At 65.5% G+C, this 450,264-nt stretch carries 440 protein-coding genes, 4 tRNA genes, 1 other RNA gene and 4 pseudogenes (2 of these 449 running past the window's edge); 246 read left to right on the forward strand and 203 right to left on the reverse strand.

From position 1 onward, the window contains the following. The 12 genes from F595_RS0100570 to tatC all read left to right on the forward strand — a co-directional run. Window positions 1-169, forward strand: the final stretch of a protein-coding gene (locus F595_RS0100570) for an SPOR domain-containing protein (RefSeq protein ID WP_022954918.1). The gene continues 539 nt to the left of window position 1, outside the view; the window shows 169 of its 708 coding nt (coding positions 540-708); the start codon falls outside the window, past its left edge; its stop codon occupies window positions 167-169. After that, window positions 166-690 (forward strand): ATP-dependent protease subunit HslV, encoded by a 525-nt coding sequence (gene hslV, locus F595_RS0100575; RefSeq protein WP_022954919.1) that lies wholly within the window; start codon window positions 166-168, stop codon window positions 688-690. The genes F595_RS0100570 and hslV overlap by 4 nt, the downstream gene beginning before the upstream one ends. A gap of 5 nt (window positions 691-695) precedes the next feature. Continuing rightward, window positions 696-2,060: an ATP-dependent protease ATPase subunit HslU gene (gene hslU / locus F595_RS0100580; protein WP_022954920.1), complete on the forward strand. Its 1,365-nt coding sequence runs from the start codon at window positions 696-698 to the stop codon at window positions 2,058-2,060. Between the two features lie 78 nt (window positions 2,061-2,138). Then, a complete protein-coding gene (locus tag F595_RS0100585; RefSeq protein ID WP_026913071.1) occupies window positions 2,139-2,870 on the forward strand; it encodes an FFLEELY motif protein in 732 nt (243 codons plus the stop codon). Beyond that, window positions 2,867-3,679 (forward strand): bifunctional demethylmenaquinone methyltransferase/2-methoxy-6-polyprenyl-1,4-benzoquinol methylase UbiE, encoded by an 813-nt coding sequence (ubiE, locus tag F595_RS12065; RefSeq protein ID WP_022954922.1) that lies wholly within the window; start codon window positions 2,867-2,869, stop codon window positions 3,677-3,679. Before F595_RS0100585 ends, ubiE begins: the two co-directional genes overlap by 4 nt. 32 nt (window positions 3,680-3,711) lie before the next feature. Next, window positions 3,712-4,389, forward strand: a complete 678-nt coding sequence (locus F595_RS0100595) for a ubiquinone biosynthesis accessory factor UbiJ (protein WP_022954923.1) — start codon at window positions 3,712-3,714, stop codon at window positions 4,387-4,389. Continuing rightward, window positions 4,386-6,029, forward strand: a complete 1,644-nt coding sequence (locus F595_RS0100600; protein WP_022954924.1) for an ABC1 kinase family protein — start codon at window positions 4,386-4,388, stop codon at window positions 6,027-6,029. The genes F595_RS0100595 and F595_RS0100600 overlap by 4 nt, the downstream gene beginning before the upstream one ends. A gap of 52 nt (window positions 6,030-6,081) precedes the next feature. After that, entirely contained in the window at window positions 6,082-6,480 is a 399-nt protein-coding gene (hisI, locus tag F595_RS0100605) for a phosphoribosyl-AMP cyclohydrolase (RefSeq protein WP_022954925.1), read from the forward strand. Then, window positions 6,473-6,808 carry a phosphoribosyl-ATP diphosphatase gene (locus F595_RS0100610; protein WP_022954926.1) on the forward strand — a complete coding sequence of 112 codons (336 nt, stop codon included), beginning with the start codon at window positions 6,473-6,475 and terminating at the stop codon, window positions 6,806-6,808. The genes hisI and F595_RS0100610 overlap by 8 nt, the downstream gene beginning before the upstream one ends. A 33-nt stretch (window positions 6,809-6,841) precedes the next feature. Further along, window positions 6,842-7,117: a Sec-independent protein translocase subunit TatA gene (gene tatA / locus F595_RS12070; RefSeq protein ID WP_022954927.1), complete on the forward strand. Its 276-nt coding sequence runs from the start codon at window positions 6,842-6,844 to the stop codon at window positions 7,115-7,117. A 33-nt stretch (window positions 7,118-7,150) separates the two neighbouring features. Further along, window positions 7,151-7,561, forward strand: coding sequence for a Sec-independent protein translocase protein TatB (gene tatB / locus F595_RS12075; RefSeq protein WP_022954928.1), 411 nt, complete (start codon window positions 7,151-7,153; stop codon window positions 7,559-7,561). Further along, window positions 7,558-8,313: a twin-arginine translocase subunit TatC gene (gene tatC, locus F595_RS0100625; RefSeq protein WP_022954929.1), complete on the forward strand. Its 756-nt coding sequence runs from the start codon at window positions 7,558-7,560 to the stop codon at window positions 8,311-8,313. Before tatB ends, tatC begins: the two co-directional genes overlap by 4 nt. 88 nt (window positions 8,314-8,401) lie before the next feature. On the opposite strand, the gene F595_RS0100630 is transcribed toward tatC, so the two are convergent. Continuing rightward, complete coding sequence (locus F595_RS0100630; RefSeq protein WP_022954930.1) at window positions 8,402-10,417, reverse strand: PhoX family protein; 2,016 nt, start codon at window positions 10,415-10,417, stop codon at window positions 8,402-8,404. Between the two features lie 199 nt (window positions 10,418-10,616). On the opposite strand from F595_RS0100630, the gene F595_RS14045 reads away from it, so the two are divergent. The 7 genes from F595_RS14045 to F595_RS12085 all read left to right on the forward strand — a co-directional run bounded on the left by F595_RS14045 (window position 10,617) and on the right by F595_RS12085 (window position 20,009). Then, window positions 10,617-11,717 carry a hypothetical protein gene (locus tag F595_RS14045; RefSeq protein ID WP_022954931.1) on the forward strand — a complete coding sequence of 367 codons (1,101 nt, stop codon included), beginning with the start codon at window positions 10,617-10,619 and terminating at the stop codon, window positions 11,715-11,717. Between the two features lie 130 nt (window positions 11,718-11,847). After that, entirely contained in the window at window positions 11,848-13,005 is a 1,158-nt protein-coding gene (gene argE / locus F595_RS0100640; RefSeq protein ID WP_022954932.1) for an acetylornithine deacetylase, read from the forward strand. Between the two features lie 97 nt (window positions 13,006-13,102). Continuing rightward, the gene (gene argA, locus F595_RS0100645) at window positions 13,103-14,422 is read left to right on the forward strand and encodes an amino-acid N-acetyltransferase (protein WP_051144616.1); all 1,320 of its coding nucleotides are present in this window, start codon (window positions 13,103-13,105) and stop codon (window positions 14,420-14,422) included. Between the two features lie 16 nt (window positions 14,423-14,438). Beyond that, window positions 14,439-16,118, forward strand: a complete 1,680-nt coding sequence (ilvD, locus tag F595_RS0100650) for a dihydroxy-acid dehydratase (protein ID WP_022954934.1) — start codon at window positions 14,439-14,441, stop codon at window positions 16,116-16,118. A gap of 6 nt (window positions 16,119-16,124) precedes the next feature. Continuing rightward, window positions 16,125-17,489 carry a DsbA family protein gene (locus tag F595_RS0100655; RefSeq protein WP_022954935.1) on the forward strand — a complete coding sequence of 455 codons (1,365 nt, stop codon included), beginning with the start codon at window positions 16,125-16,127 and terminating at the stop codon, window positions 17,487-17,489. Next, window positions 17,482-17,847, forward strand: a complete 366-nt coding sequence (locus F595_RS0100660; protein ID WP_022954936.1) for a CoA-binding protein — start codon at window positions 17,482-17,484, stop codon at window positions 17,845-17,847. Before F595_RS0100655 ends, F595_RS0100660 begins: the two co-directional genes overlap by 8 nt. A 119-nt stretch (window positions 17,848-17,966) precedes the next feature. Continuing rightward, window positions 17,967-20,009, forward strand: coding sequence for a CocE/NonD family hydrolase (locus F595_RS12085; RefSeq protein ID WP_022954937.1), 2,043 nt, complete (start codon window positions 17,967-17,969; stop codon window positions 20,007-20,009). Here the strand turns inward: F595_RS12085 and F595_RS0100670 are convergent. Further along, the gene (locus F595_RS0100670; protein ID WP_022954938.1) at window positions 20,002-20,670 is read right to left on the reverse strand and encodes a 2OG-Fe(II) oxygenase; all 669 of its coding nucleotides are present in this window, start codon (window positions 20,668-20,670) and stop codon (window positions 20,002-20,004) included. The two genes, F595_RS12085 and F595_RS0100670, sit on opposite strands and share 8 nt — an antisense overlap. On the opposite strand from F595_RS0100670, the gene F595_RS0100675 reads away from it, so the two are divergent. The 3 genes from F595_RS0100675 to F595_RS0100685 are packed head-to-tail and all read left to right on the forward strand — an operon-like array spanning window position 20,669 to window position 23,277. Then, on the forward strand, window positions 20,669-21,514 hold the full coding sequence (locus F595_RS0100675) for a 23S rRNA (adenine(2030)-N(6))-methyltransferase RlmJ (protein WP_022954939.1): 846 nt from the start codon (window positions 20,669-20,671) through the stop codon (window positions 21,512-21,514). The genes F595_RS0100670 and F595_RS0100675 overlap by 2 nt on opposite strands. Window positions 21,515-21,562: 48 nt before the next feature. Continuing rightward, window positions 21,563-22,087 carry a hypothetical protein gene (locus F595_RS0100680; RefSeq protein WP_022954940.1) on the forward strand — a complete coding sequence of 175 codons (525 nt, stop codon included), beginning with the start codon at window positions 21,563-21,565 and terminating at the stop codon, window positions 22,085-22,087. A gap of 2 nt (window positions 22,088-22,089) precedes the next feature. Beyond that, complete coding sequence (locus F595_RS0100685) at window positions 22,090-23,277, forward strand: iron-containing alcohol dehydrogenase (protein ID WP_022954941.1); 1,188 nt, start codon at window positions 22,090-22,092, stop codon at window positions 23,275-23,277. 153 nt (window positions 23,278-23,430) lie between these two features. Here F595_RS0100685 and cysQ read toward each other — a convergent pair whose 3' ends face one another. After that, the gene (gene cysQ, locus F595_RS0100690) at window positions 23,431-24,303 is read right to left on the reverse strand and encodes a 3'(2'),5'-bisphosphate nucleotidase CysQ (RefSeq protein WP_022954942.1); all 873 of its coding nucleotides are present in this window, start codon (window positions 24,301-24,303) and stop codon (window positions 23,431-23,433) included. Between the two features lie 55 nt (window positions 24,304-24,358). Here cysQ and yrfG point away from each other — a divergent pair, with 55 nt between their 5' ends. From yrfG to F595_RS12090, 3 genes are read left to right on the forward strand one after another with little or no spacing between them, the layout of a single operon-like run. Further along, window positions 24,359-25,060 (forward strand): GMP/IMP nucleotidase, encoded by a 702-nt coding sequence (gene yrfG / locus F595_RS0100695; RefSeq protein ID WP_022954943.1) that lies wholly within the window; start codon window positions 24,359-24,361, stop codon window positions 25,058-25,060. Next, window positions 25,057-25,455: an RNA-binding S4 domain-containing protein gene (locus F595_RS0100700; RefSeq protein ID WP_022954944.1), complete on the forward strand. Its 399-nt coding sequence runs from the start codon at window positions 25,057-25,059 to the stop codon at window positions 25,453-25,455. The genes yrfG and F595_RS0100700 overlap by 4 nt, the downstream gene beginning before the upstream one ends. Then, the gene (locus tag F595_RS12090) at window positions 25,452-26,138 is read left to right on the forward strand and encodes a YoaK family protein (protein ID WP_022954945.1); all 687 of its coding nucleotides are present in this window, start codon (window positions 25,452-25,454) and stop codon (window positions 26,136-26,138) included. The genes F595_RS0100700 and F595_RS12090 overlap by 4 nt, the downstream gene beginning before the upstream one ends. Before the next feature lie 45 nt (window positions 26,139-26,183). Here the strand turns inward: F595_RS12090 and F595_RS0100710 are convergent, their stop codons facing one another. Both F595_RS0100710 and F595_RS0100715 read right to left on the reverse strand, forming a co-directional pair. After that, window positions 26,184-26,852 carry a fumarylacetoacetate hydrolase family protein gene (locus F595_RS0100710; protein WP_022954946.1) on the reverse strand — a complete coding sequence of 223 codons (669 nt, stop codon included), beginning with the start codon at window positions 26,850-26,852 and terminating at the stop codon, window positions 26,184-26,186. A 341-nt stretch (window positions 26,853-27,193) separates the two neighbouring features. Beyond that, complete coding sequence (locus tag F595_RS0100715) at window positions 27,194-28,591, reverse strand: FAD-binding oxidoreductase (RefSeq protein WP_022954947.1); 1,398 nt, start codon at window positions 28,589-28,591, stop codon at window positions 27,194-27,196. 172 nt (window positions 28,592-28,763) lie between these two features. On the opposite strand from F595_RS0100715, the gene serA reads away from it, so the two are divergent. The 5 genes from serA (at window position 28,764) to F595_RS0100740 (ending at window position 34,260) form a co-directional block, all read left to right on the forward strand. Then, window positions 28,764-29,993: a phosphoglycerate dehydrogenase gene (gene serA / locus F595_RS0100720; protein WP_022954948.1), complete on the forward strand. Its 1,230-nt coding sequence runs from the start codon at window positions 28,764-28,766 to the stop codon at window positions 29,991-29,993. A 17-nt stretch (window positions 29,994-30,010) separates the two neighbouring features. Beyond that, window positions 30,011-30,625 (forward strand): 4'-phosphopantetheinyl transferase family protein, encoded by a 615-nt coding sequence (locus F595_RS14050; RefSeq protein ID WP_022954949.1) that lies wholly within the window; start codon window positions 30,011-30,013, stop codon window positions 30,623-30,625. A gap of 94 nt (window positions 30,626-30,719) precedes the next feature. After that, entirely contained in the window at window positions 30,720-31,574 is an 855-nt protein-coding gene (asd, locus tag F595_RS0100730) for an archaetidylserine decarboxylase (RefSeq protein WP_156873780.1), read from the forward strand. A 92-nt stretch (window positions 31,575-31,666) separates the two neighbouring features. Further along, a complete protein-coding gene (locus F595_RS0100735) occupies window positions 31,667-32,638 on the forward strand; it encodes a hypothetical protein (RefSeq protein WP_022954951.1) in 972 nt (323 codons plus the stop codon). A 263-nt stretch (window positions 32,639-32,901) separates the two neighbouring features. Further along, entirely contained in the window at window positions 32,902-34,260 is a 1,359-nt protein-coding gene (locus tag F595_RS0100740) for a TRM11 family methyltransferase (RefSeq protein ID WP_022954952.1), read from the forward strand. A gap of 125 nt (window positions 34,261-34,385) precedes the next feature. Here the strand turns inward: F595_RS0100740 and F595_RS0100745 are convergent, their stop codons facing one another. From F595_RS0100745 to parC, 6 genes are all read right to left on the reverse strand, one after another. Further along, window positions 34,386-35,840, reverse strand: coding sequence for a TolC family protein (locus tag F595_RS0100745; RefSeq protein WP_022954953.1), 1,455 nt, complete (start codon window positions 35,838-35,840; stop codon window positions 34,386-34,388). Window positions 35,841-35,842: 2 nt separating this feature from the next. Beyond that, complete coding sequence (locus F595_RS0100750; RefSeq protein ID WP_022954954.1) at window positions 35,843-36,886, reverse strand: HlyD family efflux transporter periplasmic adaptor subunit; 1,044 nt, start codon at window positions 36,884-36,886, stop codon at window positions 35,843-35,845. Next, window positions 36,883-38,595 carry a type I secretion system permease/ATPase gene (locus F595_RS0100755; RefSeq protein ID WP_022954955.1) on the reverse strand — a complete coding sequence of 571 codons (1,713 nt, stop codon included), beginning with the start codon at window positions 38,593-38,595 and terminating at the stop codon, window positions 36,883-36,885. The genes F595_RS0100750 and F595_RS0100755 overlap by 4 nt, the downstream gene beginning before the upstream one ends. Before the next feature lie 142 nt (window positions 38,596-38,737). Then, complete coding sequence (locus tag F595_RS14055) at window positions 38,738-40,570, reverse strand: calcium-binding protein (RefSeq protein ID WP_022954956.1); 1,833 nt, start codon at window positions 40,568-40,570, stop codon at window positions 38,738-38,740. A gap of 205 nt (window positions 40,571-40,775) precedes the next feature. After that, entirely contained in the window at window positions 40,776-42,002 is a 1,227-nt protein-coding gene (gene serB, locus F595_RS0100765; RefSeq protein WP_022954957.1) for a phosphoserine phosphatase SerB, read from the reverse strand. A gap of 49 nt (window positions 42,003-42,051) precedes the next feature. Further along, window positions 42,052-44,289 carry a DNA topoisomerase IV subunit A gene (gene parC / locus F595_RS0100770; protein WP_026913076.1) on the reverse strand — a complete coding sequence of 746 codons (2,238 nt, stop codon included), beginning with the start codon at window positions 44,287-44,289 and terminating at the stop codon, window positions 42,052-42,054. Between the two features lie 214 nt (window positions 44,290-44,503). On the opposite strand from parC, the gene F595_RS0100775 reads away from it, so the two are divergent. Further along, window positions 44,504-45,148, forward strand: coding sequence for a YrbL family protein (locus F595_RS0100775; RefSeq protein ID WP_022954959.1), 645 nt, complete (start codon window positions 44,504-44,506; stop codon window positions 45,146-45,148). Window positions 45,149-45,211: 63 nt separating this feature from the next. Here F595_RS0100775 and parE read toward each other — a convergent pair whose 3' ends face one another. Genes parE through thiC form a run of 4 tightly spaced genes read right to left on the reverse strand, consistent with a single transcriptional unit; the run spans window position 45,212 to window position 50,251 of the window. Beyond that, window positions 45,212-47,101 (reverse strand): DNA topoisomerase IV subunit B, encoded by a 1,890-nt coding sequence (gene parE, locus F595_RS0100780; protein WP_022954960.1) that lies wholly within the window; start codon window positions 47,099-47,101, stop codon window positions 45,212-45,214. Continuing rightward, window positions 47,098-47,688 carry a DUF1249 domain-containing protein gene (locus F595_RS0100785; protein ID WP_022954961.1) on the reverse strand — a complete coding sequence of 197 codons (591 nt, stop codon included), beginning with the start codon at window positions 47,686-47,688 and terminating at the stop codon, window positions 47,098-47,100. Before F595_RS0100785 ends, parE begins: the two co-directional genes overlap by 4 nt. After that, a complete protein-coding gene (locus tag F595_RS0100790) occupies window positions 47,685-48,317 on the reverse strand; it encodes an NUDIX domain-containing protein (RefSeq protein ID WP_407635936.1) in 633 nt (210 codons plus the stop codon). Before F595_RS0100790 ends, F595_RS0100785 begins: the two co-directional genes overlap by 4 nt. Before the next feature lie 2 nt (window positions 48,318-48,319). After that, entirely contained in the window at window positions 48,320-50,251 is a 1,932-nt protein-coding gene (gene thiC / locus F595_RS0100795; RefSeq protein ID WP_022954963.1) for a phosphomethylpyrimidine synthase ThiC, read from the reverse strand. Window positions 50,252-50,443: 192 nt separating this feature from the next. Here thiC and F595_RS12105 point away from each other — a divergent pair, with 192 nt between their 5' ends. Further along, complete coding sequence (locus tag F595_RS12105; RefSeq protein ID WP_156873752.1) at window positions 50,444-51,826, forward strand: TolC family outer membrane protein; 1,383 nt, start codon at window positions 50,444-50,446, stop codon at window positions 51,824-51,826. Here F595_RS12105 and rfbD read toward each other — a convergent pair. Genes rfbD through waaA form a run of 5 tightly spaced genes read right to left on the reverse strand, consistent with a single transcriptional unit; the run spans window position 51,747 to window position 56,353 of the window. Next, window positions 51,747-52,691, reverse strand: coding sequence for a dTDP-4-dehydrorhamnose reductase (rfbD, locus tag F595_RS12110; RefSeq protein ID WP_022954965.1), 945 nt, complete (start codon window positions 52,689-52,691; stop codon window positions 51,747-51,749). The genes F595_RS12105 and rfbD overlap by 80 nt on opposite strands. Beyond that, window positions 52,688-53,239, reverse strand: coding sequence for a dTDP-4-dehydrorhamnose 3,5-epimerase (gene rfbC / locus F595_RS0100810; protein ID WP_022954966.1), 552 nt, complete (start codon window positions 53,237-53,239; stop codon window positions 52,688-52,690). The genes rfbD and rfbC overlap by 4 nt, the downstream gene beginning before the upstream one ends. Next, complete coding sequence (rfbB, locus tag F595_RS0100815) at window positions 53,236-54,312, reverse strand: dTDP-glucose 4,6-dehydratase (protein ID WP_022954967.1); 1,077 nt, start codon at window positions 54,310-54,312, stop codon at window positions 53,236-53,238. The genes rfbC and rfbB overlap by 4 nt, the downstream gene beginning before the upstream one ends. Beyond that, complete coding sequence (locus F595_RS0100820; RefSeq protein WP_022954968.1) at window positions 54,309-55,019, reverse strand: 16S rRNA (uracil(1498)-N(3))-methyltransferase; 711 nt, start codon at window positions 55,017-55,019, stop codon at window positions 54,309-54,311. The genes rfbB and F595_RS0100820 overlap by 4 nt, the downstream gene beginning before the upstream one ends. After that, window positions 55,016-56,353: a lipid IV(A) 3-deoxy-D-manno-octulosonic acid transferase gene (waaA, locus tag F595_RS0100825; protein ID WP_026913078.1), complete on the reverse strand. Its 1,338-nt coding sequence runs from the start codon at window positions 56,351-56,353 to the stop codon at window positions 55,016-55,018. Before waaA ends, F595_RS0100820 begins: the two co-directional genes overlap by 4 nt. Window positions 56,354-56,453: 100 nt before the next feature. Here waaA and lpxL point away from each other — a divergent pair, with 100 nt between their 5' ends. The 17 genes from lpxL (at window position 56,454) to F595_RS0100910 (ending at window position 74,942) form a co-directional block, all read left to right on the forward strand. Next, the gene (lpxL, locus tag F595_RS12115) at window positions 56,454-57,437 is read left to right on the forward strand and encodes an LpxL/LpxP family Kdo(2)-lipid IV(A) lauroyl/palmitoleoyl acyltransferase (protein ID WP_022954970.1); all 984 of its coding nucleotides are present in this window, start codon (window positions 56,454-56,456) and stop codon (window positions 57,435-57,437) included. Further along, on the forward strand, window positions 57,434-58,582 hold the full coding sequence (locus tag F595_RS0100835) for a glycosyltransferase family 4 protein (RefSeq protein WP_022954971.1): 1,149 nt from the start codon (window positions 57,434-57,436) through the stop codon (window positions 58,580-58,582). The genes lpxL and F595_RS0100835 overlap by 4 nt, the downstream gene beginning before the upstream one ends. Before the next feature lie 129 nt (window positions 58,583-58,711). Continuing rightward, window positions 58,712-59,752: a glycosyltransferase family protein gene (locus F595_RS0100840; protein ID WP_022954972.1), complete on the forward strand. Its 1,041-nt coding sequence runs from the start codon at window positions 58,712-58,714 to the stop codon at window positions 59,750-59,752. Beyond that, window positions 59,749-60,474, forward strand: coding sequence for a YrbL family protein (locus tag F595_RS12120; protein WP_022954973.1), 726 nt, complete (start codon window positions 59,749-59,751; stop codon window positions 60,472-60,474). Before F595_RS0100840 ends, F595_RS12120 begins: the two co-directional genes overlap by 4 nt. Next, window positions 60,471-61,514, forward strand: coding sequence for a glycosyltransferase (locus F595_RS0100850; RefSeq protein WP_022954974.1), 1,044 nt, complete (start codon window positions 60,471-60,473; stop codon window positions 61,512-61,514). Before F595_RS12120 ends, F595_RS0100850 begins: the two co-directional genes overlap by 4 nt. 20 nt (window positions 61,515-61,534) lie before the next feature. Then, window positions 61,535-62,341 (forward strand): glycosyltransferase family 25 protein, encoded by an 807-nt coding sequence (locus tag F595_RS0100855; protein ID WP_022954975.1) that lies wholly within the window; start codon window positions 61,535-61,537, stop codon window positions 62,339-62,341. 49 nt (window positions 62,342-62,390) lie between these two features. Further along, entirely contained in the window at window positions 62,391-63,389 is a 999-nt protein-coding gene (pseB, locus tag F595_RS0100860) for a UDP-N-acetylglucosamine 4,6-dehydratase (inverting) (protein WP_022954976.1), read from the forward strand. Between the two features lie 3 nt (window positions 63,390-63,392). Further along, on the forward strand, window positions 63,393-64,559 hold the full coding sequence (gene pseC, locus F595_RS0100865) for a UDP-4-amino-4,6-dideoxy-N-acetyl-beta-L-altrosamine transaminase (protein WP_022954977.1): 1,167 nt from the start codon (window positions 63,393-63,395) through the stop codon (window positions 64,557-64,559). Further along, window positions 64,559-66,187: an aldo/keto reductase gene (locus tag F595_RS14060; protein ID WP_084682765.1), complete on the forward strand. Its 1,629-nt coding sequence runs from the start codon at window positions 64,559-64,561 to the stop codon at window positions 66,185-66,187. The genes pseC and F595_RS14060 overlap by 1 nt, the downstream gene beginning before the upstream one ends. 1 nt (window position 66,188) lies before the next feature. Beyond that, the gene (locus F595_RS0100875; RefSeq protein WP_022954979.1) at window positions 66,189-66,977 is read left to right on the forward strand and encodes an SDR family NAD(P)-dependent oxidoreductase; all 789 of its coding nucleotides are present in this window, start codon (window positions 66,189-66,191) and stop codon (window positions 66,975-66,977) included. After that, window positions 66,971-68,020, forward strand: a complete 1,050-nt coding sequence (gene pseG / locus F595_RS0100880) for a UDP-2,4-diacetamido-2,4,6-trideoxy-beta-L-altropyranose hydrolase (protein ID WP_022954980.1) — start codon at window positions 66,971-66,973, stop codon at window positions 68,018-68,020. The genes F595_RS0100875 and pseG overlap by 7 nt, the downstream gene beginning before the upstream one ends. Beyond that, complete coding sequence (gene pseH / locus F595_RS0100885; RefSeq protein WP_026913080.1) at window positions 68,013-68,534, forward strand: UDP-4-amino-4,6-dideoxy-N-acetyl-beta-L-altrosamine N-acetyltransferase; 522 nt, start codon at window positions 68,013-68,015, stop codon at window positions 68,532-68,534. Before pseG ends, pseH begins: the two co-directional genes overlap by 8 nt. Next, a complete protein-coding gene (gene pseI / locus F595_RS0100890) occupies window positions 68,531-69,583 on the forward strand; it encodes a pseudaminic acid synthase (RefSeq protein WP_022954982.1) in 1,053 nt (350 codons plus the stop codon). The genes pseH and pseI overlap by 4 nt, the downstream gene beginning before the upstream one ends. Before the next feature lie 34 nt (window positions 69,584-69,617). Then, window positions 69,618-71,579, forward strand: a complete 1,962-nt coding sequence (locus F595_RS0100895; RefSeq protein WP_022954983.1) for an acyltransferase family protein — start codon at window positions 69,618-69,620, stop codon at window positions 71,577-71,579. Beyond that, complete coding sequence (locus tag F595_RS14065; RefSeq protein WP_022954984.1) at window positions 71,576-72,499, forward strand: phytanoyl-CoA dioxygenase family protein; 924 nt, start codon at window positions 71,576-71,578, stop codon at window positions 72,497-72,499. The genes F595_RS0100895 and F595_RS14065 overlap by 4 nt, the downstream gene beginning before the upstream one ends. 18 nt (window positions 72,500-72,517) lie before the next feature. Continuing rightward, entirely contained in the window at window positions 72,518-73,552 is a 1,035-nt protein-coding gene (locus F595_RS0100905; RefSeq protein ID WP_156873753.1) for a hypothetical protein, read from the forward strand. Window positions 73,553-73,601: 49 nt separating this feature from the next. Then, complete coding sequence (locus tag F595_RS0100910) at window positions 73,602-74,942, forward strand: UDP-glucose dehydrogenase family protein (protein ID WP_022954986.1); 1,341 nt, start codon at window positions 73,602-73,604, stop codon at window positions 74,940-74,942. 16 nt (window positions 74,943-74,958) lie between these two features. Here F595_RS0100910 and F595_RS12135 read toward each other — a convergent pair whose 3' ends face one another. The 5 genes from F595_RS12135 to F595_RS14560 all read right to left on the reverse strand — a co-directional run bounded on the left by F595_RS12135 (window position 74,959) and on the right by F595_RS14560 (window position 81,524). Then, the gene (locus F595_RS12135) at window positions 74,959-75,897 is read right to left on the reverse strand and encodes a mitochondrial fission ELM1 family protein (protein WP_022954987.1); all 939 of its coding nucleotides are present in this window, start codon (window positions 75,895-75,897) and stop codon (window positions 74,959-74,961) included. A gap of 142 nt (window positions 75,898-76,039) precedes the next feature. After that, entirely contained in the window at window positions 76,040-76,969 is a 930-nt protein-coding gene (locus F595_RS0100920; RefSeq protein ID WP_022954988.1) for a branched-chain amino acid transaminase, read from the reverse strand. A gap of 124 nt (window positions 76,970-77,093) precedes the next feature. Next, a complete protein-coding gene (gene glnE, locus F595_RS12140) occupies window positions 77,094-79,805 on the reverse strand; it encodes a bifunctional [glutamate--ammonia ligase]-adenylyl-L-tyrosine phosphorylase/[glutamate--ammonia-ligase] adenylyltransferase (RefSeq protein WP_051144595.1) in 2,712 nt (903 codons plus the stop codon). A gap of 131 nt (window positions 79,806-79,936) precedes the next feature. Then, window positions 79,937-81,346 (reverse strand): type I glutamate--ammonia ligase, encoded by a 1,410-nt coding sequence (gene glnA, locus F595_RS0100930; protein WP_022954990.1) that lies wholly within the window; start codon window positions 81,344-81,346, stop codon window positions 79,937-79,939. Window positions 81,347-81,368: 22 nt separating this feature from the next. Next, window positions 81,369-81,524, reverse strand: coding sequence for a hypothetical protein (locus tag F595_RS14560; RefSeq protein ID WP_156873754.1), 156 nt, complete (start codon window positions 81,522-81,524; stop codon window positions 81,369-81,371). Between the two features lie 163 nt (window positions 81,525-81,687). On the opposite strand from F595_RS14560, the gene F595_RS0100935 reads away from it, so the two are divergent. Both F595_RS0100935 and coq7 read left to right on the forward strand, forming a co-directional pair. Continuing rightward, entirely contained in the window at window positions 81,688-82,032 is a 345-nt protein-coding gene (locus F595_RS0100935) for a histidine triad nucleotide-binding protein (RefSeq protein ID WP_022954991.1), read from the forward strand. Window positions 82,033-82,044: 12 nt separating this feature from the next. Further along, the gene (coq7, locus tag F595_RS0100940; protein ID WP_022954992.1) at window positions 82,045-82,689 is read left to right on the forward strand and encodes a 2-polyprenyl-3-methyl-6-methoxy-1,4-benzoquinone monooxygenase; all 645 of its coding nucleotides are present in this window, start codon (window positions 82,045-82,047) and stop codon (window positions 82,687-82,689) included. Between the two features lie 33 nt (window positions 82,690-82,722). On the opposite strand, the gene F595_RS0100945 is transcribed toward coq7, so the two are convergent. The 9 genes from F595_RS0100945 to F595_RS12145 form a co-directional block, all read right to left on the reverse strand. Then, window positions 82,723-83,142 (reverse strand): OsmC family protein, encoded by a 420-nt coding sequence (locus tag F595_RS0100945; RefSeq protein ID WP_022954993.1) that lies wholly within the window; start codon window positions 83,140-83,142, stop codon window positions 82,723-82,725. Between the two features lie 48 nt (window positions 83,143-83,190). Continuing rightward, a complete protein-coding gene (gene trpC, locus F595_RS0100950; RefSeq protein ID WP_022954994.1) occupies window positions 83,191-83,979 on the reverse strand; it encodes an indole-3-glycerol phosphate synthase TrpC in 789 nt (262 codons plus the stop codon). A gap of 64 nt (window positions 83,980-84,043) precedes the next feature. Further along, window positions 84,044-85,093, reverse strand: coding sequence for an anthranilate phosphoribosyltransferase (trpD, locus tag F595_RS0100955; RefSeq protein WP_026913082.1), 1,050 nt, complete (start codon window positions 85,091-85,093; stop codon window positions 84,044-84,046). Window positions 85,094-85,100: 7 nt separating this feature from the next. Next, the gene (locus F595_RS0100960; protein WP_022954996.1) at window positions 85,101-85,685 is read right to left on the reverse strand and encodes an aminodeoxychorismate/anthranilate synthase component II; all 585 of its coding nucleotides are present in this window, start codon (window positions 85,683-85,685) and stop codon (window positions 85,101-85,103) included. A gap of 2 nt (window positions 85,686-85,687) precedes the next feature. Next, window positions 85,688-87,190 (reverse strand): anthranilate synthase component I, encoded by a 1,503-nt coding sequence (trpE, locus tag F595_RS0100965; protein ID WP_022954997.1) that lies wholly within the window; start codon window positions 87,188-87,190, stop codon window positions 85,688-85,690. Window positions 87,191-87,317: 127 nt separating this feature from the next. Further along, on the reverse strand, window positions 87,318-88,055 hold the full coding sequence (locus F595_RS0100970) for a phosphoglycolate phosphatase (RefSeq protein WP_022954998.1): 738 nt from the start codon (window positions 88,053-88,055) through the stop codon (window positions 87,318-87,320). Continuing rightward, the gene (gene rpe, locus F595_RS0100975; protein WP_022954999.1) at window positions 88,052-88,753 is read right to left on the reverse strand and encodes a ribulose-phosphate 3-epimerase; all 702 of its coding nucleotides are present in this window, start codon (window positions 88,751-88,753) and stop codon (window positions 88,052-88,054) included. The genes F595_RS0100970 and rpe overlap by 4 nt, the downstream gene beginning before the upstream one ends. A 28-nt stretch (window positions 88,754-88,781) precedes the next feature. Continuing rightward, window positions 88,782-89,504, reverse strand: a complete 723-nt coding sequence (gene murU / locus F595_RS0100980; protein ID WP_022955000.1) for an N-acetylmuramate alpha-1-phosphate uridylyltransferase MurU — start codon at window positions 89,502-89,504, stop codon at window positions 88,782-88,784. Beyond that, window positions 89,501-90,559, reverse strand: coding sequence for an aminoglycoside phosphotransferase family protein (locus F595_RS12145; RefSeq protein WP_022955001.1), 1,059 nt, complete (start codon window positions 90,557-90,559; stop codon window positions 89,501-89,503). Before F595_RS12145 ends, murU begins: the two co-directional genes overlap by 4 nt. A 77-nt stretch (window positions 90,560-90,636) precedes the next feature. Between F595_RS12145 and lptD the strand changes: the two genes are divergently transcribed. Next, a complete protein-coding gene (gene lptD / locus F595_RS0100990; protein WP_022955002.1) occupies window positions 90,637-93,516 on the forward strand; it encodes an LPS-assembly protein LptD in 2,880 nt (959 codons plus the stop codon). Beyond that, window positions 93,516-94,922: a peptidylprolyl isomerase gene (locus tag F595_RS0100995; RefSeq protein ID WP_022955003.1), complete on the forward strand. Its 1,407-nt coding sequence runs from the start codon at window positions 93,516-93,518 to the stop codon at window positions 94,920-94,922. The genes lptD and F595_RS0100995 overlap by 1 nt, the downstream gene beginning before the upstream one ends. 118 nt (window positions 94,923-95,040) lie before the next feature. Here F595_RS0100995 and F595_RS0101000 read toward each other — a convergent pair whose 3' ends face one another. Together F595_RS0101000 and F595_RS0101005 are read right to left on the reverse strand one after the other, a co-directional pair. Beyond that, window positions 95,041-95,730, reverse strand: a complete 690-nt coding sequence (locus F595_RS0101000; RefSeq protein WP_022955004.1) for a response regulator — start codon at window positions 95,728-95,730, stop codon at window positions 95,041-95,043. Then, window positions 95,727-96,842: a sensor histidine kinase gene (locus tag F595_RS0101005; protein ID WP_156873755.1), complete on the reverse strand. Its 1,116-nt coding sequence runs from the start codon at window positions 96,840-96,842 to the stop codon at window positions 95,727-95,729. Before F595_RS0101005 ends, F595_RS0101000 begins: the two co-directional genes overlap by 4 nt. 261 nt (window positions 96,843-97,103) lie before the next feature. Between F595_RS0101005 and pdxA the strand changes: the two genes are divergently transcribed. The 6 genes from pdxA to F595_RS0101035 are packed head-to-tail and all read left to right on the forward strand — an operon-like array spanning window position 97,104 to window position 102,140. Next, complete coding sequence (gene pdxA, locus F595_RS12150; RefSeq protein WP_022955006.1) at window positions 97,104-98,114, forward strand: 4-hydroxythreonine-4-phosphate dehydrogenase PdxA; 1,011 nt, start codon at window positions 97,104-97,106, stop codon at window positions 98,112-98,114. Next, on the forward strand, window positions 98,111-98,929 hold the full coding sequence (gene rsmA, locus F595_RS0101015) for a 16S rRNA (adenine(1518)-N(6)/adenine(1519)-N(6))-dimethyltransferase RsmA (RefSeq protein WP_040567932.1): 819 nt from the start codon (window positions 98,111-98,113) through the stop codon (window positions 98,927-98,929). Before pdxA ends, rsmA begins: the two co-directional genes overlap by 4 nt. After that, entirely contained in the window at window positions 98,926-99,321 is a 396-nt protein-coding gene (apaG, locus tag F595_RS0101020; protein ID WP_022955008.1) for a Co2+/Mg2+ efflux protein ApaG, read from the forward strand. The genes rsmA and apaG overlap by 4 nt, the downstream gene beginning before the upstream one ends. Then, window positions 99,321-100,136, forward strand: a complete 816-nt coding sequence (locus F595_RS0101025) for a symmetrical bis(5'-nucleosyl)-tetraphosphatase (RefSeq protein ID WP_022955009.1) — start codon at window positions 99,321-99,323, stop codon at window positions 100,134-100,136. Before apaG ends, F595_RS0101025 begins: the two co-directional genes overlap by 1 nt. Then, a complete protein-coding gene (locus tag F595_RS0101030) occupies window positions 100,133-101,401 on the forward strand; it encodes a multifunctional CCA addition/repair protein (protein WP_022955010.1) in 1,269 nt (422 codons plus the stop codon). Before F595_RS0101025 ends, F595_RS0101030 begins: the two co-directional genes overlap by 4 nt. Further along, the gene (locus F595_RS0101035) at window positions 101,391-102,140 is read left to right on the forward strand and encodes a pteridine reductase (protein WP_022955011.1); all 750 of its coding nucleotides are present in this window, start codon (window positions 101,391-101,393) and stop codon (window positions 102,138-102,140) included. Before F595_RS0101030 ends, F595_RS0101035 begins: the two co-directional genes overlap by 11 nt. Window positions 102,141-102,194: 54 nt before the next feature. Here F595_RS0101035 and folB read toward each other — a convergent pair whose 3' ends face one another. Continuing rightward, window positions 102,195-102,560, reverse strand: a complete 366-nt coding sequence (gene folB, locus F595_RS0101040) for a dihydroneopterin aldolase (RefSeq protein WP_022955012.1) — start codon at window positions 102,558-102,560, stop codon at window positions 102,195-102,197. A gap of 65 nt (window positions 102,561-102,625) precedes the next feature. Here folB and plsY point away from each other — a divergent pair, with 65 nt between their 5' ends. Beyond that, window positions 102,626-103,219: a glycerol-3-phosphate 1-O-acyltransferase PlsY gene (gene plsY, locus F595_RS0101045; protein WP_022955013.1), complete on the forward strand. Its 594-nt coding sequence runs from the start codon at window positions 102,626-102,628 to the stop codon at window positions 103,217-103,219. Window positions 103,220-103,535: 316 nt separating this feature from the next. Here the strand turns inward: plsY and tsaD are convergent, their stop codons facing one another. Continuing rightward, window positions 103,536-104,564: a tRNA (adenosine(37)-N6)-threonylcarbamoyltransferase complex transferase subunit TsaD gene (gene tsaD / locus F595_RS0101050; RefSeq protein WP_022955014.1), complete on the reverse strand. Its 1,029-nt coding sequence runs from the start codon at window positions 104,562-104,564 to the stop codon at window positions 103,536-103,538. 141 nt (window positions 104,565-104,705) lie between these two features. Here tsaD and rpsU point away from each other — a divergent pair, with 141 nt between their 5' ends. From rpsU to rpoD, 4 genes are all read left to right on the forward strand, one after another. Continuing rightward, on the forward strand, window positions 104,706-104,921 hold the full coding sequence (gene rpsU, locus F595_RS0101055; RefSeq protein ID WP_022955015.1) for a 30S ribosomal protein S21: 216 nt from the start codon (window positions 104,706-104,708) through the stop codon (window positions 104,919-104,921). A 61-nt stretch (window positions 104,922-104,982) separates the two neighbouring features. After that, entirely contained in the window at window positions 104,983-105,429 is a 447-nt protein-coding gene (locus F595_RS0101060) for a GatB/YqeY domain-containing protein (RefSeq protein WP_022955016.1), read from the forward strand. A gap of 100 nt (window positions 105,430-105,529) precedes the next feature. Next, a complete protein-coding gene (dnaG, locus tag F595_RS12155) occupies window positions 105,530-107,536 on the forward strand; it encodes a DNA primase (RefSeq protein WP_022955017.1) in 2,007 nt (668 codons plus the stop codon). Window positions 107,537-107,616: 80 nt separating this feature from the next. After that, a complete protein-coding gene (gene rpoD, locus F595_RS0101070; RefSeq protein ID WP_022955018.1) occupies window positions 107,617-109,551 on the forward strand; it encodes an RNA polymerase sigma factor RpoD in 1,935 nt (644 codons plus the stop codon). Between the two features lie 89 nt (window positions 109,552-109,640). Here rpoD and F595_RS0101075 read toward each other — a convergent pair whose 3' ends face one another. The 4 genes from F595_RS0101075 to F595_RS0101090 all read right to left on the reverse strand — a co-directional run bounded on the left by F595_RS0101075 (window position 109,641) and on the right by F595_RS0101090 (window position 112,930). Continuing rightward, the gene (locus F595_RS0101075; RefSeq protein WP_022955019.1) at window positions 109,641-110,045 is read right to left on the reverse strand and encodes a hypothetical protein; all 405 of its coding nucleotides are present in this window, start codon (window positions 110,043-110,045) and stop codon (window positions 109,641-109,643) included. 98 nt (window positions 110,046-110,143) lie between these two features. Continuing rightward, complete coding sequence (locus tag F595_RS0101080) at window positions 110,144-111,058, reverse strand: alpha/beta fold hydrolase (protein WP_022955020.1); 915 nt, start codon at window positions 111,056-111,058, stop codon at window positions 110,144-110,146. Beyond that, window positions 111,058-111,885: an SDR family NAD(P)-dependent oxidoreductase gene (locus tag F595_RS0101085; protein ID WP_022955021.1), complete on the reverse strand. Its 828-nt coding sequence runs from the start codon at window positions 111,883-111,885 to the stop codon at window positions 111,058-111,060. Before F595_RS0101085 ends, F595_RS0101080 begins: the two co-directional genes overlap by 1 nt. Before the next feature lie 121 nt (window positions 111,886-112,006). Further along, window positions 112,007-112,930 carry a LysR family transcriptional regulator gene (locus F595_RS0101090; protein WP_022955022.1) on the reverse strand — a complete coding sequence of 308 codons (924 nt, stop codon included), beginning with the start codon at window positions 112,928-112,930 and terminating at the stop codon, window positions 112,007-112,009. Window positions 112,931-113,037: 107 nt separating this feature from the next. Between F595_RS0101090 and metE the strand changes: the two genes are divergently transcribed. Then, window positions 113,038-115,374 (forward strand): 5-methyltetrahydropteroyltriglutamate--homocysteine S-methyltransferase, encoded by a 2,337-nt coding sequence (gene metE, locus F595_RS0101095; protein ID WP_156873756.1) that lies wholly within the window; start codon window positions 113,038-113,040, stop codon window positions 115,372-115,374. Window positions 115,375-115,466: 92 nt separating this feature from the next. Here metE and F595_RS0101100 read toward each other — a convergent pair whose 3' ends face one another. After that, complete coding sequence (locus F595_RS0101100; protein ID WP_022955024.1) at window positions 115,467-117,491, reverse strand: NADPH-dependent 2,4-dienoyl-CoA reductase; 2,025 nt, start codon at window positions 117,489-117,491, stop codon at window positions 115,467-115,469. A gap of 76 nt (window positions 117,492-117,567) precedes the next feature. Here F595_RS0101100 and F595_RS0101105 point away from each other — a divergent pair, with 76 nt between their 5' ends. Together F595_RS0101105 and F595_RS0101110 are read left to right on the forward strand one after the other, a co-directional pair. Beyond that, window positions 117,568-118,200, forward strand: a complete 633-nt coding sequence (locus F595_RS0101105; RefSeq protein WP_022955025.1) for a TetR/AcrR family transcriptional regulator — start codon at window positions 117,568-117,570, stop codon at window positions 118,198-118,200. Window positions 118,201-118,283: 83 nt separating this feature from the next. Further along, on the forward strand, window positions 118,284-119,702 hold the full coding sequence (locus tag F595_RS0101110) for an SDR family NAD(P)-dependent oxidoreductase (RefSeq protein ID WP_026913088.1): 1,419 nt from the start codon (window positions 118,284-118,286) through the stop codon (window positions 119,700-119,702). Here the strand turns inward: F595_RS0101110 and F595_RS0101115 are convergent. Beyond that, window positions 119,691-119,999 carry a DUF2834 domain-containing protein gene (locus tag F595_RS0101115; protein ID WP_022955027.1) on the reverse strand — a complete coding sequence of 103 codons (309 nt, stop codon included), beginning with the start codon at window positions 119,997-119,999 and terminating at the stop codon, window positions 119,691-119,693. The two genes, F595_RS0101110 and F595_RS0101115, sit on opposite strands and share 12 nt — an antisense overlap. Window positions 120,000-120,125: 126 nt before the next feature. On the opposite strand from F595_RS0101115, the gene F595_RS0101125 reads away from it, so the two are divergent. From F595_RS0101125 to F595_RS0101140, 4 genes are all read left to right on the forward strand, one after another. Further along, entirely contained in the window at window positions 120,126-120,926 is an 801-nt protein-coding gene (locus F595_RS0101125) for an MmyB family transcriptional regulator (protein ID WP_022955029.1), read from the forward strand. Next, on the forward strand, window positions 120,923-121,300 hold the full coding sequence (locus F595_RS0101130; RefSeq protein ID WP_022955030.1) for a hypothetical protein: 378 nt from the start codon (window positions 120,923-120,925) through the stop codon (window positions 121,298-121,300). The genes F595_RS0101125 and F595_RS0101130 overlap by 4 nt, the downstream gene beginning before the upstream one ends. Before the next feature lie 99 nt (window positions 121,301-121,399). Next, a tRNA-Ile gene (locus tag F595_RS0101135) sits at window positions 121,400-121,476 on the forward strand. Window positions 121,477-121,746: 270 nt separating this feature from the next. Beyond that, window positions 121,747-122,133 carry a hypothetical protein gene (locus F595_RS0101140; protein WP_156873757.1) on the forward strand — a complete coding sequence of 129 codons (387 nt, stop codon included), beginning with the start codon at window positions 121,747-121,749 and terminating at the stop codon, window positions 122,131-122,133. On the opposite strand, the gene F595_RS0101145 is transcribed toward F595_RS0101140, so the two are convergent. The 13 genes from F595_RS0101145 to F595_RS12180 form a co-directional block, all read right to left on the reverse strand. Beyond that, window positions 122,123-123,343 (reverse strand): DUF445 domain-containing protein, encoded by a 1,221-nt coding sequence (locus F595_RS0101145; RefSeq protein ID WP_022955032.1) that lies wholly within the window; start codon window positions 123,341-123,343, stop codon window positions 122,123-122,125. The genes F595_RS0101140 and F595_RS0101145 overlap by 11 nt on opposite strands. Window positions 123,344-123,374: 31 nt before the next feature. Then, window positions 123,375-123,875 (reverse strand): DUF2505 domain-containing protein, encoded by a 501-nt coding sequence (locus F595_RS0101150; protein WP_022955033.1) that lies wholly within the window; start codon window positions 123,873-123,875, stop codon window positions 123,375-123,377. Window positions 123,876-123,887: 12 nt separating this feature from the next. Further along, window positions 123,888-125,183, reverse strand: a complete 1,296-nt coding sequence (locus F595_RS0101155) for an adenylosuccinate synthase (RefSeq protein ID WP_022955034.1) — start codon at window positions 125,181-125,183, stop codon at window positions 123,888-123,890. Between the two features lie 23 nt (window positions 125,184-125,206). After that, window positions 125,207-126,367, reverse strand: coding sequence for an ATP phosphoribosyltransferase regulatory subunit (locus F595_RS0101160; RefSeq protein WP_022955035.1), 1,161 nt, complete (start codon window positions 126,365-126,367; stop codon window positions 125,207-125,209). 123 nt (window positions 126,368-126,490) lie between these two features. Further along, window positions 126,491-127,354: a protease modulator HflC gene (hflC, locus tag F595_RS0101165; RefSeq protein WP_022955036.1), complete on the reverse strand. Its 864-nt coding sequence runs from the start codon at window positions 127,352-127,354 to the stop codon at window positions 126,491-126,493. Continuing rightward, a complete protein-coding gene (gene hflK / locus F595_RS12160) occupies window positions 127,354-128,493 on the reverse strand; it encodes an FtsH protease activity modulator HflK (RefSeq protein ID WP_022955037.1) in 1,140 nt (379 codons plus the stop codon). Before hflK ends, hflC begins: the two co-directional genes overlap by 1 nt. Window positions 128,494-128,506: 13 nt before the next feature. Continuing rightward, window positions 128,507-129,835 carry a ribosome rescue GTPase HflX gene (hflX, locus tag F595_RS12165; RefSeq protein ID WP_022955038.1) on the reverse strand — a complete coding sequence of 443 codons (1,329 nt, stop codon included), beginning with the start codon at window positions 129,833-129,835 and terminating at the stop codon, window positions 128,507-128,509. Between the two features lie 63 nt (window positions 129,836-129,898). Continuing rightward, the gene (hfq, locus tag F595_RS12170) at window positions 129,899-130,216 is read right to left on the reverse strand and encodes an RNA chaperone Hfq (protein ID WP_022955039.1); all 318 of its coding nucleotides are present in this window, start codon (window positions 130,214-130,216) and stop codon (window positions 129,899-129,901) included. A 141-nt stretch (window positions 130,217-130,357) separates the two neighbouring features. Beyond that, window positions 130,358-131,299: a tRNA (adenosine(37)-N6)-dimethylallyltransferase MiaA gene (miaA, locus tag F595_RS0101185; protein WP_022955040.1), complete on the reverse strand. Its 942-nt coding sequence runs from the start codon at window positions 131,297-131,299 to the stop codon at window positions 130,358-130,360. Window positions 131,300-131,301: 2 nt separating this feature from the next. Continuing rightward, window positions 131,302-133,140, reverse strand: a complete 1,839-nt coding sequence (gene mutL / locus F595_RS0101190) for a DNA mismatch repair endonuclease MutL (protein ID WP_022955041.1) — start codon at window positions 133,138-133,140, stop codon at window positions 131,302-131,304. Between the two features lie 2 nt (window positions 133,141-133,142). Further along, window positions 133,143-134,396: an N-acetylmuramoyl-L-alanine amidase gene (locus F595_RS12175; protein ID WP_051144597.1), complete on the reverse strand. Its 1,254-nt coding sequence runs from the start codon at window positions 134,394-134,396 to the stop codon at window positions 133,143-133,145. 2 nt (window positions 134,397-134,398) lie between these two features. Beyond that, complete coding sequence (tsaE, locus tag F595_RS0101200) at window positions 134,399-134,830, reverse strand: tRNA (adenosine(37)-N6)-threonylcarbamoyltransferase complex ATPase subunit type 1 TsaE (RefSeq protein WP_051144618.1); 432 nt, start codon at window positions 134,828-134,830, stop codon at window positions 134,399-134,401. A 38-nt stretch (window positions 134,831-134,868) separates the two neighbouring features. Further along, window positions 134,869-135,729, reverse strand: coding sequence for an NAD(P)H-hydrate dehydratase (locus tag F595_RS12180; RefSeq protein ID WP_022955044.1), 861 nt, complete (start codon window positions 135,727-135,729; stop codon window positions 134,869-134,871). Window positions 135,730-135,816: 87 nt separating this feature from the next. On the opposite strand from F595_RS12180, the gene queG reads away from it, so the two are divergent. After that, window positions 135,817-136,935: a tRNA epoxyqueuosine(34) reductase QueG gene (gene queG / locus F595_RS12185; protein WP_040567994.1), complete on the forward strand. Its 1,119-nt coding sequence runs from the start codon at window positions 135,817-135,819 to the stop codon at window positions 136,933-136,935. Here the strand turns inward: queG and orn are convergent. Continuing rightward, window positions 136,922-137,488: an oligoribonuclease gene (gene orn / locus F595_RS0101215; RefSeq protein ID WP_022955046.1), complete on the reverse strand. Its 567-nt coding sequence runs from the start codon at window positions 137,486-137,488 to the stop codon at window positions 136,922-136,924. The two genes, queG and orn, sit on opposite strands and share 14 nt — an antisense overlap. Window positions 137,489-137,578: 90 nt before the next feature. Between orn and rsgA the strand changes: the two genes are divergently transcribed. The 4 genes from rsgA to secB all read left to right on the forward strand — a co-directional run bounded on the left by rsgA (window position 137,579) and on the right by secB (window position 139,859). Further along, complete coding sequence (gene rsgA / locus F595_RS0101220; RefSeq protein WP_022955047.1) at window positions 137,579-138,610, forward strand: small ribosomal subunit biogenesis GTPase RsgA; 1,032 nt, start codon at window positions 137,579-137,581, stop codon at window positions 138,608-138,610. A gap of 101 nt (window positions 138,611-138,711) precedes the next feature. Continuing rightward, entirely contained in the window at window positions 138,712-139,128 is a 417-nt protein-coding gene (locus F595_RS0101225) for a rhodanese-like domain-containing protein (protein WP_022955048.1), read from the forward strand. Window positions 139,129-139,130: 2 nt separating this feature from the next. Next, a complete protein-coding gene (grxC, locus tag F595_RS0101230) occupies window positions 139,131-139,385 on the forward strand; it encodes a glutaredoxin 3 (RefSeq protein ID WP_022955049.1) in 255 nt (84 codons plus the stop codon). 15 nt (window positions 139,386-139,400) lie between these two features. Continuing rightward, entirely contained in the window at window positions 139,401-139,859 is a 459-nt protein-coding gene (secB, locus tag F595_RS0101235; RefSeq protein ID WP_022955050.1) for a protein-export chaperone SecB, read from the forward strand. Here the strand turns inward: secB and trmL are convergent. After that, window positions 139,856-140,341 (reverse strand): tRNA (uridine(34)/cytosine(34)/5-carboxymethylaminomethyluridine(34)-2'-O)-methyltransferase TrmL, encoded by a 486-nt coding sequence (trmL, locus tag F595_RS0101240; protein WP_026913094.1) that lies wholly within the window; start codon window positions 140,339-140,341, stop codon window positions 139,856-139,858. The two genes, secB and trmL, sit on opposite strands and share 4 nt — an antisense overlap. A 197-nt stretch (window positions 140,342-140,538) precedes the next feature. On the opposite strand from trmL, the gene F595_RS12190 reads away from it, so the two are divergent. From F595_RS12190 to F595_RS0101260, 4 genes are read left to right on the forward strand one after another with little or no spacing between them, the layout of a single operon-like run. After that, window positions 140,539-141,108 carry an RNA polymerase sigma factor gene (locus F595_RS12190; RefSeq protein WP_022955052.1) on the forward strand — a complete coding sequence of 190 codons (570 nt, stop codon included), beginning with the start codon at window positions 140,539-140,541 and terminating at the stop codon, window positions 141,106-141,108. Beyond that, window positions 141,105-141,440: a hypothetical protein gene (locus tag F595_RS14730; protein ID WP_022955053.1), complete on the forward strand. Its 336-nt coding sequence runs from the start codon at window positions 141,105-141,107 to the stop codon at window positions 141,438-141,440. Before F595_RS12190 ends, F595_RS14730 begins: the two co-directional genes overlap by 4 nt. Beyond that, window positions 141,430-141,840 (forward strand): DUF3106 domain-containing protein, encoded by a 411-nt coding sequence (locus F595_RS14735; RefSeq protein WP_022955054.1) that lies wholly within the window; start codon window positions 141,430-141,432, stop codon window positions 141,838-141,840. Before F595_RS14730 ends, F595_RS14735 begins: the two co-directional genes overlap by 11 nt. A gap of 42 nt (window positions 141,841-141,882) precedes the next feature. Then, a complete protein-coding gene (locus F595_RS0101260; RefSeq protein ID WP_022955055.1) occupies window positions 141,883-142,365 on the forward strand; it encodes a DUF4399 domain-containing protein in 483 nt (160 codons plus the stop codon). Between the two features lie 39 nt (window positions 142,366-142,404). Here F595_RS0101260 and ntrC read toward each other — a convergent pair whose 3' ends face one another. Together ntrC and glnL are read right to left on the reverse strand one after the other, a co-directional pair. Beyond that, a complete protein-coding gene (gene ntrC, locus F595_RS0101265; RefSeq protein WP_022955056.1) occupies window positions 142,405-143,844 on the reverse strand; it encodes a nitrogen regulation protein NR(I) in 1,440 nt (479 codons plus the stop codon). Then, window positions 143,841-144,914, reverse strand: coding sequence for a nitrogen regulation protein NR(II) (gene glnL / locus F595_RS0101270; protein WP_022955057.1), 1,074 nt, complete (start codon window positions 144,912-144,914; stop codon window positions 143,841-143,843). Before glnL ends, ntrC begins: the two co-directional genes overlap by 4 nt. 232 nt (window positions 144,915-145,146) lie before the next feature. Between glnL and rimO the strand changes: the two genes are divergently transcribed. Next, the gene (gene rimO, locus F595_RS0101275) at window positions 145,147-146,481 is read left to right on the forward strand and encodes a 30S ribosomal protein S12 methylthiotransferase RimO (RefSeq protein ID WP_022955058.1); all 1,335 of its coding nucleotides are present in this window, start codon (window positions 145,147-145,149) and stop codon (window positions 146,479-146,481) included. Here the strand turns inward: rimO and F595_RS14340 are convergent. Together F595_RS14340 and cyaY are read right to left on the reverse strand one after the other, a co-directional pair. Next, a complete protein-coding gene (locus F595_RS14340; RefSeq protein ID WP_084682769.1) occupies window positions 146,432-146,812 on the reverse strand; it encodes a TfoX/Sxy family protein in 381 nt (126 codons plus the stop codon). The two genes, rimO and F595_RS14340, sit on opposite strands and share 50 nt — an antisense overlap. 19 nt (window positions 146,813-146,831) lie before the next feature. After that, window positions 146,832-147,149: an iron donor protein CyaY gene (gene cyaY, locus F595_RS0101285; RefSeq protein ID WP_022955060.1), complete on the reverse strand. Its 318-nt coding sequence runs from the start codon at window positions 147,147-147,149 to the stop codon at window positions 146,832-146,834. Window positions 147,150-147,229: 80 nt separating this feature from the next. Between cyaY and lptM the strand changes: the two genes are divergently transcribed. The 6 genes from lptM (at window position 147,230) to F595_RS0101315 (ending at window position 152,120) form a co-directional block, all read left to right on the forward strand. Continuing rightward, window positions 147,230-147,376, forward strand: a complete 147-nt coding sequence (gene lptM, locus F595_RS14345; protein WP_211213134.1) for an LPS translocon maturation chaperone LptM — start codon at window positions 147,230-147,232, stop codon at window positions 147,374-147,376. A gap of 16 nt (window positions 147,377-147,392) precedes the next feature. Then, a complete protein-coding gene (gene lysA, locus F595_RS0101295; RefSeq protein ID WP_022955061.1) occupies window positions 147,393-148,643 on the forward strand; it encodes a diaminopimelate decarboxylase in 1,251 nt (416 codons plus the stop codon). Between the two features lie 238 nt (window positions 148,644-148,881). Then, window positions 148,882-149,736 (forward strand): diaminopimelate epimerase, encoded by an 855-nt coding sequence (dapF, locus tag F595_RS0101300; RefSeq protein ID WP_022955062.1) that lies wholly within the window; start codon window positions 148,882-148,884, stop codon window positions 149,734-149,736. 40 nt (window positions 149,737-149,776) lie between these two features. Further along, window positions 149,777-150,487 carry a DUF484 family protein gene (locus F595_RS0101305; protein WP_022955063.1) on the forward strand — a complete coding sequence of 237 codons (711 nt, stop codon included), beginning with the start codon at window positions 149,777-149,779 and terminating at the stop codon, window positions 150,485-150,487. Continuing rightward, the gene (gene xerC, locus F595_RS0101310) at window positions 150,481-151,407 is read left to right on the forward strand and encodes a tyrosine recombinase XerC (protein ID WP_022955064.1); all 927 of its coding nucleotides are present in this window, start codon (window positions 150,481-150,483) and stop codon (window positions 151,405-151,407) included. Before F595_RS0101305 ends, xerC begins: the two co-directional genes overlap by 7 nt. Further along, window positions 151,404-152,120, forward strand: a complete 717-nt coding sequence (locus F595_RS0101315) for an HAD family hydrolase (protein ID WP_022955065.1) — start codon at window positions 151,404-151,406, stop codon at window positions 152,118-152,120. The genes xerC and F595_RS0101315 overlap by 4 nt, the downstream gene beginning before the upstream one ends. Before the next feature lie 49 nt (window positions 152,121-152,169). Here F595_RS0101315 and F595_RS0101320 read toward each other — a convergent pair whose 3' ends face one another. The 5 genes from F595_RS0101320 to F595_RS12200 form a co-directional block, all read right to left on the reverse strand. Continuing rightward, window positions 152,170-153,075 (reverse strand): cation diffusion facilitator family transporter, encoded by a 906-nt coding sequence (locus F595_RS0101320; RefSeq protein WP_022955066.1) that lies wholly within the window; start codon window positions 153,073-153,075, stop codon window positions 152,170-152,172. Further along, complete coding sequence (locus F595_RS0101325) at window positions 153,075-153,329, reverse strand: hypothetical protein (RefSeq protein WP_022955067.1); 255 nt, start codon at window positions 153,327-153,329, stop codon at window positions 153,075-153,077. Before F595_RS0101325 ends, F595_RS0101320 begins: the two co-directional genes overlap by 1 nt. Before the next feature lie 114 nt (window positions 153,330-153,443). After that, on the reverse strand, window positions 153,444-154,826 hold the full coding sequence (locus F595_RS0101330; RefSeq protein ID WP_407635941.1) for an ammonium transporter: 1,383 nt from the start codon (window positions 154,824-154,826) through the stop codon (window positions 153,444-153,446). 31 nt (window positions 154,827-154,857) lie between these two features. Further along, complete coding sequence (gene glnK, locus F595_RS0101335) at window positions 154,858-155,196, reverse strand: P-II family nitrogen regulator (RefSeq protein WP_022955069.1); 339 nt, start codon at window positions 155,194-155,196, stop codon at window positions 154,858-154,860. A gap of 52 nt (window positions 155,197-155,248) precedes the next feature. Beyond that, window positions 155,249-156,010 carry a TorF family putative porin gene (locus tag F595_RS12200; protein ID WP_022955070.1) on the reverse strand — a complete coding sequence of 254 codons (762 nt, stop codon included), beginning with the start codon at window positions 156,008-156,010 and terminating at the stop codon, window positions 155,249-155,251. Between the two features lie 318 nt (window positions 156,011-156,328). On the opposite strand from F595_RS12200, the gene F595_RS0101345 reads away from it, so the two are divergent. The 3 genes from F595_RS0101345 to rep all read left to right on the forward strand — a co-directional run bounded on the left by F595_RS0101345 (window position 156,329) and on the right by rep (window position 160,253). Continuing rightward, window positions 156,329-156,595, forward strand: coding sequence for an accessory factor UbiK family protein (locus tag F595_RS0101345; RefSeq protein ID WP_022955071.1), 267 nt, complete (start codon window positions 156,329-156,331; stop codon window positions 156,593-156,595). A gap of 64 nt (window positions 156,596-156,659) precedes the next feature. Then, the gene (locus F595_RS0101350) at window positions 156,660-158,156 is read left to right on the forward strand and encodes a YifB family Mg chelatase-like AAA ATPase (protein ID WP_022955072.1); all 1,497 of its coding nucleotides are present in this window, start codon (window positions 156,660-156,662) and stop codon (window positions 158,154-158,156) included. 87 nt (window positions 158,157-158,243) lie between these two features. Continuing rightward, entirely contained in the window at window positions 158,244-160,253 is a 2,010-nt protein-coding gene (rep, locus tag F595_RS0101355; RefSeq protein ID WP_022955073.1) for a DNA helicase Rep, read from the forward strand. Between the two features lie 101 nt (window positions 160,254-160,354). Here rep and F595_RS0101360 read toward each other — a convergent pair whose 3' ends face one another. Next, entirely contained in the window at window positions 160,355-160,807 is a 453-nt protein-coding gene (locus F595_RS0101360) for a c-type cytochrome (protein WP_022955074.1), read from the reverse strand. 217 nt (window positions 160,808-161,024) lie between these two features. On the opposite strand from F595_RS0101360, the gene F595_RS0101365 reads away from it, so the two are divergent. Together F595_RS0101365 and F595_RS0101370 are read left to right on the forward strand one after the other, a co-directional pair. Next, a tRNA-Arg gene (locus F595_RS0101365) sits at window positions 161,025-161,101 on the forward strand. 33 nt (window positions 161,102-161,134) lie between these two features. Beyond that, window positions 161,135-162,037, forward strand: coding sequence for an AEC family transporter (locus tag F595_RS0101370; protein WP_022955075.1), 903 nt, complete (start codon window positions 161,135-161,137; stop codon window positions 162,035-162,037). A 31-nt stretch (window positions 162,038-162,068) separates the two neighbouring features. On the opposite strand, the gene F595_RS12205 is transcribed toward F595_RS0101370, so the two are convergent. The 3 genes from F595_RS12205 to F595_RS0101385 form a co-directional block, all read right to left on the reverse strand. Then, the gene (locus F595_RS12205) at window positions 162,069-162,506 is read right to left on the reverse strand and encodes a beta-lactamase hydrolase domain-containing protein (RefSeq protein WP_022955076.1); all 438 of its coding nucleotides are present in this window, start codon (window positions 162,504-162,506) and stop codon (window positions 162,069-162,071) included. Window positions 162,507-162,604: 98 nt separating this feature from the next. Next, on the reverse strand, window positions 162,605-163,027 hold the full coding sequence (locus F595_RS0101380; protein WP_022955077.1) for a DUF6691 family protein: 423 nt from the start codon (window positions 163,025-163,027) through the stop codon (window positions 162,605-162,607). A 1-nt stretch (window position 163,028) separates the two neighbouring features. Continuing rightward, window positions 163,029-163,457: a YeeE/YedE family protein gene (locus F595_RS0101385; RefSeq protein WP_022955078.1), complete on the reverse strand. Its 429-nt coding sequence runs from the start codon at window positions 163,455-163,457 to the stop codon at window positions 163,029-163,031. 85 nt (window positions 163,458-163,542) lie between these two features. Between F595_RS0101385 and F595_RS0101390 the strand changes: the two genes are divergently transcribed. Beyond that, window positions 163,543-163,812 carry a metal-sensitive transcriptional regulator gene (locus F595_RS0101390; RefSeq protein WP_040567935.1) on the forward strand — a complete coding sequence of 90 codons (270 nt, stop codon included), beginning with the start codon at window positions 163,543-163,545 and terminating at the stop codon, window positions 163,810-163,812. On the opposite strand, the gene rpiA is transcribed toward F595_RS0101390, so the two are convergent. Further along, the gene (gene rpiA / locus F595_RS0101395) at window positions 163,809-164,474 is read right to left on the reverse strand and encodes a ribose-5-phosphate isomerase RpiA (protein WP_026913100.1); all 666 of its coding nucleotides are present in this window, start codon (window positions 164,472-164,474) and stop codon (window positions 163,809-163,811) included. The two genes, F595_RS0101390 and rpiA, sit on opposite strands and share 4 nt — an antisense overlap. Window positions 164,475-164,557: 83 nt before the next feature. On the opposite strand from rpiA, the gene ilvA reads away from it, so the two are divergent. The 3 genes from ilvA to F595_RS0101410 all read left to right on the forward strand — a co-directional run bounded on the left by ilvA (window position 164,558) and on the right by F595_RS0101410 (window position 168,638). Then, a complete protein-coding gene (ilvA, locus tag F595_RS0101400) occupies window positions 164,558-166,069 on the forward strand; it encodes a threonine ammonia-lyase, biosynthetic (RefSeq protein ID WP_022955081.1) in 1,512 nt (503 codons plus the stop codon). Window positions 166,070-166,078: 9 nt separating this feature from the next. Beyond that, window positions 166,079-167,080: a hypothetical protein gene (locus tag F595_RS0101405; protein ID WP_022955082.1), complete on the forward strand. Its 1,002-nt coding sequence runs from the start codon at window positions 166,079-166,081 to the stop codon at window positions 167,078-167,080. A 67-nt stretch (window positions 167,081-167,147) separates the two neighbouring features. After that, the gene (locus F595_RS0101410) at window positions 167,148-168,638 is read left to right on the forward strand and encodes a flavin-containing monooxygenase (RefSeq protein ID WP_022955083.1); all 1,491 of its coding nucleotides are present in this window, start codon (window positions 167,148-167,150) and stop codon (window positions 168,636-168,638) included. Window positions 168,639-168,708: 70 nt separating this feature from the next. On the opposite strand, the gene F595_RS14070 is transcribed toward F595_RS0101410, so the two are convergent. From F595_RS14070 to gcvT, 7 genes are all read right to left on the reverse strand, one after another. Next, complete coding sequence (locus F595_RS14070; protein WP_022955084.1) at window positions 168,709-169,911, reverse strand: response regulator; 1,203 nt, start codon at window positions 169,909-169,911, stop codon at window positions 168,709-168,711. Continuing rightward, window positions 169,908-171,200 carry a sensor histidine kinase gene (locus F595_RS14075; protein ID WP_022955085.1) on the reverse strand — a complete coding sequence of 431 codons (1,293 nt, stop codon included), beginning with the start codon at window positions 171,198-171,200 and terminating at the stop codon, window positions 169,908-169,910. Before F595_RS14075 ends, F595_RS14070 begins: the two co-directional genes overlap by 4 nt. Before the next feature lie 65 nt (window positions 171,201-171,265). Then, a complete protein-coding gene (locus F595_RS0101425; RefSeq protein WP_022955086.1) occupies window positions 171,266-172,462 on the reverse strand; it encodes a class I SAM-dependent rRNA methyltransferase in 1,197 nt (398 codons plus the stop codon). Between the two features lie 58 nt (window positions 172,463-172,520). Continuing rightward, window positions 172,521-173,984: an aminomethyl-transferring glycine dehydrogenase subunit GcvPB gene (gene gcvPB, locus F595_RS0101430; RefSeq protein ID WP_022955087.1), complete on the reverse strand. Its 1,464-nt coding sequence runs from the start codon at window positions 173,982-173,984 to the stop codon at window positions 172,521-172,523. Further along, window positions 173,981-175,366, reverse strand: a complete 1,386-nt coding sequence (gene gcvPA, locus F595_RS0101435; protein WP_022955088.1) for an aminomethyl-transferring glycine dehydrogenase subunit GcvPA — start codon at window positions 175,364-175,366, stop codon at window positions 173,981-173,983. Before gcvPA ends, gcvPB begins: the two co-directional genes overlap by 4 nt. A 104-nt stretch (window positions 175,367-175,470) precedes the next feature. Further along, the gene (gcvH, locus tag F595_RS0101440; protein WP_022955089.1) at window positions 175,471-175,851 is read right to left on the reverse strand and encodes a glycine cleavage system protein GcvH; all 381 of its coding nucleotides are present in this window, start codon (window positions 175,849-175,851) and stop codon (window positions 175,471-175,473) included. A 44-nt stretch (window positions 175,852-175,895) separates the two neighbouring features. Continuing rightward, complete coding sequence (gene gcvT, locus F595_RS0101445) at window positions 175,896-176,981, reverse strand: glycine cleavage system aminomethyltransferase GcvT (protein ID WP_022955090.1); 1,086 nt, start codon at window positions 176,979-176,981, stop codon at window positions 175,896-175,898. 252 nt (window positions 176,982-177,233) lie between these two features. On the opposite strand from gcvT, the gene F595_RS0101450 reads away from it, so the two are divergent. Then, window positions 177,234-179,075, forward strand: coding sequence for a phosphoenolpyruvate carboxykinase (GTP) (locus tag F595_RS0101450; RefSeq protein ID WP_026913103.1), 1,842 nt, complete (start codon window positions 177,234-177,236; stop codon window positions 179,073-179,075). Between the two features lie 277 nt (window positions 179,076-179,352). Then, entirely contained in the window at window positions 179,353-180,285 is a 933-nt protein-coding gene (locus tag F595_RS0101455; protein ID WP_022955092.1) for an IS5-like element ISPa35 family transposase, read from the forward strand. A gap of 215 nt (window positions 180,286-180,500) precedes the next feature. On the opposite strand, the pseudogene F595_RS14350 reads toward F595_RS0101455, so the two are convergent. From F595_RS14350 to F595_RS0101555, 20 genes and pseudogenes are all read right to left on the reverse strand, one after another. Beyond that, window positions 180,501-181,188 (reverse strand): annotated as a pseudogene (locus tag F595_RS14350) (IS5 family transposase). An 80-nt stretch (window positions 181,189-181,268) separates the two neighbouring features. Then, window positions 181,269-184,892, reverse strand: a complete 3,624-nt coding sequence (locus F595_RS0101465) for an Ig-like domain-containing protein (protein WP_156873759.1) — start codon at window positions 184,890-184,892, stop codon at window positions 181,269-181,271. A gap of 10 nt (window positions 184,893-184,902) precedes the next feature. Further along, complete coding sequence (locus tag F595_RS0101470; RefSeq protein ID WP_022955094.1) at window positions 184,903-186,291, reverse strand: OmpP1/FadL family transporter; 1,389 nt, start codon at window positions 186,289-186,291, stop codon at window positions 184,903-184,905. A 232-nt stretch (window positions 186,292-186,523) separates the two neighbouring features. After that, entirely contained in the window at window positions 186,524-187,981 is a 1,458-nt protein-coding gene (gene nuoN / locus F595_RS0101475; protein WP_022955095.1) for an NADH-quinone oxidoreductase subunit NuoN, read from the reverse strand. Window positions 187,982-187,987: 6 nt separating this feature from the next. Continuing rightward, entirely contained in the window at window positions 187,988-189,550 is a 1,563-nt protein-coding gene (gene nuoM, locus F595_RS0101480; protein WP_040568000.1) for an NADH-quinone oxidoreductase subunit M, read from the reverse strand. A 6-nt stretch (window positions 189,551-189,556) separates the two neighbouring features. Further along, window positions 189,557-191,419, reverse strand: a complete 1,863-nt coding sequence (gene nuoL, locus F595_RS0101485; RefSeq protein WP_022955097.1) for an NADH-quinone oxidoreductase subunit L — start codon at window positions 191,417-191,419, stop codon at window positions 189,557-189,559. Then, window positions 191,416-191,724 carry an NADH-quinone oxidoreductase subunit NuoK gene (gene nuoK, locus F595_RS0101490; protein WP_022955098.1) on the reverse strand — a complete coding sequence of 103 codons (309 nt, stop codon included), beginning with the start codon at window positions 191,722-191,724 and terminating at the stop codon, window positions 191,416-191,418. The genes nuoL and nuoK overlap by 4 nt, the downstream gene beginning before the upstream one ends. A gap of 53 nt (window positions 191,725-191,777) precedes the next feature. Further along, window positions 191,778-192,293, reverse strand: coding sequence for an NADH-quinone oxidoreductase subunit J (nuoJ, locus tag F595_RS0101495; RefSeq protein ID WP_022955099.1), 516 nt, complete (start codon window positions 192,291-192,293; stop codon window positions 191,778-191,780). Window positions 192,294-192,309: 16 nt separating this feature from the next. Beyond that, entirely contained in the window at window positions 192,310-192,852 is a 543-nt protein-coding gene (gene nuoI / locus F595_RS0101500) for an NADH-quinone oxidoreductase subunit NuoI (RefSeq protein ID WP_022955100.1), read from the reverse strand. A gap of 12 nt (window positions 192,853-192,864) precedes the next feature. Next, window positions 192,865-193,878 carry an NADH-quinone oxidoreductase subunit NuoH gene (gene nuoH, locus F595_RS0101505; RefSeq protein ID WP_022955101.1) on the reverse strand — a complete coding sequence of 338 codons (1,014 nt, stop codon included), beginning with the start codon at window positions 193,876-193,878 and terminating at the stop codon, window positions 192,865-192,867. Continuing rightward, complete coding sequence (gene nuoG / locus F595_RS0101510; RefSeq protein WP_022955102.1) at window positions 193,875-196,586, reverse strand: NADH-quinone oxidoreductase subunit NuoG; 2,712 nt, start codon at window positions 196,584-196,586, stop codon at window positions 193,875-193,877. The genes nuoH and nuoG overlap by 4 nt, the downstream gene beginning before the upstream one ends. Window positions 196,587-196,620: 34 nt before the next feature. Beyond that, on the reverse strand, window positions 196,621-197,967 hold the full coding sequence (nuoF, locus tag F595_RS0101515; RefSeq protein ID WP_022955103.1) for an NADH-quinone oxidoreductase subunit NuoF: 1,347 nt from the start codon (window positions 197,965-197,967) through the stop codon (window positions 196,621-196,623). Then, window positions 197,964-198,482: an NADH-quinone oxidoreductase subunit NuoE gene (gene nuoE / locus F595_RS0101520; protein ID WP_022955104.1), complete on the reverse strand. Its 519-nt coding sequence runs from the start codon at window positions 198,480-198,482 to the stop codon at window positions 197,964-197,966. The genes nuoF and nuoE overlap by 4 nt, the downstream gene beginning before the upstream one ends. A 1-nt stretch (window position 198,483) precedes the next feature. Next, window positions 198,484-200,274, reverse strand: coding sequence for an NADH-quinone oxidoreductase subunit C/D (gene nuoC, locus F595_RS0101525; protein ID WP_022955105.1), 1,791 nt, complete (start codon window positions 200,272-200,274; stop codon window positions 198,484-198,486). A gap of 61 nt (window positions 200,275-200,335) precedes the next feature. After that, window positions 200,336-201,001 (reverse strand): NuoB/complex I 20 kDa subunit family protein, encoded by a 666-nt coding sequence (locus tag F595_RS0101530; RefSeq protein ID WP_022955106.1) that lies wholly within the window; start codon window positions 200,999-201,001, stop codon window positions 200,336-200,338. An 11-nt stretch (window positions 201,002-201,012) separates the two neighbouring features. Continuing rightward, on the reverse strand, window positions 201,013-201,441 hold the full coding sequence (gene ndhC / locus F595_RS0101535) for an NADH-quinone oxidoreductase subunit A (RefSeq protein WP_022955107.1): 429 nt from the start codon (window positions 201,439-201,441) through the stop codon (window positions 201,013-201,015). A 160-nt stretch (window positions 201,442-201,601) separates the two neighbouring features. Then, window positions 201,602-202,804 carry an FAD-dependent monooxygenase gene (locus F595_RS0101540; protein WP_022955108.1) on the reverse strand — a complete coding sequence of 401 codons (1,203 nt, stop codon included), beginning with the start codon at window positions 202,802-202,804 and terminating at the stop codon, window positions 201,602-201,604. Beyond that, window positions 202,797-204,059 carry a 2-octaprenyl-6-methoxyphenyl hydroxylase gene (gene ubiH / locus F595_RS0101545; RefSeq protein ID WP_022955109.1) on the reverse strand — a complete coding sequence of 421 codons (1,263 nt, stop codon included), beginning with the start codon at window positions 204,057-204,059 and terminating at the stop codon, window positions 202,797-202,799. Before ubiH ends, F595_RS0101540 begins: the two co-directional genes overlap by 8 nt. Beyond that, on the reverse strand, window positions 204,059-205,414 hold the full coding sequence (pepP, locus tag F595_RS0101550) for a Xaa-Pro aminopeptidase (RefSeq protein ID WP_022955110.1): 1,356 nt from the start codon (window positions 205,412-205,414) through the stop codon (window positions 204,059-204,061). The genes ubiH and pepP overlap by 1 nt, the downstream gene beginning before the upstream one ends. A 15-nt stretch (window positions 205,415-205,429) precedes the next feature. Further along, window positions 205,430-206,017 (reverse strand): UPF0149 family protein, encoded by a 588-nt coding sequence (locus tag F595_RS0101555; RefSeq protein WP_022955111.1) that lies wholly within the window; start codon window positions 206,015-206,017, stop codon window positions 205,430-205,432. A gap of 72 nt (window positions 206,018-206,089) precedes the next feature. On the opposite strand from F595_RS0101555, the gene F595_RS0101560 reads away from it, so the two are divergent. From F595_RS0101560 to F595_RS12225, 4 genes are all read left to right on the forward strand, one after another. Continuing rightward, complete coding sequence (locus tag F595_RS0101560; RefSeq protein ID WP_022955112.1) at window positions 206,090-206,299, forward strand: TIGR02449 family protein; 210 nt, start codon at window positions 206,090-206,092, stop codon at window positions 206,297-206,299. Window positions 206,300-206,327: 28 nt separating this feature from the next. Beyond that, window positions 206,328-206,642, forward strand: a complete 315-nt coding sequence (locus F595_RS0101565; protein ID WP_022955113.1) for a cell division protein ZapA — start codon at window positions 206,328-206,330, stop codon at window positions 206,640-206,642. 62 nt (window positions 206,643-206,704) lie between these two features. Next, window positions 206,705-206,888: non-coding RNA, 6S RNA (ssrS, locus tag F595_RS14355), on the forward strand. A gap of 6 nt (window positions 206,889-206,894) precedes the next feature. Next, complete coding sequence (locus F595_RS12225; RefSeq protein WP_051144621.1) at window positions 206,895-207,557, forward strand: 5-formyltetrahydrofolate cyclo-ligase; 663 nt, start codon at window positions 206,895-206,897, stop codon at window positions 207,555-207,557. On the opposite strand, the gene F595_RS0101575 is transcribed toward F595_RS12225, so the two are convergent. Then, window positions 207,541-208,200, reverse strand: a complete 660-nt coding sequence (locus F595_RS0101575) for a histidinol-phosphatase (RefSeq protein WP_026913108.1) — start codon at window positions 208,198-208,200, stop codon at window positions 207,541-207,543. The two genes, F595_RS12225 and F595_RS0101575, sit on opposite strands and share 17 nt — an antisense overlap. 161 nt (window positions 208,201-208,361) lie before the next feature. Here F595_RS0101575 and rppH point away from each other — a divergent pair, with 161 nt between their 5' ends. Both rppH and ptsP read left to right on the forward strand, forming a co-directional pair. After that, a complete protein-coding gene (gene rppH, locus F595_RS0101580) occupies window positions 208,362-208,856 on the forward strand; it encodes an RNA pyrophosphohydrolase (protein ID WP_026913109.1) in 495 nt (164 codons plus the stop codon). Between the two features lie 27 nt (window positions 208,857-208,883). Further along, window positions 208,884-211,172: a phosphoenolpyruvate--protein phosphotransferase gene (gene ptsP, locus F595_RS0101585; protein ID WP_022955117.1), complete on the forward strand. Its 2,289-nt coding sequence runs from the start codon at window positions 208,884-208,886 to the stop codon at window positions 211,170-211,172. A 12-nt stretch (window positions 211,173-211,184) separates the two neighbouring features. Here ptsP and F595_RS12230 read toward each other — a convergent pair whose 3' ends face one another. After that, a complete protein-coding gene (locus F595_RS12230; RefSeq protein ID WP_022955118.1) occupies window positions 211,185-211,925 on the reverse strand; it encodes an NRDE family protein in 741 nt (246 codons plus the stop codon). 117 nt (window positions 211,926-212,042) lie between these two features. Here F595_RS12230 and lgt point away from each other — a divergent pair, with 117 nt between their 5' ends. The 5 genes from lgt to efp all read left to right on the forward strand — a co-directional run bounded on the left by lgt (window position 212,043) and on the right by efp (window position 216,020). Continuing rightward, complete coding sequence (gene lgt / locus F595_RS0101595; protein ID WP_022955119.1) at window positions 212,043-212,858, forward strand: prolipoprotein diacylglyceryl transferase; 816 nt, start codon at window positions 212,043-212,045, stop codon at window positions 212,856-212,858. Window positions 212,859-212,861: 3 nt separating this feature from the next. Next, window positions 212,862-213,656, forward strand: a complete 795-nt coding sequence (locus tag F595_RS0101600; RefSeq protein WP_022955120.1) for a thymidylate synthase — start codon at window positions 212,862-212,864, stop codon at window positions 213,654-213,656. A gap of 86 nt (window positions 213,657-213,742) precedes the next feature. After that, the gene (locus tag F595_RS0101605) at window positions 213,743-214,246 is read left to right on the forward strand and encodes a dihydrofolate reductase (RefSeq protein WP_026913111.1); all 504 of its coding nucleotides are present in this window, start codon (window positions 213,743-213,745) and stop codon (window positions 214,244-214,246) included. 13 nt (window positions 214,247-214,259) lie between these two features. After that, a complete protein-coding gene (gene earP / locus F595_RS0101610) occupies window positions 214,260-215,420 on the forward strand; it encodes an elongation factor P maturation arginine rhamnosyltransferase EarP (RefSeq protein WP_022955122.1) in 1,161 nt (386 codons plus the stop codon). Window positions 215,421-215,453: 33 nt separating this feature from the next. Next, on the forward strand, window positions 215,454-216,020 hold the full coding sequence (gene efp, locus F595_RS0101615) for an elongation factor P (protein ID WP_022955123.1): 567 nt from the start codon (window positions 215,454-215,456) through the stop codon (window positions 216,018-216,020). A gap of 78 nt (window positions 216,021-216,098) precedes the next feature. Here efp and F595_RS0101620 read toward each other — a convergent pair whose 3' ends face one another. Then, window positions 216,099-217,037 (reverse strand): DMT family transporter, encoded by a 939-nt coding sequence (locus F595_RS0101620; protein WP_026913112.1) that lies wholly within the window; start codon window positions 217,035-217,037, stop codon window positions 216,099-216,101. An 86-nt stretch (window positions 217,038-217,123) separates the two neighbouring features. On the opposite strand from F595_RS0101620, the gene F595_RS0101625 reads away from it, so the two are divergent. Continuing rightward, window positions 217,124-218,398, forward strand: coding sequence for an MFS transporter (locus F595_RS0101625; protein ID WP_022955125.1), 1,275 nt, complete (start codon window positions 217,124-217,126; stop codon window positions 218,396-218,398). A 48-nt stretch (window positions 218,399-218,446) separates the two neighbouring features. Here F595_RS0101625 and F595_RS0101630 read toward each other — a convergent pair whose 3' ends face one another. From F595_RS0101630 to F595_RS12240, 9 genes are all read right to left on the reverse strand, one after another. Beyond that, window positions 218,447-218,866, reverse strand: coding sequence for a PaaI family thioesterase (locus tag F595_RS0101630; protein ID WP_022955126.1), 420 nt, complete (start codon window positions 218,864-218,866; stop codon window positions 218,447-218,449). A 2-nt stretch (window positions 218,867-218,868) separates the two neighbouring features. Beyond that, window positions 218,869-219,369: a PaaI family thioesterase gene (locus F595_RS0101635; RefSeq protein ID WP_022955127.1), complete on the reverse strand. Its 501-nt coding sequence runs from the start codon at window positions 219,367-219,369 to the stop codon at window positions 218,869-218,871. A 103-nt stretch (window positions 219,370-219,472) separates the two neighbouring features. Further along, window positions 219,473-219,548, reverse strand: a tRNA-Phe gene (locus F595_RS0101640). A gap of 38 nt (window positions 219,549-219,586) precedes the next feature. Next, the gene (locus F595_RS0101645) at window positions 219,587-219,895 is read right to left on the reverse strand and encodes a hypothetical protein (RefSeq protein ID WP_022955128.1); all 309 of its coding nucleotides are present in this window, start codon (window positions 219,893-219,895) and stop codon (window positions 219,587-219,589) included. After that, window positions 219,892-220,908, reverse strand: a complete 1,017-nt coding sequence (locus tag F595_RS0101650) for a uroporphyrinogen-III C-methyltransferase (protein WP_022955129.1) — start codon at window positions 220,906-220,908, stop codon at window positions 219,892-219,894. Before F595_RS0101650 ends, F595_RS0101645 begins: the two co-directional genes overlap by 4 nt. Window positions 220,909-220,925: 17 nt before the next feature. After that, window positions 220,926-221,720, reverse strand: coding sequence for a uroporphyrinogen-III synthase (locus F595_RS12235; RefSeq protein WP_022955130.1), 795 nt, complete (start codon window positions 221,718-221,720; stop codon window positions 220,926-220,928). Continuing rightward, the gene (gene hemC, locus F595_RS0101660) at window positions 221,717-222,670 is read right to left on the reverse strand and encodes a hydroxymethylbilane synthase (protein WP_022955131.1); all 954 of its coding nucleotides are present in this window, start codon (window positions 222,668-222,670) and stop codon (window positions 221,717-221,719) included. The genes F595_RS12235 and hemC overlap by 4 nt, the downstream gene beginning before the upstream one ends. 59 nt (window positions 222,671-222,729) lie before the next feature. Continuing rightward, window positions 222,730-223,479: a LytR/AlgR family response regulator transcription factor gene (locus tag F595_RS0101665; RefSeq protein ID WP_022955132.1), complete on the reverse strand. Its 750-nt coding sequence runs from the start codon at window positions 223,477-223,479 to the stop codon at window positions 222,730-222,732. Window positions 223,480-223,531: 52 nt separating this feature from the next. Beyond that, a complete protein-coding gene (locus F595_RS12240; protein ID WP_022955133.1) occupies window positions 223,532-224,629 on the reverse strand; it encodes a sensor histidine kinase in 1,098 nt (365 codons plus the stop codon). Between the two features lie 104 nt (window positions 224,630-224,733). On the opposite strand from F595_RS12240, the gene argH reads away from it, so the two are divergent. From argH to F595_RS0101685, 3 genes are read left to right on the forward strand one after another with little or no spacing between them, the layout of a single operon-like run. Next, window positions 224,734-226,125, forward strand: a complete 1,392-nt coding sequence (gene argH / locus F595_RS0101675; RefSeq protein WP_407635937.1) for an argininosuccinate lyase — start codon at window positions 224,734-224,736, stop codon at window positions 226,123-226,125. Window positions 226,126-226,148: 23 nt separating this feature from the next. Then, the gene (locus F595_RS0101680) at window positions 226,149-226,667 is read left to right on the forward strand and encodes a hypothetical protein (protein ID WP_022955135.1); all 519 of its coding nucleotides are present in this window, start codon (window positions 226,149-226,151) and stop codon (window positions 226,665-226,667) included. A 31-nt stretch (window positions 226,668-226,698) separates the two neighbouring features. After that, window positions 226,699-229,104, forward strand: a complete 2,406-nt coding sequence (locus tag F595_RS0101685) for a YgiQ family radical SAM protein (protein WP_022955136.1) — start codon at window positions 226,699-226,701, stop codon at window positions 229,102-229,104. 4 nt (window positions 229,105-229,108) lie between these two features. Here the strand turns inward: F595_RS0101685 and F595_RS12245 are convergent, their stop codons facing one another. Next, window positions 229,109-229,795 carry an alpha/beta fold hydrolase gene (locus tag F595_RS12245; protein WP_169446914.1) on the reverse strand — a complete coding sequence of 229 codons (687 nt, stop codon included), beginning with the start codon at window positions 229,793-229,795 and terminating at the stop codon, window positions 229,109-229,111. Window positions 229,796-229,972: 177 nt separating this feature from the next. On the opposite strand from F595_RS12245, the gene msrA reads away from it, so the two are divergent. Further along, the gene (msrA, locus tag F595_RS0101695) at window positions 229,973-230,503 is read left to right on the forward strand and encodes a peptide-methionine (S)-S-oxide reductase MsrA (protein ID WP_026913115.1); all 531 of its coding nucleotides are present in this window, start codon (window positions 229,973-229,975) and stop codon (window positions 230,501-230,503) included. Here the strand turns inward: msrA and F595_RS0101700 are convergent. From F595_RS0101700 to trxA, 3 genes are all read right to left on the reverse strand, one after another. Continuing rightward, window positions 230,491-230,937: a hypothetical protein gene (locus tag F595_RS0101700; RefSeq protein ID WP_156873761.1), complete on the reverse strand. Its 447-nt coding sequence runs from the start codon at window positions 230,935-230,937 to the stop codon at window positions 230,491-230,493. The two genes, msrA and F595_RS0101700, sit on opposite strands and share 13 nt — an antisense overlap. A 148-nt stretch (window positions 230,938-231,085) precedes the next feature. Further along, window positions 231,086-232,345, reverse strand: a complete 1,260-nt coding sequence (rho, locus tag F595_RS0101705) for a transcription termination factor Rho (RefSeq protein ID WP_022955140.1) — start codon at window positions 232,343-232,345, stop codon at window positions 231,086-231,088. A gap of 196 nt (window positions 232,346-232,541) precedes the next feature. After that, entirely contained in the window at window positions 232,542-232,871 is a 330-nt protein-coding gene (gene trxA / locus F595_RS0101710; protein WP_022955141.1) for a thioredoxin TrxA, read from the reverse strand. A 143-nt stretch (window positions 232,872-233,014) separates the two neighbouring features. On the opposite strand from trxA, the gene ppx reads away from it, so the two are divergent. Further along, window positions 233,015-234,520, forward strand: a complete 1,506-nt coding sequence (gene ppx, locus F595_RS0101715; RefSeq protein WP_022955142.1) for an exopolyphosphatase — start codon at window positions 233,015-233,017, stop codon at window positions 234,518-234,520. A 21-nt stretch (window positions 234,521-234,541) separates the two neighbouring features. Here the strand turns inward: ppx and ppk1 are convergent, their stop codons facing one another. Both ppk1 and hemB read right to left on the reverse strand, forming a co-directional pair. Further along, entirely contained in the window at window positions 234,542-236,608 is a 2,067-nt protein-coding gene (gene ppk1, locus F595_RS0101720) for a polyphosphate kinase 1 (RefSeq protein ID WP_022955143.1), read from the reverse strand. A gap of 74 nt (window positions 236,609-236,682) precedes the next feature. Further along, window positions 236,683-237,699, reverse strand: a complete 1,017-nt coding sequence (gene hemB, locus F595_RS0101725; RefSeq protein WP_022955144.1) for a porphobilinogen synthase — start codon at window positions 237,697-237,699, stop codon at window positions 236,683-236,685. A 100-nt stretch (window positions 237,700-237,799) separates the two neighbouring features. Here hemB and F595_RS0101730 point away from each other — a divergent pair, with 100 nt between their 5' ends. Continuing rightward, window positions 237,800-238,309 (forward strand): thioesterase family protein, encoded by a 510-nt coding sequence (locus F595_RS0101730; protein WP_022955145.1) that lies wholly within the window; start codon window positions 237,800-237,802, stop codon window positions 238,307-238,309. Window positions 238,310-238,319: 10 nt separating this feature from the next. Here F595_RS0101730 and F595_RS0101735 read toward each other — a convergent pair whose 3' ends face one another. Further along, a complete protein-coding gene (locus F595_RS0101735; RefSeq protein WP_022955146.1) occupies window positions 238,320-240,254 on the reverse strand; it encodes an ATP-binding cassette domain-containing protein in 1,935 nt (644 codons plus the stop codon). 96 nt (window positions 240,255-240,350) lie between these two features. Next, complete coding sequence (locus F595_RS14785) at window positions 240,351-241,196, reverse strand: transcriptional regulator (protein WP_156873762.1); 846 nt, start codon at window positions 241,194-241,196, stop codon at window positions 240,351-240,353. Between the two features lie 187 nt (window positions 241,197-241,383). On the opposite strand from F595_RS14785, the gene F595_RS0101745 reads away from it, so the two are divergent. Then, on the forward strand, window positions 241,384-242,160 hold the full coding sequence (locus tag F595_RS0101745; protein WP_022955147.1) for an FKBP-type peptidyl-prolyl cis-trans isomerase: 777 nt from the start codon (window positions 241,384-241,386) through the stop codon (window positions 242,158-242,160). 98 nt (window positions 242,161-242,258) lie between these two features. Here F595_RS0101745 and F595_RS0101750 read toward each other — a convergent pair whose 3' ends face one another. From F595_RS0101750 to F595_RS12255, 3 genes are read right to left on the reverse strand one after another with little or no spacing between them, the layout of a single operon-like run. Next, window positions 242,259-242,759, reverse strand: a complete 501-nt coding sequence (locus F595_RS0101750; protein WP_228126938.1) for a disulfide bond formation protein B — start codon at window positions 242,757-242,759, stop codon at window positions 242,259-242,261. 17 nt (window positions 242,760-242,776) lie between these two features. Beyond that, complete coding sequence (gene gshA, locus F595_RS0101755) at window positions 242,777-244,336, reverse strand: glutamate--cysteine ligase (RefSeq protein ID WP_022955149.1); 1,560 nt, start codon at window positions 244,334-244,336, stop codon at window positions 242,777-242,779. Window positions 244,337-244,369: 33 nt separating this feature from the next. Beyond that, window positions 244,370-246,721: a Tex family protein gene (locus tag F595_RS12255; RefSeq protein WP_022955150.1), complete on the reverse strand. Its 2,352-nt coding sequence runs from the start codon at window positions 246,719-246,721 to the stop codon at window positions 244,370-244,372. Window positions 246,722-246,850: 129 nt separating this feature from the next. On the opposite strand from F595_RS12255, the gene ompR reads away from it, so the two are divergent. Beyond that, window positions 246,851-247,588, forward strand: coding sequence for an osmolarity response regulator transcription factor OmpR (gene ompR, locus F595_RS0101765; RefSeq protein WP_022955151.1), 738 nt, complete (start codon window positions 246,851-246,853; stop codon window positions 247,586-247,588). Then, window positions 247,585-248,934, forward strand: a complete 1,350-nt coding sequence (locus F595_RS12260) for an ATP-binding protein (protein WP_022955152.1) — start codon at window positions 247,585-247,587, stop codon at window positions 248,932-248,934. Before ompR ends, F595_RS12260 begins: the two co-directional genes overlap by 4 nt. A gap of 18 nt (window positions 248,935-248,952) precedes the next feature. Here the strand turns inward: F595_RS12260 and hslO are convergent, their stop codons facing one another. After that, complete coding sequence (gene hslO, locus F595_RS0101775) at window positions 248,953-249,825, reverse strand: Hsp33 family molecular chaperone HslO (RefSeq protein WP_022955153.1); 873 nt, start codon at window positions 249,823-249,825, stop codon at window positions 248,953-248,955. A gap of 148 nt (window positions 249,826-249,973) precedes the next feature. Between hslO and F595_RS12265 the strand changes: the two genes are divergently transcribed. Then, window positions 249,974-251,050, forward strand: coding sequence for an OmpA family protein (locus tag F595_RS12265; protein ID WP_022955154.1), 1,077 nt, complete (start codon window positions 249,974-249,976; stop codon window positions 251,048-251,050). Between the two features lie 135 nt (window positions 251,051-251,185). Continuing rightward, complete coding sequence (typA, locus tag F595_RS0101785; protein WP_022955155.1) at window positions 251,186-253,018, forward strand: translational GTPase TypA; 1,833 nt, start codon at window positions 251,186-251,188, stop codon at window positions 253,016-253,018. A 139-nt stretch (window positions 253,019-253,157) separates the two neighbouring features. On the opposite strand, the gene F595_RS0101790 is transcribed toward typA, so the two are convergent. The 4 genes from F595_RS0101790 to F595_RS0101805 are packed head-to-tail and all read right to left on the reverse strand — an operon-like array spanning window position 253,158 to window position 257,433. Then, entirely contained in the window at window positions 253,158-253,631 is a 474-nt protein-coding gene (locus F595_RS0101790) for an acyl-CoA thioesterase (protein WP_022955156.1), read from the reverse strand. Further along, window positions 253,628-253,906, reverse strand: a complete 279-nt coding sequence (locus tag F595_RS0101795; RefSeq protein ID WP_022955157.1) for an oxidative damage protection protein — start codon at window positions 253,904-253,906, stop codon at window positions 253,628-253,630. Before F595_RS0101795 ends, F595_RS0101790 begins: the two co-directional genes overlap by 4 nt. A gap of 4 nt (window positions 253,907-253,910) precedes the next feature. Continuing rightward, complete coding sequence (gene mutY / locus F595_RS0101800) at window positions 253,911-254,942, reverse strand: A/G-specific adenine glycosylase (protein WP_022955158.1); 1,032 nt, start codon at window positions 254,940-254,942, stop codon at window positions 253,911-253,913. Further along, window positions 254,923-257,433: an AsmA family protein gene (locus F595_RS0101805; protein ID WP_022955159.1), complete on the reverse strand. Its 2,511-nt coding sequence runs from the start codon at window positions 257,431-257,433 to the stop codon at window positions 254,923-254,925. Before F595_RS0101805 ends, mutY begins: the two co-directional genes overlap by 20 nt. Window positions 257,434-257,564: 131 nt before the next feature. On the opposite strand from F595_RS0101805, the gene F595_RS0101810 reads away from it, so the two are divergent. From F595_RS0101810 to F595_RS0101820, 3 genes are read left to right on the forward strand one after another with little or no spacing between them, the layout of a single operon-like run. Then, window positions 257,565-257,810 (forward strand): FeoA family protein, encoded by a 246-nt coding sequence (locus tag F595_RS0101810; protein ID WP_022955160.1) that lies wholly within the window; start codon window positions 257,565-257,567, stop codon window positions 257,808-257,810. Beyond that, a complete protein-coding gene (gene feoB / locus F595_RS0101815) occupies window positions 257,807-259,639 on the forward strand; it encodes a ferrous iron transporter B (protein ID WP_022955161.1) in 1,833 nt (610 codons plus the stop codon). Before F595_RS0101810 ends, feoB begins: the two co-directional genes overlap by 4 nt. Before the next feature lie 10 nt (window positions 259,640-259,649). Beyond that, window positions 259,650-259,871: a hypothetical protein gene (locus tag F595_RS0101820; RefSeq protein WP_022955162.1), complete on the forward strand. Its 222-nt coding sequence runs from the start codon at window positions 259,650-259,652 to the stop codon at window positions 259,869-259,871. A gap of 23 nt (window positions 259,872-259,894) precedes the next feature. Here the strand turns inward: F595_RS0101820 and F595_RS0101825 are convergent. Together F595_RS0101825 and F595_RS0101830 are read right to left on the reverse strand one after the other, a co-directional pair. Further along, window positions 259,895-259,968, reverse strand: a tRNA-Gly gene (locus F595_RS0101825). A gap of 40 nt (window positions 259,969-260,008) precedes the next feature. Then, on the reverse strand, window positions 260,009-260,338 hold the full coding sequence (locus F595_RS0101830) for a hypothetical protein (protein WP_022955163.1): 330 nt from the start codon (window positions 260,336-260,338) through the stop codon (window positions 260,009-260,011). 127 nt (window positions 260,339-260,465) lie between these two features. On the opposite strand from F595_RS0101830, the gene hisB reads away from it, so the two are divergent. The 7 genes from hisB to F595_RS0101865 are packed head-to-tail and all read left to right on the forward strand — an operon-like array spanning window position 260,466 to window position 264,333. After that, window positions 260,466-261,059, forward strand: coding sequence for an imidazoleglycerol-phosphate dehydratase HisB (gene hisB / locus F595_RS0101835; RefSeq protein ID WP_022955164.1), 594 nt, complete (start codon window positions 260,466-260,468; stop codon window positions 261,057-261,059). Then, window positions 261,056-261,688, forward strand: a complete 633-nt coding sequence (gene hisH / locus F595_RS0101840; RefSeq protein ID WP_022955165.1) for an imidazole glycerol phosphate synthase subunit HisH — start codon at window positions 261,056-261,058, stop codon at window positions 261,686-261,688. The genes hisB and hisH overlap by 4 nt, the downstream gene beginning before the upstream one ends. Before the next feature lie 57 nt (window positions 261,689-261,745). Next, window positions 261,746-262,474: a 1-(5-phosphoribosyl)-5-[(5-phosphoribosylamino)methylideneamino]imidazole-4-carboxamide isomerase gene (gene hisA, locus F595_RS0101845; RefSeq protein WP_022955166.1), complete on the forward strand. Its 729-nt coding sequence runs from the start codon at window positions 261,746-261,748 to the stop codon at window positions 262,472-262,474. A gap of 38 nt (window positions 262,475-262,512) precedes the next feature. Continuing rightward, entirely contained in the window at window positions 262,513-262,911 is a 399-nt protein-coding gene (locus tag F595_RS0101850) for a YkgJ family cysteine cluster protein (RefSeq protein WP_022955167.1), read from the forward strand. Window positions 262,912-262,941: 30 nt separating this feature from the next. After that, window positions 262,942-263,601: a DNA oxidative demethylase AlkB gene (gene alkB / locus F595_RS0101855; protein WP_022955168.1), complete on the forward strand. Its 660-nt coding sequence runs from the start codon at window positions 262,942-262,944 to the stop codon at window positions 263,599-263,601. Window positions 263,602-263,650: 49 nt separating this feature from the next. After that, window positions 263,651-263,992 (forward strand): zinc ribbon domain-containing protein YjdM, encoded by a 342-nt coding sequence (locus F595_RS0101860; RefSeq protein ID WP_022955169.1) that lies wholly within the window; start codon window positions 263,651-263,653, stop codon window positions 263,990-263,992. Between the two features lie 8 nt (window positions 263,993-264,000). Continuing rightward, window positions 264,001-264,333 carry a YkgJ family cysteine cluster protein gene (locus tag F595_RS0101865; RefSeq protein WP_022955170.1) on the forward strand — a complete coding sequence of 111 codons (333 nt, stop codon included), beginning with the start codon at window positions 264,001-264,003 and terminating at the stop codon, window positions 264,331-264,333. Here F595_RS0101865 and F595_RS0101870 read toward each other — a convergent pair. From F595_RS0101870 to F595_RS14750, 3 genes are read right to left on the reverse strand one after another with little or no spacing between them, the layout of a single operon-like run. After that, window positions 264,330-265,955, reverse strand: coding sequence for an NAD(P)/FAD-dependent oxidoreductase (locus tag F595_RS0101870; RefSeq protein WP_022955171.1), 1,626 nt, complete (start codon window positions 265,953-265,955; stop codon window positions 264,330-264,332). The genes F595_RS0101865 and F595_RS0101870 overlap by 4 nt on opposite strands. Before the next feature lie 60 nt (window positions 265,956-266,015). Further along, window positions 266,016-266,123 (reverse strand): VF530 family DNA-binding protein, encoded by a 108-nt coding sequence (locus tag F595_RS14955; RefSeq protein ID WP_407635938.1) that lies wholly within the window; start codon window positions 266,121-266,123, stop codon window positions 266,016-266,018. Continuing rightward, on the reverse strand, window positions 266,081-267,277 hold the full coding sequence (locus F595_RS14750) for a BaiN/RdsA family NAD(P)/FAD-dependent oxidoreductase (protein WP_022955172.1): 1,197 nt from the start codon (window positions 267,275-267,277) through the stop codon (window positions 266,081-266,083). The genes F595_RS14955 and F595_RS14750 overlap by 43 nt, the downstream gene beginning before the upstream one ends. A 91-nt stretch (window positions 267,278-267,368) precedes the next feature. Between F595_RS14750 and hisF the strand changes: the two genes are divergently transcribed. After that, complete coding sequence (hisF, locus tag F595_RS0101880; protein ID WP_022955173.1) at window positions 267,369-268,142, forward strand: imidazole glycerol phosphate synthase subunit HisF; 774 nt, start codon at window positions 267,369-267,371, stop codon at window positions 268,140-268,142. A gap of 36 nt (window positions 268,143-268,178) precedes the next feature. Here the strand turns inward: hisF and F595_RS0101885 are convergent, their stop codons facing one another. The 3 genes from F595_RS0101885 to F595_RS0101895 all read right to left on the reverse strand — a co-directional run bounded on the left by F595_RS0101885 (window position 268,179) and on the right by F595_RS0101895 (window position 271,397). Continuing rightward, on the reverse strand, window positions 268,179-269,438 hold the full coding sequence (locus tag F595_RS0101885) for a murein hydrolase activator EnvC family protein (RefSeq protein WP_022955174.1): 1,260 nt from the start codon (window positions 269,436-269,438) through the stop codon (window positions 268,179-268,181). Between the two features lie 7 nt (window positions 269,439-269,445). Then, window positions 269,446-270,990 (reverse strand): 2,3-bisphosphoglycerate-independent phosphoglycerate mutase, encoded by a 1,545-nt coding sequence (gpmI, locus tag F595_RS0101890; protein ID WP_022955175.1) that lies wholly within the window; start codon window positions 270,988-270,990, stop codon window positions 269,446-269,448. A gap of 104 nt (window positions 270,991-271,094) precedes the next feature. Beyond that, complete coding sequence (locus tag F595_RS0101895) at window positions 271,095-271,397, reverse strand: hypothetical protein (protein WP_022955176.1); 303 nt, start codon at window positions 271,395-271,397, stop codon at window positions 271,095-271,097. A gap of 144 nt (window positions 271,398-271,541) precedes the next feature. Between F595_RS0101895 and F595_RS0101900 the strand changes: the two genes are divergently transcribed. Then, the gene (locus F595_RS0101900) at window positions 271,542-272,171 is read left to right on the forward strand and encodes a TetR family transcriptional regulator (RefSeq protein ID WP_022955177.1); all 630 of its coding nucleotides are present in this window, start codon (window positions 271,542-271,544) and stop codon (window positions 272,169-272,171) included. An 18-nt stretch (window positions 272,172-272,189) separates the two neighbouring features. Here the strand turns inward: F595_RS0101900 and F595_RS12270 are convergent, their stop codons facing one another. Then, a complete protein-coding gene (locus F595_RS12270; RefSeq protein ID WP_022955178.1) occupies window positions 272,190-272,828 on the reverse strand; it encodes a thiol:disulfide interchange protein DsbA/DsbL in 639 nt (212 codons plus the stop codon). Between the two features lie 168 nt (window positions 272,829-272,996). Next, the gene (locus F595_RS0101910) at window positions 272,997-273,653 is read right to left on the reverse strand and encodes a c-type cytochrome (protein ID WP_026913123.1); all 657 of its coding nucleotides are present in this window, start codon (window positions 273,651-273,653) and stop codon (window positions 272,997-272,999) included. Window positions 273,654-273,825: 172 nt separating this feature from the next. Here F595_RS0101910 and yihA point away from each other — a divergent pair, with 172 nt between their 5' ends. Further along, window positions 273,826-274,485, forward strand: coding sequence for a ribosome biogenesis GTP-binding protein YihA/YsxC (gene yihA / locus F595_RS12275; RefSeq protein ID WP_022955180.1), 660 nt, complete (start codon window positions 273,826-273,828; stop codon window positions 274,483-274,485). Between the two features lie 75 nt (window positions 274,486-274,560). Here yihA and polA read toward each other — a convergent pair whose 3' ends face one another. Then, entirely contained in the window at window positions 274,561-277,347 is a 2,787-nt protein-coding gene (gene polA / locus F595_RS0101920) for a DNA polymerase I (protein WP_022955181.1), read from the reverse strand. Between the two features lie 83 nt (window positions 277,348-277,430). Here polA and F595_RS0101925 point away from each other — a divergent pair, with 83 nt between their 5' ends. From F595_RS0101925 to F595_RS0101935, 3 genes are read left to right on the forward strand one after another with little or no spacing between them, the layout of a single operon-like run. Then, window positions 277,431-277,943 carry a Fur family transcriptional regulator gene (locus tag F595_RS0101925; RefSeq protein WP_022955182.1) on the forward strand — a complete coding sequence of 171 codons (513 nt, stop codon included), beginning with the start codon at window positions 277,431-277,433 and terminating at the stop codon, window positions 277,941-277,943. Beyond that, window positions 277,940-278,731 (forward strand): ATP-binding cassette domain-containing protein, encoded by a 792-nt coding sequence (locus F595_RS12280; RefSeq protein ID WP_022955183.1) that lies wholly within the window; start codon window positions 277,940-277,942, stop codon window positions 278,729-278,731. Before F595_RS0101925 ends, F595_RS12280 begins: the two co-directional genes overlap by 4 nt. Continuing rightward, window positions 278,724-279,521, forward strand: coding sequence for a metal ABC transporter permease (locus F595_RS0101935; protein WP_022955184.1), 798 nt, complete (start codon window positions 278,724-278,726; stop codon window positions 279,519-279,521). Before F595_RS12280 ends, F595_RS0101935 begins: the two co-directional genes overlap by 8 nt. Window positions 279,522-279,525: 4 nt before the next feature. On the opposite strand, the gene F595_RS0101940 is transcribed toward F595_RS0101935, so the two are convergent. The 6 genes from F595_RS0101940 to dprA form a co-directional block, all read right to left on the reverse strand. Further along, window positions 279,526-279,732, reverse strand: a complete 207-nt coding sequence (locus tag F595_RS0101940) for a YheV family putative zinc ribbon protein (protein ID WP_022955185.1) — start codon at window positions 279,730-279,732, stop codon at window positions 279,526-279,528. After that, the gene (locus F595_RS0101945) at window positions 279,729-281,780 is read right to left on the reverse strand and encodes a M3 family metallopeptidase (RefSeq protein WP_407635939.1); all 2,052 of its coding nucleotides are present in this window, start codon (window positions 281,778-281,780) and stop codon (window positions 279,729-279,731) included. Before F595_RS0101945 ends, F595_RS0101940 begins: the two co-directional genes overlap by 4 nt. Before the next feature lies 1 nt (window position 281,781). Continuing rightward, on the reverse strand, window positions 281,782-282,618 hold the full coding sequence (gene aroE, locus F595_RS0101950; RefSeq protein ID WP_022955187.1) for a shikimate dehydrogenase: 837 nt from the start codon (window positions 282,616-282,618) through the stop codon (window positions 281,782-281,784). Beyond that, entirely contained in the window at window positions 282,615-283,556 is a 942-nt protein-coding gene (gene hemF / locus F595_RS12285; RefSeq protein ID WP_022955188.1) for an oxygen-dependent coproporphyrinogen oxidase, read from the reverse strand. Before hemF ends, aroE begins: the two co-directional genes overlap by 4 nt. A gap of 8 nt (window positions 283,557-283,564) precedes the next feature. After that, window positions 283,565-284,128 carry an L-threonylcarbamoyladenylate synthase gene (locus tag F595_RS0101960; RefSeq protein WP_022955189.1) on the reverse strand — a complete coding sequence of 188 codons (564 nt, stop codon included), beginning with the start codon at window positions 284,126-284,128 and terminating at the stop codon, window positions 283,565-283,567. A gap of 61 nt (window positions 284,129-284,189) precedes the next feature. Next, window positions 284,190-285,365 (reverse strand): DNA-processing protein DprA, encoded by a 1,176-nt coding sequence (gene dprA, locus F595_RS0101965; RefSeq protein ID WP_022955190.1) that lies wholly within the window; start codon window positions 285,363-285,365, stop codon window positions 284,190-284,192. A 134-nt stretch (window positions 285,366-285,499) separates the two neighbouring features. On the opposite strand from dprA, the gene def reads away from it, so the two are divergent. The 4 genes from def to F595_RS12290 are packed head-to-tail and all read left to right on the forward strand — an operon-like array spanning window position 285,500 to window position 289,262. Then, window positions 285,500-286,006, forward strand: a complete 507-nt coding sequence (gene def, locus F595_RS0101970; RefSeq protein WP_022955192.1) for a peptide deformylase — start codon at window positions 285,500-285,502, stop codon at window positions 286,004-286,006. Window positions 286,007-286,033: 27 nt separating this feature from the next. Further along, a complete protein-coding gene (gene fmt, locus F595_RS0101975) occupies window positions 286,034-286,993 on the forward strand; it encodes a methionyl-tRNA formyltransferase (RefSeq protein WP_022955193.1) in 960 nt (319 codons plus the stop codon). Further along, the gene (gene rsmB, locus F595_RS0101980) at window positions 286,990-288,378 is read left to right on the forward strand and encodes a 16S rRNA (cytosine(967)-C(5))-methyltransferase RsmB (RefSeq protein ID WP_022955194.1); all 1,389 of its coding nucleotides are present in this window, start codon (window positions 286,990-286,992) and stop codon (window positions 288,376-288,378) included. The genes fmt and rsmB overlap by 4 nt, the downstream gene beginning before the upstream one ends. Window positions 288,379-288,383: 5 nt before the next feature. Next, window positions 288,384-289,262: a mechanosensitive ion channel family protein gene (locus tag F595_RS12290; RefSeq protein WP_022955195.1), complete on the forward strand. Its 879-nt coding sequence runs from the start codon at window positions 288,384-288,386 to the stop codon at window positions 289,260-289,262. A gap of 14 nt (window positions 289,263-289,276) precedes the next feature. On the opposite strand, the gene F595_RS0101990 is transcribed toward F595_RS12290, so the two are convergent. Then, window positions 289,277-289,684, reverse strand: coding sequence for a YidB family protein (locus F595_RS0101990; RefSeq protein ID WP_022955196.1), 408 nt, complete (start codon window positions 289,682-289,684; stop codon window positions 289,277-289,279). A 129-nt stretch (window positions 289,685-289,813) separates the two neighbouring features. Continuing rightward, window positions 289,814-290,956 (reverse strand): acyl-CoA dehydrogenase family protein, encoded by a 1,143-nt coding sequence (locus tag F595_RS0101995; RefSeq protein ID WP_022955197.1) that lies wholly within the window; start codon window positions 290,954-290,956, stop codon window positions 289,814-289,816. Between the two features lie 202 nt (window positions 290,957-291,158). On the opposite strand from F595_RS0101995, the gene F595_RS0102000 reads away from it, so the two are divergent. The 7 genes from F595_RS0102000 (at window position 291,159) to F595_RS12300 (ending at window position 299,626) form a co-directional block, all read left to right on the forward strand. After that, entirely contained in the window at window positions 291,159-291,506 is a 348-nt protein-coding gene (locus F595_RS0102000; RefSeq protein ID WP_407635942.1) for a HopJ type III effector protein, read from the forward strand. Between the two features lie 78 nt (window positions 291,507-291,584). Next, window positions 291,585-292,331, forward strand: coding sequence for a hypothetical protein (locus F595_RS12295; RefSeq protein WP_022955199.1), 747 nt, complete (start codon window positions 291,585-291,587; stop codon window positions 292,329-292,331). A gap of 226 nt (window positions 292,332-292,557) precedes the next feature. Then, a complete protein-coding gene (gene glyQ, locus F595_RS0102010; RefSeq protein WP_022955200.1) occupies window positions 292,558-293,526 on the forward strand; it encodes a glycine--tRNA ligase subunit alpha in 969 nt (322 codons plus the stop codon). Continuing rightward, entirely contained in the window at window positions 293,523-295,580 is a 2,058-nt protein-coding gene (gene glyS, locus F595_RS0102015) for a glycine--tRNA ligase subunit beta (protein WP_022955201.1), read from the forward strand. The genes glyQ and glyS overlap by 4 nt, the downstream gene beginning before the upstream one ends. A gap of 222 nt (window positions 295,581-295,802) precedes the next feature. Continuing rightward, window positions 295,803-297,620, forward strand: coding sequence for an acyl-CoA dehydrogenase C-terminal domain-containing protein (locus F595_RS0102020; protein ID WP_022955202.1), 1,818 nt, complete (start codon window positions 295,803-295,805; stop codon window positions 297,618-297,620). 137 nt (window positions 297,621-297,757) lie between these two features. Continuing rightward, window positions 297,758-298,498 (forward strand): SDR family NAD(P)-dependent oxidoreductase, encoded by a 741-nt coding sequence (locus tag F595_RS0102025; RefSeq protein ID WP_022955203.1) that lies wholly within the window; start codon window positions 297,758-297,760, stop codon window positions 298,496-298,498. Between the two features lie 54 nt (window positions 298,499-298,552). After that, window positions 298,553-299,626, forward strand: coding sequence for an AI-2E family transporter (locus F595_RS12300; RefSeq protein ID WP_040568020.1), 1,074 nt, complete (start codon window positions 298,553-298,555; stop codon window positions 299,624-299,626). On the opposite strand, the gene F595_RS0102035 is transcribed toward F595_RS12300, so the two are convergent. From F595_RS0102035 to dnaA, 6 genes are read right to left on the reverse strand one after another with little or no spacing between them, the layout of a single operon-like run. After that, entirely contained in the window at window positions 299,623-300,816 is a 1,194-nt protein-coding gene (locus tag F595_RS0102035) for a saccharopine dehydrogenase family protein (RefSeq protein WP_040567939.1), read from the reverse strand. The two genes, F595_RS12300 and F595_RS0102035, sit on opposite strands and share 4 nt — an antisense overlap. A 50-nt stretch (window positions 300,817-300,866) precedes the next feature. After that, entirely contained in the window at window positions 300,867-301,841 is a 975-nt protein-coding gene (locus tag F595_RS0102040; protein ID WP_322782709.1) for a tRNA dihydrouridine synthase, read from the reverse strand. 14 nt (window positions 301,842-301,855) lie between these two features. Then, window positions 301,856-304,282, reverse strand: a complete 2,427-nt coding sequence (gene gyrB, locus F595_RS0102045; protein ID WP_022955207.1) for a DNA topoisomerase (ATP-hydrolyzing) subunit B — start codon at window positions 304,280-304,282, stop codon at window positions 301,856-301,858. 17 nt (window positions 304,283-304,299) lie between these two features. Further along, window positions 304,300-305,379, reverse strand: coding sequence for a DNA replication/repair protein RecF (gene recF / locus F595_RS0102050; protein ID WP_022955208.1), 1,080 nt, complete (start codon window positions 305,377-305,379; stop codon window positions 304,300-304,302). A 24-nt stretch (window positions 305,380-305,403) separates the two neighbouring features. After that, window positions 305,404-306,516, reverse strand: coding sequence for a DNA polymerase III subunit beta (dnaN, locus tag F595_RS0102055; protein WP_026913131.1), 1,113 nt, complete (start codon window positions 306,514-306,516; stop codon window positions 305,404-305,406). Between the two features lie 18 nt (window positions 306,517-306,534). Continuing rightward, window positions 306,535-307,953 carry a chromosomal replication initiator protein DnaA gene (gene dnaA / locus F595_RS0102060; protein ID WP_022955210.1) on the reverse strand — a complete coding sequence of 473 codons (1,419 nt, stop codon included), beginning with the start codon at window positions 307,951-307,953 and terminating at the stop codon, window positions 306,535-306,537. A 491-nt stretch (window positions 307,954-308,444) separates the two neighbouring features. Here dnaA and rpmH point away from each other — a divergent pair, with 491 nt between their 5' ends. The 36 genes from rpmH (at window position 308,445) to F595_RS12325 (ending at window position 341,738) form a co-directional block, all read left to right on the forward strand. After that, window positions 308,445-308,579 (forward strand): 50S ribosomal protein L34, encoded by a 135-nt coding sequence (gene rpmH, locus F595_RS0102065; RefSeq protein ID WP_022955211.1) that lies wholly within the window; start codon window positions 308,445-308,447, stop codon window positions 308,577-308,579. Between the two features lie 4 nt (window positions 308,580-308,583). Further along, window positions 308,584-308,952 carry a ribonuclease P protein component gene (rnpA, locus tag F595_RS0102070; protein ID WP_022955212.1) on the forward strand — a complete coding sequence of 123 codons (369 nt, stop codon included), beginning with the start codon at window positions 308,584-308,586 and terminating at the stop codon, window positions 308,950-308,952. Continuing rightward, window positions 308,949-309,206: a membrane protein insertion efficiency factor YidD gene (yidD, locus tag F595_RS0102075; protein ID WP_022955213.1), complete on the forward strand. Its 258-nt coding sequence runs from the start codon at window positions 308,949-308,951 to the stop codon at window positions 309,204-309,206. The genes rnpA and yidD overlap by 4 nt, the downstream gene beginning before the upstream one ends. Before the next feature lie 2 nt (window positions 309,207-309,208). Then, complete coding sequence (yidC, locus tag F595_RS0102080) at window positions 309,209-310,930, forward strand: membrane protein insertase YidC (RefSeq protein ID WP_022955214.1); 1,722 nt, start codon at window positions 309,209-309,211, stop codon at window positions 310,928-310,930. 15 nt (window positions 310,931-310,945) lie between these two features. Further along, window positions 310,946-312,313, forward strand: a complete 1,368-nt coding sequence (mnmE, locus tag F595_RS0102085) for a tRNA uridine-5-carboxymethylaminomethyl(34) synthesis GTPase MnmE (protein WP_022955215.1) — start codon at window positions 310,946-310,948, stop codon at window positions 312,311-312,313. A gap of 129 nt (window positions 312,314-312,442) precedes the next feature. Then, the gene (locus F595_RS0102090) at window positions 312,443-314,893 is read left to right on the forward strand and encodes a hypothetical protein (RefSeq protein ID WP_022955216.1); all 2,451 of its coding nucleotides are present in this window, start codon (window positions 312,443-312,445) and stop codon (window positions 314,891-314,893) included. Window positions 314,894-314,944: 51 nt separating this feature from the next. Then, window positions 314,945-316,651, forward strand: coding sequence for a hypothetical protein (locus F595_RS14085; protein WP_022955217.1), 1,707 nt, complete (start codon window positions 314,945-314,947; stop codon window positions 316,649-316,651). Window positions 316,652-316,662: 11 nt separating this feature from the next. Then, entirely contained in the window at window positions 316,663-317,436 is a 774-nt protein-coding gene (locus tag F595_RS0102100; protein ID WP_156873766.1) for a hypothetical protein, read from the forward strand. Window positions 317,437-317,467: 31 nt separating this feature from the next. Next, complete coding sequence (locus tag F595_RS0102105) at window positions 317,468-318,136, forward strand: hypothetical protein (RefSeq protein ID WP_022955219.1); 669 nt, start codon at window positions 317,468-317,470, stop codon at window positions 318,134-318,136. Window positions 318,137-318,235: 99 nt separating this feature from the next. After that, complete coding sequence (locus F595_RS0102110; protein ID WP_022955220.1) at window positions 318,236-318,781, forward strand: YaeQ family protein; 546 nt, start codon at window positions 318,236-318,238, stop codon at window positions 318,779-318,781. Between the two features lie 18 nt (window positions 318,782-318,799). Next, window positions 318,800-319,450 (forward strand): YceI family protein, encoded by a 651-nt coding sequence (locus F595_RS12310; RefSeq protein ID WP_022955221.1) that lies wholly within the window; start codon window positions 318,800-318,802, stop codon window positions 319,448-319,450. Window positions 319,451-319,558: 108 nt separating this feature from the next. Further along, entirely contained in the window at window positions 319,559-321,466 is a 1,908-nt protein-coding gene (mnmG, locus tag F595_RS0102120; protein ID WP_022955222.1) for a tRNA uridine-5-carboxymethylaminomethyl(34) synthesis enzyme MnmG, read from the forward strand. After that, a complete protein-coding gene (gene rsmG, locus F595_RS0102125) occupies window positions 321,466-322,119 on the forward strand; it encodes a 16S rRNA (guanine(527)-N(7))-methyltransferase RsmG (RefSeq protein WP_022955223.1) in 654 nt (217 codons plus the stop codon). The genes mnmG and rsmG overlap by 1 nt, the downstream gene beginning before the upstream one ends. A gap of 35 nt (window positions 322,120-322,154) precedes the next feature. Beyond that, a complete protein-coding gene (locus F595_RS0102130; protein ID WP_022955224.1) occupies window positions 322,155-322,922 on the forward strand; it encodes a ParA family protein in 768 nt (255 codons plus the stop codon). A gap of 13 nt (window positions 322,923-322,935) precedes the next feature. Further along, window positions 322,936-323,847, forward strand: coding sequence for a ParB/RepB/Spo0J family partition protein (locus tag F595_RS0102135; protein ID WP_022955225.1), 912 nt, complete (start codon window positions 322,936-322,938; stop codon window positions 323,845-323,847). 8 nt (window positions 323,848-323,855) lie between these two features. Further along, entirely contained in the window at window positions 323,856-324,482 is a 627-nt protein-coding gene (locus F595_RS0102140; protein ID WP_169446918.1) for an START domain-containing protein, read from the forward strand. Window positions 324,483-324,640: 158 nt separating this feature from the next. Continuing rightward, window positions 324,641-325,039 (forward strand): ATP synthase subunit I, encoded by a 399-nt coding sequence (locus F595_RS0102145; RefSeq protein ID WP_022955227.1) that lies wholly within the window; start codon window positions 324,641-324,643, stop codon window positions 325,037-325,039. 13 nt (window positions 325,040-325,052) lie between these two features. Further along, window positions 325,053-325,901 carry a F0F1 ATP synthase subunit A gene (atpB, locus tag F595_RS0102150; protein ID WP_022955228.1) on the forward strand — a complete coding sequence of 283 codons (849 nt, stop codon included), beginning with the start codon at window positions 325,053-325,055 and terminating at the stop codon, window positions 325,899-325,901. A gap of 42 nt (window positions 325,902-325,943) precedes the next feature. Further along, window positions 325,944-326,189: a F0F1 ATP synthase subunit C gene (gene atpE / locus F595_RS0102155; RefSeq protein ID WP_022955229.1), complete on the forward strand. Its 246-nt coding sequence runs from the start codon at window positions 325,944-325,946 to the stop codon at window positions 326,187-326,189. Between the two features lie 73 nt (window positions 326,190-326,262). After that, window positions 326,263-326,736 carry a F0F1 ATP synthase subunit B gene (locus F595_RS0102160; RefSeq protein WP_022955230.1) on the forward strand — a complete coding sequence of 158 codons (474 nt, stop codon included), beginning with the start codon at window positions 326,263-326,265 and terminating at the stop codon, window positions 326,734-326,736. Window positions 326,737-326,754: 18 nt separating this feature from the next. Then, entirely contained in the window at window positions 326,755-327,291 is a 537-nt protein-coding gene (locus F595_RS0102165) for a F0F1 ATP synthase subunit delta (protein ID WP_022955231.1), read from the forward strand. Between the two features lie 25 nt (window positions 327,292-327,316). Further along, window positions 327,317-328,861, forward strand: a complete 1,545-nt coding sequence (gene atpA / locus F595_RS0102170) for a F0F1 ATP synthase subunit alpha (protein WP_022955232.1) — start codon at window positions 327,317-327,319, stop codon at window positions 328,859-328,861. A gap of 62 nt (window positions 328,862-328,923) precedes the next feature. Next, entirely contained in the window at window positions 328,924-329,793 is an 870-nt protein-coding gene (atpG, locus tag F595_RS0102175) for a F0F1 ATP synthase subunit gamma (protein ID WP_022955233.1), read from the forward strand. Window positions 329,794-329,837: 44 nt separating this feature from the next. Then, window positions 329,838-331,235 (forward strand): F0F1 ATP synthase subunit beta, encoded by a 1,398-nt coding sequence (gene atpD, locus F595_RS0102180; RefSeq protein WP_022955234.1) that lies wholly within the window; start codon window positions 329,838-329,840, stop codon window positions 331,233-331,235. Window positions 331,236-331,263: 28 nt separating this feature from the next. Beyond that, on the forward strand, window positions 331,264-331,692 hold the full coding sequence (locus tag F595_RS0102185; protein WP_022955235.1) for a F0F1 ATP synthase subunit epsilon: 429 nt from the start codon (window positions 331,264-331,266) through the stop codon (window positions 331,690-331,692). Between the two features lie 156 nt (window positions 331,693-331,848). Continuing rightward, window positions 331,849-332,283: a CBS domain-containing protein gene (locus F595_RS0102190; protein ID WP_026913134.1), complete on the forward strand. Its 435-nt coding sequence runs from the start codon at window positions 331,849-331,851 to the stop codon at window positions 332,281-332,283. Window positions 332,284-332,386: 103 nt separating this feature from the next. Next, window positions 332,387-333,757: a bifunctional UDP-N-acetylglucosamine diphosphorylase/glucosamine-1-phosphate N-acetyltransferase GlmU gene (glmU, locus tag F595_RS0102195; protein ID WP_022955236.1), complete on the forward strand. Its 1,371-nt coding sequence runs from the start codon at window positions 332,387-332,389 to the stop codon at window positions 333,755-333,757. Window positions 333,758-333,829: 72 nt separating this feature from the next. Beyond that, entirely contained in the window at window positions 333,830-335,656 is a 1,827-nt protein-coding gene (gene glmS / locus F595_RS0102200) for a glutamine--fructose-6-phosphate transaminase (isomerizing) (RefSeq protein ID WP_022955237.1), read from the forward strand. A gap of 52 nt (window positions 335,657-335,708) precedes the next feature. Continuing rightward, window positions 335,709-337,745: a carbon starvation CstA family protein gene (locus tag F595_RS12315; protein WP_040568023.1), complete on the forward strand. Its 2,037-nt coding sequence runs from the start codon at window positions 335,709-335,711 to the stop codon at window positions 337,743-337,745. After that, window positions 337,742-337,948, forward strand: coding sequence for a YbdD/YjiX family protein (locus tag F595_RS0102210; protein ID WP_022955239.1), 207 nt, complete (start codon window positions 337,742-337,744; stop codon window positions 337,946-337,948). Before F595_RS12315 ends, F595_RS0102210 begins: the two co-directional genes overlap by 4 nt. Before the next feature lie 189 nt (window positions 337,949-338,137). Continuing rightward, the gene (locus F595_RS14585; RefSeq protein WP_156873768.1) at window positions 338,138-338,974 is read left to right on the forward strand and encodes a DUF6998 domain-containing protein; all 837 of its coding nucleotides are present in this window, start codon (window positions 338,138-338,140) and stop codon (window positions 338,972-338,974) included. Between the two features lie 95 nt (window positions 338,975-339,069). Beyond that, window positions 339,070-339,576, forward strand: a complete 507-nt coding sequence (locus F595_RS14590) for a hypothetical protein (protein ID WP_156873769.1) — start codon at window positions 339,070-339,072, stop codon at window positions 339,574-339,576. 135 nt (window positions 339,577-339,711) lie between these two features. Continuing rightward, window positions 339,712-340,113 (forward strand): VOC family protein, encoded by a 402-nt coding sequence (locus tag F595_RS0102220; RefSeq protein ID WP_022955242.1) that lies wholly within the window; start codon window positions 339,712-339,714, stop codon window positions 340,111-340,113. A gap of 20 nt (window positions 340,114-340,133) precedes the next feature. Next, the gene (locus F595_RS0102225; RefSeq protein ID WP_022955243.1) at window positions 340,134-340,550 is read left to right on the forward strand and encodes a VOC family protein; all 417 of its coding nucleotides are present in this window, start codon (window positions 340,134-340,136) and stop codon (window positions 340,548-340,550) included. 11 nt (window positions 340,551-340,561) lie between these two features. Continuing rightward, window positions 340,562-340,924, forward strand: coding sequence for a gamma-glutamylcyclotransferase family protein (locus F595_RS0102230; RefSeq protein WP_022955244.1), 363 nt, complete (start codon window positions 340,562-340,564; stop codon window positions 340,922-340,924). Continuing rightward, window positions 340,917-341,738, forward strand: a complete 822-nt coding sequence (locus F595_RS12325) for a pseudouridine synthase (RefSeq protein ID WP_022955245.1) — start codon at window positions 340,917-340,919, stop codon at window positions 341,736-341,738. The genes F595_RS0102230 and F595_RS12325 overlap by 8 nt, the downstream gene beginning before the upstream one ends. 6 nt (window positions 341,739-341,744) lie before the next feature. Here F595_RS12325 and F595_RS12330 read toward each other — a convergent pair whose 3' ends face one another. After that, the gene (locus F595_RS12330; RefSeq protein WP_022955246.1) at window positions 341,745-344,303 is read right to left on the reverse strand and encodes a putative bifunctional diguanylate cyclase/phosphodiesterase; all 2,559 of its coding nucleotides are present in this window, start codon (window positions 344,301-344,303) and stop codon (window positions 341,745-341,747) included. 118 nt (window positions 344,304-344,421) lie between these two features. Here F595_RS12330 and uvrD point away from each other — a divergent pair, with 118 nt between their 5' ends. Continuing rightward, window positions 344,422-346,620, forward strand: a complete 2,199-nt coding sequence (gene uvrD / locus F595_RS0102245) for a DNA helicase II (protein WP_022955247.1) — start codon at window positions 344,422-344,424, stop codon at window positions 346,618-346,620. A gap of 19 nt (window positions 346,621-346,639) precedes the next feature. Here the strand turns inward: uvrD and F595_RS0102250 are convergent, their stop codons facing one another. Beyond that, window positions 346,640-347,047 carry an acyl-CoA thioesterase gene (locus F595_RS0102250; protein ID WP_022955248.1) on the reverse strand — a complete coding sequence of 136 codons (408 nt, stop codon included), beginning with the start codon at window positions 347,045-347,047 and terminating at the stop codon, window positions 346,640-346,642. A gap of 220 nt (window positions 347,048-347,267) precedes the next feature. Here F595_RS0102250 and F595_RS0102255 point away from each other — a divergent pair, with 220 nt between their 5' ends. The 5 genes from F595_RS0102255 (at window position 347,268) to phoU (ending at window position 353,981) form a co-directional block, all read left to right on the forward strand. Next, entirely contained in the window at window positions 347,268-348,224 is a 957-nt protein-coding gene (locus tag F595_RS0102255; protein WP_026913136.1) for a PstS family phosphate ABC transporter substrate-binding protein, read from the forward strand. 154 nt (window positions 348,225-348,378) lie between these two features. Then, entirely contained in the window at window positions 348,379-350,640 is a 2,262-nt protein-coding gene (locus F595_RS0102260; protein WP_228126939.1) for an ABC transporter permease subunit, read from the forward strand. 12 nt (window positions 350,641-350,652) lie between these two features. Further along, window positions 350,653-352,314, forward strand: coding sequence for a phosphate ABC transporter permease PstA (gene pstA / locus F595_RS0102265; RefSeq protein ID WP_022955251.1), 1,662 nt, complete (start codon window positions 350,653-350,655; stop codon window positions 352,312-352,314). Window positions 352,315-352,387: 73 nt separating this feature from the next. Continuing rightward, a complete protein-coding gene (gene pstB, locus F595_RS0102270) occupies window positions 352,388-353,248 on the forward strand; it encodes a phosphate ABC transporter ATP-binding protein PstB (protein WP_407635943.1) in 861 nt (286 codons plus the stop codon). A 16-nt stretch (window positions 353,249-353,264) separates the two neighbouring features. Next, entirely contained in the window at window positions 353,265-353,981 is a 717-nt protein-coding gene (phoU, locus tag F595_RS0102275) for a phosphate signaling complex protein PhoU (protein WP_022955253.1), read from the forward strand. A 100-nt stretch (window positions 353,982-354,081) separates the two neighbouring features. Here phoU and phoR read toward each other — a convergent pair whose 3' ends face one another. From phoR to F595_RS12335, 4 genes are all read right to left on the reverse strand, one after another. After that, window positions 354,082-355,383, reverse strand: a complete 1,302-nt coding sequence (gene phoR / locus F595_RS0102280) for a phosphate regulon sensor histidine kinase PhoR (protein ID WP_022955254.1) — start codon at window positions 355,381-355,383, stop codon at window positions 354,082-354,084. Beyond that, window positions 355,380-356,093 carry a phosphate regulon transcriptional regulator PhoB gene (gene phoB / locus F595_RS0102285; protein ID WP_022955255.1) on the reverse strand — a complete coding sequence of 238 codons (714 nt, stop codon included), beginning with the start codon at window positions 356,091-356,093 and terminating at the stop codon, window positions 355,380-355,382. The genes phoR and phoB overlap by 4 nt, the downstream gene beginning before the upstream one ends. Before the next feature lie 86 nt (window positions 356,094-356,179). Continuing rightward, entirely contained in the window at window positions 356,180-357,052 is an 873-nt protein-coding gene (gene ubiA, locus F595_RS0102290; RefSeq protein ID WP_407635940.1) for a 4-hydroxybenzoate octaprenyltransferase, read from the reverse strand. Window positions 357,053-357,070: 18 nt separating this feature from the next. Further along, window positions 357,071-357,640, reverse strand: a complete 570-nt coding sequence (locus tag F595_RS12335) for a chorismate--pyruvate lyase family protein (protein WP_022955257.1) — start codon at window positions 357,638-357,640, stop codon at window positions 357,071-357,073. 208 nt (window positions 357,641-357,848) lie between these two features. Here F595_RS12335 and F595_RS0102300 point away from each other — a divergent pair, with 208 nt between their 5' ends. From F595_RS0102300 to F595_RS0102310, 3 genes are all read left to right on the forward strand, one after another. After that, window positions 357,849-358,322 (forward strand): ferritin family protein, encoded by a 474-nt coding sequence (locus tag F595_RS0102300; RefSeq protein ID WP_022955258.1) that lies wholly within the window; start codon window positions 357,849-357,851, stop codon window positions 358,320-358,322. A gap of 97 nt (window positions 358,323-358,419) precedes the next feature. Then, a complete protein-coding gene (locus F595_RS0102305) occupies window positions 358,420-358,584 on the forward strand; it encodes a rubredoxin (RefSeq protein ID WP_026913139.1) in 165 nt (54 codons plus the stop codon). A 3-nt stretch (window positions 358,585-358,587) separates the two neighbouring features. Then, window positions 358,588-359,745: an FAD-dependent oxidoreductase gene (locus F595_RS0102310; RefSeq protein ID WP_026913140.1), complete on the forward strand. Its 1,158-nt coding sequence runs from the start codon at window positions 358,588-358,590 to the stop codon at window positions 359,743-359,745. A gap of 3 nt (window positions 359,746-359,748) precedes the next feature. Here the strand turns inward: F595_RS0102310 and F595_RS12340 are convergent, their stop codons facing one another. The 3 genes from F595_RS12340 to F595_RS0102325 all read right to left on the reverse strand — a co-directional run bounded on the left by F595_RS12340 (window position 359,749) and on the right by F595_RS0102325 (window position 363,631). Further along, window positions 359,749-360,549: an SEL1-like repeat protein gene (locus tag F595_RS12340; protein WP_051144603.1), complete on the reverse strand. Its 801-nt coding sequence runs from the start codon at window positions 360,547-360,549 to the stop codon at window positions 359,749-359,751. A 101-nt stretch (window positions 360,550-360,650) separates the two neighbouring features. Further along, on the reverse strand, window positions 360,651-362,738 hold the full coding sequence (recG, locus tag F595_RS0102320; protein ID WP_026913141.1) for an ATP-dependent DNA helicase RecG: 2,088 nt from the start codon (window positions 362,736-362,738) through the stop codon (window positions 360,651-360,653). Continuing rightward, entirely contained in the window at window positions 362,738-363,631 is an 894-nt protein-coding gene (locus F595_RS0102325) for a LysR substrate-binding domain-containing protein (RefSeq protein WP_022955260.1), read from the reverse strand. Before F595_RS0102325 ends, recG begins: the two co-directional genes overlap by 1 nt. Window positions 363,632-363,689: 58 nt before the next feature. Here F595_RS0102325 and F595_RS0102330 point away from each other — a divergent pair, with 58 nt between their 5' ends. Next, window positions 363,690-364,532 (forward strand): NAD(P)H-binding protein, encoded by an 843-nt coding sequence (locus F595_RS0102330; RefSeq protein ID WP_022955261.1) that lies wholly within the window; start codon window positions 363,690-363,692, stop codon window positions 364,530-364,532. 149 nt (window positions 364,533-364,681) lie between these two features. Continuing rightward, complete coding sequence (locus F595_RS12345; RefSeq protein WP_022955262.1) at window positions 364,682-366,604, forward strand: alpha/beta fold hydrolase; 1,923 nt, start codon at window positions 364,682-364,684, stop codon at window positions 366,602-366,604. 21 nt (window positions 366,605-366,625) lie between these two features. Here F595_RS12345 and F595_RS0102340 read toward each other — a convergent pair whose 3' ends face one another. The 4 genes from F595_RS0102340 to gmk form a co-directional block, all read right to left on the reverse strand. Beyond that, on the reverse strand, window positions 366,626-367,009 hold the full coding sequence (locus tag F595_RS0102340) for a RidA family protein (RefSeq protein WP_022955263.1): 384 nt from the start codon (window positions 367,007-367,009) through the stop codon (window positions 366,626-366,628). Window positions 367,010-367,078: 69 nt separating this feature from the next. Then, a complete protein-coding gene (locus tag F595_RS0102345) occupies window positions 367,079-369,208 on the reverse strand; it encodes a RelA/SpoT family protein (RefSeq protein WP_022955264.1) in 2,130 nt (709 codons plus the stop codon). Between the two features lie 62 nt (window positions 369,209-369,270). Continuing rightward, on the reverse strand, window positions 369,271-369,543 hold the full coding sequence (gene rpoZ / locus F595_RS12350; protein WP_022955265.1) for a DNA-directed RNA polymerase subunit omega: 273 nt from the start codon (window positions 369,541-369,543) through the stop codon (window positions 369,271-369,273). A 79-nt stretch (window positions 369,544-369,622) separates the two neighbouring features. Continuing rightward, window positions 369,623-370,246: a guanylate kinase gene (gene gmk, locus F595_RS0102355; protein ID WP_026913142.1), complete on the reverse strand. Its 624-nt coding sequence runs from the start codon at window positions 370,244-370,246 to the stop codon at window positions 369,623-369,625. Between the two features lie 160 nt (window positions 370,247-370,406). Between gmk and F595_RS12355 the strand changes: the two genes are divergently transcribed. Further along, window positions 370,407-370,940: a hypothetical protein gene (locus tag F595_RS12355; RefSeq protein WP_211213125.1), complete on the forward strand. Its 534-nt coding sequence runs from the start codon at window positions 370,407-370,409 to the stop codon at window positions 370,938-370,940. A 6-nt stretch (window positions 370,941-370,946) separates the two neighbouring features. On the opposite strand, the gene F595_RS0102365 is transcribed toward F595_RS12355, so the two are convergent. Then, entirely contained in the window at window positions 370,947-372,611 is a 1,665-nt protein-coding gene (locus F595_RS0102365; RefSeq protein WP_022955267.1) for an OmpP1/FadL family transporter, read from the reverse strand. A 121-nt stretch (window positions 372,612-372,732) separates the two neighbouring features. Beyond that, window positions 372,733-373,401 carry a TetR/AcrR family transcriptional regulator gene (locus F595_RS0102370; protein ID WP_026913143.1) on the reverse strand — a complete coding sequence of 223 codons (669 nt, stop codon included), beginning with the start codon at window positions 373,399-373,401 and terminating at the stop codon, window positions 372,733-372,735. A 277-nt stretch (window positions 373,402-373,678) separates the two neighbouring features. On the opposite strand from F595_RS0102370, the gene F595_RS0102375 reads away from it, so the two are divergent. The 7 genes from F595_RS0102375 (at window position 373,679) to F595_RS0102405 (ending at window position 383,757) form a co-directional block, all read left to right on the forward strand. Continuing rightward, window positions 373,679-374,818, forward strand: a complete 1,140-nt coding sequence (locus tag F595_RS0102375) for an acyl-CoA dehydrogenase family protein (RefSeq protein ID WP_211213135.1) — start codon at window positions 373,679-373,681, stop codon at window positions 374,816-374,818. Between the two features lie 26 nt (window positions 374,819-374,844). After that, the gene (locus F595_RS12360) at window positions 374,845-377,862 is read left to right on the forward strand and encodes an SDR family NAD(P)-dependent oxidoreductase (protein WP_022955270.1); all 3,018 of its coding nucleotides are present in this window, start codon (window positions 374,845-374,847) and stop codon (window positions 377,860-377,862) included. Between the two features lie 61 nt (window positions 377,863-377,923). Further along, window positions 377,924-379,105 carry a lipid-transfer protein gene (locus F595_RS0102385; RefSeq protein WP_022955271.1) on the forward strand — a complete coding sequence of 394 codons (1,182 nt, stop codon included), beginning with the start codon at window positions 377,924-377,926 and terminating at the stop codon, window positions 379,103-379,105. Next, a complete protein-coding gene (locus F595_RS0102390) occupies window positions 379,098-380,294 on the forward strand; it encodes an alpha/beta hydrolase family protein (RefSeq protein ID WP_022955272.1) in 1,197 nt (398 codons plus the stop codon). The genes F595_RS0102385 and F595_RS0102390 overlap by 8 nt, the downstream gene beginning before the upstream one ends. A gap of 177 nt (window positions 380,295-380,471) precedes the next feature. Next, window positions 380,472-381,611 carry an acyl-CoA dehydrogenase family protein gene (locus F595_RS0102395; RefSeq protein WP_156873782.1) on the forward strand — a complete coding sequence of 380 codons (1,140 nt, stop codon included), beginning with the start codon at window positions 380,472-380,474 and terminating at the stop codon, window positions 381,609-381,611. A 152-nt stretch (window positions 381,612-381,763) separates the two neighbouring features. Then, window positions 381,764-382,414 (forward strand): 1-acyl-sn-glycerol-3-phosphate acyltransferase, encoded by a 651-nt coding sequence (locus tag F595_RS0102400; RefSeq protein WP_022955274.1) that lies wholly within the window; start codon window positions 381,764-381,766, stop codon window positions 382,412-382,414. A gap of 122 nt (window positions 382,415-382,536) precedes the next feature. Continuing rightward, window positions 382,537-383,757, forward strand: coding sequence for a DUF445 domain-containing protein (locus F595_RS0102405; protein ID WP_022955275.1), 1,221 nt, complete (start codon window positions 382,537-382,539; stop codon window positions 383,755-383,757). A gap of 45 nt (window positions 383,758-383,802) precedes the next feature. On the opposite strand, the gene F595_RS0102410 is transcribed toward F595_RS0102405, so the two are convergent. Both F595_RS0102410 and F595_RS0102415 read right to left on the reverse strand, forming a co-directional pair. Continuing rightward, a complete protein-coding gene (locus F595_RS0102410) occupies window positions 383,803-384,456 on the reverse strand; it encodes a trimeric intracellular cation channel family protein (protein ID WP_022955276.1) in 654 nt (217 codons plus the stop codon). A 31-nt stretch (window positions 384,457-384,487) separates the two neighbouring features. Then, complete coding sequence (locus F595_RS0102415; protein WP_022955277.1) at window positions 384,488-385,384, reverse strand: YicC/YloC family endoribonuclease; 897 nt, start codon at window positions 385,382-385,384, stop codon at window positions 384,488-384,490. A 67-nt stretch (window positions 385,385-385,451) separates the two neighbouring features. Between F595_RS0102415 and rph the strand changes: the two genes are divergently transcribed. The 3 genes from rph to F595_RS12365 all read left to right on the forward strand — a co-directional run bounded on the left by rph (window position 385,452) and on the right by F595_RS12365 (window position 388,237). Next, window positions 385,452-386,168, forward strand: a complete 717-nt coding sequence (gene rph, locus F595_RS0102420) for a ribonuclease PH (protein ID WP_022955278.1) — start codon at window positions 385,452-385,454, stop codon at window positions 386,166-386,168. Window positions 386,169-386,337: 169 nt separating this feature from the next. Further along, complete coding sequence (locus tag F595_RS0102425; protein ID WP_022955279.1) at window positions 386,338-387,213, forward strand: M24 family metallopeptidase; 876 nt, start codon at window positions 386,338-386,340, stop codon at window positions 387,211-387,213. A 64-nt stretch (window positions 387,214-387,277) separates the two neighbouring features. Then, complete coding sequence (locus F595_RS12365) at window positions 387,278-388,237, forward strand: metal-dependent hydrolase (protein WP_022955280.1); 960 nt, start codon at window positions 387,278-387,280, stop codon at window positions 388,235-388,237. Window positions 388,238-388,291: 54 nt separating this feature from the next. Here the strand turns inward: F595_RS12365 and F595_RS0102435 are convergent, their stop codons facing one another. Next, window positions 388,292-388,888, reverse strand: coding sequence for a class I SAM-dependent methyltransferase (locus F595_RS0102435; protein WP_022955281.1), 597 nt, complete (start codon window positions 388,886-388,888; stop codon window positions 388,292-388,294). A 17-nt stretch (window positions 388,889-388,905) separates the two neighbouring features. After that, window positions 388,906-389,673, reverse strand: coding sequence for an exodeoxyribonuclease III (locus F595_RS0102440; RefSeq protein ID WP_022955282.1), 768 nt, complete (start codon window positions 389,671-389,673; stop codon window positions 388,906-388,908). Between the two features lie 91 nt (window positions 389,674-389,764). On the opposite strand from F595_RS0102440, the gene F595_RS0102445 reads away from it, so the two are divergent. After that, on the forward strand, window positions 389,765-390,655 hold the full coding sequence (locus F595_RS0102445; RefSeq protein ID WP_022955283.1) for a haloalkane dehalogenase: 891 nt from the start codon (window positions 389,765-389,767) through the stop codon (window positions 390,653-390,655). A gap of 11 nt (window positions 390,656-390,666) precedes the next feature. Here F595_RS0102445 and F595_RS0102450 read toward each other — a convergent pair whose 3' ends face one another. From F595_RS0102450 to F595_RS0102470, 5 genes are all read right to left on the reverse strand, one after another. After that, window positions 390,667-391,068, reverse strand: a complete 402-nt coding sequence (locus tag F595_RS0102450) for a type II TA system antitoxin MqsA family protein (protein ID WP_022955284.1) — start codon at window positions 391,066-391,068, stop codon at window positions 390,667-390,669. Between the two features lies 1 nt (window position 391,069). Continuing rightward, complete coding sequence (locus tag F595_RS0102455) at window positions 391,070-391,366, reverse strand: type II toxin-antitoxin system MqsR family toxin (RefSeq protein WP_022955285.1); 297 nt, start codon at window positions 391,364-391,366, stop codon at window positions 391,070-391,072. Window positions 391,367-391,551: 185 nt separating this feature from the next. Continuing rightward, window positions 391,552-392,430 carry a pirin family protein gene (locus tag F595_RS0102460; RefSeq protein WP_022955286.1) on the reverse strand — a complete coding sequence of 293 codons (879 nt, stop codon included), beginning with the start codon at window positions 392,428-392,430 and terminating at the stop codon, window positions 391,552-391,554. Window positions 392,431-392,451: 21 nt separating this feature from the next. Next, window positions 392,452-393,726 (reverse strand): MFS transporter, encoded by a 1,275-nt coding sequence (locus F595_RS12370; protein WP_022955287.1) that lies wholly within the window; start codon window positions 393,724-393,726, stop codon window positions 392,452-392,454. Window positions 393,727-393,729: 3 nt separating this feature from the next. Continuing rightward, a complete protein-coding gene (locus F595_RS0102470) occupies window positions 393,730-394,239 on the reverse strand; it encodes a putative periplasmic lipoprotein (RefSeq protein ID WP_022955288.1) in 510 nt (169 codons plus the stop codon). Between the two features lie 129 nt (window positions 394,240-394,368). On the opposite strand from F595_RS0102470, the gene pyrE reads away from it, so the two are divergent. From pyrE to F595_RS0102565, 19 genes are all read left to right on the forward strand, one after another. Further along, window positions 394,369-395,022, forward strand: a complete 654-nt coding sequence (pyrE, locus tag F595_RS0102475; protein ID WP_022955289.1) for an orotate phosphoribosyltransferase — start codon at window positions 394,369-394,371, stop codon at window positions 395,020-395,022. A 34-nt stretch (window positions 395,023-395,056) separates the two neighbouring features. Continuing rightward, complete coding sequence (gshB, locus tag F595_RS0102480) at window positions 395,057-396,016, forward strand: glutathione synthase (protein WP_022955290.1); 960 nt, start codon at window positions 395,057-395,059, stop codon at window positions 396,014-396,016. 81 nt (window positions 396,017-396,097) lie between these two features. Then, on the forward strand, window positions 396,098-396,751 hold the full coding sequence (locus F595_RS0102485) for a class I SAM-dependent methyltransferase (RefSeq protein ID WP_051144624.1): 654 nt from the start codon (window positions 396,098-396,100) through the stop codon (window positions 396,749-396,751). Then, on the forward strand, window positions 396,748-397,668 hold the full coding sequence (locus F595_RS0102490; RefSeq protein WP_022955292.1) for an energy transducer TonB: 921 nt from the start codon (window positions 396,748-396,750) through the stop codon (window positions 397,666-397,668). Before F595_RS0102485 ends, F595_RS0102490 begins: the two co-directional genes overlap by 4 nt. A gap of 63 nt (window positions 397,669-397,731) precedes the next feature. After that, on the forward strand, window positions 397,732-398,301 hold the full coding sequence (locus tag F595_RS0102495) for a YqgE/AlgH family protein (RefSeq protein WP_022955293.1): 570 nt from the start codon (window positions 397,732-397,734) through the stop codon (window positions 398,299-398,301). After that, entirely contained in the window at window positions 398,294-398,734 is a 441-nt protein-coding gene (gene ruvX / locus F595_RS0102500) for a Holliday junction resolvase RuvX (protein WP_022955294.1), read from the forward strand. Before F595_RS0102495 ends, ruvX begins: the two co-directional genes overlap by 8 nt. A gap of 35 nt (window positions 398,735-398,769) precedes the next feature. Then, window positions 398,770-399,180 (forward strand): hypothetical protein, encoded by a 411-nt coding sequence (locus F595_RS0102505; protein WP_022955295.1) that lies wholly within the window; start codon window positions 398,770-398,772, stop codon window positions 399,178-399,180. A 76-nt stretch (window positions 399,181-399,256) separates the two neighbouring features. Further along, complete coding sequence (locus F595_RS0102510; RefSeq protein ID WP_022955296.1) at window positions 399,257-400,267, forward strand: aspartate carbamoyltransferase catalytic subunit; 1,011 nt, start codon at window positions 399,257-399,259, stop codon at window positions 400,265-400,267. Next, the gene (locus F595_RS0102515; RefSeq protein ID WP_022955297.1) at window positions 400,264-401,511 is read left to right on the forward strand and encodes a dihydroorotase; all 1,248 of its coding nucleotides are present in this window, start codon (window positions 400,264-400,266) and stop codon (window positions 401,509-401,511) included. Before F595_RS0102510 ends, F595_RS0102515 begins: the two co-directional genes overlap by 4 nt. A gap of 57 nt (window positions 401,512-401,568) precedes the next feature. Next, window positions 401,569-402,297 carry a YggS family pyridoxal phosphate-dependent enzyme gene (locus tag F595_RS0102520; RefSeq protein WP_022955298.1) on the forward strand — a complete coding sequence of 243 codons (729 nt, stop codon included), beginning with the start codon at window positions 401,569-401,571 and terminating at the stop codon, window positions 402,295-402,297. Between the two features lie 17 nt (window positions 402,298-402,314). Then, window positions 402,315-403,157 carry a pyrroline-5-carboxylate reductase gene (proC, locus tag F595_RS0102525; RefSeq protein ID WP_022955299.1) on the forward strand — a complete coding sequence of 281 codons (843 nt, stop codon included), beginning with the start codon at window positions 402,315-402,317 and terminating at the stop codon, window positions 403,155-403,157. A gap of 15 nt (window positions 403,158-403,172) precedes the next feature. Next, on the forward strand, window positions 403,173-403,751 hold the full coding sequence (locus F595_RS0102530) for a YggT family protein (protein ID WP_022955300.1): 579 nt from the start codon (window positions 403,173-403,175) through the stop codon (window positions 403,749-403,751). A gap of 5 nt (window positions 403,752-403,756) precedes the next feature. Next, on the forward strand, window positions 403,757-404,047 hold the full coding sequence (locus F595_RS0102535) for a DUF167 family protein (RefSeq protein ID WP_022955301.1): 291 nt from the start codon (window positions 403,757-403,759) through the stop codon (window positions 404,045-404,047). A 75-nt stretch (window positions 404,048-404,122) separates the two neighbouring features. After that, window positions 404,123-405,304 (forward strand): homoserine O-succinyltransferase MetX, encoded by a 1,182-nt coding sequence (metX, locus tag F595_RS0102540; protein WP_022955302.1) that lies wholly within the window; start codon window positions 404,123-404,125, stop codon window positions 405,302-405,304. Further along, window positions 405,294-405,920 carry a methionine biosynthesis protein MetW gene (gene metW, locus F595_RS0102545; RefSeq protein WP_022955303.1) on the forward strand — a complete coding sequence of 209 codons (627 nt, stop codon included), beginning with the start codon at window positions 405,294-405,296 and terminating at the stop codon, window positions 405,918-405,920. The genes metX and metW overlap by 11 nt, the downstream gene beginning before the upstream one ends. A gap of 159 nt (window positions 405,921-406,079) precedes the next feature. After that, window positions 406,080-406,700, forward strand: a complete 621-nt coding sequence (gene rdgB, locus F595_RS0102550; RefSeq protein ID WP_022955304.1) for an RdgB/HAM1 family non-canonical purine NTP pyrophosphatase — start codon at window positions 406,080-406,082, stop codon at window positions 406,698-406,700. Further along, window positions 406,697-407,911 carry a radical SAM family heme chaperone HemW gene (gene hemW, locus F595_RS0102555; RefSeq protein ID WP_022955305.1) on the forward strand — a complete coding sequence of 405 codons (1,215 nt, stop codon included), beginning with the start codon at window positions 406,697-406,699 and terminating at the stop codon, window positions 407,909-407,911. Before rdgB ends, hemW begins: the two co-directional genes overlap by 4 nt. Before the next feature lie 26 nt (window positions 407,912-407,937). Beyond that, window positions 407,938-408,612: a glutathione S-transferase family protein gene (locus tag F595_RS0102560; RefSeq protein WP_026913152.1), complete on the forward strand. Its 675-nt coding sequence runs from the start codon at window positions 407,938-407,940 to the stop codon at window positions 408,610-408,612. Next, window positions 408,612-409,097: a YaiI/YqxD family protein gene (locus F595_RS0102565; protein ID WP_022955307.1), complete on the forward strand. Its 486-nt coding sequence runs from the start codon at window positions 408,612-408,614 to the stop codon at window positions 409,095-409,097. The genes F595_RS0102560 and F595_RS0102565 overlap by 1 nt, the downstream gene beginning before the upstream one ends. On the opposite strand, the gene F595_RS0102570 is transcribed toward F595_RS0102565, so the two are convergent. From F595_RS0102570 to F595_RS12375, 3 genes are all read right to left on the reverse strand, one after another. Beyond that, window positions 409,063-409,863 (reverse strand): hypothetical protein, encoded by an 801-nt coding sequence (locus F595_RS0102570; protein ID WP_022955308.1) that lies wholly within the window; start codon window positions 409,861-409,863, stop codon window positions 409,063-409,065. The two genes, F595_RS0102565 and F595_RS0102570, sit on opposite strands and share 35 nt — an antisense overlap. Continuing rightward, entirely contained in the window at window positions 409,847-410,548 is a 702-nt protein-coding gene (trmB, locus tag F595_RS0102575) for a tRNA (guanosine(46)-N7)-methyltransferase TrmB (RefSeq protein ID WP_022955309.1), read from the reverse strand. The genes F595_RS0102570 and trmB overlap by 17 nt, the downstream gene beginning before the upstream one ends. A gap of 67 nt (window positions 410,549-410,615) precedes the next feature. Continuing rightward, a complete protein-coding gene (locus F595_RS12375) occupies window positions 410,616-411,533 on the reverse strand; it encodes an SDR family NAD(P)-dependent oxidoreductase (protein ID WP_022955310.1) in 918 nt (305 codons plus the stop codon). Window positions 411,534-411,675: 142 nt separating this feature from the next. Between F595_RS12375 and F595_RS12380 the strand changes: the two genes are divergently transcribed. Both F595_RS12380 and F595_RS0102590 read left to right on the forward strand, forming a co-directional pair. Beyond that, the gene (locus F595_RS12380) at window positions 411,676-412,704 is read left to right on the forward strand and encodes an alpha/beta hydrolase (RefSeq protein WP_022955311.1); all 1,029 of its coding nucleotides are present in this window, start codon (window positions 411,676-411,678) and stop codon (window positions 412,702-412,704) included. Between the two features lie 22 nt (window positions 412,705-412,726). Further along, complete coding sequence (locus F595_RS0102590) at window positions 412,727-413,788, forward strand: hypothetical protein (protein WP_022955312.1); 1,062 nt, start codon at window positions 412,727-412,729, stop codon at window positions 413,786-413,788. Window positions 413,789-413,795: 7 nt separating this feature from the next. Here the strand turns inward: F595_RS0102590 and F595_RS0102595 are convergent, their stop codons facing one another. After that, a complete protein-coding gene (locus F595_RS0102595) occupies window positions 413,796-414,590 on the reverse strand; it encodes a thiazole synthase (RefSeq protein ID WP_407635944.1) in 795 nt (264 codons plus the stop codon). A 135-nt stretch (window positions 414,591-414,725) separates the two neighbouring features. On the opposite strand from F595_RS0102595, the gene F595_RS0102600 reads away from it, so the two are divergent. Further along, complete coding sequence (locus tag F595_RS0102600; RefSeq protein WP_156873772.1) at window positions 414,726-415,049, forward strand: Hpt domain-containing protein; 324 nt, start codon at window positions 414,726-414,728, stop codon at window positions 415,047-415,049. A gap of 69 nt (window positions 415,050-415,118) precedes the next feature. After that, window positions 415,119-415,727: an AAA family ATPase gene (locus tag F595_RS0102605; RefSeq protein ID WP_022955315.1), complete on the forward strand. Its 609-nt coding sequence runs from the start codon at window positions 415,119-415,121 to the stop codon at window positions 415,725-415,727. A 1-nt stretch (window position 415,728) separates the two neighbouring features. On the opposite strand, the gene F595_RS0102610 is transcribed toward F595_RS0102605, so the two are convergent. The 7 genes and pseudogenes from F595_RS0102610 to ftsY all read right to left on the reverse strand — a co-directional run. Continuing rightward, on the reverse strand, window positions 415,729-416,244 hold the full coding sequence (locus F595_RS0102610; protein ID WP_022955316.1) for a DUF456 domain-containing protein: 516 nt from the start codon (window positions 416,242-416,244) through the stop codon (window positions 415,729-415,731). A gap of 2 nt (window positions 416,245-416,246) precedes the next feature. Beyond that, window positions 416,247-416,447 (reverse strand): sulfur carrier protein ThiS, encoded by a 201-nt coding sequence (gene thiS, locus F595_RS0102615; RefSeq protein WP_022955317.1) that lies wholly within the window; start codon window positions 416,445-416,447, stop codon window positions 416,247-416,249. Between the two features lie 2 nt (window positions 416,448-416,449). Next, a complete protein-coding gene (locus F595_RS0102620) occupies window positions 416,450-416,830 on the reverse strand; it encodes a DUF423 domain-containing protein (protein ID WP_022955318.1) in 381 nt (126 codons plus the stop codon). Next, window positions 416,827-417,690 carry an RNA polymerase sigma factor RpoH gene (gene rpoH / locus F595_RS0102625; protein WP_022955319.1) on the reverse strand — a complete coding sequence of 288 codons (864 nt, stop codon included), beginning with the start codon at window positions 417,688-417,690 and terminating at the stop codon, window positions 416,827-416,829. The genes F595_RS0102620 and rpoH overlap by 4 nt, the downstream gene beginning before the upstream one ends. A gap of 172 nt (window positions 417,691-417,862) precedes the next feature. Then, on the reverse strand, window positions 417,863-418,831 hold the full coding sequence (gene ftsX / locus F595_RS0102630; protein WP_022955320.1) for a permease-like cell division protein FtsX: 969 nt from the start codon (window positions 418,829-418,831) through the stop codon (window positions 417,863-417,865). Next, the gene (gene ftsE, locus F595_RS0102635) at window positions 418,828-419,499 is read right to left on the reverse strand and encodes a cell division ATP-binding protein FtsE (RefSeq protein ID WP_022955321.1); all 672 of its coding nucleotides are present in this window, start codon (window positions 419,497-419,499) and stop codon (window positions 418,828-418,830) included. The genes ftsX and ftsE overlap by 4 nt, the downstream gene beginning before the upstream one ends. 32 nt (window positions 419,500-419,531) lie before the next feature. Further along, window positions 419,532-420,521, reverse strand: a pseudogene (gene ftsY / locus F595_RS12385) (signal recognition particle-docking protein FtsY); the annotation flags it as partial. 119 nt (window positions 420,522-420,640) lie between these two features. On the opposite strand from ftsY, the gene F595_RS0102645 reads away from it, so the two are divergent. Genes F595_RS0102645 through F595_RS12400 form a run of 4 tightly spaced genes read left to right on the forward strand, consistent with a single transcriptional unit; the run spans window position 420,641 to window position 425,205 of the window. Continuing rightward, on the forward strand, window positions 420,641-422,068 hold the full coding sequence (locus F595_RS0102645) for a M16 family metallopeptidase (RefSeq protein WP_022955323.1): 1,428 nt from the start codon (window positions 420,641-420,643) through the stop codon (window positions 422,066-422,068). Beyond that, window positions 422,065-423,546: a M16 family metallopeptidase gene (locus tag F595_RS12390; protein WP_022955324.1), complete on the forward strand. Its 1,482-nt coding sequence runs from the start codon at window positions 422,065-422,067 to the stop codon at window positions 423,544-423,546. Before F595_RS0102645 ends, F595_RS12390 begins: the two co-directional genes overlap by 4 nt. Further along, complete coding sequence (gene rsmD, locus F595_RS12395; RefSeq protein WP_022955325.1) at window positions 423,543-424,139, forward strand: 16S rRNA (guanine(966)-N(2))-methyltransferase RsmD; 597 nt, start codon at window positions 423,543-423,545, stop codon at window positions 424,137-424,139. Before F595_RS12390 ends, rsmD begins: the two co-directional genes overlap by 4 nt. Next, window positions 424,129-425,205 carry a hydrolase gene (locus F595_RS12400; RefSeq protein WP_169446921.1) on the forward strand — a complete coding sequence of 359 codons (1,077 nt, stop codon included), beginning with the start codon at window positions 424,129-424,131 and terminating at the stop codon, window positions 425,203-425,205. The genes rsmD and F595_RS12400 overlap by 11 nt, the downstream gene beginning before the upstream one ends. On the opposite strand, the gene F595_RS0102665 is transcribed toward F595_RS12400, so the two are convergent. Next, the gene (locus F595_RS0102665) at window positions 425,181-425,828 is read right to left on the reverse strand and encodes a TetR/AcrR family transcriptional regulator (protein ID WP_022955327.1); all 648 of its coding nucleotides are present in this window, start codon (window positions 425,826-425,828) and stop codon (window positions 425,181-425,183) included. The two genes, F595_RS12400 and F595_RS0102665, sit on opposite strands and share 25 nt — an antisense overlap. Before the next feature lie 115 nt (window positions 425,829-425,943). Here F595_RS0102665 and F595_RS0102670 point away from each other — a divergent pair, with 115 nt between their 5' ends. Beyond that, entirely contained in the window at window positions 425,944-427,389 is a 1,446-nt protein-coding gene (locus F595_RS0102670) for a coniferyl aldehyde dehydrogenase (protein ID WP_040568044.1), read from the forward strand. 66 nt (window positions 427,390-427,455) lie between these two features. On the opposite strand, the gene F595_RS14755 is transcribed toward F595_RS0102670, so the two are convergent. The 3 genes and pseudogenes from F595_RS14755 to coaD all read right to left on the reverse strand — a co-directional run bounded on the left by F595_RS14755 (window position 427,456) and on the right by coaD (window position 428,652). Further along, window positions 427,456-427,788 carry a septal ring lytic transglycosylase RlpA family protein gene (locus F595_RS14755; protein WP_169446945.1) on the reverse strand — a complete coding sequence of 111 codons (333 nt, stop codon included), beginning with the start codon at window positions 427,786-427,788 and terminating at the stop codon, window positions 427,456-427,458. Window positions 427,789-427,884: 96 nt separating this feature from the next. After that, window positions 427,885-428,133, reverse strand: a pseudogene (locus F595_RS14760) (YfhL family 4Fe-4S dicluster ferredoxin); the annotation flags it as partial. 21 nt (window positions 428,134-428,154) lie between these two features. Beyond that, complete coding sequence (gene coaD, locus F595_RS0102680) at window positions 428,155-428,652, reverse strand: pantetheine-phosphate adenylyltransferase (protein ID WP_022955329.1); 498 nt, start codon at window positions 428,650-428,652, stop codon at window positions 428,155-428,157. 112 nt (window positions 428,653-428,764) lie between these two features. On the opposite strand from coaD, the gene F595_RS0102685 reads away from it, so the two are divergent. Beyond that, window positions 428,765-430,885, forward strand: a complete 2,121-nt coding sequence (locus F595_RS0102685) for a prolyl oligopeptidase family serine peptidase (RefSeq protein ID WP_022955330.1) — start codon at window positions 428,765-428,767, stop codon at window positions 430,883-430,885. Between the two features lie 3 nt (window positions 430,886-430,888). On the opposite strand, the gene mutM is transcribed toward F595_RS0102685, so the two are convergent. The 4 genes and pseudogenes from mutM to F595_RS0102705 all read right to left on the reverse strand — a co-directional run. Continuing rightward, entirely contained in the window at window positions 430,889-431,722 is an 834-nt protein-coding gene (gene mutM, locus F595_RS0102690; protein WP_022955331.1) for a bifunctional DNA-formamidopyrimidine glycosylase/DNA-(apurinic or apyrimidinic site) lyase, read from the reverse strand. A gap of 94 nt (window positions 431,723-431,816) precedes the next feature. Next, a complete protein-coding gene (locus F595_RS12410; protein WP_022955332.1) occupies window positions 431,817-432,602 on the reverse strand; it encodes an HvfC family RiPP maturation protein in 786 nt (261 codons plus the stop codon). Beyond that, window positions 432,595-433,446: an HvfB family MNIO-type RiPP peptide maturase gene (locus F595_RS0102700; protein ID WP_040567941.1), complete on the reverse strand. Its 852-nt coding sequence runs from the start codon at window positions 433,444-433,446 to the stop codon at window positions 432,595-432,597. The genes F595_RS12410 and F595_RS0102700 overlap by 8 nt, the downstream gene beginning before the upstream one ends. Window positions 433,447-433,461: 15 nt before the next feature. Beyond that, window positions 433,462-433,752: pseudogene (locus tag F595_RS0102705) on the reverse strand (HvfA family oxazolone/thioamide-modified RiPP metallophore); the annotation flags it as partial. A gap of 188 nt (window positions 433,753-433,940) precedes the next feature. Here F595_RS0102705 and F595_RS0102710 point away from each other — a divergent pair. Continuing rightward, window positions 433,941-434,546, forward strand: coding sequence for an HvfX family Cu-binding RiPP maturation protein (locus F595_RS0102710; RefSeq protein ID WP_407635945.1), 606 nt, complete (start codon window positions 433,941-433,943; stop codon window positions 434,544-434,546). Here F595_RS0102710 and F595_RS0102715 read toward each other — a convergent pair. From F595_RS0102715 to F595_RS0102740, 6 genes are all read right to left on the reverse strand, one after another. Continuing rightward, on the reverse strand, window positions 434,538-434,792 hold the full coding sequence (locus tag F595_RS0102715; protein WP_022955336.1) for a hypothetical protein: 255 nt from the start codon (window positions 434,790-434,792) through the stop codon (window positions 434,538-434,540). The two genes, F595_RS0102710 and F595_RS0102715, sit on opposite strands and share 9 nt — an antisense overlap. Beyond that, complete coding sequence (locus F595_RS0102720; protein ID WP_084682817.1) at window positions 434,786-435,436, reverse strand: RNA polymerase sigma factor; 651 nt, start codon at window positions 435,434-435,436, stop codon at window positions 434,786-434,788. Before F595_RS0102720 ends, F595_RS0102715 begins: the two co-directional genes overlap by 7 nt. A gap of 24 nt (window positions 435,437-435,460) precedes the next feature. Beyond that, window positions 435,461-436,270 (reverse strand): ATP-binding protein, encoded by an 810-nt coding sequence (locus tag F595_RS12415; RefSeq protein ID WP_228126940.1) that lies wholly within the window; start codon window positions 436,268-436,270, stop codon window positions 435,461-435,463. Window positions 436,271-436,389: 119 nt separating this feature from the next. Continuing rightward, a complete protein-coding gene (rpmG, locus tag F595_RS0102730) occupies window positions 436,390-436,545 on the reverse strand; it encodes a 50S ribosomal protein L33 (protein WP_022955339.1) in 156 nt (51 codons plus the stop codon). Window positions 436,546-436,573: 28 nt separating this feature from the next. Next, entirely contained in the window at window positions 436,574-436,810 is a 237-nt protein-coding gene (gene rpmB, locus F595_RS0102735; RefSeq protein ID WP_022955340.1) for a 50S ribosomal protein L28, read from the reverse strand. A 111-nt stretch (window positions 436,811-436,921) separates the two neighbouring features. Next, entirely contained in the window at window positions 436,922-437,968 is a 1,047-nt protein-coding gene (locus tag F595_RS0102740) for an AraC family transcriptional regulator (RefSeq protein WP_022955341.1), read from the reverse strand. A gap of 129 nt (window positions 437,969-438,097) precedes the next feature. On the opposite strand from F595_RS0102740, the gene F595_RS0102745 reads away from it, so the two are divergent. Together F595_RS0102745 and F595_RS0102750 are read left to right on the forward strand one after the other, a co-directional pair. Then, window positions 438,098-439,561, forward strand: coding sequence for a flavin-containing monooxygenase (locus F595_RS0102745; RefSeq protein ID WP_022955342.1), 1,464 nt, complete (start codon window positions 438,098-438,100; stop codon window positions 439,559-439,561). Between the two features lie 27 nt (window positions 439,562-439,588). Next, complete coding sequence (locus tag F595_RS0102750) at window positions 439,589-440,545, forward strand: alpha/beta hydrolase (RefSeq protein WP_022955343.1); 957 nt, start codon at window positions 439,589-439,591, stop codon at window positions 440,543-440,545. Between the two features lie 3 nt (window positions 440,546-440,548). On the opposite strand, the gene F595_RS0102755 is transcribed toward F595_RS0102750, so the two are convergent. Continuing rightward, the gene (locus F595_RS0102755; protein ID WP_022955344.1) at window positions 440,549-441,571 is read right to left on the reverse strand and encodes an AraC family transcriptional regulator; all 1,023 of its coding nucleotides are present in this window, start codon (window positions 441,569-441,571) and stop codon (window positions 440,549-440,551) included. Window positions 441,572-441,765: 194 nt separating this feature from the next. Here F595_RS0102755 and F595_RS0102760 point away from each other — a divergent pair, with 194 nt between their 5' ends. The 7 genes from F595_RS0102760 to F595_RS0102790 all read left to right on the forward strand — a co-directional run. Then, on the forward strand, window positions 441,766-442,929 hold the full coding sequence (locus tag F595_RS0102760) for an isovaleryl-CoA dehydrogenase (RefSeq protein ID WP_022955345.1): 1,164 nt from the start codon (window positions 441,766-441,768) through the stop codon (window positions 442,927-442,929). Between the two features lie 14 nt (window positions 442,930-442,943). Continuing rightward, complete coding sequence (locus F595_RS0102765; RefSeq protein WP_022955346.1) at window positions 442,944-444,767, forward strand: acyclic terpene utilization AtuA family protein; 1,824 nt, start codon at window positions 442,944-442,946, stop codon at window positions 444,765-444,767. A gap of 27 nt (window positions 444,768-444,794) precedes the next feature. Then, window positions 444,795-446,420, forward strand: coding sequence for an acyl-CoA carboxylase subunit beta (locus tag F595_RS0102770; protein WP_022955347.1), 1,626 nt, complete (start codon window positions 444,795-444,797; stop codon window positions 446,418-446,420). Window positions 446,421-446,430: 10 nt separating this feature from the next. After that, window positions 446,431-447,297, forward strand: coding sequence for an enoyl-CoA hydratase/isomerase family protein (locus F595_RS12420; protein ID WP_022955348.1), 867 nt, complete (start codon window positions 446,431-446,433; stop codon window positions 447,295-447,297). Next, the gene (locus tag F595_RS0102780; RefSeq protein ID WP_026913162.1) at window positions 447,294-449,297 is read left to right on the forward strand and encodes an ATP-binding protein; all 2,004 of its coding nucleotides are present in this window, start codon (window positions 447,294-447,296) and stop codon (window positions 449,295-449,297) included. The genes F595_RS12420 and F595_RS0102780 overlap by 4 nt, the downstream gene beginning before the upstream one ends. Before the next feature lie 129 nt (window positions 449,298-449,426). Further along, window positions 449,427-449,807, forward strand: a complete 381-nt coding sequence (locus tag F595_RS14090) for a helix-turn-helix domain-containing protein (RefSeq protein ID WP_022955350.1) — start codon at window positions 449,427-449,429, stop codon at window positions 449,805-449,807. 71 nt (window positions 449,808-449,878) lie between these two features. Then, window positions 449,879-450,264: the beginning of an alpha/beta hydrolase family protein gene (locus tag F595_RS0102790; RefSeq protein ID WP_022955351.1), read on the forward strand. Its footprint extends 1,204 nt past the window's final position; only the first 386 of its 1,590 coding nucleotides appear in the window; its start codon is at window positions 449,879-449,881; its stop codon lies beyond the right edge, outside the window.

The raw sequence follows: 450,264 nt of genomic DNA on the forward strand, positions 1-450,264 counted from the left end.
TGTGCGTGAAGGCAGCGTGGACGCCGGCCCGGTCCTGCATCGCGTGCTGATCGGACCGCTGACCGGCCAGGAACGCCTGGACGAGGCGCGCACGCTGCTGGCGGAACAGGGCATCGATGCCATTCCCACCACGGCCCCGGCGCCGGCCACAGGAGATGCCACCCCATGACCACCATTCTTTCCGTACGTCGCGGCAACAGCGTCGTGCTCGGCGGCGACGGCCAGGTCTCGCTGGGCAACACGGTGATGAAGGGCAATGCCCGCAAGGTCCGCCGCCTGCACCGTGACCAGGTCATTGCCGGCTTCGCCGGCGGCACCGCCGACGCGTTCACGCTGTTCGACTACTTCGAGGCCAAGCTCGAGAAGCACAGCGGCCATCTCGTGCGTGCCGCCGTGGAAATGGCCAAGGACTGGCGCACCGACCGCACCCTGCGCCGCCTCGAAGCGCTGCTCGCGGTGGCCGACAGGCAGGCTTCGCTGATCATCACCGGCAACGGCGACGTGCTTGAGCCCGAGCACGGCATCATCGCCATCGGCTCCGGCGGCAACTACGCACTCGCCGCCGCCCGGGCCCTGGTCGACCACAGCGAGCTGTCAGCCGCCGAGATCGTCAAGTACGGCCTCACCGTGGCTGGCGACATCTGCGTCTACACCAACCATCACCACACGCTCGAAAGCCTGGACTGGTAACTGCCATGACTGCCATGACCCCGCGCGAAATCGTGCATGAACTCGATCGCCACATCATCGGCCAGACCGCCGCCAAGCGTGCCGTCGCCCTGGCCCTGCGCAACCGCTGGCGGCGCATGCAGCTGGCCGAGGACCTGCGCCATGAGGTCACGCCCAAGAACATCCTGATGATAGGCCCGACCGGCGTCGGCAAGACCGAGATCGCGCGTCGCCTGGCCAAGCTCGCCAACGCCCCCTTCATCAAGGTCGAAGCCACCAAGTTCACCGAAGTCGGCTATGTCGGCCGCGACGTCGAGACCATCGTCCGCGACCTCGCCGACATGGCCCTGAAGATGGTGCGCGAGCAGGCCATCGCCGGTGTCGGCCAGCGCGCTGACGAGGCCGCCGAAGACCGCATTCTCGACGTGCTGCTGCGTCCGGCGCGGGCCCCGGCCACGCCCTGGGACAGCACCACGCCACCGCCGGCGGCCGACAAGACTGACAACGCCACTCGCCAGCTGTTCCGGCGCAAGCTGCGCAACGGCGAGCTCGACGAGCAGGAAATCGAGATCGAGCTCAGCCAGGCCGCCCCCTCGGTGGAACTGATGACGCCGCCCGGCATGGAAGACATGGGCAACCAGCTGCAGAAGCTGTTCGCCGGACTCGGTGCCGGCAAGCAGTCGGCCCAGCGCCTGAAGATTCGCGAAGCGCTCAAGCGTGCGCGCGATGAGGAAGCGGCCAGGCTGGTCAGTGACGAGGACCTCAAGGCCCGCGCCCTGACGGCAGTCGAGCAGCAGGGCATCGTCTTCATCGACGAAATCGACAAGGTCTGTCGCCGTGGTGAAACCCAGGGCGCCGACGTGTCACGCGAAGGCGTGCAGCGTGACCTGCTGCCGCTGATCGAAGGCTGCACGGTGAACACCAAGTACGGCATGGTGAAGACGGATCACATCCTGTTCATCTGCTCCGGCGCCTTCCACCTCGCCAAGCCGTCCGACCTGATTCCCGAGCTGCAGGGCCGCCTGCCCATCCGTGTCGAGCTGGAGGCGCTGGGACCGAACGACTTCGAGCGCATCCTGACCGAGCCCAGCTTCTCGCTGACCGAGCAGTACAAGGCGCTGCTCGCCACCGAAGGCCTGCACATCAGCTTCCAGCCGGAGACCGTGCGCAAGCTCGCGGAAGTGGCCTGGCAGGTCAACGAGCGCACCGAGAACATCGGTGCCCGTCGTCTGCACACGGTCATGGAACGTCTGCTCGAACGCATCGGTTTCGAGGCCGCCGATCTCGCCAGCCAGTGTGGCGGCGAAACGCTGCAGATCACCCCGGCCGATGTCGACGAACATCTTGGCGCACTGGTTCAGGACGAAGACCTGAGCCGTTTCATTCTCTGATCGCGGAACCGTTTCATGGACAGCGCAGCACGCCGGCACGCAGACATGCCGGACCAGCACCCCGGTGAGGACCTCAGCATGTCGTTGACAGCAGCGGAACAGGAAACCAGCAGCGCCACGCGCATTCGTCACGGCATTGCCCGCTACCGCGCCTGGACACGCCACAGCGATGCCGATCTGGCCGCCGTGGTCGGCGCCGTGCAGCAGCTGCAGACCGCCCGCATGCGTGACACCCATGCCGACTCGCTGGCCAGTGCCACGCACGCGCCCATCACCGAGTTCTTCCTGAGCGAGATCTACACCGGCCTCGACCTCAACGAGCTGGCGCGCGAAATCGAGCGCGCCCTGCCGGTGGCGGTACGCATGCTGCCGGATTCGGTGATGCGCACCGCCGCCTTTGCCGTCGAGTGCAACGCCCTCACCGGCGAGCTTGACGAGGCCGTGGCCGCCGATCTGCTGGCACATGGCATCACTGCGCCGGACAGTGCCCAGCTCATCGCCAGCTACCGACGCCTGCAGCAGCGCGAGGCCAGGAACCAGCAGATCGACCTCCTGCGCGAGCTCGGTCTCGGTCTGGATCGCTATGTCCGCTCGCGTCTGATCACCGCGACCTTCAAGATGGCGGCGCGTCCGGCACGCATGGCCGGCCTGGCCGGCCTCTACGATTTCATGGCCAAGGGCTTTGCGGTGATGAAGCCGATGAGCTCGGTGGCCGACTTCCTGGACCTGTTCATCGCCCGGGAAAGTCGTATCCTCGACCGACTGGATGCCGGACACCCCGATCCCTTCTGCCCGCGAGACAGCGCATGACCGAGCGACGCCCCCTGCCCCCGGCCAACGGCCCCCTCGCCACTGGCGCACGCCCGGACGCGCAGGCCGCCGGCGAGACCACGCACTTCGGCTACCAGACCGTTCGCCGCGAGGAAAAGGCCGGCAAGGTCGCCGAGGTCTTCCACTCCGTGGCCGCCAAGTACGACCTCATGAACGACCTCATGTCACTCGGCATCCATCGTCTCTGGAAGCGCTTCGCCATCGAGATGTCGGGAGTGCGGCCGGGCCAGCGCGTGCTCGACATCGCCGGCGGCACCGGTGACCTCGCACGCGCCTTCATGCGCGAGGTCGGTGACCAGGGCCAGGTCATCCTCGCCGACATCAACGCCTCCATGCTTTCGGTGGGTCGCGACAAGCTGCTCGACACGGGCGAGACCCGCATCGCCTTCGTGCAGGCCAACGCCGAATGCCTGCCTTTCGCCCCCGGCAGCTTCGACCTCATCACCATCGCCTTCGGCCTGCGCAACGTGACCGACAAGGATGCCGCCCTGCGCTCCATGTACCAGTCGCTGAAGCCTGGCGGTCGCCTGCTGGTGCTGGAATTCTCCAAGCCGGTCATCGAGCCGCTGGCCAAGGCCTACGATGCCTACTCCTTCAGCCTGCTGCCGATGATGGGCAAGCTGGTCGCCAACGATGCCGACAGCTACCGCTACCTGGCCGAGTCCATCCGCATGCACCCGGACCAGGACACCCTCAAGGGCATGATGGAGCAGGCTGGCTTCGAACGCTGCGACTACCACAACCTCACGGGCGGCATCGTTGCCCTGCACCGGGGATTCCGTTTTTGAGCTCGACTCGCCAGGCCCTGCGGGAGGCCACCATGCCGTCACTGCCCTACGTGCTCGCCCTGCGTGCCGCCGAAACCGTGATCAACCGCGCCCTGCGCTACGACCCGGCCACCCGCCAGCGTCTGCAGGCACTGGATGGCAAGTGCCTCTTCGTGGAAACCGAATCGCCGCGCCTGAGCGTGATGCTGCGCATCCAGGGCGAGCGCATCCGCCTCGGCAGCGAGCCGGACCAGCGCCCGCATGTCACCATCGAGGCTCAGAGCGCCGCTCTGCTCAAGCTGGCACTGGCCAAGCAGCCACAGCTGATTGGCGGCCCGCTGCGCATCCAGGGCCAGGTCCAGGTCATCGAGCAGCTGCATGCCATCGCGCGGCAGATGGACATCGACTGGGAAGAGCCGGTGGCCATGCTCTTCGGCGACATCACCGGACACCAGGTCGGCCAGCATCTGCGTGGCCTGTTCGGCTTCGCTCGCCAGGCAGCGCGCACCTTCGTCATGAACAGCCAGGAGTACCTGCGCGAAGAGCAGGCCCTGCTGCCGGCACGCTGGGAAATCGACGAGTTCATCGAGGCCACGCGTGATCTGCGCGCCGACACCGAGCGCCTGGAGGCGCGTCTGCAGCGCCTGGCGCAGCGGGCTGCCGCCGTCCTGGCACGCAACGCGGCGCCGGCCTCGTCCGGCAGCACGACACGCCACGGGGATGCCTCATGATGAGCCACGCGCTGCGCCTGCTGCAGATCTGGAGCATCTGCGCCCGCTACCGCCTGGACAGCCTGCTGCCACCACCGCCGAGTCTGGCGGCCCGTCTGCTGCTGCTCGCCTTCCGCCTGCACCCGGCGTGGTGGACCGGTGCCTCGCGCGCCAGCCAGCCTGACCATGTGCGTCGCGCCTTCGAGGAGCTGGGGCCGCTGTTCATCAAGCTTGGCCAGCTGATCTCGACCCGGCGCGACCTGCTCGCCCCGGCGCTGCTCGACGAACTCGCGCAGCTGCAGGAAAACGTCGCCCCCTTCCCCACCGAGCAGGCCCGGGCGATTGTCGAGCGCGAACTGGGCACGTCCCTCACGGAACGCTTTGCCCGTTTTGACGACCAGCCGCTGGCCGCCGCCTCCATCGCGCAGGTGCATACCGCCGCCCTGCTCGACGGCCGCGAAGTCGTGATCAAGGTGCTGCGCCCCGGCGTCGCCGAACGCATCCGCACCGACATGGCCCTGCTGCACCGCTTCGCCGAGTTCGCCGCCGAGCATGAGGCCCTGCGCGTGCTGCCGCTGCAGCGCATCGTTGCCGACTACGAGCGCACCCTGCTCGACGAAACCGATCTCGCGCGCGAAGCCGACAACACCCGTCGCCTGCGCGAGAACTTCAGCAACTCGCCGCTGTTCTACGTGCCCGAAGTGCATGACGCCAACGGCAGCCGCGAGATCATGATCGCTGAGCGCATCGAAGGCGTGCCGATCACCGATCACGCCACCTTCGCGCGCCTCGGCATCGATCGCCAGCGCCTGGCCGAGAAAGGCCTGACCATCTTCTTCACCCAGGTCTTCCGCGACAACTTCTTCCACGCCGACATGCATCCCGGCAATGTCTACGTGGAAACCGGCAACCCGGCCGACCCGCGTTTCATCGGCCTCGACTGCGCCATCGTCGGCTCGCTGCCCACCGACGACCAGCTCGCCATCGCGCAGATCCTGCTGGCGCTGATCCAGCGCGACTTCACCCAGCTCGTGCGCGTCGCCGCCCAGGCCGGCTGGATTCCCGCCGGGGCTCCGCTAGACCGCATCGCCACCGAGGTGCGCCGTCTGGTCGAGCCGGTACTGACCAAGCCCATCGACCAGGTCCAGCTCGCGCCCATCCTCGCCGGCCTGCTCGACCTGTCACGCGTGCATGGCCTGCTGATTCCGCCGCAGTTCGTGCTGCTGCTGAAGACCCTGATCCACATCGAAGGCCTGGGTCGCGAACTCTACCCGGCGCTGGACATCTGGAGTCTGGCCCAGCCCCTGCTCAAGCAGTGGCTGCAGGACCGGCTCGGCCCCAAGGCGCTGCTCAAGCGCTTCACCGAAGACACGCCCATCCTGCTTGCCGGCCTGCCCGACATGCCGCAGCTGGTCTTCGACGCCCTGACCCAGATGCGCCAGGCCGGCCATTGGCAGAGCCGTCAGCTCAGCGAGCTGCATGGTCTCAAGCGTCAGCTGGTGCGTGGCCGCAAGCAGGATTTCCTGGCCTGGACCGGCGTGCTGGCGGGCTGGACCCTGATTGCCAGCGCCGCCTTGTCGACGCCGCTGTTCACCGCCGCGCTGCCGGTGGGCGCCGTGCTGATCGGCATCAGCCTGGGCTGGCGCCTGCTGGCCAACTGACGCCACTGCCGGCTTGCGCTATGCTGACTCTCATTGTCTCAGGAACTGTCCGATGACCGCTGAAACCGACTGGCTGAACGAGGTCCGCTGGGATGCCCAAGGCCTGGTGCCTGCCATTGCCCAGGACTGGCAGACCGGCCGCGTGCTCATGGTGGCGTGGATGAACCGCGACGCCCTGATCCTGACCGTCGCCGAGCAGCGCGGCATCTACTGGTCGCGCTCGCGCAACCGCCTCTGGCGCAAGGGCGAGGAGTCCGGCCACATCCAGCGCCTGCATGAACTGCGCCTGGACTGCGACGGTGATGTCATCGTGCTGCAGGTCGAGCAGCTCGGCGGCATGGCATGCCACACCGGCCGCACCTCCTGCTTCTACCGCCGCCTGGTGGATGGCCAGTGGCAGGTCGTCGACCCCGTGCTCAAGTCCCCTGACGAGATCTACCGCCATGTCTGATGTCTTCGCCGAACTGTCGCGCGTGCTCGCCGAGCGCAAGACCGCCTCGCCCGACAGCTCCTACGTGGCCAGCCTCTACCACAAGGGCCTCAACAAGATTCTCGAGAAGGTCGGCGAGGAATGCACCGAGACCCTGCTTGCCGCCAAGGATGCCGAACGCTCCGGCGACATTGACGAGCTTGTCTACGAGACAGCCGACCTCTGGTTTCATACCTTGGTCATGCTGAGCGCGTTGAATGTGCACCCGGATCAGGTACAGGCCGAGCTGGCTCGCCGCTTCAACCTGTCCGGCCTGGCGGAAAAGGCATCCCGCACCGCCACCGATTGATGTCCACTGCGCCCCAGGGCGAGGAGAAAACCCATGTCCGGTCTGTCACTGCCCCACATCCTGCTGCTGCTCGCCGTGGTCATCCTGATCTTCGGCACCTCCAAGCTCAAGAACCTCGGCAAGGACCTCGGCGGCGCCATCAAGGGCTTCAAGGACTCGATGAAGAACGAGGACGACACGCCGCCGGCTGCCCAGCCGCCGGCCCAGCTCAGCCAGCAGACCCCGCCGCCGGTGGCGCAGCAGCCGGCCGCCACGCTGCAGACGCCGACCGCGGCCGGCACCCCGCCCCAGGGCGGCCAGCAGCAGTGAATGCCGGCGGCAGCCTGACCGGAGAGCCATAGCATGTTTGATGTCGGCTTCAGCGAGCTGCTGCTGCTCGCCATCGTCGCCCTGGTCGTGCTCGGACCGGAAAAGCTGCCGCACGCCGCGCGCATGACCGGCGCCTGGGTCGGACGCATCCGCCGAACCATTCTCAGCGTGCAGGCCGAGATCGAGAACGAGGTTGCGGCCTCGGAAATGCGTGCCCGCATCCAGGCCGAGCTCGAGCGCGCCAAATCCGCCATGCCGGATCTGTCACTCGACGAGAACCGCATCGCGCCGCCACGACCGGCCAGCGACACCGCCACTGACGTCGCGCCAGCGCCGGTCGTCGAACCGGAATCTCCGGCCACGGTGCCCGATGCCGGCGTCCGTGACAGCGCCGACAAGGTCGCGCCCACCACCTCCGCCAGCGAAGCATCCCGCCATCCATGAGCCAGCTCCCCGTCTCGCCCGACACCGCGGAAATGCCCCTGGTCAGCCATCTGATCGAGCTGCGCACGCGCCTGATGCGCGTGCTCGGCCTGCTGCTGGTGATGTTCTTCTCGCTGGTCTATTTCGCCAACGACATCTACGAATGGCTGTCCCTGCCGCTGCGCGCGCTGCTGCCGGCCGGCAGCACCATGATCGCCACCGACGTGACCTCGCCGTTCATGGCGCCGTTCAAGCTGACCTTCTTCGTCGCCCTGTTCGCCTCCATTCCCTACATCCTGGTGCAGATCTGGGGCTTCATTGCGCCAGCGCTGTACCAGAACGAGCGCCGCATCGCGATTCCGCTGGTGATCTCCAGCGTGCTGCTGTTCTACGCCGGCATCGCCTTCGCCTACTTCATCACGCTGCCGGCCATCCTCGGCTTCTTCACCCAGATCGGTCCCGAAGGCGTCGCCATCATGACCGACATCAATCTCTACCTGGATTTCGCGCTCAAGCTGTTCCTGGTGTTCGGGGTCACCTTCGAGATTCCGGTCGCGGTGCTGGTGCTGATCGTCGCTCGCGTCATCAGCTGCGACTCGCTGGCCGACAAGCGCCGCTACATCATTGTCGGCTGCTTCTTCGTGGCCATGTTCATCACGCCACCGGATGCCCTGTCGATGGCCATGCTGGCCATTCCCATGTGGCTGCTGTTCGAGACCGGTCTGTTCTTCGGCCGCATCATCGAGAAGCAGCGCAGGCAGGCAGCTGACTGAGTCCTCAGGGCCCGGTCATCCGTTGCGCATGAAAAAGCCCCGGGTGTTTCCGGGGCTTTTTCCACCATGCCGCTACGCCGGCAGGTGATCAGACACCGACCACCCCGCCATCGTTCTTCCAGATCACCACGGTCGCCGAACGCGGCCGACCCATGCTGCCGGTGATGCCCGGCTCGCCTTCCGGCCAGTTGCTGAACGCCGCGGCATCGGTCAGCAGCAGGCTGTCACTGACGGCGTTCGGACCACTGTTCTCGCCGGGGTGCTGGATGTTGATGAACACGGTCTTCTGGTCGGGCGTGAACGTGATGCCGGTGACCTCACAGCCATCCGGACCGACCAGGAAACGGCGAATCTCCTTGCTGACCGGATCGGCCACCAGCATCTGGTTGTTGCCCTGGCCGGCATTGCGGCCGGTGTTGGCATTGCTGCCGTCAGTCTGGATCCAGAGCAGTCCGTTGGGCGAGAACGCCAGGCCGTCCGGGCTGTTGAACGTGTTGTCGACGGTGACATTGGACGACCCCAGGTTGAGTCCGGTCTGGCCGGCTGCCGGCGTAGGGTTGCCTGCCAGCACGAACAGATCCCACTCGAAGGCCAGCGCTGCGGCATCGCCACCCGCCTCACGCCAGCGGATGATCTGACCGAAGCGGTTGGCAGTGCGAGGGTTTGCATCGTCGGTGACACTGCGACCACTGTTGTTGGTCAGCGTCAGATAGACTTCGCCGCTGCGCGGATGCACGGCCACCCACTCCGGACGGTCCATGCGCGTCGCCGCGACCGCATCCGCTGCGAGACGGGTCTTGATCAGCACCTCGCCCTGATCGGCGAAACGGGCATCAGCCGCCAGCACCGGATTGGCGACCTTGTCGAGCAGGACCCACTCGCCGACACCCATCATGTCACCGCTGACATCCCCGTTGAGGAATCGCGCCACGTAAAGCTTGCCGGTGTCGAGCAGGTTGCGGTTGTTGGCGAGATTGCCTTCGATGTACTTGCCCGCCGACACGAACTTGTAGACATAGTCATTGGCCTGGTCATCTCCCATGTAGACAACGACACGACCATCCGCAGCCAGCGTCATGGCGGCATTCTCGTGCTTGATGCGTCCGAGCGCCGTGCGCTTCCGAGGCAGTGATGTCGGATCGAACGGATCGATTTCGACGATCCAGCCGAAGCGGTTGGCCTCGTTGGGCTCCAGCTCGTAATCGAAGCGGTCATCCAGCTCGTGCCAGCGGTAGCCGGAACCGGATGCGCTGATGCCGTAACGCAACAGGCTGGCGTCGGCAGGCGCAGTGCCGGAATTGGCACCGAAGTAACCGTTGAAGTTCTCTTCGCAGGTCAGGTAGGTGCCCCAGAGCGTGAAACCGTTGCCGCAATTGTTGAGCGTGCCGTAGGCAATGCGACCGCTGGTCTCGGTACTGGTCTTCATCAACGCGTGTCCGGCGGCGGGACCGGTGATCTGCATCGGGGAATTGCCGGTCAGGCGACGGTTGTACGGGGAATCGATCTGGACTTGCCAGGCCCCCGACACGCGCTTCACGTGCAGCACGGAAATGCCGTGACCATTCTGTGCCTTGAGCACCTTGTCCAAGGTCCAGACATCCGGATAGGTCTGGCCGGCCTCGGGCTTGTAGAAATACTCGAGGTTGATGTACTCGTGATTCATCACCAGCAAACCTTCATCGCTCTGCGTGGCACCGTCGAGCGGGAAGAAATGCATGCCGTCGTGGTTGTCGCCGACCTGCAGGGCCTGGTCGGCAGCAGTTTCGGACGCATCGCCTTTCCAGGCCGGGGACGTGCTGAAGAGTGGCGAACCCCAAGGCGCCATGACCTGATAACTGTAGCCGGACGGCACGATGACCTGACCACCACTGCTCGCCGGCACCGCTGAAAAGCCCAGTCTGGCTGCCGGGGCCACAACTGCCCCTCCAGAGCTGCTGCCACCGCCGCCGCAAGCACTCAGCGTGCCACCCATGAACAGCGCTGCCGACAAGCCGACACCGCTCTTCAGCAGGGTACGACGCGACATCGCGCGCTCGACGACCTCGTTGAAATGAGGATGATGCTCGGGGCTGACGGGAATGTCTTCCTGATCAATCAATTTCATGTCACTAACTCCGGATGGTAATTGCCTGGTGCAGGCGACTGGCTAACCGGAATGAGTCTGTGGATGATGCGTTACAGTTCGCTGAAGGTCCTGTGACCATTTTCGTTTCGTACTGGTTTTGTAACCCGTATCGCCAGCCACTGACAAAATCGCTACGATCAGTCACGAAAACAACAAGCTCCCTGGCAGGTATTCCCTCATGCAACTGCGCGTACTCGCTCTCGCCGCCGCCATCGCCCTGACCGGCTGCAGCGAAGATGAAGCCCTCGAAAACACCAGCACCACCGGCGGCGACAGCGCTGGCGAAGTCGACAATGGAAATGACAACGGCTCCGATGATGGCGGCACCGATGACAATGGAGGCAACAACGACGGTGGCGATGGCGGCGACGATGGATCGGGCGGGGAAACGACTGGTTATGGCATCCCCGGACCGGCCGACCCGCTGCAGGCCGTGCTTCAGGATCAGCTCTTTGCAGCCCTGATCGGCGGCAGCGCCCAGGCACCCGAACAGCTGCCGGCCGAAGCCGTGCTGACCTGCCTCAATGACACCGTGTCGATCAAGGCCGTAGACCTGATCGATGCCCTCGCTGCCGATGCGGCCGCCGGCCAGGCCGCGCTGACCGCACCGCAGGACAGCCAGCTCGCTGTCAGCGTCCAGGACCTCCTGCTCTCCACTGGCGGTCTGCTGCTGTCACTGACCGGCGACACCTCCTGCACGCTGGATCCGGAAGCAGGTACCGGCCTCCCGCTGCCAGGCGACCTGCCCAGTGAATTCCCCGGTTCGCCGGATGACTTCACGGCACTGCTGACCATGCTGCAGGAAGGTGGTGGCGGCAATCTGCCGCTGAGTCCGGCCATGCTGGGCGAGATCACCACCCAGCTCGATACCGTCATCGCCCAGATCGAACAGAATGGTGGCGAACCGGCTGCACCGCTGGTCAGTGCCCTGACGGTGGTCTCCGGCCTGCTTGATGGCGTCATCGGCGTGCTGACGCTGGGTGCCGACGATCCGGCAGCCGTGCCGGGGGCCATCGAGTCGCTGCTGACCGGTCTGGCGGGCAACCTGACCGCCCTCGCACCATCCGGTGCCGGCGGCTTCAATCCGGACCAGCTGACCAGCCTGCTCGATCCATCCCAGCTCACCGGGCTGTTCGAGGCCTCCCCGATTCCGATGCCGGGCGCTGAAGGCTTTGACCCGGAAGCCGCCTTTGCCCAGTTCACCGGTGCCTTCGACACCCTGGTCAGCACGCTGACCGGTCTCTTCGGCTCCTCGCCGATCCCGGTCCCGACGCCGTAAGCGCGCACCACACCCGCTGCATGCACAGGCCCGGTCATCCCGGGCCTGTGTCATTCCGGCCCGCGAAAATACCCAACGCCAGCCGTTCCGGTGTATGGTAGGACGCTTCCCGGCTACACCCACCACATTCATGAACACCACCCTGCGCCAGCAGCTCGCCACCCTGATCGCCACGCCCAGCATCACCTGCACCGATGCCTCCATGGACATGGGCAATCTGGCCGTGGTCGAGCACATCGCAAGCTGGGCAACCGAGCTAGGCTTCCGCTGCGAGCTGCAACACGTGGCCCCCGGCAAGGCCAATCTGATCGCCACCCTGGGTGAAGGCCCCGGCGGACTGGTGCTGTCCGGGCATACCGATACGGTCCCCTACGATGCCGCGCGCTGGAAAAGCGACCCGTTCACGCTGACCGAACGTGACGGCAAGCTGTATGGCCTGGGAACGGCCGACATGAAAGGCTTCTTTCCGCTCGCGCTGGCAGCCGCCCACGAGGCCGCCAGCGTGATCCGCGCGGGAGGTCGCCTGCACGCACCGCTGATCCTGCTCGCCACCTGCGACGAGGAAACCAGCATGGCTGGCGCTCGCGCGCTGGTAGCTGCCGGCAAGCCCAGGGCGCGCTTCGCGGTGATCGGCGAACCCACCGGGCTGAAGCCGCTGCGCCTGCAGAAGGGCGTGATGATGGAGCGCCTGGTCATCGAGGGCCGCAGCGGCCACTCCAGCGACCCCGCGCTGGGACACAGCGCACTCGATGCCATGCATGCCGCGCTGGGTGAGCTGATCGGTTTCCGCCGCGAGCTGGCCGAACGCCACCACAACCCGCTGTTCACGGTACCGACGCCTACCCTTAACCTGGGCTGCATTCACGGTGGCGACAATCCCAACCGCATCTGCGCGCGCTGCGAACTGCAGTACGACCTGCGTCCTCTGCCTGGCATGGCCATGAACGAGCTGCGCGCCACCATCGCGCAACGACTGGCTCCGCTGGCCGAGCAGTTCCAGGTCAGCATCCGCAGCGAACCGCTGTTTGCCGGTACGCCGGCCATGGAAACCCCGGCCGACTCGCCCCTCGTGCTCGCCGCCGAAGCCCTCACCGGCCACGCCTCCGGTGCCGCCGCCTTCGGTACCGAGGCACCCTATTTGCAGGAGCTGGGCATGGACGCGCTCATCCTCGGGCCGGGCGACATCGATACCGCGCACCAGCCCGACGAGTTCGTCGCCATCGACCGCCTGCAGCCCACCATCAGCCTGCTGAGCGCGCTGATCCGGCGCTTTTGCCTGTCAGCCTGATGCGCCTATACAATCCCGGTTCACCGATGGGCGCCCGCCGCGTCCCCACCCTTGCAGGGCCAGCACCTTGAGCAGCCAGAATCCCTTCCAGGACACCATGTCAGACCAGTATGTGCACTGGTTCCGCAACTCGGCCCCGTACATCAACGCGCACCGTGGCAAGACCTTCGTGCTGCTGTTCGGCGGCGAAGCGGTCAACCATGACAACTTCCGCAACATCGTGCATGACATCGCGCTGCTGCACTCGCTGGGCATCAAGCTGGTGCTGGTGCATGGCGCGCGCCCGCAGATCGACGAAAACCTGGTCGAGTACGGCCTCGAAACGCCCTACCACAACGGCTTGCGCGTGACCACGCGCGAAGCCCTGCGCTGCGTGATGGACGCGGTCGGCGCCATCCGTCTGGAGATCGAGGCGCTGCTGTCCATGGGTCTCGCCAACTCGCCGATGTTCGGCGCCAAGATCGATGCCGTGTCCGGCAACTTCATCACCGCCAAGCCCTACGGCGTGCGTGATGGCGTCGACTTCGCCCTCACCGGCGAGGTGCGCGCGGTGGACACCGAGGTCATCAACAAGAACCTGCAGAATCACCACATCGTGATTCTCGGTCCGACCGGCTATTCAACCACCGGCGAAGTCTTCAACCTGCTCGCCGAGGATGTCGCGGTGTCCGTGGCCACCGCGCTGCAGGCCGACAAGCTGATTTGCCTGGGCGAGCGCGAGGGCATCGTCGATGACAACGACGACCGACTGCTGCGCGAGATGATCCCCAACGAGGTCGACCAGTACCTGCGCAACCGCCCCATCGACAGCGAGCTGCTGCGCCACATGAACGCCGCCCGCGAAGCCTGCCGCGAAGGCGTCAAACGCGTGCACATCATTTCCTATGTGCGCGATGGCGCCCTGCTCCAGGAGCTGTTCACCCGTGACGGCTCCGGCACGCTGATCACCCATGACCCCTACGAAGAGATCCGCACCGCGGAGATCGAGGATGTCGGCGGCATCATTGAGCTGATCGAGCCGCTGGAGGAGGAAGGCATCCTGGTGCGACGTTCGCGCGAGAAGCTGGAAAACGAGATCGGCCACTTCGCCGTGGTCGAGCGTGACGGCATGATCATCGGCTGTGCCGCGCTCTATCCGCTGCCGATCATCAAGGGCGAGGAGCCGGCCGGCGAGATCGCCTGTGTCGCCATCCACCCGAACTACCGCAAGAGCGATCGCGGCAGCGAGCTCATGGACTTCCTGCAGAAGCGTGCCGTCAGCAAGGGGCTGGGCCGGCTTTTCGTGCTCACCACGCGCACCGGCCTGTGGTTCCAGGAGCACGGCTTCGAACCCGCCTCGGTCGACGACCTGCCCTCGCAGCGCAAGTCCTTCTACAACTACCAGCGCAACTCGCTGGTGCTCAGCAAAGCCATTTGACGCAAGGATTCACGAGATGACAGACATCACCCCCAACATGCGCAAGTTCTCCTCCCAGGTGGTGGATGGCGTCGAAGCCGCACCGGGCCGCGCCATGCTGCGCGCCGTCGGCTTCACCGACGAGGACTTCAAGAAGCCGCAGATCGGCATTGCCTCGACCTGGGCCAATGTCACCCCCTGCAACATGCACATCAACAAGCTCGCCGAGGAAGCCGAGAAGGGCGCCAACGCGGCCGGCGGCAAGGGCGTGATCTTCAACACCATCACCATCTCCGACGGCATCGCCAACGGCACCGAAGGCATGAAGTACTCGCTGGTGTCGCGCGAGGTCATCGCTGACTCCATCGAGACCGTGGCCGGCTGCGAAGGCTTTGACGGCATCGTCGCCGTCGGCGGCTGCGACAAGAACATGCCCGGCTGCATCATCGGCATGGCGCGCCTGAACCGTCCGTCCATCTTCGTCTACGGCGGCACCATCAAGCCCGGCTACGGCCACACCGACATCATCTCGGTGTTCGAGGCCGTCGGTCAGCACGCCAAGGGCGACATGGACCTGATCCAGGTCAAGCAGATCGAGGACACCGCGATTCCGGGGCCGGGCTCCTGCGGCGGCATGTACACCGCCAACACCATGGCCTCCGCCATTGAAGCCCTGGGCATGTCCCTGCCCGGCTCCAGCGCGCAGGATGCCATCGGCAGTGACAAGGCACTGGACTGCTTCCGCGCCGGCGAACAGGTCATCGAGCTTCTGCGCCGCGACATCAAGCCGCGCGACATCATGACCCGCAAGGCCTTCGAGAACGCCATCCGCGTCATCATCGCGCTGGCCGGCTCCACCAACGGCGTGCTGCACCTGCTCGCCATGGCCAACGCGGTCGACGTCGATCTCACGCTGGATGACTTCGTCGAGCTCGGCAAGATCACCCCGGTGCTGGCCGACCTGCGACCGTCCGGCAAGTACATGATGTCCGAGCTGGTCGCCATTGGCGGCATCCAGCCCCTGATGAAGCGCATGCTGGATGCCGGCATGCTGCACGGCGATGTCATGACCGTGACCGGCAAGACCCTGGCCGAGAACCTTGCCGACGTGCAGGACTACCCGGCCGGCCAGGACATCATTCGTCCCTTCGACAACCCGATCAAGAAGGATTCACACCTGGTCATCCTGCGCGGCAACCTGTCGCCGACCGGCGCGGTGGCCAAGATCACCGGCAAGGAAGGCCTGCGCTTCGAGGGTCGTGCGCGCGTCTACCACGGCGAGGAAGCGGCGCTGGCCGGCATCCTCAATGGCGAAGTGGTGGCGGGCGACGTCATCGTGATCCGCTACGAAGGCCCCAAGGGCGGCCCGGGCATGCGTGAAATGCTCTCCCCGACCTCGGCCGTGATGGGCAAGGGTCTGGGCAAGGAAGTCGCGCTCATCACCGATGGCCGCTTCTCCGGCGGCTCGCACGGCTTCGTGGTCGGCCACATCACGCCGGAAGCCTTCGAGGGCGGCCCGATCGCGCTGCTGGAGAACGGCGACCCCATCACCATCGATGCCGAGACACGTGAGATCACGGTCGGCGTCTCCGACGCCGTGCTCGCCGAGCGCAAGGCGGCATGGGTGCAGCCCAAGCCCGTCTACACCCGCGGCGTGCTCGCCAAGTACGCCAAGCTGGTGTCCAGTGCCTCCGAGGGCGCCGTGACGGACAAGTAAGCGCCCATGTCGGTCTGGACAGGTCTGCTCCAGCCCCCGGTCAGCGCCCTGCTGACCGGAGAACCGCTGCGTGACTTCCGGCGCAGCCGGCACGAGCTGCAGCGACGCCTGACCGGCCAGCCGCACCGTCTCACGCTGTGGCTGCGCGCCGATGACCCGCAGGCGTTCGTGCTGCTCCAGATTCTGCCGGACCTGATCAGGCCGCTTGCGCTCGAGACCGGCATTCGTCTGCTGCATGGCAGTGACGACGACACCTGCCCGGAGCCGCTTCGACAGCAGGCATTCGCACTGGACGATGCCCGCCGCCAGGCCATGCGGCACGGCCTCATGCCACCAGGCGACCCGCCCGATGCCAGTCGGGTGGCGCACGCCCGACGTCTGCTGCTGGCGGTGGAGTGCCTGGCTCTCGACAATCCGTTGGCACGCGCCCGGGAGATCATGTCGCAACTCTGGCGGCCGGGCGCTCCGGCACTCACCGGACATGCTGATCAGGCCACGCTTGGCCTCGACGGCTCCGATGACGAGCGCACGGCGCTGGCCGGCATCGATGCCGTCGAGCACGGCACGCGCAACCGCCAGGCGCAGCGCCGTGCCGGACACTACGCCAGCGCTGCGCTGCACTACGGCGGTGAATGGTATGTCGGCCTGGACCGTCTCGAGCATCTGCGTCAACGTCTCGCTGCGCTCGGCCTCGGGACGCTGCCGGCAATTCCGCTGGTAACGCCTGACGATCCCTCAGGTGCCGATGTCATTGCTCCGGATGGCTGCACCCTGCAGCTGTTCTTCTCGTTTCGCAGCCCCTATTCCTGGCTGGCGCTGGACCGGGTGCGCGAACTGGCGGACAGGCACCAGTTGCCGCTGCGTCTGCGCCCGGTGTTGCCCATGGTGATGCGCGGCCTGCCGGTTCCTGCCATCAAGCGCCGCTACATCCTGCTCGACGCCAAGCGCGAAGCCGACCGTCACGGCATTCCCTTCGGCCGCATCTGCGACCCGGTAGGTGCCGGCGTGGAGCGCTGCATGGCCGTCTGCCATGCCGCCCGTGCCAGCGGCCGTGATCTCGCCTTCGCCTCGGCGGCGGCACGGCGCATCTGGTCGGAGGGCGAGGACATGACCCGGGACGCTCCGCTGCTGGCCGCCGCTCATGAGGCCGGCATGAGCATCGGCGACGTGGATGCCGCGCTGAAGCACGACGACTGGCGCGAAGCCGCTGAGCGTCATCGTGCCGATCTCTTCGATGCCGGCCTCTGGGGTGTACCCGGACTGGAACTGAACCGGCATGGCAGACGCCTTGCTGCCACCTGGGGCCAGGACCGGCTCTGGGTCATCACTGATACTCTGCAACAGCTGTCACGCGAGAACCGTCATGACTGAAACCGTCGCCGTGCTCGGCGCCAGCCCCAACCCGGCGCGCTACAGCTTCAAGGCCGTTCGCATGCTCACGCAGTACGGTCACACCGTGCTGCCGGTGAACCCGGCGCAGACCGAGATTGACGGCATCCCCGTTGTGTCGTCGCTGGGCGCGATCACCACGCCGGTCGACACCCTCACGCTCTATGTCGGTCCGGCACAACTGCCGCGACTGGTGCCGGACATCCTCGCGCTCAGACCGGGACGTGTCATCTTCAACCCCGGCACCGAAGTGCCCGGCATCATGCAGCAGCTGCAGGCTGAGGGCATTCCCTGCGAGGCCGCCTGCACGCTGGTCCTCCTGCGCTCCGGACTGTTCTGACGCGCTACCGCTGACACGAAACACATTCATCGACATGTAACATCTTTATTTGACACTGCATCCTGTCTGATCTACCCTCGCTGGCCATAAAACGAACAACACGCATCGAGGGAATCGACATGAGCACGGCATGGACGCGCCTGGGCGCCACGTTGGCCCTGGGCTTTGCACTGGCAGCTTGCGGCAGTGAAGACAACACCACGACCACTGGCAGCGCCAACCCCGCCACCCCGCCTGCGGCATCGGCCCGCGTGCAGCCGGACATCCTGCCCGGTGAAGATACCGTCACCACCAGCCTGCCCGTGGCCGCCATGCCACGCATCACCACCCTGGGCACGCGCGCCGAGACCAGCAGCGACTATGGCCGCTCGGCGGGCACCGGCAACGGCAACCTGGACTGGAGCGCCTTCTCCTACGATCGTCCTGCCGAGTTTGCCGGCATGGTCACCCTGCCCACCCAGCTCATCACCATGGATGACGGCACCCGCCTCGCCGCCAAGGTCACCCTGCCGGCCGGCAGCACGGGACAGGCTGCCAGCGGACGCTTTCCGGTGGTGCTGGTGCAGACCTCCTACAACAGCGAGTTCGGCAGCTACGCCGCAGCCATCGGCGGTGCCGACCCCTACATCGTGCAACGCGGCTACGCCACCGTGGTCGTCGACGTGCGCGGCACCGGCAACTCCGAAGGCCAGTGGGAAGCCTTCAGCGCGCGCGAACAGGCCGACTACCGCCAGGTCGTTGACTGGGTGGCACAGCAGTCCTGGTCGGATGGCCGGATCGGCTTGTACGGCGTCTCCTATCTCGGCATCACCAGCGTGCTCACCGCCGCCCAGCAGCATCCCGCCGTCAAGGCCGCCTTTCCCATCGTGCCCATCGGTGACGGCTACCGTGACGTGGTGTTCACCGGCGGCCAGGTCAATGCCACCTTCATTCCGCTCTGGCTGACCCTGGTCACCGCGCTGGGCCTGCCCACCTATGGCGTGGCGCAAACCGATCCCATGGCGGCATTCACCGCCCTGGTCGACCACCTCATCGGCGCCGTCGCCAACTTCCAGGTACCGACCGTGCTCAAGGCCGCCATCGGCGACAACGAGACGGCCTACGACAATGACTTCTGGGCAGTGCGCTCGCCCATGGAACAGGCCGCACGGATCACGGTCCCCACCTTCGTGGTCGGCGGCCTGCAGGACCTGTTCCAGCGCAGTGAGCCGATGTGGTTCGAGCGCCTCAAGGACCGCGTGCCGACCAAGTTGCTGATCGGTCCGTGGACACACATCGCCGCCGCCAACGTGCCCTCGGACGGTCTGCCAGCAGATGGCATCCCGCGCATGAACCAGATCCTGCTGCGCTGGTTCGATCACTACGTGAAGGGCATCACCGCCGCCCGTGCCGATCAGATCCCCAACGTCACCCAGTTCGTCACCGGCCATGGCTATGCCACCGCCACCGACTGGCCGCATGCTCGCCTCGGTGCGCGACGGCTGTTCCTGCATGGTGACAAGAGCCTGGGCACGAGCGCGCCGCAAACTGCCGAAGCCACCGCGCTGGTGCCGCAGTCACCGCTGCAGGGGCTGTGCTCCGCCAGCACCTCGCAATGGACCGCAGGTGCTGCCGGCCTGCTGCCGCTGCCCTGCTTCGACGATGACCGCATCAACCAGCTCAGCTCGGCCGTGTTCAGCACCGCGCCTCTGACCGAGGACCTGTACCTGAACGGCCCCATCCAGGCCGACATCTGGGTCTCCACCACCTCGCTGGATGCCGGCTTGTCGGTACGCGTTTCCGATCTTGACCCGGCTACCGGCAAGGCGGCGCCGCTCAGCAACGGCCTGCTCACCGCCTCGCTGCGTCAGGTCGATGCCAGCCGCTCGCGCTATGTCGATGGCATGATGCTCCAGCCCTGGCACCCTTTCACCAAGGCGTCGCTGCTGCCGGTCACGCCCAACGAGCCCATGCTGATGCGCGTGGAGATCTTTCCGACCAGCGCCCTGCTGAAGAAAGGCCATCGCCTGCAGATCAGCCTGGCCGCCAGCAACCTGCCACAGGGTCTGGCACCGGCGCCGTCCCTGCTGCCCGGACTGCTCGGCGCCCTGACCATCCACAACACGCCCGAGCTGCCGTCCAGCGTGGTGCTGCCGGTGGTGCCCGCCAGCGTGCTCAACTGAGCGCGCGAGTACGCATCCAGCCGGCGATGCTGTAACGCAGGCGCCGTGACTGCCTGACCTCGTGCGGCAGGTCGTCACTGCGGAACACCACCAGCGTGCCCCCCTCCGGCGGTACCACCACCTCGCCCGCCGACGGCGAATGCAGCACCAGTTCACCACCACCATCCGCGGGCCATCCCGGTTCGTTCAGGTAGGTGACCGTCGAGATCACCCGCTCGCCCTGACCCGGCCGCCCGGCGGCGCCGGCCTGATGGCGATCGACATGGCGGCGGTAGCCCGCCCCCGGCGGATAGCAGGCGTAATGTGCCTCGACCTCGGCCAGCGCCAGAAACAGCTGTTCGTTGAGCACCCTGCGCAAGCCGTCCAGACAAGCCAGATAATCGCCGCCTGCACACCACTCCGGCTGCAGCCAGGTCATGCGATCACCTCGGATGTCGCTGCGCTGCTGGCGCAGCTCGCCACGACCGATGGCCGCCGGCTGCAACGCGCCAGCGGCATCCAGCGCCTGCAACTCCGCCCGCAGCGCCGTGCAGGCATCGGTCGAAAAGAATCCGGGCAGCACGGCATGACCGTCGGCCACCAGGGCATCGACAACCGGCAGCCAATGGCCGGGGTCGAAAGCAGGTATGATGTCGCCCTGTTCCCGCGATCTGGTCATCATGAATTACCGTCACCATTTTCATGCCGGCAACTTTGCCGACGTCATGAAGCACAGCCTGCTCATGGGGCTGCTCGCCGCCCTGCAGAAGAAAGACACTCCGTTCTGCTACCTCGACACCCATGCTGGCGCCGGAGTCTACGACCTGCACGGCACCCAGGCCCAGAAGACCGGTGAATACCTGCAGGGCATCGAGCGACTGGATGATCACCGCGGAGCCCCGCCCTGGGTGGCCAGCTACCTGCAGGGCGTGCTCGCTCGCCAGGCCAGCGGCGCACGCAGCGACTACCCCGGCTCGCCCTGGCTGGCCGTGCACGCGCTGCGCCCCCAGGACCGCGCCATCCTCATCGACGTGCAGCATGCCGAAGTCGCCAGCCTGCGTCATCACTTCAAGAACGACGCGCGGGTCGCGGTGCACCAGCGCAACGCCTACGAGGGACTGACCGCGCTGATCCCGCCCAAGGAAAAGCGCGGTCTGGCGCTGATCGATCCGCCCTACGAGATCGAGCGCGACAACTACCCGCAGATCACCAAGCTGATCACGGCCGCCCATGCCAAATGGCCCACCGGCGTCTACGCGATCTGGTTCCCGATCAAGCAGCGCGCGCCCATCGTGCGCTTCTACCGCGAACTGATGAACAGCGGCATTCCAAAGCTGCTGACCTGCGAGCTGCTGATGCAGCCGGATGACAACGCGCTCGGTCTCAACGGCTCCGGCCTGCTGGTGGTGAATCCGCCCTGGGGCTTCGACACCGGCGCCCGCGAGACCCTGCGCTGGCTCAATGACCGCCTGTCGGATCACCCCCAGCGCAGCTGGAATACCCGTTGGCTGGCCAATATAGAGTAAGTACTCTAAACTGTTTGCCCTTCGTACCACCTGACGTGAGCCGCCACGATGTCCAAGGAATCGCTGGGCTACAATGCCCAGAAAGCCTATGTCGCCACCATGATGCAGATCGTCGGTCGCGGCCTTGCCGCCACCAGCCACGTCGATGCTGCCGTGCAGGCCGAACTGGCCGCCTTCCCGGCCGGCTACCAGATCTGCATGACCGTGCATCCGTCCGGTCCGTCGTTCTTCCTGCGCATGCAGGATGGCGGCGTCGCCAGCCTGGTGTCGGCGCCGGTTGGCAAGCCTGACCTGACCATCCGTTTCAAGCACCTGTCGCACGCCTTCCTGGTGTTCTCATTCCAGGAAGGAACCGCCCAGGCATTCGCGAATGACCGCATGATTGCCGACGGGAACCTGTCGCACTCCATCCGCCTGGTGCGCTGCCTGAACAAGATGGAAACCCTGATTCTGCCGAAGCTGGTCGCCGAACGCGCCGTCAAGCGCTACGACAACCTGCCACTCACCGAAAAAGTCGCCAAGGCCGCCCGCATCTACGCGCTGGTCGCCAAATCCTTTGTTGCAGGAATCTGATCATGAGCAAGCCCTACTACGAATTCTTCTGCCCGGTGAAGGTCATCGCCGGTCATGCCGCACTTGAGCACGTGCCCTTCGAGCTCAGCATCCTCGGCGTCAAGCGCCCCATGGTCATCACCGACAAGGGTGTGCGCGGCGTCGGCCTGCTCAACCACGTCGAGGCCGCCTTCGGTGCCGCTGACGCAGAGATCGCCGCCATCTTCGATGACGTGCCGCCGGACAGCTCGCTGCAGACCGTGCGCGCCGCCGCCCAGGCCTACCGCGCCGCCAACTGCGACGCCATCATCGCCATCGGTGGCGGTTCGGTGATCGACACCTCCAAGGCCGTCAACATCCTGGTCTCCGAAGGCGGTGACGACCTCCTCGTCTACTCCGGCGCCCATGTGCTGAAGAATCCGCTGAAACCGCTGTTCGTGGTCCCGACCACCTCCGGCACCGGTTCGGAAACCACCGCCATCGCGGTCATCTCCGACACCGAAAAGGGCGTGAAGATGCCCTTCATGTCCTACTTCCTGATGCCCAACGCCGCTGTGCTCGATCCGCGCATGACGCTGACCCTGCCGGCGCACATCACCGCCATGACCGGCATGGACGCCATGACCCATGCGGTCGAGGCCTTCACCTGCCTGGCGCACAACCCGATCAGCGATGCCTATGCCCAGGGCGCCATCACCAAGATCGCCGGCAACCTGCTCAAGGTGCTGGACAACCCCGCCGATGCCGACGGCCGCCTCGAGCTGGCCCAGGCCTCGACCATGGCCGGCGTCGCCTTTTCCAACGCCATGGTCGGTCTGGTGCACGCCCTCGGCCACTCGCTGGGCGCGGTCTGCCACCTGCCGCACGGCCTGTGCATGAACCTGTTCCTGCCCTACGCGCTGGAATACAACAAGGACAGCAATGGCGACCGCATCGCCGAGCTGCTGCTGCCGCTGGCAGGCGCCGATGTCTACGCCGCCACCCCGGCCGCCCAGCGCGCCGACCGCGCCATCGCCGAGATCAAGCGCCTGCGTGACGAGATCCATGTCCGCTGCAAGCTGCCGCGCACGCTGCAGGAAACGGGCAAGGTCAGCCGCGAGCAGCTCGACCAGATCGCTCGCCTGACTCTCGACGACGGCGCCATCATCATGAATCCGAAGGAAGCCGATCTGGGCCAGATCAAGGCGATCCTGGAGCTGGCCTGGGGTTGATCCGGGCCATGTGACGCCTGGGGGTGGCTGAACACCGCTCAAAACACGCCGTGAATACGTCCCTGTAGGCTCGCGCGCGCCATGCATGGCGCGCGACGGTTTTGAACGACATCCAGCCACCCTGCCACTGACGTTCCAGCATCGAGTCGTCAATCAAACGACTGGCAGCATGCTCAGCCAGCGCGCCGGCTCGCTGCCGACAGCCAGGAAATGGCCGTTGAGCAGGGTGTCGCGTTCGTTGTAGCGGAAGGGACGGCCGTGCAGGTCGACCAGATGGCCTCCGGCCTGCTCCAGCACGACCTGGGCGGCGGCGGTGTCCCATTCGCTGGTGGGGCCGAAGCGCGGGTAGGCGTCGGCCACCCCCTCGGCGACCGCGCAGATCTTGAAGGCCGATCCGGCTGGCACAGACTCCACCATCCCCCAGACTTCTTGCAGGGCCGTTTCGAAGACCTGGAGCTGTTCGAGTCCGTGGCGTCGACTCACCGTCAGGCGCAAGGGGCGCTCGCCAGGCTGCGGCAGCGGCGCCACCCGGACCGGCTGCCAGACAGCCTCAGCCGCCACCCCGCCTGCATCCGATGCGGCCACGCGCCACGCCCCCAGCCCCTCGGCCGCGACGTAGCTGATGCCCGTCACGGGACCATGAACAACACCCAGCACGGCTCGGCCACCGCGCACCCAGGCGATGTTCACCGAGAACTCGCCGTTGCGCGCAAGAAACTCCCTGGTGCCATCCAGCGGATCCACCACCCAGCACGATGGCCAGGTGGCGCGCTGGCTGAGCTCGTCTTCGGCGGACTCTTCCGAGAGCAGTGCAATCGTCGGTGCAAGCTGCCGCAAGCCCTCCGCAATCACGTCATGCGCGGCCAGATCGGCCGCCGTCAGCGGCGAGGCATCGGACTTCTCCTGCACCGCCCAGCGTGCGGGATCCTCGTAGATGGCGAGGATGGCCTGCCCCGCTGCGATCGCGACCCGGCGCACCGCCTCCAGATCCTCGCGTCCCACCACGCCAGCGTCATCAAAGGGCATTGCCCGACCTCCTGCCAGCCTGCACAGTCAGGCCGGATTTGTCATACTCGCACGCATGATAACGACACCGACACCCGACTGGTCAGCCATCGACACCGTCATCCTGGACATGGATGGCACCGTCCTTGACCTGCACTTCGACAACCGTTTCTGGCTGCATCACCTGCCGGCCGCCTACGCCGCACGCCGCGGCATGTCCCAGGCGGAGGCGCTCCAGCATCTCGTCGGCCTCTTCAACGGCCAGCAAGGCACGCTGAACTGGTACTGCGTGGATTACTGGAGCGCGCAGGTCGGCTTCGACATCGCAGCCCTCAAGCCCGAGCTCAAGCACCTGATCCAGCCGCGCGTCGATGCCTTCGACTTCCTCGCCCGCTTGCATGCCAGCGGTCGCCAGGTGCTGCTCGCCACCAACGCGCACCGCGCCAGCCTTGAGCTGAAGCTTGCCGAAACCACCATGGGTCAGTGGTTTCATGCCTTGGTGAGTTCGCACGACTACGGCCACGCCAAGGAAGAGCAGGCGTTCTGGCAGCGCCTGCGTCAGGAGCACCCGTTCGATCCGGCCCGAACCCTGTTTCTGGATGACAGCGAGGCCGTGCTCGACAGTGCCCGCCGCTTCGGCATCGCCCGGCTGATCAGCATCGTCACCCCCGACAGCCAGACCCCGCCACGCACCGGATTGCGCTATCCCGCCATTGACCGCTTTGCCGAGCTGGCACTACCCGACAGTGTGCACGCGCCGCGGAGCCAGACGGCATGAGCGACACCGGCAGCGGCAGCGGCGTGCGCATCGACAAATGGCTGTGGGCGGCGCGCTTCTTTCGCACCCGCTCGCTTGCCAAGGCGGCCATCGAGGGTGGCCAGGTCCATATCGACGGCCAGCGCGTCAAGGTAAGTCGCGAGCTGCGACCGGGCATGGTGCTGACCGTGCGCCAGGGCTTCAACCACAAGACCGTGGAAGTGCTGGCGCTCAGCGAAGTGCGTGGTCCTGCGCCTGTCGCGCAGCAGCTGTACCGTGAAACAGAAGACAGCGTGGCCGCTCGCGAAGCTCGCAGCGAGCAGCGCCAGCTCGACAACCTCGCCCACCCCGACCATCGCCCGAATAAGAAGGAACGGCGCGCCATCCATCGCTTCCAGCGCTGGGAGGCACCATGATCAAGCGCATGCCGCGCTGGATCCTGCTGGGCGCCTGGCTGCTGGCCTGCATCGCCGGCATGATCAACGTGGTCGGGTTCATGGGGCTGGAGCAGCACGCCATCACCCACCTTACCGGCACCAGCACCCTGCTCGGGGCGGCCATCGCGCAAGGCCGGGGCGGCCTGGCCCTGGAACTGGCTGGCGCCATCCTCGCGTTTCTGCTTGGCGCCCTGCTCAGCGGCCTGATCATCCGCAACACCAGCCTGTCGCTGGGACGTCACTACAACGCCGTGCTGGCGCTGGAGGCCGGCTTGCTGGTGCTGGCCGTGCCGCTGCTCGAACGGCACAGCCTGTCAGGACTCTACGTCGCCGCCACTGCCTGCGGCCTGCAGAACGCCATGGCCACCACCTACAGCGGCGCCGTCATCCGCACCACCCATCTCTCCGGCATGGTCACGGACCTCGGCCTGCTGCTCGGCCAGCTGTTGCGCGGCATCGTCATCGAGCGCCGTCGCCTGGCGGTATGCCTGACCGTCATCAGCGGTTTCCTCATCGGCAGCCTGATCGGCGCCCTGCTGTTCAGCTGGCTGCAGTTCCGCACCCTGCTGGTACCCGCCGCCCTGACCGGGGTCACGGCACTGGCCTATGGCGCCTACCTCAGCCGCCACGGCCACCGGAACGAGCACGGCAGTTCACGCTGAGCCTGCTGGAGACAGCATCTCGCGGGATGCCGTCGGTGGCAGACATCAGTCACGGGCAACCTGCGTCATCCAGCGCCGGTCATCAAGACTCAAGGTCAGCACATCCCCCTCATGCAGGGCCGCCACGCCCTCAGGCGTTCCCGTCATCACGATGTCACCGGGGCACAGGGTGAAAATGCCGGCGATGTGGCACAGCAGGTCGATGATCCCGGTGATCATGTCGGCACTGCTGCCGTGCTGGCGCAGCTCGCCGTTGACCTGCAGACCGACCCGGATGGCCGACAGCTCCGGGAAGCAGGACGGTGCAAGGAACCGCCCCATGGGCGCTGCGCCGTCAAAGGCCTTGGCAATCTCCCAGGGATGCCCCTTGGCCTTGAGCACGTTCTGCACATCACGCAAGGTCAGATCCAGCCCCACGCCGATGCCGGCAATCGCGGCACGCACCTCGCCTTCACTGACCACCCCGCTCAGCGGGCGCCCGATCAGCACGCTGATCTCGGTCTCGTGATGACACTCGCCACGTCCGGCCGGAATCGCGAACGCCGGCTGCAACGGCACCAGTGCCGTCGATGGCTTGAGGAAGAGAATCGGCGTCTCGGGCACGGCATTGCCAAGCTCGCGGGCGTGTGCGGCGTAGTTGCGGCCGACGCAGACGACCTTGCCGACCGGGAGGGCGATGATCTCGCCGTGTTCGTTGAGGTGCTGGTAGGGCATGAAAGCACTCCGCAAGTGAAGTGATCGCGCACGTGGTGAGCACTGTCAGGGACCGCCACAAGTACATCCCTGTAGGCTCTCGCGCGCCCTCCATGGCGCGCGATGTCCCTGCCAGCGCTCACCACGCACGCGCTTGAATGACTGTGGTAGTGACCAAGACCCACAGGCTTGCTGAACACTCACGAGATCGGGTCGTGCAGCGCTCGAAAACAGCAGGCAGCAGTGGCGTCCTGCGGGGCCATGTGCACGGGGCGTCTGGCGCCATGGATGGCGCCAGCGAGCCTACAGGGATGTATTCACGGCGTCCCCGGGCACATGGCCCCGCAGGACGCCACTGGCCCTCACAGATCGAAAATCTTCCCCGGATTCATCACATTGTTCGGATCGAACACCTGCTTGATCGCTTTCAGGTAGGCCACCTCGACCTCGGAGCGCGTGTAGGTCAGATAGGGCTTCTTGGTCATGCCGACGCCATGCTCGGCGGAGATCGAACCGTTGTAGCGCTGCACCGTCTCGAACACCTGCACGTTGACGCCCTTGCACCTGGCGAAGAAGTCTTCCTTGGCCATGTCGTCCGGCTTCAGGATGTTCAGGTGCAGATTGCCGTCACCGATGTGGCCGAACCAGACCACGCGGAAATCCGGGTACTGCGCGGCGACGATGGCGTCGATGTCAGCGATGAACTCGGGCACGCGGGCGATCATCACCGAGATGTCGTTCTTGTACGGGGTGAAGCGCGCAATGGTCTCGGAGATGTCCTCGCGCAGGCGCCACAGGTTCCTGGCCTGGGTCTCGGACTGGCCAAGCACGCCATCCACCACCCAGCCCTCGGCAACGCAGTGCTCGAAGATCGCCATGGCCTCATCGGCCATGTCCGGCGACAGCGCTTCGAATTCCAGCAGCGCGTAGAACGGCGTGGCCGTCTCGAACGGCCGAGGGATGCCTTGATGACTGGTGACAAGCTGCGTCGACAGCTCGGAGAAGAACTCGAACGCCGTCAGGTCGAGCTTGGCCTGGAACGCCTTGAGCACGTGCATCACGCTGGGGAAGTCCGGCGTGCCCAGCACCATGACCTGCAGGTTGCGCGGCGCGCGCTCGAGCTTCATGGTCGCCTCGACCACCAGGCCCAGCGTGCCCTCGGCACCGATGAACAGGTGGCGCAGGTCGTAGCCGGTGGCGTTCTTGATCATGTCCTTGTTGAGCTCGAGGATGTCGCCCTTGCCGGTGACGACCTTGAGGCCGAGCACCCAGTTGCGCGTCATGCCGTACTTGATGACCTTGATGCCGCCGGCGTTGGTGCCGATGTTGCCGCCCAGCTGCGAGGAGCCGGCCGAGGCGAAGTCCACCGGGTAGTACAGGCCCTGCTCTTCAGCGAAGTTCTGCAGCTGCTCGGTGACGACGCCAGCCTGGATGCGCACCGCGCGATCCTCGGGAATGAACTCCAGCACCTTGTTCAGGTAGTCGAAGCTGATGACGACTTCGCCGTTCGCCGCGACGGCGCCCGCCGACAGCCCGGTGCGGCCGCCCGAGGGCACGATGGCGAAGCCGGCTTCGTTGGCCAGCAGCACGACATCACGCACCTGCTCGACACTGGACGGAAACACGATGGCCGAGGGTGCCGGCGTATACATCTTGGTCCAGTCGCAGCCCCAGGTCTTCAGGCTGTCGGCATCGGTACGGACACGCGACTCGCCGACGATCTCGGCGAGGCGGGACAAGGTGGCAGGGGCGAGACTCATCGTGGCTCCGGGTGCAGTTCAAGGCGATCAATCCGCGCATTCTACCAGTCGTCAACCGCCACTGCAGTGGTCACGTCAGGGCAGCCTGACCGGCAAGTCGCGACCGGCCTCGCGTATTGCCCGCGCTGTGATAGAATTCGCGACTTCTTTTTACCCGACTTGAGTCCTCGCCATGAGCCAGTTCTCCCTCGACAAAGCCAAGATCCGCTTCCTGCTGCTGGAAGGCGTGCACAAGAACGCCCTCGACGTGCTCAGCGCCAATGGCTACACCAACATCGAATACCTGCGTGGTGCGCTGGACGAGGACGCGCTGATCGAGAAGATCAAGGACGTGCACTTCATCGGCATCCGCTCGCGCACGCAGCTCACCGAGAAGGTGTTCGCGGCAGCCAACAAGCTGATCGCGGTCGGCTGCTTCTGCATCGGCACCAACCAGGTCAACCTGAAGGCCGCCATGACCCGTGGCATCCCGGTCTTCAACGCGCCCTACTCCAACACGCGTTCGGTCGCCGAACTGGTGCTGGGCCAGCTCATCCTGCTGCTGCGCGGCATTCCGGAAAAGAACTTCCTGGTGCATCGCGGCGGCTGGTCGAAGTCGGCCGAAGGCTCCTTCGAGACCCGTGGCAAGACCCTCGGCATCGTCGGCTACGGATCCATCGGCTCCCAGCTCTCGGTGCTGGCCGAAGCGCTGGGCATGCGCGTGATCTACTTCGACGTGGTCACCAAGCTGCCGCTTGGCAACGCTCGCCAGGTCACCTCCATGGACGAGCTGCTTGCCACTGCCGACGTAGTCTCGCTGCATGTGCCCGAGCTGCCATCCACCCGGAACATGATGGGCGCTGCCGAGTTCGCCAAGATGAAGAAAGGCGCGATCTTCATCAATGCCGCCCGCGGCACCACCGTTGACATCCCGGCCTTGGCCGACGCCATCACGTCCAAGCACCTGAACGGTGCCGCCATCGACGTCTTCCCCAAGGAGCCCAAGGCCAATGACGAGATCTTCGAGTCCGAGCTGCGTGGCCTCGAGAACGTCATCCTGACCCCGCACATCGGTGGCTCGACCCTCGAAGCCCAGGCCAACATCGGCCTCGAAGTGGCCGAGAAGTTCGCGCGCTACTCCGACAGCGGCGCCACCATCACCGCCGTCAACTTCCCGGAAGTGGCCCTGCCGCAGGTGCCGGGCAAGCACCGCCTGCTGCACATCCACAACAACGTGCCGGGCGTGCTGTCGGCCATCAACCTGGTGTTCGCCGAGAACGGCATCAACATCAGCGCCCAGTCGCTGATGACCAACGATGCCATCGGCTACCTGGTCATGGATGTCGATGCCGAATACTCCGAGCTGGCGCTGTCCAAGCTGCAACAGGTCAACGGTACCATTCGTACCCGCGTCCTGTTCTGAGTCCGGGAGCAGTCACGGTGTCCGAGGCCACGCCTGAAGCCATTCAGCGTGGCCGCTTTCATTACCGGGTACCGAAAACCGGCATACAGCTCTGGCTGACCGAGCTGCCGACCTGCAGCGCAGACACCGCATCCGCACCTCCTGTGATCGATACCCAAGGCCTGATGCGCGACTGGCTGGGCAGCATTCTCGGACAGACACTCACGCCGCAGGATCTGGAACGCACTCCCCAGGGCAAGCCCTACCTGCGCCACCACCCGCTGCAGTTCAACATCTCCCACACGCGTGACTGCCTGATCCTGGCCTGGCATGACAATCCGAAGCCGCTGGGTGTCGACATCGAGCGGCGCGATCGCAACGCTGCTTTCGCGGCCCTCGCCAGACGCTATTTCCACCCGGGTGAACTGCGTGACTGGCAGCAGTCTCCCTTGCACATGCAGGATGAAACCTGGCTGGCCATCTGGACCCGCAAGGAGGCCGTGCTCAAGGCCCGGGGAGCAGGCCTGCGGGCTGACCTCAAAAGCATAGACACCACCCAGAACCCCGTGCTGCTGCAGGAGCCGAGGCAGCTTTTCCGACGTCACACCCTGCTCACTGACCAGCACATCATCTCGGTCGCCTGGCCGGACTGAGCAGCAACCGGTCCGGCGAGACTTGGTGCCCCCTCGTCCCCTGCAGTACCATCGCGCACATCTCGCCTATGGATACTGACCCCTCATGCCTTCGCTGACTGACCGCTTGTTGACCCTGCCGCAATACCTGCTGCCGCAGCACGGCCTGTCCCGTCTGGTCGGCCACTTCGCCGAGAGTCGCACGCCCTGGATCAAGGATGCCTTCATCGAGCACTTTGCCGCCCGCTACCAGGTCGACATGAGCGAAGCGCTGCAACCACAGCTCAGCGCCTACGAAAACTTCAATGCCTTCTTCACCCGCGCGCTAAAGCCGGGCGCGCGCCCGCTGGATCCTCGACCGGACAGCATTCTCTGCCCCGCCGATGGCGCCATCTCGCAACTCGGTTCGATCAGCGGTGATCGCGTGTTCCAGGCCAAGGGCCATGACTACACGCTGAGTGACCTGCTCGCCAGCGACGAGGATGCCAGCGCATTCGAAGGCGGCCAGTTCGCCACGGTCTATCTGTCTCCACGTGACTACCATCGCGTGCACATGCCGCTCACTGGAACGCTGACGCGCTCGGTATACGTCCCCGGCGACCTGTTCTCGGTCAACACCCGCACGGCCGAAAACGTGCCGCGCCTGTTCGCCCGCAATGAGCGCCTGATTGCGCACTTCGATACCGCACTCGGCCCCATGGCCGTCATCCTGGTTGGCGCCATGATCGTGGCCAGCATCGAAACCGTCTGGGGCGGCATCGAAGCCATCGGCAAGCAGGTTCGCAGCACCCGACACGAGCAAGGCAAGATCGTGCTCAGGAGCGGTGACGAACTGGGCCGCTTCCGGCTCGGTTCCACCGCCATCGTGCTGTTCGGACCGGATGTCATTCAGTGGGACTCGCGCTATGCCGCCGGCGTGGAGACGCGCATGGGTGAGCGCATGGGTCTTGCCAGCCGGCCGGCTACATAACGCTACATTTTCGATATACAAATTACATTCACTTGCGAAGCAGGTTTGTATAATCACTGAGTTAGAAATTGCTCAAATACCGAGGCCACACCATGTTGATCACGAAGATTGCAAAACTGTCGGCAGCAGGCATGCTCGCCGTGGCTCTCGCCGCCTGCAGCGCAGATGGCGACAGCGACACCAATACCAATACTGGCGGCCCGGGCGGCCCCGGTCTGCCAACTGTTGAACAGGCTCGCGAGCTCTGCAGCGACCTCGAACTCAGCGGCACCATCAGCTCGGTTCAGGAAACCCTCTGCGACGCGCTTGCCAACACCCCGCTTGACCCGGCCAACGTGGTCGTGGCCCAGCTGCTGCTGGACAGCCCGCTGGAAGACATCATTCGCCAGCTCGACGCCCTGCTTGACCAAGGCGGCGGTCTCGAAGCGGTTGATGCCCTGCTCAGCCAGCTGGTGGGTGAAAACGCTGCGCTCCAGCCCGTGGTTGACGGTCTGAACTCGGTTCTGGTTGCACTGCTGGCCGATCAGGATCCGGCTGCCATTCTCGACCTGCTCGGCGGATTGGGCGACTTCGGCGGCCTGGACGACCCGACCGGTGGACAGCTGCTGGGCCTGCTGGGCTCCGGCGACAACCCCATCACCTCCCTGCTGGGTGCCCTGACCGGCAACACTGGCGGCAGCGATCCGCTGACTGGCCTGCTCGCCGGCTTGAGCGGCAACCTCAATACCGGTACCAATCCGGGCGGTTCGGCTGGCCTGATTACCGTGGTTCAGGACAATGTGCTTGCCGATCTGCTGGGTGACACCGAACTTGCCGTGGTCAATGATCTGCTCGGCGAGCTGGTGGATCCGACCTCCGGCGTGCTTGCCCCGCTGACCAGCCAGCTCGACAACCTGACTGGTACTGAATCGCCTCTTGGTGTGCTCACCGAACTGGTTGACCAGGTCAACACCGGCGTTCTCGAACCCGTGGGCGAAGCCCTTCAGCCGGTGCTGGATGGCGTTGGCAGCCTGCTCGGCGGCCTGCTCGGTGGCAGCAACCCGCTGGGTGGCCTGCTCGGCTGAACCAAGCGACTGCCTGCAACAAGAAACCCGCTTCGGCGGGTTTTTTGTTGCCCGCACCCAGCCCACTGGGAACACCGGGCCATTGGCGCTTACAGATACTCACAATTCGTCACCAAATGCCACGAACCCGCTGTAAACCCTGACAAAAAGCCACCATAGCGACACTGTGTTACCCAAACACGCTGCCTACAGTACGCCGTAACAACACAGCGATTTCTGTGTTGCCTTTTCGTCCCTCGCGACATAACGACAAGGATACGGTCATGACCCTGCCCAAACTGACACGACTTTTTGCCTGCACGCTGCTCGCAGCCAGCCTTGCTGCCTGCTCCACCGATGACGACACCCTGCCACAGACCAACAGCAATGGAAGCTCAAGCGAAGTGGATTCTGGCTCTGGGAACGGCTCTGGGAACGGCTCTGGGAACGGCTCTGGGAACGGCTCGGGTAGCGGTTCCGGATCCGGATCGGGCGGCGGCAGCGGCGCTGGCGGCGACGGCACCAGCGCCCAGCTGCTGGATCCGGCCCAGGCCGGTCTGAGCCAGCTGCTAGCCTCGCTGGCGGGTGCCGGCGGCAGCAGCAATCCGCTGTCGGGACTGATCACCTGCCTGGACCCCACCGTCAATGACCTGCTCGACGGTCCGGATGCGCTGCTCACCGGGATCGTGTCCTCGCTGACCACCGGCGGCGTTCAGGATCCGGCCGCGCTGGGGAGCAATCTGCTTGGTGCTGGCGAGAGTCTGACGCTGAGCCTGCAATCGCTGACCGTGAACCTGCCTCGTGCACTCATGGCGCTGGCCGATCCCAGCGTGGCCGAGGACTGCGATGCCTTTGCCAGCTCCGGTGACAATCCGCTGCAAAGCCTGATCGACCTGGTCAACCAGGGCAACGAGAGCGGCAACAACCCGTTTGCCAACACGCCGATTGCGATTCTGTTCAAGCCGACGCCGGGTGGCACAGGCCCGACCGGCACGCCCATCGACATGCTGCTGGGCCCGCTTCTGCAACTGCAGAATGGCGGCCTGCCCAATGGCCAGATCGTTGATCAGCTCGGACAAGGCGTGCAAATGCTGGCTCTGACGCTGCAAAGCGGCCTGCCGCCGCAACTGGAAGGTGCGCCACTGGTTGGCGATACCCTGGGCCTGCTCGGTACCACCCTCCTGGATCTGGGCAAGGTGCTGGACAAGATCGAACAACCGAGCACCTCGGGCGAGCTTGAAGCCACGCTGAACAACCTGCTCAGCAACCTCGTGGGCACGCTCACCGGCCTCGATCCGACCGGTCAGGTCAGTGGCGCACTCGAGCCCCAGCTGCTGTCCGGCATCGACACGCTGACCGGCACCCTGGGTGACGTGCTGCTGGATCCGATTGCCGGTGGTGGTGGCGTGCTGCCCAGCCTGCTGACGCCGCTGGAAGCACTGACCTGCGGCCTGCAGCTGCTGGGCGACTGCGATGGCACGGGTGAACTGCCGACCGGCAGCGACATCCCGCTGATTGGCGATCTGCTCGGCGGTCTGGGTGGCAGCACCAGCAGCAACGACGGCAGCGTGAGCAGCCAGCTTGAGCAGATCCCGCTGATCGGTGGTCTGCTGGGAGGCCTGTTCAGCCTGTTCGGTGTCTGACGCGGTGCGAGTCTGGCGTTGCATCACAGCGCCAGACTCGATTGCCATGGACAGAACTCGCTCACGCGAAAAAGGCGCCACCAGGCGCCTTTTTCGCATATATCAGCAGACGCTGCCGCCTGCACTCAGCGCAGCGCGTTGACCCAGATCAGGTGATCATCCAGCAGCTCGAACAGCGACTCCTGAAGCAGACCGGTAGTTTCATGAACCCGCGCCCAGGCGCGAAGCAACGCGGCAAGTGCCTGCGCCTCGTCACGTTCCGCATTTACCCGGGTCACCTCCGCCTCGACAAACTCAGCCAGCGTTGCCGTACCCGCGATACGACCAAGCTCGGCTTGCCGGAACTGATCCCTGGCCGCCTGCAATGCCGATGCAGCCGCTGCCAAGGCCGTACGAGCCTCCTCGTGGCGCAGAACGTCGGTCGCCATGAGGGCATGTGCACGCTCGCGCAACTCTGTCAGTCTGGCTTCGGCGACCCGCAGGCTGGCGTCCTTCTGGCGTATGGTCGCTGACAGGGCTCCGCCGGTGAACAGCGGCAGCGAGGCCTGGACCGCGACACGCGTGGTATCGAAGGATGACCCGATGATGTTGTCGCTTTCAGAGTCGTTGAAGCTGCGGCTGGACACCAGGTCAACCGTGGGCAGGCGTTCCCCGCGGGCACGTCGTGCTTCCAGACGTGCCAGCTCGACCTCGGCGCGCGCAGACGCGAACGCCGGGTTGTGCCGCTCCGCAAGCGCCAGCAACGCACGGAGATCCCCCTCGCCCGGCAGGGTCAGTATCTCCACCAGGCCCTTTCCGGCCTGCACGGGTGCGGGCAACGTTCCCACCAATTGTCGCCAGAGCTGACGCGCCTGTTCACGCTCGGCTCGCCGCGACAACACGTCACGTCGCGCCTGATCGTGAGCCGCGATGGTTCGCGACTCCTGCACCCGGGTACCCTCCCCGGCCTGGCGCTGCCGGGTCGCCAGCACCACAAGCTGCCCCTGGGTGGCACGAACCAGTTCAGCGGCACGCAGACCAGCCTCGGCCTCCAGCAGACCTGCCGTGGCATCCAGCAGACGCAGCGCAAGATCCTGGCGAGCCGCGCGCAGCTGCTGCTCGCCTTGCGCATCCAGCACCTTGCCTTGGGCGTAGGCAACCCAGGCCCGCGGACGGAACAGCGGCTGTCGAAGCTGCAATGCCCAGGATTCGGTGTCGTACTTCTGCTGCTGTCCCACAGGGCCGGTGGGCCCCAGACGCTCACTGGTCGTGCGCGCCTGGCCAAGGCTGCCGGTCAGGTTGACCTGAGGCAGGAGCTGGGAACGCCCGAGCGCCAGCTCCTCGTGCGAGACGTCGCGTTCGGCCAGGGCCCGCTGATAGACCGCGTCATGGCGCAGTGCGGCGTCCCAGGCCGACAGCAGTGACAGGGAGATGGCATCCTTTCGCGCTGCCTCGGCAGCAACAGACGGGACTGATCCGGCAACCAGCGAATCAAGCTCGTCGGAGGCCGTTGCCGGCATCGCGACGGCCATCAGCAGCGCAGCCAGCAGACAGGGAGCCGGGAATGTCCCTGCTTCCGCGGGGAGGCGGTGGTTGCGCATGCTCAGCGCTCCTTGAGAGCCATGGCAAAGTGATCCTGCATGGGCTTGACCAGATAGTTCAGGAAGGTCCGTCGACCCGTGACAGCGATGGCCTCGACAGGCATGCCAGGCTGCAGCTGAACCTTGCCGAGACGGGCGACCTCGTCGGGACTGGCGGAGAAACGCGCCTCGTAGAACACATTGCCTTCGCTGTCGGTGATGGTATCGGCACTGACCTGGTCAACGCGCCCGTCAATCACCGGCGTACGGCGGGGATCCAGCGCCGAGAAACGCAGCTGGGCAGGAAGACCCGGTCGCACCTGCTCGATCAGATGAGGCGGTACGCGCGCCTTGATCACCAGGGTATCGTCACGTGGCACGATCTCCATCAACACATCGCCAGGTGAAACCACTGCACCCGCGCTGGATACCTTGCTGGCCAGCACCACCCCCGTCGCCGGGGCGCGAATCTCGGCGCGCTGGATCTCGGTCCCCAGCACCGACAACCGCTTGTCCGCCTCGGCAAGCTGTGCGCGCGCCTGTGCCAACTCGGCCTGGCTTCCGCTGAGCTGGGCACGCAGGTCAGCAAGCTGGCGCTGCATGTCCTGGTAACGGTTGCGCGGAAACAGATCCTCGCTGACCAGCGGCGCCAGGCCCGCGAGCTCCTGCTGCAGGGACAGGACCTGAGCCTGACGCTGCGGAATACGCGCCTGCAGACCCTGGATGGCTGCCTGCAACCCCTCCCGCTGCGAGGACACCATGGCGCGTTGGCCGGACTGCACGACGATGTCCAGCGTCAGCAGCACATCACCAGCCCGCACCAGATCGCCGTCACGGACATGCACGCCTGACACGATGCCGCCACTGAGGTGCTGTACCGGCTTGCGCTTGCCATCGACCACGATCTGCCCGGACAGAGGCACGCCTTCATCCAGGGGTGCCAGCATTGCCCAGAGCACGAACGAGCCAAACCCCAGCACCAGCAACAACAGACCGCGGCGTATGGCGCGACCGGCATCGACCGGAATGACTGGAGTCGCTGACGTCATGTCACGAACCTGACTCATATCGATGCCTCCTCCGGGAGCTTGGGACGGGACTGTCCGGACAGGGCATCCAGCACCTGCTGAGTCGGCCCGGACAGGGCAACCTGGCCGTCCTTGAGCACCAGCATCTGGTCCGCCACCGCGATGATGTTGGTGCGATGCGTGATCAACACCACCGAGACCCCCTCTCGCTTGAGCTGCTGGATGGCGTGCACGAGCGCACGCTCGCCGATGTCATCCAGGCTGGCATTGGGTTCGTCCAGCACCACCAGGGCCGGACTCCCGTACAGGGCGCGTGCCAGACCGATGCGCTGGCGTTGTCCGCCGGAGAGCACGGAGCCGCCCTCGCCGATCGGCGAGTCATAGCCCTTGGGAAAGCGGAGGATCATGTCGTGCAGCCCGGCCTTGCGGGCAGCCTCGATGACGCGCTCGCTGTCGATGTCACCGAAGCGGGCAATGTTCTCGGCAATCGTGCCGGCAAACAGCTCGACGTCCTGGGGCAGATAGCCGATATGCGGGCCCAGCTCTTCCTTGGACCAGGCAAACAGATCAGCGCCATCCAGACGGACCTTGCCCTGTGCTGCCCCCCAGACACCCACCAACAGCCGGGCCAGCGTCGACTTGCCGCTGGCTGACGGGCCGACAACCACAAGCACCTGTCCTGCAGGCAGGCTCAGCGACACGTTGCGCAGCACGGGGACATTGGCACCAGGGGGCGCAGCCATGACCCCCTCGACCGACAGGTTGCCGGCCGGACGCGGCAGACTCATCTGCTGCTCGCGAACCGGGAACTGCTGCAGCAGCTCAGCGAGGCGACCGTAAGCCTGACGCGCCGCGACAAACGGCTTCCAGGCGCCGATCAGCTGGTCCATGGGCGTGGTAGCACGTCCGAGCAGAATGCTGCCGGCAATCATGGCACCCGGGCTGAGCTCGTTTTCCAGCACCAGCAGGGCGCCGACGCCAAGCGCCGCAGACTGCAGGATGAGACGCAGGGTCTTTGACAGCGCACCCACCAGGCCAGCCCGGTCGGATGCGTGCGACTGGTCGGCCAACAGGTGAGCCTGAACGGCCTGCCAGCGCTGACGCAGCGCCGGGAGCATGCCCATCGCCTCGATGACCTCGGCGTTGCGCAGGCTGCTGGTGGCGAAGGCCACGCCCCGCTGGGCCGCCTTGTTGGCTCGCTCCAGCGGCTGCCGGGTAATCACTTCATTGACCCAGGCAAGCAAGGCGAGCAGAACCACGCCAAGCAGGGTCAGCATGCCCAGCGCCGGATGCAGCACCCAGACCACCGCGATGTAGATGGGCACCCAGGGTGCGTCGAAGAACGCGAACACGCCGGTGCCGGTGATGAACTGCCGCACATGAGTCATGTCCGACATCGCGGCGCCAGCCGCGCCGGCACGAAATCTCAGGTTGCGCTCGAAGGCCGCATTGAACACCCGGGGCGCCAGCGCGAGATCGAGCTGGTTGCCGACACGCACGAGCACCTGGCTGCGCACCATGTCGATCAGGCCCATCAGCAGATAAACGCCTACCACCAGCAATGACAGCACCAGCAGCGTGGTTTCGCTGCGACTGGCGAGCACCCGGTCATAGACCTGGAGCATGTACAGGCTGGGCGCGAGATAGAGCAGGTTGATGACGGCGGAGAACAGGCCAACCGCGTAGAACACGCGCTTGTGCCCGGCCAGGGCCTGACGGATTTCATTCTGGGGCGCAGCAGGTTTCATGATGCACTCGACGAACGGGGTTGCTGGCTGCAGACAGCCGATGAATCCCGGCAGGCGCCGGGAAAACACGCACTATGCCACAACGGAAACAAAAGGGGCCGCGCATGGCGCAGCCCCGATTGCCATCATTGCCGCATAGGCATCAGCTTTCAAAGCCCCCAACCAGGCTGTTCTCGATCAGGACAATGTCCGAGACACGCAGATTGGTCACGCCGTTAAGCGTCGCCACCAGGTAGACATTGGCATCCTCGACCAGATCGACACCTTCAGTTGGGTCGGCGTCATAGGTATAGGCCTCGACGAAGTAGACTTCGCCATCTGCCGAATCGAAGTATATGGCCGAGTTGCTGAACGCGGCATCGGCATCGAAGTTCTGCACGACCTTGAAGTCCAGGGCGCTGAGCTGCTGACCGAACAGCGTCTCGCCGAACGGGAGCGCCATGGTGCTGAGCGGCACCTGGCCAACAATCGACAGGTTGTCGTAGGACACGTCGAACTCGTTGCTGAAACGCAGTGTCTCGGTGTTGATGACCAGCTTGTCAACGCCGACCTTGAAGTCGGTGATGGTGTCGGTGCCGACACCAGGCACGCCGACACGTCCTGCCTGGGAGACGAACAAGTCTGCGCCAAGACCGCCGGTGAGTGTGTTGATGCCGCCGAGACCGATGAGCACGTCGTTGCCGGCACCACCGATGAGCGTGTCATTGCCGCCGAAAGCCTGGAACGGGAAGTAAATTTCCGGAGAGTCGCCGATCAGCAGGTCGTCACCGGCACCGCCGTTCAGGGTGTCGCTGCCGAAGCCGCCGACAATGATGTTGTTGCCGCTGTTGCCAGTGATGGTGACGTTGATGCTGGACGGGAATTCCAGACCAAGCGTACCGAACGGGATGTCGATTGGCAGGCCAATGTGTTCATGCAAGTTAACATCAACCATCGCCACTTCGACATTGGCGGTCATCTGGTACTTGGTGAAGGTTTCGCTTGCCTGCACCAGCACGGTGTCGAAGCCGCTGTCCTGACCCCGTGACTCGATGACGGAATCGCGGACATTGTCGACCTCGTAGATGTCGTCACCCTTGCCACCGCTCATGCGATCCGCACCGATGCCACCGATCAGGAGGTCGTCGCGATCGCCGCCAATCAAGCGGTCATTCCCGGCATATCCCTCGATGACGGCATCCATGCTGCCTTCGCCGAGGAACCACAGACCACCGCGCTTGATCGAGACGGTTTCCTTGACGAGATCGCCGTAGACCACCGAAATGGTGTCATTGCCGGACAGGATCTGCTCGAAATTGAAGCGACCATCATCCAGAACATCTTCGATCAGCAGACCACGCAGACCGCTCACATTGAGCTGGCTGACGCCGTCGACGGAAAAACTGAACGTGGAGATGGCGCCGGTCGGGCCGTCTTCGCCGATGCTGAAACGGCCGGTCACGGTGGCGGATTCATCATTGTCGGAAAGCACCGCCTTGGTGAATGTGGCCGAGGTGACCACGTCATTGCGGATGCCGATGCTGCCGGTCAACTCCACTTTGCCATCATCGCCATTGTCGAAAACCGCCGAACGGATGGTGCCGGTAGCCAGCCCCTGGGCATTGACAGTCAGGCTGCCGGTGAGGGTCAGGGAGGCGCCGAAAAGGCTGGCGGTGAGCTGGGTGAGGGTGGCAGCACCGCGACCACCTTCCTGGAAGGCACCCAGGTTGCGACCCACGACGCTCAGCTGATAGTAATTGTCGAAGCCGACAGCCGACAGCCCGTTCTCGGATATCTCCAGCGATGCCAGGATGTTCTCGAGATTGCCGACACTGCCCAGGACGTCATCAATGACGGAAAATGCCTGCTTGGCAACACTGATGGCACCAAAACCGCAGTTGCCGAAGATGAAGTCATTGAGGTCACGGCCCGAATCGTAATTCCAGCCGCCGTTGAAATAGCTGTTGAACAGACCGCTTGTCTTGATGGTTGCCATGTGTCACTTCCTTTGATTCTTGTCAGCCTGATCGGACCCGCATGGACCCGCACTCACCCGACAATAGAAGAGCACCCGTGGCGAAACTTAACGAGACTTAACGAAACGCAACAAAAAACCATGAGTCGAAAAGTTTTTTTACATGCACTGACAAGCTGCCCGACGGACAGCATGGTGGCGATGAGGGATTCACGGCATGGCGTGCTCAGCCCAGCTCGATGTCACGGTCTCGCACACCCAGCAGGTAGAGAATGCCGTCCAGCCCCAGCGTGCTGATCGCCTGCCTTGCGCTGGCACGCACCAGCGGCTTGGCACGGAAGGCAATGCCGAGGCCGGCGATCGACAGCATCGGCAAGTCGTTGGCACCATCACCGACAGCAATCACCTGCTCCAGATTGACCCCCTCGCTGGCAGCGATCTCGCGCAACAGCTCGGCCTTGCGTTTGCCATCCACGACCCGGCCGACGACGCGGCCGGTGACCTTGCCGTCCTCGATCTCCAGCGCATTGGCATGCACGTAATCGATCCCCAGCTTCTTCTGCAGATGCTCGCCGAAATAGGTGAACCCCCCGGACAGGATGGCGGTCTTGTAGCCCAGCGCCTTCAACGTGCGCATGAGGTGCTCGGCACCCTCAGTGAGCTTGAGCGACTGCGCGATGCCTTCCAGCACCGACGCATCCAGCCCCTTGAGCAATGCGACACGCGCCTCGAAGCTCTGGATGAAGTCGAGCTCGCCCTGCATGGCGCGCTCGGTGATCTCGGCGACCTGTTCGCCGACACCCGCTGCCTTGGCCAGCTCGTCGATGACCTCGTGCTCGATCAGCGTGGAGTCCATGTCGAAACAGACCAGACGACGGTTGCGACGGAAGGCGTTGTCCTTCTGGAAGGCGATATCGACACCCAGCTCGCCAGCCAGACGCAGAAACTCGGCACGCATGGCATCGCGGTCGCGCGGCTCGCCGCGCACGGAGAACTCGACGCAGGCCTTGGCCTGCGCCGGACTCGCCGTCTCGCCCTCGAGCGCAACACGCCCGGACAGGCGCTGCAGGCCGTCGATGTTGAGCCCCTGATCAGCAATCAGGCGGGTCAGCTCGGCCAGGTGCTCGGCGGTGATCTTGCGCGCCAGCAGGGTCACGATGTGCCGCGACTTGCCCTGCCCGGACACCCAGTGATGGTAGCTGTCACCGCTGATCGGCGTGAAACGGGCATGCAGGCCCAGGGCATGGGCCTCGAACAACACGGCGCGCATCAGGCGCGCGGAATCGTCTTCACCACCGGTCTCGATCACCAGTCCGAGGGTGAGCTGGTCATGGATGACCGCCTGGCTGACGTCGAGAATGTTGACGTCGTGGGCGGCCAGCGCCGCCGTCAGCACGGCGCTGATGCCGGGCCGGTCGGGTCCCGCGATGGAGACCAGGAGAATTTCGCGCACAGCGACTCCTTGCAATGGGTTGGGGCGATCCATCTCGCAGGCCGCAGCGTCAGCCGACGCTGAGATCATCCACCTTCTGGAAACCGCGCGGCAACTTCTGGCCGCGGCGGGCACGTTCGCCACGATAGAACTCAAGATCCTTGTCGGTCAGCGTCATGTGGCGGGCACCAGCATGCACGGTGAGCTTGTCACCCGCCGCCAGCGCCAGCACACGCACGATGCGCTCGCCCTCACCGGCATCCAGATTCATCAGCTTGTTGCCCTTGCCCTTGCTCAGGCGCGGCAGATCGGCGGCGGCGAATACCAGCAAACGCCCTGCCGAGCTCAGCACAGCGAGACTCAGCGTGGCGACATCCGTCAGTTTCAACGGCGGCAGTACCTGCGCGCCCTCGGGCACGGTGAGCACGGCCTTGCCGTTGCGATTGCCGGCCTCGAGATCTCCGAGGCTGGCAATGAAGCCATAGCCGGCCGTGGTGGTGAGCAGCAGCGCCTGCGCGGTATCCCCCATGACCACGGCGAGGAACTGGCTGCCGGGCGGCGGGCTCAGCTTGCCGGTCAGCGGCTCGCCCTGCCCGCGTGCCGATGGCAGCGTGCTGGCCGACAGGGAGTAGCTGCGGCCGCTGCTGTCGAGGAAATGCGCAAGCTGGTTGCTGCGACCCTCGGCCTTGGCCAAGTAGGCATCCCCCGCCTTGTAGCTGAGGCCGGCGGCATCGATGTCGTGGCCCTTGGCGGCACGCACCCAGCCCTTCTCGGAGAGCACCACGGTGACCGGCTCGGCCGGGGTCAGGTCGGACTCGCTGAGCGCAGCGGCCTCGCGTCGCTCCACCAGCGGCGAGCGACGCTCATCGCCATATTTGGCAGCATCGGCCTCGATCTCGCGCACCAGCAGCTTCTTCAGCAGCGGGTTGGAGCCAAGCGTCTTTTCCAGCTGATCGCGCTCCTTGGCCAGCTCGTCTTGCTCGCCGCGGATGCGCATTTCCTCGAGCTTGGCGAGATGGCGCAGCTTGAGCTCGAGAATGGCCTCGGCCTGCAGGTCGGACAGCCCGAAACGCAGCATCAGCTCGGCCTTGGGCTCCTCCTCGTAGCGGATGATGCGAATGACCTCGTCGATGTTGAGGAAGGCGATCAGCAGACCGTCAAGGATGTGCAGGCGCGCATTGACCTTGTCGAGGCGGTGCTGCAGACGACGGCGCACGGTCAGGGTGCGGAACTCCAGCCATTCACCGAGCATCTCGCGCAGCCCCATGACACGCGGACGGCCATCCAGCCCGAGCACGTTCATGTTGACGCGGTAGCTGGACTCGAGGTCCGTGGTCGCGAACAGATGACCCATCAGCTGCTCGACATCGACCCGGTTCGAGCGCGGCACGATGACCAGGCGAGTCGGGTTCTCGTGGTCGGACTCGTCGCGCAGGTCGGCGACCCAGGGCAGCTTCTTGGCCTGCATCTGGTCGGCGATCTGGGTCAGCACCTTGGCGCCCGAGACCTGGTGCGGCAGCGCGGTGACGACGATGTCGCCATCCTCGACCTCATAGACCGCACGCATGCGGAAGCCGCCCTTGCCGGTGGCGTACATCTGCACCAGCTCGTGTCGCGGCGTGATGATCTCGGCGGCGGTGGCGAGGTCGGGCCCGGGCACGAACTCGCAGAGCGCGTCCAGTGACAGGCCAGGGTCCTGCAGCAGGGCAATCGTGGCTTTCGCGATCTCGCGCAGATTGTGCGCCGGGATGTCGGTGGCCATGCCCACGGCGATGCCGGTGGTGCCGTTGAGCAGCAGGTTGGGCAGACGCGCCGGCAGCACGCAGGGCTCTTCCATCGTGCCGTCGAAATTGGGCTGCCAGTCGACCGTGCCCTGCTCCAGTTCGGCCAGCAGGGTATCGGCATAGGGTGACAGACGCGCCTCGGTGTAGCGCATGGCGGCGAAGGACTTGGGATCGTCCGGCGAGCCCCAGTTGCCCTGGCCGTCCACCAGCGGGTAGCGGTAGCTGAACGGCTGCGCCATCAGCACCATGGCTTCGTAACACGCCGAGTCGCCATGTGGATGGTATTTGCCGAGTACGTCACCGACGGTGCGCGCCGACTTCTTGTGCTTTGCCGTGCTGCGCAACGCCAACTCGCTCATGGCGTAGACAATGCGGCGCTGCACCGGCTTGAGGCCGTCGCCGATGTGCGGCAGGGCACGGTCCTTGATCACATACATCGAGTAGTTCAGGTAGGCCTGCTCGGTGTAGCTGCGCAGCGGTACGAGCTCGGTGCCGTCCTGGGGTGACATGGGCGTATCGGTCATGAAAGGCGCCTGTGGAAAACGCATGAAAAGGCTGGGCCATAGCGTAGAGCAAGCCGTCGCGCAGGGCGAGTGCTGACTGACAAGGACCGGGAACGCATCATTGCATCAGCCAGCCATGAGGCAACACCAAAGCGACATCGGTCAAATTTGCAGCAGACTGCCACGAACATTACAATCTGTTCACATTTATCAGGCAGTACGCAGGCCCACCACCATGACGATCATCCTGAGCGGGGTCACCCCCATCAAGTCTGGCGGCGAAAAGCTGGTGTTCTGGCATCCGGAGCAGCCTGGCCAGCTGATCAAGCTGATCAACAGCCGCTACATCCAGCACATGAACAAGCAATGGCCGCTGATGATGCGCTTCCAGCGCATGGCACATTACTGGTCCTATCTGCGCGAACTTACCGAGCACATCGCCGCACGCGCGCAAGGCGTCGGCCAGCTGCATCATCTGCAGAACATCACCGGCCTGGTCGACACCGACCTGGGTCTTGGCCTGGTCACACAAGCAGTGCTCAAGCGTGGCGGCGGGCTGGCCGACACGCTGTCGGATGTCATCGGCAAGGGGCAGTTCGGCTCCGCTGAGGCCGAGGCCTTCGAGGCGTTGTGCCAGTGGCTGGACGAGACCCCGCTGATCATTCGCGATCTCGCCGCTCACAACGTGGTCTGGGACGAGGTCAATCAGCACCTGGTCATCATCGATGGCGTCGGCGGACGTTTGCGGCCGTCAGTGCGAAGCCTGTCGCAGCGCTACAACCGCTACAGCAACCGCAAGAAGGTCACCAAGCTGCGGCTGCGCGTGCAACGCCAGCTCGCCAGCGTGCACGTGGCGCCCGCCGAACCGCACGCGGTCTGATCGGCTCCTCGCGCAGGGTGCCAGCCGCCTGACTGGCACCACTCACATTCTCGGACAATCCGCTCAGACCGCCACGTCGGCCAGGTTGCCCTTGGTCTCCAGCCAGGTCTTGCGATCGCCAGCGCGCTTCTTCGCCAGCAGCATGTCCATGGTCTCGCGAGTCAGCTCGTCCTCGTCCAGCACGAGCTGGATGAGACGACGCGTATCGACAGCCATCGTCGTTTCGCGCAGCTGCAGCGGGTTCATTTCGCCGAGGCCCTTGAAGCGCGTGACCTGCGGCTTGCCACGCTTGTGCTCGGCCTCGAGGCGGTCGAGGATGCCCTGCTTCTCGGCGTCGTCGAGGGCATAGAACACCTGCTTGCCCATGTCGATGCGGAACAACGGCGGCATGGCCACGCAGACGTGGCCGCCACGCACCAGCGCCGGGAAGTGCCGCACGAACAACGCGCACAGCAGGGTGGCGATGTGCAGACCGTCGGAGTCGGCGTCGGCGAGGATGCAGACCTTGCCGTAGCGCAGACCGGAGAGATCCTCCGAGCCCGGATCCACGCCCAGCGCGACCGCGATGTCGTGCACTTCCTGCGAGGCCAGGATCTGGTCGCTGTCGACCTCCCAGGTGTTGAGGATCTTGCCACGCAGCGGCATCACCGCCTGGAACTCGCGGTCGCGTGCCTGCTTGGCGGAGCCACCGGCGGAGTCGCCCTCGACCAGGAACAGCTCGCTGCGGGCGATGTCGCTGCCTGAGCAATCAGCGAGCTTGCCCGGCAGGGCCGGACCGGCGGCGATCTTCTTGCGCGCGACCTGCTTGCTCTGGCGCAGGCGCCGCTGCGCCGAGCTGATCACCAGCTGCGCCAGCTGCTCGGCGATGTCGACATGCTGGTTCAGGTACAGCGAGAAGGCATCCTTGACCACACCGGACACGAACGCCGCGGACTCGCGCGACGACAGGCGCTCCTTGGTCTGGCCGGCGAACTGCGGGTCCTGCATCTTCAGTGACAGCACGAAGGCGCAGCGCTCCCAGAGATCCTCGGGGGCCAGCTTGATGCCGCGCGGCAGCAGGTTGCGGAATTCGCAGAACTCGCGCAGTGCCTCCAGCAGGCCCGAGCGCAGACCGTTGACATGGGTACCGCCCTGCACGGTAGGGATGAGGTTGACGTAGCTTTCCTGGGTCAGGTCACCGCCTTCCGGCAGCCACAGCACGGCCCAGTCCACGGCCTCGTGCTTGCTCTCGAACTGCCCCAGAAAGGGCTGCTCGGGCAGACGCGGCCAGTCTTGCGTGGCCTCCAGCAGATAGTCCTTGAGGCCGTCCTGGTAATGCCACTCGACCTTCTCGCCACTGGCCTCGTCATGGAAATGCAGGTGCAGGCCCGGGCACAGCACGGCCTTGGCGCGCAGCACGTGCTTGAGCTTGCTGATCGAGACCCGGGGCGAGTCAAAGTACGTGGGGTCAGGCTTGAAGCGCACCGTGGTGCCGGTAGCGCGCTTGCCGCACTCGCCCACCACCGCCAGCTCGCGCGCCTTGTGGCCATTGGCAAACGTCATCTGCCAGAGCTGTCCGCCCCGCTTGACGGTGACCTCCAGCGAGGTCGACAGCGCATTCACCACAGAAGCACCGACCCCGTGCAGACCGCCGGAATACTTGTAGTTCTTGCCCGAGAACTTGCCGCCGGCATGCAGGCGCGTGAGGATGAGCTCGATGCCGGAGACCTTGTGCTCAGGATGGATGTCCACCGGCATGCCGCGGCCGTTGTCACTGACCTCGACACTGCCGTCGGCAAGCAGCACCACCCGCACCTCGTCAGCGAAACCACCCAGGGCCTCGTCGACGGAGTTGTCGAGAATTTCCTGCACCAGGTGGTTGGGACGCGTGGTGTCCGTGTACATGCCCGGGCGCTTGCGCACCGGGTCCAGGCCTTCGAGAACTTCAATCGCCGAGGCGTTGTAACCGCTCATTCCAGTCCTTCCGTTTCGAGGTCTTCGGCAGGATCGCGCGTGACGGCGTCACGACGATCCCAGTCGGTGTAATCGGGATGCAGCAGCGGATCACGGGGCAGCCCCTGCTGCAGGCAGAGCTGCAGGCAGTCGCCGAGAAAATGATTGACCAGCTGCTTCTCGTTGACGCGCCAGCCGGCCGGGTGAGTGACCGGGACGATGGCCGGAATGCGTCGCGCCGTCTGGAAACGCAGCACGTCGGCCATGCGTGCGTCATGGAACAGACGCACCTCCATGTCCAGCTCCGGACACCAGGGCAGCAGCGGCGTCATCTGCGCCAGTCGCCAGGTTTCCGTGTAGCGGGTGCGCTCGACGCGCTGCAGCTGCAGCACCGGCTGCACGAGGATCGCATCGTCATCGGACAGGGCGTCACCGGGCAACGCCAGAACGCGCGGCTCGCCCCAGGCAAACTCCAGCGGCGCCACCGGCCCCAGACGATCGCCCAGGCCGGCGCCACGCAGCAGCTTCTGCAGGCGCGCGTAGTTGAACTCGTAGAGCGCATGCATGCCGGCCAGATCGACCGTGTAGCGGGTGCGCGCGACGCTCATTGCGCCCACTGCCTACGCAGGCGATCGCGGTTCAGCGTCAGCCACTGCAGGGCCAGGATGCACACCGCGTTGTCGATGCGTCCGCTCGCCACCAGCGCCAGCGCGTCATCCAGCGCCCAGGTCGCGGCACGGATGTCCTCGCCCTCGCCGGGCAGACCATGCAGCCCGCCGGCCAGTGACAGATCGGCCGGCGCGGCATACAGCGTGAAGCGCTCGTCTGAGCCGCCGGCGCTGGTCAGGAAGCTGGCGACCAGCTCGAGATCGGCCTCGGCGATGACCACGCCAGCCTCCTCCTCGGTCTCGCGCACGGCGACACCGGCCGGTGTCTCGCCCGGGCCGATGAGACCAGCGATGACCTCGATCTGCCAGGGATGCGGGGATGCCAGCGCCCCGGCACGGAACTGCTCGATCAGCAACACCCGGTCAGCCGGCGCATCGTAGAGAATGACGCCGGAGGCCGATGGCCGCACGAACAGCTCGCGGGCGATCTCCTGCGCCGGTCCGCCATCAAAGCGACGGTGGCGCAGCCAGAGCTTGTCCATGCGGTAGAAACCCTGGAACAGGGTGTCGCGACACAGGATCTCGACGTCGGCGGCGGTAAATTCGGCAGGCATCCGGGAGGCGCTCACGCTCACACCACCTTGTAGATCTCGGCGCCCTGCTTGCGGAACTCCGCCGACATTTCCGCCATGCCCGCCGCCGCCTCGGCGGCCAGCGCATCCGTTGCAATCGCCGACGCCGGGACCGCGCCAGCTGCCGCCTCCAAGCCCGCCGCATAATCACGCACGTCCTGGGTAATCTTCATGGAGCAGAACTTGGGGCCGCACATGGAACAGAAGTGCGCCACCTTGTGCGCCTCCTTGGGCAGAGTCTCGTCGTGGAAGCTGCGTGCGGTGTCCGGGTCCAGCGCCAGGTTGAACTGGTCATCCCAGCGGAACTCGAAGCGCGCCTTGGACAGCGCGTTGTCGCGGATCTGCGCGCCCGGATGGCCCTTGGCGAGGTCGGCGGCATGGGCGGCGATCTTGTAGGTGATGATGCCGTCCTTGACGTCCTTCTTGTCGGGCAGGCCCAGGTGCTCCTTGGGCGTGACGTAACAGAGCATGGCGCAGCCGTACCAGCCGATCATGGCGGCACCGATGCCCGAGGTGATGTGGTCGTAGCCCGGCGCGATGTCGGTGGTCAGCGGGCCGAGGGTGTAGAACGGCGCCTCGTCGCAGCATTCGAGCTGCTTCTCCATGTTTTCCTTGATCAGGTGCATGGGCACGTGGCCTGGCCCCTCGATCATGGTCTGCACGTCGTGCTTCCAGGCGATCTTGGTCAGCTCGCCCAAGGCTTCCAGTTCACCGAACTGGGCGGCATCGTTGGCATCGGCGATGGAACCGGGGCGCAGGCCGTCGCCCAGCGAGAACGACACATCGTAGGCCTTCATGATGTCGCAGATGTCTTCGAAGTGCGTGTAGAGGAAGTTTTCCTTGTGATGCGCCAGGCACCACTTGGCCATGATCGAGCCGCCGCGTGACACGATGCCGGTCATGCGCTTCGCGGTCAGCGGCACATGGCGCAGCAGCACGCCGGCGTGGATGGTGAAATAGTCCACGCCCTGCTCGGCCTGCTCGATCAGGGTGTCACGGAACAGCTCCCAGGTCAGGTCCTCGGCAACACCACCCACCTTCTCCAGCGCCTGGTAGATGGGCACCGTGCCGATCGGCACCGGCGAGTTGCGGATGATCCACTCGCGGGTCTCGTGGATGTGCTTGCCGGTGGACAGGTCCATGACCGTGTCGCCGCCCCAGCGAATGGCCCAGGTCATCTTCTCGACCTCCTCCTCGATCGAGGAGCCCAGTGCCGAGTTGCCGATGTTGGCGTTGATCTTCACCAGGAAGTTGCGGCCGATGATCATCGGCTCGAGCTCAGTGTGATTGATGTTGGCCGGGATGATGGCGCGGCCGCGGGCGATCTCGTCACGCACGAACTCGGGGGTGATGGCCTTGGGAATGCTGGCACCGAAGCTCATGCCCGGGTGCTGGTGGCGCATCAGGTCCTGTCCGGCCAGCGCCTCGAGCTGGGCCTCGCGACGCAGGTTCTCGCGGATGGCCACGTACTCCATCTCGGGCGTGATGATGCCGCGCCTGGCGTAGTGCATCTGGGTGACGTTGGCGCCGGCACGGGCGCGCAACGGCTGGCGCTGCAGACCGAAGCGCAAATCAGCGGTGGCAATGTCGCGCTCGCGCTGGCGGCCGAAGGCCGAGCTCAGGCCATCCAGGCGCTCGACATCGCCACGCTCCAGCACCCAGCCCTCGCGCACCGCCGGCAGGCCCTTACGCACGTCAATGCGCACGGCCGGATCGGTGTAGGGACCGGAGGTGTCATAGACGATCACCGGCGGATTCTTTTCGCCACCGAAGCTGGTCGGGGTGTCGGCCAGCGCGATCTCGCGCATGGGCACGCGAAGGTCCGGTCGCGAGCCTTCGACGTAGATCTTGCGCGAGCTGGGCAGCGGCGCGATGGCTGCGTCATCGACCCGGGCGTTCTGGCTCAGGAAGGCGGTTTCAGGCGAGTTCATGCGGGTAGTCCTGCGATCGGCGTGGGCCACGACGAGTGGCTTTTGAGTAATCTGCCACTATATAGCGGCCCTGCAGGGTGAACAACTCGCGCAAGGTCGCTGCTCAGCATTCGTCGCCAGACCGGCGCGCACTTGCCTGACCGCAGCGCGCAGCTTAGGCTCGGCGCAACTCAACCGTTGTTGGATGTCGCCATGCGCCTGCGTCTGCTGCCTGCCACCCTTCTCGCCCTCGGCATGGGCCTGGGCTTGCCCGCCCCGGCACGAGCCATCGACCTGCTCGAGGCACTGCAGCTGGCCGAGCGCAACGATCCCAACCTGGCTGCCGTGCGCGCCTCGCGCGCCGCCGCCGCCGAAGGCACCAGCATCTCCCGTGCCGACCTGCTGCCGCGTCTGGTCGCCACTGGCAGCCAGACCCGCAACACCCTGCAGCAGGACAGTTTCGGCGAGGCCAAATACGACAGCACGCAGTGGTCGGCCAAGCTCAGCCAGCCGCTTTTCCGCTGGGACGCCTGGCACCGCCACCAGGCCGCCAAGGCCCAGCGCTCGCAAGCCGAACTGCAGACCGATGAACAGCGCCAGAGCGTCTACCTCGGCATTGCCGAAGCCTATTTCAATGTGCTGCGTGCGGAAGACAACCTGACCCTGGCCAAGGCCCAGGAGGCCGCCTTCAACCGCCAGCGCGAACAGGCGGAAGCGCGCTTCCAGGTCGGCCTGATCGCCCGTACCGACGTGCTTGAAGCCGAAGCCCAGCGCGATGCCGCCACGGCCCTGCGCCTGAGCAGCGAAATCGCCCTCGGCAGCGCCCGCGAGACCCTGCATGCCGCGCTGGGCAGCACGGTAGACGGGCTTGCTCGCCTGCGCGAGCAGTTGCCCATGACCGCTCCGGTACCGGACTCGGCGGATGCCTGGGCCGGACTGGCACGCGAGAAGAATCCGGGCCTGCTGTCACTGCGTGAATCCGCCCGTGCCGCCGACGCCGCACGCAAGGCCCAGCAAGGCGGCTTTCTGCCCCAGGTTGATGTCTTCACCAGTTACAGCAGCCGCGACAACGGCAGCACCAGCAATCCTTCGGTGAACTTCAACTCAGGCACCACCGACGTGGTCGGCATCGAAGCCAGCTGGGAGCTGTTCGCCAGCGGCAAGACCCTGGCCAGCGTCCGGCAGGCCGGCCTCAACGCCGAGGCCGTGCGTCAGCAGGCCCGTGCCCGCGAGTTCCAGGTGGTGAACGGTGCCCGCACCGGCTACCTGACCGTGAAGGCTGACAGCGCCCGCCTGCAGGCACGCCAGCGCGCCCAGGCCTCGGCCGAACTCGCGCTTGAGGCCGTCAAGGCCGGCTACTCGGTGGGCACGCGCAACATCGTCGACCTGCTGCTGGCCGAATCCGGCCTCTATGCCGCACGTCGTGACTACGCCAATGCACGCTATGACTACGTCATCAACACGCTGCGCCTGCACGCGGCCGCCGGCCTGGTGAACGAGGAGCTGGTGAGGGGGATCAACGGGTGGCTGGAGGCGTCCGGGACGACATCGGCGCCTGGCGAACCGGCAGCTGCATCGTCATCGCCAGCCGGCTGACCGCTTCAGGCAGGCCGGCATCCCAGGCAGGTTGCCGACACATCAGCATGCGACGCGCCTGCGCGCCATCCAGCCGACAATTGAGCGGACGTTGTGCGGGCAGCGCCAGTGCCGCCGTGCTGACCGGCATCACCTGATCCGGCCCGGCGCGCAGTGCAACGCCCTGATGTCGTGCCTCCTCCAGAATGCGGCAGGCATGGTCGAACCAGCTGACCTCGCCGCATGCCGTGACATGCAGCAGCCCCTGATGCGCGGTGCCGCGAGCCAGGCCAGATACCCAGTCCGCACTGAGCGTCGCCAGCCAGCCAGCCTCGGTCGGCGCCCCGACCTGGTCTGAAACAACCTGCAGCGCGTCCTGCGAGATAGCCTGCTGCAGGATGCGTCCGACAAAGTTGCTGCGCAGACCGCCGTAGAGCCAGCTGGTCCGCCAGATGGCAACACGGCCTCCGACCGAGAGCACGGCCTCCTCGCCGGCCAGCTTGCTGCGGCCATAGGCATTCAGTGGCGCGGGGACATCGGACTCCCGCCAGGGCCGCTGGCCGCTGCCATCGAAGACCTGCTCGGTGGAGTAATGCAGCAGCGCCCCGCCCAGTCTTTTCATTTCTTCCGCCAGCAGGCCGGGCAGCTCGGCATTCAGACGCATGGCGAGCGCCGGTTCGGTCTCGGCGCGATCCACGGCGGTACAGGCTGCGGCATTGACCAGCACCTGCGGCCTGAGCGCGCGCACGGCGGCTCGCACGGCATCCAGATCACGCAGGTCAAGCTGTGATGACGAGGGCGCTGCCAGCGCCGTGGTCACGGGCAGAAGACTGGTCTGCAGAAAGCCCCCGAGCTGCCCTGTGCCTCCCAGCAGCAGGCACTTCATGGAAAGGTCGGGGCCTCGTCCCAGCGCATGCCGGCAGCATCCTTGGCAGACAGCAAGGGCTCCGGCGTCACCCGTATCCAGGGAATGGACAGCACCGGATCATCCCAGCGCAACACCTGCTCCGACGCCGGGTGATAGACCGAGGTCACCGCATAGCTCAGCACCGCCCGCTCGCTGAGCACGAGAAAACCATGCGCACATCCCTCGGGAATCCAGAGCTGCTCCGGATGCTCCGACGACAGCAGCACGGAGGCATGCTGGCCGAAGGTGGGCGAGCTGCGCCGGAGATCCACAACGACATCCTGGATCTGTCCGTCAATGACTCGCAGAAGCTTGGCCTGCGGCTGCTCGAGCTGGTAATGCAGGCCTCGCAGCACGCCATGGAGCGACTCGGACTGGTTCTCCTGGACCAGCCTGACCGCCCTGCCCAGATGCTGCGACAACTGCTCCTCTCGCCAGCACTCCATGAAGCTGCCGCGCGCATCGACATGGCGTCGCAGTGGCAGGCGCACCAGACCCTGCACCTGCTCGCAGGCAATGGATGTCATGCCGGGCATCCTGTCTGGCGAGCCAGCATGCGCGCGGACCAGTCCGGGTTCTCGAGGTACCAGCGCACTGTCTGCCGCATCGCATCCGCGAAGTCATGCTGCGGCCGCCAGCCCAGCTCGCTGCGCAAGCGGCTGCTGTCGAGGGCATAGCGGCGATCATGTCCCGGTCTGTCGGCGACATGCCGGATCAGTTCGGCAAAGTGCGCGAGATGGTCCGGACGCCGCTGCGGCGCCAGCTCGTCAAGCAATGCGCAGATCAGGGTGACGACCTCGAGATTGCTGCGGCTTTCACCGCTGGAGACGTGGTAAACCTGCCCCGCCACACCCTGCTCCAGCACCAGACGCAAGGCACGCGCATGATCATCGACATGCAGCCAGTCGCGCAGCTGCAGGCCGTCACCAAACAGCGGCAAGGTCTGGCCGGAGAGTGCGCGCTGGATGCACAGGGGAATCAGCTTTTCGGGATACTGGCGCGGCCCGACATTGTTGCTGCAGCGCGTCACCAGCACCGGCAGGCCATAGGTGCGATGCCAGGCCTGCAGCAGATGATCTGCCGCTGCCTTGCTCGCCGAGTAGGGTGAACCGGGATGAAAGACATCGCCTTCGCGGCGCGGGGCCTCCTCCGGCGCGACATCGCCATACACCTCGTCCGTGCTGACCTGGAGAAAACGGAATGCCGCGCGGGCATCATCCCCCAGGGTCGACAGATAGTCGCGCACCACCTCCAGCACGGTGAAGGTACCCAGCACATTGGTATGGACGAATGCGGACGGTCCGGCAATCGAGCGATCGACATGCGTCTCGGCCGCCAGATGCATCACCGCCTGCGGCCGATGGCGACGAAACACCTCAGCCAGCGTACGGGCATCACGAATATCGACCACCTCGAGGACATGACGCGCCGGGCTGGGCAGATCTGCCAGCGAGTCGGCACTGCCGGCGTAGGTAAGCGCATCCACGGAGACCACGCTGGCTGAGGTGCTCCGCAACAGTTCTCGCACCAGCGCCGAACCGATGAAGCCGGCCCCGCCGGTGACCAAGATGCGGCCAGCCTGGCCGCTCGCAGCGCTCACGGCAGCACCCTGCCCAGCGTCGCCGCCACGGCCGTGTCCACGCGAAGAATGCGCGCTCCCAGCGACACCGTCTGCAGACCGGCCGCCTGCAGCTTGTCCACTTCGTAGGGAATGAACCCTCCCTCCGGACCGATGGCTACCAGCTGTGGCCCCGGCACCGCTGCCGGGCAGGTCATGGCGCTGCCGGGGTGCGGCAGCCAGCCCTGCCGCCCCGCCATCAACGCTGGCAGCTCGTCCTCGACAAAGGGCTTGAAGCGCGGCGCCAGCGTCAGCGTGGGCAGCACGGTGTCGCGGGCCTGCTCCAGGCCCAGAACCAGCTGCTCGCGAACGGCCTCGGGTGCCAGCCAGGGCGTGCTCCAGTAGCTCTTCTCGACCCGGTAGCTGTTCAGCAGCACCAGCTGCTCGACGCCCAGCGTGGTCACCATCTGGAAGATCCGCTTGAGCATCTTGGGACGCGGCAGCGCCAGCAGCAGAATCATCGGCGCCTTGGCGGGCGAGGGTGCCTCAAGACGCACACGCAGCAGTGCCGATGCCTCGTCCAGCGCCAGCAGCTCGCCCTCGCCCTGCAACCCGCCGAGCTCGCCCACGCGCAAACGGTCGCCAGGCGAAGCCCGATGCACCTCGCGCAGATGCTGCAGGCGCCGGCCGCCCAGTCGCACGCAGTCGGCATCCACCCAGTCATCGCGCTCCAGCAGCAGCAGATTCATGACGCGACCTGCAACCAGGGCGCCAGCAGCTGCAGCTGGCGCGCGACGGCGCCCCGATTGCGATCCAGCACCTGCAGACCGGCCTCGCGACGACGTGCGTGCAGATCGGTGTCGGCCAGCAGACGCTGCATGGCGTCAGCCAGCGCCTCGGCATCCGCCACCACCTCGAGGGCGTCGGCCGCCAGCAGCTCGTCGTTGATGGCCTGGAAATTGAAGTAGTGCGGCCCGGTCAGCGCCGGCACGCCCAGTGCCAGCGGCTCCAGCACGTTGTGGCCACCGGTTGCCACCAGCGAACCGCCAACGAATGCCACCCGGGCCAGCGCCAGCCAGACCAGCAGTTCGCCCATGCTGTCGCCGAGCAGGACGCTGGTGCCGACCTGCACCGGTTCATGCGCGCTGCGCCGTGCCACGGCCTCGCCGCTGGCCAGCAGCAGCTGGTGCACGCGCTCGAAGCGCTCGGGATGACGCGGCACCAGAATCAGCAGCGCAGTCGGGCAGGTCTGGCGCAGGCGCTGATGCGCCGCCAGCACCAGCTCATCCTCGCCGGCATGCGTGCTGGCCGCGACCCAGACCGGACGGCCGTAGAGCGACCAGGCCACGCGCCAGCGCGCGGCTTCTTCGCCGACCCGGTCGGGGATGTCGATGTCGAACTTGAGACTGCCGGTCTCGACCACGCGCGCATCAGGCACGCCAAGGGCGACAAAGCGCTCGGCCGTGGCCGCATCCTGGGCCGCGACCACGGTCAGATTGGTCATCAGCTCCCTGGCCAGCGCACCGGCCTTGCCATAGCCACGTGCCGAGCGCTCGGACAGACGTGCATTGGCCAGCATCACCGGCAATCCCTGGGCCTTGGCAATCGCCAAAGTGTTGGGCCAGAGCTCGGTTTCCATGATCACCAGCGCGCGCGGCTGCCAGTGCGCGAGAAAACGACGAACGGCAAACGGGTAGTCATAGGGCGCGTACACGTGCTGCACGGCATCGCCCCAGATCGCCTGCACGCGCTCCGACCCGGTGGGCGTCATGGTGGTGATGAGCAGCGGCAGATCCGGCCAGGTCGTGCGGATGGCCTGCACCAGCGGCTGCGCCGCCAGCGTCTCGCCGACCGAGACCGCATGAATCCACAGCGGACGCCGGGCAAACGCCAGCGTGCCCGACGACGCCATGCCTGGTGAAGCAACGGCCTCTGGCGTCACCGAGCCGCCTGCAGGGACCACTCCCAGTCGCTCGCGCCAGCGCAGCCGATAGGCCGGCGCCTGGCGTCCACGCAGCCACAGACGCAGGAAGATGAACGGCAGCAACAGCGTCAACAGGCCGGTGTAGAGCCAACGGGGCACGTCCATCTCCAGAAAGAAACTGCTAAAGTGCCGATTCTACCCTGCAATCCCCGTTTGCCCATGAAGACCCGATCAATGATGTCGCCGGAGTCGTGCTGAGATGGCCAAGGCTCCACTGGTCCGCGTTGACGATGGCGTCACCCTCGCCATGCTGCATCCCCGCTACTGGCTGACCTGGCTGGCCTGCCTGCTGGCCGTGCTGCTGGCCTGGCTGCCGTGGCCCGTTCAGCGCCGCCTCGGTGCCGGCCTGGGCAGGCTGGGCTGGAAGCTGGTGCCGCAACGCGTCAACGACACCCGCATCAACCTGCGTCTGTGTTTCCCCGAACTTGACGACGACACCCGCGAGGCCATGGCGCGCGACGTCTTCCGCCAGGGCGGCATCGGCCTGTTCGAGACCCTGAACGCCTGGTTCGGCCCGGCCTCGCGCTATGACCGACGCATCGAGGCTGACGGCATCGAGCATCTGCAGGCCGCCATCGCGCAGGGCCGAGGCGTCATTCTGCTCGGTGCGCACTACAGCCACCTCGACCTCAACGGGCTGGCCATCGCTCGCCACATCCCGCTGCAGGTCATCTACCGGCCGCAAAACAATCCGGTGTTCGACTGGCTCATCCGTCGCGGCCGTCGCCGTCATTTCACCGGCCAGATCGACCATGCCGACATGCGGTCGCTGTTCAAGGCGCTGCGCGCCGGCGAGGTGGTGTGGACCTCGGTGGACCAGGACTTCGGCCTCAAGCAGGGCATCATGGCGCCCTTCTTCGGCTACCCGGCCGCGACCCTGACCGCGACCTCGCGCATGGCGCGCATCAACAACTCGCCGGTGCTGTTCCTGCATTTCATGCGCAACGCCGACGACGACAGCTATCGCCTCAGCGTCACCCCGATGCTGGATGACTACCCCAGCGATGATGACGAGGCCGATGCCACCCGCATCAACGCCATGCTGGAGAGGCTGATCCGGCGTGCGCCCAGCCAGTACATGTGGTTTCACCGCCGCTTCAAGAGTCAGCCGCGCGGCAGCGTTGCACCGTATCCCGAGAAGAAGAAAAAGCCGAAGAAACGGCGCCGGAAGACTGCCGCATGAATGACGCCTGCCCCGAAGCACCCGCACCCCGCCGCCTCACTGTCGTGCAGACCCTGCCCGCCCTGGTCAGTGGCGGCGTCGAAAAGGGCACGCTGGAGATCGCCCGCGCCCTGGTCGACGCCGGGCACCGCTCCATCGTGATCTCGCATGGCGGCCCCATGGTCGAGCAGCTGGTGCGTGAAGGCAGCGAACACATCGCCATGCCGGTGCATCGCAAGTCCCTGAAGAGCCTGTTCCAGATCCGCCCGTTCCGACGCCTGCTGCGCGAGCTGCAGCCCGACATCGTGCACGCGCGCTCGCGCATCCCGGCCTGGATCGCCTGGCTGGCGCTGCGCAAGATGGACCCGGCCACTCGTCCCCGTTTCGTCACCACCGTGCACGGCATGTATTCGGTCAGCCCCTACAGCGCCATCATGACGCGGGGCGAGGTGGTGATCGCGATTTCTGAGTCTGTGCTGGCCTACATACGCGACAACTACCCGCGCTGCCCCGAATCACGCATACGCCTGATCTACCGGGGCGCCGACACCGCCGAGTTCCCCTACGGCCTGCAGCCCCCTGCCGACTGGCTGGCGCACTGGCAGCAGGACTTTCCCGAGCTGGCGGGCAAGACCGTGATCGGTCTCCCCGGCCGCCTGTCACGCGTGAAGGGCCACGAGACCCTGCTGCAGGCCGTCAAGGCCCTGCTGCCGGATCACCCTGATGTGCATGGCCTGATCATCGGCGGCGCCGAAGAGGCCAAGGCCGACTATGAAATCGAACTTCGCCAGCGCGTGGCCGAACTCGGCCTGTCGGCGCACATCAGCTTCACCGGCCAGCGCAGCGACATGCGCCATGTGCTGACCCGCTGCGACCTCACGCTGTCGGTGCGCACCACGCCCGAAGCGTTCGGCCGCAGCACCTTGGAGCCGCTGCGCCTGGGCCGTCCGGTGATCGGCTGGGACGAAGGCGGCGTGGGCGAGATGCTGCGTCAGCTGTTCCCGTTCGGCGCCGTGACACCGCATGACCAGGCAGCCCTGGTGCAGCGCCTGCGCGAGTGGCTGGCGACACGACCGGTGCCGGCACCCAGCGAGGCGTTCTCGCTGCAGAAGATGTGCGGGGACACGCTGGTGATCTATGCCCGGCTGAGCGACGGCAGACGCTGACCCCAGCCTCCCCTGCCGGCGCCGTGTTTTCAACCAGCCACCTGACGGCCAGCCTAGTGAGCAGCGGGCCGCCGGTGGTACATTTCCGCAATCATCAATCGCCACTGGCACCATCCGGGATACCAGACCATGCGCGTGCTGCACATCGCTTACCAACAACTGCGTCGCTACGGTGAAACCCGTGTCAGCTGGGCCGAGAAACTGACCTTCGGCCTGATCAAGAACGATCACTACGTGAAGGCCTTCAGTGACCGCGATGTCGCCGCCTTCGAGGCACCACTGGGTCTGCGCGACCTGGGACGCAACAAGGCCAACAAGCGTCTGCTGGAGATGGTCGAGGCCATGGAGCCGGACGTCGTCATCGCGGGCCACTGCGACATCATCAGCAACGACACGCTCAAGGAAATCCGCCGCCTGCGCCCGGGCGTGAAGATCGCTCACTGCAACAACGACCCGCTGTTCGTGCCCAGCAACGTCGAACGCATCAAGTCACGCGCCAGCGTCACCGACGCCATCTTCGTGTCAACCGGTCGCCGCGAACTGAAGATGTTCGAAGGCATCGGCGCGCGCGTCTACCACATGCCGAACCCGGTCGACCCGTCCATCGAGAGCCTCGACAACTCGCAACGCACCGACCTGCCCATCGACCTGCTGTTCTGCAGCAACAGCACCAACTTCACCAAGCGCCTGGAGATGATCGGCCGCTTCCGCGAGGCGCTGGCCGGTGAGATGAACTTCAAGACCTATGGCAGCTTTGGCGAACCGCCGGTCTGGGGTCGCAACTACGACCGCGCCCTTGGCAACAGCAAGATGGGCCTCAACCTGAACCGCCAGGAAGGCCACTACTGGTACTCCTCGGCACGCATGGCGCAGCTGGCCGGCAACGGCATCCTGCAGTTCACCCATGTCGGCCCGCGCTTCGACGAGCTGATGCCGCCCGAGAGCATTGCTTACTTCACCGACGAGGACGATCTGCTGGCGCGCATCCGCGAGTTCCACCATGACGATGCCAAACGCCAGGCCTGGGCTGCCCGTGCCCGTGCCTTCTTCCATGAGCACATGAACACCCGCCTCTACGCCCAGTACATCGTCGAAGCCACGGCCGGCCTGCCCTTCAGCCATGACTATGTCTGGGCTCGCGACATCCATGCCGATGGCCGCATGAAATGACACTGGTCCTGAGCGATCTCAAGCCGTTTGCGCGCGGCGGCAACCGCCTCTGCTTCGTGCATCCGCAGCACACGGATCGCTGCATCAAGGTGCGTCGCCCGGACTTCACGCTGGAAGACCTTCGCCGCAAGAAAGGCTTTCCCAAGAATCTCAGGCCGCTGTCCAGCTTCGATGACAACCTCGAGGAAGAGCGCGTCATGACTGACATCGCCGAACGCATCGGCGAAGAAGCCTTCGAGGTGGTCAGCCGCTGCTTCGGCTTCGAAGACACCGACATGGGCCGAGGCCTGACCTCGGAGCTGGTGCGTGACGGCGATGGCCGCATCTCGCGCACGCTCAAGCAAACCATCTGGGACCAAGGCTACGATGACGCACTGCAAGCGGCGGTCGCCCGGTTCGGCGCGCGCTGGAGCGCACTCGGCATTCCGTCGCGTGACCTGCTGGTGCACAACCTGCTGGTGCAGCGTGATGCTGGTGGCCGCATCCTGCGCCTGGTGGCGATTGACGGCCTCGGCAGCGCCAGCGCAATTCCCGAGCAGTGGCTGAGTCGCGGCATGCAGCGCCAGCGCGCAGCACGCAAGGTGGACAACCTGCACGAACGCATCCAGACACTGCTGGCCGCGCGCGCACGTGGTGAGTTCCCCGGCACGCACGGCCTGCTCATGCATGACGGATTGCCTGCACCAGACACCCAGGCTGCTGATCGCAAGGAGCCCTCATGACTGACACCCCGCTGCGCCTGGCCCAGGTGCTTGCCGGCGCCGAGAACGGCGGCGCCGAGAACTTCTTCGTACGCCTGACCTGCGGCCTCAACGGCGTGACCGGCATCACGGAAAAGGCCTTCATCCGCAACCATGGCCACCGCATAGACACCCTGCGCGAGCGCGGCGTCGAAACCGAAGGCTTCCGCTTCGGCGGCAAGGTCGATCTCATCGACAACTGGCGCTTCCGCAGCCGCCTGAAGCGCTGGCAGCCGGACGTGGTGATGACCTGGATGGGCCGCGCCAGCCAGGCCACGCCACCGGGCGACTACGTGCTGGTCAATCGCCTGGGCCACTACTACAACCTCAAGTATTACCGGAAAGCCGATTACTGGGTGGGCATCACCAAAGGCATCTGCCAGCACCTGATTGACGGCGGCATGCCTGCCGACCGCGTCGTGCACATCCCCAACTTTGCCGACGAACGCGAGGTCACGCCGCTGCCGCGCGACAGCTTCGACACGCCTGTCGACAAGCCGCTGCTGCTGGCCGCCGGCCGCCTGCACGAGAACAAGGGCTTCGACATCCTGCTGCGCGCCCTGGTGCAGATCCCGGATGCCACGCTCTGGCTGGCCGGCGCCGGTCCCGAGGCCGCCAGCCTGAAGGCGCTGTGTCACGAACTGGGTCTGGATGCCCGCGTGCGCTTCCTGGGCTGGCGCAACGACGTCACTGCGCTGATGCGCACGGCCGACGTCTTTGTCTGTCCGTCACGTCACGAGGGACTGGGCTCCATCGTGCTGGAGTCCTGGGTCAGTCGCTGCCCCATCGTCGCCACCGCGTCGCAGGGCCCGGCAGAACTGATCGCGGATGGCGTCACCGGCCTGATCACCCCCATCGACGAACCGGCACCGCTGGCCGAGGCTGTCAGCCGGGTACTTGCCGATGCCGGCTTCCGTCAGCAGCTGACGGAAAATGCCGCGCGGGAATACGCGGAGAAGTACAGCGAGGCGGTAATCGTCGAGGCCTATCGGCAGTTCTTCCAGCGCATTCGCACGTCGTAACTTCAAAACTGGAACGCGCCATGACCACCATTCCCTGCTGGATCATCAGCATGAACCCCGAAGCCCCGTTGGCAGCTGCACTGGCACGCGAGCTCGCCGATGCGGGCATCACGCATCAGTTTGTGCCGGCCGTCGATGGCCGGCAGGGGATGCCCGCACTGCAAGGTGCCGAACATTTCGATAATCGCACAGCCTGGCTCAGGCACCAGAAGCTGCTGACACCGCGCCAGGTCGGCTGCTACCTGGCGCATTACCGGACCATCGCCAGAGCCTGGAACGAGGGGCTCGAACGTGTCTGCATCCTCGAGGACGACGTCAGCATCGAGCCCGCCTTCCGGGAAACGCTGGATGCTTTGTCCAGCCTGCCTTCTGACATCGAAATGGTTCGTCTGATGGCCCTGAGAATCCGCCGCCGCAAAGCCGTCATGCCTCTGCCGGGAATGAATGAACATTTGCTGGTAAGGCCTGAGCGTGGCTGGTGCGGATGCCAGGCCTACGTGATCAACCGGGCAGGCATGAAGAAGCTGCTTGAGCATGCCGCCCGCATTTTCGAGCCCATTGACAAGCTTGTTGATCACTTCTGGGAGTTCGACCTGCGACTCTATGGCGTGGAGCCGCATGTCTGTTACGAAAACCCGCACCAGTCATCCACCCGGACACCCGGCCTCAAGCCTGCACGTGCGCCGTGGCTGCTGCGGCTGCTGGCACCGCTGCACAAGGCAGCTTTCAGCCGCAGCAGGCATCGCTACCTCAAGGCGCATGCCGACGAGTTCTATCCGGCGGAAATGCCGGCGGAGCGCATGGGCAGAACCAAGCGAATGAAATAAGCTTTTCACAGTCTGAAACCAGACCCACTCATAACAAGAGCAGCACATCATGCTTTCAGGAAAGACAATTCTCATCACCGGTGGCACTGGCTCCTTTGGCAACACCTTCGTGCCCATGACCCTGGCCAAGTACAACCCGAAGAAGATCATCATCTTCTCCCGTGATGAAATGAAGCAGTGGGAAATGGCCAAGCTGTTCCAGGGCGATCCTCGCGTCCGCTTCTTCATAGGCGACGTACGTGATCGAGAGCGCCTTTACCGCGCACTGGATGGCGTCGACTATGTCGTGCACGCCGCCGCGACCAAGATCGTGCCAACGGCGGAATACAACCCGTTCGAGTGCATCAAGACCAACATCAACGGCGCCATGAACCTGATCGATGCCTGCATCGACAAGGGCATCAAGCGCGTCGTCGCGCTGTCCACCGACAAGGCGAGCAGCCCGATCAACCTCTACGGCGCCACCAAGCTGGCTTCGGACAAGCTGTTCGTGGCGGGCAACTCCTACGCCGGCGGACACGACACCCGCTTTGCCGTGGTGCGTTACGGCAATGTCATGGGCTCGCGCGGCTCGGTGATTCCGTTCTTCATGTCGATCAAGGACAGCGGCGTCCTGCCCATCACCGACGAACGCATGACACGCTTCATGATCTCTCTCGAGGAGGGCGTGGAGCTGGTCTGGCATGCCTTCGAGGACATGGAAGGCGGCGAGATCTACGTCAAGAAGATTCCGTCAATGAAAGTCACCGATCTGGCCAGGGTCGTTGCCCCGGACGCACGCCAGGAGGTCGTCGGCATCCGTCCCGGCGAGAAGCTGCATGAGCAGATGATCAGTGCCGAGGACGCCTACTACACCTACGAATATCCGCAGCACTTCAAGATCCTGCCCGTGATCAACAACTGGAGCTCCGATCCCGCACGCATCAAGGATGGCCAGCGCGTACCGGAAGGCTTTGTCTACGCCAGCGACAACAATACCGAGTGGATGACGGACGCCCAGCTCCAAGCCTGGATCGACACGAATCGCGAAAAGATCGGGAAAATCTGAATCATGATCCCATACGGACGTCAGGACATTTCCCAGGCCGACATCGATGCGGTGGTCGATGTCCTGCGCTCGGACTTTCTCACCCAGGGACCGATGGTGCCGCGCTTCGAACAGGCTGTCGCGAGCCATGTCGGAGCCAGGCATGCCCTGGCGGTCAACAGCGCCACCTCGGCATTGCACATCGCCTGTCTGGCGCTGGACCTGGGGCCTGGCGACTGGCTGTGGACCAGCCCGGTCACGTTCGTGGCGTCGGCCAACTGCGGGCTCTACTGCGGTGCCCGTGTCGACTTCGTCGACATCGATCCAAAGACATTCAACCTCTGTCCCGAAGCCTTGGCACGCAAGTTGGAACAGGCCGAACGCGAGGGACGGCTGCCCAAGATCGTGGTCCCGGTTCACCTCTGCGGCCAGCCCTGCGACATGGCCGCCATCCACGCGCTGGCCACCCGATACGGCTTCAAGGTCATCGAGGACGCGTCGCATGCCATCGGCGGCCGTTACCGCGACGAGTTCATCGGCAATTGCCGCTACAGCGACATCACGGTATTCAGCTTTCATCCCGTGAAGATCATCACCACTGCCGAAGGCGGCATGGCCCTCACCAATGATGACGAACTGGCACGGCGCATGGCGCTGCTGCGCAGCCATGGCATAACGCGTGATCCGGCACAGATGACCCGGGAACCAGACGGGCCCTGGTATTACCAGCAAATCGATCTCGGCCTGAATTACCGCATGACCGAGCTGCAGGCCGCGCTGGGCGTCAGCCAGATGACACGCCTGGACACCTTTGTCGCGCGCCGCCATGCGCTTGCACGGCGCTATGACAGCCTGCTTGCCGGACTGCCTCTTAGCACGCCCTGGCAGCATCCGGACAGCTATTCGGGCCTGCACCTGTACGTGATCCGTCTGGATCTGCCGCGACTCGATGGCAGAACCCATCGCGAGGTATTCGAAGCGCTGCGGGCAGCCGGTATCGGCGTCAACCTTCATTACATACCGGTGCATACGCAGCCCTACTATCAGGGTCTCGGCTTCCGGGCAGGCGACTTCCCGGAGTCAGAGCGTTATTACAAGGAAGCAATCAGTCTGCCGATGTACCAGGGATTGACGGAGGCTGACCAGGACACCGTCATCCGGACACTGCGCCACGCGCTGGGCATCTATTGATGCAACCACCACGCATCGCCGTCCTTCAGGCGCGGACCAGCTCGTCGAGACTCCCCGCCAAGGTCATGCTGCCTGTAGGCGACATGCCGCTGGTGGTCCTTGCGGCACGCCGTGCCGCCAACACCGGCCTGCACGTGATCGTGGCAACATCAGACGAGGCATCCGATGATGCGTTGGCCGAGACGGTCCGAGCGGCCGGAATCCCTGTGCACAGGGGCAGTCTCGAGGACACCTTGTCGCGCGTCGTCAATGCATGCGCCGATCAACCAGACGGCAGCCTCGTCTTCCGCCTGACTGGTGACAATGTGTTCCCGGATGGTGATTTTCTTGACCGGCTGGGCGAGCATCTGCTCAGTCATGACCTGCGCTATGTGACCAGCACCGGGAAAGGCAGCCAGCTACCCTACGGCCTGAGCGCCGAGGTGATGCGGCTCTCCGACCTGCGTCATGCTGCGCGAGAGGCAGTGACATGCCACGATCGCGAGCATGTCACCCCCTATCTGATCAGGCAGCATGGTGCGACCTTCTGTGATGCCGGACTGTCGGCGCCCCGCGCCGGCCTCCGTTGCACCGTGGACGGGCTGGATGACTACCTGACCATTCGCGAGGTGTTCTCGGGTATCACTGATCCCGTACATGCCCCGCTGTCTCTGCTGATGGACAGGCTGGCATGTGCCCGTTTCCAGCCGACATTGCCAGCGCCCGCCAGCCGGCTGGTGCTTGGCACAGCGCAACTGGGCGGTCACTACGGCATCGCAAATCGTGACGGCCAACCAACACAGATCATGGCAGAGACACTGGTGAAAACCGCCATCATCCATGGGGTTGCCGGTCTGGACACAGCCAGCGCCTACGGGCAGAGCGAAACCGTGCTGGGACGAATCCTGCAGCAGGGCTGGGCTGAACGAACCACCGTGCTGACCAAGCTGTCACCGCTGACGGACTGCCCGCTCGATGCCGCCCCGCCGGTGTTGCGCGCCTTCGCGGAACAGAGCCTGTTCCGCTCATGCAGACTGCTTGGTCGCAAAACGCTGGACGTTCTCATGCTCCATCGCGCACGCCATCTGGACGACTGGGATGGTGCGTTGATGTCCCTGCTCAGGGAGTGGCGCGACGCCGGCATCATTCGTGCCATCGGCGTGTCGGTGCAGACGCCCGCAGAGCTTTCGAGGGTGCTCGATTGGCAGGATGTCACGCTTGTCCAGCTGCCATTCAACCTGCTGGACTGGCGCTGGCACGATCTGATTCCACGAATCCGCTCGGAAAAGGCACGTCGCGAGCTGCTGGTCCATGCCCGCAGCACCCTGCTCCAAGGTTTGCTGGTCAGCGCCGATGCAACACTCTGGCAGCGCGCTCATGCTCCGACAGACAGCGACCTGCCGGGCTGGCTGGCACGACAAGCGCAGGCATTGGCGCGGAACGATGTCACGGATCTGGCTGTCGCCTACGTAAATGCACAGGACTGGATCGACGCGCTGGTGATCGGCATGGAGACGCCGGAGCAGCTCGCCATCAACCTTCGGTTGCTGGCGCGACCGGCCCTCGAACCGGAGGCCGCAGCCCGGCTCGAGCGCGAACGTCCGCACGTGAGTGAGGGCACGCTTGACCCCAGCCAATGGAATCGATGACATGAATACCCCGTTCTCCCTTGCAGGCAAGACCGCACTGGTAACCGGAGCCACCGGGCACCTCGGCCGCAGCATGGCGCATGGCCTGGCGGCTGCGGGCGCACGCGTGCTTGTCAACTCCCGGGATGCATGCCGCGCAGAACGCCTGGTCAATGAACTGCATGGGTACGGCTACGCTGCCGAAGCTGCCGTCTTTGATGTCACCGATGCTGTCGGTATCCAGTCATTCTTCAATGAAATCAAAGAGCCGTTGCATATTGTCGTCAACAACGCCTATTCCGGGGCCGGCGGCACGGTGCGTACCTCGCGCGCCGAAGACTTTCTCAACAGCCACATGCTGACCGTGATTGCCGCACAACAGCTGGTGCAGGCCACCCTGCCACTGCTGGGCGCAGCTCGCGCTGCCACGGGCGACGCCAGCATCATCAACATTGCCTCCATGTATGGCCTGGTCAGTCCGGACCCTCGCATCTATGCCTCCCCGGAAGGCACCAACCCGCCCTTCTATGGCGCCGCCAAGGCTGCGCTGCTGCAGTGGACACGCTATGCCGCCTGCGAGCTGGGGCCTGAAGGCATTCGCGTGAACGCGATTTCTCCGGGCCCCTTCCCCGCTGATGCCGTCCGCGAGAACCAGCCGGCATTCATGCAGGCCCTGAGTCACAAGGTGCCGCTGGGGCGCACAGGATCCGGTCACGAGATTGCCGGCCCGCTGGTGTTCCTGGCATCGCCAGCATCCAGCTTTGTCACCGGCAGCAACCTCATTGTCGATGGTGGCTGGACAGCATGGTGACGCAACGTGTCGTGTTCCGGACGGATGCGACAGCGGAGATCGGCACCGGCCACGTGATGCGCTGCATGGCACTCGCGGATGCTCTCAAGACACAGGGCATGGAATCTCACTTCGTCTGCGCGCAGCTGGTTACCTCGATGCGGGAGATGCTGATCTCCAAAGGTCATGTCCCCCATGTGCTCACCGACCTGCACACACATCATGACGGGGAAGCAGCCGCCATCAACCTGGTGTCCCGACTGCTGCCACACTGGCTGGTAGTGGACCATTACGGGCTCGATCATCGTCACGAGGCTGCTCTGGCTCGTGATGCGGCGCGATGCCTGGTGATTGACGACCTCGCTGACCGGCGTCATGCCTGCGACCTGCTGCTGGACCAGAGCGTGGGCCGCACCGAGATGGACTACGCACAGCTGCTGGGGCCCCGCAGCCGATGCCTGATCGGGCCTGCCTATGCCCTGCTCCGCCCCGAGTTTCCAGAATGGCGCACGCGAAGCCTACGGCATCACCGCGAAGCATGCGGTCCCGTGCGGTCATTGCTGATTACGCTGGGCGGTGCGGATGCTGACAACGTCACCGGCCAGGTCCTGGCTGCGCTCGCGGCAAGCGATCCCGCCCCGGATACCTGTGTCACGGTAATCGTTGGAAAGCTCTCGCCATGGGCCGGGCAGGTGGAAGCGCAGGCCAGAAGCCTGCCCTGCCGGAGCCGCGTCCTTCATGGCGTGTCCAACATGGCGGAACTGCTCGCCAGTACCGACCTCGTGATCGGTGCGCCGGGCACCTCCGCATCGGAGCGCTGCTGCCTGGGCACGCCCAGCCTGATGATACGGATCGCGGACAACCAGCAGCTGATCGGAAAGTCGCTGGATGCCGCCGGCGCAGCAACGCTACTCGGCGTTCCGGCGGATATCCCGGCACGACTTCCACATCTGCTGCAGCACTTGCAGAATGCTGTCGCGAGACAGACCATGAGCATGAATGCGGCTGCCCTGGTTGACGGTCAAGGCGCGCAGCGCGTCATTGAGGAGATGCTGAATGCCTGACGCCCATCTTAGACCTCTCGAGGAGCAGGATCTGGCCATGGTCAGGGCATGGCGAAATCACATCGATGTGCGACGCTTCATGTACACCCAGCACGAGATCAGTGCCGAAGAACACCTGCGCTGGTTCCTCGGCAGTCGTGATGACCCGCAGCGTCATCACTATCTGTTCATTCTCGACGGCAGCCCCCGGGGATTCGTCAATCTCCGCGAGATCAACACCGCCGGGGTGGCCGACTGGGGCTTCTATCTGGCTCCTGACGCGCCCCGCGGGACTGGCAGCGCACTGGGCCGCCTGGCACTCGACCAGGCATTCACAGCGTTGGGACTGCACAAGCTCTGCGGACAGGCCCTCGGCTACAATGAGAGGTCGATACGATTCCATCGCCGTCTCGGCTTCCGCGAGGAAGGCATTCTCCGGGATCAGCATCACGATGGCGTGACTTATCACCCGATACATTGCTTCGGTCTTCTGCACCATGAGTGGGAAGCCCAGAAAGGAAATCTCGACCCATGACCAAGCCGTTCATGCACATTGCGGGCCGCCGTATAGCCGCCGATGCCCCCCCTTACGTGATCGCCGAAATGTCAGCGAACCACAACGGCAGACTGGAAACAGCCATCCAGCTGATCGAGACGGCCGCGCGCGCCGGGGCCGACGCCGTCAAGCTGCAAACCTACACGCCCGACACCATCACCCTGAAAGCAGACAGCGAGGACTTCTGCATCAAAGGCGGCCTATGGGATGGCAAGACGCTGTACCAGCTCTACAGCGAAGCCTACATGCCGTGGGATTGGCACCAGCCATTGTTCGCCGCCGCCGCCAAGGCCGGCATCACGATCTTCAGCTCGCCATTCGACAGCACAGCGGTTGATCTGCTCGAAGACCTGAATGCACCGGCTTACAAGATCGCGTCTTTCGAAGCGATCGACCTCCCATTGATCGCCTACGTGGCTCGCACGGGCAAGCCGATGATCATTTCAACCGGCATGGCCGATGCCGAGGAAATTGCCGAGGCGGTGGAGACCGCACAGTCCGCCGGTTGCAAGGAGCTGGCGCTCCTGCACTGCGTGAGCGGCTATCCCGCGCCAGCGGAGGACTACAACCTCATGACCATCCCGGACATGGCAGCCCGCTTCAAGCTGGTCACCGGGCTTTCCGACCACACGCTGGACAACAGCACGGCCATCGCGTCCGTCGCACTGGGCGCCAGCATCATCGAGAAGCATTTCACGCTGGATCGCAATGGCGGAGGTCCGGATGACAGCTTTTCCCTGGAGCCGGATGACCTTGCTGCACTCTGCAGGGACAGCCGCACCGCCTGGTCGGCTCTCGGTCGCGTCGACTATGGCAGGAAGTCCAGCGAAACCGGCAATGCCCAGTTCCGTCGCTCCCTGTATTTCGTCGCGGATCTGCCAGCCGGCACGGAGCTGCGCCCCGAGCACGTGCGCAGTGTCAGACCTGGCTTCGGGCTGCCACCGAAGTTCCTGTCCAGCGTGATCGGACGACGCACAAGCCGGGCGGTAGCTCGCAACACCCCTGTCGGCTGGCAGGATCTGGCCTGATAACTGACTGCCTTTTCACCAAGAGAGTCTCCGGATGGATCGTTTTCGTTACGACATAAACGCTCTGCGCTGCGTTGCCGTCATGTCGGTGGTGCTGTTCCACTTCCAGGTCGCCGGACTGGGCGGCGGCTTCCAGGGCGTGGACATTTTCTTCGTCATCTCGGGCTACCTGATGACCGAGATCATCATGACCCGCCTGGAGGCCGACCGCTTCTCGCTGCTGGACTTTTATGCTGCCCGTGCTACGCGCATCATTCCCGCGCTGATCGGGCTGTGCGTGATCCTTGCCGGCTTCGGATGGGTCTATCTGGCTGAAGGTGACTTCCTGCAGCTGCTCAATCATGCCTCGAGCAGCCTGCTGTTCTACTCCAACCAGACCTATTCGCAGGAGGCCGGCTATTTCAATGCCGAATCGCACGAGAAATGGCTACTGCACACCTGGTCGCTGTCTGCCGAATGGCAGTTCTACCTGATCTATCCGCTGCTGGCACTGGTGCTGTGGAAGCTGCTGAAGAGCGCACCACGCGTGATGGTGGCCCTTCTTTTCCTGAGCCTGGCATCGCTGGCGTTCTCGGTGCACAAGTCACTGACCGATGCCGAACAGTATTTCTTCCTGCTGCCGGTGCGCGCCTGGGAAATGTTTGCCGGCGGTCTGGTCTGGGGACTCTCGCGACGCCTGTCCGGCACCGCCGCACGCGGCCTCGCCATCACGGGCTATGCTCTGATCCTGCTGGGTCTGGTCGCATTCGACGCCAACGACCTGTGGCCGGGCTGGCGCGCCCTGGTGCCTGTGGCAGGGACATGCCTGGTGCTGCTGGCGGCACGCCAGGATCCGTGGATGCGCAACGGTCTCATCCAGTGGGCAGGGCTGCGCTCCTACTCCATCTATCTCTGGCACTGGCCGGTCGTCGTCTTCCTGGCCTATGAAGAGCAGCTTGGCAACCCGATGGCAGTCTGTCTGGGCATCGCCCTGGCGTTCCTGCTCGGGGAGCTGTCGTACCGTCTGGTGGAAAACCGCTCCCGCGACTACCTCGCCCGCAAGACACCGCGCTTTCGTCTGGTCGCCATCCTCATTGTGGTCGGCATCCTGGCGGGTACCCTGCGTGGCATCATCCTGATCGACGAACACAGCAGCACGCCGTCGCTGGCGCGACAGGCCGCCGCCGAGGCCAAGAACCGCAACCCTCGTCGTGACGACTGTCTCGTGTCCTCAGGCACGGAGTCGCCGGGCTGCCGCTATGGTGGCGAGAAGATACGGCTTATCGTGGCCGGCGACAGCCATGCTGACGCCATGGTCACTGCCGTCGAAAGCAGCTTGCCAGCAGGGGCCGGGCTGCTCTTCTATGGCTATGCTGGTTGCCCGATCGTTGATGGCGCCAAGCGTTTCGGTCCCAAGGTCAAGGCCTCGCATCAGTGTGACAAGTTCAACACCTGGCTGGACAAACGCCTGACCAGCCTGCCAAAGGGTGTACCGCTGCTGATCATTCAGCGAACCAATGCATACATATACGGACACAACGAGAAAACAGCTCAGCCCAGCCTGCCACTGGTCTACTTCGACTCGATTCCATCAAAACCGGATGCACGCTTCCTGAAGCAGTTCGACGATCGCTTCCTGTCCACGGTCTGTCGCTACGCCGTCGATCGCCCCGTGTACCTGCTCGATCCTGTGCCCGAACTCGGCACCAATGTCCCGCGCAAGGTCGAACGCCTGCTGCAGAAGATGCGCAGGAATCAATCCCCCACGGATTTCACCATGACGCTCGATGCCTACAACGAACGCAACGCACATGTGTTCGCCCTGCACGCACGCGCCAGCCAGTCCTGCGCCGTGAAATCGCTGGACATACGGCCCTACCTCTGTCCGGACGGACAATGCCTCGGCAGCAAGAATGGCAGACCGCTCTATTTCGATGACGATCACCTCAGCGAATTCGGCAACCGTTTCCTGGTGCCGCTCTTCAAGAAGATCTTTGATGGCGGGCAAACCCCATGAAACTGAACATCGGCCCCTACGAACTCTCGATCAGCCGCCGTGCGGATACCCGGTCCGCACTAGCCATGTCGCGCGAGGACCTGCGCGAGATCAACGATGCCTATCTGGAATACCTGCGCGCCCGTGGCGATGGCTGGCATCGTGAACGGTTGACCCGGCATGTGCATTCAGTCGCCACACCCGTGCCGGTACTCGCGGAGCACCTCCGGAAGACAGGGTTGGTGGTTCTGGATGACCTGCTCCCGACATCGCTGCTTGATACCGTGTCGTTTGCCACAGAACAGCTACTGACCGAGGTGCGCGAGCTGGCAACGCGTCTGCAGGAGCCGGTTGAAACACCGCGTTATCTGCTGCAGGGGGCAGTCCAGCGACTGTCAGGCTTCAAGACGATGGAGTCGCATCACACAGGGGTTGTCTCCATTCGCCAAGGCCAGGACCAAGGCATGATGGATATCTTCGGCTGGCACAAGATTCCGGAGGGGGGTGGAGCTGCACTGCTGGAAGCCATCTCGACCAGCCCTCTCCACGCTATCGTCGAGGCCGCCTGTCCGGGTGTACGGTTCACCGGCATGAACCTCTATTGCAACGAAGGCATCACCACCACCCGTGGTTTCCATGTCGATTCGTTCAGCAGCCGGCTTAAGGCGTTCATTTACCTCACGGATGTGTTGTCACTGGATTTCGGCCCCTACACCTTCGTTCCCGACACCCATGAGGCCTCCGCCTTCCGTGACATCAACCGCCTGTGCGCGCCGCATTTATGGGGGCACCGCGAAACTCCCTTACTCAATCCGGCACGGATTCTGCCTGTTCTGGCAGCTCGAGGCAGCGTGATCATTTCCAATCAGGCCGGCTTTCATCGCGGCTTCCCGCAGCAACCCGGCGCCCGTCGCCTCGTTGCCGTCGTCAACTACCACTAGGTTGACGGGTCCATGAACGTGTTTCTGGTGCAGTCCCCGCTGCAGGTTCTTGCCGCGTTCGAGGCGCGCGAGACGTTCCCGGGCGAGCCGGCACAGCTGATCGTGATGCTGTCGCCGAACAAGACGCGCAACAACACGCAGATTCTCGAGGCAGTGTCGCGCACAGGCTGGCTGCAGCCACTCATCATCCGGCCGCAGCGAGGGCGCCCGCTGCATAACCTGCGCATCAAGGCAGCACTCTTCCTGAGCCTGAAACGCCTGGCGCACCAGCACGTCGCCAATCTGTTCATGGGCGACTTCCGCTCCATCTGGATGAACCGCGCGCGCGGGCTGTGTGAGCCGGAGACGACCTGGCTGATTGACGATGGCATGGTCACCCCCTATGTGCAAAAGCATTTCTTCAGCCAAGGCATCTACTGGCCAGTGACGCGCAAGCAGAAGCTCAACAATCTGGTTCGCTCATTGGTCAACCGCTGGCATGGTTCGGAGCGGTTGCGCGACACTCCGATCAGCGTGTTCTCGGTCTATGACATGCCGGTGCCCGCCGCGCCAGGCCAGCGCGTGGTCAGGCACCACTACGAGCATCTGCGCTCACTCGGATCAGGGCAGCGACGAAGTGAGCATGATCTGTACTTCTTTGGCTCCAAGCTCAGCGAAGTCGGCATCATCACCCGGGATACGGAAATCGACCTGCTGGCACAGACCTTGGCGTGGAGCCGTGCACAGCAACTGGCACTGCATTACATTCCTCATCGCGAGGATCATCCCGACAAGCTCGACCGCATCCGTGCTCTCGACATCCCCGTGAAGCCGCTGGGTATGCCCGCAGAGCTCTATTTTGTGCTGAGCGAGCAGATTCCAGCCGGGATTGCCACGTTCTGTTCCTCGGCCATGAGCAGCCTCAGCTGCATTGCCGACTTTCCGCTGCGCTGCGCGTTCGTGATCCCGGAAACTGCCATCCGGGAAAGCTCCCGCGACGCGCTAGCACTGATCTACCAAGGCTTTGATCAGACCGGTGTCCGGCTGATCAGGATGAACGACAACACGCCGTGAACTGTCCACGACGTAAACTCAGCAGATTCGACACAAGGACCAGAGCATCATGAAAATCACCGTCTTCGGCACCGGCTACGTAGGATTGGTCACCGGCGCCTGCCTGGCCGATGTCGGCCACCACGTCATGTGCGTGGATGTGGACCAGGGCAAGATCGACCGTCTCAAGCAGGGCATCATCCCTATCTTCGAGCCGGGCCTCGAGGCCATCGTCAAGCGCTGCTTCAAGGATGGCACGCTGCAGTTCACCACCAGCGCCGCTGAAGGCGTGGCCCATGGCCTGCTGCAGTTCATCGCGGTCGGTACGCCGCCGGACGAGGACGGCGCCGCCGACCTGCAGTATGTGCTCAAGGTCGCTGACACCATCGGCAGCCACCTGACCGACTACAAGGTGGTCATCGACAAGTCGACCGTGCCCGTGGGCACCGCCGAAAAGGTCCGTGACGCCATCGCCGCCGCACTGGCGAGCCGTGGTCTGAAACAGGACTTCGCGGTCTGCTCCAACCCCGAGTTCCTCAAGGAAGGCAGCGCCATCGAGGACTTCAGCAAAGCGGCGCGCATCGTGGTCGGCACCGACTCGGAAAAGGTCCGCCAGCTCATGCGCGAATGCTACGCGCCCTACAACCGCAACCACGACAAGCTGATGTTCATGGACATCCGCGCTGCCGAGCTGACCAAGTACGCCGCCAACGCCATGCTGGCTACCAAGATCAGCTTCATGAACGAGCTCTCGCAGATCGCCGAGCGCCTGGGCGTGGACATCGAGCAGGTGCGTGAAGGCATCGGCTCCGACCCGCGCATCGGCTATCACTTCATCTACCCGGGCTGTGGCTATGGCGGCTCCTGCTTCCCCAAGGACGTGAAGGCGCTGTCGCACATCGCCAACCAGGTCGGCTATTCGCCGGAGCTGCTGGATGCCGTCGAGCATGTCAACGCACGCCAGAAACAAACCCTGTTCACCAAGCTCCATGCGGCACTGAACGGCCAGATCGCCGGCAAGACCATCGCGGTCTGGGGCCTGTCGTTCAAGCCCAACACCGATGACATGCGCGAGGCGCCCAGCCGTGACCTGCTGGAGGCCGTCTGGGCGGTAGGTGGCACGGTGCAGGCCTACGACCCCGAGGCCATGCACGAGACCGGACGCATCTACGGTGAACGAGCCGACCTCCACCTGTGCGCGAATCGCAATGCCGCCGTCGCGGGCGCCGATGCACTGGTGATCTGCACGGAGTGGAAGGCCTTCCGTACCGTGGACTTCGGCTGGCTCAAGGGTCAGCTCGCGACCGGCGTGGTGGTGGATGGCCGCAACCTGTATGCGCCGGCCGAGGTGAAGGCGGCCGGCCTGAAATATTATGGCGTGGGGCGCGGCGACTCGCTGGCGTCACACTGACCCGGACAACGGTCCGTCACGTGACGGACCGGACCGCAACCGTCGGGTGGCTATCCAGCAAATGGCCAGCCACCCGATCCGACTCCCGCAAGCCGTTGCCTGCAGGAAGCGCCTCACCTGACTGCCAAACCGAATAGCGCACCACACGCCCCTGCGCCACCAGCGTCTGGATACCTCGCACCAGCCGTCCCGGTTTCGCATTCGCCGGCAGCTCCAACAGGCCCGTGCGGCAACCGGCAGTGAGTGCTTCGTAGATCATCGAGACGCTGTCTTCGCTGACCCAGACCACCTCCGTGATGGCCAGCTGCGCTGCCAGCCAGCCCGGAGGGCATTGTTCCCACGGCTGACAGGCATCGCCGAAAGCCTCTCGCAGCTGCTCACGCAACGCCGCTGGCGTGCGCCGGGAATCCGTCACCCGCAAGCCGGGCCAGGCCTCACGCAGAGTCACGAGCTGACGCAGTACCGAGGCATTGTCCCAGCCGAAATGCTTGCTGATGCCCCCGACCAGCGCCAGCGCCGAGCCTGGTACCTTGTCACCGGGGCGCATGGGGTTGAGCACACCGCGCGTGCTGATGACGTTGGCACCGCTGACCTCGTCATGCTCAGGCACCACCACGTGATCAAACCAGGACAGCGGCAGAGAAGGCTTCATCAGCACCACCGTGCGTCCGCCGCAGGCGCGTTGCGCGCACAGCAGCGGCCAGTGCGTGGCATGTCCCGCAGCGACAATCCAGTCTGGCGCCGGCCAGTCCGGCTGGCGCGGAAAGCGCCGCAACAGCCAGCTCAGCAGTGCACGCCAGCCGGTCAGACGCAGAGGCGCAACAGGAATGTCGATGACTCGGCAATCGCTCTGACGCTGCATGGCCTGCACCAGTCCCAGCGTCTGGTTCTCGTGGCCGGGCTTGCCGTCGATCAAGCGCCAGATCACGCGCCGGGGGTGTGGGGTTGCCGTCATCCTGTCCTCGTGGCTGGTTCGTGGGGCATCACGCGCGAGCCGGGAAAGCATAAAGAAAAAGCCCGCACGATGGCGGGCTTTTCATCTGGTCAGGCGATCAACCACAGCGCCCGGCCGGCGGACGAGTTTCACCGCCGTCACATCAGCCGGTAACCGGCGTCAGCCACTCGGCATGGTCCTTGCGGACGCCGGTCACGGTCTCGAAGTAGGCCTTCTGCAGCACCGTGGTGATGGGCCCGCGACGACCGGCGCCGATGAGGCGCCCATCGAGCTCGCGGATCGGCGTGACTTCGGCGGCGGTGCCGGTGAAGAAGGCCTCGTCGGCGATGTAGACCTCGTCACGGGTGATGCGCTTTTCCTTCACGGTGTAGCCATGCTCTTCGGCGAGCTGGATCACCGTCTTGCGGGTGATGCCGTCGAGGCAGGCGGTCACGTCCGGGGTGTAGATCACGCCGTCACGCACCACGAAGATGTTCTCGCCCGAGCCCTCCGCCACGAAGCCTTCCGGATCCAGCATCAAGGCCTCTTCGGCGCCGCCGGAGATGGCCTCCTGCAGAGCCAGCATGGAGTTGATGTAGTTGCCGTTGGCCTTGGCGCGGGTCATCGCAATGTTGACGTGATGGCGGGTGTAGCTCGAGGTGCGCACCTTGATGCCCAGCTCCAGCGCTTCCTTGCCCATGTATGCGCCCCACTCCCAGGCGGCGACGATCACGTGCACCTTGAGGTTGCTGGCGCGCAGGCCCATGCCTTCGCTTCCGTAGAACACCATCGGACGCAGATAGGCGTGTGGCAGACCGTTCTCGCGGATCACGGTGCGGTGCGCCTCGTTGATCTCGTCCTGCGAATACGGCATGGCCATGTTCATGATGTGCGCCGACTTGAACAGGCGGTCGGTGTGCTCCTTCAGGCGGAAGATGCAGGCACCGCGATCCGGCGTGGCGTAGGCACGAACGCCCTCGAAGACGCCCATGCCGTAGTGCAGGGTATGGGTCAGCACATGGGTATTGGCCTCGCGCCACGGCACCAGCTTGCCGTCATACCAGATCACGCCATCACGATCAGACATCGACATCACGAAACTCCGTCCGGGAACTGCCACGCGCACGTCAGGCACCACGGTGTGGCGCAACGGTTGGCGTGACCAAAAAGAAGACGCGTATTGCACCACAAAACGGGGGGACTCGCCTACTGGGCGATCACCCCGCCATCACCCGCGCCCAGATCGCCTGCACCTGTTCGCGCGCCGCACGCAGGCTGTCATCGGTGAGCTCGCGGCCCTGCTCCGCCAGCGCCTGGCGGTGGCCGCGCGCGCGCAAGGCCAGGTAGGCCGACGTCAGCGCGGTAGCGTCGTCAGCCGGCAGCAAGCCCTCGGCCGCCAGCGTGTCGAGCAGGCGCACGTTGTCCGGCCAGCGTGCCAGCGCCGGGTGCGCATGCGCGTGCGCCAAGGTCAGGAACTGGACCAGGAACTCGATGTCGACCAGACCGCCGGGGCTGTGCTTGAGGTCGATCTCGTCCGGCGACTTGGGGGCCAGGTGATCACGCATCTTCTGACGCATGTCGAGCACCTCCTGACGCAGTGCGGCGACATCGCGCGGGCGCTGCAGCACCTCGGCACGCACGGCGTCGAAACGCTGCGCCAGACGCGGGTCGCCGGCCACCACACGGGCCCGTACCAGGGCCTGGTACTCCCAGGTCCAGGCCTGCTCGCGCTGGTAGCTGGCAAAGCCCGACAGCGAGGTCACCAGCAGGCCGGAGGCCCCGGACGGGCGCAGCCGCATGTCGACGTCATAGAGCTGGCCAGTCGCCATGGCGGTGGTCATCAGATGGATGATCTTCTGGCCGAGACGGGCATAGAAGCTGGCGCCATCCAGCGGCTTGGGGCCATCGGTGTCGGCCTGCGGGTCGGCATCGTGGATGAACACCAGATCGAGGTCGGAGCCATAGCCCAGCTCCAGACCGCCCAGCTTGCCATAGCCGACAATGATGAAATCGGGATCGCAGGGGGTGCCGTCCTCGCGACGCGGACGACCATGGCGCGTGGTGAGCTGATGCCAGCTCAGGTTGAGCACCTCCTGCAGCACGGCCTCGGCCAGCCAGGTCAGCGAATCGCTGATCTTCATCAGCGGCAGCGTGCCCTTGAGGTCGGAGGCGGCAACACGCAGCAGCTGCCCCTTCTGGAAGATGCGCAGCACATCCATCTGGCGCTCGAGATCCTCCTCGGGAATGCGCATGAGCTGGCTGCGCAGCTCGGCCTCCAGGTCCGAGCGGCTCGGCGGCGCGAACAGGGTGGCGGCATTGAGCAGCTCATCGAGCAGCACCGGGTAGCGCGCCAGCAGCTCGGCCATCCACGGGCTGGCCGCGCACAGGTCGACCAGACGCTGCAGGGCGCCAGGGTTCTCGATGAGCAGGATGAGGTAGGCCGAGCGTCGCAGCGTGGCCTCGATCAGCGGGATGATGCGCTGCAGGGCCTGCTCGCCGTTGTCATCGTCGCGGCAGGCGCGCACCAGCAGCGGCAGCAGGCGGTCGAGACGCTCGCGGCCGGTGCCGGAAAGCTGGCTGATGGCTCGACTGGCAAGCAGGGCCTGCACCGGCGCCGGCCAGTCCTCGGGCGCCGGCAGGGTCTCCGCCGCGTCCTCGTCGTCACGCAGGGAAATCACGTCGCGGAAATGGCCATGCACGATGTCGCGCTGGCGCCCGAGCTCGGCGACATAGGCCGGCCAGTCATCGAAGCCCATGGCCTGGGCGACACGCAGGCGATCCTCGGCATCCACCGGCAGCATCTGGGTCTGCTGATCGTGCAGGGCCTGGATGCGGTGCTCGCTGTCACGCAGAAAGCGGTAGGCATGCGCCAGCTCCTCCACCGCGCGGGGCGGCAACAATCGGCGCTCGGCCAGCAGCGGCAGCACCTGCAGCAGCGGGCGCAGCTGCAGGCTGGGATCGACGCCACCGCGAATCAGCTGGAAGGCCTGGGCAATGAACTCGACCTCGCGGATGCCGCCCCGGCCGAGCTTGATGTTGTCCTCGCGATCCAGCCGGCGCACCTCGCGCTCGATCATGGTCTTCATTTCGCGCAGCGACTCGAAGGCGCCGTAATCGATGTAGCGGCGGAACACGAACGGCCGCAGGCGCTTCAACAGGCGCTCGCCGGCAGCGCCATCGCCAGCGCAGACCCGCGCCTTGATCAGGGCATAGCGCTCCCACTCGCGGCCATGGCGCTCGTAATAGGCCTCCAGGGCGTCGAAGCCCATGGCCAGCGCCGAGCCATCACCCCAAGGGCGAAGGCGCATGTCGACTCGGAACACGAAGCCGTCGGCGGTGACCGTGTCCAGATACTGGATCAGGCGCTGGCCGACCTTGATGAAGAACTCCTGGTTGCTGACGCTGCGGCTGCCATCGGTCTCGCCTTCTTCCTCGTAGGTGAAGATGAGGTCGATGTCGGAGGACAGGTTGAGCTCCTGCCCGCCCAGCTTGCCCATGCCCAGCACCACCATCTGCTGTGGCTGGCCGGAGCTTGACCCGATCGGCGAGCCATGCAGACGCACCACTTCAGCATGGGCCTGGGCCAGCGCGCAGGACAGCACAGCGTCGGCGAAATCGGAGAGCTCGCGGGTCACTTCCTCCAGCGTGCACAGGCGCTGCAAATCGCGGGCGATGAAGCGCATCTGCTCGCGGGTGCGCAGGCGACGCAGAGCGGCCTGCCAGGCTGGATCGACGTTGCGGGCAAGATCAGGCAGGGAGCGATCGGCGACTGACGCCAGGTTGGCCACCGCATCGGCGCAGCATACCGCGTAATCGGGCTTGGCACTTTGACGCCATGCTTCGTCTGTCGCCCCGTCATCACTGCCCATTCGCTCGCGCGCGGCAGCAAGCCACGGCGACAGCAGATATGGTGAAGGCCCTGCCAACATGCTCAACTCTCCGGACTCATCGTGTCCGGCATCATGCCTGCAGAGCCTGAAAAAACAAAAGGCCCGCTCTCACGAGCGGGCCTTTCATCGAAGCGTGTGCTGGCAACCGTCTCAGGCTGCCGGCACCACCATTACACCGAGTAGTACAGATCGAACTCGATCGGCGACACGAAGGTGCTCACGCGGCGAGCTTCTTCGGTCTTGAGTTCGATGTAGGCCTCGAGCATTTCCTTGGTGAACACGCCACCCTTGAGCAGGAACTCGTGGTCGGCCTTGAGGGCGTCCAGAGCCATTTCCAGGTTGTGTGCCACGGTCGGGATCTTGGCTTCTTCTTCCGGCGGCAGGTCGTACAGGTTCTTGTCAGCCGCTTCGCCCGGGTGGATCTTGTTCTGGATGCCGTCGATGCCGGCCATCAGCAGGGCAGCGAAGCACAGGTACGGGTTGGCAGCCGGATCCGGGAAACGGGCTTCGATGCGCTTGGCCTTCGGGCTCGACACGTACGGGATACGGATCGAGGCCGAACGGTTGCGTGCCGAGTAGGCCAGCATGATCGGAGCTTCGTAGTGCGGCACCAGACGCTTGTAGGAGTTGGTGGCCGGGTTGGTGATGGCGTTCAGGGCACGGGCGTGCTTGATGATGCCGCCAATGAAGAACAGGGCCATTTCCGACAGACCGGCGTACTGGTCACCGGCGAACAGGTTCTTGCCATCCTTGGAGATGGACATGTGCACGTGCATGCCGGAACCGTTGTCACCCACCATCGGCTTGGGCATGAAGGTGGCGGTCTTGCCGTAGGCGTGAGCCACGTTGTGGACGGCGTACTTCAGCACCTGGACTTCGTCTGCCTTGCGCACGAGGGTGTTGAAGGAAACACCGATTTCCGACTGGCAGGAAGCCACTTCGTGGTGCTGCACTTCGACGCGGCCCGGGCCCATCATGGCTTCGATGGCGTTGCACATGGCAGCGCGCAGGTCCTGGGCGGAGTCGATCGGCGGAACCGGGAAGTAGCCACCCTTGACGCGCGGACGATGGCCGCTGTTGCCGCCTTCGTAATCGTTGTTGGTCGACCAGGCGGCTTCTTCGGCGATCAGCTCATGGGACACCTTGCCCATGCTGATGTCCCACTTGACGGCGTCGAACACGAAGAACTCGGGTTCCGGACCGAAGAAGGCAGTATCACCGATGCCCGAGGCCTTCAGGTAGGCTTCGGCGCGACGGGCGATGGAGCGCGGGTCACGTTCGTAGCCTTGGCCGGTCGACGGCTCGATGACGTCGCAGGTGACGACCACGGTGGAATCTTCGAAGAACGGATCCATGAAGGCAGTTTCGGCATCCGGCATGAGGATCATGTCGGAGGCTTCGATACCCTTCCAGCCGGCGATCGAGGAGCCGTCAAACATCTTGCCGTTGACGAAGGTGTCTTCATCGATGGTGTAGGCCGGGTAGGAAACGTGCTGTTCCTTGCCCTTGGTGTCGGTGAAGCGGAAGTCTACCCACTTGGCTTCGTTTTCTTTGATCAGGTCTAACACCTTGTTCGACATGGTGGCTCCTCCACAGAGCTGTTCACAGGGTCACTAAGTTGGGTGCGAGCGCCGCGAGTGACGGCACGGCATCGCAAACTGCATCGGATAAAGCAAAGGACGTGCCAAGCACCTTCAGCGCAAGAAATGCACCGGCAGCGCGCATGATCACGCCAAAATCACCGCCTTCATGCACCATGATGGCGAAGCTCGAGGATCGATTGCACCATTTAAGTGCAAATCTCGAATGCAGCCTCTCATGATGCGCACAATGCGCGCTACGATACCACCGATTGAGTCAGGACAGCAGAGGCTTTAGGCTAGCGGCCAATCTGCCGCATCCGACCCGGAGACCACGACACATGACCGACTGCATTTTCTGCAAGATCGCCCGCCACGAGGTCCCGTCCCGCATCGTGTTCGAGAACGAGCGCCTGCTCGCGTTTCACGACCTGTTTCCGGCCGCGCCGACGCACATCCTGCTGATCCCCAAGTCCCACTACACCACACTCAATGACGTGCCCGCCAGCGAGGCCGTCGTGCTTGGCGAGCTGATGACCACGGCCGCGCAGATCGCCCGCGACAACGGCTTTGCCGACGACGGCTACCGGGTGGTGATGAACTGCAACAGCGATGGCGGCCAGAGCGTGTACCACATCCATCTGCATCTGCTGGCCGGTCGCAAGCTGACCTGGCCACCGGGCTGAGGAGCACAGGCAATGAGCATGCGTCAGCATTCGTTTCTGGACCGCCTGATCGGTCACGCCGACCAGGTGCTGCGCACACTGGCGCCCGAGGCCGCCCGCGCCGGACGCCCCTCTCCCGCTGGCGCACGCGCCGAAGCTGGCCTGAATGCGGATGAACGACGCCAGGTCGCCGGCTTCATGCGCATCAATCACACCGGCGAGGTCTGTGCACAGGCGCTCTACCACGGCCAGGCACTGACCGCGAAGCTGCCCGCCGTGCGCACCGAGATGGAGCAGGCCGCGCGCGAGGAAGTGGACCACCTGGTCTGGTGCGAAGCCCGCCTGCAGGAGCTGGGGGCTCGACCCAGCGTGCTCAATCCGCTGTTCTACGCGGCATCGTTCGGTGTCGGCGCGCTCGCCGGGCTTGCCGGCGATCGCTGGAGCCTGGGTTTTGTCGCCGAGACAGAGAAACAGGTCGTCGAGCATCTGCAGAGCCACCTGTCGACCCTGCCGCTGAATGACCAGCGCACCCGCGCCGTGCTCGACCAGATGCGCATCGACGAGGCCCGGCATCGCGACATGGCCATCGCCGCCGGTGCTGCAGAGCTGCCGCCACCGGTGCAGGGCGCCATGCAGGTCGTGGCGCGCGTGATGACCACGACGACGTATTACGTCTGAGGCGACTGGCGAGCCAGCGGAAGGTGTGGCGCCTCAGGCGGCGCGCATCTCGTAGCTGTGGGTGATCTCCACCCCGCCCTTCTGCAGCATGATCGAGGCCGAGCAGTACTTCTCGGCCGACAGCTCGACCGCACGCTTGACCTGCGCCTCCTTGAGATCCACTCCGGTGACCACGAAGTGCACATGGATCTTCGTGAACACGGCCGGCACGGCATCCGCACGCTCCGCCTTCAGCACCGCCTCGCAGGCCGTCACGTTCTGGCGCGACTTTTTCAGGATGGTCATGACGTCAAACGAGGTGCAGCCACCCATGCCCATGAGCAGCATTTCCATGGGGCGCGGACCCAGGTTCTGCCCGCCCAGATCAGGCGGCCCGTCCATGGTGACCGAGTGACCGCTGCCGGAGGTGGCGACGAAGCTGACCTCGCCGTTCCAGGTGATGCGTGCGTCCATGATGTTGAGGCTCCAGTACGCTGTATCGTTGAATGGGTTCGGGCCGGATCAGAAGAACAGCTCGGCCAGCTTCTCGCCCGGCGAGGGCGCGCGCATGAAAGCCTCGCCGACCAGAAAGCCGTGCACGGCATGATCGCGCATCAACGCCACGTCAGCACGCGACAGGATGCCGCTTTCGGTGATCACGGTGCGGTCGCCAGGGATATCCCTGAGCAGATCCAGCGTGGTCTGCAGAGATACCTCGAAGGTGTGCAGGTTGCGGTTGTTGATGCCGATCAGCGGATTGCCCAGCGGCAGCGCGCGCAACAGCTCGGCACGGTCATGCACCTCGATGAGCACGTCCATGCCCTGCTCCAGTGCGCAGGCATGGAGTTCATCGAGCTGGGCATCCGACAGCGCGGCGACGATGAGCAGTAAGCAGTCGGCGCCGATGGCACGCGCTTCGATGACCTGATAGGGGTCGCAGAGAAAGTCCTTGCGGATCACCGGCAGGTCGCAGGCGGCGCGGGCCTGGCGCAGGTAGTCGTCGCTGCCCTGGAAGAAATCGATGTCGGTGAGCACTGACAGACAGCTGGCGCCGCCCTGCTGGTAGGACTCGGCAATCCGGGCGGGCTGGAAGTCGGCACGGATAACGCCTTTCGACGGCGAGGCCTTCTTGATCTCGGCGATGACGCCTGGGGCTCCGTCCGCGATGCGCCGCTGCAGGCTGCGGGTGAAGCCGCGCACCGGAGAGGCCTCGCGCGCGAAGGCCTCCTGATCAGCCAGCGAATGGCGCTTGCGGCGGGCGGCGACTTCGTCGCGCTTGCGCGCCATGATCGTGTCGAGGATGGTGCTCATGTCAGACGGCTCGGAACAGAATCGGATACGGAAAATGGACGTGCGGCAGGCGGCTGAACATGACTCATGACGAGGCCGGGGTCGACAGCGCACGCGAGAACAAACGCAGATCGTTGAGCTTCTCGAGGGCCTGGCCCGTGCAGATCACGTCATCGGCCAGCGCCACGCCCTGCTTCCAGTCTCGGGTCACGCCAGCCACATAGAGTGCGGCACCGGCATTGAGCGTGATGATGTCAGCGGCCTTGCGACCGGCCTCGCTGGCACGTTTGCCCAGTGCATCCTGGATCAGCGCCCACGACGCCTCGGTGCTGTCGACGCTGAGGCCGACCAGGCTCTGACTGGGCACGCCCAGCTGCTCGGGCGTGATCTCGTACTCGCTCACCACGCCATCGCGCAGCTCGGCCACGACGGTGCCGGTGGCCAGCGACACTTCGTCCAGCCCGTCACGCGCGCACACCACCAGCGCATGCGTGCTGCCCAGGCGCCCCAGCACTTCGGCCATGGGCCGGCACAATGCCGGATTGAACACGCCCACCACCTGGCGGGTGACATAGGCCGGATTGGTCAGCGGACCGAGGATGTTGAACAGCGTGCGCAGGCCGATCTCGCGGCGGGCACCGATGGCGTGCTTCATGGCCCCGTGATGATTCACCGCGAACAGGAAGCCGACACCGACGCTGTCGATGCAGCGCGCCACCTGCTCCGGCGTCAGCGCCAGATTGATGCCCGCAGTCTCCAGCAGGTCAGCGCTGCCACTCTTCGACGACACCGCACGATTGCCGTGCTTGGCGACCCGTCCGCCGCCGGCCGCGACCACGAAGGCCGATGCCGACGACACGTTGAACAGGTTTGCACCATCGCCGCCGGTGCCGACAATGTCGACCACGCGCTCGTGGCTGGACAGCGTGACCCGTGCCGCGAGATCGCGCATGACCCGCGCCGCGCCCTCGATCTCGTCGATGCTCTCGCCCTTCATGCGCAGGGCCACGAGCAGTGCGGCAATCTGCGCGTCACTGCACTGGCCGGTCATGATCGCCTGCATCACGTCCTGCATCTCGTCACGCGACAGATCGATGCGCTCGACGACCCGTGCCAGGGCCTGCCTGATGTTCATGCTCATGTCAGCGCGCCTGCAGCAGGAAGTTCCTGAGCAGGACATGGCCCTGCTCGGTGAGGATGGACTCGGGGTGGAACTGCACGCCCTCGACCGCCAGCGTCTTGTGACGCAGCCCCATGATCTCGTCGACCTGGCCGTCTTCGGTCTGCGTCCAGGCGGTGATCTCGAGGCAGTCCGGCAGCGTCTCGCGCTTCACCACCAGCGAGTGGTAACGGGTCGCGGTGAGCGGGTTGTTGAGCCCCTTGAACACGCCGACGTCACGGTGGTGAATGGGCGAGGTCTTGCCATGCATGACCTGGCGTGCGCGCACCACGTCGCCGCCATAGACCTGGCCGATGCTCTGGTGACCGAGACAGACGCCGAGCAGCGGAATCTCGCCGGCGAAGCGGCGGATCGCCGCCATGGAAATGCCTGCCTCGTTGGGCGTGCACGGACCCGGGGAGATCACCAGGCGATCCGGCTTCAGCGCCGCGATCTCGTCCAGCGTGATCTCGTCATTGCGGAACACGCGCACATCCTCGCCCAGCTCGCCGAAATACTGCACGAGGTTGTAGGTGAAGGAGTCGTAGTTGTCGATCATCAGCAGCATGCTCAGCACTCCCGCTGCAGGTTGGTCGAGGCCAGCTCGGCGGCACGGATCAGGGCGCGCGCCTTGTTGCGCGTCTCCATCCATTCCAGCTCGGGCACCGAGTCGGCGACCACGCCGGCGCCGGCCTGGACATGCATCAGACCGTCCTTGAGCACGGCGGTGCGGATGGCGATGGCAGTATCCATGGTGCCGTTCCAGGCCAGGTAGCCGATGGCGCCGCCGTAGATGCCGCGCTTGACCGGCTCGATCTCGTCGATGATCTCCATGGCGCGCACCTTGGGCGCGCCGGACAGGGTACCGGCCGGCAGCGTGGCCTTGAGCACATCCAGCGCGGTCACGCCCGGCTTCAGGGTGGCCTCGACATTGGAGACTATGTGCATGACGTGCGAGTAGCGCTCGACCACCATCTGCTCGGTGACCCGCACCTGGCCCGTGGCCGCGACCCGGCCAACGTCATTGCGACCGAGGTCGATGAGCATCAGGTGCTCGGCGATCTCCTTGGGGTCAGCCAGCAGCTCGGCCTCCAGCTCGCGATCGCGCTCCGGCGTGCTGCCGCGCTTGCGGGTGCCGGCGATGGGACGCACGGCGACCTGGCCGTGCTCGACGCGGGCGAGGATCTCCGGACTGGAGCCGACGATGTGGAAGTCACCCGCATGCATGAAATACATGTACGGCGACGGATTCAGGTGGCGCAGGGCACGGTACAGGGTCAGCGGCGGCTGCACGAAGGGTGCGCTCATGCGCTGCGAGGGCACCACCTGCATGATGTCACCCGCCAGCACGTAGTCCTTGATGCGATTGACGGCGGCATGGAAATCGCTCTCGCTGATGCTCGACACGAAGTCGGCCTCGCGGGTCGGACGGTCGGGCACGAAGGCGTCGATGGAGCTGGCGCCGAGGCGGGCATGAATGCCCTCGACCAGCGCGTCGAGCCGGCGCTCTGCCTGCACCAGCGCATCGCTCCCGGCCGGATCGGCATGCACCACCAGGAACAGCGAGCCCTTGACGTTGTCGAACACCATGACCTCGTCCGAGACCATGAAAAAGATGTCCGGCGTGCCGACGGGATCCGGCTTGCGCGTGGCAGCCAGACGCCTCTCGATGTAACGCACGGTGTCATAGGCGAAGTAGCCGACCAGACCGCCGGTGAAGCGTGGCAGACCGGGCAGCAGATCATCGGCGTCCGGCACCCGGTAGCGTTGCTGGAACTGCTCGACGAACGCCAGCGGATCAGCGACCTCGTGACGCTCGGTCTCGACACCATCGACGTGGACCGTGGCGACATGATCAGTGATGCGCAGCACGGTGCGCGCCGGCAGGCCGATCATGGAATAGCGCCCCCACTGCTCGCCGCCCTGCACGGACTCGAACAGGTAGGTGTAGGGCTGATCGGCCACCTTGAGGTAGCAGGACAGGGGGGTATCGAGATCGACCAGGATTTCACGCACCACGGGGATGCGGTTGAAACCCCGCGCCGCCAGTGCGGCAAACGTTTCAGCGTTCATGACCACTCACTCGGACAGACTTCAGGACAGCACAACAGGTGACGACGGATTCACCATCGCCAACGGATGCTGCCGAGCTGGAGGAGCTGGTCACACATGGCTGGAACCTGAAAGGAATCATGCAACGTTAAAGCAACGCCGCCAGTGACGCAACCAGACGGTCGGGCGCGCAGGCCTCGATGGGCTCGCCATGATTGTAGCCGTAGGGCAGCGCCAGCACCGGCACGCCGGCGGCCTTGGCGGCATCCACGTCGTTGCGGGAGTCGCCGACCATCAGCGCCCGGGTCGGCGTCACCGAGAAATGGCGCAGACAGTGCTGCAGCGGCTCGGGGTGCGGCTTGCGCTGAGTCAGGCTGTCACCGCCGATGACCAGCGCGAACGGTGCCAGCAGATCCAGCGCATCCAGCAGGGCGATTGCCGGCCGGTAGGGCTTGTTGGTGACACAGGCCAAGGCAATGCCGGCTGACTGCGCGGCAGCGAGAAACTCGCGCACGCCGGGATAGACCGTGCTGGCCTCGCACACCGAGGCCTCGTAGTGGCGCATGAACACCGCCAGCAGACGGCTTTCCAGCGCATGCCCCTGGGGATCCTCGCCGTGGTGGGGGCGCAGGTGGCTGAGCGTGTAATGCATCAGGCGGGCGGCACCGCGACCGACACCGTCGCGCACCAGGGCGTCGCTGACCTGGCCCAGGCCCAGCTCATCCAGGGCGCGGTTGAGCGACAGCGCGATGTCGGCCGCGCTGTCGACCAGGGTACCGTCGAGGTCGAGCATGATCAGCTGCGGCAGCTCGCCCAGCCACCCGGCCAGCGGCTGAAGAATGCGCCCGCCCTCGCCTGCCTGAACCGACGCTGACGGGACGCTCATGGCCGCACCGCCTGCGCCAGCTCGGCACGCATGCGGTCGATGACCTCGGCATAGCCCTGCCTCGTGCGACCGCCCGGCGCGTTGAAGATGGCCGAGCCAGCGACGAACATGTCAGCACCGGCCTCGGCGATCTCGCGGATGTTCTGCACGCCGACGCCACCGTCGATCTCGAGACGGATGTCACGCCCCGAGGCGCGAATGCGCTCGCGCACCGCGCGCAGCTTGGCCAGCGTCGACGGGATGAACTTCTGGCCGCCGAAGCCCGGATTGACGCTCATCAGCAGGATGACATCGACCGTGTCCATGACGTGGTCAAGGTAGTGCAGAGGCGTCGCCGGATTGAACACCAGACCGCACTGCGCACCTCCGGAACGGATCAGCTGCAGCGAGCGGTCGATGTGATCCGAGGCCTCGGGATGGAACGTGATGATGCTGGCACCGGCCTCGAGGAAATCACCGATCAGGCGGTCGACCGGACGCACCATGAGGTGGGCATCGATGGGTGCGGTGACGCCGTGCTGGCGCAGCGCCTTGCAGACCATGGGACCGATGGTCAGGTTGGGCACGTAGTGGTTGTCCATGACATCGAAATGCACGACGTCGGCACCGGCAGCAAGGACGTTGTCGACCTCCTCGCCGAGGCGAGCGAAATCGGCCGACAGGATGGACGGGGCGATGAGGAACTCGGGGTGTGCCATGGCAACAGACTCCAGCAGGTGAACGACCTCAGATCAGGCCGTGGCGAATCTCGTGATCCAGCAGATTGAGGCGCTCCGGGGTGCCGACATCGACCCAGGGACCGGGAAAGTGCTCGCCACTGACCAGACCGTCGGCGATGGCTTCGCGCAACAGCGGCGCCAGCGGACGCACGCCCCGCGGCAGCCCCTCGAACAGGCTGGGGCTGTAGACCGCGAGGCCGGCATAGGTCAGGCGCTGACCGGCACGCCCGGCATCCACAGGTGCCAGCGGGTAGCGCTGCCCGGCCTCCGGAGCACGCTCGCCGCAGGCCAGCAGGAAGTCACCGTCGGGATGGTGCGGCGGGTTGTCGACCAGCACCAGGTGCGCCTGCCGCCCCGGCGCCAGGGCATCGCGCAGGGGCGTGAAACGGTAGCGCAGCCAGATGTCGCCATTGACCAGCAGGAAGGGCTGGTGGCCCAGCAATGACAGCGCCTGCACGATGCCGCCGGCGGTTTCCAGCGGCTTGCCCTCGGACTCGTGCGACCAGCGGATGTCGAGACCGTAGCGGCTGCCGTCACCGAGCGCCTTTTCCAGCGTCTGGCCCAGCCAGGCGGTGTTGATCACAACCTCGGTGATGCTGGCCGCGCGCAGGGCCTCCAGATGCCAGACGATGAGCGGCTTGCCACCGACCTTGAGCAGGGGCTTGGGCGTGTGCTCGGTGAGCGGCCGCATGCGGGTGCCGAGGCCTGCAGCCAGGATCATCGCCTTCACAGGAAGCGCCCCAGCTCGGCCTGGGCGGCAGGGTGACGCGCCAGATAGGCCGGCAGCAGCGTGACCATGAGCTGATGCAGCGGCTGCAGCGCCTCGTAGGGCGCGATCTCGTCGAGCAGGTAGCGGTACACCAGCGGGATGTCGTTCAGGTAGCCGTGCTTGCCGTCACGCAGACTGAGGCGCGCGAAGATGCCGATGACCTTGAGATGACGCTGCGCCGCCATCCAGTCGAACCAGCCCTGGAAGGCGTCCGGAGACACGCTGTCAGCGAGTCGGCCGCTGGCGATCAGCTCGTCACGGAACTGCTGCACCCAGCGCCGCACGTCGGCTTCCGGCCAGGCCACGTAGGCATCACGCAGCAGCGAGGCAAGGTCATAGGTGACCGGACCGGTGACGGCATCCTGGAAGTCGATGATGCCAAGCTGGCCTTCGGGGGTGAGCATGAGGTTGCGCGAATGGTAGTCGCGGTGCACGAAGACCACGGGCTGGGTCAGCACGGCATCGGCGATGGCGGCGAACTGCTGCTCGACCCCTGCGGCCTGCTCGGCGTCCAGGGTGATGCCGAGATAGCGCGGGATGAACCAGTCCGTGAGCAGGCGCATCTCCGTGAGCAGGCGCTCGCGGTCATAGCGCGGCAGGAAGTAGTCATCCGGCGCGGGAGTCCCCTGCATCTGCACCAGCGCCGTCATCGCGGCGCCGTAGAGCGTGTTGGCCGAGGCTGCATCAAGCTCCGGCAGCAGCAGCGTGTCGCCGAGGTCGGTGAGCAGCATGAAGCCCTGCTGCGACGACCAGGCCAGCACCTCGGGCACGCACAGTCCCTGCTCGAACAGCGCGTTGGCAATGGCCACGAAGGGACGGCAGTCTTCCTTCTCGACGGGCGCGTCGACCGCGATCACGCTGCCCTGGCTCAACGGCTGACGAAAGTAGCGACGGAAACTGGCATCACCGGAGACCATCTGCAGCGGGCCGACCGGTTGCGGCCACTGCGGCTGGCTGGCAAACCAGGCATCCAGCCAGTGTTTCAGGGCAGAGGCGCGCGCATCCGTTGCCGTCATGGGATTTTCCTAGCTGAAGAGCGGTGAAAGAAACTATTATCGGCCAAATGTCTTCAAGACCCAATGACTCCGGTGCCATGATCTCGACGTCTGGTGATTTTTCGGTGACGCGCCCGCGCTGGCGCCTGACTCCCCTCGCCGCCGCCGTGCTGGTGGCACTGGCTGCCACTCCGGATGCACAGGCTGCGGTGAAAAAGCGCCCGGTCAAGGCGACAACCAGCGCGGCGCAACCGGCACAGACCGTGCGCGTTCTGCCCCAGGCACCTCGCGTTCAGGGCTGGGCCACCACCTCCGCCGAGATGCTTGCGGGCGAGGGTCCGGACGAGGTGCTGTGGACACCCCCGGCAGCACCCGCCTCAGCGCAGCCGGCACCCGCCGAACCGGCTCCCGAGCCCGCGACACCGCAACCGTCGCTGCCGGCTGCATCCGTTCCAGCAGCCAGCACGTCCGCGTCGCCTGCGCCTGCCACCCCCGCGACCGCCAGCACCAGCATCGCCACTGACGCGAACTGGGTCAGCTCGTCTGTGCCGCTGACGCCGGTATCCGCCGAGACACCAGCCGCTGCAACGAGCAGCATTGCCACACCGATTGCCGCTGCATCAGCACCCTCCCCGGAGGGCGTCGAAGCCCCTGCAGTGTCTCCGCGTGCCGCTGGCGCACTGGCCGACATCGACACCGTCGGCGAACGTCTGGGCTGGATGAGCAGCGCCGAAATCGCCAGTCTGCCCGAGGCACGGCGCCCCAAGGTCGACGCCACCTGTGAAGGCGCATGGGTGACCCCCATCGCCTCCAGCGTCCAGGTCAAACCGTTCGATGCCGAAGATGTGAAAGCCCTGGCCAACAGCCTGTTCTACCGCGACAACGGTGAAGCGGTGCTCAGCGGCCAGGTTCGAATCGAGCAGCCCGGACGTCTGGTCGAGGCCGACAACGGCACGCTGACCGAAGACCGCGAGTTCGCGCGTTTCGACGGCAACATCCGCCTTGCCGAGCCCGGCCTGCTGGTCACTGCCGACCAGGCCGTGATCAACGTCAACAGCCGTGCCGGCCAGCTGCAGTCCACCGAATTCATCTCCAGTGACATCAATGCCCATGGTCGTGCCGAGCAGATTCGCCGGCTGCCGGATGGCGTGACCTACATCGAGCGAGGCATCTACACCACCTGTGCTCCGGGTGCGCGCAGCTGGTCCTTCGACGCCAGCGACATCACCCTGAACCCGAACACCGGCATCGGTGAAGTCACCCATGCCAAGCTGCGTCTGGGCGATGTACCGGTGGTCTATCTGCCCTACTACCGCTTTCCGATCGATGACCGGCGCATGACCGGCTTCCTGATTCCGCGCTTCGGCAACACCAATGACGGCGGCTTCGACCTGTCGGTGCCGATCTACCTGAACATCGCGCCACAGGTCGATGCCACCGTGACACCGCGTCTGATCAACCGTCGTGGCGCCATGATGGAGGGCGAGCTGCGCTACCTGACGCAGTCGCTGGGCTCGGGCGAGATCGAGGGCGAATACCTGCCTGACGACCAGCTCGACGGACGTGATCGCAAGCGCGGCAGCTACAACCATCGCGCCAGCTGGGGCGAGGGCTGGAGTGCCCGCACCTCGCTCAACTACGTGTCCGACTTCGCCTACTTCACCGACCTCGGCAATGACCTCACGGTCAGCAACCGCACGCATCAGGAGCGGGTCGGCGAGATCAACTACACCCAGGGACGCTGGAACGTGCTTGGTCGTGTCCAGGGCTTCCAGACCATCGATCCGGACCTGCTCGATGGCGACCGCCCCTATGCGCGTCTGCCGCAGATCCTGGTCACCACGGAAAAGGACAGGCTGCCGGGCTGGCAGACCAACCTGCGTGCCGAAGTCGCCAACTTCCAGCGTGACGTCAGTGACGGCAGCGTGCCCGAGATCAATGGCCTGCGCATGCGTCTGGACCCCTCGCTGCGCTATGACTACAGCCGGCCCTGGGGCTATGTGCGTCCGGGCGCCAAGCTCTCGCACCTGCAGTACTCCCTGGAGGGCGATGGCGCCAGCGGCAACAACAACCCGTCGCTGACCATTCCCACGCTGAGCCTGGACAGCGGCCTGATCTTCGAGCGCTTCAGTGCCAGCGGCAGCAGCCAGACCATCGAGCCGCGCCTGTACTACCTGTTTGCGCCGTTCAAGGATCAGGTCGACAACCCGAACTTCGACTCGTCCAACATCACCTTCGCCTACGACCAGTTGTTCCGCGACTCGCGCTTCTCGGGCAGCGACCGCATTGATGATGCCAACCAGGTGTCGGCCGGCGTCACCACGCGCTGGTCCAATGCCGAGGGCTTCGAGAATCTGTCCGCGTCGGTGGGCCAGATCATCTACTTCCGTGACCGTGAAGTGCGCCTGCCCGTGACCGGGCTGGTGGTCCCGCCGGTGGCTGACCAGCCCACCTCCAGCTACGCCGGCAACCTGACCTGGCGTGCGAACGAGGAGCTGTCGGTGTTCGCTGACGCCCTGCTCAATCCGGAGGGCGGACGCCTGTCGCAGTACAGCGCGGCAGTCAACCTGCGACCCCTGTCCGGTGGCAGCCTGTACAACGCCGGCTACCGCTACCGCGTCGAGGACCTGACCATCGGCCAGCAGGCCGTGAGCCAGACCCATCTCTCGTTCATCAAGCCGCTGGGCCTGCGCTGGAAGCTGCTCGGCCTGTGGAACTACGACACCCAGCGCGAGGAAACCCAGGAATCGCTGCTCGGCGTGTCCTACGAGTCCTGCTGCTGGCAGGTTCGCGTGTTCCAGCGCCGCTACCTGGCCGATGCGGCCGCCATCAGCGAAACCAGCGACCGCGAGCGCAAGGCCATCTTCGTCGAGGTCTCGCTCAAGGGCCTCGCCGGCGTCGGCAGCGGCGTCGATGCCCTGCTGGAAAAGAATGTCTTCGGCTACACCCAACTTCAGCAGAAAGAGGAAAACTTCTGATGTGGCGTCACCTGTCAGCCCTGTTGTTTCTCACCCCGGCACTCTGGCTGGGTGCGACGGCTCATGCCGCACCGCGTCCGCTGGACCAGGTGGCAGTCATCGTCAACGATGGCGTGATCCTGAACTCGGAAATCGATGCCCGCATGAGCGACCTGCGCTTCCAGCTGCAGCAGCGCAACACGCCCGTGCCGCCGGATGCCCAGCTCTTCGCCCAGGCGCGTGAGCAGCTGATTCTGGAAGTACTGCAACTGCAGCTGGCCGAGCGCAATGGCATCCGCACCGAAGATGCCAGCGTGGTGGCCGCCCTGACCGCCATGGCACGCGCCAACGGCATGAGCCTGGATGCCTTCCGTGCCCAGCTCGACAAGACTCCGGGCAGCAGCTTCGCCTCGGTGCGTACCGCCGTCGAGCGCGAGCAGGTCATCGAGCGCCTGCGCCAGCGCCGCATGGCCGAGCGCATTCGCATCACCGATGCTGATGTCGCCCAGTTCATGGCCACCCCGGCTGGCGCCGAACTCAACCGCCAGCTCGATGCCCAGCTCAAGCAGCTGCCGGTCACGCCCCCCGCTGCCGCCAAGCCGGTCGAACCCCAGTATCTGGTGACCCAGGTCACCGTGGCCATCGAGGAAAATGCCCCGGCCAAGCAGGAAGCCAGGCTCACCGAGCTGGCTCAGCAGCTGCTGGCTGCCCAGCGCAGCGGCAAGTCGCCGGAAGAGGTCATCGACAGCCTGGGCCGCAAGCTCTCCGGCGAGGCGGCCATCGAAGACCTCGGCTGGCGCACCGAAGCCCAGATGCCCAGCCTGCTGGTGGAGCCGCTGAAGCGCGCCCTGGCGGGCCAGTCGCCAGACCTGATCCGCTCGCCACGTGGCTGGCATCTGCTCTGGATCATGGATCGTCGCGAGCAGCGCACGCCGGATGCCGCGCTGCCACCGCCTCCGCCAGCGCCCACCACGGTGGTGATTCAGCGCAAGGTGCGTCACTTGCTGATGCGTCCAAATGACCTGCAGTCGGTGGATGATGTGCATCAGGCCATGCTCGCCATTCATGACCAGCTCAAGAAGGGCAGCGACTTCGCCGACCTGGCCCGCCTGAAGTCGCAGGATCCGGGTTCGGCCATCAAGGGGGGCGATCTCGGCTGGGTGTCTCCCGGTGACATGGTGCCGGAGTTTGACCGCATGATCGGGCAGACCCGCATCGGCGAGATCAGCGCCCCCTTCCAGAGCAGCTTCGGCTGGCACATCCTGCGTGTCGAAGGCGAACGTCGCCAGGACATGCGTGAATCGGTGCTCAAGGACCGTGCGCGCCAGATTCTCTATGCCCGCGCCTACGACGAGGAGCTGGCGGTGTGGCTGCGCGAGCTGCGCTCGGAGTCGTACGTGGACTTCCGAGGCGCACAACCGCGCTGACATGAACGGGGTGGGCCATCGCCTCGGCGACCACCTCAGTGAATGAACGCCTCGGGGGGACTGGGGTGGGAGGGATGCCAGGCACCCTCTCACCCCAGTCCCCCCGAGGCGTTTTGCGTCAAGCGGTTCCGTCGCCGAGGCGGTAGCCCACCCCCGGCTCGGTAAGGAGGTAGCGCGGCTCGCTGGCGTCACGTTCCAGCTTCTGCCGGAGCTGGCGCAAATAGATGCGCAGATAATGAGTGTCGTCGCTGTGGTGCCGTCCCCAGATCGCCTGCAGCAGCTGCGCGTGAGTGACCACCCGGCCGCCCGCCTGGGCCAGGATGGCCAGCAGCTGGTACTCCTTGGGGGTGAGCTTGACCGGCTCGCCGGCCAGGCTCACCTGACGCTGATCCAGATCCACCACCAGCTCGCCGGCGCGATAGCACTGCGTCACCGGTGCCGCCTCCTGCCGCCGACGCTGCGCCACGCGCAGACGCGCCAGCAGCTCGGCAACGCTGAAGGGCTTGGTCAGGTAGTCCTCGGCACCGGCATCGAGCGCGGCGATCTTGTCGCTCTCCTGATCACGTGCCGACACGATCAGCACCTGGGCCTGACAGCGCTGCTTGAGCAGTGGCAGCAACTGCAGGCCGTCGCCATCGGGCAGGCCGAGGTCGAGCAGGATCAGCGCCGGGTCATCGACGGCAACCCGTGCCAGCGCCTCGTCGGCACGCATGGCGGTGGACACCGCGTAGCCCTGCGCACCCAGCGTGGTGGCCAGCATGCGCGACAGGCCGGGCTCATCCTCGATGATCAGGATGTCGACACTCATGACGCTTCTCCTTCCGGCGGCTCGGGCAGCGGCTCGGTGGCACGCGGCAGGGTGAGCGTGAACACCGTGCCGCGCGGCTGCCGATGTGCCGCCTGGATGCTGCCGCCGTGTGCCTCCATGATGGCACGGCAGATGGCCAGGCCTAGGCCGGCACCCTGCCCGGGCGTGGCCATGTCACCGCGATAGAACTTCTCGAACAGACGATCGGCATCATCGGTGAAGCCGGGACCGTCATCCATGACCTGGATGATGACGCTGTCGCTGTCGGCATAGGCCTGGATCTGCACCTGGGTTTCCTCAGGCGTGTACTTGCCGATGTTCTCCAGCAGATTGGCGAACACGCGCTCGATGAGGCGCGGATCGAAGCGCAGCAGCGGAAGCTCCTCGGGCAGGCTGACGCGAATGCCGCGTGGCGCCAGCGTGCGGCGCCAGGGCGGGATCACCGCGCCGAGAATCTCCTCCAGCGCCTGCCAGTCCTGCTGCAGCTGCACCGGTCCGGACTCCAGACGTGCCAGCTCGAGCAGGTTCTCGACCAGCAGCTGCATGCGCCGTGACTCGTCATAGATCAGCTCGGCCAGCTCCTGACGCGCCTGCGGCTGCAGCGACAGCTCGTCCGAGAGCAGCGACGAGGACGCACCGACCAGACTGGCCAGCGGCGTGCGCAGGTCATGCGACAGTGCACTGAGCACGGAATTGCGCAGCTTCTCGGTTTCCAGCTCGCGGGTGTAGCGATAGAGACGATCAAGCTCCTGGGCACGCGCGGCCGACTCCATGGCCTTGTCACGCCAGCGCGTGGCGAGCTGACTGATGAGCACGCTGAGGCCGACCGTGATGGCCATGGTGATCAGGTATTGCCCCGACTCGGCGAGGTCGACATAGTGCCAGGGCACGTAGACCACGGCATAGGCGACACCCGCCAGCACCGACGCCAGCAGCGCGGGCCCCTGGCCGGCCAGAAACGCCACGCAGACCGCCGCCAGCACGAACAGCAGCACCAGGTTGGGCAGCGAGACATAGGGCTGCAGCAGCCAGGCCAGCGTCATGGCCAGGGCCATGATGCCTGTCGCCAGCAGATACGGTCGCCACACAGGCCAGCTGAACGAGATAGTCACGCTCCTTGTCGAGCACCGTCAGAGAGCGGCGCATGCGTCGGCAACAAAAGTTTTTACGGGATTTTTACTTGGCCGGAGCTGCCCGGAACCCGACAATGCCAACTGTCCCCGGAAGCGTCAACACGCGCCGGTGACCGGTTCCGGCGTCTTTGCGGCAGATGCCTCGAGCCTGCGTCCACGTCGGCGTCCACTCCCCTCTCTCAGGTCGTCTGCTATGGCACAATGGGGTGGATGACCGACGCTCAGGATGCTCCCTCCCTCATGATTCCCCGTCTTGCCCTGACTCCGGGCGAACCCGCAGGCATCGGCCCCGACCTCGTCGTGCAGATTGCCCAACAGGCCTGGCCGGCCGAGCTGGTGGCTGTCGCGGATCCATCCCTGCTGACACGCGCCGCCGCCCGTCTGGGGCTGCCGCTGCGGCTGCATGACTTCGCCCCGGATGCGCCGGCCCGCATGCACCAGCCCGGCACACTGGCCGTGGCACCCGTCATGCTGGCTCGTCAGGAGGTCCCTGGCCAGCTTGACGCCGGCAATGCCGCCTATGTGCTGGAAACCCTGCGCGTCGCCTGCGATCTGGCCCTGGCCGGCCAGGTGCAGGCGCTGGTCACGGCGCCGGTGCAGAAGTCGGTGATCAACGCGGCCGGCGTGCCGTTCAGCGGTCATACCGAATACTTCCAGGCCCGCTGCGGCGTCGACCAGGTGGTGATGATGCTGGCCTGCCCCGGCCTGCGCGTGGCCCTGGCCACCACCCACCTGCCCTTGCGCGCGGTAGCGGATGCCATCACCCCGGACCTGCTGACGCGGGTGCTGACCATCCTCGATGCCGACCTGCGCGACAAGTTCGGCATTGCCCGTCCGCGCATCCTGGTCACCGGCCTCAACCCGCATGCCGGCGAGGACGGCCACCTCGGTCGCGAGGAACTGGACGTGATCATTCCGACGCTGGACAGCCTGCGCACGCAGGGTCTGGATCTGACCGGACCGCTGCCCGCCGACACCCTGTTCACGCCGCGTCTGCTGGCCGGCGCCGATGCCGTGCTGGCCATGTACCACGACCAAGGCCTGCCCGTGCTCAAGCACGCCGGCTTCGGCGAGGCCGTGAACATCACCCTGGGACTGCCTGTCATCCGCACCTCGGTTGACCATGGCACCGCCCTGTCACTGGCCGGCAGCGGCCGTGCCGAGACCGGCAGCCTGTGTGCCGCCATCCGTGACGCCCTGACCATGGTGGCGGCACGCCACCCCGAGACCGCAGCCAAGGAGCCGGCATGAGCAGCAGACACTCCTCCCGCGTGGTCGAAGGCCATACCGCGCGCAAGCGCTTCGGCCAGAACTTCCTCAATGACCAGCGCGTGATTCACCAGATCGTCGCCAGCTTCCAGCCGGCGCGCGACCAGAACGTGGTCGAGATCGGCCCCGGACTCGGCGCACTGACCAAGGTGCTGCTGCCGGCGCTGGGTCGCCTGCAGGTGGTCGAGCTGGACCGCGACCTGGCGGCACGACTGCCGCAGACCCTGGCCGGCCTCGGCGAACTGATCATCCACGAGGGGGATGCCCTCGACTTCGACTTCACGCCACTGGCCAGCGCAGGCGCCGCCGATCTGCGCGTGATCGGCAACCTGCCCTACAACATCTCGACGCCACTGATCTTTCATCTGCTCGGCCACAGCGGCGTGATCCGCGACATGCATTTCATGCTGCAGAAGGAGGTCATCGACCGCCTCTGCGCCGAGCCGGGCAGCAACGATTACGGCCGCCTCAGCGTGATGGTGCAGTACCGCTGCCAGGCCGAGTGGCTGTTCGACGTGCCGCCGGAAGCCTTCAGTCCGCCGCCCAAGGTGACCTCGGCCATCGTGCGCCTGACCCCGCATGCGCAGCTGCCGCATCCCTGTCGCGACGAGCGCCTGCTGGGCGAGCTGGTCACTGCGGCCTTTACCATGCGTCGGAAAACCTTGCGCAATGCCCTCAAACGCTACCCGCCGGAGACGTTGGCGCGCGCCGGCGTGGATGGCGGCTGTCGCCCGGAAACCGTGTCCGTGGCAGACTACGTGGCATTGACCAATGCCGTGGTGGAGCTGTCTTCATGAGTCAATCCGCACGTGCCGTGGACGCGCACGGCATCAGCGTCCAGGTACGCAGCGAGTACCTGGCCGAGCCCTCGAACCCGCAGGAGAAGCGCTACGTCTTCGCCTACCACATCCGCATCAGCAACGAGGGACGGCGCACGGCCCGGCTGCTGACCCGGCACTGGATCATCACCGACGCCGAGGCGCGGGTGCAGGAAGTGCGTGGTGACGGCGTCATCGGCGAGCAGCCGACACTGGCCCCCGGCGAGTTCTTCGAATACACCAGTGGCACCGTGCTGGAAACACCGGTGGGCAGCATGCACGGCTCCTACGGCATGATCGACGAGGTCGGCGAGCGCTTCGAGTCACCGATTCCGGCGTTCACCCTGGCGATTCCGCGCGTGCTGAACTGATGGCGCACTATGCCATTGGCGACGTGCAGGGCTGCCGTGCCGCCCTTGAGGACCTGCTCGAACGCATCGCCTTCGATCCCGCTGTCGACCGCCTGTATTTCGCCGGCGACCTGGTGGCGCGCGGGCCCGACTCGCTGGGCACGCTGCGCCTGATTCACGGCCTCGGTCCGCTGGTGGCCGACAGCGTGCTCGGCAACCACGACCTGCATCTGATCGCCGTGCACCATGGCCTGGCCCGCGCCAGGAGCAAGGACAACACCCAGGCCATCCTCGATGCCCCGGACCGGCAACCGCTGATGGACTGGCTGCAGCAGCGTCACCTGCTGCTGGAGCTGCCCGGTCATCATGTGCTTACCCATGCCGGCATCCCGCCCGTCTGGTCGCTGGCGCAGGCGCGCCAGCACGCGCGCGAGGTCGAGCAGGCCCTGCGTGGCCCCGATGCCCGCGATTTTCTCGCCGCCATGTACGGCAACGAGCCAGCCGGCTGGGATGACAGCCTCGCTGGCACCACGCGGCTGCGCGTTATCACCAACTTCCTCACCCGCATGCGCCTGCTCGATCCGCAGGGTGGCCTGGACTTCGCCTTCAAGGGGGAGCTGGCCGAGGCACCGCCGCATCTGCAGGCCTGGTTCGCGCTCGACAACCCCGGCCTCGGCGAGGCGCGCCTGCTGTTCGGGCATTGGGCCGCCCTGCTCGGTGATGCCTCGCCCTCGCCGCATGTCGCGCTCGACCATGGCTGTGTCTGGGGCCATCACCTGTGTGCCTGGAGACTGGAGGATGGCCAGCGCTTCCACAGCCGGCCGGGGCTGCAATGATGGCCGGCGAGACGCCGCAGATCTATCGCGTCGGCGGTGCCGTGCGTGATCGCCTGCTCGGACGTCCGTTCCACGAAATCGACTGGGTGGTGGTCGGCGCCGAGCCGTCATGGCTGCTGGACCGGGGCTATCGCCAGGTCGGTCGCGACTTTCCGGTCTTCCTGCACCCGCAGACCGGCGAGGAATATGCCCTGGCGCGCACCGAACGCAAGCAGGGGCAGGGCTACCACGGCTTCGTCTGCGACTTCAGCCCCGACATCACGCTGGAAGAGGACCTGCAGCGCCGTGACCTGACCATCAATGCCATGGCCGAGCTGCCGGATGGCAGCGTGGTGGACCCCTGGGGCGGCCGGGCAGATCTCGACGGACGCTGGCTGCGGCATGTCTCGCCCGCCTTTGCCGAAGATCCGCTGCGCGTGCTGCGCGTGGCGCGCTTTGCCGCCCGCTACCATGACCTGGGCTTCCGGGTCGCCCCGGAAACACTGGCGCTGATGCGGCAGCTCGGCGACAGCGGCGAGCTCGCGGCGCTGACACCCGAGCGAGTCTGGCAGGAGACCGAACGCGCCCTTGGCGAGGCGCATCCGGCCGTGTATTTCGAGGTGTTGCGTGCCTGCGGCGCCCTGCGCGTGCTGTTTCCCGAAGTCGCCAACTGCTTCGGCGTGCCGCAGCGTGACGACTACCACCCGGAGGTCGACACCGGGCTGCACATCCTGCTCTGTCTGGCCCAGGCGGCCCGGCTGACGCCATCGACACGCATCCGCTTCGCGGTGCTGGTGCATGATCTCGGCAAGGCACTGACACCCACTGACGTGCTGCCTCGTCACAGCGGGCACGAGCGCCGGGGGCTGCCGCTGATTCGCCAGGTCTGTGCCCGCCTCAAGGTGCCGAAAGCCACGCAGGAGCTGGCATTGCTGGTCGGTGAGTTCCACCTCGACTGCCACCGGGCCGACGAGCTGCGCGGAGATACCCTGCTGGCCAGACTTGAGGCGCTGGACGCCTGGCGCCGGCCGGAGCGATTCGAGGAGTTTCTGCTGGCCTGCGAGGCCGATGCCCGTGGCCGCACCGGCCTTGAAGACATTCCCTACTGGCAGGCTGACTACTGGCGTGGCGCTCAGCAGTGTGGGCAAATAGACGTGGCCGACTGGCTGGCGCGCGGCATCCAGGGCATGGAGCTCGCGGCACAGCTGAAGGCAACCCGTCGCGAACGGCTGTGCGCCTATCGCGACGCTCATCGCGCCCGACGAGAGTCACTCAATGCCCGCTGACCACCCTGTTGTCCTGATCACCGGCGCCGGCCGCCGCGTCGGCGCCGCCACCGCGCGCCAGCTTCATGCCCGGGGCTGGACCGTGCTGCTGCACTGCCGGCGCAGCCGTGACGATGCCGACCGCCTGGCTGCCGAGCTCAATGCGCTGCGTGCCGGTTCCGCCCATGTCCTGGTCGCCGATCTCGATGATCCGTCAGTCATCACGCCGCTGGCCGAGGCTGCCATCGCCGCCTGCGGTCGCCTTGATGCCCTGGTCAACAACGCCTCGACCTTCCACCCTACGCCGGTCGGCGACATCACCGACGCGGACTGGGATCGCCTGTTTGGCAGCAACGCCCGCGCGCCGCTGTTCCTGACCCAGGCACTGGCGCCGGCCCTGCGTGCGTCCGGCCGTGGCGCCGTGGTCAACATCACTGACATCCATGCCGACTACCCGCTCGCCGGGCACGTGGTCTACTGCATGGCCAAGGCCGCGCTGGCGGCGATGACCAAGGCACTGGCCAAGGATCTGGCCCCGGCGGTTCGCGTCAATGGCGTGGCACCGGGCGCCATTCTCTGGCCGGAGGGTGAGGGCGAGATGGATGCCGACCTGCAGCGCGAGATCCTGCGCAGCATCCCGCTGGGTCGCGAGGGCGGCGTCGACGCGATTGCCGAGACCGTGACCTACCTGATCACCGGCGCCAGCTACATCAGCGGACAGATTGTTGCCGTCGACGGCGGGCGCAGCGTCTGGGGCTGAACGCAGGCGTCCGACCGGAGGCCGCACGAGCTGTCGGCGCGTGGCACGTGGTGCTCAGGCCATGGCCGGCCGGGTGCCGCGCTCGATCAGCACGCCAACGTCAAACGCACCGCGCACCGCACCCGGCTTGCTCACACGCAGACGCAGCCAGGGCACGTGGAACTCGTCACGCAGGATGCCCCAGATGGACTCCGCCAGGGTCTCGACGAGCTGGAAATGCGCCGAGGACACATGCGCCTTCAGACGCTCCGATACCGCGCGGTAATCAAGGGCATCGACGATGGCGTCGCTGGCCGCTGCCGGCCGGATGTCCCAGGCCATCTCCAGGTCCAGACTCAGGGTCTGCTGGATGCGGCGTTCCCACTGGAACATGCCGATCACGGTGTCGATCTTGAAGTCCCGGATATACACAATGTCCACTGCAGCCCTCGTCGCCGGATGACCTCCTTGCTAGGATGCCATAACCTTCTGTGCCGGAGCCCCCGATGAGCCCTGACCTGCTTGCGTTTGCGGCGCTGATTCTCGCCTATCTGCTGGGTTCTGTCTCGGCCGCCATCATCGTCTGCCGCCTCATGGGCCTGCCCGACCCGCGCACCGATGGCTCCGGCAATCCCGGCACCACCAACGTGCTGCGGCTCGGCGGCAAGCCAGCCGCCCTGCTGACCCTCACCGGCGACATGCTCAAGGGCGTGATTCCGGTGCTGATCGGTCGCGAGCTGGGCATGGACGACATGCTGCTAAGCGCGATCGGCTTCGCCGCCTTTCTCGGCCACCTTTACCCGATCTTTTTCCGCTTCGAGGGCGGCAAGGGCGTGGCCACGGCGCTGGGCGTGCTGCTGGCCCTGCACTGGCAGGTCGGCATGTTCGTGATCGTGCTATGGATAGCCGGCTTCGCGCTCACGCGCATCTCGTCGGTCGGCGCCATCACCGCCTTCGTGGCCGCCCCCTTTCTCGCCAACTGGCTGATGCCGGAGGCCATGCTGGGCGTGGTCGGCATGAGCCTGCTGCTGCTGGCGCGGCACAAGGAAAACATCAAGGCGCTGATCGAGGGACGGGAGCGGAAGTTCGGGGGCAAATAATCGGACATATCGTTGGTGTGCAGGGCGGGGAACAGCCGTCAAAACACGCCGTGAATACATCCCTGTAGGCTCGCGCACGCCATCCATGGCGTGCGACGGTTTTGACAGCTGCTCCCCGCCCCGCAGCAGGCAGTCCGTTGTGCGACTGAGCCGTCGTCTTGTTACTGCTTCTCTTGAGCATCCGTAGTAACTGTCGAATCGCTGGCGGATGCGTATCTGTGGAAAACCGTGCGAGGCATGGATGCCGAGCCGAGCCCCCAGGGACGGGTTCACGGCGAGTTTTCCACAGATACGCATCCGCCAGCGCTCAACAGATCTACCCGACCGCCGGCAACTCCGTCATCGGCCAGCGCGCCTTGACGCTGACCTCCAGACCCGCCCGTTCGCCCGCGCGCAGACGCTGGCAGCCCGCGTAGGCGATCATGGCACCGTTGTCGGTGCAGAACGCTGGTGCCGGGTAGAAGGCCTCGCCGCCCAGCGGTTTCAGTGCCTCGGCAAGATCATGGCGCAGCTTGCGGTTGGCGCTGACGCCACCGGCCAGCACCAGACGCTTGAGGCCGGTTTCCTTGAGCGCGCGCAGACACTTGCGAATCAGGGTGTCCACGGCGGCAGCCTCGAAGCTGGCGCAGAGGTCGGCGGTCTTTTGCGGGTAGTCCGGCGTCTGGTTGCGCGCAGTGAGCACAGCGGTCTTGAGGCCGCTGAAGGAGAAGTCCAGTCCGGGGCGATCAAGCATGGGGCGCGGGAAGGCGAATGCCTCGGGGTTGCCCTGCAGCGCCAGACGAGCCACCTCGGGACCGCCGGGATAGTTCAGGTCCAGCATCTTGGCGACCTTGTCGAAGGCCTCGCCGGCAGCATCGTCGATGGACTCGCCCAGGAGCTGGTAGCGACCGATGCCATCCACGCGCATGAGCTGGGTATGACCGCCGGACACCAGCAATGCCACGAAGGGAAACCCGGGCGCACGTGCTTCCAGCAGGGGCGCCAGCAGATGGCCCTCCATGTGGTGCACGGGTATCGCCGGCACCTTCCAGGCATAGGCCAGGGAGCGTGCCATCAGGGCACCGGTGAGCAGGGCGCCGGCGAGACCGGGGCCGGCCGTGTAGGCGATGCCGCCGATGTCCTGCGGCTGGCAGCCGGCAGCCGTCATGACCTCGCGCACCAGCGGCACCAGCTTGCGGATGTGGTCGCGCGAGGCCAGCTCGGGCACCACGCCGCCGTAGTCGGCATGCATGTCGATCTGGCTGTAGAGACGGTGCGCGAGCAGGCCCTCGCCAGCCGGCAGGGCGTCATCGAAGATGGCGACACCGGTCTCGTCGCAGGAGGTTTCAATGCCGAGCACGCGCATGCGGTATCCTTGTTTCTGGGCGTCTTAAAGGCGGGAAGTGTAGCGTTGCTGCCAAGGGATTTGCCATTGCGCGCAGATCTGGCTAAAATCCGCGCCCCACGACTGTCTGTCGTCCCCATTCAGCGTTACAGGTGAGCATACATGCCCCAGGTCAAAGTGAAAGAAGGCGAACCGTTTGACGTCGCCCTGCGTCGTTTCAAGCGTTCCTGCGAAAAGGCCGGTGTGCTGGCTGACGTGCGCAAGCGCGAGTTCTTCGAGAAGCCGACGCAGGAGCGCAAGCGCAAGGCCGCTGCCGCTGTGAAGCGCCACGCCAAGAAGGTCCAGCGCGAAGCCGTCAAGACCACGCGTCTGTACTGATCCCTGCGCCCGTTCGGGATGACCGGTCCTGGTCGTCCCGGGCGTCTGGAAATGCCTCGCCATGCCCGCTCTGAAAGACCGTCTGACCCAAGCCATGAAAGATGCCATGCGCGCGCAGGACAAGCCGCGTCTCGGTGTCGTTCGCATGGCCCTGGCTGCCATCAAGCAGATCGAGGTCGACGAGCGCATCGAGCTTGATGACGCACGCACGCTGGCCGTTCTGGAAAAGCTGGTCAAGCAGCGTCGCGAGTCGGCAACTGCCTACGAGCAGGGCGGACGTCCGGAGCTGGCTGCCGGGGAGCTGGCGGAAATCACCGTGCTGCAGAGCTTCCTGCCCGAGCCCTTGTCCGAGGCCGAGCTCGATGCGCTGATTTCGGCCGCCATCGCCGAAGCCGGCGCCACCTCGGCCCGCGACATGGGCAAGGTGATGAATCTGCTGCGACCCATGGTTGCCGGTCGTGCCGATGTCGGCGCCCTGTCGCAGCGCGTGAAATCCCGCCTGAGCTGACCGCGTCAGCTGCTGCACCGCGTCTCGCCAAGGCGTCACGGTGTTGCCTGTCCGTTTGCGCTGACGCACACTGCCTGCTCCATTCGCGGACACCACACGCATGTCGACCGGTCGCATTCCCCAGAGCTTCATTGACGAGGTGCTGCTGCGCACCGACATCGTCGATCTGGTGGATGCACGGGTAAAGCTCAAGCGCGCCGGCAAGAACTACACGGCCTGCTGCCCGTTCCACACCGAAAAGTCCCCCTCCTTCACCGTCAACCGCGAAAAGCAGTTCTATTACTGCTTCGGCTGCGGCGCGACCGGCAATGCCCTCAGCTTCCTGATGGAGCACGACCGGCTGGAGTTCATCGACAGTCTCAAGCAGCTGGCCGGCGCCGCCGGCCTGACCCTGCCCGAGACACGTGACGGCAAGTCGCCTCCGCGCGATTCGCATCAGCCGCTCTACGACCTGCTGGAAACCGCCGCGAAGCACTTCGAGCAGCAACTGCGCACGGCGCCGGCGCGCGAGCGCGCGGTCAGCTATCTGCGCAAGCGTGGTGTCACCGGTGCGGTCGCCAAGGCTTTTCGCCTCGGCTACGCCCCGCCCGGCTGGGACAACCTGCTGCAGGCCCTGGCCAGCGATGCCCGCCAGCGCGAGCTGCTGCTGCAGACCGGCCTGCTGATACGCAACGAGCAGCGCCAGTCGGTCTATGACGCCATGCGCGATCGCGTGATCTTTCCGATCCGCGATTTTCGCGGCCGGGTCATCGCCTTCGGCGGCCGCGTGCTCAACGACGACAAGCCGAAATACCTGAATTCGCCAGAGTCTCCGGTATTCCACAAGGGTCAGGAGCTCTACGGCCTGTACGAGGCGCGACAGTCCGGCAAGCTGTCCCGCCTGCTGGTGGTCGAGGGCTACATGGACGTGGTGGCGCTGGCGCAGTTCGGCATTCCCGAGGCCGTGGCCACGCTGGGCACCGCCACCAGCACCAGCCATGTCGAGCGCCTGTTCCGCGTGGTCTCGGACGTGGTGTTCTGCTTCGACGGAGACGCTGCCGGACGCCGTGCCGCCTGGCGCGCCCTGGAAAGTGCCCTGCCCGCCCTGCGTGACGGCTACAGCGTGCGCTTCCTGTTTCTGCCCGATGGCGAGGACCCGGACTCGCTGGTGCGCCGCGAGGGACCCGAGCTCTTCCGTGCCCGCATCGATGCCGATGCCGTGCCACTGGCCGATCAGCTCTTCCGCCACCTCGGCGAAGACCTTCCCCTGCACACGCTGGAAGGGCGCTCGCGCCTGGCCAGCGAAGCCCTTCCGCTGCTGCGGCAAGTACCCGAGTGCCTGTTCCGCACCCTGCTGCTGCAGCGCCTGGGCAGCATCACCGAGCTGTCGCTGGAGGTGCTTGAACAGCAGCTGGCGCAGCTTCAGGCCCAGGCGGACAAGCAGCAGGCAGCCCGTCAGCAGCCCGCGGCAAGCCCTGCCGCCGCATCGCCCCTGCCAGGCGCAGCAGACATGCAGGACGCTGCCGGCCATGACACCAGCCTCCCGCCCGACTGGGACGACATGCCGCCCTGGATGGCCGCCGATGCCGAGCAGGACGCGCCCGCGCACAGACCGGACCGCGGCTCCGGCAAACCCTGGCAACGGCGACGCGACAATGACGTACCGTCGCGTGGGCGCTACCCGGTGCCGGACCGCAGCGCCACGCTGACCCTGTCGGCGCGGGCCATCCTGGTCCTGCTGCGCGATCCGCAGCAGGCCATGCACTGGAGCGACGACCTGCTGTCCGGCCTGCAGGACCCTGAAACACCCCTGCTCAACGCGGTCCTTGCCACGCTGCAGCTCAACCCCGGGCGCTCTCTCGCTGCCCTGCTCGGCAGCTGGCACGGCACCGATGAAGGCGACGCCCTGGGTGCGCTGATGGCACGCGACATCATCGCGCCCAGCGAGGATCCGGCACGCGAGGCCGAGGACCTGCGCCTGCGCCTGCAGCTACGCGCCCTTGATGCCCGCGCCGATCATCTGCATCGGCAGCTTCAACAGGAGCCGACTCGCGAGATCCTGCAGGCATTGAGCGAGCTCAAGCAGGCGCACGCCCAGCTTGCCCTGCGCTTGCGCGGGACTCGCTGATGCCGCTGTGCTGCTGACAAAATCAGCGCCGACACCGTATAATCCCGCTCTTGATTTCGCACCGTTGCGCCGGGGACCCGATGAGCACCAACGAACTTGATCGCCAAGACCCGAACAAGCAGGACGCCGCTGACGGCGAGCCGATGGATCAGGACAAGCGCAATTCCCAGCTGGCGGCGCTGATCGCCAAGGGCAAGGAACAGGGCTTCCTGACCTATGCCGAGGTCAACGACCACCTGCCCGAGTCGGTCACCGAAAGCGAACAGATCGAAGACATCATCCAGATGCTCAACGATCTCGGCATTCCGGTGCACGAGCGCGCTCCCGAAGCCGACGACCTGATGCGCGAGGAAACCCCGGAAGCCAGTGATGACGAACTGGCCGCCGAGGAAGCCGCCGCCGTGCTCGCGTCGGTGGAAAACGAACCCGGCCGCACCACCGACCCGGTACGCATGTACATGCGCGAAATGGGCACGGTCGAGCTGCTCACCCGCGAAGGCGAGATCGCGATTGCCAAGCGCATCGAGGAAGGCATTCGCGACGTGCTGCACGCCATGGCCTACTGGCCGGGCGCCGTCGAGCTGCTGATCAACGAATTCGATGCCGTCGAAGCAGGCGAACGCCGCATCGGCGATGTCATCGCCGGCTTCCTGGATCCGGATGATCCTGCCACCGCCGAGGAAATCGACGAGGAGGCCGCACTGGCTGCACTCGCCGGCGGCGGCAAGAGCAAGGCTGACGAAGCCGAGGACGACGACGAGGAAGCCGAAGGCGACGACGAGGAAAGCGAAGCCGACACTGGTCTCGACATGGAGATGGTGCGCGGTCGCGTCGACGCCCTGCGCGAACAGCTGGCCAAGACCGAAGCCTCGGAGCAGCGCAACGGCCGCGAGCACAAGTCCTGGCAGACGCAGATGAACACGCTCGCCGAGCTGTTCATGATGTTCAAGCTGACGCCGCGCGTGTATGACGGCATCGCCGATCACATCCGCGAAACCGTCGACACCGTGCGCGCCCAGGAGCGCGCCGTCATGGTCGCCTGCGTGCGTCGCGCCAAGATGGATCGTGCCACGTTCCTGACCGACTTCCCGGGCCACGAAACCGACCTGGAGTGGCTGGATCGCGAAGTTGTCACCCGCAAGCCGCTGGCCAAGGCACTCGAAGCCCAGCGCGAAGACATCCTGCGTGCGCAGCAGCGCCTGCTCGAGGTCGAGACCAGCCATGCGCTGACCATCGCCGAGATCAAGGACATCAGCCGTCGCGTCAGCATTGGCGAAGCCAAGGCCCGCCGTGCCAAGAAGGAAATGGTCGAGGCCAACCTGCGTCTGGTGATCTCGATCGCCAAGAAGTACACCAACCGCGGCCTGCAGTTCCTGGACCTGATCCAGGAAGGCAACATCGGCCTGATGAAGGCGGTCGACAAGTTCGAGTACCGTCGCGGCTTCAAGTTCTCGACCTACGCCACCTGGTGGATCCGTCAGGCCATCACCCGATCCATCGCAGACCAGGCGCGCACCATCCGCATCCCGGTGCACATGATCGAGACCATCAACAAGCTCAATCGCGTGTCACGCCAGATGTTGCAGGAGATGGGTCGTGAGCCGACGCCGGAAGAGCTGGGCGAGCGTCTCGACATGCCGGAAGACAAGGTTCGCAAGGTGCTCAAGATCGCCAAGGAACCGATCTCCATGGAAACGCCGATTGGCGACGATGAAGACAGCCACCTCGGTGACTTCATCGAGGACACGCTGATGGTATCCCCGATCGATGCGGCCACGGCCGAAGGCCTGCGCGAAGCCACTCGCGAAGTGCTGGAGAACCTGACCCCGCGCGAAGCCAAGGTGCTGCGCATGCGCTTCGGCATCGACATGAACACGGACCACACGCTGGAGGAAGTCGGCAAGCAGTTCGACGTCACCCGCGAGCGCATCCGCCAGATCGAGGCCAAGGCCCTGCGCAAGCTGCGCCACCCGAGTCGCTCGGAACACCTGCGCTCCTTCCTCGACAGCGAGTGAGCGGCGCGCGGTGAATGAAAAAACCGGCCATCATGGCCGGTTTTTTCGTGTCAGGGAGCGTCAGCGTACAGACACGGACGTGACATCACTCAGCGCACCTTGAGCTGCGCCCCCAGGACCAGAAACAGGTCGGTACTGCCGTTGACCTTTTCGATGCCGGGCAACAGGAAGAGCTCGGCACCCACCCGTTTCGTGCTCATCACGTCATAGCCGAGGCGCCCCATCGGCAATACCGGATAATCGTTGTAGCCCAGCGCCAGCCCTACTTCGTAGAAGGCGCGCCCCCACGGGCTTTCTGCCGTCTTCAAATACTGCCGCTTGGCAGCCCAGACCGTGTCATCGCGCTGTGAGTTGCGGAAATAGCCAGCAGAAAAATCACCGACCAGCTCGCTGTCGCAGGCGACACCAAAGGCAGGATGAAACTCTTCGTAATCAATCTCGTTGCCGATGTGCTGGGACACCGCCACCAGCAGGAGGGCACAGGAAGCAATCATGAACGTGGTCTCTCTCAGGACAGGCGTGAAGGATGACAAAGACGCGCCGGCATGCCGAGTCAGACGCCATACGATTTCGTACGGCTTTTGTTATGTACTCAGGCAGTCGCGAGGAAGTCCGCGAACTCGCGCGCAAAACGCAGCGGCTCGTCCTTGAGCGGCACGTGACCGGAACGCTCGAAGCGCACGACACGCGACGCCGGATGGTACGCAGCCACCACACGCTGACCGGCCTCCGCATACAGTGGCGAACGCGCCCCCAGGAACACCGTGATGGGGATGCGGCAGGTCGCCAGTGAGGCCCGGTAATCATGGCCGCCAGCCACATAGGCAGGCAGGTAGGTGCGCATCTGCCCGAGGTCGGCGAGCGGCAACGGAATCCGCGCCAGCACGGGCGCCGGCAGACGCATCAGAAACGACAGGAGCGGCTTCAGACCGCGCCCGCCCGCCATCAGTGCCAGCACGTCCGCCAGGTCGGCACCGACATCATGGCGCACGGACGCAGGCAGATCGGCAAAGCGACGACATGCCGGGTAATCGTTGACCCGCTCGAGAATGCCTTGCAGGGTGCCGAAAAGCGCCTCCTGACGAGCACCGAACAGGCCGTGAGGCCAGTCGCTGCGGTTGCCGATGCAGGGCGACTGGTCGATGTGCAGGTAGCGACTGACACCGGAAAAGCCATCCAGCTGGTGCAGATGCAGCGCCGTGGTCGCCCCCAGGGAAATGCCGACCAGCAGAAGCTCGTCGAGCCCGAAATGACGAATCAGGTCCTGAACATCCTCGGCATGGGCCTGGAAGATGTCGCCGGACTTGAACGGCGTGTCAGCGGATCGGCCCGCGCCACGCAGATCAGGCAGGTAGAAGCGATGACGCGACAGGTGCGGCAGGATGAACGGCAGCCAGTGGTCACCTCGCATGCCAAGTCCGTGCAGCATGAGCACCGGCCGGCCGCGCCCGAGGACGCGGACAGCCAGGCTCTGCCCGTCGCGCAGGGGGATGCGCGAGACCGACATCACTTCATGGACTTGGTACTGAGCGAGACCAGCTTCTGGTAGGTCGACGGGAACAGACGCACCATCAGGTCGAGAACCTTGGCATCGGTGCCGACGAGCACGCGACGCTGATTCTTCTCGACGGCGCGGATGATGATCTCAGCGGCCTTGTCGGCACTGGTGGTGAACAGCTTCTCGAACTTCTCGGTGCTGTTGGTGGTCATGCCCATCTTGGTGATGGACTCGTCCATGCGCGCGGCACGGGCAATGTTGGTCTTGATGCCGCCGGGGTGCACGCTGGTCGCGCTGACGTTGACCTTCTGCAGCTCCAGCTCCTGGCGCAGGGCCTCGGTGAAGCCGCGTACTGCGAACTTGGAGGCGTTGTAGGCGCTCTGCGACGGCACCGCGAACAGACCGAAGACACTGGAGGTGTTGATGATGTGGCCCTCGCCAGCATCCTTCAGGTAGGGCAGGAACGCCTTGGTGCCATGCACCACGCCCCAGAAGTTGATGTTCATGATCCATTCCAGATCTTCGTAGCTGCCGCCATCGACGGCGCTGCCCAGCGCCACGCCGGCATTGTTGAAGATCAGGTTGACCTTGCCGTGATCACGCGCGACCTGGTCGGCCCAGGCGAATACCGCATCCTTGTTGGCAACATCAAGCTTCTGCGACGTGACCTTGACGCCATAGGGCGCCACCAGCTGCACGGTCTCGGCAAGGCCCTTCTCGTTGATGTCACTGAGGGCCACATGGCAGCCGCGCTTGGCCATCTGGATGGCGAGGGAGCGGCCCATCCCGGAGCCGGCGCCAGTGATTGCTGCAACCTTGTTCTGGAAGTCTTTCATCGTGTTCTGCCTGCATGTTGACATCGGACGCTGGCAAGTTATATCTGACAACATTCAATGTCAAGTGACATCTTGGCAGATTGCACGCCAGCCCGACGACATGATGACCGGAAAGTCACACTCAGTCACTCATCGCCACCGGTCGTATGCCATCCAGGAAGCGCTGACTGGTCTCGCGGATGGTGGTCAGCAGGTCACGCACATAGGGCCTCGCCCTGTCCTGCTCGCGCAGCGCCGCCTGCAGCGTGCACCAGACACCCTCGCCAAGCGGCCGTGTGCGCACCCAGCCACGTCCGACATATTCGGCCGCCGCCCAGTTCGGCAGCGCGCAGACCCCGCGTCCGCTGGCCACCAGCTGCACCATCATCAGCGTCAGCTCGGTATGACGCACACGCGCCGGCATCACGCCCGCCGGAGTCAGGAAGTGCTGGAAGATGTCCAGGCGACCGGCATCGACCGGATAGGTGATCAGCGTCTCGCCGGCCAGATCCTCGGGACGTATCTGTGCGCGCTCGTTGAGCGGATGGCCATTGCCCAGAACCAGCACCGATTCGTACTCGAACAACGGCTCGAAGCACAGGCCCTCGTGCTCGCCGGGGTTGGAGGTGACCACGCAATCCAGCTCGCCCTCGCGCAGGCTGTCCTGGGCATCGCCATGGAAACCGCTCTGGAAGTCCAGCTCGACCTCGGGCCAGTGTTGACGAAAGCTGTTGATGGTCGGCATCAGCCACTCGAAGCAGCTGTGGCACTCGATGGCCATGATCAGGCGCCCGGCCTGGCCGCTGTTGAGCTTGCCGATGTCGCGCTCGGCCTGGCGCAGGGCCGGCAGGACGACATCCGCCAGCGCCAGCAGACGCTCGCCCACCGGCGTGAAACGCGGCGGCCGGGTCTTGCGGATCAGCACCGGCGCATCCAGCGTGGACTCCAGCTCACGCAGCTGATGGGAGAGCGCCGACTGGGTCAGGAACAGGCGCTCGGAGGCGGCCGCCAGCGAGCCGGCATCCTGGATGGCCTTGAGGGTGCGCAACTGGCGAATATCGATCATGGCGGCCAATCATTAGAAATATTCACCGATTCTCGTAAAAAAATGAGTTTGTTTCAATTGGTCGCGCGCAGCAGACTGCCGGCCTGAACACAGACCGCAGGTAAATCATCATGCACGCACACATTCTGGGCTTTCCGCGCATAGGCGCCGCCCGCGAACTCAAGGTCGTCCTCGAGGCCTACTGGGCAGGCAAGATAGAGCGCAGCGAACTGGAGCGGACCGCCCGCGACCTGCGCGCCCGCCACTGGGCGCAGCAGCGCGACGCCGGCCTGGACTTCGTCACCGTCGGTGACTTCGCCTACTACGACCAGGTGCTCAACGCCTCGGCCTTGGTCGGCGCCATCCCCGCCCGCTTCCGCGCCCACGCTGCTGGCGACCATGGCGGCGGCAATGCCGATGTCGACCTCGACACCCTGTTCCTGATGGCTCGTGGCCGCTCGCGCTGCGGCTGCGATGCGCCGGCCGCCGAGATGACCAAGTGGTTCGACACCAACTACCACTATCTGGTCCCCGAGCTGACCGCTGACCAGCAGTTCACGCTGTCCTCGCAGCGCCTGTTCGACGAGGTGCGCGAGGCGCAGGCGCTGGGCCACGCTGTCAAGGCCGTGGTCATCGGCCCGCTGACGTATCTGTGGCTGAGCAAGGCCTATGGCGGCGACTTCGAGCGCCTGGACCTGCTCGACCGCCTGCTGCCGGTGTACGCGCAGGTCCTGCAGCAGCTGGCCGATCTCGGGGTGACCTGGGTGCAGGTCGACGAGCCCATCCTCTCGCTGGATCTGCCGGCCGCCTGGCAGGCCGCCTTCGAGTCGGCCTACAACCGCCTGCAGACGCGCAGCATCAATGTCCTGCTCACAACCTACTTCGGCCCGCTTGCCGACAACCTCTGGCTGGCCAGCCGCCTGCCGGTCGCAGGCCTGCACATCGACGTCACCCGCAGCGGTGATGAATGGCGCCGCGTCATCGACAACCTGTCCGAGTACAAGGTGCTGTCGCTGGGCCTGGTCGACGCCCGCAACATCTGGCGCGCTGACCTCGGCCGCCTGGCCGGCATCGCCCGTGAAGCGCACGCGCGTCTCGGCGAGCGCCTGTGGATCGCCAGCTCGGCCTCGCTGCAGCATGTGCCGGTGGACCTGCGCAACGAGACCACCCTGCCGGCCGAAACGCTGTCCTGGCTCGCCTTCGCGGTGCAGAAGCTCGACGAGGTGCAGATCCTGCGTCTGGCCGCATCCGAGCCGGACAGCCCGGTCGTGTGCGCCGCCATCGCAAGCGCCGAGTCGGCCCTGGCCAGCCGCCGCGCCGCCGCCTGGCGCCGCAATGACGGCGTGCGTCAACGTGTCGCCGCGCTGACCGCCGCCGACAGCCTGCGCGCCCCTTACGCCGAGCGCGCTCGCCAGCAGCAGGCCCTGCTGCAGCTGCCGCCGCTGCCGACCACCACCATAGGCTCCTTTCCGCAGACCACCGAAATCCGCCAGGCGCGCGCCGCCTTCAAGGCCGGACGCATCAGCCAGAGCGAGTACGAGCACGCCATGCGCGCATTCGTGGCCGAGTCGGTGCAGGTGCAGGAGGATCTGGGCCTGGATGTGCTGGTGCATGGCGAGCCGGAACGCAACGACATGGTCGAATACTTCGGCGAACAGCTGGAAGGCTTCCTGTTCACCCGCAACGGCTGGGTGCAGAGCTACGGCAGCCGCTGCGTGAAGCCACCCATCATCGCCGGCGATGTCAGCCGTCCGGCACCGATGACGGTGTCCTGGGCGCAGTTCGCGCAGTCGCTGACCCGCAAGCCCATGAAAGGCATGCTCACCGGCCCGGTGACCATCCTCTGCTGGTCCTTCCCGCGTGACGACCTGGCGCGCGAGGACATCGCCGCGCAGATCGCGCTGGCCATCCGTGACGAGGTCGTCGATCTGGAAGCCGCCGGCATTCAGGTCATACAGATCGACGAGCCGGCCTTCCGCGAAGGCCTGCCGCTGCGCAAGTCCGAGCAGGCCGCCTACTGGCTCTGGGCGGTCGAGGCCTTCCGCCTGTCCGCCAGCGGCGTGCGTAGCGAAACGCAGATCCACACCCACATGTGCTATTCGGACTTCAACGATTGCATACGCCAGATCGCCGCCATGGACGCCGACGTCATCACCATCGAGACGGCGCGCTCGGCCATGGAGCTGCTGCAAGTGTTCAGCGAGTTCAGCTACCCCAACGCCATCGGCCCGGGTGTCTATGACATCCATTCGCCGCGCGTGCCGGGCGCTGATGCCATGCAGCATCTGCTGGTCGAGGCCCTGCACCAGATCCCGGCCGAGCGCCTGTGGGTCAATCCGGACTGCGGGCTAAAGACACGCGGCTGGCCGGAGGTGAAGGCTGCGCTGGCAGAGATGGTCCGGGCCACTCGCATCCTGCGCGCCGAACTGGCTGAAAAGGCCACGGCGGAGGTCCTCAGCGCCTGATACCACGAGACATTAAAAGCCCCGGGCTCGCGAGAGCACCGGGGCTTTCTCATGACCGCACATCAGGGTGACGCGGGCGGACCCGCGCTCACTCAGAGGCTGGCGGCCAGCTCGGCGCCCTCGCGGATGGCACGACGGGCATCAAGCTCGCCCGCCAGCTTGGCGCCGCCGATAACGTGATAGCGCGCATCGGTGATCTTGCCGTCCTTGTCGCGCGGGATCAGGTCAGTGACCGACTCCTGGCCGGCGCAGAGGATGACGTGATCGACATCGAGGATGCGCGTCTCGCTCTCGCCGACGCGGATATGCAGGCCGAGATCATCGACCTTGAGGTACTCGGCCTCGGCGATCATCTTCACGCCGAACTGGTTGAGCAGCGCCTTGTGCGCCCAGCCGGTGGTGAGGCCGGGGCCGGCACCCATCTTCTTCTGGCCCGGCTTGCGCTGCAACATGGTGATCTCGCGACGGGCATGACGCGGCAGGGGGGCGGCCAGGCCACCCTCCTCGCTCACCGTCATGTCGATGCCCCAGTGCGCCGCCCACTCGCCGACCGGCTGGTTGTGATCCTCGAGCAGGAAGGCGCAGGTATCGACACCGATACCGCCGGAGCCGATCACTGCCACGCGCAGACCCACCTCGACCTCGCCGCGCAGCACCTGCGGGTAGCTCAGCACCTTGGGGTGATCAATGCCCGGGAAACGCGGAATGCGCGGCTTGACGCCGGTGGCGATGACCACCTCGTCAAAGCTTGCCAGAGTGTCATGGCTGACGCGGGCATTGAGCTTCACGGTGACACCCGTGCGCTCGACCTCATGACGGTAGTAGCGGATGGTTTCCTGGAACTCTTCCTTGCCGGGCACGGCAGCCGCCATGTTGAACTGGCCGCCGATGTCGGCAGCCGCCTCGAACAAGGTGACCTCATGGCCCCGCTCGGCGGCCACGGTCGCCGCCGTCAGACCCGCCATGCCGCCACCGACCACGGCAACCTTCTTGGCCTTGCGCGCCTTCACGTAGACCAGCTCGGTTTCGTAGCCGGCACGCGGATTGACCAGGCAGGTCACCCGGTCGTTCGAGAATGCGAGGTCCAGGCAGCCCTGGTTGCAGCCGATGCAGGTATTGATCGCTTCCGGCTTGCCGGCGGCCGCCTTGTTGACGAAGTCACTGTCCGCCAGCAGCGGACGTGCCATGGAGATCAGATCGGCATCGCCACTGGCGACGATGTCCTCGCAGATCTCGGGCGTGTTGATGCGGTTGGACGCCATCACCGGCACCTTCAGCTCTTTCTTGATGCGCGCGGTGACCTGGCGGAAGGCGGCACGCGGCACCTGGGTGGCGATGGTCGGCACCCGGGCCTCATGCCAGCCGATGCCGGTGTTGAGGATGGTGATGCCCGCCTCCTCCAGCGCCTTGGCGATGGTAACGATCTCGTCCCAGGTGTTGCCGCCCGGCACCAGGTCGATCAGCGACAGACGATAGCAGATGATGAAATCGCTGCCGACCTCAGCACGCACGGCGCGCACGATCTCGACCGGAAAGCGCATGCGGTTCTCGACCGGACCGCCCCACTGGTCCTTGCGCTGGTTGACGCGACGGCAGATGAACTGGTTGAGCAGATACCCCTCGGAGCCCATCAGCTCGATACCGTCATAACCGGCGAGCTGGGCCAGACGTGCGGTCTTCGCGTAGTCCTTGATGGTTTCAAGAATCTCCTTCTCGCTCATCTCTTTCGGCTTGAAGGGGTTGATGGGCGACTTGATCGACGAGGCCGACACCGAGAACGGGTGGTAGCCGTAGCGTCCGGCATGCAGCACCTGCATGAGGATCTTGCTGTCGTGGCGGTGAACCGCCTCGGTGACACGACGGTGATTGAGGATGTCGGCATGACTGCTCATCGTGCCGGCCAGCGGTTTCAGCCAGGCGCGCTTGTTCATCGCGATGCCGCCGGTGATCATCATGGCGGTTCCGCCCTTGGCGCGCTCCTCGAAGTAGGCCGCCAGCTTGCCGTAGTTCCAGAAGCGGTCTTCCAGGCCCGTGTGCATGGAACCCATGACGATGCGGTTCTTGAGGGTGGTGAAGCCCAGGTCCAGCGGCGCCAGCATGTGATTGAAAGCGGTCATCAGAAAATCCTCGTCAACCGGAAACAGGTCGGCTATAGTCTAATTTAACAACGTTAAGATAACACCGATCGATACCATGTCAAGCGATCAGGCCACGCCGGCCAAAGCCCCCTACCACCATGGCGACCTGCGCCGCAGCCTGTGCGAGGAAGCCCTGGAGGTGATTCGCAGCGACGGCATCGCGGCACTCAGCCTGCGTCGCCTGGCCGAACGCGTCGGGGTGTCGCAGACCGCGCTCTATCACTACTTCCGCAACAAGGAAGACCTGCTGCTGGTGGTCGGCGAAGCCGCCATCGAGGACTTCAACCAGTACCTGTTCGCCGCTCTGGATGCCAGCACCGGTGACCGCCTGGAGGCCTTCGTGGTGGCCTACCTGCGCTATGCCCGCGACAACCCCGAGGTCTACGAGCTGATCTTCGGCCGCGCCAGCTGGAAGGATGCCAGTCCCCATGCCTTTCACCAGACCGCGCGTGCCAGCATCCGTCACTACAGCACCCTGATCCAGGGTTTGCAGGCGCGCGGGGTCATCCCAGCCGTGATCAACGTGCTGCGCCTGCTGCAGGTGGGCTGGGCCACGCTGCACGGCCTCAGCCGCATGTACAACGACGGTCTGGCGTTCACGGCGGAAGCCATCGAGGACATCGGACTGCATGCCGCTCGCCTGCTGCGCGGCACGTTGACGGGTCAGTCCGGAGCTGACGCCCGCTGAGGCGACCTCCGGCAGCGGCATCTGTCCACTGGCATCCTGATCGCCTGCACGGCATGCTCGACAGCCTGTGAATGGAGTCCGTCATGACCACCCTGCCCCTGGTTCGCCGCATCCTGCTGCAACGCCCGCTCGCTGACGTCTTCGCCTATCTGCGCGACTTCTCGACCATCGCGCAGTGGGATCCGGGCGTGTTCGATGCCACCAAGGTCACGCCGGGACCGGCCGATGCCGGCAGCCAGTTCGCGCTGACCCTGAACGTGCTGGGACGCGCAGTACCCATGCAGTACACGCTGATCCGCTGCGAATCACCGGATGCCGGCGGTGTTGCCACGCTCGTGCTGGACGGTCGCGGCGAGGGTTTCTCGGCCCTGGACACGCTGCGCCTGAGCGCCGATGGCGAGGGCAGCACCTGGCTGGACTATCGCGCCGACCTGCAGCTCGGCGATGTGCCCGGCTGGCTGCTGCCCGGCCTGCGGGCCTGGGGCCGTCGCCTCGCCGACCAGGCCATGGCCGGCCTGCAGCGGGCACTCTGCGAGGACGGTCCGGAGTCCGTGTCGGTACTTGGACGCGTCAGCGAGCGCCTGGTGCTGCCGGGCATGCTCAATTACACCCGACGCGGCTATCGCCAGCAGCACTCGCGCGGCTTGTCGCGACGCCTCGACGGGCGCACCGTGGGCATCACCGGCATCACGTCGGGACTGGGCCAGGCAGCAGCGCTCGAGCTGGCACGCCTGGGCGCCACCCTGGTGCTTGTGGGGCGCGACCGCACCCGTCTCGAGGCCTGCGTGGAGGACCTGCGGGCGCGCAGCGGCAGCGCTGCCGCGATGCGCGTGCACGAGGCCGAACTGAGCTCGCTGGCCAGCACACGCGATCTGGTCGAGCGCCTGCGTCGCGACGAGCCGGCGCTGGATGTCTGGATCAACAATGCCGGCGCCCTGTTCAACGACCACGCCCTGACTGCCGAAGGTCACGAGCGCTCGCTGGCAGTGAACTTCCTGTCGCCCGCGTTGCTGTCGCAGGCACTGGCACCGGCACTGGCGGCACGCCGCGGCCGCCTGATCCAGGTGGTTTCGGGGGGGCTCTACACCCAGCCGGTGCGACTGGACGACATCAACTACACCACGGAGCCCTACAACGGCCCCAAGGCTTACGCCCGCGCCAAGCGAGCCCTCCTGGATCTGACTCAGCGACTGGCTGCCGACCCCGCACTGGCCGGCCTGGGCTGTCATGTCATGCATCCGGGCTGGGCAGCGACACCCGGCGTGGCTTCGGCGCTGCCCGGCTTCAACCAGCGCCTTGGCGAACGTCTGCGTACTCCGCGCATGGGCGCTGACACCATGGTCTGGCTGGCCAGCCATCCGGCACTGGATGATCCGGCGCTGTCCGGCCGCTTCTGGTTCGACCGGGCGCCACGCCCGACCGCTCTGCTGCCCGGCACCGCCAGCAACGCCGCCACCGTGGATGCGCTGCTGGCCAGGGTGGCCAATCTGTCAGCGGCGTGAGTCCGCAGCGCCTGCGGGCGCTGTCAGCAGGTAGAGCAACGGCCCCAGCGAACCGGCAGTGAGGGTAAGCAGAATCCAGGGGGCGGCGCGCCGGCCCGTGCGTCGTGCGTCCTGTACCAGCCAGAGACAGGCCAGCACCGCCATCACCACCAGATCGGACAGGATCTGCCGGCTTCCGGTGCTGGCAAATCCGTCACGCCAGATGCCGTCGTAACCGATCTCGGCCATCACGGCGAAGGAATACAGCGCAAACGGCAGCAGCAGGGTCAGCACCAGCCATTTCGGGGGATGCATCATGATCGTCGTCCTCAAGGAGTGGGAAGCCCAGCGTGGCAGCCACGGCAAGCGCCCGACAATTACCTCCGAGGTCATCGCGATCAGCACCCCATGACGGTAGTCTGTAATCCTGTCCGGAGATTGCCGATGAATGCACGCGCCTTTCCCCATGCCCTGAAAGCCTGGCGTCAGTCACGCCGTCGCAGCCAGCTCGATCTGGCCCTGGCCGCCAGCGTCTCGCAGCGCCATCTGAGCTTCCTCGAGTCCGGCAAGGCTGCGCCCAGCCGGCAGATGGTACTGCAGCTCGCCGACGCGCTCGAACTGCCGCTGCGCGAATGCAACGACCTGCTGCAGGCGGCGGGATTCGCCCCTGCCTATGCCGAGCCGACGCTGGATGACGCCCAGCTGGCGCCGGTACGCGAGGCGCTGACCTGCATGCTCGAACACCACGCGCCGTTTCCGGCGCTGGTGGTGGACCGCGACTGGCAGCTGCTGCAGATCAATGACGGCGTGCAGCGCCTGCTCGGCGCCTGCGAACTGACGCCCGAACGGCTGGCCCGCCTTGGCGATGCGCAGGGTCGTCTCAACACCCTGCGACTGACGCTGCACCCGGACGGCCTCAGTCCCTTCATCGAGAACCGCGACCAGGTGCTTGCGCATCTGGTCAGCCGCAGCCGCCGCGACCAGGCCCTGAGCCTGCGTGGGCACAGCTGGCAGGCCATCGCCGATCTGGTGCCAGCAGGACTGGCGGCCCAGCATGCCCTGCCACATGCCCTGCTGCCGGTGCTGCCCCTGGTGCTGCGCATCGGTGACACCCGGCTCAGCCTGTTCACCACCCTGACCACCTTCGGCACGCCGCTGGACGTGACCACCGACGAGCTGCGTGTGGAAAGCTTCTACCCCATGGACGAGGAAACCCGCGCCTGGTTCCGGGGGGCGCAGGCATGAGCATCACGGCATTTCTGCTGACACTGGGACTCGGCGTGACGGCCGTCATCCATCTGCTGCCCCTCCTCGGCCTGCGCTCTGCCGCCCAGCTCGAACGGCTCTACGGGCTGACGCTGACGGATGACGATCTGGTGCTGCTCATGCGCCACCGCGCCCTGCTCTTCGGCCTGCTCGGGGCACTTTGTCTGGCGGCGATTGTCCGGCCTGAGCTTGTCCCCGCCGCGCTGATCGGCGGCTGGATCAGCGTGACCGACTTTCTCGGACTGGCTGGCGCAGGCAGCAGGCGGCGCACGGAGATTCGTCGGGTGATCCGGGCCGACTGGATCGCGGTGCTCGCGTTGACGCTGGCAACAGGGGCATGGCTCGCGGGCTGACGCTGGCAAGGCCGGGCGGTCATGCTAAGATGCGCCCCCGCCTGCGCTGTCGCTGCAGGCACGACAGCCAGGGAGAACGCACGCTCTCCCGGCCGCTACGGGCCTGTAGCTCAGTCGGTCAGAGCAGAGGACTCATAATCCTTTGGTCCTGGGTTCAAGTCCCAGCGGGCCCACCATCTAATTCACGCCCCAACTTGCCGGAAACCACGCCGCTCTCTCGCACTGACCGAATCATGCAGTCAATTGCCGCGTCAGGGCTCTCAAACGCTGAACAGGTTCGCTCCTGCAGGTCACACAGCCACTTGCTGCCAAACCAGTCCATCCTGAAAAGAACTCCCGCATGAGCCGCCCTGACCTGTGCCATGAAATTTGCCTTTGACGCAAACCGGCTTGCCTTCCAGAGCAATAAACGTCAAAAGAAAGGACTCTCCTGGGCCAGCATATCCATGAACTGCATGCGACACGACACCCTGCGCGACAATGGTCAGGTCATGCACCAGACGCGCTGGCGCCTTGCCGGCGCAGATCTGGTGGCACGCTGGTCAGAACAGCCTCTGCGACTGCATGCCGTGACGCTGCTGGCGAATGCGCCGGTAAGTAGTCACGGCGGTATTGGCGATCACCCGGAGGGCGTGCTCGCCAGCGTGGCCTGGCTGGCCTGCGAACTGGCCAGCCGGCAGCTGCCGCTGACCGATCCGTTGCAGAATGATCTGGCCGATGCCGTGCTGGCTTTGCGTGAACAGCTGCTGCAGTCGGCAGCCTGGAAGGATGAGCGCCCGCGGGATGAATCGACGGTGACGCGACTGGACAGGGCACGCCCCGTCAAAGCATGAACTGGATCTGCAGCTCGCCGACCAGGAAACCCAGCACCGCACCGACCAGGATCAGCGCCCACTCGTCTTCCTTGAACGCCGGACGCAGCATGCCCTCGAACTCCTCGGGGGTGAGCTTCTGCATGCGCGTTACCAGGGTGTTGCGCACATCCATGGCGTCCTCGGCATAGTCCTCGACGTGCTTCATGGTCTCCGGCATCTTCGCCATGATGCGATCGGCGATGACCTGCTTCATCTCGATGTAGCGCTGGCTGCCGACGGCGTAGACCACCAGCGGACGGGCAATGCCGGCCTGCTCGTCGACGACGCGCTTCACGTTCTTGTGGATGAGCTCCATGATGCGATCGGCGAAGGCGCCGCGGAACAGCTCCTCCATCATGTTGGCCGGGGTCAGCAGCTGCTTGGAGATCAGTGACGCGTAATCGGCGGCGACCTCGTTCTGGCGCTTGAGAAACAGGCCCTGGAAGGTGACACCGAACACCGTCACCGGATGCTGCGGACGGAACATCATCTGCAGAGCGATCCAGTCACTGAAGAAGCCCACGAAGCCCCCGAACAGCGGCAGCATCCAGGGCTCGCGCCAGATCAGCCAGCACACCATCTGCACCAGGCCGATGCCGAAGCCGAAGAAGAAGCCGGCGTTGCTGAAGAAACGGAACTCCTGGCTGCCGACCTTGCGGAAGATCTCGTTGAGCAGGCGCTTGTCGCGTAGCAGGTTGGTCACCACCATGTGCTTGAGATCGAAGTAGCGGTCGATGTTGCCCTGCACCTCCGTCATGATGGCGGCGACGATGGCCGGCGACTCGGCGCGCACGCGCTGGATGATGCGCTGGCGCGCGAAGTCCGGCATGCCTTCCCACAGACCCGGCTGATACTGCTGGGCGACATCGCGCACGATGTCCTCGGCAGCCGCCATCATCGGGGTCTCGATCTCCCGGGCGATGCGCTGGGGATCAAGCCGGGCGAAGATCTCGGCAGGCCGGATCAGGCGCTTGGTCATCAGGTCGACGGCGATGGTGGCCATCTTCTCGGCCTTGCGCGGCACGATGCCCTGCCAGCCCAGGAATGGCTTGATGCCGACGAACTCCAGCGGCGCGAACATCATGTGGATGGCGACGACCTTGGTGACGTAGCCGATGATGCCGCTGATGAACGGAATGGAAATGTAAAGCCAGAGGTCGGCCTTGAAGTCGGCAATCAGCTGTTCCATCGTGCGCTACCACCCGGACATCGGCAACGCCTCAGAACAGCTCGGCAAGGATCTGGCGACTGACCTGCTCGTTGTGCCCGGCCTTGGTGCGGATGTCATCGGCAATCATCTCGGCGAGCTTGCCGCCCACCAGGGGCACGCTGCACTCCACCACCCAGTCCAGGGTGTTGCAGGTACGGCCGTCCTGCTCGCTCAGGCTCATGGTGGCCGAGACCTGCACCGAACTCACCGACTTGTTGATGAAGACCAGGGCACCCTTGCCGGTAGCGCGGTTCCAGCGGTCGGTCTGCTCGATCTCGACCACCTGGTCCGGCTTGATGAACTTCTGGGCAATGCCGGGCAGCTTGATGCTGGGACGACCGGCAACCAGGGTAACGACGCTGAAGTCATCGCCATCCAGGCTCGATGCCAGCACCTCGGCGCGCTCGTGCTGCATGAGCTCGAGCTTGCGCTCGAAGTAGCGACGATCGGTCAGCATGGCCAGGACGCGGGACATCGGGGCATCCCAGGTCATCGAGGTCTGGAACTTCATGGCAATGGCTCCTTACTGGAACGGATGACGCAGCACGATGGTCTCGTCGCGGTCCGGACCGGTCGAGATGATGTCGATCGGGCAGCCTACCACTTCCTCGATGCGACGAATGTAGGCACGGGCGTTTTCCGGCAGGTCCTCGAGCTTCTGCACGCCGACCGTGGACTCGGTCCAGCCCGGCAGCTCCTCGTAGATGGGCACGGCCAGATCCAGCGCCACGGCATCAGTCATCATGCCTTCGATGCAGCCGGCCTCGCGGGTTTCGTAGCCTGTGCAGAGCTTGATGACCGGCAGACCGTCGAGCACGTCGAGCTTGGTCAGGCAGAGGCCGGAAATCGAGTTCAGCTCGACCGCGCGGCGCAGCACCTCGGCATCGAACCAGCCGCAGCGACGGGCGCGGCCGGTGGTGGAGCCGAACTCGTGGCCGACCTTGGCGAGGTGGGCGCCGGTCTCGTCAAACAGCTCGGTCGGGAACGGACCGCCGCCGACGCGCGTGGTGTAGGCCTTGGTGATGCCGAGCACGTAGTCGAGGTAGAGCGGACCGAAGCCGGAGCCGGTGGAGGTGCCGCCGGCCGTGGTGTTGGACGAGGTCACGTAGGGGTAGGTGCCGTGGTCGATGTCCAGCAGCGAGCCCTGCGCGCCTTCGAACATGATGCGCGCGCCCTGGCGTCGGAAGGTGTGCAGGATGCCGGAGACATCGCCAACCAGGTCACGCAGCTGCTCGCCCCAGGCCAGCGCCAGCTCCAGCGTCTGCTGGAAGTCGATTGGATCGACCTTGTAGTAATGGGTGAGCTGGAAGTTGTGGTAGGCAATGATCTCGCCGAGCTTGGCCGCCAGCGTGTCGCGGCGGAACAGGTCGCCCAGGCGCAGGCCGCGACGCGCGACCTTGTCCTCGTAGGCCGGGCCGATGCCGCGACCGGTGGTGCCGATGGCCGACTTGCCGCGCGCGGCTTCACGCGCCTTGTCCAGCGCCACGTGGTAGGGAAGGATGAGCGGGCAGGCAGCCGAGATCTTCAGGCGCTCGCGCACCGGCACGCCCTTGGCTTCCAGGTAGGCCATCTCCTTGAGCAGGGCATCCGGTGCCAGCACCACGCCGTTGCCGATCAGGCACTGCACGCCATCACGCAGGATGCCCGACGGAATCAGGTGCAGCACGGTCTTCTCGCCACCGACAACCAGCGTGTGGCCGGCATTGTGACCGCCCTGGAAGCGGACCACCGCCTGCGCGTTGTCCGTCAGCAGATCGACGATCTTGCCCTTGCCTTCATCACCCCACTGGGTACCCAGAACGACAACATGCTTGCCCATGACTCAGTCTCAACAGATCAATTTCAGGAATTCAGAGGGCGCACAACCCAGGCGCCCGACTCGGCCACGAGAACGCGATCACAGCCGGTCGCGACCCCGGTGCCGGGAAGTTCATGCAACACGCGCTCGCCGGACTGACGCAACGCGGCCACGGCAGCATACAGCCCGGCATCATCAATCGCTGGCGCAAGGATTGCCGGGCGCAGCGCCGGCTTCGCATCGAAGGCCAGCCACTGCTTGAGATCGGCACTGAAGCCGGTGGCCGGCCGCGCGCGCCCGAACGCCTCGCCGACGTGGTCGTAGCGGCCGCCCTTGGCGACTTCGGCCGGCTGTCCCGGCACATAGGCCGCGAACACCAGACCGGTGTGGTAGTGGTAACCGCGAAGTTCGCTGAGGTCGATGTACAACGTGACCTGCGGGTGCGACTGCCGCAACGCCGCAGCCACGGACTGCAGGTCACGCAGCGCCGACTGCACGGCGGCCGGTGCATCGGCCTGCAGGGTGCGCTCGAGCACGGCAAGGTCGCCGCACAGGGTCGGCAATGCCGTCAGCAGGGTCTGCGCTTCCAGGCCCGTCATCGCATCGGCCCACTCCGGCAGTGACTTGCGCACGAGAATGTCCTGCAACGCGGCTTCGCGACCGGCATCGAGACCGGCCTGCACAGCCAGGGCACGGAAGATACCGACATGGCCGAGATCAAGGTGAATGTCACGGGCACCCGCCAGCGCCAGGCCGTCGAGCATGAGGCGGATGATCTCGATGTCGCTCTCGACACCGGCATGACCGTAGAGTTCGGCGCCGATCTGGACCGGACAGCGCGAGCTGGACAGGCCTGCCGGACGCGTCTGCATCAGGGTGCCGGCGTAGCAGTAGCGGGCCGCACCGGCAACCGGCAGGCAATGGGCATCGAGACGCGCCACCTGCGGTGTCATGTCGGCGCGCACGCCCATGAGGCGACCGCTGAGCTGGTCGGTGATGGTGAAGGTCTGCTCGGCAAGATCCCGGCCGGAGCCGGTCAGCAAGGACTCGAGAAACTCCATGAGCGGCGGAAACACCAGGTCGTAGCCCCAGCTCGAGAAAAGATCGAGCAGCCGGCGCCGGAGCGACTCCAGGCGCGCCGCCTCGGCTGGCAGGACATCCGCCACCCCATCAGGCAGCAGCCACGCATCGACCGGTTTGACCATGTTGACTCACAGGCTTGGACACAAAAAAACCGAGTCTGTACTCGGTTCAACACAGTTTATCACAGCTGACGGGCATATGCCCAAGCTCTGCCGGCCACTCCTGCGAGTGGCCGGCAAGCGCTGTCATTTCTGCTTCATGTAGCGCAGGAACTCGTTGTCACCCTTGAGCACCATGACGTCCGAGGGCTTGTTGAAGGTCTGACGGTAGGCCTGCAGGGAGCGGTAGAAGCGGTAGAACTCGGCATCCTGGCCAAAGGCCTTGCGCGCGATCGCGGCAGCCTCCGCATCGCCCTGGCCGCGCAGGATCTCGGACTGGCGATAGGCCTCGGCAAGAATGACGCGCTGCTGGCGATCGGCCTCGGACTTGATGCGATCGGACATTTCCGTGCCCTGCGAGCGATGCTCGCGAGCCTCGCGCTCGCGCTCGGTGCGCATGCGGTTGTAGATCGACTCCACCGTCGAGGCCGGGAAATCGACGCGCTTGACGCGCACGTCGACGACACGGATGCCGAATTCCTGGCTGGCCACGGCATTCACCGCCTTGGTGAGATCCTGCATCAGCTGTTCGCGCTGACCGGCCACGACTTCATGCACGGTACGCTCGGAGACGCGGTTCTTGAGGCCGTCACGCACCAGCGGCAGCAGGCGGGCCTCGGCTTCCTGGGTGGCGCCGCCTGTGGCAGTGAAGTAACGCTTGACGTCGTCGACACGCCACATGACGTAGGCATCAATGATGAGGAACTTGCTTTCCTTGGTCAGGAACTCGGTACGCTCGGCATCACTGACCTGGGTACGGCCATCGAAGCGACGCACCTCGTGCACCAGCGGAATCTTGAAGTGCAGACCCGGCTTCAGGTCGGACTCGACCACTTCGCCAAAGCGCAGCAGCACGCCACGCTCGGTAGCCTGAATGGTGTAAAAGGCGCTGTTGACCAGGAACAGCAGGAACAGGGTGATGGACAGGGCCATCGTGCCGCGATTACCCATCAGCGTGCCTCCTCCGTGTTGCGACCGCCACGAACCGAGTCACGCGAGCCTCCGGTCTGGGCAGGCGGAACCGCAGCCGCCGGGTTCTGCGACAGCAGCTCGGCTGCTGGCGTGCCGCCGGCAGCGGTGCCGGCAGCCAGCTTGTCCATGGGAATGTAGAGCAGCGGCGCCGCGCCGTTGGGCTCGACCACGATCTTGCTGGTCTTGCCCAGCACGGACTCCATGGTCTCCAGATAGAGCCGGCTGCGCATGACCTGGGGATTCTGGCGGTATTCGCCGAGCAGGCCGCGGAAACGCGAGGCGTCACCGGTGGCACGATCAACCACTTCCTGCTTGTAGGCGGTGGCGTCAGCGATCAGTCGCGCCGCCTGGCCGCGCGCTTCCGGCACGATGCCGTTGGCATAGGTCTCGGCCTGGTTCTTCAGGCGCTCCTTGTCTTCCTTGGCGCGAATCACGTCATCGAAGGCCGCCTTCACTTCCTTGGGCGGCAGCGCCTCGAGAATGTTCACGTTGCGGATGCTGAGACCGGTCTGGTAACGGTCCAGATAGGCCTGCAGGCGCGGCTGCATGTCCTGGGCAAGCCTGGCGCGCCCCTCGCCAAGCACCTGGGTCATCTTGGCACTGCCGACGACATGGCGCAGCGCCGATTCGGTGGCATGCGCCAGCGTGGACTCCGGATTGGCCACCGCCAGCACATAGAGACGGGGATCCGCGATGCGGTACTGCACCGACAGCGAAATGTCGACGATGTTCTCGTCTTCCGTGATCATGGTCGCGTTCAGGGGCATCTGCTCGGTGCGCTCGACATTGACCTTGCGCACGTTGTCGACCAGTGGCGGATGCCAGTGCAGACCGGCCGTCTGCACGCTCTGGTAGTCGCCGAAGCGGAACAGCACGGCACGCTCGGCCTGCTCGACGCGATAGAAGCCGAACAGGGCCCAGAGTCCGACAGCTCCCACCAGCAGGTATCTGGTGAGCTGCTGCTCGCCCTGGGGATCACTGCCACCAAAGAGGCCCTTCAGCTTCTGCAGCAAATCCTCGCCACCGCCCTGCGGGCGGCCACCGGAAGGCTTGCGGCCCCACGGATCCTGGGAATCACCGCCGGGCTGCTGTCCCGGACCGGGTTGGTTCCACGCCATCTGGCACTCCTGTTCATTCCGTGGCGGGATGCGAATGCATCGCCGCCGCCTTTTCATCCCAGAGCACATCGGCCCGGGTCAATCCTTCACGGGCCAGACACTGGCCGAGATCCTGGGTCAGCATGCGCACGCGCAGGAGACCGCCCCCTTGATCATCGGGGCACTCCTCAAGCACCGCCCCGAGACTGTAGAGACGTGCACGCAATCTTGCCAGTGCAGCGGGCAGAGACAGCCAGGCCTCTTCCCAGGGCGACGCCAGCGTCGCCTGCATGGCCTGCAGCAGTTCGGCAAAACCACGACCGTCCCGCGCCGAGATCCACACGCCCACCGGCACGCCCCACTCGTCATGATCAATGCGCGGCTGCTGGTCAGGCAAGGTGTCGAGCTTGTTGTACACCATCAGCACCGGCGCTGTCGCGCCCACTTCCTGCAACACCTGGCGCACGGCCTGCTCATGCAGGTCACGCTCGGGATGCCCGGCATCGACGACATGCAGCAGCAGATCGGCCTGCACGGTTTCTTCCAGAGTGGCACGGAAAGCATCCACCAGCTGGTGCGGCAGGTGACGGACAAAACCCACGGTGTCGGCCAGCACCACCGGACCGATGCCATCCAGCGATACCCGGCGCAGGGTCGGATCCAGGGTCGCGAAGAGCTGGTCGGCAGCATACACGTCCGCACCCGCCAGACGATTGAACAGCGTCGACTTGCCGGCGTTGGTGTAGCCCACCAGCGACACCGTCGGCACCCCGGCCTTCTGGCGCGCGGCACGCCCCTGGGAGCGCGTCTGGCGCACCTTTTCCAGGCGTGCCTTGAGGTAGTCGATGCGCTTGCGAAGCAGGCGGCGGTCGGTTTCGAGCTGGGTTTCGCCAGGACCGCGCAGACCGATGCCGCCTTTCTGGCGCTCGAGGTGGGTCCAGCCACGCACCAGTCGCGACGACAGGTGATCGAGCTGCGCCAGCTCGACCTGCAGCTTGCCTTCATGGGTGCGCGCACGCTGGGCGAAGATGTCGAGAATCAGACCGGTACGATCCAGCACCCGGCATTGCAACTCGCGTTCGAGGTTGCGCTCCTGCGCCGGCGTCAGGGCATGGTTGAACAGCACCACCTCGGCGCCGGTGGCCGCGATGGCATCACGGATCTCGGCCACCTTGCCGGTTCCGGCATAAAGACGGGCATCGGGACGCTGACGCGAGCCGGTGACTACGGCCAGCACAGCCACCTCGGCCGAGCTGGCGAGCAGACGGAACTCGTCAAGGTCCTCGTCCTGGCCGCCCTGACGCAGGTCCAGATGGACCAGGATGGCGCCCTCTCCACCAGCAGGGCGTTCAAAATATTCCAAGTAGCTTACCTCTGTCGTCCGGGCCGGGCAGTCATGCCCTGACCCGGAACGAGATCACCGCACTCAGGCAAATGGCGGCTGGGTGTCGTCGTCATCCAGATCTTCCAGACTGGACTCGCTCTGCCCCAGCGGCGCGGTGCCGCCGATGGGCACATTGCTGCCTGGCAGCGTGGTACGCGGATTGCGCGCCGGCACCACGGTGGAAATGGCGTGCTTGTAGACCATCTGGCTGACCGTGTTCTTGAGCAGCACCACGTACTGGTCGAACGATTCGATCTGACCCTGCAGCTTGATGCCGTTCACCAGGAAGATGGAAACGGGTATGCGTTCCTTGCGCAGCGCATTCAGGAAGGGATCCTGCAGGGTTTGTCCCTTGGACATGGTTTTTTCCTCTGGACTGGCTCAACCCGAGCCGATAATGGGGTGCCGCACAACCCGTTGCCGGGCTCCCCGCAATCCGGGAATGGCCACACCAAATACCAGTGTGGCGTAAACCAACTGTGGGGGTGTATGCCCGCTTTTTCAAGTGCCCGACGGCAAATGCCGGATGATCTGCGCGGGGGCGCTGATGTCCGACGGATCCAGCCAGGTCAGGTCGGGAAAGCTGCGCAGCCAGGTCAGCTGCCGCTTGGCGAGCTGGCGCGTGGCCGCCACGCACTGATCGCGGCAGGTGGGCAGATCGGTCTCGCCGTCCAGATGCAGCCAGGCCTGGCGATACCCGACGGCACGCATCGAAGGCAGGCCCAGGTGCAGATCGCCGCGGGCTTTCAGGGCAATCACCTCATCCAGAAAGCCCTGGGCCAGCATGAGGTCGAATCTGCGGGCGATGCGCTCGTGCAGAACCGCCCTGTCCGGCGGACTGACCGCAAACCAGCGCAGATCGAAGGGCAGGGGTTCCGGCGCCGGCTGCTCGGCATGCCACTGCGACAGGGGCTTGCCGGTCACCAGCCAGACCTCGAGCGCGCGCTGCAGGCGCTGGCTGTCACCTGGCGTGATGCGTGCCGCCGCCACGGGGTCCACCGCCTGCAGGCGACGGTGCAACGAGGCCAGACCATCACGAGCCGCATCGGCGTCGAGCTGTGCGCGCACCGCCGGATCAGCCTCCGGCAGCAGCGCCAGACCATCCCGCAGCACCTTGAAATAGAGCATGGTGCCGCCCGTGAGCAGCGGCGTGCGCCCGGCCGCCACCACCTCGTGCATGGCCGCCAAGGCATCGCTGCGGAACTCCGCCGCGGAATAGGCCTGGGCCGGATCACGGATGTCGATGAGGCGATGCGGCGCCAGCGCCAGCTCGTCGGGCGTCGGCTTGGCCGTGCCGATGTCCATGCCGCGATAGACCATGCCCGAGTCCACCGAGATGATCTCGACATCGCCGCGTGCCGCCAGTGCCATCGCCAATGCGGTCTTGCCGGCTGCCGTAGGCCCCATCAGGCAGATCGCGGCCGGTCGCGAGGGGTTTGTCATGGTCAGCGCCCACGCAGAAACAGACGGTCGAGATCGGCCATGCTCAGACGCGTCCAGGTCGGACGACCATGATTGCACTGGCCGCTGCGCTCGGTGGCTTCCATGTCGCGCAGCAGGGCATTCATCTCGACCACCGACAGCTGACGATTGGCACGCACGGCGCCATGACAGGCCATGGTCGCGAGCAGGGTATTGCGATGCTCCTGCCAGCGCCGGGTCTGACCGTGCGTGACCAGATCGGAGAGCACGTCACGCACCAGCGCCTCGGCACCGGCCTGCGACAACAGCGTCGGCAGCGCCCTTACCAGCAGGGTTTCCGGCCCCATGCGCTGAAGCTCGAAGCCCATGTCAAGAAAGTCAGCCTGGTGGGTCTCGGCCAGATCAGCCTCGCGCTGACTGACCGCAATGCTCAATGGCACCAGCAAGGGCTGGCGGGCAATGCCTTCACTCTCCTGCGCCGCTTTCAGGCGCTCGTAAACGATGCGCTCATGGGCGGCATGAATGTCGACCAGCACCAGACCGTCGGTGTTCTGTGCCAGCAGATAGACCCCGTGAAGCTGGGCCAGAGCATAGCCCAGCGGGTGCTCGGCTGGTGTCGATGTCGACGGCGAGGCCGGCAGGCTGTCCGACGATGCCGGCATCAGGCCCGGCAGCGACGCCGCAGGTGCGGACGACGCGACAGCGCCCGCAGGCGTTGCTGTCCCGAGATAGCTCGCCAGCGCCTCGCGGGCTTCCGGCCTGGACCAGTCCAGACCGCCCTGGCTGGGCTGCCAGCCGGGAACCATGGAGACTGGCACAGCCGCCGTCCCGGAGGCCGCCGCCGCCGGCGCATCCTGCGGGCGCAACGCGGCAATGGCGCGATGCAGGCCGCGATAAATCACGTCATGCACGAGTCGCGACTCGCGAAAGCGCACTTCATGCTTGGTCGGGTGCACATTGACGTCGACAGCGCCCGGATCCATGTCGAGAAACAGCACGAAGGCGGGATACCGGCCGTGGAAGAGCACATCGGCATAGGCCTGGCGCACGGCGTGCGAAACCACCTTGTCGCGCACCATGCGTCCGTTGACGAAGAAGTACTGCAGATCCGCCTGCGAGCGAGAGAACGTGGGCAAGCCCAGCCAGCCATGCAGACGTATGCCCGCCGTCTCGACCTCGAGCGGAATCGCGGACTGCACGAAGGCAGGCCCGCACAGCTGCCCCAGGCGCTTGAGCAGCTCGGCCTCGCTCTGCGCGGGACGCAGCTGCCAGAGCGCACGCTGGTTGTGACTGAGGCTGAAGCCGACCCGGGGCGAGACCAGGGCGATGCGCCGCACCACCTCTTCGAGATGGCCGAATTCGGTGTTCTCGCTGCGCAGGAACTTGCGCCGTGCCGGCGTGTTGAAGAACAGGTCCCGCACCTCGACCGTGGTACCGCGCGGGTGTCGCGCCGGCTCGACATGCGCTGCCATGTCACGACCCTCGGTGCGCACCGCCCAGCCCAGGCCGCTCGATTCCGTGCTCGACGTCATGGTCAAACGAGACACCGAGGCGATGGAGGCCAGCGCCTCGCCACGGAAGCCCAGTGTGGCCACCGCCTCAAGGTCATCCAGATGATGGATCTTGCTGGTGGCATGACGCGCCAGCGCCAGCGCCAGGTCATCACGCGCAATGCCGTCACCATCATCACGTATGGTCAGGCCGGCGATGCCGCCCTGCTCGACCTGCACCTCGATGACACGCGCGCCGGCATCGATGGCGTTCTCGAGCAGCTCCTTGGCCACCGACGCCGGTCGTTCGACCACCTCGCCGGCGGCAATCTGGTTGGCCAGACGGGCGTCAAGCAGCTGAATGCGCGCCACGCTCAGCCTCCGCTGGTATCGAAGCGCGTGCCCGGCACCGGGTACTGCTGGCAGAAGCGCACAATGCCCTCCGCAATGGCACGTGCCACCTCAAGCTGGTAGGCCGGATTGATCAGACGCGACTCTTCCTGGGGATTGGAGATGAAGCCGGTCTCGACCAGCAGCGACACCATGCCCGGCTCCTTGAGCACGGCGAAACCGGCCTGCTCGACACGCGGGCTGTGCAGCTTGCCCACTACCGGCTTCATCTCGCCCAGTATCAGCTGCCCCATCTCCAGACTGTGCTTGAGGGTACCCTCGATCAGCATGCCGGCAAGCACCCCGGTTATGTCGTCGCTTTCAGCAACCACGCCGCCAATCAGGTCGGACTTGTTTTCCTGCTCGGCCAGCTGCTGGGCAAATCGCGAGGTGGCGGAGTTGGCGCCCTGCAGGGACAGGGCGAATACCGATGCGCCATGGGCGGAACGATTGGGCGCCGAGTCGGCGTGAATGGACACGAAGATGTCGGCCTTGTGGTCATAGCGCGCAATCTGCCGGCGACGCTGCAGGGGCACAAAGAAATCCGCATCACGGGTGAGGCGGGCAGTCACGCCCTCCTGATCATTCAGGTATTGCGCGACCGCGCGCGCAATCGCCAGAGTGACATGCTTCTCGTACATGCCGGTCTTGCCGATGGCGCCGGGGTCTTCGCCACCATGCCCGGCATCCAGGGTGACCACGATGTTGCGACCGCTCTTGCTGACCGGCTTGCGAACGGGTGCCGGCCGGGGCGCCAGCACAGGAGGTGGTGCCGGGACCGCAGCCGCCACCGCCGGAGATGGCGGCGCGGTCGGTGCAGGCGCTGCCGCCAGCACCGGAATCACGGTATTGGCCTGACGCGGCAGCAGATCAATGACCAGGCGATGCCCGTAACTCTGGTTGGGGCCGAGCAGAAAGACTTTTGCCTCGACTTCGCGATTGAGGTCCATGACCAGCTGCGGCACCCGTCCGGACACATCCAGACGAACCGCCTCGACAAAGCCGGCGCGCGCCGGCCAGCGCGGCGCCTCAAGCCGTGTCTTCGCCTCGGGCAGGGAGATGATCAGGCGGCCGGGCGTGCTGGCCTCGCTGACGCGATACTCGGACTGTCCGTCCAGCTCCAGCACCAGACGCGTGCTGTCCGCACCTGCCCACGAGCGCACGCCGACGATCTGTGCTGCCGTAACGCTGCCTGCCATGCCCAGCAGCAACCCGCTCATCACCAGCCAACGCATCATCTTCAACCGCCATTCCTCAATTCATTCAGGATCTGCTCGCCGCGCGCCGTCACCGCCGTCACCGCCAGCTCTCGCCCCCCGGCCGGAGGTTCTGCCAGGCGCAGGCGCAGGTCCGGCTCAGGGAGCAGGAGGCGTCCCCGCTCCGGCCATTCCACCAGCGTCAGCGCCTGATCATGGAAATATTCGCGATACCCCATGAGCTCAAGCTCCTCGGGGTCCAGCAGACGATACAGATCGAAGTGATACACGGTCGTGTCTGCCAGCGTGTAGGGCTCGACCAGCGTGTAGGTCGGGCTTTTCACCGCGCCCTGATGGCCGAGCGCATGCAAGATGCCACGCGACAGGGTGGTCTTGCCAGCACCCAGATCGCCCTCGAGAAAGATGACGCCACGGCCCTGGCAGGCACGCGCCAGTTGCGCCCCGAAGGCGGTCATGGCATCGACATCACCGGCCAGCCACGTCTGACTGCTGCTCACTGTTCCACCACCTGTTGCGTCGGATTCAACAGGGCCGGCATCGGCCCCCACAGATCACTGGCCAGCATGCCGCGCTGCCCCTTGTGCACGGCGACACGGTCACCGGCCCTGGCGTGCAGACTCACCGCCAGGGCCGCCGCCTCGAACAGCGGCACGCCCTGGGCGAGCAGGGCACCGGCCAGACCGGCCAGCACATCACCCATGCCCGGCGTCGCCATGCCGGGATTGCCGGCGGTGCAGCGCCAGACACGTTCACCATCGCACACCAACGTGCCGGCACCCTTGAGGATGACGACACCGCCATATTCAGACTGCAACTCACGTGCCGCTGCCGGCCGGTCGCGGCTGATGTCGGCGACATGGCAATGCAGCAGGCGGGCAGCCTCGCCCGGATGTGGCGTCAGCACGCGCGCCGGATGACGCTCCGGGTTCTCCGCCAGCCAGAACAGGCCGTCGGCATCCAGCACCTGACGCGGACCGGGGGCCGCGAGTGCCGGCCAGAGTTCGCGCGCCCAGTCGTCTCGACCCAGGCCGGGCCCGGCCACCACCACGCGGGCCATGGCCAGCAGCGGCTGCAGATCGGCACGTGAACTCACGGCACGCGCCATCAGTTCGGGCCGATGCAGCCAGAGCCCGGCCGCCGCCGTGCGCCCGCAGGCGACCAGGGTGGCGCCGGCACCCGCACGCAAGGCCGTCTCGGCCGCCAGCAATGCGGCGCCGCTGTAGCCCTCGCCACCACCCACCACCAGCAACGGCCCGAAATCGCCCTTGTGGGCATCATCGGCACGCGGCGACAGCCAGCGCAACGCCAGCTGCCGGTGCAGGTCGTCATCGATCAGGGTCACGGCATCAGACATGGCAGATCCGGGTTTCCGTTGCAGGCTCGCGGGACAGGCCGGCGCCAGGATGGCCCGACCTCCGGGAAGGATGGCAGAATGCGCGTCATGAGGCGAATCCCCGGCAGCAACGAACTCACTCCCGCCGAGCTGGACAACCTGGCAGCGGACATCCGCCGCTGGGGGCGCGAGCTCGGCTTCCAGCAGGTCGGCATCAGTGACATCGATCTGGGCGAACATCCCGCCCACCTGGCGCGCTGGCTGGACGCCGGACACCAGGCCGGCATGGACTGGCTGGCCGAACCCAAGCGCATCGATCCCGCCGCCCTCAAGCCCGGCACCCGGCGCATCATCTCGGTCCGCATGGACTATCTGCCGGCCGATCCGCGCATTCACGCCATTCTAGCCGATGACCGTCGCGCCTACATCGCTCGCTACGCGCTGGGCCGCGACTACCACAAGATCATCCGCAAGCGCCTGCAGCATTTCGCCGATCGCATCGAGGCCGCCATCGGCCCGTTCGGCTACCGCGCCTTCGTCGACTCGGCACCCGTCATGGAAAAGGCGGTGGCGAGCCAGGCAGGTCTCGGCTGGATGGGCAAGCACACCGTCATCCTCAATCGCGAGGCCGGCTCCTGGTTCTTTCTCGGCGAACTGTTCACCGATCTGCCGCTGCCGGTGGACCGGCCGGTGAGCAGTCACTGCGGCAGCTGCCAGGCCTGCATCGACATCTGCCCGACACGCGCGATCGTCGCCCCCTATGTGCTCGACGCCGGCAAGTGCATCAGCTACCTGACCATCGAATACCGGGGCGTGATTCCGCTGGAATTGCGCCAGCCCATCGGCAACCGCATCTTCGGCTGCGACGACTGCCAGCTGGTGTGTCCGTGGAACCGCTATGCCCGTCCCAGCGAGGAGCGCGACCTGCTGCCACGCCATGCCTTCGACGGCCCGGATCTGCTGAGCCTGTGGGCCTGGGACGAAGCCACCTGGCTGGAGCAGAGCGCCGGCATGGCCTTGCGACGACTGAACTATCCGACCTGGCTGCGCAACCTGAGCATCGCCATGGGCAATGCCTCAGCCAACGCGCAGATTCTGCAGGCCCTGCAGCAGCGCCGGCAGGACCTGGCAGAGGCCGGCCTGCTGGATGACGTGCTGGCCGAACACCTGGACTGGGCCATCACGGAGCAGCAGCGCAAGCTGCACGCCGAACTCAGTCCTCGCTGAAGCCCGGCAGCTTGAAGAAGTACTGACGGTAGTAGCGCAGCTCCTCGATGGAGTCCTTGACGTCATCCAGCGCCAGGTGCGAGCTCTTCTTGGTGAAGCGCTGCAGCAGGTCGGGATACCAGCGTCGCGCCAGCTCCTTGACCGTGCTGACATCGAGGTTGCGGTAGTGGAAGAAGGCTTCCAGCTTGGGCATGTGACGGTACAGGAAGCGGCGATCCTGGCAGATCGAGTTGCCGCAGATGGGCGACTTCTTGGGATCGACGAAACGGCTGAGGAACTCGATGGTGCGTGCCTCGGCCTCGGCCTCGCTCACGGTGCTGCGGCGCACGCGCTCGGTCAGTCCGGACTCGCCATGCTGGCGCGTGTTCCATTCGTCCATGGCGTTGAGCACGATGTCCTTCTGGTGGATGGCCAGCACCGGGCCCTCGGCAAGAATGTTCAGGTGCGCATCGGTGACGACCGTGGCGATCTCGATGATGCGATCGGTATCCGGATTCAGCCCCGTCATCTCGAGGTCGATCCAGACCAGGTTGCCGGCCTTGTTGTTGTTCATCAACACTCCTTGACGATAGACGATGGCACAATGGAAACAGCATAACAGAGGCGCGCCTGTCGCACGCCAGCAAACCGACCCGGAGCAGGGATGAGCCAACGACGCATCAGCCGTCAGCAGAGCTTCCGCATCGACCGCATCCAGAACGAGCGCATCGCCCGTGCCAGCAAGCGCGATGCCAAGGCGGAAGCCCTGCTCGCCGGCGGCGAGCTGGGTGCCGAGCAGCGCGGCCGCGTCATCGCCCACTACGGCGTTCAGCTGGCGGTCGAAGCCCTGGACGGCGACCTGGCGGGCCAGCGTTTCCGCTGCCACCGACGCGCCAACATCGATCACCTGGTCACCGGCGACCAGGTGATCTGGCAGCCGGCCGCCGAAGGCACAGGCGTGATCACAGCGCTGCTGCCGCGTGACTCGGTGCTGGTGCGTCCCGATCCCTACGGCAAGCTCAAGCCGGTCGCGGCCAACATCGATCGCATCCTGCTCATCATCGCACCCGAGCCGGTACCTTCGGCCGAGCTCATCGATCGCTACCTGATCGCCTGCGAAGCCACCGGCATCGCACCGGTCATCGTGCTCAACAAGGCCGACCTGCTCGATGCCGGACGCGCGGCACCCCTGCGCGAGCTGCTCGACAGCTTTGCCCGTCTCGGCTACGAAACCCGCACGCTGTCGGCACATGGCGACACCGGCGACCTGCGCGCCCTGGTGGCCGGACGCACCGTGGTCTTCGTCGGCCAGTCCGGCGTCGGCAAGTCATCACTGATCAATGCCCTGCTGCCCGATGTCACCCAGAAGGTGAAGGAAATCTCGACCGGCTCCAGGCTGGGTCAGCACACCACCACCACCGCCTGCTGGTTCGACCTGCCTGAAGGCGGCGCCCTGATCGACTCGCCAGGCATCCGCGAGTTCGGCGTCTGGCACATGGATCGCGACCAGCTGCTGGAAGGCTTCATCGAGTTCCGCCCCTGGCTGGGCCAATGCCGCTTCCGCAACTGCCAGCACCAGCATGAGCCCGGCTGCGCGCTGTCTCACGGCGTCGACACCGGCGCCATCCAGCCACGCCGGCTGGCCAGCTTCCAGCGCCTTGCCAGCGAACTGGGCAACCCGGCGCCGGGCCGCTGATACCTGCTCAAGCCCGCTGTCAGCACGACCGGCAACGCGGTGGAGCCGGCCCGTCACGCGGGGTATACTCCGGCTCCTTTGTCATTCCCTGAGTCCGTGTCATGGATCGCGTCATCGAATTCGTCGGCAACCATCCCCTGCTGATCAGCGCCTTGGTGGCCCTGGTCATCGCCTTCATCATCACTGAAATGCAGCGCGGCGGACGCGCCGTCAGCCCGCAGGAGCTGACCCGTCTGGTCAACCAGCAGCAGGCCCGCGTCATCGACCTTCGCAACACCCCGGAATACCGTGAAGGCCACATCACCGGCAGCGAGAACATCCCCTACAGCCAGCTGGCCGAGAAGGCTGCCGAGCTGGCGCGCGGCGATCACCCCGTGATCGTGGTCTGCGGCCTCGGCCAGGTCGCCGGCATGGCGGCCAAGACCCTCAAGCAGGCCGGCGTCAAGGACGCCTACCGCCTCACCGGCGGCATCTCGGGCTGGCGCCAGCAAGGTCTGCCGCTGGTGCGCAGGAGCTGATCATGGCCAAGGTCGTCATCTACACCACGCACATCTGCCCGTACTGCGTACGCGCCAAGATGCTGCTGCAGCGCAAGGGCGTGACCTACGAGGAGATCGATGTCAGCGATGACGCCGACACTCGCCAGATGCTGGTGCAGCGCACCGGCCGCCGCACCGTGCCGCAGATCTTCATCAACGACCAACCCATAGGGGGCAGCGATGAACTGCACGCCCTCGAACGCGCAGGCCGCCTCGACGACCTGCTTGCCTCCTGACCTCGCGAGCTCATCATGACCGACACCGCCCAACCGCAATTCGCCCTGCAACGCATTTACCTCAAGGACGCCTCGTTCGAGGTGCCGAACGCCCCGCGCGTGTTCCTGCAGGCATGGAATCCCGAGATCAGCATCGATCTCGCCACCGGCATGGCCCAGCTCGAGGACGGCAACCACTACGAAGTGACGCTGTCGCTGACCGTGACCGCGAAGAATGACAACCAGGTCGCCTTCCTGGTCGAAGTGCAGCAGGCCGGCATCTTCCAGGCCATCGGCTTTCCGGACGAGGAGCTGGCCCCGCTGCTCGGTGCCTACTGCCCGAACCTGCTCTTCCCGTACGCGCGTGAAGCCATTTCCGACCTCGTCGGCAAGGGCAGCTTCCCGCAACTGCTGCTGCAGCCGATCAATTTCGATGCCGTGTTTGCCGAGAACCAGCGCCGTCTGGCCGAGACCGAGACAGCGACAACTGCCTAAGCGGACGTCTCCGGGGGCATGACGGCCCCTGGAAAGCCGAGCTGACGCCATGTCTCGTAGACCATGATGGCGACACTGTTGGACAGATTCAGGCTGCGACTGTCCGGCTGCATGGGCAGACGCAGGCGCGCTGCCGGGGCGAAGCCGTCCAGTACCTCGGCAGGCAGACCGCGGGTTTCAGGCCCGAACACCAGCACGTCGTCCGGCCGGAACGACTCGGCAAAGGCGGAGTGGCTGGCCTTGGTGGTGAACGCGAACAGCCTGCGACCGGACATCGCCTGGCACAGATCCGCCCAGGAGTCGTGCACGCGCAACTCGGCCCACTCGTGGTAGTCGAGACCGGCCCGACGCAGACGGGCATCGTCGAGCACGAAGCCCAGCGGCCTGACCAGATGCAGTCTTGCCCCGGTATTGGCGCAGAGACGTATGATGTTGCCGGTGTTGCCTGGAATTTCCGGCTGATACAGCACAATATCGATCATGTCGGGCAATGGCTCGGCACACAGGATGGGAACGTTGGTGAACACGCACATTCTAGGACAGTGCACGTCAACCCGAGACTGCCTCTGGCGTTTTTCTCACCAGATCAATCCACATGCCCGAGCCACTGGCCATGCGACTTGCTGCCGAAACCGCCACGACTTACGGTGCCGCGCCTCCCGAACGGAGGGTGACACCCATGTCGGCTAAACGCCCGGCGGAAAACTCGATAGACGCCTTTCTCCGTGATGTCAGCCGGCGCGCCCGGTTGACGGCGGAACTGGCCACGCGTGACCGCGAAGCCGCACAGGACATCGTGCAGGAAGCCATGCTGACCCTGGTCGCCAAGTACCGCGATCATGATCCGTCAAGCTGGGGACCGCTGTTCCACCGCATCCTGCACAGCCGCATGATGGACCACTTCCGGCGCGAGACGCGACGGAAGAAATGGTTCACCTGGCTGGAGCCCATGGACGACGAGAGTGACGAGGACCCGATCCAGCACATCGCCGATCCGGTGGACCACAACCCGGTCACGCTGCTGCAGCGGGCCGACAACATGGATGTGGTGCTCGAGGCCGTGAAGGATCTGCCGTTCCGGCAGCAGCAGGCGTTTCTGCTGCGCGCCTGGGAAGGACTGGACACTGCGCAAACCGCCGAAGTCATGGGTTGCGCCGAAGGCAGCGTGAAGACGCATTATTTCCGTGCCCTGAACAGCATTCGTGCCCGCCTGGGCGCTGTCGGCACGACCGCGGAGGACATGTCATGAAAGAGCAACTGACGCTGGACGATGCCCGCCTGGCTGCACGCCTGGCGAAAACCCTGGATCAGGCCGCCGCGCAGCCGGACCCCGTCTGGGACCAGCGCATGGAGCAGATCCTCGCGCAGGCATCGCTGCCTCGGAGCCACTCGCATCGCTGGCAATGGGGCGGTCTCGCCCTCGCTGCCAGCGTCACCTTCATGGTGGCGCTGCCCGGTGGCTGGCTGCTGCCCACCTCGGGCACCAGCGGCGCCCAGAACCCGGAAGCCATCGAAGGTCAGATGCTGGAAGAGATCGACTGGCTCATGGCCATGGAGGAGGCATCCCGTGATGCTCGCTAATGCCCTCGCGCATGCCCTCCGGATCAGTCTGCTGGGCGGCGCGCTGCTGACCAGCACGGCCGCGCTGGCCGACTCGGACTGGGACAGCCTGACGCCGGAGCAGCAGCAGGTGCTGGGTGATTTCCGCGAACGCTGGGACAGCATGCCGGCGGATCGCCGCGAGCGCCTCAAAGCCAAGGCCGAACGCTGGCGCTCGATGCCGCCAGAGCAGCGCGACGCCATTCGCGAACGCTGGCGAGCACTCAAGCCGCTGCCTCCGGAAGCACGCGAGGCACTGCGTCAGAAATGGCAGTCGCTGACACCGGAAGAACGTCGCGAGGCCGTCCGAGACCTGCATCGACAGCATGGTGCACCGGGACGTCCGGGCCATGAAGGCCATGGCAACGATCGCAACGACTGATACGCCGCTCACACCAGAAGAACACTCACCGGGAGACACATCATGATGCGCACTCTGCTGGCACTGGCCGTCGTGGCAACCGCCGTACCGGCCACCGCCATGGACATGGAATACCTCAAGAGCATGGCCAAGCAGCAGGCCACGCAACAGGTCGAGTCCAAGCTCGGTCTGGCCCAGGCAGCACCCGCCAATGCCAAGGCCACCATCATCAGTCCGAAGAACGGTGATACGGTCAAGTCACCGGTGACCGTGGTGTTCGGCCTGAGCAACATGGGCGTGGCTCCGGCAGGCGTCAACCAGCCCAACACCGGACACTTCCACCTGCTCATTGACGAGCCGGCCGTCAACCTGGCCCAGCCGCTGCCGGCCAGCGCCCAGGTCGTGCACTACGGCGCCGGCCAGATCGAGGCCGTGGTTGACCTGAAGCCGGGCAAGCACACCCTGCAGGCCCTGATGGCCGACTGGAAGCACCAGCCGCACAACCCGGCCGTGATCTCCGAGAAAATCACCATCACGGTGAAGTAAGACCTCCGCGCCAAGGCAGTCTCGACGCGAGGACGGCACTCAGCCGTCCTCGTCCTCGTCGTCAGCCACCGACAGGCCCAGCTCCTTGATCTTGCGTGTCAGAGTGTTGCGGCCCCAGCCCAGCACCACCGCGGCATCGCGACGACGCCCCCCGGTATGATGCAATGCCGCCTGGATCAGGATGCGCTCGAACGCAGGCGCCGCCACATCCAGCAGGCGGACTTCCGGCGCACTCATCAGGCTGCGCCGCGCCCATGAAGCCAGCGCCTGTTCCCAGTTCGGCGCGCCGACCGGCGCATCCTGCTGACTGCCCGGCTGCAGTTCGGGCGGCAGATCCGAAATCAGCACCTCGCGACTGGACGCCATCACGGTCAGCCAGCGACAGGTGTTTTCCAGCTGACGCACATTGCCCGGCCAGGGCAGATGCTGCAGGTACTGTGCCGCTTCGGCGGTCAGCGACTTGGGCTCGACCTGCAGCTCGGCAGCGGCACGCGACATGAAGAAGCTGGCCAGACGCGGAATGTCCTCGCTGCGATCACGCAGGCGCGGGATGTGCACGCGGATCACGTTGAGGCGGTGGAAAAGGTCTTCACGGAACTTGCCGTCGGCCACCAGCTTTTCAAGATTCTGGTGGGTGGCCGCAATGATGCGCACATCGACGCGCACCGGAATGTGGCCGCCGACCCGGTAGAACTCGCCATCCGCCAGCACCCGCAGCAGACGGGTCTGGGTGTCCAGCGGCATGTCGCCGATCTCGTCGAGGAACAGCGTGCCGCCATCGGCCTGCTCGAAACGGCCGACGCGCTGCGTGGCGGCTCCGGTGAAGGCGCCCTTCTCGTGACCGAACAGCTCGGACTCCATCAGGTCCTTGGGAATGGCCGCCATGTTGAGCGCGATGAACGGCTTGCGCGCACGCGGGGAGTGCTGATGCAGGGCGCCTGCAACCAGCTCCTTGCCAGTACCGGACTCGCCATTGATGAGCACGGTGATATTGGAGTTGCTGAGCCGGCCGATGGCACGGAACACCTCCTGCATGGCCGGCGACTCGCCGATGATGCTGGTGCTGCGCTCGCTGCTGGTGACCACCTCGGGCTGCTGGGTGCTCTGCTCGAGGTGGTGCGCGATGGCGCGCTTGACCAGGGCCACCGCCTCGTCGACATCGAAGGGCTTGGGCAGGTACTCGAAGGCGCCGCCCTGGTAGGACGCCACCGCCGAGGTAAGGTCGGAGTGCGCGGTCATGATGATGACCGGCAGATCCGGATGCTGCTCGCGCACCTTGCCGAGAAAGGCCAGACCATCGAGGCCGGGCATGCGGATGTCGGTGACGATCGCGACCGGCTGCTGCGAGCCGAGGCGCTTGAGCGCCGTGCCGGCATCCTCGAAGCACTGAGGCTGCAGACCCGCCTGCGTCAAGGCACGCTCGAGAACCCAGCGGATGGCACGATCATCGTCGATGATCCAGACCGATTTGCTATTCATGATCCTACTTCCAAAGGCAAGAAGATGCTGAAGACGGTGCACCCCGGCACGGATTCGCATTCGATCAGGCCGTGGTACTGGTGAATGATGTCCTGGGAGATCGACAGGCCCAGGCCGGTGCCGCCGGCGCGGCCGCTGACCATGGGATAGAAGATGGATTCGCGCAGCGACTCGGGAATGCCCGGGCCGTTGTCGGTGATGTCGAGGCGGATGACCACCCGGTGACGGCGCGCACCGATGGTGTACTGACGCACCGAGCGGGTCCGGAAGGTCAGCGTCGGTGCCTTCTGCTCCGGGGTCTCCAGCAGCGCCTGCAGGGCATTGCCGGCGATGTTGAGAATGGCCTGGATGAGCTGGTCGGCATCTGCCATCAGCTCGGGCAGCGACGGATCATAGTCACGCACGAAAGTGACACGGCCGGCGGCCTCGGCCGAGAGCAGCGCGAGCACCCGCTCGGTGCATTCGTGCAGATTGACCTGCGACATGGTGGGCAGACGCCGCGGCCCCAGCATGCGATCGGCCAGCGCTCGCAGGCGATCAGCTTCCTCGATGATGACCTGGGTGTATTCGCGCTGCTCGGCTCCCGCCAGTTCGCGAGACAGCAGCTGGGCAGCACCACGGATGCCGCCCAGCGGGTTCTTGATCTCGTGGGCGACACCGCGCACCAGCTGGCGGGTCGCTTGGTGACTGGCCAGCATGGCCTCTTCGCGGGCAATGCGAAGCAGACGGTCTCGCGACTGGATCTCGACCAGCAGCTGGGTCGCATCCGACGGACTGCTCATCAACGAGACCCAGTAATCCACCACGATGTCGCGCAGACCGACACGCAGGTGGGCCTCGCGCTTGGTGAACGGATGACCGCTGATCAGGGTCTGCTGCAGCGCCAAGGCACTGTCGGTGTCGATGGTGAGGACGGCATCCAGCGGCAGGCCGAGGGCCCGGCTGTGACTGATGGCGAGCAGGCTTTCCGCTGCCGGATTCAGGTAGACCAGGCGCAGGTCGGTGTCGCAGAGCAGCACCGCCGTGGTCAGGTTCTCGAGCAGTCGCCTGGCCAATCTGGGATCCGACATGAACGCCTCTGTGAACGCAAATGAGCAGGGTGTGGGCGTCTGTAGCGCCTTTGACCTAGCAGAAGCAAGAAACGAACCAACCCGGACAGCCCGGATCATGGCCATTTTGGCCCGCGCACTGGCACCATATGAGGGCAGTGTGCACCATTGTTGGGCGATGGTCACGCCTGCCCGACAGCGCCGCGATTGCGCTACAATGCGCGCATTCTGATCAACCCCTGCGGTATCCCCTATGTCCTCTGCCAATCCCAAGGTCGGCTTTGTCAGCCTCGGCTGCCCCAAGGCCCTCGTCGACTCCGAGCGCATCCTCACCCAGCTGCGCACCGAGGGCTACGAGATCTCGCCCAGCTACGACGGCGCCGACCTGGTCGTGGTCAACACCTGCGGCTTCATCGACTCGGCGGTGCAGGAATCGCTGGATGCCATCGGCGAGGCACTGGCCGAGAACGGCAAGGTCATCGTCACCGGCTGCCTGGGCAAGAAGGCCGACCTGATCCGCGAGGCACACCCGAGCGTACTCAGCGTGACCGGGCCGCACGCCTACGAGGAAGTCATGGGCGCCGTGCATCAGTACCTGCCGCCCAAGCACGATCCGTTCATCGATCTGGTGCCGGCGCAGGGCGTCAAGCTCACGCCCAAGCACTACGCCTACCTGAAGATTTCCGAGGGCTGCAACCACCGCTGCACCTTCTGCATCATCCCCTCGCTGCGCGGCGACCTGGTGTCGCGCCCGGTCGGTTCGGTGCTGACCGAGGCCGAGAACCTGGTCAAGGCCGGCGTTCAGGAGCTGCTGGTGGTCTCGCAGGACACCAGTGCCTACGGCGTCGACCTCAAGTACAAGCTCGACTTCTGGGGCGGCAAGCCGGTGAAGACGCGCATGCTGGAACTGTGCGAGGCACTGGGCTCGATGGGCGTCTGGGTGCGCCTGCACTACGTCTACCCGTATCCGCACGTGGACAACGTGATTCCGCTGATGGCGGAGGGCCGGATCCTGCCCTACCTGGACATTCCCTTCCAGCACGGCAGTCCGAGCGTGCTCAAGCGCATGAAGCGCCCGGCGCACGCCGAGAACACGCTCGAGCGCATCAAGACCTGGCGCGCGATCTGCCCGGATCTGGTGATCCGTTCAACCTTCATCGTCGGCTTCCCCGGCGAGACCGAGGAAGAATTCGAGGAGCTCCTGGCCTGGCTCAAGGAAGCCCAGCTCGACCGCGTCGGCTGCTTCCCCTACTCGCCGGTTGACGGCGCAGTGGCCAACGACGTCGCCGAACCGGTGCCGGAGGAGGTCAAGCAGGAGCGCCTGGACCGTTTCATGTCACTGGCGGCGGAAATTTCCGCCGAGCGCCTGCAGCGCCGTGTCGGTCGAGTCGAGATCGTGCTGGTGGACGAGATCGATGACGAGGAGGGCGTTGCCATTGCACGCTCCTACGCGGATGCACCGGAGATCGACGGCAACGTGTTCATCGAGGGCGAGGGCGCGGCGCAGCTGAAGCCGGGGCAGAAGGTGCGGGTGCGCATCACCGAGGCGGACGACTACGACCTCTATGCGGAGATCGTGGCGGACTAGGCATCCTGGGAGGCAGTCGCCGGACGACGTCCATGCCGCGACCAAGCCAGTCAGCCAAGGCGTCATCCTCCTCGAGACCCGGCGGATCGACGATGACGAAACCGGTCAGTGGCCGCCCGGTGACATCCATGACCCGGACATGGGGACGGGTCAGCGCCTCGGCGTAATCGTCGGCACCCACGCGCGCGATCAGGGCATCACCGGCGATGCAGGCCACAAGATGCCCCTGATGCAGAAAGGCCAAGCCGCCGAAAAGGCGTTTTTCGACCAGCCCAGGTACCTTCGCCAGCAATTCGCGCACGCGTTCGGCAAGCCCCTCATCCCAAGACATGCGAAGCCTCTGCGCAGGCTCAGCCAAACACGATGTCGCCGCCCCCCTGCTCGGCAATGACCCGGCTCAGCAGCTGCTGCAAGGTCTCGCCGGTGCTGGCACAGAACCAGGCGTCATCACGACGTCCGCAGTGATAGCCACCCGACTTCGCAGCCACCCAGATCTCGCGGGTGGCCGGCTGGCGGTTGATGATGATCCTGCTGCCATTGGGTGCCGTCAGGGTCAGGATGCCGGCGGCCATGTCGAAGTCGAGGTCACTGTCAGCGTTCTCGACCTGCGCCTCGATGTCCTGGAGGGTGGCCTCGGCCAGTTCGTCGAATTCGCTTTCCGTCATCATGGCCGCTGCCTCATGTCGCTTGGGTAAAAACCGGGCTTGCATGATAATACGGCGACGCCAGTCCGGCGCGAGGACACATGATGATTCGACTGCTGCTTCCCGCCCTGCTTGTCGGCCTGCTTGCCGCCTGCGGCCAGAAAGGCCCCCTGTACCTGCCGGTGCCGGCCAAGCCCCCTGTCCAGAACGCTCCGGCCGATGCCGGAGCTCCCGCGCCCGAGAGCCGCTGACCACCCAGGATTTCCGATGAGCCACCTGCAAAACCGCGACGGCAGCCTGCACGTCGAACAGCTGCCGCTGACCGCGCTCGCCGAGCGCTTTGGCACGCCACTCTATGTCTATTCGCGTGCCACGCTGGAGGCCAACTACCTGGCCTTCGATCAGGCCTTCGCCGACATCCCGCATCAGGTCTGCTTCGCGGTCAAGGCCAACTCCAACATCGCCGTGCTGAACGTGCTGGCACGACTCGGCGCCGGCTTCGACATCGTCTCCGGTGGCGAGCTGGAGCGCGTGCTGGCCGCCGGTGGCGACCCGGCCAGAGTGGTGTTCTCGGGACTGGGCAAGACCGAAACCGAGATGGAGCGTGCGCTGACGCTGGGCATCGCCTGCTTCAACGTCGAGTCCGAGGCCGAGCTTGACCGCCTCAATGCCGTTGCCGCCCGCCTCGGCGTGAAGGCACCGATCAGCCTGCGCGTGAACCCGGACGTGGATGCCGGGACACACCCGTACATCTCGACCGGGCTCAAGGAAAACAAGTTCGGTGTCGCCATCGAGCGCGCGCCCGAGGTGTATCGTCATGCCGTGGCGCTGGGCAACCTGCTCCCGGTCGGCATCGACTGCCACATCGGCTCGCAGCTGACCACCACGGCACCGTTCTCGGATGCCCTGGACCGCGTGCTGGCCATGATCGACATGCTGGCCGCCGATGGCATCACGCTGGAGCACATCGACATCGGTGGCGGCCTCGGCGTGCGCTACCGAGATGAAACACCGCCGACGCCGGCTGAATACGCCGCCGTGCTCCTGCCGCGCCTGAAGGCGCGCGGCCTCAAGGTCTACATGGAACCGGGCCGCGCCATCGCTGCCACCGCTGGCGTGCTGCTGAGCCGCGTCGAGTTTCTCAAGCCCACCGAACACAAGGATTTCGCCATCGTCGATGCCGCCATGAACGACCTCATCCGGCCGTCGCTGTATGGCGCCTGGATGGATATCGTGCCGGTGACCCCGCATGGCGAGGACACGCCGCAGCGCTGCTACGACATCGTCGGCGCGGTGTGCGAGACCGGCGACTTCCTCGGCAAGCAGCGTGACCTGCGCCTGCAGCCGGGCGACCTGCTCGCCGTCACCGGCGCCGGCGCCTACGGCTTCGTGATGAGCTCGAACTACAACACCCGTGGTCGTGCCGCCGAGATCCTGGTCGATGGAGACCAGGCCTGGGAAGTCCGTCGCCGCGAGACCGTGGCGGACCTGCTGGCCCTGGAGTCCCTGCTGCCCTGATCCACGGGACATCGGACCGGCGGGGCTGGCGGGGTGCTATCGGGACACGCCGTGAATACGTCCCTGTAGGCTCGCATGCGCCATCCATAGCGCATGACGGTCCCGATAGCACCCCGCCAGCCCCGCAGGTCTGTCTGTGCCTTGAATCAGCACCCGCCTGCACCCAGAATAGCCGTCAGAACCGGGCCGATCCGTCGCCATGACATCACGGCCCCCATACGCTTTTCAGGAGTCGGTCATGCGTCTGGAATTCACCAAGATGCACGGTCTCGGCAATGACTTTCTGGTACTGGATCTGGTCTCGCAGAAAGCGCGCCTGGATACCGCCACGATTCAGCGCCTGGCGGATCGCAATTTCGGCGTCGGTTTCGATCAGCTGCTGATCGTCGAGCCGCCGCAACATCCCGATGTAGACTTCCGTTACCGCATCTTCAATGCCGATGGCTCGGAAGTGTCGCAGTGCGGCAATGGCGCGCGCTGCTTTGCCCGATTCGTCCGTGACCGTCGTCTGACCCGCAAGGATCATCTGCGCGTCGAGACCGCCAGCGGCGTCATCGAGCTGCATGTGCAGGGCAATGGCTGGGTTCGCGTCGACATGGGCAAGCCGCGGCTGCTGCCTGCCGAGGTGCCGTTCCAGGCCGACCAGCAGGCGCTGACCTACCCGCTTCAGGTCGGCGACGAGGTTGTCGAGATTGCTGCCGTCAGCATGGGCAACCCGCATGCCGTGCTGCTCGTCGACAACGTCGACACCGCACCGGTGGAGCGACTGGGTCCGCTCATCGAGCGCCATGCGCGCTTTCCGCAGCGTGTCAACGTCGGCTTTCTGCAGGTGCTGAATCGCAAGGAGCTGCGCCTGCGCGTGTTCGAGCGCGGCACTGGAGAAACCCTGGCCTGCGGCACCGGCGCCTGTGCCGCCGCCGTGTCAGCCATGCGCCAGGGACTGTGCGAGCGCGAAGTCACCGTGCACCTGCGTGGCGGCCCGCTGACCATCTCCTGGCCGGACGACCAGGCCTCGGTGCTCATGACAGGGCCGACAGCACGCGTTTATGATGGGGTTTTCCGGTTGGCCGATCTGGGTGACAACCAGTCCTGACCGCTGAACTACTGCCGACCACTGCGGAGCCGATGCCGAGATGACCGATCCTGAGCGCAGCCGATGCGAGGCACACGAGGAAGAAGAGCGTCGGGTGGCACAGTGGCTGCGTCAGCATCCGGACTTCTTCGAGCGGCATCCGGCGCTGCTGTCGCAGCTGGAAATCCGTCATGACAGCGGCACCGTGTCGCTGATCGAGCGCCAGGTCAGCCAGCTGCGCCGCCGCAGTGACGAGCTTGAAGAGCGCCTGGGCGAGATGATGACCGTCGCCAGCGACAACGAACGCCTGCAGCGCCGGCTGCATGAGGTTGGCATCAACCTGCTGGCCTGTGCCAGCCCCGCCCAGCTCGGCATTCGTCTCTTCAACGAGCTGCGCGAGCCCTTCCAGTGCCAGGAGCTCGCGCTGCTGCGCTTCCGCCCGGAGGCTGATCTGCCCTGGCGGGCCGTGACCCAGAGCGACTTCGAACAGCGTCTGCCCGGTCTGTTGCGCAATCACCGGGCGCTTGCCGGCAAATGGCGCCGTGACGAGTTGCGCTTCCTGTTTGGCGAGAGCGGCCTGCAAATGAGTTCGGCGGCGGTGATTCCCCTGCTCGCCGGCGATCAGCCGCTGGGCGTGATGGCGCTCGGCAGCACCGAGCCCAGCCACTTCCGCAGCAGCATGGATACCCAGTTCATCAGCCAGCTCGGCGATCTGGTGGCAGGCCTGCTGGCCCGCATCGAACGCGAGCCGGCTGCCGCCATCCCATGCTGACCCGGCAGCGCATAGCCGACTACCTGGAGGCACTGGCCAGCCAGCGCCTGCTGTCCCCACACACGGTTAACGCCTACCGGCGTGACCTTGCCATGTTTGCCGACTTTCTCGACGCCGAGGCCGTGACACGCTGGGGCGATTTCACGCGCGCACAGCTGGAAGCCTGGATTGCCGGGCGTCGCGAGCAGGGACTGTCGCTGCGCAGTCTGCAGCGCGAACTGTCGGCGGTGCGCGGCTTCTACGACTGGCTGGCTCGCCACGACGAGGGCGGCCTGCATCCGGCACGGAGCTATCGACTGCGCCGGCTGCGTCAGGATCTGCCCCAGGTGCTGACCGTGGACAGCATGCAGCTGCTGCTCGATGCTCCGGCACCGGCGGAAGCCGCTGAAGCACGACTATGGACGCGCGATCGCGCCATCCTCGAACTGTTCTATTCCTCGGGGTTGCGCCTGGCCGAACTGGCCGGGCTGCGCCTGGCCGATCTTGATCTGGGCGCCGCACTGGTCACGGTCCTGGGCAAGGGCCGCAAGACCCGTGTGCTGCCGGTGGGGCGCCAGGCAGTCACTGCCTTGCAGGCATGGCTGCAGGCTCGTCCGGACTGGCTGCGCGGCGGCGATCACGGCTGGCTGTTCCTCAGCCAGCGCGGCAGTCGCCTGAGCGAGCGCAGCATCCAGGCGCGACTGCAGCACCATGCCCTGCGGCTCGGGTTGCCGCAACACGTCTATCCCCACCTGCTGCGCCACTCCTTCGCCTCCCACATGCTCGAATCCAGTCACGATCTGCGCGCCGTGCAGGAGCTGCTGGGACACAGCGACATTCGCGCCACCCAGGTCTATACCCATCTCGATTTCCAGCACCTGGCATCGGTCTATGACGCCGCGCACCCTCGCGCACGCCAGCGTCGCGAGGAGAACGAATGACCGGCATCCACCTGATCACGCTGGATCTGGACGACACCCTCTGGGAGGTGGCACCGGTCATCGTGCGCGCCGAGCAAACCCTGCAGGACTGGCTGAACCAGGAGCATCCCGCCTGGCTGCAGCATGTCGGACACGATGGCCTGGCCAGTCTGCGGCGCGAGATCGCGGCGCAACATCCGCAGCACCGTCATGACCTGAGCCGGATGCGCCTGCTGCTGCTGGAGGAACTGCTGCGCCGCAGCGCCCATCCCGAGCACGATGTGCCGCGTGCCGCGCAGGCGGCCTTCGAGGTATTCCTGACAGCACGCAACCAGGTCACCCTGTTCGACGGGGTCGAGCAGGTACTCGCCGAGCTCAGTCGGAATTATCGTGTGCATGCCTTGAGCAACGGCAATGCCGATGTGCACCGGGTGGGCCTGGGTCGCTACTTTCACGAGCACTTCTCGGCCGCCCGGGCCGGACAGGCCAAGCCGCATCCGCGCATGTTCGAGATGGCTCTGGAAGCCGCCGGCGTGGCCCCCGAACAGGCTGTTCATGTGGGCGACCATCCCGAGCAGGATGTGCTGGCCGCCCGTGCCGTGGGCATGCGCACGGTCTGGGTCAACGCGACTGGCAGCCCGTGGACCGGCGAGGCGACACCCGATGCCGTGATACGCAGTGTACGCGAGTTGCCGGTCGTGCTGCGCAGGCTGCAGGACCACACGCCACCCTGACCATGCCGGCGCTCATGCCCGGGCCGCCGGACAGAGGCACCTTCCGGCCTCAGCGATGTGCGTCCCGCGCCTCCAGCGGCGCGACATGCAGATGGATGTCGCAGTTCGACAACACGCGATGAATGGCCTGCTCAAGCTGATCACACAGCGCATGCGCCTGCACCACCGTGTACTCGCCCGGCACCATCAGGTTGGCATCGACAAAGCGGCGGCGTCCGGACTTGCGCGTACGCACGCCGGTCAGCTCGACATCGTCCGGCGCCAGCCCCTCCAGGGCATCCCACATGGCCTGCAACTCGTGCTCGGGCAGCGCACTGTCCATGAGTCCGTGAATGGACGGCATGACCAGACCAAGCCCCACCTTGATCAGGTAAGCCGCCATGACCAGGGCGATGACGGGATCCAGCCAGGCCTGGTCAGGTACCAGCCAGATCACGCCCAGGCCAGCCAGCATGGCCACCGAGGTCCAGACATCCGACAACAGGTGTTCGGCGTCAGCACGCAGGGTCAGGCTGTCCTCCTCACGTGCCACCTTGAACAGCTGCATGGCCGTGGCGCCATTGAGCACGGCCGCAAAGAGCGAGAACAGAAGACCGATGCCCAGCTCCGGCAGGGCGGCCGGCTCGAACAGCCGTGGCAGGGCCGACCCCAGAATGGCCAGGGCCGCGACAAGAATCAGCAGGCCTTCGCCCGCCGAGGAGAAATACTCGGCCTTGTCATGCCCGAAATGGTGGTCGGCGTCGGCAGGCTGTGCCGCGAGGGTAAGCACGAAGAGGGCAAAGAGCGCGGCTGCCAGGTTGACGAAGGCCTCGAGGGCATCCGACAGCAGGGTCACCGAATCGGTCAGCCACCAGGCAGTCCACTTGATGAACAGGGTGGCGATGGCTGTCGCGACGGACAGCCAGGCCATGCGCTGCAGGCGGTTCTGGCCACGCCAGCGGGTGATGAAGCCCATCAGGCTGGGTTGGCGTCAGGGTCCGGAGGCACTTCCTTGATGCGGCCGCCGGAAGCGAGGAAGCGCTCCATTTCTTCTTCCAGCTGGCGCCGCAGGTTCTCCTTGGCAGACGGGCTCAGACTTTCCGCCTCAGCCACTTCGCTGCGCGCCTTGGCAGCAACTGCCGGATCAACCTCGACTTCGGGCTCGGCAGACTCGGCCTCGTCTTCTGCCGGCTCTTCGTTCTCGTCGTAATCGTAATCACTGTCAGCCATCAGCTTTCTCCCGCCTTGCACGGTGCATCAGTTTCTCAGCGTATGTTAGCCCACTCGCGAACAGAAAAAAGGGGCTCCGAAGAGCCCCTCTGATCATTAGCCGATCAATGACACTCAGCTGTTGTAGGCACGCTCGTTGTGCTCGGCCAGGTCGAGACCCATGCGCTCGGACTCTTCGCTGACACGGATGCCCATAACCAGATCCAGACCCTTGAGCAGGATGAAGGTCACCAGACCGGACCAGACCACGGCCACGGCCACGCCCCAGAGCTGGCTGGTGACCTGGGCGACCATGTCGTAGGGCAGCACGCCGGCCGGCTCCACCGAGTAGTCGACCACACCTGCGCCGCCCAGAGCCGGGTCGACGAAGACACCGACCAGGATGGCACCGACGATGCCGCCGATACCGTGCACGCCGAAAGCGTCCAGCGAGTCATCGTAACCCAGCTTGGTCTTGAGCCAGGTGACCGCGAAGAAGCAGAGCACGCCAGCAGCCAGACCGATCACGAAGGCACCGTTGAGACCGACGAAGCCGCAGGCCGGGGTGATGCCGACGAGACCGGCGATGGCACCCGACACGACACCGAGCAGCGACGGCTTGCCCTTCACGATCCATTCGCTGACCAGCCAGGCGAGGGCACCGACGGCAGTGGCGAACAGGGTGTTGGCGAAAGCCAGCACGGCGTAGTCATTGGCTTCGAGGTTGGAGCCGGCGTTGAAGCCGAACCAGCCCACCCACAGCATGGCGGCGCCGATCAGGGTCATGGTCAGGCTGTGCGGTGCCATGGCAACCTTGCCGTAACCGGTGCGCTTGCCGATCACGATGGCCGCCACCAGACCGGCGATGCCGGCGTTGATGTGGACCACGGTGCCGCCGGCGAAGTCGAGAGCGCCCTTGCCGAACAGGAAGCCGGTCGGCGCGTCATAGGCGCTGGGACCACCCCAGTACCAGACCATGTGCGCCATGGGCAGGTAGGCGAAGGTGAACCAAAGCACGGTGAAGACCAGCACGGCACTGAACTTCATGCGCTCGGCAAAGCCGCCGACGATCAGGGCACAGGTGATGGCCGCGAAGGTGAGCTGGAACATGGCGAACTGCAGCTCGGGAATGACCACGCCCTTGCTGAACGTTTCCACGTAGGCACCGACGCTGACACCACTCAGGAACAGCTTGTCAAAGCCGCCGATGAACGGATCCAGTGCGGCACTCGGGTTGCTGGTGAAGGCCAGCGAGTAACCGTAGGTCACCCAGAGCACCGCGACCAGACAGAACACGGTGAACACCTGCATGAGCACGGACAGCATGTTCTTGGCGCGGACCATGCCGCCGTAGAACAGGGCGAGACCGGGGATGGACATGAAGACCACGAGGATGGTGGCGAGCAGCATCCAGGTGGTGTCGCCCTTGTCGGGCACGGGGGCGTCGCCCGCCAGCAACGGCGAGGACAACGCCAGCAACGCGCTGGCAGACAGCGCAGTCAGCAGTTTTTTCACGATTCAGCTCCTGAAAGACAATCGGGCAGTCGGATCAGATGGCGTCGACACCGGACTCGCCGGTGCGGATGCGGATGGCCTGTTCAAGCGCGGTCACGAAGATCTTGCCGTCACCAATCTTGCCGGTGTTGGCAGCGCGCGAGATGGCTTCGATGACCTGATCCAGCTGTTCGTCGCTGGTGGCGATCTCGACCTTGACCTTGGGCAGGAAGTCGACGACGTATTCCGCACCGCGATACAGCTCGGTGTGGCCCTTCTGGCGACCGAAGCCCTTGACTTCGGTCACGGTGATGCCCTGCACGCCGATTTCGGAGAGGGCCTCGCGGACATCATCGAGCTTGAACGGCTTGATGACGGCAGATACCAGTTTCATGGGGTTTCTCCTTGGATGATCCCGCCACCCTCAGGTGGCGGGATTCAGGGGCTTAGAAGGACTTGGAGACCGTGGCGACGAAGGAACCCTTGGCAGTGTTCTCGTAATCGCCGGTGCCATCGAAGTCATCGCGGTCAAAGTCGGTGCCGACGTAGGCGACTTCGAGGTTCAGACCGGCCACCGGCTTGGTGACGGCAACCTTGTAGTCGATGTAGGAGTCTTCACCGGCCACCGTGGCACCCGGGGCGATGGCCGTGCCGAGCGCAGCAGCATCCTCGAACTTGGCCATGCCGACCTGGGCCATCAGGCCGAAGCCCTTCACCTCGGTGCTGTAGCTGCCGTAGACGTAGGTGAACTTGCCGGACTCGAGGTAGTAGTCATCCGAGTAGGCCACGCCGAGCTTGGCACCCTTGTAGCCCACCGAACCGTAGACTTCGTTGAAGTCCGGACTTGCACCGATGTTGCGGTCATTGGCACCCGGGTAGTTGTAGCGCATGACGCCCACGTCGTAGGTCACGTCACCCACCGAGCCGGCATAGCCGAGCAGGGTGTCCAGCTCGAGGCCGCCCACCAGGTCGAGGTCGACGCTCGAGCCCCAGGCGGTGAAGTAGACACCGCTCTCGTGGTTCAGCGTCAGCGAGCCTTGCACGGCGGCGTTGGTCTTGGTTTGCGAGATACCGCGGAACTTGTAGTCGCTGGTGACGGCCACGCTGCCGCTGGACTTCAGACCGAAGTCATCGCCTTCGGCGTAGGCCGCACCGGCGGTCAGCAGGGAAGCAGCAAGCACAGCGGTGGTCAGTTTGGACAGCTTCATGGTCACAACTCCTAGTGAGGGTCTGGTATCGCAAGTCGGCTTGCGAAATACACCAGTGCATTTGCAGAAGCTGTGCCAACTTTTGATAACCCGGCAAATGCAGGGTTTTCATGGCGCCAATCCGCAATCCCCGCCTCAAAAACGCACACCGACGCACGAAAATACCTCGGAGGCACCAAAAAAGTGCATTAACCGCCTGGCATTCCGACCCCCTGGACGGGGGATATGCACTTGCACGGTGCGCCTGCTTTCCGTGCGGTCACGCCGCAGAACGGTCCGTTATGCTCTAGAATGCCGGCCAGACTGGAGAGCACGACTATGGCCATTGAGCATGTGGTAAATCGCCTGGGGCAGCAGTTCGGCGAGCGCCTGCCGGCGCCTCTGCGCGGCATGCGCGAAGAACTGGAAGGCACCGTCAAGAGCCTGCTGCGCGACGCTCTGTCACGCATGGATCTGCTGACCCGGGACGAGTTCGACATCCAGCAGACCCTGCTGGCACGCACACGCGCCCGCGTCGATGACCTCGAGCAGCAGCTGCGGCAACTGGAGCAGCAACTGACCGCACTGGAGCAGCCTCCGCGCTGAGTCACGCTGGCGGCATCGCCCAATCGGGTCTACCTCTTGGGTACCGGATTGCGAGTCTGCCGCCATGTCTCTTGCCTGCGTCCTCAGCCGCGCCTGTCTGGGCCTGGCATCTCCCGTGGTTCGCGTCGAAGTCCACCTGTCCTGCGGATTGCCCGGCCTCACCCTGGTGGGGCTGCCGGAAACCGGCGTGCGTGAAAGCAAGGATCGCGTCCGCTCAGCCCTGCTCAACAGCGGCTTCTCGTTCCCGCAGCAACGCATCACCATCAATCTGGCACCCGCTGATCTGCCCAAGGAAGGCGGCCGTTTTGATCTGCCCATCGCGCTGGGCATTCTCGCCGCCAGTGGTCAGCTGCCGGAGCAGGCACTGGCCGGGCATGTCTGCCTGGGCGAGCTGGCCTTGTCCGGTGCCGTGCAAGGCGTGACCGGGACACTGTCAGCCAGCCTGGCCTGTCGTGACCAGGCACAGACCCTGATCGCGCCAGCGGAAAACCGTGACGAAGCGCTGCTGCCATCCGGTGCGCGCGTGGTCAGTGCAGAGACACTGGCGGGCCTGGTCGCACAGTTGCGCACTGGCAAGGTAGCGCTGGCCTCTCCCGGCGTCGCCAGGCCCGCTGAAGAAGTCGCGCCCGCGCAGGCGCACCCGGATCTGGCACAGGTCAGGGGCCAGCTGCTGGCGCGTCGCGCACTGGAGGTCGCGGCCGCCGGAGGACACTCGCTGCTGCTGTCCGGACCGCCAGGGGCTGGCAAGACCCTGCTGGCCAGCTGTCTGCCCGGCCTGTTGCCGGCACTGCTGCCGGAGCAGCAGCTGGAGGTCGCTGCCATTCACTCGCTGTCGGGACAGGTGCGGCCTCTGCACACGCTTCCGCCCTGGCGCGCGCCACATCACCGCAGCAGTGCCGCCGCACTCATTGGTGGCGGCAGCGGCCTGCCGCGCCCGGGCGAAATCAGTCTGGCGCACCATGGCGTGCTGTTTCTGGATGAACTGCCGGAGTTCCACCGCGACGTGCTCGAGTGTCTGCGCGAGCCCCTGGAGTGCGGCGTCATCCGGCTTGCCCGCGCACGTCACCGGGTCAGCTATCCGGCTCGCTTCCAGCTCGTGGCCGCGATGAACCCCTGCCCCTGCGGCCTGGCAGGACAGGCAGGCGCGTGTCGCTGCACCCCGGAGCAGCAGGCACGCTACCGGCAGCGCCTGTCCGCCCCCCTGATGGATCGCATTGACCTGCGCATTGCCGTGCCGCCACTGCCCCTGAGCACGCTGACTGTCAGCAGCGAGGCACCCGAGCCCAGCGCACGGGTCAGGGAGCGCGTGCAACGTGCTCGCGACCTGCAGCTGGCGCGTGATGGCAGGCTCAATGCCGATCACGACGGCCAGGCGCTGCTGCACGCGCTGGACAAGGCCGGTCGTGACTGGCTGAGCCGTGCCGGCGAGCAGCACGGACTGTCGGCTCGCGCCTGTCACCGCGTGCTGCGGGTGGCGCGCACGCTGGCCGACCTCGCCGAGGCCACGTCAATCCGGCGCCAGGACCTGAGCGAGGCCATGATGTTCCGCAACGCGGGCTGAGCCGGGTGCCTGACACCGCGCAAGGCTGGCCGCGCCGCCATGCCGTGACTACACTACGTGCCCCGATGTGTCAGCGCAGAGCCCTCCGTGAACGACCTCAACCCCCGACAGCGCGAAGCGGTCATGGCGATCACTGGTCCGGTGCTGGTGCTGGCGGGTGCCGGGTCAGGCAAGACCTCGGTGATCACGCGCAAGATCGCCTACCTGATCCAGGAGTGCGGCCTGCCAGCTCACAAGATCCTTGCCGTCACCTTCACCAACAAGGCTGCGCGCGAAATGAAGGAGCGCGCCGGCAAGCTGGTGCAGGGCCCGGAGGCGCGTGGCCTGACCGTGAGCACGTTTCACACGCTGGGCCTGAACATGCTCAAGCGGCATCCCGACCAGTTCGGCCTGAAAAAGAATTTCTCGATCTTCGATGCCGAGGACTCGCGCACCCTGCTTGGCGAACTGCTGCACAAGGAAAATGCCAGCGATCGCGTCGATCTGGTCCGCAACCTGATCTCCGACTTCAAGAACAACCTGCTCACCCCGGAAGCTGCCGTGAGCCGCGCCAACACCGAGGGCGAGCTGTTCGCGGCCACGGTCTACGGCACCTACGAACGCCACCTGCGCGCCTACAACGCCGTCGATTTCGACGACCTGATCGGTCGACCGACACTGGCCCTGCAGGACAATCCGACCCTGCGCGAGCACTGGCAGAACCGTGTGCACTATCTGCTGGTCGACGAATACCAGGACACCAACACCGCCCAGTACCTGCTGGTGAAGCACCTGGTCGGCGCACGCGCCTGCTTCACCGCCGTGGGTGACGACGACCAGTCGATCTACGCCTGGCGCGGCGCCCGCCCGGAGAACATGGCCGAACTGGCCGTGGACTTTCCCCAGCTCAAGGTCATCAAGCTGGAGCAGAACTACCGCTCCACCAGCCGCATCCTGAAATGCGCCAACACGGTGATCGCCAACAACCCGCACGTGTTCGAGAAGCAGCTCTGGAGCCAGCACGGCATGGGCGACCAGATCCGCGTGCTGCAATGCCCGAACGAGGATGCCGAGGCCGAGAAGGTGGCCACCGACATCCTCAACCACAAGCTGATGAATCGCACCGAGTTCCGCGACTACGCCGTGCTCTACCGGGGCAACTTCCAGGCCCGGGTGCTGGAAACCAAGCTGCGCGAATTCCAGATCCCCTACAAGATATCGGGCGGCCAGTCCTTTTTCGGACGCGCCGAGATCAAGGACGTGATGGCCTATCTGCGTCTGGTCATCAATCCGGACGATGACAATGCCTTCCTGCGCGTGATCAACACGCCCAAGCGCGAGATCGGACCGGCGACCCTGGAGAAGCTGGGCAGCTATGCCCAGCAGCGTGGCTGCGCCATGTTCGCAGCCTGCGACGAGATGGGCCTGTCGCTGCATGTCGGCGAACGCGCCCAGCACCGCCTGCAGGAGTTTTCCAGCTGGCTGCAGGACACCGCCCGCGCCATCGTCGACGGTGACGACCCGCTGGCCGCCATCAAGCAGATGCTGTCAGACATCCAGTACATGGACTACCTGCTCGACCAGTCCGCGACTCCGCAGGCCGCCGAACGCCGCATGGAATCGGTGAACAGCTTCCTGGCCTCGATCCAGAGGCTCTGGGAAAGGATCGACGACGAGGAAGACCGGGACATCGAGGCGGTGATCCGGAAGCTGGTGCTGCTGGACCTGCTGGAGCAGCAGGCCGAAGCCGACGACAGCGACAAGGTCCAGCTCATGACGCTGCATGCCGCCAAGGGCCTGGAGTTCCCCCACGTCACCCTGATCGGGCTGGAGGAAGATCTGCTGCCGCACCGCAACAGCATCGATGCCGGGACCGTCGAGGAGGAGCGTCGCCTGATGTATGTGGGCATCACGCGCGCGCGCAAGACGCTGACCCTGACCTACGCCGCCCGTCGCAAGAGCGGTGGCGAGGTGCTGCCGACCACACCCAGCCGCTTCCTCGACGAGCTGCCGGCCGAGGAGCTGAGCTGGGAGGGCCGCGACAGCGGTCGCAGCAGCGAGCAGAAGCAGGCGCTGGGACGCGCCCACCTCAGCAGCCTGCGTGATCTGCTGAACTGAGCCGCGTGAGGCCCGTCGTGCGGTGCTCGGCCGCAAACAGAAAGGGAGCCGTCAGGCTCCCTTTCTGTTTGTTCATCCGCTGATTGCTGCGTGATGCGGTCTTATTTGATCATGACACCAATGGCAGCGATGATTTCCTCATCCGAGCAGCTCGAGCAGCCACCCTTGGGCGGCATGCTGCGAATGCCTTCGATGGCATGCTTGTTGAGGGTGGCACGACCCTGGGCGACACGCGGACCCCACTGGCCCTTGTTGCCGATGACCGGAGCGCCCATGACACCGGCACTGTGACAGCCGCTGCAAACCTGGGCCACGATCTCGTCACCGGAGCGCGGTGCGGCACCCGGTACCGGACCGGCAGCCACGGCCTGGGCGCAGGGCTCGCCTTCAAGGCAGACCTTGCCGGCCAGCGTGATGCGCTCGATCACGGCACGCTGGGAAAACAGGGAGCGCTCACCCAGCGGCTGCTCGGAAATTTCCTTGGTGGACTTGGCCATCACCGGAGCCGACATGACCAGACCCAGAACGGTCAGCAGGGTAGCGATCTTCTTCACAATGGACCTCACTCAAAGGGATGTGCCACGCCGATAGCGTCATGGCCGCAGGAATACTGGCGGATTATAGCCACATTCATCCTGAGTCAAAAGCGCAGTCTGGCGGACACAGGCCCGACAAAAGGCCATGCAAACACGTCTCCCCGGCTCATGGACGCTGCTGGCAAAGCCCAGTATCATGCGACCCGGCCTGCTGACCCTGTCAGCCAGGTCGAGAGCGCCCGTAGCTCAGCTGGATAGAGTATCGGTTTCCGAAGCCGGTGGTCGTGGGTTCGAATCCCGCCGGGCGCGCCATCTTTGCGGCATTCCACCCGTGGCATCGACTCCATGAGTGCATTCTTTCTGCTCGGCCTCTGCCTTCTGCTCGGACACCTGGCCGCACGTCATGCCAACCCGCCAGCCACGCTGGCCCAGGGCCTGAACTGGTGGGTGATCCATATCGCGCTACCGGCGCTGGTGCTGGAGCTGATTCCGCGCCTGACGCTGCAACGCGAACTCTGGTTCCTGGTCGCCTCGCAGTGGTTCGTCTTTCTTGCCAGCCTGTTCGTGTTTCACCACCTCGGCCAGCGACTGGGCTGGTCGCGCGCGCGCATCGGCGCGCTGGTGCTGATGACCGGCCTGGGCAACACGTCGTTCATGGGCTATCCGCTGCTGGAGGCCCTGCGTGGCCGCGATGGTCTGGCACTGGGCGTGGTCGCCGACCAGCTCGGCTGCTTCGTCATGCTCAGCCTGGGCGGCATGCTGGTGGCGGTGATCTATGGTGGCGCAGCCTCGCACCCACGCGAGATCGCGCGCAAGGTGCTGATGTTCCCCGCCTTCCTGGCCTTGCTGGCCGGCATCGTGGCCGGCCAGCTGGGCGGCTGGCCGGACATGGTCGAGAGCACGCTGCATCGCATCGGCCAGACCCTGTCGCCACTGGCCCTGTTTTCGGTCGGTCTGCGCCTGAAGCTGTCACTGGCCCCCAGTCATCGCGCTCCGGTGGCCATGGCACTGGCCTGGAAACTGGCGCTGATCCCTGCCATCACCTGGGGCGCCGGCCTGGCCATGGGCTTCGATGGCCTGCTGCTGACGATTGCCGTGCTGCAGACCGCCATGGCACCGATGATCTCGGCTGCCATCCTGGCCGACCAGTATCATCTCGAACCGGATCTGGCCAACTCCATTCTGGGTGCCGGTATCGTGCTCTCGCTGCTTACCGTGCCGCTCTGGAACAGCGTCCTGGGCGGCTGAGGCTGGCGGAGCGGGAATGCCGGAGGCTGGTTCAGCCCGCTGCAAGCAGCTGCCGCACCAGAGGCTCGAGCTTGGTCAGACCATAGCGACGCCCGGTTTCCAGTGCCTGCTCCGGGGCCTCGCCATGCAGCCAGTGGGCGCGCAGCGCAAACAATGCCCCGACCCGGTTGCCGCTCATGCAATGCACCAGCACCGGGGTGTCACCCACCTCGGCGAGCAGACGGTCGAGGACCTCGGCATTGCCACGGTTCAGGTCATGACCACCGACAATCGGCAGATGCGCGTAGTACAAGCCCAGATCAGCCGCCATGGCAGCCTCGTCAAAGCCGCCGTGCTCATGCTCGGGCAGCATGTCGATGACATGCGTGATGCCGTGGGCCTTCACCGCCTGCAAGGCTTCCGGAGAGACATAGCCACCCACGTAATGGCTGGGGGCAAGAAACAGCAGATTGGGAATCGGCAGGGACATGACAGGCATCCGCAGTGATTGACGGGACAGGGGCACGACTATAGCGCCTGTGCCCGCCATCGCGGCAGCCCCCGCCGCACATCAGCAGCAGCGAAAACCTACTTTCCGGACAGTCGTACCCAGACGCGATCATGCAGCTGCATGCCGGCGAGCAGCGCCGCACAGAAGAGAATGATGTCACCACTGCCGGTGGCGAGATTGACCAGCGCCGGGCCCGGGCAGAGACCCGCCAGTCCCCAGCCGATCCCGAACAGGGCAGCGCCTGCCACCAGCCTGGGATCAACCAGATTGCCTTTCGGCCAGCCGAAATGGGTCTCGAAGACCGGCCGGTTGAGGCGGCGCAACACCACGAAGCCCGGCACGGTGATGAGCAGCGCCCCCCCCATGACAAACATCAGGGTCGGATCCCAGGCCCCGAACAGGTCGAGGAAATTCTGCACGGTAACGGCATTGGTCATGCCGGACACGATCAGACCGATGCCGAACAGCAGGCCGCTGAGGAATGCGGAAAATGCCTTCATGTCAAAACCCTCCGTGACGCAGAACCGTGACGGTGGCAATACCGGCACTCATGAACACCAGGGTAGCCACCAGCGACCGCCACGACAGGCGCGCCAGGCCGCAAACGCCATGCCCCGAGGTGCAGCCATTGCCTAGGCGCGTGCCGAAACCCACCAGCAGGCCGGCCACCACCAGCATGAGCGGGGAGCTGCCGGCATTGAGCATCGGCTCGGGTGCCGCCAGCGCACCCGCCAGCAGCAGACCGGCAAGAAACGCCAGGCGCCAGGCGCGATCACTGGCCGGCGCGCCGGCCAGCAGTCCGCCGACAATGCCGCTGATGCCGGCAATGCGGCCGATCAGCCAGAGCAGGGAAAAGGCGGCCACCCCGATGAGCAGCCCCCCGGTCAGGCCAGCCACCCAGGCATCGGGTATCGATTGCAGAAACGCCATGTCGGATCACTCCTGATATATACTCCCCCCAGTATATGCCAAGACGCCAGACTTGCAATCACCACGCCCTAGACAGGAGAACGCCATGTCGTCACGCGAAGAACACCAGCGCCAGCTCATCCTGCGCCTGCGCCGCATCGAGGGCCAGATTCGCGGCATCCAGGGCATGATCGGCGAAGAGGACGAGTGCGAGCGCATTGCGCAGCAGCTGTGTGCCGCGCGGCGCGCGCTGGACAAGACGTTTCATGCCCTGGTGGCCTGCCAGCTGGAGCAGGACATGCATGGCGCGGAATCCGCGCAGGAGATCAGTGCCGCCAGTCAGCGCATGACGGCACTGCTGAGTCGCTACGGTTAGGCGGGACGGGTGACGGTCTTCACGCCAGCCGCACCGGAGAGCAGCAGCACGTCCGCCGGACGACGCGCGAACAGGCCGTTGGTGACCACGCCCACCAGATTGTTGAGCCGGGTCTCCAGCTCGACAGCACGGCTGATGTCGAGGCCGTAGGTGTCGAGAATGACATTGCCGTTGTCGGTCACGAAGCCGGTGCGATAGACCGGGCTGCCGCCCAGCTTGACCAGCTCGCGCGCGATCAGCGAGCGCGCCATGGGAATCACCTCGATGGGCAGCGGAAAGGCGCCCAGCTGCTGCACCCACTTGCTGTCGTCGGCGATGCAGATGAACTGCTCGGCCAGCGCGGCGACGATCTTCTCGCGGGTGAGCGCGCCACCGCCTCCCTTGATCATCTCCAGCGCCGGATTGATCTCGTCAGCACCATCGACATAGATGCTGATGCGATCGACCTGGTTGAGATCCACGACCTCGATGCCGATGGCCTGCAGACGCTGCCGGGTCGCCTCGCTGCTGGCGACAGCGGCCCTGACCTTGTGCCGGATGTCCTTGAGACCGTCGATGAAATGATTGGCTGTCGACCCGGTGCCCACCCCGAGAATCTCGTCCTCGCGGACATAGGCCAGCGCAGCCTGGGCAGCGGCACGTTTGAGGGCATCAGCGGACAGCGACATGACAGACTCCGGAGCGGGCAAGGGCAAGCACACAGGGCGCGTAGTATACTCGCTGGATCATCAGGGAAGCGCTCACCATGCTCGACGCGGTCGTCAAACGTATCCTCCAGGCCCGGGTCTATGACGTCGCCGTGGAAACTCCGCTGGAGCCGGCGCGCCTGCTGTCGAAACGCCTGCGCCACACGGTGCTGATGAAGCGCGAGGACCTGCAGCCGGTGCTGTCGTTCAAGTGCCGCGGCGCCTACAACGCCATCGCGCATCTGTCCGCGAGCGAGCTGGAGCGTGGCGTGATCTGCGCTTCGGCCGGCAACCATGCCCAGGGCGTGGCACTGGCCGCGCGCACGCTGGGTATCAAGGGCGTCATCGTGATGCCGCAGACCACGCCTGACATCAAGGTCAATGCCGTGCGCAATCTCGGCGGCCAGGTGGTGCTGCATGGCGACAGCTACGACGACGCCTACGCCCACGCCCGCGAACTGATGGACGAAAAGGGCTATGCCTTCATTCATCCCTTCGACGACCCGCTGGTGATTGCCGGCCAAGGCACTGTCGCGCTGGAGATCCTGCGCCAGCATCGCGGCGACATCGATGCCGTGTTCATCCCGGTCGGTGGCGGCGGCCTGCTCGCCGGCATGGCGGCCTACATCAAGTACGTGCGGCCGTCGGTGAAGGTGATTGCCGTCGAGGCCGAGGACTCGGCCTGCTTCGCGGCCGCCTTCAAGGCTGGTCGCCGGGTTGTCCTGCCCAGCGTCGGCCTGTTCGCCGACGGCGTGGCGGTGAAGCAGATCGGCAAGCACACGTTCGATATCGCGCGGCATTGCGTGGATGAGGTCATCACCTGCAGCACCGACGAGATCTGCGCAGCCATCAAGGACATCTACGACGAGAACCGCAGCATCTGCGAACCCTCGGGCGCGCTCTCGCTGGCCGGACTGAAGAAGTACGCGGAGGCCCGCGACAGCCGCGGCGAGACCCTGGTCGCCATCAATTCCGGCGCCAACATGAACTTCGACCGCCTGCGTCACATCGCCGAGCGCACCGAGCTGGGCGAGCGCCGCGAGGCCGTGTTCGCGGTCACCATTCCGGAGCAGCCGGGCGCCTTCAAGGCCTTCTGCCAGGCCATCGGCAAGCGCAACGTCACCGAGTTCAACTATCGCTACAGCGACAGCCAGGCCGCGCACGTCTTTGTCGGCATCGCGCTGGGTGGCGGGGCCAGCGAGCGCCAGTCGGTGCAGGACGGACTGCTGCGCAAGGGCTATGCGGTCGTCGACCTGTCCGATGACGAGATGGCCAAGCTGCATGGTCGGCATCTGGTCGGCGGCCATGCCGGGCTGGCCGACGAGCGCCTGTTCCGCTTCGAGTTCCCGGAACGGCCGGGGGCACTGATGGCCTTCCTGACCCAGCTCGGCACGCAGTGGAACATCTCGCTGTTCCACTACCGCAATCACGGCGCCGCCTACGGCCGCGTGCTGGTCGGTCTGCAGCTGGGTGAGCGCACGCTGCCCGAGCTGCGCGCCTCGCTGGATGCCGTCGGCTATCCCTACATCGATGAAAGCCGGAATCCGGCCTATCACCTGTTTCTGCGCTGAGAGGTCAGGATGCGCCACGAGTTACCCAGCCCGCACCCGACCGTCCTGAAGCGTGCCGAAAGCCTGCCGCTGTCATTCTGGCAGCACCTGGGCGATCCGCTGGCCGACCTGCTCTGCACCATCTATCCCGTGGCGGCAGCGGACACGCTGCAGGCGCTGATCTGCTACGAAGCCAGCCAAGGGCAGCCGCTGTGCCAGCAGTTTCTGGCGCAAGGCGAGCTGCAGCCGACACATTGGCAGGATGCCCGCTACCAGCCCGCCCTGCAGGCCTGGCTGCAGTTCGCGCAGCAGCAGTCGTTGCAGGTGCGCTGGGCCTGGCAGCTGGGTGTCGGCCTGCGCTGCCTGAGCCAGACGCGCTGGCAGGCCGTGTGGAGCGTGCAGGGCATCACCGAGTTCCTGCGCGGGCTCGACGAGCTGCTGCTGGCGCCGACGCTGCCCGCCACCGGCGAGCTGCAGCGCCTGCGCCTGCAGTGGGCCCTGTGGCGACTGCAGGCAGAAGAATCGAATGGCTTCTCCCCCATCAACGGCGTGGCTTGCGCGCAGACCGACATTGCCGGCCTGCTGCATGACATCGCCGAAATCCTGCCCGCCAGCTGCGCCGCGCTGGGAGTCCCTCTGTCCGGCCTGCAGCATCAGGGCCTGCGCCACTGGTGCGCCGGCCTGATGCAGAAACTGGGGCTGGAGGCGCATCTGGTGGCGAACACGCCGGACGAGGCCCTGGCGCTGCACGCCGTGCTGTCAGGTCCGGCAGACGCCGCTGCGGGCACCGCCGTGACGGCCTGGCTGGATGCCATCGCAGCGCGTGATCCGCTGCCTGCTGCGCGTCGACGCCTGCATGCCCTGTGTCGCAGCGTGCTGCCTGACGAGGCCGCCGACGCGCTGGGCATCGACAATGATCGCCTGGCCAGCCTCTGGCAACGCGCCGGCAGCTGGGTCAGGAAACGCAGCAGCAGCCTGGGCAGCGGTGCATCCGGCTGGCAGCAGCTCCAGCATCATCTGCTGGCACGCTGAGAAACTTGCCATTGCCTAATGTCACATTGTTCATTAGGCTTTTCGCGTTCTTTCACGAGACCTGATCATGGCCAAGAAAAAAGCAGCGGCAACCGACCTTCCCGAGCCCGCGACCCATCACGACGTCGTCATCGTCGGCACCGGTTTCTCCGGACTCGGCATGGGCATCTTCCTGAAGAAGGCCGGTCGTCATGACTTCCTGATCCTGGAAAAGGCCGGCGACATCGGCGGCACCTGGCGTGACAACGACTATCCGGGCGCTGCCTGTGACGTGCCCTCGCACATGTACTCGTTCTCGTTCGAGCAGAATCCGGACTGGTCGCGCATGTATTCCGGCCAGGCCGAAATTCTCGCCTACATGAAGGGCTGCGCCGACAAGTACGATCTGATGCCGCACGTACGCTGCAATCAGGAGCTGCTGGAGGCGCGCTGGGATGACGCCGAACAGCGCTGGCACCTGCGCACCGGCAGCGGTCACCGCTATACCGCACGCGTGCTGGTGTCCGGCATTGGCGGCCTGAGCCGCCCGGCCCTGCCCAAGGTCAACGGCCTCGACCAGTTCGAGGGTACCGTGTTCCACTCGGCACGCTGGAATCATGACTACGACCTGCGCGGCAAGCGCGTGGCCGTGATCGGTACCGGCGCCAGCGCCATCCAGTTCGTGCCCGAGATCGCTCCCAAGGTCGACAAGCTGGTGCTGTTCCAGCGCACTGCACCGTGGCTGGTGCCGAAGCCGGATGGCCAGCTGCCGGAGGCTCTGAAGACCGCCTTCCGCAAGATCCCGGGCGTGCAGACGCTGTTCCGCAACAGCATCTACTGGCAGGCCGAGGCCTTCGGTGTCGGCTTCATCAACCCCAAGCTGATGGCGCCGATCGAGAAGCTCAGCCGCTTCCATCTCGAGCGCCAGATCACCGATCCGGCGCTGCGCGCCAAGCTGACGCCGAACTACACCATCGGCTGCAAGCGCGTGCTGTTCACCAACAACTACTACCCGGCACTGGCGCGTGACAATGTCGAGGTGGTGGCTGCCGGCGTCAAGGAAGTGCGTGCGCACAGCGTCATCGCCTCGGATGGCAGCGAGCATGACGTCGACGCCATCATCTGCGGCACCGGCTTCGATGTCGCCGACCCGCTGGGCCCGCTCAACATCATCGACGGCAGCGGCACCCCCGTGCCGCATGACGGCAGCATGCAGGCCTATCTGGGCATCACCCTGAAGCACCTGCCCAACCTATTCATGCTGCTGGGTCCGAACACGGCCCTGGGTCACAACTCGATCATTTTCATGATCGAGTCGCAGATCAACTACGTCATGCAGTGCCTGGACGAGATGGATCGCCGCCAGGCCGCCAGCATGCTGGTCAAGGACTCGGCCGTCGAAAGCTACAACGCGCGCATCCAGGCCTCGCTGAAGAAGATGGTGTGGAGCGCCGGCGGCTGCAAGAGCTGGTACATCAACGACAAGGGCGAGAACTTCACGATCTGGCCCGGCTTCACCTGGAAATACTGGCTGAAGACCCGCAAGCCGGACTTCCGCAAGATGCAGTTCAAGAACTGACACGCAACCGCTGCATGACGAAGGGGCCTGACTGGCCCCTTCGTCGTTTCAGGACGCGCGCGGACCGGTTTCAGGCACCCTGGCCGTCCTTGCTCCCGATCAGCAGTGCTGACGGCGCCAGCCCGGAAAACCCGGCAGGAATCAGCACCGCCAGCCGTGCATTAGCGAGCTCCGGACAGGCCGCCAGCAGTCGTTCCACAAAGCTGTCATTGACCTGGTAGCCGGCCGGCGCCAGCAACTGGCCGCCACGGGTGTGCACCGGCTGCATCAGCACCATGCCGGGACGCAGCAGTTCCACCGCCAGCTGCACCTGGCGCGACAGATCCGCCTGCGGCCCCAGCACCTGGCGCAAGGCGGCCAGCAGCTCCGCTGTCGCCTCGGGCATGGCAGCCAGCTGCTCAAGCGCCGTCAGCACCGGAAGCCCGGCAGCCTCCAGACGCACGTAGCGCCGTACCATGCGGATCAGCCCCGCCTGCTCGATCAGGATTTCCGGCGGCTCCCGCACCTGATGCCCGGCCAGCGCCGGCTCGATCAGACCGAGCAGCTGACGCACCGGATCGATGCGCGGCACCGGGAGCAGCAGCTGCCAGGTACGCGCCTGCGCCCGTGCCACCTCGAGCTGCTCCTGCAGACTCAGCGTCAGGCCGAGCAGCACCTTCTCCTGCAGCGACGGCGCCAGACTGACCAGGCCAAGATTGGCCAGCATGGTCGCCATTTCCGCCGCCCATCCCGCTTCGTGGCGACACTCGGCGCTGACGCGCTGCACCAGATCGACCATGCGCTGTGCCTGGCCGAAACTGGCCGGACTGGCCATGGCGAGTGCATCGACCAGCGCCTGCATGCAGCCCTTGATGGTCTGTTCCAGCAGCTCGCGCTCAGCATGAATGAGCCGATGCTGCTCGATGCCGTCACGCACCGCCTGCTGCAGCTCCTCGCGCGGACATGGCTTGGTCAGGAAGCGGAAGATGCGCCCCTGGTTCACCGCACGCATCGCGGCCTCGATGTCGCTGTAACCGGTGAGCAGGATGCGCGCCGCCGTCGGACAGCGCTGCCGGCACTGCAGCAGCACCGCATCACCGGTCATGCCGGGCATGCGCATGTCGCAGACCACCACCGCCAGCCGGTCCAGCAATGGCAGCTGCGCCAGTGCCGCTTCGCCGCCACGCGCGACATGCACCTCGCCGAGCTGACGCAGGGACAGCTGCAGGCCGGCAAGCACGTCCGCGTCGTCGTCCACGCAGAGGATCTGCCATGCCGGGCCTGACGGACTCATGCCGCCGTCTCCGCTACCGGCAACTCGATCACGAAGCGGCTGCCACCCTCGGCACGCGGCTCGCACCAGAGCGCGCCGCCATGCTGCTCGACAATCAGGGCCCGGCTGATGGCGAGTCCCTGCCCGGTACCCTGACCGACGGGCTTGGTGGTGAAGAAGGGATCGAAGATGCGATGTCGGATGCTGTCATCAATGCCGCAGCCATCGTCACTGACACTCAGCTGCACGCACCGGCCATCCTTGATGCCGCGCAGGGACAGCGTCACGCAACCATGCCCGGGCTGTTGCCGCTGACGCTCGGCAATGGCATGCGCGGCGTTGGTGAGCAGGTTGATCAGCACCTGTACCAGCAGATCGCGGCGACAGCTCACCAGCGGCACCGGCTCCAGCGCCAGCACCACCTCGGCGACCTGGCGCAGATCATGCGCGGTCATGGTCAGCGCCTGACGCAGCAGCAGACTCAGGTCCTCGGGCACCGCGACCTCGCTGGGATGGGCAAAGCTGCGCAGGCTGTTGACGATGTCACGCACCCGGCGCACGCCATCATGGCTGCGCTGCAGGGCCAGCGGCAGGTGCTGCTGCATGAAGTCGGCATCGAGCCGGCTCAAGGCCTGCGACAGAGCGCCATCAGGTCGTGCCTCCTGACGCGCCAGCGCCAGCACGGTGAGCAGCTCGGTGCAGCTGTCATCGATGAAGCCGAGGTTGTCGGAGAGAAACTGCAGCGGCGTGTTGATCTCGTGCGCCATGCCGGCCGCCAGACTGCCCATGGCCTCCAGCTTCTGCGCCTGGCGCAGCTGCAGCTCCATCTGCCGACGCTCGCGCAGGTCAATGCCGACCAGCACATACTGGCTCTGGCCATCACTGTTCTGTTCCTGCGCCATCGACAGCAGCACCGGGACCCACTCACCGTCATACTGGCGGAAGCGCGTTTCCACGTTGATGGCGCCATCCGGATGGGCGGCAACGCGCAGCAACAGCTCAGGGGCATCCGGCAGCAGCTCGACCAGCGGCCTGCCCGGCAAGGCTCGGCACTGGATGCCGAGCAGACGCCCGGCCTGTTCGTTGGCGTGGCGCACCTGCTGGCGAGCATCGACCACCAGCCACAACCCCGGCAAGGGACTGCGCAGACCGCTGATGCGGGCATAGGCCTGATCCAGCGCCTGCGTCTGCTGCGCATCCTGCCCCGGCTCGACCGCCAGCGCATGCTCGAACAGCGCCACCTGCTGCTGCAGGAGCGCCTGGGCATGCTCGTCCTCGGAAAGGACATGCGCAGGTGACAGGTCAGCCATCACGGCACCCGGGAAGCGAGGGATCTATGCCCTTATCGACCCGGATGCCGGTTTCTTGAGCAGCCTCAGACCGGCAGCACGCGTGCGAACACCGACTTCAGGTATTCGGTCTCGGGAATGGCCGGGTGAATCGGGTGGTCGGCACCCTGATGACCGTGGTGGACGATCTGTGCCGTGCGATCAATGTGGCGGGCACTGGCGCGCAGGACATCGACCAGCTCCTCGCGGGCCAGGTGCATGGAGCAGGAGCCGGACACCAGCAGCCCGTCACGGGACAGCAGTCGCATGGCCAGCTCGTTGGCACGACGGTAAGCCTGCAGACCGGCCTTGTGATCCTTGCGGCGGGTGATGAACGCCGGCGGATCCATGATCACGACATCAAAGCGCTCACCTTCCTGCTTGAGCGCCTGCAGGGCCTCGAAAGCGTCTCCCTGCAGGGTGTGCAGGCGATCCTCGACGCCATTCAGGGCGGCATTGCGCATGACCTGGTCAAGCGCCTTCTCGGAGGCATCCACGCAGTGCACTTCGGCTGCGCCGAAGGCGGCAGCCTGAACGCCCCAGCCGCCAATGTAGGAGAACACGTCGAGCACGCGCTTGCCGGTCACCAGCCCCTTGAGGCGGGCGCGCGCCTCGCGGTGGTCAAAGAACCAGCCGGTCTTCTGGCCGTCGAACACCGGCGCCTCGAAGGCGACGCCGTTCTCGCGCAGCGCGACACGACGCGGCACCTCGCCGAAAACCACCTCGACATACGAGTCCAGACCCTCGACCTGGCGCATCTTGCCATCGTTCTTGAGCAGGACGCCCTGCGGCTTCAGCACCTTGACCAGGGCATCGACCAGCTCGCCCTTGACGCGCTCCATGCCGGCCGTGGAGATCTGCACCACGAGGTGATCACCGAAGCGGTCCACCACCAGCCCGGGCAGCCCGTCGCTGTCACCGTAGACAAGCCGGTAGAACGGCTCCGGATACCAGGTCTCGCGCAGGCTGAGCGCGATCTGCAGACGGTGCACCAGCAGCGACACGGTGAGCGGGTGTGCCACGTCGCGATTGACCAGACGGGCACAGATCAGGGTATTCGGGTTGACGATGACAATGCCCAGCGGCTTGCCCTTGCTGTCCTCCAGCACGGCCTGGTCACCGGGAGCGAAGGCCTTGAGCGGCGTCACCGCCGTGTCGACCTCGTTGGAATACACCCAGGCATGGCCTTCGCGCAGGCGGCGCTCTTCATTGGCCTTCAGGCGCAGGCGGGGCAGATCGGTCATCGCAGGTCTCCAGAAAAAAGCCCCCGCAAAGCGGGGGCCTGAGGGGTGGTGTGGACGCTTACTCGGCGTCCTGTCGCCACACCAGATTGAGTTCCCGGGCCGCGCGCACGTCATCAAGACGGCGCACCGGCAGGGTGTGCGGGGCGCCCTTGACCAGCTCCGGCTCAGTGCGCGCCTCCTCGAGGATCTTCACCAGCGCATCCGCGAAGCCGTCCAGCTCGTCCGGCGACTCGGTCTCGGTGGGCTCGATCAGGAAGCACTCCGGCACCAGCAGGGGGAAGTAGGTGGTCGGAGCATGGTAGCCGTAATCGAGCAGGCGCTTGGCGATGTCCATGGCACTGACGCCCAGCTCCCTGGCTTCCCTGGCAAAGGTGATGATGAACTCGTGCGAGGCACGACGCTCCGGATAGGCGAGCTGGAAGCCCTCCTTGACCAGGCGCTGCATCAGGTAGTTGGCATTCAGCGTGGAGAACTCGCCGACCCGGTGCAGACCCTCGCGCCCCAGCGCATAGGCGTAATAGGCGGCTCGCAGCAGCACGCCGGCATTGCCCATGAAGGCCGACAGGTGGCCGATGCTCTGCGGGATGTCGTCGACGTCCAGCCAGCGGTAGCTGCCATCGGCAGCCTTGCCGGCAATCGGCGTGGGCAGGAAAGGCAGCAGGCGCTCGCCGACACCGACCGGGCCGGCGCCCGGACCGCCACCGCCATGCGGCGTGGCGAAGGTCTTGTGCAGGTTCATGTGCAACACGTCGAAGCCCATGTCACCCGGACGCACCTTGCCGAGGATGGCGTTGAGGTTGGCACCATCGTAATAGAGCAGGCCGCCGGCCGCGTGCACGGTCTCGGCGATCTGCTTGATCTGCTGCTCGAAGACGCCGCAGGTGGACGGGTTGGTCATCATCAGGCCGGCGGTCTGCGGGCCGACAGCAGCCTTCAGTGCCTCCAGGTCGACGTCGCCGTTGGCCAGCACGGGAATCTCACGCACCTGGTAGCCGCACATCACCGCCGTCGCCGGGTTGGTGCCGTGCGCGGCGGCCGGGATCAGCATCTCGGTGCGGGCATGGTCGCCGCGCGACTCGTGATAGGCGCGGATCATGGCGACACCGGCAAATTCGCCCTGGGCACCGGCCATCGGCGTCAGCGACACGCCCTTCATGCCGGTGACTTCGGCAAGCACGTTCTGCAGGTCGAACAGGGTGGCGAGATAGCCCTGCGAATGCGACACCGGCGCCAGCGGATGGCGATTCAGGAAGCCCGGCAGCATGGCGGCACGGTGGGCGCCACGCGGGTTGTACTTCATGGTGCAGGAGCCCAGCGGATAGAACTGGGTGTCGATGGCGAAGTTGCGACGCGACAGGTTGGTGTAGTGACGCACCACCTGCAGCTCGGACACCTCGGGCAGCAGCGGACGCTGCTTGCGCACCAGGGAGTCCGGCACGTCATGCAGGTCGCCGCGCTGGCGTGGCGCCTGCGAGGTGGCGCGGCGGCCTTCGGCGGAACGTTCGAAGATCAGCGTGGTCATTTGGCGTGCTCCGCGCGCAGGGCATTTTCCAGGGCGTCCGCATAGCGCTGCAGATCCGCCGCATTCTTGGTTTCCGTGGTGCACACCAGCAGGGCATTGCCGAGCTCGGGGTAGTCCCGGGACAGGTCGTAGCCCCCCAGCACGCCGTTGGCGGCCATGTGCTCAAGCACGGGTGCGACCGCGCAGGGCAGACGGAACACCTTCTCGTGGAACACCGGCCGGCTGAACACGCGATCGACATGGCCGCGACGACTGGTGAGCTGGGCCAGCTCGCGAATGTTGCGATGGCTGGCCAGCGCCACCCGCTCCAGACCCTCGGCACCGAGCAGGCTGAGGTAGATGGTGGAGGCCGTCATGGCCAGGCCCTGGTTGGTGCAGATGTTCGAGGTCGCCTTGGCACGGCGGATGTGCTGCTCGCGCGCCTGCAGGGTGAGCGCGAAGCCGGGCTTGCCTTCGAGATCGACGGTCTTGCCGATGATGCGGCCCGGCATCTGGCGGATATGCGCCATCTTGCAGCACAGGAAGCCGCAGTACGGACCGCCGGAGGACAGCGGGATGCCGAAGGGCTGCGCCTCGCCGACCACGATGTCGGCACCGTGCGCGCCCCACTCGCCGGGCGGCGTGAACAGCGTCAGCGCCAGCGGGTTGACGCAGGCAATCACCAGCATGCGGTGGGCATGCGCCCAGTCGGTCAGCGTGTGCACGTCCTCGAGCACGCCGAAGAAGTTCGGCTGCGGAATGATCAGCGCGGCATAGTCGTCATCGGCATAGGCAGCTAGGCTGCCCGGATCGATGTGCCCGCCCTGGCGGTGGTAGTCGAGCTCGACCAGCTCGATGTCCTGGCCCTCGACGATGGCCTTGAGCGCCGCGCGGTAGAGCGGGGACACCGTGCGCGGCACCAGCACGCGACGCGACTTGCACTGGCGATTGGCGCGGATGGCCATGAGCACGGCCTCGGCGAGGCCGGAGGCACCGTCATAGACCGAAGCGTTGCTGGCATCCATGGCGGTGAGATGCGCCATCATGGACTGGAATTCGTAGATGACCTGCAGCGTGCCCTGCGAGGCTTCGGCCTGGTAGGGCGTGTAGGCCGTGAGGAACTCGCCGCGCGAGGCCAGGTCCCAGACCGCCGCCGGAATGTGGTGCTCGTAGGCGCCGGCACCAATGAAGCAGAGCGCGCCGGCATCCAGCTCGCTGCGTTCGCGCATCAGGCGGGTCACGTCCATTTCCGGCAGGCCATCCGGAATGCCGGTCAGGGGCTGGCAGCGGATCGCCTGCGGAATCTCGTCGAACAGGGTGTCCAGCGACTCCGCACCCTGACCGTCGTTCAGGGTGTCCAGCATGCGGCGAACATCACCGCGGGTATGGGGAATAAAGGGCATGTCCGCCTCACTCGCTCAGCGCGTCAAACAGCAAGAAGCCCTGCCTGGGCAGGGCTCGTCAATTCTCGCGACCGGATCGCCCGCAGGCGCTCCGGCAACCGGCATCAGTCAGCCTGGGCCGCGTAGGTGTCGGCATCCAGCAGGCGATCAAGCTCGGCGGCATCGCTGATGCGGATGCGGTACAGCCAGCCACCCGAATACGGCTCGCTGTTGACGATCTCGGGCGCGTCGACGAGAGCCTCGTTGACCTCGATGATCTCGCCGGACACCGGGGCGTAGATGTCCGAAGCGGCCTTCACCGACTCCACCACGCCCGCCTCGTCACCGGCCTTGACCTGCTTGCCGACATCCGGCAGCTCGACATAGACCAGATCACCCAGGGCATCCTGGGCATGGTCGGTGATGCCGACGGTGACGACATCACCCTCCAGGCGGGCCCATTCGTGGCTGGCGGCATACTTCAGTTCAGCAGGGGTTTGGCTCATGGTTTCTTCCAGCGGACTCGGCCGCAATTGCACAGGGATGACAGTTAACGCACGGCCTTGCCGTGACGGGCAAACACCGGCTTGACGATCTCGACCGGCTGCAGCTTTCCGCGAATGTCCACCCAGGCGCGGACCGCATCACAGACCGGAATGCGCGCCAGGGCAATCGACTTCTCCAGGGTTGGCGAGAAGGTGCCGGAGGTGGTTTCCCCCTCACCCACGCCATCAATCACGACACGCATGTGGGCGCGCAGCACGCCACGCCCCTCCAGCACCAGACCGACCAGGCGCTCGCGCACACCCGCCGCCTTTTCCGCCAGCAGCGCATCGCGGCCGATGAAATCATGATCCCAGGCCACGCTCCAGCCCACCATCGAGGTCAGCGGCGAGTGCTGCTCGTCGAGATCATTGCCGTACAGCGGCATGCCGGCTTCCAGGCGCAGCGTGTCGCGAGCACCGAGGCCGCAGGGCAGCACGCCCGCCGCCACCAGCAAGCGCCAGCATGACGGCGCTTCCGTGGCCGGCAGAATGATCTCCAGACCATCCTCGCCGGTGTAACCGGTACGTGCCACGAACCAGCCATCGGCAGTCTCGCAGCCCTGGAATGCCTCCAGGCTGCCCGCCAGATCAGCCAGCGCCGGATACTGCGCCGCCACCAGCTGCCGCGCCTGCGGGCCCTGGATGGCCAGCATGGCCAGATCGGTGCGCTCATGCAGCGTGACACGGAAGGCTGCTGCCTGCGCCTGCATCCAGGCCAGGTCCTTGTCATGGGTGCCGCAGTTGACGATGACGCGCCAGAGCTCGGGCTGCTGCACCGTTGGCGCATAGACGATGAGATCATCAAGCACGCCACCGGCTTCGTTCAGCATCACCGAGTAGATGGCCTTGCCGGGTGTCTGCAGGCGAGCCACGTCATTGGCCAGCAGCTGGCGCAAATAAGGCAGCGCATCCGGCCCGGCAAGCTCGAGCAGGGTCATGTGCGACACATCGAAAAGGCCGGCGGCACGACGCACGGCATGGTGCTCGTCCAGCACCGAGGTGTACTGCACAGGCATGTCCCAGCCGCCAAAATCGACCAGACGCGCACCCAGCGCAACATGCTCGTCATAGAGAGGGGTACGCAGGCCCATGGGAGCTCCTTTGGACGGCATGCCGGAAAGGCACATATTTTACATGCCTTGCCATGGCGATGGCGAGTCGGCAGCCAACGCCCAGTGAATTGACCGTCCTGTCACCAGGCCGCTGACCAAAGGGCAAAGCCAATGAGCTCGATTTGCCCTATAATGGCGCCCAAATCGCTTGACCTCACGCCTGCCTGATGCTTCGGCACTCCTGACTCCGTGCGTGGGGCAGCCCCAGTATTCATCATTCAAGGACCAGTCATGACACAAGCTGCTGTGAACGCCCCCGCCTATGTCAAACATCCGCGCCTGATCCAGTGGGTCGCCGACATGGCGGCACTGTGCAAGCCGGACGCCATTTACTGGTGCGACGGATCGGAGGAGGAGTACAACCGCCTGTGTGAGGAACTGGTTGCCGCCGGCAGCTTCCGCAAGCTGAATCCGGAAAAGCGCCCGAACTCCTATCTGGCCTGGACCGACCCGTCCGACGTGGCCCGTGTCGAGGACCGCACCTACATCTGCTCCGAACGCAAGGAAGATGCCGGCCCCACCAACAACTGGATGGCTCCGGCCGAGATGCGCGCCACCCTGCAGCCGCTGTTCGATGGCTGCATGAAGGGTCGCACCATGTACGTGGTGCCGTTCTCCATGGGTCCGCTGGGCTCGCCCATCGCCCACATCGGCGTCGAACTCTCCGACAGCGCCTATGTCGCCGTCAACATGAAGCACATGACCCGCATGGGCAAGGCCGTTTATGACGTGCTCGGCACGGACGGCGAGTTCGTGCCCTGCATGCACACCGTCGGCGCCCCGCTCGCCGCCGGCCAGAAGGATGTCGCCTGGCCCTGCAACCCCGACGTCAAGTACATCGTGCACTACCCGGAAACCCGCGAGATCTGGTCCTACGGCTCCGGCTACGGCGGCAACGCCCTGCTCGGCAAGAAGTGCTTCGCGCTGCGCATCGCCTCCACCATGGGTCGTGACCAGGGCTGGCTGGCCGAGCACATGCTCATCCTCGGCGTCACCAACCCGCAGGGCAAGAAGTACCACGTCGCCGCCGCCTTCCCGTCGGCCTGCGGCAAGACCAACTTCGCCATGCTGATTCCGCCCGCCGGCATGCCGGGTTGGAGCGTCAGCACCATCGGCGACGACATCGCCTGGATCAAGCCGGACGCCGAGGGCAACCTGCGCGCGATCAACCCGGAAGCCGGCTATTTCGGCGTCGCCCCGGGCACCAACATGCAGACCAACCCGAACTGCATGCTGTCGCTGAACAAGGACGTGATCTTCACCAACGTCGCGCTCACCGATGACGGCGACGTCTGGTGGGAAGGCCTGGGCGACGCCCCGGCCCACCTGATCGACTGGCAGGGCAAGGACTGGACGCCGGAAGACGGCAAGGCCGGTCGCAAGGCCGCCCACCCGAACTCGCGCTTCACCGTGTCGGCGACCAACAACCCGGCACTGGACCCGGAGTGGGACAACCCGGAAGGCGTGATCATCGACGCGTTCATTTTCGGCGGCCGCCGCTCCAACACCGTGCCGCTGGTGACCGAGGCACGCAACTGGACCGAAGGCGTCTACATGGCCGCCACCATGGGCTCGGAAACCACCGCTGCCGCCTTCGGCGCGCAGGGCGTGGTGCGACGCGACCCGTTCGCCATGCTGCCCTTCGCCGGCTACAACATGAGTGACTACTTCCAGCACTGGCTGAGCCTGGGCGAAAAGCTGGAAGCCGCTGGCGCCAAGCTGCCGCGCATCTACAAGACCAACTGGTTCCGCAAGGACGCCAACGGCAAGTTCGTCTGGCCGGGCTTCGGCGAGAACACCCGCATCCTGAAGTGGATGATCGATCGCATCGAGGGTGAAGCCAAGGGCGTCGAACACGCCGTCGGCATCAGCCCGAGCTACAGCGACATCCGCTGGGTCGGCCTCGACTTCCCGCAGGAGCAGTTCGATCTGGTCACTGACATCAACGTCGATGACTGGGCCGTCGAGCTCAAGCTGCACAAGGAACTGTTCGAGAAGCTGGCGCACAACCTGCCTCCGGCACTGGTCAAGGCCAAGCGCGAGCTGGCCGAGCGCCTGGGCGTGACGCTGTAAGCGACTGAGCGCTGATCATGGCGTAGTGCGCCTGTCCATCACGCATTACCATGGAACGCGGCCTTGATCTTCAGCATGAAGCAATCTGAGTCGCGGCCAACCACATGCTATGCGCTTGCTCACCTTGATTCGGCTGCTGATGCTTTCAAATTCTAGCCGGCATGCGCCAATTAACGGTCAGTCGGGCATGCCGATTTAGCCAACACTTTTAGACTTATAGGAGGATAGCACTGGGCGTTGTTGCACAAACGCCCTCAGTCTGTAGGCTAGCGCGCCCATGACGAAGCCTACTCCCGCCCAATACCGTACCACCAACTGGAAAGACTACAACGCTGCTCTCAAGGCCAGAGGCTCGCTCTCGGTCTGGCTGGATCGTGATATGCAATGGCACGGCCAGCCCACCGGTCGTCGCGGTCGCTCACCGACGTTCAGTGATGCCGCCATCCAATTCTGCCTTACCATCAAAGGCCTGTTCGGCCTGCCGTTGCGGCAGGTCATCGGCTTCGTGCAGAGCCTAATGCATCTGGCGGGTCTGAGTTGGCCAGTGCCCGACTACAGCACGGTCTGCCGTCGCCAAAAGACGCTGACCGTGAATATTCCCTACCGCCCCAGTCGCGATGGCTTGCATCTGCTGGTCGACAGCACCGGCGTGAAGATGCTGGGTGAAGGTGAGTGGAAGACCAAGAAGCATGGCGCGGAATACCGCCGGCAGTGGCGCAAGGTGCATCTGGGCATTGATGCCGAGACGCTGGAGATCCGGGCTATTGAGGTCACGGACAACCGCATCGGCGACGCGCCGATGCTGCCTGAGCTGCTGACGCAGATCCCGGCGACTGAAGTCGTGGCAACAGTGAGCGGCGATGGTGCCTATGACACCAAGGCCTGTCATGCCGCGATTGCGGCACGCGGCGCGGCCGCCGTGATCCCGACCCGCAAGAATGCGCAAACCTGGAAAGGCAGCAGTGCGGGCGTCGAGGCGCGCAATGAAACCTTGCGCTCAACCCGCCATCTGGGCCGGACGATCTGGAAGAAATGGAGTGGTTACCACCGGCGCAGCCTGGTGGAAACCAAGATGGGTTGCTTCAAATTGCTGGGCGAGCGGGTCATGGCCCGAGACTTCGACCGCCAGGTGACGGAGCTTCAGGTACGCGCGGCGATCCTGAACCAGTTCACGCGCTTGGGTACGCCACACACGATACGTGTGTCCTGAGCGGACTGGGGAAGGGGTAGCTGCGCTCAGAGCGGCAATTGCGCAACAGCGCCCTCCGTTTTGGACGCACACGGCATTCATCTCGTCATGCTCGCGAGCATGAATTCGCTCCTGCCGAATAAACTCGATGGCCGCTTTTTTAACTTCCGAATCCTGCAACTGGCGCTGTTGCGCAATTCCCCTGCTGAGCGCGGCTACCCCTGCCCCCAGCCCGCTCAGGACACACGTATCGTGCGTGGCGTGCCCAAGCGCGTGAACTGGTTCAGGATCGCCGCGCGCACCAGAAGCTCTGTCACCTGGCGGTCTAAGTCCCTGGCCCTGACCCGCTCACCGTCGCACGGTCTCAGTCGCCGTGATCTACGTCAGCAACTCAGGCAGTATCGGCGCATCGCCGATGCGATTGTCCGTGACCTCGATGGCCCAGATCTCCAGCGTCTCGGTATCAATGCCCAGATGCACCTTGCGCCACTGGCGGTGGTATTCCGCGCCATGCTTCTTCGTCTTCCACTCGCCTTCACCCAGCATCTTCACGCCGGCGCTGTCGACCAGCAGATGCAAGCCACCGCAGCTTGGGAGGTAGGGAATGCTCACGGTCAGCGTCTTTTGGCGACAACAGACCGTGCTGTAGCCGGGCACAGACCAATCCAAGCCCGCCAGATCAATCAGGCTTTGCACGAAGTCTATGACCTGCCGCAGCGGCAAGCCGAACAGGCCTTTGATGGTCAGTCAGAACTGGATGGCGGCATCGCTGAACGTAGGAGATCGACCACGCGTCCCGTGGGCTGGCCGTGCCATTGCATGTCACGGTCCAGCCAGACCGCGAGCGAGCCTCTGGCTCTTGAGGGCGGCGTTATAGTCTTTCCAGTTGGTGGTGCGGTATTGGGCGGAAGTAGGCTTCGTCATGGGCGCGGCAGCTTACAGACTGCTGGCGCTTGTGCAACAACGCCCAAAGCCTGCAGTCCTTTTCATTCATATCGCCCGGATCAATGCTTGAGTGGTGCCAGGGATGCATCCAAGCTGAAGCGCAGCGCAGGCACACGCACGCGCAATGACCCCCCCAACAAACCACCCAATGCCTTCAAGTTGGCGGTGAGACGTAGCGGCTTTCGATTGCTAAGATTGACAGTGAGTCTGCCATCTGGCAAAAACTCCACAACACCCTCAGCCTCAAAGACTCCCGAACCTTGCATCGGATCGGTATCAGAAGAAAGATTATTGTTACTGCGCACTAAATGCTCGATCGGAATAAGCGGCAAGCCAAGGACAGTCGCAACCGGGTCAATTTCCGGAATGTCGGTATAAAGATCAAACTTGGCTGTAAGAACCAGCTTGCCACCAACATTGCGAATGATACCCAGAATCGGGTCGTTGCGACGACCATCGTTGTCAGCATCCGCGAAGCGCATGCGAAACACCAGTGGTCCGGTATAAACCTGCCCTTCACTCAAATTGTAAACGCGATCAGCGATAGAAAGTGGCAGCACGCCGTTAACTAGGCCAGTGACAATTTCAGCACCGGAGCACAGCGCGCCAGCCAAAGGCAGACTGCAGAGTGCAGCAGTAAGTGGTGAGGCGGTAGGCGTGACACCCAGGCCGGCGTAAATCTGAACCCCCGATGTAACAACCAAGCTGGGATTAATGTATACCGGAATCTCTAGTCCTGGCGAATCCGGCAAGAGATCCTCTGCCTTGCCAAGCGTTGCGCTGAGCGCCGAGGAGATCTGCAGGAACTGATTGCCCTGGCATACCGGGACCGAGGAGCCCGGGGTGTCTTCGGACTGGCGGCCGTTTTCGCACCCCAGAGCGAGATCAGTGGCCGCGCCTGTGAAAGAGCGACCGTCATCACCCGGCACATCGGCATCGACAACTGTGTCTGGCTGCAGCAGGGCACCGTTGGGCGCAAAGCAGCGGCCGGGAGTGGCGGCAGGCACTAGGTTCTCATGCGCCTCACCAGGCTCGCAAAACTGAGTCGGCACCAGTGGACGGCCGGAGGCATCAATGCGTATCGCGCGGCCCTCCAGTCGATCCAGCGCGAAGTTGGCATTGACATCCAGGATCGGCAGCACACGTAATCCCAGCGCTGTGCCGAAAACAGGATCTCCGCCGCGAAAGATCACATCGATGTCCGGACCGCCACGCTGGCGGTTGGGTATTGCGCTAAGGGAAGTGGCGATCATCTGCGTCTGCAAGGGCAGCGCGGGAATACCGTTACGCGCGATACTGCACAGACTGCCGGCGACACAGGCCGCACTGGTATTGGAACCGTTTGATCGCAACACGTAACGGTAAAGTACGTCCTTGACCCATGGGGATGTCGGGTAGAACTGCAGGCCACGCAGCCCGACATTGACGAAACGACCTGCTACAGGAGCCAAGCACTGACCAGCGCTATTGATCACCTCCACTCGGAAGCTGCCGGCGCCACCGCAGCTGGTGGCCAATGTCACCGTCGCGGGATCGATGTCCTGGGAAAACTGCACGGAAATCGGAAGACGCGGATCGATGTCAGGCAGCGGCAACAGGTCATCAGCCGCCTGGCCACCCGCGCAACGGCCTTGGATGTTCGCCGCAATATCGCGCGTGCCCGGCTCGATCGGGCACGGATAGCCCGGTGTCAGTGCCAGCACGATGGGTGGCCGGTTGATGATGCCGGAATTGACCGATGCCGGCAGCGAGAAGCTGCGTACCCAGTCACCCTGAGTGGTGGGCGTCGGGCGCAGCGGCTTGCCGGTCAGGTCCGTGATGTCGTCGGTCAGGGTCAGCGTGTAGCTGCCGCCCATCTCGAGTCCGGCCCGCAGGCGGATGATCAGGGAGTTGCCATCCAGCTCGTAATCGAACGGCACATCACCGGCACTCACGCAACCGGTGCAACTGAGACTGATGGGCGTCGTCAGAATACCGTCGCGCAGGGTGCGGCGATCCACCGGCTCGCTGAAGTTGACAATGATTGGATCACCCGGACGCAGCAGTGAGCCTGGCTCCTGATCCGCCGCGCCGCGCACCTCGCCCGGCACCCAGGAGTCCACGACCGGTGCCAGACCGTCATCGAAGAGACTACCTTGCGGGCCATCCAGATTGGTTTCCAGCTTCAGCGACAGCACGCCGACCGCATCGTCGACGCCCAGCACCTTGAGCTCGGCGACCCCGATGGCCTCGATCTTGAGTATCTCGCGCTTCTCGTCGATGAAGGCAATGCCGCTGACCACCACGTGCAAGACTTCCTGGGTGAAGGCACCATTGGACGTCTTGTTCTTCGCCGTCAGCGAGATGTCCATGGCAAGCGTCACCAGGCTGGGTGCGGACGGCGAGCGATTGAACCGGTTGGGCAGCAACAGGCCGTTGGCATCGCTGATCAGGGTAATACTGAGCTGTTCAGTTGACAGGTTGGCGTTAACCTCGCCACCGATGAATACATCCAAGCCCACCGAAGTCAGCTTGTTGCTCTTGGGTACCCGGATCGGCACGATGGTCGGCGTGAAGTCACGGAAATTCGGCGCGAACGCGAGGTCGGCAAACAGTTCGCCCTGTGCCGGCGCCACTGCTGGCCGGCTGTTGCTGGCATTTCCGACCAGTGGCGAGGCTACCGGGATAGCATTGATAATATCTCCGGTCAGCGAGGAGCTGACGCCGCTGGGCAGCGTGATGCGTACCCGCGTGTCGTTACCGGAGTCACGTGGCTGAAACTCGAATGACGAGTACGGGCCGAAGGCCAGCGCCGCGCCTTGCGACGTGGTGCTGGACAGACGGCTGCGTATGACGGCGGCAGGGACCGTCCCTTGCTGGGTGATGGAACGCAGTTCGAGACGGTAGCGGGACGTCGGGTCAAGATCGGCATCCGGATCGATGGACAGGCGATTGGCAGATACCAGCACCTGTGCCGGCACCAGACTGTCACTGAACATGCCGATCTTGAGCAGACGGACCGATTCGCCATAGACGACCGTTGCCGCGTCCAATGGCTGGGTGAACTGCAGGCGCAGCGTCGAGAAATCGACCAGCGGGAAACCGCCGTTGAGCTCCGTGAGCGGGAAGGTGTCCGCTGCCGGCAGCAGACTGGTGACACGGAAATCATTCAGTGCGCTGAGTGACTGCGACAGCGCCGGTCCCTGCATGGCAGCACGCGTGCTGAACTGCAGCGGTGGCACCCCAACAGGCTGCAGGGACACGTCTCCCGTGGTCAGCGGGATGGCGTCGATGGCAACCACCCGGTAGGTGGACTTTTCCTTGAGCGGCTGAAGCGGCTGCAGACGCAGACTGTTGCCCGCCAGCAGCGGCTCGCTCGCCGGTATCACGGTCAATGCGAACGGCACCGGGGCGCCGCTGAGCTGGCCGTTGACGACCTCGCGAATGGCAAGAAGTTCGGCGGTGCGCACAGGATCCGGATCACGCAGCGGGTGGGAAAAACGCAGCACGATGGGCGCGCCTGGCGCGACTTCCGTCTGACCCGGAAGCGGATAGGTGAACACCAGGCCGCGCTGTTCGCCGACTATCTCGCCGGAACCGTCCGGAAAATCAGGCAGGATGGGGCGCTGCTGGCTGCCACCGCCACCGCCACCACAGGCGGCCAGGGTCAGGGCAAGAACGACGGGGACAAATGCACGCATCATCTCGCTCACCTCAGAAAGTCAGATGCACGGAGGCATTGACGGCTTGCGAGTAACCACCAGCCTTCACGTCCTCGCAACGGGCATTGTCGCCACAGCCGGCGACCGGCTGCTGCTGACCTTCTTCGTTGCCGACATTGCGCGTGGTGGCAATGCGGAAATCGCGGTCTTCGAGAATGTGGTACTGATAGCCGAGATCGAAACGCACCGGCTGCGACAGGAACAACGCCTGCTCGATCAGGTAGGAAAAGCCGAGACCGATGACGGTGCGGTTGTTGTCGACAAAGTTGATGTCGGTCGACTGCAGCGACAGCAGAGGCGACTGCTCGTAGGAGACTCCGCCGAGAAAGCTGAAGTTGGGCGAGGCCTTGTACTCGAAGCCGACACGCGGAATGAACACGTCGCGGAACTCGAGATTGGCCTGGTCACGGATGGTGTCCTCGGCAAACTTGTCGTTGAGACCGGTCCACATCTGGTACTCGCCGGTGAAGCCGACACGCAGCTTGTGCATCTTGTACATCAGACCCAGCGACCAGGTTTCCGGAGTGTAGGCATCGATGGTGGCCAGCGCGAGCGGCAGACCCGGCGTGGCGACCGCATTCGGCACCACGGCCTTGGCATCGACATTGGCGGACAGCTCGGATTCGTAGCGCCAGGCCAGCGACGTCTCGACGCCGGTCAGCCAGCAGCCGCGCTTGCCCGGACAGACCACCGTGCCCCAATCCACCGTGCCGCTGAGGATGGGCTGGATGGATGGCTTGGCAGATACCTTGAGGCTTTCGAAGCCGGTGTTGCCACCCAGGTCACTGAAGGCCTGGAGCTCGGCATTCGCCGCAAGGGTGATGCGCGCTGCGGCACCGACATCGAAGCCGGGCACCACGTTGAGGCCTGCGCCCAGTCCGAGGAACAGGGACTGCTGGCCGTAGCGGAACGATTGCGCGGTTTGCGAGGACTCGGAGCTGAAGGAAAGGATGCGCTCACCGGAACGCTCGGCGCCGAGCATGAACCCCAGCACCATGGCGCGATCGCTTTTCAGCATGTTGCTGAGATCGGACTTGAAGCCCAGCAGCACGTTGTAGTTGGACGCGTCCTCGATCACATCGTTCTCGACGATGCGGACCGGATCTCCATTCGCGTCAGTCGGCGTGCCCTGCGGATCGGCCGTCAGCTCCTGATCGGTATACAGGTAGCCGGCAGACAACGCGCCCTTGCGGTCACGCGCGAGATAGGACGGGTTGTAGTAGGTGGCGGAAGGCTGGTTGCTGAACATCGACAACGCCTGCGAGGTTGCCACGTCCTGGGCAAAGAAACCGTAGTTGGATGCCACCTGCCCCATGGCGGCATGAGCACCAGCGGGCAACATGGCAAGCATGAGGAGAGGCAGACGGGGCACGGCAGGCATGGCGACTTCCTGTTCTTATTATCGGGCGTCTACTGCGCAGACAGGGCGGTCCGGGCAGAAAATTTAGATTTGAACATAAATAAACAGGAAAGCCAAAGGCCAGCGCCATTCTGTTGCACTTTTGTAATCCCGCCGGATTCCAGACAGCAAAACGCCGCCCGAAGGCGGCGTATCTCGGCAACACGACAGGCGTCGACACGCCGCGACCGTTTCAGGCCGCAGCGGAATCACTTTACTCGAAGACCACGATGCCGGCCTGGGTCACCAGGCTCATCGCCGGCTGCGGGTAGGTGCCGAGCAGGAACATCAGGCCGGCCATGACCAGTACCATGATGCCGCCCATGCGCTGACCCCAGTGCAGATCAGCCTCCATGCGACGCTGACCCGGTGTCGGCATGTACAGGGCCACCACCACGCGCAGGTAGTAGTAGAGGGCGATGGCGCTGCCGATGACCAGGGCAGCCATCAGCCACCAGAGGCCGGCTGCGACACCTGACAGGGCGATGTAGAACTTGCCGATGAAGCCGGCGGTGAACGGGATGCCGGCCAGCGACAGCATCATCACCGTGAGCACGGCGGTCAGGTAGGGACGGGTCCAGAACAGGCCGCGGTAATCGAAGATGGCATCGGCATCGCGCCCCTGCGCCGGGTTCGACATCAGCGCGATGACACCGAAGGCGCCGATGGTGGTAACCACATAGGTCAGCAGATACATCCCCACCGACTCCAGCGCCAGCGTGCCTCCGGCCACGATGGCGATGAGCAGGTAACCGAAGTGGGCGATCGACGAGTAGCCGAGCAGGCGCTTGATGTTGGTCTGGTTGACGGCGAGCAGGTTGCCGACGAACACGGACAGGAAGGCGATGACGCCGAGGATCAGCGGCCAGACACTGGCGTGGGCGGCAGGCACCTCGACCAGGAAGCGCAGCAGCACCACGAACACGGCGACCTTGGCGGCAGTGGCCAGATAGGCACCAACCGGCGCCGGTGCGCCTTCGTAGACGTCAGGGGTCCACAGGTGGAACGGCGCCAGCGACAGCTTGAAGGCCATGGCGGCGAGGATCATGGCGATGCCGGCGTAGCCGAACGGACTGATCAGGCCGGCCTGCGCGAGCTGGGCACCCAAGGCAGGGAAGCTCAGGCTGCCGGACTCGGCATAGAGCAGCGCCATGCCGAACAGCATGGTGGCGCTGGCCACGGCGGACAACACCATGTACTTGATGCCGGCCTCCAGCGAATGCTTCTGGCGGAAGGTATAGGCGACCAGACCGTAGACCGGGATCGACATCAGCTCGAGGCCGATGAAGAACGAGGCCAGGTGACGGCTCATGATCAGCACCAGCGCACCCATGGCGGAAAGCACCAGCAGCAGGTAGACCTCTTCCTTGTTGTCGGCGAAGTCCTTGAAGTAGGCATGCATCAGCGTGGCGCAGGCCAGCGTGGCAAACAGCACCAGGCCCATGTAGAAGGCGGCGTAGCCATCGACCACCAGCAGTTCGGTGACCAGCTGCGGTTCCTGGCGAGCGATCACGAACACCGACAGCAGAGCGAGGTTGAGACCGATCACGGTGATGGTGGCGTTGAAGTCATGATGACGCTTGATGGCGATCGCCAGCATGACCAGGACGGCTGTGGCGCCGGTGATCAGCAGCGGCAGCAGGGCAATCAGTTGGGAGGCGGTGATGGTCATGACGTATCAATAGCCTGCAGGTGTCGTCAGGCCGGGAACGGCAGCCTGGGTGTAGATCGAGAGGAAGTGCTGCACGCTGGCGGCGGCGGTGTCGAACACCGGCTGCGGATACAGGCCGAGCGCCAGCAGGGTCGCCATCAGGGCGATCATGATGCCAAGCTCGCGCGCATTCAGGTCTGGCAGACGGGTGTCACTGCTGGCCGGACCGTAGAACGCCTTCTGCATCATCAGCAGACCGTACACGGCGGCGAGGATGAGACCGCCGGAGGCCAGCACGGCCACCCAGACATTGGCCTGGAAGCCGCCGAGCAGGATCATGATCTCACCGACGAAGTTGCCCAGACCCGGCAGGCCCAGCGAGGCCGCCGCGAAGAACAGCGTGATCGGTGGCAGATAGCGCAGACGCGACCAGAGACCGCCCATTTCGCGCAGATCGCGGGTGTGCAGACGCTCGTAAAGCTCGCCGCAGAGAATGAAGAGCGCACCGGCGGACAGACCGTGCGCCAGCATCTGCACCACCACGCCCTGCAGGGCCACGGTGTTGCCGGCATAGATGCCGACCAGCACGAAGCCCATGTGCGAGACCGAGGTGTAGGCGATCAGGCGCTTGATGTCGGTCTGGGCACAGGCAAGCACGGCGCCATAGAAGATGCCGAACACGCCCAGCCACATGGCGATCGGCGCAAACTCCAGCGAGGCATTCGGGAAGAACGGCACACCAAAGCGCAGCAGACCGTAGCCGGCGGTCTTGAGAAGGATGCCGGCCAGATCGACGGAGCCTGCCGTCGGTGCCTGGGCATGGGCATCGGGCAGCCAGGAGTGCACCGGAACAACAGGCAGCTTGACCGCGAAGGCAATGAAGAAGCCCAGCATCAGCACCATTTCCACGGCCGGAGCCATGCTGGTACCGAGCAGCACTTCGTAGTCGAAGCTCACCACGCCCGTGGTCTGGGCATGCACCACGACCAGGCCGATGATGGCCAGCAGCAGCAGCAGACCGCTGGCCTGGGTATAGATGAAGAACTTGGTGGCGGCACTGATGCGGCTGCGTCCGTTGGCTCCCTTGTGGCCCCAGAGGGCGATCAGGAAGTACATCGGCACCAGCATCATTTCCCAGAAGAAGAAGTACAGCAGCATGTCGATGGCGAGGAACACGCCAACGACGCCGCCGATGTTGAACAGCAGGTTCAGGTAGAAGAAGCCGACGTGACGGTCAATTTCGCGCCAGGACGAGATCACCGCAAGCAGACCGAGGAAGCCGGTGAGCAAGAGCATCAGCAGCGACAGGCCGTCGAGGCCGAGATGGAAGCTGATGCCGAAGCGCGGAATCCAGTCAGCCTGGTACTCCAGCATCCAGACCGGCGTGCCGCCGAGCACGGCGCCGACGTCGGCGGTGCGGAAATCGCCTTGCAGCCAGAGCAGGCAGCAACCTGCCAGAAACAGGGCCATGGTGACACTGGCAATCCAGCGTGGTGCGTGCTGGTTGATGCGCTCCGCCTGCCAGGCGATCAGGCCGCCGACAAAGGGCAGCAGAAGCAGCAGGGGCAGAATCGAGGAATCAAACGTCATCATGGCTTACACCAGCACCATCACGGAAAGGATCAAGGCAGCACCCACCGCGAAGGAGGCTGCATACCAGCGAATCTGGCCATTCTCGCTGACCACCACGGCGCGGTTGCCACGCTGGGCCAGCCAGGGCAGCACGCCCACCAGCTGATCCATCGGGTCGCGGCGCAGCAGATGCACCAGCGCCATGAACGGCCTCACGAAGACACGATCATAGAGCCAGTCGAAGCCCCAGGCGTTGTACCAGAGTCGCGTCAGCATCTGGCCGACACCGGTGCCGGCAATGCGTTGCACCAGGCGACGCTCGCCGAGGTAGAGCCATGCCGCGAGCAGAATGCCGGCGATGGCAATGCCACCCGACAGCCACTCAAGCGCGTGACGGCCTTCCAGTGCCAGCTCGGGTGCCATCAGCGAGGACGGCATAGGCGGCAGCACACCCTCCAGCGGCTGATGCACCAGCGCGCCAAGACCGGTGGACAGCACCAGCAGGATGGCCAGCGGCAGCCAGTAGTCGGCGCCCTTGATGGCGTCGGCATGGCCGTTTTCCTTGCCATGGAAGGCAACGAAGATCAGGCGGAAGGTGTAGATCGAGGTCAGGAAGGCACCGACCAGACCGGCAATCAGCAGGTCCTGGTGGCCGCCGGCCCAGACCTCGAACAGGATCTGGTCTTTCGAGAAGAAGCCCGAGGTCAGGAACGGCAGAGCCGCCAGCGCACCGCCACCGACAAGGAAGCAGGCATAGACGAAGGGAATCTTCTTGCGCAGGCCGCCCATCTTGAAGATGTCCTGCTCATGGTGGCAGGCGATGATGACCGCGCCGGCAGACAGGAACAGCAGGGCCTTGAAGAAGGCGTGGATCATCAGGTGGAAGATTGCCGCCGACCAGGCGCCGACACCGAGCGCGAGGAACATGTAGCCAATCTGGCTCATGGTCGAATAGGCCAGGATGCGCTTGATGTCGGTCTGCACCAGCGCGGCAAAGCCCGACATCACCAGGGTGATGGCGCCAATGACGGCAACCAGCAGCAGCACGTCCGGGGTGAGCAGGAACAGCTCGTGGGTGCGCGCGATCAGATAGACGCCGGCGGTGACCATGGTGGCGGCGTGGATCAGTGCCGAGACCGGGGTCGGGCCGGCCATGGCATCGGCAAGCCAGGTCTGCAGCGGCAGCTGGGCCGACTTGCCGACCGCGCCACCGACCAGCAGCAGGGTGGCGGCCGTCAGCCAGGGGTCACCGGCGGCAAAGTGCTCGGGAGCACGTGCCATCAGCTCCTGGATGTTCAGGGTGCCGAGCTCGCGGAACAGGATCATCAGGCCGATGGCCATGAAGGTGTCGCCGACGCGGGTCACCACGAAGGCCTTGCGTGCGGCCAGGCCGTTGGCGGCATCCTTGTAGTAGAAGCCGATGAGCAGGTAGGAGCACAGACCCACACCTTCCCAGCCAACGTAGAGGAAGAGCAGGTTGTCACCCAGCACCAGCACCAGCATGGCGGCGACGAACAGGTTCATGTAGGAGAAGAAGCGCTCGTAGCCCTCCTCGCCGCGCATGTACCAGGACGCGAAGACATGGATCAGGAAGCCGACGCCGGTGATGACACCCGTCATGGTCAGCGACAGGCCGTCCAGACGCAGGGCGAAGCGGGGATCGAAACCGGGCACGTTGATCCAGGTCCACAGCGCCTGGGTGTAGGAGCCGCCAGCCGGCACCGAGCTCAGGAAGTCGACGCCGACAAGCGCTGCGGTGGCGGCCGACAGGCCCATGGCACCGACGCCGACGATGGCAGCCAGGTTCTCGGACAGACGGCCGCGCGCGGTCGCGAGGATCAGGAAGCCGATGATCGGGAAGACAATGGTCAGGTAGAGCAGGTTCATCCGCGCATCTCACTGGCTGCGTCGACATCAAGCGTGCCGAAACGACGATTCAACTGAAGCAGGATGGCGAGACCGATGGCTGCCTCCGCCGCTGCCAGACTGAGGATCATGATGAACATGATCTGCCCGTCAGGCTGACCCCAGCGCGCACCGGCGACCACGAAGGCCAGGGCAGCCGCGTTCATCATGATCTCCAGCGACATCAGCATGAACAGGATGTTGCGGCGCACCAGCACACCCGTCAGGCCCAGCACGAAGAGGATGGCGGCCAGTGCCAGGCCATGCTCCATCGGTATTCCAGTCATATCAACCCACCTATGTTTCCGGGCGTCCGTCACCGGGCGCCACCGCTACGCTGTCAGATCTTGCCGGTCTCGGGCTTGTCGCTGTCTCTGCGTCCGAGATGGAAGGCCGCCACCAGGGCTGCCAGCAGCAGGAAGGACGCCAGTTCCACCACCAGCAGGTACGGGCCGAACAGGGCGATGCCGACCTGCTTGGCAGATACGGTCTCGAGGCCGGCGGGATGCAGTCCCATGCCGGACAGGGTGTAGAGCATCAGCCCCAGCAGCACCAGCGCGAGCAAGGCCGGCCCCAGCCACAGTTTCGGCGTCAGCCAGCCCTTTTCCTGGATCACCACGGTATCGCCAAGATTGAGCATCATCACCACGAACACGAACAGCACCATGATGGCACCGGCGTAGACGATGACCTCGAGGATGCCGGCAAACGGCGCGCCCAGCGCGAAGAAGATGACCGCCACCGCGAGCAGCGACACGATCAGGTTCAGCAGCGCATGCACCGGGTTGCTGTTGGTGATGACACGCAGCGTGGCCAGGATGGCAACGGCAGCGGCAATGTAGAACGCGTAAAGCACGATGCTTCTCCTGGGCTCAGGGCATGAGGCCCTTGACGTTGACGGGAGCGGCCTCGTTCTGAGCCTGGCCTTTTTCCTTGCCCGCGATGGCCATGCCGGCGACGCGGTAGAAGTTGTAGTCCGGGTTCTTGCCCGGGCCGGAGATCAGCAGGTCTTCCTTCTCGTAGACCAGATCCTGGCGCTTGTACTCGGCCAGCTCGAAGTCCGGCGTGAGCTGGATCGCGGTGGTCGGACAGGCCTCTTCGCACATGCCGCAGAAGATGCAGCGCGAGAAGTTGATGCGGAAGAACTCGGGGTACCAGCGGCCATCCTCGTGTTCGGCCTTCTGCAGCGAGATGCAGCCCACCGGGCAGGCCACGGCGCAGAGGTTGCAGGCGACGCAACGCTCCTCGCCATCCGGGTCACGGGTCAGCACGATGCGGCCACGGTAGCGCGGCGGCACGTAGATCGGCACTTCCGGGTACAGCAAGGTGTCGCGCTTGCGGAAGGTGTGCGAGAACACCATCACCATGCTGCGCACTTGCGTGTAGGCACCGACCAGCAGTTTCCACAGGGTCATGACAGAGTCCCCTTACGGTGTATTCAGCAGGACCACCGCAGCGGTCACCAGCATGTTGATCAGGGTCAGCGGCAGGCAGACCAGCCAGCTGAACGACATGACCTGGTCGTAGCGCGGACGCATGAGGGCGCCACGCACGAGCACGAAGATCATGATGAAGAAGGCGGTCTTGGCGGCAAACCACAGGAACGGCGGGATGAACTCCAGGTACGGCAGCGGCTGCCAGCCCCCGAAGAACAGCGTCACCAGCAGCGCCGAGATCACCACCACGCCGACGTATTCGCCAACGAAGAACATGCCCCACTTCATGCCGGCATATTCGATGTGGTAGCCGTCAGCGAGCTCCTGCTCGGCTTCCGGCTGGTCGAACGGGTGGCGGTGGGTGACGGCGATGCCGGCGATGATGAAAGTGCAGAAGCCGAAGAACTGCGGAATGATGAACCAGACGTTCTGCTGGGCCTCGACGATCTCGCGCAGATTGAAGGAGTCGGCCTGGATCACCACACCCATCAGCGACAGACCCATGAACACTTCATAGGACAGGGTCTGGGCCGAGGCGCGCACGCTGCCGAGCAGCGCGTACTTGTTGTTCGAGGCCCAGCCGGCGAAGAGCACGGCGTAGACCGCGAGACCGGCCATGGCAAAGAAGAACAGCAGACCGATGTTGAGGTCGGCGATGCCCCAGGTCGGCGTGATCGGCACCACGGCCATCGCCACCAGCAGCGCCGACAGCGCGATCACCGGCGCCAGCGTGAAGGTGAGCTTGTCGACGAAAGGCGGCGTCCAGTCTTCCTTGAAGAACATCTTCAGCATGTCGGCGACAAGCTGGAAGATGCCGCCGGGGCCGACACGGTTGGGGCCGTGACGATCCTGCCAGACGGCGAGCAGACGACGCTCGACGAAGCTCAGCAGCGCCGCGCTGATGACGGTGACCAGCAGGATGACCACGGCCTGGATCATGGCAATGGCGATGGCCACCACGTCCGGCGTGAAGAAATCGCTGACGGCCTGGATCAGTTCGTTCATGCCGACACTCCCGAGACGGTCACGCGCACGTCGCGGGCGACATAGGGTTGCTGCGGCAGACCGATGGGCAGGCCGATGCCGTCCGCACTCAGATCGTCACGCACCTGCACCGGCAGCTCCAGGGTGGCGTCGGCCATCCAGATGCGTACCGTGCCGCCGTCACCAACGCCGAGCTGAGCGGCTGCCTGGGGCGACAGGGCGGCGTAAGGCGCCGGCTGACGCTCGCTGGTGACATCGGAACGCGCCGACAGCTCGTCGCTGCCGAAGAGATGGAACAGCGGCAGCACGCGCAGGCCGTCACCGGCTGGCAGCGCGACCTTGGCGGCGTAGTAGGCCGTGGTGCCGGTCGGTGTCAGCAGGCGCACGCCCGAGTCACCGGCCTTGAGATGGCCGCCGACCTCGTCCTGGAACTTGTTCCAGGCCTGCGGCGAATTCCAGCCCGGCGCCCAGGCGAACGGGGTCAGCTGGGTCGGTTCGTCGGGGCCGCTGAGGCCTTCCATCGAGAAGGCCAGCGCCGAGTCGGCATCCTGCGTGGCACGCGGCTCATGCACGGAGATGTTGGCGCGCATGGCCGTGCGTCCGGAATAGCGACGCGGCTCTCGGGCGATCTTCAGGCCCTTGATGCGGAAGCCGGCGCTGGGCGCGGCCTCGACGATGCCGGCAAGCACCGGGAAGGCGGACACGGTGGCGGCGATGACGTCATCGAGATGCATCCAGCGCACCGACTCGCCCTGCAGGGTGCTGTGCAGCGCATGCAGCCAGCGCCAGCCGTCACGAACCTCGACCTGGTCATCGTAGTAGGCCGGGTCATAGACCTGGAAATAGCGCTGGGCGCGACCTTCGGCACTGACCACGGTACCGTCAGCCTCGGCAAAGCTGGCTGCCGGCAGCAGCCAGTGCGCACGCGCACCGGTGCTGGTGAGCTGGTGGTCAACCACGATCAGGCGCGCATTGGCGAGCGCGGCGTCGACGCGTGCGGCGGGAGCACGGCGATAGAGGTCGTTCTCGAGCACGACGACGGCATCGGCATCGCCGGCGGCGAGCTGGGACAGCGCGGCATCCAGCGAATCGCCCCCCATCAGGGTCAGACCCAGGCTGTTGACCTCGGCCAGCGCCAGACTGATGGCAGCGGACTTGCCACGCGCCTGCAGGGCGCGGGTGATGTTGGCAGCGGCCTCGACGATGGCCGGGCTGGCCAGGCTGGTGCCGGACACCACCAGCGGGCTGGCCGCGGCCAGCAGGGCGTCGGCCACCGGCTGCACCAGGGCACGGGCGGCCTCGGGCAGGTCGGCCACGGCCGGCGCGGCAGCGTCGATGGCATGGGCAACGGCAAAGCCGAAGCGGGCGATGTCTTCCGGCAGCAGCTGCAGGCTGGCCTCGGCCACGTCATCCAGACGCGTGGCCTGCACCGTCACCGAGAACAGCGGCGAGCGGGCGCGCTGGCCGATGTCGCGCACACCGAGGGCATTCCAGTCACCGACCTTTCTGTCGGCCGCCATCTGCACCGGCTTGTTCTTCACCGACTGGCGCAGGGCCAGGGCAACACGGGCGGCGGTCTGGGTCAGGTCCTCGCCCAGCACGAGCACGGCATCCTTGTCCTCGATGGCACGCAGGCTGGGCACGGCATCGGCCTGCTGCTGCAGCACGGCGAGCGCGGCACGATCGGCCGCCAGCTCGCTGGCCGAGACACCGGCAAAGAAGTTGGCCGGACCGACCAGCTCACGCAGCGCGTGGTTGCCTTCCAGGGAGGCACGCGGCGAGCCGATGCCGATGACGCGGCGGGCGTTCTTGAACTCGGCGGCGATGCCGTCCAGGGCGACATCCAGCGAACGCGCCACGAAATGGCCGGACTCCAGCTGCTGGGGCTGGCGCGGACGGTCCTCGCGGTTCACGAAGCCGTAGCCGAAGCGGCCGCGGTCGCAGAGGAAGTAATGGTTGACGGCACCGTTGTAGCGGTTCTCGATGCGACGCAGCTCGCCGTAGCGCTCGCCCGGGCTGATGTTGCAGCCGACGGCGCAGCCCTGGCAGACGCTGGGCGCGAACTGCATGTCCCATTTGCGGTTGTAGCGCTCGCTGTGGGTCTTGTCGGTGAACACGCCGGTCGGGCAGACCTCGGTGAGGTTGCCGGAGAACTCGCTCTCCAGCGTGCCGTCCTCGACACGACCGAAGTAGACGTTGTCGTGGGCACCGTAGACGCCGAGGTCGGTACCGCCGGCATAGTCGTTGTAGTAGCGCACGCAGCGGTAGCAGGCGATGCAGCGGTTCATCTCGTGATTGATGAACGGACCCAGGTCCTGGTTCTGGTGGGTGCGCTTGCTGAAGCGGTAGCGACGGGTGTTGTGGCCCGTCATCACGGTCATGTCCTGCAGGTGGCAGTGACCGCCCTCTTCGCAGACCGGGCAGTCGTGCGGGTGGTTGGTCATCAGCCACTCGACCACGGAGGCACGGAACTGCCTGGCCTCTTCGTCATCGATGGAGATGAAGGTGTTGTCGGTGGACTGGGTCATGCACGACATCACCAGGCGGCCGCGCTTGTCGTCGGCATTGGCGTACTGCTTGACCGCGCACTGACGGCAGGCACCTACCGACCCCAGGGCCGGATGCCAGCAGAAATAGGGGATGTCCAACCCCAGTGACAGGCAGGCGCGCAGCAGGTTGTCACTGCCGTCGACCTCGTACTGTTTTCCGTCTACGTGAATCGTTGCCATGTCAGACCGTCTTCAAACTTGCAAAAAGGGAGGCTCAGGCCGTTGCCGGCTGGGCGGCAGACGCCGGGCTCGGCACAGCGGCCACGCCAGCGTCGAATTCGCCACGGAAATACTTGATCGCGCTGCCCAGCGGCTCGACCGCACCCGGCGCATGGGCGCAGAAGGTCTTGCCCGGACCGAGGTGTCCGACCAGCTGCAGCAGGGTCTCGACATCGCCTGCACGACCTTCGCCGCGTTCGAGCGCGCGCAGCAGCTTGACGCTCCACGGCAGGCCGTCACGGCAGGGCGTGCACCAGCCGCAGGATTCGCGGGCGAAGAACTCTTCCATGTTGCGCAGCAGCGAGACCATGCTGATGGTGTTGTCGACAGCCAGCGCCAGACCGGTGCCCATGCGGGTACCGACCTTGCCGATGCCGGCGGCGGTCATGGTGGCACTGAGGTGTTCGGGCAGCAGGAAACCGGTGCCGGCACCGCCGGGCTGCCAGGCCTTCAGCGTGTAGCCGTCACGCATGCCGCCGGCATAGTCCTCGAACAGCTCGCGTGCGCTGACCGCGAACGGCAGCTCCCAGACACCGGGGTTCTTCACCTTGCCGGAGAAGCCCATCATCTTGGTGCCGTGGTCTTCGCTGCCCGGACGCGCAAGGGTGTGATACCACTCGACGCCGTTGGCCACGATGGCGGGAACGTTGGACAGGGTTTCCACATTGTTGACGCAGGTCGGCTTGCCCCAGACGCCGACAGCGGCCGGGAACGGCGGCTTCGAGCGGGGGTTGGCGCGACGGCCTTCCAGGGAATTGATCAGTGCCGTCTCTTCACCGCAGATGTAGCGGCCGGCCCCGGTGTGCACGTAGAGCTCGAAGTCGAAGCCGGAGCCGAGGATGTTCCTGCCCAGCAGGCCGGCGGCACGCGCCTCGTCCAGCGCACGGTTGAGAATGCGGGCCGCGTCGACATACTCGCCACGCAGGAAGATGTAGCCGGTGGTGGCCGCGAGGGCGCGCGCGCTGATGATCATGCCTTCGATCAGCAGGTGCGGCAGCTGCTCCATGAGCAGGCGGTCCTTCCAGGTGTTGGGCTCCATCTCGTCGGCGTTGCAGAGCAGGTAGCGCGGGGTCACGCCGTCGCTGGGCGGCATCAGGCCCCACTTCACGCCGGTCGGGAAGCCGGCGCCGCCACGCCCCTTGAGACCGGAGTCCTTGACCATCTGCACGATGTCAGCCGGGGCCAGCTCCTTGAGCGCCTTGCGCAGGCCGGCATAGCCGTTCTTGGCCTGGTAGTCGGCGAGATCCACGGTGGCGCCGTCATCACGCAGGCGCCAGGTCAGCGGGTGCGTCTCGGCGGAGCGGGAAATGGCGTTGGACGGACCGAAGGAGGACAGCTTCATGCGTATTTCTCCAGCAGCACGGGCACCTGGTCGGGGCTCATGCCGCCGTAGGTGTCATCGTCGATCATCAGGGTCGAGCCCTTGTCACAGTTGCCCAGGCAGCACACCGGCAGCAGCGTGAAACGGCCGTCGGCCGTGGTTTCACCGTAGCCGACGCCAAGCTGCTCGCGCAGCGCCGCCAGCACCGACTCATGGCCGTTGATGTAGCAGGTCATGCTGTCGCAGAGACGGATCACGTGACGGCCGACCGGGACACGGAAGATCTGGCTGTAGAACGTGGCCACGCCCTCGACGTCCGGCACCGGGATGCCGAGCACCTCGGCGATGGCCGGAATGGCACCATCCGGTACCCAGCCGTGATTGGCCTGGACGATCTTGAGCGCATCGATGCTGGCAGCGCGGGCATCCGGATAGTGCTCGACGGCATGCTCGATGTCGGCACGCTCCTGGGGCGACAGCTGAAAACGGCTGGTCGCGATGAGCTGGGTGCTGGGGTTCTGGTTGGCGTTGTGCATGTCAGCGGTCCACGTCGGCCATGACGAAGTCAATGGAAGCCAGATAGGCGATCAGGTCCGCGATCATGGAGCCGCGAATCACCGAAGGAATCTGTTGCAGGTGCGGGAACGATGGCGTGCGGATGCGTGTCCGGTAGCTCATCGTGCTCTTGTCCGAGGTCAGGTAGTAGCTGTTGATGCCCTTGGTGGCCTCGATCATGAAGCTGGCCTCGCCGGCCGGCATCACCGGCCCCCACGACACGCTGGTGAAGTGGTGGATCAGCGTTTCGATGTCCTGCAGGGTGCGCTCCTTGTTGGGCGGCACGGCCAGCGGATGATCGGCACGGATCGGTCCCGACGGCATGTTCTTCAGGCACTGCTCGATGATGCGCAGCGACTGGCGCATTTCCTCGAGGCGAACCATGGCGCGGTCATAGGCATCGCCATGCTGGGCCAGCGGCACGTCGAAGTCGAAGTTCTCGTAGCCGGAATACGGACGCGCCTTGCGCAGGTCGAAGTCGACGCCGGTGGCGCGCAGACCCGCGCCGGTGACACCCCACTCGATGGCCTGGGCGCTGTTGTACTGGGCCACGCCCTGGGTACGCGCCTTCAGCACGCTGTTGCGCATCGCGGCCTTCTCGTACTCCTTGAGACGCTTGGGCATCCAGTCCAGGAACTCGCGCACCAGACGGTCCCAGCCCTGCGGCAGGTCATGGGCGACGCCGCCGATGCGGTACCAGGCCGGATGCATGCGGAAGCCGGTGATGGCCTCGATGACATCGTAGGCACGCTTGCGGTCCGAGAACATGAAGAAGATCGGCGTCATGCCGCCCATGTCCTGGATGTAGGTGCCGAGGAAGAGCAGGTGCGAGGTGATGCGGAAGAATTCAGCCATCATCACGCGGATGGTCTGCGCACGCGCCGGCGCCTCGATGCCGGCGAGCTGCTCGACCGCCAGCACGTAGGGCAGGTTGTTCATTACGCCGCCGAGGTAGTCGATGCGGTCGGTGTACGGGATGAAGCTGTGCCAGGTCTGGCGCTCGGCCATCTTCTCGGCACCACGGTGGTGGTAGCCGATGTCCGGCACGCAGTCGAGGATCTCTTCGCCATCGAGCTGCAGCACGATGCGGAAGGCGCCGTGCGCGGACGGATGGTTGGGGCCGAGGTTGAGGAACATGAAGTCGGACTCGGCCGAATGCTTCTTCATGCCCCACTCTTCGGGCCGGAACAGCAGCGCTTCCTGCTCCTCGTCCTGACGGGCGGCGGTGAGCTTGAACGGGTCGAATTCGGTGGCGCGCGCCGGATAGTCCTTGCGCAGCGGATGGCCTTCCCAGGTACGCGGCATGAGCAGACGGTACGGCGTCGGATGGCCGCTGAACTCGATGCCGAAGAGGTCGATGACCTCGCGCTCGTACCAGTTGGCGTTGGCGAACACCGGCACCGACGACGGCAGACGCAGATCCGATGCCGACAGCGCAACCTTGAGACGGACATCCGAATTGCGACCGATGGAAACAAGGTGGTAGAACACCGTGTAATCCGCCGCCGGCAGGCCATGGCGATGGCTGCGCAGACGCTCGTCCACGGCCGACAGGTCGTAGAGCATGTGGTAGGGCTGCGGCAGCTGCTTCAGGAAGCGCAGCACCTCCACGATCTGCTCGCGCGCCACCCACAAGGTAGGCACGCGATCAAGGGTGGCCTGGAAGGTAAAGGCGTTGTCACCGAAGCGGGCACGCAGCTCGCGCACCACGCCGTGGTCGCTGCCCGGCAGGGTCTGCTGCGGGTGTTCGGTAGTCAGGACGTCGTCGGCCATCGGATTCGTCGTCACTCAAAAAAGTTGCTGTTCGTGTCCGGTCGTCTGCCTGCGGCAGCGCTCAGACGCTGTCCGGCGTGCGCAGGTTCACGACCTGGATGCGCTCGTCGCGCTTGGTCTCGCGCATGGACGGCATGTCCGGGCGATACACGCCCTGGTCACCCACCACCCATGACAGGGGGCGGCGTTCCTTGCCGATCGAGTCCTGCAGAATCATCAGCGCCTGCAGGAAGGCCTCGGGACGCGGCGGACAGCCGGGAATGTAGACATCCACCGGCAGGAACTTGTCGACGCCCTGGACCACGGAATAGATGTCGTACATGCCGCCGGAATTGGCGCAGGAGCCCATGGAGATCACCCACTTGGGCTCCAGCATCTGCTCGTAGAGACGCTGCACGACCGGTGCCATCTTGATGAAGCAGGTACCGGCGATGACCATGACGTCCGCCTGGCGCGGTGACGCACGAATGACTTCGGAACCGAAACGGGCGAGGTCGTGCGGCGCGGTGAAGGCTGTGGCCATTTCGACGTAGCAGCAGGACAGGCCGAAGTTGTACGGCCACAGCGAGTTCTTGCGGCCCCAGTTCACGGCGCCATGCAGCATGTCCTCGAGCTTGCCGAGGAAGATGCTGTTCTTGCCCTCTTCCTGGAGCGGATCGCCTACGGTTTCCTTGGCCGGCGGAAACACCGGGGCGTTCGGATCAATCTTGGTCAGGGTGTATTTCATGCCGGACTCGCTCACTGATCAGACGGCGGGGTCTGGCGTGCCGCCAGACGACGCTTGCGGGCTTCAGGTGCCCAGTCGAGGCCACCGACGCGCCAGAGATAGAACAGGCCGACGAGCAGAACCACGATGAAGATGACGACTTCGATGAAGCCCGTCCAACCCGACTCGCGCACGGAAATCGCGTAGGCAAACAGGAACAGGGCTTCGACATCGAAGATGACGAAGAACATGGCGACCAGATAGAACTTGGCCGAGACACGGATGCGCGCACCGCCCTGCGACACGATGCCGGATTCGAACGGCTCGTTCTTGGCACGGCCCCAGGCACGCCCGCCGAGGAAATACGGCGCAGCCAACATGAAGGCGCACATGCCGATGATGCCCAGGAAGAAAATTCCCAGGGCCCAGTACTGTGCAGTTTCTGACACGCCAGCAGTCATGGCGAACTCCTCAGACCCCAAACCAAGCAGAACACAGCGGCCTGATGCCGGGTGTCCGTCGACCCGCGCGAAGGATACGCGCACAGCGGTCGGATTTCCACAGGGCGACTACGGTCATAAGGTCTAAGAAAACCGACGTGCCGTACCGCCCCTTTTGCAACTATCGCCCGGTCGCCAGGCGCACGACCTGCCGTTTCAGCGGCCCGCTGCGATCAAACCAGCGCATCCCCTGGTTGCGCAGCACCCTCAGCATGGCATCGGACGCACCGAACAGGCGCTGGAAGCCGGTCATCGCATGCAGCGTCAACGCATTGTCACCTCGCCGCTGGCGCTGATAGCGCGACAACACCCTGGCATGGGCCAGCGGCAAGCGCGAACCGGCCGCCGCCTGCATTTCACGCGCCAGCACGGCGGCATCCTGCAAGCCGATGTTGACGCCCTGACCAGCGAGCGGATGGATGCTGTGGGCTGCATCCCCGATCAGTGCCAGCCCGGGCAGGCAATAGTCGCGAGCATGACGTGCGCGCAAGGGGAATGCATAGCGCGCTCCGACGGCCGCAACGGTGCCCAGACGAGATTCAAGGGCCTGCTCCAGTCGCTGACGGAAATTCGCGTCGTCAAGCTCGCCCAGCGCACCCGCCTCGGCCTCCGGCAGCGACCAGACGACGGCACAGTGATGGACATCGGACAGTGGCAGGAAGGCCAGCGGCCCGCCCGGCAGAAAGCGCTGCCAGGCCGTCATCTGATGCGGCTGCTCGGTGCGCGCGATGCACACCAGCGCACGCTGGTGGTAATCATGGCTGTCAACCGCAATGCCGGCGGCCTCGCGAATCGGCGACAACGGACCGTCAGCAGCCACCAGACAGCCGGTCTCCAGCACGGCGCCATCCGCCAGCACCAGACGCCAGCGTCCGCCAGCCAGACGCTCCAGGCTCTGCCAGCGCTGCGGGCCCAGCCAGCTCACCTGCGGCCGCTGCACCAGCGCTCGGGTCAGCAGCGACTGTAAGGCCGCGTTCTCGACCAGCACGCCAAGGTGCGGCAAGCCGGCATCGCGTGCCTGGAAATGCACGCTGCCCGTACCGTCGGCATCCCACACCCGCATGTCGGTATAGGCACACTGGCGCAGTTCGGCGAATGCCGGACCGCAGCCTGCGGCGGCAATCAGCGCCAGCGACGCCGGCGTCAGTGCCGACACCCGGGGATCGAACTCGCCCGTGTTGCTCCAGTCGCGCAAGGGCTCGGCCTCGACCACCGCCACGCGCAGCCCGGCCAGCTGCGGATCCTGCAACAGCAGCAGGGTGAACAGGCTGCCGACCATGCCGGCGCCCACCACCACGACATCAAACGGCCGCTGCTCAGACATGACTCAGTCCCATGGCATAACGCGCCAGCGCAGGCTTGGCGCCCGGCAGCAGATCGAAGCCGACCAGACCGGCATTTCGCAACACGGCAAGCAGGGGATTGCTGGTGGAGAAGCCGCGCACCAGCGTGTCGGAGAAGCGGATGATCTGGCGCTGATCCTCCAGGCGCATCTGCTCGTAGCGACGCAGCAGCGACAGATCGCCCGGATCCTGGCCGGCGGCATCGGCCGCCACCAGCTCCTGAACCAGCACCAGGATGTCACGCAGGCAGAGGTTGAAGCCCTGCCCGGCCACCGGGTGCAGGCTGTGTGCGGCATTGCCCAGCACCACGGCACGCGGCACCACCTGCTGATCAGCCACCATCAGCTGCAACGGCCAGGCCTGACGACGACCGACACGGCGGAAGCGCCCGGCGCGGCCGCCGAAAGCGGTCTGCAGCGCCTGCAGGAACGCGGCGTCATCCAGCGCCATCATGCGCTCGGCATCCGCCGGCGGCAGCGCCCAGACCAGCGAGCGCCGGGTCTGCACCGGCTCGCCAGGCAGGTCCGGCAGCGGCAGCAGGGCAATCGGGCCCTGCGCCGAGAAGCGCTCGTAGGCGACCTGAGCATGCGGCAGGGAAGTCGCCACCGTGGTCACCAGCGCCGTCTGGGTGTAGTCATGACGACGTGCGCCCAGGCCCAGCCAGTCCCGGCAGGGCGACCCGGTGCCGTCAGCGGCAATCAGCAAGGGCGCCTGGATGACCAGCTCGGCATCACCCTGACGCCCACGCACCGTGATCCGCTCGGGCTCACGCGTCAGACCGGTGACGCTGACCCCGTCACGGACGGAGACCGACGGGCAGTCACGCAGTGCCGCCAGCAGCACCACACCCAGCCAGGCATTCTCGATGACCTGTCCGAAGCTCTCGACCTGCTCGTCCTCGGCATTGAGACGGGCAAAACCGAAATGACCGCGATCGGAGACATGTATGTGCCGAATCGGCGTGGCATGCGGCTGCAGCCGCTGCCACAGACCGAGATCGGTGAAGGCCTGGATGGTACGGCGCGACAGCGCCGTGTTGCGGGCATCGAAGGTCGCTGCATAGGGCAGCGGCTGACCGGGCTGCACGGCCGGCAATGTCGCCTGCTCGAGCAGTACCACGCGGCGCTGCGGCAGTTGCTGCGCCAGGCACAGCCCCAGCGTGACGCCCACCATGCCACCACCGACAATGACGATGTCAGCCTGTTCCGGCGCTGCCGTCTGCCTGTCAACGGTCATCAGGCCGCCACCCCGGCAGCGCGATCCGCCGCCATCAGCGCCTCGATGTCAGCCACCGACTTGGGCGCCGCGGCGGTCAGCACGCGGCAGCCCTCCGGCGTGACCACCACATCGTCCTCGATGCGGATGCCGATGCCGCGCCACTGCGCATCCACGCTGTCGTCATCGGGCGCGACATAGAGACCGGGCTCGACGGTGAGCACCATGCCCGGCTGCAGCGGACGCCACTGGCCATCGAGCTGGTACTCGCCAACGTCATGCACGTCCATGCCCAGCCAGTGGCCGGTGCGGTGCATGTAGAAGCGGCGATAGGCGCCGGCGGCAATCAGCGCATCCACCTCGCCGCTGAGCAGGCCCAGACGCAGCAGGCCCTCGGTCAGCACCCGCACGGCAGCCTCATGCGGCGCCTGCCAGCTGGCGCCCGGCTGCACGGCCGCGATGGCAGCCAGCTGCGCCGCCAGCACGACCTCGTAGAGCGCCTTCTGGGGCGCCGAGAAGCGGCCATTGACGGGAAAGGTGCGAGTGATGTCCGCCGCATAGTGGTCGAGCTCGCCACCGGCATCGATCAGCACCAGATCGCCGTCATGGAGCGGGCGGTTGTTTTCCGTGTAGTGCAGCACGCAGGCGTTGGCACCGCCGCCGACAATGCTGCCGTAGGCGGGCGCAGTGCAGCCGTGACGCGCAAAGGTGTGCAGCAGCTCCGCCTCCAGCTCGTATTCGAAACGACCCGGTGCCGCTGCTTGCATGGCCCGGCGGTGCGCCTCGGCACTGAGGTCGGCGGCGCGCTGCATGACGCCCAGCTCGGCATCGGACTTGAGCAGGCGCAACGGATGCAGGACGCTGTCGAGCAGCTGCCAGGCCACCGGCGCGGCAATGCCGGCACGGGTCTTGGCACGCACGGCCGAGAGCCAGCCTGTCAGCTGCGCATCGAATGCCGGCTGGCTGCCCTGCGGCGCGTAGACCACGCGACGACCGGCAAGCAGCTCGGGCAGGCGCTGATCAGCCTCGCCGATGACAAAGGCCTGGTCAGCGCCAAACAGGGTCCGCGCGCCTTCGGGACCAGCACGGTAGCCGTTCCAGATCTCCATCTCGCGATCACGCGGCTGGCAGAACAGCACGAACTCGCCCTCCGGGCGCCCGGGCAGCAGCACCAGCAGGGCATGCGGCTCAGGAAAGGCGGAGAGGTAATAGAAGTCGGAATCCTGGCGGTAACGGTATTCGGTATCGCGGTTGCGGCGCAGGGGCGGGGCCGCCGGCACCAGTACCACGCCATCCGGCCCGACTGCCTGCATGAGGCGAGCACGACGGCGGGCGAATTCGGCAGGATCCAGCAATGAACTCCAGGTCACGGACATCTGGCCAGGCGCTCCTCAATGCACGGTAGGTGCGGGATCGGCGGCATCATGCGCATGCTCCTCGCGCGGCGCCAATTCCTCGAACAGGTGAATCACGCCCAGACGCACGAACTCGTGCAGCTCGGCATAGGCGATCTCGCCTTCCTCGTCAGCCTCGTCGACGCTGTCGACCTGGGCAATGCTGACCAGGTCCTGCAGGATCTCGCGCACCGACTCCATGGCCAGCGCCGGATGGCTGGCAGAGGCCGTCAGACCGAAGCCGGCGAGTAGACCGCGACAGAAATCGCCCAGCGCCACCACGCGATCCGCCAGCGACTCCTCGTCGTCAGGCAGCAGGGGCCGGAACATCAGGTCATCCGCGCCGAGATCCTCCAGCGTCTTCAGCTGCAGCTGCCAGAGCCCGGCAATGGCAGGCTCGTCAAAGGCCGCACTGGTATCGGCATGCGCTTCCAGCGACTTCATCAGCGCACCCCGGTTGAGTCGGGCGCCACCTGCCAGCATGCCGGTCAGCACGCCATGGAATTCCGACGCCGAGCAATCCGCCTGCGAACGCTGCAGCAGCAGGCTCAGCGACTCGAGAGTGGGGACTTCAGCGGCTTGCATGGGGAGACCTCTTGGCAGCATTGGACACGGCAACCTATAGTAGCCGCTCAAACTCTTGAGAGCGAACGGCACATGCTCGAACAGGACTACCAGGCGCTCAGCCGGCAGGTCGATCATCTCGTCCAGCGCCTGCGCCAGCTGCACCGGGAAAACCACGCCCTGCACGTGCAGAATGCCCAGCTGCTGGCCGATCGCGACGACCTGCAGCGCAAGAACGAGCAGGCGCGCGCACGTGTCGAAGCCATCATCCTGCGCCTGCGTGCGCTGGAAGCCCAATCATGAGCCGCACGCCGGCACGGAGCCCCCAGGCATGAGCCAGGACGTCAGCACGCTGGATGTGTTCATCCTCGACAAGGCCTACAAGATCGCCTGCCCGCCCAGCGAGCAGGACAACCTGCGCCGGGCCGCCAACTACCTGGACCGCAAGATGCGCGAGATCCGTGGCAGCGGCAAGATCATGGGACTGGACCGCATCGCCGTCATCGCCGCCCTCAACATCAGTCACGAGCTGCTCGCCCTGCGCCAGCAGAGCCAGGGCGAGAACGTGTCCAGTGCCGACATCGCGACCCTGCTGAAGCGCATGGAAAATGCTCTCGCCGAGACGGCGGAAACCAATCTGGTCTGAAAGCACCACAACTTATAACCTTTTGCCGGCTTGTGCCGGGGCAGGCCTGCCTTATACTGGAACCCTCTCTGGGGTGTTCGCCAGCTTGTCTGATCCCCTGAGCCGATGCTTCTACCTTATGGGATGCGTTCGTCTTTCGTGGTGTGCATGTCCGCCCGTCGGAAAGCCTTAAATGAGAGCGCCGCCTCCCCCTTGAACCTCCTGGGTTCAAGGGAAATGATGAGCAGCGGCACCTTCGGAGACCACTTCCGGATGCATCCCGACACCCCGTCGCTTTCCCATGACCAGCAACGCCTGCGCCAGCAGCTGCGACGAGAGTTGCGCGCGCGTCGCCGCGCCCTGACCCCGACCGCGCAGGCGCACGCCGCGCGCACCCTGTGCCGGCAGCTGCTGCGCCTGCCCGGCCTGAGACGGGGCAGCCACCTTGCGGCCTACGTGGCCAGCGACGGCGAAATCGATCCGGCCGCCTTTCTCGATGTCATCCTGCGGCGCGGCGCCACGGTCTGGCTGCCGGTACTGGCACGGCGGCCGGCCGCATCCGCTCCGGGCATGCATTTCGCGCGACACCCCGGCCGCCCGGCCGGTGCGCGCCGGTCACCTCGTCATCATCCGGGCCGACACTGGCAGACCAATGCCTACGGCTTGCGGGAGCCGCGCAACCGGACGCGGCGAGCGGCCTGGCAGCTGGACGCCATTCTGCTCCCCCTGGTGGGCTTTGATGCACGCGGCCAGCGTCTGGGCATGGGTGGCGGCTTCTATGACCGCCTGCTGGCGGATCTGGACAGACGGCCACGGCGGCCGCGCCTGATCGGGCTGGCACATGACCTGCAACAGGTAGATGCCCTGCCGGTGGCGACCTGGGACCGGCCGGTGACGCTGGTCGTCACCGGCACACGCGTCATCCGCGCAGACTGATCCGCGGCCAGCCGCGCTCGCTGGCGATGCCTGTCAGCACCTCGTCGGCATCGACCACCACCGGATTCGTCACCACCTCCAGCAAGGGCAGGTCATTGCGCGAGTCCGAATAGAACCAGGCGCCTTCCAGTGTCTCGCCCTGCTCGGCCAGCCAGGCCTGCAGACGCTGAACCTTGCCATCCTGGAAGCAGGGCGTGCCCGCCAGGCGGCCGGTGAAACGGCCGTCCTCATCCTGCTCCGGCTCGGTGGCAAGCAGATCACTGACGCCATGGCGGGTGGCGATGCGCTCGGTGACGAAGCGATTGGTGGCCGTGATGATGACCAGCCGGTGGCCCTGGTCACGGTGCCAGGCCAGCAGCTCCAGCGCCCTGGGCTGGATCATGGGCTCGACGCACTCGGCCAGATAGGCCTCGCGCCAGGACTCCAGGGTGACGCGATCGGTGGCGGCAAGCACGGCAAACACGAACTCGCAGTAAGCGCGGATATCCAGCGTGCCGTTCCTGTAATCGGCGTAGAAGCCGTCGTTGGCGAGCCGGTAGGCCTCGCGATCGACATGACCGTGCCGGGACAGAAAGTCGCCCCAGGCATGGTCGGAGTCGCCAGCAAGCAGCGTGTTGTCGAGATCGAACAGGGCCAGGGTCATCGCATCATCCTTCACGGTCAGCGCACTGCGGACGCCTTGCATGGCGCCCAAAGCGACATGATAGCGGCTGCTCGGCAAAAAAACCGCGCCCGACCTTGCCCCACTGGCCCCGCTCAGGTAGTAATGGAAGCAATAACTGAATGTTTTTCAAGGAATCTCCCGTGATCGACGGCGACGGCTTTCGACCCAATGTCGGCATCATTGTGGCCAATGACCAGGGCCAGGTGCTGTGGGCACGCCGCTACGGCCACGATGCCTGGCAGTTCCCCCAGGGCGGCATCGCCGATGGCGAAACCCCGGAACAGGCCATGTACCGTGAGCTGCATGAAGAAATCGGCCTGGAGCGCCAGGACGTGAAAGTGCTGGCGCAGACCCGTGGCTGGCTGCGCTACCGGCTGCCGCGCCGGTTCATCCGCAACGACAAGCCGCCGGTGTGCATCGGCCAGAAACAGAAATGGTTCCTGCTCAAGCTGGTCGGCGCCGAATCGCGCGTGCGCCTGGACATGCAGAAGCCGGCCGAGTTCGACCGCTGGCGCTGGGTCAGCTACTGGTACCCGCTGGATCAGGTGGTGTCATTCAAGCGCGATGTCTATCGTCGCGCCCTGAAGGAGCTGCTGCCGCGCCTGCCGGTGATCAACACGCCACGGAATCGCTGAGCCATGCCCATTTCCGCAGAGCCGAGCATGCTGGAAACACTTCGTCGCATCGTGCTCGAAGTGGACTCCGCGCCGACCTTCCAGGCAGCGCTGGACGTGCTCGTGCACTCGGTGCGCGAAGCCACCGGCACCGAGGTCTGCTCGGTCTACCTGCTCGACGAGCGCACCGAGCGCCTGGTGCTGATGGCCAACGAGGGCTTCAACCACGATTCCATCGGCGTGGTCAGCATGACCTTCGACGAGGGCCTGGTCGGCCTTTGCGCCTCCCGTGAAGAGCCCATCAACCTGCAGGATGCCGCCTCGCATCCTCGCTACCTGTACTTCCCGGAAACCGGCGAGGAACGCTACAACGCCTTCCTCGGCGTGCCCATCATGCACCGGCGCAAGGTGCTCGGCGTGCTGGTCGTGCAGCAGCGCGACAACCGGCGCTTCGGCGAAGGCGAGGTGGCCTTCATGGTCACCCTGTCCGCCCAGCTCTCCGGCGTGGTTGCGCACGCCAAGGTGCTGGGCCAGATGGAGGTGGTGCGCAGCTCGCGTGCCACCGCCACGCAGACCTACCAGGGCATCACCGGTGCATCCGGGGTCACGCTCGGCCGCGCCGTGGTGCTGTATCCGCCCGCCGACCTGGAGCAGGTGCCGGACCGCGCGGTCGAGGACATTGACACCGAGCTGGCCCTGCTGAAGAAGGCGCTGGAGTCCGTGCGCGAGGATGTCGAGGCGCTCGACGAGCGCATGGCCGACACCCTGATGCCGGAGGAGCGCGCGCTCTTCGACGTCTACCTGCGCATGCTCGACGACAACGCCCTCGGCGGCGAGATTGCCGAGCGCATCGAGGCCGGCAACTGGGCCCAGGGCGCCCTACGCGAAGTCATCGACGAGCACATGCAGAACTTCGCGCTCATGGACGACCCCTACCTGCGCGAACGTATGTCGGACGTGCGCGACCTTGGCCTGCGCCTGCTGGCACAGCTGCAGGAGCAGGAGGCGGAAGAAACCCGCGAATTCCCGGAAAACAGCATTCTGGTCGGCGAGGACATCTCCACCGCCATGCTGCTGGAGGCACCGCTGGACAAGGTCTGCGGCGTGGTCTCGGCGACCGGCGCGGCGAACTCGCACATGGCGATCGTGGCGCGGGCGCTGGGCATCCCGACCGTAGTCGGCGTCGGCGATCTGCCCATCACCTCGCTCGACGATGCCGAGATGATCGTCGACGCCTACCTCGGCCGCATCTACGTGCAGCCGTCGCGGGTGCTGCGCAAGCGCTACCAGGCCATCATCAAGGAAGAGCAGCAGCTGGTTGCCGGCCTCGATGCCTACAAGCAGCGCGAGGCGGTCACCCCCGACGGTCATGCCGTCCCGCTGTGCGTGAACACCGGTCTGATGGCCGATGTCGCCCGCGCCAAGGACCGCGGCGCCGAAGGTGTCGGCCTGTACCGCTCGGAAATTCCCTTCATGCTGCGCGAGCGCTTTCCCGGCGAGGAAGAGCAGCGCCAGATCTATCGCCAGCAGCTCGAGGCCTTCGCGCCGCGCCCGGTGACCATGCGCACGCTGGACATTGGCGGCGACAAGGATCTGCCCTACTTCCCCATCAGCGAGGACAATCCGGCGCTGGGCTGGCGCGGCATCCGCATCACCCTGGACCACCCGGAAATCTTCATGGTGCAGGTGCGCGCCATGCTCAAGGCCGCCAGCGGCCTGGACAACCTGCAGATCCTGCTGCCCATGGTCACCACGGTGAGCGAGGTGATCGATGCCGTGGCGCTGATCCACCGCGCCGTCGCCGAGCTGCAGGAGGAGAAGGAATACGAGGTCACGCTGCCGCGCATCGGCGTCATGGTCGAGGTGCCGGCGACCATCATCCAGATTGCCGACCTGGCCAAGCATGCCGACTTCATCAGCATCGGCTCCAATGACCTGACCCAGTACCTGCTGGCCGTGGATCGCAACAACCCGCGCGTGGCCGACCTGTACTCGTCCTATCACCCGGCCGTGCTGCGCGCCGTGCGCTACGTCGTCGGCGAGGTGCACCGGGTCGGCAAGACGGTGAGCATCTGCGGCGAAATGGCCGGCGACCCGGGTACCGCCATCCTGCTCATGGCCATGGGTTTCGATGCCCTGTCGATGAGCGCCAGCAACCTGCTCAAGGTTCGCAAGGCCATCTGCCACGTGCCCATGCAGCGCGCCCGCGAACTGCTTGACCGGGTTCTGGCCTTTGACCGGCCCGAGCTGATTCGTGCCGCCGTCGAGCAGGAAATGACCGAGCTCGGCCTCATCGATCTGGTTCGGCCGCAGAACCAGGCACGCAGCCAGGCCTGAGCCAGACCCCGGTCACGACTGTCGTGACCAGCTGAAACTCAGGCGCTCCTCGCCCGGATGCAGGCGCTCCTCCCAGCGCACGGAATCCGGCGTGATGCGCAGCCAGGTCGAATTGCGCGTGCCGTAAGCCGGCGAGCGTATGCAGATCGGCGCCAGCAGACGCTCCCACAGCTGTCCGACCCCGGTATCCGGCAGCATGGTCTCATCCGGCACCTCGTCATCACACAGGATGTCCAGCTGCCGTCCGGCGTCATCGCTGTCCGCCAGCTGCCTGGCCAGTGCCACCAGACGCGTCAGCTTGGGCCATGGCGTGTCGAGTCGCGCATTGGACAGCCCGTGCCAGCCCGCCGGCACCGCCGATGCCGCCTCCTCATGAGTGCCGGCCAGCCACAGCGCGTGGCCATCGCAGACCAGCAGGGAAAACCCGCCGTAGCCGTCCAAATCGCTCTGGACGCGTTCGGCATAACTTGCTGCAGAGTCCGAAGAGGTCAGGAAGCCGCTGATCAGCTCGCCGCGTGAACGCTCGCCAGGCACGGCTCTCGGATCACGGTAATTGGTCAATGCCGCGAAGCGGCCGTTGCGGGTCACCCCCATCCAGCTGCCGCCACGCAGCAGATCCTTGCCGGCCAGCACACCCGGCGCCTCGGGCCAGAAGGCCGTGGCCTGCGCAGGGCGGGCATGGAACTCGTCACGGTTGGCCCAGACCTGCAGGCTGCCGGTCTCCGGCTGCCAGTGAAAGGCGATCAGGCACATGCACGGACTCCGTGCATGTGCACGCGACCATGCCATGCCGGTGTTGCCACCACACAGGCGGTCAAAATCGCCACGGTCTGGGGTATGCTCAGCGTCTGTTTTTTTCTGGAACGGCTCATGCTGACCTATCCGCAAATCGATCCCGTGGCCATTAGCCTAGGGCCAATCCAGGTGCATTGGTATGGCCTGATGTACCTGCTCGCCTTCACCACCGCCTACGGCCTGGCTGTCTGGCGCGCGAAACGCATGGGCTGGACCAGCGAGCACGTCTCCGATCTGGTGTTCTACGGCGCCATGGGCGTGGTCATCGGCGGCCGCCTCGGCTACGTGCTGTTCTACGGCTTCGACCGCCTGCTCAATGATCCGCTCTGGGCGCTGCGCGTCTGGGAGGGCGGCATGAGTTTCCACGGCGGCTTCATCGGCGTGCTCATCGCCATGATCCTGTTCGCCCGCCAGTACAAGCTGGGCTGGTTCGAGGTCACCGACTTCATCGCGCCGCTGGTGCCGCCCGGCCTGTTCTTCGGCCGCATCGGCAATTTCATCGGCGGCGAGCTCTGGGGTCGCCCGGTCACCGATCCGTCGTTCCCGCTGGCGATGATCTTCCCGCACGTCGACGGTCTGCTGCGGCATCCGTCGCAGCTCTACCAGGCCGCGCTGGAAGGCCTGGTGCTGTTTCTCGTGCTGTGGATCTACACCGGCAAGTCGCGACCGCGCATGGCGCCCTCGGCCCTGTTCCTGATCGGCTACGGCCTGGCCCGCTTCAGCATGGAGTTCTTCCGCGAGCCCGACCGCGACCAGGGCTTCGTCGCCTTCGACTGGATGACCAAGGGCCAGATGTTGACCACCCCGATGATCGTTGCCGGCCTGCTCATGCTGTGGCTTGCCTACCACCGCCAGCGCAAGGCCCCGCTGCATGCGCCGCGCCGGAGCTGAGTCATGCGCCAGTACCTCGACCTGATGCGCCGTGCCCGCGACGAAGGCACCTTCAAGCAGGACCGCACCGGCACCGGCACCTACTCCGTGTTCGGCCACCAGATGCGTTTCAATCTCGCCGACGGCTTCCCGGTGCTGACCACCAAGAAGCTGCACCTGAAGTCCATCATCCATGAACTGCTGTGGTTTCTCAGCGGCGACACCAACATCCGCTACCTGAAGGAAAATGGGGTGCGCATCTGGGATGAATGGGCCGACGACAACGGCGATCTGGGCCCGGTCTACGGCTACCAGTGGCGCTCCTGGCCGGCGCCGGACGGGCGCCACATCGACCAGATCAGCAACGTGGTCGAGATGATCCGGCGCAACCCGGACTCGCGCCGACTCATCGTCAGCGCCTGGAATCCGGCGCTGGTTGACGAGATGGCGCTGCCGCCCTGCCATGCGCTGTTCCAGTTCTATGTCGCCGATGGCAAGCTCAGCTGCCAGCTCTACCAGCGCTCGGCCGACATCTTCCTCGGCGTGCCATTCAACATCGCCAGCTACGCGCTGCTGACGCTGATGGTGGCGCAGGTCTGCGACCTGCAGCCGGGCGAGTTCGTCTGGACCGGCGGCGACTGCCACCTGTACAGCAACCACCTCGAGCAGAGCGATCTGCAGCTGGCCCGCGACCCGCTGACGCTGCCGGTGATGAGGCTCAACCCGGACGTCAAGGACCTGTTCGCCTTCCGCTACGAGGACTTCACGCTGGAAGGCTACGAGGCGCATCCGCACATTCCCGGCAAGGTCGCGGTCTAGGAGCCAGCACGATGACCACCCAGCCCACCGACCACACCCTGACCGGCACCGATGGCGAGGACTACGCCGCGCTGCCCGACGATACCGTGCGTCTGGCTCTGATCGTGGCCATGGACCGCGCGCGCTGCATCGGCATCGGCAACGCGCTGCCCTGGCGCCTGCCGGCCGATCTGCAGTATTTCAAGCGCGTCACCAGCGGCAAGGCCATCGTCATGGGCCGCACCACCTTCGACTCGCTGGGTCGACCGCTGCCCAACCGCACCAACATCGTGGTGACCCGCAACCCGGACTGGGATGGCCCCATCGGCATACGCGTGGTGCACTCGCTGGAAGCCGCCCTGGCACTGGCCGAAGCCGTGGCCGTGGTGAACGCCCAGGACGAGGCCCTGATCATCGGTGGCGCCGAGATCTATGCACAGACCCTGGCGCAGGTGTCACGCATGTACATCACCGAGGTGGAAACCACGGTGGATGGCGATGCCTTCTTCCCCGAGTTTGACCGGGACGAATGGCGCGAACTCAGCCGCGAGCGCCACCATGACGAAGCCAGCGACCTCTGGTTCAGCTTTGTCGTCTACGAGCGGATCTGACGTCACGGACGACATGACCACCTGCCACCTGTTCTGCCGCGTCATCGACAACTACGGTGACCTCGGCGTGTGCTGGCGTCTGGCACGGCACCTGGCTGCCGGCCATGGCGTGAGCGTCACGCTGTTCGTCGATGACCTGGCCAGCTTCACGCACCTGGCGCCGGTGCTGAATCCGGAGCTGGCGACGCAGTCCCTGGGCGACATCAGCGTGCACCACTGGCGATCGGACCAGCCCCTGCCGGCACCGGCAGACCTGGTCATCGAGGCGTTTGCCTGCGACCTGCCGGCCGAGTATCTGGCCGCCATGGCAAGCAGCCCGCGACCTCCGGCATGGATCAATCTGGAATACCTGAGCGCGGAGGACTGGGTCGCCGGCTGCCACGGCCTGGACTCGGTGCATCCCCAGCTGGGTCTGCTCAAGACCTTCTGGTTCCCGGGCGTCGAGGCACGCACCGGAGGTCTGCTGCGCAGTGCGGAGGAACTGGCCATCATGCAGGAGGCCGCTGACTCGCCCGCCGCCTTCCTGGCCGGCCTGCCGGCCGCCGCCTGCAACGGCATGCCGCAGATCAGCCTGTTCGGCTACGAACAACCGGCGATGGCCGGTCTGCTGGATGCACTCGCGGCAGACAGCACGCCACGCTGCCTCAACGTGTTCCAGGGCCGCGCACTTTCCGATGTCGAGCAGTGGCTGGGTCAGCGCCTGCTGCCAGGCGTCGCTGCACGGCGCGGCGCCCTGAGCCTGCGCCTGCTGCCGCTGCTGCCGCATGCCGACTATGACCGGCTGCTGGCCATCTGCGAACTCAACCTGGTGCGCGGCGAGGACTCCTTCGTGCGCGCACAGTGGGCAGGGCAGGCCATGCTCTGGCACATCTACCCGCAGAACGACGATGCCCATCTGGTCAAGCTGCAGGCTTGGCAGCAGCGCGTCGAGGACGCTGCGCTGGCTGCCGGCACGCCGATGCCGGCGATCTGGTCAGAGAGGCTGCAGGCCTGGAACCGGCCCGATGCGGCACGAAAGCCAGCGTCGGAAAAGGCCTGGCAGACCTTCCTGCAGGCGCTGCCGGACATCCGTGCCGGGTTGCGCGCCTGGCGCTCATGCCTGCTGGCGGAGGACGATCTCGCCAGCCAGTTGATGCGTTTTTACACGAATCGGGTAGAATCGCGCCCGACCTGATTTCCTGACACTCCCATTTTCCGGAAGCACACAATGAAAACCGCAATGGAATTCCGCGCTGGCAACGTGATCGACATCAACGGCCAGCCGATGATTGTTCTCAAGACCGAATACAACAAGTCCGGCCGCAACGCCGCCGTGGTCAAGATGAAGATGAAGAACCTGCTCACTGGCCAGGGCCAGGAGTCGGTCTACAAGGCGGACGACAAGTTCAACCAGATCATCCTCGAGCAGAAGAAGGCCACCTACTCCTACTTCGCCGACCCGATGTACGTGTTCATGGACGAAGAGTTCAACCAGTACGAAGTCGAGAAGGAAAACCTCGGTGACGTCATCAACTTCATCGAAGACGGCATGGAAGATGTCTGCGACGTGGTGTTCTACAACGGCAAGGCCATCTCGGTGGAACTGCCGACCACCATCGTGCGCGAAGTCGCCTATACCGAACCGGCCGCTCGTGGCGACACCTCCGGCAAGGTCATGAAGACGGCCAAACTGAGCAACGGCTTCGAGATCCAGGTCGCCGCCTTCATCGAAACCGGCGAGAAGATAGAAATCGACACCCGCGACGCCAGCTTCAAGGCCCGCGCCAAGGGCTGAGTCTCAAGCGACTCGCTGCGTTCATGCTCAGGCCACCTTCGGGTGGCCTGTTGCATTGCGTGACACGGCTGCTGCTTTTCAGGCCGCCTGTCGTGCCACCCAGCTCTTCAGGGCCGCGCCGCGACTGATCAGCAGGGCCAGGAAAATCAGGCCGCATCCCGCCAGCTGCGTCGCGGTCATGGTTTCGCCGAACCAGAAGGCCGCCAGCAGTGCCACCCAGACAGGCTCCACGATCAGGATCACGACACCATGGCTGTGCGGTGACAGGCTCTGCGCCTGGGTCTGCAGCAGAAAGCGCGCAGCTGATCCGATCAGGGCGCTGGCCAGCACCCAGCCGGCCAGGGCCGGCGTGACCATGCCGTCAAACAGGCGCACATCCTCGATGAGCAGCGACAAGAGCGCACTGACCGCGCCCACGGTGAGCATGTTGATGGCCGTCAGCGCACCGGGCGCAATCGCGAGACGAGACACTTCGCCGGTGTCATCGCAGACCGGACCATGATTCACCGCCCGCGTATTGAGGGCGTAGAACAGCGCAAACAGGTTGGCGGCAACGACATACCAGATCTGGCCGATCTCGGGGCGGAAACCGTTGCGCAGCGCCAGCAGGGCGAGGCCGGCCACAGCCACCGGCAAGGCGACCCAAGTCGACACGGGCGAGCGCTCGCCAAAGCACAGACGCGTCATGATCGGCACCAGCAGCACGCCGAGAATGGTGAGAAAGGCACCCTCGCCAAGGTGCGTGCCATGCGTCAGCCCCATGATCCAGCAGCTCATGCCGGCGGCGAACACCAGACCGACCACGATCGCCCGGCGCCACTCGCGCGGGCTCAGGGCGGCCATGTCCGACCGCGCCAGCAGTGTCAGACACAGGCCGGCCAGCACGAATCGCACTGCCATGAACGCCAGCGGCGCCATCAGCGCCACCGCCTCCTTGGAGAAGATCCAGCTCACCGCCGCCAGCCAGGTCACGCCCAGCAGCATCAGATCGGCCTGCCGCTCACGCGATAACGCCACGCTCACCTCGATGACAGACAATGATTGCGTCTGTCCGGAAATGCGGAAAGAATCGGCCACCTTTTCTGGCCCGACCGGATTCTTGCATGAGCACCACCCCTGCTGCCACGTCCTCGCCCACGCGGGTGCTGTTTGCCAGCCTGATCGGCACCACCATCGAGTTCTTCGATTTCTACATCTATGCCACGGCGGCCGTGCTGGTGTTTCCGCAGCTGTTCTTTCCGTCATCGGACCCGACATCGGCCATGCTGCAGTCACTGGCCACATTCGCCATCGCCTTCTTCGCGCGACCGCTGGGATCGGCGGTATTCGGCCACTTCGGTGACCGCATCGGGCGCAAGGCCACGCTGGTTGCCGCCCTGCTGACCATGGGTCTGTCCACCGTGGCCATCGGCCTGCTGCCAACCCATGCCCAGATCGGCGTGCTGGCACCGTTGCTGCTGGCCCTGTGCCGTTTCGGCCAGGGCCTCGGTCTTGGCGGCGAATGGGGCGGTGCCGTGCTGCTCGCCACCGAGAACGCGCCACCGGGCAAGCGCGCCTGGTACGGCATGTTCCCGCAGCTCGGCGCACCACTGGGCTTCATTCTCTCCACCGGCAGCTTTCTGATGCTGACACACTGGCTGAGCAGCGAGGACTTCATGAGCTGGGGCTGGCGCATTCCCTTCCTGGCCAGCAGCGCGCTGGTGCTGGTCGGGCTCTACGTGCGCCTGCGGCTGACCGAAACGCCCGCCTTCGAAGCGGCCGTGGCACACAACGAACGCGTTGCCTTGCCGGCGCTGAGCGTGTTTCGCGACCATGGCAACGCACTGCTGCGCGGCACCCTGATCGCGCTCACCGTGTACGTGATCTTCTACCTGATGACCGTGTTCACGCTGAGCTGGGGCACCAGCCGGCTGGGCTACGAGCGCGAGGAGTTCCTCTGGCTGCAGCTCGGTGCCGTGCTCTGCTTCGGCCTGACCATCCCGCTGTCGGCGCTGCTGGCCGAGCGACTGGGCCGACGCCCGACGCTGCTGCTGTCCAACCTGCTGGTGGCCGTGTTCGGCCTCAGCTTCGGCAGCTGGTTCGCCGCCGACGCCCCGGCCATGACACTGCTCTTTCTTAGCATCGGCCTCGGCCTGATGGGATTGGGCTACGGCGCACTGGGCACGCAGCTGGCGGAACTGTTTCCTACCGCCGTGCGCTACACCGGGACCTCGCTGGCCTTCAACCTGGCCGGCATCTTCGGCGCCTCACTGGCCCCCTACATCGCCACCTGGCTGGCCAGCGAGCATGGTCTGGGTGCCGTCGGCATCTACCTGGCGATTGCCGCTGCGCTGTCGAGCTGGGCCCTGCTGCGCACCCCCGAGACTCGCGACCGCTGAGCCCCCGAATATCGGCAGACAGGGGCAGCCGCGTCCGCTGCTCCGGTTTCAGCTCAGCAGGAAATGCGCACGGGCAACCGCCACCGGCTTGTCCTCGCTTTCCTGCCAGGCGGTCATCAGCACATTGGCCACGCGCTTGCCCTGCTTGGTGACGCTGCAACGCGCCCACATCGCCTCGGGCTTGCCGGTGCGCAGGTAATCGATGGAGAAATCCACGGTACGTGCCAGATCCACCGACTCCCGCAGCCAGAGCAGGTGCAGCAGGGCGGCCGTCTCCAGAAAGCCGCCGATGACCCCGCCATGCAGGGCCGGCAGACCGTCATTGCCAATGTTGTGCGGCTGGAAGGGCAGCAGGAAGAGCGGACCGTCCGCGCCTTCGCGCAGTTCAACGCCAAGCAGACGGGCATATGGCGACTGCGCCAGCACATCGGCGAAATCGGCAGGAAGGGTGCGGATGTCATCCGTCATGGTCAGGCTCCCGTTCCCGGCTGGTCAACGGCAGCCGGATGAGTCTCGCCGATGGTGGCGCGATGAGCCCCGCGCATGAAGGTGCCGACACTGTAGGCCACCGGACGACTCTGGTCGTCCTGATAGGCCGTGGCACGGGTGAACGCGATCTCGCCGGTCAGCCGGTAGCACTCCGCCGTGCAATACACCGGCTGGCCTGGCGTGGCCGGACGCAGGTAGTCAATGCGCAGGTCCAGCGTGGCAATCGCCTCCGGCTCGCCGAGCAGCGAAAAGATGCTGAGCGCGCTGGTCGAGTCCACCAGCGACGTGATCACGCCCCCATGCAGCACGCCACGGCGGCTGTCACCGACCAGCTTCTCCGCCCAGGGCAGCAGCAGGGTGGCTCGTCCGCGCTCGCCCTGCAGGAACTGCAGACCGATGGTGGCCGCGTGCGGTATGCGGCACAGCCACTGCGCGACCTCGTCAAACACGGCACGATTCTGTACCGGCAAGGGCAGACTCACGATGCATCCTCCTGCAGTCAGCGACCCGCATCCGTACAGGACGAAAGTCATGGGCCAGAAAAGCAAAAGGCCCGACCGAAGTCGAGCCTTTCACGAAAAAGTATGGTGGCCGAGGCCAGAATCGAACTGGCGACACGCGGATTTTCAATCCGCTGCTCTACCAACTGAGCTACCCGGCCACACAAGGCGCGTATTAAAGCGGGCAGGTCGGGCAGCGTCAACCCCGTGACACGCTCTTTTCCGCAATTTCAACCGATTTGGGCGTTGCCACGGGGGCAGGCACGACCGCGCGCTGACGGGCACCGGACAGTCTGCGCCAGAGCCGGCGCAGCACGCGCTCGAGCAGACTGATCTGGCTCCAGCACCAGAGGCTGGCCAGCCACAGCCAGAGCATCAGCACCAGGCTCATCTCCACCGACGTGGTGCCCCAGCTCAGCAGTACATAGCCGGGATCGGCACGCAAGCCGACCAGAATCAGCCAGAGCACGAAGCCCAGCACCAGCAGCCAGCCCAGCAGACGCGTCACAGCACACCTCGCGAGGCCGGCAGCAGCACATCCAGCGCAGCCCGCGTCGACAACTCCGGCATCGGCACACGCACTTCTTCTGCCTGCAAGGCAGCCAGCTCGTTGAGCAACGGCTTCAGGGTACTGTGCGGCAAGGCGGCATAATCCTGCTGCAGCTGCACGCTGAGCCCCTCGAGCACGGCGCGGAACAGCACGGTTTCGCCACGCAGCAAGGCCAGCTCCGCCTGGCTGAGCTTGAGCGCGTACTGGTCACGCACAAGCTGCCTGCGGGCGTCATCCAGCACGGGCTGAACCGGCTGATCATAATGACGGATCACGATCAGGCGCTGGAAGTGCTCGACGCCGGCATCCCACAGGCGTGCCATGGTCGAGCCCGGTGCAGCCTCGGTGACCTGCCTGGCTGGCGCCGTGTCTGCCGGCGCGCGTTGCTGCACCTCACGGGGCAGGTCCAGTGTCGCCAGACGCTTGCCTATGCCCTGCAGACGCAGATAGATGCCGGGCACATCCGGGGTGCTGATGGAGGCCAGCACCAGCATGTCCTGCTGCAGGGCACGACGCAGCGGCTGCCAGACGGTTTCCGGCTGCGCCGCCAGCAGAGTGTCAGCCTGCTGCAGCGCCTGGCGCGCCGACTGCGGATTGCGGCTGACCAGCAGGGCCTGCTCGGCCACCGCGACCGAGGCGGCCACCCGTTCAGCCAGCCAGCGCTGCCGCAGCACGGCATCACCGCCCATGAGACCGTCCAGCACCGCCTGCTGCTGTCGCAGCTGTTCGCTCAGCAGCTGCTCCTGCTCGCTGGCGGCACGCACCGTGGTGCGCATCTCGGCCAGCGCCTTGTTGAGATCACGTGCGCTCTGCTTGGCGCGCTTGTGCTCCTGCTCGCTGTGCCAGGCAAGACCGGCCGACGCCAGGGTGAGCAGAATCACCAGCGTGAAGAGCAGACGAAAGCCGGTGGTCAGTGGTCGCTTGATCGACACCGACGTCACCAGCGGCTGGCGGCTGAGACTGCCAGGCATGAGCGTTTCCTTGTGGCTTACCGACTAGGGGGATTCAACTGCATATCATGATGACGGCTTGCATGCCAGCAGCACAAGGCATGCACCACGGAGGACGGATCGGCACCGTCGGCCTGCACGACCTCGCCGGCGCCGGCCGCATGCAACTGCTCGGCAAGGCGCTGGCTGATGCTCACCAGCACCGGACGCGTCGCCTCGGCGCCAGCGACGATCTGCCAGTGGCGCCAGACCAGTGCACTGGTAAGCACGACAACATCCGGCCGTCTGTCCAGGTGCTGCCATGCGCTCCCGGCCAGAGCTGGCAGCACGCGGCGATACAACGGCAGCACATCCACGTCGGCGCCACGCTGACGCAGGGTGTCTGCCATCAGCTCACGGCCCTGGTCGCCCCGGCACAGCAGCCAGCGCTCTCCGGCGACCGCATGCAGTCGCGGCAGATCCAGCACGCCCTCGCTGTCTTCACGGGATGGCACCAGCGGCGACAGGCCGGCTTCGCTCAGGAGACGGGCAGTGGCACGACCCACCGCGACATGATCAACCGCCAGCGGCCATTGCGGCCAGAAATCCTGGAAATGCTGCAGGGCCAGCTGCGCCGCATTGGCGCTGACATGAATCACGCCCTGGTAACGGTCCAGATTCATGACATGGTGGCGCGCCTCAGGCGTCAGTGCCAACGGCTCGATGGCGAGCAAGGGCAGCTCCAGCACGCTGGCTCCTGCAGCCTGCAGGGCCGCTGTCAGTGACGCGGCCTGCGCCACAGGCCTGGGATTGAGCACGGTCAATCCCTTCAGCTCGGCAGGCCGGGCGGTCATGCCGGCTGACCGGCCTCGTAGACAGCCGCCAGAATGCGTCCGGCACCCGCCGCCAGCAGGCGCTCGGCGAGCATGACCCCCAGATGCTCGGCATCACCAGCCGCGCCCTGCACCTCGTCAGCCAGCATCTCGGTGCCGCACGGACTGCCGACACGTCCGCGCAGTGTGAGCTGCCCATCCGCCAGCGTGGCGAATCCGGCGATCGGCACCTGGCAACCGCCGTTGAGGCGGGTGTTCATGGCGCGCTCGGCGCTCACCCGCAGCGTGGTATCGGCATCCGCCAGCGGCGCCAGCAGGGCCCGCGTGCGTGCGTCATCCAGACGACTCTCGATGCCGACAGCGCCCTGACCCACGGCCGGCAGCAGCAGGTCCTCGGCAATCGCTTCACGGATGCGCTCGCCCAAGCCCAGACGCAGCAAGCCGGCACTGGCCAGGATCAGGGCGTCGTATTCACCCTGATCAAGCTTGGCGAGGCGGGTGTTGACGTTGCCGCGCAGATCCTTGACGCGCAGGTCCGGGCGATGACGACGCAACTGGCACTGCCGGCGCAGACTGGAGGTACCCACCACGGCGCCTTCCGGCAAGGCATCGAGACTGGCGAAACGGTTGCTGACGAAGGCGTCGCGCGGGTCTTCGCGCGGACAGATCACCGCCAGACCCAGCCCCTCCGGAAAGGCCATGGGCACATCCTTCATCGAATGCACGGCAATGTCGGCACGCCCCTCGAGCAGCGCCAGCTCCAGCTCCTTGACGAACAGGCCCTTGCCGCCGATCTTGGCCAGCGGGGTGTCGAGAATCTTGTCGCCCCGGGTGACCATGGTGACCAGCTCGACCTCGAGACCGGGATGGTGCGCACGCAAGGCATCGGCCACGTAATTGGCCTGCCAGAGGGCGAGCGGACTTTGACGCGTGGCAATGCGCAGAACGGAAGCGGACGAAGCAACAGACATGACAACCTCGGGGCCGGACACTGCATGCAGTGTACCAGTCCCTCGAGGTGTCAGGGCGCTCAGACCCGGTGCAGGGTTTCGCGCAGTTCAGGCAGGTGACGGCGGCTGACCACCAGACGCTCGTCGAGACCGCGGATGCGCACGCGGTACTGTCCGGTGGCAACCACTTCCAGCCCTTCGAGATAGGTCAGCGAAAGCAGGGCATTGCGGTGGATGCGGATGAAGCGGTCACCGAACTCCTCCTCCAGCTCCTTCAGCGTCTCGTCGATCAGGACTTCGCCATGCTCATGGCGCACGGTGACGTACTTGTGATCGGCAAGGAAATAGCGCACTTCGTCAATCGGGATCAGCTCGATGCCGCGGTGGGTACGCGCGGTGATGTGGCTGCGGCAGCTCGAACGCTCGCTGCGTGCCGGCTGCTGGCGCAGGCTTTCCAGTTGCAGCTGGTTGACGCGGCAGGCACGAGTCAGGGCCTCGCGCAGGCTTTCGCGGCTGACCGGCTTGAGCACATACCCGGCGGCCGGCACCGAGAACGCCTCGAGGGCATGCTCGTCAAACGCCGTGCAGAAGATGATGGCCGGTGGCGACGCGCGCTGGGCCAGCTGACGGGCACAGGTGAGACCATCCATGACCGGCATGCGCATGTCCATGAGGACGATGTCAGGCTCGCATTCATTGACCAGCTGCAGGGCCTCCTCGCCATGTTCGGCGAGACCGACCAGCTCGTAGCCGCCGATGTCCTCGAGCAGGCGCACCAGGCGTTCGCGAGCCAGACGCTCGTCGTCACAGATGATGATGCGTGGTTTCATGGGAGTGTCCCTCTTCTTGTTTTATTGATGTCCGCACCCCTGTTCCGGGGTGTCAGTTCACGGCCGCTTCATGCAGCCCCTGCACATGCAGCCGCGGCAGCGACACACGCGCAACAAAATGGTTGTCGATTTCCGATGTCTGCAGACTGGCCTCGTTGCCGAAGCGTGCCCGCAACCGCTCGCTGACGTTGCGCACGGACATCTGGTTGCCCGTACGACGTGCATCCGGCAACGGATTGGACAGGACTATCTCGACCCGTTCGTCGGAAACCTCCACCACCAGACTAATGTCGCAGCGTGTGGCGAAAAGTTCAACACCATGGCGTATGGCATTTTCAAGTAATGGCTGCAAAGTGAGCTGAGGAAGGCGAACAGAGTCGACATCTGTCGGGATCTTCCACGAAAGTTGCATGCGGTCACCCAGGCGGAGCTGCTCGATGTTGGCGTAGCGCCGACACAGCGCCAGCTCTTCCGCCAGCGACACATCGCCGTTTTCGCGCAGGCTGGCACGGAACAGCGCCGCCAGATCCTCGACCGCCTGCTCGGCCTTGACCGGGTCGATCACGATCAGACTGGCGATGATGTTCATCGAATTGAACAGGAAGTGCGGCTGTATGCGTGCCTGCAAGGCTTCAAGTCGCGCCTGCAAGGCCGCCTTCTCGCGTTCGCGCAGGCGTGCCTGCAGGGTCAGGTAGCGCATGAACAGGCCGGCGAAGATGGCGGTGATGAGCATGTAGCGCAGGACGGTGATGATCGGATGCTCGTTGTAGGACTGCGTCGACAGGCCCATCCACTCGTGCAGGCTGAGTCCGAGGAAGACGACCCAGATCAGATGCCCCTCGATGATCACCACCGCCACCACGGCGGCCCGGAAATAGCTCCAGTGCGCCATCCGCCGGCGCCACTGGCAGATGTGCGCGAAGCTGACCGCGATCAGGGTGCAGATCATGCCCAGCACGATGACCGCGTCCCAGAACGGGAACGGCCACAGTACCGGTGTCTGCGCAACCAGCAGCAGCACGGACATCAGCAGGGCGATGGCAATCAGCCGCCGTGTTGCCGCCGGGGAACAGAAATCGGGAAGCCAGAAATCATCCAGCTCGCGGGCGTCGCCTTCTTGCCGAGGCGCTGGCTGCTTTGTATGGGACATGTCGGGCAGTCTGCATCAGCGCCAGCCCAGCGGCAAGCCATGTACAAGCTGCTATAATGCTGCGCATTCCTTGGCCATTCCGGCCGCCAACAGACAGGATATCCATGAGCTCCACATCGTCTTCCATGTGGGGTGGCCGCTTTTCCGAGGCCACCGACCAGTTTGTCGCCGCCTTCACCGCGTCGGTTCAGTTCGACCAGCGCATGTACCGCCAGGACATTCGCGGCTCGATTGCTCACGCCACCATGCTGGCTCAGGTGGGCGTGCTCAGCGCCGAGGACCGCGACCTCATCGTCAACGGCCTGAACCAGATTCTCGCCGAGATCGAGGCCGGCCAGTTTGACTGGCGCATCGATCTCGAAGATGTGCACATGAACATCGAGCATCGCCTCACCGAGCGCATCGGCATTGCCGGCAAGCGTCTGCACACGGGTCGCAGCCGCAACGACCAGGTCGCCACCGACATCCGCCTGTATGTCCGCGACGAGATTGACGCCATCCGCGCCGAACTGACGCGCCTGCTCAACGGCCTGATCGACCTTGCCGAACGCGAAGCCGACACCATCATGCCCGGTTTCACGCATCTGCAGACCGCACAGCCGGTGACCTTCGGCCACCATCTGCTGGCCTGGTTCGAGAATCTCAAGCGCGACGACGAACGCCTCGTGGATCTGCGCAAGCGCGTCAACCGCATGCCGCTGGGGTCGGCTGCGCTGGCTGGCACCACCTATCCCATCGATCGCCGCATCACCGCCGAGCTGCTCGGCTTCGAGGCCATCTGCGAGAACTCGCTGGATGCCGTCTCCGACCGTGACTTCGCCATCGAGTTCAGTGCCGCCGCGTCCCTGATCATGATGCACCTGTCGCGCTTCAGCGAGGAGCTGGTGCTGTGGGCCTCGGCACAGTTCCAGTTCGTGGATCTGCCCGACCGCTTCTGCACCGGCTCGTCGATCATGCCGCAGAAGAAGAACCCGGACGTGCCCGAACTGGTGCGTGGCAAGGCCGGCCGCGTGTTCGGCCACCTGATGGCCCTGCTGACGCTGATGAAGGGCCAGCCGCTGGCCTACAACAAGGACAACCAGGAAGACAAGGAGCCGCTGTTCGACGCCATCGACACCGTGCGCGGCTCCCTGCGCGCCTTCGCCGACATGGTGCCGGCGCTGCAGCCGCGCCGCGAGATCATGCGTGAAGCCGCCCGTCGCGGCTTCGCCACCGCCACCGACCTGGCCGATTACCTGGTGAAGAAGGGCATGCCGTTCCGCGATGCCCACGAGGTGGTGGGCAAGGCTGTCGGCCATGGCGTGAAGACCGGCCAGGATCTGGCCGAAATGTCACTGGAGGAGCTGCAGGGCTTCTCGTCCACCATCGGCGAGGACGTCTTTGCCGTGCTCACGCTCGAAGGCTCGGTGAATGCCCGCAATCACCTGGGCGGCACTGCTCCTGACCAGGTCCGCGCCGCCGTCGTGCGCGCACGCCAACGCCTGCTTTCTGTCTGATGTCTGTAGTGAGGAATCGTTTCATGAACCCGTTGCTGATCTCCGCCCTGCTCACCGCCAGCGTGCTGGTTTCCGGTTGCGTCACCCCCCAGGGCAGCGCATCCGGCTCGTCGAGCGTGGCCACGCCGACCCAGACCCAGCAATTCATGACTGCCGTGGAGGCCAAGCGCGGCAGCGCCCTGACGCTGGCAGAGCGTGTCCAGTTGCAGGGGCTCACCGGCAGCGCCAAGCTCGGCATCGACAACGCGCAGCGCAGCTTCCTGAACCGGATTGGCGCCCAGGTCGGCCTCAATGGCGACATCGTGGCTGCCCTTTTTCCTGACAGCGCCAAGCCGCTGAGCCAGACCGAAGTGGTGCAGAAGCTGGAGGCTCGTCTCGGCAAGTCGCTGACTGCCGCTGACAAGGCCGCCGTGCAAACAGCCACCACCCTGCGCAACAACTCGGTGGCCAGCCTCAAGGTCGGCCTCGCCAACTCCATCGGTGGCCGCATCGGCATGGATGGCCAGTTCATCCTCGCCCTGATGCCGCTGCTCGGCTTCTGAGCCTGACCGACACCCTCTGCCGGAGCCTTCCATGAGCCTGCCTGATCGCGTCACCGTCGGCACGCAGACAGCCCCGCTGCTGTTCGGGTATCCGCGCTACTGGGCGGAATGCTTCGGCACGGCGCCGTTCCTGCCCATGTCCCGGGCGGAGATGGACCAGCTCGGCTGGGACAGCTGCGACATCATCATCATCACCGGCGACGCCTACGTGGACCACCCAAGCTTCGGCATGGCCATCATCGGGCGCCTGCTCGAGGCCCAGGGCTTCCGCGTCGGCATCATCGCGCAGCCGGACTGGCAGTCGGCGGAGCCGTTCAAGGTACTGGGCAAGCCCAACCTGTTCTTCGGCATTGCCGCCGGCAACATGGACTCGATGATCAACCGCTACACGGCTGACCGGAAGATCCGCTCCGACGATGCCTATTCGCCCAATGACGAGGGCGGCCGCCGCCCCGATCGCGCCAGCCTGGTCTATGCCCAGCGTGCGCGCGAGGCGTATCCGGATGTGCCGCAGGTACTCGGCGGCATCGAGGCTTCGCTGCGCCGCATCGCGCACTACGATTACTGGCAGGACAAGGTGCGCCGCTCCATCCTGCTCGATGCCAAGTCCGACATCCTGCTCTATGGCAATGCCGAGCGCGCCATCGTCGAGATCGCGCATCGCATCGCCCGTGGCGAGAGCGTTCGCGACATCACCGACGTGCGTGGCACCGTGTTCCTGCGTCGCGACACGCCCGAGGGCATGTTCGAACTGGACTCCACCCGTGTTGACGCTCCCGGCCGGGTCGACCGCATCATCAACCCGTATGTGAACACGGCGGACCTGGATGCCTGCGAGGTCGAGAAGCAGAACGGTGGCGGCGCGCGCTTCGCGGGAGCCAGCTTCTCCGACGCCGCGCTGAACATGCCGACACCCGAGGAGCTGGGCGTGCCGATCGAGGTCGAGCCGGGCGCCTGGGGCGATCTCGGCGCGCTGCCGGAGGACACCACGGTGGTGACCCTGCGCCCGGCCGGCGAGGCACGCGGCGGCTGGTCGCGCCTGCCCCCGAAGGAGCACACCGTCATTCGCCTGCCGTCCTACGAGAAGGTCAAGGCCGATCCGGTGCTCTACGCGCACGCCAACCGCGTGCTGCACCTGGAGACCAATCCGGGCAACGCGCGCGCGCTGGTGCAGCGCCATGGCGACAGCGACGTATGGCTGAACCCGCCGCCGATTCCGCTGACCACGGAAGAGATGGACTACGTCTTCGACCTGCCCTATGCGCGCGTGCCGCATCCTGCCTATGGCGGCGCACGCATCCCGGCCTACGAGATGATCCGTTTCTCGGTCAACATCATGCGCGGCTGCTTCGGCGGCTGCACCTTCTGCTCGATCACCGAGCACGAGGGCCGCATCATCCAGAACCGCTCGGAAGACTCGATCATTCGCGAGATCGAGGCCATGCGTGACGTGCCGGGCTTCACCGGCATCGTTTCCGATCTCGGCGGCCCGACCGCGAACATGTACCGCCTGGCCTGCAAGTCGCCCGAGATCGAGGCGCACTGCCGCAAGCCGTCCTGCGTGTATCCGGGCATCTGCGACAACCTCAACACCGACCACTCGCATCTGGTTCAGCTCTACCGCCGCGCACGCGGCCTCAAGGGCGTGAAGAAGATCCTGATCGGTTCCGGCCTGCGCTACGACCTCGCCGTGCGTTCGCCGGAATACGTCAAGGAGCTGGTCACGCATCATGTCGGCGGCTATCTCAAGATCGCGCCCGAGCACACCGAGGACGGCCCGCTGTCGAAGATGATGAAACCGGGCATCGGCAGCTATGACGCCTTCAAGCAGATGTTCGAGAAGTTCTCCAGGGAAGCGGGCAAGGAGCAGTACCTGATCCCGTACTTCATCGCCGCGCACCCGGGCACCACCGACAAGGACATGATGAACCTGGCCATCTGGCTGAAGCAGAACGGCTTCCGTGCCGACCAGGTGCAGACCTTCTACCCGTCACCGATGGCCACGGCCACGGCGATGTATCACAGCGGCAGGAATCCGCTGCGCAAGATCAGCCGCGACTCCGAGACCGTCGACATCGTCAAGGGTGATCGCCGCCGGCGTCTGCACAAGGCCTTCCTGCGCTATCACGACGCCAACAACTGGCCGCTGCTGCGCGAGGCGCTCAAGGAGATGGGTCGCGCCGACCTGATCGGCAACGGCAAGCATCATCTGATTCCGACCTGGCAGCCGAGCACGGAGGGTCAGTACGTCAGCCCGCGCAAGAAGAATTCCAGTGCCGGCGAAGGCGTGTCCGTGAAGGTGGCACCACAGAAATCGTCACCGCGCAAAGGCGCGCCCGGCAAGGGCAGCGTGCTCACCCAGCACACCGGCCTGCCACCGCGCAATGACGGCAGCGGGCGCCCGGACAAGCGCCGCTCGCCGCGCGGCAGCCGCTGAGGACTCAGCCGGCAGGCAGCGCGACGTCCACCTGGCGCTGGTCAGCCAGCGCCTGCGCGATGATGCGGAAGATGCGCACATCGAACACCATGCCGATGTGCGAACAGTCAACCTCGATGTGCCGGGCCTGCGGCGTGATCCGGTCCAGGGTCGCCGGCCAGCTGACGATGCCATCCACCTTGCTGAACAGGATGGTGAGCGGGCAGCGGATGGGCAGCGCATCGCGCCTGGCCATTTCCGACTCGATGGCATCGAGATCGAAACCGCGCCGGCGATAGGCATTGGCCGTGATCGTGTACTTGGGCCCGCCTACCGCGGGCGAACCCATGGTCAGCACCCCGGCCACCACATCCGGCAGTTCGCGGGCAAGCTCGCGGGCAATGTAGCCCCCCAGACTCCAGCCCACCAGCGTGACCGGCTGCCCGGTCTCGGCAACCCAGTTGCGCACCAGCTCGACCAGCCTGGGCAGCAGTTTCTGCACCATGCCGTGGTTGCGCCCCTGCTGCCAGTGACGAACGTCATAGCCCAGCGCGCGCAAGCGCCGCTCCAGGGTGCCCATGGTGCGCTCGTCGGCACCGTAACCCGGCAGCAGCAGAACCGGCAGGCCGTCACCACGGGGCAGGCCGGCGAGCGCTGCATCGCCGAGCCGGCGGCTCTGCCACCATTCCAGCGCGAAACGGGTTTCTGCCACCAGGTCCATCCAGCTCGGCGGCCGGGAAGGAGGGGTAGCGGGTAACTGGTCTAGGTAGTTGATCTGCACGCTGCATCGCCTGAACGAAAACGGACACATGGGCAACAGCCCATGTCTGATGCAGAATGCCCGTCAACTGTCCGATCTGCAAGCTGACGCACCCTGGGGAGCATGACCATGACCACGGCAACACTCATTCTCGGCGGCGGCTGTTTCTGGTGCCTGGATGCCGTCTTCCGGCAGGTGCCAGGCGTCATCGAGTGCCAGTCCGGCTATGCCGGCGGCGCCCGCCCCAACCCGAACTACGAGCAGATCTGCACGGGTGCCACGGGTCATGCCGAGGTGGTACGGCTGCATTACGATCCCGACATCGTCAGCCTGCAGCAACTGCTCGACATCTTCTTCGTCATCCATGACCCCACCACGCTGAATCGGCAGGGGCATGATGTCGGCACCCAGTACCGCTCGGTGATCTACTGCGTGGATGACCCTCAGCGTGCTGACGTCACCGCATACGTTGACGCTCTTCGGGCCAGCGGGCGCTTCACGGCGCCCATCGTCACCGAGGTCGCCCCGGCCCCGGTGTTCTGGCCGGCCGAGGACTATCACCAGGACTACTTCCGCAAGAACCCCGGGCAGGGCTACTGCATGGCGGTGGTCGCGCCCAAGGTGCGGAAAGTGCAGGACTATCTGGGTCAGCGCGGCTGAGACTTGTCGTCGCGCAGGCGCTCCGCCTTGTCCTTGAGGTGCTCGGCACGCTGCTCCAGACGCTCGGCGCGCTTTTCCTGCATGGCCTGGCGATGTGCCGCCAGCTTGCTGCGCTGCTCGGCGGTCAGCACCTTGTCCATGCGTGCCTGGCTTTCCTTGCGAATGGCCTCGTGACGGGCGTGCTCTTCTTCGCCCAACGCCTTCAGCTTCTGCTTCTGGGCATCGCTCAGGTCGAGATCGGCGCGCTGATCAAGGCGCTCGAGAAAAGCGCCGGAATGGCGCCCTGCGTGATGACCGGGCTTGTGACCGGGGCCGTCGTGGTGAGCCGCCAGGCCGTGACAGGGCATGGCGTGCGCAGCCGCAGCAGCCGGCTCGGCGTGCGTGACAGGCACCATGGCCAAGGTGAGCAGGGGAAGCAGATGATGCATTTTCACGGGATGTCTCCAGGGCGTGTGATAACCCTTGATGAAACGTGAACAACGTTCACCCGTTGACAGTCCGCGCCTGGTACGCCGCCGACACCAGAAAGCACAAGGCCCTCGCGAAGAGGGCCTGATGCGGTGCAACGATGACCGGAAGCGCTTACTTGCGCTTCATCATGTCGAAGAACTCGTCGTTGGTCTTGGCATCCTTGAGCTTGTCGAGCAGGAACTCGATGGCCGCGATCTCGTCCATGGAGTGCAGCAGCTTGCGCAGGATCCACACCTTCTTGAGTTCGTCATCGCCCATCAGGCGCTCTTCGCGACGGGTGCCCGACTTCTTGATGTTGATGGCCGGGAACACGCGCTTCTCGGCGATGCGGCGATCCAGGTTGACCTCATGGTTGCCGGTGCCCTTGAACTCTTCGAAGATGACTTCGTCCATCTTGGAGCCGGTATCGATGAGCGCGGTGGCGATGATGGTCAGCGAGCCGCCTTCCTCGATGTTGCGGGCAGCGCCGAAGAAGCGCTTCGGACGCTCCAGCGCGTGGGCGTCGACACCGCCGGTGAGCACCTTGCCGGAGCTCGGGATGACGGTGTTGTAGGCACGTGCGAGACGGGTGATGGAGTCGAGCAGGATGATGACATCCTTCTTGTGCTCGACCAGGCGCTTTGCCTTCTCGATCACCATTTCCGCGACCTGCACGTGACGCGCCGGCGGCTCGTCGAAGGTGGACGCCACGACTTCGCCACGCACGGTGCGCTGCATTTCGGTGACTTCTTCCGGACGTTCGTCGATCAGCAGCACGATCAGCATGCAATCCGGATGGTTGCGGGCAATCGACTGCGCCAGGGTCTGCAGCAGCATGGTCTTGCCGGCCTTGGGCGGAGCCACGATCAGCGAACGCTGCCCCTTGCCGTAGGGCGCGATGAGGTCAATGGTGCGCGCGGTGAGGTCTTCGGTGGAGCCGTTGCCGAGCTCCATGATCAGGCGGCTGGTCGGGAACAGCGGCGTCAGGTTCTCGAACAGGATCTTGTTGCGTGCGCTCTCGGGGGTGTCCAGGTTGATCTGATTGACCTTGAGCAGCGCGAAGTAGCGCTCCGACTCCTTGGGAGGCCGGATGGTGCCGGTGATGGTGTCACCGGTACGCAGGTTGAAGCGGCGGATCTGCGACGGACTGACGTAGATGTCGTCCGGACCCGCGAGGTAGGAACCTTCCGAAGAACGGAGAAAGCCGAAGCCGTCTGACAGGATTTCAAGCACGCCGTCACCGTAGATCTCCTCGCCGTTCTTGGCGTGGGTCTTGAGGATGGCGAAGATGATGTCCTGCTTGCGGTTGCGGGCCATGCTTTCGAGGCCCATGGTGTCAGCGATCTTGATGAGTTCGCCAATCGGCATTCTTTTGAGTTCGGTGAGGTTCATACCGTGAATTCAACTGAGGGAAATGGGTGACGCATCTTGCGCTGATGCCCGGGGCAGGCGGTGTCGTTCGGCAAGCGACCTCGGTCGTGACAGGCGACGATGGCCAGGGACACGGGAGGAACAGGGGGAACGGTCAGCAGCAGGGTTGCGCCAGGCAACGAGGCAGGTGGCGCCTGTCTGGCGCCACCTGAAGAACTTATATAGAGGAGTCGATGAAAGCTGTCAACTGCGACTTGGACAGGGCGCCGACCTTGGTTGCGGCCACGGCACCGTTCTTGAACAGGCTCAGTGTCGGGATGCCGCGCACGCCAAACTTGGCTGCCGTGGCGCCGTTGTCATCGACGTTGACCTTGACGATCTTGAGACGGCCCTGGTAGTCGGCAGCAATCTCGTCCAGCACGGGCGCAATCATCTTGCAGGGACCGCACCACGGTGCCCAGTAGTCAACCAGCACGGGGCCATCGGCCTTGAGGACATCGGCTTCAAAGTTGGCATCAGTGGTGTTGACGATCAGCTCACTGCTCATTTGCGACACTCCGGGCGTAAAAACAATGTCGGCATCATACCACCCTGTCGGCAAATGGATACTGGTCAGCGCGAGACCTGAGGCATCGGTTACACTCCGGAAAACACCTGCATGAACCGCACGCGGATGCGGAAGGCGATGCCATGAACCGATCCCTGCCCCTGAATGACGGCCTGCTTGCAGCGGTCGATCTGGGCTCCAACAGCTTTCACCTTGCCATCGCCCGGCTCGATCATGGCGTCATTCGCCTGACTGACAGCCAGTCCGAGAAGGTGCAGCTGGCAGCCGGCCTGGATGCCGACGACAACCTCAGTGAAGCCGCCATGCAACGCGGCCTGGCCTGCCTGGGCCGCTTTGGCCAGCAACTTGCCGGTGTGGAACCGCGCCGGTTGCGCATCGTCGCGACCAATGCCCTGCGCGTGGCGCGCAATGCCAAGGACTTCGTGCGCCGTGCCGAAGCCGTGCTCAACCACCCGATAGAAATCATCGCCGGCCGGGAAGAGGCACGCCTGATCTACATCGGCGTCTCGCAGACCCTGGCAGGGGATGGCAAGCGCTTGGTCATCGACATTGGTGGCGGCTCCACCGAGTTCATCATCGGCGAGCAGCACCAGCCCTTGCTCACCGAGTCGCTGCACATGGGCTGTGTCAGCTACACGCAACGCCACTTTCCCGATGGCCAGATCAGCAGCAAGGCATTTGCCCGCGCCATGACGGCCGCTCAGCAGGAACTGGCCGCGATTGCCGCCGACTACCGGCAGACAGGCTGGGACAGCGCCGTGGGCTCGTCCGGAACCATCAAGGCCGTGCGCCATGTCGTGCAGCAGCTGGGCTGGGCCTCGACAGAGGGACGCATCACCGCGGACAGCATGCGTCGCCTGCGTGACCTGCTGCTGCAGCACAAGGACGTGCGTGACATCAGCATCCCCGGACTGAAGGACGATCGACGCTTGCTGATGCCGGCCGGCATTGCCCTGGTCTGCGCCATCTTCGAGTCACTGGGCCTGGACGAGCTGGACTATTCCGACGGTGCCCTGCGCGAAGGCGTGCTGCATGACCTGGTCGGACGCTACCGCTCCGGCGATATCCGCAGCCATACCGTCGATGCCCTGCAGAAGCGGTACAGCATTGATGTCGACTTCGGCCAGCGCGTGGCCACCACGGCACAGGCCCTGTTCGAACAGAGCGAGCAGGTGCTGGCGCTGCGCGAGGAGCATCTGGCGCTGCTTGAGCGTGCGGCGGCCCTGCACGAGATCGGACGTGCGATCTCGCATGGCAGTCATCACAAGCACGGGGCCTATCTGCTGATGCACTCCGACTTGCCAGGCTTCAGCCAGCCCGAGCAGGAAGCGCTGGCCTGCCTGGTGGCGGGTCACCGTCGCCGCCTGCGCCCGGAAATGTACGAGCAGCTGATGAATGCCGGCGGACTGCCCCTGTTCAGGCTCTGCCTGCTGTTGCGTCTTGCTGTGCTGCTGCATCACAGCCGCAGCCGCGAACCGCTGCCGCGCCTGCAGCTGGACACCAATGGCAAGCAGTTCAGTCTGCGCTTTCCGCGCGGCTGGCTTGATCAGCACCCGCTGACCCGTGCCGATCTGGAAAACGAGCAGGCCCTGCTGGCCAACCTGGATCTGTCACTGCAGTTCAGCTGACCGATCCGGCAGGATCGTGCCTCAGGTCAGCTGCACCAGCAGCTGCTCCTGGGCACTGCAGGGCTTGCGATTGCCGGGCTGTGCACGTGTCCAGCTGCCGTCGGCGGCAAGCTGCCAGGCCCGGGTGTTGTCCTTCAGGTAGATCTCCAGTCCCTGCTCGATGATGCGCTTGCGCAAGACCGGGTCGGTGACCGGGAAGCAGGTCTCGACACGCTGGAACAGATTGCGATCCATCCAGTCGGCACTGGAGCAGAACACGCGCGCATCGCCGCCATTCTCGAAATAGAACACGCGGGTGTGCTCGAGGAAGCGCCCGACGATGGAACGTACCGTGATGTTTTCGGTCACGCCGGGAATGCCAGGACGCAGACAGCACACCGAGCGGATGATCAGGTCGATGCGCACGCCCGCCTGCGAGGCCCGGATCAGCGCCTGCATGAGCTGACGCTCGGTGAGTGCGTTGACCTTGACGATGATGCGCGCCGGCAGACCGGCCTGGTGATTGCGGATCTCCTGGTCGATCATCAGCAGCAGCTGCGGGTGCAGCGTGAACGGCGCATGCAGCAGCTGCTTGAGACGCACCACGCGCCCCATGCCGGTGAGCTCCTGGAAGATCTTGTGCACGTCCTCGCAGATCTCCGGACGCGCGGTGAGCAGGCCGTAGTCGGTGTACAGGCGGGCATTGCCGGCATGGTAGTTGCCAGTGCCCAGGTGCACGTAGCGCGCCAGCTTGCGCCCCTCGCGGCGCACCACCAGGATCATCTTGGCATGCGTCTTGTAGCCGACGATGCCGTAGACCACGATGGCGCCAGCCTGCTGCAGCTTGTTCGCCACTTCGATGTTGGATTCCTCGTCGAAGCGGGCACGCAGCTCGATCACTACCGTGACTTCCTTGCCATTGCGCGCCGCGTCGGCGAGCGCATTGACGATCTCGGAATCCGCACCGGAGCGATACAGCGTCTGCTTGATGGCCAGCACCTGCGGATCTCGCGCAGCCTGGCGCAGCAGGTCCACCACCGGGGCGAATGACTCGAACGGGTGATGCAGCAGGATGTCCTGGCTCTGTATGGCCTCGAAGATGTCGTCGGTCTGCTGGAAAATCGCCGGCAGCTTCGGACGGAACGGCGTGAAACGCAGACGCGGCCGGTCGAAGTTGGACAGCAGACGCGCCAGATTCACCGGGCCGTTGACCTGGTACAGCGCCTCGTCACCCAGATTGAACTTGCGCAGCAGGTACTCGATGATGTGGCGCGGGCAGTTGTCGGCCACCTCCAGTCGCACGGCGGCACCAAAGCGCCGGTGCAGCAGCTCGCCCTTCAGCGCCGAAGCCAGGTCCTCGGCATCCTCGTCGACGATGAGGTCGGCATTGCGGGTGACGCGGAACTGGTAGCAGCCGTTCGCGGTCATGCCGGGGAACAGGTCGGAGACATGCTCGTGGATGATGGATGACAGCATCACGTGCTGATCGCCGCCATCGCTGAGCTCGTCCGGGAAGCGCACCACGCGTGGCAGCGAACGCGGCGCCGGCACCACCGCCAGCGACATCTGTCGCCCGAAGGCGTCCTTGCCATCCAGCGAGACGATGAAGTTCAGCGACTTGTTGACCAGGCGCGGGAACGGGTGCGCCGGATCCAGCCCGATCGGCGTCAGCACCGGCAGCACCTGCTCCTTGAAGTACTGACGCACCCAGACGCGCTGTCCCTCGCTCCAGTCATGACGCCGGATGAAACGGATGTTCTCCTCGGCCAGTGCCGGCAGCAGGTCCTCGTTGAGGATGCGGTACTGGCGCTCGACGGCGGCATGGCAGCGTTCGGAAATCTGGCGCAGGATGTCCTTGGGCAGCTGGCCATCCGGTCCGCTGCCGATGTCGCCCAGCGACAGCTGCTGCAGGAGGCCGGCAACCCGGATCTCGAAGAACTCGTCGAGATTGCGCGAGAAGATGAGCAGGAAGTTCAGCCGCTCGATGAGCGGATGCGACGGGTCCACCGCCTGCTCCAGCACGCGCAGGTTGAAATCGAGAATGCTGAGTTCCCGGTTCAGGTAGTAGGCCGGGTTGTCCAGCGACAGCGGGCGCTCGGCAGCGGTCATGTTCGGGCTCTCGGCAGCAAATGGGCTATTGCAGCGTGGGTGTGTGACAGGCGCATGACGGCGGCGCCGCATTCTCAGCCACGCTGCAGCAGACGCGCGGCTTCCGGGGCGAAATAGGTCAGGATGCCATCGGCGCCGGCACGCTTGAAGGCCAGCAGCGACTCCAGGATCACCGCCTCGCGCTTGAGCCAGCCATTCTGGAAGGCGGCCACATGCATGGCGTACTCGCCGCTGACCTGATAGGCGAAGGTCGGCACCTGGAACTGATCCTTGACCGCCTTCACCACGTCCAGATAGGGCATGCCCGGCTTCACCATGACCATGTCGGCACCCTCGGCCAGATCCAGCGCCACCTCGTGCAAGGCTTCGCCGCCGTTGGCAGGATCCATCTGGTAGCTGCTCTTGCTGCCGCCCTTGAGGTTACCCGCCGATCCGACCGCGTCACGGAACGGGCCGTAGTAGCTGGACGCGTACTTGGCGGCATAGGACAGGATGCTGACGTTGACGTGGCCCTCGTCCTCGAGCGCGGCACGGATGGCGCCGATGCGGCCGTCCATCATGTCGGACGGAGCCACCACATCGGCACCTGCCTCGGCATGCGACAGCGCCTGGCGCACCAGCGCCTCCACGGTGACGTCGTTGAGCACGTAGCCGTCGGCATCGATGATGCCATCCTGGCCATGGGTGGTGAACGGATCCAGCGCGACGTCGGTGATGATGCCGAGATCGGGATAGGCGGCCTTCAGGGCGCGGGTGGCACGCTGTGCCAGACCGTCCGGATTCCAGGCCTCCTCGGCATGCAGCGACTTGACCTCGGACGGCGTGACCGGAAACAGGGCCAGCGCGGGAATGCCCAGCGCCACCCACTCCGCTGCCGCTTCAACCAGCAGGTCGATGGACAGACGCTCGACACCAGGCATCGACGCGACCGCTTCGCGACGGTTCTCGCCCTCGAGCACGAATACCGGATAGATCAGATCGTCAACCGTCAGGGCATGCTCACGAACCAGCCGGCGCGACCAGTCGCGGGCACGCAGGCGACGCAGGCGGGTGGCAGGATAGGGAGCGCGGGACAGGGTGGGCTGGACCATGATGACCTCGAAACCGTTAGGCTTTTAGCTTAACGTAAGGCATTGATTCTGCCCATCTCGGACCTGCTCCAGCAGGACCATCGCAAGGAGTTCTCGCGACATGACCGTCACCCCGCAGGACACAGCGGATACGCTGGCCGAACTGACGCCGGAACAGCGCGAGCGCATCGAGCGACTGCGTCAGCAACTGCTGGACAGCTTCAACCAGACACCCTTCATGGCGCATCTGGGCGCACGCCTGACCGAGGTCGATGACCGCCAGGTACGTGCCGAGCTGGCGATGCAGCCCTTCCTGGTCGGCAATGTCTTCAAGCAGGTGCTGCATGGCGGTGCCATTGCCGCGATCCTCGACAATGTCGCCGGCTGCGCCGCCGTCACCGCCATCTATGCACGGCTGCGGGGCCAGCCGGGCAGCGAGAAACTCAAGCGCCTGAGCCAGCTTGGCACCATCGATCTGCGCGTGGACTTCCTCAAGCCGGGACGCGGTGAGCGCTTCGTGGCCATCGGCCGGGTCGTGCGCGCCGGCAGCAAGATCGTCGCCACGCAGATGGAGCTGCGCAACCAGGATGACGAGCTGATCGCCACCGGCAATGCCGTGTTCTACTACTGACCGCCACGGCTCAGGCCTGCAGCGACTCCAGCTGCTCGGTCAGCGCCAGCCACTCGCTCTCGCACTCGGCCACAGCCGCAACCAGGCGTGCCTGCTCGGCCAGTGTCTCACGCAGCGCCTGCTGCTGACCGGCACCGTAAATCCCGGTATCAGCCAGCGTGGCAGTGATGCCTGCCAGCGCCTCCTGCAACGCCTGCAGCCGGCTCTCGGCCTTGGCAAGTGCCGACTGCGCCGCCCGCACATCCGCCGAACGCACCACCTTGCGCACGACGACCTGCGGCTCCGCAACCGGCGCTGGCGCCGGCTGCAGCTCACGGGCTGCCTCCTGGCGCACGGCTTCCTGACCTGCCACGGTCACCGCCTCGCGTGCCTTCTTCGCGCGCCATTGGCGCAACCACACCGCGTAGTCGTCAAGATCGCCATCGAAACGCTCGACACGGCCGTCGCTGACCAGCAGCAACTCGTCACACACCACGGACACCATGTGGCGATCGTGGGATACCAGCACGACAGCGCCCTCGAAGGCCTGCACGGCAACCAGCAAGGCATGACGCAGCGCGAGGTCGAGGTGGTTGGTGGGCTCGTCGAGCAGCAGCACATTGGGCTTCTGCCAGACGATCAGTGCCAGCGCCAGCCGTGCCTTCTCGCCGCCTGAAAAGGGAGCGATGCGGGCCGTGACACGATCACCGCCGAAACCGAAGCCGCCCAGAAAGCTGCGCAGCGTGAGCTCGTCGGTCTTCGGGCTCAGGCGCTGCAGCATCAGCAACGGCGTTGCCTCGACATCGAGATGATCGACCTGATGCTGGGCGAAATAGCCGATGCGCGTGTGCTCGCTGATCAGGCGGGTGCCCTGCAACAGCGGCAGCTCGCCCACCAGCGCCTTGACCAGGGTGGACTTGCCGGCACCATTCGGCCCCAGCAGGGCCATGCGTGCGCCCGGGTACAGACCCAGTGACACGCCGCGCAGCCAGGGTGTCCGGTCATAGCCGATGCAGGCGTCATCAAGCCGCATCAGCGGGCTGACCAGGCGATCCGGAGCGCGGAAGCGAATCTCCAGACCCGAATCAGCCTGCGCGGGCGCCGTCAGCGTCATGCGCTCGAGTGCCTTGAGGCGGCTCTGGGCCTGCCGGGCCTTGGTGGCCTTGGCGCGGAAGCGCTCGACGAAGGCCGTCAGGTGGGCAACCTGGGCCTGCTGCTTCTCGAACACCTGCTGCTGCTGGGCCAGACGCTCGGCACGGGTACGCTCGAAAGAGGAGTAGTTGCCCCGGTAATGGGTCAGCTCACCGCGCTCGATGTGCAGGACATGCTCCACCACCGCATCGAGAAAGTCCCGGTCATGCGACACCACCAGCAGCGTGCCGGGATAGGCGCGCAACCAGTCCTCCAGCCACAGGATGGCGTCGAGATCGAGGTGGTTGGTGGGCTCGTCAAGCAGCAGCAGGTCGGAGCGGCACATCAGCGTCTGCGCCAGGTTGATGCGCATGCGCCAGCCGCCCGAGAACTCGGCCACCGGACGCGACTGGTCGGCCTCGGCAAAGCCCAGGCCGGCCAGCATCTGCGCCGCACGTGAACGCGCGGTATAGCCGTCGATGGCCTCGTAACGGGCAAACAGCTCACCCATGACATGGCCATCCAGGGTATCGAGATGCTGAAGCTGCTGATCCAGGCTGCGCCATTCGGCATCGCCATCGAGCACGTACTCGATGGCTGGCTGATCCAGCGCCTCGACTTCCTGCGCCATGTGCGCCACCGTCCAGACACCGGGACGGCTGAGGTTGCCGGCATCCGCCTGGAGCTCCCGACGCAGCAAGGCAAACAGCGAGCTCTTGCCGCAGCCGTTGTTGCCGGTGAGGCCGACATGCCAGCCAGGGTGGATCATGAAACTGGCACGCTCGAACAGAGGACGACCACCACGCAACAGGCTCAACGCTTCAGCAACGATCATGACGCTCTCGGCTCGGGCCGCTATCGGATTGAAATGGCAGAAAGAACAACGGGCCTTTCGGCCCGTTGTTGGTGACGCATTCTACCCTAACGCGGATCAGGATGCGCTGGGCGTGGCAGCCGGTACTTCTGCAGCCGGTGCAGCGGCAGGCGTGGCAGCAGCCGGCTTGGCAGCGGCCGGCTTAGCGGCCGGCTTGGCAGCAGGTTTGGCGGTCGGCTTGGCCGTGGGCTTGGCGGTCGGCTTGGCTGTTGCCTTGGCAACCGGCTTGGCGGCAGCGGCTGGCTTGGCAGCAGCGGGCTTGGCGGCAGCAGCCGGTTTGGCAGCGGCCGGCTTCGCAGCAGCGGGCTTAGCGGCAGCGGGCTTCGCGGCAGCAGCCGGTTTGGCAGCGGCGGGCTTCGCGGCAGCGGCCGGCTTAGCGGCAGCGGGCTTCGCGGCAGCAGCCGGTTTGGCAGCGGCGGGCTTCGCAGCAGCCGGCTTGGCGGCAGCACGCTTGGCAGCAGGCTGTTCACCCTTGAGCTTGGCCTGCACATAGGCCTTGAGTTCGCTCTTCTGCTGCAGCGTCGCAATAGCCTTGCGGGCCTGTTCGTAGTCCTTCTTGCACGCGGTCACGGCAGCCTTGGCTTCGACCTGGGCCTGACGTGCGCGATCCTTGATGTGCTTGACCAGCTCCTTGTCGCCCGCAGCCTTCTGCACCTGCTGCTCGAACTTGACCTGGACTTCCTTGTAGCTGGCCTCGGCACGATCCACCAGCTTGCGGGCTGCCTCGAGGTACTGCTCGGCTTCCTGCTGGGCCTTGTCAACCACCTTCTGGATCTGCTCGCGCAGCTTGGCAGCCTGCTTCTCGACATCGGACTTGAGCTTGTTCATCTTGATCTCGGCGGCACTCGCTGCTTCAGCAGCCTTGGCCTTGACGGGCGTTGCTTTCTTCTTTGCAGCGGGCATGGAGATTTTCCTCTCAAAGTTGTAGCCAAGCTCAACATAATCGACGACTTACAAAAAAGCGAGCAAATCAAGGCGTGTTTTTCAGGCATTTTATCGGTTGTCATCCACTCGGCAGACAAGGGTGGCACCCGTCATCAAAATCCCTTTATGCTCGGATCGTTTTGCACACCACTTGCCGGGGAATTTCATGCGTCGTCTCGCCCTTACGGTTGCTCTCGCCAGCGCCAGCCTTCTTTCAACCCAGGCCATCGCCGCCGAGGCACCTGCCGCCGCCGTCGAGAAGCCGGCACTGGCCCCCAATGCCGGCAAGAAGCCGGTAACCGATCGCGAACAGTTCGCCTACAGCATCGGCTACATGAATGGTCAGGGCAGTGCGGAGCAGATTCCCGACCTCGACGTGGAAACCTTCGTGCGCGGCTTCCGTGATGCCCTGGCACTCAAGGAAAGTCTGCTCAGCGCACCGGAGCGCACCACCGCCATCAACCGCTACAAGGAACAGCGTCTGGCCCAGATGCAGGCCGACATGGCGAAGGCTGCCAAGGAGAACGCCCAGCTGGGCGCCGAGTTCTTCGCCCGCAACGCCAAGGCGGAAGGCATCACGACCACGGCATCCGGCCTGCAGTATCGCGAATTGACACGCGGCACCGGCGCCAAGCCCAAGGTCACCGACACTGTCAAGGTTCACTACGAGGGAACCTTTCTGGATGGCTCGGTATTCGACAGCTCCTACAACCGTGGCGAGCCGGCCGTGTTCCAGCTTGACCAGGTGCTGGAAGGCTGGACTGAGGGCCTGCAGCTGATGCCGGTGGGCTCCACCTTCGAGCTGTTCCTGCCTTCCGAGCTGGGCTATGGCGAAGCTGGCGCCGGTCCGATTCCGCCGAACGCTCCGCTGAAGTTCAAGGTCGAGCTGCTCGGCATCGAGAAAGGCAAGGCTCCGGCTGCCAAGAAGTCCCGCAAGAAGTAAGCCGGACTGGCGACATGAAAAGGGGGATGCATGGCATCCCCCTTTTCTTTAGCGCTGATCCACGCGCGGGTCGTGCAGCGCGCGATGTCGGCAGCGGCTCAGGCACGCATTCTGAGCATCTGCCAGAACGACACCAGCAGCAGCCCGCTGAAGGTGACCAGGGTCCAGCCTGGCAGGCTGATGCCCAGCCAGGCGGCATCCACCACGGCGCACTCGCCGGAACCCTGGAAGACCTGCACCATCACGTCACGCAACGGCAGGGCATCCAGCCAGTAATCCAGACCCGGTCCGCAGGATGGCACCTGGTCAGCGGGCAGATGCTGCAGCCAGACATGCCGACCCGCCACCACCACACCGGCGAGGGAGGCCAGCACCAGGCCCAGCGCATAGATGCGACGCCCTGTCGCAGACGGATTGTGCAGCGCCGCCAGCGCCGCGATGACACCTGTCGAGATCATGGCAACACGCTGGAACACGCACAGCGGACACGGCTCCAGGCCGAGACCATGCTGCAGATAGAGTGCGAAGGCCATGGCGAAGGCCGAGGCAAGCGCAATCGCGGCAAAGACCTGACGCGAGGACAACATGGGCAACCGCATGACCTGCTCCATCGGCCTCATGGCCGGAAATAGTCCGCAAGAAACTGCGCAAAGGGCTCCTGCGGCTCGGCTTCGAGACGTTGCTGATCGCGCAGGGACTGACGCGCCATGTCCATGAGCTGGTCATGACGCACGTCCGGCAAGGGACGCTCAAGGAAGGCCGCACGTGTACGATCGGCACAGGACTGGGCAAACTCGAAGAAGCAGCCGCGATAGTCACGCAGGCTGCGCAGCACCATGGCGGAGCCTGTCATTTCCGGCTTCTGCAGCTTCTGGATCTGCAAGGCCAGCGCGCTGCTGTAGGCCTGGGTGACATGCACGGCATCAAGCAGCTCGGCCACCGGCAGCAGTTCGGCCATGAGGCGTGCCGCCAGATCACGGAACGCCTGCGGACCGTCAGCGGTCTCCAGCGCCAGGCCGGGGTCACGACCGGCATTGACCATGGCCTGCTGGTTGCGCGGCAGACGCGCCACCTCGACCTCGTCGAAGGCCGGCGAGTCACTGAGCAGGCAGTGCAGGGCAAACACTTCGAGGAAGTGCGCGCTGTCGCGACTGATGCCCAGCGGTTCGAACGGATCCAGATCCACGCAGCGCAGCTCGACATACTCGACGCCACGGCGACGCAGGGCCTGTGTCGGCCTCTCCTGCGGGCGCGTGGTGCGCTTGGGTCGAATCAGGCCGTAGTACTCGTTCTCGATCTGCAGGATGTTGGCATTGATCTGCTGATAGACACCGTCACGCTTCACACCGATGGCCTCATACGGGGCGAAGGGGGTTCGTATGGCGCGATCCAGATCAGTGACGTACTCATCCAGCGTGTTGCAGGACACCTTGAGATCGGACTGTGCATCGTTCTGGTAGCCCAGCGAGCTCATGCGCAGCGAGGTGGCATCCGGCATGTACAGCGTGCCCGAGGGCAGGCGCTGCAATCCGTGCTCGCGCCCCTCCAGGAAGCTGCCGCAGACGGCAGGGCTGGCACCGAGCAGGAACAGCAGCAGCCAGCTGTTACGCTGGAAGTTGCGAACCAGACCCATGCTGCGCTCCGAGATGAACACCGACAGCGGACCCGCATCGCCGACCTGCTCCTGCCAGGCGCGCCAGAACGGCTCCGGGAAGGACAGGTTGTAATGAATGCCGGCGATGGTCTGCATGCGGCGACCGTAGCGCAGGCCGAGTCCGTGCCGGTACAGCGTCTTCATGCGCCCGATGTTCGACGTGCCGTACTGGGCCAGCGGAATGTTCTGGTCCGGACCCAGCTTGCAGGGCATGGAATTGACCCAGAGACGCTCGCTGCCGATGTGGGCATAGACGTAGCGATGCAGGTCATCGAGCCAGCCCAGGGCGCCGGCAATGCTGTCGCAGGGCGGCGTGATCAGCTCGATCAGGGCTTCGGAGTAGTCGGTGGTGATGTGCGGATGGGTCAGGGTGGAGCCCAGCGCCGCCGGATGCGGCAGCTGCGACAGCCAGCCATCCTCCTGCACGCGCAGAGCCTCCTTCTCGAGACCGCGACGCATGCCCTGCAGGCAGGTCGGATCCTCGCCCAGCCAGGCCAGTGCCCGTGCCAGTTCAGCGTGCATGCCGCGCTCCTGCCGGTAACGGCCATCCGGTGTTCATGACGAGACTCCCGCCTTGCGCAACAGGTCACCCAGCGTACCAGAGCGCGCCGGCGCCGGTGCAGCTGCCGGGCGCGGGTTGCGCGCGGACTGGCTGGCGGCCGGCTGACGCGCACGCCCGTCACGCGCCGCGCCCGCGTCACGACCGCCATCGCGACGGCTGTCTGCCGGGGTGTCGGCAAGACGGCAGGACAGCGCAATGCGCTTGCGCGGCACGTCCACCTCGATGACCTTGACCTTGACGATGTCTCCGGCCTTGACCGCTTCGTGGGCATCCTTGATGAAACGATCGGAGAGCACGGAAATGTGCACCAGCCCGTCCTGGTGCACACCGATGTCGACGAAGGCGCCAAACGCGGTGACGTTGGTGACCACGCCCTCGAGAATCATGCCGGGCACCAGATCCTTGATCTCAGTCACGCTGTCGTCAAAGACCGCTGCCTTGAACTCGGGACGCGGGTCGCGACCCGGCTTGTCGAGCTCGCGCAGGATGTCATTGACGGTGATCAGTCCGAAACGCTCATCGACATAGCGCTCGGCATTGACCGCGCGCAGGAAGCGGCTGTCGCCCATGACGCCGGCCACGGTGCGGCCGCTGTCGACAAGCAGGCGTTCGACCAGCGGATAGGCCTCGGGGTGCACGGCCGAGGCATCCAGCGGATTGCTGCCGCCGTTGATGCGCAGGAAGCCCGCTGCCTGCTCGAAGGTGCGCTCGCCCAGACGAGGCACCTGCTTCAGCGCCTCGCGACTGGCAAAGACACCGTGCTGATCACGGAAGCTGACGATGTTCTGCGCGATGGTGCCGTTGAGACCGGCAATGCGCGCGAGCAGCGCGGCTGATGCCGTGTTGACGTCGACACCGACGGCGTTGACGCAGTCCTCGACCACGGCGTCGAGCATGCGCGCGAGACGGATCTGGTTGACATCGTGCTGGTACTGGCCGACGCCGATGGCCTTGGGCTCGATCTTGACCAGCTCGGCCAGCGGATCCTGCAGGCGGCGAGCAATCGACACGGCACCTCGGAAGGTGACGTCAAGATCCGGGAATTCGCGGGCAGCCAGCTCGGACGCCGAATATACCGAGGCACCAGCCTCGCTGACCACGATCTTGGTCAGCTTCAGCTCGGGATGCTTTTTCATCAGCTCGCCGGCGAGCTTGTCGGTTTCGCGCGAGGCGGTGCCGTTGCCGATGGCGATGAGCTCGACGCCATGCTGCTGGCACAGCTTCGCCAGCGTGTGCAGCGAGCCATCCCAGTCCTTGCGCGGCTCGTGCGGGAAGATGGTGGTGTTGGCAACCAGCTTGCCGGTGCCATCGACGACGGCCACCTTGACGCCGGTACGCAGACCGGGATCCAGCCCCAGGGTCGGGCGCAAGCCGGCCGGCGCAGCCATCAGCAGATCCTTGAGATTGCGCGCGAACACGCGGATGGCCTCTTCCTCGGCGCGACTGCGCAGATCACCCAGCAGCTCGGTTTCCAGATGCGTCAACAGCTTCACGCGCCAGGTCCAGCGCACCACTTCACGCAGCCAGGCATCGGCCGGGCGCCCGAGATCCTGGATGCCGGCATGGCTGGCAATCAGCGCCTCGGCCGGATGACTGCCGGCCTCGGCATCGGGCAGGATCAGGCTGAGTGACAGCACGCCTTCGTTGCGCCCGCGAAACATGGCCAGGGCACGATGCGACGGGGTGGTGGCGAGCTTTTCGTCATGCTCGAAATAGTCGCGGAACTTGGCACCCGCCTGCTCCTGACCGGTCACCAGACGCGCGCTCAGGTGGGCGCGCTCACGCAGATACTCCCGTATCGTGGCCAGCAGATCGGCCTGCTCGGCAAAGCGCTCCATGAGAATGTGGCGCGCGCCCTCGAGCACGCTCTTCACATCGGGATAGGCCACGCCGCCCTCGGCAGCCACCGGGACCAGATACGCCTCTGCCTCCTGCTCGGGACTGAGCAGCGGGTTCTGCAGCAGGGCGTCGGCGAGCGGGAGCAGGCCGGCGGCAATGGCCTGCTGGCCCTTGGTCACGCGCTTGGGCTTGTAGGGCAGGTAGAGATCCTCGAGACGCGCCTTGGCATCGGCAGCCTGCAGCTGCGCCAGCAGCACCGGCGTCATCTTGCCCTGCTCGCTGATGCTCTTGATGATGGTCTCGCGACGCTCGTTGAGCTCACGCAAGTAAAGCAGTCGCTCCTCCAGCGTACGCAGCTGGGTGTCGTCCAGTGCCCCGGTGACCTCCTTGCGGTAACGCGCGATGAAGGGCACGGTGGCGCCGCCATCGAGCAGGGCGATGGTGGCTTCCACCTGTTCCGGGCGGACGCCCAGCTCGAGGGCGATTTGCGTGGCGAGATTGGCCATGGAGATTCAACTCACGTAAAACCGGGAAAACGCACGACAACCGTCGTACTGACATGCGGCCGGATTCTGCCATATTCAATCCGTCAACAGCTGCTACACTGCCGGCACGTCCGGAATTCAGGGGGAGAGATGGAGCCTGGTGCCGCCTCGGAACAGCAGAAGGTGCTGGTGGTCGACGACGACGTGCGTCTGCGCAATCTGCTGCAACGCTACCTGGAAGAGCAGGGCTACAGCGTGCGCACCGTCGCTGATGCCGTGCAGATGGACCGCCTGCTGGCGCGCGAGATCTTCGCCCTGATCGTGCTCGACTTCATGCTGCCCGGCGAGGATGGCCTGGCCATCTGCCGCCGCCTGCGCGGCAGCGGCAACAACACCCCCATCATCATGCTCACCGCACGTGGCGCCGACAGTGACCGCATCTCCGGGCTGGAAGCCGGTGCCGACGACTACCTGCCCAAGCCGTTCAATCCGCAGGAGCTGCTGGCACGCATGAAGGCCGTGCTGCGCCGCCAGGCGCGCGAGCTGCCGGGTGCACCGGCGCAAGTCAGCGAGATCATCCAGTTCGGTGCCTGGACCCTGGATCTGTCTACTCGGCAACTCACTCGTGATGGCGAGTCCGTCAACCTAACCTCCGGCGAATTCGCGGTGCTCAAGGCACTGGTGCAGCACCCGCGCGAGCCGCTGACGCGTGACAAGCTCATGGTGCTGGCGCGAGGCCGCGAATGGGGCGCCATGGAACGCTCCATCGACGTTCAGGTGTCGCGTCTGCGCCGCCTGATCGAGACCAATCCGTCCCAGGCACGCTACATCCAGACTGTCTGGGGTGTGGGCTACGTGTTCGTGCCCGACGAGGCGACAGCGCCATGACCATGGCCGCGCGCGGTCCCAAGCGCGGCGTGCTGCAATGGCTGAAGCCACGCTCCAGCGTCATGCGCACCACGCTGGTCATCGGCATCGTGGTGCTGGTCAGCCAGTTCCTGTCCATCGCCTTCTTCTGGCAGAACCTGCATCTGCCCGAGATCCGCCAGCATGCGCACAGCTCGGCACTCAAGCTGGACATCCTGCGCACGGCAGAGCGCCTGCAACGACCCGGCATCGAGGTGGATGCCGATCTGCGCACCTTCGGCAACCTCGAGGTCATTCGCGATCCGCGCCGCTTCCCCAAGACACGTCCGAAATGGTTCGCGGAAATCTTCACCGACCGCTTCGCGGAGCAGCTTGAGCACGAGCTCGGGGTGGCCACGCCGGTCTACTTCGAATTCAAGCCGGTGCCGCGCCTGTGGATCAAGGCCCCGACCCGCGAGCCTGCATGGGTCGTGGAGGAGCTCAGCTTCATCCAGCAATACAGCCCGATCATCATCGTAGGCTGGGTGCTCGGCGTGCCGCTGCTGTCACTGGTCGCCATCGTCATCCTGGCGCGTCAGCTCAATCGTCCGCTCAAGCGCCTGCAGCTGGCTGCCATCCGGGTCGGACGCGGCCTGCACAGCACCCAGCTCGAGGAATACAGCGGGCCCAGCGAGATTCGCGCCGTCAACCGCGCCTTCAATCACATGACCGACCAGATCCGAGCCACCGAGCGTGAGCGCACCCTGATGCTGGCCGGCATCTCGCATGACCTGCGCACGCCGCTGACACGCATGCGGCTGGCGGCCGAGATGACCTCGGACAGGGCACTGGCCGATGACCTGGTCGCCGACATCGCCGACATGGATGCCATCCTCGACCAGTTCATCGCCTTCATGCGTGACGGTTCTGAAGAGCCGCGCGAGCTGATCGACCTGAATGCCCTGATCCATGAAGTCGCACACCAGTTTCACGGCATGCTGGACGTGCACTGCAACACCACGGATCTGCCCAGGCTGTCACTGCGGCGCGTGGCCTTCAAGCGCCTGCTCGCCAACCTGCTGCAGAATGCCATGCGCTACGGTGCCGGGCCTGTCGAACTGGGCACGACGCTGGAAAGCGGTCAGGTCCTGCTGAGCTGTCGCGATCATGGTCCCGGCATAGATCTGTCACGCGCACACGAACTGCTGGAGCCGTTCCGGCGCGGTGAAGAGGCGCGCACCACCCAAGGTTCCGGTCTTGGCCTGGCGATCGTTGCGCGCATCGTGCGCCAGCATCATGGCCGCCTTAGTCTCGACAACCATCCGGAGGGCGGACTGGTCGTGAGCATACGGCTGCCCGCTCCCAGCCGGCGCCTCTTCAATCGCTGAGCGGCGACGCCAGCACACTCATTGCAGGCTGTCGCTGCCGGGGCTGCCGTCATGGCGCAGCAGCTGCTCTATGTCGATGCGGTCAAACGGATAGCGCTGCAGACAGAACTGGCAACGCACCTCGATCAGGCCGCTCTGCTCGTCGAGCAGCTGCTTCAGCTCGTCTTCGGCAATGGCGCGCAACGCGTTCTCGCTGCGCGCTCGCGAGCAGCTGCAGACAAACGCCAGTGCTTGCTCGGCCAGCAACTGCACCGTCTCTTCATGGAAAAGGCGATACAGCACCGACTCGGCGTCCAGGCTCAGCATTTCACTGGCGGACAGCGTGGCTGCCAAGTTGCGTACCCGCGGCCAGAGATCCGCGTCATCGCCCTGATCATGTCCGGGCAATACCTGCAGCATGAGTCCGCCAGCGCGCTCGCCGTCGGCAAACAAGTGGAACTCCGTGGGCAGCTGCTCGGACTGGGCAAAGTAGTGCCCCAGCGCCTCGGCCAGTGACGCCCCCTCCAGTGGCACGATGCCCTGGTAGCGCTGTCCGTCTTCCGGATCAATGGTGAGCAGCAATCGCCCCTGCCCGACCATCGCCAGCCAGCCGTCGTCCGGAACCGGATCGTCACCATGACTGGCCATGGCACGCACCTCGCCGCGATGGTTGCACTCCGCCATCACCAGATTCACAGGACCGTCACCTTCGATCTGCAGGATCAGGCTGCCTTCGAGCTTGAGCATGGCTGCCATCAGCACCACCGCCGACATCGCCTGCCCGAGCAGGGTGCGAACCGGCAGCGGATAATCGTGCCGATCCGTGACGGCATGACAGAGTGTTTGCAGCTGGCAGATCTCGCCACGTACCGGGCTCTGGGCAAAGTCAAAACGCAGCAGAATGTCGCTCATCGGGGAAGTCTCGGCTGGGATATCTCTGGTGTCACAGATGTGACAAACTGTTACGGCATGTGGGATTATCTTCCAGCCTAACGGTGTTGGACACCGTTTCCATGCTTGGAAAGCAATTAGCAACTCATCAAAAGAAGGACTTGAGACTATGAAACTGACTCGCCTTGCCGTTGCCACCGTGCTGGCCACTGCCGCCATGGCCGCCAATGCTGAAATCACCATCAGCCCGATGGTCGGCTACCAGTGGTACGACTCCAACACCAACCCGGCTGGTCTGGATGACGGAATCGAACTGGACAATGACCTGACCTACTCGCTGGCCCTGGGCTACCGCGTGACCCCGAACGTCGGCCTGGAACTGCGCTACGGTCAGGGTCGCACCGAAGTGGATGATGATCCCACCACCAGCGGCGTCAATGTCCGTGCCGAAACCGCCACCCTCGACACCTACTACCGTTTCAATGCCGACGGCATGCTCCAGCCCTACGTGCTGGTCGGTGGCGGTCTGCAGCGCTACACCGCTGACAATCGTGCTGTCACCAACTCCAAGGGCTGGATCGAACAGACCATCGCCAATGCCGCCCTGGGTGCCTTCGTTCAGCTGACCGACAACATCGCTCTGCGTGCCGAAGCTCGTGCCGTGCAGAACCTGCAGGAAAGTAACACCGACGGCATCGCCTCGGTCGGCCTTCTGGTCGGCTTCGGTGGTTCCAAGGCCGCTGCCGTGGCTCCGGTTGCTCCGGCTGCCACCGATGGCGATGACGACAAGGATGGCGTCCTGAACAGTGTCGACAAGTGCCCGGGCACCCCGAGCACCCTGGTGGTCGATGCCGACGGTTGCCCGAAGGTCCTGACCGAAACCGTGTCCAAGGAAATCCGCGTGCTGTTCGACACCAACAAGTCGACCATCAAGTCCCAGTACGACGCTGACATCGAAGCAGTCGCCAAGCTGATGACCGATTACCCGACCGCCAAGGTCGAGATCCAGGGCCACACCGACTCCCGTGGTTCGGCTGACTACAACCAGAAGCTCAGCGAATCGCGCGCTGCTGCCGTGGTCAAGGTGCTGACCGACAAGTACGGCATTGCCGCTGACCGCATCAGCTCGGTGGGCTACGGTGCTGCCCAGCCGGTCGCCGACAACAAGACCGTCGAAGGCCGCGCCCAGAACCGTCGCACCATGGCTGTTGCCGCTGGCGAAGTGAAGGTCACCGTCAAGAAGTAATTCCTGACTGACCTGCTGCACCAGAAAGGCCGCTCGAAAGAGCGGCCTTTTTGTTTTCTACGCAATACAAGACCTGTCACGCAGTCTCGGGTATACTTTGCGCCCAAATTTTGACCGCTGCGCCGAGACCCTATCGTGTCCATCAAGCAAATCCGCAACATCGCCATCATCGCCCACGTCGACCATGGCAAGACCACCCTCGTCGACAAGCTGCTGCAACAGTCCGGCACCCTGGGCGATCGCGCCGGTGAAATCGAACGCGTGATGGACTCCAACGATCTGGAAAAGGAACGCGGCATCACCATTCTCGCGAAGAACACGGCCATCCGCTGGACCGATCCGCGTGACAACCAGGAATACCGCATCAACATCGTCGACACCCCGGGCCACGCCGACTTCGGCGGCGAAGTCGAGCGCGTGCTGTCCATGGTCGACTGCGTCTGCCTGCTGGTCGACTCGGTCGACGGCCCGATGCCGCAGACCCGCTTCGTAACCATGAAGGCCTTCGCCCGCGGCCTCAAGCCCATTGTCGTGCTGAACAAGGTCGACCGTCCGAGCGCGCGTCCGCACTGGGTCATGGACCAGGTCTTCGAGCTTTTCGACAACCTCGGAGCCACCGACGAGCAGCTGGACTTCCCGGTGGTCTACGCCTCCGGCCTGAACGGCATCTCCGGCTACGAAGCCGACAAGCTCGGCACCGACATGACCGCGCTGTTCCAGACCATCATCGACCGCGTCAACCCGCCGGCCGTGGACAGCGACGGCCCGTTCCAGATGCAGATCTCCTCGCTGGACTACAACAGCTACGTCGGCGTCATCGGCGTCGGCCGCATCACCCGCGGCAAGGTCAAGACCAACACCCAGGTCACCATCGTCGACAGCGAAGGCAAGAAGCGCAACGGCCGCATCCTGCAGATCATGGGCTACCACGGCCTCAACCGCGTGGAAGTGCAGGAAGCCGAAGCCGGCGACATCGTCTGCGTCACCGGCATGGAAGGCCTCGGCATCTCCGATACCCTGTGCGACCCGTCCTGCGTCGAGGCCCTGCCGCTGCTGACCGTTGACGAGCCGACCGTGAGCATGACCTTCCAGGTCAACAACTCCCCGTTTGCCGGCAAGGAAGGCAAGTACGTCACCTCGCGCAACATCAAGGATCGTCTCGAGAAGGAACTGATCCACAACGTGGCGCTGCGCGTCGAGCCGACCGACAGCCCTGACCGCTTCAAGGTTTCCGGCCGTGGCGAGCTGCACCTCTCGGTGCTGATCGAGAACATGCGCCGCGAAGGCTTCGAGATGGGCGTGTCGCGTCCGGAAGTGATCTTCAAGGAAGTCGATGGCGAGAAGTGCGAACCGTTCGAAAACGTCATCTTCGACGTGGAAGAACAGCACCAGGGCGGCGTCATGGAGCAGATGGGCTACCGCAAGGGCGACATGACCAACATGGTGCTCGACGGCAAGGGCCGCATCCGCATCGAGGCCACCGTGCCCTCGCGCGGCCTGATCGGCTTCCGCTCCGAGTTCCTGACCATGACCTCGGGCACCGGCATCATGACCTCGAGCTTCTCGCATTACGGTCCGGTGAAGTCGGGTGAAGTCGCCAAGCGCCAGAACGGCGTGCTGATCTCGATGGTGCAGGGCACTGCCCTGGGCTACGCGCTGTTCAACCTGCAGGAGCGCGGCCGTCTCTTCATCGGCCCGCAGACCGAGGTCTACGAAGGCATGATCATCGGCATCAACGCCCGCGGCGACGACATGGTGGTCAACCCGACCAAGGCCAAGCAGCTGACCAACATCCGCGCATCGGGCACGGACGAGAACATCGTGCTGACCCCGGCCATCCGCTACACGCTGGAGCAGGCCCTGGAGTTCATCGAGGACGACGAGCTGGTCGAAGTCACGCCGCAGTCGATCCGCATCCGCAAGAAGCACCTGACCGAGAACGACCGCAAGCGCGCCAGCCGCAACTGAGCGCGTCCTGCCGCCACTGACGCCGTGTCAGTGGCCACCGACGGGGGACTGTTTTCGTCGGGCGTGATCGCCCGCCGATAAACAGGTCCCCCGTCGGCGCATTCGGAAGCTGATTCTGCTCCGACAGGCGGCGGTGCGATTACGGCACCAGTCTCAGCAGCTCCCGGCGGAACCAGTCCGGCATGGCCACGGGGCGTCCGCTCTGCGGGCTGACGCAGACCGTGAGCGTGCGGGCCTCGGCGGCGACACGCTGCTGCGCCTCGCTGAACAGGCTGTAGTGGAAGACGATGCGCTCGCGCTCGTCGATTTCCGCGCGCACGCCAATATGCAGGGTGTCGGGATAGATCACCGGCGCCTTGTAGCGGCAATAGGCATCGGCGATGACCATGCCGATGCCCTCCTCGAACAGGCGCGGAAAGATGCCCAGCGTCTCCATCACCCCGATGCGCGTATCTTCGAGATACTGGAAATAGACCACGTTGTTGACGTGACCCAGGGCATCCATGTCACCCCAGCTGACCTTGACCGGATGCACCATGGGGTGGGAAGCGGCCAGTTCGACCAGCGACGATGGACCGCGCGGACGTTCGGCGACAGCCGTCGTGGCGCTCATGATGCCGGCTTCTCCGGTACCCAGCCCTTGGGACGCTCGTAGTCGTCACCACTGAGGAACTTCTCCAGCTGCTCGTCCAGGAAGGCGCGCGCCTGCGGGTCGAGCACGTTCAGGCGGTTCTCGTTGATCAGCATGGTCTGGTGACGCAGCCACTGCAGCCAGGCCTCCTTGGAGACCGTGTTGAACAGCACCTGGCCCTTTTCGCCGGGAAACGGGGCGAAGGCCATGCCTTCCAGTTCCTGCTTGAGCTTGCGGCAGAACACGGTACGCGTCATGTAACTACTCCAGATGATCGGGCAGACGATGCAGCAACTGCTGCACCGGCGCCGGAAACCCCAGCGCCGGCAGGGAACGCAGTGTAACCCAGCGGCCGCTGGCCTCGTTAACCGCCGACAATGCCGGCAGATGGCTCACGCGCACCAGTCGGGGATGCACCTGCAAGCGGAAATGCGAGAACACATGCAGGAAGTCGGGCAGGTCGACACCCTCCGGTGCCGGCGCGTCGAGGGACAGCTCGGGAAAGCTCCACAGACCGCCCCAGAGACCGCTGGGAGGCCGCTCCTGCAGCCAGACCCGGCCGGCACCATCATGCAGCAGCAGCCAGCGAGCGCTGCGCGTTGGCGCGGCCTGACGGCGTACCTTCTGCGGGTAGGCCACCGGATTGCCCTGCGCCAGCGCCTGGCAATTCGCCGCCAGCGGACAGCGTTCGCAGGCGGGCCGGCTGCGCGTGCACAGGGTGGCACCCAGGTCCATCATGGCCTGGTTGTAGTGGTTGGCGCGTGCTGCCGGCGTGAAGTCCTCGGCAACCTGCCAGAACCGGCGCAGCACCTCGCTGCGCGCCGGATCACCCGCCAGTGCCTGATGCCTGGCCAGCACGCGCTTGACGTTGCCGTCCAGAATGACGGCGCGACGGCCGAAACCCAGGGAGACGATCGCACCGGCCGTGGAGCGGCCGATGCCCGGCAAGGCTTCCAGCATCTCGACCGTGTCAGGCAGGTCGCCGCCATGATCCCTCACCGCCTGCTGCGCGGCCGCATGCAGGTTGCGGGCACGGGCGTAGTAGCCCAGTCCGGTCCAGTGGTGCAGGACATCCTCCAGCGGAGCCTCGGCGAGATCGGCCAGGGTCGGGAAGCTGTCCATGAAACGCAGGAAGTAGGGAATCACCGTGCTGACCTGGGTCTGCTGGAGCATGATCTCCGAGACCCAGACCCGGTAGGGGGTGACGTTCTGCTGCCAGGGCAGGTCCTTGCGTCCCCACTGGTCGAACCAGGCGAGGACGCGGACCGGAAACTCAACGCTTGAACAAGTCAAAGATCTGCTTCACTGCTTCCTGTTGCTGGGGATCAAGCTTCTCGCCAAGCTTTTCCTGGAGACGGTCCTTGCCGCGATCCAGCTCTTCATTGAGTCGACCCTGTGCCATCTGCGCCGCAAGCCCCTGCATGCCCTGGCGATCCAGCGCGCACAAGGTGACCAGGCTGGCCTTGAGGTTGCCATTGCAGCGCACGGGAATGTCATAGTTGGCCATCCTGGCGTATTTCTCGCCCCAGAAGCGCTGATCCAGGCGCAGCTGGAAGCGGTAGTCGACATCCTGGGTGAACAGGTTGTAGGTGCCGCTGCCGCCTACCTTGACGTCCTTGAGGTCAGCCTTCATGGCGTTGTTGCTGACCACGCCCTGATTCAGGCTGGTCTCGCCGAGAAAACTGACGATCTCGGTGTCACGCACCTTGCCCTTGAGGGTGTTGACGTCACGCCCGGTCAGCGCCGGCAGCAGCACCTGGTACTGACCCAGGGCATTGAACAGGGCATCGGTGACGTTGACGCCCTTGATCAGGCCATCGTTGAGCCGCAACGTGTTCGGACCTTGCGCCGTGCGCAGCCACGAGTCGACATCGTTGCCGGTCATGGTCACGCTGCCGTTGAAGTTCATGCGGCCGGTGAAGGTGTCCTTGTTCAGGGCCGCGGTCGCGATGGGGCCGAGATCGATCTGGCGGATGTCCGGCCGGATGGTGATCACCGGCTTCGCGCCACGCACATCGACCGTGGCCGGCACGCTGAAGCTGCCGCTGTAGATACTGCCACGCAGCTCGCTGACCTGGACCACGCCGCCACGGGCACTGGCTGCCAGGCGGAAGCCGTCGATGGGGTAGGTCAGGATGGTCAGGCGTCCGGCAGACAGCGCGACATCAAGATTCTGGTCGCGCAGCAGCGCCACCGGAATCAGCTCCTCGACGGCCTTTCGAGCCGGCTTGTCCTTGCTTGCGGACGGTGCTGCGGCTGTTTTGGCGGACGGCGGAGGCAGGTAGCGATCGGCATTGAAGTTGTCGACCTGGAGACGCGCATGCAGACGTGCGGCGGGCAACTCGCGCACGCCGGCCTCGCCCGTGAAGGTGCTGTCGTCCAGGGTCAGGCGCAGATTGCGGGCCAGCCACTCGTGCTCGCTGCCGCTGATGTCGGCAGAGAAGCCGGCACGCGACAGCACGCGGGCATCCGCCGTCACCGGAGCCGTGATGCCAAGTGTTTTCATCACGTCACGCGGATTGAACGGTGACGCCTGCAGTCGCCCCTGCGCCTGCATGCCCTGCAGGGGCGATGCCGCACCCGTGGCAACGCCGGGCAGCTGGGCGCCCAGCGTGCCGCTGACGCTGACACCTGCCGCCTTCAGCAGCAGATCGGACAGTGCGACCGAGCCCTTCAGCCAGTTGGCCTGGATGCCTGCCTTCAGTGACACGGGCATGGGCTTGGGCAGGGACGCATCCGCGACCATCGCGTTGAGCACCAGGCCGCTCAGGCGCAGCTCGCCGCTGTCCAGCGCTGCCGACACGGCAGAGGACAGATCAGCCGTCACCGGAGCCGGGCGGCCCTTGTCCTGGTAACTGGCTTTCACGGCCAGCTTGGGCAGCGTGATGCGCTGCGCCGCCAGATCCGCCTGCACATCCGTGCTCAGCTGCAGCGTCGCCGGCGCCGTCAGCGCAGGATCACGGTAGGCAACATCCATCACCAGACCCTTGGCCGCATGCTGCTGCGTGTTCAGGTCGGCGGTCAGCGACTGCCCTTTCAGCGCCAGGGTCAGCGGCGCCGGCAGCAGCGTGCCCGCCAGCTCGCTGTCCAGCGTCAGCTCGCTGAGCGCCAGCAGGCTGGTCTCGGCATTGAAGTTGACCTGGCTGCTCAGGCGGCTGTCAGCGCTCACGGTCTTGCCGGCAGCATCCTTCTGGCTGAAGCGGAACTGCAGGGCCACCGGGAAGGTATCCTTGGGGTCGATGTCCTGCGCCTGCACGGCAATCTGCTCGACGCGACGCGTGACACCCGCCTTCTCGTCCACCAGCGTCAGCTGCGTGTTCTTCACGTCGAGATCGGCAATCTCCAGCGCCACCTGCTGCGATTCTTCCTCGTCGGGGCTCTTCAGCTTCTCAAGCAGCCTGTCCCAGCTGGTGCTGCCGTCAGCATGCTGGACAAAGCGCACAGCGGCGCCATCCAGCGCGATGGCATCAATGCGCACCTGCTGACTGAGCAGCGGCAGGAGCTGCACGGACACGCTGGCCTGGTTGACGGCGAGCAGCTGCTCCCCGGCCACCGGGTCGGTAAGCGAGGTCTTGCCCAGGGCGATGCCGATGTCGGGATACAGAGTCCAGGCCAGATCACCGGTCAATGCCAGCTCCATGTCGGTCTTGTCCTTCACGACACGCGCCAGCTCGGCCTTGTAGTCGTTGGGATCGAGCACGAAGACCACATAGGCGAGCACGGCACCCAGCAGCAGAAACACCCCGGCAATACCACCCAGCACCCACCGCAGACCCTTGGCCATGACACACCTCCCGCTCACGATGCGCAGACTTTACTCCGCACCCCCCGGTCAGAGCCAGCATGCTGAATTGACAGAATGACGCCCAGGCTCGAAACTAAGAATCGTTCTCAACAAGCCTGCCGAGCCCCGCCGTGGTCCGCCTTTCCGAGCTTCCCAGCTTCACCCCCGCCGTCGTCGAGACGGTCGAACACCTCTCTGCCGATGACGCGATTGCGCGCCGTCTCGCGGATCTGGGGTTCGTGCCGGGTGAAACCGTGCGCATCACCGCGAGCGGCCCGGTCGGCGCCGATCCGCTGCTGGTCCAGGTCGGCTTCACGCGCTTTGCCCTGCGTCGCAGCGAAGCCGCACGTGTCCGGGTGCAGGCTGTCACGCCATGATCCAGCCTCTGCGACGCCTGGCTCTGGTCGGCAACCCCAACTGCGGCAAGACCTCCCTGTTCAACCAGCTCACCGGCAGCCGCCAGAAGGTGGCGAACTACGCCGGCGTCACCGTCGAACGCAAGGAAGGCCGCCTGCTGCTGCCGTCCGGCGAGGCGATCTCAGTGCTGGATCTGCCTGGCGCCTACAGCCTCGATGCCAACAGTCCGGACGAGGCCATCACCCGCGCCGTCTGCCTGGGCGAGCTGCCTGGCGAGGCGCGGCCGGAGCTGCTGGTCTGCGTCGCCGATGCCACCAACCTGCGCCTGCACCTGCGCTTCGTGCTGGAGGCACGCCAGCTCGGTCGCCCCATGGTGCTGGCATTGAACATGATGGATGCCGCGCGTCGTCGCGGCATCCGCATCGACACCGCACGCCTGTCGCAGGCACTGGGCATGCCCGTGGTGGAAACCGTGGCGGTGCGGCGTGACGGCATCGATGCCCTGCTGAAACTGCTGGACACGCCCTGGCCCGTGGATGCCCCGGCAGCACCCGCTCAGGACCTGCATGCTGCCGTGCGTGATCTGCTGCGCGACAGCGTGGTCATGCCCAGCGCCACCGACGCCCGTGATGACGCCATCGACCGCGTGCTGCTCAATCCGGCCTTCGGCCTGGTCATTCTCGCCGTGCTCATGTTCTTCATCTTCCAGGCCGTGTTCTCCTGGGCCGAGCCGTTCATGGCTGGCATCGAGACCGGTGTCGCCGCCCTTGGCGAACTGGTGACCGGGCCCATGCCCGACGGCATCCTGCGCAGCCTGATCAGTGACGGCATCTTTGCCGGTGTCGGCGGCGTGCTGGTGTTCCTGCCGCAGATTCTCATCCTGTTCTTCTTCATCCTGGTGCTGGAGGAGTCGGGCTACCTGCCGCGTGCCGCCTTCCTGCTCGACCGGCTGATGTTCAAGGCCGGTCTCACCGGTCGCGCCTTCATCCCGCTGCTGTCGAGCTTTGCCTGCGCCATCCCCGGCATCATGGCCACGCGCAGCATCGCGGATCCGCGTGATCGCCTGGTCACCATCCTGGTCGCGCCCCTGATGACCTGCTCGGCACGCCTGCCGGTCTATACCCTGCTGATCGGCGCCTTCATTCCGGCACAGACCGTCTGGGGCCTGTTCAACCTGCAGGGACTGGTGCTGTTCGGTCTCTATGTCGGCGGCATCGTCAGCGCCCTCGGGATCGCCACCGTGATGAAATGGCTGCGCCGTGACCGCAGCGAACACGCGCTGCTCATGGAGCTGCCCAGCTACCGCCTGCCGGACTGGAAAAGCGTTGCCATCGGCCTCAAGGAGCGCGCGCTGATCTTCCTGTCGCGCGTCGGCGGCATCATCCTCGCCGTGACCATCCTGCTCTGGTTTCTCGCCACCTTCCCGAATCCGCCAGCGGATGCCACGCTGCCCGCCATCGACTACAGCTTCGCCGGCCAGCTTGGTCACGCCATGGCGCCACTGTTCGCCCCCATCGGCTTCGGCTGGGAGATATGCATCGCTCTGGTTCCGGGCATGGCGGCGCGCGAGGTGGCGGTGTCATCGCTGGGCACGGTGTACGCGTTGTCAGGACAGGAAGACCTGGTGGCGGCCCAGCTCGGCGGCCTGATCGCCCGGCAGTGGACACTGGCCACCGGCCTGTCTCTGCTGGTCTGGTTCATTTTCGCACCGCAATGCCTGTCGACACTGGCCACCGTGCGTCGCGAAACCGGTTCCTGGAGCGTGGTGGCAGGAATGACCTTCGGCCTGTTCGGCCTGGCCTACCTGGCATCATTCATCACCTTCCAGGTCACCACGGCCCTGATGTGAGGACACGCCCATGAGCACAGTCTGGTGGCAGTATCTGGTGGTGGCGATCCTGGTGGGCTGGAGTCTGTTCCGGCTGGGGCGCCAGCTGCTGCCGCATCGTGCCGGCGCGAGTGGACGTTCAGGCGGCTGTGACAGCGGTTGCGGCAGCTGCAAAGGCTGCGGCACGGCACCGGCCATCGCGGTCGATGCCACTGCACCCGTGGCCTGGCGGGATCATCACCGGTCGCCCTGATCACGGCATCCGGCGGCACAGGGTGGAGCGGGCGAAGGGAATCGAACCCTCCTCATGAGCTTGGGAAGCTCAGGTAATGCCACTATACGACGCCCGCGTCGAGTGCGGATTGTAACGTCCCGAGCCAGGCTGGCAAGTCACTCCGCGAGCGAATCCAGCTGGCTGTAATCCTCGGCTGACAGCACGCGACGGCCAGCCGCATTCTCGTGGTCACGGATGCCGTGCGCGAGCTGCGCCAGCACCTCACGCCCGCGTGTTGCCGGATGAATGCCGAAATCGACCAGCTGACGCCCCTCGTCCGGCCCTGTGGCCCAGGCGGCAGCGATCGGCTTGGTGTTGAACCAGCCCACGTAAAGCAGGGCATCGGCAGATGGCGCCGACACCGGCACCGGCGGCAGCAGCCGGGTCAGACGCTCCTGCAGCTCCGCATCCAGCGGCAGGTCATGGGCACGGGTGACAAGAGGCATGGCAACGACTCGTGACGAAAACCGCTGCAGTCTAGCGGAGCCGGTGGCAACGAGGCGAGCCGGTCCGTGCGAATTCACGCGGCTGCCGGTATAATTCCGGCTTTCCAACAGCTCCGGGAACTGCGCGATGACCGCACGTCAGGCGGAAGTGGTTCGCAACACCAAGGAAACGAAGATTCGCGCAGCCGTGAATCTCGATGGCACCGGCCAGGGCGACCTGCGCACCGGCATGCCTTTTCTCGACCACATGCTGGATCAGGTCGTCCGCCACGGCCTCATCGACATCACCCTGGTCTGCGATGGCGATCACCACATCGATGATCACCACAGCGCCGAAGACTGCGGCATCACGCTCGGCCAGGCCTTCGCCCAGGCCGTCGGCGACAAGACCGGCATCCGTCGCTACGGCCACGCCTACGTGCCGCTCGACGAGGCCCTGTCGCGCGTGGTGATCGACCTGTCCGGCCGTCCCGGCCTCGAGATGCACTGCGAGTTCACCCGCAGCCACATCGGCCAGTTCGACGTCGACCTGTTCTACGAGTTCTTCCAGGGCTTCGTGAACCACGCCAATGTCACCCTGCACCTGGACAACCTGCGCGGTCGCAATTCGCACCACCAGGCGGAGACCCTGTTCAAGGCCTTCGGGCGCGCGCTGCGCATGGCGGTGGAACTCGATCCGCGCATGAGCGGCCAGATGCCTTCCACCAAGGGCTCGCTGTGACTTCAGTCGCTGTCCTCGACTACGGCATGGGCAACCTGCACTCCGTCGCGAAAGCGCTGGAGCAGGTGGGTGCATCCCGCGTGACCGTGACCGATGACCCGGCCGTGATCCGCGCCGCCGACCGCATCGTGCTGCCTGGCCAGGGCGCCATGCGCGACTGCATTGCCGAAATGCAGCGTCACGGCATCGACGCCGTGGTGCGCGAGCTGGTGCAGCAGAAGCCGCTGCTCGGCATCTGCGTCGGCATGCAGGCGCTGCTCGGCCACTCCGACGAGAACGGCGGCGTCGACGGCCTCGGCATCTACCCCGGCGACGTGAAGTTCTTCGGCGATGTGCCGGCGGTGCGCGAGCAGCACCTCAAGGTGCCGCACATGGGCTGGAACACCGTCACCCACTCGCAGCAGCACCCGCTCTGGGACGGCATCGCCGATGGCGCGCGCTTCTACTTCGTGCACAGCTACTACTGCGTGCCGGGGCAGGCCGGGCTGAGTGCCGGCGAGTGCGAGTACGGGTTGCCGTTCTCCTGCGCCATCGCTGACGGCAGCCTGTTCGCCGTGCAGTTCCATCCGGAAAAGAGCGCGAAGGACGGCCTGCGTCTGCTGCACAACTTCCTGCGCTGGAACCCGTAAGCGGTTTCCGCGATTGATTTGATGCGCCGGCTGCGGCCGCGCACTGGAGCGATTCCCATGCTGATCATCCCCGCCATCGACCTCAAGGACGGTGCCTGCGTCCGCCTCAAGCAGGGCCGCATGGAGGACGACACCGTGTTCTCCAACGACCCCATCGGCGTCGCCGCGCAGTGGGTCGAACAGGGTGCACGTCGTCTTCACCTGGTTGATCTCAACGGCGCCTTCGCCGGCGAGCCGGTCAACGGCGAGATCGTGCGCGCCATCGCCACGCGCTGGCCGCAGCTGCCGGTGCAGATCGGTGGCGGCATCCGCTCGCTGGAAACCATCGAGGCCTATGTCCGCGCTGGCGTGTCCTACGTGATCCTCGGCACCAAGGCCGTGAAGGAACCGAGCTTCGTGCGCGACGCCTGCAAGGCCTTCCCGGGCCGCGTCATCGTCGGCATTGATGCCAAGGATGGCTGGGTTGCCACCGACGGCTGGGCCGAGGTGTCCTCGGTGCAGGCCGTGGATCTGGCGAAGCAGTTCAAGGCCGACGGCATCAGCGCCATCGTCTACACCGACATCGCCCGCGACGGCATGATGCAGGGTGTCAACGTCGAAGCCACCGCCAAGCTGGCGCGTGACTCCGGCCTGCCCATCATCGCCTCCGGCGGCGTCACCAACCTCGACGACGTGCGCCGCCTGCTCAGCGTGCAGAGCGATGGCGTCATCGGCACCATCACCGGCCGCGCCATCTACGAAGGCACGCTGGATCTCGCCGAAGCCCAGGCCCTGGCCGACGCCTGAGTCCGGCGCCGGCTGACACGCGCCAGCAGCATCCCGTCATGACGCGCATACCGACCCGGGCCGCCGATCTCGACCGGCTGGAGACCTGGGTGCGCTATCGCAACGGACTCTGCGGCGACTGCCGCGCCACCTGCTGCACCATGCCGGTCGAGGTGCGCCTCGATGATCTGGTGCGCCTCGGTGTCGTTGACGAGTTCGAGCGCGGCGAACCCATCCGGCTGATCGCGCGACGTCTTGAAAAAGCGCGCATCGTTGACCACTTCAATCACAAGCAGGAAGTCTTCACACTGGCTCGGCGGGCAAGTGGCGACTGCCTCTATCTGCATGCGCAGACGCGTCGCTGCACGGTCTACGAGCGCCGGCCGACGACCTGCCGCCAGCATCCGCAGATAGCACCCAGGCCCGGTCATTGCGCCTGGCAACCGCTGCCCGCGTGACGCCAGACCACCCCTCTCGGAGCGACCGGGATGACGGCAGACCTGTTTTCAGACATGGCAGCGCAGGACGCCACCCCGCAGCCGCAGAGCCTGTGCCCTGGCGCCGTGCTGCTGCGCGGGCTGGCTCTGCCGGACCAGCATGACGTGCTGGCCGACCTGGACCGAGTCATGACGGATGCTCCGTTGCGCCACATGATCACCTCTCGCGGCTTTCGCATGTCGGTGGCAATGACGAACTGCGGACAGCTGGGCTGGGTCTCGGATCGCCGTGGCTACCGCTACGACAGCAGCGACCCCCTCAGCGGCCGTCCCTGGCCGGCCATGCCGGAAAGCTTGCTGCGGCTGGCGCGTCGTGCGGCCACCGCGGCCGGTCATGCCGACTTCCTGCCTGATGCCTGCCTGATCAACCGCTACCAACCGGGCGCACGCATGGGGCTGCATCAGGATCGTGACGAACGCGACCTCGGCCAGCCCATCGTGTCGGTATCGCTGGGCCTGCCGGCCGTGTTCCAGTTCGGCGGCATGCTGCGCAGCGACAAGCCCTTGCGCGTGCCCCTGCAGCATGGCGATGTCGTGGTCTGGGGCGGTCCGGCGCGCCTGAACTTTCATGGCGTGCTGGCACTGAAGGATGGCGTGCATGAGCTGCTGGGTGCGCAGCGCATCAACCTGACGTTTCGGCGAGCCGGCTGAGCACGACGTTGTAGAATGTCGTCCCCGTCAACCACGTCAGATACCCCACATGAGCCAGCTGCCTGCGTGCCCGAAATGCCAGTCCGAATACACCTACGAGGATGGCGACAACTACATCTGCCCGGAGTGCGCGCACGAGTGGCCCAAGGTCGCAGCGGCAGAAAGCGCGGATGAGGCACGCGTGATCAAGGATGCCAACGGCAACGTGCTGACTGACGACGACACGGTGACCGTGATCAAGGACCTCAAGGTCAAAGGCTCATCGCTGGTCGTCAAGGTCGGCACCAAGGTCAAGAACATCCGCCTGGTGGACGGCGATCACGATATCGACTGCCGGATCGACGGCATCGGCGCCATGAAGCTGAAGTCGGAATTCGTCAAGAAGGCCTGAGTCCGCACATGAGCACGCACTGCCAGTCCTGTGGCGCCTGCTGCGCCTCGTATCGCGTGTCCTTCTACTGGGCCGAGAGCGATGCGCATCCGGACGGCAGCGTGCCGGCAGAGCTGACCACGCCGATCAGTCCGTACCGGATCGCCATGCGCGGCACCGAGAGCACACCGGTACGCTGCGTGGCGCTGACCGGCCGCGTGGGTGAATCGGTGGGCTGCAGCATCTACGCGCAGCGCTCATCGACCTGCCGCGACTTCACCGCCGGCGACGATCGCTGCGCCGAGGCGCGGCAGAAGCATGGTTTGCCACCCCTTCCAGCGGATGTCGCCAGCGCCGGTTAACGCCCGCCGGCCGCCAGGATGCTGCGTGCCACGGCCTCGGCAACCTTGATCCCGTCCACCCCCGCCGACAGGATGCCGCCGGCATAGCCCGCGCCCTCGCCGGCAGGGTACAGACCTCTGGTATTGATGCTCTGGAAGTCCTCGCCGCGCTTGATGCGAATCGGCGACGACGTGCGCGTTTCCACGCCGGTGAGCACGGCATCCTGCATGGCATAGCCACGGATCTGCCTGTCAAAGGCGGGCAGAGCTTCGCGGATGGCGTCGATGGCGTAATCCGGCAGACTGGCATCCAGCTCGCCCAAGGTGACGCCGGGTTTGTACGAGGGCAGCACGCTGCCGAACTCGGTCGATGGCCGCTTGGCGATGAAGTCGCCCACCAGCTGGCCCGGCGCGTTGTAGTTGCTGCCGCCGAGGACGTAGGCCTGCGACTCCAGCCGGCGCTGGAAGTCGATGCCGGCCAGCGGCCCGCCCGGATAATCCGCCGGCGAGATGCCGACCACGATGGCGCTGTTGGCGTTGCGCTCGTTGCGCGAGTACTGGCTCATGCCGTTGGTGACCACGCGCTCGGGCTCCGAGGTCGCCGCCACCACGGTGCCGCCCGGACACATGCAGAAGCTATAGACCGAGCGCCCGTTCCTGGCGTGATGCACCAGCTTGTAGTCCGCCGCGCCAAGAATCGGATGCCCCGCCTGAGGCCCGAAGCGGCAGGTGTCGATCAGCGACTGCGGGTGTTCGGCGCGGAAGCCGATGGAGAAGGGCTTGGCCTCCACGTAGACGCCACGGTCGTGGATCATCTGGAAGGTATCGCGTGCGCTGTGGCCGACCGCGAGCACGACGTGATCACTGCGCAGCTGCTCGCCATCGGCCAGGGTGACACCGCGCACCTGACCATCCTCGATGTGCAGGTCCTCGACGCGGGCGCTGAAGCGGATCTCGCCGCCGAGGTCAATGATGTTCTGGCGCATCTGCTCGATCATGGTGACGAGCTTGAAGGTGCCGATGTGCGGCTTGCTGACGTAGAGGATCTCGGCCGGGGCGCCGGCTTTCACGAACTCGGTCAGCACCTTGCGACCGTGATGCTGCGGGTCCTTGATCTGACTGTAGAGCTTGCCGTCGGAGAAGGTGCCGGCACCGCCCTCGCCGAACTGCACGTTGGACTCCGGCTTCAGCTCGCGACGGCGCCACAGGCCCCAGGTGTCCTGCGTGCGCTCGCGTACGGCCTTGCCGCGCTCCAGCACGATGGGGCGAAAACCCATCTGTGCCAGTACCAGCGCCACGAACAGGCCGCAGGGACCGAAGCCGATCACCAGCGGACGCAGATAGTCACTGCCCGGCTCGCCTGGCGCTGGCGCCCGTGCCACGAAGCGGTAGGAGGTGTCCGGCGACGGGCCGACCTGGGCATCCCCGGCCAGACGTCGCAGCACCGCGGCCTCATCACGCAGTTCGATGTCGAGGCTGTAGATCAGGACAATGTGGCCACGCTTGCGGGCGTCGTAGCTGCGCTTGAACACGCTGTGGCTGATCAGCTCGTCGGCGCGGATGCCAAGGCGGGCGATGATGGCTGCCGGCAGGGCATCGTCATCATGATCCAGAGGCAGCTTGAGGTCGTTCAGTCGCAGCATGGCAGTGTTCCAGGATGATCGGCAGGCAGGGCTGTGCAGCCCGTGCAGTGAAGACGCATTTTAGAGGCTGCGCCGGTAAAGCTCTTCCACTTTCTGACGCGCCCACGGCGTGCGGCGCAGAAAGATCAGACAAACTGGCCGGCGGCATGGCCGGACGACCACGCCCACTGGAAGTTGAAGCCCCCCAGCCAGCCGGTTACATCCATGACCTCGCCAATGAAATGGAGTCCCGGCTGCAGCCTGCTCTCCATGGTACGCGACGACAGCTCGCGGGTATCGACCCCGCCCAGCGTGACCTCGGCAGTGCGATAGCCCTCGGTGCCGGACGGTTTCAGCGTCCATGCCTGCAGCTCGCCAGCGAGTGCCAGCAACTCGGCATCGGGAATATCCGTCATGGCTGTCTCGGCCCGGGCAGGCCAGAGCAGCGCCTGCAGCTCAAGCACCAGCGCCTTGGCCAGTCGCTCGCCCAGCACAGTGCGCAGCAACGCTTTCGGATGTGCGCGCTTCTGTGCCTTGAGCCAGTCCGCCAGGTTCTCGCCAGGAAGCAGGTCGACCGAGAAGGTCTCGCCCAGCTGCCAGTAATTCGACAGCTGCAGCACCGCCGGCCCGCTCAGGCCGCGATGCGTGAACAGCAGGGCCTCGCTGAAGGTCGCTGCCGGCACGCTCACTGTCGATGGCAGCGCCAGCCCGGACAGGCGCTCGGTCACGCCCTTCATGGCATCGCTGAAGGTGAAGGGCACCAGACCGGCACGCGTCGGCAGCACGCTGTGCCCGAACTGGCGCGCGATGTCGTAGCCGAAGCCGCTGGCGCCCAGCGTGGGAATCGACAGACCGCCGGTGGCCACCACCAGCGAATGCGCGGTCAGGTCACCCTTCGCGGTCTGCACGCGAAAGCGCGCCTCGCCGTTGTCGATGGCCGTGATGCCGGTGATCTCGACATGAGTGCGGATGCCGACCCCGACCTGTTCGCATTCCGCCACCAGCATGGCCAGGATGTCCTTGGCGGAGTCATTGCAGAAGAGCTGGCCATGCAGACGCTCGTGCCAGGGAATGCGGTGCTTGTCGACCAGGGCGATGAAGTCCCACTGCGTGTAGCGATCCAGCGCAGAGATGCAGAAGTGCGGATTGGCGGACAGGAAGTTGCCCGGCTCCACATAGAGGTTGGTGAAGTTGCAGCGGCCGCCGCCCGACATCAGGATCTTCTTGCCGATCTTGTTGCTGCTGTCGAGCACGAGCACGCGCCGGCCGCGCTGACCGGCGGTCATGGCGCACATCAGGCCGGAAGCGCCGCCTCCAATGACAAGGACATCAACATGCGTCACGGGCAGCTGCTCGCAGGAAAGAGGGCGCGATTATAGTCGCGCCGGCGGCGCATGCTAAAATTGTCGTCTGCATCACTACGGTAGCCACCTCATGAGTCTCGCCAAGCGCATCATTCCCTGCCTCGATGTCGATCAGGGCCGCGTCGTCAAGGGCGTCAAGTTCCTCGACATCCGCGATGCCGGCGATCCGGTCGAGGTGGCGCGCCGCTATGACGAACAGGGCGCCGACGAGATCACCTTTCTCGACATCACCGCCAGCGTCGAGGGCCGCGACACCATGGTGCGCACGGTGGAGCGCATGGCCTCGCAGGTCTTCGTGCCGCTCACCGTCGGTGGCGGCATCCGCGAGGTCGCCGACATTCGACGCATGCTCAATGCCGGCGCCGACAAGGTCAGCATCAATTCGGCGGCCGTGAAACGGCCGGAATTCGTCGCCGAGGCCTCGCAGCGTTTCGGCGCGCAGTGCATCGTGGCAGCCATCGACGCCAAGCGCGTGTCGGCAGCTGGCGAACCGGGTCGCTGGGAGATCTTCACCCATGGCGGCCGCAACCGCACCGGCATCGATGCCGTGGCCTGGGCCGTGCGCATGGCGGACTACGGGGCAGGCGAGATCCTGCTCACCAGCATGGATGCCGACGGCACCAAGGCCGGCTACGATCTGGCGCTGGTACGCGCCATCAGCGATGCCGTCAGCGTGCCCGTGATCGCCTCCGGCGGTGTCGGCAACCTGCAGCACCTGGCCGACGGCATTCTCGACGGCGGTGCCGATGCCGTGCTCGCCGCCAGCATCTTCCACTTCGGCGAGTACACCATCCCGCAGGCCAAGCAGTACCTGGCCGAGCGCGGCATCACCATGCGACTCTGACCGGCGCGCCAGCACGCGGCACGCCGGTCATCCGCCTCAGTAGTTGCACCAGTTTCCGGGCTGGCTGGGACGGCCACGCAGGCGGGTCTCGAAGTAGAGACCCGACTCGGCCTCGCCTGACCCTGCACCGACGGTGGCAATGCTGGCGCCTGCAGACACCGACTGGCCGACCTTTGCCTGCAGGCTCTGGTTGTAGCCGTAGAGCGACATGAAGCCGCTGCCGTGGTCAATGATGACCAGCTTGCCGTAACCGCGCAGGAAGTCCGCATAAAGAACCTTGCCGGCCTTCACCGCCTTCACCGGCGAACCACCGGCTGCCGCGATGACGATGCCGTTCCAGCGCAGACCGCCACCACGCGGCGCACCGAACTGGGCACGGATGCCGCCGGATGCCGGCAGCGCGCAGTTGCCCTTGTACGGCGTGGAATAGTCAGGCTCCTGACTCCAGGCCGCCGTCGGTTTTTTCGGCTCGGGCTTGACCGGCTTGCCGGCTTCGCGCGCCAGCTGCTGCTCGCGGCGACGGCGCTCCTGCTCAAGACGATCGGCCTCGCGGGCAGCACGCTCGAGACGACGCATCAGTGACTGCAGCGCAGCCTGGTCCTGCTTCAGCGCCTTCAGGTTGCGGTCCTGCTCGCGAATCTCGCTGTTCAGCACCTTGAGCGCCGCCGCGCGCTGATCCTGCGCCACCTTGAGCTGCTTCTGATCCTCTTCGAGCTTGCTGCGAAGCTGGGCGAGGGCAGCGATCTGTGTCGCTTCCTCCTTTTCCAGCGCCGCGATCTCGGCCAGCGTGCCATCCAGCTCGCCGATCTTCTCGCTGCGGGCCTTCTGCAGGTAGCCGTAATAGCGCAGCTGACGCGCCAGCAGGGCCGGGTTCTCCTGGTTCAGCAGCAGCTTGAAGTAGTCATCCTGGCCGGCGCGGTAGGCCTGCTGCATGTCCTGCCTGAGCGCTGCAAGCTGCTCACGCTTGTCTTCCATCAGGATGCGCTGACGCACCTTGAGCTCGGCCAGACGCTTTTCGCGCTGTGCCGTCTCGCTGACGTTGGCCGCCATCGACGCCTGCAGCGTGCGAATCTGCTGCTCAGCATCCTTGAGGGCTTTCTGCTGCTTGTTGCGTTCAGCCTGGGTCAGGCGCAGCTTCTTCTGCGCCGTGGAGATCTGCTTCTTCACCGAAGACAGCTCGGACTGTGCCGAGCGCGCCTGGTCACGCAACTGGCCGCTGGACTCGGCGCCAGCTGGCAACGACCACATCAACAGCGGCAACAGCGATACCGCGAGCACATGCCGCATCGAAAACATGTTCACCTCAAGCAGGGATCACAAGCGTGTGACCCGTCATTTCCGGGGGCTGGGGCAGCCCCATCAGGTCCAGCAGCGTCGGTGCCACATCGGACAGCACGCCACCCTCGGCAATACGAACGCCGGTGCGCTGTCCGAGGTAGACAAACGGCACCAGCTCGCAGGTGTGGGCAGTATGCGCCTGACCGGTGCCGGCATCCTGCATCTGCTCGACATTGCCGTGGTCAGCCGTGATCAGCATCTCGCCGCCCGTGGCACGAACCGCCTCGGCCAGACGGCCGATGCAGCGGTCCAGCGTCTCGCAGGCCTTCACGGCAGCCTCGAAGACGCCGGTATGACCCACCATGTCGCCATTGGCGTAGTTGCAGACCAGCACATCGAAGTCACCGGAATGAATCGCTGCCACCAGCTTGTCGGTGACCTCGTCGGCACTCATCTCGGGCTGCAGATCGTAGGTGGCAACCGCCGGCGACGGCACCAGGATGCGCTGCTCGCCGGGATAGAGGTCTTCGCGGCCACCACTGAAGAAGAAGGTGACATGCGCGTATTTCTCGGTCTCGGCAATGCGCAGCTGGGTCTTGCCAAGGTCAGCGAGGTATTCGCCCAGGGAGTTGCGCAGGGACTCGGGGCTGTAGGCCACCGACGCCGGAATGGCCGCCGAATACTCGGTGAGCATGACAAAGTCAGCCAGCACCGGGCGCACGGCGCGCGTGAAGCCCTTGAAGTCGGTGTCGACAAAGGCCTTGGTGATTTCACGGGCACGGTCGGCGCGGAAATTCATGAAGATCACGGCATCGCCATCGGCAATCACGGCAGGCGCCTGTCCCGGTCCGGCAATCACGCTGGCCTTGACGAACTCGTCGGCAACATCCTCGGCATAGCTGAGCTGCAATGCCTCCACGGCCGTGGCACAGGTGCGCACACCGACACCCTCGGTGAGCAGGCGATAGGCCGTCTCGACACGATCCCAGCGATTGTCACGGTCCATGGCGAAGTAGCGACCGATGACCGAGGCGACACGCCCCTTGCCAAGCCGCGCCAGATGCGCCTCCATGGCGGCCAGCGAGGGCTCGGCGGAGCGCGGCGGCGTGTCACGGCCATCGAGGAAGGCATGCACGTAGATGGCCTCGGCGCCACGCGCGGCGGCAAGATCCACCATGGCATGCAGATGGTCCTCGTGCGAATGCACGCCACCCGGCGACAGCAGCCCCATCACATGCACGGCACGACCGGCCTGCACAGCCTTGTCGACCGCGGCACAGAGCACCGGATTGGTCTGGAACTCGCCCTCGCGTATGGCCTTGGTGATGCGCGTGAAGTCCTGGTAGACGACACGGCCGGCACCGAGATTGACGTGACCGACCTCGGAGTTGCCCATCTGCCCGTCCGGCAAGCCGACATCCTCGCCGGAACCGGAGATCAGGCCGTGCGGCGTGCTCGCCAGCAAGGCTTGCCAGTTCGGCATCCGTGCTGCCTTGACGGCATTGGATGTCGAGGTCTCGCTGTGGCCGAAGCCGTCGAGAATGATCAGGACGTGGGGTTTGCGGGACACGGACGTTACCCTGGTCTGCGGACGATCGCTAAAGTGTACCAGCGCTGACGGGTCCGGGGGATCCCGTCAGCCATGCCGGATCACGGCACGCCGGCAACAACCGCTCAGGGCTTGCGGCTGATGTTGCGCTGCGCCTCGACCTGATCCTCCACGGTCTCGATGAGACCCGAGGCGAGATCGCCGATTTCCTTGTTGACGCGCCGGATGGTGTCATAGACCACGCCGATGGTTTCGGCATGTGCCGCCTTCGCCGCCTCGGGATCGTCACCCAGCAGGCCGCGCCGGGCCAGGGCATCCAGCGGCATGCTGGCGATGGTCTGGTGAATCTGCTCGACCGTGGTGGCGCCCTTTTCGACGGCCTCCTGGATCAGATCCTTGATTGCTTCAACGCGGGTGAGAAAAGCCATGGCAAAAATCCTCCGCTGCCGTGGGCTGTGGCCACCACCTGAATGCCAGGCGCAGGTGCACAGAGTGCTGACTATAAACGCTCCATGCCGCCGACCACAGCCCGGGGATGCTAGAATCCCGCGATCCGGACACGGGATACTGGCATGGCGTTGCGCGAAGAGAAGAAACAGCAGACACGACAGGCGCTCATTGATGCCGCCTTGCAGCTCATGCACGACGGTGGCGGCTTCTCCGGACTCAGTCTGCGCGAGGTGGCACGCGAGGCCGGCCTGGTACCGACCGGCTTCTATCGCCACTTTCCGGACATGGACAGCCTGGGCCTGGACATTGCCAGCGATGCCTGCCAGACCTTGCGCAAATCGCTGCGTGACGTGCGTCGACGTGTCGAGGGCGGCGCCGCCATCAGCGACTCGATGAGCGCGCTCGCCAGCTTCATCCGGGCACAGCCCCTGCATTTCGAGTTTCTTGCCCGTGAAAGTGCGGGCGGGGCGCTGCCATTGCGGCGTGCCATTCAGACCGAAATGCGCGCCTTCACCAACGAACTGGCCGACGATCTGGGGCGCTGGCCCGCCTTCGGCAAGCACACGGCCGAAGACCTGTTCATGATTGCCGACCTGGTGGTGCAGGCGGTGATCCATCTCGCACTGGCCCTGGTATCACGGACACTGGACGAAAGCGAAGAGGCACTGATGCAGCGCACCGAGAAGCAGCTGCGCCTGGTCATGCTGGGCGCCAGCATCTGGAAGCCACGCGAGCAGGCCGGCCCCGGCTGAGCGGAGCCGGCCGGCTGATCAGTTGCGCAGTGCGGCAGGCGCCGGCGCAGCGGCCGCGCCGCCACGCTCGCGGGCGATCAACGCATTGACCACCTCCAGCGTGCGCGCGCCTTCACCCGGCACCACGTACTTGCCGTTCACCACCATCGCGGGCACGCCGGTCAGGCGGTAGCGGGTGGCCAGATTGCGCGACTGCGCCACCTTGGCGCTGACCGCGAAGGACTGGTAGAGGCCGTTGAAATTGGCCTTGTCGATGCCATGACCGGCGTAGAAGCCGGCCAGGCTGGCCTGGTCGAAAAGCCGTTCCTTGCGGATCTGGATGGCGTGAAACAGCGGACCGTGCGTCTTCTCCACCAGGCCCAGCGACTCGGCGACATAGAAGCCGCGGGCGTTGTTTTCCCAGACCGGGTTCAGCGCTGCCGGCGTGCGGATGAACTTGACGTCGGCCGGCAGGGTCTTCTTCCAGGCCACCACATGCGCCTCCAGCTTGTAGCAGTGCGGGCAGCCGTACCAGAAGAACTCGCGCACCTCGATGACTCCCGGCTTGGCGGGCGTGGGGCTGGCAATGCGTGTGTAGTCCTTGCCTTCAACCGGTACCAGGGCCATGGCCAGGGCCGGCCACAGTGCCAGCAGAGACAGAGCAAACCATTTCTTCATCGCATTCATCCTTGCGGGACAGATCAGGGGATTCAGGTTCCAGCTAACGAGTGGCGAGAATAACGGATTACCGGCAGCGCAGAAACACGCCATGGCAGCCCCTCGTCGCTGTCATCCGGGCATGAAAAAACCCGCCGCGGCGGGTTTCTTCACGACATCACGCAGGCGTCAGTTGCGCAGGCCCTGGATGTAGGAGGCCAGTGCATCGATGTCCTTGTCAGACAGCTTGGCGGCGATCATCTGCATCGGGCCGAGCTCCAGCGGCTTGTCCTTGTCATGGATGCGCTTGACGTCGGTATTGTCGTCACGACCGGCGGCACGGAAGGCGATCAGCTGGGCCTTGGTGTAGTCGGCGTACTGACCGGCCAGGCGCGGGTAGGCGGCATACTGGTTGCCTTCGCCAGCCGGGCCATGGCAGCCGGCACATGGCGCCAGACCGACCTGCTTGTTGCCACCACGGAACAGACGCTCGCCCTTCTTGGCCAGCTCGGCATTGGCGGCACCGCCCGACATCTTCTTGTCCGAGAAGTAGGCGGCGAGGTCAGCCATGTCCTGATCGCTAAGCGGCGCTGCCATGCCCATCATCAGCGGGTTGTTGCGGGCACCGGTCTTGAAGTTGTGCAGCTGCTTGTAGATGTACTTGGCGTTCTGCCCGGCAATCTTCGGGAACGTCGGAGCCGGGCTGTTGCCGTCCATGCCATGGCAGCCGGCACAGACCGCGGCCTTGCCGGCACCGGCGGCGGCATCACCCTTGGGCATCGCATTGGCATGCGCCAGCGAGGCGGTACCCAGCATCAACACGACAGCGGCGAGAGTCTTGTTCATCATGAGAATTTCCGGTGGCAACCTGTTCTGTGAAAGCAGGGTGGAATCAGACCCGCGACATGACGCAGCCACGGGTACCCATAAGGCATCATTTTATCCGGGCGAGTATATCGCAGTGCCCATAAGCGGTGTAGCCCTATAAACTATACGCATTCACCGCCCGGGCCGCGACATGACTGATGCCGAATACATGCTGGTGCAGCTGGCACGCGCCAGCTTTCTGACCAGCGCCCCCACGCTGGCGCTGTGTCCTGCCCCGACCGGCCACGAAGTTGCCTTCGCCGGTCGCTCCAATGCCGGCAAGTCCAGCGCCATCAACACCCTGACCCGTCAGCGCCAGCTTGCCCGGGCCTCGAAGACGCCGGGACGCACGCAGCTGATCAACTTCTTCCAGATCGACGCGGACCGTTGCCTGGTCGACCTGCCTGGCTACGGCTACGCCAAGGTGCCGGAGCAGATGAAGCTGGAGTGGCAGAAGCATCTCGCGCACTACCTGCGCGCCCGGGACTGCCTGCGCGGCCTCATCCTGCTGATGGACGTGCGTCATCCGCTGACGCCGTTTGACCGCAACATGCTTAGCTGGGCCCAGGAGCGCCAGCTGCCGGTGCACATCCTGCTCACCAAGGCCGACAAGCTAAATCGCGGCCCGGCCATGAACGCCCTGCAGGAAGTGCGTCGCGGCCTGGTGACGCTGGGCTTCGAGGCCACCATCCAGCTGTTCTCGTCGGTCAGCCGGCTCGGCGTCGACGAGGCCGCCCTCAAGCTCGCCGACTGGCTGGATGTCACGCTGCCGTCGCAAATCGTGGCCGAGGATGCCACCGACATCGCCTGACGCAGACCAGTCGACAGGCGAACAGCGGCGGCTGTGGCCCGCCGGAATGGGGGCCGGCGCGGACCATGCCACGCCTCAGTGCGCCTCGTCCCAGTTGCTGCCCGTGCCCACCTCGACCTCCAGCGGCACGGTCAGCGTAGCTGCCGCCGGCATCTCGCGCTGCAGCAGGAGCCGCACCGTCTCGACCTCGGCCAGCGGCACTTCCAGCACCAGTTCGTCATGCACCTGCATGATCATCGCGGCCTTGAGCCCCTGCGCTTCGATGGCGGCCTGCACGCGCAGCATGGCGCGCTTGACGATGTCGGCGGCCGAGCCCTGCATGGGCGCGTTGATGGCGGCGCGCTCAGCGGCCTGGCGCACGGCCGGACGACTGGCGTGGATGTCGCGCAGCATCAGGCGACGCCCGAACAGGGTTTCCACGTATCCGGCACTGGCCGCCTGCTGGCGGGTGCGCTCCATGTAGGCCTGGACACCGGGGTAGCGGGCGAAATAGGTGGCGATGTAGGCCTGCGCCTCGCCACGCGAGATGTTCAGCTGCCTGGCCAGACCGAAGGCCGACATGCCGTAGATGAGTCCGAAGTTCACCGCCTTGGCGGCACGTCGCTGATCGGCCGTGACCTCGGCGGGCGTGATGCCCAGCACCTCGGCAGCGGTGGCACGGTGCACGTCGAGACCTTCGCGGAACGCCTTCAGCAGACCCTCGTCACCCGACAGATGCGCCATGATGCGCAGCTCGATCTGCGAGTAGTCGGCGGCCATCAGCACATGACCGGGGGCAGCCACGAAGGCCTGGCGGATGCGTCGTCCTTCCTCGGTGCGGATGGGGATGTTCTGCAGATTGGGGTCGGATGACGACAGCCGCCCGGTCGCCGTCACCGCCTGGTGGTAGGAGGTGTGCACACGACCGGTGGCAGGATGAATCATCTCCGGGAGCTTGTCGGTGTAGGTCGACTTCAACTTGGCCAGGCTGCGGTGCTCAAGCAGCACGCGCGGCAGCGGATGCTCGAGCTGCTCGAGCACGTCCTCGGCCGTGGAGTACTGGCCGGTGGCGGTTTTCTTGCCGCCGGGAATGCCGAGCTTGTCGAACAGGATCTGGCCCAGCTGCTTCGGCGAGCCCAGGTTGAACTCCTCGCCGGCAATCTCGTAGGCCTGCTGTTCCAGCCAGTGCAGGCGCGACGCCAGCGACAGCGACTGCAGCTTGAGACGATCCGGATCGATCAGCGTGCCATGCCGCTCCATGCCCTGCAGGACACGCTGCACCGGCAGCTCAAGCTCACGCAACAGGCTGTCCAGCTGCGGCGCCGTCGCCAGAGCGGCATCGAAGCGGCGGGCCAGGCGCAGCGTGAGGTCGGCATCCTCGCCGGCATACGGTGCGGCCACGGCGATGGCGATCTGGTTGAAGGTGAGCTGCTTGACGCCCTTGCCGGCAATGTCCTCGAAGGCGATGGAGTCGCGTCCGAGATAGTACCGGGCCATGTCACCGAGGTTGTGGCGCGTGGCGGTGGCATCCAGCACGTAGGAGGCCAGCATGGTGTCGTGCACGATGCCGCGCAGGGTGATGCCGGCATTGGCCAGCACGTGGGTGTCGAACTTGCCGTGCTGCAGGATCTTGCCGCGACCGGCATCCTCCAACAACGGCTTCAGGGCGGCAAGCACCTGCTCGCGCGGGAGCTGCTCCGGCTCGGCGGGACCGTCGTGCCCGATCGGCACATACCAGGCCGCGCCCGGCTCGACCGCGAAGGACAGCCCCACAAGCTGTGCCGACAGGTAGTCCAGGCTGTCGGTCTCGGTGTCGAAGGCGAACTGCGTGGCCGAGAGCAGGGCCGTTCGCAGGGCATCCAGCTGGTCGGTGGTCAGCACCACCGTGGTCTCGGTATGTTCCGGTCCGTCATCGCGACCGATGTCGGCGACCTGCCCGGTCGGGCTGGCCACGACGGCTGCCTCGCCAGCCGGTGCGGGCTCGGCACGCGACCAGGTCGCGGCGCCAGGGGCGGCCGCTGCCGCCGGGGCGTTGCCGAGCTCGTTGAGCCAGCTGCGGAACTCCAGCTCGCCATAGAGCTGGCGTAGCGCGTCGGTGTCGCTGACGCCCAGGCAGAGGGCGTCAATGGCAACCGGCAACGCCAGGTCACAGCGTATGGTCACCAGATCGCGGGTCAGCGGCAGCATGGGCTGGTGGGCACGGAAGCTCTCGCCGGTCTTGCCCTTGATGGCTGCCGCCTGCGCCTCGATGACCGCCAGCGAACCATGCTCGGCCAGCCACTTGGCGGCGGTCTTGGGGCCGACGCCGGGCACGCCGGGAATGCCGTCGGAACTGTCACCGACCAGCATCAGGTAGTCAATGAACTGATCAGGACGCACGCCGAACTTGTTGAACACGCCGGCCTCGTCGAGCACCACGCTGGTCATGGTGTTGACCAGGGTCACCTGCGGCGTCACCAGCTGGGCCAGGTCCTTGTCGCCGGTCGATACCAGCACCGGCCAGCCGGCAGCTTCAGCCTGTCGCGCCAGGGTGCCGATGACATCATCGGCCTCGACGCCGGGCTCGCAGAGCAGCGGCAGTCCAAGCGCACGCACCAGCGCATGCAGGGGCGCGATCTGCGCGCGCATGTCATCCGGCATGGGCGGGCGATGCGCCTTGTACTCGGGATAGAGGTCTTCGCGAAAGGTCTTGCCCGGGGCATCGAAGACCACGGCAACATGGCTGGGCTGGACCTGCTTGATCAGGCTGCGCAGCATGTTGATGACGCCCTTGATGGCGCCGGTGGGCTGACCGCTGCGTGTCACCAGGGGTGGCAGGGCGTGGTAGGCGCGATACAGATAGGAGGACCCGTCAACCAGGACCAGGGGCGGACGCGCAGACATGCGGCAGGCTCGGCTGTTTGGCAAAGACCTTATGTTACACTGTTACATCTTCAACGCTGCGGCCATTTCCTGCCCGGGGCCCCATGTCGATCCGCTCCATCACCTCCCGCGCCGGTCATCGCGCCGACATCCGTCCGAGTCTGGCGCATGACCACAGCCAGTGCATACGCATGGCACTGAGCCAGGCGGAGCGGGTCTGTGCCGCCGAGGGCGCACGCCTGACGCCGTTGCGGCATCGCGTGCTGGAGCTGGTCTGGGCCAGCCACCGGCCGCTGGGTGCCTATGACCTGCTCGACCAGCTCAGCAAGGAAGGTCACAAGCCGGCACCGCCGACCATCTACCGTGCCCTGGACTTTCTGCTCGAGCACAAGCTGATCCATCGCCTGGCCACGCTGAACGCCTATCTGGGCTGCTCGCATCCGGGCGAGGCGCATGGCGGCTTCTTTCTGATCTGCCAGGACTGCGGCACGGTGGAGGAGGTGCGCGATCCGCTGCCGCTGTCCGCGGCTGTCGAGAAGCTGGCCGGACAGGCCCGTTTCCAGGTCAGCCAGAGCGTGCTGGAAGTCACCGGTCGCTGCCAGGCCTGCCAGTCATGACTGCATCCGGCACCCTGCTCGCGCTGCGCGACATTGGCTGGCACCATGACGGCCGGCAGATCCTGCGCGATGTCGACCTCACCCTGGATGCCGGCGAGATTCTCACCGTCATCGGCCCCAATGGCGCCGGCAAGACCTGCCTGATCCGCATCGCCCTCGGTCTGCTTCAGCCCGACCATGGCGAGCGCTGGCTGCGCGCGGGCACGCGGGTGGGCTATGTGCCGCAGAAACTGCGCCTGAACAGCTACCTGCCACTCACCGTGGCGGAGTTTCTCGCCATTCCGCCGCATGCCGGCGGCAAGGGGCCGCGCCGGTTGTCGACGGCGGCGGTGACACGGGCCCTGGCCGAGGTCGATGCCGATCACCTGCTGCAACGCCCGACCCATGCGCTCTCCGGCGGCGAGCATCAGCGCGTGCTGCTGGCGCGGGCCCTGCTGCGCACACCGGAACTGCTGGTGCTCGACGAGCCGGTGCAAGGGGTCGATCTGGCCGGGCAGGCCGCGCTCTACGCGCTCATCGGCACCCTGCGCCAGCGCCTGGGCTGCGCGGTGCTGATGGTGTCGCATGACCTGCACGTGGTGATGGCCGCCACCGACCGCGTGCTGTGCCTTAACGGCCACGTCTGCTGCACCGGTCATCCCGAGGCGGTCAGTCGCGACCCGGCCTACCGCGAACTGTTCGGTGTCGCCGGGGCAGGCAGCCTGGCGATCTACACCCATCATCACGATCACCATCACACCCTGCATGGGGACGCCCGCCACTGCGGCGAGGAGTGCCATCATGACTGAGCTGCTCTGGCCCCTGCTCGGCGGCCTCATGACGGCGGCACTGGCCGGTCCGCTGGGCGCGCTGCTGCTGTGGCGACGCATGGCCTATTTCGGCGACAGCCTGGCACATGCCTCGCTGCTGGGCGTGGCCCTGGCCCTGCTGCTTGAGCTGCCGTCCGGGCCCTGGGTGGTGGCGGTGTGTCTGGCGGTGGCACTGCTGCTGAGCCGGCTGATGCAAAGCCAGGCTCATGGCATCGACACCTGGCTCACCATCATGGCCTACAGCGGGCTCAGTCTCGCGCTGCTGCTGACCGCCGTGCATGGCGATGACGGCCATGGCCACGGTCATGATCTCGAGGCCTATCTGTTCGGCGACCTGATGGCGCTGACGGCCAGCCAATGCGGCTGGACCGCGCTCGGCCTGGCCGGGGTGGCCGCCGTGCTGTGGCGGATCTGGCCGGCCCTGCTGGCCATGGCCGTGGACGAGGAAACCGCCGCGGTGGATGGCTGGCCGGTGCAGCGACTGCGTCCCGTGATGCTGCTCCTGCTCGCGGGCGTGGTGGCGGCGGGCGCCAAGCTCATGGGCGTACTGCTGATCAGCGCGCTGCTGGTGATGCCGGCGGCAGCGGCACGCCTGGCCTCACGGACACCAGGCGGCATGGCACTGGGCGCCAGCCTGATCGCCATGCTGGCGGTGCTGGCCGGCTGGACCAGCCATGTCTGGCTGGCCACCCCGCCAGCCCCGGTCATCGTGCTCAGCGCCCTGGCCGTCCTGCTCGCCCTGATGCTGCGACAACGCCTGAGCGCCTGAGCACTCAGGGCTTGAAGCGGATCACGCCGGTGTCGTGGTCGTGCTCCTCGTCCGGCTCCTTCATGGTGACCTCGGTCGGGCGCGTGTCGGTGTAGTCGCAGCGCACGCACTGCACCCACTCGCGAGCGTCCTCGGTGCACAGCTGCAGCTTGTCCTCGAGTCCGCATCCCGGACATTTGGCGCCGGCGATGAAACGACGCAGCACGCTCATGCCGCCACCTCGTCAAGCAGCCCCGAGTGCCTCAGCAGCGCCTCCGGTGACGGATCACGGCCGCGGAAGGCACGGAACAACTCGGCAGCAGGACGACTGCCCCCCTGGGCCAGCACGGCCGCGCGAAAGCGCAGGCCGGTGTCGGCATTGAACACGCCCTCTTCCTCGAATGCCGCGAAGGCATCGGCGGACAGCACCTCGGCCCACTTGTAGCTGTAATACCCGGCGGCATAGCCACCAGCGAAGATATGCGTGAAGCTGCAGGGGAAACGGTTCCAGCGCGGCGGACGCAGCACGCTGGTGAGATCGCGGATGTCCTCGAGCAGCGTGAGGGCACGCGCGAAGTCGACATCGCGCTGACGGTGGATCTCCAGATCGAAGAGCGAGAACTCGAGCTGGCGCAAGGTCATCAACCCGGACTGGAAGTGACGGGCGGCAAACAGGCGGTCCAGCAGGGTCTGCGGCAACGGCTCGCCGCTGTCGACATGGCCGGAGATCAGCGCCAGGCCTTCCGGCGTCCAGCACCAGTTTTCCAAGAACTGGCTGGGCAGCTCGACGGCATCCCAGGCCACGCCATTGATGCCGGACACCGCAGCGACCTCGACCTCGGTCAGCATGTGATGCAGGCCATGACCGAATTCGTGGAACAAGGTGGTGACTTCGTCGTGGCTGAGCAGGGCAGGCTTGCCGTTGACCGGCGGATTGAAGTTGCCGGTGAGAAAGGCGATGGGCAGCTGCAGCGTGCCGTCCGGCAGCCGGCGGCGCACGCGGGCATCCGCCATCCAGGCGCCGCCACGCTTGTTGGCGCGGGCATAGAGATCGAGATAGAACCAGGCCCGGGTCTGACCATGCTCCTGCACCGCCCAGGCGGTGACATCCGGATGGTAGGTCTCCAGCTCCGGGGCCGGCACCAGGGTGATGCCGAAGAGACGCTGCACCACGGCGAACAGGCCCTCGATGACGCGTGGCGCCGGGAAGTAGGGACGCAGGTCCTCCTGGGACAGGGCATAGCGATGCTGCTTGAGCTGCTCGGCGGCGTAGGTCATGTCCCAGGGCTGCAGATCGTCCAGCCCCAGCTCGGCGGCCGCGAAGGCCTTGAGTTCGGCGAAATCGCGCTCGGCGCCGGGACGGGCGCGCCGGGCGAGGTCATGCAGGAAGTCCAGCACCTGCTCGACGCTGTCAGCCATCTTGGGCTCCAGCGACAACGCGGCGTAATGCGGGAAGCCCAGCAGCTCGGCCTGCTGCTGGCGCAGCGCAAGAATCTCGCTGATCAGCGGACCGTTGTCGAAGCGTCCTGCCTGCGGCCCCTGATCGGAGGCGCGGGTGGCATAGGCGGTGTAGATCTGCTCACGCAGAGCGCGATCACGGGCATGGGTCATCACCGCCAGGTAGCTGGGCATGTCCAGGGTGATGCGGAAGCCGCTGTCACCGGCGGCCTCGGCCAGTGCCGCCAGCAGCTGCAGGGCGTTGGCTGGCAGACCCTGCAGGCGGCTGTCATCAGGCAGGGTCAGGGACCAGGCCTGGGTGGCATCGAGGACCTGGTCGGCGAACTGCGAGGTCAGGCGCGACAGGCGCTCGCTGACCTCGGCGAACTGCTGCTTGGACGCGGCCGGCAGGCCGATGCCGCTGAGCCGGAAATCACGCAGGGCATTGCTCACGGCGCGCTGCTGCGCCACCGACAGACTGGCGAACGCAGGGCTGTCATGCAGGGCCTGCCAGGCGCGGAACAGGGGCTCGTGCTGGCCGATCTCGGTGGAAAACGCCGACAGCTTGGGAATGCAGGCGTTGTAGGCGGCACGCCAGGCGTCGCTGTTCATCACCGCATTCAGCTGCGAGATCGGCGCCCAGGCCGCGTTCAGGCGCGCGTCCATGACTTCCAGCGGAGCGGCGAGACTGTCCCAGGTCGGCTGCGACTGTCCGGCGAGACGTTCGACCTCGGCGCGGTAGTCCGCCAGCAGTCGATCCACCGCCGGCTCGACGTCCTCGGGCGTGAGGCAGGAAAACACCGGCAGGGCCGGCGGGTTGAGCAGCGCTTGCATCAGGTTCACCTCAGGCAGAAAGTTCGGCGCGCAACTGCGCCAGCACCGGGGCGGTATCGGGCCGGACACCGCGCCAGAGCAGAAAGGCCTCGGCCGCCTGCTCGACCAGCATGCCGAGCCCGTCACGGCGATGGCAAAGACCCGCGTCCCGCGCCCAGGCGAGGAACGGGGTATCACGGCCATACATCATGTCATAGACCGCGGTCTGCGCATGCCAGCTGCCGGCGGGCAGGGTCAGCGCAGCACCGGACAGGCTGGCGCTGGTGGCATTGATGACCACATCGGCCGGCGCGTGTGCCGGCCCGGCCAGCCAGTCTGCCTGCCCCATGCCCGTCACCCGTGCGGTATCGGCAAACAGGTCGGCCAGCGCCTCGGCACGCTCCGGAGTACGGTTCACCACCCGGATTTCCGTCACGCCGGCATCGAGCAGGGGCTGGATCACGCCGCGCGCGGCGCCGCCGGCACCCAGCAGCAGCACGCGTGCACCATTCAGCGTCCAGCCGGCATTCACGACAATGTCAGCCACCAGGCCGGCACCATCGGTGTTGTCACCAAAGACACGGCCATCCGACAGCGGCATCAGGGTGTTGACGGCGCCGGCACGGCGAGCGCGTTCGCTGAGCTGCTGGCACAGCGACCAAGCGACCTCCTTGAAGGGCACAGTGACGTTGGCGCCACGACCACCGTCACGCAGAAACTGCTGCCAGGTGCCGGCAAAGTCGTCCAGCGGTGCCAGCAGCGCGTCGTAGTGCAGATCCTGACCGGTCTGGACGGCAAAGGCGGCATGGATGCGCGGCGACTTGCTGTGTCCGATGGGGTTCCCGATGACGGCGTAGCGATCGGTCATGCCGGCACATCCCCAGCGGCAGCCGTGAGCGCGGGCCACCACTGCCGGTGCGGCAGAAAGCGCGTGTAGAGCTCGGCCTCGGGCGACCCCGGCTCGGGCTGCCAGTTGTAGCGCCAGTTAACCTGCGGTGGCAGCGACATCAGGATGGACTCGGTACGTCCACCCGTCTGCAGGCCGAACAGGGTGCCACGGTCATAGACCAGGTTGAACTCGACGTAGCGGCCGCGACGCAGGCACTGGAATTCGCGCTCGCGCTCGCCGTAGGGCGTGTCGCGACGACGCTCGACGATGGGCAGGTAGGCATCGAGGTACGCGTTGCCGACCGCCTGCATGAACGCGAACGAGGCATCGAAGCCGTCGTGGTTCCAGTCATCAAAGAAGAGGCCGCCGACACCGCGCGCCTCCTGGCGGTGACGCAGGAAGAAGTAGTCGTCACACCAGGCCTTGAGACGCGGGTAGACCTCGCTGCCGAAGGGCGCGCAGGCCTCGGCGGCGACCTGGTGCCAGTGCCGGCAATCCTCTTCGTTGCCGTAATAGGGCGTGAGGTCGAAACCGCCGCCAAACCACCACACCGGTGCCTGGCCATCGGCTTCGGCAATGAAGAAGCGCACGTTGGCATGCGACGTGGGCACGTACGGATTGCGCGGGTGGATCACCAGCGACACGCCCATGGCCTGGAAGCGCCGGCCGGCCAGCTCGGGACGGTGGGCCGTCGCCGACACCGGCAGGGTCGCGCCCATGACATGCGAGAAGTTGACACCGCCTTTCTCGATCAGGGCGCCATTCTCCAGCACGCGGCTGCGTCCGCCGCCGCCTTCGGCGCGCGTCCAGCTGTCCTCGATGAAGGTACCGCCATCGGCGGCGGCGAGCGCCGCGCAGATGCGGTCCTGCAGATCCAGCAGATAGGCCTTAACAGCCTCGCTGTTGACGTGTTCCATCGGGTCTCCTAGCCGCCGGCGCGTATCACGCGGCGGGTTTTCAGGTCGCGGATTTCCGTCGGGCGGGCAAGGCCGCCGACGTCGCCGGGAAGAATATAGTCAAGCTCGCTGCCCAGACGTTGACGCACCTCAAAGCGGCGGCGCGCGGCCGGCTTACCGGCACGATTGGCACTGGTCGACACCAGAGGCCCGCCAAAGGCATCGCAGAGGTCGCGCACCAGCGGATGCGCACTGACCCGGAAGGCCACGGTCTCGTGACGGCCGCGCAGCCAGCGCGGAAAGTCGTCCGGCACCGGAATCAGCCAGGTCACCGGCCCTGGCCAGGTGGCCTGCAGCGCAGCGATCTCGTCATCCGTGAGGTCATGGAGCCAGGGCGCGACCTGCTGCCAGCGGCTGGCGATGAGAATCAGCCCCTTCGCAGGGTCGCGTCGCTTGATGTCCCAGATGCGCTCGACCGCCGCCTCCTGCCAGGGGTCACAGCCCAGGCCCCAGACCGACTCGGTCGGGTAGGCAATGACACCACCGTCACGCAGGGTTCGGACGGCGAGGGCGCAATGCAGCGGCGACAACATGCGAGAGCACTCCGGGATCATGAACAGGGAGTGCCGAGTCTATCACGCCACCCAGTTGTCATCAGGCGGACAGCTGCTGGTAGCCGCCGGGCACGGCGGCAATCCAGCCCGCCACCTCGAGCTCGCCAAGCAGTGCCAGCAGGCAGGGCGCCGCCAGTGCCGAGGTCGCCGCAAGGCGGTCCAGATCCCAGATGTCCCAGGCCATGACATCAAGCAGGGCCTGTCCGCCGGCCGGCAGCGACGGGCGCGGAGCCGGCGAGCCCTCCGCCGGCAGCGGCAGGGGGGCGGCCAGGCCGTAGAGCGTGCGCAATCCGGGCAGCAGTTCGCGCATCACATCCTGCGGGGTCTCTGCCAGCACCGCCTGGCCTCGCTTCAGCCACTCGTGACAACCGCGCGACTGCAAACTGTGTATGGAGCCCGGAACCACCATGACCGGGCGACTGAACTGGTCACTGGCCGCTGCCGTGATCAGCGAACCGCTGTCCGGGCCCGCCTCGATCACCGTCACCGCCAGACTGAGTGCGCTGATGACGACGTTGCGCCGGGGGAAATGCCGGGCTTCTGGCGGCGTGCCCGGCACGAACTCGGAAACGCAGAGGCCGCCCGCTGCCGGAATCTCCCGCATCAAGGCCTGATTGGCCGGCGGATAGCAGCGATCAAGGCCGCAGCCCATGACCGCGACCGTGACGCCCGCCCGCGCCAGGGCACCACGATGCGCCGCGCCATCAATGCCGCTGGCGAGACCGCTGGTGATCGCGAGCCCGGCCTGCACCAGCTCGCCGGCCCAGTTCCGGGCAATGTCCAGCCCGTAGCGCGTGGCGGCCCGGCTGCCGACCAGCGCCGCCTGGGGCAGGCCAAGCGCGGCCTCGCTGCCCTCCCAGAACAGCAATGGTGGCGGATCCGGCAACGCCGCCAGCGCCGGCGGCCAGGTCATGCCGGGCGTCGCCTGCCAGAGGCCGCGATTCGCAGCCTCCAGCCACCTCAACGCGCGATGCCAGAGCTGGCGCGGCGCAGCCGCCAGCTCGCCATCCGGCCAGGCCCGGTACAGCGCCGTCGCCGCGGCGAGTCCGGGCCAGCTGCCATCGCGCGAGCGCGATCCGGGCCATGCGACATCCCAGGCGCCCGGGCCTGCGGCGAGCGCACTGGCGGCATCACCAAAGTGACGACACAGCGCCAGATAGCGTTGCGCCTGCTGTCCCAGCACCATATACAGCTGCAGCGCGGCTTCCTCGTGCATGCCTGCCTCCCGGCCACGCCCATGGTCATCGCCAGCGCCGGCCCGCTTGCCTATAATGTCGCCATCGGGCTGCTGCCCTCCCTGCAAGAGGTTTAGACCGGCCTGGCCCGTTTCGCCACTCCGGACCACACATCATGGCTCTGTTACCCATTCTGGAATTTCCGGATATTCGTCTGCGCACGGTGGCCAAGCCCGTCATCCAGGTCGACGAGCACATTCGTCAGCTCGCCCGGGACATGCTGGAAACCATGTATGCCGCACCCGGCATCGGGCTGGCGGCGACCCAAGTCAATCATCACGTGCGCCTTCTGGTGCTGGATGTCAGCGAGGACCAGTCGCAGCCGCAGGTCTTCATCAATCCCGAGATCGAGCCGCTCGGGCAGGAGCGCAAGACCTATGATGAAGGCTGCCTGTCGGTACCTGGTTTCTACGAGACGGTCGAGCGCCCTGACCACATCCGTGTCAATGCCATCGACCTGGACGGCAAGCCGTTCACGCTGACGGCAGACGGCTTGCTGTCGGTGTGCATCCAGCACGAGATCGATCACCTCGACGGCAAGCTCTTCGTCGACTACATCTCGCCGCTGAAGCGCAACCGCATCAAGAGCAAGCTGGAAAAGCAGCACCGGGCACGCGCCTGAAACCCTTCCCTGAACAGGTACCCCCCGTTGGACAGTCATTTGCGCATCGTCTTTGCAGGCACCCCCGAGTTCGCGGCTGAAAGCCTGCGCGCCCTCCTGCAAGGACACCACGACGTCATCGCCGTCTACACGCAGCCCGATCGCCCGGCCGGTCGCGGCCGTGGTCTCAAGGCCAGCCCAGTCAAGGAACTGGCCCTGGAACATGACATTCCGGTCTGGCAGCCGCACAGCCTCAAGGATGCCGATGCCCAGAACGAGCTGGCAGCGCTCAAGCCCGACCTGATGGTGGTGGCCGCCTACGGTCTGCTGCTGCCGCAGGCCGTGCTCGACATGCCGCGTCTCGGCTGCATCAACGTGCATGCGTCCCTGCTGCCGCGCTGGCGCGGTGCCGCGCCCATCCAGCGTGCCATTCTCGCGGGCGACCGCGAGACCGGCATCACCATCATGCAGATGGATGCCGGCCTGGATACCGGCGCCATGCTGTACAAAGCCACCTGCCCGATCTCGCGCAGCGACACCGGAGCCAGCCTGCACGACCGGCTCGCCCTGCTTGGCGGCGACGCCTTGCTGGCCGTGGTCGACTCCCTGCGTAACGGACAGCCGCTGAGCGTGGAGCCGCAGGACACTGCGCTCGCCACCTATGCCGCCAAGCTCAGCAAGGAAGAGGCCCTGATCAACTGGCAGCTGCCGGCTGACGAACTGGCACGGCGCATACGCGCCTTCAATGCCGTACCGGTTGCCCACAGCACGCTGGCGGGCCAGTCGGTACGTGTCTGGCAGGCGCGCACGCTGGTCGACGAAACAACCACCGCCACACCCGGCATGATCATTCGCGCCGACAAACATGGCCTGGCGGTTGCCGCCGGGGAGGGCACCGTGCTGCTGATCGAAACCTTGCAACTGCCGGGCGGCAAGGCGCTGCCCATCGCCTTGCTGCTCAATGCCCGCCGCGACGAGCTGCAGCCCGGCACGGTATTCGGCGCATGAGCCGCCCCCAGACGCCACGCAACCCCGGCAAGGGCGGCACCGGCAGAAGCAGCCGTCGCGAGCTCGGCGTACGTGCTCTCGCGGCCCAGGCCCTGGGTCCGGCACTGGCCGGCGAGCGCTCGCTCAGCTCCACGCTGCCACCGGCGCAACGCGCCTGCCGCGGCGAGGACGTCGGTCTGCTGCAGGAGCTGGTGCAGGGCACCGCACGCCATGCCATCCACTACCGCACCCTGATCAAGCCGCTGCTGCAGCGCGCCACCAAGGACAACACCGTCGAGGCGCTGCTGCTGATCGGCACGCACCAGCTGCTGGCCATGCGCATCCCTGATCACGCCGCCATTGCCGAGACCGTCGAAGCCGCGCGCCAGCTCGGCATGGACAAGCTCACCGGTTTCATCAACGGCGTGCTGCGCAGCCTGCAGCGCCGCGAGGCCGAGCTGGTGCATGCCGCGCTCGTCCAGGAACATGCGCACCCGGCCTGGCTGCTGCGCGCCCTGCGCGCCGACTGGCCGGACCAGGCCGACGCCATCATTGCCGCCAACAACAGCCCGGCGCCGACGACGCTGCGGGTCGACCGCAACCGCAACTCGCGTGACGCCATGCTGGCCACGCTGGTCGAGGAAGGCCTGCCGGTCGAGCCGACCCGACATGCCCCGGATGGCCTGCGCCTGACCGAACCGGTGCCGATCCAGGCCCTGCCCGGTCTTGCCGAGGGCCTGCTGTCAGTGCAGGACGAGGCCGCCCAGCTCGCTGCCTGCCTGCTTGCGCCGGCACCCGGCGAGCGCGTCCTTGACGCCTGTGCCGCCCCCGGAGGCAAGACCGCGCACCTGCTGGAGATCCAGCCGGACATGGCGGCCCTGGTCGCGCTCGACAACGACGAAGACCGCCTGCGTCGTGTCGAGGAAAACCTCGCTCGCGCCGGCTATCCGGCCGGCAGTGCGCAGACTGCGCATGTGCAGGTCCGCTGCGCCGACGCCGAAGACCTCGACAGCTGGTGGGATGGCGAGGGCTTCGACGCCATCCTGCTCGATGCCCCCTGCAGCGCCACCGGCGTTATCCGCCGCCACCCGGACATCAAGCTGCTGCGCCGCGCCACCGACATCGCGCAGACCGTGGCCATCCAGGCCAGCCTGCTCGACCGCCTGTGGCTGACGCTGAAGCCGGGCGGACGCCTGCTCTATGCCACCTGCTCGCTGCTCAAGGCCGAGAACGAAGACCAGATCACCGCCTTCCTTGCCCGCACCGCCAACGCCCAGCCGCTGCCGCTGCGCCTTGACGGCGAGATGCCGGGCCAGTGGCGCCCGCAGGGCCGTCAGCTGCTGCCCGAGATCGACGGCCATGACGGCTTCTACTACGCGCTGCTGAGCAAGGTGCCGGGACCGTGACTGCCATGACGCTGCCAGCGCTGCTGCCCGACTTCATCGATGCCGCCCTCATCCGCGACCTGCTGGCATCACTGGCCTTCTTTCTGGTGCTGATGGGCGTGCGCATGCTGCTGCGCCGCGCCATTCTCAGGCGCGAGGCGCTCGAGCCAGAGATGAAGCGGCGCTGGCTGGTCAGCCTGCGCAACGTCATCCTGATCATCTTCATGCTCGGCATGGCGCTGATCTGGGCCAGCGAAATCGAGACGGTGGCGGTCTCCATGGTGGCCTTTGCCGCTGCCCTGGTTCTGGCCACCCGCGAAATGATCCTGTGCCTGCTGGGTGCGCTGTACCGCGCCAGCACCAATGCCTACGCCATCGGTGATCGCATCGAGATAAACGGCCTCAAGGGCCAGGTGATCGATTCCGACATGCTGTCGACCACGCTGATCGAATCCAACCAGGCCACCGCGCACAAGGGCACGGTCGGACGCGTGGTGACGTTTCCCAACAGCCTGCTGCTGATGCAGCCGCTGTTCAACGAAAGCACGCTGGGACGCTATGTCATTCACACCGTGCACGTGAACATCCGCCGTGACGATGACTGGCAGGCGGCAGAGTCGCGCCTGCTGGCGGCGGCCCGCGAAGAAGTCAGCCAGTACAGCAAGGATCTGGTGCGCCATGCCCGCGAGCTGCAGCGCAGCTACGGCCTTGGCGCCCCGGCACTGGTACCGCGGGTGCGCATGGTGCTCAGCGATCACAAGCAGATCGAGCTGCACCTGCAGCTGCCGACTCCCATCAACGAGCGCGTGAACGTCGAGCAGCGCATCCTGCGCAGCTACCTCGCCGGCCATGGCACGACCGGCACTGGCGAGATGGCGAAGGCGCCGGACCCGTCCGTCGGCTGAGCCGGCGCGGCCTCTCATCTGCCGCCGAGAAACCCCTTGAGCAGATCGATACCCTGGCTCAGCACGTCACCGCCCTGGGGCAGCTGACCATTGGGCGACAGCTTGTCGATGATGCCGGGAAGAAACTCGGCAATCTGTGCCGCCGCCTGCTGCGGATCGATGCCGAACTTGCCGGCCAGTGCCGCGATCTGCGAACTGCCCAGCACCTGCTGAATCTGCTCGGCGCTGACGGGCAGATTCTGACCGTTGCCCAGCCACGACTTCAGCTGCTCGCCAAGACCGCCTTCCTGAAGCTTCTGTGCCAGGCCCTGCAGTCCGCCACTGTCGCCAATCAGCCCCTGCACCGCAGCCAGCACGCCCTGAGCGCCCTGGCCACCTGCGGCATTGCCGAGCAGCGAGCTCACTTCGTCGAAAATACCCATGTTGCCGTCCTCACCGGTTGTGATGCCCGGGATTATGCGCCGGTCAGGCGCACGACACCGGGCAGGGCGACAAACGGACACATGAAAAGGCCGGGCATTGCCCGGCCTTTTCACACGATCCGCCTCGACTCAGCGGCCGAGGATCTCGCGTGCGACCACTTCCTTCATGATCTCGCTGGCACCGCCGTAGATGCGCTGGATGCGGGCATCGATGTAGGCGCGGGCAACCGGGTACTCGAGCATGTAGCCGTAACCGCCATGCATCTGCAGGCAGGCGTCAGCGACACGGCCCTGCAGCTCGGTGGCATAGAGCTTGACCGCGGCACCGGTCGGGATGTCCAGCTTGCCTTCGGCATGCAGGTCAATGCAGTTGTTGACGAACGCGCGGGCAGCCAGGATATCGGTCTTGCAGGTGGCCAGGGTGAAACGGGTGTTCTGCAGCTGGGACAGCGGCTTGCCGAAGGCCTTGCGGTCCTGCACGTACTGGATGGTGCGCTCCAGGGTGCCCTCGGAGGCGGCGACACCGATCACGGCGATGTTCAGACGCTCGCGCGGCAGCTCGTTCATCATGTAGGCAAAGCCCTTGCCCTCCTGACCGAGCAGGCATTCTGCCGGGACACGGACGTTGTCCATGAACAGCTCGGAGGTGTCCTGCGAATGCAGACCCATCTTCTCCAGCTTCTTGCCTTTCTGGAAGCCGGGCAGGCTGGTGTCGATGAGCAGCAGCGAAACGCCCTTGGCGCCGGCGCTGACATCTGTCTTCACCGCCATCACCACGACGTCGGCGTGCTGGCCGTTGGAGATGAAGGTCTTGGAACCGTTCACCACGTAGACATCACCGTCACGCACGGCGGTGGTGCGGATGGCAGCCAGGTCGGAGCCGGCGCCCGGCTCGGACATGCCGATGGCGGCAACCGCGGCACCGGACGCCAGCTTGGGCAGCCATTCAGCCTTCACGGCATCGGTGGCCAGGTGCTCGATGTACGGTGCGCAGATGTCCGAGTGCACGCTGACACCGGTGGCCAGCGAGGCCAGACCCATCTTGGACATCTCGTCGAGAATCACCATGGAATACTGGAAGGGAACGCCAACACCGCCATACTGCTCGGGCTGGTCAACACAGAGCAGGCCGTTGTCGCCAAGCAGGTTCCAGATCTCGCGCGGCATCCACGAATCCTTTTCCCACTGCTCGTAGTGCGGCTGGATCTCGTTCTCGAGGAAGCGCTTGACGTTGTCGCGGAAGAGCTGAAGCTCGGCCTGATCGATGCTCATGTGTGTTCTCACCTGTTATGCGTTGTGTCGGCGTGACATACCACGAAGGTCGCATTTTATGTCAACCGTGACTGAACGGACAGAACAAATGCCGAACATTGCCTGACGCCCTATATACTGTCGTGCATGTCAGCAGCGCATGATGCACGCCGTGTCTTGCGCCTGCGTCTGTTCACTGTCGTGTCGTACCCGGAGGCCGTTGATCATGAGCACCGAAACCCTGCTGGCCGGACTGCGCCGCGAACTGCTGGACTTCGAGGACGTGCAGGACAGCATCCTGGCCCGCTACGACTACCACCCGACGGCCTTCGACAACGGCGAGCTGCACAATGCCGCCGGCCAGAACGAAGGCTCATGCCGTCTGCTTGCCTTTGCCCTGCTGAACAGTCTCGACGAGCAAGACACGCTGCTCTGCTTCGGCCGTCATTACCGCCGGGTACTGGCCACGCCGGAAGGCAGTGACCACGGCAACATACGAAACTTCATGCGTCACGGCTGGTCAGGCGTGCGTTTTCACGGTCAGGCATTGACGGCAAAGCCCGGACACTGATTAATCTCGTCCCGACTCTGTCAACTGCACAAGCGCTTCAGCGTTTGATGACCACACACCGATTCCAGGAGATCCCTGATGAAGCACCTGCCGCTGCACGCCACCCTGCTCGCCACCCTGCTGGCCTCCACCGCCCACGCTGCTGATGCCAATGTCGGCCTCGGCGTCAATGTGGGTGGTTTCGGCGCCAAGGCCGAAGCCAACGCGTCGGTGAAGACCGATGCCCAGCAATCCGCCCAGAAGACCCGCGATGCGGCCGTCAACGCCGGTCTCGGCGCCCTGGCCACCGGCAAGGGCGTGGCTGACAGCGCCAAGGCTGCAGGCCAGAGCGCCGCCAGCAGCGCCAAGGCGGAAGCCCAGGCACGTGCAGACCAGGCCAAGGCCGCTGGCGAAGCCAAGGCAGCCGAAGCGCATGCCCACGCCGAACAGGCCAAGGCTGCCGGCCAGGCCAAGGCTGCAGCCGCTCAAAGCAAGGTCACCGGCCAGGCCAAGATCGCTGCCGGCTACCGCCAGGCTACCGCCGACCGCATCAGCCTCTCCGATCGTGCTGCCGTGGCCAAGCAGGTCAGCCTGAAGCAGGCCGGCCAAGCCACCGCCGGCAAGCTCATCGGCAGCGCGCTGGGTGTTCAGGGCCAGGCCAAGGCTGACATCGTCATTGGTGCCAAGCTCCCGGCCAGCGCCTCTGCCTCGGCACAGGTGGTCTCCGCAACGTCGGTCAAGGGCCTCGGCACCCAGCCCAAGGACACCAAGCTCATCGTGGTTGGTCAGCAGCTGGTGCGTGTCAATGCCAAGACCAACGTCGTGCTGGACGTCACCAGCATCTGACCTGCCTCTGTCGCCGTGACCCGGTCACGGCACAGGTTGCATCTCCCGAGGGGTCGGCCATGCCGGCCCCTCGGCGTTTCCGGCATCCGCAGACGATGCCGCCTGCACGTGAACAGGCTTGGGTTGTTGCCGTAATCGGGTATGATTTCGCGCTTGATCCGAGCTCACGCTGCCGGTGCCCGCACGGGCATCCGACGCGCCGGGACCATTCCGACAGGACTTCACCATGACACAGACCGCGCAACCGATTCAGACCTTCCAGGGCCTGATCCTGGCGCTGCAGAACTTCTGGGCCGAACAGGGCTGCGTGGTGCTGCAGCCCTATGACATGGAAATGGGGGCGGGCACCTTCCATACCGCCACCTTTCTGCGCGCGCTCGGTCCGGAGACCTGGAATGCCGCCTACGTGCAGCCCTCGCGCCGCCCGGCCGACGGCCGCTATGGCGAGAACCCCAACCGCCTGCAGCACTACTACCAGTTCCAGGTCGTGCTGAAGCCGAACCCGAGCAACATCCAGGAGCTCTACCTGGAGTCGCTGCGCCGCATCGGCGTCGACCCGACCGTGCATGACATCCGCTTCGTCGAGGACAACTGGGAATCGCCGACGCTGGGCGCCTGGGGTCTGGGCTGGGAGGTCTGGCTGAACGGCATGGAAGTGACCCAGTTCACCTACTTCCAGCAGGTCGGCGGCATCGAGTGCTACCCGGTCACCGGCGAGATCACCTACGGCCTGGAACGCCTGGCCATGTACCTGCAGGGCGTGGATTCGGTCTACGACCTGGTCTGGACCGACGGACCGTTCGGCAAGGTCACCTATGGCGACGTCTTCCACCAGAACGAGGTCGAGCAGTCGACCTACAACTTCGAGCATGCCAACGTGCCGGAGCTGTTCAAGCTGTTCGATCTCTACGAGAGCGAATCCAACCGCATCATGGCCCTGAAGCTGCCGCTGCCTGCCTACGAGTTCGTGCTCAAGGCCTCGCACACCTTCAATCTGCTCGATGCCCGCCGCGCCATCTCGGTGACCGAGCGTCAGCGCTACATCCTGCGTGTGCGCACGCTGGCGCGCGCCATCGCGCAAAGCTATCTGGAATCGCGCGCCGCCCTCGGCTTTCCGCTGGCGCCGGTCACCCTGCGCGACGAAGTACTGGCACAACTTGCCGCACAGGCGGCCTCGCAGGAGAACAAGGCATGAGCGCCCGCGACTTTCTGTTCGAGATCGGTGGCGAGGAGCTGCCGCCGAAATCGCTTTCCGGCCTCTCCAGCGCCCTTGCCGATGGCGTGCTCGACGGCCTGACCAAGGCCGGGCTCAGCCATGATGGCGTGACCTGGTTCGCCGCACCGCGCCGACTCGCCGTGCAGGTTCGCGCGCTGGCTGCCCAGCAGCCTGACCGCGTCATCAGTGTCGATGGCCCGCCCGTTCAGGCGGCCTTCACCGCCGACGGCCAGCCCACCCAGGCCGCGCTCGGCTTTGCCCGCAAGAACGGTGTCGGCATCGACGAGCTGGATCGCAGTGGCGACAAGCTGCGCTTTCGCCGCGAGATTCGCGGCGAGCAGACGGCAAGCCTGCTGCCCGGCATTCTCGATGCCGCGCTGAAGAATCTGCCCGTTGCCAAGCGCATGCGCTGGGGCAGCAGCCGAGCCGAGTTCGTGCGACCGATGCACTGGCTGGTCATGCTCTATGGCGAAGACGTGGTACCGGCAACGCTGCTCGAACTGGACAGCGGCCGCATCAGTCACGGCCACCGCTTCCACCATCCGCAGGCGATCGAGATCGCCAGCGCGGCGGACTACCTGCCGGCCATGCGCCAGGCCCATGTCATTGCCGATTTTTCCGAACGTCGCGAGCTCATCCGGGCCCGTGTCACCGAGCTTGCTGCAGGCGAGGGCGGACAGGCCCTGATGCCCGAGGCCCTGCTTGACGAGGTGACCGCACTGGTCGAATGGCCGGTGCCGCTGGTGTGCAGCTTCGAATCGCGCTTCCTCGCGGTGCCCCAGGAAGCCCTGATCTCGACCATGCAGGACAACCAGAAGTATTTCTGCCTGGTCGATGGCGACAACCGACTGATGGCGCGCTTCATCACCGTCGCCAACATCGACTCGCCGGCCCCGGAGAAGATCATTGCCGGCAACGAGAAGGTGGTGCGCCCGCGCCTCACCGATGCCGAGTTCTTCTTCCAGCAGGACAAGAAGATCACCCTGGCCGAACGCAACGAACGCCTCCGTAACGTGGTTTTCCAGGCCCAGCTCGGCACCGTCCATGCCAAGTCCGAACGCGTCTCGGCACTGGCCGCCCACATCGCCGGCCTGATCGGTGCCGATGTCGCCCAGGCTCGCCTGGCCGGCTCGCTCTGCAAATCCGACCTGGCCTCGGAAATGGTCAGCGAGTTCCCCGAGCTGCAAGGCATCGCGGGCTATCACTATGCCCTTCACGAAGGCCTGCCCGAACCCGTCGCCCTCGCGCTCAACGAGCAGTACCTGCCGCGCTTCGCCGGTGACGTGCTGCCCACCCAGGCCATTGGCCAGGCGGTCGCGCTGGCTGACAAGCTCGACACCCTGACCGGCATCTTCGGCATCGGCCAGCCACCGACCGGCTCCAGAGACCCCTACGCCCTGCGTCGAGCCGCCTTGGGCGTGCTGCGCATCCTCATCGAAGGCGAGCTGGCACTGGATCTCGAACAGCTGGTGCTGGCCGCCACGGCGCAGCATGGCGCAGCGCTCACGTCCACGACCACGGCAGCGGATGTCTTCGATTTTCTGCTCGGTCGCTATCGCGCCATGTACGAAGAGCAGGGTTTCACGGTCGACGTCATCCAGTCCGTGCAGGCTTGCCGTCCGAGGATGGCGCGCGACTTCGACCGCCGCGTCCGGGCCGTGGCGCAGTTCCGGCTCTTGCCGGAAGCCTCCGCCCTGGCAGCCGCCCACAAGCGCGTTTCCAACATCCTTGCCAAGGAAGCCGTGAGCGGCGGCGAGATCGAGCGCAACCTGCTGCAGCCAGGTGCCGAGCAGGCTCTTTTCGATGCCATCTCGCGTCGTGCTGCCGAGGTTGCGCCGCTCTTCGCCAGCGGCGACTACAGCCAGGCCCTGAGCATTCTCGCCGGCCTGAAAGAGGTGCTGGACGCCTTTTTCAACGAGGTCATGGTGATGGCCGAGGATGCGGCGGTGCGTGCCAACCGCCTGCGCCTGCTGTCCTGGCTGCGTACCCTGTTCCTGCGCGTCGCCGACATTTCCCATTTGTCGCAAAACTGAGCAACGCCGGCCTGCGGAGCGTAATCTGTGCCCTCAGGCCGGGCCCGTGACACATCCTGACAGCAGTTTCCGGTCTTCACAGGAAGACCCGTCACTGCTGCTTGGACATGTGTCCAATTTACTCTCGTGCCCGAGACCTGTCGCATTGCTGCCAATGCGCTACGGCTCATACCCTCGTATAAAAGCCGCCGACTTGATTCCATAACCTACAAAGGTGTGACCATGCCCGCTTACAAGGCTCCGCTGCGCGACATGCGCTTCCTGATGAACGAAGTCTTCGACTACCCGAAGCACTACGCCAATCTGCCCGGCGGCGAAGAAGCCAGCCCGGACCTGATCGACGCCATCCTCGACGAGTCGGCCAAGTTCTGCGAGAACGTGCTTGCTCCGCTCAACCTGCCGGGCGACCTGGAAGGCTGCCATTTCGAAAACGGCGAAGTGCGCACGCCCGCCGGCTTCAAGGAAGCCTACGAGCAGTACGTCGCTGGCGGCTGGCAGGGCCTGAACTATCCCACCGAGTTCGGCGGCCAGGGCCTGCCGATGTCCATGGGTCTGTTCCGTTCGGAAATGATGGGTACCGCCAACTGGTCGTTCACCATGTACCCGGGCCTGTCCATCGGCTGCATCAACACCATCATGCTGCACGGCACCGACGAGCACAAAGCCACCTACCTGCCGCCGCTGGTGGAAGGTCGCTGGACCGGCACCATGTGCCTCACCGAGCCGCAGTGCGGCACCGACCTCGGCCAGGTCAAGACCAAGGCCGAGGCGCAGGCTGACGGCAGCTACAAGCTGACCGGCACCAAGATCTTCATTTCCGCCGGCGAACACGACCTGTCCGAGAACATCGTGCACATCGTGCTGGCCCGCCTCCCGGACGCACCGGCCGGCACCCGCGGCATCTCGCTGTTCATCGTGCCCAAGTTCCTGGCCAATCCGGATGGTACCCTCGGTGAACGCAACACCGTCGCCGCCGGCTCCATCGAGCACAAGATGGGTATCCGCGCCTCCGCCACCTGCGTGATGAACTTCGACGGCGCCACTGCATTCCTGATCGGCCCGCCGAACAAGGGTCTGGAGTGCATGTTCACCTTCATGAACACGGCCCGCATCGGCACCGCCATCCAGGGCGTGGCCCACGCCGAGCAGTCCTACCAGGGCTCGCTGCCGTACGCCCTCGAACGCCGCTCCATGCGCGCCCTGTCGGGCAAGAAGGATCCGGAATTCGCAGCGGACGCCCTGATCCACCACGGTGACGTGCGGCGCATGCTGCTGACCCAGAAGGCCATCGCTGAAGGTGGTCGTGCCATGGTCTACTTCGCTGCCCAGTACGCCGACAACATGGCCGTCGGCATTACCAACGGCGACAAGGAAACCTACGACTACTGGGATGACAAGCTGGGCTTCCTGACCCCGATCCTCAAGGGCTGCCTGACCGAGCTCGGTCTCGAGGCCGCCAACCTCGGCATGCAGGTGTTCGGTGGCCACGGCTACATCAAGGAACACGGCATGGAGCAGATCGCTCGTGATGCCCGCATTTCCACCCTGTACGAAGGCACCACCGGCATCCAGGCCCTCGACCTGCTCGGCCGCAAGGTTCTGCTCTCGACAAAGGGCAAGGCCGTGCGTGATTTCACCGCCGACATCGCCAAGTTCTGCCGTGACCACGTCGGCAACAAGCAGATGCGTCCGTTTGTCTGGGAGCTGACCAAGATCGCTACCCAGTGGAACTACCTGACCGTGCGCATCATGCTTCAGGCCCGCAAGGATCGTGATGTCGTCGGCACCGCAGCACATGACTTCCTCATGTACTCCGGCTATGCCGCACTGGCGTACTTCTGGGCGCAGATGGCTGCCGTTGCCTTCGAGAAGCTGGAGAAGGGCGGCAACGACGAACCGGCGTTCTACCAGGCCAAGATCGAGACCGCCGAGTTCTACTTCGAGCGTCTGCTGCCGCGCGCCAAGGCCCATGCCGAAACCATGCTGAAGCCGACCAAGTCGCTGATGCAGATGGACAAGGCGCGCTTCAACTTCGCCTGATGCCTTCAGGTCTGCGTTGAAGCCGAAAGGCCTCTGATCGCTCCGATCAGAGGCCTTTTTCATTTCCGCAGCGCCAATTCGAACAGTGCTAGCATCAGCTCACGACAGCTGATCTCCACCAGAACAAGGCCGACTCCATGACCAGAACCGCCATCATCATTGGCGCCAGCAGCGGCATCGGTGCCGCGCTGGCCGAATCCCTCGCACGTCGCGGCCATGACCTCGGCCTGACCGGTCGCCGCACCGAGCGCCTGCAGGCGCTGGCTGATCAGCTGCGCGAACGCTTCGGCATCCGCACCGAGGTACGCTACCTCGATGTCTGCGATACCGCCGCCGTGCATCCGGTGCTGCTGGAGCTGTCTGCCACGCTGGGCGGACTCGACCTGCTCGTCGCCAATGCCGGTCGCACCGGACGTCGACGTGCCGGCAACGGCCGCATCGACATTGATCGCGACATCCTCGATACCAACCTGATGGGCGCCATCGCCTGCATTGATGCCGGCATGGCCATCTTCAAGCAGCAGGGTCGCGGACATCTGGTCGGCATCTCGTCGATCTCGGCCTTCATCGGCCTGCCCGGCAGTGCCGCCTACTCGGCCTCCAAGGCAGCGCTCACCAACTACCTGCAGGCTCTGCGCTGCGAGCTGGGCAAGGGCAACATCCATGTCACCACGATTCATCCCGGCTTTGTCATCACCGAGCTGACACCCGACATGGAGAAATACCCCTTCGCGGCAAAACCCGAGGTGGTCGCCGAGGGCATCTGTGCCGCCATCGAACGACGTGCCAAGGAGGCAACGGTACCGCGCTGGCCATGGGCACCGCTCATGCCCATTCTCAAGCACCTGCCGGACAGCCTGATTCGCAAGGCTTTCTGATACGCTGCAGCAGGAGCAGCATCCCAGCTCCCGGTCATGCTGCAGGAGCCCCTGATGTCCGTGCGACCCACACCGCTGATGCGCCTGCCGCTGCTGGCAGGCCTGTTTACGTTGACCTACCTGACCTACAGCATCCTGAGCCCGTTCCTCGTGCCTCTGGCCTGGGCTGCGATCCTGGTGTTCGTCACCTGGCCGCTGTATCGCCATCTGCTGCGCCTGTGCGGCCATCGTGAAAACGTCGCGGCCGGCCTGATGACTGCGCTGCTGATGCTGCTCATGGTCGGCCCCCTGGCCTGGCTGCTGGTCATGCTGCAGGCCGAGGTACGCATCATCTACGCCCATCTCAGCGAATTCCTGCTGCGCGACACGCTGGACCTTCCCGAGATGGTGACGAGCGATTACCCCTGGCTGGCCAGCGAGATGCAGCGGCTCTGGGTGCTGGTGCACGAGAACCCGGCCATCCTCAAGGACAATCTGCGCGGCGTGGTCGATGTCAGTTTCGTGCAGCTGAAGTCGTTTGCCGGCGGCATCGGCAAGAACATCGCCAAGCTGCTGTTCACGCTGCTCAGCGCCTTCTTCCTGTACCGTGACGGCCCTCGCATCATTGCCCAGCTTCGCAGCGCGCTGGCGCACACGGCGCCGGGCCATGGCGAGCGCTACCTGGGCGCGGCGGCCAACATGACCCGTGCCGTGGTGTTCGGCATCGTGCTGACGGCGCTGGCGCAAGGCGCGCTCGCCGGCATCGGCTATGCCGTTGCCGGGGCACCGAACCCGGTGTTCCTCGCCGTGGTGACGGCCCTGTTTGCACTGATTCCCTTCGGAACGCCGTTCGCCTGGGGCGCGGTCGCTATCTGGCTGCTTGTCTCCGGCGACACCATTGCCGCTGTCGGACTGGCCATCTGGGGCACCGCGGTGGTGAGCTCGGTGGACAACATCGTGCGACCGCTGGTGATCTCCAGCGCCACCCAGATCTCCTTCCTGCTGGTCATGTTCGGCGTGCTTGGCGGATTGGCCAGCTTCGGCATGATCGGCCTGTTCATCGGCCCAGTGATACTCGCCGTGGTGGCAGCGATCTGGCAGGAGTGGCTGAACAAGCCGGTTCAGGAGGAAGAGCTGCCTGAGGCCTAGGGCGCCTCTTCGCGATAGGCGAGGCCGCTGCCGCGCAAGCGATCGAGCAGGGCGTCACCCATGGCCTGGGCTGGCGTCAGCACGCCCGACGCGGCCGGCAGGTGCTCGCCGTCAAACGCCAGGCACAAGGCGCTCTCTCCGATCATGCGGGCAGTTTCGTCATAGCCCGGATCACCGCCACAGAGCACCGTGCGCACGTGATGCTGCTCCCGCATGCCGAGGCGAGCAGACGCGCTGATCTCGACGCGGAACCAGTGATGCTGACGCTCGCGGACATTCGGGCCTTCGCCACTGCGCTTCCACTGGCTGAGCAGCTGGCGGGTCGACTCCAGGCGTGAGCCCAGCCATACCCCGCCGAGACCCGCAGCCGCCATCAGCGCTTTCGGCGCACTGCGTACCAGCAGCTGATGGCTGTAGCTGAACTCGCGGCCATAGAAGCCGTAGCTCTGCGCAGAACGCGCAATCACCTGCGGGTCTATGGTCGGCAAGGGCAGGGCCCAGCCACCCTCCACACGCTGCGGACGCTGACTGACGAGCTCGATCTTGCGTCGTGACTTGCGCTTGCCCGGCGCGGCCTCAACCGCCTCTGATGCGGCGGCTGCCGCCCTGGAAAAGGCGTGCAGGGCCGACTGCCAGGTGCCGCCAGAGATCTGTCCACGCGCCTGGATGCGCCCGACCACAGCCACCTTGGCCTTGGCCATGCGCTCGCTGCCAAGACGGTCCTGCAGCAGGCGCAAGGTGAAGTAGACGCCCATGTCATGCGGCACGCTGTCAAAGCCGCAGCAGGGCACGATGCGGCGGCCGGCACGCTGGGCGCCGGCACCATGACGGGCGAGCAGGTCGCTGACAAAGCCGGGCTCGCCCGCAAGGTCGACGTAATCGGCTCCGCCGGCGATGCAGGCTGCCACCACCGGTTCCCCGTGCAGCGCATACGGCCCCACGGCTGACAGCAGCACGCGCGTCTGCTGCGCCAGGGCCAGCAGGGTTTCAGGCAGCTGGTTGTCCGCCAGCAGCACGTCCGGTATCTGTCCGCCGGCATGCTCGCATTCGGCCTGCAGGCGTGTCAGGGCATCGCTGCGGCGGCCGCTGATGGCCCAGCGCAGGGCCTGGCCCTGGCGCGAGAGATAGAGGGCAATCAGGCGGCCGGTGAAGCCGGTGGCGCCATGCACAATGACATCGTAGCGTCGCATGCGAGAGATAATCCGGAAGCTGTCACCCTGCACCATAGCGCAGGCCGCACTCATTGGCACAGGGCCAGGATGCTTTCCCGACAATGCAGCTGTTTGATCTGCTGAAAGCGCGCCGCCGCTTCGGGATAGACGGCCGTGGTCATCGCCAGCCACTGCTTGTAGCGACCGACACAGCCCCGGTCCGGACCTTCCATGCTGCGAAGAAAGGACGCCTGCCAGGCATCCAGCGCTGCCCAGCCCAGCGGCTTCTGTTCCGGATGGCGCAGGCGCTGCACGAGATCCGGCTCGCTGACGGCCGCGCGGCCAAGCATGAAGTGCGCACAGCCGCTTTCTTCCACACATTGCCTGAGGCTCTCGGCACTGCGTATGTCGCCATTGGCAATCACAGTCCAGTCCGGGTAGCGCTGGCGCACACGCCCTATGGCGAGCCAGTCGACAGGCGGTCGATAACCCTGCGCGCGCGTGCGCGCATGAATGGTGATCCAGCTCGCGCCGGCATCGTGAACCGCCGCTGCGTTGTCGAGCAGGGCATCGGCATTGTCTATGCCAAGACGAATCTTGGCGCTCACCGGGACGTCGGCCGGCACCGCACGACGCACCTGGCTGACCAGCTCATGGACGAGCGCTGTTTCCGCCAGCAGGGCTGCGCCGCCCCGATGCCGGTTGACGGTACGTGCCGGACAGCCGAAGTTCAGATCAATCGCGGGCGCCCCGAGCTCGGCAGCGCGCGCGGCATTTTCGGCCAGCGCCTGGGCATCACTGCCAAGCAGCTGCAGATGCACCGGCGTGCCCGCCGCTGTTCGCCAGCCAGTCTGCATCTCGGGGCAATGCGCGAGAAAGCTGCGTGCCGGATGCAGGCGATCCGTAATGCGCAGGAATTCGGAGACACACCAGTCGTAGTGGCTGATCTGCGTCAGCACATGGCGCATGGCGGCGTCTGTCAGCCCTTCCATGGGCGCGAGGACTAGAACAGGAGGCATGAGAGAGGAGAGCAGGCGTTGCGGTTCATGTTTCACGTGAAACATGAACCGCGTCAGCCTCAGACGTCGAGATTGGTCACCAGCAGGGCGTTGTTCTCGATGAACTCGCGACGCGGCTCTACCGCATCACCCATCAGCGTGGTGAACATGAGGTCGGCACCGATGGCATCTTCTACGGTCACGCGCAGCATGCGGCGCGAGTCCGGGTCCATGGTGGTCTCCCAGAGCTGGTCCGGATTCATCTCGCCAAGGCCTTTGTAGCGCTGGATGTTGAGACCGCGACGCGACTCCTGCATGAGCCAGGCGTAGGCCTGACGGAAGTTGTCGACCTGCAGCTCGCGCTCGCCGCGACGCACCAGCGCCCCCACTTCGATGAGGCCGTCCAGTGCTCTTGCCAGCGCGTCGATCTGGCGATATTCGCCCGACGCCAGGAAGTCATGGCCGATCCGGTAGGTATACGGCACGCCGTGAGCCATGAGCTCCAGCTGGACCTGATGCCGGTTGTGCTCGGGGTCTTCCACGACCTGCACCAGGAAGCGCTGGCTGGGGTCGGCAGCGACATCCAGCACGCGCTGTAGCTGGGCAGCCCAGGCGGCAACGCGGGACGCGTCGGCAAGGTCATCGGGCGCCAGCGACGGCATGCCCAGCAGCTGATCCAGGAACACCACCGGGTAACGTCGGCCGAGGCGGTCCAGCAGATGCAGGAAGTCGCGGTACTGGTTGATCAGCGCTTCCAGCGCCAGTCCCGACACCGCCGGGGCATCGGCATTGACGCGCAGCTCGGCACCATCCACGGCAACCGATGTCAGGAAGGTCTCCATGGCATCGTCGTCCTTGAGGTACTGCTCCTGCTTGCCCTTCTTGACCTTGTACAGCGGCGGCTGGGCAATGTAGATGTAGCCGCGATCGATGAGCTCGGGCATCTGACGGAAGAAGAAGGTCAGCAGCAGCGTGCGGATGTGCGAACCGTCGACGTCGGCGTCGGTCATGATGATGATCTTGTGGTAGCGCAGCTTGTCCGGGTTGTACTCGTCACGGCCGATGCCGCAGCCCAGCGCGGTGATCAGCGTGCCCACTTCGGCCGATGACAGCATCTTGTCGAAACGCGCCTTCTCCACGTTGAGGATCTTGCCCTTGAGCGGCAGGATGGCCTGCATCTTGCGGTTTCGTCCCTGCTTGGCCGAGCCGCCGGCGGAGTCACCCTCCACCAGGTAAAGCTCGGACAGGGCAGGGTCCTTTTCCTGGCAATCGGCGAGCTTGCCGGGCAGGCCCGCGATGTCCAGGGCGCCTTTGCGACGGGTCATTTCGCGTGCCTTGCGCGCAGCCTCACGGGCGCGCGCGGCATCCAGAATCTTGCTGACGATGGTCTTGCCCGCCTGCGGATTCTCGAGCAGGAACTCCTCGAACTTTTCGGTCATGGTGGCCGCAACCACGTTGGTGACCTCCGAGGACACCAGCTTGTCCTTGGTCTGGCTGGAGAACTTCGGATCCGGCACCTTCACCGACACGATGGCGGTCAGGCCTTCACGCATGTCCTCGCCGCTGGTGGCCACCTTTTCCTTCTTCAGCAGACCTTCCTTTTCCACGTAGTTGTTCAGGGTACGTGTCAGCGCCGTGCGGAAGCCCTGCAGGTGGGTGCCGCCATCCCGCTGCGGGATGTTGTTGGTGAAGCAGTACACCGCTTCCTGGTAGCTGTCATTCCACTGCAGCGCCACTTCGACGCCAATGCCGTTGGTGGCATCGGACTGCGGCACCATGAAGTGGAAGACGCTGTTGAGCGGCGTCTTGTTGGTGTTCAGGTAGCTGACGAATGCCGCCAGTCCGCCTTCGTATTCAAAGATTTCCCGGTGCTCGCTGCGCTCGTCACTGAGCACGATGCGCACGCCGGAATTCAGGAAGGACAGCTCGCGCAGACGCTTGGCCAGAATGTCGTAGCTGAACTTGATGTTGTTGAAGGTCTCGCCGCTGGGAAAGAAGCGGACTTCGGTGCCGCGACCCGCGGTGGTACCCACTTCGCGCAGCGGGAACTGCGGCTCGCCATGGCAGTAGACCTGCTCATAGACCTTGCCGTCGCGGCGGATGGTCAGACGCAGCTCGCGCGACAGGGCATTGACCACGGACACGCCGACGCCGTGCAGACCGCCGGAGACCTTGTAGGAGTTGTCATCGAACTTCCCGCCGGCGTGCAGCACCGTCATGATGACTTCGGCAGCAGAAACGCCTTCCTCTTCATGGATATCGACAGGAATGCCACGACCGTTGTCGGTAACGGTGATCGACTCATCGGCATGGATGATCACGTTGACCTCGGTGCAATGCCCCGCCAACGCTTCGTCGATGGCGTTATCGACGACTTCAAAGACCATGTGATGCAGACCGGTGCCATCATCGGTATCGCCGATGTACATGCCCGGGCGCTTGCGCACCGCGTCCAGACCTCGCAACACCTTGATACTGGAGGAGTCGTAGCTGTGTTCTTCTGACATCTTCTGCTCCTGACCGTCTACTCATCAGCCAGGCTGACGCGGCCTTGTTCCACGTGAAACATCCGTACAGGGCGACTGCCCCACATGCCCGTCAATTGGACGGGCTCAATGCAAGTGAGAAACGCCTGGACGCCCAGCTCACCCACCCAGCTGCACACCTTGCGACGCGAATCCACGTCGAGCTCGGAGGGCAGGTCATCCAGCAGCAGCACCGGCTGTGTTCTGCCTGCCTGCTGCAGGCACTGCACCAGCGACAGCTTCAGTGCACAGGCCGCAAGCTTGAGCTGACCGCGCGACAGTCGCTCATCCACGGCAGCGCCCTGGCAGCGAATTCGCAGGTCGGCACGATGATGGCCCATCTGGGTGAACCCACGCTCACGGTCACGCTCTCGCTGAAGCCGCAGCTGCTCCATCAGCGGCTGACTCAAATCCCAGCCGGGATGGTATTCAACACGCAGTGCAATATCCGGCAGCAAGCGGGCAAAGGCGTCATCAAGAAACGGCAGCCAGCGCGCCATGAATGCCTCGCGCTGCCCATGCAGCGACTCGCTGGCCACGGCCAGTTCGTCTTCCCAGACATGCATTTCCAGGTCGTGGATTTTAGCAGTTTTCAGCAATGAATTCCTTTGCTGCAGGGCACGTTGCGCGCGCAGCCAGAGCGCCTGGAAGGCATGTTCCACGTGAAACACACCCCAGTCCAGCAGCTGCCTGCGCGGTTGCGAAGGCCCGGCAAGAATGCTCAGAGATTCAGGATCAAAGAGCTGAACGGGAAGCTGCTGGGCCAGCTCGGCCAAGGTCACGCCAGAGCGGCCGTTGACGCGCACCACGGTCTCACCCGTTGCCGACTTCTGTACGCCTAGCGCATGACCAGCCTGCGTGCGGCCGAAAACGACTGCCGCCGCCTGGTCATCCTGCACCAGACGGCGCGCCTTGAGGGTACGGAACGAGCGCCCGACACCGAGCAGATGAATGGCCTCAAGCAGCGAGGTCTTGCCGCTGCCATTGGCACCGTGGAGAAGATTGATGGCCGCTCCGGGTGTCAGCGCAACCTCGGAGAGGTTGCGCAACAGGGAGACCTCAAGCTGGGTCAGAGACACCGGGAGCAGGCCGGGGAGACGGCATCAGAGCCGCATCGGCATGACGACGTAAAGCGCGTCAGCCTGATCATCGGCATGATCACGTACGAGCGCGGAACTGTTGGTATCACCAAGCGTGGCGCGGATGTTGGCGCCAGTGAGTGCGTTCAGCACATCCAGCAGATAGCCGACATTGAAGCCGATCTCCAGGGCCTGACCGCTGTAGTCGACCTGCAGCTCTTCTTCCGCTTCTTCCTGATCAGGGTTGGTGGCAAGAATCTTCAGCTCGTTGTCAGCCAGCTGCAGACGCACGCCACGGAACTTCTCGTTGCAGAGAATCGCGGCACGCTGCAGCGATGACTTGAGCTCTTCACGCGCAGCCACCAGCACGCGATCACCGCCCTTGGGCAGGACGCGCTCGTAATCCGGGAAACGTCCGTCAATCAGCTTGGAGGTGAAGGTGACATTGCCGACGGTGACGCGCAGGTGGTTGCTGCCCAGCGTCAGCGTGACTTCCGCCTCGTCATCGGAGAGCAGGCGGGAAAGCTCCTGCACGCCCTTGCGCGGCACGATGACCTGGATACGCTCCGGGACCGAGACAGACACGTCGGCATCACACAGCGCCAGACGGTGGCCATCGGTGGCGACAACGCGAACACGACCTTCACTGACCTCGAAGAGCATGCCGTTGAGGTAGTAGCGCACGTCCTGCTGGGCCATGGCGAAGGCGGTCTTGTCGATCAGACGCTTGAGCGCGCGCTGGCTCAGACTCAGGCTGAAGGAACCGGCCAGGGTATCCTCGAGGTTGGGAAAGTCATTGGCCGGCAGCGTCGACAGGGTGTAACGGCTCTTGCCGGAGCGCAGCAGCAGGCGTTGCGCATCGAGCGACAGTTCGACCTGGGCATTGCCGGGCAGGGCGCGGCAGATGTCCAGCAGCTTGCGGCAGGGCACCGTGACCTGGCCACTGGAAGACGGCGCATCCAGCGCCTGGCGTGCCACCAGCTCGACCTCCAGATCGGTACCGGTAAGTGACAGGCCCTGCTGATCGACCACCATCAGCACATTGGACAGCACCTGCAGGGTCTGGCGCTTTTCCACCACGCCAGCAACCTGCTGAAGCGGTTTCAGAAGCTGGTCACGCGTCATCGAGAGTTTCATGGGTTTCTTCCCTAAATGTCAGGCCTGAAGCTGGCGCAGCAAGTTGTTGTAGTCTTCGTTCAGATGCGAGTCTTCGGCCCGCAGTTCGTTCACTTTTTCGCAGGCATGAATCACCGTGCTGTGATCACGGCCGTCAAATGCCTGTCCGATTTCCGGATAGCTGTTTCCGGTCAGCTCGCGTGACAACGCCATGGCAATCTGGCGCGGTCGGGCAAAGGAGCGGTTGCGTTTCTTGCCGGTTAGCTCGCGCAACGGAATCCGATAATACTCGGCCACCACGCGCTGGATGTTGTCGATATTAAACTGCCTCGCACGCACAATCAGCACATCCCGCAAGGCTTCCTTGACCAGCTCCAGACTGACCGGGAGGCCGCGGAATCGCGCCGTCGCCATGACCTTGTTGAGGGCACCCTCGAGCTCGCGCACATTGCCCTGGACATGCTCGGCGATGAAGTTGGCCGACTCCAGCGGCAGCTCGATGCCGGCCGAATGCGACTTCATCAGAAGAATGGCAATGCGCGTTTCCTTGTCCGGCGGATCCACCTGAATCGACAGGCCCCATGAGAAACGGGACTTGAGGCGATCGTCCATCCCATTGATTTCTCTAGGTATTCTGTCAGAAGTCATGATGATCTGACGGGATCCTTCGAGCAGCGAGTTGAAGGTATGAAAGAACTCGTCCTGGGTGCTTTCCTTGCCGGCAAAGAACTGGATGTCGTCAATCAGCAAGGCATCCAGTGACCGGTAGACACGCTTGAAGTCCGGCATCATGTTGCGCTGCAGTGCCGTGATGAAGTCACCCACGAAGCGTTCCGAGGTCAGGTACATGACCCGCGCACTGGGATTGCGCCGCAGGATCTCGTTGCCGACCGCATGCATCAGGTGGGTCTTGCCGAGACCCGTGGGGCCGTAGATGAAGAGGGGATTGGAATTCGGCGATCCCGGGTTGTCAGCCGCCTGCAGACAGCCGGCATGTGCCAACTGCGTGCCTTTGCCGGCAACGAAGTTCTCGAAGGTGAAGAGCGGATTGAGACTGCTCACCGGCCTTGCCATGACTTCCGATGCCGGTGCGCTGCCCTGGCGCGAGGCACGGTCACGAATCGCCGTCATGTCCGCCGCCACGGAATTCACTGCTGCCACCGACTGCGCCGGTGACGCCGACGCCGGTGTCGCGGAAACCGCTGCACGATCACCGCGACTGCCGACACGGATGCGCACATCCTGGACACGGCCCTGACTCAGTTCACGCGCCACCTCGCGGATGCGGGGCAGGAACTTGTCGATGACATGGCGCACAAAAAACGGGTTCGGAGCCAGCAGTTCAAGACTGTCGACGTGATGCTCGGCCTGCAGGGGACGAATCCACATCTGAAACAGGTTGGCGGGATACTCCGCCTCAAGACGACCCAGCACCTCTGGCCAAAGATTTCCTGACATCGAGGTTATCCACATGCAAAAGCAGGATTCTACGGGCCTTGCTGCAGCAGGGCTAGTCATTCATCCACACCTTTTGAAGTGTTGTGGATAAGTCTGTTCATGAAGGCGTCAGCCAATGCCGTCACCGCTGTGGATAAATCAGGTGTCCGAGGTTGTCCACACTCATGCACAGCTTTGCATCCGTCTCCCGACGCCATCGTTCAACATCATTTGACTAGTCGCAAGGTCATGAAAAATAGCGATAAATAGTGCTTATCCACAGAAAGGCTCGTGCTAATAAACAAACACCACCGCCTTTAAAAATCTAATACGTTATTTATAAGAGCTTGAAACAAGGTCCTGTGCATAACCGCAGAAAGACGATTCGGAACAGATGTTCATGTCACCGTGAAATGAACTTGGTGTGCGGTATCAATTGACATCAATGTCCCGGATCACTACTATTTCGCTCCTTTCCGCCCGCACGGGCCAGACAGATCGGATCACAGATCATGAAGCGTACTTTTCAACCCAGCACCCTGAAGCAAAAGCGTACCCACGGCTTCCGCGCTCGCATGGCCACCAAGAACGGCCGCGCCGTGCTGGCTCGTCGTCGTGCCAAGGGCCGCAAGCGTCTGACTGTCTGAGTCAGTGACCGACCAGCACTATCCGCGCGCGCTGAGACTGCTCGCCGCGGCTGACTTCAAGCAGGTCATGGATGGTGCGGTGTACAAGGCCAGTCAGCAGAATTTCCTGCTGCTGGCCACGCCTTCTGCAAGACCCCACAGCCGCATCGGTTTCATCGTCGCCAAGAAGAAAGTTCGCCTGGCGGTGGATCGCAACCGCATCAAGCGCTGCATGCGAGAGAATTTCCGCTTCCTGCAGGCTGACATGCCGCCCATGGACATCGTCTTTCTCGCCCGCAATGACCTCGCTGCACTGACCAATCCGCAGTTGCATGCTGCCTGCCGTGACAGCCTCAAGCGTCTCGCCAGGAAGGCCGCCAAAACCGCCTCATGAACCCCCTGGTCTGGCTTGCCCTGCTGCCTGTCCGCATCTACCGCTATGCCATCAGTCCGATGCTGCCACCGCGCTGCCGTTTCATGCCCAGCTGCTCGGCCTATGCCGAAGAGGCACTGCAACGACACGGCCTGCTGCATGGCAGCTGGCTGACATTAAAACGTCTCGGCCGCTGTCACCCCGGCTGTCAGGGCGGTTATGATCCGGTGCCCGAAGAACGCACGTCCGGCCCCCGTAAACGTCAGGATCCGTAAGCATGGAAATCCGCCGCACACTGATCATGATTGCCATGGCAATCGTCAGCTATTTCATTTTCCTGTCCTGGCAACAGGACTACGGCACTAAGCCAGCCGCACAGGTTGCAGGCACTGCAGCGACAACGAGCAGCAGTCTGCCGGCAGCGACAACGGTTCCGGCAGCGAGCTCGGGCAGCGAACTTCCGCAGGCACCGGTTGCCATGACAGCCTCGGCAGTACCGACGGCTGCAGTTCCGGTTGCCAGCGTCAGCCAGGGTCTGATCAAGGTCAGCACCGATGTTCTTGATGTCCTGATTGATCCGGTGGGTGGCGATCTGGTCCAGGTCGCCTTGCCGGCCTATACGCAAAAGGTGGATGACAAGACCCCCTTCGTGCTGATGGAGCGTTCGCAGCAGCGCACCTACATTGCCCAGAGCGGACTTGTGCGTGCCCCGAATGCCGGCCAGGGACTCAGCGGTCTTGACGATCAGGCCGCAGGGCGGCCGCTGTACCAGGCGGAAAGCCAGCAATACAGCCTGTCTGAAGGCGACAAGACCATGACGGTCACGCTGACCACCAGCACGGCTGAAGGCATCCTGGTCAAGAAGCACTTCGATTTCACGCGGGGCGACTACCGCGTCAAGGTTCGCTACGAGGTCGTCAACAACAGTGCCCAGCCCTGGTCTGGCGTGCTCTTCGGCCAGCTCAAGCGCGACGCCACTGTTGACCCCAGTTCGGAAAATCATTCCTTCGGCATGGTCACCTTCCTGGGTGGCGCCTGGTGGACCCAGGAAACCAACTACAACAAGCTGGCCCTGGCTGATTTTGCGGAAGAACCGGTGAGCCAGACGGTGACCGGCGGCTGGGTGGCCATGGTGCAGCACTATTTCGTCACCGCCTGGATTCCCGCCAAGGACAGCAAGAACCACATCAGCACGCGCTCCGACAACCAGGGTGCCGACAACTACATCGGCTTCACCGGGTCGCCGCTGCTGGTGGCGCCGGGTGCAAGCGGTCAGGTGGCTGCCGATTTCTATGCCGGCCCCAAGATCCAGGATCGCCTCGAAGCCCTGTCGCCAGGTCTTGAGCTCACCGTCGATTACGGCTGGCTCTGGCCCATTGCCCAGTTCCTGTTCTGGCTCCTCAAGTCCATCCATGAAGTGGTTGGCAACTGGGGCTGGTCCATCGTTCTGCTGACGGTGATCGTGAAGGCGGCATTCTTCCACCTGTCGGCAAAGAGCTACCGCTCCATGGCCAACATGCGCCGTGTCATGCCCGAGATGCAGCGTCTCAAGGAACAGTACGGCAACGATCGCGCCAAGCTGTCGCAATCCATGATGGACCTGTACAAGAAGGAAAAGATCAATCCGCTCGGCGGCTGTCTGCCGATCCTGGTGCAGATGCCGGTATTCATCGCCCTGTACTGGACGCTGATGGAATCGGTCGAACTGCGTCACGCCGGCTGGATCCTGTGGATCAAGGACCTGTCGCTGCTTGACCCGTACTTCATCCTGCCGCTGCTGATGGGCGTCACCATGTATGTCCAGCAGTCGCTGAACCCGGCGCCCCAGGACCCCATGCAGGCCAAGGTCATGAAGATCATGCCGGTGATCTTCACCGTGTTCTTCCTGTGGTTCCCGGCTGGCCTGGTGCTGTACTGGTTCGTCAACAACCTGCTGTCGATTGCCCAGCAATGGGTGATTACGCGTCAGATCGAGAAGGCGGGCGCCAGCGCTCGCTGATCAGTCGATACCCGCGTGCTGGATACCATTGCGGCGGTTGCCACCCCTCCCGGTCGGGGAGGGGTGGGCATCATCCGCATTTCCGGACCGCGTGCCAGACAGATCGGTCTCGCGCTGTGCCGTGACGGCGTCAACGAGCTGACGCCTCGTCACGCGCTCTACACGCCATTTCTCGATGTCTCCGGCCAGCAGCTCGATGAAGGGCTGCTGCTCTACTTTCCGGCTCCGAATTCCTTCACCGGCGAAGACGTGGTCGAGCTCCAGGGTCACGGTGGCCCGGTGGTTCTCGATCTCCTGCTGCAGACCGTGCTGGCACGGGGTGCACGACTGGCCCGTGCCGGCGAGTTCAGCGAACGCGCCTTCCTCAATGACAAGATTGACCTGGCCCAGGCTGAAGCCATTGCCGACCTGATTGATGCCGGATCTGCCGAAGCCGCTCGTGCCGCCCTCGGCAGTCTGCAGGGCGTGTTCTCGCAGCGCATCAACGACCTGGTCGAGGCCCTGATTCACTTGCGTCTGCATGTCGAGGCAGCCATCGACTTTCCGGAAGAGGAAATCGATTTTCTGGCTGACGGCGTCATCGTGGCTGAATGCCAGGCCCTGCTGTCCCAGACCGAGGCCGTGCTGCAGGAAGCCGGGCAGGGCGTGATCCTGCGTGAAGGCATGAAGGTGGTCATCGCGGGCCTGCCCAATGCCGGCAAATCCAGTCTGCTGAATCAGCTCGCCGGCCAGGACGTGGCCATTGTCACCGATATCGCCGGCACCACGCGTGACGTGCTGCGTCAGCACATCCAGATCGACGGCATGCCCTTGCACGTGATTGATACCGCGGGTTTGCGCGAGAGTCCGGACGTGGTCGAGCGTGAGGGCATACGTCGGGCCCGGCTCGAGATCGAGCAGGCCGACCGCGTGCTGTTCGTGTGGGATGCCAGCCTGCCCGATGCCTGCCCGGAACAGCAGCTGCTGGCGCATTTCGGCAGCTTGCCCGAGCGCATGACCCTGATCGCCAACAAATGTGATCGCCGTGGTCAGGCTGCCATGCTCACCCGTCTGGCGCTGACCGGCGTGGAATACCCCTGCATCGTGCTTTCTGCCAGCCGTGGCGAGGGCATGGATCTGCTCAGGCAGCACCTCAAGGACTGCATGGGGTTCAATCAGTCCGGTGGCGGACAGTTCTCGGCCAGGCGGCGACATCTCGATGCCCTGACACGGACGCTGACCTGCCTGCGCAATGCGCTGGTCATGCTCAGCGAACACCGCGCCGGCGAGCTCGCCGCTGAGGATCTGCGTCTGGCGCAGCAGGCGCTGTCGGAAATCACCGGCGAGTTTTCGCCGGATGACCTGCTGGGTCGCATCTTTTCCAGCTTCTGCATCGGCAAGTAATCCCGGATGACCGTTCATCGGCCAGAACTGGCCAATTATTGAGCTTTGCCTTAATTGGTACTATAGTACAACTTGTGACGGGAACTGACCCGTACTAGACTGGCCGAAAAAAGTGCACCTGGAGGCACCATGAAGAAGAACGTGTGGGGCGTGCTCGCCCTGACCGCGACGGTGGTGGTTGTTTACGGCGTCGCCACCTTGCCTCCAGCCCCTCCTGCCGTCCCGGCGGTTCCTGACAGCATTCCGGTTCCGGTGGTGCCCGCCCTGACCGCCTACGATCTGCCCACGGGCAACGTGCCGGTGTCGGCCGAACCCTACCGCTCGACCTACCGCAGCATTTCCCTCGATGGTCTGGCGGAGCGCAAGCTGCTCACCGGGGTCTACCAGGGCACGCCGTACTGGAAGCAGCGCGAGCAGTGGTTCAAGGACAACTTCTACGCCACCCTCGCGGCCCGCAAGGTCTGGAAGGAGGGCACCGGCCCCGATACCCACAAGCGTGGTGATCCGGTGACCTGGACCAGCGAGCCGATTCCCCAGTACGTGCCGCCGCCCTGCACCCAGGCCCAGCCCACCGGCTATGACGCCGAAGGCTGCCGCTACGTGGCGCAGCTGTACAAGGATGTCGAAGCCAACGATCCGGCCAAGGCGGCGGAAATGCGCGAGCAGGTTCGCCGTGGTCGCGATGTCTGGTTCAAGGGTACCTTCGGCAACCAGGACGAGAACTATCTGCATCAGTCCCGGGTGGTCGGCAAGGAGAACATGAACTACCCGTGGCTGGACACCCGCACCCGCCCGCACCGTTTCACCAAGTGGGGCCTGATCAACGATCCCGACTGCGTCCAGGGCGACGCCTCCACCAACTGGTACGACAAGTGCCAGGATCCGCATTCGTCGGGTGTGCTGGGCTACCGCAAGTACTACGCCGATCCGGTCCGCGACAAGGCCGGCAAGGTGGTCTACGACCCGCGCACGGCACCCTATGATCCCAACGAGATCAAGCAGAACAAGCGCTTCGTCATCGGTCATCCCTGCGTGCAGTGCCATGTCGGCTTTGACCCGACCAATCCGCCGGCCAACCCCAACGAGCCGAAGTGGGAGCACCTGAGCGCGACCATTGGCAACCAGCATATCGTGCAGCCCGATGCCTTCTTCCATGGTGTGCCGACCAACAGCCCGGCACGGCAGATCCTCAAGGGTGGCCGCCTCGGCACTATCGACACCTCGCTGGTGGCTTCCGACTGGATGCACAACCCGGGCACCCAGAACAACATCATGGACTTCCACAACAAGCGTCTGTTCGAGCACGTGATGAAGGACCCGGTCAGCGGCGAGGTCAGGAAGGCCAACACCCGCCATGTCCTCAAGGGTGGCGAGGACAGCGTCGGCGAGCACCTTGCGCTGATCCGCGTCTACGTCAACATCGGCATGTGCACTGAGGAATGCTGGACGCCCAACTTCCCCTACCCGGGTCGCCTGGTCGGTCGTGGTACCGAGCAGAGCCCGATGCGCATCATGCAGTGCGCGGCGCAGTGCGATCCCTGGAATTACGCCGATGCCAAGATGGATGACCTGGCGGTGTTCCTGATGACGGGCGGTCCGACCTATCTGATGGCCTCGAAGGATGTCGATGGCACGCCGGGCGGGACCTTCGTCGACACCAGCGTGGTGCCCCAGGGTCGCAAGGTCTTTGCCCGCGAGTGCGCCAGCTGCCACAGCACCAAGATGGCGCCGCAGTCCATTCGCAATGACAAGGTGGCGCTGGAGAAGTTCTACGACGGTCATGTCTTCGGCAAGGAAGACTACTGGACGCTGGAATACAGCGCGGCCGAGCGCAATGATCCGCGCTTCCAGGCCCGCCATCTGGCCAGGGACGCGCAGGGCAGCCTGCGACCCAGGCAGTTTGCCGAGAAGGGCATCTTCGGTCAGGACTGGCTGGGCAATGACGAGCGTACAGCGTTCAACATCGTCGGCACCAACGCCTGCCGTGCCCTGCACGACAACCACAACCAGGGTCACATCTGGGAGGAGTTCTCGTCCGAGACCTACAAGAACTCGCCCTCACCGGGCAGCGTGCCGCGCGTGCTCAACCGCATGATGCCTCTGCTCGGCGGCATCCAGCTTGGCGAGCGCAAGGTCGAGGGCGGCCCCGGCTACCTGCGCAACATCTCGCTGCTGTCGGTCTGGGCCACGGCACCGTTCCTGCACAACAACGCCATCGGCGAGGTCACCTTCCGCCCGGATGGCGCACCGGACTACACCCTGCGGGGCCGCATCGCGCAGTTCGAGAACGCGTTTGACGAACTGATGCGCTCGGACAACCCCAAGGACCGCAACGCACGTCCGCAGAAGACGCTGTTCACTACCGAGGACATGCACGTGACACCGCGCGAGGACATGCAGGGCTGGCCGAAGATCCCGGTCAGGAAGGGCACCCCGGTGGCCAACTTCGCCTCGCAGAATCCGCACAAGCCGCTGTTCATGGGCTGCGATGATCCGGTCGAGAACAAGGGTCACCAGTTCGGCATCGATCTCAGTGACAAGGACAAGTTCGCCCTGCGCGAGTTCCTCAAACTGATGTGACGGCACGCCCGTCCGGCATTGCCGGACGGGCGGTTCACCGTGGAGCGCGTGATGAAGAAACGATGGCGACTGCTGGTCCCGGCACTGGCCGTGATGCTGGCCCTGCTGTGGTGGCTGAAGCCGGAGCAGAACAGCCTCGACATCACGACGCTGGCGAAGCCGGTGGCGGCCCCTGCGAGTGCGCTGTCGGCCCGCGTGATTGCCCAGGGCGATCTGCCGGCACCGGGAACGCGCTCGCTGTTTGATCATCTGCTGGCGCAGAACGATGGTCTGCCCTATCCCTTCGAGAAGCTGGTGGCGCTGATCCGGGCCCAGGATCCTGATGCGTCCGCACCGGTATCGGTGCTGATTCCGCAGGGACGCTCCCTGCTCAAGGCGCAGGCAGACGCGGCCCATCCGCGCGTGCTGCTGGCCGCCGACTTCCAGGCCGCCAATGCCGGCAGCCTGGGCATCGCACCGCGAGGCCAGCTGTTTCTCGGGTTTGTCGAGAAGGCCAACGAGATCGAGGTGCTGAGCTACAACGAGGCCGGCGGACGCTTCGAGTTCCAGCTCGTGCAGAACTACTGTGCCGGCTGCGTGCCGCGCATCGTCTATGCCCGTCGGGCCATCTGCACCACCTGCCACCAGGGCGGTGGCCCGATCTTTCCGCAGCGTCCGTGGAACGAGACCAACGGCCAGGCCGCCACCGCCGAGACCATACGTCAGCACATGGCCAGCCTGAAGGCCGAGGCGTACCAGGGCGTGCCCCTGCGTCAGCCGCTGGCGATGCCGGAGCGCTTCGACCAGCTCACCGACATGGGCAATTTCCTGCCGGTGACCCAGCGCCTGTGGCTGGATGGTTGCGGCGAGAAAGGCAACGACTGCCGGCGCGGCCTGCTGCGTCTGGCCCTGCAGTACGCGGACAGCCCGGGCAGCTTCGACACTGCGTCGGCGCCAGTGTCGGCCTGGCTGGCCCTGCAGAAGCGGTGGTTCCCGGCCGCTGGCATCGCGGTACCGGAATCCGATCTGTTCAATCGTGATCCGCTCAGCGAACGTCAGGGATTGAAAGGCTGGTGGCACGGTCTGTGGGTGCGTGACATCACGCCAGGCGAGGGTGCGCGCGACAACGAGGACCTGGAGGCATTTGACCGCCTGCCCAAGCTGTCGGCCCGACTGGATCCGCTGACGCCGAGACCGCCCAGGCAGGTCATCACCGCCGCCGATCCCGATGCCATCTACGGTGTTGCCGCCCTGTTCACTGCGTCAGATCTGGACACGCTGCTGGTCAGGCATGGCCATAGCCTGGACAGGGTACTGGCCCGCGTCGATGCCCTGCCGGACAGCGTCTTCGCGCCGCGTCCGGTGTCACGCGTGCAGCTGATGAATGCGCTGCTGGGCCAGGACCAGAGCTACTGCTGTCTCGACACCAGCGACATGTCACCGCCCCAGGCCAGTGGCGTGCCACCCCTGAAAATCGTCACGCAACCGGTGCTCAGGCATTTCGAGCGCTACTGCTTTTCCTGCCATCGCGGCAATCCGGCGGCGCGCCTGAACTTCATGGCGGGTGCCACGGAGGCGGAAGTGCTTGCCAACATCCAGGCCAAGTCCGAGATTCGCGATGCCCTGGACTGGGAACGCTACGAAGGTACCGACAAGGCCTCGCAACTGATGCCGCCACGTGACTCGGTGCAGTATCGCCACTGGCAGCAGGATGGCGAGAAGGCCCGGAAGGCGCGTGAGGCCATGCGTGATGTCGTCCCCGGCCTGTTCAGTTTCTGAGGAAATACCTGATGACATGTTCTCGCCTGCTGATGTCCGCGCTGCTCTGCGTCAGCGTGCTGCCAGCCCTGGCCACGGCAACGCCGACCCTGGCGCGCCAGTACAAGCAGCACTACGGCTACATGCCGGCCTGCAATGCCTGCCACAGCCAGGGCGGGGGGTCGGAGCTCAATCCCTATGGCAAGGCCTTCAAGGCCAATGGCAAGCAGCTGGCCAGCTTTGCCCGCATCGCCGCGCTCGACAGTGACGCTGACGGACATGGCAATGACAGCGAGGCCAAGACCCGGGCCAATCCCGGCGACAAGCGCTCGCAGCCCGGCAAGGCGGGCGACTGGCTGGACATGACCAGCCTGATTCCGCGCGAGGTGCGCGCGCGGTTTCCGGGGGTCACTACCTGGCTGCCGCAGGATGCCGTGCTGACCCCGGGTGACATGGCGGCGGCAAAAGCCATGGGGGTCACCCTGCGTCGCGAGGATGACAACACCATCTACATCCCGCTCAAGGACAGGCGACCGATGGGGACGGCCCTGATCTTTCCGGTCGTCTGGCAAAAGAAGACCTTTTATCTGTTGATGACCACGGACAGGCAGCTGACCGTGGATCATGTCTCGGTGCTGCACGCCAATGCCCTGCCCGAGGCGAAGAAGCTGACGCTGTATGCCGGTTTCAGCGGCAAGACGGCGGCGCAGCTGCCGGCCGGAAACCCGTCCAGCCTGGACGGTGTCATCAGCGCCTCGGTGAAGTCGGCGGCCACCTTGCTGCTGGTCAGACTCAAGGGTGCCTGAGCCGGGCACCAGCCACTCCTGGAAACGTGACATGACAGACACAGCAGCACCGGAACGATTCGATTTCTTCAGTGATGCCCCGGTGCTGGACCCGGCGGTGGTCGAGCTGGCGCCGGAGCCGTCGGCCTGGCTGACCATTGGCGGCCCGATCGGTCTCGTGCTGTTCTTCCTGGCGATCTGCATGGCCCTGCGCTGGTTCATCCCCTTCCATGAATCGCGCCTGTCGTTTTCGCTGCGCGACCTGCCGGTGGCTGCCCAGCGCGGCATCGGTCTGTCGACGATCCTGTTCGGCATCGCCTTCTTCTTCGGCCTTGCCGAGGTGCATTACCAGCTTGGCGTGCATGGCAGCACCGAGGCCTATTTCGAGAACATGACCGAAGGCAAGCTGATTGCCTTCACGCATGCCCATCTCTTCGGCTTTACCACGGCCTTTTTCATCATAGGCATTCCCTTTTCCATGCATTTCAACCGGTTGCGCATCTACCAGTGGGTGTTTCCAGCCGGACTGGCGGCCGCGCTGACCGACATCGTGTCGTGGTGGGGCATCAAGTACATCTCGCCGAACTTCGACTACGTCACCATGTTCTGCGGCGCCGTCTACGGCATTGCCTATCTGTGGATGCTGATCGGCATCGTGCGCATCCTGTTCTTTCCGTCGATCACCTGGTTTCCGGATCGATTGAATGAACCCGACAAATGATGGGAATAATGTCTGCTTGTCCGACATTCTGCGTGGAGAATGGCAACAGAGGCTGCTAGATTCAGCGCATCCTCGATCCGAGGTACTGGAGTTGCCTGCATGGCGCTGAAGTCGACCGTCTACAAGGTCCAGCTGAATCTGGCGGACATGGATCGCGAACGTTACGCCGATCATGCCTTCACACTGGCGCTGCATCCGTCCGAGACGCTGGAACGGCTGCTGGTGCGCATCATCGCCTTCGCCTGGTTCGCCGATGAGGATCTGGTGTTCACGCGCGGACTCAGCAGCGAAGACGAGCCGGACCTGTGGCAGAAGGATCTCACCGATACCATCCTGCACTGGATGGAAGTCGGCATGCCCGACGAGACCCGGATTCGCAAGGGCTGCCACCGCGCCGCGCGCATGACCGTGGTGACCTACGGAGATCATGCGGCACCGGTATGGTGGGAAAAGATCCGTTCCAGCCTGACCCGTTTTGAAAACCTCGAGGTGCTGTTTCTGCCGCAGGCACCTCTGGAAGCGATGACGCCTCACATGGGGCGCAACCTGTCCCTGCAGATCACGCGTCAGGATGGCGTGCTCTGGATCACCTTGGACAACCTCACGGTGGAACTGAAGCCCGAGGTCTGGCGCCAGGCGCGCTGACACCGGGTGGAGATGGCCATGGAGCGCAAGACGCAGGACTGGCTGCCATACACCCTGACCCTGATCATCGGGGTCATGTTCTGGCTGTTGGCGCAGACGGCGAAGGCGAACTCGGTGGTTGTCTACGAGATAGACAGCCAGCGCACCCGCATCAGCTTCAACTGGAGCTATTTCGGCATGCTCAGTCCGCCTGGCTCGTTCAGCCAGGCCACCGGACGGATCTACGGCAATCTCGACGACCCCATGAGCTCCTCCGTCGAGGTTGCCATTCCCGTGCGCACCCTGAAGACGTTCATGCCGGCCATCGACAACGAACTGCTCAATTCCGGCGACTTCTTCAAGCCTGAACAGTACCCGATCATGCGTTTCCGCAGCGACGGCATCATGCACGTCGACAAGCGCGAAAAGACCTTCAGTCTGACCGGCACGCTGACCGTGAACGGCATCAGCAAGCCTGTCATTCTCAGTACCCAGTCACCGGCCAAGGACCAGAATCCGTTTGCGACACGCAAGCCGGGCATGGAACTGACCGCGACCACGCGCTTCCGGCGCAGCGAGTTCGGCATGACGCGCATGCTCGGGGTGGTCGGCGACGAAATGCAGGTCAAGCTCAAGGTGGTGGCGGTGGAGAAGTCGCGTCAGGCGCAAATGCCGCCAATCACGCAGTAAACATGGCAATGGCGCCATGCCGGGCCGCCGCGCCGCTGGTGGCCGGGATGCCGGTTCTGTATAATTCCTGCCCGTTTTGCTCCGTGCCCGTCGCGCAGGTGGCTTCGCATGCAATACCCCAAGTCCTATGACGTCATCGTGATCGGTGGCGGCCATGCCGGTACCGAAGCCGCGCTGGCGGCAGCCCGCATGGGCTGCCAGACCCTGCTGCTGACCCACAACATCGAGACGCTGGGGCAGATGAGCTGCAACCCGGCCATCGGCGGCATCGGCAAGTCGCATCTGGTCAAGGAGATCGATGCCCTCGGCGGCGCCATGGCGCTGGCCACCGACCAGGCCGGCATCCAGTTCCGCGTGCTCAACAGCCGCAAGGGTCCGGCCGTGCGCGCCACCCGTGCCCAGGCCGACCGCGTGCTGTACAAGGCCGCCATCCGCGCCATGCTGGAGAACCAGCCCAATCTCGACATCTTCCAGCAGGCTGCCGATGACCTGGTGGTGGAGGGCGACATGGTCAAGGGCGTGGTGACGCAGACCGGCATCCGCTTCAGTGCCAGGACCGTGGTGCTGACCACCGGCACCTTCCTCGGCGGCACCATACACATCGGTCTCGAGAACCATCGCGGCGGTCGCGCCGGTGATCCGCCCTCGATCGCGCTGGCCAATCGTCTGCGCGAGCTGCCGCTGCGTGTCGGCCGCCTCAAGACCGGCACGCCGCCGCGCATCGATGCGCGCTCGGTGGATTTCTCGCTGATGACCGCGCAGCCCGGCGACACCCCGCGCCCGGTGATGTCGCTGCTCGGCAGCGCTGACATGCACCCGCAGCAGGTCGCCTGCTGGATCACCCACACCAACCTGCAGACCCACGACATCATCCGTGGCGGTCTCGACCGTTCGCCGATGTATTCCGGCGTCATCGAGGGCGTGGGGCCGCGCTACTGCCCGTCCATCGAGGACAAGATCCACCGCTTCGCTGACAAGGATTCGCACCAGGTCTTCCTGGAGCCCGAAGGCCTGACCACGCACGAGCTCTACCCCAACGGCATTTCCACCTCGCTGCCCTTCGACGTGCAGCTGGCGCTGGTGCGCTCGATTCGCGGCATGGAAAACGCGCACATCACGCGCCCCGGCTACGCCATCGAGTACGACTATTTCAACCCGCAGGACCTGCAGCACACGCTGGAAACCAAGGTCATCGCCAACCTGTACTTCGCCGGCCAGATCAACGGCACCACCGGCTACGAGGAGGCCGGCGCGCAGGGCCTGCTCGCCGGTCTGAACGCGGCACTGCGCGCGCAGGATCGCGAGGGCTGGTACCCGACCCGCGACCAGGCCTACCTCGGCGTGCTGGTCGACGACCTGATCACCCTGGGCACCCGCGAGCCCTACCGCATGTTCACCTCGCGCGCCGAATACCGCCTGATGCTGCGCGAGGACAATGCGGACGAACGCCTGACCGAGAAGGGGCGCGAACTGGGGCTGGTCGATGACCGCCGCTGGCAGCTGTACTGCGACACCCGCGAGGCCATCGCGCGCGAAACCCAGCGCCTGAAATCAGCCTGGCTGCATCCCGGAACCGATCTGGCCGCGCGCTTCACGGCACTGACCGGGCAGGACATCCAGCGCGAGAACAGTGCTCTGGATCTGCTCAAGCGCCCGCAGGTGAGTCATGCCCAGCTTGCCGAGCTGCTGCCGGCGGCCGAGCAGGACGGTCTTGACGCCACCCAGCGTGCCCGCGTCGGCGAGCAGGTCGAGATCAGCGTCAAGTACGCCGGCTATGTCGACCGTCAAAGCGAAGAGGTCAGCCGTCTTCGTCATCAGGAGGGCATGAGCCTGCCTGTCGATTTCGACTATGACGCGGTCAAGGGCCTGTCCAACGAAGTGCGCCAGAAGCTCAAGGCCACGCGTCCGGAGACCCTGGCGCAGGCCGGTCGCATTCCCGGCGTCACGCCGGCGGCCGTGTCGCTGCTGCTGATCACCCTGAAGAAACAGGGTCGCCAGCTGTCGCAGGCAGTCTGATGGCCGGTCCGCGTCTGTCTCCGAACTGGCCGGCCCAGGCCGAGGCGCGTCTGCGCGAGGGCCTCGCCGCCATGCAGATGACCCTGTCCGAGGTCACCATCACGGCGCTCATGCAGTACCTGGCGGCACTGGTGAAGTGGAACCAGGCCTTCAATCTGACCGCGATCCGCGATCCGCTTCAAATGGTCGACAAGCACCTGCTCGACAGCCTCAGCCTGCTGCCGGAGCTGGGGCAGGGCAGTGTGCTCGATGTCGGTACCGGTGCCGGTCTGCCCGGCTTCATCATCGCCCTGGTGCACCCCGAGCTGGCGGTCAGCCTGCTCGACTCCAATGGCAAGAAGACGCGCTTTCTCAAGCAGGTGGCGGCCGAACTCAAGGTCACCAATGTCACCGTCATCACCGGTCGCTGCGAGGAGCAGCAGGGCAGTCATGCGCAGATTGTCAGCCGCGCCTTTGCCAGTCTCGCCGACATGGTGGCGGGCACCGAGCATCTGCTGGCCCCTGACGGACGCTGGCTGGCCATGAAGGGTCATGTGCCGGACGATGAAATAGCCGCCTTGCCGGCGCACGTGGCACTCGAAAAGACCCCTGCATTGCGGGTACCCTTTGCAGCGGATGCCCGCCACCTCGTGGTTCTGCGGCCCGCGCACTAATGCTTCACAGGCTGCGGCCTGACGTCGAGGAATTCATGGACAAGATTTTTGCGGTCGCCAACCAGAAGGGCGGCGTCGGCAAGACCACGACCAGCGTCAACCTGGCAGCGTCGCTGGCGGCCACGCGTCGTCGCGTGCTGCTCATCGATCTGGACCCGCAGGGCAATGCCACCACCGGCTCCGGCGTCGCCAAGAACGAGCTCGACCTGACCGTGTATGACGTGATGCTCGGCGACAGCCCGGCTGCCGACGTGATCGTCAGCGTGGCGGGCGGCTACGATCTGCTGCCGGCCAACGGCGACCTCACCGCGGCCGAAGTCGAGCTGCTCGACGCGCCGCACAAGGAGCAGCGCCTCAAGCAGGCCCTGGAGCCGGTGGCCGCGAAGTACGATGCCATCGTCATCGACTGTGCGCCGTCGCTGAGCATGCTGACCCTGAACGGTCTCGTTGCTGCCGACGGCGTCATCATTCCCATGCAGTGTGAATACTTCGCGCTCGAGGGGCTGGCGGCACTGACCCAGACCATCGAGCGGGTCGCCGAGACCGTCAACCCGCGTCTGCACATCGCCGGCATCCTGCGCACCATGTTCGATCCGCGCAACACCCTGGCCAACGATGTCTCCAGCGAGCTGATCAGCCATTTCGGCGACCAGGTGCTGAACACCATCGTGCCGCGCAACGTGCGCCTGGCCGAGGCGCCGGCGCATGGCCTTCCGGCCCTGCAGTACGACAAGCATTCACGCGGCGCCATGGCTTACCTGGCGCTGGCCTCCGAGCTGTTGCGCCGCCAGAAGCGACGCTGAGGATCAGGCAATCATGAGCGACAACAACGCGGCCCGTGCAGCGGCCACCAAGAAGCGCGGACTCGGCGGCGGACGCGGTCTCGATGCCCTGCTCGGTACCGTGCGCAAGGTGCAGGAAGAAGTCACGGCGGTGGCGTCCGGCCACAAGCCGGAAGGCGAGTTGCGCCAGCTGCCGGTGGAGTGGCTGGAGCGGGGCCGCTACCAGCCGCGCCGCGACATGGATCCGGAGTCGCTGCAGGAGCTGGCTGACTCGATCCGTGCCCAGGGCATCCTGCAGCCCATCGTGGTGCGTGCGCTCGGCCCGGAACGTTTCGAGATCATTGCCGGCGAGCGCCGCTGGCGTGCCGCCCAGCTGGTGCCGCTGGCCTCGGTGCCGGCCCTGGTACGTGATTTCAGCGACGAAGCCGCGATCGCGCTGGCGCTGATCGAGAACATCCAGCGCGAGGATCTGAATCCGCTGGAAGAGGCGATTGCCATGCAGCGCTTCGCCGACGAATTCAAGCTCACTCATCAGCAGGTGGCAGACGCGGTCGGCAAGTCGCGTGCCGGTGTCACCAACCTGCTGCGCCTGCTGGCGCTGCATGACGAGGTCAAGCGTTCGCTGGAGCATGGCGATCTCGACATGGGTCATGCCCGTGCCCTGCTGGCACTGCCGCTGGCGCAACAGGCGGTGATCGCCCGCCAGGTCATCGACAAGGGGCTGTCGGTGCGCCAGACCGAGGCACTGGTGCGCAGCAGCCTGAACGCCAAGCCGGCGCCGGCAGTGGTGCGACTGGATCCGAACGTGCGCCGCCTGCAGGACGATCTCTCCGAGCGTCTCGGCGCGGCGGTGCAGATCGATGCCCAGGCCAGCGGCAAGGGACGCGTGATCATTTCCTACAATTCGCTGGATGAGCTGGACGGCATCGTCGAGCACATTCGCTGAGCATGATCATGACCCGATCGTGGCGGCACGTCGCTGCTCTGCTGCTGTGTCTGTTTCCGCTCGCGGCGTGGAGCGATGGCTGGGCGCTGCGCAAGTCCGATGGCGAACGTGAAATCCGCGTCTACCAGCGCGACAGCCGTGAGCGTGCCTACGATGACATCTATGCCGTCACCGTGATGCCTGGCAGCGTCCGTCAGGTCGAAGCCGTGCTGGCCGACATTCCGGCCATGCCGCAATGGGTGCCCAGGGTGGCGCAGGCCAAGGTGCTGCGCAGTCAGGGTGATCAGGTCTGGACCTACATGCAATACGTCCTGCCATACCCGTTCCGCGCCCGTGATGCGGTGGTGATGTCGGAGCGCAGCGAGCACAAGGGCGTGGTCACCATCCGCTCGCAGGCGGTCAAGGGGCTGGTCCGGCCGCATCCGGACCGGGTCCGCCTCAGTCGCGTGCAAAGCACCTGGAAGATCACCCCGCTGCCTGACGGCCGTGTTCGCGTCGAGCTCTGGGGCATCGCGGTGCCGGGCGGTCTGATACCGGCCATGGCCTACAATTTCAATCTCGCCGATGACGGCGTGCAGACCATGCGGCAGCTCAGACGCATGGCCTTGCGCAGCAAATATCAAGATGAGCGGTAGCCGCAAGGGCCTCGCCACAAGATCTTGTGGTGAGCAATCCGGGGGCCTCGGAACCTGATGCAGGTTGCCCTTTGACCGCCGCCAACCTATAATCCGCGCGCTTTCACAGGCATTGTATCGAGCACCAGACCGGTGCCGCGACCGACGCTGGAACGGCAATGACGCAAAGCAGACCGCAACCGCTGGTGGACACCAACCCAGCATTGACCCAGTTGCGGTGGCAGGTGCGTCTGCTGGTCATCGCCACGGTGATGACGCTGTTGTTCGCCAGTCGCGAGGCCGGGCTTTCACTGCTCGCCGGTGCCGGAATTGCCGTGATCGGCCAGACCTATTTCGTCTGGCGTGCATTTCGTCATGCCGGTGCAATCTCTGCGAAGCAGATTGTGCAAGGATTTTATCGGGGTGAGGCAGGCAAGTTCATGCTGACTGCCGCACTCTTTGCCACCGTCTTCCTGGCCTTTGATGCCGTGAAGCCGGGCTGGCTGTTCACCGGTTTCATTTTGGAGCAGCTGGTCGCCTGGATTGTCCCCTTGACGATGCGCGCGACACAGCAATGACGGGTAGAGACGCATGGCCGGAAATTCGACCGAGTACATCAAGCACCACCTCACCAACCTGACTTACGGTTATCACCCGGAAAGTGGCTGGGGCTTCGCCCACAGCGCCAAGGAAGCAGGCGAGATGGGCTTCAACGCCATCCATGTCGACACCATGGGCTGGTCCCTGGTGCTCGGCCTGCTGTTCTGCTGGCTGTTCCGCATGGCGGCCGTGCGCGCCACCTCGGGCGTGCCGGGCGGCCTGCAGAATCTCGTCGAAGTCGTTGTCGAGTTCGTGCAGACCAACGTCAAGGACACCTATCACGGCACCTCCAAGCTGATCGCTCCGCTGGCGCTGACCATCTTCGTCTGGATCTTCCTGATGAACGCGATGGACCTCATCCCGGTCGACTTCCTGCCGGAGCTCGCCAAGCTGGTGGCCGTCGGTCTCTTCGGTGCCGATCCGCATGCCGTGTTCTTCAAGGTGGTGCCGACCACCGACGTCAATGCCACCCTCGGCATGGGCCTGTCGGTCTTCGGCCTGATCCTGTTCTACAGCATCAAGATGAAGGGCGCTGGCGGCTTCGCCAAGGAACTGACCTTCCACCCCTTCAACACCATCTGGCTGGTCTGGTTCAACTTCCTGCTCGAAGGCATTGCCCTGATCGCCAAGCCGATCTCGCTGGCACTGCGACTGTTCGGCAACATGTATGCGGGTGAACTGATCTTCATTCTGATCGCCCTGCTGCCGTGGTTCCTGCAGTGGACACTGTCCGTGCCATGGGCCATCTTCCACATCCTGATCATCACGTTGCAAGCCTTCGTGTTCATGATGTTGACCATTGTGTATCTGAGCATGGCCTCGGAAACGCACGACCACTAACCCGTAACTCAACCTGCAACCAAACCCACAGAGGAAACTCACATGGAACTCATCACCGGTCTCAACCTGATTGCTGTTGCCCTGCTGATCGGCTTCGGCGCCCTTGGTACCGCCATTGGCTTCGGCCTGCTCGGCGGCAAGTTCCTCGAAGGCACTGCCCGTCAGCCGGAACTGGCTCCCCAGCTGCAGGTCAAGATGTTCATCGTCGCCGGTCTGCTCGACGCCGTGACCATGATCGGTGTCGGTATCGGTCTGTTCCTGCTGTTCGCCAACCCGTTCATTCAGTAATCGCTCGACACGAACGATCTGTCGCGGGCCCTGAACAGGGCCCGCTGAATGTAACCGGACAAGAGGTGATAGCGTGAACATCAACTTCACAATGGTAGGCCAGGCCATCGCGTTCGCGATCTTCACCTGGTTCTGCATGAAGTTCGTGTGGCCGCCGGTCATGGCTGCTCTGGCAGAACGCCAGAAGAAGATTGCCGATGGCCTCAATGCTGCCGACAAGGCCAAGCAGGATCTGGAAGCTGCGCACGCGCAGGTTGCCCAGGAACTGCAGGCTGCCAAGCAGCAGGCTGCCGCACTGATCGAACAGGCCAACCGCCGTGCCGGTCAGGTTGCTGAAGAGGTCAAGGCCCAAGCTTCGGCCGAAGCCGAGCGCATCCTGACCCAGGCCCGCGCCGACATCGAGCAGGAAATTGCCGGTGCCCGCGATGCCCTGCGTCTGCAGGTTGCTGCCCTGGCCGTTGCCGGTGCCGAGAAGATCCTGCAAGCCGAGATCGATGCTGCCAAGCACGCCGGCATGCTGAATCAACTGGCCACCGAGCTCAAATAAGAGGCCAACGGGACAGTCATGGCTGAATTAACCACAGTGGCGAGACCCTATGCCAAGGCAGCTTTCGAGCATGCCCAGGCCAACGGTCAGCTGGCTGCCTGGTCGTCCATGCTGGCGCTTGCCGCCGCCGTGGTCGATGATGCGGCCTTCAAGCAATACATCGCGCGTCCCACGCTGAGCGGCGAGCAGCAGGCTGACGCCGTGCTCAAGGTTTGCGGCGACCAGTTCGATGCTGCCGGTCGCAATTTCATCTGCAACCTGGCTGCGAACAAGCGACTGGGGGCCCTGTCGGCCATCAGCAGCCTGTACGAGGCACAGCGTGCTGCTGCAGAAGGTGCGGTGGACGTTTCGGTGACCACGGCGTTTGCCCTGGATGACGCGCAGACCGCGTCGCTCGCCGAGACCCTGACCCGCAAGCTGTCGCGCCAGGTGAATGTCACCAGCAGCGTCGATGCCAGCCTGATTGGCGGCGCCGTCATCCGTGCCGGCGATACGGTCATCGATGCCTCCGTGCGCGGCAAGCTCGGCAAGCTTCGCACTACCCTGACTACTTGATATTTCCTTCGAGGAAGAGAGCATCATGCAGCATCTGAATCCCTCCGAGATCAGCGAACTGATCAAGAGCCGCATCACGGACCTGAACGCGTCCGCTGAAGCGCGTAACGAAGGCACCATCGTCGGCGTGTCCGACGGTATCGTGCGCATCCACGGTCTCGCCGACGTCATGTACGGCGAAATGATCGAGTTCGACGGCGGTCTCTACGGCATGGCCCTCAACCTCGAACAGGACTCTGTCGGTGCTGTCGTGCTCGGCTCGGCACTGGGTCTGGCCGAAGGCCAGAAGGCCCGTTGCACCGGCCGCATCCTGGAAGTCCCGGTCGGTCCGGAACTGCTCGGTCGCGTCGTTGACGCCATCGGCAACCCGATCGACGGCAAGGGCCCGGTCAACGCCAAGCTCTTCGACGCCGTCGACAAGGTCGCTCCGGGCGTGATCTGGCGCCAGTCCGTGGACCAGCCGGTGCAGACCGGTTACAAGTCCGTCGACGCCATGATCCCGATCGGCCGTGGCCAGCGCGAGCTGATCATCGGCGACCGTCAGACCGGCAAGACCGCACTGGCCATCGACGCCATCATTGCCCAGAAGAACTCGGGCATTAAGTGCATCTATGTCGCCGTCGGCCAGAAGCAGTCCACCATCGCCAACGTCGTGCGCAAGCTCGAGGAATACGGCGCGATGGAATACACCACGGTCGTCGCCGCTGCCGCTGCCGAACCGGCCGCCATGCAGCTGATGGCTCCGTACGCCGGCTGCACCATGGGCGAATACTTCCGTGATCGCGGCGAAGACGCCCTGATCATCTATGACGATCTGTCCAAGCAGGCCGTTGCCTACCGCCAGATCTCGCTGCTGCTGCGCCGTCCGCCAGGACGCGAAGCCTACCCGGGCGACGTGTTCTATCTCCACTCCCGTCTGCTGGAGCGTGCATCGCGCGTGTCGGCTGACTACGTCGAGAAGTTCACCAACGGCGCCGTGACCGGCAAGACCGGCTCGCTGACCGCGCTGCCGATCATCGAGACCCAGGCCGGTGACGTCTCCGCGTTCATTCCGACCAACGTGATCTCGATCACCGACGGCCAGATCTTCCTGGAGTCCAGCCTGTTCAACTCGGGTATCCGTCCGGCCGTCAACGCCGGTATCTCGGTGTCCCGCGTCGGTGGTGCTGCCCAGACCAAGATCATCAAGAAGCTGTCGGGCGGCATCCGTACCTCGCTCGCCCAGTACCGTGAACTGGCTGCCTTCGCGCAGTTCGCTTCCGACCTCGACGAAGCGACCCGCAAGCAGCTGGAACTCGGTCAGCGCGTCACCGAGCTGATGAAGCAGAAGCAGTTCGCTCCGCTCAACATCGCCGACATGGCCCTGTCCATCTTCGCCGTCAACGAGGGCTACCTCAACGACGTGCCGGTGAACAAGGTGCTGGCGTTCGAAGCGGCGCTCCATGCCTTCTTCAACAGCGAGTGCAAGGCACTGATGGACAACATCAATGCCACCGCCAACTACGACGGCAAGATCGAAGCCGAGCTGCGCGCCGGCATCGACAAGTTCAAGGCCACCCAGACCTGGTGACCCCGAGACAGCCCGGACAGTGCGTCCGGGCTGTTCCGTCAGAGCAATGATTTGGTGAGGCTATGGCCAGCTTAAAAGAAATTCGCAGCAAGGTTGCGAGCATCAAGAGCACGCAGAAGATCACGAAAGCGATGCAGCTTGTTGCCGCCTCCAAGATGCGCAAGGCCCAGGAGCGCATGGCGGCCGGCAAGCCCTATGCGCAGAAGATCCGTCAGGTGGTGGCTCACGTGGCGCATGCCACGTCCGAGTACCAGCACCCGTACCTGACGGAGCGTCCGGTCAAGCGCGTCGGCTACATCGTCGTGTCGTCCGACCGCGGCCTCTGCGGCGGCCTGAACATCAACCTGTTCAAGCGTGTCGTGATGTCCGTGCGTGACTACCAGGCCCAGGGTGTCGAGACCGAGCTCTGCCTGATCGGCACCAAGGCGACGACCTTCTTCAAGAACGTCGGCGGCAAGGTGGTGGCGGCCAAGACCCATCTCGGTGACCAGCCGTCGCTGGAAGCCCTGATCGGCGCCATCACGGTGATGCTGCAGCACTACGATGAAGGCAAGATCGACCGCCTGTACCTGGTGTCGAACGAGTTCGTCAACACCATGACCCAGAAGCCGACGCTGCAGCAGCTGCTGCCGCTGTCCAGTGAGGGCGATGGCGGTCTCGGCGAGCGCAACTACAACTGGGACTACCTGTACGAACCGGAAGCCAAGCCGCTGCTCGACAGCCTGCTTGTCCGCTTCATCGAGTCGCAGGTCTACCAGGGCGTGGTCGAGAACGTCGCCTGCGAAATGGCTGCCCGCATGGTCGCCATGAAGGCCGCCACCGATAACGCCGGTGAACTGATCCGCAGTCTGCAGCTCGTGTACAACAAGCTGCGTCAGGCCGCGATCACGCAAGAAATTTCGGAAATCGTCGGTGGTGCGGCGGCTGTCTAAGCCGGCGTGCCATCCCAGAATTGACAGTTTGAGAGGATAAACCCATGAGCAGCGGTCGTATCGTCCAGATCATCGGCGCCGTCATCGACGTCGAATTCCCGCGCGACAGCGTTCCCAAGGTCTATGACGCCCTGAAGGTGGAAGCGACCTCGACCACCCTGGAAGTCCAGCAGCAGCTGGGTGACGGCATCGTCCGCACCATCGCCATGGGTTCCACCGACGGTCTCCGTCGCGGTCTCGAAGTCGGCAACTCCGGCGGCCCGATCTCGGTCCCGGTCGGCAAGGGCACCCTGGGTCGCATCATGAACGTGCTCGGCCAGCCGGAAGATGAAGCCGGCCCGGTCGAAACCGACATCACCATGTCGATCCACCGCAAGGCTCCGGCCTATGACGAACAGTCCGGCGCCACCGAGCTGCTGGAAGTGGGCATCAAGGTCATCGACCTGCTGTGCCCGTTCGCCAAGGGCGGCAAGGTCGGCCTGTTCGGCGGCGCCGGCGTCGGCAAGACCGTGAACATGATGGAGCTCATCAACAACATCGCCAAGGCGCACAGCGGTCTGTCCGTGTTCGCCGGCGTGGGTGAGCGTACCCGTGAAGGCAACGACTTCTATCACGAAATGAAGGATTCGGGCGTTCTCGACAAGGTCGCGATGGTTTACGGCCAGATGAACGAGCCTCCCGGAAACCGTCTGCGCGTCGCGCTGACAGGCCTGACCATGGCTGAATACTTCCGTGACGAAAAGGATCCGGCCACCGGCAAGGGCCGTGACGTGCTGCTCTTCGTCGACAACATCTACCGCTACACGCTGGCCGGTACCGAAGTGTCCGCACTGCTCGGCCGCATGCCGTCGGCCGTGGGCTACCAGCCGACGCTGGCCGAGGAAATGGGCGTGCTGCAAGAGCGCATCACCTCGACCAAGAATGGCTCGATCACCTCGATCCAGGCCGTCTACGTGCCTGCCGACGACTTGACCGACCCGTCCCCGGCGACCACCTTCGCCCACCTCGACGCCACCGTCGTTCTGTCGCGTGACATCGCCTCGCTGGGTATCTACCCGGCCGTCGACCCGCTCGACTCGACCTCGCGTCAGCTCGATCCGCTGGTCGTTGGCGAAGAGCACTACGCTGTCGCCCGTGGCGTGCAGACCGTGCTGCAGCGCTACAAGGAACTCAAGGACATCATCGCGATCCTCGGCATGGACGAACTGTCGGAAGAAGACAAGCTCGTCGTCTACCGTGCGCGCAAGATCCAGCGCTTCCTGTCGCAGCCGTTCCACGTTGCTGAAGTGTTCACCGGCTCGCCGGGCAAGTACGTGTCCCTGAAGGAAACCATCCGTGGCTTCAAGGGCATTCTGGCTGGCGACTACGACAGTCTGCCGGAGCAGGCCTTCTACATGGTCGGCGGCATCGACGAAGCCATCGAGAAGGCGAAGAAGCTCTAAGCGATCCTTGACGAGCCAGGAGTAGGACATGACGAACACGATCCATTGCGACATCGTCAGCGCCAAGGAGTCGATCTACGGCGGTCGCGCTCGCATGGTGATCGCGCACGGTCAGCTCGGCGACCTCGGCATCACGCCGGGTCACGCGCCGCTGCTGACCCAGCTGGCACCGGGCCCGATCCGTATCCTGCTGGAAGACGGCGAGGAGCTGCTGTACTACGTGTCGGGCGGTGTGCTGGAAGTGCAGCCCACCATCGTCACCGTGCTCGCCGATACCGCTGTGCGTGCGGCCGATGTGAACGAAGCCGCTGCGCTGGAGGCCCGCAAGGCCGCCACCGAGGCCCTGGCCAACCAGAAGAGCGAGATGGACACGTCCGCCGCCCTGGCTGTGCTGGCCGAGACCGCAGCCCAGCTGCGTACGCTGCAGGCTCACAAGAACCGTGCCGGTCGCGGCTGAGCCGTTCCGGTCGTGAAACAAGGGCAGCTTCGGCTGCCCTTTTTCATGCGCTTCATTTGGTCGTTCAACGCCCTGTCACGCCTCGTCAGCGCCGTCAGGTCATGCTAAAAGAAACCTGTGACAACAACGCATGACGCGGCAGGGGACGGGGGCGGAATGAAAACGGTTGCAGATATTCTGCGGAACAAGGGAGCCCAGGTCACACACGTGATCGGGCCGGATGCCACGGTGCTGGAAGCCATCTCGCTGATGGCTGACAAGGGCGTGGGCGCCCTGGTGGTGACCGAGGGCGAGAAGGTCGTCGGCATCGTCAGCGAACGCGACTACGCGCGCAAGGTGGTGCTGATGGAGCGCTCCTCCTACAATACCGCCGTGAGCGAGATCATGACGTCGAACGTGATCACGGTAACTCCCGAGTTTCATCACCAGTCCTGCATGGAGCTGATGACCGAGAAGCGACTGCGCCACCTGCCGGTGCTCCAGCAGGGGCGTCTGATCGGCCTGATCTCGATCGGTGACCTGGTCAAGGAAATCATGTCCGCGCAGCAGGCGCAGATCAATCAGCTCGAACAGTACATCCGCGGCGAGTGAGCCGACAGCCGCCTTCCGTTGCCCGTCCTGACGCGATGGAAGGTGTCTCGTTGCCCGTCAGGCATCGTGTAAACTGCCGGAAGTTTTTTCCGGCAGGATCTCCATGAGTCTTCAGGTCGTCATTCTGGCTGCGGGCAAGGGCACCCGCATGCGCTCCTCGCTGCCCAAGGTCATGCAACCCCTGGCCAGCCGTCCGCTGCTGGCCCATGTCATCGCGGCGGCTCGTCGCCTCGGTGCCGAACGTCCCATCGTGGTCTACGGGCATGGCGGTGACGTGGTGCAGCAGGCCTTTGCCGGCCAGGCCCTGGACTGGGTGCTGCAGGCCGAGCAGAAAGGCACCGGCCATGCCGTGCAGGTCGCGCTGCCGGTGCTGGCGCCAGCCGGACGCACCCTGATTCTCTATGGCGACGTGCCTCTGATCTCGGTGGCCACCCTGCAGCGCCTGATTGACGCGGTGCCCGACGAGAACAGCCTGGGCCTGCTCACCGTGCATCTGCCCGACCCGAGCGGATACGGTCGCATCGTGCGTGATCACGGGCGCGTGGTGCGCATCGTCGAGCAGAAGGACGCCAGTGATTCCGAAAAGACCATCACCGAGTGCAACACCGGCATTCTCTGCGTGCCCAACCGCCTGCTGCATGCCTGGCTGCCGGCGCTGAAGAACGAGAACGCGCAGGGCGAGTACTACCTTACCGACCTCATCGGCATGGCCACCAGTCACGGCGTGCCGGTCACGGCAGTGCACCCGGACACGGTCTGGGAGGTCGAAGGCGTCAACGACAAGCTGCAGCTGGCCACGCTGGAGCGGGTATGGCAGCGCCACCAGGCCGAGCAGCTGATGCGGGCCGGCGTCACCGTGCTGGACCCGGCCCGCCTCGACGTGCGTGGCGAGATCAGCCATGGCATGGACGTGCAGCTGGATGCCGGCGTCATTCTCGAGGGACGCGTGGTGCTGGGCGACAACGTGCGTGTCGGCGCCGGCTGCATCCTCAAGGATTGCGAGATCGGCGCGGGCACCGAGATCAAGCCCTATTCGCTGGTCGACTCCGCGGTGGTCGGCGGCAATGCGCAGATTGGCCCCTTCGCGCGCCTGCGTCCCGGCTCGAAGCTGGCGGATGAGGTCCACATCGGCAACTTCGTCGAAACCAAGGCCACGGTCATGGGGGTCGGCGCCAAGGCCAACCACCTGGCCTATCTCGGCGACAGCGAGATCGGCGCCCGCGTCAACATCGGCGCCGGCACCATCACCTGCAACTACGACGGTGCCAACAAGCACAAGACCGTGATCGGCGACGACGCCTTCATTGGTACCAACAACTCGCTGGTGGCACCGGTCAGCATCGGTGCCGGCGCCACCACCGGTGCCGGCTCGACCATCAGCAAGGACGTGCCGGCCGGCGTGCTCGCGGTGGCGCGTGCCGTGCAGAAGGTGATCGAGGGCTGGCAACGCCCGCGCAAGACGCCCAAGGCCTGAGCCCGGCGTCATCAGCAATACCGTGACAGGCCACCTCTGGCCGGTCGCGACAGCAATCGAGGAGAGTGGGGCATGTGCGGAATTGTCGGGGCCATTGGCGAGCGTCACATCACGGAAGTGCTGATCGAGGGCCTGCGCCGCCTCGAATACCGCGGCTATGACTCGGCCGGCCTGGCCGTGATCGATCAGGGCGGCATCGTGCGCGAGCGCCAGCCCGGCAAGGTTCAGGCCCTGGCCGACGCCAGCCATGCCGCCGGCATCGACGGTTATGTCGGCATCGCCCACACGCGCTGGGCCACGCATGGCGCACCGACCCAGGACAATGCCCACCCGCATCAGTCCGGCGACATCGCCGTCGTGCACAACGGCATCATCGAGAACTACGAGGCGCTGCGCGAGCGCCTGCAGGGCGAGGGCTTCGTGTTCACCTCGCAGACCGACACCGAAGTGGTGCCGCACCTGATCCAGTCCGAGCTGCGCAAGGGCGGTGATTTCATCGACGCCGTCAAGCGTGCCGTGGCCCAGCTGCATGGCGCCTTCGCCCTCGGCATCATCCGCGCCTGCGAGCCGGAGCGCCTGATCGCGGTGCGTCAGGGTTCGCCGCTGGTGGTCGGACTCGGCATTGGCGAGAACTTCCTCAGCTCCGACCAGCTCGCGCTGCTGCCGGTGACCAACCGCTTCATCTACCTGGAGGAAGGCGACTTCGTGGTGCTGACGCGCCAGAAGGTGTCGGTCTGGGACCGCAACGGTGATGTCGTGAAGCGTCCGGCGGTGGAGCTGGATGCCACCCTGCATGCCAGCACCAAGGGCGGCTACAAGCACTACATGCTGAAGGAGATCTACGAGCAGCCGGCGGCCATCCAGCGTACCCTCAACGGCCGCGTCAGTCAGGGCCGTGTCGCGCTCGACGCCTTCGGTCCGCAGGCCGCCGAGCTGCTGGCCAAGGCCAGGCACATCCAGATTCTCGCCTGCGGCACCAGCTACCACGCCGGCTTTGTCGCCAAGTACTGGTTCGAGGCGATTGCCGGCATCTCCTGCCATGTCGAGGTCGCCAGCGAGTTCCGCTACCGCACGACGGTGCTGCCGCCCGATACCTTGCTGGTGACGATTTCCCAGTCCGGCGAGACCGCCGACACCCTGGCCGCGCTGCGCGAGGTCAAGGCGCGCGCCATCGGTTCGCTGTGCATCTGCAACGTGCCGACCTCGACCCTGGTGCGCGAGTCCGACATGGCCTTCATCACCCATGCCGGCCCCGAGATCGGCGTGGCGTCGACCAAGGCCTTCACCACCCAGCTGGTGGCCCTGCTGCTGCTGGTGCTGGCTGCCGGACGCCAGCATGGCAACGTCAGTGCCGACCGTGAACGCGAGATCGTGGCCCAGCTCAACCAGCTGCCCAACCTGCTGGAAACGGTGCTGGCACTGGACCCGCAGATCGAGCGCATCGCCGAGCGCTTCGGCGAGAAGCACCACACCCTGTTCCTCGGCCGTGGCGCGCAATACCCGGTGGCCATGGAGGGGGCGCTCAAGCTCAAGGAAATCTCCTACATCCATGCCGAGGCCTACCCGGCCGGCGAGCTCAAGCACGGCCCGCTGGCGCTGGTCGACAACGACATGCCGGTGGTCGCGGTGGCGCCCAAGAACGATCTCATCGACAAGCTCAAGTCCAACCTGCAGGAAGTGCGCGCGCGGGCCGGCGAGCTCTACGTGTTCGCCGACCGCAACGCCGACGTGCGTCCGGAGCCGGGCCTGACCGTGTTCCCGATGCCGGGTGTGGCCGACGAGGTCGCGCCCATCGTCTACACCATCCCGCTGCAGCTGCTGTCGTACCACGTGGCCGTGATCAAGGGCACCGACGTCGACCAGCCGCGCAACCTCGCCAAGTCGGTGACCGTGGAATAAGTCGCTGGCGCGTGGCGCAGCAGGAGAGCAGGCGGTGAAAGACAAGATCCTGATGGCGCTGGTGGTGCTGGCTGCCGTGGCCTCGCTGGCCGTGCTGGCACTGCACCGCGGCGAAACCCTGAACGCAGCCTGGCTGGTGGTGGCGTCGACCGCGGTCTACGTCATCGCCTACCGCTACTACAGCCGCTACCTGGCCGGCCCGGTGCTGGGGCTGGATGCGCGCCGGCTGACGCCGGCGCATCGTCACGGTGACGGCCTCGACTACGTGCCCACGCATCGCGTGGTGCTGTTCGGCCACCACTTCGCTGCCATCGCCGGCGCCGGTCCGCTGATCGGCCCGGTACTGGCCGCGCAGATGGGCTATCTGCCCGGCACGCTGTGGCTGCTGGCCGGCGTGGTGCTGGCCGGTGCGGTGCAGGACATGCTGATCCTGGCCGCCTCGTCGCGGCGTGACGGCCGCTCGCTGGGCGACATGATCCGCAGCGAGCTGGGCCCGCTGGCCGGCACCGTCGCCGGCATCGGCATTCTCGCCATCATGATCATCCTGCTCGCCGTGCTTGGCCTGGTGGTGGTGAAGGCGCTGGCGCACTCGCCCTGGGGCACCTTCACCGTGGTGGCGACCATTCCCATCGCGGTGTTCATGGGGCTGTACCTGCGCTACCTGCGTCCCGGCCGCATCGGCGAGATGTCGCTGATCGGCCTGGTGCTGCTGTTCCTGTCCATCGTCGCCGGCGGCTGGGTCGCCGAGCACGAGACCTGGAAGGTCGTGTTCACGCGCAGCGGCGAAGAGCTGGCGCTGGGCCTGATCGCTTATGGCGCGCTGGCCTCGGTGCTGCCGGTGTGGCTGCTGCTGGCGCCGCGCGACTACCTGTCGACCTTCCTCAAGATCGGCACCATCGTGGCACTGGCGCTGGGCATCCTGTTCGTCCTGCCGGAACTGAAGATGCCGGCGCTGAGCCAGTTCATCGACGGCAGCGGGCCGGTGTTCGCGGGCGAGCTGTTCCCCTTCCTGTTCATCACCATCGCCTGCGGCGCGGTGTCCGGCTTCCATGCCCTGGTGTCGTCGGGCACCACGCCCAAGCTGCTCGACAACGAGCGCGACGTGCGTCCCATCGGCTACGGCGCCATGCTCATGGAGTCGTTCGTGGCCATCATGGCGCTGATCGCCGCCTGCGTCATCGAGCCCGGCATCTACTTCGCCCTGAACTCGCCGCCGGCGCTGATCGGCAAGACGGTGGAAGAGGCGGCGGCGGTGATCAGCCAGTGGGGCTTCTCGGTGACGCCCGAGCTGCTGGCGCAGACCGCCAAGGACATCGGCGAGGAAAGCATCCTGTCACGTGCCGGCGGCGCACCGACGCTGGCGGTGGGCATGGCCTACATCCTGTCGTCGGTGATCGGCGGCAGCGGCATGATGGCGTTCTGGTACCACTTCGCCATCCTGTTCGAGGCGCTGTTCATTCTCACCACCATCGACGCCGGCACCCGGGTCGGCCGCTTCATGATCCAGGACTTGCTCGGCAACCTGCACGCGCCGTTCCGCGACACCCGCCTGTGGTGGCCCAACCTGGTCGCCACCAGCCTCTGCGTGGGCGGCTGGGGCTGGTTCCTGTACCAGGGCGTGATCGATCCGCTCGGTGGCATCAACACGCTGTGGCCGCTGTTCGGCATCGCCAACCAGATGCTTGCCGCCATGGCCCTGCTGCTCGCCGGCGCGCTGCTGGTGCGCCAGCAGAAGGCCCGTCACGCCTGGGTGGCGCTGCTGCCCGCGAGCTGGATCCTGGTCATCACCCTGACCGCGAGCTGGCAGAAGCTGTTCCATGACAACCCGCGCATCGGCTTCCTGGCCCATGCCGAACAGTTCAGCGCGGCCGCCGCTGCCGGCGAGGTGCTGGCACCGGCCAAGAGCCTGGCGCAGATGCATCAGGTGATCTTCAACGACCACATCAACGCCACGCTGTGCGCGCTGTTCATGGCGGTGGTGCTGACCATGCTGTTCTGCAGCCTGCGCGCCATGGCCCGGGCCCTGCGCAGCGGCCGCGTGCAAAGCAGCGAGACGGCGCCGGTGTATGCCAGCGGAGCCGGCGCATGAGCTCCGGCGGCCGGCTGACGCAGCTCTGGCAGCGCAGCCGCCAGTTCGGCGCCATGCTGGTCGGCGTACCCGATTACGATGCCTACGTGGCGCACATGCAGCTCAAGCATCCCGAGCTGACGCCGATGACCCGCGAGCAGTTCGTGCGTTCGCGCATGGAGGCCAGGCTGGGGGCGAAGACGCCGGGGAAGTGTCCGTGCTAGGTTGGGTTTTCTGAGCTGGTGATGCTGGCGGCTAAGTGTTTGCGGTGCTTCAGGGAAGGGGTGCGGGGTCGGGTTTTCCAGGGCATTGAGAGGTCTGGATATTTTGATCAGTTATCCGCGTTATGCCGCAAAGCACATTCATTACACCGCACTTCTGCGGTCGAATTTAAGTTAGCCGCTCAAAAAAGTATGCGTGAAATCATCTTAGAGCTTGGTGCAGAAGGCGGGTCTATAACTCTCTACGGAACGCGAGGGAGTGATGGTCTGCGCAAGTATCACTTGGCAAGAAACTCTGTGGCGCTACATGACCAACTGCAAGGCGATCTGCCTGACGAGGAACCTACGTCAGAGTCGAAGAAGGTTGGATCTCTGGCAAAGGCCATGGCCCTGCTTGGTAATTACCCGAGTTGGTACAAGCTAGTGCCGCTTGAGGTGCATCAGGATTTCGCGAATAGATTCATTCAAGAGGTCTCAAAACTAGGGGGCCAGGCATATGCAGCTAGGTGGCGCGAGCGGTTAGGGGTTTCCCCGTCTAGGCTGGAAGGCAAGTCGAAGGGTAATTCAAGGTCGTCTGGCCTACTTGAACAAATGGCCGCGACCAAAGTGCGAACCCTGTATGAGCGCTACTTGGAGTTGGTTCGCTTGGAGGTCGAGGAATTCGGAGTAAAAGCGACAGAGGTTAGGCATCTAATTGGTCGTCTTGGTGAGTTTTACTGTGCGCTTGCCGTTGAAGGCAGCTTGGCCTCTACGGCAAACCAACATGGTTTTGACGTGATCGCAAAGAGCGGTAGGAAGATCAGCGTTAAGGCTACAGCTCAAAAGACGGGATTTGTAGCCATATCATCTTCAACTGCTGGTCTTGCAGATGATCTGATGGTCATTGGCTATGATGCTGGTGAGTTGTCGGTTATTTTCTATGGTGACATCCAGCTGGCCCTGGACGCAGCAAGGCACTATCCAGAGAAATTGAAGTACGAACTAGACATTTCAACTGCAAGAAGTCTGGTTAGTGCTCCATTGCCTTGAGCATATGGGTGTGTGGGCGCCCAACCATTCGCTGCAGGCGCGACGGCCCTGTCGGGCCGCGGCCTGAGCTCAAACGTTGGGAATAGGAGATCAGAGTGGATGCTGCGATCTGGGGCTTGCTCGGTACCATTGTTGGTGCATTGGCCAGCATCGCTACGTCTTGGATCGGGGGGCGTCATGCCTTCGGGCTCCAACGTCAGGTAGCGTCGGAGGAGCAGAAGGAACGACACAGAGCTTTCCAGCGAGAAACGCTCATCAAATTGCAGGAGGCACTACATGACTCTCTGAGAATGATGACGCGTGCTCATCTTGAGGATGCCGCATCCTTCAAAACGTCCGGAAACTCGCAGACGTCAATCCTTAGTGAAGACGTCAATGAAGGCGTACGGGTCGCAGGCCGCAGGCTGATCATACTCATCCAGCGCGTAGCGAATGATGATCTTCGCTCTGATCTCAAGGCAATCGCTGAGAATATGGCTCGAGTGGTTATGGCCAAGAGCCAACGAGAAGCCGATGCAGCTCTTGCTGATGTATATCAGGCAGGTGAGAGAGTGATGGAGCACATTGGCGCAGTCCTTCGGGGCTACTATGAATCAAAATAGACAGAGCCAAACAGATGCGTGCACGCGACGTGCGAAGACGCAGGCGCGTAATGAATGGCCTTAACGTGCGCTCTTCAACAGCAATTCTCAGAAAGTCCTAATCACTCGTTTGCAATTCGCAGCAGGAGGGAACACATGTTCAACCACATCATGCTCGGATCCAATGACATCGAGCGCTCGAAGCGTTTTTACGATACGGTCCTGTCCGTGCTGGGCGCCGGCGAGCCCGTTCGCAATGTCGCCCCGAGCGGGCACACGCGGCTTTTCTATCGGCACGATGGAAACACGCTGTGTCTCACGGAGCCCATCAATGGTGAGCCAGCCACCGTGGCAAACGGCGCAACCATCGGCTTCAAGTGCGACTCTCCCGAGCAGGTGCATGCCTTTCACGACACGGCTGTTGCCCATGGCGGCACCTCGATAGAGCAGCCGCCGGGTCTGCGTCAGGGCAGCATGGGTGCGCTTTATCTTGCCTATGTGCGTGATCCGGACGGCAACAAGCTGTGCGCGCTGCATCGGGTGAAGCAGGCCACGTGATTCGTGGTGGGAACTGCCCCATGAGGCCCGCCATCACTGTCATCACCCTTGGCGTCGACGACCTCGACGCCTCCCTGCGCTTCTACCGTGATGGTCTGGGTTTTCCCACCGACGGCATTGTCGGCACGGAGTTCGAGCAGGGTGCGGTGGTGTTCATTCCGCTGCAGGCGGGCTTGCGCCTGGCGCTGTGGCCGCGCAGGAGCATCGCGCACGACACCGGACTGGCGCTGGCGGCGCCCAATCCCGCCAACATGACCCTGGGCCACAATGTCGCGACCACTGCGGAGGTCGATGCCGTCATGGCCCGCGCCAGGGCAGCAGGCGCTGCCATCGTGAAGGCGGCACACGATACCTTCTGGGGTGGCTACGCCGGCTATTTCCAGGACCCGGACGGCCATCTCTGGGAGGTTGTCTGGAATCCGCAGTGGTCAGCATGAGCGTGTGCGACATGCCTGCACCCGATCACCTTTTCGTTTACGGCACCCTGGCCCCCGGTCAGGCCAATGCCGACCAGCTCGCCGGCCTGCGCGGCGACTGGCAGCCTGCCTGCGTGCGCGGTGTCGTGCGGCCGGATGGCTGGGGTGCGGCGGCCGGCTATCCGGGGCTGATCCTCGATGACGCGGCGGGCGAGGTGCGCGGCCTGCTCTTCACCTCCGCGGACCTGGCGGCGCACTGGCACCGGCTCGATGCCTTCGAGGGCGAGGGCTATGTGCGCGTGACGGTATCGGTGCGTCGTGACGATGGCGAATGGGTACAGGCGCAGGTCTATGCGCTGGCGGAGTGGCCCGAGGGCCTGCCCGTCCATGGCTGATGAGGCGGTCTGGCCGACCAACCCGCTCCGGCTCATCCGCCGTGATGACCACCTGCTGGCGGTGCACAAGCCCGCCGGCCTGCTTGTGCACCGCAGCCCCATAGACCGTCACGAGACCGAGTTCGCGCTGCAGCATGCGCGTGCGCTCAATGGCGGCGAGCATGTGTATCCGGTGCATCGGCTGGACCGGCCGACCTCCGGTCTGCTGCTGTTCGCGCGTGACCCGGACACGGCCAGCCGGGTCGGCGAGGCCTTCATGGCCGGCGAGGTGGGCAAGACCTATCTCGCCGTGGTGCGGGGCTGGACGCCGGACAGCGGCGTCATCGATCAGCCGCTGCGCGACAAGGCCATAGACCGTCGTGATGATCGCGTGCAGGCCCTGCGCGAGGCGCGCACGCGTTACCGGCGACTTGCCGTCTGCGAGATTCCTGTCGCCATCGAGCGCTATCCGGCCAGCCGTTACAGCCTGCTCGAACTGCAGCCGGAAAGCGGGCGTCAGCACCAGCTGCGCCGGCACATGCAGCACATCAGTCATCCCATCATTGGTGACACCAACTACGGCCGCACCCGGCACAACCACTATTTCGCCGGGCGCTTCGGCGGCGGGCGCCTGATGCTGGCGTCAACCCGGCTGCAGCTGCGTCACCCGCACACGGGTCTGCTGCTGACGCTGAGCGCCGCGCCGGAGCAGAGCTTCATGCAGGTGCTGAGCCTGTTCCCGGACATGAGCGAGGACGCGCTGGCGGCCCTGGCGGAGCAGCCATCGGTGACGAGCGCTCTGGCGGACTGTCGTAGCGGCAGGGAAGGGCGCTGAGCGCCGTCACCAGGCGGTGGCGGCGTCGGCGATGAGCTTGGGCAGGGTGTCGCTCTGGGTCCGCAGCAGCTGGGCCATGGCATCGGCAGCCAGCGGACGGCTCAGGTAGTAGCCCTGGACGTAGTCGCAGCGTTCGCGGATCAGGTGGGCCAGGTGGTTGCCCGACTCGATGCCCTCGGCGACCACGGTCATGCCCAGGTTGTGCGCCATGGTGATGATGGCGCGGATGATGGCGGCATCCTCGTCCTTGTCGCCGAGGTCGCGCACGAAGGTCTGGTCGATCTTCAGGGTGTCGAGCGGGAAGGAGCGCAGGTGGCTGAGTGACGAGTAGCCGGTGCCGAAGTCGTCGAGGGCGATGGTCACGCCGAGGGCGCGGGCCTGCAGCAGCAGCTCGTTGGCCAGTGTCGGGTCATCCATCAGCGAGCTTTCGGTGAGCTCCAGTTCGAGCTGGTGCGCGGGCAGGCCGCTGTCGTCCAGGGCCTGGTGCAGCACGCTGAGCAGGTCGCCGCGGCGCAGCTGCTGCGGCGGAATGTTCACCGCCACCGACAGCTCGCCCAGGCCTTCGTCGCGCCATTGCCGGGTCTGCCGGCAGGCCTGCTGCAGCACGCGCTCGGTGATCACGGCGATGAGACCGGTCTCTTCGGCCAGCGGAATGAACTTGCCCGGATGCAGCAGGCCCAGGGTCGGGTGCTGCCAGCGCACCAGCGCCTCCATGCCGACGATGCGCTGCGTCGCCAGCGACACCTTGGGCTGGTAGTGCACCACGAATTCGTCGCGGAAGATCGCCTTGCGCAGGCTGTTCTCGAGGTTGAGCTGTTCCAGCGTGGCGCTGCGCATCTCGGGGGTGTAGAAGCGCCACTGGTTGCCGCCCAGGCGCTTGGCCTGCTGCATGGCGAGGTCGGCGTGATTGACCAGGATGGCCAGCTCGCGGCCGTGCTCGGGGAACACGCTGATGCCCACCGAGGCGCCGAGCATGAGCTCGTGGCTCTCGACGCGGAAGGGCATGTGCAGAACGCCGATGATCTCTTCGCTGAGGCGTTCAAGATCGCTGTTGTCGCGCAGGTCGGAATAGATCAGCGCGAACTCGTCGCCGCCGAGGCGGGCGAGGGTGTCGAGGCGACCGCCGATTTCGGTCAGGCGCCTGCCGGTCTCGCGCAGGATGGCGTCACCGGTCTCGAAGCCCAGGCTCTCGTTGATCTGGCGGAAGCGGTCGAGGTTGAGGTGGATGAGGCCGAGCCGGGTGTCGTCGGTACGCGCCTGCATGATGGCCGTGTGCAGACGGTTGCGGAACTGGCGGCGGTTGGCCAGGCCGGTGAGACGGTCGTAGTTGGCCAGGTAATCGACCTTCTTGCGGGTCTCCTCGGCCTCCTTCTCGCGGCTGATGTCACGACGGATGCCGAGCACGCGCAGCGGCTTGCCGGCGGCGTCCCAGGTCACCACGCGGCCCTTGTCCAGCACCCAGACCCAGTGCCCGAGATGGTGGCGCAGGCGGTAGCTGGCCTCGTACTGCGGGGTCAGGCCGCGCAGGTGACGGATGAGGGCGCGCTTGACCGTGCGCAGGTCGTCCGGGTGCACATGGTGGCGAGCTTGGCGCGGCAGGTCACCCTGGATCTGGCCGGCGCAGCCGAGCAGCGGCTCCAGATTGGTGTGGGTCATGCGGCGCTCGCGGATCTGCCAGTCCCAGAGCGCGATGTCGGCGGCCTCGATGGCCAGGGTGAGGCCTTCCTGGCTTTCTTCGAGGGCGATGGTGCGCTGACGCACGCGCTCCTCCAGCTCGCCGTTGAGCTTCTGCAGCTGGGTCTCGGCGAGGGTGCGGGTGTTGACCTCGGTGGCCAGCTGCTGGTTCATCATCAGCGTGCGCGACTGGGTGTCGCGCAGGTGGTGAATCAGGCTTTCGTTGTCCAGGCGCAGGCGCAGGGAGTTGTTCACCATGCGGTTCAGGAAGCGCGCGCTCAGCATCAGGAAGAACCACCAGAATACGCCGATGCCGACCACGGTCAGGGCGGTCGAGCTCGGATGCAGCAGCAGGTAGACGAAGCCGGGAAGGAACAGCGCCGTGGTGAAGGCGACAAAGGCGCGCAGGTGGCCGGCATAGGCTGCCAGCGCACTGATGCCCTGGGCCGCGAGCAGACCGGACAGCAGCACCTGGCGGTGGGCGATGTCGATCATCAGCTCGTTGGTGGGGAACAGCCGCGGGTTGAACGCGATGATCGCGTAGGCCCAGAAGGCGCCCGTGATGAAGGCGGTGACAGTGAGGATCCAGCGCAGGCGCAGCACGGTTTCCAGGGGCTGGCGCCTGACCCAGAGCACCAGGGCCGTGCGCAGCATCATGAACACGAAGAAGCTGGCACCCCAGATCAGGATCTGGTTCTGGCTGGCATAGGGCCAGTCCTGCAGCAGCAGCACGGTGGCCACGATGGACACCGTGGTCGTCACCAGGAAGCGGGGCAGCTGGCTGAACACCTGCTGCAGGGCGGCATATTGCAGGGGCAGGGCATTCCTGCCCTGTACAGTGCCGTTGCCTGCAACTGTCTGCGCGATGTCGGCCGTGCCACGGTCCGTCATGAAGCCTTCCCCTGGGATGGTCTGCCGACGCATGATCGAGCAGCCTTGTTTGGGGCATACGATAGCATTCTGCGACGCTGTGCGAAAACGCATGTGGTCGCTGCACTACAATAGACGAATGACTACTTCCGATCTGCTCGCCGGGCTCAATCCGGCGCAACGTGATGCCGTGACCTGCGACAGCCAGCATCTGCTGGTGCTGGCCGGGGCCGGCTCCGGCAAGACCCGCGTGCTGACCACGCGCATCAGCCACTTCTGCCGCGAGTTCGGCATGTCGCCGTTCGCGGTGCTGGCGGTGACCTTCACCAACAAGGCCGCGCACGAGATGCGGGCTCGTCTGGAGCAGCAGCTCGGCATTGCCACCAATCCGCTCTGGATCGGCACCTTCCATGGTCTGGCGCACCGCTTCCTGCGCGCCCACCACAAGGAGGCCGGTCTGCCGCAGACCTTCCAGATCCTCGATGCCGACGATCAGCAGCGCGTCATCAAGCGCGTGCTCAGGGACCTGCAGCTCGACGAGGAGAAGTGGCCGGCGCGGCAGGCGGCCAGCTTCATCAACGGCCACAAGGAAGAGGGGCGGCGACCGCAGCACATCCAGCACAACGGCGACCTGTTCACCGCCACCCAGCTGCGCATCTACAGTGCCTACGAGGAGGTCTGCCAGCGTGGCGGCCTGATCGATTTCGCCGAGATCCTGCTGCGCAGCCACGAGCTCTGGCTCAATCACCCGGACATCCTGCGGCATTACCAGGCGCGCTTCCGGCTCATCCTGGTCGACGAGTTCCAGGACACCAACAAGATCCAGTACGCCTGGCTGCGCCTGCTCGCCGGCGAGCACGGCATGCTCACTGCCGTCGGTGATGACGACCAGAGCATCTATGGCTGGCGTGGCGCCTGCATCGAGAACATTCGCACCTTCCAGCGTGACTACCCGGAGGCCGAGCTGATCCGTCTGGAGCAGAACTACCGTTCGACCTCGGTGATCCTGCAGGCCGCCAATGCGGTGATTGCCAACAACGGCGACCGCCTCGGCAAGAACCTGTGGACCGATCGCGGCGAGGGCGAGCCGATCACCGTCTACGGCGCCTTCAATGACCTCGACGAGGCCCAGTTCATCGCGCGCAGCCTGGACGAGCACTTCCGGCGCGGCACCGCGCGCCGCGAGATGGCCATCCTGTATCGCTCCAACGCGCAGTCGCGGGTGCTGGAAGAGGCCCTGCTGCGGGCACAGATTCCGTATCGCATCTATGGCGGCCTGCGTTTCTTCGAGCGCGCCGAAATCAGGAACGCGGTCGGCTACCTGCGCCTGATGCAGCTGCGTGATGACGACACCGCCTTCGAGCGCGTGGTCAACACGCCCACCCGCGGCATCGGTGACAAGAGCCTGGAGATGGTGCGCCAGGTCGCGCGCGAGGAACGCATCAGCCTGTGGGCGGCGTCAGACGCGGTGATCCGCGGCAAGCTGCTGCCGGCGCTGGCCAGCGGCAAGCTGGCGGCCTTCCTGCAGCTGATCGACCGGCTTGATGCCGACACCCGCGAGGCCCCGCTGGGCGAGCAGGTCGAGGCCGTGATCACGCAGAGCGGGCTGGTCGAGCATCATCAGAAGGAGAAGGGCGAGAAGGGCCAGGCCCGGGTCGAGAACCTGCGCGAACTGATCGGCGCCGCGCGTGAGTTCGAGGTCGACGACGAGGAGGCGCCATCGGCGCTGGCGGCCTTTCTGGATCATGCCGCGCTGGAGGCGGGCGAGCAGCAGGCCGGCGAGTTCGAGGATGCGGTGCAGCTGATGACGCTGCATGCCGCCAAGGGCCTGGAGTTCCCGGTGGTGTTCCTGGCCGGTTTCGAGGAGGGCCTGTTCCCGCACGAGATGGCGCTGCAGGACAACAACCTCGAGGAGGAGCGCCGCCTCTGCTACGTCGGCATCACGCGGGCCATGCGCCAGCTGGTGATCAGCTACGCCGAGGTGCGGCGCCTCTACGGCAGCGAGAGTTACCACGTGCCGTCACGCTTTCTGCGCGAGATTCCCGAGGTGCTGCTGGCGCCGGTGCGGCAGACCTCGGGCTGGGGCCAGGGGCGTGGTCAGGCCGCTGCGGCGACCACGGCGCGTGCCTTGCCGGCGGGCCTGAAGCAGACCTCGCTGGGCGATGCCAGTGGCGACGGGGTGTGGACGCTGGGCCAGCGCGTCAGCCATCCGCGCTTTGGCGAAGGCGTGATTCTGGCCTTCGAGGGCAGCGGGCCCAATGCCCGCGTCCAGGTCAACTTCGCTGACCTGGGCAGCAAGTGGCTGGTGGCGCAGTACGCGCGGCTGACGCGGGTCTGAGCCTAGCTCGGCCGTGCGCTCAGTTCAGCGGCGGCAGCGCCCGGGTGCGGCCGGATTCGTCGATGGCGACGAAGGTGAACAGGCCTTCGGTGAGCTTGGTGCGGGTTTCGAGCTGGTCACTGACGCTCCAGACTTCGACCAGGATCTTCATCGACGAGCGTCCGATGGACTGGATGTCGGTGTAAAAGGCTACCAGGTCGCCGACGCTGACCGCGCGCAGAAACACCATGGCATCAATCGCCACGGTGGTGGCGCGGCCACGGGCGCGCTTGCGCGCCGCGACGCTGGCAGCCAGATCCATCTGCGACACCAGCCAGCCGCCGAAGATGTCGCCATGCGGGTTGGCGTCACGTGGCATGGCAATGGTCTGCAGGCTGAGGATGCCGCGCGGGCGGGGCAGGGATTCTTCTTCTTCCGTGAGGGTCATTGAGCGGATCCGACTTTATTTTGATCAAGACTACCGGCAGTCCGTGACGGTGTCACGGCAAGCCCGTGGCAAAAGCGATGTACGGGCTGGACAGCAGCCGGTCAGGTTGTGCTTTCATGACAATGCCCGCCGGAAAATTCACCTTTGTCATCGTTCAGTCACATTCTGTCGGCAACATGCGCCCCGTAATCAACTAACACCCTCGATGGAGAGTGACATGATGAACGTGAAGGCACTTGTCGCCGCGCTGGGCCTGGGTCTTGCCCTGACCGCCCAGGCCGCTGTTGATCCCAACCTGCCCAACTACACCAAGACCACCGGTGTCTCGGGCAACCTGACCAGCATCGGTTCGGACTCGCTGAACAACCTCATGACCCTGTGGGCCGAGGACTTCAAGAAGCAGTACCCGAACATCAACATCCAGATCCAGGGTGCCGGTTCGTCGACTGCTCCTCCCGCCATGACCGAGAGCACCGCCAACTTCGGCCCGATGTCGCGTCTGATGAAGGATGCCGAAATCCAGGCCTTCGAAAAGAAGAAGGGTTACAAGCCGACGGCCGTGCCGGTTGGCATCGACGCCCTGGCCGTGTTCGTGCACAAGGACAACCCGGTCAAGTACCTGACCATGCAGCAGGTTGACGCCATCTTCTCGTCGACCCGCAAGTGCGGTTTCCCGAAGGCTGCCAACAAGTGGGGCGATGTCGGCCTGACCGGCGCCTGGGCCAGCCGTGACCTGCAGCTCTACGGCCGCAACTCGGTGTCGGGCACCTACGGTTACTTCAAGGAAAAGGCACTCTGCAAGGGTGACTTCAAGAACAACGTGAACGAGCAGCCGGGCTCCGCCTCGGTGGTGCAGTCGGTGTCCAGCTCGATCAACGGCATCGGCTACTCCGGCCTCGGCTACAAGACCTCGGGCGTGCGCTCGGTGGCTCTGGAGTCCAAGGACGGCGAGATCTATGACGCCAACGAGAAGAATGCCCTGTCCGGCAAGTACCCGCTGGCTCGTCACCTCTACGTTTACGTGAACAAGGCGCCGAACAAGCCGCTGCCGCCGCTGGAGGCCGAGTTCCTCAAGCTGGTGCTGTCGAAGCAGGGTCAGCAGGTTGTCGCGAAGGATGGCTACATCCCGCTGCCGGCCAAGGAAGCTGCCAAGGTTCGCAAGATGCTGGGTCTGTAAGACCAGCGAAAATGGCAGAGCATGACAAGAGGGGCCTCGTGGCCCCTCTTGTCACGTCAGCAACCAGGGTGCTGCGGAAGGTCCAGCCTTGCCGGAGTGCCTTGAGAAGTGCACATTCCCCTAGTCAAATTTCAAGGTTGTGATGATGGACAAGATGACATCGGCAGCAGTGATCAGACGGCAGCGCAAGCGCCAGCTGAAGGACAGACTGGCCAATTTCACCATTGGGCTGGGCGGCGTGTCCGTCATCGTGGCCATCGCGCTGATCTTCTTCTACCTGCTGTTCGAGGTCTGGCCGCTGTTCAAGGGTGCCGACGTGCATGCCGAGAAGGCGGTGAAGACCTCGGCGCCGGCCCTGTACCTGAATGCCGACGAGTACAATGACTCCGGTCTGCGCGTGCTCGCCGATGGCCAGGTCGAGATCATTGATGCCCGTACCGGTGCCGTGCGCAGCACGACCAGCCTGGCGCTGCCGGAAGGTGTCAGCGTGGCTGCCGTCAACGAAGGCCCGGTGCTGTCCGGCCTGGTCGGCATCGGTCTCAGCAACGGCCAGCTGCTGATCGCCAAGCCGAACTACGAGGTCAGCTATGGCGCTGACAACGAACGCAGCGTCAGCACCAGCCTGGCCTTCCCCTACGGCGACAAGCCGGTCACCGTCGATGCCTCGGGCAAGCCGCTGACCGTGTTCTATCTGCGCGGTGATGAAGAGAGCTTCAAGGTGCTGGCCTGGGCGGACGGCAAGCTGGTGCGCCAGACCTTCGAGGTGGTGAGCACGGGTGAAGAGGGTCTGAGCCTGTCGTTCGGCGGTGACGAGGAGGGCGAGAAGTCCTACGAGGTCACGCTGACCGAGGAGCTGCCCTATGCCGGCACGGCGCCTACGCGTCTGGTGCTCGGCCAGGAAGGCCACTGGGGCTATGCGCTGCACGATGGCAACCGCCTGAGCGTGTTCAGCCTGCGTGACGAGCCGGTGCTGACGGAAGAGATCGCACTCACCGACGGCAAGACCCGCGTCACCGCGCTGACCGCGCTGCAAGGCAACATCTCGCTGCTGGTGGGTGATGACACCGGTACCGTCGCGCAGTGGTTCCTGGTGCGTGATGCGTCCTCGGAGATGGATCGCTTCAACCTGCGCAAGATCCGCCAGGTCGACCTCGGTGATGCGCCCATCACCGCGATTGCTGCCGAACAGCGTCGCAAGGGCTTCCTCGCCGGCGACGCCAAGGGTGTGGTGAGCTACTACTACACCACCTCCGAGCGTCTGATCACGCAGCAGCAGGTCGCCACCACGCCGATCCGCGCGCTCTCGATGAGCGCCCGCTCGACCGGCGTTCTGGTCCAGTCCGAGGACGCCTACGGCTTCTGGCACCTGGAGATCGAGCATCCGGACATCTCCATGTCGTCGTCCTGGAGCAAGGTCTGGTACGAGTCCTACGAGGCGCCGACCTACACTTGGCAGTCGTCGTCGGGCACCACCGACTTCGAGTCCAAGCTGTCACTGATGCCGCTCACCTTCGGTACCCTGAAGGCGGCCTTCTACGCCATGCTGCTTGCGGCACCGCTGGCCATCTGCGGTGCCATGTACACCGCCGTGTTCATGTCGCCGGCCCTGCGCCGCAAGGTCAAGCCGGCCATCGAGCTGATGCAGGCGCTGCCCACGGTCATCCTCGGCTTCCTCGCCGGTCTCTGGCTGGCGCCGACCATTGAAGGCAATCTGCCCGGCATCTTCAGCCTGCTCATCCTGACGCCGCTGGCCGTGCTCGTGGTCGGTGCGCTGTGGTCGCGCCTGCCGCTGGAAAAGCGCGCCTTCGCCGATGGCTGGGCACCGTTGATCCTGATCGTGCCCATCCTGGTGGTGGGCTGGCTGTCGTTCACCTTCTCGCAGCCGATCGAGAACGCGGTGTTCGGCGGTGACGTGCGCCTGTGGCTGGAAACCGAAACCGGTCTCAAGTTCGACCAGCGCAACTCGCTGATCGTCGGCCTGGCCATGGGCTTTGCGGTCATCGCGCCGATCTTCTCGATCGCCGAGGACGCCCTGTTCGCGGTGCCGCGCCACCTCACCAACGGTTCGCTGGCGCTGGGCGCCACGCAGTGGCAGACGCTGACCCGCGTGGTGCTGCCGACCGCGTCGCCGGGCATCTTCTCGGCGGTGATGATCGGTTTCGGCCGCGCCGTCGGCGAAACCATGATCGTGCTCATGGCCACCGGCAACACCGCGGTCATGGAGTGGAACATCTTCGAGGGCATGCGCACCCTGTCGGCCAACGTGGCGGTGGAAATGGGCGAGGCCGAGGTCGGATCGACGCACTTCCGCATCCTCTTCCTGTCGGCGCTGGTGCTGTTCGTGCTGACCTTCGTGCTCAACACCGTGGCCGAGGTCGTCCGTACCCGTCTGCGCAAGAAATATGGCTCGCTGTAAGGAACCGACACCATGAAGACACGTGATTACTTCAAGAGCGGCGAGGCCTGGGTCTGGCTCAATGCCGGCACCGTGGCCATCTCCCTGATCATGGTGGTGGGCATCCTCGGCATGATCGCCGTGCGCGGTCTCGGCCACTTCTGGCCGGCGGATGTCATGCAGGCGAGCTATGTCGCGCCGGGCAGCGACACCCGCGAGATCGTGCTGGGCGAGCATTACGACAGCAAGTTCGACACCGCCAAGCGCCTGGTCGAGGCCGGTCTGCAGATTCCTGCCGGCAAGGACACCGTCGAGCGCGTCTCGATCAAGCAGGGCAACCGCGACCTCGGTGGTGCCGATTTCCGCTGGGTCTTCGCTGACGGCCTCAGCGACATCCGCCACCCCGAGGACATCGTGGTGCTGGAGCGCTACGAGTGGGGCAACTTCTACGGTCGCCTGAAGTCGGTCAGCGAGAACGGCAACCTGGTGGCTGACGGCGACAAGGCCTGGGATGCCCTGCAGGACCGCATCGAGCGCAGCAACGGCTTCCTCGAGGAGATCGCAGACCTCGAGAAGGGCGAGATCGGTCGCATCAACTTCGAGATCGAGAAGCTGCGTCTGGAAGCCAAGAAGCTCGAGCTGGAAAATGCCCTGACGCCGGCGGCGCAGGCTGGTCTCGATGCCCGCCGTGGCGAGCTGGATGCCCGCTATGCCGCGATTTCCGGCCGTCTCGAGCAGCTCAAGCAGGCCTCGGCACGTGACAGCGCGCTGTTCGTCTCTGCCCAGGGCCAGGAGCTGAGCCTGCCGCTGAACAAGATCGTCGCGGCCACCCAGCCCAACGCCATGAACGTGGCCGAGAAGCTGGTGGCCTATTTCCACAACCTGTGGATGTTCCTGTCCGGTGACCCGCGCGAAGCCAACACCGAGGGCGGCGTGTTCCCGGCCATCTTCGGTACCGTGATGATGGTGCTGATGATGACCATCATGGTGACGCCGCTGGGCGTGATCGCGGCCATCTACCTGCGCGAGTATGCCAGCCAGGGCGTCGCCACCCAGGTCGTGCGCATCGCGGTGAACAACCTCGCCGGCGTGCCGTCCATCGTCTACGGCGTGTTCGGTCTCGGCTTCTTCGTCTACTTCCTCGGTGGCAGCATCGACCAGCTGTTCTACCCCGAGTCCGCGCCGGCGCCGGTGTTCGGCACGCCCGGCCTGCTCTGGGCCTCGATCACTCTGGCCCTGCTCACGCTGCCGGTGGTCATCGTGGCCACGGAAGAGGGCCTGTCGCGGATTCCGCGTGCGCTCAAGGAAGGCTCGCTGGCGCTTGGCGCCACCAAGGCCGAGACCCTGTGGCGGGTGATCCTGCCCATGGCCACGCCGTCGATCATGACGGGTGTCATCCTGGCCATCGCGCGTGCTGCCGGCGAAGTGGCACCGCTGATGCTGGTCGGCGTGGTCAAGCTTGCGCCGACCCTGCCGCTGGACATGAACGCGCCGTTCCTGCACCTGGAGCGCAAGTTCATGCACCTCGGCTTCCATATCTACGACGTCGGCTTCCAGAGCCCCAACGTCGAGGCGGCACGTCCGCTGGTGTATGCCACGGCGTTCCTGCTGGTGACCGTGGTGGCGGCGCTGAACCTGTCTGCCGTCGGCCTGCGCAACCGGTTGCGCGAAAAGTACAAGGCACTGGAAAGCTGATGGCCATGGCCAATCCGCGATCCAAGCACGTATCCTGAGACGACCCATGAGCTTCGAAATGGACAAGCAAGCAATGAACGACAGCACCGAGAACACCACCCGCAGCGGTGGTTACGCGATGACGGGCAACGAAGGCGGAGCCATGGGCCGTGCCAGCCGCAACCGGGACCTCGTCAATGAGGACCTGTGCCTGGAAACGCGCAACCTGAACCTGTTCTATGGCGACAAGCAGGCGCTGTTCGACATCAACATGCACATTCCCAAGCAGCGCGTGACCGCCTTCATCGGCCCGTCCGGCTGCGGCAAGTCGACCCTGCTGCGCACCTTCAACCGCATGAACGACCTGGTGGATGGCTGCAGCATCCAGGGCGAGATCCGTCTCGACAACCAGAACATCTTCGACCGTTCGGTGGATGTCACCGATCTGCGTCGTCGTGTCGGCATGGTGTTCCAGAAGCCCAATCCCTTCCCCAAGAGCATCTACGAGAACGTGGCCTACGGCCTGCGCCTGCAGGGCGAGAACAGCAAGCGCGTGCTTGACGAGGCGGTCGAGAACTCGCTCAAGGGCGCGGCGCTGTGGAACGAGGTCAAGGATCGTCTGCACGAGTCCGCGCTCGGTCTCTCCGGCGGTCAGCAGCAGCGTCTGGTGATTGCCCGCGCCATCGCGGTGAAGCCGGAAGTGCTGCTGCTCGACGAGCCCTGCTCGGCACTGGACCCGATCTCCACCCTCAAGGTGGAAGAGCTGATCCATGAGCTCAAGGAACGTTTCACCATCCTCATCGTCACCCACAACATGCAGCAGGCCGCGCGCGTCTCCGATTACACGGCGTTCATGTACCTGGGCAAGATGGTGGAGTATGGTGACACCGACACCCTGTTCACCAACCCCAAGAACAAGCAGACCGAAGACTACATCACCGGCCGTTACGGCTGAGCGGGGAGAGCACGCCATGAAGCGCGAAGATTACAGCCAGCACATTTCCCAGCAGTTCAACGCCGAGCTCGACGAGGTGCGTTCGCACTTCCTCGCCATGGGTGGCCTGGTCGAGAAGCAGGTCGCCGATGCCATCGCGGCGTTGCTGGATGCCGATTCGGCGCTGGCCTCGAGCGTGCAGGACAACGATCGCCGCATCAACCAGATGGAAACCGGCATCGACGAGGAAATCGTGCGCATCCTGGCCCGACGCCAGCCGGCAGCCTCGGACCTGCGAATGATCATCGCCATCGGCAAGGCCATCACCGACCTCGAGCGCATGGGTGACGAAGCCGCCAAGATCGCGCGCGCCGCCATCAGCCTGTGCGAGGAAGGCGAGTCGCCGCGCGGCTACGTCGAGTGCCGCCACATCGGCAACCAGGTGCGTCTGATGATTCACGACACCCTGGATGCCTTCGCGCATTTCGACGCCGACCAGGCCTTTAAGGTCATGCAGGCCGATGCCGAGATCGACCTCGAGTACAAGACCGCCACCCGCGCCCTGGTCACCTACATGATGGAAGACCCGCGTGCGATCTCGCGCGTGCTCAACGTCATGGGCGTGCTGCGTTCGCTGGAGCGCGTCGGTGATCACGCACGCAACATCGCCGAGCAGCTGATCTTCCTGGTCAAGGGCATGGACGTGCGTCACAACAGCGTCGAGCAGGTGCAGCAGCGTCTCGAGACGCGCTGAGACAGCCTCCTCGCGGCATGAAAAAACCGGCTCGCAAGGCCGGTTTTTTTCATGGGCGCGTGACGGGCGGCGGCCTCGATGGCGAGGTGGCATCCGGCCCTCAGTCGTTCTCGATGCGCTGGATGGCCGAGGTCGGGAAATGGCAGGTGAAGGTCGATCCCTTGCCGGGCACCGAACGGATCTCCAGCGTCGCCTTGTGCTGCATGAGCACGTGCTTGACGATGGCCAGACCCAGGCCGGTACCGCCGGTGGCGGTGCTGCGCGCGGCGTCGGCGCGGTAGAAGCGCTCGGTCAGGCGCGGAATGTGTACCGGATCGATGCCGATGCCGTTGTCGCGCACCGTGAGGTGAGCGCCGGTGGCATCCGAGTGCCAGACGATGGTGATCTGGCCCTTGTCCTGGGTGTACTTGACGGCATTGGTGATCAGGTTGGAAAACGCCGAGCGCAGCTCCGACTCCATGCCCATCAGGCCGAGACCGGGCTCCGTGGTAAGCACGATGACCTGGCCGCGCGGCTGCGCCATGACCTCGGCATCCTGGCGGATGTGGGTGAGCAGGCGCACCACGTCGACCGGCTGCGGCTGGCGCTCGTCGGGCTGGTTCTCCAGGCGCGACAGCAGCAGCAGGTCGTTGACCAGGTTGTTCATGCGCGTGGCCTGCTGCGTCATCTGCTGCAGCGGGCGTGTCCAGCGTGGCGCGACGTCCTCGACCTGGTCGCTCAGCGTTTCCAGGTAGCCGCTGAGCACGGTCAGCGGCGTGCGCAGCTCGTGCGAGACATTGGCGACGAAGTCCTTGCGCATCTGCTCCAGGTTGTGGAGGCGGGTGATGTCGTAGACGATCATCAGGCGGTCGTTGCCGCCGAAACGGGTGATCTCGAACTGGAAGTGGCGACCGGGATGGCGCGGAGCCGGCAGACGCAGACCTTCCTCGTACTGCGCCTGGTTGAAGTAGCGGATGAAGCCGGGCGAGCGGATCAGGTTGATGATGGGCTGGCCCTGGTCTTCGGGGCGAATGCCGAGCAGGGTCTGCGCCGCCGGGTTCCACCACTCCAGGTTGCCCTGGCTGTCGATCAGGGTGACCGCCTCTTCCAGCGCCGACACCGACTCGCGGGCGCGCTCGATGATGCCGAGCAGGTTGTTGCGTGAACGTTCCTCGTCGCGGCGCAGCTGGTAGATGCCGCGGAAGATGTCATCCCAGGTGCCACGGCTTTCGGGAATTTCGCTGGCCGGGTCGTTGAGCCAGCTCTGCAGGCGATCAAGCTCGCGCAGGTGGCGAATCAGGTGCAGCAGCAGGTAGATCGCCAGTGCCCAGCCCGGATGGCCGATCAGCCAGCCGACGCTCAGTGACAGCATTGCCCCCAGCAGCAGCTGACGGCGTTCGGGGGCAGGGAGCAGTCGCCTCATGTTTCCTCGGTCTTGCTCTCGACCTGGGTCGAGAAGCGGTAGCCCGTGCCGCGCACGGTCTGCACGAAACGGTCATAGCCGTAGGGCTCCAGGGCCTTGCGCAGGCGCCGGATGTGTACGTCGATGGTGCGATCCTCGACATAGACATTGCCGCCCCAGACCTGGTCGAGCATCTGGGTGCGCGTGTAGGCGCGTTCCGGATGGCTCATGAAGAAGGCCAGCAGGCGGTATTCGGTGGGGCCCATCTCGACCGGCTTGTCGCGCGCGGTGACGCGGTGGCTGACCGGGTCCAGCTTGAGGCCGTCGACGTCGATGGCCTTTTCCTGGCTGAGCGCGCTGCTGCGACGCAGTACGGCCTTGATGCGAGACACCAGCTCGCGGGTCGAGAACGGCTTGGTGATGTAATCGTCGGCGCCGGCGTCCAGGCCCTGGATCTTGTTGTCCTCTTCGCCGCGCGCGGTGAGCATGATGATGGGGATCTCGCCGGTGCTCTCGTCGCGCTTGAGGCGACGCGCCAGCTCGATGCCGCTCATGCCGGGCAGCATCCAGTCGAGCAGGATCAGGGCGGGTCGTTCGTCGACCACGCAGTGGTGAGCCTGCAGGGCGTCTTCGGCCTCCAGGGTTTCGTAGCCGGCCAGCTCCAGCGCGATGGCGATCATTTCGCGGATGGCGGCTTCGTCGTCAACGATCAGGATCTTTTCATGGTTCATGGCGCATTCCGGGTTGGCAGATCTTTACCTGATGACAACGGCATTACAAACCCGACTCATGACAGAAATATGACGATTTCGTGGCGTCAGACTAGCGCTTTTTGCAGCATGCCGGCGAGCAGGGCGATGAACAGCCACAGCCCCACCCAGTGGTTGTCACGGAAGGCGGCCAGACAGGCCTCGGGCTGGCGCTCGCGGGTCAGCCACCACTGACGCAGAAACAGCGCGGCGGCGATGACCAGGCCGGCCAGCCACAGCGAGCCCAGTTCGAGGTGACGGCCGACGCTCCACAGGCCGAGCAGGAACAGTCCCTGCAGGCCGGCGATGATGACGCGATCCAGGTCGCCAAAGAGAATGGCGGTGGACTTGATGCCGGCGCGCAGGTCGTCGTCGCGGTCGGCCATGGCGTACTGGGTGTCGTAGGCAACCGTCCACGCCAGGTTGCTGGCATAGAGCAGCCAGCACAGCGCGTCCGGTGTCTTGCCCTGGGCCACGAAGGCCATGGGGATGGCCCACGAGAAGGCGGCACCAAGCACGACCTGGGGCAGGTAGGTCCAGCGCTTCATGAACGGATACAGCGTGGCCAGCGCCAGCGCGCCGAAGGACCAGAGGAAGGTCTGCCAGTTCAGGAACAGCAGCAGGCAGGCGCTGGCGGCGACCAGCGCGCCGAACACCAGCAGGGCATCTTCCGGGCGCAGGCGGCCGGCGGCGAGCGGACGATCCGCCGTGCGTCGCACCTGGCCGTCGACATGACGGTCGGCGTAGTCGTTGATGGCGCAGCCGGCCGAGCGCATCAGCACCACGCCCAATGCGAACACGATGACGATGCCGAGTGCCGGCGTGCCGTCACCGGCAACCCACACCGCCCACAGCGTGGGCCAGAGCAGCAGCCAGATGCCGATGGGGCGATCCAGTCGGGTCAGGGCGATGATGTCGGCGAGGCGGGGCAGGCTGTGCATGGTGATGTCCATCCCGGCTCAGGGCGCGGGGCAGGGAGTGACGGGGGGTGTGTCGCCGGCGCGTTGCAACAGGGCCGGCAGGAAGGCTTCGGCAACCAGCACCGGGTGTCCGTGCAGGTGCAGGGCCGAGCGTCTGGCCCAGACCGTGCCACCGTGAAGCTGGAGGGGGGCAATGGCGATGTCGCCGCGCTGCAGGCGCGGATTGCGGAACAGCAGGGCGCCCAGGGAGCGGTTGCCGAGACGGGTCAGGCGTCGGCCACTGCCGACCAGGCTGGCGCGTGGCAGCACGGAGCGGGCCTGTACCCAGGCAACGCCGTCGCACTGCAGGCGGACCTCGCGTATCCATGCCAGACGACCGCCGCGCAGACCGAGCTGGCGGCATTCATCGCGGGTCGGCTGTGCCCAGCCTTCGTCCAGCACCTGCACCTGCAGCCGCCCCTGCGCCAGTGCTTGCAGGCGTGCGGTCAGCGAGCCGGCTTCATCCAGCCAGGTCAGCAGGGCGGCGGGGGGCGGCGACTGCCAGCGGCAGCGCGGGCCGAGCCAGCGCGCGGGATGAGGCCAGTGACTGGCGAAACGCGGTGAGGACATGGGGTGCAAGCATGACGACAGGTGGTCGCGCCTGCAAGAGATGCTGGTGTGGTGGCCATTGATGACGCTATCGGTTTGCGCTTGCATTGATAGTCTTTTGCTATTGAAAGGTCAGAATACTTTCATTGGCTGTGTGGGTATGGCCTCGCTATCGTAAGCCTGTACCGGGTGTGCATCACCCGACCAACGGAAACCAGGGAGCATGTGCATGAAAATCAATGTCACGGTTACAGGCAAGAATCTCGAGGCCGCCTTCGCCGGCGAATCCATGGCCTTCATGAAGTACAGCTACTTTGCCAAGCTGGCGCGCGCCATGGGCGATGAAGCCACGGCAGCGGCATTCGAGGAGACCGCCGCGCAGGAAATCCAGCATGCCTTCGGCCACCTCGACATTCTCTACCCGAAAGAGACGCTGACGCCTGCCGCGATGCTGGAGATCGCCATCGCCGGCGAGACCTACGAGTACACCGAGATGTATCCGAAGTTCCGCGAAACCGCGCATGCCGAGAACAACGAGGCTGCCGTGGCCGAGTTCAGCGAGCAGATCGCCGAGTCGGAAGAGCATGCGGAGTGGTTCCGCAAGGCCCTGCTCAAGGCCGAAAAGCGCTTCGCCGCGCTGGCCAAGGTCGAGGAGCGCCATGCCAACCACTACAAGCAGGTACTGGCGGCTGCACAGGCCTGATCCGCTTGATGTACCATAGTGCGCTGTCTGGATTGCCAAAGCCGCAACGGCCGCGTAGCGTGTCAGCAATTTTTACCGATACATCGAGGAAGAAATCATGAAGAAGTGGCAATGCATCGTGTGTGGCTTTGTGTATGACGAAGCTGTGGGCATGCCCTGGGACGGAATCCCGGCCGGCACTGCCTGGGCTGACATTCCCGCTGACTGGGTCTGCCCGGACTGCGGCGTGGGCAAGGAAGACTTCGAGATGGAAGAGGTCTGAGGCATGCGTCCGCTGATCATCCTGGGTACCGGTCTGGCCGGATACACGCTGGCCCGTGAGTTTCGCAAGCTGGACGCCGAGCGTCCGCTGGTGCTGCTGACTCAGGATGACGGCCGCAGCTATTCCAAGCCCATGCTGTCGAACGCCCTGGCCAAGGCCAAGACGGCGAACGACCTGGGCATGGCCTCGGCCGACGACATGGCGAGCCAGCTCAAGGCGGTGGTGCGCACGCAGGTGACGGTCACGGCCATCGACACGGCCGCACAGACGCTCAGCATCGGCGACGAGGTGCTGGAGTACGGTGCTCTGGTGTTCGCCGTGGGTGCCGACGTGTTCCGTCCGCCGCTCGGCGGCAACGGTGCCGAGCGCGTGCATTCGGTCAATGACCTGGTCGACTACGGCGTGTTCCGCGACACCATCGGTGCGCCGGGCAAGCATGTCCTGATCATTGGCGGTGGTCTCATCGGCTGCGAGTTCGCCAATGACCTCGCTGCCAGCGGCTACAAGGTCGATCTGGTCGAGCCCATGGGCCGCGCGCTGCCAACCCTGCTGCCGGAACGTGCCTCGCAGGCCGTCGGTGCCGGTCTGGCCAGCCTCGGCGTCACCTTCCATTTCGGTGTCGGCGTGACGGCTGTCGATGTTGCCGGCGACGGCGTCAGCGTGACCCTGTCGGATGGCAGCCAGGTCGCTGCCGATGTCGTGCTCTCGGCCATCGGTCTGCGCCCGCGCATCGCGCTGGCCCAGCAGGCCGGCCTGACAGTCGGTCGCGGCATCGTCACCGATCGCTTCCTGCGTACCAGCAACGAGCACATCTACGCGCTCGGTGACTGTGCCGAGGTCGAGGGCAAGGTGCTGATGTATGTGCTGCCGCTGATGGCAGCGGCGCGTGCGCTGGCCAAGACCCTGGCCGGTCAGCCGACGGCGGTGAACTACCCGGCCATGCCGGTGCAGATCAAGACCCCGGTGTGCCCGGTGGTGGTGTCGCCGGTGGCGCCGAACAGCCCGGGTGCCTGGGCGGTCGAAGCGGATGGTGCCAACGTCAAGGCCACCTTCATTTCGCCGGAAGGTCAGCTGACCGGGTTCGCCCTGACTGGCAGCTACGCCACCGACATGAAAGTGAAGACCGAGCTGGCGCGCGCGCTGCCGCCCATTCTCGCCTGAGTCTCAGCTGCCGATGAGGCTGGCCCGCTGGTAATACTCGCGGGCCAGCACCGGGTTGCGTTCGACCCCGGTGCCGTTCAGATAGAAATCCCCCATGCGCCGCAAGGCCTTGCCGAAGCCCTGGTCGGCGGCACGCTGCATCCATTCCGCAGCCTTGCGCTGATTGCGGAACACCCCGTCTCCGTTCAGGTACATGAGCGCCAGGTTGAACTGCGCCTCGGGCAGGCCCTGCTTGGCCGCCTTTTCGTACCAGGTGGCGGCGCGACGCTTGTTCTGGCTGACGCCCGTGCCCTGGTCAAACATCGAGCCGAGGTTGTTCTGTGCCAGCGGGAAACCCAGCCGCGCGGCCTTCTCGATCAGCGGCAGCGCCAGTTCGTAGTCCTGCGCGATGCCCTTGCCGTCGTAATAGGCCATGCCCAGGGCGTAGAGCGCCGGCGGGTAGTCCTGGTCTGCGGCGGCACGGAACCAGGTGTTGGCCACGCGCTGGTCGCGCGCCACGCCGGTTCCGCTGGAGTACAGCGCACCCAGGTTGTACTGGGCGCGTGCCAGGCCCTGGTTGGCGGCCTTGGTGAACCACTCCGCCGCCTTGTAGCGATTGCGCACCACGCCATCACCGTTGTAGTACATCACCGCGAGGTTGTACTGGGCTTCCGGCGAGCCGGCCATGGCCGCCTGACGGATCTGGTGCGGCGAGCCGATGACCTTTTCCGATGACACGCGCGGGTAACTGGCCAGCGCCGCCCCGGACCCGAAGGCGAGCAGCGTGGCGAGCAGCGTGCAACGTAGAAACGGCGTCAAATGCATCAGTGCATCCAGTCAGCGCGATGCCGGCTTGGCATGGTGAAAACGTCGGGCGACATATCGGCCAGTATGTGATTTTTTCCCCATCTCTGACAATGCCTTGTTCAGGCTCGCAGGTACTGGTCGCGCTGCTTCAGCCAGCGGGCGCGCAGACCGTCTGCGGCTTCCGGCTGCACCTGCTGCAGACGGTCTGCCAGTGTCCTGGCCTGCTCCAGCAGATGCTGGTCGCGCAGCAGGTCGGCAAGCTTGAAGCTGACGTCACCGGTCTGGCGAGTGCCCAGCACTTCGCCCGGTCCGCGCAGCTGCAAATCCTTCTCCGCAATGACGAAGCCGTCCTGGCTGTCGCGCAGGACCTGCAGGCGCTCCCGGCCCAGCGCCGAGACCGGATGCTGGTAGAGCAGCACGCAGTAGCTGGCGAGCTTGCCGCGCCCGACGCGCCCGCGCAGCTGGTGCAGCTGTGACAGGCCCAGCCGTTCCGGGTTCTCGATCACCATCAGGGTGGCATTGGGCACATCGACGCCGACCTCGATGACGGTGGTGGCGACCAGGATGTCGATCCTGCCGGCTGCGAACTCGGTCATCACCGCGGCCTTGTCGGCGCCACCGAGCTGGCCATGCACCAGGCCCAGGCGCAGTTCGGGCAGCGCGGCAGCCAGGGTCTCGGCGGTGTCCTGTGCCGCCTGTGCCTCGATCTGGTCGGAGCTGTCGATCAGCGTGCACACCCAGTACACCTGCTGGCCGCTGGCGACATGGTGACGGATGCGCGCGATCAGGTCGTCGCGCCGGGTCGAGGGCAGCACCACGGTCTGGATGGGCTGGCGGCCGGGTGGCAGGCCGTCAAGGATGGAGGTGTCCAGGTCGCCGTAGGCGCTCATGGCCAGGGTGCGCGGAATCGGCGTCGCGGTCATGATCAGCTGATGCGGCTGCAGGCCGCTGTCGGCGCCCTTGCGGGTCAGGGCCAGCCGTTGCGCGACACCGAAGCGGTGCTGCTCGTCGATGATGGCCAGCCCCAGCTTTCTGAACTGCACGCTGTCCTGGAACAGCGCATGGGTGCCCACCACCAGCGGGCAGCTGCCATCGACGAGGGCATCAAGGATCTGCTGGCGGGCCTTGCCGGTGCGCTTGCCGGTCAGCCAGCCGACCTCGATGCCCAGGGGCTGGAACCATTCCCGGAAGCGCTCGCGGTGCTGTTCGGCAAGAATCTCGGTGGGTGCCATGACAGCGACCTGATAGCCGGCTGCCAGTACCGGGCAGGCGGCCAGTGCCGCCACCACGGTCTTGCCTGCGCCGACATCGCCCTGGACCAGGCGCAGCATGGCCTGCGGCCGGGCCAGGTCGGCCGCTATCTCGGTCAGCACCCGCTGCTGGGCGGCGGTGAGCTGGAAGGGCAGGCGGGCGAGCAGGCTGCCGCTCAGCAGGTCGTTGCCGGAGATTGCCGGTGCCGGCAGCTGGCGCTGCACCTGCCGGCGCAGAAGCAGGCCGAGCTGGTATGCAACCAGCTCCTCCAGGATCAGGCGCTGCTGGGCCGGATGCTCGCCGTCGTTAAGCGCCTGCCGGTCCGTGTCGGCGGGCGGCGCATGCACCGTATGCAGGGCACGCGACAGCGACCAGCGTCCGGCCAGGGCGGGCGGCAGGTGATCGATGAGGGCACCCGGCTGCTTGAGCAGGGGCAGGGCGCGTGTCATGAGCTCGCGCAGGCGGCGCTGGCTGAGTCCATCGACCAGCGGGTAGACCGGTGTCAGCGTGTCATCCTGCGGCAGGGCGTCCGGGGTGGCGGCGGCGAGCAGGGTGCACTCGGGATGAATCATTTCCGGGCCGGTGGCGCCAGCCCTGACTTCGCCGAACACGCGCAGCCGAGTGCCCGGCGGGTAGCTGTCCTTCTGGCTCATGCGGAAGTGATAGAAGCGCAGGGTCAGGCTGCCGGTGCCGTCACGCAGGCGCACCAGCAGGGCGCGGCGGCGGCCGGTGGCGATGTCGGCCAGCCGCACCTCGCCCTCGGCCATCACGGTCATGCCCGGCATCAGGGCGCCGAGCGGCGTCAGCCGGGTACGGTCCTCGTACTGGCGTGGCAGCAGGAACAGCAGGTCCTGGATGCTGTGGATGTCGAGCCGCGCCAGTTGCCCGGCAAGGGCCGGCCCGACCCCGCGCAGGCGCGTGACCGGGGTGTCGGCGAGGCTGCCGGCGCCGGTCATCATGGCGCCGGCACGCAGCCCGGCAGTTGCAGGGTCTGCAGGGCACGAGTCAGCTCGGCCAGCGCGGCCTTGCGCGGGAAGCGATGCCGACTGGCCAGCACCACGCAGCGGCCCGGGTGCGGTTGCAGCGGCTTCAGCACCACGTCATCGTTGACCAGCGCCGGCACGGCCATGGCCGGGATCAGGGTCATGCCGAGGCCTGACGCCACCATGTGGCGCAAGGTGGTCAGCGAGCTGCCGGTGCGCTGATTGCCCTGGTTGCCGAGGTGGCAGGTTTCCAGGACCTGGTCACGGAAGCAGTTGCCCTCGCCCAGCATCAGCACGGGATGATTTTCCAGCGCATCGGCCCGGATCACGTCCTGCTCGCGCCAGGGATGGTCCGCTGGCAGCAGCAGATGGAAGGGCTCATTGAACAAGGGGGTGATGCGTGTCTCGGGCGGCTCGAACGGCATGGCGACGAGGATGGCGTCGAGCTCGCCCTGGGCAAGGCGCTCGTCAAGGACATGGGTGTAGTCCTCTTCGAGATAGAGCTTGAGCGGGCTGCGCTCCTGGCGCAGCTGGCTGATCAGCGCCGGGAACAGGAACGGGCCGATGGTGAAGATGGCGCCCAGGCGCAGGGGCTCGGCAAATTCGTCACGCGAGTGCCGGGCCATGCGTTCCAGCACATCGGTTTCCTGCAGCACGACCTTGGCCTGGGCAATGATGTCGGCGCCGGCCGGCGTCACCAGCACGCCGTGGCGATGACGCTCGAAGAGCGTCAGGCCGAGCGAGTCCTCCAGCTTGCGGATGGCCACCGACAGCGTGGGTTGCGAGACATGGCAGCGCTCTGCCGCCTTGCCAAAGTGGCGTTCGGTGGCCAGAGTCACGAGATAGCGCAGCTCGGTCAGGGTCACGGCGATCTCCGCAGGGCCGGGTATGTCATTTAGTTCTAAACTATCGAAATATTCAAATATGGCAAACATTTTGATCGTGGGGGCCGGTGATGTCGGCGGACGTGCGGCCCGCCTGCTGGCGGCTTCCGGGCATGCCGTGCATGCCCTGTGCCGGCATCCCCGGCAGTGGCCGGGCGTGACCGACCTGGTCGCCGACGTGACTCGATCCGACACTCTGCGGCTGCCGCCGGACCTCGACGTGGTGATCACCGCGCTGAGTCCCGGCGAATCCGGGCTGGCGGCCTACCAGCGCGTCTACGTGGAAGGCACGCGGGCGCTGCAGCAGGCCTTGCAGGGGCAGCAGCTGCGCCACCAGTTCTGGGTGTCGTCGACCAGTGTCTACGGCGAGTCGGCGGGCGAGTGGATCGACGAGCAGTCGCCGGCGCGGCCCGTCACCGACACGGCAGCGGCCTTGCTGGCGGCCGAGGCGCTGGTCAGGGAGGCGCCCTGGCCAGCCACCATTGTGCGCTTTGGCGGGCTCTACGGCCCGGGCCGGCACTGGCTGCTGCGCTGGGTGCGTGAAGGGCGCCCGGTGCAGAGTGATCCGCCGAGCTGGAGCAACCGCCTGCATGTCGAGGATGCCGCCGCTCTGCTGGTGCACCTGGTCACGCAGGCGCTGGCGGGCGAGACGCTGCCGCCGCTGCTGCTGGGGGTGGATGATGCGCCGACGCCGCAGCACGAGGTGCTGGCCTGGCTGGCGCAGCAGATGGGCCTGCCGGCGCCGTCCGGCGAGTCACGACCGGGTGCGGGGCAGGGCAAGCGCATCGCCAACCACGCCCTGCATGCCTGCGGCTATCCCCTGCGTTACCCGGATTTCCGGACAGGCTATGCCCAGGTGCTGGCAGACGCGGGAGATCAGTGACCGTCTGGTATCCAGGCACGGATTGCACTACAGTCTGATCTGGCGATTTGTTGACCAGTTCCGGCTTCCGAATCGCCACATGCATAAAAACAACAACAACGCCGACATGGCGGCCCGGCAGTTGCCCGGATGGATGCAGGTGGTCTCTCATGCGTCAATGGCTGGTCGCGTCCTCGCTGACGCTTTCCTTGTTGCTCGCTGCCTGTGGTGGCGATGATCAGGCCGACACCCCGTCGTCTGTCGATCCGTCCGGTCGGGTAACGCCGGACGCCTCCCGCCAGGCCGCATTCGCGCTCCCGGCCAGCCCCATCGTGCGAGACGACAGCAATGCCGACGCGGCGTCCTGCGCGCAGCGCCGCAACCTGTCCGGCGGGCGTCACTACCCGGTGCAGCTGACCTCGGCCAGTGGCGAGACCATCAGCTTCGAAGTCATCGAGCCGCGCGTCATCAACTGCCGCAGCGGCAATCCGCTGGTACTGCACGGCCATGGCTTCGGCGGATCGCGGGTCACCAATCCCGAGGGCAGCTTCCTGGAGCGCCTGCAGGACAACGGCTATGCCGTCATCAGCATTGACCAGCGCGGCTTCGGTGACAGCTCCGGCACGGTGCGTGTCATGGATCCCAACTTCGAGGGCCGCGACCTGCTGCAGATCCTCGACTGGGCCGAGACCCATCTCGACTACCTGTCCCATGACCGGCGCGGCACAGGCTACAACCTGGTGGCAGGTGCCACTGGCGGCAGCTATGGCGGCATGTACCAGCTGCTGCTGCACAACATCGATGCCCGCCAGCGTCTCGACGTGCTGACGCCGGACATCACGCCGCATGACTTGCGCTACAGCCTGAACCCCAACAACACCATCAAGACCGCCTGGGCGCTGCTGCTGGTGGCGGGCGGCGAAGGGGGGGCCAACCAGCCACTGGTGCAGGGGCTGGATCCGGCCATCAAGGAGACGCTGCTGCGTGGCGGCCTTGCCAACAGCATTCCGGCGGGCGCGCTGCCGTTCTTCTACTACCACAGCGCGCGCTATTTCCTCGACGCCTTGCCACTGGCGCAGCAGCAGCCCATGGAGTTTCTCGCGGCGCCGCTGACAGCTGGGCTGACCTATGACTTTGCTGCGCTTAAGCCGGCGCGCATCGACATCCTGTTCAGCCAGGGCATGCGCGACACCCTGTTCAACTTCAACGAGGCCTGGAACAACTTTCGCGGCTATCGCGCGCTGGGCGGTGACGTGCGCCTGATGACGCACGAGACCGGCCACCTGCTGCCGGGCACGCAGACGGCATTTTCCCAGCTCGGACCACTGAACGAGGGTGTCGGCATGGCCACCGGCGGCCTCATGGACGCCGGGCTCAGTCTGCCTGACTTTCAGGCCCCGTCCGGCCCCGAGAGCTGCGGCGGTCTGAGCAAGTCGGATGCGGTGCTGGCCTTCCTCAACGAGAAGCTCAGGCCGGTCGAGGCGCAGCCCGTGGCGACGGCCGTGCGCATGGCCATGGAGCGTCTGCGTACCTCCGTGTGCCTGTCGCTGGAGCCGGATCAGGCGGCCTGGGTCGGCCTTGATCAGGTCGATGATCGCAACCGGGTCGCGGTTCCGGTGCCGGCGTCCGACATTCCGGTGGCCAACGGCCCGCTCGCGGCCACCAGCCTGGTGCAGCCGGTCTTCATTCCGCTCGCGGGGCTGCCGGCAAACCGGCGTACGGTCGCCGGCATCGGTCAGCTCGACATCACGCTGGCGTCGCTGCTGCCGGCGGATGGCTGCGAGGCGTCCGCCGGCCTGCCCGGCGAGTTTCCGGTGACGGCCTGTGATGCCATCGTGCAGGTGGGCTGGGGCGCGCGCCGTGGCGGTGCGGCGCCGCGTCTGCTGGATGAGCAGCTGACGCCGTTGCGCGGCCTCGGTCGCCACGTGGTGGCGATGACCGGGGTTGCCGAGCGTCTGCGCGAGGGCGAGGAGCTGGGTCTGCTGGTCAGCGGCTACAGCCCGCAGTTCTTCAGCAGCCTGTCACGCGACGTCGCGGTGCCGGCCGTGACGCTGACGGGCTCGGTATCGGTGCCGCTGCTGCCGGCGAACTGACGGACTGCAGGGGGACAGGGCTCAGCCCGGCACCACCACGATGCCGTCCATTTCAACCAGGGCGCCACGCGGCAGGGCGGCGACACCGATGGCGGCACGCGCCGGGTAGGGCTGCTGGAAGTAGCGCGCCATGATCTCGTTGACCAGCGCGAAGTGGCCGAGATCGGTGAGGAAGATGTTGAGCTTGGCGATGTCGTTGAGGCTGGCGCCGCCGGCCTCGCACACTGCCTTCAGGTTGTCGAAGACGCGCACGATCTGTGCCTCGATGCCATCGACCATCTGCATGCTGGCCGGGTCAAGACCGATCTGGCCGGACAGGTAGATGGTGTTGCCGAGTTTCACGGCCTGCGAGTAGGTGCCGATGGCAGCGGGAGCGTGGCTGGTCTGGATGATGGCGCGGTTCATGGCGATTCCTCGAAAGACAGGCGGGCAGTTTCCGGAAAAGCCGGCGTGCCGGCAAGCGCTGAGCGATGTTCAGGCGCGTACGCGGGTGACCTTGTCGACGCCGGGCAGCACGCGGATGCGCTTGATGATCTGCGCCAGGTGAATGCGGTCCTTGACCAGCAGGCCGAGCTGCATGACGCCGTGGTGCGAACCCTTTTCCTCGATGTTGATGTGCTCGATGTTGGCGTCGCTGTCGGTGACTTCCTGGGCGATGGTGGCGAGCAGGCCGCGCTGGTTGGCGAGCGCCACGCGCAGCTCGCTCTGGAACTCCCGGTCGACCTTGTCGGACCAGCGCAGCGGCAGGCACTTGTCGGGGTTGGCGCGTGCCTCGGCGGCGATGCTGCGGCACTTGTGGCGATGGATGACGACACCGCGTCCGGCGCTCAGGAAGCCCATGATCTCGTCGCCGGGCAGCGGCCGGCAGCAGCGTGCGTAGGACACCACCAGGCCTTCGGTGCCCCGGATGGCGATGCCCTTGTCGCCACCGCGCTTGAAGAAGGACTTGCGCACGCTGGGCAGCTCGTCTTCCGGCAGCAGCCGGCGCGCCACGATCTGCGGCACCTGGTTGCCCATGCCGATGCTTTCCAGCAAGGTGCCCAGCTCGGCAAAGCCGAGTTCATGCAGGACCTTGCGCAGACGCTTCTCGGGCACGGCGTCGAGGCGGCTGCCAATGCCTGACAGGGACTTCTCGAGCAGGCGCAGGCCGAGGTCGCGCGACTCGCCCTCCTGCTGGTCCTTTAGGTAGTGGCGGATCTTGGCGCGGGCGCGGGCGGTGACGACAAAGTCCAGCCAGCCCGGATTCGGGCGCGCGCCCGGGGCGGTGATGACCTCAACGGTCTGGCCGGTGGTGAGCGGCAGACTGAGTGGCGCCAGGCGGTTGTCGACGCGGGCGGCCACGCAGGTGTCGCCGATGTCGGAGTGCACGGCGTAGGCGAAGTCGACCGGGGTGGCCCCGCGCGGCAGGGTCATGATGCGACCCTTGGGCGTGAAGATGTAGACCTCGTCCGGGAACAGGTCGATCTTCACGTTCTCGATGAACTCCAGCGAGTCACCGGCGTTGCGCTGCAGCTCCAGCAGCGACTTCATCCATTCGCGCGCACGCGTCTGCGAGGTGTTGGTGAAGCCGTCGGATTTGTACAGCCAGTGCGCGGCGATGCCGTTGCTGGCCATGGCATCCATGGCCTCGGAGCGGATCTGCACCTCGATCGGCACGCCGCGCGGGCCCTTCAGCACCGTGTGCAGGGACTGGTAGCCATTGGTCTTGGGAATGGCGATGTAGTCCTTGAACTTGCCGGGGATGGGCTTGTACAGGTTGTGCACGATGCCCAGCGCGCGGTAGCAGGCATCGACGTTGTCGACGATGACGCGGAAGCCGTAGACATCCATGATCTCGGAGAACGAGCGACGCTTCTCGCGCATCTTCTGGTAGATGCCGTACAGGTGCTTCTCGCGGCCGATCACGCGCGCGCCCACGCCTTCGTTGGCGAGGCGCTCGCTGAGCGCGGCCTCGAGACTGAGCACGACCTCCTTGCGGTTGCCGCGTGCGGCCAGCACGGCATGCTGGATGCGTTCGGCGCGCATCGGCCAGATGGCGTGGAAGCCGAGCTCCTCGAACTCGATGCGGATGTCGTTCATGCCCAGGCGCATCGCGATCGGGGCATAGATGTCCAGGGTCTCGCGCGCGACGCGCTTGCGCTTCTCGGGGGTGAGCACGTCAAGCGTGCGCATGTTGTGCAGGCGGTCGGCGAGCTTGACCACGATCACGCGCACGTCCTGGGTCATGGCCAGGATCATCTTGCGGAAGTTCTCGGCCTGGGCCTCGGCGCGGGTGTTGAAGTGCGCCTGGGTGAGCTTGGTGACGCCGTCGACCAGGGTGGCCACGTCGTCGCCGAACTGCTGGGCGAGCACGTCCTTGCTGACGCCGGTGTCTTCGATGACATCGTGCAGCATGGCTGCCATCAGGCTCTGATGGTCCATGTGCATGTCGCAGAGAATGTCGGCAACGGCCAGGGGATGGGTGACGTAGGGGTCGCCGTTGCGACGGAACTGCCCGGTGTGGGCGACGGCGGAGTATTCGTAGGCACGACGAACGTCGGCAATCTGCTCGGGAGCGAGATAGCTGGTGAGTCGTTCACATAACAGATCGATGCCGGAGCTCATGAACTGAGTCTCCGGCGCGGAGGAATGCGTCGTCAAGGCAGACAACGCAGTGCTCATGAGGCTTAGAGCTCGACCGGGGGCTGGTATTCGAGGTCGCCGAGGTTGCTCAGGTCAGGCAGGGTGTCTTCTTCCGGCACTTCGGTGAGCACACTGCGGTCCACCATGCCGGCCGCGATTTCGCGCAGGGCCATGACGGTGGGCTTGTCGTTTTCCCAGGGCAGACCGGCTTCCTTGCCGCCGGTGGCGAGCTGGCGTGCGCGCTTTGAGGCGACCAGCACGAGTTCAAAACGGTTATCGAGGTTGGTCAGGCAATCTTCGACGGTGACACGGGCCACGGCGGACCTCCGGAAAAACGATCAAACAAGAACCAGAAAGTGTACGCGATTCAGGCGCCCTCGCACAAGAAATGCGACCTTATTCCGATTCGCCCGAGAGCAGGCGACGGATCAGCTGGGCCTGCCGGCGCGACTGCGCGCGATGCGACTGCCGGGCGGCACGCACAATGGCCTGCAGATCGGCCAGCGCGGTCTCGAAATGGTCATTGATGACCAGGTAATCAAAGTCGCTGTAGTGCCCGATGTCGGCAATGGCCTCGCTGAGCCGGTGCGCGATGACCTCGTCGCTGTCGGTGCCGCGGCTGTTCAGACGCTCGGCCAGCGCCTTCAGCGACGGCGGCAGAATGAAGATGGACAGCGCCTGCGGCATCAGCTTGCGCACGATCTCGGCGCCCTGCCAGTCGATCTCGAGGATCACGTCATGGTCGTCGGCCAGGCGCTGCTCGACCCAGGCCTTGGAGGTGCCATAGAGATTGCCGAAGACCTCGGCATGTTCGAGGAACTGCCCGGCAGCCACATCGGCGAGGAAGCGCTCGCGGCTGGTGAAGTGGTAGTTGACCCCGTCGACCTCGCCCGGACGCGGCGGGCGGGTGGTGTGTGACACCGACACGCCGAGGCGCTCGTCGGCGCTGACCAGGGCCTTGACCAGGGAGGTTTTGCCGGTGCCGGAGGCGGCGGCGACGATGAACAGGGTGCCGGACATGATGCGCTCGACTGCGTAATAGGCGGAATCTGTCAAAACATTCCGCCGGATTGGTGGTACTTCTTGGACCAGTCCGGAGACACGGACAGAGTCACATGAGGGGCATAGTATGATCGGAATTGTCGCGGGTTTGGTAACTGCCAATGCCTTCGAGTGGTTCATGCACAAGCACGTCCTGCATGAGCAGGGGCGCGACAAGGATGCCTTCTGGGCATTCCACTTTCACGAGCACCACAAGGTGGTGCGCAAGAACGCCTATCACGACCCGAACTACGCGAAGTTTCCGCTCGGCCTGCATGCGCAGGGCAAGGAGGCCTGGGGCCTGATTGCCGCCAGTGCCGCCGTGGCACCGCTGTTTCCGGTGGCGCCGTTCTTTGTCGGCACGCTCTGGTACTCGGCCGCCAACTACTACCGCGTGCACAAGCGCTCGCACCAGGACCCGGCCTGGGGCCGCAGTCGCATTCCCTGGCACTACGACCATCACATGGGTCGCAACCCGGATGCCAACTGGTGCGTGACCCGGCCCTGGTTCGACTACGTGATGGGGACGCGCGAGTTCATGCCGGACGCCCCGCGCGAGACCAACGTGCTGGGCCTTCGCCACCTGCCGGCCTGGCTGGAACGGCGTCTGCCCGATCCCCTGCGTCTCGGCCGTGTCGCGGCTCCGCCGCTGCGGATGGTGTCGGCGGCCTGAGCCGGGTCAGAGCCGATAGTTGAGCTGCACGCCCAGCAAGTGGATCACGGTCGGGTCGAAGCGGCCCCGGAAGGTGCCGCCGTTGCCGGTGCAGCTGCCCGGGTCTTCGCTGAGGCCATCCTCGCCCTGCTCGCGGAAGATGCCCCGGCAATCCAGCCGGTATTCCGACTCGGAGCCTTCGATGTAGACCAGGCTGTAGGCGCCATCGATGCTGAGCTGTCGGTTGACGCGGTAGTTGGCTCCGATCGCGTAGGCATAGCGGTTGGCGTCCGGCGTGGCCGGGTGGCGCTCCCTGGGCGACGGGATGGGCGTGAGATCGAAGCTGAAGCCGCTGCGCAGCATGAGCCTGTCGTTCCAGTGGTAGTTGGCACCGATGGCGGCGCGGAAGCTGTCTCGCCAGTCCAGGGCGATGGCGCCGTCGCCCTGCCGCACCCGGTTGCCCTGCGGATCACGCTGGTCGCTGAGCTCAATGCGAATCTCGTCGAGCACCGAGGACTCGATGAACGTGTAGTCAGCCATCAGCTCCAGTCTCGGCGTGACCTGGCGGAAGACGCTCAGCGACAGGCGAGCCGGAATGGTGATCTCGGTCTTGGCGGTGGTATCCGGACGCAGGTAGCGATCGAGGAGCTCTTCAGCCGACAGCAGGTCGCCGGTGCGGGTATCAGGCAGCGGGATGATGGCGGTGACCTCGTCCAGATCCCAGTCCAGTTCGCCGCGCAGGCGAAGCAGGTTCTTGCTGCGATAGGCCAGGGACAGTCGCGTGCGCTCGTCATGCTCGTAGAGATAACCCAGGTTGTAGCCCAGGCCGTAGCCGTACATCTCGATCTTGGCGCTGCCACGGCTGTCCGGGGTCAGCAACGCGCTGCCCAGTACCCGTGACACCTCGGCTTTCAGCTCCGGATCCAGCGCGCCGAACGTGGTGCCGGCCGGAATGGTCAGATCGGGCAGGAGGTCGCCGAGTCCGAGGTTGTCCAGCAGCAGGTTGTCGAGAATGCCTGCCGGCTGCGCATCACCGATCAGCCCGACCACGGGCTGGATCAGGTAGGGCTCGATGCCGTCGACATCGATCTGCTGGATGGTGCGCAGATGCGCTGCCAGCACCGAGAAGCCGATGCCGACGCTGTGCCTGTCATCGAAGCGGTAGGCGGCGGACGGGTTGATGGCCAGGGTTTCGGCGGCCAGGGAGTCGACGAAGTAGCGTCCGGACCAGTTCTTCTTGTAATTGATGTTGCCGCCGGCGGGAGCGAAAACGCCCAGCCCGATGTGGGTGTTCTCGTTGATCTGGTGACTGATGAAGCCCGAGCCCGTGGCCAGGATCTGCGGCCAGAAGCTGCCGGCCCGGCCCTGCGCCTGCGGGTCTTCGCTGACCGGTGCGCCGTCTTCGCTATTGCTGGCGCCGGGGGGCGGCGTGCGTGTGGTGCCGGTGTCGGTGACCTTGCCGCGCAGATTGAGCAGCGTCAGGCTGCCGCTCAGGTGCGTTCCCCTGAGACGGGTCATGCCGGCCGGATTGTAGTAGATCACGCTGGCGTCACGCGCCTCGGCGCCATTGGCGTTGGCCGTGCCGAGGGCGCCCGAGGCGAAGGCGGGGACATCCAGGCCGCCGGCCTGTGCCGTGGCGAGCAGGCAGGCGTATAGCAGGATGCCACGGGCGAGGAGGCAGGTTCTGGCCATGCGGGTTCTTCTTGTTGTTGCCGGGGCAGGCAGCGATGCCTGACCACTATCAGAAAGCCGAAATCTGCTCGGCTTCAATTCGGATAGGGATCGGGTTCGTCACTGTGGCGTTGCGCCTGTGTCAGAGGGTGCTGTCCCACTGGCGGGGTTTTGGCGGTGGCGTGGTGACGCCGTCGCGGGGCTTCATGTAGCCGCGCAGCACGCGGCTCCAGAGGGCGAGGAAATGATGTTCGACGTGCTCGCCGTCCATCAGGTGACGCTCCAGGGCCATGCCGCTCATCAGCCAGTGCGTGAGCGCGAACAGCTGGGTCGGGTTGACGTCGGGGTCCAGGGCCTCGAAGTAGTGCCGGGATGCGGTATCCAGCGTCTCGTAGCCGGTGATCCAGATCTGGCGCATGACATTGGCCAGTTCCGCGTCGCGGCGGCTGGCCATCATCAGCTCCATCAGCGCGACGCTTTCGGAGGTGCCGAAGACCTCGCGCCAGCTCGCCAGGATCATGGCATCCAGGCGGTCATCGGAGTCCTCGATGGCACGGATGGCGTAGCCCAGGTGCACATAGAGCCGGCGCACCAGATGCTCGGCAGTGGCGGCGATCAGCGCAGCCTTGGTCGGGAAGTGGTGTATCGGCGCACCGCGTGACACGGCGGCTGCCGTGATGATCGTGCTGACCGTGGTGCCGGCATAGCCTTCGCTTTCCAGGCTCAGGATGGTCGCGTCGATCAGGCGCTGGCGCATGGCTTCGCTGCGTTCGGCCTGGGTGCGACGGCGTGGGGTGGTCCTGGCGTTCATGGCAATGTTCTCGGCGCGGGCGTCGGCTCCCTGCATACCGGGCGCGACAGCCATTCTGTAATTGTAGGACGCGCGCCTGCGGAAGGCGAACATCGCGGCAGCATCGGGCGAGACTGGTCGGTCACAAATCCCTTGACAGTGTCTCAGGCAGGGACACAGAATGCAAACAAGTTGTACGGCCGTATTTTAAATTGCCTGCAACGCGACCTTTCTGCATCTGTATCTGTGCCTCCCGGAGCCCCTGATGAGTCTCAACATCCCGAATCCCATGAATGCCATGATTCCGCGCACCCTGTTCGGGCCGGAACATGAGGATTTCCGCCGTACCGCCCGCCGCTTCTTCGAGGAGGAAATGGCGCCCCACCGCGAGAAGTGGGAAGAGCAGCAGCACATCGATCGTCACCTGTGGAACAAGGCCGGCGAGCTGGGGCTGCTCTGCGCCACCATGCCGGAGGAGTACGGCGGATCGGGTGTCGATCGTCTCTACAGCGTGATCCTGATGGAAGAGCAGGCCCGTGCCGGTGACTCGGCCTCCGGTTTCGCCCTGCATTCCGACATCGTCGCCAACTACATCAACAACTTCGCCAGCGAGGACCTGAAGCGCACGTGGCTGCCGAAGATGGCCACCGGCGAAGCCGTCGGTGCCATCGCCATGACCGAGCCGGGCACCGGCTCCGACCTGCAGGCCGTGCGCACCACCGCGCGCGAGGATGGCGATGACTACATCGTCAACGGCAGCAAGATCTTCATCACCAACGGCTATCTCTGCGACATCGCCGTGGTCGTGGTGAAGACCGGTGATCCGGCCAAGGGCGCCGAGAACATCTCGCTGCTGCTGGTCGAGGCCGATCGTCCCGGCTTCACCAAGGGTCGCCCGCTGAAGAAGGTCGGCATGAAGGGCCAGGACACCTGCGAGCTGTTCTTCGACAACGTGCGCGTGCCCAAGAGCAACCTGATCGGCATGGAGGGCATGGGCTTCATCATGCTGATGAAGGAGCTGGCCTGGGAGCGCCTGATGATCGCCATCATCTGTGCCGCCGGCTGCGAGCAGGTGCTGGCGCATACCCTGGCCTACGTGCGTGACCGCAAGGTCTTCGGCAAGCCGGTGGCGGCCTACCAGAACAGCAAGTTCAAGCTGGCCGAGATGCGTTCGGAAACCCAGATCGCGCGCGTCTTTGTCGACAAGTGCATCGAGGAGCAGATCAAGGGGACGCTCCAGGTCGATGCCGCTGCCGCCGCCAAGTACTGGGTCTCCGACCTGATGTCCAAGGTCGTCGACGAGTGCGTCCAGCTCCATGGCGGCTACGGCTTCATGCTCGAGTATCCGGTCGCCCAGGCCTACGTCGATACCCGCGCCAACCGCATCTACGGTGGCACCAACGAAATCATGAAGGAACTCATCTCGCGCACGTTCTGAGCCGCGAGTGACCAGGAGCATTCACCATGTCCAATCTGCGTTTTGACGGCCGCGTCGCCATTGTCACCGGCGCCGGCAACGGCCTCGGCCGCTCTCATGCCCTGCTGCTCGGCTCGCTCGGTGCCAAGGTCGTGGTCAACGACCTCGGCGGCGGTGCCCACGGTGACGGCAAGTCCTCGGCCGCTGCCGACAAGGTGGTCGAGGAGATCAAGGCCCTCGGCGGCGACGCCGTTGCCAACTACGATTCGGTGGAGAACGGCCAGGCCATCGTGCAGACGGCGCTGGACGCCTTCGGCACCGTCGACATCGTCATCAACAACGCCGGCATCCTGCGTGATGTCAGCTTCCAGAAGATGACCCAGGGCGACTGGGATCTCATCCTCAAGGTTCACCTGACCGGCTCCATGAGCGTGTCGCACGCGGCCTGGCCGATCATGCGCGACAAGGGCTACGGCCGCATCATCATGACCACGTCGGCGGCCGGTCTCTACGGCAACTTCGGCCAGGCCAACTACTGCGCCGCCAAACTCGGTCTTGCCGGTCTCGCCAACTGCCTGGCCGAGGAAGGCCGTGCCAAGGGCATCCACGTCAACACCATCGCGCCCATCGCGGCCTCGCGCCTGACCGAGACCGTGATGCCGCCGGAGTTGCTCGCCAACCTCAAGCCGGAGAAGGTCAGCCCGCTGGTGGCCTGGCTCTGCCACGAGGACTGCGAGGAAACCAAGGGCATCTTCGAGGTCGGGGCCGGCTACATCGCCAAGCTGCGCTGGGAGCGTACCCAGGGCCATGCCTTCCCGCTCACCAAGGCCATCAGCGTCGATGACCTGGCCGCCAAGTGGGACCGGATCACCGATTTCTCCGTCGCGGATCATCCGGGCAACGTCAACGACTCGTTTGCGCCCATCCTGCACAACATCAACAACCCCAGCCTCGGCGGCAACGAGTTCATCGACCTCGACGAGGCGAAGAAAGGCGAGCTGGTGCTGGAGAACAGCTACGACGAGCGTGACATCGCGCTCTACGCCCTCGGCGTCGGCGCCGCCCGTGACCCCATGGACAGCACTGAACTCGGCTATGTCTACGAGCTGGGCAGTGACTTCCGCGTGCTGCCGACCTACGGCGTGATGCCGCAGTCCAATGCCATGCTGGCGGCGGCCAAGGCCGGCGGCCTCAAGCTGCCGGGCATGAACTTCGGCTTCGATCGCCTGCTGCACGGCGAGCAGTACACCGAGATCAAGCGCCCGCTGCCGCCGAGCGCCAGGCTCAAGCATGTCTTCAAGTTCAAGGAAGCCTTCGACAAGGCGCCGAATGCCGTGGTGACCTTTGCCGTGCACACCCTGGACGAGGACGGCGAGGAGATCGCCTACAACGAGATGACCTCGTTCGTGAAGGGTGCCGGCGGCTGGGGTGGCGACCGGGGCCCTTCCGCGGACATCAACGTGCCGCCGTCACGCGAGCCGGATGCTGTCATCGAGGAGAAGACCGACGCCAACCAGACCCTGCTGTATCGTCTGTCCGGCGACTGGAACCCGTTGCACGCCGATCCGGCCTTCGCCAAGGCCTTCGGCTTCGAGAAGCCCATCCTGCATGGCATGTGCACCTACGGCTACTGCGGTCGCCATGTCGTGAAGGCGTTCTGCGGCAACGATCCGCGCCGCTTCAAGAGCATCAAGGTGCGCTTCGCCAAGAGCGTGTTCCCCGGCGAAACCCTGGTCACGAAGATGTGGAAGGAGTCGGACACCCGCATCGTGTTCGAGACGTCGGTGAAGGAGCGTGGCGAGGTCGTCATCAAGAACGCCGCCGTCGAGCTCTATGCCGAGATTCCGGCGGCGAAGCAGGCCAAGACGGCCCCTGCGGCGACGGCTGCAGCCGCAGGCGTGGAAGAGGGCGTGACCGTGGCTGACGTGTTCGCCGGCATCAAGGCGTTTGTCGCGGCGAAGCCGGAACTGGTCGAGCAGACCAGGACCACGTTCCAGTTCGTGTTCCACAAGCCCGAATCAACCTGGTTCATCGATCTCAAGAACGCGGCCGGCGCCGTCGGCAGCGGCACGATCGACAAGCCGGACGTGACCATCGAGCTGGATGCCGAGCACACCGGCACGCTGTTCGGGGGCGATCTGGGCGCCGTGCAGAAGCTCTACTTCGGCGGCAAGATGAAGGTGCATGGCAATGTCATGGCCTCGAACAAGCTCACCGTGCTGTCGGGCATGGACAAGGCCCTGGTCGAGCAGGCGCGTGCCGCGCGTGTCGCCGCCGGCGCATCCACTGCGTCAGCCGCGACAGCTTCCGCGCCTGTGGCGCCCGCAGCGGAGCAGGGCGTGACACTGGCGGATGTCTTTGGCGGCATCCGGCGCTTCGTCGACGCCAATCCGGCGCTGGTGGAGCAGACCAAGACCTCCTTCCAGTTCAATTTCCAGAATCCGGAGTCGAGCTTCTTCATCGATCTCAAGAACGCGCCCGGTTCAGTCGGTGCCGGTCAGGCCGTGAAGCCTGACGTGACCATCGCGCTCGACGCCAAGTACGCGGACACCCTGTTTGGCGGCGATCTGGCGGCCGTGCAGAAGCTGTTCTTCGGCGGTCAGCTCAAGATCAGCGGCAATGTCATGGCATCGAACAAGCTGACCGTGCTGTCGGGCATGGACAAGGCCCTGGTCGAGCAGGCCCGTCAGGCCCGTCTCGCCAGCGGCGAGACCGCGGCACCGGCCGCAGCCGCCGCGGCGGCAACGCGCGAGCTGTTCGCCGATCGCCTGTTCGCGGCGCTGGGCGAGAAGCTGGCGGCCGGGCAGCTGGATACCCGTCTGAACACGGTGCTGCAGTTCAATGTCACGGATGCCGAAACGAGCTGGTCGGTGGACTTCGGCGCCGGTCAGGTGGCGAAGGCGGCTGCCGCCGCACCCGCAGCAACCATCGGTCTCAGTGACGACACGCTCAAGGCCTTGGCCGAGGGTGCCGATCTGGCAGCCCTGCACCAGAAAGGCGACTTGCGTGTCGATGGCGATGTCCTGCTGGCGCGCGAACTGAACTGTCTGGCCGGACTGGCCTGAGCGATCCTCCGGGTGGCGGCTGCCGCCCGGAGACACCCCACGAATTCGAGAGGAAAACACCATGAAGCGTCGCGTCAATGTCATCGGCGTAGGCATGACCAAGTTCGCCAAGCCCGGCGCCAGCGCCGACTATCACGTGATGGCCGCTGAAGCGGGCCGTCTGGCCCTCGCCGATGCCGGCGTCAGCTATGACCGCATCCAGCAGGCCTACACCGGCTATGTCTACGGCGACTCCTGCAGCGGCATGCGTGCCGTCTACGAGATCGGCCTCACCGGCATTCCCATCTTCAACGTCAACAGCAACTGCTCGACCGGCTCCAGCGCGCTCTACCTCGGCCGCCAGGCCATCGAGAACGGCGCTGCCGAGTGCGTGCTGGTGGTGGGCTTCGAGAAGATGGAAAAGGGCGCGCTGGGCGCCAAGTTCAATGACCGCGAGTCGTCCATGTCGCTGCATGCCCAGGTCATGCTGGACGCCCAGGGCTTCACCAGTGCGCCCCCTGCCGCGCAGATGTTCGGCGGTGCCGGTCGTGAATACCGCTGGAAGCACGGCACCCGCAAGGAGACCTTCGGCAAGATCGCCGAGAAGGCGCGCCAGCATGCCAGCCGCAACCCCTACGCCCTGTTCGGCCAAGTGCTGTCACTGGACGAGATCATGGCATCGGACGAGGTCTTCGATCCGCTGACGCGCTTCCAGTGCTGTCCGCCGACCTGCGGCGCCGGCGCTGCCGTGCTCTGTTCGGACGAGTTCGCGGCGAAGCTGGGCATCAGCAATCCGGTCTACATCGCGGCCCAGGCCATGACCACCGATTTCCCGAGCAGCGTCAACGAGAACTCGATGATCAAGATGGTCGGCTACGACATGGCCAAGGCGGCGGCGAGCCAGGTCTACGAGGCGGCCGGCATCGGTGCCGAGGATGTCGACGTGGTGGAGTTGCACGACTGCTTCACGGCCAACGAGCTGCTGACCTACGAGGCCCTCGGCCTGTGTCCGGAAGGGGGCGCCGAGAAGTTCATCTGGGACGGTGACAACACCTACGGTGGCCAGGTCGTCACCAACCCGTCCGGCGGCCTGCTGTCCAAGGGACACCCGCTGGGCGCCACCGGTCTGGCGCAGTGCACGGAGCTGGTCTGGCAGCTGCGCGGCACCGCCGACCAGCGCCAGGTGTCCGGCGCACGCATTGCGCTGCAGCACAACCTGGGGCTGGGCGGCGCCTGCGTGGTGACGATGTATCGCCGTGACTGAACGTCTGGCGTGCGCAGCGACACAGGCTGGTCCGGCGACCCCGGGTCAGCCGTGGTGGCAGGCCTTGCCGGTGGATTATCACCGGCATGACCCGCGCACGCCGGCGCATGACGATCATCCCGTCAAGGTGGCCCTGTCGGCGTCGCTGGACTACGTGCTGCGCACCGGTCTGGCGAGTGCCGTCGGTACTGCCATGCTGCCGCACTTCGGCCCGCGCGGCATCGCCCGGGAAAAGTCGCTGATGCCGTTCTACCAGGCACTGGCTGACCGGGGCGAGCGCGAGGCGGTCTTCATCGAGCCGCCACGCCAGTTCAGCTATTCGCGCGAGCGCCTGCGCGACGACGGACTGGCAGCCCTGGGCGGCTGCGCCGACCAGCTCTGTTTCGACAGCACCTTCGAGGCCCTGAATCCGGCCGTGCGCGCCGCCTATGCCCGCCACACCCGCAACCGTCGCGTGCCGGTTCGGCACTGGACGCATGGTGACCGGCCGCGCCGCACCCTGATCTTCGTGCACGGTTACTCGCTGGATGCCTACTGGGTCAATCGCGCCATGTTCTCGCTGCGCTGGTTCTTCCGCCAGGGCTGGGACATCGCGCTGTTCACCTTGCCGTTCCACGGGGCCAGGCGCGGTCGCTTCGATCCGTTCAGCGGCTTCGGCTATTTCAGCCACGGCATCGCGCAGACCAGCGAGGCCATGCTGCAGTCCATCCACGAGCTGCGCATGCTCATGCATTACCTGGAGCGGCGCGGCGTGCCCGGCATGGGCATTTCGGGGCTCAGCCTGGGCGGCTACCTGAGCGCGCTGCTGGCGGCGGTGGATGACCGTCTGGCGTTTGCCATTCCCAATGCCGCCGTGGTCTCGCCCGCCGACATGCTGATGGAGTGGCCGCCACTGAGCACGCTGATTTCGCCGGCCCTGCCCCTGGTCGGGCTGGACCTGCCCACGCTGCGACATGCCATGGCCGTGCATTCGCCGCTGACCTGGCGGCCGCTGCTTGATCCGGACCGTCTGCTCATCATTGCCGGGGCGGGCGACCGCTTCACCGGTCCGCGCTACCAGCATCTGCTGCATCGGCACTGGGCCGGCAGCCAGCTGCACTGGTTCCCCGGCAACCACGTGCTGCACCTGCACCAGCGCGACTATCTGCGCCTGATGCGCGACTTCATGGCGCGCTGCCTGCCGGCGTGAGCATTTATGTCATGACCCGTGAGTCATTGTGTCCTTGACCCCTCGGTCAGCCCTGCGTAAAACGGCGCACAAGCCATACGACCGTCTTGTTTCCGGTCCGACACCCACGGCTTCAGCAACCCCTTTTACGGAGAGACAGACATGAGCGGTCTGCACATACCCACCCCGATGAACCCGATGATCCCGCGTACCCTGTTCGGCCCGGAGCACGAGGACTTCCGTCGCACCGCACGCCGCTTCTTCGAGGAAGAGCTGGCGCCGCACCGCGAGAAGTGGGAAGAGCAGCAGCACATCGACCGTCACCTGTGGAACAAGGCCGGCGAACTCGGCCTGCTTTGCCCGACCATGCCGGTCGAGTACGGCGGCTCCGGCGTGGACCGTCTCTACAGTGTCATCCTGATGGAAGAGCAGGCCCGCGCCGGCGACTCCGCCTCGGGCTTCTCGCTGCACTCCGACATCGTCGCCAACTACCTGCTCAACTTCGCCACCGAGGAGCTGAAGCAGAAGTGGCTGCCGAAGATGTGCTCCGGCGAGGCCGTGGGCTCCATCGCCATGACCGAGCCGGGCACCGGCTCCGACCTGCAGGCCGTGCGCACCACCGCGGTGGCCGACGGTGACGATTACATCGTCAATGGCTCGAAGATCTTCATCACCAACGGCTACCTGTGCGACATCGCCGTGGTCGTGGTCAAGACCGGCGATCCCAGCAAGGGTGCCGAGAGCATCTCGCTGCTGCTGATCGAGGCCGACCGCCCCGGCTTCAGCAAGGGCCGTCCGCTGAAGAAGGTCGGCATGCGTGGCCAGGACACCTGCGAGCTGTTCTTCGACAACGTGCGCGTGCCCAAGTCCAACCTGATCGGCATGGAAGGCATGGGCTTCATCATGCTGATGAAGGAGCTGGCCTGGGAGCGTCTGATGATCGGCATCATGTGTGCTGCCGGTGCCGAGTCCGTGCTCGCCCATACCCTGGACTACGTACGTCAGCGCAAGGTCTTCGGCAAGCCGGTGGCGGCTTACCAGAACACCCGCTTCAAGCTCGCCGAGCTGCGTTCGGAAGTGCAGATCGCGCGCATCTTCATCGACCGCTGCATCGAGGAGCAGATCAAGGGCACCCTGCAGGTCGATGCTGCTGCTGCTTCCAAGTACTGGGTTTCCGACCTGCTGTCCAAGGTCGTCGACGAGTGCGTGCAGCTGCATGGCGGTTACGGCTTCATGCTCGAGTATCCGGTGGCCCAGGCTTACATCGACACGCGCGCCAACCGCATCTACGGCGGTACCAACGAGATCATGAAGGAACTTATCTCGCGTACCTTCTGATCGCGCCAGATCGTCGCATCATGAAAACCCCCGGCCAGCCGGGGGTTTTTCATGATGGCTGCACAGCTGTACTCATTTCGTCTGCCGGTGATTGCTGTTCTTCCCGATCAGCCAGTACAGTGCCATCACCCATTGCCTGCCAGGGAATCCGCATGTCCGCCACCACACCCACCAACGACCCCGTGATCACTGCCGAGCTGCTCGGGCCCGAGGTGCCGCGTCGTGGCACGCCGTTTACCCAGCGTCTCGGGCTGCTCTGGCTCAGGGCCATGGGCTGGAAGGTCACGGGTGCCGTCCCCACCCATGGCAAGGCACTGATGATCGGTGCGCCCCACACCTCGAACCGGGACGGTCTGGTGGCCGCCGCCACCATCATGGCGCTGCGTCTCAACATCACCGTGCTGGCCAAGGCCGAGTTGTTCAAGGGGCCGGTGGGCGCGTTCTTCCGCTGGGCCAATGTCATGCCGGTGTATCGCAACAGCAGCAAGGGCGGTCAGGTCGAGCAGGTGGTGGCACGCTTTGCCCAGCCGGGCTCGATCTACATCGGCATTGCTCCCGAGGGCACGCGTCACAGCGCTGAAGAGTGGAAGCTGGGTTTCTACTACATGGCGCATCGCGCCCGGGTGCCCATCATTCCCTTCATCCTGGATTTCGGCCGCAGGGAGCTGCGCATCACCGAGGCCTTCTTCACCACGGGTGACAAGGAGGCTGATCTGGCGGCACTGCAGGCGCGCTACCGTGACGTGATTCCGGCAAATCCGGCGCGTCTGTCCGGACCGCTGAGGCGCCTGAGCGGACAGTGATTTCGGTCTCGCACCGAAGCTTCGCACCTTATACACTTGTCGAATTGACGGCCCGTCACGCGGGCCTGCGGCGCTGAGCGCCAGCCCCGCCCGACGACCCAAAAGAACACGGAACACCGCTCATGGATGCGTTGATCGCTGATTTCAAAGCCGACATGTGGCTTTACATCTCCATTCCCTTCATCAGCGGCCTGATCGGCTACGTCACCAAGGTGGTGGCGATCAAGATGATGTTCCAGCCCATCGAGTTCTGGGGCATCAAGCCGTTTCTGGGCTGGCAGGGCATCGTGCCGCGCAAGGCCGAGAAGATGGCCACCATTGCGGTCGACCTGATGACCGAGCGCCTGATCAAGCCCGAGGAAATCTTCGCGCGTCTGGATCCGGCCCGCATCGCGCGCGAAATCGAAGTGCCGATGATGGAGGCCTCCGAGGACATCGTGCGCGAGGTCATGCAGGAATACCAGCCCGGACTCTGGGAGGGCATGCCCGAGTTCATGCGCCAGCGCATCATCAAGCGCGTCAAGGGCGAGGCACCCAAGATCGTGGCTTCGATCATGGGCGAGGTGCAGGTCAACGTGTCGCGCTACTTCGACATCCGTCACATGGTCATCAGCAACCTCAAGAAGGACAAGAAGCTCCTCAACGAGATCTTCCAGCGTGTCGGCAAGCAGGAGCTGAAGTTCTTCTGCAAGGCCGGGTTCTACTTCGGCTTCATCATCGGTCTGGTGCAGATGGTGTGCTGGCTGGTGTGGCGCGAGCCCTGGATGCTGCCCGCCTTCGGCGGCTTCGTTGGGTTGTTCAGTGACTGGCTGGCGCTGCAGATGCTGTTCCGTCCGCTGAATCCGAAAAAGCTCTTTGGCTATACCCTGCATGGCCTGTTCCTCAAGCGCCAGCAGGAGGTCGCCGGTGACTATGCCGCGCTGATCTCGAAGCAGATGCTCACGCCCGGCATCATGATGGAGGAGCTGTTCAGCGGCCCGCGCTCCGATCGCGTCATCCAGCTGCTGCAGAAGCAGGTCCGCCGCGTCGTCGACGAGCAGGCCGGCGTGGCCCGTCCACTGGTGCTGTACGCGGTCGGTACCAGCCGCTACATCGAGATGAAGCAGCACATTGCCGACCGCATTCTCGAGCGTCTGCCGGAAACCATGAAGCACATGGAGGAGTACGCCGAGGACGCCATGGACGTGCGCAACACCCTGATCACGCGCATGCGCATGCTCACCCCGACCGAGTTCGAGGGCATGCTGCGTCCCGCGTTCAAGGAAGAGGAATGGATTCTCATCACCGTCGGCGCCGTGCTCGGCTTCATGGTGGGCGAGATGCAGATCCAGTTCATGCTGTAACGCCAATCGGGCGCCTGCGGGCGCCCGATGTCATTGCGGGCCGTCTCAGTCCCAGCGCCCGTGATAGGAGAAGGTCGGCAGCCTCCAGCCATGGCGCAAGGCCAGCAGGCGGAAGCTGAAGCCGATGATGAAGCAGAGCAGGGTGTTGATGTCGCTGTCGATGCCCCAGCTGCGCATGATCAGGAACAGCGCGCAGACCAGCAGCGAGACGCTGGCATAGAGCTCGCGACAGAACACGATGGGTACCTGGTTGCAGAGCACGTCACGCAGGATGCCGCCGCAGATCCCGGTGATCATGCCGGACAGGATCACCACCATCGGCGCATAACCCAGGTTCAGTGCCACGCTGCAGCCGATCAGCGAGAACGCCACCAGTCCCAGGGCATCAAGCACCAGGAACAGGCGCTGCAACCGGTGCAGGTAGCGCGCCACCAGCGTGGTCAGCAAGCCTGCGCCCAGAACCAGGTAGACGTATTCCGGGTGCTGGGTCCAGCCGATCGGGTAGTTGCCCAGGGTCACGTCGCGGATGGTTCCGCCGCCGAGCGCGGTCACGAACGCGATCACCGCGACCCCGAAGATGTCCATGTTGCGACGGCCGGCGGCCAGCGCACCGGACATGGCTTCGGCCGTGATGGCCACCAGGTACACCGCCAGCAGCAGGTCGAAGGACGCCAGAGCCGACGCCAGTTGATCAGTCATGCGGAAAATCCTTGTCGCTGTCCGGTGCGGCTCATTCGATGTTCTGGATCTGCTCGCGCATCTGCTCGATCAGCACCTTGAGCTCGACGGAGGACCAGGCGCTGTCGGCGGTCACTGCCTTGGAGCCCAGGGTGTTGGCCTCGCGGTTGAGCTCCTGCATGAGAAAGTCCAGGCGCCGGCCGATGGCGCCGCCGCCGGTCAGCACGCGACGGATCTCGGCCAGATGGGCCAGCACACGATCAAGCTCCTCGGCGACATCCAGCTTCTGCGCAAACAGCACCACTTCCTGCTCCACGCGCTCGGCGGCCAGTTCGGCCTTTGCCTCGCGGATGCGCTCCAGCAAGCGCTCGCGGTAGTGCGCGAGGATGCCGGGCAGGCGATCCTGAACAGCGGACACTTCCCGGGCCACACCCTGCAGGCGCTGCTCGACCAGCGCCGTGAGGGCGCAGCCCTCGCGCGCGCGCATGGCGAGGAAGTCCGCCAGTGCCTGTGTCAGCAAGGCCTCGGCGGTGGCGGTCAGCGCCGTGGCATCGGCCTCCTGCGTGCGCAACACGCCGGGCAGGCGCAGCAGCGCGACCGGATCGACCGGGCCGACATGACGTGCCAGGTCCTCGATCTCGTGCGCTGCCTGCAACAGCTGCCTGACCCGCTCCTGGTCCAGCACCACGCCGTCGGCCAGGCTGTCGCCGGCGTCCAGGCGCAGGGTCAGTTCGACCTTGCCGCGACCTATCTGCTGCCGCAGTCGCTCCCGCCATGAATGCTCGAGGTCGCGCAGGACATCGGGCAGGCGCAGGGTCAGCTCGAGATGACGGCTGTTGACCGAGCGCAGCTCGACGCTGAGCTGGCCGAAGGGGCCGTGCTGCATGGCCCGCGCGAAGGCGGTCATGCTGCGGACCGGACCTGCCTCCGGATGATTCGGGACGGACATGACTGCGATACTCCGGGGGTGGCAAGGGTATACTTGCCCATCTTACCGCCGTCATCAGGAATAACCCATGCGTCCTTCCGGTCGTCTCCCCGATCAGCTTCGTGCCGTCACCCTGATCCGTCATTACACCTGTCATGCCGAAGGGTCGGTGCTGGTCGAGTTCGGCAACACCAAGGTGCTGTGCACGGCCACCGTGGAGCCGGGCGTTCCGCGCTGGCTCAAGGGCAAGGGCGAGGGCTGGATCACCGCCGAATACGGCATGCTGCCGCGCTCCACACACACCCGCAACGCACGCGAGGCGAGCAAGGGCAAGCAGGGTGGTCGCACCCTGGAGATCCAGCGCCTGATCGGCCGTTCGCTGCGTGCCATGGTCGATCTCAGGAAGCTCGGCGAGAACACCATCACCATCGACTGCGACGTGCTGCAGGCAGATGGCGGCACCCGCACGGCCGCGATCACCGGCGGTGCGGTGGCGCTGGTCGATGCGCTCAGCTTCCTGCTCGAGAAGAAGGCCATCAAGCAGGACCCGCTGCTGGGCCTGGTCGCGGCAATTTCGGTAGGCATCGTCAAGGGCGTGCCGGTTCTGGATCTGGATTACGTCGAGGATGTCGACTGCGATACCGACATGAACGTGGTCATCAACCAGCATGGCGGCATCATCGAGCTGCAGGGCACTGCCGAGGGCAAGCCGTTCTCGCGTGACGAGACCGTGGCCCTGCTGGATCTCGCCGAACTTGGCGTGGCCGAGCTGGTCAAGGCGCAACAGAAGGCCCTGAACTGGTAAGCCGCGCTGTGCAGTGGCGCGTTGCCGCGTTCAGGCGTATGGTCAAATAATGAGCTGTGCGCTTGAATGCGGCCATCTCCCGGTCAACGCCTGAATCAGATGCCAAGTCTGCTTCGGCTTGACTTTGGCGGCATTAAGCGTCCAATGGAGCCCCGCTCCGGAGGTTGCCATGTCTCACGCCGCTGCACGTCTCACCCCTGAGGACCTGGACGCCTTTCGCCGGGTTCAGCGCCTTGCCTACGAATGTGCCGAAACCATTGCCGGGGAGCTCAAGCCCGGCATGACCGAGCGTCGTGCCGCCGCCTTGCAGAAGACCTGGCTGCTTGACCATGGCGTCGATGACTGGTTTCACCAGCCCTTCGCCTGGTTCGGTGATCGTACCGCCTTTCGCGGCCTGGTCGGCGTCAAGCAGCTGGGCGGCTTCAACCCGGCGTTCTATCCCGGCTTCCGTCGTCTGGAAGAGGGCATGCCGTTCATTCTCGACTGCGCCCCCACGCTGCGCGGCTACACCGCCGACATCGGTTACTGTGGCGTGCTGGGCAGCCATCCGGTGCTGGATCGCATGATGGATGACCTGGCCGACTACCGTCGCCTGATTCTCGACATGGCCAAGCAGCGCCGCCCGCTGTCCGAGATCAGCCAGGCTGTCGACGCCCTGTGCGCGCGCCAGGGTTATGACCCGCGCCACAAGGCCTACCCCTTCGAAACGCTGGCGCATCGCGTCGAGAAGCTCGAGGACGACGGCAAGAAGGATCATCTCAGCCTGTTCAACTTCGGCGTGCGCAACGTCACCGAACTGGTCAAGGACCGCTTCAAGGGTGCCAGCGAAGGCTGGTCGCCGATCTGGAACAGCAGCAAGCGCTCCGAGCATCCGCCGACCCCCGGTCTGTGGGCGGTAGAGCCGCACCTCGGGCTGGGCCCGGTGGGCGCCAAGTGGGAAGAGTTGCTGGTGGTGACGGAAGACGATGCCTTCTGGCTGGATGACGACGTGCCGCATGTGCGTCGCTGGCAGCAGCGCGGGCTCTGGCAGACCGCTGCCGCCTGAACATCACCGTATTTCACAGGGTTGCCGGCATCGTGTTGCCGGGTGTTTCGCAAGGAGAGTTGCCATGGCCGTAGTCAGCCTGCTCAAGAACGACAGCACCGTGTCCCATACGCAGGGACGCCTGGTGCCGCGCAAGGTCCGGTTCGACTGGTCGAAGACGCCGCTGGAGTGGATCCCCGGTCAGCCCTTTGCCAGCCATTTCATCAACGAGATCAACATGATCCTGCCGGCGGGCGAGTTCTGGTTCTGCCGTCTCTACAACAAGGTGCTGCCCTACGTGACCGATGACAAGCTGCGCGACGACGTGCAGCTGTTCATTCGCCAGGAGGCCATGCACGCGCGTGCCCATGGCAGCGCCATCGCCGAGTACCTGAAGGCGCACGGCATCGAGACCGAGCGCAACACCAAGATCATGGACTGGCTGTTCGAAAGCCTGCTCGCCGACCAGCCGCTGGGCATGAAGCTGCCGAAGTTCCTCGAGAAGGAGTGGCTGGTGTTTCGTCTCGGCATCATCGCCGCCGTCGAGCACATGACCTGCGTGCTCGGCAACTACGCGCTCGACAACCGCAACTGGGACAAGGTCGGTGCCGATGCCACCCTGCTCGATCTGCTGCGCTGGCACGGCGCCGAGGAGGTCGAGCATCGCAGCGTGGCGTTCGACCTCTACACCCACCTCGGTGGCGGCTACCTGTCGCGCTACTACCTGAGCTGCATCACGGTGCCGCTGGTGATCGGTCTCTGGGTGGATGGTGCCGCGCACCTCATGAACCAGGATCCGCGCTATGCCGGCGAGAACTTCAAGGCCTGGAAGCCGGCGATCTGGCTGCGCTGGGCAAAGGAGAGCAAGGGTGGCCACCTGCCGCACCCGCTGGCACTGGCGACCTGGCAGCTGCCGTTCTTCAGTCCCTGGTACGACCCGGTCAAGGAAGGCTCGACCGAGAAGGCGCTGGCCTACCTGAACACATCACCGGCCGCCGCCGCCGCTGCCAGCAGCGGCCAGTCAGCACTCACGCTGGTGAAATGAGCGCCGGCAGGCAGCGGCTGGCCCGCTGCCTGCCCGTGTCGGCGTCTGGCCTGATCAGGTCTTTTCCGCCATGGCGACCGTGTAGACCTTGCCCTGCTTCAGCTTGTCGTAGTTTCCGAAGACTTCCTTCAGCGTGCGCGCCATGAATTCGCGCAGGCCGTTGATGGTCACCACGTAGAAGCGTCCGCCGGGCTTGAGGCGGGCCAGGCTGTCGTAGAGGAACAGGTAGTGCTGCTCCTTGCTGGCCTTGGCGGGCAGATTCGAGACGATGAGGTCAAAGCGGGCATCGGCGGGAATGTGCTGCAGGCCGTTGGAAAGCATGGCGCGGGCGTTGCCGATGCCGTTGGCGGCGCAGTTGCGGTTGGCGTATTCCACCGCCATGAAATCCTTGTCCACCATCAGGGTGCGCCCCTGCGGTGCCAGTCGCGCCAGTGTCATGCCGATCGGGCCGTAGCCGCAGCCGATGTCCAGGCAATCGGCATCCGCCGGAATCTCCATGTGCTCCAGCAGCAGCCGGGTGCCGTCATCGATGGCTTCCGGCGAAAAGATGCCCCAGGTGGTGTGAAAGGTCAGGGGCTGCCCGAGCAGGGTGTCCTGGAAGCGGATGTCCTGGCGCCAGCGCGCGAGGGTGTCTTTGTCGGGAGCGGCCATGAGGATCTCGCGGGTCGTTACAGGCGGTAATCGATGATCAGCGGCGCATGATCGGAGAACTTCTCACCCGTGTAAATGTCGGCAGCGACAATGTGCTCGCGCAGTTCCGGCGACACGATGTGGTAATCGATGCGCCACCCGACGTTGTTGGCATAGGCCTGGCCGCGATTGCTCCACCAGGTGTAGCGCTCGGGGCGCGGGTCGACGACGCGGAAGGCATCGACATAGCCGACCTGGTTGAACAGCTCGGTGAGCCAGGCCCGCTCATGCGGCAGAAAGCCCGAGTTCTTCAGGTTGCCTTTCCAGTTCTTCAGGTCGATTTCCTGGTGCGCGATGTTCCAGTCGCCGCAGATCACCAGTTTCTCGCCGGCCTCGCGGCGCGCACGCAGGATGGGCATCAGCGCCTTCAGGAAGTGATCCTTGCGTTCCTGGGCGGTGTCGGAGGCCGAGCCCGAGGGCAGGTAGAGCGAGACCACGGTCAGATCGCCGAAGCGTGCCTCCAGCCAGCGGCCTTCGCTGTCGCAGAGTTCGAAGCCGAGGCCGCTGCTGACCGCGTCCGGCTTCAGCCGCGAGTAGATCGCGGTGCCCGAGTAGCCGGGACGCACGGCATCGAAGAGATAACGGTGCCAGCCGGCCGGGTTGAACACCTCGCCGTCGAGCTGATGGGTCTGGGCCTTGGTTTCCTGGATGCACAGCACATCGGTGCCGGACTGCTCCAGCCAGGTGAAGAAGCCCTTGCTGGCGGCGGAGCGGATGCCGTTGAGGTTGGCGGAAACGATGCGCATGACGTGTTTTCCTGGGGCGTGCGGTTTGTTAGCGTCGAGGCACGTATCCAGCCCGAAAAGAGCACGCCCTGCAAGTGCCGGAGCTTCTGCCATGCCCGTGATCCGAACCCCTGACGAGCGCTTCGCCGGCCTCCCGGACTATCCGTTCGCGCCCAACCATCTCGAGGTCGCACCCGGCCTGCGCATGCACTACCTCGACGAGGGGCCGCGCGATGGCCGCGTGGTGCTGATGCTGCACGGCGAGCCGAGCTGGAGCTACCTCTATCGCCACATGATTCCGCCCGTGGTGGCCGCCGGCTGCCGCGTCATCGCGCCCGATCTGATCGGCTTCGGCAAGTCCGACAAGCTCACCGAGGTCGATGCCTACAGCTACCAGTCGCACATGGACTGGCTGACCGCGCTGGTGGAGCGGCTGGATCTTCGCGGGATCACCCTGGTCGGCCAGGACTGGGGCTCGCTGCTGGGCCTGCGCCTGGCCGCCGAGCTGGAGCCGCGCTTCGCCGCCATCGTGATCGGCAACGGCATGCTGCCTACCGGCGACCAGAAGGTGCCGCCGGCGTTCAGGCTGTGGCGGGCATTCGCCCTGCACAGCCCGTGGTTCCCGATCGGTCGCATCGTTTCTGGCGCCTGCCGACGCAGCCTGTCGGCCGCGGAGCGTGCCGCCTACGAGGCGCCGTTTCCGTCCTCGCGCTACACCGCTGCTGCCCGTGCTTTCCCGGCACTGGTGCCGACGCATCCGGATGACCCGGCGGCACCCGCCAACCGTCGTGCCTGGGAGGTGCTGTCGCGCTGGCAGAAGCCCTTCGTGACCGCCTTCAGCGATGGCGATCCGATCACCCGTGGCGGTGACCGCTACCTGCAGAAGCGCATTCCTGGCGCTCAGGGCATGCCACATGTGACCCTGCGTGGCGGTCACTTCCTGCAGGAGGATTCACCGCACGAGTTCGCGGCGGTGGTGCTGAAGGCGGTGGCGTTGGGGTGATCCGAACCTGCTCAGGCTGCCCTGACCTCGCTGAGCAGTTCAGGGTGGCGGTCCAGCAGCCGCAGCAGCTTTATCAGCGCCAGTGGCGGTCGGGTCTTGCCGGTTTCATAGCGGGAAAAGGCGTTGATGCCGCCCCCGAATATCTCGGCGGCCTCACGCTGATCAAGCTGCAGCTTTTTGCGCACTGCAGTGATGAAGGCTGGGTCGACCATTCCGGCATTGACCTGTTTGATGAATGTGGTGACGGCCTCTCCGAAATAATCGGCAGCGGCATTGTCCAGCACTAGCTCATCACAGGCCTGGCAATAGTCTCCGGTCACGGCGGGAATGACCGTGCGCTCGCCCTTGTAGACATAGGGTATGTCACGGACGCTGGAGGCCAGCTCGACACTGCCGCACTGCGGACATTTCATGTCACAGCTCCTTGAACGAAACGATAAGCAGGTCATCAACAACCGTCAGCTTGAGATACACAGCACCATAAGGCGTGCAAGGACGGTAAACGTCCTGCCAGATCGTGTGGTCTGCATGCGTGGTCATGCTCTTGTGGAAGTCCGAGCTACTCAGCGCCATGACCACGGCAACAACCCCCTGCCGATTAATTCCAAGCTCCGCTGCCCCGCTGACTGCACTGGCAGTCATTCGCACCTTGCCGTTCTTGACCAGGGTCTTGATTTTGGTCAGCGGACAGGCAGGGGTACGCTTCTCCATAAAATCTAACCTACTTGGTTATCAAGTCAATGCTTGCTTCCAAATAGGTAGACTATGAAAAGCGGTTTGGCGACCGGCTGCTCGAGAAACGATGTGCTCGGCCAGAGCTCTTCGCAGCGTGTTGGAAAGGAAGTCTGAATAGGCCCACCGCCAGAATTCGCAGGGGTCAATTTGGGTCATGCGTGTCACCACGGCGGCATCGGCGCACTCAGCCGCTCTCCGTCATAGTTTTTTACGTCGCCGAAATACGCTGCCCCCGCATTCCAGTCCGTGCACGCAGCCAGCAGTTCCTGCTTGCTGCGGCCGACGAAGTTCCACCACATCAGCAGCTCTTCCTGCAGTGGTGCGCCGCCGACCAGCACGGCACAGCTGCCAGCCTCTGCCTGCACGCTGACGATATCCCGCCCGATGTCCAGCACCAGCAGCGTTCCAGGCTCCAGCACCTCGCCATCCACGGTCAGCCGGCCGGTCAGCACCTGGATGCCATGCTCGTAATCCGGGCGCAGTGGCAATGCGGTCTGTGTCGCATCGGCGGCACGCAGCTCGGCGCCCACCAGCGGGCTGTGCACGTTTGCCGGTGACACCAGCCCCAGCAGCTCGCCGATGAACACGGTGACCTGCAGGCCCTGGTGCTGACAGGCGGGCAGCGTGTCGTGGTGCACGAAGGCAGGCTCGCCATGACGGGCGTGATCGGGCAGGGCGATCCAGAATTGCGCGCCGTGCAGACGTGGCGAGCGTGTGGCGGGTGACTCCTCGGAGTGGCTGATGCCGCGCCCCGAGGTCATCAGATTGAGCTGGCCCGGGCAGATGACCTGCACGCTGCCCAGGCTGTCGCGATGCAGGATCTCGCCCTCCAGCAGCCAGGTCACGGTCTGCAGACCGATGTGCGGGTGCGGGCCCACGCGCATGCCGTGGTCGGCGTGCACCTCGATGGGCCCGAAGTGATCCAGGAAGCACCAGGCGCCCACGGTGCGGCGACGCGCCATGGGCAGGGTGCGGGTGATGGTCATGCCATCGCCAAGAACGGTGGACTTGCCGACGAGGCGTTGGACGGGGCTGGTCATGGCGGAGCTCCTCCGGGCGGATCAGGCGGGATCATCCCCGCGCATGCAGGATGCCGACACGAACGCGATCAGCGCCAGTCCCAGCAGATAGAACACCACGTAAGTCGGCTGACCCTCATTGGCCTTGAGCAGGGCAGTGGCAATCATGGGGGCGAGGCCGCCGCCGAGCACGCCAGCCACCTGCACGCCCAGCGAAATGCCGCTGTAGCGGACCTCGGCCGGGAACTGGCGGGCGAACAGCAGCGACTCCGGCGCGTACATGAGCGGAAATACCACGCCCAGGGCCAGCACCAGCGCCAGCCAGACCAGGTCCATGTCGCGACTGCCCAGCAGCTGGAAGAAGGGGGCGACATACAGTGCCAGCAGCAGGACGCCGATCAGGTAGAGACGCTTCTGGCCGATGCGGTCCGACAGCCAGCCGGCCAGCGGCATGGTCAGCAGCGAGAGCAGGGCGCCGGCGGTGATGGCCGACAGCACCTGGTCCCGTGGCAGACCGAGCTGGCCGGTGGCATAGGCCAGCGCGAAGGTCGCCGACAGGTAGAACCAGGCGTTCTCGGCCATGCGCGCGCCGATCAGGGTCAGCACGCCACGCCGGTGCTCGCGCAGCACCACGGCGAGTGGCGCCTTGACCGGTGCGGCAGCGGTTTTCAGGCGTTCGAACTCGGGCGACTCCGGTACCCGGGCGCGGATCAGCCAGCCCACGCCCAGCAGCACCACGCTGGCCAGGAAGGGCAGGCGCCAGCCCCAGCTCAGCAGGTCCTCCTCGGGCAGCTGCGACACGGCAGCCATGGCCAGCGATGACAGCACCAGGCCGGCACCGACGCCGGTCTGCGGCAGGCTGCCGTAGAAGCCCTTGCGACCTTCCGGGGCGTGCTCCACCGCCATCAGCACGGCACCACCCCATTCGCCACCGACCGCCACGCCCTGCAGGAAGCGCAGCAGCGCCAGCAGGGCGGCGGCCCAGTAGCCGATGTGTTCGTAGGTGGGCAGCAGGCCGATGGCGATGGTGGGTACGCCCATCAGCAGCAGGGTGATGATGAGCATGGCCTTGCGACCGATGCGGTCACCGTAGTGGCCGAAGATCATGCCGCCCAGCGGGCGGCCGACAAAGCCCACGGCATAGGTGGCGAAGGCCGCGAACAGCCCGCTCAGCGGATCCATCTCCGGGAAGAACAGCCGGTTGAACACCAGCGCGGCGGCGGTGCCGTAAAGAAAGAAGTCGTACCACTCGATGGTGGTGCCGGCGAAGCTGGCCAGCCCCGCGATGCGGTGGTGCGAGCGTGCGCCGGCTGACACGACTCAGCTCACCTTGCGGCGATAGACCTTCTCGCCGTCGGCGAGGTCGCGAAAGATGGCGCCCTTCTCGTTCATGGCCTCGATCTCGAAACGGCGCACCTGGGTCGGCGATACGAAGCTGGCCGGATCGGACACGAACTGGTCCATGATCACGACACCATTCTCGATGCGCCACTTGAAGCGGATCTTCACCTTCACGTCGCTGGTCTGGCCGTCGTTGTAGACGTAGGTGGCGGTGGTGTAGCCGGTGGCGTTGCCGTCGGCGGTGAAGGTGGCTTCGCCATGCGGCGTGGTCGACTCAGGCGACTCGACGGCTTGCCAGGTGCCGAGAATGGCCTGGCGCCAGGCCAGGTCGTTGGCCGAGACGATGGTTTTCTGGGTCGAGGCGGCCATGCTGACGGATGCTTTCGGGGTGGCGCAGGCCGAGGTGGCGAGGGCGAGGGCGGTCAGGCCCAGGACAAGGGTGTGGCGCATGGTGTGCTTGGGCTCGTGCAGGTGAATTGACAGTGCCATGTTGTATCACGCGGGCGTGACGCACGGCAGGGGCTGGCGTGCTGTCCAAGTGTAAACGGGGCACTGCCCGCCGGCAGCCGGGTCGCGCTATCATGCCGTCTGGTTTTTCCGCAGTCAGGTCTTCGTGTCATGCGTCCGTATCAACGCGAGTTCATCGAGTTCGCCCTCGCCCAGGGGGTGCTCCGCTTCGGTTCCTTCACGCTTAAGTCGGGTCGGCAGTCGCCCTACTTCTTCAATGCCGGGCTGTTCAACACCGGTCGTCGCCTGGCTGCCCTCGGGCGCTACTATGCCGCCGCCATCCTCGACAGCGGCATCGAGGCCGACGTGCTGTTCGGGCCGGCCTACAAGGGCATTCCCATCGCGTCGGCGACGGCGGTGCAGCTGGCCGAGCACTTCGACCGCGACCTGCCCTGGTGCTTCAACCGCAAGGAAGCCAAGGACCACGGCGAGGGCGGCCTGATGGTGGGATCGCCGCTGCAGGGTCGCGTGCTCATCATCGATGACGTGATCACTGCCGGCACGGCCATTCGCGAGGTCATGCAGATCGTCTCCCGCGCCGGTGCGAACGCGGTCGGCGTGGTGGTGGCGGTGGATCGCCAGGAGCGCGGACAGGGTGCGTTGTCGGCCATCCAGGAAGTCGAGCGCGACTTCGGCATGCCGGTGATTTCCATCATCCGTCTCGACCAGATCATCGCCTACCTCGAGGAGACCGGCCTGCACGCCGAGCACCTCGATGCGATGCGGCGCTACCGTGCCGAGTTCGGCGTAGGTGCCCCGGCCTGACCGGCCCTCTTTATTCGCATTCCGGGAGCAGCGCATGCACATTGCCGTGGTGATGGACCCGATCCAGTCGGTGAACTACAAGAAGGACTCGACGCTGGCCATGCTGTGGGCCGCCGCTGCCCGTGGTCACCAGCTGTCCTACCTCGAGGTCACGGACCTGTTCCTGCGGGACGGGCAGGTGCATGGCCATCTGGCGCCGCTGCAGGTGGCCGAGGATCCGGCGTGCTGGTACAGCCTCGGCGAGGCGGTGGCGACACCGCTGGCCGAGGTCGACGTGATCCTGATGCGCAAGGATCCGCCCTTCGACATGAACTTCATCTACGCCACCTACCTGCTCGAGCGTGCCGAGCAGGCCGGCGTGCTGGTGGTCAACAAGCCGCAGTCGCTGCGTGACTGCAACGAGAAGCTGTTCGCCACCCAGTTCACCGACTGCATGGTGCCGACCCTGGTCAGCAGCCAGGCCCGCGATCTGCGCGCCTTCATCGCCGAACACGGCGACGTCATCATGAAGCCGCTGGACGGCATGGGTGGCATGGGCATTTTCCGCCTCGCTGCGGGCGGCCCCAACATCGGTGCCACGCTGGAAGTGCTGACGCAGAACGGCAGCCAGCCGATCATGGCGCAGCGCTACATCCCGGCGATCAGCGATGGCGACAAGCGCGTGCTGATGATCGATGGCGAGCCGGTGCCGTTCGTGCTGGCGCGCATTCCGCAGGGCGACGAGATCCGTGGCAACCTGGCCGCCGGCGGTCGTGGCGAGGCGCGTCCGATCAATGACGCCGAGCGCCGCATCGCCGCCCGGGTGGGTCCGGAGCTGAAGAAGCGCGGTCTCCTCTTTGTCGGTCTCGACGTGATCGGCGACTACCTGACCGAGGTCAATGTCACCAGTCCGACCTGCATCCGCGAAATCGATGCGGCCTATGGCTACGGCATCGCCGATCGCCTGATTGCCGCCATCGAGCGCCGCCGCGCCGCCCAGCGCTGCGCCCTGTGAGCAGATCAGGTGACGCCGATGAGCGGGAGGCAGGACGTGACTGAAGGCCGCGTCGCGCTGTCCGTTGCCGATGCCGGGGCGATTGCCCGCGTCCTCACCGCGCGCGTGCGGCCGCATCTGTCGGCGGCACGCATCGCCCCGGCCGAGCTGCCTGACTGCGGCGGCCTGCGCCTGTTCCTGCTCAACGACGACTTTCCGCATGACGCCCTGAGCCCCGACGAGATGCGCTGGGCGCTCAACGAGCCGGCCTACTGGATGTTCTGCTGGGCCTCCGGCCTCGCCCAGGCGCGGCAGATCCTGCGCCAGCCCTCGCTGGTGCGCGGCAGAAGCGTGCTCGACTTCGGCACAGGCTCGGGCGTGGTGGCGATTGCCGCCGCGCTGGCCGGCGCCGCCCGGGTGGTGGCCTGCGACATTGATCCGGTATCGCTGGAGGCCACGGCTGCGAATGCCGCGCTGAATGGCGTCGATCTGGAGCTGGCCGGCGACTTCTTTGCCATCGACGACACGTTCGATGTGCTGTTCGGCGCCGACGTGCTCTACGACCCGGCCAACCGGCACTTTCTGCCCGCCTTTCTGGCGCGTGCGGAAACAGTCTGGCTGGCGGATTCGCGGGTAAAGTCGCTGCAGGCGGAAAACTACCAGCTGATCGCCACCGTTGATGCCGAGACACGACCTGATCTCAACGAGTTCGACGAATTTCGCCGCGTCAATTTCTACCGCGGGGTGCGTCCGTGACGGTGGCTGCCGGCATCGACGCAACGGTCCAGCAGCCTGCCGTGCTGCGCTACCCCTGGCCGGCCCCATCGCCGGTGACCCCGGCTGATCGCCTGACCTTCACCCTGGTGCTGGCGGTCATCATTCATGTGCTGCTGGTGTTCGGCGTGCATCTGGTGCCGCCGACCACCCGCGCGGCGCCCATGCTCGAGGTCACGCTGGTGCCCGCGCAATCACCGGATGCGCCCAAGCGTGCCGACTTCCTGGCCCAGGCCAACCAGCAGGGCAGCGGCCAGCAGGCGGATGCGCGCCTGCTCACCACCACCCAGCGTGCGCCACAGCCGGGCCGGGCCGATGTCGCCCGCACCGCACCGACCCCGACGCCGCCGCAGCCGGTCGCTCCGGTGCCGCCACAGATCACCAGCGTCAACGCAGCGCGACAGGTGGCTCCGGTGAAGCAGGCGCCGACGCCGCCAGCACCGCCAACCCCGGCACAGCGCGCGCAGCAGCTGCAGGCCGAGGAGATTGCGGCGCTGGAGGCCAGGCTGTCGGCACAGCGCCAGGCCTATGCCCGACGCCCGCGTGTGCGCACCCTGGATTCGGTGAGTGCCCGCCAGGATGATTTTGCCCCCTACATCGAGCATTTCCGTGAGCGCGTCGAGGCCATCGGCAATGCCCGCTACCCGTCGGTGGCACGCCTCAATCGTCTGCAGGGCAGCGTGCGTCTGCTGGTGGCGTTGCAGCCTGACGGCCGTGTGCTGCGCGTCGAGGTGCTGCGCTCGTCCGGTCACCGCGTGCTGGATGCCGCTGCCATCCAGTCGGTGCGTGACGCCCAGCCGTTCACGCCGTTCCCGGCCGGCATCCGTGCCCAGGTCGACATCCTGCAGGTGGTGCGCACCTGGCGCTTTGCCGAAGGCCTGAAGAACACCAGCTACTGAGCCGGCGAAATTGTTCACGGGCTGCCCCTTGTCTCGCCCGGCAGGCGTCTCCATAGTGAAGACATGAGCACGCCTGCCGAAAACCTCACCGACCAGTTCCTGATCGCCATGCCGGATCTGGCTGACGGCATGTTCCAGCGCGCCGTCATCTACCTGTTTCGTCATGACGAGAACGGGGCGGCCGGCCTCATCATCAACTCGCCCAGCGAGCTGCGTTTCGACCAGCTGCTGCGTGACATACGACTGCCGCCGCTGAAGCCGCTGGCCCGTCCGGAGCAGCCGGTGCTGATGGGCGGCCCGGTGCATCCCGAACTGGGCTTCGTGCTGCATCACGGGCATGGTCCGTGGACCTCGACCTTGAACAGCAGTGATGCCCTCGCGGTCACGCATTCGCGCGACGTTCTCGATGCCATATCGCAGGGCTCCGGCCCGGCGCAGTTCCTGGTGTCGCTGGGCTATGCCGGCTGGATGCCCGGTCAGCTCGAACAGGAGCTGGCGGACAATGTCTGGCTGACCGCGCCGGCGAGTCAGCGCGTGATGTTCGAGCTGCCCTACGAGCAGCGCTGGGAGGCGGCATTGAGCGAGCTGGGGCTGGACTGGCGTCTTCTGTCCCACGAGGTCGGGCATGCCTGAACTGCCCGAGCGCTTGCTGGCATTCGATTTCGGTACCAAACGCATGGGCGTGGCCAGTGGTCAGGTGGTGACCGGGCTCGGCACGCCGCTGGAGCCTGTGCCGGCGCAGGACGGCATTCCCGACTGGGCGCGCATCGAGGCGCTGGTGGCGGAGTGGCGTCCGCAGGTGATGCTGGTCGGCAATCCGCTGAACATGGATGGCACGGTGTCGGAGCTGAGCCTGCGTGCACTCAAGTTCGCGCGCCGGCTGGCGGCCCGCTTTCCTGCCGTGCCGGTGTATCAGCAGGACGAGCGCCTGAGCACGCGGGCCGCGCGTGAAACGCTGCGCGAGGTCAGTCAGCAGCGCCGAGGACGCTTGCCGTCACTGGATTCGACGGCCGCCTGCCATCTGGTCATGGCCTGGTTCGAGGCGCCGAACTGGCAGCGGGTCTGACAGACAGGAATTCATCGGGAGAGCGAGGCAGGATCATGGCGGTTCAGGCAAGGCGTGAGGGTGGGGATCTGCTGATACGGCCGGGCGGTCTGCGTGCCGGGGTGCGTGTGCCGCTGGCGCAGATCACCCGCTGGGATTGCCTGCACGAGGCACTGGGGCGGCGTTTCCTGGCTTTTCATCTCGGTGATCGCACGGCCTACGTGCAGCTGCCCCGGCTTTCTCGCGACGAGCGCGATGTCCTGGTCGCGACGCTGACCGAGCTGGTCGGCCAGGCGCCCGACGTCAGCCTGCTCGAGGGCGAGCGAGACAACACGCACTGGCTCAAGGTCTGGGAAGTGATCAAGATGATCGGCCGCTACCTGCGTCTGTTCATCAATCCGCTGCGCTCGCCGGCCCCGCCGCCGAAGCGCCCGGCTCCGCCGGCGAAGCCGCCGTCAGCGTCGTGAGGCAGGTGTCGGGCAGCACTTCCGGTTGCCCGTTCTCGGCTACAATGGCGCGGATTCGTTCCGGGATGCCGCGCTCATGCACCATTCTCACGCTCACCAGGCCAGCCGTTTGCAGCTGAATGGTGAAGGCCGACTGCGCCACTTTCTCAGCACCGAGGGCCTGTCCCGCGAGCTGCTCACCGAACTTCTCGACCGCGCCGACAGCTTCCTCGATGGCTCGGGCGGCATCCGCAACGTGCCGCTGCTTGCCGGCCGCACCGTGATGAACCTGTTCTTCGAGCCCTCGACCCGCACCCGCACCACCTTCGAGGTGGCGGCCAAGCGCCTGTCGGCCGACGTGCTCAACATCGACATTTCCAAGAGCTCGACCAGCAAGGGCGAGACCCTGCGCGACATGCTGTGGAACCTCGAGGCGATGACCGCTGACATCTTCGTGGTGCGCCACGGCGCCTCCGGCGCGGCACACTTCATCGCCAGCCAGGTCACGCCCGACATCGCGGTGATCAATGCCGGCGATGGCCGTCATGCCCACCCGACCCAGGCCATGCTGGACATGCTCACCATCCGCCGCCATGCCGGCGAGTTCAGCGGTCTCACCGTGGCCATCATCGGCGACATCCGGCACTCCCGCGTCGCGCGGTCGGAGATCCACGCCCTGCAGACCCTGGGCGCGCGCGAGGTCCGCGTGATCGGCCCGCGCACCCTGCTGCCGCGCGACTTCGAGGAGCTCGGCGTGAAGGTGTTCGAGGACATGGCGGCCGGGCTGGCCGGTGTCGATGTCGCCATCGCCCTGCGCATCCAGAACGAGCGCATGGAGTCGGCGCTGCTGCCTGGCAGCAGCGAGTTCTATGCCCGCTACGGCCTGACCCGCGAGCGTCTCAAGGTGGCCAGCCCGAATGTGCTGGTGATGCACCCCGGCCCCATCAACCGCGGTGTCGAGATCGAGTCCGAGGTCGCTGACGGTCCGCATTCCCTGATTCTCAAGCAGGTCAACTACGGCATCGCCGTGCGCATGGCCGTGCTCTCCATGGCCATGGAAGGGCAGGATGCCGACCAGGCCCGTCGTCAACAGGAGGCCGCGCAATGACTGCCATTCGCTATCTCGGGGCGCGCGTGCTGGATCCGGCCAGCGGGCTGGATGCGCTGACGCCGGTGGTGATCGACCAGGGCCGCGTGCTGGCCACGGGAGAGGGGGCGCAAGCCATGACCGTGGCCGCCGAGGAGTCGGTGACCGGGCACTGGATCGTGCCGGCCTTCATCGACCTGTGCGCGCGCCTGCGCGAGCCGGGCCCGCGCCTGCATGGCACCCTGGCCAGCGAGACCCGGGCCGCCGCCGCCGCCGGTTTCCGCCACCTGGTGCTGCCACCGGATACCCAGCCGGTGCTGGATCACGCTGCCATCGCCACCCAGGTCATCGAGAAGGCCCAGGCCGCCGGTCATGCCCGTGTCTATCCGGTGGGCGCGCTGACGCGCGGACTGGAGGGCAGGGCATTGGCGCCCATGGGCGGCCTGAAGTCGGCCGGCTGTGTCGGCGTGGGCCAGGCGCGTCAGCCCATGGCCAGTGTCGAGACCCTGCTGCGCTGCCTGGAATATGCCGGCAGCCTGGATCTGACGGTGTTCATCTCGCCCGAGGAGGCCTCGCTGGCGCTTGGCTCGGCACATGACGGCTTCATGGCCTCGCGCCTGGGCCTGATCGGCATCCCGTCGACGGCGGAAACCGTCGCGCTGGCCACGGCGCTGCTGCTGATCGAGCAGACCGGCGTGCGCGCCCACATCGGCCAGATCTCCTGTGCCGGCTCCGTGCGGCTGCTGGAAGCGGCCAAGGCGCGCGGTCTGCGCGTGACCGCCGATGTCGCCATGCACCAGCTGCACCTGACCGACCAGGCCATCGACGGCTTCAACGCCATGGCGCATGTGCGTCCGCCGTTCCGCAGCGAAAGCGACCGGCAGGCCCTGATCGCCGGTGTGCGCGATGGCGTCATCGATGCCGTCTGCTCCGATCACCAGCCGCTGGATGCCTCCGCCAAGCTGGCGCCGTTCGCCGAGGCTCTGCCTGGCATCAGCAGCCTGGAAACCCTGTTGCCGCTGGGCCTGCAGCTGGTGGACCAGGGTGACCTGACGACATCACGCCTGATCGATGCGCTGACCGCGGCCCCGGCGCGGGTGCTGGGGCTGCCGCTGGGTCGCCTGGACCAGGCCGGATCGGGCGTGCTGCTGGTGGATCCTCAGGCAGCCTGGACGGTCACTGCCGAGGCCCTGCTGTCCACGGGCAAGAACACGCCCTTCCTGGGCGCGACCATGGCCGGTCGGGTGCTGCGCGCACTGGCCTGACAGGGCGGAGGCGGTTTGCGACAATCCCGCCATCCAGGCATCTCAGGAGACCGGCAAATGGCACCGGACCATGTTCCCGACGCCTCGCTTGCGCGTTGGCAGGCGGTGTCTGCGCGCATCGAGGCTGCCGTCGCGGCGGCCGGGCGTGCGGCCGGCTCGGTGAGTCTGCTGGCCGTGAGCAAGTTCCAGCCTGCCGATGCCATTCGTGCCCTGCACGCAGCAGGCCAGCACGACTTCGGCGAAAACTACGTGCAGGAAGCGCTGGCCAAGATGGCTGAGCTGGCCGATCTGGACATACGCTGGCATCTGATCGGTCCGTTGCAGAGCAACAAGACCCGGGTCGTCGCCGAACGCTTTGACTGGGTGCACAGCGTCGATCGCCTGAAGATCGCCGAGCGTCTGTCGGCGCAGCGCCCTGAACAGCTGCCGCCGCTGAACATCTGCCTGCAGGTCAACATCGACGACGAGGACAGCAAGGCGGGATGCGTGCCGGATGATCTGGAGGCGCTGGCAGGCGCCGTCATGACGCTGCCGCGCCTGCGTCTGCGTGGCCTCATGGTGATTCCGCGCCCGGGCAACCATGCCGCGCTGGCGGCGCTGGCCAAGACACATGCCGATTTACTCGCTAGACTGCCTGCGCTGTCGCAGCAGCCCTTCGACACCCTGTCGATGGGCATGTCGGATGACCTCGATGCCGCCATTGCCGCCGGCAGCAGCTGCGTCCGCGTCGGTACGGCGCTGTTTGGCCCGCGCCCGGTTGCCGCCTCGAACGTCACCGAGTCTTGAGTGCAAGGAACGTTGTCATGAGTACCCAGCAATTTCCCGTCATCGGCTTCATCGGGGCGGGCAACATGGCCACGGCGCTGGCGGGAGGTTTGCTCGCCCAGGGCTGGCCGGCTCCGCGCATCTGGCTGTCCGACCAGCATCTGCCCCAGCTGCAGGCGCATGCCGAGCGCGGCTGCCGCACCACGGCTGACAATGCCGAGCTGGTTGCCGCTGCGGACATCGTGGTGCTGGCGGTCAAGCCGCAGGTCATGGCAGCGGTGCTGCAGCCGCTGGCAGCCAGTGTGCAGGCGCGTCGTCCGCTGATCATTTCCATCGCTGCCGGCCTCTCGGTGGCCAGTCTGGATGCCTGGCTGGGTGGCGGCCAGGCCATTGTCCGTGCCATGCCCAATACCCCGGCGCTGGTGCAGACCGGTGCCGCCGGCCTCTTCGCCGCCGATGCCGTCAGCCATGCCCACCGTCAGCTTGCCGAACGCGTGCTGTCGGCCGTCGGCCTCGCCATCTGGGTCGAGCAGGAGTCGCTGATTGATGCCGTGACGGCGGTGTCCGGTTCCGGTCCGGCCTATTTCTTTCACCTCATGGAGGCCATGATCGCCGCCGGCGTGCAGCTCGGCCTGGGCGAGCGCGAGGCACGCGCCCTGACCCTGCAGACCGCCCTGGGTGCCGCGCAGATGGCCATCACCGCCGATGTCGGTCCGGACGAATTGCGGCGTCGCGTGACCTCGCCCAAGGGCACCACCGAGCAGGCCCTGCGGGTGTTCCAGGAGGCCGATTTCACGACGCTGGTGGCACGTGCCATGACCGCCTGCGCGGACCGTGGTGCCGAGCTGGCGCAGGAACTGGGCGCTGCCCGCCACTTTTAAGGAGTCGTCGTTCGCATGGATCCGATGTCGCAAATCCTGCTGCTGCTGGTCAATACCGGCTTCAGCGTGTTCATCCTGCTGGTCTGGCTGCGTTTCGTGCTGCAGCTGTCCGGAGCCGATTTCTACAACCCGCTGTCGCAGTTCGTGGTCAAGGCCACCGGCCCGCTGCTGCACCCCCTGCGCCGCGTGGTGCCCAGCCTGTTCGGCCTCGATACCGCCGCGCTGTTCCTGATCTTCGTGCTCAAGCTGCTGCAGCTGGGTGCCATCGCCACCATCACCAGCCAGGCAGCTTCCCCGATGCTGCTGGTGGTGACGACGATCTTCACGCTGCTGCTGGGTGCCGCCGATTTCTTCTTCTGGATCATTCTCGGCATGGTCATCCTGAGCTGGGTGGCGATGGCCTCGGGCGGACTCAATCCGGCCCTGATGCCGCTGATGCAGATTGCCGAGCTGGTGCTGGCGCCATGCCGCCGCCTGCTGCCGGACATGGGCGGCTTCGACCTGTCGCCGATCATCGCCTTCCTGCTGCTCAAGATCGTCGAGATCCTGCTCGGTGCGGCGTATCCGCAGGTGCTGGCAGCCGTCGGCGGCTGAACCGGGTGAGTGCGGTCCGCCGTGACGGCGACGACATCCTGCTCACCGTGCATGCCCAGCCGGGGGCGCGTCAGACCGCCTTCGCCGGCCTGCATGGCGAGGCCCTGAAGATTCGCGTGCAGGCGCCGCCGGTGGAGGGTCGCGCCAATCAGGCCCTGCAGCGTTTCCTGGCAGAGGTCTTTGCCGTGCCGCAGGCGCAGGTCGTGCTGATCAGCGGCCCGACGGCGCGCCACAAGCGCTGGCGCATCGCGCGGCCGACGCAGCTGCCGGACTGGCTGTTGCCGCTGCTGGCCTAGCTTCGTACACTGCCAGCGCCGCTGCCGCTGGCAGTCCCTGAATGTCCGGAATTCCCGGTCCCGAGACCCGATTCCATGGTGGATGTCCCCGTGTTTGACTACCCCGCCGATAGTGTCGGCCTGGTTGCGCCGCAGCATCTCGCGGTCGAGACGCCGCTGATGCTGGCGTGCGGCCGCACCTTGCCGCGTTACGACCTGGTCTACGAGACCTACGGCACGCTCAATGCGGATGCCTCCAATGGCGTGCTGATCTGTCACGCCCTGTCCGGACATCATCATGCTGCCGGCTACCATGCCGGCGAGGATCCGTCCCGCGCCAAGCCGGGCTGGTGGGATACCGCCATCGGCCCCGGCAAGGTCATCGACACCCGTCGCTTCTTCGTGGTCGCCATGAACAACCTCGGCGGCTGCCACGGCTCCACCGGGCCTGCGTCGATCAACCCCGACACCGGCCAGCCCTGGGGGCCGGACTTCCCCATCGTCGCCGTGCGCGACTGGGTCAAGGTGCAGGCCCTGCTCAGCGACCACCTCGGCATCCGGCGCTGGGCCGCGGTCGTGGGCGGCTCCCTGGGCGGCATGCAGGTGCTGCGCTGGACCATCGACCAGCCGGAGCGGGTCGCCAACGCCGTCATCATCGCCAGCGCACCCAAGCTGTCGGCGCAGAACATCGCTTTCAACGAGGTGGCGCGCCAGGCCATCCGCCGCGATCCCGAATTCCATGGCGGGCGCTACTACGCCCATGGCGTGGTGCCCGAGGTCGGCCTGTCGCTGGCGCGCATGGTCGGCCACATCACCTACCTGTCCGACGATGCCATGCGTGACAAGTTCGGTCGTGACCTGCGCGCCGCCACCTACCAGTACGGCTTTGACGCCGAATTCCAGGTCGAGTCCTACCTGCGCTACCAGGGCGAGGTCTTCTCCAAGCGCTTCGATGCCAACACCTATCTGCTGATGACACGGGTGCTGGACTACTTCGATCCGGCGCGCGACTTTGATCATGATCTGGCGAAGACCTTCGCCAGGGCGCAGGCGCGCTTTCTGGTGATGTCGTTCACCACCGACTGGCGCTTCTCGCCCGAGCGTTCGCGCGAGATCGTCGATGCCCTGGTGGCAGCCGGCAAGGACGTGTCCTACGCGGAGATCGACGCGCCCCAGGGTCACGACTCCTTCCTGCTCGACAACCCGCGCTATCTGGGTCTGTTCGGGGCTTTCATGAACCGGGTCGGCAACGATGTGGGGGCCGGCAATGCGGCTTGATCAGCGTCTGGTGGAGCAGTGGGTGCGTCCGGGGTCGCGCGTGCTGGACCTGGGCTGCGGCAACGGCGAGCTGCTCGCGCATCTGCAGCGCACCCGCCAGGTGCGTGGCTACGGCATGGAGATCGATGCCGACAAGATCACCGCGGCCATCGCGCGCGGCGTCAATGTCATCGAGCAGGATCTCAACCGCGGCCTCGCCAACCTGGCCGATGCCAGCTTCGACACCCTGCTCATGGCGCAGGCGCTGCAGGCCGTGCAGCGTCCGGACGAGCTGCTCGATGACATGGTGCGGGTGGCGCGCGAGGTCATCGTCACCTTTCCCAACTTCGGTCACTGGAAGACGCGCTGGTACCTGATCCGTCACGGCCGCATGCCGGTGTCGCGCGCGCTGCCCTACGGCTGGTACGACACGCCCAACATCCACCTCTGCACTTTCCGCGATTTCGAGGCCATGTGCCGCGAAAAAGGCCTGAAAGTACTGGATCGTCTGGCAGTTGACCAGGATCAGCAGGGCAGCGGCCTGAGCCGTCTTTTCCCCAACCTGTTTGGCGAGATCGGCATTTTCCGGGTCAGCCGGGGCGAGGTCATTGCCAGGGGCGCTGTCCGGGGGCGGTGATCTCTGCAGACGCGCCGTGATGATTCGCAACGCACAGGCGGGGGCAGGCGGGCAGACCGTGCGAGGCAGGGATGCCGAGCCGAGCCTACAGGGATGTATCCACGGCGCGTCTGCCCGCCTGCCCCCGCCTGCGCGCCACTGCAAGGAGTACGTTACACCATGAGCCAGCTCGTGCTCGCCACCGGCAACGCCGGAAAACTCAAGGAGCTGCAGGCGCTGCTCGCCGATGCCGGCGTCGAGGTGCTGTCGCAGAAGCAGTTCGACGTGCCGGACGCCGACGAGACCGGCCTTTCGTTTGTCGAGAATGCCATTCTCAAGGCGCGTCACGCTGCTCGCCTGACCGGCTTGCCGGCGCTGGCGGACGATTCCGGACTGGTGGTCGATGCCCTGGCGGGCGCGCCCGGCATCTATTCCGCGCGCTACGCGCTGGATCCGGTCAGCGGCCTGCCGGCGGGTGACGCGGCCAACAATGCCAAGCTGCTGGCGGCGCTGGACACCGTGCCGGCCGGTCCGGCGCGGGCGGCCCGTTTCGTCTGCGTGCTGGCTTTCGTGCGCCATGCCGACGATCCGCTGCCGGTACTCTGCCAGGCCCTCTGGGAGGGTGAAATCGCGCTCGCCCCGGCGGGCGCCCAGGGCTTCGGCTATGACCCGCTGTTCCTGGTGCCGGGCGAGGGCGGTCTCACCAGTGCCGAGCTGCCGCGCGACCGCAAGGCGCAGCTCAGTCATCGTGGCCGGGCGCTTCTGCAGCTGCGCGCGCGCTGGGCCGAGACCGGCCTGTGAGCGAGGTCTTCCGGGCGCAGGCTGCGGACGGTCTGCCACCGCTGGCGCTCTACCTGCACATGCCCTGGTGCGTGCGCAAATGCCCCTACTGCGACTTCAACTCCCATGCTGCCGGCGAGTCGCTGCCGGAGGCCGGCTACATCGCTGCCCTGCTTGCCGATCTGGACCAGGATCTGGCCACGTTTCCCGGTGTGGCCGAGCGCGACATCGTGTCCGTGTTCATCGGTGGCGGCACGCCGTCGCTGATCTCGCCGGCAGGCTATGCCGCGCTCTTTGACGGTCTGCGCCAGCGTCTGCGCTTCGTGGCCGACATCGAGATCACCCTGGAGGCCAATCCCGGCACCGTGGAGCAGGATCTGTTCACGGGCTACCATGCGATCGGCATCAACCGCCTGTCGATCGGCGTGCAGACCTTCCAGCCGGATCAGCTCCTGGCGCTGGGCCGCATCCACAGCGGTGCCGAGGCCTTGCGTGCTGCCGATGCCGCACGTGCTGCCGGCTTCACCACCTTCAATCTCGACCTCATGCACGGCCTGCCGGGCCAGACCCTGGCACAGGCGCTGGATGACCTGCGCCAGGCCATCGCGCTGGCGCCGACGCACATCAGCTGGTACCAGCTGACGCTGGAGCCCAACACCGTGTTCTACCGGCAGCAGCCGGTACTGCCCGATGAGGATGTGCTTGCCGATATCCAGGAGGCGGGGCAGGCGCTGCTGGCTGCCGAGGGCTACCTCCAGTACGAGGTGTCGGCCTATGCCCGGCGCGGGCATCAGTGTCGTCACAACCTCAATTACTGGCAGTTCGGCGACTATCTGGGCATTGGTGCCGGCGCGCACGGCAAGCTGACCCGGACGGCAGACGACGGCAGCCTCACGATCTTGCGCACCAGCAAGACGCGCACCCCGCGTGACTACCTTGCGGCGCATGATGCCGTTCGCGGTGGCGAGTCCGCTGCCTTTCGCGCCAGCTGCGAGGCCATTGCCGAGGCCGAGCTGCCTTTCGAGTTCATGCTCAACGGGCTCAGGCTCATCGCGGGCGTGCCGCGCGCGCTCTGGCCGGCGCGCTGCGGCCGCGACGACGACATGCTGGCGGCCACGGTGAGCCACTTGCAGCGCAAGGGCCTGCTGGCTGACGATAGCCAGCGGTATGTGGCCACCCCGCTGGGGCAGCGCTACCTGAACCAGGTCATCGAGGCCTTTCTTCCGGATTGATTGCGCCCGTGCGCAAGGAGCATGACATGGCACTGACCCTGTACTGGGCGAGCGGCAGTCCGTTTGCCTGGAGCGTGATGCTGGCGCTGGCCTGCAAGGGGCTGTCCTGCGAGTCGCGCCGGCTCGACATGAGTCAGGGCGAGCACAAGACGCCGCAGTTTCTGGCGCTGAATCCGCGCGGCAAGGTGCCGGTGCTGGTGGATGGCGATGCCGTGATCACCGAGTCGCTGGCGATACTTGCCTATGTCGATGCCCTGCAGCCCGAGCCACCGCTGTTCGGCACCGGGGCCCTGGCCCGTGCCCGCGTGATGGAGGCGCTGTCGTCGGTGATGAGCTACCTCGAGCCGGCCCTGTTCCCGATTCCCATGCAGGTCTTTTTCAAGCCTTGGGACGAGGCTGGCCAGGATGCTGTCCGTCGTGCCATCCCGGCGGCGCTCGCCGAGCTGGAGAAGGTCGAGGCCGTGCTGGCGGGCCATGATGCCCTCGCCGGCAGCGACCTCAGCGTCGCGGACCTGCGCCTGTATCCGGTGCTGCGCTTCTTCTGGCGTGCCTGGATCGTGGTCGAGAAGAAGGGTGGCGTGCCCGAGCTGGCGAGCCTGCAGCGTGACCGCTTCCCGGCGATTGACGGCTGGTGCGGTCGCATCGAGGCCCTGCCGGGTTTCGCCGACACCGTGCCGCCGCACTGGGTGCGCAAGGACTGATGACCATGCCGGAGCGCGAGGGACAGATCTGGGTGGATGCCGATGCCTGCCCGCTCACGGTGCGGGAGATTCTGCTGCGTGCCGCCGAGCGTACCGGCGTGCGCATCACCTTTGTCGCCAACCAGGCCATCCGCCTGCCGGCCGGGCTGCCGGTGAATGCCGTGCAGGTGCCGCCGGGCTTTGATGTCGCGGACAACTACATCGTCCAGCATGTCATTGCGGCGGATCTGGTCATCACCCAGGACATTCCGCTGGCCTCGGAGGTGGTGAAGCTGGGCGCAGCGGCGGTCGGGCCGCGTGGCCAGCGTCACACCAGGGAGTCCATCGGTCAGCGTCTGGCGATCCGGGATCTGATGAGCGATCTGCGCGATGCCGGCATGGTGCGTGGCGGTCCGCCGCCGCTGTCACCAGCGGACAAGCAGAACTTCGCCAACCAGCTCGACCAGTGGCTCACACGTTGGCGGAGCGTTCGACCGGCGGGTTGACGATGGGGTCGTCGCGGTGGACGGTTTCCACCGAGGAGCGCAACTGGTTGATGTTCTCTCGCAGCAGGTCGGCAACCAGCTCGTCGGTACGCGGATCCTTCAGGATTTCCTCGGTGACGCGCAGCACCGTGTCGATCACCGATGCCGCGATCTCGTTGTGGTAGGGCACCCAGGCGAGCTTGCCGGTCTGGGGGTCCTCGCGCAGCTTCTCCATCACCATGGCACGCAGCTCGTTCTGGTTCTCTGCCAGTGCCCGCGAGATGTTTCGCGTGAAGGTGCCCTTGGCCAGCACATCGGCTACCTCATTCAGCACGGCAATGGTGACCACGCCGCTGATGGCGTTGACCACCAGCTCCTTGAGCCGGTTGAGCAGCCGCCAGGTGAAGCCCGAGCCCAGCACGCGGTCCAGTGCCCGGGCCAGACGGATCAGCAGCAGCACCAGAACCACCAGCGGCTCGGCAAACACCACGGGGTGCGCAGCCGGGATGATTCCGAGCGTGGCATACCAGTTGCGCCTCACATAAGCCGCATTCCAGCCTGATTGTCGCCAGTGCAGTGCAAGCTCGATGGCAAACACCAGACAGATGGCGCTGTCGATGACGCGCACCCAGAAAAACTGGTCTGTGGTGAGGCGGTTGAACGAGGCCCAGGTGAGCAGGCCTAGCGATATCACCGCGAGCAGGAAAAGCGCCCAGTCGCTGATGCCGCCACGAAACAGGCGGGACTCGGCCGCAGCGGACGTCGCTGTTTCAGTCGATGCGTTCATGAATCAGATCCCATACGCCATGGCCCTGTCTCTGGCCGCGTTGCTCGAACTTGGTGAGCGGGCGCCAGTCCGGTCGCGGATGGTATTGGCCTGCCTGCCAGGCATTGCGGAAGCCGGGCGCGGCCTCCATATGTTCAAGCATCCACTCGGCATACGGCTGCCAGTCGGTGGCCATGTGGAAGCGGCCGCCGATACGCAGCTTCTGGCGTACCAGCGCGATCAGGTCAGGCCGCACGAAACGGCGCTTGTGATGTCGAGCTTTCTGCCAGGGGTCCGGAAAGAACAGCTGCAGGGTGTCTATGCTGCCGTCGGCAAACGCCTGCTCCAGCACCTGCACGGCATCTTCGCAGTAGCAACGCAGATTGCTCACCTGCTGCGTGCCGGCATCGAAGCAGAGCTGCGCGATGCCCGGCTTGTGGATCTCGATGCCGACAAAGTCACGCTCGGGCGCGGCCTGCGCCATCTCGACCAAGGTCTTGCCCATGCCGAAGCCGATTTCCAGCGTCAGCGGGGCCTGCCGCCCGAATACCTGCTCCTGCACGAACGGTCCCCGGGCCAGGCTCAGCACGTAGCGCGCCGAGAACTCGTCGAGGCCGCGTTGCTGAGAGGTGTTCAGCGGCGATGAGCGTGGCATGAAGGTCTTGATGCGCTCGGTGAACGGGCGCGGGGCAGGGGTGTCGCTCATGGCACGGCTCGGCAGGGTCAGGCGCTGCGATTGTATGCGCAGCGGCCGTCCGGGTCACGCCATCCGGTCATCGATATGGCCGTGCCTTCAGGCGCAGCAAGGTGTCCGGCAGCAGGCGGTCGAGATTCCCGGCCAGCGTGCCCAGCGGCGAGGCCACCCGGTGCGGCCGGCGGATGATCGCGCTGATCACCATGCTGGCACCGCTCGCCAGCGACAGCGTGGGCGTGTGCCGCCAGGCGGCGGCGGCCGGCGTGATCATGTCCGTGTTCACCAGCGGCAGATGCACGGTGGTCCAGACAACGCCATCCTTGAGGGTTTCCGGGGCCACACTGTCGCTGAACTGGTCCAGCGCACCCTTGGAGGCCATGTAGGCCGCGAAACAGGGAGTGCCGCGCAGCTGCGTGCCCATGGTCGAGACATTGATGACGTGGCCGCCGCTCTGGTGGCGCATGTGTTCCACCAGCCGGGAGGTCAGCCAGACCACGGCGAAGTAGTTGATGCGCATGACCCGTTCGAAGTCATGCAGGCGTTCGCTGCTGTCTGCGAGGCTGCGGCGAATGGAGCGGCCGGCATTGTTGATCAGGATGTCGATGCCGCCCTGGTCGCGGATGACCTCGGTCACCAGCCGGGCGATGTCCTCTTCACGGGTCAGATCACAGGGGTAGGCATGGGCTTGTCCCGGCAATGCGCGGGATGCTTCGACGACCTCCTGCAGACGATCAGCGCGGCGTGCCACCAGAATGACGGTGGCTCCGGCGGCGAGCAGCTGACCAGCAACGGCGCGTCCTATCCCGGAGGAGGCTCCGGTGATCAGTACACGCTTGCCGGCCACGGCCTCGCGCAGCTCTTCCGCGTGATCGCGATGCTGAAGGCGCCGGCGCAGTCGGCGCAGCTGACGCGGCAGATCCAGCTCTAGGGCGGCTCGCGCTAGGCGATTGGGCATGGTGGCCGGAACCCGGCCCGGGGTGTTGATGGCGACAGGCATGGCAGTCTCCTGCAGGGCGCTGAGGCTGTTGTACCATGATGTGACCGATTGGTCACGACCTGTGGCAAGCACAGCTGGCGTAGCCCTCTGGCCTGGGCTAGGGTGAGCAGGCACGCGTGGATGACAGTGGCGGGAGGGCGGGATGAGCGGATGGGCGGGGAGGCTGGCCGCGGCTGTGCTGGCACTGACGACGGCCTTGGCCTTGGCGGCGATGTTCAGCCCCTGGCCGGGTTCGCTGGCGGTGCGGGTACTGTTTGACTGGGGCACGTCGCGCAGCCTGCCGCAGCAGCTGGCACTGGCCCCGCCCGGTGTCATTGTCCATGCCGGCATCGTGCATGCCCCGGAAGACCCGGACGGCGTGCTGGATCTCTACCTGCCACCGGCGGACGGCCGTCACCCGGGCCCGCGTCCGGTGGTGGTCTGGGTTCATGGCGGCGGCTTCGTGTCTGGTGACAGCAGCCAGATCGCGCCCTATGCGCGCTGGCTGGCGGATGCTGGTTACGCGGTGGTGGCGGTGAATTACACGAAGGCGCCGGAGGCGCGCCATCCGACGCCAGCACGCCAGGTCAACCAGGCCCTGCGCTGGCTGGACGCGGCGGCGACCCGCTATCCCGTCGATCCCGGACGTGTGGTGCTGGCTGGCGACTCGGCGGGTGCCAGCATTGCCGCCCAGGTTGCCAACGCGATCACGTCGCCGGACTACGCCCGTGCCCTTGGCCTGACACCCGCGCTGGCGCCCGAGCGGCTGAAAGCCGTCATCCTTCACTGCGGCCCGTATGACCTGGCCGCCTTCCGTCTCGATGGCGTGGTGGGCGCGTTCCTGCGTTCCGTGCTGCACGGCTACAGCGGCCGGCGCGAGGGCTGGCAGGAGGATCCCGCTTTCCGGCCGTTTTCGGTGGTGAACTTCCTGACGCCGGCATTCCCGCCAGCCTTCGTCTCCGTCGGCAACGCCGATCCGCTGGAGCCGCAGTCGCGCGAGCTCGCGTCAACGCTGCAGGCGTTGGGCGTGCCGGTGCAGACGCGGTTCCATGCGCCTGACGCCCCCGCGCTGGCGCATGAATACCAGTTCGAGATGCAGCGGCCGGAGGCGCGGCGCGCGTTCACGGAAACGCTGGCCTTTCTCGACCGATACAGTGCGGCGCCCACCCCGGCGCCACTGACCGCGGACTGACCACGAACAGACAGGAGCCGGCATGGGCACCTTCAACCAGATCGCCTTCGTGCGTGACGAGATCGCGAAAATTCCCGGCATCTCCAGCACGCCGGCAGGCGGGGTGGGCAGCTTTCTCGGACGCGTCGGACAGGCTGGCATGCTGGCGTTGCGCGAGAAGGAGATCCTCGTTTTCGCCCTGCTGCAGTGGCTGGTGATCGCGCTGGCCTATCTGCTCTGGGTGCAGATGCTGGACTGGATCCCCGAGGAGGTCTGGCGCAGTGCCGCCGAGTCCGACAAAGGCTCGGTGGCCGATCTGGTGCTGCTGGCCTGGTCATTCTTCTGTGTCGGCGTTGCGGCGTATCCGCTGGGCATCCTGTCCGGGTGCATGGGCGCCGCCCACTTCCTGCACCGGCAGGGGCGCGAGTCGACCGTGGCCGACTGCATGCAGCTGGTGCTGCCGCAGAGCTGGCCGCTGTGGGCATTCCACTGGATAGACGGCTGGATCACCGTGAACCAGATCCTCAAGCGCCTGCCGCGCAAGAATGACCGCCGCAGCGCGGCGCAAAAGGCGGCCAGCGAAGCGCTTTACTACGCCTGGAAGCTCGGCATTTCCGGCATCTTGCCCAGCATTGTCAGCGGCAACGGGCTGCTGACCTCGGGGCGTCAGTCCGTGGTGTTCGTGAAAGACAACCTGGGCGAGGTGGCCCGTCTGCGCGCGGGGTATTCCGCGCTGTGCTGGATCGTCGGCATCGCCGCCTATGCCGGTGCCATCCTGATGTTCATGCGCCTGGACCTGGTGCCGCGTGGCGAGGCGGTCTACCAGCACGTCTACACCATCTACTTCTGGGCGGCCGTGCCGCTGCTGCTGGCGACCGGTGTCGTGCTGATGCTGCTGCGTCCGGTCTATGTGCTGGCGCTATGCGACCTGTACTCGGACCATCTGCAGCGCCGCGGTGAAACCGTGACCCTGCCGGAACCGGTGCCGGCGGGCGTGGGGGCCTTCTTCGTGTTCAGCGCCCTGTGCTTCCTGCTGGCGGTGGTCTTCCTGTTCCGCCACGAGCTGGGCGTGATGGATCTGCTGGCCGTGCCTTACGGGCGCTAGCGCACGATCAGCGGAAGGCCACGCCGTCCAGCGGGCTGGAGGCGCTGGCGTAGAGCTTGCGCGGCATGCGCCCGGCGAGGAAGGCCTCGCGGCCGGCCTCGACCGCCTTCTTCATCGCCGAGGCCATCAGCACCGGATTGCCGGCAGCGGCGATGGCGGTGTTCATGAGCACGCCGGCAACCCCCAGCTCCATGGCGACGGCAGCATCCGAGGCGGTGCCGACGCCGGCGTCGACCAGCACCGGCACCGTGGCCTCTTCGAGGATGATGCGCAGGTTGTACGGATTCACGATGCCCAGTCCGGAGCCGATCAGCGAGCCCAGCGGCATCACCGCGACGCAGCCCATCTGTGCGAACAGGCGGGCGGCGATGGGGTCGTCGCTGCAGTAGACCATGACCTCGAAGCCTTCCTTTACCAGCGTCTCGGCGGCCTTCAGCGTCTCCGGCATGTTCGGGTACAGGGTCTTCTGGTCGCCCAGCACTTCCAGCTTGACCAGCCTGTGGTCGTCCAGCAGCTCGCGCGCGAGACGGCAGGTGCGCACGGCCTCCTCGGCGGTGTAGCAGCCGGCGGTGTTGGGCAGGATGGTGTAGCGCTCCGGCGAAATCACATCGAGCAGATTGGGCTCGCCCGGGTTCTGGCCGATGTTGGTGCGGCGCACGGCCACGGTGACGATCTCGGCACCGCTGGCGGCGATGGCGTCACGGGTCTCGTCCATGTCCTTGTACTTGCCGGTGCCGACCAGCAGGCGCGAGCTGAAGGTGCGTCCGGCGAGGGTGAAGGTGTCGTGGGTGTTCGCTGCCATGGTCATGAATCCGCTCCGGGGCTGGTCTGCCGCACGCATTCTAAAGGCGTGGCGTCAGTGCAGTCAGCAGTGTCATGGCAGCCCGGGCGGATAATTCGGCTAGAATCGGGCTCCGTGTTTGGCGAGGTGGTCAGGATGCTGGACGATGCCGTGGATGATGCCGCCTGGCAGGCGATGCTGGCGGATTTCCGTGCCCATTTCTGGGCCAGTCGCGTGCCGCTGTTCCTGCAGACCTGGGAAACCAGCCGCACCCGGGAGGCCGCCGTCTGGGGCGAGGAGCTCAAGCGCAGCCTGCATGGCATTGCCGGTGTCGCCGGCATGGTCGGTCATGACGACATCGGGCGCCGTGCGCGCGACATCGAGCGGCTCTGGGAGCGGCGCGGCGAAAGCGATGTCGGCGTGCGCAACCTGCTGGTCGATCTGGCCAGCGATCTGCAGCGCCTCGATCCGGGTCTCTGAGCCGTGCCCGCCACGCGCGATGGCCGCCCGCCCGCAGATCCATGGTCACGTCCGCTGTGCCTGATCGGCATGTCCAACATCGGCAAGTCCGGCTGGGCTGCCCGCTTGCGCGACGCCTGCGCGGCCGAGGTCATCGATTGTGATCAGCTGCTTGCCTCGCGGCTGTTTCCGCAGCAGGACGAGGCCCCCGACCTGCGCCGGCTCGCGACCTGGCTGGGTCAGCCGGGAGATGCCTGCTATCCGCATAACAGCGCCCGCTTGCTGGCTGCGGAGCGCGAGGTGATGCGCCAGGTGCTGGCGCGGCTGCAGGCCAGGGATGCCGGCACGCCCTGCGTGATCGACACCGGTGGCAGCGTCATCCATGCCGGTGCCGATGTCTTGCAGGCGTTGCGCCGGCAGACCTGCGTCATCCATCTGCAAGCCACGCCGGCACAGCGCGAGCAGCTGTACGCGCGCTATCTGGCCGAACCCAAGCCGCTGATCTGGGGTGATGCCTGGCAGCCACGGCCTGGCGAGTCCGTGTCCGATGCCAGAAGGCGTTGCTATCCGCTGTTGCTGGAAGCCCGTGAGCAGGCCTATGCCGACCTGGCGGAGCTGACCTTGCCCGCCGATCTGCTGGAGCGGCCGGAGAGCCTGGGCGTGCTGCTGGACAGGGTGGGTGCCGGCCCCGGCACCTGATTCAGCCGGCCAGCCAGGCCACGGCGAACACTCCCAACATCATTGCGCCCAGGGCGATCTTGGCCACCGTGCCAAGCAGCATGCCCAGCGTGGCGCCCCAGCCGGAAAAGCCGGCCTGACTGGCGCCGCGACCGCTGAGCAGCTCGCCCGCGACGGCGCCGGCAAAGGGGCCGAGCAGCAGTCCGAGCGGACCGAAGAAGATGCCGACCACGGCGCCGATCAGCGACCCGGTGATGGCTGCGCGCGAGGCGCCATAGCGTTTTGCGCCCAGCGCGCCTGCGATCACGTCCAGCACCATCGCCAGCAGCGCCAGTCCGGGCAGGATCAGCAAGGTGACCCAGCCAACCCGGCCGAAGTCATCCGCCCAGGCGGCGAGCATCAGGCCGCCCAGCACCAGCAGCGGGCCGGGCAGAGCCGGCACCACCATGCCGACAAAACCGAGGATGACCAGCAGCAGGGCGCCGAGCCAGCACAGCAGGGGGATCCACAGGTCGGGAGACAGCAGCTCCGCGCCCATGCTCAGCCGCCGCCGATGGCGTGGACGATCTCGAGCTGGTCACCGTCAGCCAGAAGGCAGCTGGCATGCTGGCTGCGCGGCACGATCTCGCCGTTGCGCTCGATGGCGATGCGGCGCCCGCCCAGACCCTGAAGGCTGATCAGGTCGGCCAGGGTGCTGCTGTCGGGCAGGGTCAGGGTGTCGCCGTTGACGCGGATGTTCATGCTCAGTTCCGTGCCAGTGTCCAGGCCAGCCAAAGCCAGCCGGCAATCAGTGCCAGTCCGCCCAGCGGGGTGATGGCGCCGAACCAGCGCGGTGCGCCCAGCGCCATGGCATAGAGCGAGCCGGAGAAAATGAGAATCCCGATCTGCAGCCAGAGGGCACTGCTGCCCAGTCCGGCAGGCACGGGGCTGGCACTGAGCGGCCAGCTGCGCACCAGTACGCCGATGGCGAGCAGACCCAGGGCGTGAATGAAGTGATACTCAACAGCGGTATGCCACCAGGCCAGCTGTTCGGCAGCCAGCCGTACCTTCAGCGCGTGTGCGCCGAAGGCGCCGGTGATCACTGCCAGCGTCAGGTTGAGCGCGGCCAGGCTGGCCCAGTTCATGCGGTCAGCAACGCGCTGCGGATCTTGTCCATGGCGTTCTTCTCGAGCTGGCGGATGCGCTCGGCAGAGACGCCGTACTCGGCGGCCAGCTCATGCAGCGTGGCCTTTTCCTCGGCCAGCCAGCGCCGCGACAGGATGGCCTGGCTGCGGGCATCCAGTGCGCCCATGGCGGCCATCAGGCGCGAGGTGCTGTTCTCTTCCCAGTCGGCGGCCTCAAGCTGCTCGGCCGGGTCGTAGCGGCGATCTTCCAGATAGTGGATGGGCGCCTGGCTGCTGCGTTCGTCATCGTCGTCCGGCGAGCCGTCCAGTGCCGCATCGTAGGACAGCAGGCGACCTTCCATCTCGAGCACGTCGCGGGTGCTGACGTTGAGGTCTTCGGCGATGGCGGCGGCTTCGGCCTGGGTCAGACTGTGGCTGCCCTTCTTCAGCGAGCGCAGGTTGAAGAACAGCTTGCGCTGCGCCTTGGTGGTGGCGATCTTGACGATGCGCCAGTTCTTGATCACGTATTCGTGGATCTCGGCCTTGATCCAGTGCACGGCAAAGGAAACCAGGCGCACGCCCATGCTCGGGTCGAAACGCTTCACGGCCTTCATCAGGCCGATGTTGCCTTCCTGGATAAGGTCGGCCTGGGGCAGGCCGTAGCCGGAATAGCCTTTGGCGATGTGCACCACGAAGCGCAGGTGCGCGAGCACCAGCTGGCGGGCGGCATCGAGGTCCTCGTCGCGGTGGAAGCGTTCGGCGAGCGAGCGCTCCTCATCCGCCGTGAGCACGGCCACGCTGTTGACGGCTTGAATGTACGAGCCCAGGTTGACGCCGGGAACAGTCACTGCAAGAGGCTGCAAGGCCTGGCAGTCACTCATCGTCTTGTGCCTCCATCGACGCTAGTCGAAATGCTTGATGTCACTCTTTCATGATAGCACCGGCGCAGGGCGGTGGCCTCTGGCTGACGCCCTGCGGGAGCGGTGTTCTAGCATGTTTCCAGCCAACGCGCGATAGGGCGGCCGGTTGACTTGTCCACAGGGTGAATCCGGTTCACGGCTCCAGCTCGCGCAGATGGCGGCCGACCGCCACCCAGGCGCCCAGGAAGCCGAGCAGGCTGGCCACCAGGATCACGCCGGCACCGGCGGCGACATCGGGGTAGCTCAGGCTGAACTGGCTGCCGTAGAGACGGGCCATGGCCATGACCGGGGTGTTCAGCCAAGCCACCACGACACTGACCGAGATCAGCGTGAAGATGCCTGCGCTGAAGCCGCACCAGACGCCCATGTAGATGAAGGGCCGGCGCACGAAGCCATGGGTGCCGCCCAGCAGGGAGATCACCCGGATCTCGTCGCGGCGCGACTCGATACTGAGGCGGATGGTGTTGCCGACCACCAGCAGGGCGCCCAGCAGCAGGGCGCCACCAATGGCCCAGAGCAGGCGTTCGCCAAGATCCAGCAGGGTGCGCAGGCGCTGCACCCAGGCAATGTCGACCTCGGCCAGCTCGACTTCCGGCCACTGCGCCAGCTGGTCACGCAGATTGCTCATGGCGACGCTGTCGGTGGTGTCTTTCGGGAAGATCTCAAGAACGGCCGGCAGCGGATTGCTGTCCAGCTGCTCCAGCGCCGGGCCGTAGCCGGACTGCTGCTTGAATTCCTCCAGCGCGATCTCCGGCGTGATCAGGCGAACCTCGTCGACACCGCGCAGCTGTTCGGCCTTGGCCACCAGCGTCTGCTGAACTTCGGGCGTCACCTTCTCGTTCAGGTAGATGGACAGGCGGGCATCGCCATCCCAGTCACTGGCGGCTTCGCGGGCGTCCTTGAGCAGCAGGCCCAGGGCCAGCGGCATGCTCAGGGCGATGGTCATCACCATCACGGTCATCAGGGTCGAGAACGGTGCGCGCGCCAGGCGCACAAAGCTCTGCCCAGCTTCTCGGCGATGGTGCATCAGCCAGTGATGCAGCGTGGCGGAAAAGGTTCGGCGCTGGCGCGCGGCACCGCGAGCGGCGACAGGAGCGTTCATGCCGTCACCTCCGCATCGGAGACCAGCTGTCCGGCCTTGAGGGTGAGCAGGCGATGGCGGAAGCGGGCAATCATGGACAGATCATGGGTGGCGACGAGAATGCTGACGCCAACGCGGGACAGGTCTTCGAAAATGTTCATGACTTCCACCGCGAGTTGCGGGTCGAGGTTGCCGGTGGGTTCATCGGCCAGAATGACCGACGGCTTGCCGACCACGGCGCGAGCGATGCCGACGCGCTGCTGTTCGCCGCCGGAGAGTTCGTGCGGGATGGCCTTGGCACGGTGCTTGAGGCCGACCAGATCCAGCGCGGCATGGACCCGGTTGGGGATGTCGCGCGGCGGCATGCCGGCAATCACCAGCGGCAGCGCGACGTTGTCGAACACGCTGCGGTCGTCGAGCAGGTTGTGGTCCTGGTAGACCATGCCGATGTCACGGCGGGCGAGGGCGATCTGGCGCCCCTTGAGCTGGCCGTGGTCACGGTCGTTGACGATGACGCGGCCGCTGCTCGGGCGCTCGATCAGCATGATGAGCTTGAGCAGGGTGGACTTGCCGGCACCCGAGTGGCCGGTGAGGAAGGCCATCTCGCCGGTGGGCAGTTCAAAGTTCACGTCACGCAAGGCCTCGAATTGCGAGCCATAACGCTTGCTGACGGATTCAAAACGAATCATGCAGTTCTCCCTTGGGGCCCGGACGCGCGCGCTCAGCGCGTTTCGTCGAACAGGGCTTCCACGAATTCCGATGCGACGAAGGGTCGCAGATCATCCACGCCTTCACCCACGCCGATGTAGCGTATCGGCAGATGGGTGCGGGTCGCGATATTGAACAGCACGCCACCCTTGGCGGTGCCATCCAGCTTGGTCACCACCAGGCCGGTGAGCTTCACCGCCTGGTCGAAGTCACGCACCTGGTTGAGCGCATTCTGGCCGGTGCCGCCATCAACCACCAGCATGACTTCGTGCGGCGCGTGCGGATCGATCTTCTGCAGCACGCGCACCACCTTGCTGAGCTCGTCCATGAGGTGATTCTTGTTGTGCAGACGGCCGGCCGTGTCGGCGATGAGCACGTCGATGCCACGCGCCCTGGCGCTCTGGAAGGCATCGAAGAGCACCGAGGCGGAGTCGGCACCGGTGCCTTGCGCCACCACCGGCACGTTGTTGCGTTCGCCCCAGACCTGCAGCTGCTCGACGGCGGCGGCGCGGAAGGTGTCGCCGGCCGCCAGCATCACCGATTTGCCTTCACGCTGCAGACGTCGTGCCAGTTTACCGATGGTGGTGGTCTTGCCGACGCCGTTGACGCCCACCACCAGGATCACGAAGGGGCGGTGCATGCTGTTGATGATCAGCGGCTCCTGGCGTGGTGCCAGAAGCTCCGACAGCTCCTTCTGCAACGACTCGTAGAGGGCGTGCGAGTGCAGCAGCTCCTGGCGCGAAACGCGCTCGGTGAGGGCGTCGACGACGCGCCGGGTGGCATCCACGCCGACATCGGCGACCAGCAGCTGGGTCTCGATGTCCTCGAGCAGCTCGTCATCGATTTCCTTGGCGCCGATGAGCAGGGTGGCCATGCCGGCACTGAAGGATTTGCGGGTCTTGCTGAGACCGGTTTTCATGCGGCTGAGAAAGCCGCCCGTGCCACTGTCGCTGGTGGTGTCTTCTGCCATCGTCATTCCGGGTTCTGCTCGCGGCTGGCGGGGCCCATGGCGGCCCCTGCGGGATGCGCTATGCTACCACCCTTGTCAACGCGCCGGCAGAACAGCAGTTAGCTTGCTCAGTCAGGATTGCGAAGGGGATGGGCATGGGGCGACAGGGCAGGATGATGGCTGGCAGGCGGGGTGCGTGTGCCGGGCTGCGGCATGGCCTGCTGCTGCTGGCAGTCGTGCTGTCGACAGGCAGCGTGTTCGCTGCCGGGGCGCCGGCGCCGGCGGATCGTTCAGCGGCTGCGCCCGCTCCAGCGGTTGCCCCGGTCGAGTTCACCCTGGCCAACGGCCTGCGTGTCATCGTGCTGGTTGACGATCGCGCCCCGGTGCTTGCCACCCAGGTCTGGTACGGCGTCGGCTCCAGCGACGAGCCGGTCGGCAAGACCGGTCTGTCCCATGTCCTCGAGCACCTGATGTTCAAGGGCACGGCACGCGTTCCCGTCGGCGAGTTTTCCCGTCTGGTGGCGCATTTCGGCGGTGATGACAACGCCTTCACCAGTGATGACCAGACCGTCTATTACCAGGATCACCTCGCTGACCGGCTCGCGCTTGCGCTGGCGCTGGAGGCGGATCGCATGCAGGGGCTGCGCTTCGACGAGCGCCAGTTCCTCAGCGAGCTGCAGGTGGTCATGGAAGAGCGTCGCCTGCGCACCGACGACAATCCGCAGGCGCTGGCCTACGAGCGTTTCAAGGCCATGGCCTATCCCAGCAGCCCCTCGCGCACCCCGATCATCGGCTGGATGCGTGATCTCGAGCGTCTGACCCTGGCCGATGCCCGTGACTGGTACCAGCGCTGGTATGCCCCCAACAATGCCGTGCTGGTGGTGGCAGGCGCGGTCACGGTCGATGCCGTGCGCGCCGAGGCTGAAAAGGCGTTCGGCCAGCTGCGTGCGCGCGTGCTGCCGTCACGGGTGCCGGTCGAGGAGCTGCCCGAACCGGGCGAGCGCCAGCTGCGGCTGAGCCTGCCGGGCAAGGTGCCGACGCTGTATCTGGGCTTCAACTGGCCGTCGCTGAGCAGTCGCGTCGGCGCGGCGGATGTGCCGGCATTGCGGGTGCTGGCGGGCGTACTTGACGAAGGCCTGAGCTCCCGCCTGGAGCAGCGCGTGGTGCGCACGGGCAAGGCGGCGGCCATCCGGTCCGGCTATGACGTGCTGGCGCGTGGCGACACCCTGTTCACCTTGACGGCGGTGCCGGGCGAGGGCCAGGCGCTGGAGGCGGTGCGCGATGCCTTGCTGGGCGAGATCTCCCTGCTGCAGAACGAGCTGGTCAGCCCCGAGGAAATCCGCCGTGTTCTGGCCAACGTCATGGCAAGCGACATTTTTGCGCGTGACCGGGTCGCCGATCAGGCGCGGCTGTATGGCCAACTGGCCTCGCATGGCCTGCGCCTGGACACGCCGGTGACCTATCCGGCCCGCTTGCGCGAGGTCACGCCGGAGCAGGTACGCGATGTCGCGCGTCGCTATGCCGTGCCGGCGCGCATGACGTCCGTGCTGCTGACACCGCAGGCATCCGTTGCATCCGCGCCGGAAGGAGAGCAGCCATGATGCGTCACTGGCGGGTGCTGCTGTCGGCACTCATGATCAGCCTGCCCTGGCCGGCGCCGGCCAGCGTGGCAGATGCTCCGGTCAGCTCCGGGCCGCTGCTGTCGCTGACCCGTGTGGAGGCGGCAAAGCCCCTGCTGCAGCGGCGCTTGCAGCCGGCGTCGGTGCATGTGCCGTTGCGCCAGTGGGTGACCGAGGACGGTTTGCGGGTGGCCTGGCTGCACACGCCACAGCTGCCCATGCTTGATGCGCGCCTGATCTACGATGCCGGCGCGGCACGCGACGGCAGTCAGCCGGGACTGGCCACGGCGCTGACATCGCTGCTGGATGAAGGTACCGAGGTGCGTGATGCGCAGGCGGTGGCCGAAGGTTTCGAGCAGCTCGGTGCCGTATTCTCGGCCAGCTCCTTCCGGGACATGGCCATGCTGCAGCTGCGCGTGCTCAGCGAGCCGGGCGTGCGAGACGCGGCGATGGCGCTGCTGGCCGAGGTGGCGTCCCGGCCGGCATTGACCGAGCAGGACTGGCTGCGTCAGCAGGAGTCCATGCGCATCGGCCAGCGCCAGCGTCAGCAGTCGCCGGCCGGGCGGGCAGGTCTGCTGTTCTTCCAGAAGCTCTACGGGGACCACCCCTACGCCAACCCGCCGGGCGGGCTGGCCGCCGCCATCGAGCGCATGCGCATCGAGGACATTCGCGCGTTCCATCGCCGCTATTTCAGTCGCCAGAACGCGGTTCTGGTGCTGGTCGGCGATCTGCCGCTGGCCGACGCCGAGGTGCTGGCACGGCAGGTGTCCGTGCAGCTGCCGGCAGGTCAGCCTGCGCCCGCGCTGCCACCGGTGCCGGCATTGACCAAGGCGATCCGGCATCACGAGAACTTTGCCTCGCAGCAGGTGCACGTGATTCTCGGCGAGGTCGGCATCAGCCGCCAGGATCCCGACTACTACGCCCTCACGGTGGCCAACGAGCTGCTCGGCGGCAGCGGCTTCGGCACCTTGCTGATGCGCGAGCTGCGTGAAAAGCGCGGACTCACCTACGGGGTATCCAGCCAGTTTGCCCTGATGCGCGAGGCGGGACCGTTCCAGATCGCCTTCTCGACGCGCGCCGATCAGGCCGAGGCCGCGCTTGAGCTGACCCAGTCCCTGCTCCGGCGCTTCGTGCAGGAGGGGCCTGCTGCTGCCGAGGTGGCGCGGGCCAAGCAGAACCTGATGCAGTCCTTCCCGCGGTATCTGGCCAGCAACGACCAGCTGGCCTCCTATCTCGGCCTGATGGCCTTCTACGGACTGCCTGGCGACTATCTGGACCAGTACCTGAGCCGCCTGGCTGCCGTCACCCCGGAGCAGGTGCGTGATGCCGTGTCGCGGCGCCTGCACCCCGACCGCATGCTGGTGGTGACGGTCGGTCCGGCACCGGCGACCGCCGAGAGCCGTCCGGTGCGCGCGCCGGCTGCCGAAGCCGCCGCAGCGCGCGAGGCGGTGGCGCCATGAGTCGTGGCGGTACCCGCGAGCTGCGCATCATTGGCGGCCGCTGGCGCAGCCGGCGTCTGCGCTTCCAGGATGTGCAGGGCTTGCGACCGACCCCGGACCGGGTGCGCGAGACGCTGTACAATTGGCTGCAGTTCGAGGTGCCCGGCCGGCATGTCCTGGATCTCTTCGCCGGCAGTGGCGCGCTGGGTTTCGAGGCGCTGTCGCGCGGGGCGGCCAGCCTGACCCTGCTCGAGCGTGATGCCCGGCAGGCGGCCAGTCTGCGTCAGGCGGCCAGCGATCTGCAGGCGGACGGCTGCTCGGTGATCTGCGAGGACAGCCTGCGCTGGCTGGCGCGCGCACCGGCTCCGGCCGTGCCCTATGGCATTGTTCTGCTGGATCCGCCCTTTCATCAGAATCTGCCCAACCAGGCCATCGCCTTGCTGCATGATCGCGGCTGGCTGGTGCCTGACCAGTGGCTGTACGTGGAAACCGAGCAGGCACCGGACACGCTGGTGCTGCCGCCGGGCTGGCGTCTGCATCGCCAGACCCGTGCCGGTCTGGTGCACGCGCTGTTGTTTCACGGAGAGGTAGAGGATGCGCAGGATGTTGAGTGAGCCCCGGTTTACCCCCGGCATGACCCGCGGGGTGTTCCAGCCGGCGTGGTGGTTGAGCAACGGCCATCTGCAGACGCTGTATCCGGCGTTGCTGCGTCGTCTGCGCTCGCTGCCCAGGGTGCGCGAGCGTCTGGCGCTGCATGACGGCGACTGGCTGTGCCTGGACTGGCGCCTGCCCAAGCGCTGGGCCGAGTCCGGCAAGCCGCTGGTGATCATCGTGCACGGCCTCACCGGCAGCAGCCGCTCGCCCTACGTGGTCGGTCTGCAGCACGCGCTCGACCGTCTCGGCTGGGCCAGCGTGGCGATGAACTGCCGCGCCGCCACGGGCCAGCCCAATGACACGCCGCGCGCCTACCATGCCGGTGCCCATGATGACCTGGCGGACGTGCTGTACACAGTCTGCGAGCGCTACCCGGGTGTTCCGGTGGCCGTGGTCGGCTATTCGCTGGGTGGTGCCATCACCCTCAATTGCCTGGTGCGCGAGGCCATACCGGCGCAGCTGTTTGCCGCCGCCACGGTGTCGGTGCCGCTGTCACTGGGCGATTGCGCCGACCGGCTGGACCAGGGCCTGTCGCGCCTGTACCGCAAGCACCTGCTGGGCGAGCTCTACAAGACCTGGCAGGCCAAGGCCAAGCGGCTGGCGACGCTCGGCGACGTGGAAACGGCGGCGTTCATCCGCCAGTGTCTGGCACCGGGGCCATTCACCTCGTTCCGTCACTATGACGAGATCCTGATGGCGCGCCTGCACGGCTTCGACAGCGCCCAGGACTACTACGACCGCTGCAGCCCGCGTCAGTCACTGTCGCGCATCGAGGTGCCGACGCTGGTGCTGCAGGCTGCCGATGATCCCTTCCTGAGCGAGGACAGCACGCCCAAGCGGCGCGAGCTGTCGCCTCATGTCTACTTCGAGCTGTCCCAGCGCGGCGGTCATGTCGGCTTTGTCTCGGCCGGGCCGTCCTGGCGCGAGCCCATCTATTACCTGGAGTCGCGCATCCCGGACTTTCTCCAGGTCATGCTCAAGCGCTTTGACCAGACCCAGGCTCAGCCCCGCAAGCCGTTGCTGTAACTGGCCTTGAGGTCGCCCAGCCCGCGTGCGGCCTCGCCACGCAGGTAGGGCGCCTCCAGGCAGATGACCTGGTAGATGCCCCGGCGCATGAGGTCCTCGGTCAGGGTGCCGTCGGAGCCGAAAAAGCCCGTGCTGGCGAGGAAGTTGCTCCAGCTGGTGGCAACGATCCAGATGTTGATGATGAGGGCATCCACGTCCTCGTCACTGGCCTCGAACAATCCCGACTCGCTGAGGCGCTGATAGACGCGGCGCAGACCCTGCTGCACGCCGTGCGCGAACAGCCGGTAGCTGTCGCGCAGGGAGTCGTTCTCGGACAGCAGATGGGTCATGTCGCGGTGCAGGAACCGGTACTGCCAGAGCAGGGACAGCACGGCCTCGAACAGGGCGATCTTGTCGGGCTGGCTGATCGGCCGGTCGTCGGGCAGGGTGAGCTGCTCCTGCATCAGACGGACGTACTGACCGAACAGCTCGAAGATGATCGCCTCCTTGTTGGCGAAGTGGTAATACAGATTGCCGGGGCTCATGTTGAGGGCGGCGGCAATGTGGTTGGTCGTGACCAGGCGCTCGCCCTGTTCGTTGAACAGGGACAGGCTCTTGAGCAGGATGCGGTCGCGTGTCTTCACTGGGTGTCCGTTTGCCATTGGTCATGCATGGATTGACGGCCTAGAGTAAATGCTCTAAAAAGGGCGCACAAGGTATCCGGCCACTTTTCAGCCGGCTTTCATGGTCGAGGTCAACATGGTTGCGTACATTTCCCAGCTCGCTGCACAGAATCCCCAGGTCGCTGACATGCAGCGCATCTTCCAGTCGCAGCAGGCCGCCTATGCCCTGCGCCCGATGCCGTCGTCGAACGAGCGTCTGGCCAATCTGCGCCGCCTCAAGGATGTCATTCTCAAGTTCCAGGATGATCTCTGCGACGCCGTCAGCCAGGATTTCGGCCACCGCTCCAAGACCGAGACCAAGATCGCCGAAGTGCTGACCTCGCTGGAAGCGGTGAAGTACTCCAGCAAGAACCTGGTCGGCTGGATGAAGCCGCAGCGCCGTCACTCCGGTCTGCTGGCGACCCCGGCGAGTGCGCGCGTGGTGCCGCAGCCGCTGGGCGTGGTGGGTGTCGTGGTGCCCTGGAACTACCCGATCTTCCTGGCCCTGGGCCCGCTGGTTGGCGCGCTCAGCGCCGGCAACCGCGTCATGATCAAGACCTCCAGCTTCACCCCGCGCCTGGGCGAGACCCTGAAGCGCATGCTCGCCGAAGCCTTCAGCGAGGATTGCGTGGCCGTGATCACGGGCAAGGGCGAAGTCTCCGAGGCCTTCAGCCACCTGCCGTTCGACCAGATCACCTTCACCGGCTCGACCAATGTCGGCCGCACCATCATGCAGAACGCCGCCAGCAACCTGACACCGGTTCTGCTGGAGCTGGGCGGCAAGTCGCCGGCCATCGTGCATGAGTCCTACCCGATTGCCGATGCCGCCGAGCGCATCGCCTTCGGCAAGTGCTGGAACGCCGGTCAGACCTGCGTGGCTCCGGACTATCTGCTGATGCCGCGTGGCAAGACCGATGCCTTCGTGATCGCCATCACCGCGCAGATCAGCAAGATGTACCCGTCGCTGCTGACCAATGCCGACTACACCAGCATCGTCAACGACAAGCAGTACACGCGCATCCAGTCCTACCTCGACGATGCCCGTGCCCAGGGCGCGCGCGTGATCGAGATCAATCCGGCCAACGAGCGCTTCGAGAACACCCGCAAGATTCCGCCGACACTGGTCATCGGTGCCACCCCGGACATGCTGATCATGCAGAACGAGATCTTCGGCCCGATCCTGCCGATTCTCGAGGTCGAGTCGCTGTCGCAGGCCATCGAGTTCGTCAACGCGCGTCCGCGTCCGCTCGCCCTGTACTACTTCGACTACGACGAGGCGCGCGCCGAATACGTCATCACCCACACCCATTCCGGCGGTGTCGGCATCAATGACGTGGTCACGCATGTCGGTGTCGATGACCTGCCCTTTGGTGGTGTCGGCCCGTCCGGCATGGGTCGCTACCATGCCAAGGAAGGTTTCGAGACCTACTCGAACATGAAGGCAGTGCTGGCGCGTCCGAAGTTCTACTCCGTACGCTACATCCTGCCGCCGTTCAATCGCACCGTGCACAACCTGATCGACAAGCTGTTCCTGGGCAAGTAAGCCGGGGCGGCAATGCGCAAGCCGCGCCATCCGGAGACGGGGGCGCGGCTTTTTGCTGTCAGTGGTTCAGTGCGGCTGGCGGCTGTCCGGGTGCGACAGGGTGACGTCGCCGACCCCTGCCTTGATCAGGCCCAGCTTGCGGGCGGCTGCGCGTGACACATCGATGATGCGCTTGCCGTGGAAGGGGCCGCGATCGTTGATGGTGACCACGACGCTGCGCCCGTTGCGCGGATTGGTGACTCGCACGCGGGTGCCGAAGGGCAGGGTGCGGTGGGCAGCGGTGAGTTCGTCCGGGTCATGGTGTTCGCCGCTGGCGGTGCGCTTGCCGGCGAAATGGCTGGCGTAGAAGGAGGCCTTGCCGCGTTGCAGCCAGCCTGGCCGGGGTGCGGCGTGGGCCATGGCGGCCTCTGCCGACGCGGGCAGCAGCAGGGCCGGCAGGGTCAGGCTGCCGAACAGGCTGGACAGACCGAGCAGGGCGATGGCCAGTGACTTGCCGGCAGCGCGTGTCAGCTGCTCGTACTTGCGCAGCAGCTGGTCACGGGTTTCCGGGCGCGTATCGTCCACCGGAATGCAGTCGACCGGGCACAGCGTCACGCACTGCGGGGTGTCGAAGTGCCCGACGCATTCGGTGCAGCGTGACGGATCGATCTCGTAGATGGTCTCGCCCATGAAGATGGCCTGGTTCGGACACACCGGTTCGCAGACATCGCAGTTGATGCATTCGTCGGTGATCTTCAGGGTCATGGGCGGGAACTCACGGCCGTGTCAGGTCTGTCGGGGCGCGTGGCCCAGGCGGCGCACGAAGGCCTCGGCCACTTCCGGTGCCACGAACTGGCGCACATCGCCGCCGAGAATGGCGATCTCGCGCACCAGACTGGAGGAAATGAAGGACAGGTGCTCGGACGGGGTCAGGAACACGGTCTCGAACTCGCTGTTGAGCTGGCGGTTCATGTTGGCGAGCTGGAATTCGTACTCGAAGTCGGACACCGCGCGCAGGCCGCGCAGCACCACGTTGCCACCCATGTCGCGGACGAAGAACGAGAGCAGCTTGTCAAAGCCGACCACGCGCACGTTGGGCAGGTGCGCGAGCACTTCCGAGGCCAGCGCGACACGTTCGTCGAGGCTGAACAGGGGCTTCTTCTTCTCGCTGGCGGCGATGGCGACGATGACCTCGCCGAACAGGCGCGAGGCACGCTCCACCAGGTCCTTGTGGCCGTTGGTGATGGGGTCGAAGGTGCCGGGGTAGATGACTCGGGTATGCATGCAGGTTCCTTGTAGCATCCGCGCAGGAAGTGTCCGATGGTACACTCAAACCACGAAAGGTCGACAGCCAGCGACCCGACCCTCGACAACAACAAGACAGACGGGCAGATTCATGGCCACTCTCCGCATCGGAACACTCCTGCTGTGCACCCTGCTTGCTGCCTGTGGCAGCGAGGACGACATCGGCTCGCCCGGCGTGACCCCGCCGGCCCCGGACATCGCGCGTGACGACCCCTGCAACCGCAGCGCCTGGGTGGCGGGCAGCGTCGAGCTCTGCGAGGGTACCCTGATCTACCGCGACTATGTCTACGACGACTACGGGGCAGACAACGGCCTGGTCACCAACCTGTTTACCCGGGCCGGTCTGCGCGGCAACCCGCTGGCCACCAACCCCGGCCTGCTGTCCCCGACCGCGGGCGATGTCGCCTACCCGGCCGGTCTGCAGAACACCGCCGACCTGGTGCGTCTGGATCTGGCCATCGTCGGCAGCGAGCTGGTCGCCACCGCCGAGCTCAACACGCTGTTCAATGCCGATGACGCCCGCCTCGGCATCGCCATCGACACCGACAACAACCCCGCCACCGGCGGCGGAGCCTGGTCGCCGCTGCGTGTTGCCAGCCGCGGCTGGGAGGTGTTGCGGGTAGCGTCCAGTGGCGATCCGCAGCGCAACCGTCTGCAGCTGCGACTGCCGGTTCCCGCCGGTACGGTCTGGCGTGTGCAGGCCGTGGTGGCGCAGAAGGATGGCACGGTGATGAACGTCGCCTTCCGGGGCACGGACGAGCAGGCGCGTGCGGACGGTGCTGCCAACCAGCTCACCGCCGGCAACTGGTGGGAGGATCGCCAGGCGGCCGCGCTCGCTGCGGGTGACATCTCCGCCTTTGCCGCCGAGGTCCGCGTGGCCGACCTGCGCAACCGCGTGACACGGGCCGCGCCGCTGCCTGTCGGCTTCCATCAGCGTGTCTACACCTCGGCCTACAGCCTCGGCGAGGGTGTTGCGCTGACCGGCGTGCCGGGTCGTGACGGCACCAGCCAGGGCTTCTGCGAGCAGTCCTTCGCCTTCCTCGGCAAGTACCAGCCCTACGGGGTCTACGTACCGCCGGCCGGCACCACGGCGAGCGCGTCTGCGCGCGGCCTGCAGGTGGTCATGCACGGCTGCGAGGCCAATCACGCCAGCCAGATCAACCAGGCCAACATGCAGGCGCGCTTTGGCGACGCCCAGGGCCGCATTCTCGTTGCCCCGCTGGGGCGTGGTCCCTACGGCTTCTACAGCGGTCTGTCGGAGCGCGACGTGCTGGACGTGATGGACGACATCCAGCGCCGCTACCGCATCGACCCCGAGCACGTGATCTCGTCCGGTTATTCCATGGGCGGCTTTGGCGCCATGCACCTGGCGGCGGCCTATCCCGACCGCTTCGCCGGCATCGTCAACTGGGTGGGCTTCACGGGCAGTCTGACCAATGCGCCGGATACCGGCACGCCGCTGGATGCCGGCCTGACCCTGCTCAAGGACAGCGTGCTGACGCCGCTGCTGTCGCAGACGGCAGGATCCATCACGGCATCGTCGTCCTACGAGAACGTGCTGAACTACGTGGGCAACTTCCGTCATCTGCCGAGCGCCAACCTGTACAGCGGTGCGGACGAGCTGGTCCAGGTCAATCAGGCGCTGGCGCTGGGGCAGCGCCTGCAGGCCGCCGGCGTGCCGTTCCGGCTCTATCTGCACCCGGTCTCGGAGCACCTGACCTTCATGGCGCTGGATGACTGGCGCAAGGAAGCGGCCGCCAGTGCCGACTGGCGCCGGGTGCGTGCGCCGGCGCGGGTGACCTACCGCTTCGATCCGCGTTTCGACTACCCGGAATACGCCATTGTGCACGACCGCGCCTACTGGCTGTCCGGTCTGCGTTCGCGCTCCGGCGGCGAGGCCGAGGCCGATCTGTCGGCACCGGGGTGTGGCGGGCGCGAGCCGGTCTTCGCCGATGGCCAGGATGCCGGCGCGGATCCGGTGCCCTGGGTGGCCCTGCAGCGCCTGATCACCGGCAGCACGCCGCTGGCCCCTGCCGCCAGACTGAGCGGCAGCCTGCGCAATGTTTCCGCGGCCGTGGTGGACGTGACGGCGACCTGTCTGCGTGACCGCTCGCTGGTCATCGATGTCGTCAGCGACGGGGCCGCCGTGCTCAGTCTCAGCGACGGTCGCCGCGTCAGCCTGCGCGAGGGCCGCAACCAGCTCAGCCTGTGACGCTCAGCGCTGGCAGTGCGTGCAGTACACGGTGCTGCGCGCGCTCAGGCGCACCTCCGTGAGCGCTTTCGCGCAGCGTCGGCAGGGTTGGCCGGCGCGTCCGTAGACATCCAGCTCCTGCTGGAAATAGCCGGGTTCGCCATGACCGTTGACGAAGTCGCGCAGGGTGGTGCCGCCACGCTGCACGGCATGGCCGAGGATGTCGCGCACGGCCTGTGACAGCGCGGCATAGCGGGTCGCGCTGATGCGTCCGGCGTCGCGCAGCGGGTGGATGCCGACCCGGAACAGCGCCTCGTTGGCGTAGATGTTGCCCACGCCGACCACGACATGGCTGTCCATCAGAAAGGATTTCACGGGTGTCCGGCGGCCCCGGCTCAGACGAAACAGATGTTCATCGGTGAATGTCTCCGACAGCGGCTCCGGGCCCAGGTCGCGCAGCAGCGGGTGGGCGTCGGCCGGACCCTCCAGCCACAGGCAGCAGCCGAAGCGGCGCGGATCGTGGAAGCGCAGCTCCAGCGCTGCCGGCCTGCCATCGGGCTCGGTCAGCTTCAGCACCAGATGGTCGTGCGTCTTGCGAGGCGCGTCTGCGCCGGTCAGGCGCAGGCTGCCCGACATGCCCAGATGCCAGAGCACCTGGCCGTCATCGACTACCATGAGCAGGTATTTGCCGCGCCGGTCGATGCGCGCGATGCGCTGGCCGGCCAGGCGTGCCGGCAGATCGTCGGGCACCGGCCAGCGCAGGCGCGACTCGCGCACTTGCAGGCTGGCAATGCGACGACCTTCAAGGTGCGGCGCGATGCCGCGGCGGGTGGTTTCGACTTCAGGAAGTTCAGGCATGGCGGCATTGCAGCGTGCCGGCCGCGTTCTGTCCAGTGGTCGCGCAGGGTGAGCGTCGCCTGATGCCCGGGCGGCGATGTCCAGGCGGCCGTGTTCAGGTGCCCGTGCGGAGCGGCAGGCCGGACCGCAGCAGGCCTTGCAGCAGACGTCGACAGGCCGTCTCGGCGGTGGCCATGTCCAGTCCCGGCGTGAGGGCGCAGAGTTGTCCGGCCAGCGCTGCCGGACACGGACCGGTGCCGGCACGGGCGCTGGTCAGCTGCTCGACCAGCCAGGCGGCCAGCGGTTCCACGGTCAGCACCTGGACTTGCTCGTCGGCATCCCGCCACAGCACCAGGCAGCTGTCCTCCGGTGCCAGACTGGACGGATCGGTGTCGCGCCGCCAGCGCTGCACCGGCCAGTGGTAGGCCAGTGCCCAGGTCGGTGCCGCCAGCCGCAGGTCAGGCTGGCGGCCCTCGTCCAGGTCGTCCGCAGCGAGCATGCGCTGGCCGGTCGTGTCCGAGGGCGGGGCGGGACTGATGTCGGCTGCCAGCTCCACCCATTCGTAGTGCAGCAGTTCGGTGAGCCATGGCGCCCGGGTCAGTTCGGGCCAGTCCAGACTCTCGACATATTCCCGGAAATGCAGCGATATGTCGGTGAAATACGGCGATTGGCAGGCGTGATTGGCGAAGAATTCCTGTTTCAGGCGTGCCGTCAGCGCTGCCGGCAGCAGCGCCAGCGCGACGGGAAAGGCGCTGTCGACGAAGGTCATCACGTTGTTGAACAGCAGGTCGCGGTAGATGGCGAGCCGGCGCGCCTCGATGCCTGCCGGCGCCGGCGCCTGTCCGGGGCGCCGCAGCCAGGCCGTGAATGTCCGCTGCAGCTCGGCCAGTGACTCAGTCATGACGGGTCGCCCGTGTCTGGGCCTGGCGAATGCGCGTCACCTCCAGCAGCAGCTCGGGCAGCGGCGGGATGTTGAAGTCGCGCTCGAGCAACGTGGGGCGTACGCCAAAGCGCCGGTAGGCGCTGTCCAGCAGGGCCCAGACCGGATCGCAGACATCGTCGCCGTGGGTGTCGATGCGCAGGTCCTCGGCTTCCACGTAGTGTCCGGCGATGTGCAGGTAGCGGATGCGCTCGCCGGGCAGGCTGTCGAGATAGGTCTCGGCGTCGAAGCCGTGATTGATGCTGTTGACGTAGACGTTGTTGATGTCGAGCAGCAGCTCGCAGTCGGCGCGCTCGAGCACGGCACGGACAAAGTCGGCCTCGCTCATGTCGGTGGCCGGCAGGGCGTAGGTGGAGACATTTTCCAGGATCAGGCGGCGCCCGAGCGCGTCCTGGACGCGGCTGACGCGATCCGCCACGTGGCGCACGGCGGCCTCGGTCAGCGGCAGCGGCAGCAGGTCGTAGAGATGGCCGTGGTCACCGGTGTAGCTCAGGTGTTCGGAATAGGCGCGCACGCCGTGCTCATCGAGAAACGCGCGCAGGCGTTGCAGAAAGTCGGCATCGAGCGGTGCCTGCCCGCCTATCGACAGCGACAGGCCATGGCAGAGCAGGGGATGGCGCTCGCTGATGGCGCGCAGGTCGCGGGCATAGCGCCCGCCGAGATGCATCCAGTTTTCCGGTGCGATCTCGAGGAAGTCGGGGAGGTCGGCCGCCGGCTGCCGGTCCAGGTCGCGCAGGAAATCGCGACGAAGACCGAGGCCGGCGCCCGAGACGGGCGGCCGGAAATCACGCAACCCGTCGTTCATGGCTTACTTGCCGGCGCCACACTTGCCTTCACCGCACTTGCCTTCCGGGGCCTTCTTGTCGGCGCCGCACTTGGCTTCACCGCACTTGCCTTCGGCGGCCTTCTTGTCGGCACCGCACTTGCCTTCGCCACACTTGCCTTCAGCGGCCTTCTTGCCGCCGCACTTGGCTTCGCCACACTTGCCTTCGGCATGGTGGTTGGCGGTGATTTCCGGCATCGGGGACGGCGCCTGGGCGGCCTGGGCCACGCTGGCAACGGACAGGGCGAGCATGGCGGCGATCGGAGTCAGGGTCTTCAGCGTATTCATGATCAATTCCTCGGGGTGGGGGCGTCGCGACCGGATCTGCCTGCCGCGCTCAGTGATTGGATGCGCGGATGGCGTGGTCTGTTACAGCGTGTCGACTTCTTTTTTTCTGTAATGCCGTGGCGGCAATCGCGTCATAACGGTAACACGATGACTTTCAAGCCGGGAGCTGCCCCATGATCACCTGTCACCTGCGTGGAATCGATGCCTGGCTGAGCCGTCAGCTGACCCCGTTGCGTCATCTCGACGGCCTGCCGTCGCTGGCGTTGCGGCTGTATCTGGTGCCGGTATTCTGGATGGCTGGATCCACCAAGTTTCTGAATTTCCAGGACACGGTGCAGTGGTTCGGCGATGTCGATCATGGCCTCGGCCTGCCGCTGCCCTGGCTGATGGCAGCGCTGGCGACGGCCGCCGAGCTGGCGGGGGCGCTGCTGCTGGCGGCCGGGCTGGCGACGCGCTGGATCTGCCTGCCGCTGCTGGTGACGATGGCGGTCGCGGCGATCACCGTGCATCTGGACAACGGCTGGCAGGCCATCGCCGACCCGGGGGCGCCGTTTGCCAACGCCCAGGTGCTGGCGTCGGCGGAGCGCCTCGATCGTGCGCGGGAACTGCTCCAGGCCCACGGCAACTATGACTGGCTGACGGCCAGCGGCTCCTTCGTCATTCTCAACAACGGCATCGAGTTTGCCGTCACCTACGCGGTCATGCTGCTGGCACTGGTCGTGCTCGGCGGTGGCCGTTACGTCAGCCTGGACTGGTGGCTGGCGCGCTGGCTGCGCCGGCCGCCGTCAGTGTGAATGGTCGTGGTCGTGCGGGCCGTGCTCATGCCGGAGTGCGGCCAGCCAGGCCTGGATCTGCTCCTCGCTGGCCGGTTTCGCCGGGCGTCGCCCCAGCGCCCGCAGCATGGTCAGCACCTGGATCACCGCGAGCCGGCAGTTGCCGCACTGGATCAGGTGCCAGACCACCTGCAGGTTGACGCGCCAGGGCAGGGCGCCACAGAGGAACTCGGTGGCATTGGTGCCGACATCGCGACAGTTCAGCATTCTCCCGTCTCCTCGTAGCGCGACACCATGGTGAAGATGCGCATCCGTGCCCTGTGCAGCAGCACACGGAAATTGGACGGAGAAACCGACAGCGTGTTACAGATTTCGGCAGGCGACAGTCCTTCGATGTCCTTCAGCACCAGCGCCATGCGCTGACCCTCCGGCAGATCGTCCATGTGGTGTTCCAGACAGTCCTGCAGGACATGCGCCTGCAGCAGGGCGTCCGGGGTGTCGTCGGTCCAGCGCTGGAACTGCACGGCCCAGTGCATGCCGAAACGACCGCCTTCGACGAAGGCGTTGGCGAGCGGATCGTGTTCGCTTTCCAGGCCCTCCAGCGACACTTCGCGCTGCTGCTGACGCAGATGGTTGTAGGTCTTGTTGATGGTGATGCGCACCAGCCAGGTCTTCAGGCTGGAGCGGCCCTCGAACTGGGCGATGGCGCCATGCACCGAGATCCAGGCATCCTGCACGGCATCCTCGGCATGGCGGGCGGAGACGGCACGGGCGGCGGCCAGCATCGCGCCACCATGACGGCGCATGGCCTCATGGTAGGCGTCGTGGTCATTGGCACGCAGGCCGGCGAGCAGTTCCTGCTCGCTGCTGCTGGCGTTGAAGCGTGTTCCGGGCGGACGTTGCGAGGCCATGTGCATCCTTGGGTCGGCAGGTTTTCAGGGGGTGTTCAGGCGCTGGCGTCCGGCATGATCACGGGCGAATTGCCGGGCCACGCGGCCGCTGCGCGAGGCACGCGTCTGCGCCCAGCGCAAGGCCTCGCCGCGCACGCTGTCATTCCACTCCGGGCAGTTCAGCGCTTGGAGATGATGCCTCACCAGCATCAGGTAGTCATCCTGATTGAATGCCAGGAACGAGAGCCAGAGTCCGAAGCGCTCCGACAGCGAGATCTTCTCTTCCGTGGATTCGCCCGGATGCACCTCGTCGTCTATCCACTGGTATTCGCGGTTGTCGGCCTGCAGCGTCGGCATCAGGAAGCGACGGTTGCTGGTGGCGTAGATCACCACGTTGTCGGCGGCCTCCTCGATGCCGCCGTCGAGGGCGGTCTTGAGCGCGATCAGGGCCGGGTCCTGGCTGGCTACCGAGAAGTCGTCGACATAGAGAATGAAGCGCTCGGGGCGGCCACGCAGCGGTGCCACGATGTCCGGCAGCTCGGCCAGGTCATGCGGAGCCACTTCGATCAGGCGCAATCCCTGGTCGGCGTAGGCATTGAGCAGGGCCTTGACCAGGGTCGACTTGCCGGTGCCGCGTGCGCCGGTGAGTAGGGCATGGTTGCAGGGCAGGCCGCGCACGAACTGTTCGGTGTTGCGCCGCAGCAACTCCTTCTGGCGCTCGATGCCGAGCAGGCTGGCCAGGGTGGTCCGGTCCACGGCAGTGACCGGCTGCAGGCGACCCTGACGCCAGCGCCAGGCCAGGGTGTCCGGCGTGTCGAAGGCATTCAGGCAGGAGGTGGTGTTCGGGTCCATCATCGGCATCCGGAAACGGCGGAGAGCGCCGAGTATAGGATGCGCGTGGCGCCGTAGCAGCCCCCGGCGAGCGGGCACAAAAAAGCCCGGACTGGCCGGGCTTTCTCGCGGTTGCCGATCAATTACTTGATCTTGGCTTCCTTGAACAGCACGTGCTGGCGAATCTTGGGATCAAACTTCTTGATCTCCATCTTGCCCGGCATGGTGCGCTTGTTCTTGGTGGTGGTGTAGAAGTAGCCGGTACCGGCGGTCGACACCAGACGGATCTTGTCACGCATGGTCTTATCTCCTCAGCCGTGTCGGCTATTAAACCTTGACGCCCTGGGCGCGCAGATCAGCCACGACGGCATCCACACCCAGCTTGTCGATGGTGCGCATGCCCTTGGTGGTCACGCGCAGACGCACGAAACGCTTCTCGCTTTCCAGCCAGAAACGGTGGTAGTGCAGATTCGGTTCGAAGCGGCGCTTCGTCTTGTTGTTGGCGTGCGACACGTTGTTGCCAACGATCGGACGCTTGCCGGTAACCTGGCAAACCTTGGACATTTCTCGTCTCCGCGATGCAATTCTGTTCGCCGCCCCGTGCGGCGATGCGACGCCGACGAAAAAGCCGGCTGACAGCAAGGGCGCGTTTTATACCAGAACCCGGGATGCGCTTCAACGCAAATGCCGAAATTTTGTGCCGGCGTCTGCATGCGCCTGCGTCTGCCACTGGCTGGGGGTCATGCCTTTCCAGCGCCGGAAGGCATGCAGAAAGCTGGCCGGCTCGGCATAGCCCAGGCGTTCCGCGACCTGCATGACGCTGAGGTGGTGGGTGCCAAGCAGTTCCTCGGCCAGGGTCACGCGCACCTCGTCGACCAGGGTACGGAACGAGGTGCCTTCCGCCGCCAGATGACGATGCAGGCTGCGCAGGCTGTGGTGCAGGCTGACGGCAACCTCCTGCATGGCCGGAATGCGGCCGGGTTCGCGCAGCAGCTGGTCGCGGACCTGGCCGGCCACGCCGGTACGGGCACGGCGTTGCTGCAGCAGCAGACGGCACTGCTTCATGCAGAAGCTGGCGGTGACCGGATTGGCCTGGGGCAGGGGCAGATCGAGCAGGCTGCCGGGGATGACGGTGGTGTTGCGCCTGCCGCCAAAGCGCAGCTGCTCGCCCAGCACCTCGGCGTAGCAGGCGCGGCGCTGGTCCTCGGCAAAGGTCAGCTCGATCTGCGCCATCGGCAGCGGGCTGGCGAACAGCTCGCGCTGTATGGTCTGGATGGCGGCCAGCTCGCGCTCGATCATGAAGCGCTGCATGTCGGCCGGCAGGTCGTCGGCATCAATGATCAGGCGCAGGTCCCTGCCGTCGGGTTCCGCGCTGATGCGGCAGAAGGCGAAGGTCAGCTCGATGGTGCCCAGTCCGAGCTCGATGGCGCTGCGCAGGGTCTGGCTGCTGAGCAGGGCGAAGCCCCAGATGCCGTAGCTGCTGAGGTGGTAGCGCAGACCGGCCTGCAGGCCGGGGCAGCTGTTCTCGCCAAGCTGCTGCTGCACGTGGCGGGCTACCTGCAGCTCTTCGCCGGCTTCCAGGGTCAGGGCCGGATCGGCGAGCAGGGCGGGCGTCAGACGCGTGCCTTCAAGGCAGCGCGCGGGATCCAGCCCGTGCGCTGCCGCCAGTTCGAGCAGGATCTGCACGCTGGCGCTGGAGCGCGGAAAGTCCCAATGCCGCATGAGGCACTCGCTGAATGGGGTGATTGGCAGAAAATATCAATATCCTGGCCGGTGCGGCCACTATAATTCGCGCCCGCCGGCGGTACCCTGTGCGCCGGTCATTCATCAGACGAACAGAGGTGGCGTGCCATGACATCCCAGGCTGTGCTGGATGCACTCATCATTGGTACCGGATTTGCGGGTGTCGGCATGGCCGTGCAGCTGCAGGAAGCCGGCATTGACAACTATCTGGTGCTGGAGCGTGCCGGCGATGTCGGTGGCGTCTGGCGCGACAACGTCTACCCGGGGGCCGCCTGCGACGTGCCGTCCCACCTCTATTCCTATTCCTTCGCGCAGAATCCGGCGTGGTCACGCAAGTTTGCCGCCCAGCCGGAAATCCACCGCTATGTGCGCGACTGCGCGCAGCGTTTCGGGGTCACCGCGAAGACCCGCTTCCACAGCGAGGTCGCCAGCGCCGCCTTCGACGCCGCAACCGGTCTGTGGACGGTGTTCCTGACCGATGGCACGGAATTCCGCAGCCGTGCCCTGATCACCGCCATGGGTCAGCTCAGCCAGCCGGCCATGCCGCGTGTGCCGGGCATGGAGCGTTTCAAGGGCGAGGTCTTCCACTCCGCGACCTGGCGTCATGACATCGACCTCACCGGCAAGCGCGTGGCCGTGGTCGGCACCGGTGCCAGCGCCATCCAGTTCGTGCCCGAGATCGTGCCCAAGGTGAAGAGCCTGGTGCTGTTCCAGCGCTCCGCGCCCTACGTCATTCCCAAGGGTGACCGTGCCTACCATGCGCTGGAGAAGCTGGCCTTCGCCCAGGCCGCGCTGCTGCAAAGCGGCAGTCGCGCCGTGCAGTTCCTGGTGCACGAGTCGCGCGCACTGGCCTTCACCTCGCTAAACAAGCTGATGAAGGTCATGGAGCTGCAGTTCAAGTTCAACCTGCGTCGCCAGATCAAGGATCCGGTGCTGCGCAAGACGCTGACCCCGGACTATCCGATGGGATGCAAGCGCATCCTGCTCTCCAACAACTATTATCCGGCGCTGGCGCAGCCGCACGTGTCGGTGGTCAGCGGAGCCGTGCAGGCAGTGGATGCCACCGGCGTGATCGGTCCGGACGGTCGTCACCACGAGGTCGATGTCATCATCTACGGCACCGGCTTCAAGGCCACCGAGTTCCTGAACCCGCTGCAGATCACCGGTCTCAACGGCGTCAGCCTGCAGGAGCGCTGGAAGCAGGGCGCCGAGGCCTACCTCGGCATCACGGTGTCGGGTTTCCCGAACCTGTTCATGCTCTACGGCCCCAACACCAATCTGGGTCACAGCTCCATCATCCTGATGCTGGAAGCCCAGATGGGCTACATTCGCCAGTGCGTCAGCCGTCTGCTTGCGGACAAGCTGCGCTACCTGAACGTCAAGCAGGGCGCCGAACAGCGCTTCAATGCCGATCTTCAGAAGCAGCTCAAGCAGTCGGTCTGGCAGGGCGGCTGCACCAGCTGGTACGTCAACGAGGCCGGCCGCAACGTGGCCAACTGGCCGGGCTTCACGGTGACCTACCGTCTCCGTACCCAGCGCCCGGACTGGAACGATTATCAACAGGCATCCTGAGTCAGGGTGCCGGGACAGGAGTCGCGCATGAGCGAGTCAGTCGACAACCGACAGGTCATCACGCCCCAGCTCGAGGGTTCCAAGCGCCTGCAGAGCACGGTGGCGCGCACGGTCATTCCGCTGGTGCTGCGCAGCACCATCCGGCCGCTCTGGGCCAGCAAGGTGCCGATCGGCATGACCCGTCGCATCACCGGCGCCCTGCTCCACAACGGCTGGGTTCCGCGCGCCGCCAAGGTGTCCGAGACCCAGCTCGGCGGCATCCGCACCGAGCTCATCCTGCCCAAGTCCGGTGCCGGCGACCGCATCGTGTTCTTCGTGCACGGCGGCGGCTACGTGGTGTGCTCGCCGCGCACGCACCGTCCGCTGACCTCGCGCCTGTCGCTGGCGCTCAACGCCACCACCTACGTGCCGCATTACCGGCTGGCGCCCGAGCATGTCTTTCCGGCCGGTCTCAATGATGTGGTGGCGGCCTACAAGGGCATGCTGGCCAAGGGCATCAACCCGGCCAACGTCACCGTGATGGGCGACTCCGCCGGTGGCGGCCTGGCGCTGGCGATGACGCTGGCGCTGCGTGACCAGCAGGTGGCCCTGCCCGGCAAGCTGGTGCTGATCTCGCCGTGGACCGACCTGACCCTGAGCGGCGAGACGCTGCGCAGCAAGGACAGCGCCGACCCCATGCTGACCTGGAAGTGGATCACCGGAAAGACGCCACTGTATACCGGTGGCGCCACCGATACCCGTCATCCACTGGTGTCGCCGCTGTTCGCCGACCTGCGCGGCCTGCCGCCTACGCTGGTTCAGGTGGGGTCGGAGGAGATCCTGCTCAGTGACTCCGAGCGCCTCGCCGAGCGTGCCGCGGAAGCCGGCTGGGATCTGCAGCTGAACGTCTGGGAAGGCATGTGGCATGACTTCCAGATGCTGGGCTCCATGCTGCCCGAGGCGGATGCCGCCATTGCCGACATCGCGCGTTTCGCGCGCGGCTGAGGCTCATGGGCGGCGGCGTGACGCCAGGCGGGTGCGATACTCGCCCGGCGTCATGCCGGTCCACTGCCGGAATGCCTTGATGAACACCGTGGCCTCACGAAAGCCCACCCGCAACGCCACTTCCTGAATCGACAGCCCGGTCTGGCGCAAGGCCAGCATGGCCTGATCGCGGCGCCAGTCATCCTTGATCACCTGAAAGCTGGTGCCTTCGGCATCGAGCTTGCGTCGCAGCGTGCGTCCGGTCATGAACAGGCCGGCTGCCACCGTGTCGAGATCGGGAGCGGGCAGTCCGTGCTGCATCAGGGCACTGCGCACGCGATGCCCCCAGCTGCCCTGGAACACCGGTTTCACGAAGAAGCCCAGCGGCAGTTCGCGAATCAGTTCCTTGAGCTCCTGGCGCGTGCGCGTCACCGGCAGATCCAGCCAGCTGGCCTCGAAGCGCATGGCGGTATGGTCGTGGTCGAAGAGCTGGGTGCAGGGAAACAGCTGCTGGTATTCCGCGACATGGGCGGGCGCGGAGTAGGCGAAGGTGGCGGCCAGCAGGCGGATGCGGCGATTGATCAGCCAGCATGCCAGCCGGTACCAGCACAGCAGGATGGTTTCGCTGAGCACATGATCCGGGTCCAGCTCCGGCGCCTGCAGGGTCAGCGTCAGCTCGGCGCTGCCGTCGTCATGGCGCAGCAGGTGCAGGGCGATGTCGTCGCTGAGCACGCGGTAGAAGTGCGCACCATGGCGCAGCGCCTCGCCCAGGGTGCCGGCATCCAGAATGGCGTGCATCATCAGGGGAAAGGTGCCGACGCGACTGCGCTGGCGGCAGAAGCCCATGTATTCGTCGCCGGTCTGCTCCCACATGGCGCGCATCAGGTTGGCGAACTGCACCGGCAGCAGGCGCGTCTCGCTGGCCAGCAGCTCCGGGCTGATGCCGGCCTGCGCCAGCAGGCGTTCCCGGTCCAGTCCCAGCAGATCGGCACGTGCCAGCATGGCGCGACCGACATGGGGCGACACGGTGTGGTGCAGCGGGTTCATGCCCTGTCCTTTAATATCTGCTTAATGACAGATTGAAGCCGAATTATGGCCTCATGGCAGCATGTCGTGTCCGTTTTTGTCTATTTAATTGCCGGTTTTCTCATTGTCCCGGCGCGCGGGCACGACCACACTCGGGGCGCAAAACACCCCCCATGTCCGGCCCTGCCGGACCTGCAACGAAAAGAGTGGCCGCCATGCATTATCCCTCCCTCAATCATGACCTCGGTGAAACCATCGATGCCCTGCGCGACAGCGTGCGCCAGTTCGTGCTCGCCGAGATCGCGCCGATTGCCGACGAGACCGACCGCAGCAATGCGTTCCCCATGCTGCTGTGGCGCCGCCTCGGCGACATGGGCCTGCTCGGCATCACCGTGGAGGAGGAGTACGGCGGCGCCGGCCTCGGCTATCTCGCGCATACCGTGGTGGTGGAGGAGATCTCGCGCGCCTCGGCGTCCATCGGGCTCTCCTACGGCGCGCATTCCAACCTGTGCGTGAACCAGATCCGCAAGAACGGCAGCGAGGCGCAGAAGCGCAAGTACCTGCCCCGGCTGATCAGTGGCGAGCATGTGGGGGCGCTGGCCATGTCCGAGCCCAATGCCGGTTCCGACGTGGTCAGCATGAAGCTGCGCGCCGACCTCAAGGGCGACCGCTACATCCTCAACGGCAACAAGATGTGGATCACCAACGGACCGGATGCCGACGTGCTGGTGGTCTATGCCAAGACCGACACCAGCGCCGGTTCGCGCGGCATCACCGCCTTCATCATCGAGAAGGGCATGAAGGGCTTCAGCACCGCGCAGAAGCTGGACAAGCTGGGCATGCGCGGCTCCAACACCTGCGAGCTGGTGTTCCAGGACTGCGAGGTGCCGGTGGAGAACGTGCTGGGCGCCGTCGGGCGCGGCGTCAACGTGCTCATGTCCGGCCTCGACTTCGAGCGCGTGGTGCTGTCCGGCGGCCCGGTCGGGGTCATGGCCGGCTGCCTGGATGTCGTGCTGCCCTACATCCACGAGCGCAAGCAGTTCGGCCAGGCCATCGGCGAGTTCCAGCTCATGCAGGGCAAGCTTGCCGACATGTACGTCGCGCTCAGCACCAGCCGTGCCTACCTGTACAACGTGGCACGTGCCTGCGACCGTGGCGAGACCACGCGCAAGGATGCCGCCGGCGTCATTCTCTACACCGCCGAGCGCGCCACCTGGATGGCGGGTGAGGCCATCCAGTGTCTGGGCGGCAACGGCTACATGAACGAGAACAAGGTCGGCCGCTACTGGCGCGACGCCAAGCTCTTCGAGATCGGTGCCGGCACGTCCGAAATCCGCCGCATGCTGATCGGCCGCGAGCTGTTCGGCGAAACCATGTAACCCGGGGAAAACGCATGAAATCCATCCGCATCGGTTGTGCCTCGGCGTTCTGGGGCGACACCAGCACCGCCGCCGAGCAGCTCGTCGCGCACGGCAAGCTGGACTATCTGGTGTTCGACTACCTGGCCGAAGTCACCATGTCCATTCTCGCCGTGCAGCGCATGAAGGACCCGACCCAGGGCTACGCGCGCGACTTCGTCGATGTCATGACGCCGCTGCTGACCCAGGTCAAGGCACAGGGCATCAAGGTCATCAGCAATGCCGGCGGCATGAATCTGGCGGCCTGTCGTGATGCCTTGGCGGCGGCCGCTGCTGCGGCCGGCGTGTCGCTGCGCATCGCCGTGGTCGAGGGCGATGACCTGACCGCGCGCCAGGGCGAGTTCCGCGAGGCCGGTGTCACCGAGATGGAGAGCGGCTCGGCGTTTCCGGGCATGCTGGTGAGCATGAACGCCTACCTGGGTGCGCCGGGCGTTGCCGAGGCGCTGCGTCAGGGCGCCGAGGTGGTGCTGACCGGGCGCGGCGTTGACAGTGCCGTGACACTGGGCCCGCTCATGCACGAATTCGGCTGGTCGGCCACCGACTACGACAAGCTTGCCCAAGGCTCGCTGGCGGGCCACATCATCGAGTGCGGCGCGCAGTGCACCGGTGGCAACTTCACCGACTGGCGCACGGTGGCTGACGGCTACGAGACCATGGGTTTTCCCTTCGTGGACGTGCGCGAAGATGGCAGCTTCCTGGTCGGCAAGCCCGAGGGCACTGGCGGCGCGGTGACGGTGGGCACGGTCGGCGAGCAGATGCTCTACGAGATCGGTGATCCGCGTGCCTACCTGCTGCCGGACGTGCGCTGCGACTTCACTGCCGTCACTCTGAAGCAGATCGCTGCGGACCAGGTGCTGGTCGAGGGTGCCCGCGGCTTCACCCCGCCGGATCGCTACAAGGTCTCCGGCACCACGCCGCGCGGCAACCGCATCACCGCGACCTTCCTGATGGGCGGCCGCGAGGCCGGCCCCAAGGCCGCGCGCGTGGCGCAGGCGCTGATCCGCAAGTGCGAGACGCTGTTTGCCGCCAAGGGCTGGGGGCCGTTCAGCGAGACCTCCGTCGAGCTGCTCGGCACCGAGGCCATGTACGGCCCGCAGGCCGCCGCCGGCGCGCTGGCGACCCGCGAGGTGGTGGTGAAGATCGCCGCCAAGCACCGCGAGAAGGCCGCGCTGGTGCTGTTCTCCAAGGAGCTGGCTCAGGCCGCGACCGGCATGGCGCCGGGCCTGTCCGGCTACTTCGGCGGACGTCCCAGCGTGCAGCCCGTGGTGCAGCTGTGGTCCTGCCTGATCCCCAAGCGCGATGTCGCCATCACCGTCGATTTCGAGGGCGTGCGCACGCCGGTCGCGGTGATCGAGGGCGAGCCCTTCGATGCCGCCGCGCTGATGCCGCAGGGGACCGGAGAAACCTGGATGCCTGGTGCCGACGCCGTCGAGGTGCCGCTGCATCGTCTCGCCATCGCGCGCAGCGGCGACAAGGGCGACCACGGCAACATCGGCGTCATGGCGCGCGATCCGGCCTACCTGCCCTACCTGCGCGCGGCGCTGACCGAGCAGCGCGTGGCGGCGTACTTCGCCCACCTGATCGCCGCCAACGGTTCGGTGAGTCGCTGGGAGCTGCCCGGCAGCCACAGCTTCAACTTCCTGCTGCGTCATGCGCTGGGTGGTGGCGGCATCGCCTCGCTGCGCACCGACCCGCAGGCCAAGTGCTTTGCGCAGATGCTGCTTGATGTGGCCATTCCGGTGCCGGCCGCGGTCGCGGCGGCACTACCCGACACGCCCGCGCCCGTGCGCGGTGCCTGATCCGCTGACTGACACGAGTCTGATGACATGACGATTCTGGAATCCCGAGTCAACACCCAGGACGACACCTTCCGCAGCAACCGCGAGGGCATGCTTGCCGCCGTGGCGGCGCTGCGCGAGGTCGAGGCCAGCGTGCGCGCCACCGAAGAGAAGGCGCGCGCCAAGTACCACAAGCGCGGCCAGATGCTGCCGCGCGAGCGCGTGCACCTGCTGCTCGATCGCGGCTCGCCCTTTCTCGAGCTGTCCACCCTGTGCGGCTACAAGCAGCACGATGACAAGGACGGCTCCCTGGCCGGCGGCAACATGATCGCCGGCATCGGCTATGTCGAGGGCGTGCGCTGCCTGATCGTGGCCAGCAACTCGGCCATCAAGGGCGGCACCATGACGCCCTGGGGTGTGCAGAAGACGTTGCGCCTTCAGGAGATCGCGCTGCAGCAGAAGCTGCCGGTGGTGTCGCTGATCGAGTCCGGCGGTGCCAACCTGATGTATCAGGCCGAACTCTTCATTCCCGGTGGCCGCACCTTCGCCAACCAGGCGCGCCTGTCGGCGGCCGGCATTCCCCAGGTCACCATCGTGCACGGTTCGTCGACCGCCGGTGGCGCCTACATGCCGGGCCTGTCCGACTACGTCATCATGGTGCGCAAGAACGCCAAGGTCTTCCTCGCCGGGCCGCCGCTGCTCAAGGCGGCCACCGGCGAGATCGCCGTTGACGAGGACCTGGGCGGCGCCGAGATGCACTGCCAGCAGGCCGGCACCGCCGAGTTCCTGGCCGAGAACGATGCCGATGCCATCCGCATCGCGCGCGACGTCGTGCGCGGTCTGCACTGGAATGCCGACCGCCCCGAGGTGCCGCGTCTGCCGGTGCGGGCGCCGCACTACGACATCGAGGAGATCTGCGGCGTGGTCTCCGCCGACTACCGCAAGCCCTACGATCCGCGCGAGGTCATCGCGCGCCTGGTCGACGGCTCCGAGTTTCTCGAGTTCAAGGTCGAGTACGACCGCCAGACCGTCTGCGGTCGTGCCGTGATCGACGGTCATGCCGTCGGCATCATCTCCAACAACGGCCCCATCACCACCGCCGGCGCCACCAAGGCCGGCCAGTTCATCCAGCTCTGCTGCCAGGCCAACATCCCCATCGTCTACCTGATGAACACCACCGGCTACATGGTCGGCTCGGCGTCGGAGCAGGGCGGCATCGTCAAGCACGGCTCCAAGATGATTCAGGCCGTGGCCAATGCCACCGTGCCGCAGATCACCATCGTCATGGGCGGCAGCTTCGGTGCCGGCAACTACGGCATGTGCGGGCGCGGCTTCGGGCCGCACTTCATCTTCGCCTGGCCGAACAGCCGCACCGCGGTCATGGGTGGCGAGCAGGCCGCCAAGGTCATGTCCATCATCACGCGTGAGAAGTGGATCAAGGCGGGCAAGGACATCGGCGAGCAGGACGAAGCCATCCTGCAGATGCTGGAAATGCAGATCATCAACAAGTTCGATGAAGATTCGCATCCGTTCGCGGCTTCTTCACGGCTTTTCGATGACGGTCTGATCGACCCGCGCGATACTCGCCGGGTACTGGCGCTGACCCTGGGCGTGTGCCGCGAAGCGCAGCGTCGCGTCGTGCGTCCGAACAGCTTCGGCGTGGCCCGGTTCTGAGGAGGATGACATGACGACCTCTGTCCTGACCCGTCTCGACGCCGATACCGGCGTGCTCACCGTCACCCTGAATCGTCCCGAGGCGCGCAACGCCCTAGGCCCCGACATGGTGGCGGCGCTGATGACGCTGTTCCGCGAGCTGCCCGCGCGCGATGACGTGCGCGTGGTGCTGATGCGCAGCCGTGGTGGCCATTTCTGTGCCGGCGCCGACCTCAAGGGCGTCTTCGCCGATGCCGCCGGTACCCCGGCGCCCGGCGCGGCCGACCCGATTGCCGCGATGAATCGCGGCTTCGGCGAGCTGCTGCGTGCCGCCGAGGCCATTCCGCAGGTGCTGATCACGGTCTGCGAAGGCGGCGTGCTCGGCGGCGGCTTCGGTCTGGCCTGCGTGTCCGACATCGCCTTCGCCCATGCGGCGACGAAGTTCGGCATGCCGGAGACCTCGCGCGGCTTGCCGCCGGCGCAGATCGCGCCCTTCGTGGTGCAGCGCATCGGCCTCACCCAGGCGCGTCGCCTGGTGCTCACCAGTGCCCAGTTCGACGGTGCCGAGGCCCTGCGCCTGGGCCTGGTGCACGAGGTCTTTGCCGACGAGGCCGAGCTGGCCGAGCGTCTGGCCCTGGCGCTCAGTCAGGTGCTGCGCTGCGCGCCATCGGCCAATGCCCGCAGCAAGCAGATCATCTTGCGCGTCGGCCAGGTTGATCCGGATGCCGTGCTTGACGAGGCCGCCGGCCATTTCGCCGCCTGTGCACGCGGCGCCGAGGCGCCGGAGGGCATTGCCGCCTTCATGCAGAAGCGTGCCCCGCAGTGGGCTCGCCCGGTTGCGGCAAGCGACATTGCCCGCCTGTTTTCCACCCTGTCCGATCCGGAGCCGAACGCATGAGCCGTTTCGACACTGTTCTCATTGCCAACCGGGGCGAGATTGCCGCCCGCATCATCCGTGGCTGCCGTGCCGCCGGCTACCGCACCGTGGCCGTGTATTCCGAGGCGGATCGCGATGCCCTGCACGTGCGTGAAGCGGACACCGCCGTCTGCATCGGCCCGGGCCCGGTCGGCGAATCCTACCTCTGCATCGACACGCTCATCGCCGCCGCGCAGCAGAGCGGGGCAGGCGCCGTGCACCCCGGCTACGGCTTCCTGTCCGAACGCGAGGCCTTCGCGCAGGCGGTGCAGGATGCCGGTCTGGTGTTCATCGGTCCCGATCCCTTCGCCATCGAGGCCATGGGCAACAAGAGTGCCTCTAAGGAACGCATGATCGCCGCCGGCGTGCCCTGCGTGCCGGGTTACCAGGGTGCCGGCCAGGACGACGATCTGCTGGTCGCGGAAGCGATCAAGGTCGGTCTGCCGGTGATGGTAAAGGCCGCCTCCGGTGGCGGCGGTCGCGGCATGCGCCTAGTGCATGCCGAGTCCGAGCTCAAGGCCGCCATCCAGTCGGCGCGCAGCGAGGCGCAGAACGCCTTTGGCGACGGCCAGCTGCTGATCGAGAAGGCGGTGCTGAAGGCGCGTCACGTCGAGATCCAGATCTTCGGCGACCGTCACGGCAACGTGGTGCACCTGGGCGAGCGTGATTGCTCGGTGCAACGGCGCAACCAGAAGGTCATCGAGGAGGCGCCGTCGCCGGCGGTCGATCCCGCGCTGCGCGCGCGCATGGGCGCTGCAGCGGTGGCGGCGGCGCGGGCGGTGAACTACGTCGGTGCCGGCACGGTCGAGTTCATGCTCGCCGCCGATGGCGCTTTCTACTTCCTCGAGATGAACACCCGTCTGCAGGTCGAGCACCCGGTCACCGAGCTCATTCATGATCTCGACCTGGTGGCCTGGCAGCTCACGGTCGCCCAGGGCGATCCGCTGCCGCTGGACCAGCAGGCCATCGACGCCCGCCGTCACGGCCATGCCATCGAGGTACGTCTGTGTGCCGAGGATCCGGCGCGCGGCTTCCTGCCGCAGACCGGCCGCGTGCTGGCCTGGGACGTGCCAAGCGGCCCCGGCCTGCGCGCCGATCACTGCGTGATTCCCGGCGGTGTCATCTCGCCGTATTACGACTCCCTGCAGGGCAAGCTCATGGCCTGGGGCGAGACCCGTCTGCAGGCCATCCAGAAGCTCATGGCCATGCTCGCCGACACCGCCTTCCTCGGTCTCGCCAGCAACCGCGACTTCCTGCTGCAGCTGCTCGCCCACCCCGAGTTCCAGGGCCCGGGCGTGACCACCGGCTTCATCGCCGAGCAGTTCCCGGCCGAGCGCATCAGTGCGCTGGCGCAGTCCTCGGCAGCACACCGCGCGCTGGCCGCCGCCCTGTTCGTACATCTCGATGCCCATGCGCTGGCTGCCAGTCACGCACTGGATGCCGGTCTGCTCGGCTGGCACAGTGCCAATGCCACGCCGGCCCTGCTGCGTCTGCGCTGTGGTGACAGCGAGGTGGTGCTGGATGTCGAGACTGTCGCGAGCGGCAGCTACCGCGTCGCCATCGACGATGACGCGGCGCCGGCCGAGGCGCTGCAGATCCTCGCGCTGCAGGGCACGCGGGTTGACTACCTGCACGCCGGCCAGCGCCGGCACGCGCGCTTTGCCCGTGACGGCGCCCGGCTCTGGCTCGCTGACACCGCCGTGACGGCGGTCTACGAGGACGTCACCTACGCCCCTGCGCAGGCCGCCGAGGCCGGCAGTGACGGGCGTCTGCTGGCGCCCATTGACGGCAAGGTGGTCACGGTCGCGGTCGCGCCCGGCCAGGTGGTTGCCAAGGGCGATCTGCTGATGATCGTCGAGGCCATGAAGATGGAGTTCCGTCTTCAGGCCCCGGTCGACGGCACCGTCGAGGTGGTCACGGCCGGAGCGGGCGCCCAGGTTGCCCTGCGTCAGCTGCTGGTGCAGATCACGCCGGCCAGCTGACCCGCGTTCTCTCATGACCCTGCAAAAACCGGCTCCTGTGGCCGGTTTTTGCGTTAAAGGCAAAATTGTCGTCGTGTCATGTCGCTCAGCGCTTTGCGTGTGGCGGCATGGACTTTTGACAATGACGCCATGGATATCGGAACCGTCATCAAGAGCCGGCGCATCGAGCGAGGTCTCAAGCTCGAGGCACTGGCATTCGACGCCAGCGTCTCGGCGAGCACCCTGTCACGCATCGAACGCGGCAAGCTGACACCGTCGCTGGACACGCTCTATCGCCTCGCGGAGGCGCTTGAGCTGCCTGTCAGCACGTTGTTCCTGGAGGCGGAACATCTCGCCGGCACCCGTGCGTCGCAGCAGCTGCGCGAGGTCACCGACGCCTACAGTGACGAGTCCCTGCAGCTGCGTCAGCACTTCCACCGCCTCGACCCGCATCACCGCCAGCTCGCGCTGGCCGTGCTGTCTGCCATGACCCGCGTGCCGCCACCCGCATCACGTGAAGCGGCGGACTGATCAGCGCGTGACCGCTTGTCCGGTCATCATCAACACAGTAGGGTGACTGAAAAAAGAGCGAGTCCGTCGCCATGTCATGCCCCGTCGCGCGCCTGCCCCTGCTGCTGGCAATCTCCTTGCTGACCGCCTGTGGCAGCGAGAACGATACCGATACCTCTTCCGCCACCTCCTCACCAGTCGCTGCCGTCGAGCTCACGCCGGCAGGCCCGGCGGATCCGCTGGCGCCGGTGGCATCGGCCATCGCGCCGGACGCGGAGGGCTGCGGCAGTCATGCGGCTGGCACGCCCGGGTTCATTGCCTGCGAGCAGGCCAACTTCGCCAAGGTCAGCGAGGCGCCGCGCGAGCAGCTGAGCAATCCGCTGTTTCTTCAGCGGCTGACCGCCCAGAGTCTCTCCAACAGCCTGTCGCTGGCCGAGCGCCTGCGCAACGATCCCAGCTACCTGCCGTTCTCGACCGC

Origin of the sequence: Perlucidibaca piscinae DSM 21586, from assembly GCF_000420045.1 — a bacterium.
In the GTDB taxonomy this organism is placed as follows: Bacteria; Pseudomonadota; Gammaproteobacteria; order Pseudomonadales; family Moraxellaceae; genus Perlucidibaca; species Perlucidibaca piscinae.

Coding starts and splice junctions, on each gene's coding strand:
- cyaY (WP_022955060.1), bottom strand. CDS start 147,149: ATGATGACGGAAAGCGAATTCGACGAACTGGCCGAGGCCACCCTCCAG.
- F595_RS0101370 (WP_022955075.1), top strand. CDS start 161,135: ATGAGTGCATTCTTTCTGCTCGGCCTCTGCCTTCTGCTCGGACACCTG.
- F595_RS14340 (WP_084682769.1), bottom strand. CDS start 146,812: ATGTCTTGGGATGAGGGGCTTGCCGAACGCGTGCGCGAATTGCTGGCG.
- nuoG (WP_022955102.1), bottom strand. CDS start 196,586: ATGGCAACGATTCACGTAGACGGAAAACAGTACGAGGTCGACGGCAGT.
- gshB (WP_022955290.1), top strand. CDS start 395,057: ATGCACATTGCCGTGGTGATGGACCCGATCCAGTCGGTGAACTACAAG.
- F595_RS0101900 (WP_022955177.1), top strand. CDS start 271,542: ATGGCGTTGCGCGAAGAGAAGAAACAGCAGACACGACAGGCGCTCATT.
- atpD (WP_022955234.1), top strand. CDS start 329,838: ATGAGCAGCGGTCGTATCGTCCAGATCATCGGCGCCGTCATCGACGTC.
- F595_RS14085 (WP_022955217.1), top strand. CDS start 314,945: ATGAAGAAACGATGGCGACTGCTGGTCCCGGCACTGGCCGTGATGCTG.
- pdxA (WP_022955006.1), top strand. CDS start 97,104: ATGATTCCCCGTCTTGCCCTGACTCCGGGCGAACCCGCAGGCATCGGC.
- pseH (WP_026913080.1), top strand. CDS start 68,013: ATGCCTGACGCCCATCTTAGACCTCTCGAGGAGCAGGATCTGGCCATG.
- glyS (WP_022955201.1), top strand. CDS start 293,523: ATGAGCGCCCGCGACTTTCTGTTCGAGATCGGTGGCGAGGAGCTGCCG.
- F595_RS0100680 (WP_022954940.1), top strand. CDS start 21,563: ATGTCCAAGGAATCGCTGGGCTACAATGCCCAGAAAGCCTATGTCGCC.
- hflC (WP_022955036.1), bottom strand. CDS start 127,354: ATGGGTAATCGCGGCACGATGGCCCTGTCCATCACCCTGTTCCTGCTG.
- F595_RS0100850 (WP_022954974.1), top strand. CDS start 60,471: ATGACTGACACCCCGCTGCGCCTGGCCCAGGTGCTTGCCGGCGCCGAG.
- hemB (WP_022955144.1), bottom strand. CDS start 237,699: ATGGTCCAGCCCACCCTGTCCCGCGCTCCCTATCCTGCCACCCGCCTG.
- F595_RS12400 (WP_169446921.1), top strand. CDS start 424,129: ATGTTGAGTGAGCCCCGGTTTACCCCCGGCATGACCCGCGGGGTGTTC.
- F595_RS0100875 (WP_022954979.1), top strand. CDS start 66,189: ATGAATACCCCGTTCTCCCTTGCAGGCAAGACCGCACTGGTAACCGGA.
- F595_RS0100745 (WP_022954953.1), bottom strand. CDS start 35,840: ATGCGCAACCACCGCCTCCCCGCGGAAGCAGGGACATTCCCGGCTCCC.
- F595_RS0101630 (WP_022955126.1), bottom strand. CDS start 218,866: ATGACGGATGACATCCGCACCCTTCCTGCCGATTTCGCCGATGTGCTG.
- dapF (WP_022955062.1), top strand. CDS start 148,882: ATGCGTCTGGAATTCACCAAGATGCACGGTCTCGGCAATGACTTTCTG.
- rimO (WP_022955058.1), top strand. CDS start 145,147: ATGTCCTCTGCCAATCCCAAGGTCGGCTTTGTCAGCCTCGGCTGCCCC.
- F595_RS0101995 (WP_022955197.1), bottom strand. CDS start 290,956: ATGAGCATCGATCAGGCCGAGCTTCAGCTCTTCCGCGACAACGTCAAG.
- F595_RS0102145 (WP_022955227.1), top strand. CDS start 324,641: ATGACGCAAAGCAGACCGCAACCGCTGGTGGACACCAACCCAGCATTG.
- ubiH (WP_022955109.1), bottom strand. CDS start 204,059: ATGACCGTTGACAGGCAGACGGCAGCGCCGGAACAGGCTGACATCGTC.
- pseC (WP_022954977.1), top strand. CDS start 63,393: ATGATCCCATACGGACGTCAGGACATTTCCCAGGCCGACATCGATGCG.
- F595_RS0102385 (WP_022955271.1), top strand. CDS start 377,924: ATGAAGCGTCGCGTCAATGTCATCGGCGTAGGCATGACCAAGTTCGCC.
- F595_RS0101735 (WP_022955146.1), bottom strand. CDS start 240,254: ATGATCGTTGCTGAAGCGTTGAGCCTGTTGCGTGGTGGTCGTCCTCTG.
- nuoK (WP_022955098.1), bottom strand. CDS start 191,724: ATGACTGGAATACCGATGGAGCATGGCCTGGCACTGGCCGCCATCCTC.
- xerC (WP_022955064.1), top strand. CDS start 150,481: ATGCTGACCCGGCAGCGCATAGCCGACTACCTGGAGGCACTGGCCAGC.
- dnaN (WP_026913131.1), bottom strand. CDS start 306,516: ATGAAACTCTCGATGACGCGTGACCAGCTTCTGAAACCGCTTCAGCAG.
- yrfG (WP_022954943.1), top strand. CDS start 24,359: ATGATAACGACACCGACACCCGACTGGTCAGCCATCGACACCGTCATC.
- F595_RS0102140 (WP_169446918.1), top strand. CDS start 323,856: ATGACCCGATCGTGGCGGCACGTCGCTGCTCTGCTGCTGTGTCTGTTT.
- F595_RS0102560 (WP_026913152.1), top strand. CDS start 407,938: ATGGCACTGACCCTGTACTGGGCGAGCGGCAGTCCGTTTGCCTGGAGC.
- F595_RS0102020 (WP_022955202.1), top strand. CDS start 295,803: ATGCCCGCTTACAAGGCTCCGCTGCGCGACATGCGCTTCCTGATGAAC.
- F595_RS0101935 (WP_022955184.1), top strand. CDS start 278,724: ATGACTGAGCTGCTCTGGCCCCTGCTCGGCGGCCTCATGACGGCGGCA.
- F595_RS0102410 (WP_022955276.1), bottom strand. CDS start 384,456: ATGACTGATCAACTGGCGTCGGCTCTGGCGTCCTTCGACCTGCTGCTG.
- F595_RS0102100 (WP_156873766.1), top strand. CDS start 316,663: ATGACATGTTCTCGCCTGCTGATGTCCGCGCTGCTCTGCGTCAGCGTG.
- F595_RS0102520 (WP_022955298.1), top strand. CDS start 401,569: ATGGCACCGGACCATGTTCCCGACGCCTCGCTTGCGCGTTGGCAGGCG.
- F595_RS0101000 (WP_022955004.1), bottom strand. CDS start 95,730: ATGAGTGTCGACATCCTGATCATCGAGGATGAGCCCGGCCTGTCGCGC.
- rpe (WP_022954999.1), bottom strand. CDS start 88,753: ATGGCACACCCCGAGTTCCTCATCGCCCCGTCCATCCTGTCGGCCGAT.
- F595_RS0102250 (WP_022955248.1), bottom strand. CDS start 347,047: ATGACCCTCACGGAAGAAGAAGAATCCCTGCCCCGCCCGCGCGGCATC.
- F595_RS0102605 (WP_022955315.1), top strand. CDS start 415,119: ATGTCCAACATCGGCAAGTCCGGCTGGGCTGCCCGCTTGCGCGACGCC.
- F595_RS0102220 (WP_022955242.1), top strand. CDS start 339,712: ATGTTCAACCACATCATGCTCGGATCCAATGACATCGAGCGCTCGAAG.
- rsmB (WP_022955194.1), top strand. CDS start 286,990: ATGAGCCGCCCCCAGACGCCACGCAACCCCGGCAAGGGCGGCACCGGC.
- F595_RS0102165 (WP_022955231.1), top strand. CDS start 326,755: ATGGCTGAATTAACCACAGTGGCGAGACCCTATGCCAAGGCAGCTTTC.
- efp (WP_022955123.1), top strand. CDS start 215,454: ATGAAAACCGCAATGGAATTCCGCGCTGGCAACGTGATCGACATCAAC.
- F595_RS0100670 (WP_022954938.1), bottom strand. CDS start 20,670: ATGATGACCAGATCGCGGGAACAGGGCGACATCATACCTGCTTTCGAC.
- F595_RS12135 (WP_022954987.1), bottom strand. CDS start 75,897: ATGACGGCAACCCCACACCCCCGGCGCGTGATCTGGCGCTTGATCGAC.
- glnA (WP_022954990.1), bottom strand. CDS start 81,346: ATGTCGAACAAGGTGTTAGACCTGATCAAAGAAAACGAAGCCAAGTGG.
- F595_RS0102515 (WP_022955297.1), top strand. CDS start 400,264: ATGACTGCCATTCGCTATCTCGGGGCGCGCGTGCTGGATCCGGCCAGC.
- F595_RS0101350 (WP_022955072.1), top strand. CDS start 156,660: ATGTCTCTTGCCTGCGTCCTCAGCCGCGCCTGTCTGGGCCTGGCATCT.
- F595_RS12240 (WP_022955133.1), bottom strand. CDS start 224,629: ATGTCCCATACAAAGCAGCCAGCGCCTCGGCAAGAAGGCGACGCCCGC.
- hemF (WP_022955188.1), bottom strand. CDS start 283,556: ATGGAACACGTCAACAGCGAGGCTGTTAAGGCCTATCTGCTGGATCTG.
- F595_RS12175 (WP_051144597.1), bottom strand. CDS start 134,396: ATGATGCGTTGGCTGGTGATGAGCGGGTTGCTGCTGGGCATGGCAGGC.
- F595_RS0100995 (WP_022955003.1), top strand. CDS start 93,516: ATGTGGCGTCACCTGTCAGCCCTGTTGTTTCTCACCCCGGCACTCTGG.
- F595_RS0100835 (WP_022954971.1), top strand. CDS start 57,434: ATGAATGACGCCTGCCCCGAAGCACCCGCACCCCGCCGCCTCACTGTC.
- F595_RS0101105 (WP_022955025.1), top strand. CDS start 117,568: ATGTCAAGCGATCAGGCCACGCCGGCCAAAGCCCCCTACCACCATGGC.
- F595_RS12335 (WP_022955257.1), bottom strand. CDS start 357,640: ATGTCCTCACCGCGTTTCGCCAGTCACTGGCCTCATCCCGCGCGCTGG.
- F595_RS0100960 (WP_022954996.1), bottom strand. CDS start 85,685: ATGCTGCTGATGATCGACAACTACGACTCCTTCACCTACAACCTCGTG.
- ftsX (WP_022955320.1), bottom strand. CDS start 418,831: ATGAACGCTCCTGTCGCCGCTCGCGGTGCCGCGCGCCAGCGCCGAACC.
- F595_RS0102570 (WP_022955308.1), bottom strand. CDS start 409,863: ATGAACGCATCGACTGAAACAGCGACGTCCGCTGCGGCCGAGTCCCGC.
- argH (WP_407635937.1), top strand. CDS start 224,734: ATGAGCTCCACATCGTCTTCCATGTGGGGTGGCCGCTTTTCCGAGGCC.
- F595_RS0101685 (WP_022955136.1), top strand. CDS start 226,699: ATGAGCCTGCCTGATCGCGTCACCGTCGGCACGCAGACAGCCCCGCTG.
- F595_RS14755 (WP_169446945.1), bottom strand. CDS start 427,788: ATGGCCCACGCCGCACCCCGGCCAGGCTGGCTGCAACGCGGCAAGGCC.
- F595_RS0101345 (WP_022955071.1), top strand. CDS start 156,329: ATGGCCATTGAGCATGTGGTAAATCGCCTGGGGCAGCAGTTCGGCGAG.
- F595_RS0101730 (WP_022955145.1), top strand. CDS start 237,800: ATGACCGTCACCCCGCAGGACACAGCGGATACGCTGGCCGAACTGACG.
- F595_RS0101130 (WP_022955030.1), top strand. CDS start 120,923: ATGAGCATCACGGCATTTCTGCTGACACTGGGACTCGGCGTGACGGCC.
- F595_RS0102225 (WP_022955243.1), top strand. CDS start 340,134: ATGAGGCCCGCCATCACTGTCATCACCCTTGGCGTCGACGACCTCGAC.
- lysA (WP_022955061.1), top strand. CDS start 147,393: ATGAGCCACCTGCAAAACCGCGACGGCAGCCTGCACGTCGAACAGCTG.
- F595_RS14075 (WP_022955085.1), bottom strand. CDS start 171,200: ATGGCTGACCTGTCACCTGCGCATGTCCTTTCCGAGGACGAGCATGCC.
- F595_RS0102495 (WP_022955293.1), top strand. CDS start 397,732: ATGAGCACGCCTGCCGAAAACCTCACCGACCAGTTCCTGATCGCCATG.
- F595_RS0102440 (WP_022955282.1), bottom strand. CDS start 389,673: ATGCGCATCGTTTCCGCCAACCTCAACGGCATCCGCTCCGCCGCCAGC.
- hflK (WP_022955037.1), bottom strand. CDS start 128,493: ATGGCGTGGAACCAACCCGGTCCGGGACAGCAGCCCGGCGGTGATTCC.
- F595_RS0100585 (WP_026913071.1), top strand. CDS start 2,139: ATGTCGTTGACAGCAGCGGAACAGGAAACCAGCAGCGCCACGCGCATT.
- thiS (WP_022955317.1), bottom strand. CDS start 416,447: ATGAACATCCGCGTCAACGGCGACACCCTGACCCTGCCCGACAGCAGC.
- trmB (WP_022955309.1), bottom strand. CDS start 410,548: ATGAGCGACACCCCTGCCCCGCGCCCGTTCACCGAGCGCATCAAGACC.
- F595_RS12375 (WP_022955310.1), bottom strand. CDS start 411,533: ATGCCTGTCGCCATCAACACCCCGGGCCGGGTTCCGGCCACCATGCCC.
- F595_RS0101125 (WP_022955029.1), top strand. CDS start 120,126: ATGAATGCACGCGCCTTTCCCCATGCCCTGAAAGCCTGGCGTCAGTCA.
- F595_RS0100970 (WP_022954998.1), bottom strand. CDS start 88,055: ATGAGCGTCCCGTCAGCGTCGGTTCAGGCAGGCGAGGGCGGGCGCATT.
- F595_RS0101465 (WP_156873759.1), bottom strand. CDS start 184,892: ATGATGCGTGCATTTGTCCCCGTCGTTCTTGCCCTGACCCTGGCCGCC.
- F595_RS0102445 (WP_022955283.1), top strand. CDS start 389,765: ATGCCCGTGATCCGAACCCCTGACGAGCGCTTCGCCGGCCTCCCGGAC.
- tatA (WP_022954927.1), top strand. CDS start 6,842: ATGTCCGGTCTGTCACTGCCCCACATCCTGCTGCTGCTCGCCGTGGTC.
- hslU (WP_022954920.1), top strand. CDS start 696: ATGACTGCCATGACCCCGCGCGAAATCGTGCATGAACTCGATCGCCAC.
- trpE (WP_022954997.1), bottom strand. CDS start 87,190: ATGAACGCTGAAACGTTTGCCGCACTGGCGGCGCGGGGTTTCAACCGC.
- F595_RS12355 (WP_211213125.1), top strand. CDS start 370,407: ATGCACAAGCACGTCCTGCATGAGCAGGGGCGCGACAAGGATGCCTTC.
- gcvH (WP_022955089.1), bottom strand. CDS start 175,851: ATGAGCCAAACCCCTGCTGAACTGAAGTATGCCGCCAGCCACGAATGG.
- grxC (WP_022955049.1), top strand. CDS start 139,131: ATGGCCAAGGTCGTCATCTACACCACGCACATCTGCCCGTACTGCGTA.
- dnaA (WP_022955210.1), bottom strand. CDS start 307,953: ATGTCAGGAAATCTTTGGCCAGAGGTGCTGGGTCGTCTTGAGGCGGAG.
- F595_RS12205 (WP_022955076.1), bottom strand. CDS start 162,506: ATGTCCCTGCCGATTCCCAATCTGCTGTTTCTTGCCCCCAGCCATTAC.
- F595_RS0102760 (WP_022955345.1), top strand. CDS start 441,766: ATGCATTATCCCTCCCTCAATCATGACCTCGGTGAAACCATCGATGCC.
- F595_RS0101225 (WP_022955048.1), top strand. CDS start 138,712: ATGGATCGCGTCATCGAATTCGTCGGCAACCATCCCCTGCTGATCAGC.
- F595_RS12345 (WP_022955262.1), top strand. CDS start 364,682: ATGCGTCAATGGCTGGTCGCGTCCTCGCTGACGCTTTCCTTGTTGCTC.
- F595_RS12235 (WP_022955130.1), bottom strand. CDS start 221,720: ATGACCGCCCGGCCTGCCGAGCTGAAGGGATTGACCGTGCTCAATCCC.
- F595_RS12255 (WP_022955150.1), bottom strand. CDS start 246,721: ATGGCCAATCTCGCCACGCAAATCGCCCTCGAGCTGGGCGTCCGCCCG.
- def (WP_022955192.1), top strand. CDS start 285,500: ATGGCTCTGTTACCCATTCTGGAATTTCCGGATATTCGTCTGCGCACG.
- parC (WP_026913076.1), bottom strand. CDS start 44,289: ATGACCGATACGCCCATGTCACCCCAGGACGGCACCGAGCTCGTACCG.
- coq7 (WP_022954992.1), top strand. CDS start 82,045: ATGAGCATGCGTCAGCATTCGTTTCTGGACCGCCTGATCGGTCACGCC.
- F595_RS0101080 (WP_022955020.1), bottom strand. CDS start 111,058: ATGTCGGTCTCGCGCATCCCCCTGCGCGACGGGCAGAGCCTGGCTGTC.
- hisB (WP_022955164.1), top strand. CDS start 260,466: ATGACCGCACGTCAGGCGGAAGTGGTTCGCAACACCAAGGAAACGAAG.
- F595_RS12330 (WP_022955246.1), bottom strand. CDS start 344,303: ATGACGGACCGTGGCACGGCCGACATCGCGCAGACAGTTGCAGGCAAC.
- hisF (WP_022955173.1), top strand. CDS start 267,369: ATGAGTCTCGCCAAGCGCATCATTCCCTGCCTCGATGTCGATCAGGGC.
- F595_RS0101910 (WP_026913123.1), bottom strand. CDS start 273,653: ATGAACAAGACTCTCGCCGCTGTCGTGTTGATGCTGGGTACCGCCTCG.
- yidD (WP_022955213.1), top strand. CDS start 308,949: ATGAACCCCCTGGTCTGGCTTGCCCTGCTGCCTGTCCGCATCTACCGC.
- F595_RS0102105 (WP_022955219.1), top strand. CDS start 317,468: ATGACAGACACAGCAGCACCGGAACGATTCGATTTCTTCAGTGATGCC.
- F595_RS0101575 (WP_026913108.1), bottom strand. CDS start 208,200: ATGACCCTGGCCCTGTTCGATCTCGACAACACGCTGCTTGCTGGCGAC.
- F595_RS0102400 (WP_022955274.1), top strand. CDS start 381,764: ATGTCCGCCACCACACCCACCAACGACCCCGTGATCACTGCCGAGCTG.
- F595_RS0102230 (WP_022955244.1), top strand. CDS start 340,562: ATGCCTGCACCCGATCACCTTTTCGTTTACGGCACCCTGGCCCCCGGT.
- ruvX (WP_022955294.1), top strand. CDS start 398,294: ATGCCTGAACTGCCCGAGCGCTTGCTGGCATTCGATTTCGGTACCAAA.
- F595_RS0102595 (WP_407635944.1), bottom strand. CDS start 414,590: ATGGCAGCGAACACCCACGACACCTTCACCCTCGCCGGACGCACCTTC.
- dprA (WP_022955190.1), bottom strand. CDS start 285,365: ATGCACGAGGAAGCCGCGCTGCAGCTGTATATGGTGCTGGGACAGCAG.
- F595_RS0102455 (WP_022955285.1), bottom strand. CDS start 391,366: ATGGAGAAGCGTACCCCTGCCTGTCCGCTGACCAAAATCAAGACCCTG.
- F595_RS0102210 (WP_022955239.1), top strand. CDS start 337,742: ATGAGCTCCGGCGGCCGGCTGACGCAGCTCTGGCAGCGCAGCCGCCAG.
- F595_RS12340 (WP_051144603.1), bottom strand. CDS start 360,549: ATGCATTTGACGCCGTTTCTACGTTGCACGCTGCTCGCCACGCTGCTC.
- F595_RS0100735 (WP_022954951.1), top strand. CDS start 31,667: ATGTTGATCACGAAGATTGCAAAACTGTCGGCAGCAGGCATGCTCGCC.
- F595_RS0102345 (WP_022955264.1), bottom strand. CDS start 369,208: ATGAGCTCCGGCATCGATCTGTTATGTGAACGACTCACCAGCTATCTC.
- rfbC (WP_022954966.1), bottom strand. CDS start 53,239: ATGACATCCATTGCCTGCGAGCAGGTGCAGGGTCTGGTGCGCCTGCCA.
- hslV (WP_022954919.1), top strand. CDS start 166: ATGACCACCATTCTTTCCGTACGTCGCGGCAACAGCGTCGTGCTCGGC.
- F595_RS14090 (WP_022955350.1), top strand. CDS start 449,427: ATGGATATCGGAACCGTCATCAAGAGCCGGCGCATCGAGCGAGGTCTC.
- F595_RS0101540 (WP_022955108.1), bottom strand. CDS start 202,804: ATGTCTGAGCAGCGGCCGTTTGATGTCGTGGTGGTGGGCGCCGGCATG.
- F595_RS0101530 (WP_022955106.1), bottom strand. CDS start 201,001: ATGAAATACACCCTGACCAAGATTGATCCGAACGCCCCGGTGTTTCCG.
- plsY (WP_022955013.1), top strand. CDS start 102,626: ATGAGCCCTGACCTGCTTGCGTTTGCGGCGCTGATTCTCGCCTATCTG.
- F595_RS0102770 (WP_022955347.1), top strand. CDS start 444,795: ATGACGATTCTGGAATCCCGAGTCAACACCCAGGACGACACCTTCCGC.
- pstA (WP_022955251.1), top strand. CDS start 350,653: ATGAAGACACGTGATTACTTCAAGAGCGGCGAGGCCTGGGTCTGGCTC.
- F595_RS0102255 (WP_026913136.1), top strand. CDS start 347,268: ATGAACGTGAAGGCACTTGTCGCCGCGCTGGGCCTGGGTCTTGCCCTG.
- hslO (WP_022955153.1), bottom strand. CDS start 249,825: ATGAGCGACATTCTGCTGCGTTTTGACTTTGCCCAGAGCCCGGTACGT.
- nuoH (WP_022955101.1), bottom strand. CDS start 193,878: ATGAACGAACTGATCCAGGCCGTCAGCGATTTCTTCACGCCGGACGTG.
- F595_RS0101625 (WP_022955125.1), top strand. CDS start 217,124: ATGAGCACCACCCCTGCTGCCACGTCCTCGCCCACGCGGGTGCTGTTT.
- F595_RS0101090 (WP_022955022.1), bottom strand. CDS start 112,930: ATGATCGATATTCGCCAGTTGCGCACCCTCAAGGCCATCCAGGATGCC.
- F595_RS0102375 (WP_211213135.1), top strand. CDS start 373,679: ATGATTCCGCGCACCCTGTTCGGGCCGGAACATGAGGATTTCCGCCGT.
- F595_RS0102330 (WP_022955261.1), top strand. CDS start 363,690: ATGGCAAACATTTTGATCGTGGGGGCCGGTGATGTCGGCGGACGTGCG.
- F595_RS0101320 (WP_022955066.1), bottom strand. CDS start 153,075: ATGGGCTTCATCACCCGCTGGCGTGGCCAGAACCGCCTGCAGCGCATG.
- F595_RS0101110 (WP_026913088.1), top strand. CDS start 118,284: ATGACCACCCTGCCCCTGGTTCGCCGCATCCTGCTGCAACGCCCGCTC.
- F595_RS0102260 (WP_228126939.1), top strand. CDS start 348,379: ATGACATCGGCAGCAGTGATCAGACGGCAGCGCAAGCGCCAGCTGAAG.
- nuoC (WP_022955105.1), bottom strand. CDS start 200,274: ATGGCCGACGACGTCCTGACTACCGAACACCCGCAGCAGACCCTGCCG.
- gcvT (WP_022955090.1), bottom strand. CDS start 176,981: ATGGGCCTGCGTACCCCTCTCTATGACGAGCATGTTGCGCTGGGTGCG.
- rph (WP_022955278.1), top strand. CDS start 385,452: ATGCGTCCTTCCGGTCGTCTCCCCGATCAGCTTCGTGCCGTCACCCTG.
- F595_RS12270 (WP_022955178.1), bottom strand. CDS start 272,828: ATGAAGAAATGGTTTGCTCTGTCTCTGCTGGCACTGTGGCCGGCCCTG.
- hisA (WP_022955166.1), top strand. CDS start 261,746: ATGCTGATCATCCCCGCCATCGACCTCAAGGACGGTGCCTGCGTCCGC.
- F595_RS12310 (WP_022955221.1), top strand. CDS start 318,800: ATGGAGCGCAAGACGCAGGACTGGCTGCCATACACCCTGACCCTGATC.
- trxA (WP_022955141.1), bottom strand. CDS start 232,871: ATGAGCAGTGAGCTGATCGTCAACACCACTGATGCCAACTTTGAAGCC.
- glnE (WP_051144595.1), bottom strand. CDS start 79,805: ATGTTGGCAGGGCCTTCACCATATCTGCTGTCGCCGTGGCTTGCTGCC.
- F595_RS0101405 (WP_022955082.1), top strand. CDS start 166,079: ATGCGCCACGAGTTACCCAGCCCGCACCCGACCGTCCTGAAGCGTGCC.
- ppk1 (WP_022955143.1), bottom strand. CDS start 236,608: ATGACCGCTGCCGAGCGCCCGCTGTCGCTGGACAACCCGGCCTACTAC.
- F595_RS0102610 (WP_022955316.1), bottom strand. CDS start 416,244: ATGGGCGCGGAGCTGCTGTCTCCCGACCTGTGGATCCCCCTGCTGTGC.
- F595_RS0101380 (WP_022955077.1), bottom strand. CDS start 163,027: ATGAAGGCATTTTCCGCATTCCTCAGCGGCCTGCTGTTCGGCATCGGT.
- F595_RS14070 (WP_022955084.1), bottom strand. CDS start 169,911: ATGAGTCCGTCAGGCCCGGCATGGCAGATCCTCTGCGTGGACGACGAC.
- rpsU (WP_022955015.1), top strand. CDS start 104,706: ATGCCCCAGGTCAAAGTGAAAGAAGGCGAACCGTTTGACGTCGCCCTG.
- F595_RS12410 (WP_022955332.1), bottom strand. CDS start 432,602: ATGACTGAGTCACTGGCCGAGCTGCAGCGGACATTCACGGCCTGGCTG.
- polA (WP_022955181.1), bottom strand. CDS start 277,347: ATGTCTGCGCGTCCGCCCCTGGTCCTGGTTGACGGGTCCTCCTATCTG.
- lgt (WP_022955119.1), top strand. CDS start 212,043: ATGCTGACCTATCCGCAAATCGATCCCGTGGCCATTAGCCTAGGGCCA.
- F595_RS14560 (WP_156873754.1), bottom strand. CDS start 81,524: ATGGTGCATGAAGGCGGTGATTTTGGCGTGATCATGCGCGCTGCCGGT.
- nuoF (WP_022955103.1), bottom strand. CDS start 197,967: ATGAAGCTGTCCTCCTTCGGTCCGTCCAACGCCATTTCCCGCTCCGCC.
- F595_RS0101035 (WP_022955011.1), top strand. CDS start 101,391: ATGCCCGCTGACCACCCTGTTGTCCTGATCACCGGCGCCGGCCGCCGC.
- F595_RS12105 (WP_156873752.1), top strand. CDS start 50,444: ATGCGCCTGCGTCTGCTGCCTGCCACCCTTCTCGCCCTCGGCATGGGC.
- miaA (WP_022955040.1), bottom strand. CDS start 131,299: ATGACAAACCCCTCGCGACCGGCCGCGATCTGCCTGATGGGGCCTACG.
- F595_RS0101115 (WP_022955027.1), bottom strand. CDS start 119,999: ATGATGCATCCCCCGAAATGGCTGGTGCTGACCCTGCTGCTGCCGTTT.
- F595_RS0101560 (WP_022955112.1), top strand. CDS start 206,090: ATGCTCGAACAGGACTACCAGGCGCTCAGCCGGCAGGTCGATCATCTC.
- proC (WP_022955299.1), top strand. CDS start 402,315: ATGAGTACCCAGCAATTTCCCGTCATCGGCTTCATCGGGGCGGGCAAC.
- tsaD (WP_022955014.1), bottom strand. CDS start 104,564: ATGCGCGTGCTCGGCATTGAAACCTCCTGCGACGAGACCGGTGTCGCC.
- F595_RS14060 (WP_084682765.1), top strand. CDS start 64,559: ATGCAACCACCACGCATCGCCGTCCTTCAGGCGCGGACCAGCTCGTCG.
- F595_RS0101820 (WP_022955162.1), top strand. CDS start 259,650: ATGAGCACAGTCTGGTGGCAGTATCTGGTGGTGGCGATCCTGGTGGGC.
- F595_RS14585 (WP_156873768.1), top strand. CDS start 338,138: ATGCGTGAAATCATCTTAGAGCTTGGTGCAGAAGGCGGGTCTATAACT.
- ilvD (WP_022954934.1), top strand. CDS start 14,439: ATGACAGACATCACCCCCAACATGCGCAAGTTCTCCTCCCAGGTGGTG.
- F595_RS0102425 (WP_022955279.1), top strand. CDS start 386,338: ATGTCTCACGCCGCTGCACGTCTCACCCCTGAGGACCTGGACGCCTTT.
- F595_RS12325 (WP_022955245.1), top strand. CDS start 340,917: ATGGCTGATGAGGCGGTCTGGCCGACCAACCCGCTCCGGCTCATCCGC.
- F595_RS0100785 (WP_022954961.1), bottom strand. CDS start 47,688: ATGAGCGTCGCGCGCACCCGCTACACGGTCGATCTGGCCGGCATGCAT.
- F595_RS0101455 (WP_022955092.1), top strand. CDS start 179,353: ATGACGAAGCCTACTCCCGCCCAATACCGTACCACCAACTGGAAAGAC.
- F595_RS0102305 (WP_026913139.1), top strand. CDS start 358,420: ATGAAGAAGTGGCAATGCATCGTGTGTGGCTTTGTGTATGACGAAGCT.
- F595_RS0100775 (WP_022954959.1), top strand. CDS start 44,504: ATGACGATCATCCTGAGCGGGGTCACCCCCATCAAGTCTGGCGGCGAA.
- F595_RS0100685 (WP_022954941.1), top strand. CDS start 22,090: ATGAGCAAGCCCTACTACGAATTCTTCTGCCCGGTGAAGGTCATCGCC.
- glmS (WP_022955237.1), top strand. CDS start 333,830: ATGTGCGGAATTGTCGGGGCCATTGGCGAGCGTCACATCACGGAAGTG.
- ilvA (WP_022955081.1), top strand. CDS start 164,558: ATGCTCGACGCGGTCGTCAAACGTATCCTCCAGGCCCGGGTCTATGAC.
- F595_RS0101865 (WP_022955170.1), top strand. CDS start 264,001: ATGAGCACGCACTGCCAGTCCTGTGGCGCCTGCTGCGCCTCGTATCGC.
- serA (WP_022954948.1), top strand. CDS start 28,764: ATGAGCCAGTTCTCCCTCGACAAAGCCAAGATCCGCTTCCTGCTGCTG.
- F595_RS0102780 (WP_026913162.1), top strand. CDS start 447,294: ATGAGCCGTTTCGACACTGTTCTCATTGCCAACCGGGGCGAGATTGCC.
- pyrE (WP_022955289.1), top strand. CDS start 394,369: ATGCGTCCGTATCAACGCGAGTTCATCGAGTTCGCCCTCGCCCAGGGG.
- uvrD (WP_022955247.1), top strand. CDS start 344,422: ATGACTACTTCCGATCTGCTCGCCGGGCTCAATCCGGCGCAACGTGAT.
- F595_RS0102310 (WP_026913140.1), top strand. CDS start 358,588: ATGCGTCCGCTGATCATCCTGGGTACCGGTCTGGCCGGATACACGCTG.
- F595_RS0102450 (WP_022955284.1), bottom strand. CDS start 391,068: ATGAAATGTCCGCAGTGCGGCAGTGTCGAGCTGGCCTCCAGCGTCCGT.
- F595_RS0102035 (WP_040567939.1), bottom strand. CDS start 300,816: ATGCGACGCTACGATGTCATTGTGCATGGCGCCACCGGCTTCACCGGC.
- F595_RS0102415 (WP_022955277.1), bottom strand. CDS start 385,384: ATGTCCGTCCCGAATCATCCGGAGGCAGGTCCGGTCCGCAGCATGACC.
- F595_RS0102435 (WP_022955281.1), bottom strand. CDS start 388,888: ATGGCCGCTCCCGACAAAGACACCCTCGCGCGCTGGCGCCAGGACATC.
- F595_RS0102365 (WP_022955267.1), bottom strand. CDS start 372,611: ATGGCCAGAACCTGCCTCCTCGCCCGTGGCATCCTGCTATACGCCTGC.
- F595_RS0102190 (WP_026913134.1), top strand. CDS start 331,849: ATGAAAACGGTTGCAGATATTCTGCGGAACAAGGGAGCCCAGGTCACA.
- orn (WP_022955046.1), bottom strand. CDS start 137,488: ATGAACAACAACAAGGCCGGCAACCTGGTCTGGATCGACCTCGAGATG.
- tsaE (WP_051144618.1), bottom strand. CDS start 134,830: ATGACCGCCTTCGGGGCGCAACTGGCGCGTGCCTGCCAGGGCCGTGGC.
- nuoL (WP_022955097.1), bottom strand. CDS start 191,419: ATGAACCTGCTCTACCTGACCATTGTCTTCCCGATCATCGGCTTCCTG.
- F595_RS0102470 (WP_022955288.1), bottom strand. CDS start 394,239: ATGGCACTGTCAATTCACCTGCACGAGCCCAAGCACACCATGCGCCAC.
- ompR (WP_022955151.1), top strand. CDS start 246,851: ATGGAGCCTGGTGCCGCCTCGGAACAGCAGAAGGTGCTGGTGGTCGAC.
- F595_RS0100855 (WP_022954975.1), top strand. CDS start 61,535: ATGACCACCATTCCCTGCTGGATCATCAGCATGAACCCCGAAGCCCCG.
- F595_RS0102135 (WP_022955225.1), top strand. CDS start 322,936: ATGAGCGACAACAACGCGGCCCGTGCAGCGGCCACCAAGAAGCGCGGA.
- F595_RS0101085 (WP_022955021.1), bottom strand. CDS start 111,885: ATGAAAGACTTCCAGAACAAGGTTGCAGCAATCACTGGCGCCGGCTCC.
- lptD (WP_022955002.1), top strand. CDS start 90,637: ATGATCTCGACGTCTGGTGATTTTTCGGTGACGCGCCCGCGCTGGCGC.
- trpC (WP_022954994.1), bottom strand. CDS start 83,979: ATGAGCACCATCCTCGACACGATCATGGCGCGCAAGCGCGACGAAGTC.
- F595_RS12365 (WP_022955280.1), top strand. CDS start 387,278: ATGGCCGTAGTCAGCCTGCTCAAGAACGACAGCACCGTGTCCCATACG.
- tatB (WP_022954928.1), top strand. CDS start 7,151: ATGTTTGATGTCGGCTTCAGCGAGCTGCTGCTGCTCGCCATCGTCGCC.
- ftsE (WP_022955321.1), bottom strand. CDS start 419,499: ATGATTCGTTTTGAATCCGTCAGCAAGCGTTATGGCTCGCAATTCGAG.
- pstB (WP_407635943.1), top strand. CDS start 352,388: ATGAACGACAGCACCGAGAACACCACCCGCAGCGGTGGTTACGCGATG.
- atpB (WP_022955228.1), top strand. CDS start 325,053: ATGGCCGGAAATTCGACCGAGTACATCAAGCACCACCTCACCAACCTG.
- recG (WP_026913141.1), bottom strand. CDS start 362,738: ATGACCGGCGCCGGCAGCCTCGCCGACACCCCGGTCACGCGCCTGCGC.
- ptsP (WP_022955117.1), top strand. CDS start 208,884: ATGCTGGAAACACTTCGTCGCATCGTGCTCGAAGTGGACTCCGCGCCG.
- argA (WP_051144616.1), top strand. CDS start 13,103: ATGTCAGACCAGTATGTGCACTGGTTCCGCAACTCGGCCCCGTACATC.
- F595_RS0101795 (WP_022955157.1), bottom strand. CDS start 253,906: ATGACGCGTACCGTGTTCTGCCGCAAGCTCAAGCAGGAACTGGAAGGC.
- F595_RS0101450 (WP_026913103.1), top strand. CDS start 177,234: ATGACACAAGCTGCTGTGAACGCCCCCGCCTATGTCAAACATCCGCGC.
- F595_RS0102405 (WP_022955275.1), top strand. CDS start 382,537: ATGGATGCGTTGATCGCTGATTTCAAAGCCGACATGTGGCTTTACATC.
- F595_RS0102670 (WP_040568044.1), top strand. CDS start 425,944: ATGGTTGCGTACATTTCCCAGCTCGCTGCACAGAATCCCCAGGTCGCT.
- trmL (WP_026913094.1), bottom strand. CDS start 140,341: ATGATCGATATTGTGCTGTATCAGCCGGAAATTCCAGGCAACACCGGC.
- rpmB (WP_022955340.1), bottom strand. CDS start 436,810: ATGTCCAAGGTTTGCCAGGTTACCGGCAAGCGTCCGATCGTTGGCAAC.
- F595_RS12420 (WP_022955348.1), top strand. CDS start 446,431: ATGACGACCTCTGTCCTGACCCGTCTCGACGCCGATACCGGCGTGCTC.
- coaD (WP_022955329.1), bottom strand. CDS start 428,652: ATGCATACCCGAGTCATCTACCCCGGCACCTTCGACCCCATCACCAAC.
- F595_RS12315 (WP_040568023.1), top strand. CDS start 335,709: ATGGCGCTGGTGGTGCTGGCTGCCGTGGCCTCGCTGGCCGTGCTGGCA.
- F595_RS0101385 (WP_022955078.1), bottom strand. CDS start 163,457: ATGGCGTTTCTGCAATCGATACCCGATGCCTGGGTGGCTGGCCTGACC.
- F595_RS0102620 (WP_022955318.1), bottom strand. CDS start 416,830: ATGAACTGGGCCAGCCTGGCCGCGCTCAACCTGACGCTGGCAGTGATC.
- F595_RS0101650 (WP_022955129.1), bottom strand. CDS start 220,908: ATGCCTGGCAGTCTCAGCCGCCAGCCGCTGGTGACGTCGGTGTCGATC.
- phoU (WP_022955253.1), top strand. CDS start 353,265: ATGAAGCGCGAAGATTACAGCCAGCACATTTCCCAGCAGTTCAACGCC.
- rpmH (WP_022955211.1), top strand. CDS start 308,445: ATGAAGCGTACTTTTCAACCCAGCACCCTGAAGCAAAAGCGTACCCAC.
- F595_RS12280 (WP_022955183.1), top strand. CDS start 277,940: ATGACTGCATCCGGCACCCTGCTCGCGCTGCGCGACATTGGCTGGCAC.
- F595_RS12180 (WP_022955044.1), bottom strand. CDS start 135,729: ATGTCTGATGCCGTGACCCTGATCGATGACGACCTGCACCGGCAGCTG.
- F595_RS14045 (WP_022954931.1), top strand. CDS start 10,617: ATGCAACTGCGCGTACTCGCTCTCGCCGCCGCCATCGCCCTGACCGGC.
- F595_RS0101870 (WP_022955171.1), bottom strand. CDS start 265,955: ATGCTGCGACTGAACGACCTCAAGCTGCCTCTGGATCATGATGACGAT.
- F595_RS0101925 (WP_022955182.1), top strand. CDS start 277,431: ATGTCGATCCGCTCCATCACCTCCCGCGCCGGTCATCGCGCCGACATC.
- pseB (WP_022954976.1), top strand. CDS start 62,391: ATGCTTTCAGGAAAGACAATTCTCATCACCGGTGGCACTGGCTCCTTT.
- F595_RS12260 (WP_022955152.1), top strand. CDS start 247,585: ATGACCATGGCCGCGCGCGGTCCCAAGCGCGGCGTGCTGCAATGGCTG.
- F595_RS0101075 (WP_022955019.1), bottom strand. CDS start 110,045: ATGATTGCTTCCTGTGCCCTCCTGCTGGTGGCGGTGTCCCAGCACATC.
- F595_RS0101990 (WP_022955196.1), bottom strand. CDS start 289,684: ATGGGTATTTTCGACGAAGTGAGCTCGCTGCTCGGCAATGCCGCAGGT.
- ntrC (WP_022955056.1), bottom strand. CDS start 143,844: ATGAATAGCAAATCGGTCTGGATCATCGACGATGATCGTGCCATCCGC.
- F595_RS0101030 (WP_022955010.1), top strand. CDS start 100,133: ATGATGGCCGGCGAGACGCCGCAGATCTATCGCGTCGGCGGTGCCGTG.
- dnaG (WP_022955017.1), top strand. CDS start 105,530: ATGTCGACCGGTCGCATTCCCCAGAGCTTCATTGACGAGGTGCTGCTG.
- F595_RS0102510 (WP_022955296.1), top strand. CDS start 399,257: ATGCACCATTCTCACGCTCACCAGGCCAGCCGTTTGCAGCTGAATGGT.
- nuoM (WP_040568000.1), bottom strand. CDS start 189,550: ATGACGTTTGATTCCTCGATTCTGCCCCTGCTGCTTCTGCTGCCCTTT.
- F595_RS0101410 (WP_022955083.1), top strand. CDS start 167,148: ATGGCCAAGAAAAAAGCAGCGGCAACCGACCTTCCCGAGCCCGCGACC.
- F595_RS0100755 (WP_022954955.1), bottom strand. CDS start 38,595: ATGAAACCTGCTGCGCCCCAGAATGAAATCCGTCAGGCCCTGGCCGGG.
- F595_RS0100920 (WP_022954988.1), bottom strand. CDS start 76,969: ATGTCGATGTCTGATCGTGATGGCGTGATCTGGTATGACGGCAAGCTG.
- rpoH (WP_022955319.1), bottom strand. CDS start 417,690: ATGAGTGACTGCCAGGCCTTGCAGCCTCTTGCAGTGACTGTTCCCGGC.
- F595_RS0102530 (WP_022955300.1), top strand. CDS start 403,173: ATGGATCCGATGTCGCAAATCCTGCTGCTGCTGGTCAATACCGGCTTC.
- F595_RS0101060 (WP_022955016.1), top strand. CDS start 104,983: ATGCCCGCTCTGAAAGACCGTCTGACCCAAGCCATGAAAGATGCCATG.
- F595_RS0102745 (WP_022955342.1), top strand. CDS start 438,098: ATGACATCCCAGGCTGTGCTGGATGCACTCATCATTGGTACCGGATTT.
- F595_RS0101750 (WP_228126938.1), bottom strand. CDS start 242,759: ATGCGGTTGCCCATGTTGTCCTCGCGTCAGGTCTTTGCCGCGATTGCG.
- earP (WP_022955122.1), top strand. CDS start 214,260: ATGACCACCTGCCACCTGTTCTGCCGCGTCATCGACAACTACGGTGAC.
- lptM (WP_211213134.1), top strand. CDS start 147,230: ATGATTCGACTGCTGCTTCCCGCCCTGCTTGTCGGCCTGCTTGCCGCC.
- F595_RS0101160 (WP_022955035.1), bottom strand. CDS start 126,367: ATGGTCAAACCGGTCGATGCGTGGCTGCTGCCTGATGGGGTGGCGGAT.
- F595_RS0102185 (WP_022955235.1), top strand. CDS start 331,264: ATGACGAACACGATCCATTGCGACATCGTCAGCGCCAAGGAGTCGATC.
- F595_RS0102460 (WP_022955286.1), bottom strand. CDS start 392,430: ATGACCAGCCCCGTCCAACGCCTCGTCGGCAAGTCCACCGTTCTTGGC.
- F595_RS0102025 (WP_022955203.1), top strand. CDS start 297,758: ATGACCAGAACCGCCATCATCATTGGCGCCAGCAGCGGCATCGGTGCC.
- F595_RS0101140 (WP_156873757.1), top strand. CDS start 121,747: ATGAACTGCATGCGACACGACACCCTGCGCGACAATGGTCAGGTCATG.
- F595_RS0100895 (WP_022954983.1), top strand. CDS start 69,618: ATGGATCGTTTTCGTTACGACATAAACGCTCTGCGCTGCGTTGCCGTC.
- F595_RS0100700 (WP_022954944.1), top strand. CDS start 25,057: ATGAGCGACACCGGCAGCGGCAGCGGCGTGCGCATCGACAAATGGCTG.
- rdgB (WP_022955304.1), top strand. CDS start 406,080: ATGAGCCAGCTCGTGCTCGCCACCGGCAACGCCGGAAAACTCAAGGAG.
- ndhC (WP_022955107.1), bottom strand. CDS start 201,441: ATGACTGCTGGCGTGTCAGAAACTGCACAGTACTGGGCCCTGGGAATT.
- F595_RS0101940 (WP_022955185.1), bottom strand. CDS start 279,732: ATGAGCGTGCTGCGTCGTTTCATCGCCGGCGCCAAATGTCCGGGATGC.
- cysQ (WP_022954942.1), bottom strand. CDS start 24,303: ATGCCCTTTGATGACGCTGGCGTGGTGGGACGCGAGGATCTGGAGGCG.
- lpxL (WP_022954970.1), top strand. CDS start 56,454: ATGGCCAAGGCTCCACTGGTCCGCGTTGACGATGGCGTCACCCTCGCC.
- F595_RS0102090 (WP_022955216.1), top strand. CDS start 312,443: ATGAAGAAGAACGTGTGGGGCGTGCTCGCCCTGACCGCGACGGTGGTG.
- F595_RS0101315 (WP_022955065.1), top strand. CDS start 151,404: ATGACCGGCATCCACCTGATCACGCTGGATCTGGACGACACCCTCTGG.
- F595_RS0101145 (WP_022955032.1), bottom strand. CDS start 123,343: ATGGAACAGCTGATTGCCGACTTCAAGGCCGACCTCTGGCTTTACATT.
- F595_RS12085 (WP_022954937.1), top strand. CDS start 17,967: ATGAGCACGGCATGGACGCGCCTGGGCGCCACGTTGGCCCTGGGCTTT.
- hfq (WP_022955039.1), bottom strand. CDS start 130,216: ATGTCCAAGGGACAAACCCTGCAGGATCCCTTCCTGAATGCGCTGCGC.
- F595_RS0101155 (WP_022955034.1), bottom strand. CDS start 125,183: ATGGGCAAGCATGTTGTCGTTCTGGGTACCCAGTGGGGTGATGAAGGC.
- F595_RS0102300 (WP_022955258.1), top strand. CDS start 357,849: ATGAAAATCAATGTCACGGTTACAGGCAAGAATCTCGAGGCCGCCTTC.
- F595_RS12415 (WP_228126940.1), bottom strand. CDS start 436,270: ATGATGGACCCGAACACCACCTCCTGCCTGAATGCCTTCGACACGCCG.
- metX (WP_022955302.1), top strand. CDS start 404,123: ATGGTGGATGTCCCCGTGTTTGACTACCCCGCCGATAGTGTCGGCCTG.
- F595_RS0100600 (WP_022954924.1), top strand. CDS start 4,386: ATGATGAGCCACGCGCTGCGCCTGCTGCAGATCTGGAGCATCTGCGCC.
- ubiA (WP_407635940.1), bottom strand. CDS start 357,052: ATGCACAGCCTGCCCCGCCTCGCCGACATCATCGCCCTGACCCGACTG.
- glnL (WP_022955057.1), bottom strand. CDS start 144,914: ATGTCGGATCCCAGATTGGCCAGGCGACTGCTCGAGAACCTGACCACG.
- F595_RS12225 (WP_051144621.1), top strand. CDS start 206,895: ATGCATCCCGACACCCCGTCGCTTTCCCATGACCAGCAACGCCTGCGC.
- F595_RS0101960 (WP_022955189.1), bottom strand. CDS start 284,128: ATGTTGTCGCCGCTGCATTGCGCCCTCGCCGTCCGAACCCTGCGTGAC.
- F595_RS0101555 (WP_022955111.1), bottom strand. CDS start 206,017: ATGCAAGCCGCTGAAGTCCCCACTCTCGAGTCGCTGAGCCTGCTGCTG.
- F595_RS0102565 (WP_022955307.1), top strand. CDS start 408,612: ATGACCATGCCGGAGCGCGAGGGACAGATCTGGGTGGATGCCGATGCC.
- F595_RS0101150 (WP_022955033.1), bottom strand. CDS start 123,875: ATGAAGTTCCAGACCTCGATGACCTGGGATGCCCCGATGTCCCGCGTC.
- alkB (WP_022955168.1), top strand. CDS start 262,942: ATGACGGCAGACCTGTTTTCAGACATGGCAGCGCAGGACGCCACCCCG.
- pepP (WP_022955110.1), bottom strand. CDS start 205,414: ATGTCCGTGACCTGGAGTTCATTGCTGGATCCTGCCGAATTCGCCCGC.
- yihA (WP_022955180.1), top strand. CDS start 273,826: ATGACTGATGCCGAATACATGCTGGTGCAGCTGGCACGCGCCAGCTTT.
- F595_RS0100740 (WP_022954952.1), top strand. CDS start 32,902: ATGACCCTGCCCAAACTGACACGACTTTTTGCCTGCACGCTGCTCGCA.
- pseG (WP_022954980.1), top strand. CDS start 66,971: ATGGTGACGCAACGTGTCGTGTTCCGGACGGATGCGACAGCGGAGATC.
- aroE (WP_022955187.1), bottom strand. CDS start 282,618: ATGACCGATCGCTACGCCGTCATCGGGAACCCCATCGGACACAGCAAG.
- rpmG (WP_022955339.1), bottom strand. CDS start 436,545: ATGCGTGACAAGATCCGTCTGGTGTCGACCGCCGGTACCGGCTACTTC.
- F595_RS0101325 (WP_022955067.1), bottom strand. CDS start 153,329: ATGGCTGACAGTGATTACGATTACGACGAGAACGAAGAGCCGGCAGAA.
- F595_RS0101260 (WP_022955055.1), top strand. CDS start 141,883: ATGATGCGCACTCTGCTGGCACTGGCCGTCGTGGCAACCGCCGTACCG.
- secB (WP_022955050.1), top strand. CDS start 139,401: ATGACCGACACCGCCCAACCGCAATTCGCCCTGCAACGCATTTACCTC.
- F595_RS0101665 (WP_022955132.1), bottom strand. CDS start 223,479: ATGAAACCACGCATCATCATCTGTGACGACGAGCGTCTGGCTCGCGAA.
- pseI (WP_022954982.1), top strand. CDS start 68,531: ATGACCAAGCCGTTCATGCACATTGCGGGCCGCCGTATAGCCGCCGAT.
- ubiE (WP_022954922.1), top strand. CDS start 2,867: ATGACCGAGCGACGCCCCCTGCCCCCGGCCAACGGCCCCCTCGCCACT.
- F595_RS0102110 (WP_022955220.1), top strand. CDS start 318,236: ATGGCGCTGAAGTCGACCGTCTACAAGGTCCAGCTGAATCTGGCGGAC.
- F595_RS0101600 (WP_022955120.1), top strand. CDS start 212,862: ATGCGCCAGTACCTCGACCTGATGCGCCGTGCCCGCGACGAAGGCACC.
- F595_RS0101680 (WP_022955135.1), top strand. CDS start 226,149: ATGAACCCGTTGCTGATCTCCGCCCTGCTCACCGCCAGCGTGCTGGTT.
- F595_RS0102505 (WP_022955295.1), top strand. CDS start 398,770: ATGGCGGTTCAGGCAAGGCGTGAGGGTGGGGATCTGCTGATACGGCCG.
- F595_RS0100675 (WP_022954939.1), top strand. CDS start 20,669: ATGAATTACCGTCACCATTTTCATGCCGGCAACTTTGCCGACGTCATG.
- glmU (WP_022955236.1), top strand. CDS start 332,387: ATGAGTCTTCAGGTCGTCATTCTGGCTGCGGGCAAGGGCACCCGCATG.
- F595_RS0100630 (WP_022954930.1), bottom strand. CDS start 10,417: ATGAAATTGATTGATCAGGAAGACATTCCCGTCAGCCCCGAGCATCAT.
- F595_RS0101565 (WP_022955113.1), top strand. CDS start 206,328: ATGAGCCAGGACGTCAGCACGCTGGATGTGTTCATCCTCGACAAGGCC.
- F595_RS0102600 (WP_156873772.1), top strand. CDS start 414,726: ATGCTGGACGATGCCGTGGATGATGCCGCCTGGCAGGCGATGCTGGCG.
- F595_RS12300 (WP_040568020.1), top strand. CDS start 298,553: ATGTCCGTGCGACCCACACCGCTGATGCGCCTGCCGCTGCTGGCAGGC.
- F595_RS0102395 (WP_156873782.1), top strand. CDS start 380,472: ATGATCCCGCGTACCCTGTTCGGCCCGGAGCACGAGGACTTCCGTCGC.
- atpG (WP_022955233.1), top strand. CDS start 328,924: ATGGCCAGCTTAAAAGAAATTCGCAGCAAGGTTGCGAGCATCAAGAGC.
- F595_RS0102370 (WP_026913143.1), bottom strand. CDS start 373,401: ATGAACGCCAGGACCACCCCACGCCGTCGCACCCAGGCCGAACGCAGC.
- gmk (WP_026913142.1), bottom strand. CDS start 370,246: ATGTCCGGCACCCTGTTCATCGTCGCCGCCGCCTCCGGCACCGGCAAA.
- F595_RS12145 (WP_022955001.1), bottom strand. CDS start 90,559: ATGACGGCAACGGATGCGCGCGCCTCTGCCCTGAAACACTGGCTGGAT.
- F595_RS0100945 (WP_022954993.1), bottom strand. CDS start 83,142: ATGGACGCACGCATCACCTGGAACGGCGAGGTCAGCTTCGTCGCCACC.
- parE (WP_022954960.1), bottom strand. CDS start 47,101: ATGAGCGGTTACAACGCCTCGGCGATTGAAGTTCTCGAAGGCCTGGAC.
- F595_RS12090 (WP_022954945.1), top strand. CDS start 25,452: ATGATCAAGCGCATGCCGCGCTGGATCCTGCTGGGCGCCTGGCTGCTG.
- F595_RS0102590 (WP_022955312.1), top strand. CDS start 412,727: ATGGGCACCTTCAACCAGATCGCCTTCGTGCGTGACGAGATCGCGAAA.
- F595_RS0102755 (WP_022955344.1), bottom strand. CDS start 441,571: ATGAACCCGCTGCACCACACCGTGTCGCCCCATGTCGGTCGCGCCATG.
- gshA (WP_022955149.1), bottom strand. CDS start 244,336: ATGCACGCTGAACTGGCACGGGCACTGGCCTGGCTGGGCGAGGATCCG.
- rpoD (WP_022955018.1), top strand. CDS start 107,617: ATGAGCACCAACGAACTTGATCGCCAAGACCCGAACAAGCAGGACGCC.
- F595_RS0100750 (WP_022954954.1), bottom strand. CDS start 36,886: ATGAGTCAGGTTCGTGACATGACGTCAGCGACTCCAGTCATTCCGGTC.
- hemC (WP_022955131.1), bottom strand. CDS start 222,670: ATGTCTGTTGCTTCGTCCGCTTCCGTTCTGCGCATTGCCACGCGTCAA.
- msrA (WP_026913115.1), top strand. CDS start 229,973: ATGACCACGGCAACACTCATTCTCGGCGGCGGCTGTTTCTGGTGCCTG.
- F595_RS0102040 (WP_322782709.1), bottom strand. CDS start 301,841: ATGTTTCACGTGAAACATGAACCGCAACGCCTGCTCTCCTCTCTCATG.
- atpE (WP_022955229.1), top strand. CDS start 325,944: ATGGAACTCATCACCGGTCTCAACCTGATTGCTGTTGCCCTGCTGATC.
- gcvPB (WP_022955087.1), bottom strand. CDS start 173,984: ATGACCACGCTGATCTTCGAACGTTCCGCCGAAGGCCGCCGCGCCACC.
- F595_RS12380 (WP_022955311.1), top strand. CDS start 411,676: ATGAGCGGATGGGCGGGGAGGCTGGCCGCGGCTGTGCTGGCACTGACG.
- F595_RS0101895 (WP_022955176.1), bottom strand. CDS start 271,397: ATGGCTTTTCTCACCCGCGTTGAAGCAATCAAGGATCTGATCCAGGAG.
- F595_RS0100715 (WP_022954947.1), bottom strand. CDS start 28,591: ATGAGTCTCGCCCCTGCCACCTTGTCCCGCCTCGCCGAGATCGTCGGC.
- rfbD (WP_022954965.1), bottom strand. CDS start 52,691: ATGAAGTGCCTGCTGCTGGGAGGCACAGGGCAGCTCGGGGGCTTTCTG.
- F595_RS12390 (WP_022955324.1), top strand. CDS start 422,065: ATGATGCGTCACTGGCGGGTGCTGCTGTCGGCACTCATGATCAGCCTG.
- rsmA (WP_040567932.1), top strand. CDS start 98,111: ATGAGCAGCAGACACTCCTCCCGCGTGGTCGAAGGCCATACCGCGCGC.
- yidC (WP_022955214.1), top strand. CDS start 309,209: ATGGAAATCCGCCGCACACTGATCATGATTGCCATGGCAATCGTCAGC.
- F595_RS14785 (WP_156873762.1), bottom strand. CDS start 241,196: ATGCCCGCTGCAAAGAAGAAAGCAACGCCCGTCAAGGCCAAGGCTGCT.
- F595_RS0101390 (WP_040567935.1), top strand. CDS start 163,543: ATGTCGTCACGCGAAGAACACCAGCGCCAGCTCATCCTGCGCCTGCGC.
- F595_RS12265 (WP_022955154.1), top strand. CDS start 249,974: ATGAAACTGACTCGCCTTGCCGTTGCCACCGTGCTGGCCACTGCCGCC.
- F595_RS0102645 (WP_022955323.1), top strand. CDS start 420,641: ATGATGGCTGGCAGGCGGGGTGCGTGTGCCGGGCTGCGGCATGGCCTG.
- thiC (WP_022954963.1), bottom strand. CDS start 50,251: ATGAACTCGCCTGAAACCGCCTTCCTGAGCCAGAACGCCCGGGTCGAT.
- F595_RS12200 (WP_022955070.1), bottom strand. CDS start 156,010: ATGAAGCTGTCCAAACTGACCACCGCTGTGCTTGCTGCTTCCCTGCTG.
- F595_RS0101850 (WP_022955167.1), top strand. CDS start 262,513: ATGACGCGCATACCGACCCGGGCCGCCGATCTCGACCGGCTGGAGACC.
- F595_RS0102340 (WP_022955263.1), bottom strand. CDS start 367,009: ATGAACCGCGCCATCATCCAGACCAGCCACGCTCCCGCTGCCATCGGC.
- F595_RS0100840 (WP_022954972.1), top strand. CDS start 58,712: ATGCGCGTGCTGCACATCGCTTACCAACAACTGCGTCGCTACGGTGAA.
- rsmD (WP_022955325.1), top strand. CDS start 423,543: ATGAGTCGTGGCGGTACCCGCGAGCTGCGCATCATTGGCGGCCGCTGG.
- F595_RS0101425 (WP_022955086.1), bottom strand. CDS start 172,462: ATGACCGATCTGCCCCGCCTGCGCCTGAAGGCCAATGAAGAGCGCCGC.
- F595_RS0100595 (WP_022954923.1), top strand. CDS start 3,712: ATGCCGTCACTGCCCTACGTGCTCGCCCTGCGTGCCGCCGAAACCGTG.
- F595_RS0102750 (WP_022955343.1), top strand. CDS start 439,589: ATGAGCGAGTCAGTCGACAACCGACAGGTCATCACGCCCCAGCTCGAG.
- F595_RS14730 (WP_022955053.1), top strand. CDS start 141,105: ATGAAAGAGCAACTGACGCTGGACGATGCCCGCCTGGCTGCACGCCTG.
- F595_RS12360 (WP_022955270.1), top strand. CDS start 374,845: ATGTCCAATCTGCGTTTTGACGGCCGCGTCGCCATTGTCACCGGCGCC.
- rsmG (WP_022955223.1), top strand. CDS start 321,466: ATGGCCGGTCCGCGTCTGTCTCCGAACTGGCCGGCCCAGGCCGAGGCG.
- mnmG (WP_022955222.1), top strand. CDS start 319,559: ATGCAATACCCCAAGTCCTATGACGTCATCGTGATCGGTGGCGGCCAT.
- F595_RS14735 (WP_022955054.1), top strand. CDS start 141,430: ATGCTCGCTAATGCCCTCGCGCATGCCCTCCGGATCAGTCTGCTGGGC.
- F595_RS0102740 (WP_022955341.1), bottom strand. CDS start 437,968: ATGCGGCATTGGGACTTTCCGCGCTCCAGCGCCAGCGTGCAGATCCTG.
- tatC (WP_022954929.1), top strand. CDS start 7,558: ATGAGCCAGCTCCCCGTCTCGCCCGACACCGCGGAAATGCCCCTGGTC.
- nuoN (WP_022955095.1), bottom strand. CDS start 187,981: ATGACCATCACCGCCTCCCAACTGATTGCCCTGCTGCCGCTGCTGATC.
- F595_RS0102130 (WP_022955224.1), top strand. CDS start 322,155: ATGGACAAGATTTTTGCGGTCGCCAACCAGAAGGGCGGCGTCGGCAAG.
- F595_RS12290 (WP_022955195.1), top strand. CDS start 288,384: ATGACGCTGCCAGCGCTGCTGCCCGACTTCATCGATGCCGCCCTCATC.
- F595_RS0101470 (WP_022955094.1), bottom strand. CDS start 186,291: ATGCCTGCCGTGCCCCGTCTGCCTCTCCTCATGCTTGCCATGTTGCCC.
- glyQ (WP_022955200.1), top strand. CDS start 292,558: ATGACACAGACCGCGCAACCGATTCAGACCTTCCAGGGCCTGATCCTG.
- F595_RS0102715 (WP_022955336.1), bottom strand. CDS start 434,792: ATGCTGAACTGTCGCGATGTCGGCACCAATGCCACCGAGTTCCTCTGT.
- F595_RS0100660 (WP_022954936.1), top strand. CDS start 17,482: ATGACTGAAACCGTCGCCGTGCTCGGCGCCAGCCCCAACCCGGCGCGC.
- F595_RS0102685 (WP_022955330.1), top strand. CDS start 428,765: ATGGCCACTCTCCGCATCGGAACACTCCTGCTGTGCACCCTGCTTGCT.
- F595_RS12295 (WP_022955199.1), top strand. CDS start 291,585: ATGAAGCACCTGCCGCTGCACGCCACCCTGCTCGCCACCCTGCTGGCC.
- atpA (WP_022955232.1), top strand. CDS start 327,317: ATGCAGCATCTGAATCCCTCCGAGATCAGCGAACTGATCAAGAGCCGC.
- nuoI (WP_022955100.1), bottom strand. CDS start 192,852: ATGACCCTGTGGAAACTGCTGGTCGGTGCCTACACGCAAGTGCGCAGC.
- F595_RS12230 (WP_022955118.1), bottom strand. CDS start 211,925: ATGTGCCTGATCGCCTTTCACTGGCAGCCGGAGACCGGCAGCCTGCAG.
- queG (WP_040567994.1), top strand. CDS start 135,817: ATGAGGCGAATCCCCGGCAGCAACGAACTCACTCCCGCCGAGCTGGAC.
- mutM (WP_022955331.1), bottom strand. CDS start 431,722: ATGCCTGAACTTCCTGAAGTCGAAACCACCCGCCGCGGCATCGCGCCG.
- F595_RS12190 (WP_022955052.1), top strand. CDS start 140,539: ATGTCGGCTAAACGCCCGGCGGAAAACTCGATAGACGCCTTTCTCCGT.
- F595_RS0100655 (WP_022954935.1), top strand. CDS start 16,125: ATGTCGGTCTGGACAGGTCTGCTCCAGCCCCCGGTCAGCGCCCTGCTG.
- F595_RS0101860 (WP_022955169.1), top strand. CDS start 263,651: ATGAGCCAGCTGCCTGCGTGCCCGAAATGCCAGTCCGAATACACCTAC.
- phoB (WP_022955255.1), bottom strand. CDS start 356,093: ATGAACCATGAAAAGATCCTGATCGTTGACGACGAAGCCGCCATCCGC.
- F595_RS0101805 (WP_022955159.1), bottom strand. CDS start 257,433: ATGGCCAAGGGTCTGCGGTGGGTGCTGGGTGGTATTGCCGGGGTGTTT.
- F595_RS0101885 (WP_022955174.1), bottom strand. CDS start 269,438: ATGTTTTCGATGCGGCATGTGCTCGCGGTATCGCTGTTGCCGCTGTTG.
- hisI (WP_022954925.1), top strand. CDS start 6,082: ATGACCGCTGAAACCGACTGGCTGAACGAGGTCCGCTGGGATGCCCAA.
- F595_RS0100910 (WP_022954986.1), top strand. CDS start 73,602: ATGAAAATCACCGTCTTCGGCACCGGCTACGTAGGATTGGTCACCGGC.
- trpD (WP_026913082.1), bottom strand. CDS start 85,093: ATGAACATCAGGCAGGCCCTGGCACGGGTCGTCGAGCGCATCGATCTG.
- F595_RS0100710 (WP_022954946.1), bottom strand. CDS start 26,852: ATGCCCTACCAGCACCTCAACGAACACGGCGAGATCATCGCCCTCCCG.
- F595_RS0101830 (WP_022955163.1), bottom strand. CDS start 260,338: ATGCCTCTTGTCACCCGTGCCCATGACCTGCCGCTGGATGCGGAGCTG.
- F595_RS0102765 (WP_022955346.1), top strand. CDS start 442,944: ATGAAATCCATCCGCATCGGTTGTGCCTCGGCGTTCTGGGGCGACACC.
- F595_RS0101790 (WP_022955156.1), bottom strand. CDS start 253,631: ATGAGCGCCACGACGGCTGTCGCCGAACGTCCGCGCGGTCCATCGTCG.
- gcvPA (WP_022955088.1), bottom strand. CDS start 175,366: ATGCCCTTTATTCCCCATACCCGCGGTGATGTTCGCCGCATGCTGGAC.
- rsgA (WP_022955047.1), top strand. CDS start 137,579: ATGAGCCAACGACGCATCAGCCGTCAGCAGAGCTTCCGCATCGACCGC.
- F595_RS0101100 (WP_022955024.1), bottom strand. CDS start 117,491: ATGACCGCTTTCAATCACATGCTGGCGCCGCTGGACCTGGGCTTCACC.
- gyrB (WP_022955207.1), bottom strand. CDS start 304,282: ATGTCAGAAGAACACAGCTACGACTCCTCCAGTATCAAGGTGTTGCGA.
- nuoE (WP_022955104.1), bottom strand. CDS start 198,482: ATGCACAACGCCAACCAGAACCCCAGCACCCAGCTCATCGCGACCAGC.
- F595_RS0100610 (WP_022954926.1), top strand. CDS start 6,473: ATGTCTGATGTCTTCGCCGAACTGTCGCGCGTGCTCGCCGAGCGCAAG.
- F595_RS14055 (WP_022954956.1), bottom strand. CDS start 40,570: ATGGCAACCATCAAGACAAGCGGTCTGTTCAACAGCTATTTCAACGGC.
- F595_RS0101025 (WP_022955009.1), top strand. CDS start 99,321: ATGGCGCACTATGCCATTGGCGACGTGCAGGGCTGCCGTGCCGCCCTT.
- F595_RS12120 (WP_022954973.1), top strand. CDS start 59,749: ATGACACTGGTCCTGAGCGATCTCAAGCCGTTTGCGCGCGGCGGCAAC.
- F595_RS0100820 (WP_022954968.1), bottom strand. CDS start 55,019: ATGAATCTGCTGCTGCTGGAGCGCGATGACTGGGTGGATGCCGACTGC.
- ppx (WP_022955142.1), top strand. CDS start 233,015: ATGAACCGATCCCTGCCCCTGAATGACGGCCTGCTTGCAGCGGTCGAT.
- F595_RS0101305 (WP_022955063.1), top strand. CDS start 149,777: ATGACCGATCCTGAGCGCAGCCGATGCGAGGCACACGAGGAAGAAGAG.
- phoR (WP_022955254.1), bottom strand. CDS start 355,383: ATGAGGCGACTGCTCCCTGCCCCCGAACGCCGTCAGCTGCTGCTGGGG.
- feoB (WP_022955161.1), top strand. CDS start 257,807: ATGATCCAGCCTCTGCGACGCCTGGCTCTGGTCGGCAACCCCAACTGC.
- metW (WP_022955303.1), top strand. CDS start 405,294: ATGCGGCTTGATCAGCGTCTGGTGGAGCAGTGGGTGCGTCCGGGGTCG.
- glnK (WP_022955069.1), bottom strand. CDS start 155,196: ATGAAACTGGTATCTGCCGTCATCAAGCCGTTCAAGCTCGATGATGTC.
- F595_RS0102720 (WP_084682817.1), bottom strand. CDS start 435,436: ATGGCCTCGCAACGTCCGCCCGGAACACGCTTCAACGCCAGCAGCAGC.
- rho (WP_022955140.1), bottom strand. CDS start 232,345: ATGAACCTCACCGAACTCAAAAGAATGCCGATTGGCGAACTCATCAAG.
- apaG (WP_022955008.1), top strand. CDS start 98,926: ATGAGTCAATCCGCACGTGCCGTGGACGCGCACGGCATCAGCGTCCAG.
- argE (WP_022954932.1), top strand. CDS start 11,848: ATGAACACCACCCTGCGCCAGCAGCTCGCCACCCTGATCGCCACGCCC.
- F595_RS0101745 (WP_022955147.1), top strand. CDS start 241,384: ATGCGTCGTCTCGCCCTTACGGTTGCTCTCGCCAGCGCCAGCCTTCTT.
- F595_RS14065 (WP_022954984.1), top strand. CDS start 71,576: ATGAAACTGAACATCGGCCCCTACGAACTCTCGATCAGCCGCCGTGCG.
- F595_RS0100935 (WP_022954991.1), top strand. CDS start 81,688: ATGACCGACTGCATTTTCTGCAAGATCGCCCGCCACGAGGTCCCGTCC.
- F595_RS0102700 (WP_040567941.1), bottom strand. CDS start 433,446: ATGAACGACGGGTTGCGTGATTTCCGGCCGCCCGTCTCGGGCGCCGGC.